The 461373-nt window shown below is 62.9% G+C and carries 408 protein-coding genes, 7 tRNA genes, 1 other RNA gene, 8 pseudogenes and 1 riboswitch (1 of these 425 cut by a window edge); of the genes and pseudogenes, 178 read left to right on the top strand and 246 right to left on the bottom strand.

Features of this window, described 5'->3' with window-relative positions; translation table 11 throughout:
• Positions 1–73: 73 nt before the first annotated feature.
• Together secG and tpiA are read right to left on the bottom strand one after the other, a co-directional pair.
• Positions 74–457 carry a preprotein translocase subunit SecG gene (gene secG / locus F7D01_RS14500; RefSeq protein WP_215228145.1) on the bottom strand — a complete coding sequence of 128 codons (384 nt, stop codon included), beginning with the start codon at positions 455–457 and terminating at the stop codon, positions 74–76.
• A 111-nt stretch (positions 458–568) separates the two neighbouring features.
• Positions 569–1327 (bottom strand): triose-phosphate isomerase, encoded by a 759-nt coding sequence (gene tpiA, locus F7D01_RS14495; RefSeq protein ID WP_215228144.1) that lies wholly within the window; start codon positions 1325–1327, stop codon positions 569–571.
• Positions 1328–1537: 210 nt separating this feature from the next.
• On the opposite strand from tpiA, the gene F7D01_RS14490 reads away from it, so the two are divergent.
• From F7D01_RS14490 to lexA, 11 genes are all read left to right on the top strand, one after another.
• Positions 1538–3475 (top strand): SurA N-terminal domain-containing protein, encoded by a 1938-nt coding sequence (locus tag F7D01_RS14490; RefSeq protein ID WP_215228143.1) that lies wholly within the window; start codon positions 1538–1540, stop codon positions 3473–3475.
• Positions 3476–3529: 54 nt separating this feature from the next.
• Positions 3530–4999, top strand: coding sequence for an anthranilate synthase component I (gene trpE, locus F7D01_RS14485; protein ID WP_215229844.1), 1470 nt, complete (start codon positions 3530–3532; stop codon positions 4997–4999).
• On the top strand, positions 4996–5841 hold the full coding sequence (locus F7D01_RS14480) for a phosphodiester glycosidase family protein (RefSeq protein ID WP_215228142.1): 846 nt from the start codon (positions 4996–4998) through the stop codon (positions 5839–5841). The genes trpE and F7D01_RS14480 overlap by 4 nt, the downstream gene beginning before the upstream one ends.
• A 4-nt stretch (positions 5842–5845) precedes the next feature.
• Positions 5846–6808 carry a prolyl aminopeptidase gene (gene pip, locus F7D01_RS14475; protein WP_215228141.1) on the top strand — a complete coding sequence of 321 codons (963 nt, stop codon included), beginning with the start codon at positions 5846–5848 and terminating at the stop codon, positions 6806–6808.
• Positions 6805–7416 carry an aminodeoxychorismate/anthranilate synthase component II gene (locus F7D01_RS14470; RefSeq protein WP_215228140.1) on the top strand — a complete coding sequence of 204 codons (612 nt, stop codon included), beginning with the start codon at positions 6805–6807 and terminating at the stop codon, positions 7414–7416. The genes pip and F7D01_RS14470 overlap by 4 nt, the downstream gene beginning before the upstream one ends.
• Complete coding sequence (trpD, locus tag F7D01_RS14465) at positions 7413–8405, top strand: anthranilate phosphoribosyltransferase (protein WP_215228139.1); 993 nt, start codon at positions 7413–7415, stop codon at positions 8403–8405. The genes F7D01_RS14470 and trpD overlap by 4 nt, the downstream gene beginning before the upstream one ends.
• Before the next feature lies 1 nt (position 8406).
• On the top strand, positions 8407–9192 hold the full coding sequence (trpC, locus tag F7D01_RS14460; protein WP_215228138.1) for an indole-3-glycerol phosphate synthase TrpC: 786 nt from the start codon (positions 8407–8409) through the stop codon (positions 9190–9192).
• 171 nt (positions 9193–9363) lie between these two features.
• A complete protein-coding gene (locus F7D01_RS14455) occupies positions 9364–9552 on the top strand; it encodes a hypothetical protein (protein ID WP_215228137.1) in 189 nt (62 codons plus the stop codon).
• Positions 9553–9559: 7 nt separating this feature from the next.
• The gene (gene moaC / locus F7D01_RS14450) at positions 9560–10033 is read left to right on the top strand and encodes a cyclic pyranopterin monophosphate synthase MoaC (protein WP_215228136.1); all 474 of its coding nucleotides are present in this window, start codon (positions 9560–9562) and stop codon (positions 10031–10033) included.
• Positions 10030–11217 carry a molybdopterin molybdotransferase MoeA gene (locus F7D01_RS14445; RefSeq protein ID WP_215228135.1) on the top strand — a complete coding sequence of 396 codons (1188 nt, stop codon included), beginning with the start codon at positions 10030–10032 and terminating at the stop codon, positions 11215–11217. The genes moaC and F7D01_RS14445 overlap by 4 nt, the downstream gene beginning before the upstream one ends.
• Positions 11218–11299: 82 nt before the next feature.
• On the top strand, positions 11300–11986 hold the full coding sequence (gene lexA, locus F7D01_RS14440) for a transcriptional repressor LexA (RefSeq protein ID WP_215228134.1): 687 nt from the start codon (positions 11300–11302) through the stop codon (positions 11984–11986).
• Positions 11987–12029: 43 nt separating this feature from the next.
• Here lexA and F7D01_RS14435 read toward each other — a convergent pair whose 3' ends face one another.
• Positions 12030–14216: a ComEC/Rec2 family competence protein gene (locus F7D01_RS14435; RefSeq protein WP_215228133.1), complete on the bottom strand. Its 2187-nt coding sequence runs from the start codon at positions 14214–14216 to the stop codon at positions 12030–12032.
• Positions 14217–14244: 28 nt separating this feature from the next.
• On the opposite strand from F7D01_RS14435, the gene gltX reads away from it, so the two are divergent.
• Entirely contained in the window at positions 14245–15681 is a 1437-nt protein-coding gene (gene gltX, locus F7D01_RS14430) for a glutamate--tRNA ligase (RefSeq protein WP_215228132.1), read from the top strand.
• Positions 15682–15702: 21 nt separating this feature from the next.
• Entirely contained in the window at positions 15703–16998 is a 1296-nt protein-coding gene (locus F7D01_RS14425) for a citrate synthase (RefSeq protein ID WP_215228131.1), read from the top strand.
• A gap of 27 nt (positions 16999–17025) precedes the next feature.
• Here F7D01_RS14425 and F7D01_RS14420 read toward each other — a convergent pair whose 3' ends face one another.
• From F7D01_RS14420 to F7D01_RS14400, 5 genes are all read right to left on the bottom strand, one after another.
• Entirely contained in the window at positions 17026–18405 is a 1380-nt protein-coding gene (locus F7D01_RS14420; RefSeq protein WP_215228130.1) for a sensor histidine kinase KdpD, read from the bottom strand.
• Entirely contained in the window at positions 18402–19289 is an 888-nt protein-coding gene (locus tag F7D01_RS14415) for a hypothetical protein (protein ID WP_215228129.1), read from the bottom strand. The genes F7D01_RS14420 and F7D01_RS14415 overlap by 4 nt, the downstream gene beginning before the upstream one ends.
• A gap of 44 nt (positions 19290–19333) precedes the next feature.
• Positions 19334–19840, bottom strand: coding sequence for a hypothetical protein (locus tag F7D01_RS14410; RefSeq protein ID WP_215228128.1), 507 nt, complete (start codon positions 19838–19840; stop codon positions 19334–19336).
• Positions 19816–20523, bottom strand: coding sequence for a hypothetical protein (locus F7D01_RS14405; protein WP_215228127.1), 708 nt, complete (start codon positions 20521–20523; stop codon positions 19816–19818). The genes F7D01_RS14410 and F7D01_RS14405 overlap by 25 nt, the downstream gene beginning before the upstream one ends.
• 67 nt (positions 20524–20590) lie before the next feature.
• Complete coding sequence (locus F7D01_RS14400; RefSeq protein WP_215228126.1) at positions 20591–20893, bottom strand: Hpt domain-containing protein; 303 nt, start codon at positions 20891–20893, stop codon at positions 20591–20593.
• Between the two features lie 69 nt (positions 20894–20962).
• Between F7D01_RS14400 and F7D01_RS14395 the strand changes: the two genes are divergently transcribed.
• Positions 20963–23197 carry a hypothetical protein gene (locus F7D01_RS14395; protein ID WP_215228125.1) on the top strand — a complete coding sequence of 745 codons (2235 nt, stop codon included), beginning with the start codon at positions 20963–20965 and terminating at the stop codon, positions 23195–23197.
• 9 nt (positions 23198–23206) lie between these two features.
• On the opposite strand, the gene F7D01_RS14390 is transcribed toward F7D01_RS14395, so the two are convergent.
• The 22 genes from F7D01_RS14390 to F7D01_RS14285 form a co-directional block, all read right to left on the bottom strand.
• Positions 23207–23491 carry a DUF1467 family protein gene (locus F7D01_RS14390; RefSeq protein ID WP_215228124.1) on the bottom strand — a complete coding sequence of 95 codons (285 nt, stop codon included), beginning with the start codon at positions 23489–23491 and terminating at the stop codon, positions 23207–23209.
• Between the two features lie 4 nt (positions 23492–23495).
• The gene (locus F7D01_RS14385; RefSeq protein ID WP_251566932.1) at positions 23496–25145 is read right to left on the bottom strand and encodes a ribonuclease J; all 1650 of its coding nucleotides are present in this window, start codon (positions 25143–25145) and stop codon (positions 23496–23498) included.
• On the bottom strand, positions 25142–25918 hold the full coding sequence (locus F7D01_RS14380; protein ID WP_215228123.1) for a type III pantothenate kinase: 777 nt from the start codon (positions 25916–25918) through the stop codon (positions 25142–25144). Before F7D01_RS14380 ends, F7D01_RS14385 begins: the two co-directional genes overlap by 4 nt.
• A gap of 15 nt (positions 25919–25933) precedes the next feature.
• Positions 25934–26644, bottom strand: a complete 711-nt coding sequence (locus F7D01_RS14375) for a biotin--[acetyl-CoA-carboxylase] ligase (protein ID WP_215228122.1) — start codon at positions 26642–26644, stop codon at positions 25934–25936.
• A 27-nt stretch (positions 26645–26671) separates the two neighbouring features.
• On the bottom strand, positions 26672–28135 hold the full coding sequence (gene nuoN, locus F7D01_RS14370; RefSeq protein WP_215228121.1) for an NADH-quinone oxidoreductase subunit NuoN: 1464 nt from the start codon (positions 28133–28135) through the stop codon (positions 26672–26674).
• Positions 28135–29706 carry an NADH-quinone oxidoreductase subunit M gene (locus F7D01_RS14365; RefSeq protein ID WP_215228120.1) on the bottom strand — a complete coding sequence of 524 codons (1572 nt, stop codon included), beginning with the start codon at positions 29704–29706 and terminating at the stop codon, positions 28135–28137. The genes nuoN and F7D01_RS14365 overlap by 1 nt, the downstream gene beginning before the upstream one ends.
• Entirely contained in the window at positions 29706–31757 is a 2052-nt protein-coding gene (gene nuoL, locus F7D01_RS14360) for an NADH-quinone oxidoreductase subunit L (protein ID WP_215228119.1), read from the bottom strand. The genes F7D01_RS14365 and nuoL overlap by 1 nt, the downstream gene beginning before the upstream one ends.
• A gap of 6 nt (positions 31758–31763) precedes the next feature.
• On the bottom strand, positions 31764–32069 hold the full coding sequence (gene nuoK, locus F7D01_RS14355) for an NADH-quinone oxidoreductase subunit NuoK (RefSeq protein WP_215228118.1): 306 nt from the start codon (positions 32067–32069) through the stop codon (positions 31764–31766).
• Positions 32070–32115: 46 nt separating this feature from the next.
• Positions 32116–32745: an NADH-quinone oxidoreductase subunit J gene (locus tag F7D01_RS14350; protein WP_215228117.1), complete on the bottom strand. Its 630-nt coding sequence runs from the start codon at positions 32743–32745 to the stop codon at positions 32116–32118.
• Positions 32746–32772: 27 nt separating this feature from the next.
• Entirely contained in the window at positions 32773–33258 is a 486-nt protein-coding gene (gene nuoI, locus F7D01_RS14345; protein ID WP_215228116.1) for an NADH-quinone oxidoreductase subunit NuoI, read from the bottom strand.
• Complete coding sequence (nuoH, locus tag F7D01_RS14340) at positions 33255–34307, bottom strand: NADH-quinone oxidoreductase subunit NuoH (protein WP_215228115.1); 1053 nt, start codon at positions 34305–34307, stop codon at positions 33255–33257. The genes nuoI and nuoH overlap by 4 nt, the downstream gene beginning before the upstream one ends.
• Complete coding sequence (gene nuoG / locus F7D01_RS14335) at positions 34304–36307, bottom strand: NADH-quinone oxidoreductase subunit NuoG (RefSeq protein ID WP_215228114.1); 2004 nt, start codon at positions 36305–36307, stop codon at positions 34304–34306. The genes nuoH and nuoG overlap by 4 nt, the downstream gene beginning before the upstream one ends.
• The gene (gene nuoF, locus F7D01_RS14330; RefSeq protein WP_215228113.1) at positions 36307–37590 is read right to left on the bottom strand and encodes an NADH-quinone oxidoreductase subunit NuoF; all 1284 of its coding nucleotides are present in this window, start codon (positions 37588–37590) and stop codon (positions 36307–36309) included. Before nuoF ends, nuoG begins: the two co-directional genes overlap by 1 nt.
• Positions 37590–37733: a hypothetical protein gene (locus F7D01_RS14325; RefSeq protein ID WP_215228112.1), complete on the bottom strand. Its 144-nt coding sequence runs from the start codon at positions 37731–37733 to the stop codon at positions 37590–37592. Before F7D01_RS14325 ends, nuoF begins: the two co-directional genes overlap by 1 nt.
• Complete coding sequence (locus F7D01_RS14320; protein WP_215229853.1) at positions 37733–37891, bottom strand: hypothetical protein; 159 nt, start codon at positions 37889–37891, stop codon at positions 37733–37735. The genes F7D01_RS14325 and F7D01_RS14320 overlap by 1 nt, the downstream gene beginning before the upstream one ends.
• Entirely contained in the window at positions 37891–38559 is a 669-nt protein-coding gene (gene nuoE, locus F7D01_RS14315) for an NADH-quinone oxidoreductase subunit NuoE (RefSeq protein ID WP_215228111.1), read from the bottom strand. The genes F7D01_RS14320 and nuoE overlap by 1 nt, the downstream gene beginning before the upstream one ends.
• Complete coding sequence (locus tag F7D01_RS14310) at positions 38559–39773, bottom strand: NADH-quinone oxidoreductase subunit D (protein ID WP_215228110.1); 1215 nt, start codon at positions 39771–39773, stop codon at positions 38559–38561. Before F7D01_RS14310 ends, nuoE begins: the two co-directional genes overlap by 1 nt.
• Positions 39770–40330: a hypothetical protein gene (locus F7D01_RS14305; protein ID WP_215228109.1), complete on the bottom strand. Its 561-nt coding sequence runs from the start codon at positions 40328–40330 to the stop codon at positions 39770–39772. Before F7D01_RS14305 ends, F7D01_RS14310 begins: the two co-directional genes overlap by 4 nt.
• Positions 40327–41178 carry an NADH-quinone oxidoreductase subunit C gene (locus F7D01_RS14300; RefSeq protein WP_215228108.1) on the bottom strand — a complete coding sequence of 284 codons (852 nt, stop codon included), beginning with the start codon at positions 41176–41178 and terminating at the stop codon, positions 40327–40329. The genes F7D01_RS14305 and F7D01_RS14300 overlap by 4 nt, the downstream gene beginning before the upstream one ends.
• A gap of 208 nt (positions 41179–41386) precedes the next feature.
• On the bottom strand, positions 41387–41938 hold the full coding sequence (locus F7D01_RS14295; RefSeq protein WP_215228107.1) for an NADH-quinone oxidoreductase subunit B family protein: 552 nt from the start codon (positions 41936–41938) through the stop codon (positions 41387–41389).
• Position 41939: 1 nt separating this feature from the next.
• Positions 41940–42314, bottom strand: coding sequence for an NADH-quinone oxidoreductase subunit A (gene ndhC / locus F7D01_RS14290; protein WP_215228106.1), 375 nt, complete (start codon positions 42312–42314; stop codon positions 41940–41942).
• Positions 42315–42421: 107 nt separating this feature from the next.
• Positions 42422–43858, bottom strand: a complete 1437-nt coding sequence (locus F7D01_RS14285) for a coniferyl aldehyde dehydrogenase (RefSeq protein WP_215228105.1) — start codon at positions 43856–43858, stop codon at positions 42422–42424.
• Between the two features lie 88 nt (positions 43859–43946).
• Here F7D01_RS14285 and F7D01_RS14280 point away from each other — a divergent pair, with 88 nt between their 5' ends.
• Both F7D01_RS14280 and F7D01_RS14275 read left to right on the top strand, forming a co-directional pair.
• The gene (locus tag F7D01_RS14280; RefSeq protein ID WP_215228104.1) at positions 43947–45143 is read left to right on the top strand and encodes an acetyl-CoA C-acyltransferase; all 1197 of its coding nucleotides are present in this window, start codon (positions 43947–43949) and stop codon (positions 45141–45143) included.
• Positions 45144–45233: 90 nt separating this feature from the next.
• The gene (locus F7D01_RS14275; protein WP_215228103.1) at positions 45234–45626 is read left to right on the top strand and encodes a hypothetical protein; all 393 of its coding nucleotides are present in this window, start codon (positions 45234–45236) and stop codon (positions 45624–45626) included.
• A 23-nt stretch (positions 45627–45649) separates the two neighbouring features.
• Here the strand turns inward: F7D01_RS14275 and F7D01_RS14270 are convergent, their stop codons facing one another.
• Positions 45650–46096, bottom strand: a complete 447-nt coding sequence (locus tag F7D01_RS14270; RefSeq protein WP_215228102.1) for an SH3 domain-containing protein — start codon at positions 46094–46096, stop codon at positions 45650–45652.
• A 117-nt stretch (positions 46097–46213) separates the two neighbouring features.
• Here F7D01_RS14270 and F7D01_RS14265 point away from each other — a divergent pair, with 117 nt between their 5' ends.
• Positions 46214–47242, top strand: a complete 1029-nt coding sequence (locus F7D01_RS14265; RefSeq protein ID WP_215228101.1) for a D-glycerate dehydrogenase — start codon at positions 46214–46216, stop codon at positions 47240–47242.
• A gap of 120 nt (positions 47243–47362) precedes the next feature.
• On the opposite strand, the gene F7D01_RS14260 is transcribed toward F7D01_RS14265, so the two are convergent.
• From F7D01_RS14260 to F7D01_RS14245, 4 genes are all read right to left on the bottom strand, one after another.
• The gene (locus F7D01_RS14260; RefSeq protein ID WP_215228100.1) at positions 47363–48769 is read right to left on the bottom strand and encodes a nitronate monooxygenase family protein; all 1407 of its coding nucleotides are present in this window, start codon (positions 48767–48769) and stop codon (positions 47363–47365) included.
• A 28-nt stretch (positions 48770–48797) separates the two neighbouring features.
• Positions 48798–49538 (bottom strand): class I SAM-dependent methyltransferase, encoded by a 741-nt coding sequence (locus F7D01_RS14255; protein ID WP_215228099.1) that lies wholly within the window; start codon positions 49536–49538, stop codon positions 48798–48800.
• Between the two features lie 116 nt (positions 49539–49654).
• Positions 49655–50449: a hypothetical protein gene (locus F7D01_RS14250; protein ID WP_215228098.1), complete on the bottom strand. Its 795-nt coding sequence runs from the start codon at positions 50447–50449 to the stop codon at positions 49655–49657.
• A 62-nt stretch (positions 50450–50511) separates the two neighbouring features.
• Complete coding sequence (locus F7D01_RS14245) at positions 50512–51000, bottom strand: flavodoxin family protein (protein WP_215229842.1); 489 nt, start codon at positions 50998–51000, stop codon at positions 50512–50514.
• Between the two features lie 82 nt (positions 51001–51082).
• Here F7D01_RS14245 and recJ point away from each other — a divergent pair.
• The 9 genes and pseudogenes from recJ to phoB all read left to right on the top strand — a co-directional run bounded on the left by recJ (position 51083) and on the right by phoB (position 59450).
• Positions 51083–52872 (top strand): annotated as a pseudogene (recJ, locus tag F7D01_RS14240) (single-stranded-DNA-specific exonuclease RecJ).
• A gap of 76 nt (positions 52873–52948) precedes the next feature.
• A tRNA-Glu gene (locus F7D01_RS14235) sits at positions 52949–53023 on the top strand.
• Positions 53024–53063: 40 nt separating this feature from the next.
• Positions 53064–53138: transfer RNA gene (locus tag F7D01_RS14230), tRNA-Glu, on the top strand.
• Between the two features lie 81 nt (positions 53139–53219).
• Positions 53220–54476 (top strand): ATP-binding protein, encoded by a 1257-nt coding sequence (locus tag F7D01_RS14225; protein ID WP_215228097.1) that lies wholly within the window; start codon positions 53220–53222, stop codon positions 54474–54476.
• A gap of 136 nt (positions 54477–54612) precedes the next feature.
• Entirely contained in the window at positions 54613–55998 is a 1386-nt protein-coding gene (pstC, locus tag F7D01_RS14220; RefSeq protein ID WP_215228096.1) for a phosphate ABC transporter permease subunit PstC, read from the top strand.
• Positions 55991–57256 carry a phosphate ABC transporter permease PstA gene (gene pstA / locus F7D01_RS14215; protein ID WP_215228095.1) on the top strand — a complete coding sequence of 422 codons (1266 nt, stop codon included), beginning with the start codon at positions 55991–55993 and terminating at the stop codon, positions 57254–57256. The genes pstC and pstA overlap by 8 nt, the downstream gene beginning before the upstream one ends.
• Positions 57253–58041, top strand: a complete 789-nt coding sequence (gene pstB, locus F7D01_RS14210) for a phosphate ABC transporter ATP-binding protein PstB (protein WP_215228094.1) — start codon at positions 57253–57255, stop codon at positions 58039–58041. Before pstA ends, pstB begins: the two co-directional genes overlap by 4 nt.
• Positions 58038–58706 (top strand): phosphate signaling complex protein PhoU, encoded by a 669-nt coding sequence (gene phoU, locus F7D01_RS14205; RefSeq protein ID WP_215228093.1) that lies wholly within the window; start codon positions 58038–58040, stop codon positions 58704–58706. The genes pstB and phoU overlap by 4 nt, the downstream gene beginning before the upstream one ends.
• A 57-nt stretch (positions 58707–58763) precedes the next feature.
• A complete protein-coding gene (phoB, locus tag F7D01_RS14200) occupies positions 58764–59450 on the top strand; it encodes a phosphate regulon transcriptional regulator PhoB (protein WP_215228092.1) in 687 nt (228 codons plus the stop codon).
• Positions 59451–59453: 3 nt separating this feature from the next.
• Here the strand turns inward: phoB and F7D01_RS14195 are convergent, their stop codons facing one another.
• The 5 genes from F7D01_RS14195 to F7D01_RS14175 form a co-directional block, all read right to left on the bottom strand.
• A complete protein-coding gene (locus tag F7D01_RS14195; RefSeq protein ID WP_215228091.1) occupies positions 59454–60200 on the bottom strand; it encodes an extensin family protein in 747 nt (248 codons plus the stop codon).
• On the bottom strand, positions 60197–63739 hold the full coding sequence (locus F7D01_RS14190) for an error-prone DNA polymerase (protein ID WP_215228090.1): 3543 nt from the start codon (positions 63737–63739) through the stop codon (positions 60197–60199). The genes F7D01_RS14195 and F7D01_RS14190 overlap by 4 nt, the downstream gene beginning before the upstream one ends.
• A gap of 98 nt (positions 63740–63837) precedes the next feature.
• The gene (locus F7D01_RS14185) at positions 63838–65286 is read right to left on the bottom strand and encodes a UdgX family uracil-DNA binding protein (protein WP_215228089.1); all 1449 of its coding nucleotides are present in this window, start codon (positions 65284–65286) and stop codon (positions 63838–63840) included.
• On the bottom strand, positions 65283–66527 hold the full coding sequence (locus tag F7D01_RS14180; protein ID WP_215228088.1) for a putative DNA modification/repair radical SAM protein: 1245 nt from the start codon (positions 66525–66527) through the stop codon (positions 65283–65285). Before F7D01_RS14180 ends, F7D01_RS14185 begins: the two co-directional genes overlap by 4 nt.
• A gap of 32 nt (positions 66528–66559) precedes the next feature.
• Positions 66560–67543: a winged helix-turn-helix domain-containing protein gene (locus F7D01_RS14175; RefSeq protein ID WP_215228087.1), complete on the bottom strand. Its 984-nt coding sequence runs from the start codon at positions 67541–67543 to the stop codon at positions 66560–66562.
• Positions 67544–67620: 77 nt separating this feature from the next.
• On the opposite strand from F7D01_RS14175, the gene F7D01_RS14170 reads away from it, so the two are divergent.
• Positions 67621–68226: a hypothetical protein gene (locus F7D01_RS14170; protein ID WP_215228086.1), complete on the top strand. Its 606-nt coding sequence runs from the start codon at positions 67621–67623 to the stop codon at positions 68224–68226.
• Here the strand turns inward: F7D01_RS14170 and F7D01_RS14165 are convergent.
• Together F7D01_RS14165 and F7D01_RS14160 are read right to left on the bottom strand one after the other, a co-directional pair.
• Complete coding sequence (locus F7D01_RS14165) at positions 68215–69840, bottom strand: DNA polymerase Y family protein (RefSeq protein WP_215228085.1); 1626 nt, start codon at positions 69838–69840, stop codon at positions 68215–68217. The two genes, F7D01_RS14170 and F7D01_RS14165, sit on opposite strands and share 12 nt — an antisense overlap.
• On the bottom strand, positions 69728–70513 hold the full coding sequence (locus F7D01_RS14160) for a recA-like protein (protein WP_215228084.1): 786 nt from the start codon (positions 70511–70513) through the stop codon (positions 69728–69730). The genes F7D01_RS14165 and F7D01_RS14160 overlap by 113 nt, the downstream gene beginning before the upstream one ends.
• Before the next feature lie 115 nt (positions 70514–70628).
• Here F7D01_RS14160 and F7D01_RS14155 point away from each other — a divergent pair, with 115 nt between their 5' ends.
• Positions 70629–71117, top strand: coding sequence for a pyridoxamine 5'-phosphate oxidase family protein (locus F7D01_RS14155; protein ID WP_215228083.1), 489 nt, complete (start codon positions 70629–70631; stop codon positions 71115–71117).
• A gap of 75 nt (positions 71118–71192) precedes the next feature.
• Here F7D01_RS14155 and F7D01_RS14150 read toward each other — a convergent pair whose 3' ends face one another.
• The gene (locus F7D01_RS14150; RefSeq protein ID WP_215228082.1) at positions 71193–72767 is read right to left on the bottom strand and encodes an amino acid permease; all 1575 of its coding nucleotides are present in this window, start codon (positions 72765–72767) and stop codon (positions 71193–71195) included.
• A gap of 211 nt (positions 72768–72978) precedes the next feature.
• Between F7D01_RS14150 and panB the strand changes: the two genes are divergently transcribed.
• Together panB and F7D01_RS14140 are read left to right on the top strand one after the other, a co-directional pair.
• A complete protein-coding gene (gene panB, locus F7D01_RS14145; protein WP_215228081.1) occupies positions 72979–73851 on the top strand; it encodes a 3-methyl-2-oxobutanoate hydroxymethyltransferase in 873 nt (290 codons plus the stop codon).
• A gap of 18 nt (positions 73852–73869) precedes the next feature.
• Entirely contained in the window at positions 73870–74925 is a 1056-nt protein-coding gene (locus F7D01_RS14140; RefSeq protein ID WP_215228080.1) for a DUF475 domain-containing protein, read from the top strand.
• Here the strand turns inward: F7D01_RS14140 and F7D01_RS14135 are convergent.
• The 6 genes and pseudogenes from F7D01_RS14135 to F7D01_RS14110 all read right to left on the bottom strand — a co-directional run bounded on the left by F7D01_RS14135 (position 74894) and on the right by F7D01_RS14110 (position 81708).
• Positions 74894–75880 carry a bile acid:sodium symporter family protein gene (locus F7D01_RS14135; protein ID WP_215228079.1) on the bottom strand — a complete coding sequence of 329 codons (987 nt, stop codon included), beginning with the start codon at positions 75878–75880 and terminating at the stop codon, positions 74894–74896. The two genes, F7D01_RS14140 and F7D01_RS14135, sit on opposite strands and share 32 nt — an antisense overlap.
• 257 nt (positions 75881–76137) lie before the next feature.
• The gene (gene prsR / locus F7D01_RS14130; protein WP_215228078.1) at positions 76138–77505 is read right to left on the bottom strand and encodes a PEP-CTERM-box response regulator transcription factor; all 1368 of its coding nucleotides are present in this window, start codon (positions 77503–77505) and stop codon (positions 76138–76140) included.
• Positions 77502–79583: an XrtA/PEP-CTERM system histidine kinase PrsK gene (prsK, locus tag F7D01_RS14125; protein ID WP_251566930.1), complete on the bottom strand. Its 2082-nt coding sequence runs from the start codon at positions 79581–79583 to the stop codon at positions 77502–77504. Before prsK ends, prsR begins: the two co-directional genes overlap by 4 nt.
• Positions 79580–79765 (bottom strand): annotated as a pseudogene (locus tag F7D01_RS14120) (sugar transferase); the annotation flags it as partial. The pseudogene F7D01_RS14120 and the gene prsK, both read right to left, overlap by 4 nt.
• A 172-nt stretch (positions 79766–79937) precedes the next feature.
• Complete coding sequence (locus tag F7D01_RS14115; protein ID WP_215228077.1) at positions 79938–80234, bottom strand: hypothetical protein; 297 nt, start codon at positions 80232–80234, stop codon at positions 79938–79940.
• 64 nt (positions 80235–80298) lie between these two features.
• Positions 80299–81708: a short-chain fatty acyl-CoA regulator family protein gene (locus F7D01_RS14110; RefSeq protein WP_215228076.1), complete on the bottom strand. Its 1410-nt coding sequence runs from the start codon at positions 81706–81708 to the stop codon at positions 80299–80301.
• Between the two features lie 130 nt (positions 81709–81838).
• Between F7D01_RS14110 and F7D01_RS14105 the strand changes: the two genes are divergently transcribed.
• Together F7D01_RS14105 and F7D01_RS14100 are read left to right on the top strand one after the other, a co-directional pair.
• Positions 81839–83434 carry an isocitrate lyase gene (locus F7D01_RS14105; protein ID WP_215228075.1) on the top strand — a complete coding sequence of 532 codons (1596 nt, stop codon included), beginning with the start codon at positions 81839–81841 and terminating at the stop codon, positions 83432–83434.
• Positions 83435–83449: 15 nt separating this feature from the next.
• Positions 83450–83653 (top strand): hypothetical protein, encoded by a 204-nt coding sequence (locus F7D01_RS14100; protein ID WP_371819616.1) that lies wholly within the window; start codon positions 83450–83452, stop codon positions 83651–83653.
• Between the two features lie 79 nt (positions 83654–83732).
• Here the strand turns inward: F7D01_RS14100 and F7D01_RS14095 are convergent, their stop codons facing one another.
• The 5 genes from F7D01_RS14095 to efp all read right to left on the bottom strand — a co-directional run bounded on the left by F7D01_RS14095 (position 83733) and on the right by efp (position 87138).
• Positions 83733–85310 (bottom strand): SLC13 family permease, encoded by a 1578-nt coding sequence (locus tag F7D01_RS14095; RefSeq protein WP_251566929.1) that lies wholly within the window; start codon positions 85308–85310, stop codon positions 83733–83735.
• Complete coding sequence (locus F7D01_RS15350) at positions 85310–85504, bottom strand: hypothetical protein (RefSeq protein ID WP_251566928.1); 195 nt, start codon at positions 85502–85504, stop codon at positions 85310–85312. The genes F7D01_RS14095 and F7D01_RS15350 overlap by 1 nt, the downstream gene beginning before the upstream one ends.
• Before the next feature lie 102 nt (positions 85505–85606).
• Positions 85607–85691, bottom strand: a tRNA-Leu gene (locus F7D01_RS14090).
• Positions 85692–85743: 52 nt separating this feature from the next.
• Positions 85744–86562, bottom strand: a complete 819-nt coding sequence (locus F7D01_RS14085) for an inositol monophosphatase family protein (protein ID WP_215228074.1) — start codon at positions 86560–86562, stop codon at positions 85744–85746.
• Between the two features lie 12 nt (positions 86563–86574).
• On the bottom strand, positions 86575–87138 hold the full coding sequence (efp, locus tag F7D01_RS14080) for an elongation factor P (RefSeq protein ID WP_215228073.1): 564 nt from the start codon (positions 87136–87138) through the stop codon (positions 86575–86577).
• A gap of 131 nt (positions 87139–87269) precedes the next feature.
• Here efp and F7D01_RS14075 point away from each other — a divergent pair, with 131 nt between their 5' ends.
• Positions 87270–87638 (top strand): hypothetical protein, encoded by a 369-nt coding sequence (locus F7D01_RS14075; protein ID WP_215228072.1) that lies wholly within the window; start codon positions 87270–87272, stop codon positions 87636–87638.
• Positions 87639–87666: 28 nt separating this feature from the next.
• Here the strand turns inward: F7D01_RS14075 and F7D01_RS14070 are convergent, their stop codons facing one another.
• The 4 genes from F7D01_RS14070 to F7D01_RS14055 all read right to left on the bottom strand — a co-directional run bounded on the left by F7D01_RS14070 (position 87667) and on the right by F7D01_RS14055 (position 91317).
• On the bottom strand, positions 87667–88380 hold the full coding sequence (locus F7D01_RS14070; RefSeq protein ID WP_215228071.1) for a M23 family metallopeptidase: 714 nt from the start codon (positions 88378–88380) through the stop codon (positions 87667–87669).
• A gap of 18 nt (positions 88381–88398) precedes the next feature.
• The gene (locus F7D01_RS14065) at positions 88399–89628 is read right to left on the bottom strand and encodes a L,D-transpeptidase family protein (RefSeq protein WP_251566926.1); all 1230 of its coding nucleotides are present in this window, start codon (positions 89626–89628) and stop codon (positions 88399–88401) included.
• 46 nt (positions 89629–89674) lie between these two features.
• Entirely contained in the window at positions 89675–90307 is a 633-nt protein-coding gene (gene thiE / locus F7D01_RS14060) for a thiamine phosphate synthase (protein WP_215228070.1), read from the bottom strand.
• 119 nt (positions 90308–90426) lie between these two features.
• Complete coding sequence (locus tag F7D01_RS14055) at positions 90427–91317, bottom strand: fructose bisphosphate aldolase (RefSeq protein WP_215229838.1); 891 nt, start codon at positions 91315–91317, stop codon at positions 90427–90429.
• A 134-nt stretch (positions 91318–91451) separates the two neighbouring features.
• Here F7D01_RS14055 and F7D01_RS14050 point away from each other — a divergent pair, with 134 nt between their 5' ends.
• Entirely contained in the window at positions 91452–92210 is a 759-nt protein-coding gene (locus F7D01_RS14050) for a flavodoxin family protein (RefSeq protein ID WP_215228069.1), read from the top strand.
• On the opposite strand, the gene F7D01_RS14045 is transcribed toward F7D01_RS14050, so the two are convergent.
• From F7D01_RS14045 to tkt, 4 genes are read right to left on the bottom strand one after another with little or no spacing between them, the layout of a single operon-like run.
• Positions 92207–92641: a PaaI family thioesterase gene (locus tag F7D01_RS14045; RefSeq protein WP_215228068.1), complete on the bottom strand. Its 435-nt coding sequence runs from the start codon at positions 92639–92641 to the stop codon at positions 92207–92209. The two genes, F7D01_RS14050 and F7D01_RS14045, sit on opposite strands and share 4 nt — an antisense overlap.
• Positions 92638–93837, bottom strand: a complete 1200-nt coding sequence (gene pgk, locus F7D01_RS14040) for a phosphoglycerate kinase (RefSeq protein WP_215228067.1) — start codon at positions 93835–93837, stop codon at positions 92638–92640. The genes F7D01_RS14045 and pgk (F7D01_RS14040) overlap by 4 nt, the downstream gene beginning before the upstream one ends.
• Before the next feature lie 24 nt (positions 93838–93861).
• Positions 93862–94869 (bottom strand): type I glyceraldehyde-3-phosphate dehydrogenase, encoded by a 1008-nt coding sequence (gap, locus tag F7D01_RS14035; protein ID WP_215228066.1) that lies wholly within the window; start codon positions 94867–94869, stop codon positions 93862–93864.
• 15 nt (positions 94870–94884) lie between these two features.
• A complete protein-coding gene (tkt, locus tag F7D01_RS14030; protein ID WP_215228065.1) occupies positions 94885–96858 on the bottom strand; it encodes a transketolase in 1974 nt (657 codons plus the stop codon).
• Between the two features lie 197 nt (positions 96859–97055).
• Between tkt and F7D01_RS14025 the strand changes: the two genes are divergently transcribed.
• The 6 genes from F7D01_RS14025 (at position 97056) to F7D01_RS14000 (ending at position 99630) form a co-directional block, all read left to right on the top strand.
• Positions 97056–97292, top strand: a complete 237-nt coding sequence (locus F7D01_RS14025) for a hypothetical protein (protein WP_215228064.1) — start codon at positions 97056–97058, stop codon at positions 97290–97292.
• Complete coding sequence (locus F7D01_RS14020; protein WP_215228063.1) at positions 97289–97738, top strand: cell division protein ZapA; 450 nt, start codon at positions 97289–97291, stop codon at positions 97736–97738. Before F7D01_RS14025 ends, F7D01_RS14020 begins: the two co-directional genes overlap by 4 nt.
• Positions 97739–97771: 33 nt before the next feature.
• A non-coding RNA gene (gene ssrS / locus F7D01_RS14015) (6S RNA) lies at positions 97772–97943 on the top strand.
• Between the two features lie 51 nt (positions 97944–97994).
• Positions 97995–98582, top strand: a complete 588-nt coding sequence (locus F7D01_RS14010) for a 5-formyltetrahydrofolate cyclo-ligase (RefSeq protein ID WP_251566924.1) — start codon at positions 97995–97997, stop codon at positions 98580–98582.
• Entirely contained in the window at positions 98579–98794 is a 216-nt protein-coding gene (locus F7D01_RS14005; RefSeq protein ID WP_215228062.1) for a DUF2842 domain-containing protein, read from the top strand. The genes F7D01_RS14010 and F7D01_RS14005 overlap by 4 nt, the downstream gene beginning before the upstream one ends.
• A gap of 53 nt (positions 98795–98847) precedes the next feature.
• Complete coding sequence (locus tag F7D01_RS14000; RefSeq protein WP_215228061.1) at positions 98848–99630, top strand: DNA-formamidopyrimidine glycosylase family protein; 783 nt, start codon at positions 98848–98850, stop codon at positions 99628–99630.
• 18 nt (positions 99631–99648) lie between these two features.
• Here the strand turns inward: F7D01_RS14000 and F7D01_RS13995 are convergent.
• Positions 99649–99725: transfer RNA gene (locus tag F7D01_RS13995), tRNA-Asp, on the bottom strand.
• 173 nt (positions 99726–99898) lie between these two features.
• On the opposite strand from F7D01_RS13995, the gene F7D01_RS13990 reads away from it, so the two are divergent.
• The gene (locus F7D01_RS13990; RefSeq protein ID WP_215228060.1) at positions 99899–100339 is read left to right on the top strand and encodes a hypothetical protein; all 441 of its coding nucleotides are present in this window, start codon (positions 99899–99901) and stop codon (positions 100337–100339) included.
• A gap of 10 nt (positions 100340–100349) precedes the next feature.
• Here F7D01_RS13990 and F7D01_RS13985 read toward each other — a convergent pair whose 3' ends face one another.
• From F7D01_RS13985 to F7D01_RS13970, 4 genes are all read right to left on the bottom strand, one after another.
• Positions 100350–101657, bottom strand: a complete 1308-nt coding sequence (locus tag F7D01_RS13985) for a dihydrolipoamide acetyltransferase family protein (RefSeq protein WP_215228059.1) — start codon at positions 101655–101657, stop codon at positions 100350–100352.
• Positions 101658–101663: 6 nt separating this feature from the next.
• A complete protein-coding gene (locus F7D01_RS13980; RefSeq protein ID WP_215228058.1) occupies positions 101664–102731 on the bottom strand; it encodes an alpha-ketoacid dehydrogenase subunit beta in 1068 nt (355 codons plus the stop codon).
• Complete coding sequence (locus F7D01_RS13975) at positions 102728–104017, bottom strand: 3-methyl-2-oxobutanoate dehydrogenase (2-methylpropanoyl-transferring) subunit alpha (protein WP_215228057.1); 1290 nt, start codon at positions 104015–104017, stop codon at positions 102728–102730. Before F7D01_RS13975 ends, F7D01_RS13980 begins: the two co-directional genes overlap by 4 nt.
• A 108-nt stretch (positions 104018–104125) precedes the next feature.
• A complete protein-coding gene (locus tag F7D01_RS13970; RefSeq protein ID WP_251566921.1) occupies positions 104126–105085 on the bottom strand; it encodes a thymidylate synthase in 960 nt (319 codons plus the stop codon).
• A gap of 113 nt (positions 105086–105198) precedes the next feature.
• Here F7D01_RS13970 and F7D01_RS13965 point away from each other — a divergent pair.
• The 5 genes from F7D01_RS13965 (at position 105199) to F7D01_RS13945 (ending at position 111119) form a co-directional block, all read left to right on the top strand.
• Positions 105199–105275: transfer RNA gene (locus F7D01_RS13965), tRNA-Pro, on the top strand.
• 840 nt (positions 105276–106115) lie between these two features.
• A complete protein-coding gene (locus F7D01_RS13960; RefSeq protein WP_215228056.1) occupies positions 106116–107318 on the top strand; it encodes a reverse transcriptase domain-containing protein in 1203 nt (400 codons plus the stop codon).
• A gap of 314 nt (positions 107319–107632) precedes the next feature.
• Positions 107633–109741: a hypothetical protein gene (locus F7D01_RS13955; protein ID WP_215228055.1), complete on the top strand. Its 2109-nt coding sequence runs from the start codon at positions 107633–107635 to the stop codon at positions 109739–109741.
• A 661-nt stretch (positions 109742–110402) separates the two neighbouring features.
• Positions 110403–110690 carry a hypothetical protein gene (locus F7D01_RS13950; protein WP_215228054.1) on the top strand — a complete coding sequence of 96 codons (288 nt, stop codon included), beginning with the start codon at positions 110403–110405 and terminating at the stop codon, positions 110688–110690.
• Positions 110691–110744: 54 nt separating this feature from the next.
• On the top strand, positions 110745–111119 hold the full coding sequence (locus F7D01_RS13945) for a lysozyme inhibitor LprI family protein (protein ID WP_215228053.1): 375 nt from the start codon (positions 110745–110747) through the stop codon (positions 111117–111119).
• A gap of 34 nt (positions 111120–111153) precedes the next feature.
• Here F7D01_RS13945 and F7D01_RS13940 read toward each other — a convergent pair whose 3' ends face one another.
• The 3 genes from F7D01_RS13940 to dcm are packed head-to-tail and all read right to left on the bottom strand — an operon-like array spanning position 111154 to position 114083.
• Positions 111154–112374, bottom strand: a complete 1221-nt coding sequence (locus F7D01_RS13940; RefSeq protein WP_215228052.1) for a type II restriction endonuclease — start codon at positions 112372–112374, stop codon at positions 111154–111156.
• Positions 112371–112820, bottom strand: coding sequence for a very short patch repair endonuclease (locus F7D01_RS13935; RefSeq protein WP_215228051.1), 450 nt, complete (start codon positions 112818–112820; stop codon positions 112371–112373). The genes F7D01_RS13940 and F7D01_RS13935 overlap by 4 nt, the downstream gene beginning before the upstream one ends.
• Positions 112821–112823: 3 nt before the next feature.
• Positions 112824–114083: a DNA (cytosine-5-)-methyltransferase gene (dcm, locus tag F7D01_RS13930; protein ID WP_215228050.1), complete on the bottom strand. Its 1260-nt coding sequence runs from the start codon at positions 114081–114083 to the stop codon at positions 112824–112826.
• Positions 114084–114211: 128 nt separating this feature from the next.
• Between dcm and F7D01_RS13925 the strand changes: the two genes are divergently transcribed.
• From F7D01_RS13925 to F7D01_RS13915, 3 genes are read left to right on the top strand one after another with little or no spacing between them, the layout of a single operon-like run.
• Positions 114212–114433 (top strand): hypothetical protein, encoded by a 222-nt coding sequence (locus F7D01_RS13925; protein ID WP_215228049.1) that lies wholly within the window; start codon positions 114212–114214, stop codon positions 114431–114433.
• Positions 114434–114485: 52 nt separating this feature from the next.
• A complete protein-coding gene (locus F7D01_RS13920; RefSeq protein ID WP_215228048.1) occupies positions 114486–115079 on the top strand; it encodes a hypothetical protein in 594 nt (197 codons plus the stop codon).
• 40 nt (positions 115080–115119) lie between these two features.
• The gene (locus F7D01_RS13915) at positions 115120–115674 is read left to right on the top strand and encodes a MucR family transcriptional regulator (RefSeq protein ID WP_215228047.1); all 555 of its coding nucleotides are present in this window, start codon (positions 115120–115122) and stop codon (positions 115672–115674) included.
• On the opposite strand, the gene F7D01_RS13910 is transcribed toward F7D01_RS13915, so the two are convergent.
• From F7D01_RS13910 to F7D01_RS13885, 6 genes are all read right to left on the bottom strand, one after another.
• Positions 115675–116853 carry a plasmid recombination protein gene (locus tag F7D01_RS13910; protein WP_215228046.1) on the bottom strand — a complete coding sequence of 393 codons (1179 nt, stop codon included), beginning with the start codon at positions 116851–116853 and terminating at the stop codon, positions 115675–115677.
• 235 nt (positions 116854–117088) lie between these two features.
• Positions 117089–117523 (bottom strand): hypothetical protein, encoded by a 435-nt coding sequence (locus F7D01_RS13905; RefSeq protein WP_215228045.1) that lies wholly within the window; start codon positions 117521–117523, stop codon positions 117089–117091.
• Between the two features lie 80 nt (positions 117524–117603).
• The gene (locus tag F7D01_RS13900; protein WP_215228044.1) at positions 117604–118053 is read right to left on the bottom strand and encodes a hypothetical protein; all 450 of its coding nucleotides are present in this window, start codon (positions 118051–118053) and stop codon (positions 117604–117606) included.
• A 288-nt stretch (positions 118054–118341) separates the two neighbouring features.
• The gene (locus tag F7D01_RS13895) at positions 118342–118722 is read right to left on the bottom strand and encodes a hypothetical protein (RefSeq protein WP_215228043.1); all 381 of its coding nucleotides are present in this window, start codon (positions 118720–118722) and stop codon (positions 118342–118344) included.
• The gene (locus F7D01_RS13890; RefSeq protein ID WP_215228042.1) at positions 118719–119531 is read right to left on the bottom strand and encodes a ParA family protein; all 813 of its coding nucleotides are present in this window, start codon (positions 119529–119531) and stop codon (positions 118719–118721) included. The genes F7D01_RS13895 and F7D01_RS13890 overlap by 4 nt, the downstream gene beginning before the upstream one ends.
• 338 nt (positions 119532–119869) lie before the next feature.
• Positions 119870–120487 carry a hypothetical protein gene (locus tag F7D01_RS13885; protein WP_215228041.1) on the bottom strand — a complete coding sequence of 206 codons (618 nt, stop codon included), beginning with the start codon at positions 120485–120487 and terminating at the stop codon, positions 119870–119872.
• An 89-nt stretch (positions 120488–120576) separates the two neighbouring features.
• On the opposite strand from F7D01_RS13885, the gene F7D01_RS13880 reads away from it, so the two are divergent.
• From F7D01_RS13880 to F7D01_RS13870, 3 genes are all read left to right on the top strand, one after another.
• Complete coding sequence (locus tag F7D01_RS13880; protein WP_215228040.1) at positions 120577–120849, top strand: DarT ssDNA thymidine ADP-ribosyltransferase family protein; 273 nt, start codon at positions 120577–120579, stop codon at positions 120847–120849.
• Entirely contained in the window at positions 120846–122633 is a 1788-nt protein-coding gene (locus F7D01_RS13875; protein WP_215228039.1) for an ADP-ribosylglycohydrolase family protein, read from the top strand. The genes F7D01_RS13880 and F7D01_RS13875 overlap by 4 nt, the downstream gene beginning before the upstream one ends.
• A 93-nt stretch (positions 122634–122726) precedes the next feature.
• Positions 122727–123518 (top strand): alpha/beta fold hydrolase, encoded by a 792-nt coding sequence (locus F7D01_RS13870; RefSeq protein WP_215228038.1) that lies wholly within the window; start codon positions 122727–122729, stop codon positions 123516–123518.
• 229 nt (positions 123519–123747) lie between these two features.
• Here the strand turns inward: F7D01_RS13870 and F7D01_RS13865 are convergent, their stop codons facing one another.
• On the bottom strand, positions 123748–124200 hold the full coding sequence (locus tag F7D01_RS13865; protein WP_215228037.1) for a hypothetical protein: 453 nt from the start codon (positions 124198–124200) through the stop codon (positions 123748–123750).
• A gap of 105 nt (positions 124201–124305) precedes the next feature.
• Here F7D01_RS13865 and F7D01_RS13860 point away from each other — a divergent pair, with 105 nt between their 5' ends.
• Complete coding sequence (locus tag F7D01_RS13860; RefSeq protein WP_170003080.1) at positions 124306–124500, top strand: DUF1289 domain-containing protein; 195 nt, start codon at positions 124306–124308, stop codon at positions 124498–124500.
• A complete protein-coding gene (gene cobU, locus F7D01_RS13855; RefSeq protein ID WP_170003078.1) occupies positions 124497–125003 on the top strand; it encodes a bifunctional adenosylcobinamide kinase/adenosylcobinamide-phosphate guanylyltransferase in 507 nt (168 codons plus the stop codon). The genes F7D01_RS13860 and cobU overlap by 4 nt, the downstream gene beginning before the upstream one ends.
• On the opposite strand, the gene cobD is transcribed toward cobU, so the two are convergent.
• From cobD to cobT, 11 genes are all read right to left on the bottom strand, one after another.
• Complete coding sequence (cobD, locus tag F7D01_RS13850; protein ID WP_170003076.1) at positions 124993–125994, bottom strand: threonine-phosphate decarboxylase CobD; 1002 nt, start codon at positions 125992–125994, stop codon at positions 124993–124995. The genes cobU and cobD overlap by 11 nt on opposite strands.
• Positions 125991–126938 (bottom strand): adenosylcobinamide-phosphate synthase CbiB, encoded by a 948-nt coding sequence (gene cbiB / locus F7D01_RS13845; protein WP_215228036.1) that lies wholly within the window; start codon positions 126936–126938, stop codon positions 125991–125993. Before cbiB ends, cobD begins: the two co-directional genes overlap by 4 nt.
• A complete protein-coding gene (locus F7D01_RS13840) occupies positions 126935–128395 on the bottom strand; it encodes a cobyric acid synthase (RefSeq protein WP_215228035.1) in 1461 nt (486 codons plus the stop codon). Before F7D01_RS13840 ends, cbiB begins: the two co-directional genes overlap by 4 nt.
• 6 nt (positions 128396–128401) lie before the next feature.
• Positions 128402–129175 carry an ABC transporter ATP-binding protein gene (locus F7D01_RS13835; protein WP_215228034.1) on the bottom strand — a complete coding sequence of 258 codons (774 nt, stop codon included), beginning with the start codon at positions 129173–129175 and terminating at the stop codon, positions 128402–128404.
• Positions 129172–130149 (bottom strand): iron ABC transporter permease, encoded by a 978-nt coding sequence (locus F7D01_RS13830; RefSeq protein WP_170003068.1) that lies wholly within the window; start codon positions 130147–130149, stop codon positions 129172–129174. The genes F7D01_RS13835 and F7D01_RS13830 overlap by 4 nt, the downstream gene beginning before the upstream one ends.
• The gene (locus F7D01_RS13825) at positions 130146–130976 is read right to left on the bottom strand and encodes an ABC transporter substrate-binding protein (RefSeq protein WP_170003066.1); all 831 of its coding nucleotides are present in this window, start codon (positions 130974–130976) and stop codon (positions 130146–130148) included. Before F7D01_RS13825 ends, F7D01_RS13830 begins: the two co-directional genes overlap by 4 nt.
• 3 nt (positions 130977–130979) lie before the next feature.
• On the bottom strand, positions 130980–132908 hold the full coding sequence (locus F7D01_RS13820) for a TonB-dependent siderophore receptor (RefSeq protein WP_215228033.1): 1929 nt from the start codon (positions 132906–132908) through the stop codon (positions 130980–130982).
• A gap of 160 nt (positions 132909–133068) precedes the next feature.
• Positions 133069–133279, bottom strand: a riboswitch (cobalamin riboswitch).
• A gap of 32 nt (positions 133280–133311) precedes the next feature.
• On the bottom strand, positions 133312–133917 hold the full coding sequence (gene cobO, locus F7D01_RS13815; protein WP_215228032.1) for a cob(I)yrinic acid a,c-diamide adenosyltransferase: 606 nt from the start codon (positions 133915–133917) through the stop codon (positions 133312–133314).
• Positions 133914–134447 carry an alpha-ribazole phosphatase family protein gene (gene cobC, locus F7D01_RS13810; protein WP_215228031.1) on the bottom strand — a complete coding sequence of 178 codons (534 nt, stop codon included), beginning with the start codon at positions 134445–134447 and terminating at the stop codon, positions 133914–133916. The genes cobO and cobC overlap by 4 nt, the downstream gene beginning before the upstream one ends.
• On the bottom strand, positions 134438–135190 hold the full coding sequence (gene cobS, locus F7D01_RS13805) for an adenosylcobinamide-GDP ribazoletransferase (RefSeq protein WP_170003058.1): 753 nt from the start codon (positions 135188–135190) through the stop codon (positions 134438–134440). The genes cobC and cobS overlap by 10 nt, the downstream gene beginning before the upstream one ends.
• Entirely contained in the window at positions 135187–136341 is a 1155-nt protein-coding gene (cobT, locus tag F7D01_RS13800; protein ID WP_251566919.1) for a nicotinate-nucleotide--dimethylbenzimidazole phosphoribosyltransferase, read from the bottom strand. Before cobT ends, cobS begins: the two co-directional genes overlap by 4 nt.
• Positions 136342–137093: 752 nt before the next feature.
• Here cobT and F7D01_RS13795 point away from each other — a divergent pair.
• From F7D01_RS13795 to F7D01_RS13785, 3 genes are read left to right on the top strand one after another with little or no spacing between them, the layout of a single operon-like run.
• Positions 137094–137612: a hypothetical protein gene (locus F7D01_RS13795; protein WP_215228030.1), complete on the top strand. Its 519-nt coding sequence runs from the start codon at positions 137094–137096 to the stop codon at positions 137610–137612.
• Positions 137612–138238, top strand: coding sequence for a hypothetical protein (locus tag F7D01_RS13790; protein WP_215228029.1), 627 nt, complete (start codon positions 137612–137614; stop codon positions 138236–138238). The genes F7D01_RS13795 and F7D01_RS13790 overlap by 1 nt, the downstream gene beginning before the upstream one ends.
• 20 nt (positions 138239–138258) lie before the next feature.
• Positions 138259–138819 carry a hypothetical protein gene (locus F7D01_RS13785; protein ID WP_215228028.1) on the top strand — a complete coding sequence of 187 codons (561 nt, stop codon included), beginning with the start codon at positions 138259–138261 and terminating at the stop codon, positions 138817–138819.
• Between the two features lie 615 nt (positions 138820–139434).
• On the opposite strand, the gene F7D01_RS13780 is transcribed toward F7D01_RS13785, so the two are convergent.
• The 4 genes from F7D01_RS13780 to F7D01_RS13765 all read right to left on the bottom strand — a co-directional run bounded on the left by F7D01_RS13780 (position 139435) and on the right by F7D01_RS13765 (position 141903).
• Complete coding sequence (locus F7D01_RS13780; RefSeq protein ID WP_215228027.1) at positions 139435–140004, bottom strand: hypothetical protein; 570 nt, start codon at positions 140002–140004, stop codon at positions 139435–139437.
• Positions 140005–140167: 163 nt separating this feature from the next.
• On the bottom strand, positions 140168–140461 hold the full coding sequence (locus tag F7D01_RS13775) for a hypothetical protein (RefSeq protein WP_215228026.1): 294 nt from the start codon (positions 140459–140461) through the stop codon (positions 140168–140170).
• A gap of 130 nt (positions 140462–140591) precedes the next feature.
• Positions 140592–141167, bottom strand: a complete 576-nt coding sequence (locus F7D01_RS13770; RefSeq protein WP_256443709.1) for an SOS response-associated peptidase — start codon at positions 141165–141167, stop codon at positions 140592–140594.
• Between the two features lie 61 nt (positions 141168–141228).
• Complete coding sequence (locus tag F7D01_RS13765; RefSeq protein WP_215228024.1) at positions 141229–141903, bottom strand: thermonuclease family protein; 675 nt, start codon at positions 141901–141903, stop codon at positions 141229–141231.
• A gap of 121 nt (positions 141904–142024) precedes the next feature.
• On the opposite strand from F7D01_RS13765, the gene F7D01_RS13760 reads away from it, so the two are divergent.
• Genes F7D01_RS13760 through F7D01_RS13750 form a run of 3 tightly spaced genes read left to right on the top strand, consistent with a single transcriptional unit; the run spans position 142025 to position 143973 of the window.
• Positions 142025–142258, top strand: a complete 234-nt coding sequence (locus tag F7D01_RS13760) for a hypothetical protein (protein WP_215228023.1) — start codon at positions 142025–142027, stop codon at positions 142256–142258.
• Positions 142259–142270: 12 nt separating this feature from the next.
• Positions 142271–142696, top strand: coding sequence for a LexA family transcriptional regulator (locus F7D01_RS13755; RefSeq protein ID WP_215228022.1), 426 nt, complete (start codon positions 142271–142273; stop codon positions 142694–142696).
• Positions 142693–143973 carry a Y-family DNA polymerase gene (locus F7D01_RS13750; RefSeq protein WP_215228021.1) on the top strand — a complete coding sequence of 427 codons (1281 nt, stop codon included), beginning with the start codon at positions 142693–142695 and terminating at the stop codon, positions 143971–143973. Before F7D01_RS13755 ends, F7D01_RS13750 begins: the two co-directional genes overlap by 4 nt.
• Before the next feature lie 155 nt (positions 143974–144128).
• Here F7D01_RS13750 and F7D01_RS13745 read toward each other — a convergent pair whose 3' ends face one another.
• Positions 144129–145268, bottom strand: coding sequence for a YeiH family protein (locus F7D01_RS13745; RefSeq protein WP_251566906.1), 1140 nt, complete (start codon positions 145266–145268; stop codon positions 144129–144131).
• A gap of 82 nt (positions 145269–145350) precedes the next feature.
• Between F7D01_RS13745 and F7D01_RS13740 the strand changes: the two genes are divergently transcribed.
• The 4 genes from F7D01_RS13740 (at position 145351) to F7D01_RS13725 (ending at position 149296) form a co-directional block, all read left to right on the top strand.
• Positions 145351–146211, top strand: coding sequence for a LysR substrate-binding domain-containing protein (locus F7D01_RS13740; protein ID WP_215228020.1), 861 nt, complete (start codon positions 145351–145353; stop codon positions 146209–146211).
• 519 nt (positions 146212–146730) lie between these two features.
• The gene (locus F7D01_RS13735; protein WP_215228019.1) at positions 146731–147657 is read left to right on the top strand and encodes a diacylglycerol kinase family protein; all 927 of its coding nucleotides are present in this window, start codon (positions 146731–146733) and stop codon (positions 147655–147657) included.
• The gene (locus F7D01_RS13730) at positions 147651–148550 is read left to right on the top strand and encodes a hypothetical protein (RefSeq protein ID WP_215228018.1); all 900 of its coding nucleotides are present in this window, start codon (positions 147651–147653) and stop codon (positions 148548–148550) included. The genes F7D01_RS13735 and F7D01_RS13730 overlap by 7 nt, the downstream gene beginning before the upstream one ends.
• Entirely contained in the window at positions 148547–149296 is a 750-nt protein-coding gene (locus F7D01_RS13725; protein WP_251566900.1) for a nucleotidyltransferase family protein, read from the top strand. The genes F7D01_RS13730 and F7D01_RS13725 overlap by 4 nt, the downstream gene beginning before the upstream one ends.
• On the opposite strand, the gene F7D01_RS13720 is transcribed toward F7D01_RS13725, so the two are convergent.
• Both F7D01_RS13720 and F7D01_RS13715 read right to left on the bottom strand, forming a co-directional pair.
• The gene (locus F7D01_RS13720) at positions 149293–150630 is read right to left on the bottom strand and encodes a lipopolysaccharide biosynthesis protein (protein ID WP_215228016.1); all 1338 of its coding nucleotides are present in this window, start codon (positions 150628–150630) and stop codon (positions 149293–149295) included. The genes F7D01_RS13725 and F7D01_RS13720 overlap by 4 nt on opposite strands.
• Before the next feature lie 13 nt (positions 150631–150643).
• Entirely contained in the window at positions 150644–151789 is a 1146-nt protein-coding gene (locus F7D01_RS13715) for a hypothetical protein (protein ID WP_215228015.1), read from the bottom strand.
• A gap of 142 nt (positions 151790–151931) precedes the next feature.
• Between F7D01_RS13715 and F7D01_RS13710 the strand changes: the two genes are divergently transcribed.
• On the top strand, positions 151932–152432 hold the full coding sequence (locus F7D01_RS13710; protein ID WP_215228014.1) for a DUF2141 domain-containing protein: 501 nt from the start codon (positions 151932–151934) through the stop codon (positions 152430–152432).
• 37 nt (positions 152433–152469) lie between these two features.
• Here the strand turns inward: F7D01_RS13710 and rfbA are convergent, their stop codons facing one another.
• The 11 genes from rfbA to F7D01_RS13655 form a co-directional block, all read right to left on the bottom strand.
• Positions 152470–153378: a glucose-1-phosphate thymidylyltransferase RfbA gene (rfbA, locus tag F7D01_RS13705; RefSeq protein WP_215228013.1), complete on the bottom strand. Its 909-nt coding sequence runs from the start codon at positions 153376–153378 to the stop codon at positions 152470–152472.
• A 103-nt stretch (positions 153379–153481) separates the two neighbouring features.
• On the bottom strand, positions 153482–154492 hold the full coding sequence (locus F7D01_RS13700; RefSeq protein WP_215228012.1) for an EpsG family protein: 1011 nt from the start codon (positions 154490–154492) through the stop codon (positions 153482–153484).
• Positions 154493–154540: 48 nt separating this feature from the next.
• Positions 154541–155599 (bottom strand): glycosyltransferase family 4 protein, encoded by a 1059-nt coding sequence (locus F7D01_RS13695; RefSeq protein WP_215228011.1) that lies wholly within the window; start codon positions 155597–155599, stop codon positions 154541–154543.
• A 1-nt stretch (position 155600) separates the two neighbouring features.
• Positions 155601–156773 (bottom strand): glycosyltransferase family 4 protein, encoded by a 1173-nt coding sequence (locus F7D01_RS15610; protein ID WP_371819727.1) that lies wholly within the window; start codon positions 156771–156773, stop codon positions 155601–155603.
• A gap of 193 nt (positions 156774–156966) precedes the next feature.
• Positions 156967–157821, bottom strand: coding sequence for an ATP-grasp fold amidoligase family protein (locus tag F7D01_RS13685; RefSeq protein ID WP_215228009.1), 855 nt, complete (start codon positions 157819–157821; stop codon positions 156967–156969).
• A 42-nt stretch (positions 157822–157863) separates the two neighbouring features.
• Positions 157864–158925, bottom strand: a complete 1062-nt coding sequence (locus tag F7D01_RS13680) for a DUF563 domain-containing protein (protein ID WP_215228008.1) — start codon at positions 158923–158925, stop codon at positions 157864–157866.
• A gap of 102 nt (positions 158926–159027) precedes the next feature.
• Positions 159028–159750 (bottom strand): polysaccharide pyruvyl transferase family protein, encoded by a 723-nt coding sequence (locus tag F7D01_RS13675; RefSeq protein ID WP_256443708.1) that lies wholly within the window; start codon positions 159748–159750, stop codon positions 159028–159030.
• A gap of 116 nt (positions 159751–159866) precedes the next feature.
• On the bottom strand, positions 159867–160826 hold the full coding sequence (locus F7D01_RS13670; protein ID WP_215228006.1) for a glycosyltransferase: 960 nt from the start codon (positions 160824–160826) through the stop codon (positions 159867–159869).
• Positions 160826–162289 (bottom strand): O-antigen translocase, encoded by a 1464-nt coding sequence (locus F7D01_RS13665; RefSeq protein WP_215228005.1) that lies wholly within the window; start codon positions 162287–162289, stop codon positions 160826–160828. The genes F7D01_RS13670 and F7D01_RS13665 overlap by 1 nt, the downstream gene beginning before the upstream one ends.
• A 26-nt stretch (positions 162290–162315) precedes the next feature.
• Positions 162316–163422, bottom strand: coding sequence for a DegT/DnrJ/EryC1/StrS aminotransferase family protein (locus F7D01_RS13660; RefSeq protein WP_215228004.1), 1107 nt, complete (start codon positions 163420–163422; stop codon positions 162316–162318).
• Entirely contained in the window at positions 163419–163838 is a 420-nt protein-coding gene (locus F7D01_RS13655) for an FdtA/QdtA family cupin domain-containing protein (RefSeq protein WP_215228003.1), read from the bottom strand. The genes F7D01_RS13660 and F7D01_RS13655 overlap by 4 nt, the downstream gene beginning before the upstream one ends.
• 268 nt (positions 163839–164106) lie before the next feature.
• On the opposite strand from F7D01_RS13655, the gene F7D01_RS13650 reads away from it, so the two are divergent.
• Positions 164107–164841, top strand: a complete 735-nt coding sequence (locus tag F7D01_RS13650) for a DapH/DapD/GlmU-related protein (RefSeq protein WP_215228002.1) — start codon at positions 164107–164109, stop codon at positions 164839–164841.
• Positions 164842–164877: 36 nt separating this feature from the next.
• On the opposite strand, the gene F7D01_RS13645 is transcribed toward F7D01_RS13650, so the two are convergent.
• Positions 164878–166026: a glycosyltransferase family 4 protein gene (locus F7D01_RS13645; protein ID WP_215228001.1), complete on the bottom strand. Its 1149-nt coding sequence runs from the start codon at positions 166024–166026 to the stop codon at positions 164878–164880.
• Positions 166027–166340: 314 nt separating this feature from the next.
• Between F7D01_RS13645 and F7D01_RS13640 the strand changes: the two genes are divergently transcribed.
• Positions 166341–167762, top strand: coding sequence for a sugar transferase (locus F7D01_RS13640; RefSeq protein ID WP_215228000.1), 1422 nt, complete (start codon positions 166341–166343; stop codon positions 167760–167762).
• 19 nt (positions 167763–167781) lie between these two features.
• Here the strand turns inward: F7D01_RS13640 and F7D01_RS13635 are convergent, their stop codons facing one another.
• The 6 genes from F7D01_RS13635 to F7D01_RS13610 all read right to left on the bottom strand — a co-directional run bounded on the left by F7D01_RS13635 (position 167782) and on the right by F7D01_RS13610 (position 175370).
• Positions 167782–169026, bottom strand: a complete 1245-nt coding sequence (locus F7D01_RS13635; RefSeq protein WP_215227999.1) for a hypothetical protein — start codon at positions 169024–169026, stop codon at positions 167782–167784.
• Positions 168989–171121, bottom strand: a complete 2133-nt coding sequence (locus F7D01_RS13630; protein WP_215227998.1) for a polysaccharide biosynthesis tyrosine autokinase — start codon at positions 171119–171121, stop codon at positions 168989–168991. The genes F7D01_RS13635 and F7D01_RS13630 overlap by 38 nt, the downstream gene beginning before the upstream one ends.
• A gap of 10 nt (positions 171122–171131) precedes the next feature.
• The gene (locus F7D01_RS13625) at positions 171132–171848 is read right to left on the bottom strand and encodes a polysaccharide biosynthesis/export family protein (RefSeq protein WP_215227997.1); all 717 of its coding nucleotides are present in this window, start codon (positions 171846–171848) and stop codon (positions 171132–171134) included.
• A 12-nt stretch (positions 171849–171860) separates the two neighbouring features.
• Positions 171861–173243, bottom strand: a complete 1383-nt coding sequence (locus F7D01_RS13620; RefSeq protein WP_215227996.1) for an O-antigen ligase — start codon at positions 173241–173243, stop codon at positions 171861–171863.
• Positions 173244–173314: 71 nt separating this feature from the next.
• Entirely contained in the window at positions 173315–174508 is a 1194-nt protein-coding gene (locus F7D01_RS13615; protein WP_215227995.1) for a hypothetical protein, read from the bottom strand.
• A 217-nt stretch (positions 174509–174725) separates the two neighbouring features.
• Positions 174726–175370: an NAD-dependent epimerase/dehydratase family protein gene (locus tag F7D01_RS13610; protein ID WP_255750558.1), complete on the bottom strand. Its 645-nt coding sequence runs from the start codon at positions 175368–175370 to the stop codon at positions 174726–174728.
• A 727-nt stretch (positions 175371–176097) separates the two neighbouring features.
• On the opposite strand from F7D01_RS13610, the gene F7D01_RS15340 reads away from it, so the two are divergent.
• Together F7D01_RS15340 and wecB are read left to right on the top strand one after the other, a co-directional pair.
• On the top strand, positions 176098–176298 hold the full coding sequence (locus F7D01_RS15340; RefSeq protein ID WP_251566898.1) for a hypothetical protein: 201 nt from the start codon (positions 176098–176100) through the stop codon (positions 176296–176298).
• 11 nt (positions 176299–176309) lie between these two features.
• Positions 176310–177476: a non-hydrolyzing UDP-N-acetylglucosamine 2-epimerase gene (wecB, locus tag F7D01_RS13605; protein ID WP_256443707.1), complete on the top strand. Its 1167-nt coding sequence runs from the start codon at positions 176310–176312 to the stop codon at positions 177474–177476.
• Here the strand turns inward: wecB and recG are convergent.
• A complete protein-coding gene (gene recG, locus F7D01_RS13600; protein WP_215227993.1) occupies positions 177462–179531 on the bottom strand; it encodes an ATP-dependent DNA helicase RecG in 2070 nt (689 codons plus the stop codon). The genes wecB and recG overlap by 15 nt on opposite strands.
• A 67-nt stretch (positions 179532–179598) precedes the next feature.
• Between recG and F7D01_RS13595 the strand changes: the two genes are divergently transcribed.
• Both F7D01_RS13595 and mfd read left to right on the top strand, forming a co-directional pair.
• The gene (locus tag F7D01_RS13595) at positions 179599–179871 is read left to right on the top strand and encodes a succinate dehydrogenase assembly factor 2 (RefSeq protein WP_215227992.1); all 273 of its coding nucleotides are present in this window, start codon (positions 179599–179601) and stop codon (positions 179869–179871) included.
• 93 nt (positions 179872–179964) lie between these two features.
• Positions 179965–183456, top strand: coding sequence for a transcription-repair coupling factor (gene mfd / locus F7D01_RS13590; protein ID WP_215227991.1), 3492 nt, complete (start codon positions 179965–179967; stop codon positions 183454–183456).
• A gap of 88 nt (positions 183457–183544) precedes the next feature.
• Here the strand turns inward: mfd and F7D01_RS13585 are convergent, their stop codons facing one another.
• Positions 183545–184753 carry an EAL domain-containing protein gene (locus F7D01_RS13585; protein ID WP_371819611.1) on the bottom strand — a complete coding sequence of 403 codons (1209 nt, stop codon included), beginning with the start codon at positions 184751–184753 and terminating at the stop codon, positions 183545–183547.
• Positions 184754–184871: 118 nt separating this feature from the next.
• Between F7D01_RS13585 and F7D01_RS13580 the strand changes: the two genes are divergently transcribed.
• Entirely contained in the window at positions 184872–185660 is a 789-nt protein-coding gene (locus F7D01_RS13580) for an NAD kinase (protein ID WP_215227990.1), read from the top strand.
• 56 nt (positions 185661–185716) lie between these two features.
• A tRNA-Asn gene (locus tag F7D01_RS13575) sits at positions 185717–185791 on the top strand.
• 446 nt (positions 185792–186237) lie between these two features.
• Here F7D01_RS13575 and F7D01_RS13570 read toward each other — a convergent pair.
• The 3 genes from F7D01_RS13570 to F7D01_RS13560 all read right to left on the bottom strand — a co-directional run bounded on the left by F7D01_RS13570 (position 186238) and on the right by F7D01_RS13560 (position 190122).
• Complete coding sequence (locus tag F7D01_RS13570) at positions 186238–186978, bottom strand: sulfite exporter TauE/SafE family protein (RefSeq protein WP_215227989.1); 741 nt, start codon at positions 186976–186978, stop codon at positions 186238–186240.
• 17 nt (positions 186979–186995) lie between these two features.
• The gene (gene secA, locus F7D01_RS13565; RefSeq protein ID WP_215229833.1) at positions 186996–189749 is read right to left on the bottom strand and encodes a preprotein translocase subunit SecA; all 2754 of its coding nucleotides are present in this window, start codon (positions 189747–189749) and stop codon (positions 186996–186998) included.
• Between the two features lie 106 nt (positions 189750–189855).
• A complete protein-coding gene (locus F7D01_RS13560) occupies positions 189856–190122 on the bottom strand; it encodes a hypothetical protein (RefSeq protein ID WP_215227988.1) in 267 nt (88 codons plus the stop codon).
• 180 nt (positions 190123–190302) lie between these two features.
• Between F7D01_RS13560 and argJ the strand changes: the two genes are divergently transcribed.
• Both argJ and F7D01_RS13550 read left to right on the top strand, forming a co-directional pair.
• Positions 190303–191529, top strand: a complete 1227-nt coding sequence (gene argJ, locus F7D01_RS13555) for a bifunctional glutamate N-acetyltransferase/amino-acid acetyltransferase ArgJ (protein WP_215227987.1) — start codon at positions 190303–190305, stop codon at positions 191527–191529.
• The gene (locus tag F7D01_RS13550; RefSeq protein WP_215227986.1) at positions 191526–192326 is read left to right on the top strand and encodes an inositol monophosphatase family protein; all 801 of its coding nucleotides are present in this window, start codon (positions 191526–191528) and stop codon (positions 192324–192326) included. Before argJ ends, F7D01_RS13550 begins: the two co-directional genes overlap by 4 nt.
• Here F7D01_RS13550 and trxA read toward each other — a convergent pair.
• The 8 genes from trxA to ahcY all read right to left on the bottom strand — a co-directional run bounded on the left by trxA (position 192323) and on the right by ahcY (position 205143).
• Entirely contained in the window at positions 192323–192643 is a 321-nt protein-coding gene (gene trxA / locus F7D01_RS13545; RefSeq protein ID WP_215227985.1) for a thioredoxin, read from the bottom strand. The two genes, F7D01_RS13550 and trxA, sit on opposite strands and share 4 nt — an antisense overlap.
• Before the next feature lie 42 nt (positions 192644–192685).
• Entirely contained in the window at positions 192686–196168 is a 3483-nt protein-coding gene (gene addA, locus F7D01_RS13540; protein ID WP_215227984.1) for a double-strand break repair helicase AddA, read from the bottom strand.
• Positions 196165–199146: a PD-(D/E)XK nuclease family protein gene (locus F7D01_RS13535; RefSeq protein ID WP_251566896.1), complete on the bottom strand. Its 2982-nt coding sequence runs from the start codon at positions 199144–199146 to the stop codon at positions 196165–196167. The genes addA and F7D01_RS13535 overlap by 4 nt, the downstream gene beginning before the upstream one ends.
• The gene (locus F7D01_RS13530; protein WP_215227982.1) at positions 199139–199855 is read right to left on the bottom strand and encodes a nucleotidyltransferase family protein; all 717 of its coding nucleotides are present in this window, start codon (positions 199853–199855) and stop codon (positions 199139–199141) included. Before F7D01_RS13530 ends, F7D01_RS13535 begins: the two co-directional genes overlap by 8 nt.
• The gene (locus tag F7D01_RS13525; protein WP_215227981.1) at positions 199852–200853 is read right to left on the bottom strand and encodes an aminoglycoside phosphotransferase family protein; all 1002 of its coding nucleotides are present in this window, start codon (positions 200851–200853) and stop codon (positions 199852–199854) included. Before F7D01_RS13525 ends, F7D01_RS13530 begins: the two co-directional genes overlap by 4 nt.
• Positions 200850–201296, bottom strand: coding sequence for a tRNA (adenosine(37)-N6)-threonylcarbamoyltransferase complex ATPase subunit type 1 TsaE (gene tsaE, locus F7D01_RS13520; RefSeq protein ID WP_215227980.1), 447 nt, complete (start codon positions 201294–201296; stop codon positions 200850–200852). The genes F7D01_RS13525 and tsaE overlap by 4 nt, the downstream gene beginning before the upstream one ends.
• Positions 201293–203632: a PAS domain-containing sensor histidine kinase gene (locus F7D01_RS13515; RefSeq protein ID WP_215227979.1), complete on the bottom strand. Its 2340-nt coding sequence runs from the start codon at positions 203630–203632 to the stop codon at positions 201293–201295. Before F7D01_RS13515 ends, tsaE begins: the two co-directional genes overlap by 4 nt.
• Before the next feature lie 101 nt (positions 203633–203733).
• Positions 203734–205143: an adenosylhomocysteinase gene (ahcY, locus tag F7D01_RS13510; RefSeq protein WP_215227978.1), complete on the bottom strand. Its 1410-nt coding sequence runs from the start codon at positions 205141–205143 to the stop codon at positions 203734–203736.
• 190 nt (positions 205144–205333) lie between these two features.
• Between ahcY and F7D01_RS13505 the strand changes: the two genes are divergently transcribed.
• Positions 205334–205813 (top strand): peroxiredoxin, encoded by a 480-nt coding sequence (locus F7D01_RS13505; RefSeq protein ID WP_215227977.1) that lies wholly within the window; start codon positions 205334–205336, stop codon positions 205811–205813.
• Between the two features lie 297 nt (positions 205814–206110).
• Here the strand turns inward: F7D01_RS13505 and folE are convergent, their stop codons facing one another.
• The 4 genes from folE to F7D01_RS13485 form a co-directional block, all read right to left on the bottom strand.
• The gene (folE, locus tag F7D01_RS13500; RefSeq protein ID WP_215227976.1) at positions 206111–206719 is read right to left on the bottom strand and encodes a GTP cyclohydrolase I FolE; all 609 of its coding nucleotides are present in this window, start codon (positions 206717–206719) and stop codon (positions 206111–206113) included.
• Positions 206716–208257 carry a phospholipase D-like domain-containing protein gene (locus F7D01_RS13495; RefSeq protein WP_215227975.1) on the bottom strand — a complete coding sequence of 514 codons (1542 nt, stop codon included), beginning with the start codon at positions 208255–208257 and terminating at the stop codon, positions 206716–206718. The genes folE and F7D01_RS13495 overlap by 4 nt, the downstream gene beginning before the upstream one ends.
• Positions 208258–208422: 165 nt before the next feature.
• Positions 208423–208499: transfer RNA gene (locus F7D01_RS13490), tRNA-Arg, on the bottom strand.
• 54 nt (positions 208500–208553) lie between these two features.
• Entirely contained in the window at positions 208554–208991 is a 438-nt protein-coding gene (locus tag F7D01_RS13485; RefSeq protein WP_251566894.1) for a (deoxy)nucleoside triphosphate pyrophosphohydrolase, read from the bottom strand.
• Positions 208992–209143: 152 nt separating this feature from the next.
• Between F7D01_RS13485 and F7D01_RS13480 the strand changes: the two genes are divergently transcribed.
• On the top strand, positions 209144–209356 hold the full coding sequence (locus F7D01_RS13480) for a Flp family type IVb pilin (RefSeq protein ID WP_215227974.1): 213 nt from the start codon (positions 209144–209146) through the stop codon (positions 209354–209356).
• 73 nt (positions 209357–209429) lie between these two features.
• Here F7D01_RS13480 and F7D01_RS13475 read toward each other — a convergent pair whose 3' ends face one another.
• The 5 genes from F7D01_RS13475 to F7D01_RS13455 form a co-directional block, all read right to left on the bottom strand.
• Complete coding sequence (locus tag F7D01_RS13475; RefSeq protein WP_215227973.1) at positions 209430–210914, bottom strand: M48 family metalloprotease; 1485 nt, start codon at positions 210912–210914, stop codon at positions 209430–209432.
• A gap of 116 nt (positions 210915–211030) precedes the next feature.
• Positions 211031–211975 carry an acetyl-CoA carboxylase carboxyltransferase subunit alpha gene (locus F7D01_RS13470; protein WP_215227972.1) on the bottom strand — a complete coding sequence of 315 codons (945 nt, stop codon included), beginning with the start codon at positions 211973–211975 and terminating at the stop codon, positions 211031–211033.
• A 10-nt stretch (positions 211976–211985) separates the two neighbouring features.
• On the bottom strand, positions 211986–212888 hold the full coding sequence (locus F7D01_RS13465) for a tyrosine recombinase (RefSeq protein WP_215227971.1): 903 nt from the start codon (positions 212886–212888) through the stop codon (positions 211986–211988).
• Between the two features lie 12 nt (positions 212889–212900).
• Positions 212901–214775, bottom strand: a complete 1875-nt coding sequence (locus F7D01_RS13460) for a hypothetical protein (protein ID WP_215227970.1) — start codon at positions 214773–214775, stop codon at positions 212901–212903.
• The gene (locus F7D01_RS13455; protein ID WP_215227969.1) at positions 214772–214924 is read right to left on the bottom strand and encodes a hypothetical protein; all 153 of its coding nucleotides are present in this window, start codon (positions 214922–214924) and stop codon (positions 214772–214774) included. Before F7D01_RS13455 ends, F7D01_RS13460 begins: the two co-directional genes overlap by 4 nt.
• A 53-nt stretch (positions 214925–214977) precedes the next feature.
• Here F7D01_RS13455 and F7D01_RS13450 point away from each other — a divergent pair, with 53 nt between their 5' ends.
• Both F7D01_RS13450 and aroB read left to right on the top strand, forming a co-directional pair.
• Positions 214978–215547, top strand: a complete 570-nt coding sequence (locus tag F7D01_RS13450) for a shikimate kinase (RefSeq protein ID WP_215227968.1) — start codon at positions 214978–214980, stop codon at positions 215545–215547.
• A pseudogene (gene aroB / locus F7D01_RS13445) lies at positions 215538–216658 on the top strand (3-dehydroquinate synthase). Before F7D01_RS13450 ends, aroB begins: the two are co-directional and overlap by 10 nt.
• 75 nt (positions 216659–216733) lie before the next feature.
• On the opposite strand, the gene F7D01_RS13440 reads toward aroB, so the two are convergent.
• The 11 genes from F7D01_RS13440 to gorA form a co-directional block, all read right to left on the bottom strand.
• Entirely contained in the window at positions 216734–217105 is a 372-nt protein-coding gene (locus F7D01_RS13440; protein ID WP_215227967.1) for a tRNA-binding protein, read from the bottom strand.
• Positions 217105–219144, bottom strand: a complete 2040-nt coding sequence (locus F7D01_RS13435; RefSeq protein ID WP_215227966.1) for an acetyl/propionyl/methylcrotonyl-CoA carboxylase subunit alpha — start codon at positions 219142–219144, stop codon at positions 217105–217107. The genes F7D01_RS13440 and F7D01_RS13435 overlap by 1 nt, the downstream gene beginning before the upstream one ends.
• The gene (locus tag F7D01_RS13430) at positions 219145–219564 is read right to left on the bottom strand and encodes a lysozyme inhibitor LprI family protein (protein ID WP_251566892.1); all 420 of its coding nucleotides are present in this window, start codon (positions 219562–219564) and stop codon (positions 219145–219147) included.
• Positions 219561–220571: a biotin synthase BioB gene (gene bioB / locus F7D01_RS13425; RefSeq protein WP_215227965.1), complete on the bottom strand. Its 1011-nt coding sequence runs from the start codon at positions 220569–220571 to the stop codon at positions 219561–219563. Before bioB ends, F7D01_RS13430 begins: the two co-directional genes overlap by 4 nt.
• Positions 220568–221032, bottom strand: a complete 465-nt coding sequence (locus tag F7D01_RS13420; protein WP_251566890.1) for a DMT family transporter — start codon at positions 221030–221032, stop codon at positions 220568–220570. The genes bioB and F7D01_RS13420 overlap by 4 nt, the downstream gene beginning before the upstream one ends.
• Positions 221029–223188, bottom strand: a complete 2160-nt coding sequence (gene scpA / locus F7D01_RS13415; protein WP_215227964.1) for a methylmalonyl-CoA mutase — start codon at positions 223186–223188, stop codon at positions 221029–221031. Before scpA ends, F7D01_RS13420 begins: the two co-directional genes overlap by 4 nt.
• Before the next feature lie 157 nt (positions 223189–223345).
• Entirely contained in the window at positions 223346–223957 is a 612-nt protein-coding gene (locus F7D01_RS13410; RefSeq protein WP_215227963.1) for a glutathione S-transferase family protein, read from the bottom strand.
• A 181-nt stretch (positions 223958–224138) separates the two neighbouring features.
• Entirely contained in the window at positions 224139–224585 is a 447-nt protein-coding gene (gene mce, locus F7D01_RS13405; protein ID WP_215227962.1) for a methylmalonyl-CoA epimerase, read from the bottom strand.
• 158 nt (positions 224586–224743) lie between these two features.
• Entirely contained in the window at positions 224744–225013 is a 270-nt protein-coding gene (locus F7D01_RS13400) for a hypothetical protein (RefSeq protein WP_215227961.1), read from the bottom strand.
• Positions 225014–225026: 13 nt separating this feature from the next.
• A complete protein-coding gene (locus F7D01_RS13395) occupies positions 225027–226562 on the bottom strand; it encodes an acyl-CoA carboxylase subunit beta (RefSeq protein ID WP_215227960.1) in 1536 nt (511 codons plus the stop codon).
• Between the two features lie 83 nt (positions 226563–226645).
• Entirely contained in the window at positions 226646–227998 is a 1353-nt protein-coding gene (gene gorA / locus F7D01_RS13390; protein WP_215227959.1) for a glutathione-disulfide reductase, read from the bottom strand.
• 158 nt (positions 227999–228156) lie between these two features.
• On the opposite strand from gorA, the gene F7D01_RS13385 reads away from it, so the two are divergent.
• On the top strand, positions 228157–229236 hold the full coding sequence (locus F7D01_RS13385; RefSeq protein WP_215227958.1) for a mechanosensitive ion channel family protein: 1080 nt from the start codon (positions 228157–228159) through the stop codon (positions 229234–229236).
• Positions 229237–229291: 55 nt separating this feature from the next.
• Here F7D01_RS13385 and F7D01_RS13380 read toward each other — a convergent pair whose 3' ends face one another.
• The 5 genes from F7D01_RS13380 to pgi form a co-directional block, all read right to left on the bottom strand.
• Positions 229292–229885 carry a PEPxxWA-CTERM sorting domain-containing protein gene (locus tag F7D01_RS13380; protein ID WP_215227957.1) on the bottom strand — a complete coding sequence of 198 codons (594 nt, stop codon included), beginning with the start codon at positions 229883–229885 and terminating at the stop codon, positions 229292–229294.
• A gap of 225 nt (positions 229886–230110) precedes the next feature.
• Entirely contained in the window at positions 230111–230821 is a 711-nt protein-coding gene (locus F7D01_RS13375; RefSeq protein WP_215227956.1) for a hypothetical protein, read from the bottom strand.
• A gap of 92 nt (positions 230822–230913) precedes the next feature.
• Positions 230914–231387 (bottom strand): TspO/MBR family protein, encoded by a 474-nt coding sequence (locus F7D01_RS13370; RefSeq protein ID WP_215227955.1) that lies wholly within the window; start codon positions 231385–231387, stop codon positions 230914–230916.
• A 1-nt stretch (position 231388) separates the two neighbouring features.
• Positions 231389–232384, bottom strand: a complete 996-nt coding sequence (locus tag F7D01_RS13365; protein ID WP_251566888.1) for a DUF4886 domain-containing protein — start codon at positions 232382–232384, stop codon at positions 231389–231391.
• Positions 232381–233916, bottom strand: coding sequence for a glucose-6-phosphate isomerase (pgi, locus tag F7D01_RS13360; protein ID WP_215227954.1), 1536 nt, complete (start codon positions 233914–233916; stop codon positions 232381–232383). Before pgi ends, F7D01_RS13365 begins: the two co-directional genes overlap by 4 nt.
• A 54-nt stretch (positions 233917–233970) precedes the next feature.
• Between pgi and lepB the strand changes: the two genes are divergently transcribed.
• The 4 genes from lepB to F7D01_RS13340 all read left to right on the top strand — a co-directional run bounded on the left by lepB (position 233971) and on the right by F7D01_RS13340 (position 238059).
• The gene (gene lepB / locus F7D01_RS13355; protein ID WP_215227953.1) at positions 233971–234795 is read left to right on the top strand and encodes a signal peptidase I; all 825 of its coding nucleotides are present in this window, start codon (positions 233971–233973) and stop codon (positions 234793–234795) included.
• A complete protein-coding gene (gene rnc, locus F7D01_RS13350) occupies positions 234792–235463 on the top strand; it encodes a ribonuclease III (protein ID WP_251566886.1) in 672 nt (223 codons plus the stop codon). The genes lepB and rnc overlap by 4 nt, the downstream gene beginning before the upstream one ends.
• Positions 235460–236380, top strand: a complete 921-nt coding sequence (era, locus tag F7D01_RS13345; protein WP_215227951.1) for a GTPase Era — start codon at positions 235460–235462, stop codon at positions 236378–236380. The genes rnc and era overlap by 4 nt, the downstream gene beginning before the upstream one ends.
• Positions 236381–236511: 131 nt before the next feature.
• Entirely contained in the window at positions 236512–238059 is a 1548-nt protein-coding gene (locus F7D01_RS13340) for a glycosyltransferase family 39 protein (RefSeq protein WP_215227950.1), read from the top strand.
• Here the strand turns inward: F7D01_RS13340 and F7D01_RS13335 are convergent.
• The 7 genes from F7D01_RS13335 to plsY form a co-directional block, all read right to left on the bottom strand.
• Positions 238056–239447, bottom strand: a complete 1392-nt coding sequence (locus tag F7D01_RS13335; protein ID WP_251566885.1) for an MFS transporter — start codon at positions 239445–239447, stop codon at positions 238056–238058. The two genes, F7D01_RS13340 and F7D01_RS13335, sit on opposite strands and share 4 nt — an antisense overlap.
• A gap of 106 nt (positions 239448–239553) precedes the next feature.
• Complete coding sequence (locus F7D01_RS13330) at positions 239554–239736, bottom strand: hypothetical protein (RefSeq protein ID WP_215227949.1); 183 nt, start codon at positions 239734–239736, stop codon at positions 239554–239556.
• Positions 239736–242348: a type I DNA topoisomerase gene (gene topA / locus F7D01_RS13325; RefSeq protein ID WP_215227948.1), complete on the bottom strand. Its 2613-nt coding sequence runs from the start codon at positions 242346–242348 to the stop codon at positions 239736–239738. Before topA ends, F7D01_RS13330 begins: the two co-directional genes overlap by 1 nt.
• A 95-nt stretch (positions 242349–242443) precedes the next feature.
• The gene (locus F7D01_RS13320) at positions 242444–243979 is read right to left on the bottom strand and encodes a vWA domain-containing protein (RefSeq protein ID WP_215227947.1); all 1536 of its coding nucleotides are present in this window, start codon (positions 243977–243979) and stop codon (positions 242444–242446) included.
• Between the two features lie 159 nt (positions 243980–244138).
• A complete protein-coding gene (locus tag F7D01_RS13315; protein WP_215227946.1) occupies positions 244139–244651 on the bottom strand; it encodes a hypothetical protein in 513 nt (170 codons plus the stop codon).
• Between the two features lie 71 nt (positions 244652–244722).
• Positions 244723–245829, bottom strand: coding sequence for a DNA-processing protein DprA (gene dprA, locus F7D01_RS13310; RefSeq protein ID WP_215227945.1), 1107 nt, complete (start codon positions 245827–245829; stop codon positions 244723–244725).
• Positions 245826–246437: a glycerol-3-phosphate 1-O-acyltransferase PlsY gene (plsY, locus tag F7D01_RS13305; protein WP_215227944.1), complete on the bottom strand. Its 612-nt coding sequence runs from the start codon at positions 246435–246437 to the stop codon at positions 245826–245828. Before plsY ends, dprA begins: the two co-directional genes overlap by 4 nt.
• Before the next feature lie 123 nt (positions 246438–246560).
• Here plsY and murI point away from each other — a divergent pair, with 123 nt between their 5' ends.
• The 4 genes from murI (at position 246561) to F7D01_RS15335 (ending at position 249564) form a co-directional block, all read left to right on the top strand.
• Entirely contained in the window at positions 246561–247364 is an 804-nt protein-coding gene (gene murI, locus F7D01_RS13300; protein WP_251566883.1) for a glutamate racemase, read from the top strand.
• Positions 247365–247431: 67 nt separating this feature from the next.
• Positions 247432–248652 carry a 5-aminolevulinate synthase gene (gene hemA / locus F7D01_RS13295; RefSeq protein ID WP_215227943.1) on the top strand — a complete coding sequence of 407 codons (1221 nt, stop codon included), beginning with the start codon at positions 247432–247434 and terminating at the stop codon, positions 248650–248652.
• A 118-nt stretch (positions 248653–248770) separates the two neighbouring features.
• Positions 248771–249325 carry a hypothetical protein gene (locus tag F7D01_RS13290; protein ID WP_251566881.1) on the top strand — a complete coding sequence of 185 codons (555 nt, stop codon included), beginning with the start codon at positions 248771–248773 and terminating at the stop codon, positions 249323–249325.
• A complete protein-coding gene (locus F7D01_RS15335) occupies positions 249322–249564 on the top strand; it encodes a hypothetical protein (protein ID WP_251566879.1) in 243 nt (80 codons plus the stop codon). The genes F7D01_RS13290 and F7D01_RS15335 overlap by 4 nt, the downstream gene beginning before the upstream one ends.
• 43 nt (positions 249565–249607) lie before the next feature.
• Here the strand turns inward: F7D01_RS15335 and F7D01_RS13285 are convergent, their stop codons facing one another.
• Positions 249608–250174 (bottom strand): glutathione S-transferase family protein, encoded by a 567-nt coding sequence (locus F7D01_RS13285; protein ID WP_215227942.1) that lies wholly within the window; start codon positions 250172–250174, stop codon positions 249608–249610.
• A 72-nt stretch (positions 250175–250246) separates the two neighbouring features.
• On the opposite strand from F7D01_RS13285, the gene F7D01_RS13280 reads away from it, so the two are divergent.
• Positions 250247–251002 (top strand): YafY family protein, encoded by a 756-nt coding sequence (locus tag F7D01_RS13280; protein ID WP_215227941.1) that lies wholly within the window; start codon positions 250247–250249, stop codon positions 251000–251002.
• Here F7D01_RS13280 and F7D01_RS13275 read toward each other — a convergent pair.
• The 5 genes from F7D01_RS13275 to F7D01_RS13255 form a co-directional block, all read right to left on the bottom strand.
• The gene (locus tag F7D01_RS13275; protein WP_215227940.1) at positions 250989–252194 is read right to left on the bottom strand and encodes a type III PLP-dependent enzyme; all 1206 of its coding nucleotides are present in this window, start codon (positions 252192–252194) and stop codon (positions 250989–250991) included. The two genes, F7D01_RS13280 and F7D01_RS13275, sit on opposite strands and share 14 nt — an antisense overlap.
• Before the next feature lie 224 nt (positions 252195–252418).
• Positions 252419–253594 carry a carboxynorspermidine decarboxylase gene (locus tag F7D01_RS13270; RefSeq protein WP_215227939.1) on the bottom strand — a complete coding sequence of 392 codons (1176 nt, stop codon included), beginning with the start codon at positions 253592–253594 and terminating at the stop codon, positions 252419–252421.
• A complete protein-coding gene (locus tag F7D01_RS13265; RefSeq protein ID WP_215227938.1) occupies positions 253594–253950 on the bottom strand; it encodes a DMT family protein in 357 nt (118 codons plus the stop codon). The genes F7D01_RS13270 and F7D01_RS13265 overlap by 1 nt, the downstream gene beginning before the upstream one ends.
• A complete protein-coding gene (locus F7D01_RS13260; protein WP_215227937.1) occupies positions 253947–254474 on the bottom strand; it encodes an O-acetyl-ADP-ribose deacetylase in 528 nt (175 codons plus the stop codon). Before F7D01_RS13260 ends, F7D01_RS13265 begins: the two co-directional genes overlap by 4 nt.
• 3 nt (positions 254475–254477) lie before the next feature.
• The gene (locus tag F7D01_RS13255) at positions 254478–255689 is read right to left on the bottom strand and encodes a saccharopine dehydrogenase family protein (protein ID WP_215229826.1); all 1212 of its coding nucleotides are present in this window, start codon (positions 255687–255689) and stop codon (positions 254478–254480) included.
• 383 nt (positions 255690–256072) lie between these two features.
• Here F7D01_RS13255 and F7D01_RS13250 point away from each other — a divergent pair, with 383 nt between their 5' ends.
• A complete protein-coding gene (locus F7D01_RS13250) occupies positions 256073–256525 on the top strand; it encodes an MAPEG family protein (RefSeq protein ID WP_215227936.1) in 453 nt (150 codons plus the stop codon).
• Positions 256522–256950 (top strand): MAPEG family protein, encoded by a 429-nt coding sequence (locus F7D01_RS13245; protein ID WP_215227935.1) that lies wholly within the window; start codon positions 256522–256524, stop codon positions 256948–256950. The genes F7D01_RS13250 and F7D01_RS13245 overlap by 4 nt, the downstream gene beginning before the upstream one ends.
• A 10-nt stretch (positions 256951–256960) precedes the next feature.
• On the opposite strand, the gene trxB is transcribed toward F7D01_RS13245, so the two are convergent.
• The 7 genes from trxB to F7D01_RS13210 all read right to left on the bottom strand — a co-directional run bounded on the left by trxB (position 256961) and on the right by F7D01_RS13210 (position 265649).
• Positions 256961–257935, bottom strand: coding sequence for a thioredoxin-disulfide reductase (trxB, locus tag F7D01_RS13240; RefSeq protein ID WP_215227934.1), 975 nt, complete (start codon positions 257933–257935; stop codon positions 256961–256963).
• A gap of 66 nt (positions 257936–258001) precedes the next feature.
• Positions 258002–258787 carry a tyrosine-protein phosphatase gene (locus F7D01_RS13235; protein WP_215227933.1) on the bottom strand — a complete coding sequence of 262 codons (786 nt, stop codon included), beginning with the start codon at positions 258785–258787 and terminating at the stop codon, positions 258002–258004.
• Entirely contained in the window at positions 258784–260172 is a 1389-nt protein-coding gene (locus F7D01_RS13230; protein ID WP_215227932.1) for a trehalose-6-phosphate synthase, read from the bottom strand. The genes F7D01_RS13235 and F7D01_RS13230 overlap by 4 nt, the downstream gene beginning before the upstream one ends.
• A gap of 10 nt (positions 260173–260182) precedes the next feature.
• Positions 260183–261991 (bottom strand): glycoside hydrolase family 15 protein, encoded by a 1809-nt coding sequence (locus tag F7D01_RS13225; RefSeq protein ID WP_215227931.1) that lies wholly within the window; start codon positions 261989–261991, stop codon positions 260183–260185.
• Complete coding sequence (gene otsB / locus F7D01_RS13220) at positions 261976–262710, bottom strand: trehalose-phosphatase (RefSeq protein ID WP_251566877.1); 735 nt, start codon at positions 262708–262710, stop codon at positions 261976–261978. The genes F7D01_RS13225 and otsB (F7D01_RS13220) overlap by 16 nt, the downstream gene beginning before the upstream one ends.
• A gap of 66 nt (positions 262711–262776) precedes the next feature.
• On the bottom strand, positions 262777–264870 hold the full coding sequence (locus F7D01_RS13215) for a malate synthase G (protein ID WP_215227929.1): 2094 nt from the start codon (positions 264868–264870) through the stop codon (positions 262777–262779).
• 116 nt (positions 264871–264986) lie between these two features.
• Positions 264987–265649 carry a queuosine precursor transporter gene (locus F7D01_RS13210; RefSeq protein WP_215227928.1) on the bottom strand — a complete coding sequence of 221 codons (663 nt, stop codon included), beginning with the start codon at positions 265647–265649 and terminating at the stop codon, positions 264987–264989.
• 130 nt (positions 265650–265779) lie between these two features.
• Here F7D01_RS13210 and F7D01_RS13205 point away from each other — a divergent pair, with 130 nt between their 5' ends.
• From F7D01_RS13205 to F7D01_RS13185, 5 genes are all read left to right on the top strand, one after another.
• Positions 265780–267093: a NupC/NupG family nucleoside CNT transporter gene (locus F7D01_RS13205; protein WP_215227927.1), complete on the top strand. Its 1314-nt coding sequence runs from the start codon at positions 265780–265782 to the stop codon at positions 267091–267093.
• A gap of 10 nt (positions 267094–267103) precedes the next feature.
• Entirely contained in the window at positions 267104–268033 is a 930-nt protein-coding gene (locus F7D01_RS13200) for an isopenicillin N synthase family oxygenase (protein ID WP_215227926.1), read from the top strand.
• 244 nt (positions 268034–268277) lie between these two features.
• Positions 268278–271784: a TonB-dependent receptor gene (locus F7D01_RS13195; RefSeq protein WP_215227925.1), complete on the top strand. Its 3507-nt coding sequence runs from the start codon at positions 268278–268280 to the stop codon at positions 271782–271784.
• Positions 271785–272014: 230 nt separating this feature from the next.
• Positions 272015–273619: a bifunctional UDP-sugar hydrolase/5'-nucleotidase gene (locus tag F7D01_RS13190; RefSeq protein WP_215227924.1), complete on the top strand. Its 1605-nt coding sequence runs from the start codon at positions 272015–272017 to the stop codon at positions 273617–273619.
• Between the two features lie 50 nt (positions 273620–273669).
• Entirely contained in the window at positions 273670–274560 is an 891-nt protein-coding gene (locus F7D01_RS13185; protein ID WP_215227923.1) for an ROK family protein, read from the top strand.
• Between the two features lie 63 nt (positions 274561–274623).
• Here F7D01_RS13185 and F7D01_RS13180 read toward each other — a convergent pair whose 3' ends face one another.
• The gene (locus F7D01_RS13180; protein ID WP_215227922.1) at positions 274624–277443 is read right to left on the bottom strand and encodes a TIM-barrel domain-containing protein; all 2820 of its coding nucleotides are present in this window, start codon (positions 277441–277443) and stop codon (positions 274624–274626) included.
• A 110-nt stretch (positions 277444–277553) separates the two neighbouring features.
• On the opposite strand from F7D01_RS13180, the gene F7D01_RS13175 reads away from it, so the two are divergent.
• From F7D01_RS13175 to F7D01_RS13160, 5 genes are all read left to right on the top strand, one after another.
• Positions 277554–280082, top strand: coding sequence for a glycoside hydrolase family 3 protein (locus F7D01_RS13175; RefSeq protein ID WP_215227921.1), 2529 nt, complete (start codon positions 277554–277556; stop codon positions 280080–280082).
• A 27-nt stretch (positions 280083–280109) separates the two neighbouring features.
• Entirely contained in the window at positions 280110–281123 is a 1014-nt protein-coding gene (locus tag F7D01_RS13170) for a cupin-like domain-containing protein (protein ID WP_215227920.1), read from the top strand.
• A 66-nt stretch (positions 281124–281189) separates the two neighbouring features.
• A complete protein-coding gene (locus F7D01_RS15330) occupies positions 281190–281957 on the top strand; it encodes a glycoside hydrolase family 5 protein (protein WP_251566875.1) in 768 nt (255 codons plus the stop codon).
• The gene (locus F7D01_RS15325; RefSeq protein ID WP_251566873.1) at positions 281954–283270 is read left to right on the top strand and encodes a hypothetical protein; all 1317 of its coding nucleotides are present in this window, start codon (positions 281954–281956) and stop codon (positions 283268–283270) included. The genes F7D01_RS15330 and F7D01_RS15325 overlap by 4 nt, the downstream gene beginning before the upstream one ends.
• Complete coding sequence (locus F7D01_RS13160) at positions 283270–284505, top strand: glycoside hydrolase family 27 protein (protein WP_215227919.1); 1236 nt, start codon at positions 283270–283272, stop codon at positions 284503–284505. The genes F7D01_RS15325 and F7D01_RS13160 overlap by 1 nt, the downstream gene beginning before the upstream one ends.
• Here the strand turns inward: F7D01_RS13160 and F7D01_RS13155 are convergent.
• Positions 284492–286147 carry a glycoside hydrolase family 43 protein gene (locus F7D01_RS13155; protein WP_215227918.1) on the bottom strand — a complete coding sequence of 552 codons (1656 nt, stop codon included), beginning with the start codon at positions 286145–286147 and terminating at the stop codon, positions 284492–284494. The genes F7D01_RS13160 and F7D01_RS13155 overlap by 14 nt on opposite strands.
• Before the next feature lie 90 nt (positions 286148–286237).
• On the opposite strand from F7D01_RS13155, the gene F7D01_RS13150 reads away from it, so the two are divergent.
• From F7D01_RS13150 to F7D01_RS13130, 5 genes are read left to right on the top strand one after another with little or no spacing between them, the layout of a single operon-like run.
• The gene (locus F7D01_RS13150) at positions 286238–287365 is read left to right on the top strand and encodes a fumarylacetoacetate hydrolase family protein (protein WP_215227917.1); all 1128 of its coding nucleotides are present in this window, start codon (positions 286238–286240) and stop codon (positions 287363–287365) included.
• A gap of 48 nt (positions 287366–287413) precedes the next feature.
• Positions 287414–288199 (top strand): SDR family NAD(P)-dependent oxidoreductase, encoded by a 786-nt coding sequence (locus F7D01_RS13145; RefSeq protein WP_215229825.1) that lies wholly within the window; start codon positions 287414–287416, stop codon positions 288197–288199.
• Positions 288190–289074: an SMP-30/gluconolactonase/LRE family protein gene (locus F7D01_RS13140; RefSeq protein ID WP_215227916.1), complete on the top strand. Its 885-nt coding sequence runs from the start codon at positions 288190–288192 to the stop codon at positions 289072–289074. The genes F7D01_RS13145 and F7D01_RS13140 overlap by 10 nt, the downstream gene beginning before the upstream one ends.
• Positions 289071–290975: an Ig-like domain-containing protein gene (locus F7D01_RS13135; RefSeq protein ID WP_251566871.1), complete on the top strand. Its 1905-nt coding sequence runs from the start codon at positions 289071–289073 to the stop codon at positions 290973–290975. Before F7D01_RS13140 ends, F7D01_RS13135 begins: the two co-directional genes overlap by 4 nt.
• 35 nt (positions 290976–291010) lie before the next feature.
• Positions 291011–292318, top strand: coding sequence for a cellulase family glycosylhydrolase (locus F7D01_RS13130; RefSeq protein ID WP_215227915.1), 1308 nt, complete (start codon positions 291011–291013; stop codon positions 292316–292318).
• A 56-nt stretch (positions 292319–292374) separates the two neighbouring features.
• Here the strand turns inward: F7D01_RS13130 and F7D01_RS13125 are convergent, their stop codons facing one another.
• From F7D01_RS13125 to F7D01_RS13115, 3 genes are read right to left on the bottom strand one after another with little or no spacing between them, the layout of a single operon-like run.
• The gene (locus F7D01_RS13125; protein WP_215227914.1) at positions 292375–294156 is read right to left on the bottom strand and encodes an IlvD/Edd family dehydratase; all 1782 of its coding nucleotides are present in this window, start codon (positions 294154–294156) and stop codon (positions 292375–292377) included.
• Positions 294153–295268 carry a LacI family DNA-binding transcriptional regulator gene (locus tag F7D01_RS13120; protein ID WP_215227913.1) on the bottom strand — a complete coding sequence of 372 codons (1116 nt, stop codon included), beginning with the start codon at positions 295266–295268 and terminating at the stop codon, positions 294153–294155. The genes F7D01_RS13125 and F7D01_RS13120 overlap by 4 nt, the downstream gene beginning before the upstream one ends.
• 46 nt (positions 295269–295314) lie before the next feature.
• Positions 295315–297357, bottom strand: a complete 2043-nt coding sequence (locus tag F7D01_RS13115; protein ID WP_251566869.1) for an alpha-glucuronidase — start codon at positions 297355–297357, stop codon at positions 295315–295317.
• A gap of 118 nt (positions 297358–297475) precedes the next feature.
• On the opposite strand from F7D01_RS13115, the gene F7D01_RS13110 reads away from it, so the two are divergent.
• Genes F7D01_RS13110 through F7D01_RS13100 form a run of 3 tightly spaced genes read left to right on the top strand, consistent with a single transcriptional unit; the run spans position 297476 to position 303467 of the window.
• Positions 297476–299884 carry a glycoside hydrolase family 3 N-terminal domain-containing protein gene (locus F7D01_RS13110; RefSeq protein ID WP_215229823.1) on the top strand — a complete coding sequence of 803 codons (2409 nt, stop codon included), beginning with the start codon at positions 297476–297478 and terminating at the stop codon, positions 299882–299884.
• Positions 299884–302265: a glycoside hydrolase family 3 N-terminal domain-containing protein gene (locus tag F7D01_RS13105; RefSeq protein WP_215227911.1), complete on the top strand. Its 2382-nt coding sequence runs from the start codon at positions 299884–299886 to the stop codon at positions 302263–302265. Before F7D01_RS13110 ends, F7D01_RS13105 begins: the two co-directional genes overlap by 1 nt.
• Positions 302262–303467: an endo-1,4-beta-xylanase gene (locus tag F7D01_RS13100; protein WP_251566865.1), complete on the top strand. Its 1206-nt coding sequence runs from the start codon at positions 302262–302264 to the stop codon at positions 303465–303467. Before F7D01_RS13105 ends, F7D01_RS13100 begins: the two co-directional genes overlap by 4 nt.
• A 162-nt stretch (positions 303468–303629) precedes the next feature.
• Here the strand turns inward: F7D01_RS13100 and F7D01_RS13095 are convergent, their stop codons facing one another.
• Positions 303630–307001: a TonB-dependent receptor gene (locus tag F7D01_RS13095; protein WP_251566863.1), complete on the bottom strand. Its 3372-nt coding sequence runs from the start codon at positions 306999–307001 to the stop codon at positions 303630–303632.
• A 229-nt stretch (positions 307002–307230) separates the two neighbouring features.
• On the opposite strand from F7D01_RS13095, the gene F7D01_RS13090 reads away from it, so the two are divergent.
• From F7D01_RS13090 to F7D01_RS13080, 3 genes are read left to right on the top strand one after another with little or no spacing between them, the layout of a single operon-like run.
• Positions 307231–308778, top strand: coding sequence for a tryptophan halogenase family protein (locus F7D01_RS13090; RefSeq protein ID WP_256443706.1), 1548 nt, complete (start codon positions 307231–307233; stop codon positions 308776–308778).
• Positions 308775–310310 carry a tryptophan halogenase family protein gene (locus F7D01_RS13085; RefSeq protein ID WP_215227910.1) on the top strand — a complete coding sequence of 512 codons (1536 nt, stop codon included), beginning with the start codon at positions 308775–308777 and terminating at the stop codon, positions 310308–310310. Before F7D01_RS13090 ends, F7D01_RS13085 begins: the two co-directional genes overlap by 4 nt.
• On the top strand, positions 310307–311323 hold the full coding sequence (locus tag F7D01_RS13080; RefSeq protein WP_215227909.1) for a cupin-like domain-containing protein: 1017 nt from the start codon (positions 310307–310309) through the stop codon (positions 311321–311323). The genes F7D01_RS13085 and F7D01_RS13080 overlap by 4 nt, the downstream gene beginning before the upstream one ends.
• Here the strand turns inward: F7D01_RS13080 and F7D01_RS13075 are convergent.
• From F7D01_RS13075 to F7D01_RS13065, 3 genes and pseudogenes are all read right to left on the bottom strand, one after another.
• A complete protein-coding gene (locus F7D01_RS13075; protein WP_215227908.1) occupies positions 311301–312779 on the bottom strand; it encodes a tryptophan 7-halogenase in 1479 nt (492 codons plus the stop codon). The genes F7D01_RS13080 and F7D01_RS13075 overlap by 23 nt on opposite strands.
• Positions 312776–314302, bottom strand: coding sequence for a tryptophan halogenase family protein (locus F7D01_RS13070; protein ID WP_215227907.1), 1527 nt, complete (start codon positions 314300–314302; stop codon positions 312776–312778). The genes F7D01_RS13075 and F7D01_RS13070 overlap by 4 nt, the downstream gene beginning before the upstream one ends.
• Before the next feature lie 52 nt (positions 314303–314354).
• Positions 314355–315808: pseudogene (locus tag F7D01_RS13065) on the bottom strand (sugar porter family MFS transporter).
• Between the two features lie 492 nt (positions 315809–316300).
• Here F7D01_RS13065 and F7D01_RS13060 point away from each other — a divergent pair.
• From F7D01_RS13060 to F7D01_RS13045, 4 genes are all read left to right on the top strand, one after another.
• Entirely contained in the window at positions 316301–316960 is a 660-nt protein-coding gene (locus F7D01_RS13060; protein ID WP_215227906.1) for a PEPxxWA-CTERM sorting domain-containing protein, read from the top strand.
• Positions 316957–317586, top strand: a complete 630-nt coding sequence (locus tag F7D01_RS13055) for a L,D-transpeptidase family protein (RefSeq protein WP_251566861.1) — start codon at positions 316957–316959, stop codon at positions 317584–317586. The genes F7D01_RS13060 and F7D01_RS13055 overlap by 4 nt, the downstream gene beginning before the upstream one ends.
• 115 nt (positions 317587–317701) lie before the next feature.
• Positions 317702–318226 (top strand): CAP family protein, encoded by a 525-nt coding sequence (locus F7D01_RS13050; RefSeq protein WP_251566859.1) that lies wholly within the window; start codon positions 317702–317704, stop codon positions 318224–318226.
• A 140-nt stretch (positions 318227–318366) separates the two neighbouring features.
• Positions 318367–319212: an SGNH/GDSL hydrolase family protein gene (locus F7D01_RS13045; protein ID WP_215229817.1), complete on the top strand. Its 846-nt coding sequence runs from the start codon at positions 318367–318369 to the stop codon at positions 319210–319212.
• Here F7D01_RS13045 and F7D01_RS13040 read toward each other — a convergent pair.
• Positions 319163–320749 carry a DUF5597 domain-containing protein gene (locus tag F7D01_RS13040; protein WP_215229816.1) on the bottom strand — a complete coding sequence of 529 codons (1587 nt, stop codon included), beginning with the start codon at positions 320747–320749 and terminating at the stop codon, positions 319163–319165. The two genes, F7D01_RS13045 and F7D01_RS13040, sit on opposite strands and share 50 nt — an antisense overlap.
• Before the next feature lie 262 nt (positions 320750–321011).
• Between F7D01_RS13040 and F7D01_RS13035 the strand changes: the two genes are divergently transcribed.
• A complete protein-coding gene (locus tag F7D01_RS13035) occupies positions 321012–321617 on the top strand; it encodes a TetR/AcrR family transcriptional regulator (RefSeq protein WP_215227905.1) in 606 nt (201 codons plus the stop codon).
• 12 nt (positions 321618–321629) lie between these two features.
• Here F7D01_RS13035 and F7D01_RS13030 read toward each other — a convergent pair whose 3' ends face one another.
• The 3 genes from F7D01_RS13030 to F7D01_RS13020 are packed head-to-tail and all read right to left on the bottom strand — an operon-like array spanning position 321630 to position 326484.
• Positions 321630–322808, bottom strand: coding sequence for an SO2930 family diheme c-type cytochrome (locus F7D01_RS13030; RefSeq protein ID WP_215227904.1), 1179 nt, complete (start codon positions 322806–322808; stop codon positions 321630–321632).
• 11 nt (positions 322809–322819) lie between these two features.
• The gene (locus F7D01_RS13025; protein ID WP_215227903.1) at positions 322820–324040 is read right to left on the bottom strand and encodes a parallel beta-helix domain-containing protein; all 1221 of its coding nucleotides are present in this window, start codon (positions 324038–324040) and stop codon (positions 322820–322822) included.
• Between the two features lie 29 nt (positions 324041–324069).
• Positions 324070–326484, bottom strand: coding sequence for a TonB-dependent receptor (locus tag F7D01_RS13020; protein ID WP_215227902.1), 2415 nt, complete (start codon positions 326482–326484; stop codon positions 324070–324072).
• A 1027-nt stretch (positions 326485–327511) separates the two neighbouring features.
• Between F7D01_RS13020 and F7D01_RS13015 the strand changes: the two genes are divergently transcribed.
• The 10 genes from F7D01_RS13015 to F7D01_RS12970 all read left to right on the top strand — a co-directional run bounded on the left by F7D01_RS13015 (position 327512) and on the right by F7D01_RS12970 (position 339103).
• Entirely contained in the window at positions 327512–327811 is a 300-nt protein-coding gene (locus F7D01_RS13015; RefSeq protein WP_215227901.1) for a hypothetical protein, read from the top strand.
• A gap of 49 nt (positions 327812–327860) precedes the next feature.
• A complete protein-coding gene (locus tag F7D01_RS13010; RefSeq protein ID WP_215227900.1) occupies positions 327861–328256 on the top strand; it encodes a hypothetical protein in 396 nt (131 codons plus the stop codon).
• Entirely contained in the window at positions 328253–329620 is a 1368-nt protein-coding gene (locus tag F7D01_RS13005) for a hypothetical protein (protein WP_215227899.1), read from the top strand. The genes F7D01_RS13010 and F7D01_RS13005 overlap by 4 nt, the downstream gene beginning before the upstream one ends.
• On the top strand, positions 329617–330891 hold the full coding sequence (locus F7D01_RS13000; protein ID WP_251566857.1) for a serpin family protein: 1275 nt from the start codon (positions 329617–329619) through the stop codon (positions 330889–330891). The genes F7D01_RS13005 and F7D01_RS13000 overlap by 4 nt, the downstream gene beginning before the upstream one ends.
• Positions 330888–333254, top strand: a complete 2367-nt coding sequence (locus F7D01_RS12995) for a hypothetical protein (protein WP_215227898.1) — start codon at positions 330888–330890, stop codon at positions 333252–333254. The genes F7D01_RS13000 and F7D01_RS12995 overlap by 4 nt, the downstream gene beginning before the upstream one ends.
• Complete coding sequence (locus F7D01_RS12990) at positions 333251–334474, top strand: hypothetical protein (RefSeq protein WP_215227897.1); 1224 nt, start codon at positions 333251–333253, stop codon at positions 334472–334474. Before F7D01_RS12995 ends, F7D01_RS12990 begins: the two co-directional genes overlap by 4 nt.
• A 143-nt stretch (positions 334475–334617) precedes the next feature.
• Positions 334618–336417, top strand: coding sequence for a hypothetical protein (locus F7D01_RS12985; protein WP_215227896.1), 1800 nt, complete (start codon positions 334618–334620; stop codon positions 336415–336417).
• The gene (locus F7D01_RS12980) at positions 336414–337250 is read left to right on the top strand and encodes an META domain-containing protein (protein WP_215227895.1); all 837 of its coding nucleotides are present in this window, start codon (positions 336414–336416) and stop codon (positions 337248–337250) included. The genes F7D01_RS12985 and F7D01_RS12980 overlap by 4 nt, the downstream gene beginning before the upstream one ends.
• Positions 337247–338080 (top strand): hypothetical protein, encoded by an 834-nt coding sequence (locus F7D01_RS12975; RefSeq protein ID WP_215227894.1) that lies wholly within the window; start codon positions 337247–337249, stop codon positions 338078–338080. Before F7D01_RS12980 ends, F7D01_RS12975 begins: the two co-directional genes overlap by 4 nt.
• A 129-nt stretch (positions 338081–338209) precedes the next feature.
• Positions 338210–339103 (top strand): hypothetical protein, encoded by an 894-nt coding sequence (locus F7D01_RS12970; protein WP_215227893.1) that lies wholly within the window; start codon positions 338210–338212, stop codon positions 339101–339103.
• Between the two features lie 802 nt (positions 339104–339905).
• On the opposite strand, the gene F7D01_RS12965 is transcribed toward F7D01_RS12970, so the two are convergent.
• Positions 339906–340424 carry a DUF4142 domain-containing protein gene (locus F7D01_RS12965; protein WP_215227892.1) on the bottom strand — a complete coding sequence of 173 codons (519 nt, stop codon included), beginning with the start codon at positions 340422–340424 and terminating at the stop codon, positions 339906–339908.
• A 1-nt stretch (position 340425) separates the two neighbouring features.
• Positions 340426–341703, bottom strand: a complete 1278-nt coding sequence (locus tag F7D01_RS12960; RefSeq protein WP_215227891.1) for a hypothetical protein — start codon at positions 341701–341703, stop codon at positions 340426–340428.
• 265 nt (positions 341704–341968) lie between these two features.
• Between F7D01_RS12960 and F7D01_RS12955 the strand changes: the two genes are divergently transcribed.
• Positions 341969–342373, top strand: coding sequence for a four-helix bundle copper-binding protein (locus F7D01_RS12955; RefSeq protein WP_215227890.1), 405 nt, complete (start codon positions 341969–341971; stop codon positions 342371–342373).
• A gap of 196 nt (positions 342374–342569) precedes the next feature.
• On the opposite strand, the gene F7D01_RS12950 is transcribed toward F7D01_RS12955, so the two are convergent.
• The 9 genes and pseudogenes from F7D01_RS12950 to F7D01_RS12910 all read right to left on the bottom strand — a co-directional run bounded on the left by F7D01_RS12950 (position 342570) and on the right by F7D01_RS12910 (position 352227).
• Positions 342570–343277 carry a PepSY domain-containing protein gene (locus tag F7D01_RS12950; protein ID WP_215227889.1) on the bottom strand — a complete coding sequence of 236 codons (708 nt, stop codon included), beginning with the start codon at positions 343275–343277 and terminating at the stop codon, positions 342570–342572.
• 118 nt (positions 343278–343395) lie between these two features.
• On the bottom strand, positions 343396–345864 hold the full coding sequence (locus tag F7D01_RS12945; RefSeq protein WP_215227888.1) for a membrane-bound PQQ-dependent dehydrogenase, glucose/quinate/shikimate family: 2469 nt from the start codon (positions 345862–345864) through the stop codon (positions 343396–343398).
• Positions 345865–346211: 347 nt separating this feature from the next.
• A complete protein-coding gene (locus F7D01_RS12940; RefSeq protein WP_215227887.1) occupies positions 346212–346721 on the bottom strand; it encodes a DUF2231 domain-containing protein in 510 nt (169 codons plus the stop codon).
• Between the two features lie 49 nt (positions 346722–346770).
• Positions 346771–347268 (bottom strand): DUF6692 family protein, encoded by a 498-nt coding sequence (locus F7D01_RS12935; RefSeq protein ID WP_251566855.1) that lies wholly within the window; start codon positions 347266–347268, stop codon positions 346771–346773.
• Positions 347265–347776: pseudogene (locus tag F7D01_RS12930) on the bottom strand (DUF305 domain-containing protein). The gene F7D01_RS12935 and the pseudogene F7D01_RS12930 overlap by 4 nt, the downstream one beginning before the upstream one ends.
• 63 nt (positions 347777–347839) lie before the next feature.
• The gene (locus tag F7D01_RS12925; protein ID WP_215227886.1) at positions 347840–348256 is read right to left on the bottom strand and encodes a potassium channel family protein; all 417 of its coding nucleotides are present in this window, start codon (positions 348254–348256) and stop codon (positions 347840–347842) included.
• Positions 348253–350625 carry a heavy metal translocating P-type ATPase gene (locus F7D01_RS12920; RefSeq protein ID WP_215227885.1) on the bottom strand — a complete coding sequence of 791 codons (2373 nt, stop codon included), beginning with the start codon at positions 350623–350625 and terminating at the stop codon, positions 348253–348255. The genes F7D01_RS12925 and F7D01_RS12920 overlap by 4 nt, the downstream gene beginning before the upstream one ends.
• Before the next feature lie 20 nt (positions 350626–350645).
• Positions 350646–351065, bottom strand: a complete 420-nt coding sequence (locus F7D01_RS12915; protein ID WP_371819610.1) for a DUF411 domain-containing protein — start codon at positions 351063–351065, stop codon at positions 350646–350648.
• A 505-nt stretch (positions 351066–351570) separates the two neighbouring features.
• Positions 351571–352227, bottom strand: a complete 657-nt coding sequence (locus tag F7D01_RS12910; RefSeq protein WP_215227884.1) for a DUF2231 domain-containing protein — start codon at positions 352225–352227, stop codon at positions 351571–351573.
• A gap of 145 nt (positions 352228–352372) precedes the next feature.
• Here F7D01_RS12910 and F7D01_RS12905 point away from each other — a divergent pair, with 145 nt between their 5' ends.
• The 8 genes from F7D01_RS12905 to copD all read left to right on the top strand — a co-directional run bounded on the left by F7D01_RS12905 (position 352373) and on the right by copD (position 358579).
• Positions 352373–352657, top strand: a complete 285-nt coding sequence (locus F7D01_RS12905; RefSeq protein ID WP_215227883.1) for a hypothetical protein — start codon at positions 352373–352375, stop codon at positions 352655–352657.
• Positions 352654–353094, top strand: coding sequence for a periplasmic heavy metal sensor (locus tag F7D01_RS12900; RefSeq protein ID WP_215227882.1), 441 nt, complete (start codon positions 352654–352656; stop codon positions 353092–353094). Before F7D01_RS12905 ends, F7D01_RS12900 begins: the two co-directional genes overlap by 4 nt.
• 6 nt (positions 353095–353100) lie before the next feature.
• Positions 353101–353661: an RNA polymerase sigma factor gene (locus F7D01_RS12895; RefSeq protein ID WP_215227881.1), complete on the top strand. Its 561-nt coding sequence runs from the start codon at positions 353101–353103 to the stop codon at positions 353659–353661.
• A 55-nt stretch (positions 353662–353716) separates the two neighbouring features.
• Positions 353717–355579: a copper resistance system multicopper oxidase gene (locus F7D01_RS12890; protein WP_215227880.1), complete on the top strand. Its 1863-nt coding sequence runs from the start codon at positions 353717–353719 to the stop codon at positions 355577–355579.
• 44 nt (positions 355580–355623) lie between these two features.
• On the top strand, positions 355624–356640 hold the full coding sequence (locus F7D01_RS12885; RefSeq protein WP_371819609.1) for a copper resistance protein B: 1017 nt from the start codon (positions 355624–355626) through the stop codon (positions 356638–356640).
• Positions 356641–356659: 19 nt separating this feature from the next.
• Positions 356660–357175 carry a nuclear transport factor 2 family protein gene (locus F7D01_RS12880; protein WP_215227878.1) on the top strand — a complete coding sequence of 172 codons (516 nt, stop codon included), beginning with the start codon at positions 356660–356662 and terminating at the stop codon, positions 357173–357175.
• A gap of 104 nt (positions 357176–357279) precedes the next feature.
• Entirely contained in the window at positions 357280–357648 is a 369-nt protein-coding gene (copC, locus tag F7D01_RS12875) for a copper homeostasis periplasmic binding protein CopC (protein ID WP_251566852.1), read from the top strand.
• 1 nt (position 357649) lies between these two features.
• The gene (gene copD / locus F7D01_RS12870; protein ID WP_215227877.1) at positions 357650–358579 is read left to right on the top strand and encodes a copper homeostasis membrane protein CopD; all 930 of its coding nucleotides are present in this window, start codon (positions 357650–357652) and stop codon (positions 358577–358579) included.
• A gap of 88 nt (positions 358580–358667) precedes the next feature.
• Here the strand turns inward: copD and F7D01_RS12865 are convergent, their stop codons facing one another.
• The 7 genes from F7D01_RS12865 to F7D01_RS12835 all read right to left on the bottom strand — a co-directional run bounded on the left by F7D01_RS12865 (position 358668) and on the right by F7D01_RS12835 (position 366464).
• Complete coding sequence (locus tag F7D01_RS12865) at positions 358668–359060, bottom strand: copper-binding protein (RefSeq protein ID WP_251566849.1); 393 nt, start codon at positions 359058–359060, stop codon at positions 358668–358670.
• On the bottom strand, positions 359039–362206 hold the full coding sequence (locus tag F7D01_RS12860) for an efflux RND transporter permease subunit (protein ID WP_215227876.1): 3168 nt from the start codon (positions 362204–362206) through the stop codon (positions 359039–359041). Before F7D01_RS12860 ends, F7D01_RS12865 begins: the two co-directional genes overlap by 22 nt.
• Positions 362203–363723, bottom strand: a complete 1521-nt coding sequence (locus F7D01_RS12855; protein ID WP_215227875.1) for an efflux RND transporter periplasmic adaptor subunit — start codon at positions 363721–363723, stop codon at positions 362203–362205. Before F7D01_RS12855 ends, F7D01_RS12860 begins: the two co-directional genes overlap by 4 nt.
• Positions 363720–364886 carry a TolC family protein gene (locus F7D01_RS12850; RefSeq protein ID WP_251566847.1) on the bottom strand — a complete coding sequence of 389 codons (1167 nt, stop codon included), beginning with the start codon at positions 364884–364886 and terminating at the stop codon, positions 363720–363722. Before F7D01_RS12850 ends, F7D01_RS12855 begins: the two co-directional genes overlap by 4 nt.
• A 184-nt stretch (positions 364887–365070) precedes the next feature.
• A complete protein-coding gene (locus F7D01_RS12845) occupies positions 365071–365544 on the bottom strand; it encodes a hypothetical protein (RefSeq protein ID WP_215227874.1) in 474 nt (157 codons plus the stop codon).
• A gap of 213 nt (positions 365545–365757) precedes the next feature.
• Complete coding sequence (locus F7D01_RS12840) at positions 365758–365928, bottom strand: hypothetical protein (protein WP_215227873.1); 171 nt, start codon at positions 365926–365928, stop codon at positions 365758–365760.
• A gap of 110 nt (positions 365929–366038) precedes the next feature.
• Complete coding sequence (locus F7D01_RS12835; RefSeq protein WP_251566845.1) at positions 366039–366464, bottom strand: CBS domain-containing protein; 426 nt, start codon at positions 366462–366464, stop codon at positions 366039–366041.
• 545 nt (positions 366465–367009) lie between these two features.
• Between F7D01_RS12835 and F7D01_RS12830 the strand changes: the two genes are divergently transcribed.
• From F7D01_RS12830 to F7D01_RS12800, 7 genes and pseudogenes are all read left to right on the top strand, one after another.
• A complete protein-coding gene (locus F7D01_RS12830) occupies positions 367010–367441 on the top strand; it encodes a beta-lactamase hydrolase domain-containing protein (protein ID WP_119083563.1) in 432 nt (143 codons plus the stop codon).
• A 9-nt stretch (positions 367442–367450) separates the two neighbouring features.
• A complete protein-coding gene (locus F7D01_RS12825; RefSeq protein ID WP_119083564.1) occupies positions 367451–368212 on the top strand; it encodes an MBL fold metallo-hydrolase in 762 nt (253 codons plus the stop codon).
• A gap of 160 nt (positions 368213–368372) precedes the next feature.
• Positions 368373–368537 (top strand): annotated as a pseudogene (locus tag F7D01_RS12820) (transposase); the annotation flags it as partial.
• A gap of 307 nt (positions 368538–368844) precedes the next feature.
• Positions 368845–369531 (top strand): class I SAM-dependent methyltransferase, encoded by a 687-nt coding sequence (locus F7D01_RS12815; protein ID WP_119083565.1) that lies wholly within the window; start codon positions 368845–368847, stop codon positions 369529–369531.
• Between the two features lie 47 nt (positions 369532–369578).
• On the top strand, positions 369579–369995 hold the full coding sequence (locus tag F7D01_RS12810) for a DUF411 domain-containing protein (protein ID WP_251566843.1): 417 nt from the start codon (positions 369579–369581) through the stop codon (positions 369993–369995).
• 417 nt (positions 369996–370412) lie between these two features.
• Positions 370413–371672, top strand: a complete 1260-nt coding sequence (locus F7D01_RS12805) for an APC family permease (protein WP_231958991.1) — start codon at positions 370413–370415, stop codon at positions 371670–371672.
• Positions 371673–371959: 287 nt separating this feature from the next.
• Entirely contained in the window at positions 371960–372298 is a 339-nt protein-coding gene (locus F7D01_RS12800) for a hypothetical protein (protein WP_119083568.1), read from the top strand.
• Between the two features lie 26 nt (positions 372299–372324).
• Here F7D01_RS12800 and F7D01_RS15605 read toward each other — a convergent pair whose 3' ends face one another.
• Both F7D01_RS15605 and F7D01_RS15600 read right to left on the bottom strand, forming a co-directional pair.
• Positions 372325–372741 (bottom strand): acyl-CoA dehydrogenase family protein, encoded by a 417-nt coding sequence (locus tag F7D01_RS15605; RefSeq protein ID WP_371819726.1) that lies wholly within the window; start codon positions 372739–372741, stop codon positions 372325–372327.
• Positions 372677–373141: a hypothetical protein gene (locus F7D01_RS15600; RefSeq protein ID WP_215229809.1), complete on the bottom strand. Its 465-nt coding sequence runs from the start codon at positions 373139–373141 to the stop codon at positions 372677–372679. Before F7D01_RS15600 ends, F7D01_RS15605 begins: the two co-directional genes overlap by 65 nt.
• Positions 373142–373340: 199 nt before the next feature.
• Between F7D01_RS15600 and F7D01_RS12785 the strand changes: the two genes are divergently transcribed.
• The 3 genes from F7D01_RS12785 to F7D01_RS12775 all read left to right on the top strand — a co-directional run bounded on the left by F7D01_RS12785 (position 373341) and on the right by F7D01_RS12775 (position 376674).
• Entirely contained in the window at positions 373341–374609 is a 1269-nt protein-coding gene (locus tag F7D01_RS12785) for a hypothetical protein (RefSeq protein ID WP_119083570.1), read from the top strand.
• Between the two features lie 385 nt (positions 374610–374994).
• A complete protein-coding gene (locus tag F7D01_RS12780) occupies positions 374995–375747 on the top strand; it encodes a universal stress protein (RefSeq protein WP_119083571.1) in 753 nt (250 codons plus the stop codon).
• Between the two features lie 87 nt (positions 375748–375834).
• Entirely contained in the window at positions 375835–376674 is an 840-nt protein-coding gene (locus F7D01_RS12775) for a class I mannose-6-phosphate isomerase (protein WP_119083572.1), read from the top strand.
• 51 nt (positions 376675–376725) lie between these two features.
• Here the strand turns inward: F7D01_RS12775 and F7D01_RS12770 are convergent, their stop codons facing one another.
• The 4 genes from F7D01_RS12770 to cls form a co-directional block, all read right to left on the bottom strand.
• On the bottom strand, positions 376726–377676 hold the full coding sequence (locus F7D01_RS12770) for a DMT family transporter (protein WP_172593101.1): 951 nt from the start codon (positions 377674–377676) through the stop codon (positions 376726–376728).
• Between the two features lie 160 nt (positions 377677–377836).
• Entirely contained in the window at positions 377837–379180 is a 1344-nt protein-coding gene (locus tag F7D01_RS12765) for a glycoside hydrolase family 130 protein (RefSeq protein ID WP_251566841.1), read from the bottom strand.
• Positions 379171–380175: a cyclopropane-fatty-acyl-phospholipid synthase family protein gene (locus F7D01_RS12760; RefSeq protein WP_251566839.1), complete on the bottom strand. Its 1005-nt coding sequence runs from the start codon at positions 380173–380175 to the stop codon at positions 379171–379173. Before F7D01_RS12760 ends, F7D01_RS12765 begins: the two co-directional genes overlap by 10 nt.
• A gap of 772 nt (positions 380176–380947) precedes the next feature.
• Positions 380948–382378 (bottom strand): cardiolipin synthase, encoded by a 1431-nt coding sequence (cls, locus tag F7D01_RS12755; RefSeq protein ID WP_119083574.1) that lies wholly within the window; start codon positions 382376–382378, stop codon positions 380948–380950.
• Between the two features lie 427 nt (positions 382379–382805).
• Here cls and F7D01_RS12750 point away from each other — a divergent pair, with 427 nt between their 5' ends.
• From F7D01_RS12750 to F7D01_RS15400, 3 genes are all read left to right on the top strand, one after another.
• Complete coding sequence (locus F7D01_RS12750; RefSeq protein ID WP_215227871.1) at positions 382806–384155, top strand: glycosyltransferase family 4 protein; 1350 nt, start codon at positions 382806–382808, stop codon at positions 384153–384155.
• 106 nt (positions 384156–384261) lie between these two features.
• The gene (locus F7D01_RS12745; protein ID WP_119083576.1) at positions 384262–385023 is read left to right on the top strand and encodes an HAD-IIB family hydrolase; all 762 of its coding nucleotides are present in this window, start codon (positions 384262–384264) and stop codon (positions 385021–385023) included.
• 253 nt (positions 385024–385276) lie between these two features.
• On the top strand, positions 385277–386044 hold the full coding sequence (locus tag F7D01_RS15400) for a 1-acyl-sn-glycerol-3-phosphate acyltransferase (RefSeq protein WP_119083577.1): 768 nt from the start codon (positions 385277–385279) through the stop codon (positions 386042–386044).
• 155 nt (positions 386045–386199) lie between these two features.
• On the opposite strand, the gene F7D01_RS12735 is transcribed toward F7D01_RS15400, so the two are convergent.
• Positions 386200–387816, bottom strand: a complete 1617-nt coding sequence (locus tag F7D01_RS12735; RefSeq protein ID WP_251566837.1) for an L-lactate permease — start codon at positions 387814–387816, stop codon at positions 386200–386202.
• Between the two features lie 305 nt (positions 387817–388121).
• Between F7D01_RS12735 and F7D01_RS12730 the strand changes: the two genes are divergently transcribed.
• Together F7D01_RS12730 and F7D01_RS12725 are read left to right on the top strand one after the other, a co-directional pair.
• A complete protein-coding gene (locus F7D01_RS12730) occupies positions 388122–388808 on the top strand; it encodes a DUF6629 family protein (RefSeq protein ID WP_331851742.1) in 687 nt (228 codons plus the stop codon).
• A gap of 227 nt (positions 388809–389035) precedes the next feature.
• Positions 389036–390763: a cation:proton antiporter gene (locus F7D01_RS12725; protein WP_119083578.1), complete on the top strand. Its 1728-nt coding sequence runs from the start codon at positions 389036–389038 to the stop codon at positions 390761–390763.
• A gap of 90 nt (positions 390764–390853) precedes the next feature.
• Here the strand turns inward: F7D01_RS12725 and F7D01_RS15320 are convergent, their stop codons facing one another.
• Complete coding sequence (locus tag F7D01_RS15320) at positions 390854–391291, bottom strand: hypothetical protein (RefSeq protein WP_251566835.1); 438 nt, start codon at positions 391289–391291, stop codon at positions 390854–390856.
• Between F7D01_RS15320 and F7D01_RS12720 the strand changes: the two genes are divergently transcribed.
• The 4 genes from F7D01_RS12720 to F7D01_RS12705 all read left to right on the top strand — a co-directional run bounded on the left by F7D01_RS12720 (position 391286) and on the right by F7D01_RS12705 (position 397361).
• Entirely contained in the window at positions 391286–393301 is a 2016-nt protein-coding gene (locus F7D01_RS12720) for a copper-translocating P-type ATPase (RefSeq protein WP_251566832.1), read from the top strand. The genes F7D01_RS15320 and F7D01_RS12720 overlap by 6 nt on opposite strands.
• Positions 393302–393517: 216 nt before the next feature.
• Positions 393518–394882 (top strand): MBL fold metallo-hydrolase RNA specificity domain-containing protein, encoded by a 1365-nt coding sequence (locus F7D01_RS12715; protein WP_119083579.1) that lies wholly within the window; start codon positions 393518–393520, stop codon positions 394880–394882.
• A gap of 17 nt (positions 394883–394899) precedes the next feature.
• On the top strand, positions 394900–396417 hold the full coding sequence (locus F7D01_RS12710) for a thymidine phosphorylase family protein (protein WP_119083580.1): 1518 nt from the start codon (positions 394900–394902) through the stop codon (positions 396415–396417).
• Positions 396414–397361 (top strand): ribose-phosphate diphosphokinase, encoded by a 948-nt coding sequence (locus F7D01_RS12705; protein ID WP_119083581.1) that lies wholly within the window; start codon positions 396414–396416, stop codon positions 397359–397361. The genes F7D01_RS12710 and F7D01_RS12705 overlap by 4 nt, the downstream gene beginning before the upstream one ends.
• A 265-nt stretch (positions 397362–397626) precedes the next feature.
• On the opposite strand, the gene F7D01_RS12700 is transcribed toward F7D01_RS12705, so the two are convergent.
• A complete protein-coding gene (locus F7D01_RS12700; protein ID WP_215227870.1) occupies positions 397627–398277 on the bottom strand; it encodes an RNA polymerase sigma factor in 651 nt (216 codons plus the stop codon).
• A 238-nt stretch (positions 398278–398515) separates the two neighbouring features.
• Here F7D01_RS12700 and F7D01_RS12695 point away from each other — a divergent pair, with 238 nt between their 5' ends.
• A complete protein-coding gene (locus F7D01_RS12695) occupies positions 398516–399559 on the top strand; it encodes a hypothetical protein (protein ID WP_119083583.1) in 1044 nt (347 codons plus the stop codon).
• 98 nt (positions 399560–399657) lie between these two features.
• Here the strand turns inward: F7D01_RS12695 and F7D01_RS12690 are convergent, their stop codons facing one another.
• Positions 399658–399924 (bottom strand): metal-sensitive transcriptional regulator, encoded by a 267-nt coding sequence (locus tag F7D01_RS12690; RefSeq protein ID WP_119084634.1) that lies wholly within the window; start codon positions 399922–399924, stop codon positions 399658–399660.
• Between the two features lie 190 nt (positions 399925–400114).
• Between F7D01_RS12690 and F7D01_RS12685 the strand changes: the two genes are divergently transcribed.
• From F7D01_RS12685 to F7D01_RS12675, 3 genes are read left to right on the top strand one after another with little or no spacing between them, the layout of a single operon-like run.
• Positions 400115–400399, top strand: coding sequence for a hypothetical protein (locus tag F7D01_RS12685; RefSeq protein ID WP_119083584.1), 285 nt, complete (start codon positions 400115–400117; stop codon positions 400397–400399).
• Entirely contained in the window at positions 400392–402755 is a 2364-nt protein-coding gene (locus tag F7D01_RS12680; protein ID WP_119083585.1) for a heavy metal translocating P-type ATPase, read from the top strand. The genes F7D01_RS12685 and F7D01_RS12680 overlap by 8 nt, the downstream gene beginning before the upstream one ends.
• A gap of 4 nt (positions 402756–402759) precedes the next feature.
• Positions 402760–403491: a hypothetical protein gene (locus tag F7D01_RS12675; protein WP_119083586.1), complete on the top strand. Its 732-nt coding sequence runs from the start codon at positions 402760–402762 to the stop codon at positions 403489–403491.
• A gap of 45 nt (positions 403492–403536) precedes the next feature.
• On the opposite strand, the gene F7D01_RS12670 is transcribed toward F7D01_RS12675, so the two are convergent.
• The 4 genes from F7D01_RS12670 to F7D01_RS12655 all read right to left on the bottom strand — a co-directional run bounded on the left by F7D01_RS12670 (position 403537) and on the right by F7D01_RS12655 (position 407636).
• Positions 403537–404445: a fructose bisphosphate aldolase gene (locus tag F7D01_RS12670; protein WP_119083587.1), complete on the bottom strand. Its 909-nt coding sequence runs from the start codon at positions 404443–404445 to the stop codon at positions 403537–403539.
• Positions 404446–404605: 160 nt separating this feature from the next.
• Positions 404606–405349 carry a Bax inhibitor-1/YccA family protein gene (locus tag F7D01_RS12665; protein ID WP_119083588.1) on the bottom strand — a complete coding sequence of 248 codons (744 nt, stop codon included), beginning with the start codon at positions 405347–405349 and terminating at the stop codon, positions 404606–404608.
• A 201-nt stretch (positions 405350–405550) separates the two neighbouring features.
• Positions 405551–406018: a hypothetical protein gene (locus F7D01_RS12660; RefSeq protein WP_215227869.1), complete on the bottom strand. Its 468-nt coding sequence runs from the start codon at positions 406016–406018 to the stop codon at positions 405551–405553.
• 1198 nt (positions 406019–407216) lie between these two features.
• A complete protein-coding gene (locus tag F7D01_RS12655) occupies positions 407217–407636 on the bottom strand; it encodes a DUF2147 domain-containing protein (RefSeq protein ID WP_215227868.1) in 420 nt (139 codons plus the stop codon).
• Positions 407637–407939: 303 nt separating this feature from the next.
• Here F7D01_RS12655 and F7D01_RS12650 point away from each other — a divergent pair, with 303 nt between their 5' ends.
• The 3 genes from F7D01_RS12650 to F7D01_RS12640 are packed head-to-tail and all read left to right on the top strand — an operon-like array spanning position 407940 to position 409192.
• Entirely contained in the window at positions 407940–408260 is a 321-nt protein-coding gene (locus F7D01_RS12650; RefSeq protein WP_119083591.1) for a DUF2933 domain-containing protein, read from the top strand.
• Positions 408261–408277: 17 nt separating this feature from the next.
• Positions 408278–408967, top strand: a complete 690-nt coding sequence (locus F7D01_RS12645; protein ID WP_119083592.1) for an isoprenylcysteine carboxylmethyltransferase family protein — start codon at positions 408278–408280, stop codon at positions 408965–408967.
• Positions 408968–409009: 42 nt separating this feature from the next.
• The gene (locus F7D01_RS12640; RefSeq protein WP_231958721.1) at positions 409010–409192 is read left to right on the top strand and encodes a hypothetical protein; all 183 of its coding nucleotides are present in this window, start codon (positions 409010–409012) and stop codon (positions 409190–409192) included.
• A 76-nt stretch (positions 409193–409268) separates the two neighbouring features.
• Here the strand turns inward: F7D01_RS12640 and eno are convergent, their stop codons facing one another.
• Entirely contained in the window at positions 409269–410546 is a 1278-nt protein-coding gene (eno, locus tag F7D01_RS12635) for a phosphopyruvate hydratase (protein ID WP_215227867.1), read from the bottom strand.
• A 528-nt stretch (positions 410547–411074) separates the two neighbouring features.
• On the opposite strand from eno, the pseudogene ppsA reads away from it, so the two are divergent.
• Together ppsA and F7D01_RS12625 are read left to right on the top strand one after the other, a co-directional pair.
• A pseudogene (ppsA, locus tag F7D01_RS12630) lies at positions 411075–413500 on the top strand (phosphoenolpyruvate synthase).
• Positions 413497–414504 (top strand): hydroxyacid dehydrogenase, encoded by a 1008-nt coding sequence (locus F7D01_RS12625; RefSeq protein WP_215227866.1) that lies wholly within the window; start codon positions 413497–413499, stop codon positions 414502–414504. The pseudogene ppsA and the gene F7D01_RS12625 overlap by 4 nt, the downstream one beginning before the upstream one ends.
• Positions 414505–414811: 307 nt before the next feature.
• Here the strand turns inward: F7D01_RS12625 and F7D01_RS12620 are convergent, their stop codons facing one another.
• From F7D01_RS12620 to F7D01_RS12605, 4 genes are all read right to left on the bottom strand, one after another.
• The gene (locus F7D01_RS12620) at positions 414812–415525 is read right to left on the bottom strand and encodes a CBS domain-containing protein (protein WP_215227865.1); all 714 of its coding nucleotides are present in this window, start codon (positions 415523–415525) and stop codon (positions 414812–414814) included.
• Positions 415522–416577, bottom strand: coding sequence for a type II glyceraldehyde-3-phosphate dehydrogenase (locus F7D01_RS12615; protein WP_215229806.1), 1056 nt, complete (start codon positions 416575–416577; stop codon positions 415522–415524). The genes F7D01_RS12620 and F7D01_RS12615 overlap by 4 nt, the downstream gene beginning before the upstream one ends.
• Positions 416578–416630: 53 nt before the next feature.
• Positions 416631–418226, bottom strand: a complete 1596-nt coding sequence (locus F7D01_RS12610; protein WP_215227864.1) for an AarF/ABC1/UbiB kinase family protein — start codon at positions 418224–418226, stop codon at positions 416631–416633.
• Positions 418227–418721: 495 nt separating this feature from the next.
• On the bottom strand, positions 418722–419282 hold the full coding sequence (locus tag F7D01_RS12605) for a hypothetical protein (protein WP_215227863.1): 561 nt from the start codon (positions 419280–419282) through the stop codon (positions 418722–418724).
• A 99-nt stretch (positions 419283–419381) separates the two neighbouring features.
• On the opposite strand from F7D01_RS12605, the gene F7D01_RS12600 reads away from it, so the two are divergent.
• The gene (locus F7D01_RS12600; protein ID WP_215227862.1) at positions 419382–420125 is read left to right on the top strand and encodes a Crp/Fnr family transcriptional regulator; all 744 of its coding nucleotides are present in this window, start codon (positions 419382–419384) and stop codon (positions 420123–420125) included.
• A gap of 68 nt (positions 420126–420193) precedes the next feature.
• Here the strand turns inward: F7D01_RS12600 and F7D01_RS12595 are convergent, their stop codons facing one another.
• From F7D01_RS12595 to F7D01_RS12585, 3 genes are all read right to left on the bottom strand, one after another.
• Complete coding sequence (locus F7D01_RS12595) at positions 420194–420841, bottom strand: RNA polymerase sigma factor (protein WP_066850935.1); 648 nt, start codon at positions 420839–420841, stop codon at positions 420194–420196.
• 622 nt (positions 420842–421463) lie between these two features.
• Entirely contained in the window at positions 421464–422027 is a 564-nt protein-coding gene (locus tag F7D01_RS15595; protein WP_066850934.1) for a sigma-70 family RNA polymerase sigma factor, read from the bottom strand.
• 733 nt (positions 422028–422760) lie between these two features.
• Positions 422761–423702, bottom strand: a complete 942-nt coding sequence (locus F7D01_RS12585; protein WP_066850933.1) for a 1-phosphofructokinase family hexose kinase — start codon at positions 423700–423702, stop codon at positions 422761–422763.
• Between the two features lie 446 nt (positions 423703–424148).
• Here F7D01_RS12585 and otsB (F7D01_RS12580) point away from each other — a divergent pair, with 446 nt between their 5' ends.
• From otsB (F7D01_RS12580) to F7D01_RS12565, 5 genes are all read left to right on the top strand, one after another.
• Positions 424149–425723 (top strand): trehalose-phosphatase, encoded by a 1575-nt coding sequence (gene otsB, locus F7D01_RS12580; protein ID WP_066850932.1) that lies wholly within the window; start codon positions 424149–424151, stop codon positions 425721–425723.
• A complete protein-coding gene (locus tag F7D01_RS12575; protein WP_215227861.1) occupies positions 425716–428142 on the top strand; it encodes a glycoside hydrolase family 65 protein in 2427 nt (808 codons plus the stop codon). Before otsB (F7D01_RS12580) ends, F7D01_RS12575 begins: the two co-directional genes overlap by 8 nt.
• Positions 428143–428362: 220 nt before the next feature.
• Positions 428363–428566 carry a hypothetical protein gene (locus tag F7D01_RS15310; RefSeq protein WP_251566827.1) on the top strand — a complete coding sequence of 68 codons (204 nt, stop codon included), beginning with the start codon at positions 428363–428365 and terminating at the stop codon, positions 428564–428566.
• A gap of 9 nt (positions 428567–428575) precedes the next feature.
• Positions 428576–428890 carry a DUF302 domain-containing protein gene (locus tag F7D01_RS15305; protein ID WP_256443743.1) on the top strand — a complete coding sequence of 105 codons (315 nt, stop codon included), beginning with the start codon at positions 428576–428578 and terminating at the stop codon, positions 428888–428890.
• Positions 428891–428930: 40 nt separating this feature from the next.
• Positions 428931–429329, top strand: a complete 399-nt coding sequence (locus F7D01_RS12565) for a hypothetical protein (RefSeq protein ID WP_251566825.1) — start codon at positions 428931–428933, stop codon at positions 429327–429329.
• 173 nt (positions 429330–429502) lie between these two features.
• Here F7D01_RS12565 and F7D01_RS12560 read toward each other — a convergent pair whose 3' ends face one another.
• Entirely contained in the window at positions 429503–430903 is a 1401-nt protein-coding gene (locus F7D01_RS12560; RefSeq protein WP_215227860.1) for a sensor histidine kinase, read from the bottom strand.
• 430 nt (positions 430904–431333) lie between these two features.
• Here F7D01_RS12560 and F7D01_RS12555 point away from each other — a divergent pair, with 430 nt between their 5' ends.
• Positions 431334–431954: a DUF305 domain-containing protein gene (locus F7D01_RS12555; RefSeq protein ID WP_215227859.1), complete on the top strand. Its 621-nt coding sequence runs from the start codon at positions 431334–431336 to the stop codon at positions 431952–431954.
• Between the two features lie 53 nt (positions 431955–432007).
• Here F7D01_RS12555 and pgk (F7D01_RS12550) read toward each other — a convergent pair whose 3' ends face one another.
• The 9 genes and pseudogenes from pgk (F7D01_RS12550) to F7D01_RS12510 form a co-directional block, all read right to left on the bottom strand.
• Positions 432008–433222 (bottom strand): phosphoglycerate kinase, encoded by a 1215-nt coding sequence (gene pgk, locus F7D01_RS12550; RefSeq protein WP_119083607.1) that lies wholly within the window; start codon positions 433220–433222, stop codon positions 432008–432010.
• A 175-nt stretch (positions 433223–433397) separates the two neighbouring features.
• A complete protein-coding gene (locus tag F7D01_RS12545; protein ID WP_119083608.1) occupies positions 433398–434468 on the bottom strand; it encodes a copper resistance protein B in 1071 nt (356 codons plus the stop codon).
• Positions 434465–436216, bottom strand: a complete 1752-nt coding sequence (locus F7D01_RS12540; RefSeq protein ID WP_119083609.1) for a copper resistance system multicopper oxidase — start codon at positions 436214–436216, stop codon at positions 434465–434467. Before F7D01_RS12540 ends, F7D01_RS12545 begins: the two co-directional genes overlap by 4 nt.
• Positions 436217–436381: 165 nt before the next feature.
• Positions 436382–437455 carry a zinc-binding dehydrogenase gene (locus F7D01_RS12535; RefSeq protein WP_119083610.1) on the bottom strand — a complete coding sequence of 358 codons (1074 nt, stop codon included), beginning with the start codon at positions 437453–437455 and terminating at the stop codon, positions 436382–436384.
• Positions 437456–437924: 469 nt separating this feature from the next.
• A complete protein-coding gene (locus tag F7D01_RS12530; RefSeq protein WP_215227858.1) occupies positions 437925–439907 on the bottom strand; it encodes a cytochrome c/FTR1 family iron permease in 1983 nt (660 codons plus the stop codon).
• A gap of 39 nt (positions 439908–439946) precedes the next feature.
• A pseudogene (locus F7D01_RS12525) lies at positions 439947–440189 on the bottom strand (hypothetical protein); the annotation flags it as partial.
• 74 nt (positions 440190–440263) lie between these two features.
• Positions 440264–441627 (bottom strand): IS3 family transposase gene (locus tag F7D01_RS12520; protein ID WP_371819605.1). Its coding sequence is split into 2 segments (ribosomal slippage): positions 440264–441277 and positions 441280–441627, totalling 1362 coding nucleotides; the frame shifts between segments, so codons are not numbered across the junction.
• A gap of 52 nt (positions 441628–441679) precedes the next feature.
• On the bottom strand, positions 441680–443812 hold the full coding sequence (locus tag F7D01_RS12515; RefSeq protein WP_215227857.1) for a DEAD/DEAH box helicase: 2133 nt from the start codon (positions 443810–443812) through the stop codon (positions 441680–441682).
• On the bottom strand, positions 443809–444666 hold the full coding sequence (locus tag F7D01_RS12510) for a WYL domain-containing protein (RefSeq protein ID WP_215227856.1): 858 nt from the start codon (positions 444664–444666) through the stop codon (positions 443809–443811). The genes F7D01_RS12515 and F7D01_RS12510 overlap by 4 nt, the downstream gene beginning before the upstream one ends.
• Positions 444667–445075: 409 nt before the next feature.
• Here F7D01_RS12510 and F7D01_RS12505 point away from each other — a divergent pair, with 409 nt between their 5' ends.
• Genes F7D01_RS12505 through F7D01_RS12500 form a run of 4 tightly spaced genes read left to right on the top strand, consistent with a single transcriptional unit; the run spans position 445076 to position 446652 of the window.
• Entirely contained in the window at positions 445076–445723 is a 648-nt protein-coding gene (locus tag F7D01_RS12505; protein ID WP_215227855.1) for a S24 family peptidase, read from the top strand.
• Positions 445724–445730: 7 nt separating this feature from the next.
• Entirely contained in the window at positions 445731–446156 is a 426-nt protein-coding gene (locus F7D01_RS15300) for a thermonuclease family protein (RefSeq protein WP_251566823.1), read from the top strand.
• Positions 446147–446455: a DUF5818 domain-containing protein gene (locus tag F7D01_RS15295; protein WP_251566821.1), complete on the top strand. Its 309-nt coding sequence runs from the start codon at positions 446147–446149 to the stop codon at positions 446453–446455. Before F7D01_RS15300 ends, F7D01_RS15295 begins: the two co-directional genes overlap by 10 nt.
• Positions 446455–446652 carry a hypothetical protein gene (locus F7D01_RS12500; protein WP_215227854.1) on the top strand — a complete coding sequence of 66 codons (198 nt, stop codon included), beginning with the start codon at positions 446455–446457 and terminating at the stop codon, positions 446650–446652. Before F7D01_RS15295 ends, F7D01_RS12500 begins: the two co-directional genes overlap by 1 nt.
• Positions 446653–446685: 33 nt before the next feature.
• Here F7D01_RS12500 and F7D01_RS12495 read toward each other — a convergent pair whose 3' ends face one another.
• The 4 genes from F7D01_RS12495 to F7D01_RS12480 all read right to left on the bottom strand — a co-directional run bounded on the left by F7D01_RS12495 (position 446686) and on the right by F7D01_RS12480 (position 452678).
• A complete protein-coding gene (locus F7D01_RS12495) occupies positions 446686–446934 on the bottom strand; it encodes a hypothetical protein (protein WP_251566819.1) in 249 nt (82 codons plus the stop codon).
• Between the two features lie 63 nt (positions 446935–446997).
• Positions 446998–449934, bottom strand: a complete 2937-nt coding sequence (mobF, locus tag F7D01_RS12490; RefSeq protein WP_215227853.1) for a MobF family relaxase — start codon at positions 449932–449934, stop codon at positions 446998–447000.
• Positions 449935–449971: 37 nt separating this feature from the next.
• A complete protein-coding gene (locus tag F7D01_RS12485; RefSeq protein WP_215227852.1) occupies positions 449972–452356 on the bottom strand; it encodes a type IV secretion system DNA-binding domain-containing protein in 2385 nt (794 codons plus the stop codon).
• Positions 452346–452678 (bottom strand): ribbon-helix-helix protein, CopG family, encoded by a 333-nt coding sequence (locus F7D01_RS12480; RefSeq protein WP_215227851.1) that lies wholly within the window; start codon positions 452676–452678, stop codon positions 452346–452348. The genes F7D01_RS12485 and F7D01_RS12480 overlap by 11 nt, the downstream gene beginning before the upstream one ends.
• A 441-nt stretch (positions 452679–453119) precedes the next feature.
• On the opposite strand from F7D01_RS12480, the gene F7D01_RS12475 reads away from it, so the two are divergent.
• Entirely contained in the window at positions 453120–453314 is a 195-nt protein-coding gene (locus F7D01_RS12475; protein ID WP_215227850.1) for a hypothetical protein, read from the top strand.
• Positions 453315–453416: 102 nt separating this feature from the next.
• Here the strand turns inward: F7D01_RS12475 and F7D01_RS12470 are convergent, their stop codons facing one another.
• The gene (locus F7D01_RS12470) at positions 453417–453653 is read right to left on the bottom strand and encodes a hypothetical protein (protein WP_215227849.1); all 237 of its coding nucleotides are present in this window, start codon (positions 453651–453653) and stop codon (positions 453417–453419) included.
• Between the two features lie 158 nt (positions 453654–453811).
• On the opposite strand from F7D01_RS12470, the gene F7D01_RS12465 reads away from it, so the two are divergent.
• Positions 453812–454210: a DUF6437 family protein gene (locus F7D01_RS12465; RefSeq protein ID WP_251566817.1), complete on the top strand. Its 399-nt coding sequence runs from the start codon at positions 453812–453814 to the stop codon at positions 454208–454210.
• A gap of 117 nt (positions 454211–454327) precedes the next feature.
• On the opposite strand, the gene F7D01_RS12460 is transcribed toward F7D01_RS12465, so the two are convergent.
• From F7D01_RS12460 to F7D01_RS12430, 7 genes are all read right to left on the bottom strand, one after another.
• Positions 454328–454717: a single-stranded DNA-binding protein gene (locus F7D01_RS12460; RefSeq protein ID WP_041558850.1), complete on the bottom strand. Its 390-nt coding sequence runs from the start codon at positions 454715–454717 to the stop codon at positions 454328–454330.
• Positions 454718–455015: 298 nt separating this feature from the next.
• Positions 455016–455444, bottom strand: a complete 429-nt coding sequence (locus tag F7D01_RS12455; RefSeq protein WP_215227848.1) for a hypothetical protein — start codon at positions 455442–455444, stop codon at positions 455016–455018.
• 10 nt (positions 455445–455454) lie between these two features.
• Positions 455455–455871 (bottom strand): DUF6878 family protein, encoded by a 417-nt coding sequence (locus F7D01_RS12450; protein ID WP_215227847.1) that lies wholly within the window; start codon positions 455869–455871, stop codon positions 455455–455457.
• 136 nt (positions 455872–456007) lie between these two features.
• Positions 456008–456961 (bottom strand): DUF2493 domain-containing protein, encoded by a 954-nt coding sequence (locus F7D01_RS12445; protein ID WP_215227846.1) that lies wholly within the window; start codon positions 456959–456961, stop codon positions 456008–456010.
• Positions 456962–457261: 300 nt separating this feature from the next.
• Complete coding sequence (locus tag F7D01_RS12440; RefSeq protein ID WP_215227845.1) at positions 457262–457684, bottom strand: hypothetical protein; 423 nt, start codon at positions 457682–457684, stop codon at positions 457262–457264.
• Positions 457685–457695: 11 nt separating this feature from the next.
• A complete protein-coding gene (locus tag F7D01_RS12435; RefSeq protein WP_215227844.1) occupies positions 457696–458637 on the bottom strand; it encodes an ArdC family protein in 942 nt (313 codons plus the stop codon).
• A gap of 155 nt (positions 458638–458792) precedes the next feature.
• Complete coding sequence (locus F7D01_RS12430) at positions 458793–460781, bottom strand: ParB/RepB/Spo0J family partition protein (RefSeq protein ID WP_215227843.1); 1989 nt, start codon at positions 460779–460781, stop codon at positions 458793–458795.
• Between the two features lie 262 nt (positions 460782–461043).
• Between F7D01_RS12430 and F7D01_RS12425 the strand changes: the two genes are divergently transcribed.
• A protein-coding gene (locus tag F7D01_RS12425; protein WP_215227842.1) for a hypothetical protein crosses the window boundary here: on the top strand, positions 461044–461373 show its 5' portion. 372 nt of this gene lie beyond the right edge of the window; 330 of the gene's 702 nt are visible here — the first part of the coding sequence; it begins with the start codon at positions 461044–461046; the stop codon falls past the right edge of the window.

The raw sequence follows: 461373 nt of genomic DNA, 5'->3' as shown, positions 1-461373 counted from the left end.
AGCCCCGCAGTGGATTCGTGGCAAGCGCGAAGGCGCCCGCTCAGCCGGAAATCCACATCAGCGGGAGGAAATATCAGTTGGTGGCGTCGCCCAGCGGGTCGTTCGAAGCGGGCGTGCTCTGGTCTGCCGGAGCCGCCGGAGCGCCTGCACCGGCCGACGGGGCCAGCGGATCGCTGCCGCGCACCGGCACGTTGCGGTCGAGGGTCGATTCGATCTCGTCGCCACCGCTCGTCTTCACCGCCACCGCCGCCAGGGCGATCGACAGGACCACGAACGCGATCGCCAGGGTACGCGTGGTTCGCGTCAAGAAATCAGCCGCGCCGCGCGCGCTCATCATGCCACCAGGCGAACCCCCGACACCCAGGCCTCCCCCTTCGGAGCGTTGCATCAGGATGACGCCGACGAGAGCCGCGGCGACGATCGCCTGAACCACGGTGAGGAAGATGAAAAGCGACATGTAAATTCTGCCCGGTATCTGGAACGGGATGGGATATGCGCGCGATCTAGGCGCACGCACGGATGATGACAAGGTCGCTCGCCCCGCGCGCGGGTCCGAGCTCGGGCGGGCTTATTCGCCTTCGGTCGCCGCCAGGGCGATGTTCATGAAGCTGTCCGCCGTCAGGCTGGCCCCGCCGACCAGCGCGCCGCCCACTTCCGGCACGGCCAGAATCTCGCGCGCATTGTCCGGTTTCACCGATCCGCCATACAGAATCCGGATCGCCGCACCGGCCTCTTCGCCGAAACGCTCGATCAGGAATTGGCGGATGGAGGCGTGCATGGCCCCGATCTCCTCCATGGTCGGGGTTCGACCGGTGCCGATGGCCCAGACCGGTTCGTAGGCGATGGTCAGCCGCTCGCCCGGATTGTCGATCTCGTCGGGCAGCGAATTCTCGAGCTGGTGCAGGACATGGCCTTCCGCCCCGCCCGCGTCGCGTACGGAGTCGGTTTCACCGCAGCACAGGATCACTTCCAACCCGGCGCCCTGCGCCGCGACCAGCTTCTCGCGCACGATGGCGTCCTGCTCGCTATGCTCGGCACGGCGTTCGCTGTGGCCGAGGATAACGAACTTGGCCCCCGCATCGGCGAGCATGGTGGCGGACACGTCGCCGGTATGCGCTCCGTCGGGATCGCGATGGCAATCCTGCGCGCCCACGGCGATCTGCTCCGCCTCGCGATGCACGGCATGGATCAGCGTGAACGGCGGGGCCAGGGCCACTTCCACCTTCATGTGCCGTTGCGCCGCGCGGTCGATCGCGCGCGCTTCCGACAGCATCGCGCGGGTGCCGTTCATCTTCCAGTTGCCAACGATGTAGGGTCGTGTCGTCATATCTTCACTTGCTTTTCGGATGGCTGCGAGCGCCAGCGGCTACAGCGCAGGGTCCGCTAGCCGCCCGCGGCGGCGAGGTCAAAACCCTTATCCACCTGTTGCGGGGATGTCGCAGCCTCTCTAATAGGTCCCCCGCCCGACCGGAACGACTTTCATTCCCGTTCCTCGCCGGTTTCGTCATCGTCCGCCTAACGGAGCGTTACGCCCGCCATGATCCACGCCATCCGTCGCATGTTCCAGTCCAAGCTGGGCGTCGCCATCACGCTCGGCTTCCTAGCACTGATCGCTCTGGCCTTCGCCAGCGCCGATGTGTCGAGCACCGGCACGTTCGGCGGTGTAGCCGGGGGCGACCGGGTCGCGGTCGTGGGCGACCAGAAGATCGGGACCGCGGAGCTGAGCGGCGCGGCGCAGAGCAATCTGCAGCGTGCGCGGCAGGAGAACCCCAACCTCTCCATGCAGGCTTTCCTGGCGCAGAACGGCCTGGCCCAGACGCTGGACGTGCTGGTCGATCGCACCGCTCTGGCCGAGTTTGCGCGTAAGATCGGATTCACCGCAGGCGACAACCTCGTCAATAGCGAGATTCGCAAGATTCCCGCGTTCTCCGGCCCGGACGGCAATTTCGACGAGAGCGCCTATCGCGCGGCGATCGCGCAACAGGGGCTGACCGATCGCGAAGTGCGGGAAGATCTCAGCGCGGGTCTCCTCGCCCAGCAGGTACTGGTGCCGGCGAGCTTCGGCACGAAGATGCCGCAAGCGCTGACACAGCGCTATGGCGGGCTGTTCCGCGAGCGGCGCAAGGGTTCGCTCGGTATCCTGCTGAGCCAGGCCTATGCGCCGGACGGCGATCCGACCGACAAGCAGTTGCAGGCGTTCTACAATGGCCACCGGGACGATTACATCCGGCCCGAACGCCGGGTGATCCGCTACGCCACCTTCGGACCCGATGCGGTCAAGGCCGATATCGAGCCGACCGATCAGGAAATCGCGGCGCGTTACAAGGAAAACGCCGCCAACTACGCGCCGAGCGAAGAGCGCACGCTGTCGCAGCTGATCGTCCCCAGCCAAGCCGCGGCAAAGGCGATCGCCGACAAGGTCCGCAATGGCGGCTCGTTCGAGCAGGCGGCGCAGGACGCCGGGCTGGAGCTGACGCAGGTCGGCCCGATCACCCGCCGCGACTTCGCCGGCCGGGCCTCGCCCGCCGTCGCGCAAGCCGTGTTCGAGGCCGATCGTGGCTCCGTCGCACCGCCAACGCGCAGCAATCTCGGCTGGTACGTGGTGCGGATCGATTCCGTGGAGCAGAAGGGCGGGCGCTCGCTGGCCCAGATGCGCGACCAGATCGCGGATGCGATCCGCGCGGAGAAGAAGCGGGCGGCACTGGGCGACCTTGCGGCGAGCATCGAGGACCGCTTCTCCGATGGCGAGTCTCTCGCCGACGTTGCCAAGTCCCTCGGCGCGCAGGTTCAGGCGACCAGGCCGATCACCGGGTCAGGGCAGGTCTATGGCGCTGCCCCCAACGAAACCGCGCCCGAAGTCCTTGCGCCAGCGCTCCAGACCGCGTTCCAGATGCAGGAAGGTCAGCCGCAACTCGCCGAAGTCCGTCCGGGCGAGGAATTCCTGCTGTTCGAAGCGGGTGCGATCACGCCCTCGGCAAGCGCACCGCTGAAGGAAATTCGCGACGACGTGGTAGCCGATTGGCGCATGGCCGAAGGAGCCGCGGGTGCCAGGAAGGCGTCGGAGCGCGTGCTTGCCCGCATGAAGAAGGGGCAATCGCTGCAACAGGCGATGGCGGCCGAGAACAAGCGTCTGCCGCCGCCGGAAAATCTCAACGTCACGCGCGAGGAACTGCTGCGCAACCAGCAGGGCGTCATTCCGCCGCTGGCCCTGTTCTTCAGCATGGCACAGAACACCACGAAGCGCCTCGCTGCCCCGCGCGACGGGGGTTGGTTCATCGTCGATCTCGACTCGATCGAGCCCGGCAAGTTCTCGCAGGACGACCCCCTCTTCGCCCAAGTGAAGAGAGAGCTCGGCTCCACGCTGGGGCAGGAATACGCCCAGCAGCTGCGCACCGCGATCCGCAAGGATGTGGGCGTGAAGCGTAACGAGGATGCGATCGCGGCCGTCCGCAAGCAGCTCGCTGGCGAGAGCTGAGGCCGCTTGCCGTCTGCCGACCGTCTCGAAAATGCCGATGCGGCGCGCCGCGCGATGGCGGGTGGAGAACCCGCCCTCGTGTGGCGGCGCGTCGTCGCGGACACCGAAACGCCGGTAGGGGCGGCGCTCAAGCTGATCGAGCCCGAACGCGGCGACTTCCTTCTCGAATCGGTCGAAGGCGGCGAGGTCCGGGGGCGCTACAGCCTGCTGGGTCTCGATCCTGATCTGCTGTTTCGCGCCGATGCAACCGGTGCCGAGATCAATCGGGAATGGCGGCACGATCGCGCGGCCTTCACTCCGTGCGAGGCCGATGCGGCGGATGCCCTTCGCAACCTGGTGGCGGAGTGCCGATTGCCGGTGCCGCCGGGCCTGCCGCCCGCCCTTGCCTTCCTGGTCGGCTATTTCGCCTATGAAACCATCGCCCGGATCGAGCGGTTGCCCCGCGCCCCGACGAGCGAGCTCGAGCTGCCCGACATGGTCTTCGCGCGCCCGACGCTGCTGCTCGTATTCGATTCGCTGAGCGACGCGCTTTACCTGATTGCGCCGCTCTGGGCCGATGGGGGTGATCCCGATGCTCGGCTGGCGGCGGCCGGCGAACGGATCGACGAGGCCGAGCGGCGACTGGCGGGGCCGGTTCCACAGTCGGATGCTGCCGCCGACCTGCCTGAGGCTGCGCTTACGCCGCGCCTGGCGAACGACGACTATGGGACGATGGTAGAACGGGCGAAGGACTATATCGTCGCGGGCGACATCTTCCAGGTGGTGCTAGCGCAGCGGTTTACCTGCCCCTTCCCGCTTCCCCCCATCGCGCTTTATCGCGCGCTGCGCCGGGTCAACCCGTCGCCGTTCCTGTATTTCCTCGATCTGCCCGGTTTCGCGGTAGTGGGATCGAGTCCGGAAATCCTGGTTCGCCTGCGGGACGGCGAGGTCACCATCCGACCGATCGCCGGTACGCGTCCGCGCGGCGCAACCCCTGCTGCCGACAAGGCCGCGGAAGACGGCCTGCTGGCCGATCCCAAGGAGCGCGCCGAGCACCTGATGCTGCTCGACCTCGGCCGCAACGATGTCGGCCGCGTGGCGGATCGGGGGAGTGTCGAAGTCACCGACAGCTTCGGCATAGAGCGCTACAGCCACGTCATGCACATCGTCAGCAACGTCGTCGGCAGGCTTGCGCCCGGCAAGGACGCGCTCGACGCGCTGTTCGCCGGCTTCCCGGCGGGGACCGTCAGCGGCGCTCCGAAGGTCCGCGCGTGCGAGATCATCGCCGAGCTGGAGCCCGAGACGCGCGGACCCTACGCCGGCGGTGTGGGATATTTCGCGCCCGATGGCAGCTTCGATTCCTGCATTGTCCTGCGCACCGCGGTGGTGAAGGACGGGACGATGCATGTGCAGGCGGGTGCGGGCATCGTCGCCGACAGCGATCCCGCCTACGAACAGCGCGAATGCGAGGCGAAGGCCGGCGCACTTCTCGCCGCCGCGCGCGAGGCGATCCGCATCGCCGCCGAGCCGGGGTACGGGCAATGAGGGGGCCTGAAATCCTGTTGCTCGCTGCACTCGCGCTGACGGCTTGTGACCGGCAGCCCGAGGGTAAGCCGGTGCTGCGCACCGAGATCGGGAGCGGCAAAGCACTGCCGGTCGGGGGCGAGGCGTCCGGGGCGGCCGCTTCGGCGTCGCCCACTCCGGCCGCGATCCCCGGCGATCCGTGCACCCGTAGCGAATTCGAAGGGGTCGCGATTACCGAGTGCATCGCCGATCCGGCGAAGCACGTCATCCTCGCCGCGCTGGGCCAGCCTCCCTATCGCGGCTTCGCGAAGCTCAAGGCCGCCATGGGCGATGAAGCGGCCAAGGTCGCCTTCGCGGTCAATGCCGGGATGTTCGACGGCGAGGGCAAGCCGATCGGCTATTTCGTGCGCAACGGCGACCGTCGTCAGGAACTCAACCGCGCTGACGGGTCGGGCAATTTCCATATGAAGCCCAACGGCGTGTTCTACGGTGCCAAGGGCAAGTGGCATGTGCGCACCAGTGCGGACTTCTACACCAACGTTACCGATCGCCCCGATTTCGGCACGCAGAGCGGGCCGATGCTGGTGATCGCCGGCAAGCTGCATCCCGAATTTTCCGAAGACGGCCCTTCGCGCAATATCCGCAACGGGGTGGGTGTCGACGCGCAAGGCCGCGCGCATTTCGCGATTTCGGAAGGGCCGATCAGCTTCGGCAGCTTCGCCCGCTATTTCCGCGATGTGGCGAAAACGCCCGATGCGCTCTATCTCGACGGTAACGTCTCGTCCCTGTGGGACCCGGTGGCGAAGCGGATGGACGCGCGCGCACCGATCGGGCCGATGCTGGTCGTCGAGCGAAAGGATTGAACGCATGATCGAATACGCGCGCACCCTCTACCCCCCGATCGAACCCTATGACAGCGGCATGCTCGACGTCGGTGACGGCCACTCGCTCCATTACGAGCGCGTCGGCACCCGCGGGGCGAAGCCCGCTGTGTTCCTCCACGGCGGCCCGGGCGGCGGCTTCGGCCCCGACCACCGGCGGCAGTGGAATCCCGATCTCTACGACGTGTTGCTGTTCGATCAGCGCGGTTGCGGCAAGTCCACGCCCTTCGCCGAACTGGCGCATAACGACACCTGGACGATCGTCGCCGATATCGAGCGGCTGCGCGAAATGTGCGGGCATGAGAAATGGCAGGCGTTCGGGGGCAGCTGGGGCTCCACTCTCGCGCTCGCCTATGCCCAGAAGCATCCCGAGCGCGTCAGCGAGCTGGTACTGCGCGGCGTGTTCCTGGCGCGGCAGAAGGAGCTCGACTGGCTCTACCGCTATGGCGCGAGCGAAATCATGGCCGAGGCGTGGGACGATTTCGTCTCCGTCATCCCCGAGAATGAGCGCGGCGAGCTGATCGAGGCCTATTACCGCCGCCTGTCGGGCGACGACGAGGATGCGAAGCAGGAGGCCGCCCGTGCCTGGTCGATCTGGGAGGGACAGGTCGCGACGCTGCTGCCCAAGCCCGCGCTGATCGAGGACTATGCCGATTCGGCCAAGGCGGTACCGATGGCGCGCATCTCCGCTCATTTCTTCCGCGAGGGGTTCTGGCTGAAGGATAACCAGCTCCTGCGCGACGTGCACAAGCTGCGCGGAATTCCCGGCATCATCGTGCAGGGCCGCCACGACATCTGCACCCCGCCCACCTCCGCCTGGGCGCTCAAGCAAGCTTGGCCCGAAGCGGACCTTCGCATCGTCCACGATGCGGGCCATTCCGCGAGCGAAGCGGGCATTATCGACGGATTGGTACGAGCGACGGACGAGCTGGCGGGCAAGACGGCGTGATCCTCGTCATCGACAATTACGACAGCTTCACTTTCAACCTGGTCCATTACCTGATGGAACTCGGGGCCGAGGTACGGGTGGAGCGCAACGACGCGCTGTCCGCGCGCGAGGCGCTGGCGACAGGGGCGAAGGGCGTGCTGATCTCTCCCGGCCCCTGCACCCCGAACGAGGCAGGGGTGAGCCTCGATCTGGTCGCGGCCTGCGCGGATGCGGCGATGCCTCTGCTCGGCGTATGCCTCGGCCATCAGGCGATCGGGCAGCACTTCGGCGGGCGCGTGGTGCGCGGCGGGTTGATGCATGGCAAGACCAGTCCGGTCGACCATGCCGGGACGGGCGTGTTCGCCGATCTCCCCTCCCCCTTCACCGCGACGCGCTATCATTCGCTGGTGGTGGAAGACATTCCGGATGTGCTGCGGGTCAACGCGACCAGCGAGACGCCGGGGCTCGACGGCACCAGTGTCATGGGTTTTTGCCACGCCGAGTTGCCGATCCACGGCGTCCAATTCCATCCCGAAAGCATCGCGACCGAACACGGCCACGCCCTGCTCGCAAATTTCCTCCACCTTTGCAGGATCGAGACCGTGAACCCGGCGGGCAAGGCCGCATGACCAAGCTTCCCGGCGCAGAGCCCCACCTGACCGAAGCGGAGGCGGAGCAGGTCTTCGGCGCGATCCTCGACGGAGAGCCATCGGAGGAAGAGATCGCCCGCTTCCTCACCGACCTCTCCGATCGCGGCGAAACGGCGGACGAAATCGCGGGTGCGGCGCTCGCGCTGCGCGCCCGCCTGATCCCGATCGATGCTCCGGAAGGGGCGATCGACGTGTGCGGGACCGGCGGCGACGGACACCACACGCTTAACGTCTCAACCGCGGTCAGCCTGGTCGTCGCGGCCTGCGGCGTGCCGGTGGCCAAGCACGGCAATCGCGCGGCGAGCAGCAAGTCGGGTGCGGCGGATACGCTGGAGGCGCTTGGCCTCGACATGGAGGCGGCCGGACGCACCGCCGAAAAGACCCTGGCCGAGATCGGCATCTGCTTCCTCTTCGCGAAGAACCACCACCCGGCGATGGCGCGCATCCAGCCCATCCGGCAGCGGCTCGGCCGGCGCACGATATTCAACCTGATGGGGCCGCTGTCGAACCCCGCGCGCGTCACGCGCCAGCTGATCGGCATCGCCCGGCCCGCCTATGTTCCGATCTATGCCGGGGCCAAGGCACGGCTCGGCAGCGACTGGACCATGATCGTCAGCGGCGACGAGGGGCTCGACGAACTGAGCCTGGCGGGCGGCAACGAGGTGGCGATCGTGCGTGGCAACGATTACGAGATGAGCCGCGTCGATGCCGCGCAGGCCGATCTGCCCCATGCCCCGATCGAGGCGATCCGCGGCGGCGATGCGGTCCACAACGCGAAGGCGTTGAAGTCTCTGCTGGCAGGCGCGCCCGGCCCCTATCGCGACGCGGTCTGCTTGAACGCCGCCGGTGCGCTGCTCGTCGCCGGGGCAACGTCGGACTGGCGCGCAGGCGCGACCCGCGCTGCTGAGGCGCTCGACAGCGGCGACGCCGAGGCGCTGCTCGACCGCTGGATCGCGATGGCGGCCTGAGATGAACAAACTGATCGAGATATGCGACGCAAAGCGTGACGAAGTCGCACGGCGGAAGGGTGAAACTTCGCCCGACCAGCTGCGCGAAAAGATCGCCGTGCAGTCAGCACCGCGCGGGTTCGAACTAGCGCTGCGGGAAAAGTCCACGACCGGCTTCGGCCTCATCGCGGAAATCAAGAAAGCTTCGCCCTCTAAAGGTCTGATCCGACCGGACTTTCGCCCCGCCGATCATGCCCGCGCCTACGCGGCTGCAGGCGCGGCGTGCCTTTCCGTATTGACCGACGAACCTTATTTCCAGGGCCACGCGGATTTTCTCGTCGAGGCTCGCGCGGCTTGCGACCTGCCCGTGCTGCGCAAGGATTTCATGGTCGATCCGTGGCAATGCATGGAGGCCCGTGCAATGGGGGCCGACGCGATCCTGATCATCGTCGCGGCCCTGTCCGACGGGCAGATGACCGAGATCGAGACTGCGGCCACCGAACTGGGAATGGACGTGCTGGTCGAGGTTCACGACGAAGATGAACTAGCCCGCGCGCAGCTGCTGAAAAGTCGCCTGATCGGGATCAACAACCGAGACCTTCGCACCTTCGAGACCGATCTTGCGGTTACCGAACGCCTCGCCGCCCTGGCACCCGAAGGTGCCCTGATCGTCGGGGAGAGCGGGATAACCACCCACGCCGATTGCCAGCGCTTGGCCGATGCCGGGGTACGATGCTTCCTGGTCGGGGAAAGCCTGATGCGGCAGGACGATGTAGAGGCGGCTACGCGCACATTGCTGCATGGCTGAGCGCGCAAGCTGTCCTACTGTGGCCTCATGGGGCTAGATCGCCGTCATGACCGCCCGTTCGATCCTGTCCGCACCGCGTCCGAATTGCACATCCTGCGGAAGATTTTCCGAGCCCAGGACTGTGTTCCAAGTGTTCCATCCTGTAGGACTTGCCGGATCCGGAGAGACACTATGAAGTTACTCGGTACGCTCGTCGGCCTGCTGATGATGGCCATGGGGACGGTGTGGATCCTTCAGGGTCAGGGCATCGCCTTTCTTGGCAGCTTCATGGCCTACGATCGCCAGTGGACAATGTGGGGCGCGGTCCTGCTGCTGGCCGGTCTGGCAATCGCCATCTGGTCGAACAGGCGGAGGCGTTAGGAGGCCGATGGCCGAACTCACCCATCTCGACGAGCATGGCCACGCGCGTATGGTCGATGTCGGTGGCAAGTCCGCCACCGCGCGGGTCGCGGTCGCCACCGGTCGCATCCGCATGTCCCCCGAAGCGCTGGCGGCCGTTCGCAACGGCGATGCGCCCAAGGGCGACGTTCTCGCCGCCGCCCGGATTGCCGGGATCATGGCGGCGAAGCGGACCGGTGAGCTGATCCCGCTATGCCATCCGCTCGCGCTCGACGCGGTGAGCGTGGCGTTCGCGTTCGAGGACGATGCGATCCGGGTGGACGCGACCGCCTCGCTGACGGGCAAGACCGGCGTGGAGATGGAGGCGATGACCGCGGTTTCCGTCGCGCTGCTGACGATCTACGACATGGCCAAGGCGATCGACAAGGCAATGGTGATAGAGGGCGTACGCCTGCTCTCGAAGAGCGGGGGAAAGTCGGGCGAGTGGCGCGCGCCGGAATGAACACTCCGCCGATCCCATTGGAAGAAGCGCAGTCCCGCCTGCTCGAGCTGGTGAAGCCGCTCGGGACGGAAACGCTCGGCGTCGATGACGCGCTGGGGCGCTATCTGGCGAAACCGCTGGCCGCGCGCCGGACTCAACCTTCCGCGGACCTATCTGCCATGGATGGCTACGCCGTCGCCGGAAACGGTCCATGGCGGATCGTCGGCGAAAGCCGGTGCGGCGCGCCGTTCGACGGCTCGCTAACCGGGAACCAGGCCATACGAATATCGACCGGCGCGATCATGCCGCGCAGTGCCAATGCCGTGCTGTTGCAGGAAGACGCAACCCGCGACGGCGATGCCCTGTCGGCCAACGACCGACCCGATGCGCGCCATATCCGCCGGCGCGGGTTCGACTTCACTGAAGGCGACACGCTGCTGCACGCCGGGTCGCGCATCGGTGCCGCCGCGATCGCCCTCGCACGCTCCGGCGGTCACGCGGCGCTGGAAGTCGGAATGAAGCCGAGGATCGCGCTGCTCGAAGGCGGCGACGAACTGGCGCGCAACCCCTCGCAATGCACAGAGCACCAGATACCTGCCAGCAATGCCGCCATGCTGCGCGCCATGGCATCGCACGTTCCCTGCTCGGTCGCGGTCGAGGATCCGATCCCCGACCGCATCGATGCTTTGGTCGAAGCTTTCGAAAGCCATTCCGATGCCGACCTGCTGGTGGTTTCGGGCGGTGCCTCGGTGGGCGACCACGACCTGGTGCGCCCCGCGCTGGAGCGAGCCGGGGCGCAGATCGCCTTCTGGCGCGTCGCTATGAAGCCGGGAAAGCCCCTGATGGTGGCGCAGCGCGATCGTCAGCTGGTGCTCGGCCTGCCAGGCAACCCCGTCTCCAGCTTCGTCACCGGCCTCCACTTCATGTTGCCAGCCTTGCGCAAGCTGGCCGGTGCGGCGCATCCGGTTGCCAAGCCGCTATTGCTGCCCCTCGCGGAAGAACTCGCCGGTGGCGGCCCGCGGCGCGAGTTCCTCCGGGCACGATGGGATGGCGAGGCGCTTCTTCCGCTCGGTCAACAGGATAGCAGCGCGCTGGAGGCACTGGCCGACGCCGACGCACTGATCGACCGCCCGATCGACGGCGAACGTGTGCGCGCCGGATCGGTGGTGCCCGCCTATTGGATCGGAAATGGCGCTTTTGCTTGACGGCGCTCCATCTGTTTCCTAATTGTTCCACATTCGTTCGCCGGTAGGCGGATGATTGGAACAACGATGCAGGAGCCTGTCCATGCTCACCGCCAAGCAGCACGAGCTGATCCGTTTCATCCAGCAGCGGCTGGAGAAGACCGGGATTTCCCCGTCGTTCGAGGAGATGAAGGAAGCCCTTGACCTCAAGAGCAAGTCGGGCGTGCATCGCCTGATCTCCGCCTTGGAGGAGCGCGGCTTCATCCGCCGCCTGCCCAATCGCGCGCGGGCGCTGGAAATTCTCAAGCAGCCCGAGGATGCCGTGGGCGGTGGTACCCCGCAGGCGGCGAACGATGTGGTCACTTCGGCGAAGGCCGCTTCCGCCAAGGCACCCGAACCTGCTAACGACGTCATCGAGATTCCGCTGCACGGGCGCATCGCGGCAGGTGCGCCGATCGAGGCACTGGAAGATTACCAGAGCCTGCCGGTCCCGGCGGCGCTGCTCGGCCCCGGCGATCACTACGCGCTTGAGGTATCGGGCGATTCGATGATCGAGGCGGGTATTTTCGACGGGGATTACGCGTTGATCCGCCGGACCGACACGGCCCGCGATGGAGAGATCGTGGTTGCACTGGTCGACAACGAGGAAGCGACGCTGAAGTATCTCCACAAGGACAGCGGTCGCATTCGTCTCGATCCCGCGAATTCCGCATATCAATCGCAGGTCTACGATTCGGCTCAGGTGCAGGTCCAGGGTCGGCTCGCGGGGCTCCTGCGGCGCTATCACTGAGGGTTTCCGGTCGAGCGTGCGTCTACGCGGTACGCGCTCGGGATCAGTTGTCTCGCGGCGCGCGCCACCAGCCATGTTCGCCCTGCCCGTCGGCCACCGTAGCCACGCGGCGGTCGTCGAGATAGAGCGCCAGACCCCCGCTACGGCTGAGAAAGCGCTGATCGGCCAGTAACCAGCGGGGGCGGCAGGTATAGGGCAGGTAGCGGTCGGCCACGACGATATCGGCTCTCTCGCATGCGGCGGCCAGCGCTCTTTCGGACACCAGATCGCGACTGCGCGCCATGAGGATGCTCCAGTGCCGGTCCCCTCGGTCGAGCTCGACGGTGCAGAAATCGCGGCTGCATCGCGCCAGGGCCGAATGGTCGATGCCGACCGTCTCCGCTCCCCTGCCGCCGAGTTCCACAATCGTGTCCCGCGCATAGCCGGAGCGCCCCTCGCGCAGCATGACGAGCCTGCCCTCCTCGTCCGCGATGCCCACATTGCGGCCATCCCGCCCGATCAGGATATCGGGCGCAGGCGTCATCACAAGAAGACCGAGCGCCAGGGTCACGGGCAGGAGGCCAAGCAATCTGCCGCGACCGCTCCACAAGGCGAGCCACAAGCCGCCCAGCACGAACAGCGCGATCGTGAGACCGCTCATTTGCGGGGCAAGCTTGACCGCACCCGGCTGCGAAGCGGCAAAATGCGCGATCGCCAGCAGCAGGTCGAGCGACCAGCCCGCTAGCCACCACGCCGGCCCGCCCAGGCCCACGATGTCCAGCGCGAGCGCGAGCGCGATCAAGGGCATGCTGACGAAAGTGGTCAGCGGTATGGCGAGAACATTGGCGAACGCCCCGTAAAGTCCGGCCCGATGGAAATGGAACAGCACGATCGGCATCAGCGCGATCTCGATGACGAAACCCGTCAGCAGCAGCATGGCGAGGTGCCGCAGGAACCGCCTCGCCATGCCCTCGTCGCGCGGTGCGAGGAAGCGCCGGACCGGCCCTGCATTGTGAAGCCCCACGATCGCGATGACGGCCGAGAAGCTCATCTGGAAACTCGGCCCGACCAGCGCCTCCGGCCATGCCAACATGACCACACTCGCGGCGACCGCGACCATGCGCAGGCTCAGCGGTTCGCGCCCCAGCGCCAGCGCCAGTAGTACCAGCACTGCTCCGACGCAGCTGCGCACCGTGGGCACCTCGGCCCCGGTCAGCAGGGTGTAACCGATCCCGGCCAAGGCACCCACGGCGGCAGCCATCACAGGGAGACGCACGCGCAAGACGAGCCACGGCCACAAGGCCAAGATGCGCAATGCGAGGAAATAGGCAGCAGCTATCACCGCGCTCACATGCAGACCGCTGATCGAGAGCAGGTGCGTCAACCCGGCATCGCGCATGGCGCTCTCGTCCCGCTCGGCGATCGCTCCGCGATCACCGCTCGCGAAGGCCGCTGCGATCGCTCCTTCCGATCCGCCCAACTGCCCCCTCACATGCTGCGAAAGATGCCGCTGCGCGCGGCTGAACGGATCGGCCTCGATTTGGCCCACCGATAAGGTCTCGATCTCCCCTATCGCCGAGCCCGTCGCAGCAAGCCCTTCGAACCAGGCCGTTCGCGCGAAATCGTAGGCTCCGGGCACGAGCGGTGGGGCAGGCGGCATGAGGCGCGAGCGAAGGCGAACGATATCTCCCTCGTCCGGCGGCGCATTGTCGGCGAGCAGCGGCACGTTCACCCGGACCTTGCGAGCGTGACCGTCCTGAGCGTCGCGATATGCCAGGGTAAGACGGCTTCGATCGCGGGCAGGCTGGTCTTCACGTTCCAGCACCCTGCCCTGTAAGGTCACCACCCGCGGGTAGGCGAGAGGCTCGGCGCCCACCGTCGCGGAACGCGCCCAGACCAGGCCGATACCGAATGCAAAGACCAGCGCGGCGATCATTACCGCCCGTCCGAGATACTCGCGCGTTTCGTTACGCGAAATCGCCCACCCCCACAGCGCCAGCAGCAGAGCCGCTGCAATGGCCGCGCCCCATTCCCACCGGCTGTGAAGCGCAAACCAGCTCGCGATCCCACCGGCCAGAACGACGGCCAGCCACGGTGCACGATCGAAACCAGCATTGCCCAGGGCCGAATCGAGTCTCGTGGCGATGCTGGACAAGTGCACGCGCGAATGCCAAGGCACGTGCTGCGCTGCAGCATCCCCCGGGCCGGGGCCCGCCCCCATCGGCACATTCGGTACGTTGCTGCTGGCCATTACGTGATTTGAAAGGAAGGCTCGCCCCATGGCAAGCGACAGCAGCGCCTCAGCGAGCCCGGTGGTGACGCGGTTCGCCCCCTCACCGACCGGCTATCTGCATCTGGGCGGTGCCCGTACCGCGCTGTTCAACTGGCTGTTCGCCCGCCATCATGGCGGCAAGGCGTTGTTGCGGATCGAGGATACCGACCGCGCCCGATCCACCCCGGACGCGATCGAGAAGATCCTCGACGGGCTGGAGTGGCTCGGGCTCGATTACGACGAAGCGCCGGTGTTTCAGTCGGAGCGCGCCGAGCGCCATGCGCAGGTGGCGAACCAGCTTCTCGCTGCAGGGCACGCCTATAAATGCTTCGCGACGCCCGAGGAGCTGGAGGCGATGCGCGCCGAGCAGCGCGCCAACAAGCAGCCCTTGCGCTATGACGGGCGCTGGCGGGACCGTGAGCCGGGCCCCGAGCAAGACGGCATGCCCTACACCATCCGCATCAAGACGCCGGTCGACGGAGAGACGGTGATCGAGGACGCGGTGCAGGGCACGGTCCGCGTCGCCAACAGCGAGATCGACGACTACATCATCCTGCGCGGCGACGGCACGCCGACCTATATGCTGGCCGTGGTCGTCGACGACGCCGATATGGGCTGCACGCACATCATCCGCGGCGACGATCACCTGAACAACGCGTTCCGCCAGCTGCCGATCATCCGCGCCATGCAGGAGATGGGAGAGGACTGGCGCGAGCCGGTCTATGCGCATGTACCCCTGATCCATGGCAGCGACGGTGCCAAGCTGTCGAAGCGGCACGGGGCCGTCGGGGTCGAGGCGTACCGCGACGAGCTGGGCGTGCTGCCCGAAGCTTTGTTCAACTACCTCCTGCGGCTCGGTTGGGGCCACGGCGATCGCGAGGAGATCACGCGGCAGGAAGCGATCGAGCTGTTCACGCTCGAGGGCGTTGGCCGGAGCCCCTCCCGCTTCGATCTCAAGAAACTCCAGAACCTCAACGGGCACTATATCCGCGAGGCGGACGATGCCCGCCTCGCGAAACTGGTGGCCAAACGGATCGGAACGGAAGCCGATGCGGAGCTGCTTCGGCAGGCGATGCCTTTCCTCAAACCGCGAGCGAAGGACGTGAACGAACTGGCCGCCTCGGCCGCGTTCCTTTTCACCTCCCGACCGCTCGAAATGACCGAGAAGGCGGAAGGGTTGCTCGACGCCGAAGCGCGCGCCCGCCTGAGCGAGGTGTCGCAGGCCCTGGCAGCGGAAAACGACTGGACATCCGAGGCGCTGGAGGCCACGACCAAATCGCTTGCTGAACGGCTGGAAATCGGCCTGGGCAAGTTGGCGCAACCCATGCGCGCCGCTCTCACCGGCACGACCGTTTCGCCCGGAATTTTCGATGTGCTCGTTCTGCTCGGCAAGGAAGAATCCCTTGCCCGGATCGACGCACAGGCCCGAGCGTTGAGCGAATAAACCAGACTAAGGAGGCCCAATATGGCGGACAAGACCGCAACACTGGAACTGGCAGGCGAAAATCATGACTTTCCCGTTCTGAAGGGGTCTTGCGGCCCCGACGTGGTCGATATCCGCAAGTTGTATGGCTCCACCGGCTGTTTCACCTTCGACCCGGGCTACAAGTCCACCGCGGCGTGCGAGAGCGCGCTGACCTTCATCGATGGTGAAGAGGGTGTGCTTCTTCATCGCGGCTATCCGATCGGCGAACTGGCCGAAGAATCCAGCTTCATGGAAACGGCATATCTCCTGCTGAATGGCGAGCTGCCGGTGCAGGACGAGCTGGACGATTTCACCTACACCATCACGCGCCATACGATGCTGCACGATCAGCTGCGCCAGTTCTATCAGGGTTTCCGGCGCGATGCGCACCCGATGGCGATCATGTGCGGCGTGGTGGGTGCGCTGTCGGCGTTCTATCACGACAGCACCGATATCTCCGACCCGGAGCATCGCAAGATAAGCTCGCATCGCCTGATCGCGAAGATGCCGACGATCGCTGCCTGGGCATACAAGTATTCGATCGGGCAGCCGTTCATGCAGCCCCAGAACGATTTGTCCTATACCGGCAATTTCATGCGCATGACCTTCGGCGTGCCGGCGGAGGAATACGAGCTGCACCCGGCGGTGGAAAAGGCGATGGACCGGATATTCATCCTCCACGCCGACCATGAACAGAACGCCTCGACCTCTACCGTCCGGCTCGCGGGCTCTTCGGGAGCCAATCCGTTCGCCTGTATCGCCGCGGGGATCGCCTGCCTGTGGGGTCCGGCGCATGGCGGTGCGAACGAGGCAGCGCTCAATATGCTGCACGAGATCGGCACGCCCGACAAAATCCCGCATTATATCGAGCGGGCCAAGGACAAGAACGATCCGTTCCGCTTGATGGGCTTCGGCCACCGGGTCTACAAGAACTACGATCCGCGCGCGACGGTGATGCAGAAGACCGTCCGCGAGGTTTTCGACGCGCTGAAGGTCGACGATCCGGTTTTCGAAACCGCATTGCAGCTCGAGGAAATCGCGCTGAACGACGACTATTTCCGCGAAAAGAAGCTGTTCCCGAACGTGGACTTCTATTCCGGGATCATCTTGTCGGCGATCGGTTTCCCGACCACCATGTTCACGGCGCTGTTCGCCCTCGCCCGTACCGTTGGCTGGGTCGCACAGTGGAACGAAATGATCTCCGATCCAGGCCAGGTCATCGGTCGCCCCCGTCAGCTCTATACCGGTCCGACGCAGCGTAAATACGTGCCGGTGGATCAGCGCAGCGGCGACTGATCGAGCACTTGCCGCCGCCCCTGTCGGTTACTCTGGCGGGGCGGCGGTCAACGTCAGTGTGAAGATCGCGCCTTTCCCGGGCTCGCTTGCCACTTGCAGGGTACCGCCCATCGCCTGCGCAAGCTTGCGCGAGATGTACAAGCCCAGCCCTGAGCCGCCGTCTCCGCTGCGGCCAAGACGTTCGAACTTTCGGAAAACGCGCGCCTGCTGGTCGGCATCCAGACCCGGTCCGCTGTCGCGAACGGCGACGTAGGCGGTATCGCCCTTCGCACCGAGCCCGATATCGACCGTTGCCCCCTCGGGGGAGTATTTGATCGCGTTGCCGACTACGTTCAGGAGTACCTGAAGCACCCGGCGAAATTCACCGACGGCATACTGGCTCTTCTCGGCTGGCGGCACCCGCAGAAAGATCGCCCGCTCCTGCGCACGAGCGCCTAGAATACCCGCCGCGCGGCGCACCACGTCCGATAGTTCGATACGGTCGGGCGCGGTTTCGAAATCTGCGGATTCGACCACCTCCAGATCCGCGAGATCGTCGACCAGCGAAAGCAGGTGCTGTCCCGCCGCCGCTATATCCGTCGCATAATCGGCGTACTCGTCGCGTAGCGGCCCCGCCAGACGGGACCGGATGGTCTCCGCATTGGCGATGATGCGGGAAATCGGCTGTCGGAGCACCGGCGCAAGGTCGCGCGCTATCGCCCGCTCGTCGATCGATCGCCTGTCCATTCGCCGTTCCTGCCGCTCTACCCATGCCCGATCGGCAACCAGCAGGAGTTCGAAGCCGTCCGATCCCGCGATCGGCGCGCCCAGCGGGAGCAGGCGCACCGTCCAGCTGCGCGGACTGTCTTCGATCCGCGCGGTCGTCCGGTCCAGCAACCGCCAATGAAGCGGCTGAACCTGGGGACTGCCGGGCAGTTCCACGAAGTCCGTCCAGACGCGCCCCGGACCCTCTCGCATGCGCTCAACCACGGGGGAGAGGTCGGGCGCGTCGGTTTGTACCCAGAGAATTTTCTGTTCGCTGTCGAGCCGCGCACGGAATTCCGCCAACGCCTCGTCGACGAGATCCCTGCGATTGGACGAGGCACCGGCGTCGCGGATATCCTCCCCTCTCTTCTGCCAGCTCGAGACGGTCACGGCGCATCCCGGCTCGTCATCGTCGCGCGGACCGATCTCCACCCAGGCTACTATTTCCTCTTCGCCATCGAAGATGCGGATATGGCGGGCCGACCGCAGCTTCATTTCGCGCGCCTTGGCGATCGCTTCGCGCAATTCGGGCAGAGCGATCGCACCGGGCAATTCCCCGCCGCATCGCCTTTGCAGGCTGGCGAGCGGCTCTTCGGCGCAGACCAGGCGATCGTCGCCATCGGTCACCGCTGCGGCCGCGACGAAAGAGGGAGGCCCCGTCATCGGTGGTCGACACCCGCGATAATCGTCTTTGCTTCCTCGGGTTCGACATCTTCCAGCGCTGCGGGAAGCGATGCGTAGGGCGCAAGGAGCGCGCATTGGCAGCCGATATCGGCAATATCCATGCCGCTCGCCCGCATGGCCAGCGCAAGGCGGGTGAAGCTGGGCGACCCCAAGGCCAAGGAGATCGAGGTTCGGTCCAATCCGCTCCCATCGGCGAGCCTGGTGAGGAACAGGGCCAGTCCGCTTCGGCGGCAATCCATGGCAGGACGGTCGAAAGCAGGTCCGGAGGTCGCGAGGCGGGACAACAGCGTCAGTCGCGTCTCGCCCTCTTCATAGCCTGCGCGTAGCGGGCCTGCGGCATCGCAAACGTCCAACCTGGATACGAGGCGATCGAACATCTCGGCGGGCAGTTCCGGCAGCGGCAGCCTCATCGCTATCATGTCGCCTAGGTAGCGCGCCTGCGCGCCGATCGCCGAACTTGCCAGACGGGACGGCGTTGGAGAATTGCCGCTGCTCAGCGCCCGCAGTTCCGGTGGTGCCACCCTGTCCAGCCCGGCATCGCGACTCAGCCGTGCGGTGGCCCGAAATTCCATCGCCAGTGCATGAAGGAAGGCAACCAGTTCGGTATCGAAGGCGAGTTCGCCCCGGATTTGCGCGGCAAACTCCTGCCGATCTTCGGTCCGCAGCGCATTTGCCAATTGATCGGCCAGCGATGCCACCATCCCCTCGACCCGGGCGACGATATCCTGGCCCAGCAGCTGATCGCCCCCGGCGATCAGGCGTGGGAGCGCCTGCGCCGCCCATTCCGACGCACGCCTTTCCTCACGCAGTGCATCGCGCAGCGCCTCCTGCTGATTGCTAGCCAAAGAGTTGGAATCGTCCATGGGCGCGTAGCTTTCGAACATGCAAAGGCCATACCGCCGTGTGGTTAATCTCGTGTTATATACGACGTAACGCCGAGCGCCCTTGCGAGTGCGACGAACGCAACCAAGCTGGCAACGCTCGCCCCTATCAACCAGCGATCGAACAAGCCCGGCAACACCACTATCAGCCAGAGCCATTCCCGATCATGGAAAAATCGAAGCTGTCCAAGATTGGAAAAGGCTGCAAGATTCCACACCAGGACCGGAACGAGAGCGAGAAAGGCGGCGATGGCCATCCGCGAGTCCTGGATAAATCCTGCGCCCAGTGCCAGCGTCGCGACTATATTCGGCAGCACTTCCAGTACGACAAGGGGATTCCGGCGCTTACCCGCCAGACTGGCAGGATCGCCGGCGCGGCGTAGCAGGATCGCCAATCTCGACAGGAATAGAGCCGCCACGGCCGATACGATCGCAGCGACCGGATGGAGTGTGACCAGCGCCGCCACGGAGGCGAGACCCGCCGCGATCGCGCCAGCGAATGCGGGCTTCAGCGTTCCGGCGCTGCCGGCCAATCGCCGGCCGCGGGGATCAGCGCCCTGCGCTGCAACGGGGACGCCGCCCCGTCCGCCATGATTTCGTTGAGCAGCGCCCCGTCTGGCGCCGGGGTTTCCGGCGTGATCCAGCGACCATCGGCGATCAGCTCTACGGGAACGTCTCTCTCGGCTATGCCGCCGGCGCGCGCGATACGCAGCAGCGCGGAACCCGGCTCGTAGCCTTCGCCAGCCTCTGACAGACGTTCCACCATGGCTCCGTTTGCGACCAGAACTCCGCCCCAGCGATGATTGCCGTCCAGCCTTTCGAGCGCCCTGCCCCGACCGGCCTCGGTTTTGCCGCGACCGCCGGGTATGCGCCACAGGAGGGGTCCGCTCCCCAGCAGGTTGGCAGCCGCTGCCCCCACCGGCAATACGCCCTCGCCTAGGACGATAAGCTCGTCCTGGCGGGACAAGCGCCCCAGCAGGCCGTGCACGTGGTGGATCAGGCGAAAGGACGCTCCGCCCCGCTCCACCATCTTTTGCACGGAAAGCACGCCTTCCTCGGAAGGATCGCCATCCGGAGCGAACAGTATGACCGCCTCGCAACCCCAAGCGAGCGCGAGACCGGCCTGCCATTCGGTAAAGTCATGTCCCAAAAGGCGCGAAGGATCACTTTCCGATCCGAAACGCCTTTCGGGCAAAGAGAGCAGAGCGGCACGCACGCGAAATTGATTCCCCCATCGATCCTCCGCACACAGATAGAGGAGCGGCTGAGGCAAACCAAGGCGGTTACCGGGTGCCGAGAGCTTCCAGGAAAGCTTCCAGCCTCGTGACGATGACCGGATCGCCGGGCGCGGCGCTGCCGGCCTCCGCCGCGAGGTCCATCAATTCGTCCGCGCAAAAGCTGGCTGCCAGGCTGCGGATACGCTGGGCACTCGTCACCCAGTTGGCATCGCAACGCGACCGCCGCAGCAAATCGATGTGATGTTCGAGGCTGTCGCGAAACGCCTGCCGCAACTCTGCCCTCAGCACGGGATCATCACCGGCCGCCGCCGCCAGCGTGGCAGAAAAGGCACCGTCTTCGAAGGCCATGGCCGACGTTAGGACCGATACCGTTAATTCCCGGTTTCATCGCGGCGCTTTCCTGATAGCGTTCCGAGAATGAACAGGGGGCAGGTCATGGCGGCGACGGAAGCCAGTGCATTCGATGGCGAACTCGAACCGGAGGCCGAGTCGGCGACCACAACCCGTGATCCCGAACAATGGTATTCGGATGTAGAGGACGAGGGCGAACTCCCTCGCCCCCACGGATGGTTGGCACCTGCCGTGGCATCGACCGCGATTCTGGCTTGGACCGCCTTTTTTCTCTGGTCGCATTATCCCGCGATGCGCGACGGCGCCGCGCCAGCAGCATGGAGCGACTGGATCGTATCCTGGGCGGTTCCGTGCGTGCTGGTAATCAGCGTCTGGCTCCTGGTGATGCGCAACAGCCGGCGGGAGGCGTCGCGCTTCGCCGACGTCGCCCATGCGCTGTCTCGCGAATCCGAGATGCTCGAAGCGCGCCTCTCGACGGTGAACCGCGAGTTGAGCCTCGCGCGTGAATTCCTCTCGGCCCAGTCGCGCGACCTCGAATCGCTTGGCCGCGTGGCGGGAGAGAACCTGTCCCGCCATGCCGAGCGGCTGCAGGAGCTGATCGTGGACAACGGCGAGCAGGTGGACCGCCTGGCCGGCGTAAGTGCCAAATCGGTCGAGAACATGGAACATCTGCGCAGCGACCTGCCCGTAGTCGCCAGTGCAGCCCGCGATGTCGCCAATCAGATCGGACAGGCGGGCGATGGGGCGGATCGCCAACTGGAACGGTTGGTTTCCGGGTTCGCGAAGCTGGAGGGTCAGGGCGCCAATAGCGAGAGGCGGGTCGCTGCCTTGCAGGATCGGATCGATGCCGCCCTCGCCGCTTTCGAGACCCAGATCGACAATCTCGAAGGAAGAGTGGCGGCGCATTTCGCGGCCCTGCGACAGCGTTCCGAAGAGCAGGGCCGCGTGTTGCAGGAGGGGGCTTCCGCTTTCGAAGAGGATCTCGGTGCCCGTGAAAACCGCCTTGCCGAGGCGCATCGCGAAATGCTGCACGAGGTCGAAACCCGCACCACCGCCCTGGATGGCGATCTCACCCGCTTCCGCGAACTGCTGACCGAGACCAGCGCGCGAATGACTCGAGACGGCGAATCGGCCTCTCGATGGATGGCCGATCTAGCAGAGCAATTGCAGAACGCCCGCGAGAGCGGCGAATCCGCCAGCAGTGCCTTGGCCGAACATGGTCGGACCCTTTTGCGCACGCTTGGCGATAGCAACGAGCGGGTCGGCGAAACGCGGGAAGTCGTCGCGGGCCTGACCGACGAATGTGTGCGGCTGCTCGAACTGATCCAGGCAGCAGGGGAGCATAGCCGGGAGGCACTCCCGCAACCGATTGCCGATGCAGAGAACCGCCTCAAGCGCCTCCACGAGCTCGGTGGCGAAATCGAGAAGCTGCTCACGGCGAACGTTTCGCACGCCGGGGAGCTGGCCGACCATATGGAGAGCGCGCACAAGGACGGCGAGACGATGCTGGGCCATGCCGATGGTGTGGCACAGCGCATCGATTCGCTTCGATCCGACATCGCCGCCTTGGGTGCTGATAGCCGAGAGACGGTGGATGCGGTTGACGATCGTCTTTCACAGGTCGTGGCAGGGCTTGAAGAGAAGCTCAGCCCCGCCATTGCCGCCGCCGGGGAGCGTGGTCACGAACGCATCGTGCAGCTGGCCGAGCGGTTGTCGCGCGAGAGCGGGGACACGCTTCGCAACTCGCTTGAAAGGGATGCGCGCTCCGCGATCGATGCGCTGGCAGACGCGTCGCACTCGGCCGGCTCGCAGGCCCGCGACGCGGCGGACGCGCTTATGGAACAGCTGGCCGAGGTCGAGCGGCTTACCGCCAACCTCGAGGCCCGTGTCGAACAGGCGCGCGCCCGCGCGCAGGATCAGGTCGATGCAGATTTCGGGCGCCGCGCCGCCATGATCGCGGAAAGCCTCAATTCCAACGCCATCGATATTGCGCGATCGCTATCGGCCGACGTCTCGGACACAGCCTGGACGCGCTATCTTCGCGGCGATCGTGGGGTGTTCACCCGGCGGGCGGTCACGCTGCTGGAGCCGGTGGAGGCACGGGAAATCGCCGAACTCTACGATTCCGACGGCGAGTTTCGCGATCACGTCGCGCGTTTCATCCACGATTTCGAGGCGATGCTGCGCACCATGCTCTCGGTGCGGGACGGCAACGCATTGGCCGTAACCCTGCTCGGGTCGGATATGGGCAAGCTCTACGTCGCTCTGGCGCAAGCTATCGAGCGTTTGCGCGACGCGTGAACCTCTGCGTCAGCGATCCCGGAATTGCTCGGGAATCGGAATGAAATTGATATCGTCCAGGCTGATCCAGCCGTGGTTCCAGTTGAGAACCCACAGCGCAGTCAGAACGGCGGCGATGATGCTCGCCCGGATCACCAGTCGCCAGGGGCGGAAATTGGCCGGTGCGCTGTCGGCTTGCCCGCGTATCTTGTCGTGGCCCAGTTCGTCATGCGTGCGCACGCCGAAGGGTAGCAGGAAGAACGCGCAAAAGACCCAGATGATCAGGTAGATCGCGACGATGGAGAACGGTGCCAAGGTGTCAGGCCCCGATCTCGAATACACGAACCTGAGGCCGCTTGCCCGACCAGCGACCGGCCGCACGGCGGGCGGCAAGGCGGGCTGCCTCGCACTGCTGCGCCGAATCACCACGCTCGCGCCGCCCCAGCTTGGCGATGGCGGAGGCAATATCGCGCTCGGCCTCTTCCACGAATGCAGCTTGATCCTCGTCCAGCGGCAGGCCGAAGCTCTCCACTCGCGCCGAGCCATCGGCTTTGAGAAGCACGATCACGATGCCGTCGCGCGACAGGCGGCGCCGCATGACGATGCTATCCCCATCCGCCGGTACGATGATATCGCCATCTAGGACCAGACGGCCCGTTTCGACCTGCGCGATGCGGCCCGGCTTACCGGGAGCGAGCCGCACGATATCGCCGTTCGACTGCGCCACGGCGGACGGGATGCCATGCTCTAGACCGAGCCGCGCCTGTTCCTGCATATGCCGGACTTCGCCGTGAACCGGCACGAGAACATCGGGGCGGATCCACTCGTAAAGAGCAAGCAGTTCGGGACGCCCCGGATGGCCAGACACGTGGATCATGCTCTGCCGGTCGGTCACCATGACGATGCCGCGTTCCGCCAGGCGGTTCTGCACCCGACCGATGCTGATTTCGTTCCCGGGGATCTGCCGGCTGGAAAACAGGACGACGTCGCCACGGGTGAGCTCCAGTGGATGGTTCTCTTCCGCGATGCGCGATAGCGCCGCGCGCGGCTCCCCCTGTCCGCCGGTCGCCATGATCAGCACCTCACCCCGCGGCAGGCCCATGGCGGTATTCCAGTCCACGACGTCGGGAAAATCGTCGAGATAGCCATTGTCCCGCGCCACTTCGATAATCCGGTCGAGCGAGCGCCCGGCGATGCACAGCTGCCGACCAGTGGCCTTCGCCACTTCCCCCAGCGTATGCAGGCGTGCCACGTTGGATGCGAAGGTGGTCACCAGCACCCGCCTGCCCGACCAGCGCTTCACCTCGTCCAGGATACCGCGATAGACCGCGCCTTCGGATCCGCTCGGCTCGGGATTGAAGACGTTGGTGCTGTCGCACACCAGCGCCAGCACGCCCTCGTCTCCGATCGTACGCAGTTCCTCCTCCGTGGTCGGAGCGCCGATGATCGGATCCTCGTCCAGCTTCCAGTCGCCGGTGTGGAAAATGCGCCCATGCGGCGTGTCGATCAGCAGGGCGTTGCCTTCCGCGATCGAATGGGCAAGCGGAATGTAGGTGACGGTAAACGGGCCCAGGGCGATTTCGCCGTGGTCCTCCTCGATCACGTTCAGTTCGACATCGCCGGCGATACCGGCCTCCTCCAGCTTGCGCCGGATCAGGTCGGCGGTGAAGGGCGTCGCGTATAGCGGCACGCCCAGGTCGGCGGCGAAATACGGCAGGGCACCGATGTGATCCTCGTGCGCGTGGGTCAGCACGATGCCGAGCAGATCGTCGACCCGCTCCTCGATGAAATCGAGATCGGCGAAGACCAGCTCGGTCCCGGGATATTCGTTGGCGCCGAAGGTCATGCCCAGATCGACCATCAGCCATTTGCCCTGACTGCCGTAGAGATTGACGTTCATGCCGATCTCTCCCGACCCGCCCAGGGCCAGGAACAGCAATTCGTCTTCGGGCGTGTAATTTTTCTTCAAGCGGCGCTCCGTTCGGCCAGGATGGCGAGGCCTTCGAGGGTAAGGTCGGCTTCGACGGCGTCGAAGATAGTGGTGTGGCGATCAAACAGGATGGCGAGGCCGCCGGTCGCGATAACCTTCGCCGGACGGCCGATTTCGCTGCGCATGCGGGCGATCAGCCCTTCCATCATCGCAACGTAGCCCCAGAACACCCCGATCAGCATCTGGTCCTCCGTGTTGCGGCCGATGACACTGTCGCTCTCCGGCGAGGCGATGGCGATCCGTGGCAGTTTCGCGGTGTTGTTCACCAGCGCATCGAGCGAGAGATTGATCCCAGGCGCGATGATACCGCCCTTGTACGCCCCGTTGTAATCCACCGCGTCGAAGGTGGTCGCGGTGCCGAAATCGATCACGATCAGGTCGCCGTCATGTCTGGCATGGGCCGCGATTGCGTTGAGCGCGCGATCGGCACCTAGCGAGCGCGGCTCCTCCACATCGACGGCGATGCCCCAGTCGGCTGAACCCTGACCTGCGACAATGGGATCGATGCCGAAATACTTATCTGCCAGCACGGACAGGTTGTGGACCGCTCGCGGGACGACCGACGCGAAGATGATCCGGTCGATATCGCTCTTCGACCAGCCCTCGATCGCCAGCAGTTGCAACAGCCACACCGCATACTCGTCGCCCGTGCGACGCGGATCGGTGGCGATGCGCCAGCGCGCCAGGATTTCGCGCCCCTTGAACAGGGCGAAGACGACATTGGTGTTGCCGACGTCTATGGCGAGCAGCATATCCGTTCAGTTCCTTCAGGCGAGGATCACGTCGCCCGCGTGAATGGCACGTTCTCGCCCGTCATCCAAACGCATCATCAGCGTGCCGTCGCTATCGAGTCCGGCGAACTGCCCCGTCAGCCTGTCGCCGGACGGATCGTGTACCGTAATTCTCTGGCCGATCGGAGTGCCCACTGCCAACCAGCGCCGAATTTGCGGATCGAGCCCGTAATTGCGCCAGCGCCCGAGCTCCTGCGCGAACGCCTCCGCCAGGGTGGCGGCAAACGCATCCCTGTCGGGTGCCGGTCCGAATGCGGACAAGGCGACCGTCTCCCTATCGGGAAGAGCGGGAGCAGCGGCCAGGTTCACCCCGATCCCCACAACGATCACGTCGCCCGTCCGCTCGAGAAGAATTCCCGCAAGCTTGGCGCCGCCCAGCAACACGTCGTTCGGCCATTTCAGGGTGGTGGGAATATGCGGCGGACATAGCGGTGCCACCGCCTCGTGCAAAGCGAGCCCCGCCATCAGCGAGAGCGAGTGCGCGGCCGGGTCGGTGGGGAGCAGGCGCACCACGGTGGAACCCATGAAGTTACCACGGCTGTCGAACCATTCGCGGCCCTGCCGCCCCCTGCCCGCCTTCTGACGGTCGGCCAGGAGCCAATCGCCTTCCCGGACCATTTCGCCTGCGGCGACCCGCGCCAGCAGATCGGCATTGGTCGAGCCGGTTTCGGCTACGACCTCAAGCAAGGAGGGCGTCGCTCGGCAGCATTCTCGTCACGCCGCAGGGAAGATGGCCGCCGCCGCACCATCCGCCAGACGCCCCAGCAGAACGGTGAGGAAATAGCCGAACGGCGAAATCAACAGCGTCGCGAGGATCAGCACGACCCATTCCGATACCAGCGCCTTCTCCTTAACGCGGTCGACCGGCTCATCGAAGAACATGACCTTCACGAATTTCAGGTAGTAGAACGCGCCGATCACGCTCGCCGCGATGCCGATTGCCGCCAGCGCGACCAGATCGGCCTCGACCGCTGCCTGGAATACCACGAACTTCGCCCAGAAGCCGAACAGCGGCGGAATGCCCGCAAGGCTGAACATGACCAGCAGCAGGCACCAGGCCACGGCTGGCTTCGTCGTCGAAAGCCCCGCGATGTCGTCGAACGTCTCCAGTTGCCTGCCATCTGCGTCGCGCAGCATGAGGAGGGCCACGAAGCTGCCCAGCGACATCGCGACATAGATCACGAGATAAACGAACATCGCGCTCATGCCCGCAACCGTCGCTGCCGCAAGGCCGATCAGGATGAAGCCGACATTGTTGATCGAAGAATAAGCGAGCAGGCGCTTGAGGTTGTTCTGCCCGATCGCGCCCAGCGCGCCGACCACGATCGACGCCAGCGCGGCGAAGATCACGATCTGCCGCCATGCATCGACCTGGCTGCCGAACGCCTCCAGCGCCACACGGGCGGTCAGGGCGATGGCGGCCACTTTCGGCGCGGTGGCGAAGAAGGTGGTGACGGGCGTGGGCGCGCCTTCGTAAACGTCGGGCGTCCACATGTGGAACGGCACCGCGCTGATCTTGAACGCCAGGCCCGCCAGCACGAAGATCAGGCCGAACAGCGCGCCGGTCGACAGGCCTGTCGCCTGTGCCGCACGGATCCCTTCGAAGGTGGTGGTGCCGGTGAAGCCGTAGGTCAGGCTCATGCCGTAGAGCAGAATGCCCGAGGCGAGAGCGCCCAGCACGAAGTATTTCAGCCCGGCTTCGGCCGAGCGGCTGTCGGCGCGCAGGATACTGGCGAGCACATAGGCCGACAGGCTGTTGAGCTCGAGCCCAATATAGAGCGTCAGCAGATCGCCCGCCGATACCATGATGCCCATGCCGAGCGTCGCGAACAGGATCAGGATCGGGTACTCCGCGCGCATCGTATCGACACGTGCGAAGAAACGCGGCGCGATCATCAGGCAGGCGATCCCCGACAGGTAGATCAGCAGCTTCGCGAACCCGGCGAAGGCATCGGCGCGGAACTGGCCGCCGAAAGCGATTGTGTCCGGCCCGGCGGCACCGGTCCACACCGTTGGAAAGACGATAACGAAGGTCGCGCCCAGCGCGGTTGCCGCCAGTATGCTGACGAGGCGGCTCGCGCCGTCACCCGCCCATGCCGCGACGAGCAGCAACGCCAGGCCCGAAAGGCTCAGCAGCAGTTCCGGCGCGATCAGCGACAGGGAAGAACCGAAATCCATCAGTGCGCCCCCTCGCCCGCAGCTTCACCGGCCGCTTCGCCTTCGCCATGCGCGGCGACGTAATTCGCATTGTGCGGTTTCGGAGGTCCCGATGCCAGTTCCGCATCGCCGGCCGGAGTCGTACGGGCAAGCCGCGCCTCGATCGCGGCAATGTCGTTCCGCATGGGCGCGATGAAGCTTTCGGGATAGATGCCCATCCACAGCACCGCCGCCGTAATCGGCGCCAGCATCACCCATTCACGCACATTCATGTCCTTCATTGCCGCCGCATCGGCGTTGACCTGTTCGCCGAACACCACGCGGCGGTAGAGATAGAGCATATAGGCCGCGCCCAGAATGATGCCGGTCGTCAGCACCAGCGTGGTCGTGCTCGACATTTCGTAAACGCCCGCGAGGCTGACGAATTCCGCCACGAAGCCGCTGGTGCCGGGCAGGCCGATGCTCGCCATGGTGAAGAACAGGAAGAACGCGGCATAGCGCGGCATGTTGATCGCGAGGCCGCCATAGCGCGAAATCTCACGCGTATGCAGCCGGTCGTAGATCACGCCGACGCACAGGAACAGCGCGCCCGAAACCAGACCGTGGCTGAGCATCATGATCATGCCGCCTTCCAGCCCCTGCACGTTGAACGCGAACAGGCCCGCGGTGACGATCGCCATGTGCGCGACCGAGGAGTAGGCGATCAGCTTCTTCATGTCGGGCTGAACCAGCGCAACGAGGCTGGCATAGACCACCGCGACCATCGACAGCGCGAAGATCAGCCACATGAACTGCGCGCTCGCGTCCGGGAACATGGGCAGGCTGAACCGGATGAAGCCGTAGCCGCCCATCTTCAGCAGCACGCCTGCCAGGATGACCGAACCAGCTGTCGGCGCCTGCACGTGCGCGGCGGGCAGCCAGGTGTGGACCGGGAACATCGGCATCTTCACCGCGAAGCTGGCAAAGAATGCCAGCCACAGCCAGGTCTGCGCCCCGGCCGGGAAGTCGTACTGCATCAGCGTGGGAATGTCGGTCGTCCCCGCGACATTCGCCATCCACAGCATCGCGACCAGCATCAGCACCGATCCCAGCAGCGTGTAGAGGAAGAACTTGAAGCTGGCGTAGATGCGGTCGGTTCCGCCCCAGATACCGATGATCAGGTACATCGGGATCAGGCCGGCTTCGAAGAAGATGTAGAACAGGAACAGATCCTGCGCCGCGAACACGCCGATCATCAGCAGTTCCATGACCAGGAAAGCGGCCATGTATTCGCCGACCCGCTTTTGAATGCCGTCCCAACTCGCGAGGATGCAGATCGGCATCAGGAATGCGCTCAGCACGATCAGCAGCAGTGCAATCCCGTCGATGCCCAGCGCGTAGGAGAAGCCCGCGAACAGATCGTGCCGCTCCTGAAACTGCCACTGCGCGCCGCCGATATCGAAATTCGCCCACAGCGCGATAGCGAGCAGCAGATCGAGCGTCGTCGCGGCAAGAGCGACCCAACGCGCCGCACCCGCAGAAACGAAGAAACAGATGATCGCCCCGACCAGCGGGACCAGCAGCATCAACGAGAGAATGGGAAACCCTTCCATTAGCGCAGCGCCCACGTCACCGCGGCAATGACGCCGAGCAGCATCACTAGCGCGTAGCTATAGAGGTAACCGGACTGGATTCTCTTCGCGTAGACCGAGCCACGCTGAACCACCCAGGCGGCACCGTCGGGGCCGAAGCGATCGATCGTGCCGATATCGACCCAGTTCCACAGCTTGCGACCGATCCAGAACGCGGGGCGCACGAAGATCGCGTTGTAGAGCTCGTCGAAGTACCACTTGTTGAGCAGGAAGCGATAAACCGGGCCGAGCTGGTCCGCCGCACGCTCCGGCAACGAGGTGTTGCGGATGTAGCCGGTCCACGCAGCCAGCAGGCCGATCAGCATTGCGATCGTCGCCGACCATTTGATCAGCGGCGGCACGTTGTGTGCGGCATGGATCAGGGCTTCGTTGTAGAAGATCGACCCTGCCCAGAAGCCTTCTCCCTCCACGAAGGGATGCGTGAACACGAAGCCGGCGAATACCGCGCCGATGCTCAGCACGATCAGCGGGATCAGCATGACCCACGGGCTCTCGTGCGGAGAGTACCCTGCCGTGCCGTCGCGCTCCTCAGGTTCGGGAACGTGGTGCTTGGGAGAGTCCCCGGCATCTTCCTGGATCGGCGGATTGCCGTGTTCCGGCTCGTCGTGTCCGTGGTGGACGGCATGCTGGATATGCTCGCTGTCCGCCCAGCGCGGCTTGCCCCAGAAGGTCAGGAACATCAGCCGCCAGCTATAGAAGCTGGTCAGCAGCGCGGCGACCGCGCCCGCCCAGAAGGCGAAGTTGGACACGCCGGTGCCGCGCGCGAAGGCGACCTCCAAAATCGCGTCCTTCGAATAGAAGCCCGCGAAGCCGAACACGCCCGCGATACCTACCCCGGTGATGGCCAGCGTACCGGCCATCATCGCCCAGAACGTGATCGGGATACGCTTACGCAGCGCGCCATAATAGCGCATGTCCTGCTCGTGGTGCATCGAATGGATGACCGAGCCCGCGCCCAGGAACAGCAGCGCCTTGAAGAAGGCGTGCGTGAACAGGTGGAACATCGCCACCCCATAGGCACCTACCCCGGCGGCGAAGAACATGTAACCGAGCTGCGAACACGTCGAATAGGCGATCACCCGCTTGATGTCCCATTGCGTCGTGCCGATGGTCGCCGCGAACAGGCAGGTCGCGCCGCCGATGAAGGTGACGAAGGCGAGCGCGGTCGGCGCGGTCTCGAACATGGGCGACAGGCGGCAGACCATGAAGACGCCTGCGGTCACCATCGTTGCGGCGTGGATCAGCGCGGAGACCGGCGTCGGGCCCTCCATCGCATCGGGCAACCAGGTGTGCAGGCCGAGCTGCGCCGACTTGCCCATCGCGCCGATGAACAGGAGGATGCAGAGGATGTCCATCGTCTGCAGCCGCATCCCGGCAAAGGTGATGCTGCTCCCGCTCATACCCGGTGCGGCGGCGAGGATCTCGGGGATCGAAGTGGTCCCGAACACCAGGAAGGTGCCGAAGATACCGAGCATGAAACCGAGGTCGCCCACGCGGTTAACCACGAAGGCCTTGATCGCGGCGGCGCTGGCGCTGGGCTTCCGGAACCAGAAGCCGATCAGCAGATAGGATGCGAGGCCGACCCCTTCCCATCCGAAGAACATCTGGACGAGGTTGTTGGCCGTCACCAGCATCAGCATCGCGAAGGTGAACAGGCTGAGATAGGCGAAGAAGCGCGGCTGGTCCGGGTCCTCCTCCATGTAGCCCCAGCTATAGAGGTGAACGAGCGCCGAAACGCTGGTCACCACCACCAGCATCACCGCCGTCAGCGTGTCGACGCGCAGGGCCCAATCGAACGACAGGTCGCCGGACTGAACCCACGACAGCACCGGCGCGACATGCGCGGTCATCGATCCGCCGAGGAAGCCTAAAAAGATCGGCCAGCTGAGGCCGCACGCCACGAACAGCGCGACGGTCGTCACCAGCTTGGCGAAGGCCGCGGGCAGAGCCTTGTTGGCCAGCCCGGCAGCGATCGCTGCCAGCAATGGCAGGAAGACGATGATCTCGATCACGGGCCCCTACCCCTTCATCTCGTTGACATCGTCGACCGCGATGGTGCCCCGGTCGCGGAAGAAGATGACGAGGATCGCCAGACCGATCGCCGCCTCGCCAGCGGCGACGGTCAGCACAAACATCGCGAACACCTGTCCGGTCAGATCGCCGAGGAAGCTGGAGAACGCAACGAGGTTGATGTTCACCGCCAGCAGGATCAGCTCGATCGCCATCAGGATGACGATTACGTTCTTGCGATTGAGGAAAATCCCCAGCACGCCGAGCACGAACAGGATCGCGCCGACGACGACATAATGTTCGATGCCGATCATGCGCGGAGTGCTCCTGTATGGCGTTCGCCCTGAGCCTGTCGAAGGGTCACAGCTCGACTCCCTTGCCCACTTCGGGGTTCTTCATTTCGGTCGCGTCCTGCGGGCGGCGCGAGACCTGGCGACCGATATTCTGGTGCGTCTCGCGGCGGCCGTGGCGCGCCCGCTCGCGGTGGGTCAGCACGATCGCGCCGATCATTGCGACAAGCAGGATGATTCCCGCGCTTTCGAACAGGAACAGGTACTTGCCGTAAAGCAGCGCGCCCATGGACTGGATATTGCTCGCACCGGCGATCGGCGCGGCTGTGCCGTCCGGCGTGCCCAGTTCCAGCGAGCCGGCCCGGTACGCGCCGATGCCCAGCACCAGCTCGGCAAGCAGGACCAGCGCGATCGCGATCCCGATCGGGAAATTCTTCACGAACCCGGCACGCAGCTCGGCGAAATCGATGTCGAGCATCATCACGACGAACAGGAACAGCACCGCGACCGCGCCGACATAGACGATCACCAGCAGCATCGCGATGAATTCGGCACCGAGCAAAATCATCAGGCCCGCCGCGTTGAAGAAGGCGAGGATGAGCCAGAGCACCGAATGCACGGGATTGCGGCTCATGATGGTGAGCACGCCGCTGGCAACGACCAGCACCGCAAACAGGTAAAAGGCGAGAACGTGAATCATGGGGCCCCGGTTCGGTCTGCGGCGCGGTTAACGATACGGCGCGTCGGCTTCAAGGTTCGCGGCGATCGCCCGCTCCCACTTGTCCCCGTTCGCCAGCAGTTTCGCCTTGTCGTAGAGGAGTTCCTCGCGCGTCTCGGTCGAATATTCGAAGTTCGGGCCTTCCACGATCGCATCGACCGGGCACGCCTCCTGACAGAAGCCGCAATAGATGCACTTCGTCATGTCGATGTCGTAGCGCGTGGTGCGGCGGCTGCCGTCGTCGCGCGGCTCGCTCTCGATCGTGATCGCCTGCGCCGGGCAGATCGCCTCGCACAGCTTGCATGCGATGCAGCGCTCCTCGCCATTGGGATAGCGACGCAACGCATGCTCGCCGCGAAAGCGCGGGCTCAGCGGGTTCTTCTCGTAGGGGTAGTTGATCGTCGCCTTGGGCTTGAAGAAATACTTCAGCGTGAGGGCATGCGCCTTCACGAACTCCCACAGGGTAAACGATTTTATGAGCTGGGCAGCAGTCATGCCGCGCCTCCATAACGGGTGAGCATCAGCCATCCACTGACGACGACGACGAAGAACAGGCTCAGCGGCAGGAACACCTTCCACCCCAGGCGCATCAGCTGGTCGTAGCGATAGCGCGGAACGGTCGCCTTTACCCAGCTGAACACGAAGAAGAAGAACAGGATCTTCGCGAACAGCCAGATCCAGCCCGGGATCCAGTAGAGCGGCGCCCAATCGAACGGGGGGAGATAGCCGCCGAAGAACAACACCGCGTTGAGCGTACACATCAGCAGCACGTTGGCGTACTCGCCCAGCCAGTAGAGCGCGAAGCTCATCGAGCTGTATTCGGTCTGGTACCCGGCGACGAGCTCGCTTTCCGCCTCGGTCAGGTCGAACGGCGCGCGCGCGGTTTCCGCCAGGCTGGAGATGAGGAACATCACCCAGACCGGAAACAGCAGGATGTTGAAGAAGAACCCGTTGACGAAGCCGAGGCCATAGCCGCGCTGCGCCTCCACGATGCCGAGCATGCTGCTGGTATTGGCGTAGAGGATCACGCAGATCAGGATGAAGCCGATCGAGACCTCGTAGCTGATCATCTGCGCCGCGGCGCGCATCGCGGAAAAGAACGGATATTTCGAGTTCGACGCCCAGCCCGCGATGACGACGCCGTAAACGCCCAGCGAACTGATCGCGAGCACGTACAGCAGGCCGACATTGATGTTCGCCAGCACCGCACCCGAATTGAACGGGATCACCGCCCACGCGGCCAGAGCAACGGTGAAGGTGATGATGGGTGCGAGCAGGAACAGGCCCTTGTTCGCCGCACTCGGGATGATGGTTTCCTGCAGGAACACCTTCAACCCGTCGGCGAAGCTTTGCAGCAGGCCGAACGGCCCGACCACGTTGGGTCCCCGGCGCAGCGCCATCGCCGCCCAGATTTTGCGATCGAAATAGATCACTATCGCCACTGCCAGCATCACCGGCAGCGCGATCAGCAGGATGCCCGCGATGGTCGCGACGAACCACGCCCATTCGTAGCTCATGCCCCAGCCCTGGAAGAACTCGGTCATTCCGCGGCCTCCAGCACTTCATCGCCATGGAGCAGTTCGGCCGAGCATTGCTGCATCACCGCGCTTGCCCGGGCGATCGGATTGGTCAGGTAAAAGTCGGCGATCGGGTAGGTGATCCGGCCCTTCGCCTTGGTCGCCTTCGCTTTCGGGAGTTTGCCGAGGTCGGCTAGGCCTTCCTCGCCCAAAGCTCGTACTTCGCGGATCATTGCGGCCTGCAATTCGGCGAAGCTGTCGAACCCGACAGAGACCTCCAGCGCGTCGGCCAGAGCGCGCAGGATCGTCCAGTCTTCCCGCGCGTCACCGGGTGCGAACACCGCTTTTTCCGCGAATTGCACGCGCCCTTCCAGGTTGACGTAGGTCCCGTCCTTCTCGGCGTAGGACGCGGCGGGGAGGATGATGTCCGCCGCATGCGCGCCCTTGTCGCCGTGGTGACCGATATAGACCTTCAGGCTGTTGGCGAAGGGCGTATAATCCATCTCGTCCGCACCGAGCGAAAGCAGGACCTTGGGTGCTGCCTTGGCAATATCCGCAATACCGCCCTTCTGCGCGTAGCCGAGCATCAGCCCGCCCATCCGCGCGGCGGAGGTATGCAGGACGTTGAACCCGTTCCAGTCCTCGCGAACGAGGTTCCACTCCGCGACGAAGCCCAGCGCTGCCTGCAGCGCTCCCGCTGCAAGCCCGCCTGCCCCGACGATCACGGCCGGACGCTCCGCCTTGGCAAAAGCTTCGCCGACATGCGCGGGCAGATCGTGGAGCATGGCGGCATCGTCGCCGAGGAATTCCGCGTCGTAGGTCGTGTCCCAATGCGGACCGACCACGAACACCTTGGCCCCATGCTTGACCGCGCGGCGCAGCCGGACGTTCAACAGCGCCGCTTCCCAGCGCACATGGCTGCCCACGATCAGCACGGCCTCGGCGGTTTCGATACCCTGCAAGGTAGAATTGAAATTGACGGCCGCGAGATTGTCCGTCGGGTAGTCCATTCCGGTCTGGCGACCTTCCAGCAGATCCGACCCCAATGCGCCGAGCAGCTTCTTTGCCGCAAACATCGTTTCGCAATCGAGCATGTCGCCAGCGACCGCCGCGATGCTGTTGCCCGGCTTCGCCTTGGCGATCGCTTTGAACGCCTCGTCCCAACCGGCGGGCTGCAGCTTGCCGCCCTTTCGAATCCAGACCTGGTCGAGCCGACGCCGGGTCAGGCCGTCGACCATGTAGCGGCCCTTGTCCGACAGCCACTCTTCGTTGACCTCGTCGTTCACGCGCGGAAGCGCGCGCATGACCTCGCGCCCGCGGCTGTCGAGGCGGATGTTCGCCCCGACCGCGTCAGACACATCGATGCTGAGGGTCTTCTTGAGCTCCCACGGCCGCGCCTCGAACGCATAGGGCCGCGAAGTCAGCGCCCCGACCGGGCACAGATCGATCACGTTGGCCGAGAGTTCGTGCTTGGCCGCCTGCTCCAGATAGGTCGTGATCTGCATATCCTCGCCGCGATAGAGCGCGCCGATCTCGTCCACGCCCGCGATCTCTTCCGAGAAGCGCACGCAGCGGGTGCAATGGATGCAGCGGGTCATGATCGTCTTGATCAGCGGGCCCATATATTTCTCGGTCACCGCACGCTTGTTCTCGTGATAGCGCGAGCCGCCGCGGCCATACATCAGGCTCTGGTCCTGCAGGTCGCACTCGCCGCCCTGGTCGCAGATCGGGCAGTCGAGCGGGTGGTTGATGAGTAGGAATTCCATCACGCCTTCGCGCGCGGTCTTCACCATCTCGGTATCGGTGCGGATTTCCTGGCCGTCGGTCGCGGGCAGCGCGCAGCTCGCCTGCGGCTTGGGCGGCCCGGGCTTCACCTCGACCAGGCACATGCGGCAATTGCCCGCGATGCTCAGCCGCTCATGATAGCAGAAACGGGGGATTTCCTTGCCCGCCATCTCGCAGGCCTGCAGCACGGTCGCGCCGTCCGGAACCTCGATTTCCTGTCCGTCTACGGTAACTTTAGGCATTATTCGGCCGCCTCCGGCAAGTTCTCTTCGATCCGCCGCTCGAGCTCGGGGCGGAAGTGGCGGATCAGCCCCTGGATCGGCCAGGCCGCCGCGTCGCCCAGCGCGCAAATGGTGTGGCCTTCGACCTGTTTCGTGACCTGCTGCAGCATGTCGATCTCGTCGATCGCGGCGTCGCCGGTGCGCAGGCGCTCCATCACGCGCCACATCCAGCCCGTACCCTCGCGGCAGGGGGTGCACTGGCCGCAGCTCTCGTGCTTGTAGAAATAGCTGATGCGGCTGATCGCACGCACGATATCGGTGGACTTGTCCATCACGATCACCGCCGCGGTGCCAAGGCCGCTACCCAGATCCTTCAGCCCGTCGAAATCCATCGGCGCGTCCATGATCTGCTCTGCCGGGACGAGCGGGACGGAAGAGCCGCCCGGGATCACCGCCAGCAGGTTGTCCCACCCGCCGGTGATACCACCCGCGTGGCGTTCGATCAGTTCGCGGAAGGGAATGCTCATCGCTTCCTCGACCACGCAGGGCCGCTCGACATGACCGCTGATCTGGAACAGTTTGGTGCCCGAGTTCTTTTCGCGCCCGAAGCTGTCGAACCAGGCACCGCCACGGCGCATGATGGTCGGCGCGACCGCGATCGATTCGACGTTGTTGACCGTCGTGGGGCAGCCGTAGAGGCCTGCGCCCGCCGGGAACGGCGGTTTGAGCCGCGGCTGGCCCTTCTTGCCCTCCAGGCTCTCGATCATCGCGGTCTCTTCGCCGCAGATGTAGGCGCCCGCCCCGCGGTGCAGGAAGACGTCGTAATCATAGCCCGATCCGCAGGCATCCTTGCCGATCAGCCCGGCGTCGTAGGCCTGGTCGATCGCGGCCTGCAGCACTTCCGCCTCGCGAATATATTCGCCGCGAATGTAGATATAGGCCGCGCGCGCGCGCATCGCGAAGCCCGCGACCAGCGCGCCTTCGATCAGCTTGTGCGGGTCGTGGCGGATGATCTCGCGGTCCTTGCACGAACCGGGCTCGGATTCGTCGGCATTGATGACGAGGAAGCTGGGGCGACCGTCCTTCGATTCCTTGGGCATGAAGGACCACTTCATACCGGTCGGGAAGCCCGCACCGCCGCGCCCGCGCAGGCCCGATGCCTTGATCTCGTCGATGATCGCGTCCTGGCCACGCGCGAGGATAGCCTTGGTGTCGTCCCAATCGCCCCGCTTGCGCGCAGCATCGAGGCCCCAATCCTGGAAGCCGTAAAGATTGGTGAAGATGCGATCCTTATCGGCCAGCATCAGGCGAAACCTCCGAACACGAAAACGGCCGCGACCACCAAGATCGCGAGCAGAGCGAGCGTCTTCACGACGCCGCTGAAAACCTTCCACGCGATGACCACCAGGATCAGCGCGACGGTGAGCGTCATGACCGAGGCGGGCATCAGTTACTACCTCCGGTCTTCCTGGAGCGGAAGATACCGAGCCCGCCGAACACGACCCCTAGGATCAGCCATACGATCCAGTTATCGCCGCGCAGCAGATTAATGGCCGCCAAGACGAGAAAAACAACGCCGATCACGGGAAAGCCAGCCTTCGCCATCACCATTCACCCCGGTAATCGTAATTTTCCTCGACCATTTCCTTTAGCGTGGTCGGCCCACCGACCGGCTCGCTGGTGTGGCGGCCCGGCTCCTGCGTGCCAGTCTTGGGCTGCTCGCCCGCCGCCAGGGCGTCGAGAATGGCGTCGAGCCGCTCGGGCGTCAGGTCCTCGTAATTGTCGTCGTTGATCTGGGCCATCGGCGCGGTGGCGCAATTGCCCATGCACTCGACCTCGGTCAGCGTCCACAACCCGTCTTCCGAGATATGGCCCTTCACCATCCCGCGCTTGCGGCAGGTTTCGAACAGGGCATCGGAGCCGCGCAACATGCACGGCGTCGTGCCGCAGACCTGCACGTGGTACTTACCGACCGGCGTCATGTTGTACATGAAGTAGAACGTCGCGACCTCGAGCACGCGGATCACCGGCATGTCGAGATAGGCGGCGACGTACTCGATCACCGGCAGCGGCAGCCACCCTTGCGTATTCGTCTCCTCGCCGACCTGCCGCTGAGCAAGATCGAGCAGCGGCATCACCGCCGACCGCTGCCGCCCCTCTGGATAGCGCGCGATCGCGGTGTCGGCCTTCGCCTTGTACGCATCGGTGAACGCGAACGAGCCCCAGCGTGCGCGCAGTTCGGGCGTGTCGGGTGCGGGTGTGCGGTCAGCCATTATCGATCACACTCCCCGAACACCACGTCGATCGCGCCGAGGATGGCGGTCGCGTCGGGCAGCATGTGGCCCTCGCACATGAAGTCCATCGCCTGGAGGTGGCTAAAAGCGGTCGGGCGGATCTTGCAGCGATAGGGTTTGTTCGACCCGTCGCTGACGAGATAGACGCCGAACTCGCCCTTGGGGCTTTCGGTCGCGACGTAGACTTCGCCCGCGGGCACGTGGAAGCCCTCGGTGTAGAGCTTGAAGTGGTGAATGAGCGCTTCCATCGACTGCTTCATCTGCCCGCGCTTGGGCGGAACCACCTTGCCGTCGTCGGCCGCGATCGGCCCCTCGGGCATTTCGGCGAGGCACTGCTTGATGATCTTCGCGCTTTCGTAAACTTCCTTCACGCGCACCATGAAGCGGTCGTAGCAATCCGAATTGGTGCCGACGGGGATGTCGAACTCCATCCGATCGTAAACGTCGTAGGGCTGGCTTTTGCGCAGATCCCACGGAATGCCGGCTGCGCGGATCAGCGGACCGGAGAAGCCCCAAGCCAGCGCATCCGCCTTGCTCACCAGCGCGATATCGACATTGCGCTGCTTGAAGATGCGGTTGTCCATGACGAGGCTCATCGCGTCGCCGAACAGTTCGGGCAGGCGATTGTCGACCCAGTCGCCGATATCGGTCAGCAGCTTCAGCGGCACGTCCTGATGCACGCCGCCGGGGCGGAACCAGGCGCTGTGCATACGCGCGCCGCTCGCCCGCTCGAAAAAGTTCATGCAGTCTTCGCGGAGCTCGAACACCCACAGGTTGGGCGTCATCGCGCCGACATCCATCACGTGGCTGCCGATGTTGAGCATGTGATTGGAAATGCGCGTCAGCTCGGCGAACAGCACGCGCAGATATTGCGCGCGGATCGGCACTTCGAGATTGAGCAGCTTCTCGATCGCGAGGACGTAGCTGTGCTCCATGCACAGCGGGCTGCAATAGTCGAGCCGGTCGAAATACGGCAGCGCCTGCAGATAGGTCTTGTGCTCGATCAGCTTCTCGGTGCCGCGGTGGAGCAGCCCGACATGCGGATCGACGCGCTCGATGATCTCGCCGTCCAGCTCCATCACCATGCGCAGCACGCCGTGCGCCGCGGGATGCTGGGGCCCGAAATTGATCGTGTAGTTGCCGATCTCCTCCCCCTCGGTGGTGGGGGATCGTTCCTGTACCAGTCCGCTCATACGCCGCACGTCCATGTTCCATCGGCATAGCGACGCTCGTTCGCCATGTCCTTGCGCACTATCAGGTCGGCCGGCCACTGGCTGGATTCGACCCCGACCGATTTGCCGTCGCCAGCGCCGCGCTCGACCGTCACGGTATATTCGCCATCGGTCATCGTCGGCCCCGCGTCGATCGCGGGTGGGCCGCCCGGGGTGGTCCCTGTCATCAGCCTATCGACGCCGCCGACCTTGATCACGCCCTTGCCACGCGCGTCCGTATCGTCGGGCGCACCCGCGATCAGCAGCACCGCATCGTCCTTCTCGAACGTGCAGCCACCCAGGTTCGGACCGAGATCGACATCGACGGTTTTCCCGATCGGCTGCAACACGGCGACCGCCGGCTCCGATCCCGAAACCTTGGGTTCCACGCCGGGCACGACATTCGTGTCCTGCCCTGCCTCGGTCTGCGCCGGCTCGCCACCGGGCAGCTTACGGTCCGCGGTCGAATCGCCGCAAGCGACGAGGCCAGCCATCGCCAGACCGGCGAACAACAGGGGTGCGCGAGAAGCCAGGGTCATTGGTCGTCTTTCTTCGGTTGGGTCGCCTGCTTCGTTTCCTGCGTCTTGCCCTTGCGCTTGGGCCGGTCTTCCCGGCTCTGCGTCGGCTCGGGAGCTTCCTCTTCGGTCGTGCCCCCGTTCTTCGCCGCAGGCGGATCGTCGCCGACCGGTTCCTTCGCTTCCGCATCGGCCTTCGGCCCTGCGCCGGTCTCGCCCGGCTTGTCGGTGGTGGAAGGTTCGTCGACCGGAGGTGTCTGCGCCTTCTCATCACCCGGCAACACGTAGTCGGCGCCTTCCCACGGGCTCATGAAATCGAATTGCCGCAGATCCTGCGCCAGCTCGACCGGCTCGTACACCACCCGCTGCTCCTCCTCGGAATACCGCAGCTCGATATAGCCGGTCAGCGGGAAGTCCTTGCGGAAAGGATGCCCTTCGAACCCGTAATCGGTCAGAATGCGACGAAGGTCGGTATTGCCTTCGAACAGCACACCGTACAGGTCGAACACCTCGCGTTCCAGCCAGCCCGCATTCGGCCACAGCGTGGTGACCGTGGGAACCGGGGTGCGTTCGCCCGCGCGAACCTTCACCATGACGCGATGGTTCTTCGTCACCGAAAGCAGCATGTAGACGACTTCGAACCGCTCGGCCCGGCTGGGGTAGTCGACCCCGGCGATCTCCATCAATTGCTGGTATTCGTGCTCGTCGCGAAGAAGCCGCAGCGCGTCCTCGATCCGGTCGCGGGCGACATGCAGCAGGATCTCGCCATGCTCTTCGCGCGCTTCGACGAGCATATCGCCGAGCGCACCGGAAAGCGCATCGCGCACGCCTTCGTTCGAGGCGATCTTGGGGGCGGAATGAACCACGGTCATCCGATATCTCTCGCTACCAGCCACTTCAGCGCGAACAGAGCCAATCCCCCAGCGACGGTCACGACGAGCAAGGCCAGCGCCGCCTCGGCCACGGCCGGTGCCGACCGCATGAAAAACTCCCTCGTACCCGGACGAGCGAGTGCGTTGAGAACCGAAACCAGAGCTACCGCAAAAACGGCTATCCGCCCGGCGAGAGTCACGCGCGCGCTCATCGTTCGATTGTCCCGACGCGGCGGATCTTCCGCTGGAGCTGCATCACGCCGTACAGAAGCGCTTCGGCCGTCGGAGGACATCCGGGAACGTAGATATCGACCGGCACGATCCGGTCGCAGCCGCGCACGACCGAATAGCTGTAATGGTAATACCCACCGCCATTGGCGCAGCTGCCCATGCTGATGACGTATTTCGGATCCGACATCTGGTCGTAAACCTTGCGCAGCGCCGGGGCCATCTTGTTGCACAGGGTACCCGCCACGATCATCACGTCGGACTGGCGCGGGGATGCGCGCGGGGCGACGCCGAACCGCTCCATATCGTAACGCGGCATGTTGACGTGGATCATCTCGACCGCGCAGCAGGCGAGGCCGAAGGTCATCCACCAGAGCGAGCCGGTGCGCGCCCAGTTGAACAGGTCCTCGGTGCTGGTGACGAGGAAGCCCTTGTCGTTCACCTCGGTCTGCAGCGCGTGGAAATAGTCCTGGTCCGGATGGCGGACCTCGCCCGGCTGGGCGGCGGGGGGAAGCGTGGTTTGGTCGGTCATGTCATTCCCAGTCGAGCGCGCCCTTCTTCCACGCATAGGCGAGGCCGATGGCGAGTTCGAACAGGAACACCATCATCGTCAGCCAGCCGGGCCATCCGGTCAGGTCCAGGCTGACCGCCCATGGGAAGAGGAACGCGGCCTCGAGATCGAACACGAGGAAGAGGATCGCGATGAGATAGAAGCGCACGTCGAACTGACTGCGTGGTTCCTCGAACGCAGGGAAGCCGCACTCGTATTCCGAAAGCTTGGCGGCGGTGGGATTGTGCGCGCCGGTCAGGCGCGACACGCCCATTGGCAGGAACACGAACAGCGCCGAGATACCGAGCGCGATGCCGAGGAACAGCAGGATCGGAAGATATTGAGAGAGATCGACCAAGGACCGGACTCGCGCAAAAGGTTGAAAGGTTTCGGGCGCGCACTAGTCCCCTGCTCCCACGGGTGCAAGGGGCTGGGACGTGCGAACCACTCGCAATACGCCGGGAATCAGGCCTTTTTCATTTCCCGCGCGATCGCCTTCTTCGTGGCGCTGCCATAGGGCGGACGCAGCCCGGCGAGCTTCGCGACATCGATCTTCGGCTGCGTATAGATCGCCCGCGCATGGCTGAATTCGCGAAAGCCCTCGGGCCCGTGATAGGACCCGATGCCGGAAGGCCCCACCCCGCCGAACGGCAGATCCTCCATCGACACGTGCATGACCACGTCGTTGACGGTTACCCCGCCGGAGATCGTTCGCGAAAGCACCTGCTCGCGCTCGCCCGAATCGCTCCCGAAATAATAGAGGCCAAGCGGACGGTCGTGCGCATTGATGTACCCTATCGCCTCGTCGACGGACTTGTAGGTCTTGACCGGCAGGACGGGCCCGAAGATTTCCTCGCGCATCGCCTGCATGTCGTCGGTGACGCCTCGCAGGATGGTGAGGGGCATCTTGCGCGCATTGGTGTTGGAAAAATCCTCTCCCGCGGGATTTACCTCGACAACTTCCGCGCCCTTTTCCCGCGCGTCGGCGACCATCGCCTGGAGCCGGTCGAAATGGCGGTCGGTAACCACCGATGCGTAATCCTCGTTCGCCAGCAGCGTGGGATACATCGCGTGCACGCCCAGTTCGACCGCCGCGATGGCCCCCTCCTCCTTGTCCTCGGGCACCAGCAGGTAATCGGGAGCCAGGCAAATCTGGCCGGCGTTCAGCATTTTCCCCAATGCGATGCGTTCGCCCGCCCGGGTCAGGTCGGCGCTTTCCCCCAGGACCACGGGACTTTTGCCGCCAAGCTCCAAGGTCACCGGAACGAGGTTTGCTGCCGCCGCCTGCATCACCTTGCGCCCGGTATCGGTCGAACCGGTGAACACGAGATGGTCGAACGGAAGCGAAGAAAAGGTCTGCGCCACCTCCGGCCCGCCCGTCACGACGGCAATCTCGTCGCTGGCGAACGATCCCGAGACCAGTTCGGCCAGCAGGTCGCTGGTGCGTTCGGTAAATTCGCTCGGCTTGATCATCGCGCGATTGCCCGCCGCGAGAACCTGCATCAGCGGACCGAAGGACAGGTTCACCGGGAAGTTCCACGGGCTGAGGATGCCCACGACCCCCTTCGGCTCGTAACGGACCTCGGCCCTGGCACCCAGGAGAGGCAGCGGGAAACGCAACGACCGCTTGTCGGTCTTCGCCCAGCCCTCGACATGCTTCAGGCAGTATTTGCCGAAGCCGATCGTGCCGACGATGTCCGTCATCATGCTGGCATCGTGGCTACGATTGCCGAAATCGGCACTCATCGCCCGCGCGAGATCTTCGCCATGATCGACGAGCAGCGCGATCGCCTTGCGAATCCGCTGCTTGCGAGCCTCGATCGGTTCGGGACGCGCAGCGATGAAGGCCGCGCGCTGCGCCTCGAGCGTGGATCGCAGGTCGGCTTCGCTCGTTCCGGTCATGTATCGCTCCATTGCTATCGCAGGGACAGAGTCCTAACTCGCCCCCAACCTAACCATTTCCGTAGCCAGTCGAAAGGTATCCTTACCCATGACCCAGTTCGCCGCTTCCGATCCGATCGTCATCCTCTCCTATGCGCGCACCCCGATGGGCGGCATGCAAGGCGCACTGGCCGATGCAAGCGCGACGGATCTGGGTGCAACGGCGGTCAAGGCGGCGGTAGAGCGGTCCGGCGTCGCACCGGAAAGCTTCGACCGCACCTATATGGGCTGCGTCCTTCCCGCAGGGCTCGGCCAGGCACCCGCACGGCAGGCGTCGATCAAGGCGGGCCTGCCCAAATCGGTTCAGGCGACCACCGTCAACAAGGTGTGCGGCAGCGGCATGCAGACCGTGATCATGGGTGCCGAAGCACTCGCGAGCGGCAGCGTGAACTACGTCGTTGCTGGCGGGATGGAGAGCATGACCAACGCCCCCTACCTGCTGAAGAAGCACCGCTCGGGCGCGCGGCTCGGCCACGACACCGCTTATGACCACATGTTCCTCGACGGGCTGGAGGACGCCTACGAGGAAGGCCGGGCCATGGGCACGTTCGCGCAGGAAACGGCGAACGAATATCAGCTCACCCGCGAGCAGATGGATGATTATTCCATCGAATCCCTGCGCCGCGCCAATGCGGCCATCGAGAGCGGCGCGTTCGCCGACGAGATCGTTCCGGTCACGGTGACGAGCCGCAAGGGCGAGACCGTGGTCGATACCGACGAGCAGCCCAGCCGTGGCAAGCCGGACAAGATCCCGACCCTGCGACCTGCCTTCGCCAAGGACGGCACCATCACCGCCGCGACCTCCAGCTCGATATCGGACGGTGCGGCGGCAGTCGTCCTCAGCCGGGAAAGCGTGGCGAACGACAACGGTCAGAAGCCGGTAGCGAAGATCGTGGGTCTCGCCGCCCATGCGCAGGAGCCTGCCAAGTTCACCGTCGCTCCGATCGGCGCGATCGAGAAGGTGCTGGAGCAGGCCGGGTGGTCGGCGGACGATGTCGATATCTGGGAGGTGAACGAAGCCTTCGCGTGCGTCGCCATGTTCGCAATGCGCGACATCGGCATCCCCCACGAGAAGATCAACGTCAACGGCGGCGGCACTGCGCTCGGTCACCCCATCGGTGCCAGCGGCACGCGCATCCTCGTGACCCTGCTCAACGCTTTGAAGCAGCAGGGCAAGAAGCGTGGCGTCGCGAGCCTTTGCATCGGTGGTGGCGAGGCCACCGCGGTCGCGGTGGAGATGGCCTGATCGCCCGACCGCTTTCGCGCTATCGACAGGGAATATTTGCGACAGCATGCGATGAGGCGTAGTCTGGGTTCACCAAGGGGAGAGGAACCCATGAAAATTACGATACTTTTCGCGGCAGGTCTGTCGCTGTCGGCCTGTTCGGCCACCCCGGATGCGGACGCGGAGGCGACCGACACGGCGCCAAGCGTCGAGCCGGCGGCCGTTCAGGCACCGCAAGATCGGTCCGGGGCTTACGAAGTAACGGCGGCGGACGGTACGAAGTGGCGCACGACCATCGGCAAGGACGGCACGTACTCGGCCGACTATGGCGATGGGAAACGGGAAGACGGCACGGTGGCCGATAGTGCCGGTCAAACTTGCTTCGACAAGGATGGCGATGGCGAGCCCCGTTGCTGGACACTGTCCGAGCCCGATGCCGCGGGCGCATTCAGCGCCACCGACCAGCGTGGCGAGAGGGTATCGGTGGTCCGATCCGGGGACTGAGAAGCTCCGTCGCACCGGATGTCTTAAGGTGGGCCGGCGCCCCATAGCGCGTCGGCCCGCACGTATCCGCCACGATCGCCGATCGTCATCCGGCACCAGCCTTCTTCGCAAGACCCCAGCCGCCCGATCACACCCGGTTCGAGCTGCCATTTCACGCGAGCGGTCGCCGCCGGCTCGCTTCGCATCGCCACGCTATCGTCGCCCATCACGATTGCGGACCGATCGCGCGTCAGCAACCGCGAGACCATCCAGCCCTGTGCCCCTTCCGCATCGCGAACCAGGCGCCAACCTTCGTGTTCCCTGACGACCTTCATCGGCAGGCCCGGGCGATGATAGACCCATAGGATGCGATAGGATTCGCTGGGCCCCACGCGCAGGTTCGCCTCCGTCGCGCGCACGCTGACCCAATATGGCGGGGCGTCGTCGTCCCGGTCCAGCAGGGAGCACCCGCCCAGGAGAGCAGCGAACAAGACAAGGTAAGCGATCGAAGCGCGCATCGCGAATCGTCATACGGCGATCCGGCCAGCACCGGCAACCGCCAAGCCGCGCTTGACCATATCGAGACGAATGGCCAATCAGCGTGGCACATGCAGAGCGATGATCCGAGAGGCAAACGGGAACCGGGCCGCCGGGTAGAGGGCACGCCACGCGTGGTGGTGACCCGCCACCTCATGCCGGGGATCGAGGCGCGCATGGCGGAGCTCTTCGACGCGAAGCTGAATCCGGAAGACCGGCCGCTTACGCGAGCCGAGCTGATCGCGGCGATGCGCGATTGCGACGTCCTGGTTCCGACTGTCACCGATCGCATCGAAGCGGCGATGATCGAGGAGGCGAAGGGCCGTCTCGGGCTGATCGCCAGCTTCGGCGCGGGTACCGACCACATCGATCTGGCCGCGGCGGCGCGGCACGGGATCATGGTCACCAACACGCCGGGCGTGTTCACGGACGATACGGCGGATCTGGCGATGGCCCTGATCATCGGGGTTCCGCGGCGTTTGCGCGAAGGGGTCGCGCTGACGCGCGGGGGCGACTGGACCGGATGGGCTCCATCCGCGATGCTCGGCCGCCAGTTGGGCGGCAAGCAATTGGGCATCGTGGGCATGGGACGCATCGGGCAGGCCGTGGCGCACCGCGCCAAGGCGTTCGGCCTGCGTATTGCCTATCACAATCGCAAGCCTCTGCCCCGTGCGATCGAAAGCATGCTTTCCGCCGACTATGTCGCGGATCTCGACGAGCTCGTCGCCAGTTCCGATATTCTCTCGCTCCACTGCCCATCGACCGACGAAACCCGACACATGATCGACGCGGCGCGGCTCGATAAGATGAAGGACGAGGCCGCGCTCATCAACACGGCTCGCGGCGATCTGGTCGATTACGACGCGCTGGTCCGCATGTTGGAGGAAGGCCGATTGATCGGTGCGGGACTGGATGTCTATCCCGACGAACCCGCGATCGATCCCCGCCTGCTCGCCCATCCCAACGTCATGACCCTTCCTCATATAGGTAGCGCCACGGTCGAGGGACGCGAGGCATCCGGCGATAAGGTCGTGGCGAACATCCGCTTCTGGGCCGACGGGCACCGCCCCCCTGACCAGGTTCTCGACGCGCTGGTCTGAACGATCCCTCCCCCGTCAGGGTAGGGCCATGTCTTATCGGCAGCCGCGTTATCAATGCTCACGCCGCCGAAGGCGCTCTTGTCCTGGCCGGCGCGATTGTTTGCCGCTCCGCGAACCGTATCAATCGCCGGTCAGGATGCGGTCGACCAATTGCTTCACCGTCGGGGTGAAGTTGTTCGAATAGAACGGGTCCTGCTTGAACCGATAGGCAGCATGCCCGGCGAACATCAGGTTCTCGTCGACCGGGCCACCGTGGGCGATGTCCTGCAAGGTCTTCTGGATGCAGAAGCTGCGCGGATCGGCGAGACGGCCGGTGGTGAAATCGTCGTGATCCTTCCAGCTGGAGAACTGGCAGTGCGACAGGCACCCCATGCAATCCTTCTGGTCCTTCCGGATGATGTCGCGGCTTTCGGGGGTGACGTAGACGATGGTGTCGTCGGGCGTTTTCAACGCCTCCGTATAGCCTTCCCCGAACCAGCCCTTCGCCCGTTCGTAGTCCTTGGGCGCGACCCAGAAGTTCTTGCCGCGCACGCCTACGTCGAGCTGCTTGGTATGCTCGCCCGCCTCGACCTTGCTGTAAGGTATCTGGCGTTCGGACCGGTGAATCAGATCGTAGAGGAAATCGTTCTTCACCGCGCTCGAATAGAAGCCCGTCGGGCTGAAGCGGTGAAGGAGGACATCGCCCTCGTCCAGGTCGCGCAGATTGTCTTTCCAGTCCTGCGGGATCGGGCTTTCTTCCGTCAGCAGCGGGCGCGTGCCGAACTGGAAGGCGATCCGCCCGAGTTCGGGATTGTCGATCCAGTGGTCCCATTCGCGCAGATACCAGACACCGCCGGCCATCACGATCGGCACATCTTCCGACACGCCCTCGGCTCGCATCGTTTCGCGCAGCGCCTTGACCCGTGGATAGGGATCTTCCGGCTTGCGGGGATCTTCGGCATTGGAGAGCCCGTTGTGCCCCCCGGCTAGCCACGGGTCCTCGTACACCACGGCGGCCATCAATTCGCCGACCTTGTGATAGCTGCGCTTCCATAGGGCGCGAAATGCCCGGGCCGAACTGATGATCGGGAGGTAGCAAACCTCGAACCGGGCGGCGATCTCGGCCAGCTTGTACGGCATACCCGCCCCGCAGGTGACGCCGGTGACCAGGCCACGGGTCTGTTCGAGAACGCCTTCCAGAACAGGCTGAGCCCCGCCCATTTCCCACAGCACGTTGATATTGATTGCGCCGTTTCCATTGGCGATATCGTGAGCGCGGCGGACCTGCTCGACCGCTCCGTCGATCGCATAGCGAATGAGCTGTTCGTGCCGTTCCTTGCGAGTCAGCTGCTCGTAGACCTGGGGAATGATCTTCCCCTCGGCGTCGTAGCTATCGGCGTTTACCGCGCTGACGGTGCCGATACCGCCCGCTGCGGCCCATGCGCCGGAGCTGGCGTGATTGGTGGCCGAGACGCCTTTGCCGCCTTCTACCAGCGGCCAGACTTCGCGTCCGCCGTATAGGATCGGGCTGAGCCCTTTGAATGCCATTGATCAAAAATTCCGTTTCTAAAGCGACTTAGCTCGCCGCATCCGTGCTCCCAGCGGCGAGACCGCCCCGGCAGGGTTCGATATCCTGCGGTCGAGGTCTTCTAGCCGCTCTGCGGAACTGTGCATAGTACCCGGAGATTTCCGGGGCATCTCGAAATGCGTCCAACTGGTAACCCGCTCTCCCGAATTCGCAGGCAAGGAGTAGCGGAGCGATGCCGTGCTGATCGGTCGGCCGGTCGACATCGACAACAATCACCTGCCCCCCTTCCTTCAACGACGGCCACATCCGCCAAAGGAACGCGTAGGGCTGCGCGATCTCGTGGTACATGTGGATCATGAATATCCGGTCGAAGCTCCCCTCCGGCAAGCGTGGATCGGACGGCTGCCCTTGCTTGATCGAGACGTTGTCGAGACGTTCGCGCTCGATCCGCTTACCGAGGCGATCCAGCGCGTCGCGATCGATGTCCTGTGCCAGAACCCGCCCCCCCGGCCCGACCCGTTCGGCCAGGCGAACGGTGTAGTAGCCCTCCCCGGCTCCGATATCGGCGACGGTCATGCCGTTTTCGATGCCGGCAAGGTCCATGACCTTCTGCGCTTCGTTGACGCTGTCGCGCTTCACCTCGGTGCTGAACTGGTTGGACCCGAGCGCCGATACCGGACGATCCGGGTCCGGAAACGGGGATCGCTTGGCGTTGTGCGAATCCGCGTTCGATGCCCCGCACGCCGCGAGCACGCCGATCGACGATAGCAACGCCGTGCGAACGACCATTCCGAGACGCGGCGAAAGAAGGGAAGAGCAATGCAGCATGGGGTGGCAACCTCTCGGCCGCGCCCTAGCTGTGCCGCCGAAGCCGGTAAAGACCCGCACGTGGTGCCTGCCCCGTGCTAAAGGAGATAGGCCCGCACGAAGCGCCCATTGGGCGACGGCTCCAGGCGCATCGTGCCTCCCTCCGGCAAGAGGAAATCCTTGATCTGCGATAGCGGGCCGTGATGCGCTAGATGCCCCAGAACACGCTGCGCCAGCCGGTCGGCCGTCGCTGGACCGGGGGTGAAGCTCCCCTCCAGCCGTAATTCCTGACCATTGAAGAACGCCATCCCTTCGCTTTGCAGCGCTTCACCGAGCGAAGGCGTGAGCACGCTCACCACCGACGCGGGAAACATCCCTCCGCGAATCCAACGGCCGATGTGCGAGCAAAAATAGTCCCGGTCCATCAGCAGGCTCGCCGGGGTCCATCCCACTGCCGCCACCTGGGGCATCGATGCAACCAGACGCGCCGCCAGTCCCAACCATTCGCGGATCACGGGCATGCTCCGCTTACCGGAGGCGATATGCGGCGCGGGAACGAGAAACCTGGCCGATTGCGGCGTTACCCGTACCGCATTGGGCACTTCGATACGATGATTGAAGGCAACGTCTTCGAATCCCGCATCGGCCAATGCCGGCACCAGGTCGAAGGCCATGCCACCCAGGCGCAGTTCGATCCGAGAATCGGCGCAAACGGTAACGAAGATATCGTCATGCAGGTCGAGTTCAGCGGGGACGTCGTTCATTTGCAGCGGACTGCTAGGATCGGAAACGAGGACCACGGCCGCGCCGGAGGACCCGTCGTCCCGAGCGGTTCTCTCAACGGAAATGGTCGTTCCCCCATGGCAGCGTGACAAGTGCTGTTCCGGCTCCATGCCAATTTTCGACAATATAGTCGAGTGCGTGCCGCGCGAATTGCTCCATTATGGAGAATTTTCTAGAATACTCCCAGTGCTATACCTTCGCTGAGGGCCTCACCCAATTCGGCAGCGTTCGCCAATTGCAGTTCGGTTGGTGCCTTCGGCGCCAGTATTTCTTCTGAACTTCGCGCATCGGTCTTGACGATCAACGGGTCGACCACACGTCGTAAGCGCCATCCCTTCGCGATCCGGTCGATCTGGCGCTGCGCCCCTTCGCCATCTGACCCCGCGGCGATTATCGTCGCATAGGGGCGCCCCTCGATCCGGCCCAGCACCGGGTAGTAGCAGCGGTCGAACATCTCCTTCATCATTCCGCTCATGGTGGCGAGGTTCTCCGGACAAACGAAGAGATACGCTGCGGCGTCCAGCAGGTCGGACGGCTGAACATCGCTTGCCTTCATGAGCCGAGCTCGTTCGCCACCCGCGTCCGCGGCGGCCCGGGCCAGCGCTTCGCTCGCTCCGGTGCGGCTATGCCAGGCGATCAGTAGGGTCGATGTTGCACTCATCATGCAATCCGGCCTTCAATGCTGTCGAAAGTCAACCGGTACGCGATTGCGCAATAACCCCCAGCCATTAGATTCAGGGGCGATGCGTTCACCACCGGCCTCCCACGTCTTCGGCGTCTCCCGCTCGCTCGCCGGTCGCGCTTGGACCTGGCGCGGCGGCAATATGGATCTTTCGGGCGGCGCGATCGGGCTGGAGGACGATGTGGTCACCCAGTTGCTGCTCGCCCGCGGTGTCGCGCGCGAGGATGTGGAGCGGAACCTCGCACCGACCCTACGCACCTTCCTCCCCGATCCCTCGATCTTCAACGGCATGGACGTCGCGGCGGAACGGATCGCTCAGGCGGTCCTATCGGGCGAAAAGGTCACGATCTACGGCGATTACGATGTGGATGGGGCGACCAGTGCCGCACTGATGATCCGCCTGCTCGGCATGCTGGGGCATCGGGCGGACTATTATATTCCCGACCGCCTGCTGGAAGGTTACGGCCCCAGCGGGGAAGCGCTGGTCAAGCTGGGAGAGGCGGGTTCGAGCCTGGTCATCACCGTGGATTGCGGTGCCATGGCGTACGACGCCCTGTCGATGGCGCGCGATGCCGGCGTCGACGTCATCGTCGTCGATCATCACAAATGCATGGCGGAACTGCCACCTGCGGTCGCCATGGTGAACCCCAACCGGCTGGATGAGAGCGACGAGGCGGCAGCCCACGGCCATCTCGCGGCGGTGGGTGTCGCGTTCCTGCTCGGCATTGCGACGGTGCGGACGTTGCGGCGGCGTGGCTACTTCGAAAATCGGCCCGAGCCCGACCTGATGAGCCTGCTCGATCTGGTCGCCCTGGGCACGGTAGCGGATGTCGCTGCGCTGCACGGCCTCAATCGCGCATTCGTGGCGCAAGGGCTGAAGGTGATGGCGCGCCGCGCGAACACCGGCATGAGCGCCCTGATCGATGCGAGCCGACTCAAGCGGGTGCCGGCCTGTAGCGATCTGGGCTTTGCACTGGGGCCACGGATAAACGCAGGCGGGCGGGTCGGCGAATCGACTCTGGGCGTACGGCTCCTGACGACGGCGGACGATGCGGAAGCGAATGCGATCGCAGAACAGCTGTCGCGCCTCAACGAGGATCGCCGCGCGATCGAGGCAGCCGTACAGGAAGCGGCGGAGGAACAGCTCGCCGCGCAGCACAACCGCGCGGTCCAGGTTGTTTTCGGGGCCGGCTGGCACCCCGGGGTGATCGGCATCGTCGCCGGGCGGATCAAGGAGAAGACCGGGAAACCCGCGCTCGTCATCGCGACCGACACGGAAACGGGCGAAGGCAAGGGGTCGGGACGATCCATCGCCGGAGTGGACCTGGGGGCCGCGATCATCGCGGCTCGCGAGGCCGGGTTGCTGGTGGCCGGTGGCGGCCACGCGATGGCCGCGGGCCTCACCATTGCCGCCGACCGCGTGGAAGAGTTCGCCTCCTGGCTCGACGAACGACTCGCGGCGTCCGTCGGCCGTGCCATCGCGGGGCAGGAGGCTGCGATCGATCTGGCGCTTGCGCCCGGCGGGTTGCAGCCGAGCCTGATCGAGACGCTCGACCGGGCCGGTCCTTTCGGCATGGGCTGGCCGGCCCCCGAGTCGCGATCGGTCCGGTATCGCTCGTGAAGGCGGACATCGTCGGGCACGACCACCTGCGCCTGATCGTGTCGGGCGGGGACGGGCAATCGCTCAAGGCGATCGCGTTCCGCGCAGCGAGCCAGGATTGGGGCCAGCAGCTGCTCCACGCGGAACGCGGCCGCCGCCTGTGGCTGCTGGGCCGGGCCAAGATCGACGATTGGGGGGCTCGTCCGCAGGCCGAACTTCACCTCGAAGACGCTGCCTGGGCGGATCGCTGAGGGTTTCCACGCTGGGGCTTGACCCGTTCGATTCGCACTTCTAAACGCGCGGCTCGCTTCCGGATGGCGTATCTCCGGCCCCTTCGTCTAGCGGTTAGGACGCGGCCCTTTCACGGCTGAAACACGGGTTCGATTCCCGTAGGGGTCACCATTCGAAAGCGCGATGCCTTGGGGCGCGAGCCCCCGCGCATGGCCCCTTCGTCTAGCGGTTAGGACGCGGCCCTCTCACGGCTGAAACACGGGTTCGATTCCCGTAGGGGTCACCATCTCTCTCTATCCTCGCCTCTCCGGAATGGCTGCGATACCGCGGCTGGTGGCCCAGACGGAAAGTCGCTAGTGGCGCTGCGATGGATTCGGAACACCGCATCCCCGTTGCCGGTCTGCTGCTGGCGCTGATCGGCTCTGCCGCGCCGTTCGCGGCGGGATTGTCGTGGGAGCTTTCCCTGGGTCTGCTGCTCGTGTGGGGCTGTTCTCTCTTCATCCTGCCGAGCCCGGAAACCCGCACCCAATCGACCGCCCCGACCGCCGAAGCCATGCGCGCCACGTTCGCTCAAATCATCGAACATTCCGCGACACCCCTGATGCTCACGGTCGGAAACCGGGTGGTCAATGCCAACAATGCCACCCGCACGACCCTGGGTGCGCACGTCATCGGTCAAGACGTCCGGGTCGCGTTGCGCCACCCCAATGCCGTGGAATTGCTCGACTCGGGACGTAACGGAGAAACGGTCGTGACCGGCCTCGTCCGGCGCCAGGACATATGGCGCATCAGTCAGGTGCAGAGCGACCTCGGCTTCAACGTGGTCGAACTGACCAATCGCACGGCCGAGGCGGATGTGAGCCGCGCGCATACCGATTTCGTCGCCAATGCCAGCCACGAACTGCGCACCCCCCTTGCCTCCATCCTCGGCTATATCGAAACGTTGCAGGAGGCGCCGGGGTCGATCGACAGCAAGACGTCGACCCGGTTCCTGGAAATCATCCACCGCGAAGCGCAGCGCATGCAGAACCTGGTGAGCGACCTGATGTCGCTATCTCGGGTCGAAGCGGAAAAGCACGACCTTCCTGAGACCAATGTGGATCTCGGTGCCTTGGTACGCCGCGCTGCGGTCGAAGGTGCAGGCCATGAACGCCGGAACCGGCTGACCATGCATTGCAAGCCTGACATCGTCGTGCGCGGCGATGCGCAGCAGCTCGAACAACTCGTTCGCAACCTCGTCGACAATGCGCTGAAATACGGTGCCGCCGATGGCCCGGTCACCGTCGAACTGACCCGGTACGGTGTCGGAAACGCGCAATTGTCCGTGGCCGATACCGGCGACGGGATCCCGGCCGAACATATCCCCCTGTTGACGCGTCGGTTCTATCGCACCGATCCCGGGCGAAGCCGCGCCGCGGGTGGAACCGGGCTGGGACTGGCGATCGTGAAGCATATCGTCGAGCGTCATCAGGGACGACTGGATATCGAAAGCACGCCCGGCCAGGGGACGCGCGTCTCGGCGCGCCTTCCGATGGTCGAAACCGATCCGTCGCAATCGCTCCCGGAACAGGCGGGCGCAACCGGGGGGCTTCCGCCGGAGGAGGACGTGGGGGTCCACGGGTAATAATGCTGTCACATTGCTCGAACACAGAACGGTCTATAGGCGGACGATTCTCCGCTGGCGGTCAACAGCCGCCTTTCTCTGCCGCCCACCCGTTTCGCCATTCTTGTTCTCCAGCCGCAGGGTTCTGCTGACCTTCATGTCGCCAGCTTTTCTCTTCATGCTCGTCGTCGGCCTGGCGCTGATCGGCTGGCTTTCCGCCCGGGCCAAGGCGAAGCGTTTCCTCGCCGAATCGCAGACCAAGCGGATCGTGGCGCGCCCGACCTATCACGCCTGGTTCGTCGCCCTGTGGATCGCCCTGCCTCTGGCCGTATTCGCCCTGGTCTGGGGGATCGTTTCCCCGATGCTGATAAACCGCTCGGTCCTGGCATCGCCGGCGGCGTCGGCCCTGCCCGCCTTCGGTTTCCAGCGCGACACCATGCTGGCGGAAGCGTATGCGGTGGCTACCGGCAATTCGCGGGCGGTGTTCAACCCCGATGCGCAGGCGCTGGTTCAACCGTTTCGGGAAGCGATTCAGTTCTACGGCACGGCCGGCGTCCTCCTCGCGCTCGCGATCGCAGTGATATGCGGGCTGTGGGCGTGGACCCGGCTCAACCCGCGCTTCCAGGCGCGCGTTCGGGTGGAACGGACCGTGATGCTGGTCTTGCTGCTCGCCTCGCTGGTGGCGATCCTCACGACCTTCGGCATTCTCGTCAGCCTGGTGTTTGAAACGGTGCGTTTCTTCGGGATGGTTTCCCCGATCGATTTCCTGTTCGGAACCCAATGGGCACCCGACCCGATGGCCTCGATTTCCGCCACCCAGCCCGACCGTTTCGGCGCGATCCCGCTATTTTGGGGCACAATCTTCATAGGCGCGATAATAGCGATGATAGTCGCCATTCCGCTCGGCCTGATGAGCGCGATATATTTGACCCAATATGCCAGCTCCACTTGGCGCAGATGGCTCAAACCCGCGCTCGAAATACTCGCGGGCGTGCCCACGGTGGTCTACGGCTATTTCGCCGCGCTGACGGTCGCCCCGCTCATTCGCGACGGGGCGCAGGCGGTCGGCATCGCGAATGCTTCGAGCGAGAGTGCGCTCGCGGCGGGGCTCGTGATGGGTGTGATGATCATCCCGTTCGTTTCCTCCATGGCGGACGACAGCATCGCCGCGGTTCCCGGCGCGATGCGCGACGGCAGTCTGGCGATGGGCGCGACCAAGTCCGAAACCATCAAGCGCGTTCTCATCCCCGCCGCCCTTCCGGGCATCGTCGCGGGCGTGATGCTGGCGGTGAGCCGCGCCATCGGGGAGACGATGATCGTGGTGATGGCTGCGTCCACCGCCGCCAACCTGACCGGCAATCCGCTGGAAGCGATGACCACCGTCACGGTCCAGATCGTCGCCCTGCTGACCGGCGAGGCCAGCTTCGACCATCCCGCCACGCTCAGCGCCTTCGCGCTCGGCTTCGTCCTGTTCATGGTGACGCTGGCGCTCAATTTCATTGCACTGCGCGTCGTCAAGCGCTTCCGGGAGGCGTATGAGTAGCACCACCGCCCCGCCGCCACGAGCACCGACCCGCAGCGCCGCGTTCGAGAACCGGCTGAAGCGCCGCTACGCCGCGGAACGTCGCTTCAAATGGTTCGGCCTCGCCGCCATCCTGTTCTCGATCTTGGTGCTCGGCCTGCTGCTGGGCAACATGATCTACAAGGGGGCGAGCGGCTTCCAGCGCGCCGAGCTGGAGGTTTCGATCGATTTCGCGAGCTCCGGCCTCGCCGCCGATGCGCGCACGCTCCAGCAACCTGGTGCCGTGCAGTTGCTGGAGTTGCAGGGCCTGCCGCAGATCGTGGAAGCGGCCGCCGTGCAATCGCTGGGTGAGCAGGGCGCCGCGCAGCTAAGCTCGGATGCCTGGCGCGAGGTGGCGAACAACATCGTCGACGATCCCGAGCTGCTGCAGCGCACCACCTCCGTGTGGCTGCCGGCCAATGGCGACCTCGCCGAAGCGATGACGGGCGAAGGTTCTCCGGAGATGCGCGCACTGGCGGATCGACTGGAAAGCCAGGGGCTGCTGTCGGAGCGGTTCGACGGCGGGTTCCTTACCCGTTCGGACGCGACCGATCCGCAGCAGGTGGGTATCTGGGGCGCATTGAAGGGCTCCATCCTGACGATGATCGTCACATTGGCTCTGGCGTTTCCTGTCGGCGTCCTCTCCGCCCTCTATCTCGAGGAATATGCGCCAAAGAACCGCTGGACCGACATCATAGAGGTTTCGATCAACAATCTGGCCGCGGTGCCGTCGATCATCTTCGGCCTGCTCGGCCTTTCGGTCTTCCTGTTCATCTTTCCGAACATGCGCTCGGCCCCGCTGATCGGGGGCATGACCCTGGCTCTGATGACCATGCCGGTGATCGTCATCTCGGGCCGTAACGCGATCAAGGCGGTGCCACCGTCCATTCGCGACGGGGCGCTCGCGATCGGCGCGTCGCGGATGCAGGTGGTGTTCCACCATGTCCTGCCGCTCGCCCTGCCCGGCATTCTGACCGGCACCATCATCGGCATGGCGCGCGCACTGGGCGAGACCGCGCCCCTGCTGATGATCGGGATGCGCGCCTTCGTCGCGACGCCGCCCGATGGTTTCACTTCCCCGGCCACCGTGCTTCCGGTACAGATCTTCCTGTGGTCCGATGAAATCGACACGGGCTTCGTCGCCCGAACCAGCGCCGCGATCATCGTGCTGCTGTGCGTCCTCCTCCTGATGAACGGCCTCGCCATTTACCTCCGCAACAAATTCGAGAAGACCTGGTGACCCTAGTCCACGACAATCTCGAGCCGCTCGAGGCCAAGATCCGCACCCGCGACGTCGACGTCTATTACGGCGAGAAGCAGGCGATCGATTCGGTCTCGATCGATATTCCGACCGAATACGTCACCGCGTTCATCGGCCCGTCCGGGTGCGGTAAGTCGACTTTCCTGCGCTCGCTCAATCGCATGAACGACACCATTCCCTCCGCCAGGGTGGAGGGATGTATCGAGCTGGACGGCGAGGATATCTACCGCACGAAGATGGACGTCGTGCAGCTGCGCGCGCGGGTGGGCATGGTGTTCCAAAAGCCCAATCCCTTCCCCAAATCGATCTACGAGAACATCGCCTACGGCCCCAAGATCCATGGCCTCGCGGAGAGCAAGTCCGACCTCGACGCGATCGTAGAGCGCTCGCTGCAACGCGCCGGCCTGTGGAACGAGGTAAAGGATCGTCTCGGCGAATCCGGCACCGCGCTATCGGGCGGGCAGCAACAGCGGCTGTGCATCGCCCGCGCGATCGCGGTCGATCCCGAGGTTATCCTGATGGATGAGCCGTGCTCTGCACTCGATCCGATCGCGACCGCGCGCGTGGAGGAACTGATCGCCGACCTGACGGGGCGTTACGCAATCGTGATCGTGACGCATTCCATGCAGCAGGCGGCGCGCGTTTCGCAGCGAACCGCCTTTTTCCACTTGGGAAAGATGGTGGAATATGGTCGCACTAGTGACATATTCACCAATCCGCTCGAAGAGCGGACCAAGGACTATATTACGGGACGGTACGGATGAGCACCGAACACACGGTCAAATCCTTCGACGAGGATATCACGCGGCTGCGCGGGCTCATCACGCAGATGGGCGGCCTCGCCGAATTGGCTACGCAGCAGGCGCTCGATGCGCTCGTCAACGGAGACGAGGAGCTGGGCCACCGGGTCGTGGCCGGCGATAAGAAACTGGACGCACTGGAAGCGGATGTCGACCGGATGGCCGTTCGCATCATCGCGCTGCGCGCGCCGATGGCGGACGATCTGCGCGAAGTCATCGCGGCGCTGAAGATCGCGGGCGTGGTGGAGCGGATCGGCGATTATGCGAAGAACATCGCCAAGCGCGTCGGTCGCATTGAAGGCCGGACGCACTTCGAGCCCCTGACGCTGCTTCCCGCCATGGCGGAACTCGCGATCGAGATGGTCCACGACGTGCTTTCCGCCTACGCGGCCCGCGATCCCGAGCTGGCGCGCGAAGTCATCAAGGCGGACGAGAAGGTCGACGCCTTCTACAACAGCATATTCCGCAACCTTGTCAGTCACATGGTGGAGAACCCTTCCACCATTTCGAGCGCTGCGCAGCTGCTCTTCATCGCGCGCAATCTGGAACGTATCGGCGACCACGCCACCAATGTGGCGGAGATGGTGCATTTCGCGGCCACCGGGTCCTACCCCACCGACGACGACTGACACGAAACGGTCTTGGAAGCGTCATAGAGGGCTCGGGTAGCCATAGCGAGTTTGCCAATGTCCCCCGCCAAGCTGATCCTGGTCGAAGACGACCCCGCCCTTGCCGAATTGCTGGAATACCGTTTCCAGAACGAAGGCTATCAGGTCCGCGCTACGTCCGACGGCGACGAAGCGCTGTTGATGGCACGCGAGGATGTGCCCGATCTCGTCATCCTCGACTGGATGATCGAGGGGACGAGCGGGATCGAGGTCTGCCGACGGCTGCGCCGCGACAGCGAGACGGCCCACGTCCCCATCATCATGCTGACCGCGCGCGAAGCCGAGGACGATCGTATCCGCGGGCTTGAAACCGGGGCCGACGACTACCTGACGAAGCCCTTCTCCCCACGCGAACTGCTCGCACGGGTGGCCGCTGTCATGCGTCGCATCCGCCCTGCGCTGGCCGGCGAGACGATCGAGGTCGGGGATATCCGCCTCGATCCGGTCGCGCACCGGGTGGAGCGCAAAGGGCGGGAACTTCATCTGGGTCCGACCGAGTACCGACTGCTGAAATTCCTGATGGAAAGCCCCGGCCGGGTTTTCAGTCGCAACCAGCTGCTCGACGGGGTCTGGGGTACCGAAAGCGACATCGAACTGCGCACGGTGGATGTGCATATCCGCCGCCTGCGCAAGGCGATCGACATAGAGGGCACCGAGGATCCGATCCGGACGGTGCGCAGCGCGGGCTACGCGATCCGCGGCTGATCGCTAGCGACAGACGCCGCCGAACCCGCGCGCTTCCTGATCCAGGTGAAAATGGTCGCGGTGAGCATCGTTGTAGTCTGGCGAGAGGACCGTCCCGAAGACGTCGCACGCCCGGTCGCGGGCGGCATGTAGGAACCGATCGGCCCGATCCGGTTCGGAAGCGGTCGAATCCCAGTCGCGCAGCACGCTGATGCGCGTTCCATCCGCCAGCACGAAGGCCGCGATATCGATCGCGTTGCCGGTGGCATGTTCGCTCCACGGGCCGCTGTCGCGCCCGTAGAGCCGACGACAGCTATAGGAGCCGTAATGCTCGATACGCGCCACTTTCGACCCGTAGATTTCCTGTGCGATGGGGTTCACGCCGTCTCGCAGCCATAGCTCGAGCGCCGCGGCGACGGCGCAAGTGGTGGGCGGCCGCGTTGGGTTGAGCGGGAAGTCGGTCAATTGTGTGCGATCCTCGCGGCGGCACGCGCCCTCACCCGCCGGTTCCAGCTGCCTGAAGGCTATCGCGCTGCGTTCCAGCACGGCGCGGCACTGGGCGGGATCGTTCCGCAGCGCGGTTATCTTGCGGGCGGTCGCCCAGCCCGGCTCCTCTCGCAGATCGAGCGGAGCCCAGGGGTCGTCCCCGGGGTGGTCTGCCAGCCAGGCCCGTCCGGCAACGAACAGCCCAAGCAATACCAACAGCCAGAAGAGCGCCCGGTCGCGCCGGAAACGGCCCAGCCTGCGCGACAGGCGCGAGCGCCCGCTCAATGAAAGTCGCGCGATTTGGGAATGACCCGCACGTTGCGCGGGTGCCCGCCCCCCTGCGGCCCATGATAGCCGCAGTCGCGATTGCCCGGCGGCGGTTCCTGCCACGGCTCGACCGGCTGCGCGCCGGTATAGGGATCGTCTGCCCCCTCGCGCAGATTGTCGCGCGGGTTGACCTTGTTGCCCGGCAGGGGGTTCTTCACATGGTCCGCCCTGGCAAGCGGTGCCTGCAGCAGATCGTCCGACAGTTTGGAAAGCTGGTGCGTCGCGTCGGTCATCTGATGGGCGATGACGTGGATCACCTCGTCATCGTATTCTACCCTGCCGCGCACCTCCATCATCCGGGCACCCATCACCACCTTGCGCTGGCGCTCCTTCACGTCGGGCCAGACCACCAGGTTCACCACCCCCGTCTCGTCCTCCAGCGTGATGAAGCACACGCCCTTGGCCGATCCCGGCTGCTGGCGGATCAGCACGACGCCCGCGACCTGCACGACGGATCGGAACTTGCGCGACCTGAGGTCGCTGGCCCGCACGAAACCGCGCCCGTCCAGTTCCTCTCGCAGGAAGGACATGGGATGCGCCTTCAGGCTCAGCCGCGTGGTCTGGTAATCGGCGACCACTTCTTCCGACAGGGGCATCACGGGGAGCATGGTTGCACGACGCTCCGCCCCCTCGTCGCGTTCCGCCGCCGCGCGGAACAGCGGCAGGTCGGGCGCGGTCACCAGGCTGCGCGCATCCCACAACGCCTGCCGCCGCGACAGGCCCAGCGACCCGCACGCATCGGCGCTGGCGAGCCGCTCGATATACGAAGCCTGGATGCGAGCACGGTCGTGCAGGTCGTGCAAATCGCGATAGGGACCTCTCGCCTGCCGCTCCCGCATTAGCTCGGCCGCCGCCCCCTCGGGCAGGCCATCGATCTGGCGCAGGCCGAGCCGCAGGGCGACGGCACCGTCTACCTTCTCCAGCGTGCAGTCCCAATTGGACAGGTTCACATCGGGGGGCAGCACCTCCACCCCGTGCTCGCGCGCGTCGCGTACGATCTGGGCCGGTGCGTAAAAACCCATCGGCTGCGAATTGAGCAGACCGCAAGCGAAGGCGGCCGGATAATGGCATTTGAGCCAGCTCGAGACATAGACCAGATGGGCGAAGCTCGCCGCGTGGCTCTCAGGGAAACCGTATTCGCCGAAGCCCTTGATCTGGTTGAAACAGCGCTCCGCGAATACGGGATCGTAGCCGCGGGCGATCATCCGCCCGACCATCTTGTCCTGATGTTCGTTCACCATTCCCCGGCTGCGGAAAGTGGCCATCGCCTTGCGCAGTTGATTGGCTTCCTCGGGCGAGAACTTCGCCGCATCCAGCGCGATCTTCATTGCCTGTTCTTGGAAGATCGGAACGCCGTATGTCCGCCGAAGAATGGATGACAGCTCGTCCGGCGGACCGTGCTCGGGCGCGGGACTGGGCAGTGTGAAATCGGTCTTCCCTTCCCGCTTCAACCGCCGCTGCTTGAGGTAGGGGTGGACCATGTCACCCTGGATCGGACCGGGACGCACGATCGCCACCTGCACCACCAGATCGTAGAATTCCCGGGGCCGCAATCGCGGCAGCATGTTCATCTGCGCCCGGCTCTCGACCTGGAACACGCCCAGCGAATCGCCTTTGCACAGCATGTCGTAAACGGCCGAATCCTCCGCCGGCACATCCGCCAGCCCAAGCTCGCGGTCGTGATGATCGCGCAGCAGATGCAGGCACTTGCGGATGCAGGTGAGCATGCCGAGCGCGAGAACATCGACCTTCATAATCCCGAGCTCGTCGATATCGTCCTTGTCCCATTCGATGAAGCTGCGCTCTGGCATGGCGCCATTGCCGATCGGCACCGTCTCGGTCAGTGGTCCGTCCGTCAGGATGAAGCCGCCGACATGCTGGCTGAGGTGGCGCGGCATGCCGATCATCTGCTCGGTCAGCGCCAGTACGCGCCGCAGATGCGGATCGGTGAGGTCGAGACCGGTTTCCCGCCGGACATGCTCCGGGTCGATGGTGCGCCCGTGGCCACCCCACACAGTCCGCGCGAGCAGCGCGGTAACATCTTCCGTCAGCCCCATCGCCTTGCCGACCTCTCGCACGGCCATGCGCGGGCGGTAATGGATCACCGTGGCGCACAGCCCGGCCCGATCGCGCCCGTAATGTTCGTAGATGTGCTGGATCACCTCCTCGCGCCGCTCGTGCTCGAAATCGACGTCGATATCGGGTGGCTCGCGCCGCTCCTTCGAAATGAAGCGGTCGAAGAGCAGCTGGTGCCGGGCGGGATCGACACTGGTGATGCCGAGGCAGAAGCATACCGCCGAATTCGCCGCCGAACCGCGCCCCTGGCACAGGATGTCCCGCCCGCGCGCGTAATCGACGATGTCCTTGATGGTGAGGAAATAGCGGGCGAGGTCGAGTTCGGCGATCAGCGCGAGCTCTCGCTCGAGGGTCTTCCTCACATTGGAAGGTAAGCCTTTGGGATAGCGCCATTCCTTCGCGCCCTTCCAAACCTGATTTTCCAGGTGTCGTTGGGGCGAGATGCCGCCGGAATATGCTTCCTGCGGATACTCGTATTGCAATTCGTCGAGGCTGAAGGTGCACGCGTCGGCAACCGCGCGCGCCGCCGCGATCGCGTGCGGCCAGCGCTCGAACAGGCGGACCATCGTCTCGGGCGGTTTCAGATACCGCTCCGCATTGCCGTGCAACAAAGGCCCGGCCCGCGCGACCGTGGTCTTGTACCGGATAGCCGTCATCACGTCCTGCAACGGACGCTTGTCGGGCGTCGCGTAATGCACGTCGTTGGTGGCGAGGATGGAGAGACCACGCATCTGCGCCAGCGCATCGAGTCGCTCGATCCGGGCGATATCGTCGCCGAGATGGAGGAAGCTGGCGGCGATGTGGCGCAGGGTGGGAAATTGCACGGCGAGGTGCGGCAGGAGATGGTCGAGCGATCCGGAAAGTTCGATTCTCTCGAAATCCTCACCCTGGCCTCGGGAGGTGAAAGGGACCACCGTACTGGGAACGGCGATCGTGAACTGCGCCTCCAGATCGGGCGGCGGGATCAGGATCAGGTGCACGCCCTCGCTGTGCTCGGCCAGCATGGCGAGGTTTATCTCGCACACCCCCTTCTCCTGCCATTCGTCGTCGAGCGTGGCGCGGCGACCGGCCGATATGAGCCTGCACAACCTCCCGTAAGCGACGCGGTCGCGCGGGTAGGCGAGGAAGGAAAGCCCTTCGACCGTCTCGATCCGGCAGCCGATGATCGGCCGCAGCTTGAGCTTCTTCGCCTCGGTATGAATCCGCACCACGCCTGCCATCGTGTTGGCATCGGCAATTCCGATCGCATCGTAGCCGCGCTGGTACGCCGTCTTAACCAGATCGACCGTATCCGATGCGCCCCGCAGGAAGGTGAAGCACGAGACCAGGCCGAGTTCGACGAAGGGCGCACGTTCGGGGGCGGTGATCCTGCCTGGATCGACGCACAGCGTACGGCGCGGAACACCTTCATTCTCGGGCATCCGAAGACGCTTGTCCCGTCATTCCCGCGCAGGGGGGAATCCAGCTGCGATCTTCGTAACTTCGCTCTGGATCCCCGCCCGCGCAGGGACGACGATGTTCATGACGCCAGTTCCGCCAGTCGCTCGCGCACGGCAGCCAGATCGGCATCGAACAGGCGCGTCTGCTTTTCCGCCGCTTCGCCGTCGAGGCGCAGGAGGTAGGATGGGTGCGCGGTGATCCACAGCTCACTGCCGTCGTCGAGCGCAATCGGTTCGCCCCGCGCCTTGGAAATGCTGACCGTCTTGCCCAGCATGCCGCGTGCCGCGCTCGCCCCCATGGCCAGGATAAGCTTGGGCTGCACGATCGCGCGCTCGCTCTCGATCCACCAGCGACAGGTATCGATTTCCTTCGCGGTCGGACTCTGGTGAAGCCGCCGCTTGCCGCGCTGGACGTATTTGAAATGCTTGACCGTGTTGGTGACATACGCGCTGGCACGGTCGATCCCGGCGCGCTCCAGATGCCGATCGAGCAATTGCCCGGCAGGGCCGACAAAGGGGCGGCCCGCCTCGTCCTCCTGATCGCCCGGTTGCTCGCCCACGATCATCAGCCCTGAAAAACCCTGGGCGGCGTCGCGCGGCCCCTCCCCCATCACCGCCCGGTTGTCGAGCGAGCCGATTGGGCATTTGCGACAGGCATGGATCGCCTTGTCGATCGCGTCGAGCGTTTCGGGCCGATCCTCGAACTCCAGCGTTCCCGCTTCCACCATCCGCGCCTCTCGCGATTGCGCCCCGGCGATCAGCTCGGGAATGAGCGCCGCCTCGGGCATGTTCTTCCAGTATTTCTTGGGCATTTCCGACAGCATCGCCCCGACCTTCAACCGCGCGGGGTTGAAGATGGATGCGTAATAGCTGCGCCACAGAACCTCGACCGGATCGCCCTGCGGCGCGTCGGAACGCTGCGCGGGTGGCCCCTCGCGCATGGTCTCGCCATCCCAGTGTAGCGTGCCGCGCGGGGTCAGGATCGACCAGCGCATATTGGCGAAACGGCGCATGAAGAAGCCCGCATTGGCGCGCACGATATGATGCTCCGGCTCGAACCAGGCGACGTAGTGCATCTCCCCATCCGCATCCTCGATCTCGCGGAAGCGGACGAAGGCGTGCATCTTGTGGCTGTCGCGGCGCACGTTCTTGTCGAGTTCCTCGACGCGGCGAACGTCGTCGTCGGTCTTGTCCTCCATGACCCGTGGATTGGACTGGAGGCGCCACAATAGGCGATAGAGCAGCGCGAACCGCTGTGGGTCCGAATGGAGGGCTGCGTTCTTTGCCAATTGCACGAAGCGCCGGTTGGCGCGGACCGGCTGCGTATCGTCTTCTGGCACCGGCAGGCTTCGGCCCTCACCCGCGAACAGATCACCCGAACCCCCGGGTTCGACCCAGGCAATACGATCCGGCGCGATCCCGCATTGGATCAGGGCCCGCGCCCGTTCGCGCCAGACGTCGAAATCGTCCGGCCGTTCCAGGTCGACGACGTAATAAACGCCGGGTTCGATTTGCCGCTGCGCGCTCATGCCGCAAACAGCTCCAGCTGTTCCTGCCGGGGGGCAAGCAGCGTGCGCAGGTCGGCGCGGTCGGTCAGCAACGTCGGACGCCAGTCGAGCGTGCAGATGAAGGGACGCACCTTCGTGATGGAAACGGTCAGCTTCGCTACATCGTCGAGCCGTAGCGATCGATGCCGCCGTGCGGCGACGATCCGGTTGACCGCCTTCACCCCCAGCCCCGGCACGCGAAGCAATTGCTCGCGGGTGGAGCGGTTGACGTCGACCGGAAAGTTCTCGCGAAACTTCAATGCCCAGGCGAGTTTGGGATCGATATCGAGCGGTAGGTTGCCGTCCGCCTCGGTCGCCTGCATCACGTCGGCGGGCCGGTAACCGTAGAAGCGCATCAGCCAGTCCGACTGGTAGAGCCGGTGTTCGCGGATCAGCGGTGGGCGCTTTAGCGGTAAAACCGCGCTGGCATCGGGAATGGGGCTGAAGGCGGAGTAATAGACCCGGCGCAGGCCGAAACTGTCGTAGAGACGGCTCGCCCGCCCGACGATATCGCTGTCGGTCGCGGCATCCGCACCCACGATCATCTGGGTCGACTGGCCGGCGGGGGCGAAGCGGGGTGCGTGGCGGAACCGCTTCTTCGCATCCTTCGCCTCGACGATATCGTCCTTGGTCTTGCCCATCGCGCCTTCGATCTGGCGCGCGTCCTTGTCGGGAGCCAGACGGGTCAGTCCGCTATCCGTCGGCAGTTCGACATTGATGGAGACGCGGTCGGCGTAGAACCCGGCCTGATGCACCAGCTCCGGATCGGCCTCGGGAATGGTCTTCAGGTGGATGTAGCCGCGAAAATCGTGCTCTTCGCGCAGGATGCGGGCGGTCTCCACCAGTTGCTCCATCGTGTGATTGGAGCTCTTGATGATGCCTGAGGACAGGAACAGCCCCTCGATATAATTGCGCCGGTAGAAGGCGAGCGTCAGGTCCGCCACCTCCTGCGGCGTGAAGCGCGCCCGGCGTACGTTGGAGCTCTTGCGGTTGATGCAGTAATGGCAATCGAACACGCAGTGATTGGTCAGCAGGACCTTGAGCAGGGAGATGCACCGTCCATCGGGCGCATAGGCGTGGCAGATGCCCATCCCCTCGGTCGAACCGATCCCGCGCCCGGTAGTGCTGGTCCGCTTCGCAGTGCCCGAAGAGGCGCAGGACGCGTCGTATTTCGCCGCATCGGCGAGTATTTCGAGCTTCTCCAGGATGGTTTGCGACGCCATGTGTTCTTTATATGTTCCATTCCTCCCCTTGCCTAGCCCTTATCGCCGACACGGCGCAGACCGCCGAAGATCATGCCGGCCATCAATCCGGTGACGAAGAGCGCGGCCTCCAGCGCCCCGAAAACCGCGCGGAGTGGCACGCTCTCGTCCGCCAGGCGGAGCGTGGAGCCGGGGAACGCTTCTGCCAGCGCGGCCAGGCTGCCGCCCAGGAGAAGCCCCCCGGAAAGGATCAGGCCCGCGCCGATCCCCGCCCCGATGATCGCACCGGGTAACAGCTGTCGCAGCAGGCCGCTTCGTCTCGTGCCAAGCCATACGCCGCAACCGCACGCGAGGCCTGCGATGGCGCCCTCCGTCGCGCCCGTAATGTCATGCGGACTGTGGCCGAGAAGGAGCGAGAACGCGTCCATCCCGATCAGGCGGCCGATCCCTCCGGTCAGCAACCCGCCCAGCGCTCCGCCCAGAGCCAAGGCTGCAAGCCCGTCGGACAAATTGCGCCACGCAAGCCCAATCCCGCCCGCTATTCCCGCCCCGGCGACCAGACCTGCAAGCGCCCCGACGCAGATCATGACCAGCACCAGCGAGAGGCGGCCGCCCGATGATCCCGCAGAAGCCGTCGCCAAGGAGAGGCCGTAGATCATCCCCACCAGCGCCCCGGCGGCTCCAGCACCCAGCGTTCCGCCGCCGACCGGACCCAGAAGGGACGATGAAACGACAGGTTTCGCATTCGCGGCAGATGGGGCAGGGTCGGCAGCGACCTGGTGCGGATCCGCCACGAAGCGATAGCCATGCTTGGGCACCGTCTCGATGAAACGCGGCTGCGTCGCCGCATCGCCCAGCGCCTTGCGCAATGTCCGCACGCACTGGGTCAGGGCCTCGTCCGTTACCGGGACACCGTGCCACACCTCGTCGAAGAACCGCTCCTTGGTGATAAGGAAGCCCGGGTGACGCGCAAGCAGCACCAGCGCATCGAAATAGCGTGCGCTGAGCTCCACCACTTCGCCCTCGCGCAGCAGCAACCGCGCCTCGGGATCGAGCGTGTAGCTTCCGAACTGCAGTCTTCCCGTCGATTTCAGCGATTGCTCAGCGATCGCTCATGCCCCTCATCTTCTTCGTCGCCATGTTTTGCCCGTCCAATACCGAGAAAGGCAAGCTCATGACTACCAAGGCAGGAAATTTCGACCGGGCCCCCGCCCTCTGGCGCATCGTCATATGGGGCGGCGCGGCACTGCTGTTGCTGATCCCGGCGCTGGCGATGCAGGTGACGCAAGAGGTCGACTGGACTGCGGGGGACTTTGTGGTCGCCGCGGTATTGCTGGGCACGGTCGCCTTTGCCCTCGATCTGATCGTGCGGATACGCGGAAGCCTGTGGCGGCGCGCCGGGCTCGTCCTGGCGACGGGCGTCGCCTTCTTCACCGTGTGGAGCAACCTGGCGGTCGGCATCATCGGGAACGAGAACAACTCATTCAACCAGCTATATTTCATCGTGCTGCTGATCGCGATGGCGAGTGCGGGCATGGTTCGCTTCCGGTCCCGTCCGATGGCGATCGTCTGTCTCGCGATGGCGGCATCGCATGTCGTGCTCGGTGCGATCGCGGCGGGGATGGGGTCGTATCCGGTATGGCCGATCGCGGCATTTTTCGCCGTGCTCTGGATCGCAACAGCGCTTCCGTTGTGGCTCGCCTCCCGCTCAGGCGCATAACCCCTGCAGGAACCAGTCGGGCGCGCCGCCGCGTCCATCGCCGATCAGACCGTTGCGATAAATCCAGTAGCGGCGGCCCTCGCGATCCTCGATCCGGTAGTAGTCGCGCAGCCGCGCAGTGGAGCGTTCGCGCCACCATTCGGGCGCGATCCGCTCCGGCCCCTCTACCCGGACCACATCGTGAACCGCGCCGCGCCAGCGAAAACGCTGGGGGTAGCCGTCGGGCGTCGCATACAGCACCGCGATGGGCTCCGCCCGGTCGAGCAGCTTCAGCGGGCGCGCGTGGAACCGCAACTCGCCCTGGCTCGGCGGTTCGGGAGCGAGCGGCGGTTGCCAGCGCTGCGCGCGTTCGGGCAGGTGGCTGCCGTAAAGAACCGGCCGCGCCACCGCCTTCGGCCCGAGCCGGGTGGTCAGCCGATCGATACAGACGGCGAGCGAGGTGCCGTGCGTCTCGGCCGTCGTCTCGATATCCCCCTGCGTCAGCGATCGGGGTTCGACCCAGCTGGCACGCAGGCGCATGGTCTCGATCCCGAAACCGGCATCGACATCGTCCAGCTTCTCGCCGAACAGCTTGCAGATATGCGCTGGGTCGCGCGTCGCCGCAGCCAGTTCGAGCCGCCGGACCAGCACCTCTCCATCCACGCGCCACAGCCCGAGCTCGAGCCGTCGCGCGCCCTCGCCCCGCCCCTCCAGCACGCGCGCCATGTCCGCAGTCAGGTCGGCGAGGACATGGTCGAGCGGATCGCGATGGCGGATCGGCTCGGCCAAGCGACGCTGCACCAGCGGCATGTCGCGCGGGACCACCGGCAGCAGCGGCTCCGGTACGCGGCCCGCGATCTGGTCGAGCCGGAGCAGTGGATTGGCGCTGGGCGACTTGCGGTTGCGGAAGCGGCGCTGGAGCGCGTCGCGCCCTTCGCCGCCGTCCTCCACCCCGGCAAGTTGCCCCACCGTCTTGAGCCCCAGCCGGCGCAACACCAGCAGGACATCGTCCTCGAGCCGGAGCGCCGCGACCGGCAGGCCGGAGAGGCGCGCGACGATATCGTCATCGGGCGAGAGGATGGCATCGTACGGCGCTTTCGCTGCGCCATGGTGCGCGAGCGCCCACGCGGCCCCCGCCGTCGGCGCGATCGCCGCTCGCACGGTGAGCCCCCGCCGGGCGAAAATAGCTCTCACATCGGCCAGTAATTTCGGCTCGCCGCCGAACAGATGCGCTACCGCGGTCACGTCCACCAGCAGTCCGTCCGGCAGGTCGAGCGCCGACCACGGGCCCCAGCGCCGCGCCCATATGGCAAGCTTTTCCAATGCGTCGCGATCGCCCGCAGGATCGGCCGGAACCGCACGAAGCGACGGGCATAGCGTACGCGCATCGGCCAGCATCATGCCCGGCTGCGCACCTTGCGCGCTGCCCACAGCGTTCGCAGCCTCGATACGGGGCCCATGCGCGGTTTCCGCGATCAGCACGACAGGAGCCGCATCGGCCCCCTCGCCCAGGCGGCAGTTCTCAGCGAGCCGCCAGCGATCGATCGCCAGCTGCGCCAGCCACAGCGACAGGATTCGCCGCGGCGGCGGCCCCTGAAGGCTGCGCGGCGGGAGCGATGCGTCCCGTACCGTCATCGTACATTATCCATTGGCCCGGTGCATGGGAGCGAGAGCGGAAGAGAACGGCCCGCCAGGTCGGCAAGCCGGGCGCGGCGGCATTCCATGGTGGAGCGTCCGATGGAGCGCTGCCCACTTCCCACCGCATCCGGGCGGAAGACAGGTCGTGCGCGGCATCCAGCCGCACCAGCCATAATGCCACTCCGTGCCGCTCGGCCGCCAGTGTCAGGCGGCGCGAGGCGGTGAAATCCAGTGCACGCGGATTGCCCGCTACCTCTCCGATGACGCAGGCCAGTTCGCGGCATCTCACCCCCTCCTCCAGCGCGAAGAGCGCATCCTGCGCGTTCTCGGTACGAACATGGATCAGGCGATGGCGCAGGCTTTCGGGAAGGCCGGGGCGATAGGGTCGCCCGGTCAGCTTCAGCGCGGTGCGGTCCTGCACCCATAGCACCCCGCGCCGGTCATCTGTTTCCGCCCCCGCTTCTTCGGCGCGGGTGGCCAGATCGTCCAGCGCCAGCGCCAGTGCGAAGCCCGCCCCGCTCGCTTCGGCCCCACTGGCGAAAATCTCGCTATGGCGCGTGCCACGCAGCGTCTGACCCGGCTGCCAGGATCGGTGTCGGGCAGTCGATAACGAAGCGAGTTGCCCCGGTGAAAGCGTATGCGCGAAAGGTGTGGGACGGGATGGGTTCATAGCGAATCGACTCAGGTGTTCTTATTATGTTCCGGAGCTTCCCGATGCAACGCCCCCCTCCTTCCCGGAACCGCAACGCCGTCCAGCGCTTATGGAATAAAGGAAGGAGCACCACATGAATCACAAAGAAGGCGATCCCGAAGAGCTCAAGAAGAAATTCTGGAAGGCGCTGGCCGACAGCCCGTTCCTGTTCCTCCAGCTCGATGGCGATCCCGAAACAGCGGTCCCCATGAGCCCACAGCTGGACAAGGACGCCAACAGCACGATCTGGTTCTTCACGCACAAAAACAGCAGTTTCGCCAAACTGGGCCAAGCCACAGCCACATTCCAGGGCAAGGGGCACGACATGTATTGTCGTTTCCACGGCCAGCTCTCGGTCGAGGAAAGCCGCGAACGGTTCGAGCAGTTCTGGAACAACTTTATCGAGGCCTGGTACGATGGCGGTAAGGACGATCCGGATCTGCTGTTCCTGCGTATGGACCTCGGCCACGCAGAAATCTGGGACGGCGACTTCGGCCTTCTGACCACCGCCAAGATGGCGCTGGGCAAGACGGTGCACGACGACAAGAACGTGCGCGAGAGCCACACCGAGGCCTCTCTCTAGACGTCAGATACCTTCAAACGAAAGGGCCGCCTTCCATCACGGAGAGCGTCCCTTTTTCGTTGCAAGCCGATCGCTTCAGTCCTTGGGTTCGTCGATCGGAAGCAGGTCCTCGTCACCTTCGATATCATCGACCACCTCGACGATACCCTGGCCCAGCAGGCTGTGACGGCGGCTGTAGAGGAAATAGACCACCAGCCCACCGATGCCCCACACGGGCAGGAACAGCATCGCTGCCGTCGGCAGGTTCACGAACAGGAACACGCAGCCCGCGATGGTCAGCGGTGCCACGATCCACACCGCGGGGGTACGGAAGCTGCGCTTGCGCTCCGGATCGGTGCGCCGCAGCACCATCACCGCGACCGCGACCATCAGAAACGCGTACAGCGTCCCAGCGTTGGAGATGTCAGCCAGCTGCCCGACGGGGAAGAACGCTGCGCCCAATGCGACCGCCCCGCCCGTGATCATCGTCACGATGTGGGGGGTGCGATAGCGCGGATGCACCGTGCTCAGCACTTTGGGCAGCAGACCATCGCGGCTCATCACGAAGAAGATGCGAGTCTGCGCGAAGATCAGCACTAGGATCACCGAGGGCAACGCCAGGAATGCCGCGACGCCGATCAGATTACCGATGCCGGAGAAGCCGATCATGCGCAGGACGTGGGCCAGCGCCTCGTCGGAACACACCAGCGCGTCGGCATATTGCGGCATCGCGCACTGACGCGCGAGCTCCGCCGAACCGGCCTCGATCGGAAGTCCGCCGCTCATGATCGGCTGACCACCGATAGTGCCGATCGCACCGGCGGCCACGAGAATGTAGAACACGGTGCAGAACAGCAGCGACCCGATCAGCCCGATGGGCACGTTGCGCTGCGGATTCTTGGTTTCCTCCGCCGCGGTAGAGACCGCGTCGAAGCCGACATAGGCGAAGAACATCGTCGCCGCCGCACCGACCGCGCCCGTGCCCGTGCCCCATTCGCCGAAGATCCCGGCGGGCAGGAACGGATTGAACCGGTCGGCGTCGAAGTCCGGACTGGTCAGGGTGAGTGCCACGAATACTGTCAGCGCCGTCACCTTGATCGCGACGAGGATCGTGTTGACCTTTGCGCTCTCGCTGGTGCCGATCACCAGCAGGCCAGTCACGAGCAGCGCGATGATCGCGGCAGGCAGGTTGACGAAGCCACCCTCTTCACCGCCAAGCGCGAGCGGACCGTGGGCGAGCCAAGCAGGCAATTGCACCCCTAGAAATTCGTTGAGGATCGTCCCCGCGAAATAACCCGACCAGCCCACCGATACGGCGGCGGCGGATATGGCGTATTCCATGATGAGCGCCCAGCCGACAGTCCAGGCAAAGAATTCACCGATAGTCGCATAGCTGTAGGTATAGGCAGAACCCGCCACGGGTATCATTGCCGCGATCTCGGCATAGCAGAGGGCCGCGACGATACAGACCGCACCGGCGATAGCGAAGGCCAGCATGAGGCCCGGCCCCGCCTTCTGCGCCCCGACCGACGTCAGCACGAAAATGCCCGTGCCGATGATGCAGCCGATCCCGAACAACATCAGCTGGATCGGACCCAGCGTACGCTTGAGCGATTTCCTCTCCGCCGTTGCAAGAATGGCGTCGAGCGGTTTCACGCGACCAAATAGCATAGACTGTGATACTCCCCTCGGCCGTATCGCGGAAACCCTCCCGCGCGGTGGCCAACAAACGCGGTGTCTACGCAGCAAATACGACAGCGGCAAATGGGAATTGACGAACGAGAGCCGCAGATCGTTGTCGATACGCGGCAGGTCGCTCCGGCAGGCAAGCAAGTCCAAGCGTCGCTTCCCCTGCGCTTTCCCGCTTGCTAGGCGTGCGCACATGTCAACGACCTTCCAGATCGATACCGCGACCAGTCGCGCAAATCCGACGCCGGCCCCCATGAAGCGGTTGACGGTACCGAAGATCCGCGCCCGCAAATCGGGGGGGAAGGTGGACGATCCTCTCGTCATGCTGACCGCATACACCGCCCGCCAAGCGCAACTGCTGGATGCGCACTGCGATCTGTTGCTAGTCGGCGATTCGCTGGGTCAGGTCATCTATGGCCTCCCGTCCACGCTCCCCGTCACGCTCGACATGATGGCCAACCATGCCGCCGCCGTGGTGCGGGGTAGCTATCACGCGGTAGTGATCGTCGACATGCCTTTCGGCAGCTACGAGCAATCGCCGCAGCAGGCCTTCGAAAATGCGAGCCAACTTCTGAAGGCCAGCAACGCCGCCGGCGTGAAGCTGGAGGGCGGCGAAGCGATGGCGGAGACAGTCGCTTTCCTGACCCGGCGCGGCATTCCCGTTATGGGTCACATCGGTTTGACCCCCCAGGCCGTGAATGTGCTCGGCGGCTATGATGCGCGCGGGCGCAGCGATGCCGAAGCGGAGAAAATCCTTGCCGACGCGCGCGCGCTCGACGAGGCAGGAGCCTTCGCGATCGTTGTGGAGGGTGTAGTCGAACCTATCGCCATCTCCGTGACTGAGGCGGTCCAAGCGCCAACAATCGGGATCGGCGCCTCTGCAAAGTGCGACGGGCAGGTGCTGGTGACCGAAGATATGCTGGGGATGTTCGAACGTGTTCCGCGCTTCGTGAAGAAATACGGTGATATGGCTGCCATGATCACGCAAACGGCGGAAAGATACGCTGCGGAAGTCCGAGAGCGCAGCTTCCCAGGCGAAGCCCAGACCTACCAGCCCAAAGATTGAGCCAGGAATAACATCGTCATGTCGGGCTTCATTCGCTTCTACGGCTTCTCGATTGTATTCACCCTCGTCTGTCTGGCGCTGGGCGGATGGTACGGGTGGGAGAGCACCGGTTCGGTCCCCGGGGTGCTCGGGCTTCTCTGGATCATCGCCGTCCTGTCGGTGCTCGAGATCTCGCTCAGCTTCGACAATGCGGTCGTCAACGCCACCGTTTTGCGGAACATGGACGAGATCTGGCAGCGGCGTTTCCTGACCTGGGGAATGTTGATCGCCGTGTTCGGCATGCGTATTGCCTTCCCGCTGGCAATCGTCGCGATCGCCGCGGGCATAGGCCCGGTCGAGGCGGTGCGGCTGTCCCTCGCGCATCCGCAGGATTACGAACGCATCGTCGCATCGGCGCATGTTGGCATTGCCGGGTTCGGCGGAGCATTCCTAACGCTGGTCGGTTCGCGCTTCTTCTTCGACAAGAACAAGGATGTCCACTGGATCCGACTGGTGGAACAGCGCCTCGCTTCGGTATCCCGCGTGCCCGCGATCGAAGTCGCATTCGTGCTTCTGCTACTGGTCGGGATATCCACCCTGATACCTGACGAGGAATCCTTGACCTTTCTCATGGCGGGCATATTCGGCATCGTCGCCTTCGTCGCGGTGGAAGGCATCAGCGCATGGCTGGAGCATCGCGAGGAACGGCAGCAACGCCTAGGCAAGGCGGTAAAGAGCGGTCTCGGCGGATTTCTCTACCTCCAGGTTCTCGACAGTTCGTTCAGTTTCGATGGCGTCATCGGCGCCTTCGCCCTGTCGAACAACATGATCGTGATTGCGTTGGGTCTCTCCATCGGGGCGATGTTCGTGCGCTCCATGACCATCCATCTCGTGCAGCGCGGCACGCTGGCGGAATACCGGTTCCTCGAACATGGCGCGTTCTGGGCCATTATCGCGCTCGGCATCATCATGCTGCTGTCGGCCCGCTTCGCCATTCCTGAGGCGATTACCGGCCTGATCGGAGCCGTCTTGATCGGTCTGTCGCTGTTCTGGTCGGTCCGCTTCAACCGGCGCGAAGCGGCGGCTGCGATATAGTCGATCTGGCGAGCCGTCCGGCGATCGGTGCCGCGATCACCAGTTGCGCCAGATGATAGAGCAGGAGCGGCGCGATCACGAACCCCGCCCGTTCCGGCGGAAAGATCAGCGCCGCAAGCGGCGCACCGATCGCGATGCTTTTCTGGGCGCCGGCAAACAGAAACGCCACCCGATCCGGTCGCGGGAGCCGCAGCAAGCCGCCGGCCAGCCAGGCTCCGGCATGTGCGCTGGCGAGATAGAGCGCCACCAGCCCTGCGAGCCAGGCCCAGTCCTGAGCAGCCAAAGCGCCTATCCCTTCCTCCACCGCACCCGAGAATGCCACGTAGACGGCAATACCGATCACGGCGCGGTCAAGCCATTTGCTCGCATCCCGGTGCCGCGCGGCAATTCCTCCCAGCCAACCCTGGGCGATCTGGCCGAGCGCGAATGGCAGGATCAACAATTGGGCAATGCGCCAAATCGTGTCGGTGCCGACCGCGACCGAAGCTCCACCCTCCAGAAGCGCGAACAAAGGCGCGCTGACGAATACCCCGGCAATGTTGAGCACCGCCGCACCTATGACCGCGACCGCGATGCTACCACCTGCCAACGTCGTGTAAGTGGTGGCCGATTGAACGGTCGACGGCAGCGTGCCCAGGAACAGGAAACCCAGCGCGATCTCAGGCGGAATGCGTGTTCCGCCGAACAGCTGCAACAGCATTCCCAAGGCCGGCATGACGAGGAAGACCCATGCAAACAGCGGCAGGAAATAGCGCCAGTGGCGCAGGCCGCGTACCACCTCTGCGCGGGAAACCCGCAGGCCGTTCACGAAGAACAGGACGAAGATCGCGCCGTTCGCGATATTCTGCCACACGTCGCGCGCGGGCCCGGCGGCCGGAACGATGAGGGACAGGAAAACCGCCAGGGCCAGAACGCCGATCATGGGGTCGGCAAAGGCGGCGAAAAGTTTGCGCATCGGCGCGCTTTTGCTGAAACCCGGCATTCTGTCGAGGTTCGGCGAGATCAAGAAGTGAGCAACTTCGCCTGTAGAGTCACGCGCGTCGATCGATCCAACAGCTCCGCCAGTATCGCAAGCGCGGCACGATTGATTGGCTGAATAACCAAAGCGTCCATCGCCTTTCGTTCGGCGTCATGGCATCAGGCGTGTCGCCGCCGGATGGGAGCGCGAAGGCGGCAAGTGTCACAATGACAAAGCCTGACCGGCGCACCAGCTCAAGCCGAAAGGTCGTATTGCCGCAACAGGTCGTAGAGGGTCGGCCTGCTGATACCCAGCAGTCGCGCGCTGCTCGATATATTCCCTTCGCACCGCGCCAGCGCATGCCGAATGACTCGCCGATCCGCCTGTTCGCGCGCCATTTTGAGGTTCAAGACGGTATCGGGCTCCAGCTCGACATCGTCCAAGTCGAGATCGGCCTTCGCAATGAGCTTGCCTTCCGCCATGATCGTCGCGCGCTTGATCCGGTTCTCGAGCTCGCGGACATTGCCGGGCCAACTCCATGCATTGATCGCGGCCAGCGCATCTGGCGAGAAGCCCTTGACGGCAGGATTGAGATCCGGTCCGTGGCGGTTGAGGAAAGATTTCGCCAACAGGGTAGCATCACCTGGCCGTTCGGACAGCGAGGGGATGCGAACGACGATCTCCGCCAGCCGGTAATACAGGTCCTCGCGGAACGAACCCTGGGCGGTCATGGCTTCCAGATCCTGATGCGTCGCACAAACGATCCGCGTATCCACCGCGATCGGCTTGCGCCCTCCGATCCGCTCGATCGTACGTTCCTGCAGGAAACGAAGCAGCTTGACCTGCAACGTGAGCGGGATGTCGCCGACCTCGTCGAGAAAGAGCGTGCCGCCATGCGCGAGCTCGATCTTCCCCTCGCTGGTCTTGACGGCCCCGGTGAACGCGCCTTTCTCATGCCCGAAAAGCTCGCTTTCGAGCAAGGTTTCGGGGATTGCCGCGCAGTTTATCGCGACAAACTGTCCCTCGCGCCGTGCGCTTGCATCGTGGAGACCGCGCGCCAGCAGCTCCTTGCCGGTCCCGCTTGCACCGAGCAGCATGACCGACACGTTCGTTTGCGCCACCCGCTCTATAGTTCGGGCGACCTTCGCCATCTCCGGCGCACCGGTAATCATGGAACCGAGGACGGTCTTATCCTTCGCGACGCGGCTTGCCAGCCGGCGATTCTCGGCTTCGATCGTATGCAGATTTACAGCGCGCTGGACGATCAAAGCCAGCGAATCGATATCGAGTGGCTTCTGGTAGAAGTCGTACGCGCCGCGCTCGATCGCTTGCAGCGCACTCTCGCGGGCACCGTGTCCGGAGGCTACGATCACCTTCGTATCCGGCTTCAGCGCCATGATCGCGTCGAGAACCCCGAAACCTTCCGTCGTGCCGTCCGGATCGGGGGGCAGACCCAGGTCGAGAGTGACGACCGGGGGCTCGTGCGCGCGGATCGCAGCAACTGCACTCTCACGGTCGCCTGCAAGCATCACTTCGAAGCCATCGAAAGCCCATTTCAGCTGCGCCTGCAGGCCCGGATCGTCCTCGATTATCAGGAGAACGGGTTTCTCGTCCTTGCTCATGCCGCTGCCGCCTCGTTGCCAGGTTGCTGGTGCTCATCGGCCTGCGCAAGAGGCAGGACTATGGTGAACCGGGTGCCGGTGCCGGTGCGCGACTGCACTTCCAGCCGCCCTCCCATGGCCGCGACGAGTTCCCTTGCCTCGAGTGCGCCGATCCCGAAGCCGCCCTGCTTCGAGCTCACGAAGGGCTTGAACAGCCCGTCGCGGATGAAGTCCGCGGTCATGCCGGAACCCGCATCGACGATGTCCAGTATTCCTCCGCGTTCGTCACTCTGGATATCGAGCAGCACGGGTTCGCCCGGATCGCTGGCGTCGATCGCGTTTTGGGTGAGATGGACGATCGCCTGTTCAAGCGTCGCCCCGTCGGCCATCACCAGGCAAGGAACCTCGCCCGCGACGACCAGCGGACGGATAGGGGTGAACCGGCTCACCACGTTCCTGGCCACGGATACCAGATCGATCGGTCGGCATTCCGCCTGCCCACCGGTACCGTAGCGCCCAAGCCTTGCGAGCAGCGTCTGCAGGCGGTCCGACCCGGTGCGCAGTGTTACCAGCATATCCTTGCGGAACGCGGGATTCTCGGCATGCCGCTCCGCATTGCGTGCCAGCAGGGAAAGCTGGCTGGCGAGGTTCTTTATATCGTGCATCACGAACGCCATCCGGCGGCTGAAATCGTCGAATTGGGCAGCCTCGAGTAAGGCCCTCTGGCCCGCCTCCTCGGCGAGATGGCTGGCGAGCTGACGACCGACGATCTTGAGGAGATCGAAATCCTCCCAGTCCAGCTTGCGCGGATAGTCGGGTCGCGCCAGCAGCACTGCCCCGGTGAGCCCGCCGAAATGCAGGAGCGGAACGATCGCCCAGGCACGCTGTTCGCCGCGAAGCCAGTCGGGCAATGCCATTCCCGGCGAACCTTCCGTTTCGCCAGCGACATCGACGATCAGATTGCGCCTCTCCATGATGTCACAAAGCGGCTCGGGCAGCGTGGCACCGCCTTCTGCCAGGTTGCTCCAGCGCCAGTTCGCCGTTTCCCCCAGCTCCCCTTGATCGTTGGGGAGGAACAGCACGGCGGCCGGGCTCTCGGTTATGTCGGCAAGCGCTTTCGCCACGCGTTCGTGCAGGGAACGGCCTCCGCTCTGGCCCGCATTGCCGATCGTCTCAGTAAAGCGAAGCCATTCCGCTCGGTAATCGTAGCGATGGCGGAAGAGATGCTTCAGCAACATCACGCGGGTCCATCCGCGGAACCGCCGCGACGGAAGCAACGCGACGGATGCGGCAAGCGCCGCCACGAGCGACCCGATCTGCACGATCCTGGCGATATCTCCGCCGAAGCGCGCGGCGAGCCAGGTCAATCCGGCCATCGCGGCGAGGTAGAGACCGATAAGCGACAGGGAGAGAAGCCGGAACGTCACCGCGCGCGATGTGCGCAGGCGCAGATTGTCGGCCTGTGCGGTGGCCCCCACCCCCACGCAGACGGCAAGCGGAAGGAGCACGATGCCTCGCAGCGCGTTGAGCGCCGGATCGGTCTGTCCCGAAAGAGCCGCCGACAGGAACAGGTTGAGCTCGAAGATCCAGTACATACCGATGCCGGCGATCGTCCACTGAAGCGCGACGCGGCTTCGCATAGCCGCACCCAGATAGAGGTTGTGCAGCAGCACCAGGGCCCCGATCGCGACGATCAGATGAAACGACCACGACACCTGCAATGCCGTAGGCGAACGCTCGGCGAGTAGGATGACGGCCGGTTGCAACAAGGTCACGAAACCGAGGACGGCGGCCAGTAGAGGCACGGCGATCTGCGTATGCGATCGCCCATCATTGGCGAACAGGCGATAGATCACGAACAACCAAGCTAGATCACGCGCGGCGGCGAACATTCGCGCTTCTATCGAATCGGGGCCGAGCGCGGCGCCCAGAGACGCCCAGCCCGCCGACAACGCCAGGGCGATCAGCATGGGACGCTTGTCGCGCCGCCAGGTTTCTTCGTTGCGCGCAATGAATACCGCGCCGACACAGGCAGCAGCGGCCCCGATCAGATAGCCGAGGAAGCTCAGCAACTGGGCTGCGGGAATGGCGATGGTCACGCCGCCCCCTCCGACCACAGGATCACCCTGAGCGTTTGCAGCAGGATCAGGAGATCGAGGAAAGGAGAGTAGTTCTTCGCGTAGTAGAGGTCGTATTCAAGCTTGTGACGCGCATCCTCTATGCTGGCTCCATGCGGATAGTTGATCTGCGCCCATCCGGTGATGCCGGGCTTCACGGCGTACGGGACGTCATGCTTGAACAGGCGTATCATGCGCTCGGGTCCGGCCATCCCCTTTGTGGGATGTCACCGACCTAGGGCGCATTGATGAAATGTCGGTAAATCTTACACTTCGGCAGCAGCGGCTTCAGGAGGGGACCGTGCTCAACCCGCGCCCCCTCCCGAATGCCCCATTTCAATTACCCGCGCCGGTGGCCTTGTCCGCAGCGGATTCGGCAGCATTGCCGACCTGCTCCGCAGCGGTTCCGACCTGGTTGGCGGCATCGGCGATGGCGTTGTCCTTGGCCGCTTCCGAATTGGACATGCCCGAGAAGAAATAAAGCCCGGCGACCACCGCCAAAATCAATATGATGAGGAGCACCCAGGTGCCTGACCCGCCCCGTCGCCGTTCGCCATCGTCGATGACGGTGGTGTGGGTCGTGTGGGTGCGGCCATCGGGGTCTTCGGTGGTGGTGATGCGTTCTTCGGTCATTGGAGTTCCTCCTGCGAATGCCGCGAAAACATCGCACGCGTCGATCCGGTTCCCTCGAGCGTGGTTAACGCACGTCCGACCCGGGATCGGACAGGAGATATGGGGTGAGCGGGCGCGTAGTCCGATCCAACGCCAGCGTGGCACCTACGGGCGGTAGCGATCGCTGCGTGCACGAGGTGCGGTGGCATCGCGCGCAGCCTGGACCGATCGGTGTAGCGGCGGCGGGGTCGAGCGCCATTCCCCGCGCCGGGGCAAGGGTCTCCCCGAACCGCGCCTCGATCCCCAGGACTATGGCGTACTCCCCGGTCTCCGCACCACTGCTCGCCCGGACGAAATGGCTAAAGGTAATCCAGTGCGGGCCGGCCGCCCCCCCCTCCTCCTGCATCACTGCCTGCGGCCACCACGTGTCCGGTCGTTCGAACCCATGGTGGACGTGCCAAAGCGGGCAGCCGAATGTGTTGTCGAGGAGCGTGGTCCCACTCGCCCCCGGAACCCGCGCCGAGAACTGGCCCGCCCGGTCCACTTTCGCCATGAAGAACGGCAGTCCCCGCTGCCCCATCCGCTGCAATGTGGTGAGACGCCGCGCGAGCTGCTCCACGCCGACGCCGAACCTTCGCTGGAGGATCGCGAGATCGTAGGACGTAGCCTCGCACGCGCGCAGGAAACGGCCATATGGCATGACGAGCGCGTCTGCGAAATAATCCGCCAGATGGCGACGGAACAGCACACGCACAGCCTCGTCGTCCAACCGGGCGCCCTTGGCGATATTTGTCAATTCGTCCCCATGCTCCAGTTCGACGAGCTGCAGGGCGAGCTCGAACTGGCGCGCCGCCGGATCGAGCATCTCCGACAGCTGAACCTGGCGCGCGTGCAGGTCGAGCCGACGCGCCAGACCGGGCATCACGTTCTGCGGCAGAATCCGCAAGGTGAGCTGGTGCCGCTCGCGCAAACGGTCCGTCAGCGCGGTAGCGATGTCGGCGCGTGAGAGCCGCATTTCGTCCGCCAGCTCCTCGGCGGCGAGGTCGAGATCGGCGAAGTGGTTGCGCCACCGTTCCACCTCCTGCCGCAGACCGTCCAACGGAAGCGATCGCCCCGTCGCCACGCCGCTGCCCTGCTCGCCCGCCTGATCGAACAGGCGCGCAAACGCCGCGGCAGCCTGCGGCGCGGCAGACAGGAACTCCACTGCCTCGTCCCGGTCGATGCCCAGATCGGAGAATCGCTCGTCGGCCAATCGCCTGGCGAGGCCCTGGACACCACCGATCGATTCCGCCTCGCGCAGATGGAGCGGATCGAACTCGAACTGATCGACCAGTTCCACCAGCACACGGGCGGAGACAGGGCGCTGATTGCGTTCGAGCAGCGCGAGGTAACTCGGCGAGATACCCAGGCGTTGGGCCATGGCGGCCTGGGTCAGCCCCTCCCGCTTACGCAATCGACGTAGCGCCGGACCGGGTGACAGGGGGGCTTCGGGCACTTGTAAATATCCTTACATCTTTACAGCGTTGATCACTTATCCCATCGCAGGATAACAAGAAAGTCTGTAAAGAATGATAGCACCGCCGGCCCCGTTCGCTATTTCAGTCCTGTGAACGGGAGAAACCGAAATGACTTTTCAAGATAACTTCACCGAACTGCAGCACACCATCGAAGACAACGGCGCATCCTGGGCCTCCATCGATCCGCGCAGCGCGGCACGGATGCGGACCCAGAACCGGTTCCTGACCGGGCTGGATATCGCGCGCTACACCGCGAAGATCATGCGCGAGGACATGGCCGCATACGATGCGGACCCCGCCAATTACACGCAGTCGCTGGGCTGCTGGCACGGCTTCGTCGCGCAGCAGAAGATGATTTCCATCAAGAAGCATTTCGGCTCGACGAAGCGGCGCTACCTCTACCTCTCCGGCTGGATGGTCGCCGCCCTGCGCAGCGAGTTCGGGCCGCTGCCCGATCAGTCGATGCACGAGAAGACGAGCGTGCCCGCCCTGATCGAGGAACTCTACACCTTCCTGAAGCAGGCCGACGCGCGCGAACTCGGAATGCTGTTCCGCGACCTCGACCGGGCGCGCGATTCCGGCGACGAGGTCGAGGCGCAGCGTATCCAGCACGCCATCGACCACTACGAAACACATGTCGTGCCGATCATCGCGGATATCGACGCCGGCTTCGGCAATGCTGAGGCGACTTACCTGCTTGCCAAGAAGATGATCGAGGCCGGGGCCTGTGCGCTGCAGATCGAGAACCAGGTTTCCGACGAGAAGCAGTGCGGCCACCAGGACGGCAAGGTCACCGTGCCGCACGAGGACTTCCTCCAGAAGATCCGTGCGATTCGCTACGCCTTCCTCGAAATGGGCGTTCCCGATGGGATCATCGTCGCCCGCACGGATAGCCTGGGGGCCGGTCTGACCAAGCAGATCGCCTATTCCAAGGAGCCCGGCGATCTTGGCGACCAGTACAACGCCTATCTCGACTGCGAGGAGGTCGATCCCGCCGACATCGCCAATGGGCAGGTCTTCATCAGCCGCGACGGCAAGCTGATGGCGCCCAAGCGGCTGCCGAGCAATCTCTACCAGTTCCGGCCCGGAACGGGTGAGGACCGCTGCGTGCTCGACTGCATCACCGCGCTGCAGAACGGAGCCGACCTGCTGTGGATCGAGACGGAGAAGCCGCATATCGGCCAGATCGGCGGCATGGTCGATCGTATCCGCGAAGTGATCCCGAACGCGAAGCTGGTTTACAACAACTCGCCCAGCTTCAACTGGACGCTGAACTTCCGCCAGCAAGTGTATGATGCATGGGCAGAAGAAGGTCGCGATCTGTCGCAATACGACCGCGACCGGCTGATGAGCATCGACTACGATGGAACCGAGCTGGCTCAGGATGCGGACGAGCGCATCCGGACGTTCCAGGCCGATGCGGCGCGGGAGGCGGGTATATTCCACCACCTCATCACCCTGCCGACCTACCACACCGCCGCGCTCAGCACCGACAATCTCGCCAAGCGCTATTTCGGCGAGGAAGGCATGCTGGGCTACGTCAAACAGGTCCAGCGCGAGGAGATCCGCCAGGGTATCGCCTGCGTGAAGCACCAGAACATGGCCGGCTCCGATATCGGGGACGACCACAAGGAATATTTCGCCGGCGAGGCTGCACTGAAGGCGGGCGGCACGGCAAACACGATGAACCAGTTCGCCGCCTGACCAAGGAGAAAGAGGATGACCACCATGACCGAAGAGAAGCCCCAGACCGAGCGGCCACGCGAACCGGGCCGCGCCCGCGCCCTGTTCTCGACCGCCGATTTCCGCCTGCTGCGTGCTGCGTTGACCAGCCATGCGCGCGCGACCGAAGATCGCGAGGAGCTGGCGCGGATCAACGCCCTGCATCACCGCCTCGGCACGTACGTGCCGGACGCCGAATAACCCACCGTCAGAGTTGGGAGAGGATGGCCGCCGGGAGCAATTCCGGCGGCCATTTCATGCGCTCGCGCGAAGCACTCGGTCAGAACAGACGCATGCCGTAGGTCAGAACCAGCAGGACGGACAATGTCGTCACCATCAGCAGCACCAGGGGCACCCCGGTGCGGATATAATCCGAGAACTCGTAGGACCCTTCCGACATGATCAGCATGTTGGTCTGATATGCGATCGGGGTCGCGTAGCAGAGGTTGCAGCCGAACAGCACGGCAAGGACCAGCGGCTCTGCCGGCAGGCCGAGTTGCTGCGCGATGCTGAAGGCGATCGGCGTCCCCACCGTGGCCGCGGTCGCATTCGATGCGAAATTGGTCAGTACGGTCACGCACAGCATGATCGCGGCGAGCACCAGCGCGGGGCTGAGATATTGCAGGCCGGAGGACATCAACTGCCCGATCCAGTCCGCCGCCCCGCTGTCGTCGATGATCCGCCCGATGGCGATGCTGGCCGCGACCAGCACGATCACCTTTGCCGACAGCGCTCGGCCGACGCGGTCGAACTTCACGCACCCGGTTACGAACATCACGATCGCGCCTGCCAGCGCCGAGATCGCGATGGGGAACAACCCGACCGAGGCGGTCCCGATCGCCCCGACCATGATCGCGGCGGCTAGCGTGGCCTTCGAACGGCGGGGCAATTCCCGTGCGCCTTCGAGCATCAGCAGGCTGTCGTCCCGGGCGAACGCGTCCAGCCCCTCCGGCAGACCCATCACCAGCAGGACGTCCCCTTCTGCGATCCGCAGGTCGCCGCCTTCGCTGTAAACCTCGCGTTCGCGCACCAGCCGTTCCGGACGATGGATACCCAGGATGACCACGCCATAAAGATCCGCGACGCCGGACGTGGGTAGTGTGCGATTGATCAACCTGGAATCGGCGGTGACCGACATTTCCCTGACCAGGATGGTCTCGTTTTTCTGGTCGGCCTGGCGCCGGATACGGTCGAGCACCCAGGTGGGCGCGATCGCACCCTTCAGGGTGCGCAGGGCCTCCTCCAGCGCCTCGTGCGTGCCCGACATGCGCAGGCGCTGCTGGGCTTGCAGCGGGCCACTTGGGGTGCCCTCGAACTCGATTTCCGACGGCATGCGCGACATGATCGTCGCAAGTTCCTGACCGCGCAGCCCGCTTTCCTCGTCGATCCGCAACCGTGTGTGAAACCGCCGCCGCTGCGCCACCTCCTCTACGCGGTTGTCACCGAGCAGGCGCGGCATCACCAGCCACAGATAGGGCAGCGCGATCGCGCCCGCGAGCAGCACGATGGGCGTATAGTGGAACACCCCCATGCGCGGCATTCCCAGGTCGTTCGCGATCGAGACGACGAGGATGTTCGTCGAGGTGCCGATGGTCGTCGCCATTCCGCCGATCAGGACCGCGGCGTTCAGCGGGATAAGTGTCTTCGACGCCGGCATTGCGCCCCGCGCCGCCAGCTGGACGAATATGGGCAGGAGCAGGACGAGCACGGGGGTGTCGTTCACCGCCATGGACAGGAACACGGCCATCAGCAGCGAAATGAGCAGGCCGAGTTGCAGGTTGTATTTGAACAACCGCTCCAGCGCTCTGGCGACCGGCTCGAGAGCGCCGGTGACGACGAGGCCGCGCCCCATGATCATCAAGGCGCAGATCGTGATGAGCGCATAATGCCCGAAACCGGAGAAGGCGAGTTCAGCCCGTCGGTCTGCTGCGTGCCCGGCAGCGGGAAGAAATACAGGCCCACGGCGATGACCGCGATCGTGAGCAACGACACGATCTCGATCGACATCTTCCCGCGCGCGAACGCCACGAACATCGCGATGGTGACAGCCATCGCGGCAATTGCGTGAGGGGATGGGACCGGGATCATTGTGCGGGTTCCGAATTCCAGAAACCCGCGTCGATCACAAGCGGTTCGTGACTGGTAGTGCCTGTGTGGTGCCCCTGGCCGGACTCGAACCGGCACTTCCGTGGAAATTCGATTTTGAGTCGAACGCGTCTACCAATTCCGCCACAGGGGCACTGCTGCGGGCGCGGCGGCGTTAGCCGGGGCCGCCCCAACTCGCAAGCGGGTTAGCGCAGCGAGCTCACCAGCAGCTTGTGCAATTTGGAATGCAAACTGTCGTTCGCCGCCAGCACTTGCGCGCTATGGATCGACTGCGAGCGGCCGCGATAGTCGGAAACGAACCCGCCCGCCTCGCGCACCAGTAGACATCCCGCCGCGGTATCCCAATCGCTGAGACCGCTTTCCCAGAACCCGTCGAAGCGGCCCGCCGCGACCCATGCGAGGTCGAGCGACGCCGCGCCATAGCGGCGGATCCCTGCGACTTCCGGCCCGATGGCACCGAAGATGCGGCCCCACTCGCCAAAATCCCCATGGCCCTGAAAGGGGATACCGGTGGCGATCAGCGCATCCGGCAAACGCGCGCGTGCGCTTACCCGCAGGCGACCGTCGTGCAGCCACGCGCCGCGGGATTTCTCGGCCCAGAAGGTCTCGTCGGTGATCGGCTGGTACACGACACCGGCGACGACTTCGCCCCAGCCCCCGCCACCGAGCTTGGGCTCCTGCGCCGCGATGGAGACGGCGAAATGCGGAATGCCGTGAAGGAAATTGCTGGTCCCGTCGAGCGGGTCCACGATCCAGCGCGGCTGATCGGGGTCGCCCTCGATCACGCCCGCTTCCTCCATCACGAAGCCCCAGTCGGGCCGCGCCTGGCGCAGTTCGTCATAAAGCGTGCGTTCCGCGATGCGGTCCGCCTTCGATACGAAGTCGGCGGGCCCCTTGCGGCTCACCTGGAGGTGCTCGACCTCGCCGAAATCGCGGCGCAAGCGACCGCCCGCCTTGCGCGCGGCGCGTTCCATGACGCGGATCAATCCTGAAATAGCAGCCATTTTACGTGCGCCTCAGTTGGCTTTCCCAACATAGGTCTGCTCATACACATCGACCACGATGCGCGTCCCGCTCTCGATATGCGGCGGCACCATGATGCGCACGCCGTTGTCGAGGATGGCGGGCTTGTAGCTGGAAGAGGCGGTCTGCCCCTTCACCACCGCGTCCGCTTCGACGATCTCGGCCTCGACCTGCTCGGGCAGCGCGACCGAAATCGGCTTTTCTTCCCACAGCTCCAGCGTCACGGTCATGCCGTCCTGGAGGAACGGGCGGGCATCGCCGAGCAGATCGGACGGGAGTTGAATCTGCTCGAAGGTTTCCTGGTCCATAAAGACCAGATTGTCGCCGTCTTCGTACAGGAACTGATATTCCTTCGTATCGAGCCGCACGCGCTCCACGGTGTCGGCGCTGCGGAAGCGGACATTGGTTTTGCGACCGTCCTGCAGGTTCTTCATCTCGACCTGCATATAGGCACCGCCCTTGCCCGGCTGGGTATGCTGGATCTTGGCCACTTTCCAGATCCCGTTTTCGTATTCGATGATGTTGCCGGGACGGATATCGACGCCACTGATCTTCATGGGAAACTGCCTGCCTGCTGGGGGTCTGTGGCGGCTGTGGGCGCCGCCCTCGAAAGCCCGCCCCTAGCCCACCGGTCAGGTACGGGCAAGCTTGCCTGTGCTATAGGGTGGAGACTATGAGGATTCCGAAGATGAGATCGCCAGTTCTTTCCGCCTTCGCGCTGGTTCCGCTCGCTTACGGGCTGATCGCCGCCGCACCACCGGTCGATGGGCCGGTCGATACCCTGCCGCAGGGGCGCTACCACTGTTCGCTGCCCGGCGATGCTGGCGGGAAAGCGCGTGTCCCCGTACCGGCGCTGGACTTCACGATCGGCAATTCCTCCAGCTACCGTACCGAAGACGGGTCGGGCGTATATCTGCTGCGCGGCAAGTCGCTGCAATTCACGCGCGGTCCGCTCAAAGGCAAGACATTCGAACGAACGGGTGAAAACACGGTGACCCTGAGAAATGGGGGCAGCGAAGCGGGCGACCTTCGTTGCGTGCGCTCGAACGCTCGCTAGCTGCAAGGGCAGGCGAACCCGCGCCCCGCTATTTGCCCGACCCCGCGTTCTTTTTCCCGCCGAGCAGAGGGTAGGGATTGAGCGCGTTCGCGGGCTCCCACCACGCCGCATCGGGGGTGGTGCGCAGAAGCGCGAAATGGAGATGGGGCGCATCGGCTGAGGCATTTCCCGAACTGCCCACCGCGCCCAGTCGCTGCCCGCGCCGAACCTGCTGCCCTTCTTTCAATCCCTGGGCGTATTCCTTCAGGTGCGCGTAATAGTAGATCGCCTGTTCATCCGGCGAGCGAACATAGATCGTGTTGCCCCCCGCCTTCGACCGGAACAGCTTCTCGATCCTGCCCGCTGCGGCCGAGACGACCGTGGTGCCTTCGGGGGCCATGATGTCGATCGCTTCGTGTAGTCGGCCCCCGCCCTCACGCTCGTCGGCAAAGGTATCCGTCAGGTCCTCGGGCCGCACGTTCAGAACGGGGATCATCAGATTGCGCTGGGAATCTCCGGGAATTGCGGCCGCCGATTTGTCGTCCAGTCCGCTCGATACAATGTTCGAAGTCGCCTGCCCGCGCTCCGAGGGCAGGCTGTCGGTTTGCACCGCGGGGCTCGGCTGGGCGTCGGACGGGCGGGTGACCTCGCGCTGACCTTCGCCACTCGCCATCTCGATCAGACTGCCGCCCGCCACGATCCACACAGCGCTCGTCAGCGTGGCAGTCACCACTATGGTGAGGATGCGGTCGGCCCATTTCATGTCGGTTACCCTAGCGCGTCACGCCACGAATTCCACTTTCGTCTTTTGATCGACCATCTCGGACAATCGCGCCGCATCCCAATTGGTCAGACGAACGCAGCCATGGCTCTGGGCGCGACCAATCGTTTCGGGTTCCGAAGTGCCGTGGATACCGTAGTGCTCCTTCGACAGGTCGATCCAGACGACGCCGACCGGCCCGTTCGGCCCCGGCGGAAGGCGATGCTCCGCCTCGTCGTCGGGCACGTCCCAGAACAGCGACGGGTCGAAGGAGAACTTCGGATTGTGCGAGATGCCGTTTATCTTCCAGTCGCCCAGCGGTAGCGGATCGTGGCTGGAACCTGATGTGACGGTGAAGGCGACGCGCAGATTGCCGTCGTCGTCATAGCCTAGCAGCGTATCCTTCGACTTGCTTACCACGATGCGCGCGAGATGCGGCTGTTCGCTGCCGACGCCTAGTGAGGTCAGCGTACGCTGCCAGTCGGCATCCTTAATCGCGCCCGGCGCGATGCGATCTGCACCGATATTGGGCACGCGAACCAATTGGCCAGCGCGGAAAACGCTGGATGTCTTTTCGGCTGCGTCCGTGGACGTGGAAGAGGTCGCGGTAGGGGTCGGAGATGGAGACGCGGTTGCGCTGGGGCTCACCGAAGGTCCCGCTGCCGCGCCCTTGCTCCCCGCCGGTTGGCCGCCGGGATTCAACGCCTTGAGCGTATCGACCGTGGTATGAAACCGCTCGGCCAGGCGCTCGTCGAGAGAAGTGTAGCCGAGCCGCTGCATCTCGGCTTGAGCGGATGGTTTGTCCGGAATGGGTTGATAGGTCGTATCGCCCCAATTGGCGGGAATGCGGACGACCCGGGTTGCGGGAATGGATTGCCATTGGGACAATGCCTGCCGCGTGGGCTGATCAAGCTTGCCGGTTTCATCCAGCTTGTTTGCCCGCTGGAAAGCATTCAGCGCATTCTCGGTCGACAGGCCCATCTTGCCATCGACCACGCCGGGGCCGAACCCCTGGCGGTCGAGTACAACCTGAGCCTGCATCATCGGGCGCTGTTCGGCGTCGGGAATGTCCGGCACGTCCTGTGACGACTGGTTCGTCCCGTCGTGCGAAGCCATGCTGTCGGCCAGATTGTTGCTGGGGGCCGCAGGCGTGGTCGCTGCGCTATCCTGCGCGCCATCATCCCCGTCGGTGCCGTTCATTCCACAAGCTGCCAAGGCGAACAAAGCCGCGATCCCAATCGTTTGACGCATCTAAAACTCCTTCGTGGCATCCAACGCGTATTGCCTGCTTTGGCTCCTAATCGGTGGCGGCTCGCTCCATGGCTTGCGCGAATGCGGCCATCGCGGCCTGTTCGTCTCCGCTCCAAACGGCAGCCGAGACAGCCAGGAAGTCCGCGCCCGCACTTACCAGCGGTCCGCAATTGGCCGGGGTAATCCCCCCGATCGCGACGCAGGGGATCTCGAAGACCCGGCTCCACCATTCGAGCAGGTCGGGTTCGGGCCGATGCTCGCTAGCCTTGGTCGTGCTGGGGAAGAACGATCCGAACGCGACGTAATCGGCCCCCGCCTCCCCCGCTTCCATCGCCAGATGACGCGACGCGTGGCATGTGACGCCGATCTGCGCCTCGCGGCCCAGCTCTTCGCGTGCCTCCTTCGGGTCGCCGTCCCCTTGCCCGAGGTGAACGCCGTCCGCGCCCAAACGCTTCGCCAGCGCCACGTCGTCGTTGACGATGAACGCGACGTCGCGCTGCGCGCAGATGTCTTGCAGCGGTTCGGCGAGACGAGCGGCTTCGTGCTGATCCACCCCCTTCACCCGGAACTGGAATGCGGTCGCTCGCCCACCCCCGGCATCAAGAGCACGGGAAAGGCGGTCCGGGAAGGCACCCGAGACGTCGAGCGGGGAAATGAGGTAAAGCTGACAGTCGATCATGACGACGAATTAGGCGATATGGGACAAAACGCCACCGTTCATCCGACCTATTCGACGACGGCGAAGGTGCCGGCACGAGCCCCCACCAGCGCCTATCGCCTGGTTAATTCGCTACAGCCCTAGCCGACCGAAGCCGCGTAGATTTCGTCGATCGCGGTTTCCAGCGCCGCGTCGAACCGCTGTTCGTCCATATCCTGTCGCAATTCTTCCAGCAGAGCACGGCTGAAACTGGCAATCATGCCGGAATTCTTGGCGAGTTCGGCGCACGCCTCGTCACGTGAATACCCACCCGACAGAGCGACCACCCGTAGCACCTTGGGATGCTCGGTCAGCGGCTTGTATGTATCGGGTTGCGCGGGAATGGTCAGCTTCAGCATGACTTCCCGGCCATCGGGCACACGGTCAAGCTGGTCGAGCAGCTTGGTCAGAACGAGTGCCTCGGCCTGCTCGCGGCTCTCGCTTTTCAGGCTCACCTCCGGCTCCAGGATCGGGACCAGACCCTGGTCCAGGATCTGCAAGCCGAAATCCATCTGCTGTCGGATATTGTCGCCGATCCCCTTCTCGTCCGCCTCGTGGATGACCGACCGCATCTTGGTGCCGAAGATGCCCAGTTCCTTCGCGCGGGCGCACTGCGCGTCGAGCTCTGGAATGTCCTTCATCAGCTGCACGCCATCCGCCGTGTCGTGCATGCCCTTGTCGACTTTCAGAAACGGCACGATGCCCTTCCCGCGAAGCCGCTCGGGAATGGGCATGCCGTCTTGGTTGCAACCTTCCATCGTGCGATCGAACAGGATTGCCCCGACCACTTTCTCGCCCGTGAAGGACGGACTTTCGACGATCCGGCAGCGCATCTCGTGTATCTTCGCGAACATTTCCTCGTCGCCAGACCATTCGCTGTCCTCTACGCCATAGCCGCGCAGGGCGTTAGGCGTGGAGCCTCCCGACTGGTCTAGGGCAGCGATAAACCCCTGCCCCGTCGCCATCTTCTGCCGCATCTCGTCGAAGGTCATCGTCATAAAAAATCCCTGCTGCGCATACGAATGCAGGCGCGGCCTTAGCCGTGCTACCTTTCCCTCGCAACCGCCCGCGTGGACCTGTCGCCAAGCGAGAGCGTAGAGAAGGCAAGGAAACGGAAAGGATCGCCATGCTCGATAAAGTTCAGGAGCGGCTCTGCAGCGAAAACACCATCGATTTCAGCGATCTCGCCGCGCTGACGATCAATTGTACGCTAAAGCCGAGCCCGCAGGGGTCGCATACCGCCAAGCTGCTCGGCGTTCCCGAGGCCATCCTTGCGCGGAACGGCGTGTCGCTGGAGCAAGTCCGGCTGGTCGATCATACCATCGCGCCGGGCGTCTATCCCGACATGACAGAGCATGGCTTCGAAACCGACGCATGGCCCGCGATCTGGGAGAAGATCGAGCGGGCCGATATTCTGATCGTCGGTACGCCCATCTGGCTGGGCCAGAAGTCGAGCGTGTGCCAGCGCCTGATCGAGCGCCTGTACGGCCATTCCGGGCAAACGAACGAGAAGGGTCAGTATGTCTTCTACGGCAAGACCGGGGGCTGCATCGTCACTGGCAACGAAGACGGCATCAAGAATGTGGGCATGCATGTGCTCTATTCGCTGCAGCACGTCGGCTACGCCATTCCTCCCCAGGCCGACGCCGGATGGATTGGGGAGGCAGGTCCGGGGCCGAGCTACGGCGACCCGAAGCAAGACGGCGAAGGCTATGTCGGTTTCGACAACGATTTCACCCGTCGCAACGCCACCTTCATGACATGGAACCTGATGCACATGGCGCGCATGCTGAAGGATGCAGGGGGTCTGCCATGCCATGGCAACTCGGTCGATTTGTGGAACGACGGCAGGCGGTTCGACGCGCCCAATCCGGAGTATCGCTAGCGACGTTCGCCGATCTTGCGGACGATGCCGTTGAAGCTGAGCGCGGCGGTACCATCTGCGGTCACCATTCCGCGTACGAAAATGGTCTTGCCCCCACCCCGCACCACTTCTCCGGTGGCCTCGACCCACGCACCCTCTGGCACGGGCTCTAGGAAATCGCCCGCCAATTGGAGCGTAACGCCGCGCTGCCCGGCGCGTGCATCGTGGCTGATGGTGAACAGCGCGGCGTCGGCGAAGGTCATCAGGCAGCCGCCATGCATCACGCCGTGCCCGTTCATGTGACGCGCTTCCGCGCGGAACGCGATGCGTCGACGACCGTCAGGTTCCGAGCGTTCGTAATAGGGGCCGGAATAGCGTTCGAAATCGTCGCTGTCCGACCGTTCCCACCCTGCGAACTCGCCTTCCGTGATCTGCTGCCGCGGCCCGCTCACCCCTTGAGCGCCTCAACGCCGGGCAGCGGCTTACCTTCCATCCATTCGAGGAACGCGCCGCCCGCGGCAGAGACATAGGTGAAGTCGCCTGCGACATCTGCCTGATTGAGCGCCGCAACCGTATCGCCCCCGCCCGCGACGGAAACCAGCGAACCGTCCTGTGTCAGCGCCGCGGCCGTCTTCGCCAAGGTCACCGTCGCTTCGTCGAAAGGAGACGTCTCGAACGCGCCAAGTGGACCGTTCCAGACCAGCGTGCGACAGGTCTTGAGCACATCCGCCAGCGCCTCGACCGCCTGCGGGCCGATATCGAGGATCATCTCGTCGGAGCCGACCTCGTGCACATTGCAGGTGCGGAGCGAAGGCGGATTGGCGGCGAACTCCTTCGCGACCACCACGTCGTAGGGAAGATGGACGGTACAGCCCGCGTGGTCGGCCTGGTCCATGATGCGGTTTGCGGTGTCGGTCAGGTCGTGCTCGCACAGCGACTTGCCCACATCGACGCCGCGCGCGGCGAGGAACGTGTTCGCCATCCCGCCGCCGATGATGAGATGCTGCACGCGCCCGACCAGGTTTTCCAGCACGGCCAACTTCGTCGAAACCTTCGCGCCGCCCACGACCGCGGCGACCGGCGGTTCGGGATTGCCGAGCGCGGCATCGAGCGCCTTGAGCTCGGCCTCCATCGCGCGGCCGGCATAGGCCGGCAGTAGATGCGCCAGTCCTTCGGTGCTCGCATGGGCGCGGTGTGCGGCGGAGAAGGCATCGTTGACGTAGAAATCGCCGTTCTCCGCGATCCCTTTCGCGAAGTCGGGATCGTTCGCCTCCTCGCCCGGCCAGAAGCGGACATTGTCGAGCAAGCCGATATCGCCGTTGTCGAGGATGCCGATCGACTGTTCGACTACGGGCCCCATGACCTCGGGGACAAACATGATCTCCTTGCCGAGAACCTTCTCCACGTCGCCCTGCACGAAGCTGGTCGACATGGTGGAGGAGCGCTGGCCCTTAGGCCGACCGAAATGGGCGAGGAGGAGCACCTTTGCACCCTTCTCCGTCAGTTCGAGGATGGTCGGCTTCGCCGCCTCCACCCGGGTCACGTCGGTCGCGGAACCGTCCTGCATGGGCAGGTTAAGGTCCACGCGAACCAGCGCGACCTTGCCGGCAACGTCACCGAGGTCGTCCAGGGTCTTAAAGCTGGTCAATGTCGTCTCCCTAGACGGGCAGGATCAGAGCAGGCCCGCCATCACGCCGGCGGTATCGATCATGCGATTGGAGAAGCCCCACTCGTTGTCGTACCAGCTGACGACCCGCGCCATCTTGCCCTCCAGCACCGCGGTCTCCAGCGAATCCACGGTCGAGCTGGCCGGGTAATGATTGAAGTCAGACGAAACGAGCGGCTGGTCGGTATAATCGAGAACACCCTTCATTGCCCCTTCCGACGCCGCCTTCAGCGCATCGTTCAATTCCTCCGCGCTCGTATCGCGGCCCGGAACGAAGGTAAGATCAACGAGGGAAACGTTGGGCGTGGGCACGCGGACAGAGGAGCCGTCGAGCTTGCCGTTCAGTTCGGGCAGGACCAGACCGACCGCGCGCGCCGCGCCGGTGGTGGTCGGGATGATATTCTGCGCACCGCCACGCGCGCGCCGCATGTCCTTGTGCATCTGATCGAGCATGCGCTGATCGTTGGTGTAGGAGTGGATCGTGGTCATGAAACCGCGCTCGATCCCGACCGTGTCGTTGCACACCTTCGCGATCGGGGCGAGGCAGTTGGTCGTGCAGCTCGCGTTGGAAACGATATCGTCCTCGGCGGTCAGCTTGTCCTGATTGACCCCGAAGACGATGGTCTTCGAGACTCCCTTCGCCGGGGCAGAGATCAGGACCTTCTTCGCTCCCGCCTCGATATGGGGACGCGCCGCTTCGTCGGACTGGAAGAAACCTGTGCATTCCAGGACGATTTCGACACCCATGTTGGCGTGGGGCAATTTTCCCGGTTCGCGCTCGCTCGTGACCGCAATCCGCGTGCCATTGACGACGATCGCATCGCCATCCACCGACACGCTGCCGGGGAAGCGGCCATGCGTGCTGTCGTACTGGAAGAGCAGAGCGTTGGCCTGCGCATCGGCGAGATCGTTGATCGCGACCAGATCCAGATCGTGGTCGTCACGCTCCAGCAGGGCCCGCGCCACCAGGCGACCGATCCGTCCGAAACCGTTGATTGCAACCTTGGTCGCCATACGAAGAGCTCCTGCTTACTTGCTGATCTTGTTCATGATTTGCGGGACGATTTTGTCCGCGGTGAAACCGAAACGGTCGAACAGGTCTTCCGCCGGAGCCGACGCGCCGAAACGGTCGAGCCCGATGGTCAGACCGTCCTGACCAACATAGCGCTCCCACCCCAGCGTGCTCCCCGCCTCGATCGAGACCTTCAGGGCGTCGGCGGGCAACAACTCGGCGCGGTAGCTGGCGTCCTGCGCCTCGAATAGCTCCATGCAAGGCATCGAGACGACATCCGCGCCGATGCCTTCGCTCTCGAGCTGCTCGGCGCATTCCATGGCCAGCGCAACCTCCGAGCCGGTCGCGACGATCACCACTTTCCGCTCGGCCTGAGCGGCATGCAGTCGATACGCGCCCTTTGCCGACAGCATGTCGCCTTCATGCCGCAGTTGCGGCAGGCCTTGGCGGGTGAGGCAAAGTGCCGAGGGCGTTGCCTTGTGCTGCAACGCGAGCTGCCAACACTCGGCCGTCTCGATGATATCCGCAGGGCGGAACACGTTGAGGTTCGGGATCAGGCGCAGGCTCATCACCTGCTCCACCGGCTGGTGCGTCGGTCCGTCCTCGCCCAGTCCGATGCTGTCGTGCGTCAGCACGAAGATAGAGCGCGCCTGTTGCAGCGCGGCGAGCCGGATCGCGTTGCGCGCATAGTCGCTGAAGATCAGGAAGGTGCCGCCATAGGGGATCACCCCGCCATGCAGCGCCATACCGTTGATCGCGGCGGCCATGCCGAATTCGCGAATGCCGTAATAGACGTAGCGTCCGGCGTAATTGTTCTTCGTGAACGGCTCGGTCGAGGCGGTCTTGGTGTTGTTCGACCCAGTCAGATCCGCTGATCCGCCGATGAGGTCGGGGATAGCGGCGGTCAGCACCGACAGCGCCATTTCCGACGCCTTGCGGGTCGCGACCTTCTGATCGGCGGAAAGCCAGCTCGCAAACTCGTCCGCGATACCCTTCCCTTCGGGAAGGTCGCCCGCCATGCGTCGCTCGAACTCGGCGCGATTGGGACTGGCGGTGAGCCGATCGTCCCAGTCAGCATGTTCGGTTGCACGCGCTTTCGCGCCTTCACGCCAATCCGAAAGGATATCGGCAGGCACGTCGAACGCAGGATGGTCCCAGCCCAGTGTTTCCCGTGCCGCCGCAACCTCGTCGTCACCCAGTGGGGAGCCGTGGGTCGCACTGGTGCCCTGCTTGTTCGGCGCGCCCTTGCCGATCACCGTGCGACAGCGCACCAGTACCGGCCTATCCGCCAGCGTCGCTTCGCCCAGGGCACGGCGGATATCGCCGAAGTCGTGGCCCTCGCACTCCAGCGTCGTCCACCCGGCGGCGTGGTAGCGCGCGGGAATATCTTCGCAGGTCGACAGATCGGTGGACCCATCGATGGTGATATTGTTGTCGTCCCACAGCACGACGAGCCGGTTCAACTGGAGATTGCCCGCCAGACCGATCGCCTCGTGGTTGATCCCTTCCATCAGGCAACCATCGCCGGCGACAACCCAAGTGCGATGATCGACCAGTTCGTCGCCGAATACGGCGTTCAGATGCCGCTCCGCCATCGCCATGCCGACCGCCATTGCCAAGCCCTGGCCCAGCGGCCCGGTGGTGCATTCGACGCCGTCGAGCAGGAAGTTCTCGGGATGCCCCGCACACGGGCCACCAAGCTGGCGGAAATTGCGGATGTCGTCGATCGTCGGATGGGCGTAGCCGGACAGGTGAAGCAGGCTGTAGATCAACATGGAACCGTGCCCGGCGGACAGCACGAAACGATCGCGATCGGCCCAGTGCGGGTCCTCGGGATCGTGCTTCAGGAACTCGGTCCACAGCACCGTCGCCACGTCCGCCATGCCCATTGGCATGCCCGGGTGACCGGAATTGGCGGCCTGCACCGCATCCATGGACAGCGCTCGCACTGCGTTGGCCATCTGTTGGAGGCGGGCTGGTTCGTAATTCATGGCGAGGGTATCGTCTCCTTCGCAAACACGCTGCGAATATCGCGCGATTCGTCGGCGGGGACGCCATCGCGGAGCGGCTTCGCGAGGTCAAGGGACCGTGCCGGGTCCGAGAACGTCCCTGCGGTTGGCAACACTTATCAACAGGTCGGACCAAGGCTTTGCCCGCATTGCGAAATCGGTTTAGAAATGACCGTATCATGACGGCGGATCCGATCGAACAGGCAGTCCAGCGGATCGAGCGGGCCTTGGCACGCATCGCGAAGGCCGCCGAGGTCCCTTCGGGCGCCGCGCCCTTCCCGGAGGAGTCCGCGCCAGGGGATGGACAACTCCTCGAGGCACATGAGGCATTGCGCGAACGGCATGAGGGACTGCGCACCCAAGTCGCGGCACAGATCGACCGGCTCGATACGCTCATCGACAGGATGAAAAGTTGAGCGAGATCACACTTTGCATCGGGGGACGCGATTTCTCGCTCACCTGCGCCGCTGGCGAGGAAGAGCATGTTCGCGGGCTGGCACGCCGGATCGAGGGGAAATTCGAGACCCTCTCCCCGCGCTATTCACACAATCTCCTGTTTGCGGCGCTTCGTCTCGCTGACGAATTGAAGGATAACCGCGACACCGAAACCGATAGGGATAACCTGCGCGAACGGATCGCGATGCTGACCGCCGAGGCGGAGGAGTCGAAAAGGGAAATTTCGCGCCTACGAGACACCCTTGCGCGACTGGAAAGCGATAATGAGAATGCGCCGCTTGGCGCGACAGGCGCAGAGCGGCCGCTGGCGTCGACCGGTAGTGACGAGACGCTTCTCCCCGCGCTCGAACGCTTTGCCGAACTATTGGAAGACTGCGCGGACAAACTCGATCCACGAACCGCTTGAGGCCGGCCGTCCCGATCCTTACATAGGATCACGGCGGGACTGCCCGGCACGAGCCGATCGAACATCCCTGAGGCTATAAGCAATCCAAAGGGAGCTGTCCCTGCCCTGGAACACCGGTCCGTCCGGGGAACCGGGGTAAACGGCACCCACCTGACGTTGAGGCGTCAGAGGATTTCCCCGGCAAACGACCCATGGTGGTCCCGCCACTTCCTTGACGACGGACGAACCCCCTGGGGGCGCAAATGGCAGAGGCCCGGTGAAAACACTGACCGAAGAGAAGGCGCGCTTGCGCATCGATCTGCGCGATCTGCAAAAGAAGGCGGCGCGCGCGGTTGCTCCGGCAGAGCGGGCGCTGATCTTCTTTCGCCCGCCCAACCCGTTGATCGAGCTGATACCGGACGGTGCCACGATCGGGTTCTATCATGCGCTCGCCCACGAGGTCCCGGCAAACCGGCTCGCCCGCTGGTTCAAGGAGCAAGGGCATACCATCGCCCTTCCCCGCTTCGCTTCGCGCGACGCGCCCATGCACTTCGCTGCGCATAGCGATCCCTTCGGCGACAGCGATCTGGAAGCTGGTCCGTTCGGCATTTCTCAGCCCGGTTCGGCAGCGGAAGAGGTCGTGCCCGCCGTCGTCTTCGTTCCCCTTCTCGGCTTTACCTCTCGCGGGGACAGGATCGGACAGGGGGCGGGCCATTACGATCGCTGGCTGGCAAGCCATGCCGACGTCCTGCGGATCGGCCTCGCGTGGGATGCGCAGGAGGTCGACGAGATGCCTACGGAGCCCCACGATATTCCGCTCAACGCCGTGCTCACACCGTCGCGCCTGATCGGGCCGTTCGCATGAGGCGCGAGCCCAGCTGGCGCATTCCCGTCGGGATCATAGGCCTGCTGATCGGGCTGACCGTCTATGCTTTGCTCGTTGCACGGCTGGTCCCGGACTGGATCGGGGAATGGCCGGTGCTCGTACAAACAATCGTCTACCTGATCCTCGGCACCATGTGGCTTCTGCCCCTGCGCCGGTTTCTCATCTGGATGGAAACGCCGCCGGGTCGCTAGCCCGCGCGGAACGGCGGCGGAGAACTTCGCGTTGATGCGGGAAGGAGAACCGCATGCCCGAACTACCCGAATCCGACGCCATGCGGCTCGTTATTGAGCGGGAGTGCCTGAACCGAACAATCGAGGCGGCGGAACTCGGCAGCAATACAAGCTATATCAAGCTCCCCGGAAGCAACGAACGCGCTCGTCTGGTCGGGCATCAGTTCACCCGGACCGACCGGCACGGGAAATTCATCTTCGCCGGTTCCAAGACCGGCCCCTGGATGGTCGTCCATCTGGGGATGACCGGCAAACTGATCGCCTTCGACGCGCCTGACGAAGCACCCGACCACACGAAGTTCCTGATCAGGTTCGAAGGCGATCGGCGGTTGGCGTTTCGCTGTCCGCGCAAGCTGGGCCGGGTCGAGATCGTCGACGATCCGGAAAGCTTCATCGCCGAAGGCGGCTACGGGCCCGACGCGCTGGAGATTTCCCACCAGGACTTCGTGGAGCGGATCGGCGGTACGAATGGCGCGATCAAGTCGGCGCTGATGAGCCAGAAGAAGCTCGCCGGGATCGGAAACCTCTGGTCGGACGAGATCGATTACCGTCTCGGCCTCGATCCGGAACGGACGGCCCATGAGCTGGGCGAGGATTGCCTCTCACGCGCCTACGACGCGATGCGCGATATCCTGCGGGCGGTGCTCGATACGGAGGCGACCTATTCGAAACTTCCGAAGGACTGGCTAGTGCGCAATCGCAAAAAAGGCGCCGATTGTCCGAAATGCGGCGGAACGATCGCAGCCAGGAAGGTTGGCGGGCGAACGGCCTATTACTGCCCGTCGCATCAGGAATAATGCCATTTCCGAAAGAAATGGCGCGAGTGACGGGACTTGAACCCGCGACCTCCGGCGTGACAGGCCGGCGCTCTAACCAACTGAGCTACACCCGCGCAAATCGCAGCGGCGCTGCGTGGGAGCGGCGCAGTTAGGGCAGCACCGATGGGCTGTCAATGGCCCCTATCGCACAATTTCTACGCAGAGCCCGGACCTTCCTCGTTAACCATAATTTCGCACCTGGCTGGCACGTCTGGCTCGCAGTTTGAAAGGTGATGGGGGAACCGACATGCGTCTTGCATTGCTTGCTGCCGCGCTTGCGATTGGTGTCCCGACCCATGCCAGCGAAGCGGTTCGCATCGATCGTTCTGTGTTTATCGAACGGGTTCAGCATAGCGAAGGTCGCACCGTGTGCACGCTCGCCCCTGCAGAGAGCTTGTCCCGCGGGGATCGTGTGGTGCTGATGCTGAACTGGTATGCGCCGACAGCTTCCAACATAGGTTTCGTGGTCTCGAGCCGCGTACCGGAGCGTCTGGCATTCGAGCGGGTCGGTTCTGCCGCGTATCAGGTATCGGTCGACGGGGGTCGCACCTGGGGGCCCCTGTCGACGCGACGTCTCGGCACGAGGCGCGCCAATGAAAGCGACGTAACGGACGTGCGCTGGATCATATCCCGCGAAGACGCGGCGCGCGGGCGCGGAATGCTGACCTACAGCGCGCAGGTACGCTGACCGGCCGCCATCAGTTCGAGACGATCAGGACCGGCGTTTCGATAAGCTTCTTGAGCGCCTGAACGAAGCTCGCCGCATCCCAGCCATCCACCACGCGATGGTCGCAGCTGATCGAGATGTTCATCAGCTTGCGTTTCTCGATCCGCTCGCCACCCTGCCCATCGGGCACGAACATCGGCCGTTCGACGATTTTGTTGGGCCCGATGATTGCGACCTCCGGACGGTTGATCACCGGCGTCGTCGCGATGCCGCCCAAAGGCCCGAGCGAAGTGACGGTCAGCGTGCCGCCTGACAGCTCCTCCGACTTCGCCGTGCCATCGCGCGCCGCGTCCGCAAGGCGCGAAATCTCGCGCGCGAGTTGCCAGACATTCTTCGCATGCGCATCCTCGATCACCGGCACCATGAGGCCGGCGTCGGTTTGCGCCGCCATTCCCATATGGACCGCGCCGTGGCGCGTCACCACGCCCGCCTCGTCGTCGTAACGGGCATTAATCATGGGGAAATCTGGCAACGTCTTGCAAATTGCGGTGATCAGCAGCGGCAGGATCGTCAGCTTGGGTTTGTCCCCGCGGCTGTCGTTGAGCTGCGCGCGCATTTCCTCGAGCGCGGTCACGTCCACTTCCTCGACATAGGAGAAATGCGGTATCGCCCGCTTCGATGCCGCCATGTTCTGCGCAATCCGCTTGCGCATGCCGATGACTTTTATGGTTTCGTCGCTACGGGTTGCCGCCGCGCCGCCATAGCCCGAATTGTAGCTGAGAAATTGGTCGAGGTCGCCATGGCGCAGGCGGCCATCTTCCGCGGGCCTAACCTGCGCCAGGTCGATGCCCAGGTCTTTCGCGCGCTTGCGCACTGCCGGACTGGCGAGAACCTTGGCCTTCTCGTTCGGGGCGGGCGCAGGGGTCGGCTTGGGCGATGGTACCGGCTCCGGATCGGCATCGATTGCGTCGTCCGCGTCGCTGGCGTCCGAAGTCTCGACCTCGATCCGCTCTTCGACCTCCTCGTCCTTCGGGGCCGGTGCCGGCGCGCTCTCATGCGCAGCATCGTTCTCCTGAACAACTTCTTCCGAAACTTCGCCCTCGGTAGCGATCACTACCAGCATCGATCCGACCGAGATGGTGTCACCGACCTCGCCCGCGACTTCCTTGACCGTGCCTGAGACCGGGCTTTCAATGTCGATCGTCGCCTTGTCGGTCATCACGTCGACGAGGTGCTGATCTTCCTCGACCGTATCGCCGACCTTGACGTGCCATTCGACGACCTCCGCCTCGGCCACGCCCTCGCCCACGTCGGGCATCTTGAAGGTGAAATCTGCCATGCCGGATCAATCCTGAAGAAGTTTGTCGATGGCCTCGCCAATGCGGATAGGGCCGGGGAAATACGCCCATTCGAGGCTGTGGGGATAGGGGGTGTCGAAGCCGGTCACGCGCTCGATCGGGGCCTCGAGATGATAGAAGCAGCGCTCCTGCACCAGCGCCGAAAGCTCAGCACCGAAGCCAGAGGTGCGCGTCGCCTCGTGCACGATCATGCAGCGCCCGGTCTTCTTTACAGAAGCCTCGATCGTCTCGATGTCCAGCGGTACCAGCGTTCGCAGATCGATGATCTCTGCATCGACGCCCTTTTCGCGGCACACGCCTTCGGCGACGTGGCACATGGTGCCGTAGGAAAGCACGGTCATCGCCTCGCCTTCGCGCACGATGCGCGCCTGGCCGAGCGGGATACGGTAATATCCCTCGGGCACCAGGCTCTGCGGATGTTTCTTCCACGGCTGCACCGGCCGGTCGTAGAACCCGTCGAAGGGGCCGTTGTAAATCCGCTTCGGCTCGAAGAAGATGACGGGATCGTTGTCCTCGATCGCGGCGATGAGCAGACCCTTGGCGTCGTAAGGCGTCGAGGGGATCACAGTCTTGAGGCCCGACACATGCGTGAACAGGCTCTCCGGGCTCTGGCTATGCGTCTGCCCGCCGAAAATACCGCCACCGAACGGGCTGCGTACGGTCATCGGCGCAATGAACTCCGCCGCCGAGCGATAGCGCAACCGCGCCGCCTCGCTGATGAGCTGGTCGAGGCCGGGATAGATATAGTCCGCAAACTGGATTTCCGGCACCGGGCGCAGGCCGTAGGCACCCATGCCAACCGCCACGCCGATGATCCCGCATTCGGAAATCGGCGTGTCGAACACGCGGGTCTTGCCGAATTTCTCCTGTAGCCCCGCTGTGCAGCGGAACACGCCGCCGAAATAGCCAACATCTTCCCCCATTACGATCACGTCGGGGTCGCGATCTAGCATGATACTCAAAGCGTCGTTGATCGCCTCGATCATGTTGAGGCGGCGTTCGGTCTCGCCCTCGCCCGGCGCGGACGCCTGCGTTTTCTCGATGCTCTCGCTCATGCCTCAGGAAGCCCTTCGGGAAACTTGGTCTTGCGCTCGTGGATCGCCTGCTCCGCCTGCTCCTTCAGATGCCAGGGTAGGTCCTCGTACACATCTTCGAACATCGTGCGGAAGGGATGGTGAAGGCCGTGGCCGAGAATGCCGTTCTTCTCCGCCTCCTTCGTCGCCTTCTTCACCCGGTCCATGCAATCGGCATCGAGCGCCTCCTGCCGTTCCTCATCCCATTCGCCCAACGCGATGAGATGCTTCTTGAGCCGCATGATCGGATCGCCCAGCGGCCATTCCTCTCGTTCCTGCGCGCTTCGATAGCCGCTCGGATCGTCGGACGTCGAATGCCCTTCCGCGCGGTAGGTGAAGTGTTCGATCAGCGTCGGCCCGGCATTGGAACGTGCCCGGTTCGCCGCCCAGCGCTCTGCCGCGAAGACCGCGAGCGGATCGTTTCCGTCGACGCGCAGGCCCGCAAGGCCGTAGCCGAGCGCGCGGGCGGCAAAGGTCGTCCGTTCGGCACCGGCAAAGCCCGAGAAGCTCGAGATCGCCCACTGGTTGTTAATCACGTTCAGGATGACCGGCGCGTTGTAGACGGTCGCGAACGTGCAGGCGGAGTGAAAGTCCCCTTCCGCCGTGCTGCCCTCGCCCACCCAGGTTGCGGCAATACGGCTGTCGCCCTTGATCGCGCTCGCCATCGCCCAGCCCACCGCCTGCGGGGTCTGCGTGGCGAGGTTGCCCGAAATCGAGAAGAAGCTCTTCTCCCGGCTCGAATACATGATAGGGAGCTGGCGCCCCTTCAGCTTGTCCGCCTTGTTCGAGTAGATCTGGTTGATCATCTCGATAATCGGATAGCCGCGCGCGATCAGGACACCCTGCTGGCGATAGCTGGGGAAGACCATGTCGTCGCTCGCCAGCGCCATTGCGGCAGCGACGCTCGTCGCCTCCTCGCCCGTGCACTTCATGTAGAAGCTGGTCTTGCCCTGCCGTTGCCCACGAAACATCCGCTCATCGAAGGCGCGGGTGAGTGCGAAGTGCCCGAGCATGGTGCGCAGCGTCTCGGGGTCGAGCTTCGGATCCCAAGGGCCGTGCGCCTCGTCGTCATCACCAAGGACGCGGATCAGGTCATGGCAGAGGGGCGCGGTGTCCTGTGCCGCGCAGGCCTCGTCCGGCCGCGGTTGCTCGCCCGGTTCGGTGACACCGATATCGCTGAAGTCCACCGTGTCGCCAGGACGGAATTTCGGTTCCGGCACGTGCAACGACAGTTTCGGCTTGTTGTGACCTTGCGGCCGGTCGGCCATGGTTCTCTCCCAGCGGTGACCCGGCGGAGCGGCCGGGCCATTTGGCAATCCTATTCTTTCACTTGCGCGAAGCAATATTGCGCGCATGGCGGGCGGTCAAGTCGGCCCTCATACCGCGACCGGTGCCTTCAACGGCCCGAGCGGCTCATACTCGTGAACTGCGAAATCCTCGATCACGTAATCGAAAATCGACTCCGGCCGTCTGGTAATTTCAAGTCGCGGGTAGCCCCGGGGTTCCCGTGTGAGCTGCTCCTCAATCAATTCGGAGTGGTTGAGGTACAGATGCGTGTCGCCTCCCATCCAGACGAGTTCGCCCGGCATCAGGTCGGTCTGCTGCGCGATCATGCGCTGCAGCAGCGCCGCCGACCACAGGTTGAACGGCAAGCCCAGGGCAACGTCGCAACTGCGCTGATAAAGTGCGCAATTAAGCCGAGCGTCATGCCCCTGGCCCGATACGTGGAACTGATAGGTCTTGTGACAGGGCGGCAGTGCCATCCGGTCGAGCTCCGCGACGTTCCATCCCTCGATGATATGACGTCGACTGCCGGGATTGTTCCTCAGGCTATCGACGACCTGCGCGACCTGATTGATGCCCTCGCCCGGTTCGTAAAGTCCATCGGGGCGGTAGCGCCAGGTCGGCCAATCGACCCACTGCTTGCCATAAACAGGGCCTAGGTCACCCCAGCGCGCAGCAAATTCCTCGTCCTCCGCAATTCGCGTCACGAACTCGTCGAGAGTGATCGTATCGCCTGTTTCCCGTACATAGCGCGCATGCGGCCACTCGTTCCAAATCTTCACCCCTTGAAGCACGAGCGGCCGGATATTGGTCTCTCCGGTCAGGAACCACAGCATCTCGCGCGTCGCCGTCTTCCAATAGACCCGCTTGGTGGTCAGCAGCGGCATTGCTCCATCGGCCAGATCGAAGCGGAGCATCGTGCCGAAGACCGAGCGGGTCCCGACCCCGGTGCGATCCATTCGCTCGTCCCCTTCCTGCCAGATACGGCGCATAAGCTCGAGATATTGCCATTCGGGATGAGGGGAATCGCCCGGCGGCGTGAAGTTGGTCATACCTCACCGGGTAGCCCCCAAATTGTCCGCTTGCCACCCCGCCGATGCCCTCCTATAGGGCGCGCCTTGCCTCGACCCGCGCAGGCTTTCAGCCGATGCGGGACCGACACGGTCGGGGAGTAGCTCAGCCTGGTAGAGCACTGTCTTCGGGAGGCAGGGGCCGGAGGTTCGAATCCTCTCTCCCCGACCAATGATTTCAAGCACTTACGTGTGATACCCGAGAATTTTCTTGGGTGAATTTTGGGTGCAGATCGGACGTTTGCGATCTACTCCGCATGTTGGACGACATGCATGAAAGCCTCAAAATCAGTAGGTTAAGTCCGAGCACTGCCTTGCTCCTGCGTATGAGACAGTGGCTAGCCATCGCATTTTGGACTTCGTGACATCTTCCTAGATCTTCGGGGACAAATCAGGTTGGGCCTTTTGTTCCCCGCTCGTTCTCGCTATAGCGAGAACGCTGACTTGTCTCTCAATCTCGCCTGGCCATGCGATGGTGCAGGTCCGAGAAGCGGGGATCATGGATGGGCGGTAAGCCTGTCCGTGTCGGTCGAGGGTTCGGCAACATCGTTGCCCGGGCCTGCGACTGAAGAACGCCCGCACGCCCCGGTTGATATGTGCGAGACTGGTGTCCCGTGTGAAACGGCCTGCCGATCAGTCTCCGAACATAAATGTCGGACGGGGCGCCGAGCCGTGCAAGGGGTTGACGCGCTGAAAAAGCTGCTACGCTTTTCGGGGGTCATTCTAAATCGCGCGGTCGCGGAGTTTCAGCGACGCGACATGGAGTCTCGATGATGTGCTTTCTGATCGCTTCGCTCATGTCTCTCAATCTCGCCTGGCCATGCGATGGTGCAGGTCCGAGAAGCGGGGATCATGGATGGGCGGTAAGCCTGTCCGTGTCGGTCGAGGGTTCGGCAACATCGTTGCCCGGGCCTGCGACTGAAGAACAAATCTGGCCGGGGTGATCTTTGTCGGCAGGTCCCAAGCTAGGTTTGATGCGGGCATGAAGGATTTGTGCCTAGAAGTTCGTCGCATGGAGAACCTGATCGGCGCTTGGCACGCGATTCGGCGAAATGCAGAGACCTCCCAGCAGCCTTTAACGAAACGCAGGGCTCGCGAGTTCGGAGAATATCTCCCGGCTAACCTTCGCAAGATCCAGCGACAGCTCTTAGAAGGCTATAAGTTTTCAAAAGCACACGGTGCGCTTCCGCCGAAAGGTCCTCATAAGACGGGCAAACGGCCAATAGTCGTTGCCCCACTTCCTGATCGGATCGTTCAAAGAGCGATTTTGGATGTCTTGCAGGCTACGACATCGTCGACAGGAATACAGCGCGTCTTAGCAACCCCCACTTCTATCGGCGGCATTCCAGGTCGAGGCGTCGATGCTGCAATAAGAATCTTTCAAGAGCGCGTAGAGGCTGGGGACTGCTACGTAGCCGGAAGTGACATCAAAGGCTTTTTCACCAAAATTTCTCGCGAGGATGTTATCGCTTTCCTAAGGAGAGACGGACTTGACGAGCCATTCGTGCAGCTCGTGGCCAAAGCTCTTGCGGTCGAACTGAAGAATGCCGACCAGTTGGCGCCCGACGATCTCAAACTCTTTCCTACCGGCCGTGACGGCGTGGCCCAAGGATGTCCGTTGTCGGCACTGGCAGGCAACATTGTTCTTGAACAATTCGATAGGGAGATGAACGGTAGGGGTATTACCTGTATTAGATATATCGACGACTTCCTATTGATCGGTAGGTCCCAGTCTTCCGTATTAAAAGCCTTGGCCTCTGCGAGTAAAATTTTGCGAGGTCTTGGCATGGACATTTACAATCCCGCACATGATCCGGGCAAGGCGTTTGCGGGCGTGGTCGGCGAACCTCATTCTTTCTTGGGCTACGATCTTATTCCTGGTGAATACCCGCCATCAGCAAAATCGTGTAAAAGACTGCTTGATCAAATTCGTCTTCTAATCAGCGCGGGAAAGCGATCGATTGCCAAATCAATGAGAGGTGAGGAGCTACGCTCGAACGAGCGATGTTATGCGCAGACGTTGGTAGCGATCGACAATACCCTGATGGGTTGGCGCGCATCATTTTCGTGTTCCAACGCGCCTCAAAAATTTTCGGAATTGGACAGTCAGGTCGATCGCGAGCTGCACGACTTCAGACGGTATTTCCTCGAAAAAATGGCTGCGGGTGACGGACGGATGAGGCGTCGCGCAACTCGCGTTTCATTGTTAGCTTAGACATGGTGATTGACACGCATGCAATGCAATCAGAGGTGCTCTCCGCCGCGTAATTTCTTGGGTGAAACTTGGGTGAATTGACCCTCAATTGCCCAATTTTACGCGCACTTTCGGCACTTTTGCCGACCCAACGAGCGCAGAAATGCGTGTGTTTGTGACCACGCATAAATTTCGGGAGGCAGGGGCCGGAGGTTCGAATCCTCTCTCCCCGACCAATTAACGCTAAGTCATTGAAAACACGCGGTCCGCTCGGCGGTTGGGCAGGTTTGTCCCCAAACCTGTCCCCATCGCTGTTCCCATGGGGAGCGCATTCGATGACGACTACCAATCTTCGCCTTCGCGGTGGATCCTATCACTGGCGCCGCAAATTCACCCTTGCCGGAACACCCGTTTCTGTTTCGTTCTCACTTTGCACTGGCAACTATAGAACTGCGTGTGATATTATGGCTCGTCTGGAGGTTCAGGCGAGGAACTTAGTCATGTCGTATGATAGTGTTGGATTAGCGATCCGTCCTGATCAAATGAAGGGTGTGTTCAAGGACGCGCTGCGAGTCCAATTGAACCGTATCTTGACAGATCAGATCGGAGGAGGCGGCGATCCGGCCGAGGACACGCGCGTTAATCGAGTCTTCGCGGAATTCTGGGACATCCGCGCCCGTCGCGGAATTGATGCCGATTTTAGTCCAGATCACTTCGACGATCTCCTAGCGCAAGGCTGGTCTGCGAACGATGCATCGTGCGTCGCAATGTTGTGCCATGAGCGCCGGGGACAGATCGAAGTATCGAAGCGTCAAATCGACGATTACGCCTCCAGCTTCGGAATTACCCCGACTCGCTCAAACCTCGAAAAGCTGCAGCGCCTGATCTATGAGGCGCGAGCGGCTGCTTGCCGGGAGGCTTCACGACAATTGCCGGATAGCGGGTTCGATTTCCGAGATTGGATTGACGAGGCAATTCGAGACGATTCCCCCCTCGCCTATGAGATACGCAAACCTGCAATCAGTGAACCAGATGAGCAAGAGACTTACGATGAGGCGCATGCTGCTGAGTCGACAGCGACTGCGCCCGAACCGGTTGAAACATCCGCTTTTTATGAAAAGGCCGGTAGAGAGCCGCAAAAAGAATACGCCCAAAAAGCTTCGCCCAAAACAGCTGATTTCGCTGCCGAAACCAAGGCTCCTGCTCAGCGCTCAAAGGCCGAGGTTGCCAATACCAAGCTGCTGAAAACAGCCGCGGAAGATTGCATCGCGGCGGCTTTATACGAAGATGGCTGGAGCCCGGACACCATCAAGCAGGTTCGGACAGCTATCGCGATGTTCGACTTCGCTGCCGGCGGGAACATCAAGATTGAAGACATCGATCAAGAAAGTGTAGTGGAATTCAAGGCGTTATGCCGGGCTCTACCTAATCGTTGGGGTCGCACCGCTGCCGAACGCGCGCATGGCTTCCCAGCCAGTTTAGAGCGGGCGAAAGAAATGCCCGCGTCCGAAGTCGGTATCAGCCAGAAAACGATGAACAAGCATCTGACCTGGATTGGGAAGGTCATCGAATTTAGCGCAAGCGCGGAGGGCGGTCGCCATAAGACAGCGGAGCCTCTCAATTTCAAATTGGCCCGCAAAACGCTGACGAAGAATGGCGGGCGGAAAGCGAAGCGCAAGCGCGATCTGCGGGCGAATTGGACCAAGGAAGAGGTTCGCCACATCCTGTCCGCTCCGATTTGGTCCGGTTCATCAAGCCTGGACGATCGCCTGAGCGCCGGCGACCAGATCTTTCACGACGCCTGGTATTACCTACCAATAATGCTGCCGCTCTATGGTGGCCGGAGTTCAGAACTCGCCGGACTGCCGCTGGCGGACGTGCATGAAGATGATCCGATCCCATATATGCAGATCGATTACACTGAGGATCGCGAACTGAAAAATGTTCAGTCCATCCGCAAGCTTCCCATCCATCCTGAACTTATTCGCCTTGGCTTCATCGATTATGTCCGTGCGATGCGTGACCTCGGTCACACATATCTGTTTCCGGAAATGAAGGCTCCGAAAGCCACAAGCTTTGCCGACACCTTTAGGAAGTCAGTATTCGAAAAGCTGCGCGCGTGGGCGTTTCCAGAGGGCACCGAATGGCGCCACCGAAACAAGGGGGCCTGGATCGACAAAAATGTTCACAGCTACCGGGGTCTGTGCACCACGATCCTGAAAGGGAAAGTCGCCGACAGTGTCCGATATGACATCATCGGACATGAAGGACAGACTGAGACTGAGCAGACCTATGATGAAGAGGCCGAATTGGAGGATAAACTCGCCGCCCTCCAGCATCTTTCGTTTCTGACCGCGCATATCGAACCAAGACAGTTGCGGTTGCGTCCTCTGGATCGCCAGCGCCACGGTGCACGCAGAGGAAGGCCGAAGATCGTAGCCTGAGGGTCAAGGGCTCGGCCGATTGTTGATCGTCCTCTTCAGGTGACGAATCGGTAAAGCTGCCGTCGAGCAGCTGACTCTTAATCAGCGGGTCCTAGGTTCGAGCCCTAGTGCGTCCACCACCTTTCCCCTTGATATAGCGTCGGTTTTGACCGTCGCCTCTCATTTGCGGGGGTGCAATCCTTTAGCTGATTTCATCCGATGTTTACCGAGGAGAGGGTTGCGCCAGTGCACCCCCTAAGGCTGCGTCATGAAGCGATTCTCGCTATGCAAAGAGAACGAAAATGGTTGCCCGCTGCCGGCGGAACCTGGGTAGCGATATACGAGGCTGGTTTGCTTGCCGATATTGGCAGGGAATCCATGCGATGCCGGAGGACGGATCTCGGTCACTCCGTGACCATCTCTCTGGCTGGTCGCGCTGTCCTGCTATCCGATACCGGCATAGCGAGCCGTCACGCCGACGGTCTCGAGATCCGATATTTGAATCGACGGGGTCAGCCCTTCGCATCCTGCCGACCGATATACATCGATGATGTCTACGATCTTCTCAGCACGGCCGCGCTTCGGTGGCCGCAACGGGCTGATGAGTTGGTGGACTACATTTCAAGCGTGCTCGGTCCCATTGCTGCCATGGGCTTCGCAGCCGCCACTAGCGGACGGGAGAATGGATGAGCGCCATGGCGCTATGGAAGATGACGAGAAGAAAACCGATTTCGATGCCTGCCTGATGGGCTGGTCCCTATGCGATCTGCGCAACGAGAAGGGCGACATATGGCCCGTGATCCTAGCCGAGGTCTGGGACGACAAGCGCGGCCGCTGGGATAACGGCACTCGGATCCGAACGGGCGTAATCAGATCGATGCCGGTGCCGCCGCTGCAGTTCGGCGATATCGTCGAGACAAAGACCTCGTCCTACATTCTCGGAAGACCGAGCGACACCACGATCCAGTAGCGTCCGCCCTCGCCTGCTGCTACTCGCCGATCACGATAGACGAGGGAACCGCCGATGCTGCTTCACGCTCTGACTATGGCCGCTGCCGCGCTCGGACAGGCAGACGCCCCGGCCGATGACGCCGATGGCGAATTGAACCGCTACTACGCTGCTGCCATGGAACGCCTCGCGGAACAGGGTGAGGACTCCGCGAAGGCACGCACCGAGCTGCGGGACGCGCAGCGCGCCTGGATCAAATACCGGGACGCCGAGTGCGGTGCGGTCTTCACGAACTGGTATCCGGGCTCGATCGCTCGCACGATGGCCGCCGACTGCTCCGATCGCCTGACGCGGGCGCGGACGCACGCGATATGGGCCCATTGGCTCACCTTCGTGGACTCCACGCCACCTATCCTGCCGGAGCCGCAGCAGGACCGCAGTGCTTCGTAAACCCATATCGTCGGGATGGAATTCGCGTCGAACTTTACAACCCGGCGGCATCCTGCCGCTCGCGAACGATATCGACCAGCTGGTTTACGGACATGAGCCAATCCTGCTGCTTAGTCGAATAGGTCTGATGTAGCCGCCGTGGAAGCACGAGCTGCAGACGACGCTGCTGCATCTCATCGGTTTGAGCTCCGCTGATGGACGGCTCCAGAGTTAGTAGGTGCTTGTCGTCGATGCGGTCGGCTTCGGCCAGAACCTGTCGCCAGCGATCCTTGCAGCTCGACTTCACTCCCAGCATCGTAAGGAGCTCCACCGGAAAAGTCGGGTCGGCATAGGCGGAGGTCCCGGGAAACAGGAAGTCCGGTTTCGCCTTTCCCTCGGTGACAGGCGTCCGATCGGCCCGGAGCTGCAGCCGTCCGAAGAGCCATTCGAGATGGTTCTCCAGCGCCGACCCAGCCCGCGACTTGCGCCTGTTCTGGACCGACAAGCTGAACTTGATGAAGTCGTCCACTTCGTCGAACCCGGCTTGCAGGCGGTCACCGATCAGATGCCGCTCCAAGGTTCGGAAAAGGATCTCCTCCCTTTCCATCAGCACGATGACCGCTTCGTCAGGATCGGCCGCTAAATCGATATCGCCGAGGGTCTCCCGCGCATAGGATGAGAAATCGCGCGTGCTCGGAAACTTTCCGTCGAACCTATCGAGCATCGCCTCTAGGAAGCTAGGCGCCTCTTCCTCGATCTCGACACCGAGCTGTTCGAGAATGTAGCGCGAGGCGAATTCCAGCCGCGTCTGGTCGGCCTCAATCTCACCTTTTACCGAGAAGCCCGGATGCAGGAGATCGTTCGCGCCGAATAACCATAGGAGCTGTTGCTCGATGGTCGACCCACCCTCGGCGATGATGGCCATCAGGGTGTCATCAGGCCGGACGCCGATGATCAGCAGGTCGCCTTCGGCTGCATTGTCCGTGACGACGTTGTCCGGGAAATAGAGCCTGTATTCGGCTGAGCGATGCGGCTGCTTTCGGCGCGTGTCATACCAACTGAGCCATCGGACCTCTTGCAGAGGCTCAGGATCGTCGTCGTTCAGGTAGATGAAGGTTGTGGGGATCTCGTTGCGATCGTCATCGCCGAGGATGGCCCTCAGTTTGCCCACGCCGCCGAACTCGTGCTGGTGCGACCGGTGTGCCTCGGCATCTACGGCGGATAGCGGCTTCCATGCGACATGCTGGAAGTATTCCGACAGCGATCCGCTCTTCATCCGCGAATTTCGATCATGTTGCCATCTCCCCGGATCCAGTCTTCGAGTCGATCCGCAACCCGGGTTAGACCTTCAACTCCCCGGCCACGCAAGGCGCATTCCCATACGATCGCTACGCGCCAACTGGACCGCAGCAAGGCTTCCGTGTTCTTCCGATCCCGCGCGACATTCGCATCCAGCTTCGAACGCCAGAAGTCAGGCCTGGTCGCCGGAATGCGGCACAGGCCGCAATCGTGTGCATGCCAGAAGCAGCCATGAACGAAGACCACGGCATTCCATCGTGCCAAGACGATGTCGGGACGGCCGGGAAGCGATCGCACGTCGGTCCGGTAACGGAAACCCCGGGCGTGGAGAGCCTTCCGGACCGCGACCTCGATCTTGGTATCCTTGCCTCGGATACCCGCCATCATCCGGCTGCGCGTCGCCTTGTCGACGACGTCGGCCACAGGTCAGGACTGCGCCAGTTCGAACTGGATCGGTTCGTCCTTCGTAAGATGCATGATACCAGGCTTCATCGCCCGGGCCACCTCCGCCATCATCGGAACGACGACCGAGTTTCCGAACTGCTTGTATGCCCGCGTGTCGGATACCGGGATCCGGAAGGTATCCGGATAGCCCATCAGGCGTGCGCACTCTCGAGGAGTTAGCCGTCGCGGATTTCGACCCTTGCCCCGGCTGATCAGGATTTCCGAGCCATCCTTGTAGTATCGTGCCGACAGCGTTCTGCTCGTGTCCTGCGGGCCTACGACACTGCAGCCGAACCCATTCCCAGCGAGCCGGTGCTTTTCCGCATATCCCTGAAGATACTGCCAGAGGCGGTCAGTCAGCGTGTATTTTTTGAGAACGCGGCCGCTGGGCTCGAGGTAGCGACCGCCATCGACATCCGGCTCACTTCCGGTTTCGCGGTGGAGGATCGAGGCGAGCTTCGGTCCATCGGCAACCTCCGGCATACGCGCGATCACTTCGTCCCAGTCGAAGCCGACATCCTTCTGAAAGCCGACAAGCAGGATCCGCTGACGATGCTGCGGAACGAACCGTTTGCCGTCTACGACGTGGGGCCGCACAACATAACCGAGCTTGTTCTCCAGCACATCCATGATGACACGGAAGGTGTTACCCTTGTCGTGGCTGACGAGGTTCTTCACGTTCTCGAGGAGGAAAGCCTTCGGACGTTTGGCCGCTATGATCCTCTGCACATCGAAGAAAAGGGTGCCCTGCGTCGTGCACTCGAAACCATGCGGCTTGCCGAGTGCGTTCTTCTTCGACACGCCCGCTAGGCTGAACGGCTGACAGGGGAAACCAGCCAGAAGCACGTCGTGGTCCGGGATCTCATCGGCATCGATCTGGGTAATGTCGCCAGCGATGTCGTGATCGTCCGCGAAATTCTCGGCGTAGGTCTTCTGAGCGTAGCTGTCCCATTCACTGGTGAATACGCAACGGCCACCGGCCTGCTCAAATCCGATGCGGATCCCTCCAATGCCCGCGAACAGGTCGATGAACGTGAAATCACTATCCTCCGGCCGCGCAACAGGCGAACGCCCTTCAATGACCGACTTCAGAAGTGGGACGAATTCCGGCGGAGCGCGTCCAGCCTTTTCCCATCGTCCGATCTGTTTTGCAGAGCGATGGATCAGCGCAGAGAGCTCCTTCTGGGTGAATATCTCTCGCGCTCTTGTCAGCGCTTCGGATCCGTCGATTGTGGCTTGCATGTCGAACTCGCGATGGGGAAAAGTTGAGGACGTTTTGACCTCTATCCTTCCCAGCGTCAATCGGTATTATCGAACATATCTAGAACAAAACGGGTTTCTTGCCGAGCGTTTTGTTCTACCCATGAGGCATGACGACTCGGCCCGTGCCCCTTGCCCACGACGAAACGCTGCGTGCAATGGCTGCGGCGATCTACGCCTCGATCTGGTTCGACGATGTGTCCCTCAGCTTCGAACGCGCTGAGCGTCGCAGGACCAGCGAATACCGCCGGGCGGTAGGAGCCGCGCAACAGGCGATGGCAGCCGCTTCGCGAGTGCGCGAGCGCGAGAAAAGGCAGCTGCCGCTGCTGTGAAAAAATCTCCGTGGGAGCAATCTCAAGGAGTATGAAAATGATCAAGACGAGTGTGATCGAGCAGGTCAGATGGATCAAGCCGAAGGGGCAGCGCGAAAGTCCCATTCACGAGGATCGGATCGGTCGCTGGTGGTGGACCGGCGAGCCTGACAAAGCTTGGGGCCTCGAACAAATGCGCGGCGGCAGTCCGGCGCATGTCGAGAAGGTCGCGAAAACGTGGCTCTTCCGTGATCCGCGCGGCGATTACCACGAGACCATCCGCGAGCTCTTCAGCCACTTCCGCCTCGGTCGGTGCCGTTGCGATCGAAGAAGCGATCCAGTCGAGAAGATGCGGCATGTTCTTGAGGCGCTCGACAAGGAGCTTCACGTCCGGCGGCCGGAGGAGGTTGTCGAGAAGACGTTCGACGGTTCACGCGCATACCTCGAGGATTACCTGCAGTATCTGGAGCTGGAGCAGATCATCACGTGCGAAGGCCGATCTATTGCTGATCTGCGGCTCAGCCCGGAAGGCAAGTCGATCCTTCTCATGCTGCGGGCAAGCGCGCCAGGCTCGAACTTCGACTGCTCGCCTAGCGCGACGCTGCGTCGTGCCATTGAGGCACAGCCGCATCGCTTTCCGCATCGGATCGAGGACATCGAATGGTGATCTCGACCGGACGCTGCACCCGCGCTAGGGATAGACCGAGATGAACCGCACACTCGAAGAAGCCGCTTTGCTGACAGCCGACATCGCTCGGCTGCGTCACAAAGACCTGCTGGAGATCATGCCGCTGGTGCTAGAGTGGCGCCGCATCATCCGTGATCGTTCGTGGGTGGATGAAAACACCGGACCTAAGGCCGAGCTAGTCCGACAGGCGGAAGAGCACCTCGCACAAGAAAGCGACGAGGAGCGCGAGGTGCGACGCCTACTGGAAGCAACGGTTCGGCACGATTGGCTTGAGTGCCTGGAATGCTCGAAACGGACCGAGAGCCTCGCGCTGCATGTCCAGCGGAAGCACCACATCTCCTGGGACGACTACCTCACAAAGCACGGTCTCAAAGACCTTCCCGCACGTTTTGAGGGCATGGACGTATATCCAAAGGTTTCGCCATCCTACGTTGAAAAGCAGCGGCGGAACGCGCTTGCCCGGGGTGGGCGTTGTGAGGTTAGTCAACCTCCGGCATCGTCCGTCAACTTGCCGCCGGCCGATCCTTCCTTCGATCCGAGTATTTCCGTCGAACGAGAAGACAAGGAGGTCTGATCAGCGTCCTCGTGACGGTCGCGAAGCCTTCAGCTCCGTCCGTGCCGCCGCGATCGCCCAGTGCGCGCCGTCTGCGGCCTCCAAGGGCCGACCGATCGCATGAGCCGCCTGCATTACAATGGAGCGCTCATGCTCCGGGATACGCTCCAGATCGATAGACCGGAGCGCTTTAATCGCCGCCTCGGCGAGCGCGGCGACCTTCGGCGCACTTTCCGCGAGCTTATCGCGTTCTTCGACTACACGGTCCCGTTGCGCATCCAGCCCGGCTTTCCAGCGGCGCACCTTCACCAGCTTCTCGTCGAACTCGGCGCGCTCCAAATCGAAAGCGCGACGCTGCTCAGCCAAACGCGCTTCGTCGGCACGAACCCGCGTCAGTAACGCTTCGACTTCGGCCAGCTTGTCATTGATCGCCGCCTTGCATTGGCCGATCCTTGCGCGTTCGCTCGTAAGCACTTCGCGCGATCTGACAAGCCCTTCTCGCTCCGAATTCGCCGCGGCGATTGCGTCGCGCATCTCGGCCTGGTGCACCGCGTTCGGCTTGTTTGGCGCGCCGCTCCAGACCCGGCCACGCTCGAGGCCGAGCGGTTCCATGACCTTCGCAAAAACAGTTTGCTCGTATGCCATCTGACCGCGAGATCCGATCGCTCCTCTCCAGAATGTCGAGTAGTCTGGCTTCGGTCCATCCTTCGTGCGCTTCGGCGGAAGGTCGCCGCGCGCGCTCAAAGTCCAGCGCTCGCCTTTGTCCGCGAACCGACGGTCGATCCGCTTGCGCACCGGAAGCACGATGACGTGCAGATGCGGCGTTTGCTCATCGGAGTGGAGCGTGATCGACATGATAGCGCATCGCGGATACCGGCCGAGTAGATAGCGCATTGAGCGGCGAATGAAGCGCCGCAGCTGCATGACGTAGCGCACCGGATCATCGCTTGGCCACCATTCCGGGGACGTGGTCAGCATCAGTTCGAGCGCCAGCACGGCACCCTTGCGCGGACGAATGCCGAGATCTTTGAGCCGATCGCGGACACCTATCCATGCGTCTTGCGGTCCGAAGATTACGGATGGCGGAGGCGCTGACCGGTCGGAATTACCAACGTCTTCTTCGCGGTTGTTGTGTCCGCGCGCGTGGACGATGTCGGACTGTTTCAGCTTCCGCTGGCCTAGAATGCAATGGGTCTTCATGCGCGAATTGTCCCACCTCGCGAACCTCTCCGCAAGGGTCCCATCGCGAATGTCTAAGACATAATAGACAAGTGCTAGTTCGGTTGGGGCATTGGTCGTTTAACCTACAGGAAGATTACGAACACCCGAAGGATGAGAGCCGTTGGATTCGGGTTACCGTCCTAGCAATCGATGCTTAGTTTTTATCGCAGCACCAAGGACTTGCTGTCAGCTTTCCCCTGCCAAGGCTGCCAACTTACTCTTCGCGAATTGCGTCGATGTCCACCACATAAGGCTCGAAATCCTCATCGACCGACCATGGATTCTCGCCGCTGTTGACCACTAATGGCTGTCCGTCTCGCGTCCTAATCGCGACGACCGAGCGCGTCCCCGCACTGCGCTGGAAGTAAACTTGCGCGAACACGTCGGCCGCTTTGCCTCGAAAATTGGCTTTCTCTCCTTTCAGTCGCGTCTTGACCTCCACGGTGTGGCGGTCAGTCCCTGTAAACTCGACGTCATACTCGTCCTTCGTATCAGACACGATCACGCCACCCACATGCCGGGCGTAGACGATCTCTGCCAGAGCGCCGATTGCATTTCGCACACTCGGCGAAGGATCGCAGCAGCCACTTGCCCAAGCCTTCAGATTAGCGCTGTTTTTTCGCAAAATATCGAACGTTCGCTCACCCACAGCGCCCTCCAGAGAGGCTAATGCAAGCGGCACAGGTTTTAACAGGTTCTTTTATAACGAGGCGCCGCCTTATCCGAAAGTTATGGCTCAGGGATCGAGATATTCAGGTGCTTCCTCAGGGCGGCTCGGCTCTTTGGTTGAACCGCCACGCCAAGAACGGCCCGCAAGTTCTGCATCTTCGCGCCCTCTAAAAAATCGCTAAGAACCCCTGCAAGTGCAGTGATGGATAGGTCGACGGCGCTGCGCTCGCGAGCCGACCACTTCCCGAGATCGGCCGCACTAGGATTTGCGATGTTTATGTTACCCTCTGCAGACGTCATCCGGAACAGGCTGTCTGAACCGTGCACAGCCTTCGACAGCGTGCCATACTCTTTATCAAGTGCGGCTTTAAGACCCAGATCGTTGACAAGGTTGATAAGCTTGGGGTGCTCTGCGATGTATTCGCGCATCGCCTTCGGTGGTAGCCGGAAATCTCCTACCCTCCACTTTTCGAACTCGACGGGATGGTCCAGAAAGAAGATCGCGGCCATAGTATTTTCCATAAAGCTACGGAGAGCCTGAAGCGCCGGCCGCCAGCTTCCGAAGCTGGCGTTAACGTGGACAGTAGGGCATCATTATGGGCTTCGAAGAAAAAATGTGCCGCACCCCTTGCAAAGTGAGGCTCAACAACGTCTATCTTTATCGCATTGATCGCCGCTATTCTGGCATAGCTCTCAGATAGCCTCTCGTTCCCCTTAAACGTTGCGATGTTGGAAACGATAGAATCCGAAACCATTTGCGAAAAAGCGAGATAGTTTGCCTCGATCTTCTCGACAACCTTAACCATTTGAAAGGAGGAACTTCAGCGCGTTTGACAGTTCGGAAGGCTGGTCGGTGGCGGCGCGAGCTTTCATTGCGACCCGTTTCCGCTCCGCATCATTCTCAGCGAGGTAGGTCAAAATCTTGCCCATTACATCGCGCGCCGCATCGCGGGGACGAAGGTCGACGGGAAGCTCGAAGTCGCGGGCAACCTTTTCCCAATCCGATTTGCTAAATTTTGAGAGCGACGCCAGTGCCGAAAGGCTAATTCCGACATCAGCGGAGGGGCCTGAAGCAAAGTTCGACAGCGTCGAACCAAGTTCTTCCAGTTCTTGATTCGGCAAGGTGCGAAGGAGCTTACCTAATTGCGTAAGTGCTTTTGCAAGATCATGTGTTTTCATTTCAGAAGCCCAATTTTCTTTAGAAGCTCTTTCGAAAAGTCGGAGAATTCTTTCTTGGCCGTCGCCTCGCCCATTTCGTAGATCGACTTGTTCTTCGCAGTTGCTTCTGTGACGACCGAACGCTCTTTGATTTCCGACTTTAACATGTTGCCCGAAAACTGTTTTCGAAGGTCGGCAGTTGTTTGGTCTCTAAAAATCGATGGTCTTCCGACTCGAGACAGCACGATGCCCGCAATTTTGATATCGAGCTCCATGTCCTCACCGAACTTTTCTACTCTACGGATCAGCAACGCGATGCCTAAGCTCGACAGGAAATCGGGTGAGACCGGCACGACGTAATGAGTGCTGATCGCCAACGCGTTCTGCGTCGGCAACGTTAGGTTTGGGGGACAATCACAGACGATGATGTCGTAGCTCTTCATGACATCCTTGAGAGCCTTTTTAAGAAGCTTCTCCCTTGCGGTGCGAGCTCCGATATCAAGATCGATGGTGAAAAGGCTTAGATCAGAGGGGACGAGGTCAACGCCCTTGAAGACGTCCTTCAATATAACGTCGGCCGCCGTGGCGGGATTTCCTTCAGCATGATCCGTATTCCTGACGCCTAAGAGATCAGCAACAGTGCCCTTGTTCTTCTTATGCTCCCCCCACTTTTCCGGCGAAATAGACGAGAACGTTGCATTCGTTTGCGGATCAAGGTCAACGAGCAGCGTCTTCAAACCCTCCTTGCCGCAATAAGCCGCGAAATTGACGGCTATAGCTGTCTTTCCGACGCCCCCTTTCAAATTTACGCAAGAGACAACAACCGTCATACCTCCCCCTTTCTTTCGCCTGCTAAAAAAACGTGCCTTATCAGCACCTCGAGTTGTCAATTCGGCTTGGGGCCAAGAATAAACGAGGGATCTAGCAGCGTAGGACCTAAAAACTTTGTGATCTGGCAAAACTTGTTTTCGTCGGCCGGAGCGCGCCAGGTCGCATGGCTACCGTAGCGAAGCAGACCGACTGCATTCAAGCAGTTAAATCGACAGCATGGCGGCGGGAGCGACGCACCCCATCCGAAGTCCGCGGTTACGAGTTGGAGCGGACGCATTGCCGTGCGTAGCAAGTAGGGATTGAGGTGGGCTATGTGCGCGGTCTACCCCTGCGTCTGTTATTCGATAAGATTGCCGTCGCCCTCGCCGAGTGTATCTTCGGCCCACTTTCTCCTGCCCGGCCGTCGGTCAAGCGCTTCAAAACATGCCTGATGCGCGACCTGATACATTCGCTCGAAATGATCCCAGGTCCATGGTGCGAGCGCCACGAACATCCCGCCGTCTTTACGCTTCCGCCGCTTCGCTCTTTCGGCGATCGCGTCCATGCGGTCTTCAGCCTTCTTCCCGGGCAATGGCGCGGCATATCGCGCCGACCAATAGAGCATTTCCGTCAGTAGCATCAGCCGCGTCCGATCATCTTCATCCGGTCTTGGCAACTGAGCCAAGCTCCACAGTTCGCCGACATCATGCCTCGAAGGTGGCGGTTCCTTGTTTCCATCGGCCTCTCGCTGAGCGGCCACTGCGGCTTTCAGGATGCTTTCTATCGCGAAGCTGCTCTCTCGATCGAACGCCTCGCTCATCGCATACGATGCCGAGCCATCATAATTGAGCGTGGAAACGTCGGGTGGATCATCGATCAATTGCCAAAGAACGTAGGCACATGCTCGCGCGTTCTCGGCTCGGTTCCAGAAGTGAAGCGGTGCCCGCCGCCTAAGATCGTGAATGGTTTCCACCATTCAGTGATATCGCGTCGACGCGAGGAGGTGAAGGTCGCTCGGTCATTTGCCGTGCGCGAGAAAAGGAAAATGGAGGCGGGCAAGGTAAGGTGCGCGGCCGGACGCTGCTGCATCTGCCTTGTTCGCCGACCGATGACCAGGCGGAGGTGCTCGTCCCTGATTCGATCCCACCGGACAGCATTAAGGCGATCGGGCTTTCCAGCGAGGAGCAAGCTCAGGTAGAGCAAGTCCGGCTCGAAATCCTGGGTATCAATGTTAGCGACCTGAAGTTTGTGGTATCCCCCAACTTGTTCGACAAATACGCTCTGAGCAACGCCATCCGGGCAGGGCAAAGACCATCCGAAACGCTGTGGACTGCATGACCGACCGTTTAGCTCTTGATGATAGCAGCATGGCGTGCCGCCCTAGCCGCGACCGCGCGGAAGGCGCATTTCTGGGCGCCGCAATTGGGGATGCGATGGGTTGGCCGCACGAATTGCGTGCAACCCGAGCCAGCGGCAACCGAAAGTCGTCTGACTTCGGCTTCCAGGCTTGGACGAAACGCTCCGGCGGGCGCTTTCAACCTCATGAGGAAGCTATCGGCGCGGGAAACTATAGCGACGATACCCAGCTGATCCTAGCTTGCGCGCGGTCGCTTCTACGCGACCCGACCGCTTGGTGGCTCCTGTTTGCTACCCAGGAGCTTCCACTATGGACGCTTTATCAGCGTGGCGGCGGGGGTGCGACAAAGCGCGCGGCAACCATTTGGCTCTCGGGCCGTGCGCCTTGGGATGCTAAGCTCGATGAGGTGAATCGGTATCTGGCGGCTGGCGGCAATGGCGTCGCCATGCGAATTCTGCCGCATTGTCTCCGCCGAGCGGGCGACGCCAGCTTTTCCTCGCTTGCTGCAGACATCATGACAGATGGTGTCACGACCCATGGTCACCCGCGCGCGCTCGTCGGAGCGCTGGCTTACGGCTATGGGCTTTGGGAGGCGCTTCGGCAGCGCGGAACGCTAGGCTATGGCCAACTTATCGAGGTCGTCAGCTCGAGCCGGGAAGCGTGGGGCGCATTGCCGTCGGTTATGGAGCGCTGGCCTAGCTGGGCCAAGGTCACCGATCACTCCGGTGCCTATCATGCGCAGTGGAGGGATGTGGTCCAGGAGCAGCTCGAGCTGCTCGAGCAATGCTCCGACGGGCTCGCGGGCGGCGTTGCCGTTATCGATGAGGACGTGCTCAAGGATTTAGGTTGTTTTGACAAGCGCGTGAATGGATCAGGCACAGTCAACGCGGCTGCGGCGCTTTTCCTTGCCTCACGACACGCTGCGGATCCTATGGAAGGTGTGAAACAAGCTGCACTTGCCGAGGGGGCGGATACCGATACGCTCGCCTCAATGACAGGCGGAATGCTCGGTGCCGCGATAGGACTGGAATGGCTCTCGCCCTTCCTTCATGAGCTTCAAGATCGGGAAACTATTCGGCGCACAGCGAATGAGATTTACGACCTTCCCGAAGTTGCCGTCCCGCACGCCGAGCATCGTCCAGTTACAAAGGCGGCGCTCGCCGCCTTCCTTTCAGAACTTGCGAAGCTCCGTGAGCCATCTCCTATCAGACTTCCCAATGGGCTGACCGCCCAGGCCGAGAGTTGGGGCGGCATCGTTCCAAAGTCATCGTCGCTCACGGCGAACGCGTGGCAGCTTACGCTTGATGATGGGCAAACGATCTTCGTCAAGAAGCTTGGTAAGAGGACGAAGCAGCCGCCTAAAAGGCCTCACACCGCTCCCGAACTCGGCTTCATTTCGCCTGCGGAGATGCCCCCTCCATTGCATCTCGGGCTTCGGCTGGTGGTCTCGAACCTTGTCCGGTCCGTGGCTTTCTACCAAGATGTCTTGGGACTGAGGGTTAGTAAACGATCGACCAAGTCGGTAAATCTAGGTGGCATTCTGTCAATAGTTGAAGGGAGCTATCTCGACGCGGTGAGCAATCACGTTACGGTTTTTGCCGAAGTTGCCGATGTTCGACAAAGCTTATCTGCCTATGAGCGGTTCATGTCGGGTGGGGCGGCTCGTATCGACGAGCGCGACGATCGAACTCGGCTTCAGTGTTTAGACCCAGACGGATATCGTGTTGAGGTCTATCAGATGAATAGCCGTGGCGCCGGCGGTTAGCTTCGACCAACGGCAAAGCGCCCGCTCTCGGCCTCGCTTTCGGCAATATGGACATCCAGGGGGCCATACGTCGGTGCGAGACGTTACTGTTACATGACCTTGCACTATACGCGCACTGGGCGCGGAAAACCCCTCCTCCTGGTTCATGGACTGGGGGCGACCTGCGGCTCGTGGGACACGATCTCTCCTGCGCTTTCCCAAGACAGGGAGGTAATTGCCGTAGATCTGCCCGGGCATGGGCGGACACCCGAAGAGGCCGACAGCGGCACGTTCGACGGACTTGCGCGCAGTCTGGACAACTGGCTCGGCGCGGAGAATCTCACAGGTATTGATATGGTTGGCAGCTCGCTGGGAGCTCGCCTGGCGCTCGAGATGGCGCGGCGCGGCCAAGCGGGCGCGGTTGTCGCACTGGATCCGGGCGGCTTCTGGCAAGGGTGGGAGCGCACCTTCTTCAAAGCCACCTTAATGCCATCGGTTGCTCTGGTTCGCGCACTGCGACCGGCGCTTTCTGCCATCGCCGGAAGTGTCGCAGGCCGGACCGCGCTCTTGGCCCAGCTCTCTGCTAGGCCGCGGGCGCTCGACCCGGCATTCGTTGCGCGTGAACTGAAGTCATTGGCTGATACGCGCACCGTCAATTCGCTTGTGAAGGATCTCGCCAACGGCGCGATGCAGGAGGGTCCTGCGAAAACGGCTGCGCCTGTTGTCATAGGCTGGGGACGCAAGGATCGGCTGTGTCTTCCGCAGCAGGCGGATCGCGCGATGAAAGCCTTCCCAAGAGCGACGCTGCACTGGTTCGATCGTAGCGGGCACTTCCCGATGTGGGATCGGCCAGAGGAAACCGTCCGCGTGATTCTGGATGCAACAAGCATCTCGGGATTGAAATGATTTTGCAACTGGGCGGTTAGCAAATCGAGAGCCCTTGCAAGGACTAGCCACATTGTAAGGTCCTTTTCTGGGCCGCTAGCCGTCGGTCCGCTTTTGACTGCCTTAAATGTGAAAGCTGCCGACCGCGTTGTAGTGCAAATCTGCGTCATCCTTCGATCACGGATTCTGACCAGATTGCACCCATGCAAACCCAAAAGGGGTAGCCTAGTGGCTAGGATTTTCGGCTATCCTAGTCTTTCCTTCGCCAACCTTCAATTAGACTATGGTCTTTCGTCAACTCATTAATTACATGAGCAGAGTAAGTGGATATGCTTACGGTGTTAGCCTTTTTAAAGCTCACAATCCCTGATGTTTTAAGACAACCATCCTTGGTCCACCGCAATCGTTCCTGATTGGCAATATTCAGCGCCTTGCAAACCTCTTTCGGCGTCATGGCCCTCGCTGCAATCGCCTCTAAAGTGTCGGCAATATCGGCTGTGATTGACTTCAGTGCCTGTTCGTCGATCTGACTGCGGATTAGAAAATGAACGGCATCGATCTCCCACTTAGCACCATGCAATCCGGTCAAGTATCTCCGCAGCGAAGCGCGCGCTTCCTTCCGGCGTAGCTTTAGAATTGGAGAGAGGTCCAGCAACGCTTTCCAGTCGAGCGTGGCATGATAATCCCTCTCGTCTCGCGTCATGCATGAGAGAAGGTCTTCGTAGCTGACAAGTCGCCTCATCATCCGCTTACCACAAAGCTCCGTTCACTTTTGCCAGCCCGGGCAACACGAGTTAGGGCCATTCGCATGCCTGCAACGACCATTGAGGACCCGCAATCGCCATGTCGGAAGATATGTCGACTGTCGGCAAACGGAAATGTCTGCACGGGCTGTGGCCGGACGCTCGATGAGATTGCGAAGTGGTCCGCAATGTCACCTGACCAAAGGCGAGCCGTGATACAGGCCGCTGCGAGGCGAAGGGTCGAGGGCTTCACTCTATGAGCACGGTTCATCTGATTCTCGGTGGTGCTCGATCGGGCAAGAGCCGCCATGCTCTTTCGATATGCGGCGGCATGGAGGGACCTCACAAGTTCATCGCCACCGCGCAGGCGTATGACGATGAAATGACCGAGCGTATCCGTCAGCATCGCGAGGAACGTGCTGATTTCTGGCACACAATCGAGGCACCGATCGAACTCGCTCGTGCGATTACTTTGGTCAACGAGGGCACGATGCTCGTCGATTGCTGCACTTTGTGGCTCTCGAACGTGATGCTGGCCGAACTCGACATCGGCAGGCAAGCCGATGCCCTGGTCGAGAGTATTGCTCGGGCTGAGGCGAATGTCGTGCTGGTCAGTAACGAAGTGGGCTCGGGCATCGTCCCCGAAAATCGGCTCGGCCGCGATTTCCGCGACGAACAGGGACGGCTGAACCAGCGGCTGGCCGAGATTTCCGAGACGGTCGAACTCGTGGTCGCAGGGCTGCCCCTTCGTCTCAAGGGTTAAGCCCTCGCGCCAGCCGTGAAAACGCGATCTTATCGGCGGGCAAGCCGATGCGGAGGTGATGGGCATCCCCGACGAACCGGCGCACGGCGATACCTTGCTCAGCAAGTCGCTGCCAAAGCGAATTTGCATCAGATCCACGGACGAACCGGAAAAGATCGGTTCCGCCACGGTCTTCCAACGCCGAGGTCGCGATAAGGGAATGCATCTCCTGCATTTGAACGGTAAGGTGTCCGCGCGTAGCGGCCTGCCAGTCATGATCAGCATAGGCTGCCGCGCCTATCGCTAGCGCAGGGCCCGACACGTCCCATCCGCCGAGGCGATCTTCGATGCTGCTCAAGATCTCCTGCGTAGCCAGGACGGCACCCAACCGCATGCCCGCAAGCCCGAAAAATTTGCCGAAGGATCGCAAGATGATCAGTCCCGGGCGATCGGCAAACGGAGCCGCGCTGAGCGTGGGATCGAGATCGGCATAGGCCTCGTCCACGATCAGCCAGCCGCCCCGTCGGGCGAGTTCGGCGCGCGCTGCCTCAATGGCATCGACGGGCCAACGGTGCCCATCGGGATTGTTGGGGTTCACGATTACTACGACGTCAGCCTCGCCGGCCAATGCCAAAGGATCGGAATGCGTGACCACCTTCGCCCCCACCAGTCGCCAGCTTTCCGCGTGATCGGCATAGCTGCAAGCGCGCACCGCTACGCTCTGAGCACGTAGGATCGATGGCAGCTGGCGGATGGCGACTTCCGTCCCGGCGACCGCGCGGCAAAAGGACGGATCGCATCCGAACGACTCCGCCATGGTGCTTTCGCAGAATGCGCGGGCCGCCTCGCCCGGTAAGCGCTCCCATGCATCGGGTGCGATCGGGGGCAACGGATAAGGATACGGATTGATGCCGGTCGACAGGTCGATCCATGGCAGAGGGGCGCCGGGAAACGCGCGAGCCATCGCGTCGATCCGACCGCCATGGCCTGATACGAGGTTCGAATCGATCATGACAGGTTGGCCCAACCCAGCAGCGCCAGGATGATCGCCATGGCGATGACTACCCAGCGATAAAGAGCCAAGGCGCGGCGGATATCGGCTCCGGCTGGGTTTCTTGCTCCCGAATTGAGCCAAGGCTCGTTGCTCGTCGTTTCGCCATAGGTCCGCGGGCCCGACAGTCTGATGCCGAGCGCCCCCGCCATCGCGGACTCCGGCCACCCTGCATTGGGGGAGCGATGCCTGCGGGCGTCCCGAAACAACACCTGTATAGCCCGGCCCGAACCGGCACAGAGCGCGAAAAGAATACCCGTCAGGCGTGCAGGGATCAGGTTGGCGAGATCGTCGAGCCGGGCGGCAATTTTACCGAAAGCTTCGTAGCGCGCATTGCGATGGCCGATCATTGAATCGAGCGTGTTGATTGCCTTGTAGGCAAACAGTCCCGGCAAGCCGAACAGCGCGCCCCAGAACAAGGGTGCTGTAACGCCATCCGACGTGTTCTCGGCCAGACTCTCGATCGAAGCACGTGCGATGGCAGGCTCGTCCAACTCAGCGGTTGCACGTCCGACGATGTGACTGAGCGAGTCCCGCGCAGCCGCGATCCCCGAAGCGTCGAACGCCCTGGCGACATCCGCAACGTGATCGTGCAGGGAGCGCGCAGCGATCAGGCTGGAGGCGATGAGGGCCATCAGGGCAAGCCCTAGCCACCCGGTTGGCAGAAACAGCTGGATGGCCAGACCGATTAAGCCCGCAAGCGAGACCAGAAACAGAGTAACAAGACCGCCCGTCGCGATCCGCGCCGATCTGCTCCATGATTGGCGATTGCCCAGACGCTCCGTCCGTTCGACCAGCCAGCCGAACCAGCGGACGGGATGCCCGATCCGCGTGTCCACCGCGTCGGGCCAGCCGACCATGGCTTCGATCGCGAGTCCTACCAGCATGATCCACGCAGCAATCACCGCGCAAGCGCCAACAGAGCGTCTACGTCGAGGGACGCCTCGAGCCCATCGGCCAGTTCATCCAGCGCATTTTCGACACTCTCTTCGTAATTGAGCGTGCTCCTCCGGCCGCTGCGCAATCGCTCAAGCCAACGCGAACGAAATGGATCGCTCGCGAACACACCATGAAGATAGGTTCCGATCAGACGTCCGCCCGCTGCGGCCGCGCCATCGCAGGTGCCGTCGTCCAGGCGACAGAACGGCTTCTCTAGCATAGGGCCCTGAGAACGACCGGTATGGAGCTCATATCCTGTCACCGGGTCCCCATCGGCAAGCGTGGTTCCTGAGATGGGCCTAATGACTTTCTCGCGGGTCATCACCGTCGTCATGTCGAAGAGACCCAGACCATCCGCAGATCCTGCCAATCCATCCGCAGCGTCAGCATCTTCGAGCCAATTGCCCAGAATCTGGAACCCACCGCATAGGCCGACAACGTGCGCACCTGTGCGCCTAGCGGCGATGATGTCGTGATCCCACCCTTGGGCGCGAACCATCGCAAGGTCGGCAAGAGTCGACTTGGTGCCCGTGACGATGATCGCATCCGCCTCGCGCGGAAGAGGCTGGCCGGGAGGAATGAAGCGGACCTCGACATCCGGCTCGGCACGAAGCGGGTCGAGATCGTCGAAATTGCTGATCCGCGAAAGCATTGGCACGGCAATCAGGATAGCCCCGTCTTTCCGTCTCGCCTGATCCAGCACCACAGCGTCTTCAGCGGGCAGCCGCACAGCGCAGGGCAGCCACGGCACGATGCCGAAACTGCGCCAGCCGGTGCGGTCTTCGATTAAGCGCACGCCGTCCGCAAACAGTGTTTGGTCGCCACGAAAGCGATTGATGAGGAAGCCTTCGATCATATCGGCATCTTTGTTGTCTACGACGGTTCGGGTGCCGACCAGCGAGGCAATGACCCCGCCGCGATCGATGTCGCCTATAAGCACCACGGGAACGTCGGCCGCGCGCGCGAAGCCCATATTGGCGATGTCGCCCTTGCGCAGGTTGACCTCCGCGGGGCTGCCCGCACCTTCGACGATGACGAGATCGTGCGCCGATTTCAGCCGGTCGAACGCGTCGATCACAGCGGGAAGAAGGCTGCCACGATTGGCCATATACGCCGCCGCTTCCTCGCTGCGCAGTGCTTTGCCATTCAGGACGACCTGCGCGCGCCGATCACTTTCGGGCTTGAGGAGCACGGGATTCATGTCGGTCGTGGGCTCCAGCCCCGCGGCGCGTGCCTGGAGCGCTTGCGCGCGACCGATTTCGCCTCCGTTGGGACAGGCCGCCGCATTGTTCGACATGTTCTGCGGCTTGAAAGGTGCCACATCCACACCCCGGCGCCGTGCGATCCGGCAAAGCCCCGCGACAAGCAGCGACTTGCCCACGTTCGAACCGGTGCCCTGAAGCATGATCGCGCGACCGGCCATCCTGCGTTAGGCGGGGCCGAAAGTGTCGAGCCGGATATGCGCGCCATTGCGAACAATCTCCGCCTCGATCCCGAACACATTGCGCAAGCGCTCGCTCGTGAATGTCTCGGCCGGACTACCGTCAGCGACGATCCGCCCGTCGTGCATCCAGAGCACTCGGGTCGCATAGCGCAATGTGAGATCGAGATCGTGGACTACCGTCAGCACTCCGCGCCCGACCCGCGCCATCGAGGCAAACAAACGCATCGTCTGATGCTGGTAGCGCGGATCGAGCGCGGCAACCGGCTCGTCGGCAATAAGGAGTGGTGTCTCGGCAGCCAGCGCACGCGCCAGATGCACACGGGCCAGTTCGCCACCCGAAAGGGTATCCGCTGCCCGCTCTTCGAAACCATCAAGATGGCAGGCGCTGATCGCCTGCGAAACCGCCGCCTCGTCGCTGTCCGACAGTCGCCCCAGCGCCGCGCCATAGGCAAACCGCCCGAGCGAAACGACGTCGCGAACCGGTTGCGGCCAGACCAGCGGACGGGCCTGCGGCAGGTAGGCCACCTTGCGTGCACGCTCGACCGGCGTGAGCGAAGCGACCGGTTTGCCATCCATCGACGTCGCGCCCATATCGGCTGACAACAGCCCAAGCGCGACGCGCAGCAGCGTCGTCTTACCGGACCCATTGGGACCGATCAGCGCGATGAGTTCTCCTGTTCTCAGTGAGAATCCAGCGTCGACGACCAGCGGCATGCCGTCCACCGCATAGCTCAGATTGCTTGTCTGCAGAACGCTCATGCCAATTTCCGTCGCGCGGCGATCCAGATGAACACCGGAGCGCCGAGGAGCGATGCGACCACGCCCAGCTTGAGTTCGCTATCGGTCGGGAGCACCCGCACGCCGATATCGGCCAGCACGAGGATGAGCGCGCCAAGCAGTGACGATGGCACCAGCAGGCGCGCCGGATCGTAGCGCAGGAAGGGCCGCACCAGATGCGGCGCGACGATCCCGACGAAACCGATCGCACCGGCCAACGCCACCGCGGCGCCTGTCGCCAGCCCGGCACCGATGATCACCGCCAGCCGCTGTCGTTTGAGGTCCAACCCCATTCCTTCGGCCGCCTCGTCTCCCAGAGCGAGTGCGGACAGGCCCCGGCGCGACGCGAGCAGCACCACCGCCCCGATCGCCATGAAGGGCAGCGCGAATACAAGATCGTCGAAGCTGCGATTGTCCACCGTGCCGAGCATCCAGTTGACCATGTCGGCAAGGCTGAAGGGGTTGGGCGCAAGGTTCATCAGCAGCGCCATGATTGCCGCCGAGAAACTCGAGAGGCCGACACCAATCAGGATCAGCGTGACCACGGAGCGGGTGCGGATCGCAGCCAGCGCGACCAGCAATGTCGCGATCAGGGCACCCGCGACTGCAGCCGAAGGCAAGACGAGTGGGCCTGCGGTCGCGAGACCGAAATAAAGCACGAAAGTCGCGAAGAGCGCGGCAGTGGCGGACACGCCGAGAATGCCCGGCTCGGCCAGTGGGTTGCGCAGAAGGCCCTGCAGGGCTGCCCCGCTCATTCCCAGTGCCGCGCCGACGAACGCGGCAGCGAGCGCGCGCGGCAGGCGGATTTGCCAGACGACCAGCTCGTCACCCTGACTCGATTGAAATGCGAGAGCAGCGAGCACCCGGTCGAGAGGCAAGGGCACCGATCCGAGCGCGACCGAAAGGACCAATGCACCCGTCAGGCTTGCCAGCAGGATGGACACCGGCCGATTCATCGCTTGTTGTCCCCCGCTTTCGCCAAAGCTTCGACCGCGTCTAGCAAGAACCAACCGCCGCACGAGGTCCACGATCCCTCCAGCGGGACGACCGGCAGTTCGCGCAACTGCGCCCGCGCCACCGGATGGCGCGCCGCACTCCAGTTGTCGACATGGTTGGTCGCGCTTTCGAAAAAGGCAGCCGCGATCAGGTCGGGGCGCTCGTATGCGAGGCGTTCGAGCGGAAGGGGGTTCCAACCGGCACGGTCCTGAAAATTCCTGAGGCCGGCCGCGACAAACAGTTCATGCACGAGTGTTCCTTCTCCAGCCGTCACACCAGCGGGTGTCATGTAGAGGACTTCGCGAGGGGGACTGGGCCGATCGGCCAGCGCCTTCAGTCGCCGATCCATCTCGGTGACGAGTGCTGCGGCCTCATTCGGCTTACCCAGTTCGGTCCCCACGCGCAGCACTTCGTCCCGCACTTCGGCAATCGATTGGGGGAAGCCAATCTGCACGACCGGCACGCCCGGTTCCTGCATGAAGTCGGCGATATCGTGCCCACCGCCATATGTTCGCACCACCAGATCGGGCTGCAGCGCCAGAACATCCGCAGTGCGCGGACGGACCGTGGGAATCCCTGCCGCCTCCGCCCGCATGTAGGAGAAGCGCTTCCCCGCATCGGGCGAAAGCGCGAGGATATCCTCTCGATCCGCGAACTTCAGGACATACTGGTCGGCGCAATAGTCGAGGCTGACGATCCGTCGCGGCGCCTCCGCTCCTCGCTCCGCCACCTGTGAACAGGCACAGAGCAAAAGGCACGCCAGCGCCGCGGGGATCGTCCGAACCATCGATTACATCCGGTAGCGCACGCCGCCGAACACCGCACGACCAGGTTGGCCGTAGCGGAAGATCGTTTCATACTGCTCGTCGAATAGGTTCTCTATCCGACCGAAAATTTCGATCTGCTCAGTAAGGCCAAAGCTCGCCCGAATATCGGTCACCACATAGCCATCGAGGCGGGTGGTGTTGGTGGCATTGTCGAAGCTGTCGCCCGCGACGAACACGGTGGCACCGATGCCGATGCCGTTCTCCATGCGGTAGTCCGCGACCAGACTGATCGTGTCTTCGGCGCGGCGCGGCAGGCGATTGCCGGTGATGTCGTTGCGGGCATCGATCGTGGTGTAGTTCAGCGCGACATCGAAGCCGTCGACCGGACGAAGCGCAAGGCCAAACTCCCAGCCGTCAGCGCTGGCCAGCGCGATATTGTCGTATGTTCCGGAAGGGCGGGGATTAGCGGGATCCTGGCACGCTGGGATGGGATTGCCGGTGCAGCCGACGAAAGCGATGAGGTTCTCGGCATCGCGTTCGAAGTAAGTGACGCCGATCTGGGCGCGGCGATCGAGGAAGCTGTGCGTGATGCCGATATCCCAGCTTTCGGACTCCTCGGGTTCTAGCGCGGTATTCCCGAAATCGCTGAACAGTTGGAACAACGCGGGCGCCTTGAAACCTTCGCCGAAACTACCGCGCAACACGGTATCGCCGCCGTTGGGCGAATAAGCACCACTGGCAGCGAAGGTCGTGTTGTTGCCGTAGGTTTCGTGATCGTCGTAGCGAACGCCGCCTGTCAGCGAGAGCCCCTCGATCGGAGTCAGGTTCAGCTGTCCGTAGACCGAATTGATCCACACGTCGTCGCCGGTCGCAGGAGCGCCGAAACTGGAACTGCGATATTCCGATTCCTCACGCTCGGCACCGAACACCAGCGTCGCAATCTCGGCTGCGTCGAACACGCCCTGATATTCATAGCGCACGTTCTCGCCGAAGGCATCAAAGGTCTCGGAATCCGTATCGAAGCTGAAATTCCTGCGGTCGATCCGGGTGTAGGCGATACCCAGTCGATTGCGAAAACGCCCGTCCAGAAAGTCTGCGTTGATGCCCGCATAGCCGACCAAATCTTCTCGATAGGAAACCTCGTTGGTGTCCCCCAGGCCGGTAGCGGTGAAGCCGTCGATCTCGACCTCGCTGTCGGCATAGAAACCTCGCAGATCGATCGAGAAATTCTCACCCAGCGCAATATCGAGCTTGGCGTTGGCACCCAGGCTTTCAAAGCCGTCCGGCTCGGTGCCGCCGCGCGCTTCGCTGAATGCCGAAATGCCATCGGTGCGATAGTAATTGCCGCCGACACTAAGGCCTACGGGACCAAACCTTCCCGACACATTGCCGACGAGTTCCGCAGTATCGCGCTCACCATATTCCGCGCGAGCGAACACCCCGAACTCCTCGGTCGGTTCGCGGGTGATGAGGTTCACGACGCCGCCGATAGCCTGGCTGCCGTAAAGGACGCTTTGCGAACCACGCACCACTTCGATCCGTGCGATATTGCCTGTCAGGGCAGGACCGAAGTTGAAGCCGCCACCCGTCGAAGAGGGGTCGTTGAGCTTGACCCCGTCGATCAGCACGACGGTCTGGTCGCTCTCGGCACCACGGATCGAGACGCCTGTGCTGGTTCCGATGCCGCCATTGCGGTTGAAGGTGACGCCCGGGACTGTGCGCAGGATGTCGAGCACTTCACTCGGCTGGCGGTTTACGATCTCCTCTTCCTCGACCACTGTAACCGATTCGCCAACTTGGCTGATCGCACGTTCGGTGCGGTTGGCCGTGACCACGATCGTTTCGGAGTTCACTTCCTCGTCTTCAAGAAGATCGACCGACTGGGCAAAGGCTCCAGTCGAACACAGTGCCACGGCCGATGCCGCGACGGACAAATAGAATGCGGATTTCATTGACATATCCAAAGCCATCCCACGCGGAGGCCCCGGTGCCCGCATGGTCAACTCGACAGATGGCCCGCCGCGGCTCGCACCGAGCCGCGACTCCGGAAACCGGCCTGACTGTCGTTACTTCGGAAAAGAACTTTCCTGTCCCAAGGGGCTGGACCCGGCCCCGGACGAACGACGCGACGGCAGGTCTCCTGGCTTGCCGATCAACGTCTTCGAACCGTCTTCCCGGCGCCACCCAGTGAAGGGTTTAGCCAGTGACATGTTGGTTCGGGACTTCTGGCTCACAGTTGCGGGCACAGCGCCGGTATCGCACCGGCTTCCCTCTTAGCTTCAGGCGATTTCGCACCTGCAGCACCGTCTGTTCGCGCCAATGCTCGCCTGGTCCGTTGCTGTCAATCCTTGCTTGCTAGAAGTCGATGCCCTGCTGCGCGCGGATCCCGGCATGATAGGCGTGCTTGATTTCGGCCATTTCGGTGACAGTGTCGGCATAGTCGATCAGTTCGGGCTTCGCGTCCCGCCCGGTCAGGATGATCCGGGTATCGCCCCGGCCTTCGAGCACTTCGATCGCTTTTGCGGGCGTCAGGTATTCGTAGCGCAGCGCAATGTTAATTTCGTCGAGCACGACTAGAGCGTAGTCACCGCTTGTGATGAGTTCACCGGCCTTGGAGAGAGCTTTCTCCGCGGCTTCGATATCGCGATCCTTGTCTTGTGTGTCCCATGTGAAACCATCGCCCATGACGTGCCAATCGACGAGATCGGGAAAGCGCGCGAAAAACTGCTTTTCGCCCGTCTTCCACTTTCCCTTGATGAATTGCACCACCGCGACTTTCTGTCCCCAACCCAGCGCGCGGGCGATCACTCCGAAGGCCGAGCTCGACTTGCCCTTGCCATTACCGGTTTGGACCAGCACGAGGCCGCGCTCAGGATCCGTGAGCTCCCGGCGCCGCTTCGCTTGCGCGGCCTGCAGCTCCTTCATCTTTTGCTTGTGCGTATTGCTGTTGGTCTCGCTCATACGACCTCTTTTGGTTCAATGGTGAGGGACTGGCCGAAGCCGAGTTCCATTTCAAATGGGTTCGGTCGGCCAAGAGCTGCGGCAACGCAACGGACAACACCAAGATGTGTGACGGCAAGGATGTCACCACCAAAATCTGCCGCGTCGCGCAGATAAGCTCGCACTCTTTCGATCATCTGTGCAACACTCTCCCCCCCATGGGGTCGCGCACCTTCGACATCTTGTGCCCACGCATCGATTTCGCTGCGCGAAATGGCGTTCCACGGCAGCATTTCCCAGTTCCCAAAATCGATTTCCATTAGCCTCGGGTCGGCATGGACCGGAAGGTCGAAATACACGGCCAACCGCTCAGCCAGCGCGGTGCATCGGATCAACGGGCTGCTGTCGATCCGCGCGAAGCTTCCAGGCAATGCGTTCATCAGAGCGCTGAAGCGTCCGTCGTCTAAGGGTCTGGTGGTCACGTCCGACTGGCCGTAGCACGTGCCCTTAGCGATCTCAGGCTCACCGTGACGCAGCAAAGTCAGAGCCATGCCAGCATGCCGAGATAGAAGCCGACTTCGCTGATCTGCTGCACCGCGCCGAGGCAGTCGCCGGTATAGCCGCCCAGCTTGTGCTCGAAGAGCAGCCGCGTCGTAACATGGCCTATCGCAAGGCCGGCCAAGCCGCATAGTGCAGAGCCGGGCCCAAGAATGGTCGCACCGATTGCGGCCGCAGCGATCCCGGTGAGCGTCGCCACCACCAGCGGCGCTGCTCCGATCCCCTTCGCAACCGGCTTGGCGATCCCCTCGGCCCGTGCGTAACGACTTGTCGCGATCACGATCACCGCCGACAGGCGCGAGGCTCCGTGCGCCATGGGCAGAGCGGCGAGTGCGACCATGAAAGGGAGTTGCGCCAGCGACGCGATCTTGAGCAGCAGAACTATGAACAGCGCTGCGGCTCCGAAGGTGCCGAGCCGGCTGTCGCGCATGATCTCCATCATTCGCTCCGGCGTTGTCGCTCCTTGCCCGTCGAACAGGTCCGCCAGGCCATCCTCGTGAAAGGCACCCGTGGCCAGCAAGGTAGCGGCAGTGCTTAAGATCGCTGCGATGTAGGCCCCGCCGATCGCCCAGCCGAGCGCGAAAGCAGCAGCGCCAATTGCGCCGATCAACACACCGACCAGCGGATAGAAGCCCGGCGCGGCCTCGAAATCGCGCTCGTCCAGCTGCGCCGCAGGTAAGGGAATTCGCGTAAAGAAAACCCACGCGGCCAAAGCGGCGGCGAATGGTCGCTTCATGAGATCGGGGAGGCGCCGGACACCCCGGCCTGCGAGAAACTTGCCATGCCGAAAAGCGAGAGCGCGGCGCGGATGATCGGCACGGCCAACAACGCGCCGGTCCCTTCGCCCAGCCGCATATCGAAATCGAGCAGTGGCTCGGCTTGGAGCCAGTCGAGCAGCGCCCGATGGCCGTGTTCTGCCGAGCGATGCGCATAGACAAAGGCCCGTTCACAGTCTGGCTCGATCGCCCGCGCAAGCGCGGCGGCAGCGGTCGCGATAAAGCCATCGACCACCACAAGTTTATTCGATGTCCCGGCGCCAGCCATCGCACCCGCCATCGTGCCGATCTCGAAGCCGCCGACCTCGGCCAGCGCTTCAACCGGCGCAAGCGCTCCAGTTCGCGCAGCTGCGCGTTCGAGAACCTCTTGCTTGTGCGAGAGACCGGTATCGTCGAGGCCCGTCCCTCGCCCGACAAGTTCGGCCACGGAAATGCCGCTTAGGTTATGAGCAAGTAGGGCCGCAGAGGAAGTGTTCGCGATGCCCATCTCGCCGAAACAAACGATCTTGCTTTCAATACCGCACGCGAAATGTCGCCCTTGCGCAATCGCCTTCCTTGCCGTCTCGGGCGACATCGCAGGCCCTATAGAACTGTCGGCCGTTCCCCCTCCTAATGACAGATCGATAAGCGCATCGCGTCGGCGCGGCGGATGTGCGATTCCGCAGTCAACGACGGTCATCGGTATGTCGAATTGCGCCGCGATGACATTTGCAGCGGCTCCGCCGGCTAGAAAGTTGGCGACCATTTGGCCGGTAACCTCCTGCGGGAACGCGGACACGCGCTGTGCGGCAATCCCATGATCGGCTGCGAAAATGGTCAACGATGCTGAAGCATTCGACGGAGTCATGTCGCCAAGAATCGCAGCGGCCTGAACTGCAAGGCTTTCGAGCCTCCCCAATGACCCTATCGGTTTGGTCTTGTCGTCGATCAGGCGCTGGAAGTCGGCTCGGGTCATACGATGCGCGTCTAGCGAATACGGAATGGCTTTGGAACGGCATAACAAAGCCATACGCAATGAGCGCTTGTGGAGGTCCATTGGCGTGGGCAGGGCCGTTTTGTGAGCCCAAGCAGTATCGCCACAGCGGCGTGTTGAGCAAACGGCAGCTTTCATGTCGCGAGGCGAACCATGATAATGACCGAAATTGGGGCGCAAAGGTGCCATCTGAACAGTAACCTGATTTGCTTCGCACATGTAGATAAGGGCACGAAGTGCGGCGACGCTTAAACCACGTTGCGATCAATTTTTCAGCACCACCTCCCTCCCCTTCGCCGAACAACAAGGGTCACTCAAAAGTCCGAAGGCAGCCATCTGAGAGCGCGCACAACAGCGTGGACAAAAGCTCGCGCACGCAAAATTACAGGCACCCCCTTAATCCACGTTGAGAACGCCACGCGCACAGCGCGCTTTTCCGAAGTGTCCACACAATTGGCGTCAGCATGCGACACCCCGAAAGCGTGGACAAGTTCGTTCTCCCTCCGAAAGAGGCGGAAAAAGACCGTGGACAAGCAATCCGAAAGGTCCACGGAAGTTTGGTAGGCGCAATACCGCAAAAGTGGGGAACCCACTTTTGCATGCTCCTGGACAAATCGGATCGGTCGAATCCTCGGCTACCTCGGGCGGATCGCCGTTCGGAAGTCGCGCTGTGCTTATTCTCTTCTCCCGTTTTATCCATGGTTCGGCGGTCGTCCCGCCTCAGGTCCTCTGTGTGGACAAGTCCTCACTCCGGAAGGCCAGCGCATGCGCGCGCGAGGAAGTGAGATAAGTGAGGATGAAGTGGGCTGAATGAGCCCGGAAAGGATAAGGAAAATTCCTCTGGGCTTGCCGCTGCCAACCGGCTGCGGCTCTCAAAAAAGGAAGCCCAGATGTTCTTTCAGAATACCACGCCAAGCAGAGCGGCCGTCATCGTCATGGACCGTCTTCTTGCTGCCCTCGACGCCCGCGATACAGCCCGCGAAGTCACCCTCGAACCCATCGGATTGAAGGTGGTGTTCGCGCTGGATCGAGCGACCGCGTTGATCGATCCGGATGCTGCTCAATGCGTGCCGATGGCGAGCCTCGTAGCGATCGCGGAAGATTACTCCCTCGACCTTCTGGTGCTGCGTGAAGTTGCACTCGGTAATTCTTCGATCGGCATCTGTTGTGACGCGATTTTGGCTTCGCATCCGTGCGACACTCTAACCCTCATGGCTCTCGAACCGTGGGCGCAAGGCGGGGTCTTGTCGCTCGTTAGAGAGCGCGGTCGGCACGCGATCCGCGTCGCCGAGAGCGGCTGCGAAATCGTGCTCGGCCAGCCTTTCTCGACGCCGGGCCAAATGCTGTCCGGGCTTCTCCGAGCACAGTCGCCGATAGCAATCGATATGCGCCGCGAGGAGCGTGTCTGATGGCCCGGAAGAAGCCCGTCACCGTCAATCCCAACATCGCTTGGTCGGCGTCCAATCCGCACAGCTGGTTGATCTTGCGCGCCGATGCGCCGGGCGCCGAAGCTGTGCCTGGATGGCGCGTTATGCATGGCAATCTCAGAGCTCGCCATCGTGATCATGACAACTCGCTGACCGCGTTCGCGCAAGCCAAATTGAGACCCGACGGAACGCCCGGATGGATTCCGACCGCGCATCGCGTTGAAGTGCTGTTACCAGCTCATGCAGACGACGCGCTGTGCGATCCTGAAACGCTGATCGTAAGGGCCGAAGCGGAGCTGCCGAACGATCCCAAAGGACTCGCAACGTATGTCACGCTGACGTGCGCTCCCGATCGCCTCCACGCACAATTCGAGGTCGCGCGGCAGGTCGCGCGCGACCTCGTCGATCGCTTCGAGGTGGCGGTCCTAATCGTCCAGCATGTGCCGGCAAAGGCGGCCAACGCGAACGCTCCGCACTGCCACCTAGTGATTCCGGGACCGCGCCGACTGACGGCCTGGAGCGGCTTCGGTTCCTATGTCACGCAGCTCTCGAGCGATGCCGGCCGCGACGTGGTCGTGGACACTCTTCTGAACGCGCTAGCTGTCTAGTTCCTTGCGGTCGGCGCATCATGGCGCTGGTCACCCACCCCCGAAGGAAAATCATGTTCAACGCCACCCGCAAGGGCGCCGCCGACGCGCGCGCCCGGATCCTTGCCGAAACACTTTGCGAGGCGGCTCAGCTGCCGCTCCAAACCAATCTCTCCGTCCTCTTTCCCGCATTCCACCAATCGATGCACTTGCCGGAGCCAGACCTCATACTCCTTCCGACAAGTGCCGACCTGCCGTTCGCGCGGCGATGGTCGCAACCGCTAATTCGCGAAGCGCGATGCGACCTATTGCTGGTTTCCTGGCCAGCCGGAACTATGCCCGCGTTTATGCGCGCCACGTGGAGCGTTAAACGAACGGGATGGACCGCGCCGCTCCGCCTCTGGATGTCGATTGTGGATGAGCCATGGTTCGTGACGAGCTGCGGCCCAAATGCCCGCGCCTTCCGGTTGGCAGATGCCCGCCGCTGGCAATCCAGCCCGCCGTTCTACACACAAGCCGAGATGCGGAGTGGCTTCAGTCGAGCAGGTCACTGGGTCGAAACTCTGGACCGTGATCTCGTCGGGGAGCGGGCCATATTATGATCGGCGATTGCGAAGCACAACGGCTTCTCGATCTCGTTGGTCGTTTCGTTCCGCCCTATCGGATCGATCCGCGGATCCTCGCGGATGGTCTGTAACTGTGAGACACCGAGGCCGAAGTGGTGGTTGCCTGCAGCATGCCGCCCAAAGCGCTCGACGACAAACATCACGAGGGTCTCGTATGGCTAGCCAACGCGTTGATTAGGATTGAACGGAAGTCTGTCACGAGCGACGCGATCCGCAAAGTTCTGGCACGGCCGATCGACGCCTTTGAAGGACCTAGCCCGGCGGACCTAGTCGTCGGTTCGCTCAAAGACCTGAGGCGTTTGCGAAGCGAGTTCAATGCGATCCGACCACCGCGAACGAAATGGTGACGGCTAGGGCACAAGCGAAAAAAGCGCGACGTCTGAACTAGTGGGAAATACGGCTTCGGGAAACGTGTTAGGCGATCTAACGAAAGCTCCGACCTATGGCAGCTTTGCGCCCCATATCGGTCATTAACCTAACCGCCCACGGCTCCCGAAAGCGGACATAGCCGTCAGGCTTCAGCCACGTCCGCTTCAGGGGCATTCTGGGCGGCCCCGAGATGTCGGAGATTGGGAGGGTAAGCGGACGATGTTAAACTTCCCAATCTCTTAACAACGAGACTGCTCGCTGGAAGTTCTCTCTTAGTTTAGGAAGTTCATCATCGTTTAGGCTGATGGTGAGCAATAAATCGCCACTAGGAAGGGATGCCTTGCATAGGCCGGGATGTCCTTCAATCTCCATTTTGTGGCAACTCACAAAGGGCGCATCCACAGCGGCGGGAGTATCCGGACTGTAGGTCCACCACGTATCGTCGCCCGTCCTACGCCAGCCGTGGCCCTGCCATTCAACCGTCTGCGGGCCACAAACCGTTCGAGAAACGTATCCGCTTCCATTCGCTCGCTCGCAGACATCCACCCGGCTTTGGACAAGCACGCTCCTTTGTTGGCGTAGTTCCGCTTCAGGGTTGAGGGTGAAAATGAATCCTTCGTCTTGCGACTTGGGCAGAAAGAACGGGTAATCACTCTTGGGGACCAGGTAGGCAGAGGATACGTCATACCGATGACCTGCGACTTGCTCCTCAGCATTGGCGCAACCACCTAAAAGAAAAGCCGTCGTGCCGACTGCGACCATGAAAGCTGAGAGTGTTCGAGCAGCGCTCATGCTCGAACAATGACGCTTGGCATCGACGTCCGCAATGGGGTCGCTAGTGGCTGGTCCGGTTTTGGGTTTGAAAAGGGTCGAACCTGCCAGTCCGCTTATGAAGTGGCCACCGAACGGCGCGAGCGTCTGCAATTGGGGTGGTTAGCCGCCAAAGGGCGACTGCCTAGACAATTCGCTCCGCATTTAAGATCGCCACCCATCCGGCGATCGTAAAGGTCAGAAAGGCGAAATTAAAAGCAATCAATTTGCGCCGATCCGGTTGCTCGACAAAAGCTTTCAAGCGACATGGCCGAAAGAATACGAAATAGCCTACGGACATGAAAAGCAACCAATTCAAAATGATGAAGGGCCAAAGAGGTATGAACGGAACGGCAAACGGAGCAGCGATCAAAATCGCTGATGCTGCCATAGAAGCTAGCGTTGCTTTTAGGTAGTTGGGTCTTGTCATTTGCTGCATCGATCAAAGCATAGGAATGCGATCCAACCGCCGCAATGGGGTCGTTAGCCGAACGGCGGCTTTCCTCACTTTCAGGCCCAAGCGCGGACTGGCGGCTTACGGCCCAAGTTCCGTCATCACCATCGTTCTATCATGACATGATCATCATCCGTTCGTCATCGAATGGTCGGGCGAGCGCGGTGGCGGCATCGTAATCGCCAGTGAGCCATGCCTCGTGTGTATCGGTCTCGAGCAGCACCGGCATCGCCTTGGGGTGGATCGCGCCGACGGTTTCGTTCGCCTGCGTCGTCAGGAACGCCATGTGCGGCCCGTCGCTCGTCTGGCGCCATAGCCCAGCAAACGCCGATACGGGCGTGTCGGTCCGTTCGAACCAGACCTTGCGCTTTGTGCCCTTCTCGCCGGTCCATTCGCAGAACTGCGTCCAGGGCACGAGGCAGCGCTGGTCGGGGTTCGACAACATCGGACGCCAGAATGGGCTCGACAGGTTGCGGACATTGGTGACGGGACGCGATCCGCTCGCAGGCGGTGGCACGCCCCATTCGATCTCGTCCAATGTCAGCGTGCCGTCGACCATGCGCAGGACCGGAGCCGATTGGTCGGGGTAGATCTCGTCGCGCGGTTTGAGGTTGGCGCGGTCGCCTTGGAACGCGCCGAACACCTGGCGCATCTCGTCGACGCTCGAACGCATGCGGTAGAGGTTGCACATTGCGGCGATATGCCACCGCTAGGTGCCGCTGGCCATCACCCGATGAGGACCTCTGCGAGCGCTAATGGCCCCGGTAAGGCTCGCAAGCTATCCCGTCGCCGTCGCCGTCCATGCCGCTACGGTAGCCCGGCTGGCCGCGATAGAGCGGCGCCGCGCCAGCGGCACGGGCCGCTGCGCAATTGCGGTAATAGACATCGCGACGAACAGGCTGGCGTGTGGCGGTGCTCGCCTGAGACGGCTGAGCCTGCGAGGCGGGCTTGGCATATTGCTGCGGATGCGCTGCGCGGTAGGCGCCTGGCATCTCGAAGGCCGACCCCCACAGCCCCACACCGCGCGCTTTCGCCGCCGCCTCGGCATCGACATAGTCGGTGGTAAAGTGCGGAAGGGCAACAGCCATCCCGGCGTCGATCATCGCTTGCGCGACATCCGTTCGCCCGGCCCGGCAAACCGCAACCATCCGGCCGTAATCATCCCGGTCGCGCTGGGTGCACTCGACCGGCTTTCCGGCAACGAGCGCCGCCATCATCCGGCTGGCATCCTCGCCGCAGCGCCAGACCGCGCCGCCACGCTGGCAGGTCTGGTCCGCCTCAGGCGCGTCGATGCCGAACAGACGGATGCGCTCGCCGGTCATGTGCAGCGTATCGCCATCGACCGCGGTGGCAGGGCCCGACATGATGATCTGGGCAAACGCCGGGACCGATACGATCGCGAGCGAGAGAGCGAGGATCCAGCGCATGGGAGGGATGTAGGGCAATAGCGCTAACAATCGGTGAGCAGGTCCGCTGGCTGTTCCCTGACATCCCTTGTCCAGCAGTTGCTACCTTGCCAGCGATTATCTGTTCTCATAATGTTCCGTCATGGCGAGCGAATCAACCACCCCAACCGAACTGCACGAACGCGAGCGGAGCGCCGCTATCCGCGAAGCTCAAATCGCCTTCGACCGCTGCCGCTCGTCCGACCTCGACAGGAACGGTTTCGCGCGCCTCGTGGAGCTGCGCGACGCGACCAAAGGCCTGCTGGCGGTTCTCGAACGCGAGCTGCCTAGCGAAGGATCGACACAGCGCGAACAGCGCGCGTTCGCGTTCGACTGAACACGAACGACCGTGACCGCGCTTCGCCTGACGCAGCTCGACTGGACCGCGGTCCCGCGCGAAATACCGCTGCTGCTTGTCAGCACGCCTGCCGGGTTTCCTTCGCCTGCCCAGGACGACATGGAGGAGCCGATCGACCTGGGCGCGTGGCTGATCGACAAGCCTGCGGCGTCCTACATCATGCGGGTCGATGGGCATTCGATGGAAGGTGCCGGTATCGCCGACGGCGATCTGATCGTGGTCAGCCGCGCCGAACGACCGTCGCCCGGCCGGATCGTGGTCGCGCTCGTCCACGGCGAGCGGACCTTGAAGCGTCTCAGGAAGATGGATGGCCGGCTCTGGCTCGTCCCCGAAGCCGACGGCTATCCGCACACACTGGTTGACGAGTATGTCGAGATCTGGGGTGTGGTGGTGGGCCTTGCCCGCAAATATCCGTGACCGGCGCGATCGCGCTGCAGGACGCGAACAACTTCTACGTCAGCTGCGAGCGCGCATTCGATCCGAGCTTGCGCGGCGTTCCCGCGATCGTGCTGTCGAACAATGACGGCTGCGCCATCGCCCGGTCGGCCGAAGCGAAGGCGCTCGGTATCCGCATGGGCGATCCGATCCACCTGATCCGCGACAAGGTCAAGGCGCATGGGATCGCGGTGCGTTCGAGCAATTACGCGCTCTATGGTGACATGCAGCGGCGCATCCTCGCCGCGATCGAGCCGTTCGCGCGCGATGTCGAGATCTACTCGATCGACGAGAACTTCCTCGACCTTGCCGGGTTCGAGGACCGCGATCTGGTCGCGCACTGCCAGGCGCTGCGCGAGCGGGTCGAGCAGTGGACGACGATCCCGACCTGTGTCGGCATTGGTCCGACCAAGACACTGGCGAAGCTGGGCAACGCTGCGGCGAAGAAGAACCCGATTTTCGGCGGGATCGCCGACATGCGCGATGCCGATATTGCCCGCTGGGTGATGGACCGGTTCCCGGTTGGCGATGTCTGGGGCGTGGGCCGAGCGACCGCGGGCAAGCTCGCCGCGCTCGGCATCCACACCGCAGGCCAGCTGCGCGACCTGCAGCTGCGGCAGGCCCGCGGCCTCGGCACGGTGGTGCTGGAACGGTTGGTGGCCGAGCTCAACGGAGTGCCTGCGCAAGCGGTCGAGGTGATAGAGCCGCAGCGCAAAGGCATGGCTGTGACACGCTCGTTCGGCACGCCGGTTACCAAGCTCGAGGTGCTGATGGGCGCGATCGCCCAATACGCCATGCGGGCAGGCGAGAAGCTGCGCCAGCACGGGTTGGTCGCCGGGCGTCTGACCGTGTTCTTCCACACCAACCGGCATCGCCCCGACCGGCCGCAATACAGCGCCAGCCGCACGCTGGCGCTGCATCCGATGAGTGCTGACGGGTTCGTGCTAATCGCGGCAGCCCGCCGCGGAGTTGAGGCGGCCTGGCGCCATGGGTTCGCGTTCACCAAGGCGGGGATCATGCTTGAACATCTCGAGCGGGCCGAGCTGCGGCAGCGAACGTTATTCGAGTGCGCCGATGGAATCGAGCGGCGCGAGCGGCTCATGGGCGCGCTCGACGCACTCAACCATCGCTACGGGAAGTTCTCGGTCGTGCCCGGCGTGCAGGGGTTCAGGCGTAGCTGGACAACGCGGGCCGATATGAAATCGCCAGCGTGGACCACACAGATCGAGGAGGTGCCGTGTGTCATGGCGAGGCGGTAGGGGCATGGCATGGCATGACATGGCAGAAACGGGGCCGTCAGCCGACAGGCCGCTTTCGCTCTCGCGGCACCCGCAAGCGGACCGACCGCTTACGGCCCATTCTCTGCCGCGGTAGCAGTGCTCGCGCATCCCGCTTCGCCGCGTCGCCGACTTTATCAAAGCCCGACGGAAAAGATCGCGGCGAGCGCGACGGCTCCGAGCGTGACGAGCGAGAGCACCACGGCGGCAGTGACCGGACCGCCCGCCTTGGCGACGGTGCGCACGTCGACGCCGAGGCCGAGTGCGGCCATCGAGATTACTGTCAGCAGAGTGGCCGCCGTCGCCATCGGGGCCAGAAAGGCTTCCGGGATCAGTTCGAAGGAGCGCGCGGCGGCCAGCGCGATGAAGCCGACGATGAACCACGGCACCAGCCTGTGCAGCGGCGGACGGGCAGGCTTGGCGCGGACGCCATCGCCATCGCACGCGCCCTCGTCCGCTTCGCGCAGGCGCGGCGCCAGCATGGCGAGGACCACGCAGACCGGGCCGAGCATCAGCACCCGCACCAGCTTCACCAGCGTGCCGATCTTAATCGCGGTCGCCCCGAATGGCGCAGCGGCGGCGATCACCTGCGGCACCGCATAGACGGTGAGGCCCGACAGCGCGCCATATTGCAGATCGGTCAGCCCAATGGCGAAGCCCAGCAGCGGCAGGCTGAGCACCACCACCACGCCGAGAACGGCGGTAAACGCGATGGCGGCGGCGACATCGTCGCTATCGGCATCGATCACTGGTGCGACGGCGGCGATCGCGCTGTTGCCGCAGATCGAGTTGCCGCAGGCGACCAGTATCGCCATTCGCTTGGGCAGGCCGAGTGCGCGGCCGATGAGGAAGCTCGCCGGGATTACCAGCGTCACCACCACCACGACCGCGCCCAGCATACCGGGGCTGACCGCCAGGATGGTTGCAGCGCTGACAGATGCGCCCAGCAGCACCACCGCTACCTCCAGCAGCAGATGCGCGCTGAAGTCTATCCCCGGCAACCAGCGGGCATGCGGCGTCCAGGCGGTGCGGATCGCGGTGCCGATCAGGATCGCCAGCACCAGTGCCTCGATCCACGCCTTGCCGAACAGATCGGCTTCGAGGCTCGCGCCAGCGTAGGCGAGCGCGGTCACCATGCAGCACAGGAGGAAGCCCGGTAGAACGCGGCGCGGGTGGTGCAGGGCCTTCGACGGAGCGTGGGCGAAGCTGTTGCGGGGTTTGGTGGCCACGGCGGCGGGGCCACTCGGCATAGGCTGGTTCTTTCGGGGGCTGGTCATCTAAGAAAGATGCGGTCACTAACCGTTCGATTCCAACGCAATGTCCTTATCATTCCGTTCGCTTACGCTTATAGATCAGCGAATGACCCTCGATCAGCTTCGCATCTTCGTCGCCGTGGCCGAGCGCGAACACGTCACTCGCGCGGCGAAGGCGCTGAACCTCACGCAATCCGCGGTCAGCGCTACCGTCTCGACACTGGAGGAGCGACACGGCGTGCGTCTGTTCCACCGCGTCGGGCGCGGGATCGAACTGACGGAAACGGGCCGCGCCTTCCTCGCCGAAGCGCGCGACGTGCTCGCTCGTGCGGACGAGGCGCGGCGTATGCTGGACGATGCGGCGGGGCTGGAGCGCGGCCGTCTGTCGATCGTCGCCAGCCAGACGATCGCGGGTTACTGGCTTCCGCCGATCCTCGCGCGGTTCAAAGCGCGCTATCCCGGCATCACGATCGAACTCGCCATCGGCAACAGCGTTCAAGCTGCCGATCGGGTGAAGAACGGTTCGGCAGAACTGGGCTTCATCGAAAGCCCGCTCGACGACCCGGCTCTCGCGCGTTGGCAGGTCGGCGAAGATCGGCTCGCGCTGATCGGCACTGATCCGCCGGACGATCCCGATGCCGATACCTTGCGCGCGCTACCCTGGCTGATGCGCGAGGAAGGATCCGGCACACGCGCCGCGCTGGTTGCGGCCTTGCAGGATCAAGGAGTGAAGCTCGATGAATTGAATGTGGTCCTGACGCTGCCATCCAATGAGGCATTGCTGTCCGCTGCCGCAACCGGCGCTGGCGTAACCGCGCTGTCCACCTTAGTCGCTGGGCCGCTGATCGCCGCCGACACAATCCACGACGCCGCCTTCGAGATCGCATTGCGCCCCTTCTTTGGGCTGCGGCACAAAGAGCGTTATCGCTCCAGGGCCGCCGATGCGTTGCTGGATTTGATGAACTGATAGGCTCGACGTGATTGGCGGCGACACAGCATAAGGCTGTCGTCCCCGATAGGCATGCGAATGTCTGCTTCTCTCAATATACAACTAGAATCAGACGGTCTGCTGCCGGCCCAAAAGCGATTGCTGACGAAAGGCATTCTGTTCGAAGCGCGCTATCTCATCCTAATCAGCCGCTGCGCTTTGCACCTTGCGTTGTTCCCATCGGTGTGCGACCTAGATCAAATAAGTTTTGTTTAGCTGCACATTTTCAATGAGTTAGTTCGACTCGATAAATGGTCGGGAATCCTCTCTCCCCGACCATTTTCTTTGCCAAACGCCGGTTGCTGCCCGGTGATGACGTGTCGGAAGGCCAAGGTGTGACGTACCGCCGCGGTATTGCATAGCGCGCGCTCAGGTTCGATATAGGCGCCTCGACAGCGACTTCGGAGTTTCGACATCACCGCCATTTCCGATCGAAAGACCGGTTCCCTTGCATTGGTGAAACCGGAGCACGATGCGGGCGAGACTGCCGCGCGTCCGTTGGCGCGCGTCGGCGTGATCGGCAATCCCCGCAGCCATCGTAACAAGGGAGGGTTACGCCCGACCGGCCTACCCGAAGCGGTCATCTACAAGCACGAGCCGAGTTCGCGTCCGGAACTGTATCGCTATATGCGCGAGTTCAAGGCCGACGCCATCGACATGCTCGTGATCGACGGCGGCGACGGAACGGTACGCGACGTGCTGAGCGTTGCCCGCGACGTATTTGGACAAAACCTGCCACAGATCGGGGTGATCCCGTCGGGCAAGACCAATGCCCTCGCCTTCGATCTGGGCATACCGCGCGGCTGGCAGGTTGGCGATGCCGTCCGCGCTCATCAGGAAAATCGGACAAAGACTCGCTCGGGCATCGAAGTTCATTGGACCGACGGTCACCGCCCCAGCCAGATGGGTTTCATCTTTGGCCTAGGTGTATTCGGACGCGCGACCATGCTGGCACAGCGTGTTCACAAGCGTGGGATATTCAACAGCCTCGCGGTATTTTTTACTCTCGTCATCGGTCTGTTCAAGACCATGGTCGGGCGCGATTTGAACAGTTGGCGCCGTGGTGACATGGTTTGGCTTTCGGGAGATGGGGAGGGCAGTCGGGGCCGGCGCTTCTACATGATTTTCGGCTCTACGCTGCGACGGATGCCGTTGGGGCTGAAGCCGTTCGGACGCAAGCGGGACGGTATGAAGTTCCTGCTGATCGATGCGCCGCCCAAAGCATTGCATCGCCATGTGTTCCCGGTCCTGCGAGGTGCGGAGCGCACCGGATTGGAGGAAAACGGCTATCGCCGCCGCGATGTCGACCGGCTCACCATGCGGATCGGAAAGAGCTTCGTGCTGGATGGCGAGCAATTCCCGGGCGGCACGATTACACTCAGCAAGAGCGAACCGATAACGTTCGTGGTGCCGGAGCCGTGCTGACCGACGCCGTCGACGAGATGCTCTACACTCCTGTCGCCCCCGTTTTTCAGCAGGCGGCAATGCGAGTGGCGGATGAATGCGGAGCCGACGCCGTGCTCTTCTACGGCTCATCCCTGCGTACCGGAGATCGCGAGGGCGTAGCCGATTTTTATGCGCTGATCGACGATCAGACTGGTCGTCGAGCGTCTTGGCGCTGGCCCATCGTCAGCTACCACGAATTCCCAATCGCGGGAGAGTGCATCCGCGCAAAGGTCGCCCGCCTTACTCTCGCGGAATTCGCGCGCGCTGCGACGGGGGCGAGTACGGACACCACGATCTGGACCCGGTTCTGCCAACCCGCCCGCCTTCCCTTCACCCGCGATGATGCGGTCGCGAATCGGGTTCGCGTCGCAATCGCCGACAGCATCCTCACCGCCAGCCGCTTCGCGGCCGCACTGGGGCCTCGCACAGGGACCAGTTCCACCTACTGGCTGAGCCTTTTCCAAGAGACCTATGGTGCCGAATTCCGCGTCGAGACAAAGTCGCGGGCCCATATCGTAGTCGCAAACGAACCGCATCATTTCGCTCGCATGCTACCCCTCGCGTGGCAGCGCCTCGGCCTGATCGACGTGGTTCCGCCCGAAGAGGATGCGGAGTTGGAACCCGAAATGAGCGACACCATGCGGCGGCACTGGTTGCGTCGATGGCGAACGCGTAAAAAACTGGGCAAGCCGCTCAATATTATACGGCTGTTTCGGGCCGCCTTCACCTTCGAAGGTGCGACTCGCTATGCCCTGTGGAAGATCGAGCGGCATTCCGGCGTGCGGATTGCCGCCACGCCATGGCGAGAGCGCCATCCGGTGTTGGCGGCTCCTGGGGTTCTCTTTCAGTTGTGGCGTCGCAAACGCTCGTGACGGGATTTGCGGCTCTCGTCCTCGCTGGGGATCGCGGCGAAAGCGATCCGGTTGCGCAAGTGGCCGGCGTGACGGCGAAAGCGCTGGCCGATGTCGCCGGCCGTCCGATGCTTGCCCGCGTGGTCGATGCCTTGCGGGAGGCGGGGGCGATCCGGATAGCGGTCGTCGCTTCCAACGAAGCCGTGATGACCTTAGCCCGAAATCTGGAATGCGAAACCATACCAGCGGCCCCGGGACCTAGCGAGAGTGCCGCTCGCGGGTTCGCACTGCTGGGCGCTCCGATGCTTCTAACCACCGCCGATCACGCCCTTCTGCGGCCGGAATGGATTTCCGATTTTCGCGCTGCGATCGACCCCACAGCCGACGTTTCCGTCCTTCTCGCCCGGCGTCAGGCGGTGGAAGCAGCGGTGCCCCAGACCCGTCGGACCTATCTCCGGTTTGCTGACGGCGATTGGTCGGGGTGCAACCTGTTTCATTTCGCCAGCGAACGATCGGTTGCCGCCTTCTCGCTCTGGCAGGAAGTGGAACGTGACCGCAAGCGCCCCTGGCGTATCGTACGGCGGTTGGGGCCTGGCCTTCTGTTTCGCTACTTCTTGGGGCGCCTCGCCCTGTTCGACGCAATGGCGCATCTGGGCGAGCGCGCCGGGCTAAGAGCCGAAGCGGTGGCGTGCCCGCACGGGCTTGCGGCGGTGGATGTGGACAAACCCGAGGACCTGGCCCTCGTCCGCCAGCTCCTGGAACCCTAGACCGCTGCCTCGGCCAGCTGGTGCCGACCGGCATATCGGTACAATGCGAGACCAAGCAGCATTCCGGCGATCATCGAGCCGGCGAACACGCTGACGCTCGCCCCCAAAGCGCCCATCGTTGGCATGAGCGTGAACATCGCCGCGAACTGGATGACCACTGCCGAGCCTCGCGCGAGTGTGGCCGTTACCGCGCGTTGTACCGAGAGAAGGATCGGTTCGAAGCTCGTCGCGGCGAGTTCGATCGCGCCGGCTCCCGCCAGCCACAGGAGATAGATGTATCCCGTGCCGAAGGCCTTGCCTCCTACCAATTCCAACAACTCCCGCCCTAGAAGGGCGACGAAGATCATCACCACCGCAGCCGCGCAGAGGCATGCAGCGACAATTCGCAAGATCCCTCGCTTGAAGGCTTCGCGCGAGGCGGCCCTTATCGAGCGGACGATTTCCGGGAACGCGGCGCGGGTAAGCAGGATGGAAATCTTCGACAGCGCATTGGCAAGCTGCAGCGCCAGTCGAAAAGCCCCCGCCGCGGCCGGGCCGGCGTAGCCCCCGACAAAGAGCACCGGTGCCTGGCGCGACGCGAGCCCGAGCGATGCCTGGAGGTTCGTACTGAACAGAAAGCCAATGATGCCGGGATTGCGTCTCCGCACCTGCTCCACGCTAAGCGGTGCCTTGAGCAGGGTGCGCAGGTCCTCGGTCCGCGCGACCAGGATCCAATAGGCAAGAAAGGTGAGAGCCTCCGCCGCTGCCCAGGCGCACAGAAAGCCCAAGAGCGAAGGTGCGAATGCCAGCGCCGCCAGCGCACCTATCAGCCGGACCAGTGGTTGAACGCTATCGGCGAGCGCAGCAAGGTTGAAACGGTCGCGCAAGCGCAGGATGCCGATCGGGGTCTGACGCAGCGTGGCAAGCTGAACTATGGCATAGCCGAGCGCGTAAGGCGCGACATCGGGGGCAAGTCCAAAGGGTCGGGGCCAAAGTGCGAACAACAGCAGGATCGCGGCGATACCCGTGATCCCGCTGACGAACTCCACCACGGTCGCCGCCTTCAGCAACTGGGCAGTGGCCTCATGCTTGCCGTTTGCCTCGTGGTGAACGCCGTAATTCACGATGATCTTCCACGTCTCGAAGCTCACCAGGATGGAGACCGTCTGTGCTGCCCCCGTGATCAGCGCGAACCGGCCGAAATCCGCCAGGCCCAAGGTTCGGGTCGCTATTCCCAAATAGACGAGCGACAGGACCGCCATGACCGCGTTGCTGGCCAACAACCAGCCGAGATTGCCGAAGACCGCCCGCAACCGGTCCCGGGCCGAAGTCTGGATAGTCGTCTCGCTGGTCACTGGGCGGCGGCTCTCAGAATTTCGGTCGCCGCGCGTTGCGAGGCGGTTTTCGATGGGTCGTGCGACACCGTATCGGAGAAGATCGCCTCCTGCTCCTTGCGATAAGGCGCGAGCCGCTCGTCATAGAAGGGAAGAAGGCGCGAAAGTTCTTCCGCCGACTTCGCGACATCGCCGCACCTCCACGCAGGATAGGCGTGTTCCCTCGAGCGAGGATCGTGCGAAAAGGTGTCGAGAAAAAACACCGGTCGGGGCGTATCAGAAACTCGTAAACCTGGCTGGAGACATCGCCGATATAGGCATCCGCACCGAGCGTGTAGCTCATATCGACGAGCCGGCGCCCCCCGGTGTCGATCAGGATATTTTCCGCTTCGCGCCATCGCTTCTCGATATCCGGTCGCAGCCGTGCGGTGCGATATTCGAGCGATATGTGCAGCTTCTTCCTGAACAGCATGATGTGCGGCGCGAAGATGAGATTGAAGGCCTGCCCGTCCCCATCCGCGAACCAGTCCAGCAGCGCGGGCCCCTCGCTGTACCAGCTCGACAGGAAGGGGTCGAAATGGGGATTGTAGACGAAGACCGGTCGCTCGTTCACGAAGAAGCGCTCGCGGCGTGAGAGGTCGATCGTATCGAATTTGGGGTAACCTACGACGCGTACTCGCTCCTCCGCGGCCACGCCACGCGACACCATCTCGCGCGCGGTCTTCTCTCCGCTGACGAGGATAAGATCGAACCCGCCCTTGTCCGGATGATACGCCACGGCGCGATCGCCGGCCCCATGCGGGACGTAGACGAAGCGGGTGCCGCTCCTTGGAGCGCGCGCTCGCAGGCAGGTTCGCTCCGCGCTGACGACCACGGCAGCGGCATTCAGGCGCGCCGCGTGATAATCGAGCCTTCGAAGCCTGCGGACCGGGGCGATCAGGTTGGGAACCGCCAGTGCCGCCTCTCGCCAAGCGGGGAGCGCGAAATCGAACCACTCGACCTTGTCGCTCACCCCTTCCCCGAGCGCCGCACGCACCTGCGCCCGGATAGCGGGCGTGCTGCAGGCACACGTAATCGGGGCGGTGCGATCCAGTTCACGCGCCGCTTTCGCAATTCCCGCGATATGCGCCACCTGATGCGGCGCATCATGGTTGAAGAGGAACAGAATCTCGCCGTTCATGCAACAGCGGTTGGTCAAACCGAGTGAAAAGCGCAAGTCTGCAGATCGGTCGCTCCCACCCCGCATTCATGCTGGATGCATGCCGATTTGCTATAACCCGAACGCAAAACAAACTTTCTGAAGCAACAGGTGATCTACGACCATGCGTTACAAGTTTTACGGAGCCGGCGCGCTCGCAGCGGTTGCCGCCCTTCTCACCACGGCCAGTCCGGCGCTGTCGGAAACACGCACCCCCAACCGCCAGTGCACGGCGGGAGCGCCCTCCATCACCGTGACGGTGAGCGGTTTCAAGAACAATACAGGGACCGTGCGCGCCCAGCTTTACGGCCCTGATGCAAATGATTTCCTGGACAAGGGCGAATGGGCAATGCGGATCGAGGAGCGACGCTCCAGCCCCGGAACCATGCGCTTCTGCTTCCCCATCGACAAGCCCGGTCGTTATGCCGTGGCCGTCCGCCACGATGCCAACAATAACGGCAAATCGGACTGGAACGACGGCGGCGGCTTCACCGGCAATCCCAAACTCTCCCTGCTGGATCTGAAGCCCAAGTTTTCGGAGGCGGCGGTCACTGTCGGGAGCTCGCCGGTACGCGCGAATATCGTCATGCAGTACCGTCAGGGATTGTCGATCAAGCCGATTTGATTGGCAAAACCAGCGCCAACCCGCTGGACCACGCGCCTCAACGCATAAGGTTCAGGAGATAATCTCCGTATCCTGATTTGCGCAGGGGCTCGGCGATCCGGGCCAACTGCTCCGAATCGATAAACCCGTTGCGCCATGCTATCTCTTCGGGACAACAAATCTTGAGCCCCTGGCGCTCCTCGGTGATCCGGACATAGGTTCCGGCATCGAGCAGAGAGGCGTGCGTTCCCGTGTCGAGCCACGCAAAACCCCGCCCCATAATTTCGACCGACAGTGCTGAATCGTCCAGATACAGGCGATTAAGGTCGGTGATTTCCAACTCGCCACGTGCCGACGGCTCGAGATCGCGGGCTCGATCCACCACCGTCTCGTCGTAAAAATAGAGGCCCGTTACGGCGTAGTTCGATTTTGGATCGCTTGGCTTCTCTTCAAGCGAAACGACCTGCCCGTCGCTATCGAATTCAGCCACCCCGTATGCTTCCGGGTTACTGACATAGTAGCCAAATACGCTCGCTCCTGCATCACGGCGATTGGCGCTATTCAGCAGTTCCGCCAGTCCGTGGCCGTAGAAGATGTTGTCGCCGAGGACGAGGGCGCTGGGTCCCCCGCGAACGAAATCCGCCCCGATATGGAACGCCTGTGCCAAGCCATCCGGATTGGGTTGTACGGCGTAGCGCAGTTCCATGCCCCAGTCCGAACCATCGCCCAAAAGCGCTTCGAACGCGGCAGCATCACCCGGCGTGGTTATGATCAGCACCTCGCGGATTCCCGCCAGCATCAGCACGCTGAGCGGATAGTAGATCATCGGCTTGTCATATACCGGCATCAGTTGCTTTGAGACACCGCGCGTGAGTGGCCACAGCCGCGTGCCGCTGCCACCTGCAAGAATGATGCCCTTGCGGTTCGATCTGGCAGGAACAGCCTTCCAGGATAATTCATCGGTCATGGCTTGCCCGCCTAGCCGGTTCAAACATACGGGAGCAAGGGGATAGGTTGAAAGTCATCATGTCTAGAGAGGAGCCTAATCTCGATAATACCGCTGCTAGGTATTAATAAGCGAACTGGGTCGCCGGTGGAAAACCGCCGATCCAAGTTTGATAAGGAAGATAGCAATCTCGAAAATGAGAGGAAAAGGTGGTCCACACGCCTAGCATTAAGAGTAGGGCGATATATGGGGCCACTATTACCGCGCGACGGAGATGCGGAATATGCAGATAGGGTAGCCGAGCGAAAATAATCGTTTGAATTGGCACAAGGTAATAACCAAGCCGATCCCCGATAACGGAAGAGGCTAGCAAAGTAACTGGTAGCGCGACCATCATCAGCGATCCTATCAGGACCAACCTATAAAGGTCTGGATCCATTAGTTTCCATTGCTTCCTTAGAAACAAGAGAAATCCCCCTCCGGTTAGAACGAGAAGCAGAATCCGGAAGATCGCGCCCGCGGCCTCCGAATCTCCTACGACATATCTGACTGTCGCGGTTTCTGCGGCTTGTGTCGACAAGAGAACAATTACTCCCGGAACCGCCAAGATACCGGCGATTGCCAGCCGCGCTTTCGTCACATCGCCGTAAATAAGGGGAGCAAGCAGCAAAAATATAAGAGCGCTGGAATGAAATCCGGCAGCGAGTAGGACCAGAAAAACATACCGAATTAACCGACGATCGACGAATGCTAAGAAAGCTCCGCAAATCAGCCCGATCGCAAGCCCCTGGCGAATTGCTGTTATGGGCATATTCATAATTAAGACAGGGAAAAGAAGAGTTAGGTATGCTAAGGGATTTCTCTGACGTCTGGCCACCATGTGCACGCCAACAAAGAAAACGATGCTGCAAAGCACATTGATCCAAGGATAGGGTATTCCGAGTGAATACTGGAACGCTAGGATGTTTACCCAAACAGGCTCGCTGTCGGAAATTAATCTTTCGAACGGATAACTGCCGAAGACACGGTATTGGTTATAGTATCCCGACCAGTCACAACCTACCTCAAACCTAAATGCGACAAAGACGAACAAGCCAAAGATCGCGAACCAATATGCCCGCTTGAAGCGCGTCACACTTAATATAATGAGGGCGATATAGGTAAGTAAGTAAACCACCCTAAATCAACCCATAACCTGCTTCAGAAGACACGCAACTTTCGGCCCCCATACCGAAAGACTATATTGTTTCTCTACCTTCTTCCGCCCTTCCACTCCCATCTTATGTCGCAAGTCGGGGTCACGTAAAAGTACTGTAAGTGCTTCTCGCCACTCTGCCGGTGACGAAGCCAGGAAACCATTTACTCCATCTTCTACAATTTCCGCGTTAACTCCCACAGGCGAAGCAACGACTGGCAATCCGCTTGCCATGTACTGGATGAGTTTATACCCACACTTTCCTCGGGACCACGGGGTATCAGTGAGCGGCATGATACCGATGTCCATCGAGCGCAAACGCGTTGCCTCTTCGCTTTCCACCCAGGGAATGGTATCCACCAGCGCGTCGCCTGACGCTTCACCTCCGACCGCATGAATGCGCGCGTTCTCCAGCTTGGCGATCTCAGCCAAGGTGGGGATCAAGGGGACCATATATTCACGCCAAGTGCTCGGAGAACCGATCCACCCTATCACGGGATCGGATTTATAGTCGCTCGCGGACTTGCAAGCATATCTCTTCATATCGACAACAGTTGGAACGATCTCGACCCGTTGAGCACCCGCAGCATGGGCCCGTTCCGCGAGATACTCGTTGCCTGCCGTGACCAGGGACGAACTTTCCATCAAGCGGTCCACCTTAGATCCCAGGAGCGAACGAACCGCAGCCTTTCGATGCAGATCATACCGGTGGAATATCGCGTCGTCGCAATCGACAACTCGCGGCACCTGCCGAGGAAGGAGACCGGCCTCGATCGCCCACGGCAACCAGGGGAGTGATTCAGATTGGATCCATAGAAGATCATTAGCCGAACGAGATAACAATTCGGAACCACGACCGAAGTAAGATCGGAACGCCGAAACAAACGTATTACGACCGCTGTAGAGCTTATCGAGGTAGTTCTCAGAAAATAAAGGAGAGAACTCGCTTTCTATGCCGGCCGTCTGGAGCTCCGCACGATACTGGAGGAAGCGCAGACGGCTTGACGCTCCATTTCTGCTGTACCGGGCCAGCATCTTGACCATCATATCACGAATTCTCGCTTTTGAGAGCCTGTTGGTACACTTGCAGGTACGCAGCGGTTCCGACATCTAGCGAGTAAATCTCTTCAGCCGCTCGGCGGCAGCGATCCGAAACCGCAGGATCGCGAACCATGCGCAAAACCCGGCTGACAGCGTCATCTATACCAGCTTCGCTTCCATCCTCGAGTAATACGCCGACATTGTATTTCCTGACGATTTCCGCGACATCGCCGATCTGTCCATTGGTAAGTACTGGCAAACCGCAAGCGAGAGCCTCGCCCATTCTCACCGGAGATCGACCGATCTCTGAAGCGGCACCTGATGAATAGAAGAAAATAGAGAGATCGTGACGCCTTAAAACCTCGTGCATGTCGCCCGCCGTCACTGCAAATATTCTCAAACGATCGGAGAACGTTCGCGCGCCATCGAATGCGCTCATAACCTCCTCAGGTGGCGACGTAGTCACGATTTCGAATTTCGCGTCTGGGTATCGCTTGGCTAAATTCGCGAATGTACGAGCGAGCAAGTCCAGCCGAAACCACCCCGTGGTTATCGATCCATGACACCCAAACAAAAGCGGCCTTTCCGACGTCCGTACGGCGGGCTGGAAGCGCTGAAGGTCTGCACTTCCCGGAATGACGTGAACGCGTCGCTCCTCAAGCATCCCAGGATGCTCTTTATTTAGCCAGTCAATGGCCGCATGGGTTACCGAAACGACAGCTGCGGCGTCGCGTAGCAACCGTCCTTCCATTCGCACAATCTGACGATACGCCCACGTGTCTCGCTTGGCGCGACCCGAGGTTATAAGTTCCTCGGGCCAGAGGGATCGCATATCGAATACGTACGGAAGGCCCATCAAGCGATTGACTGCCCAAGCCGCCGTTGCGGGAATGTATGATCGCGCGTGAATCAAGTCCGGCCGGTCGCGCAATATCTCTCGAAAGACCGCAGCGCACAGAGTTGCGAGATTGAGCGCTCCTGCTAACCAGCGCGGACGATTTCGATACTGCAACCTTACCCAGCGTATGCCATGCTCCCGGCAGAATTGCCGTACCCCAACGCTTCGTGCTTCGCCCTCCTCGTCTCCGCCACGTTCGAAGGAAATCAAGGTGATAGTGTGGTCTCGCGAGAGACCGCGCAAATAGGAGAGCACCTGCGTGAGACCGAGCGGTTCAAGCATCCCAGTCCGGCTCAGATACAGTATCTTCGACATCGGCGGCTCTTGGAGAGAGGACGGAACCGAGTCAACCATCCCCCGTCGCCAGCCGATCGCTCCCAGTCATTCCCGGCATTCGCTCAAAAGATCGGTGCGTCCAAGCGACCTACGGGGCACAATCAACTGGGTCAAAAGGTATGAGGCGACCGAATAACCTTTAAGCTTTGCCAAAGAGTATCCGGGAAAAATGGCGCTCCTCTTCTAACGAGCCGAACCTCCCATGAGCAGCCTCGGGACAATGAGTAACTTCCCCAAGATAGAGTTGACCTTCGCTGACAAAGAAATCGACCCTTACGAACTCGAAAAGCTGCGATATCTCTCCGGCCCAACTGAGCATCTCTGGAAGGCAACTCGGCCGCGGCACCGGATTGCCTCGAGGAAAGTTGTAAGTGATGTCGAGCAATTCCCATGTTGCACTATAGATATTACGCCTATGGGCAGAGTGCCTGCTCAAATCTACTTGTATTGATTTTGCCACGCCCTTGAAGCAAAACACCTTATAATCGATAATATCCGGACCGTCGGGAAGCATTTCTTCACATATCAGTCTACGCCGCAAATTCTTATAATTACGCTGGCGGGTTTCCCTATATATATCACGGGTAAGAGCCCGGGACGCCTTGGCGAGATTCTCTCCAACTATCTTATCGCCTGTGTCGAGGTAAATAACATCGCCATTGCTGTGGGCTGGCTTTATCACGCATGGCTGGTCAGCAGTGAAAGAAGCGATCTGGTCACGACTTTCGAGAAAACCCAAGGTTTTGGGGAAACGAGCGCCAGCAATTATGGTCTTTGCAAAGCCCTTCACCATGCCTTTGTCAGAAGATACCTGACGCATGACGTCTTCAATCTCATCGGACACCTTGAGTTTGAATAAATAGTCATTAAAAAGAACATCCGGCTTCGAAGGTAAGCGAGAATGAGCAACATAAAACTTTATCAAGGAATAAACATAATCCCCGTATTTTCCCGTAGGAAAATTGCTCAAAAAGCGCCTTAGAATATTTTTCATATATTTGTATTCTCTTCAAATACGTAAATTATGCTTGGAGACTCAGTATACGGCTTCGAGAGCCCTATCCAAATCGTTGACATTAACATAAATATCAGAATTTAAAGTTCTTTTATATCTAGGTGTGCTTTGTCTGCATTGAATAAATGAGTAATTCAGGTTCATTGCGGCAGAAAGCCTAACATAGCACGCATCATGTCTGAGCGAGTTGCGGCCCCTATGATAATCTAAGACCCCGTTTCTGTATGGCAGCAACTCGATAACACTGGAACCTGGCTGCATGAAGAGCGCATTTGATAACCCGGCCCCGTGTATGCTGACGAGAACTCGTGACTGGTTAAACAGGATAACCTGATCGCGAAAGCTCAACTCTTCCGCATATACAACTTCAAACCCCTTTTTTATTAAACTCGAAGTTACTTCTTCTTCATTAATTACGTATCGCGAACGAGAGCGGGCCCTTGATACATATATCTTCCGGGATGGCGTGTTTTGCGGAACCTCGAAACTCTTGAGAATATGCTGCCGAAGGTTCCGCAACACGCTGGGGGCCGTTGTCGCTATATAATCAGGGCAAGTAGTCAAAATTGGATCGATAAGCCTAACGTTTTTGCCCCCGGGGAAAAACTCCGGATCTTTTTGCCCGACTGCGGCGAGAGATTCCAGAAAGGGCGCATATCGCGGTGTCGGCAACAGCGCAGTCGCGTCGGGAAAAGCTTGCTTCAACAGCAGCGCTCTTGGAAGTCCCTCTGTAAGCCAATGATAATAACCAGTCGACCAAGCTGAATGAATGATGCCGTACTGCCCGTTCCCGCGAGCAGGCGATTCAGAACCGCGCGTAGCTAACGAAGCGATAGAAATCGCATTGATCTGCAGGAAGGAATAAAGGCGCTTATACAAAGTGTGTTTCGTGAGACGAAGGCTGGGATAAACGGCGGCTGATCGCGTGATTGTGAAGCGGCCGCTTGTTTCAATGACCCGCGGATAATACGGCGTGTAGTCAAGCGGCTCGAACACCTCGCTGAACTCGCGCGGCGCAACACTCGACAATCTTAGGGGATCCGGGTCACCCCGGAAACGCACGCTGGACCATTTAATGCTCATCGAACGCCTCTATCAATGATCCTGCCTCACTCGTTCGCCGTCGAGAAGCGGATCGTGGTTCGCGCTGTATCATACCAAGCGCGGCAGTCTGTTCGCGCAACTTCAACCAGAAGGCATCGACTCGTGCATCTGAGAGAACGCATCGAGCAAATCCGTCGTGCTTACCACAGATCGAGCGACTGTGGCAGAACGCTCGATCGTAGCCACGAGCTCGCGCAGTTGATCTTCATCAATGACTTGGCAGGAAAACGCATCCTCACAATCAGTCGTGCTATAATAATCTGAAAATTTAAAGTCGCCGCCAAGTAATTTGTCCGAGAACGTAGCCCGCACATTTGGTATGCCGTATGCATCCGAAAGGATTAACCCGTGAAGCGAGGACGAGATAACACGACGACAAGCCTTGAGATCCGTCACGAAATCCTCGGGCTTCTGCCTCACATCGATCACCTTGACGCCGGCAATCTTACGCGACAAATTCAGCACCAGTTCCAGGTCTTCGAAATGAGGAACAATTCCGCATTGATGTTCGACTTCGACGGGAGGGTTATAAAAGTCCGGCATTAATATTGCTGGATCGCCCAAAGGCACGCTGGGGCTGACCCCACAAGCTTCGCTCAGCATGCTTCGTGTCAACTTCCCACGCAATGCAAAGACCTTGGACGGGTCCAGCGCTCGGTCGGGAACCTTGCCATCGATCGACCCCGAGCCCCAAACGTAGCTCTGCCGATTAGCTGATCCGATCACGCTCCCTATAGCTCGTACGTGCGGAAACAGCGTAGAACGTGCCCGGTAGATTGGCCGACCCGCAAGCTTCGGTATCATGTAGGGGTTGAGAAGGTCACCTACGTTACTCGTGCTCGCGAAATACACTACCGGGATCGCCGAAGAATGAACAACTCGGTTAAGGAGATCAGTCCCAACCCGACGGAACCGCGCAATCATTCTGAAGCTCCCGACCGAGCCATACCTCTGGTCAAACGCCAGTATGCCCGAGCCTTCGCATTCCATGGAGCCTGCATGAAGGTCACTTTGCGGGCGATTGCGAAAGCATTCTCACCTTGCCATAGCCACTGAAAGCTCTTTCGCAAGCAGAACTCGGTGCGAGCCCAGTCGGTTGCCAATTTAAAAGCTTCGCTGTCGATCATACCTTTATGCAACGCGTATTTGGCGTCCGCGAGGTACTGGTCCCGTAGTGGCTCAAGCGGCATGACAGCTAGCCGTTTCCTGGCTGAAAGATTGTTGTCGTGAATGCGTCGCTGGATAGACGCTTTGGACACCGCCCTGCCTTCTCCAGCAAACAGGCATCGGAGCATCAGCGTGGTATCTTCAGTCGGACAATCTGGAGATAGATGCGGAAACAGCCGCAGCGTTTCGGTTCGGTAGGTTCTAGACGCACCGACTGGCCGTCGCTCCGACTTTGCCAGGTAGGAGGCCAAATCGAACTGCACGTCTGAGTAAGAATGAATGCGCCCTGTCGCGTTACCGAGATCATCTATTTCGGCATAACCAGTTTCCAACACCGCAAGACGATCATCATCCGTAAACGCTTCAACAGCGGCTGATACCCGATCCTCGTGCGAGATGTCATCCCCAGCGGCGACGATTAAAAGTTCTCCGCTAGCTAAGTCGATGACTCGGTTAACATGTTCGGCGACGCCGACGTTTTTCTTGTTCTGGCGCAAGACAAGCCGATGCGGCCCATCATAAGCTTCAGCCATATCCTTCATTATCGCGAACGTATTATCGTTCGAGCAATCGTCTGAAAGGATAATTTCGAGCGGCTGATATGTCTGCGACAGCGCTCCAATTATAGCCTCACCAATGAACTCCTGCTGATTGAAGGCGAATAGCGCGAAACTGACAAGCGGTTTCTCCGACATCTTTGCGGTGTCATCCATCAATCAGATACCGGCCAGCGAACGAAGGAATAGAAGCGGAACATCGGCGCCGTGTAGCGACTCAAGCCTACCTTCTCCAGCAGTATATGCCCTCCAACAAAGCCAGTCCCGAGAGATGAGACGATGGCGGCAATCCCACCGGCAAGGGGGAAAGTGAGTGATAGAGCCAGCACCCCGCCCCCAATGACGATCGATATAGCGAGCAATTTCATTGATCGGCTCTCGAAATGAAAGTCTGCAATCCGTCGTGCCATCGAAAGAGCCGTAAGGAAATAGATTGCGTAGCAAATCAAAAATGCAATACCCGCAACATCAACCCCGTAGCGAGGCAAGAAAACGTAACACAAGAATACAAATGGAATTAAAAAGGAAGCCTCCATCAGGAGGTACATACGGGATCTCGCGGCTGCGACCACTGATATACTCAATGACCAACTCGACAACTTCAATATATTTCCTAAGGTCTGCCACTGGAGGAGAGTGACTGCATCGTCGAACTGATCAGAATAGAGGATGCGGATTGCCAAAGGTGCGAGCCCGATAAGTGCTACGAGGATGGGGGTCCCTATCAGGAGCCCAATCTGAAGTTGTTCGTTCATCAGGCTACGCGCCTGATCCCTGTCTTCTATGATTTCAGCCAGACGTGGGTAATAATCCATGCTCATGGCATTGAGCATGAAGCCCACATAGGTGACGGTAATTCCCCAGGCAGCTGCGAATTGTCCGGCAGCGTCTAACCCGAGGTCGCTAGCTATCTTGCCCCTTACGAGAAGCAGTGTTCCTGAAGAAGCCAAACCTCCAATCATGAAGCCTGCCCCGAGTTGGACCATCGGCTTCCACACCGTGAGGATATCCGCGGGCCTTCTTGCAACCCGCGTGGTCGGCGGAGGAAGGCGACGAGTGAAGTAGGAGGCCACAAGTACGGCCGTAAGTGGTTGCGCGATTACCAGCGCTACCAAGCCGTCCATTCCGAACATCCAAATCGCGCAAATCCCTACGAGGGTGCCAGCCAAAGCACCCAAGACGGTGACGCGACCTAAATCGCCGATGCGTCGCAGCCCTCGTAGTAACGCGGTCTGCGATGCGGAAAGAAGACTAAGGAAGATCGCTATTCCGACGAGACCAACTTCCGTACCATAGCCCGGTCCGTCGAAAAGAAAGTTCGAGATAGCGTCCCGGAATATCCAGACGAGCGCCATCGCGAGAACGCCTTGGAGTGCATTCGCCCACAAGATCACCCGCCTGACGAGGTCTACCTCCTCCGCAGTGCCTTTGCTCTTCGCAATCTGTCGGACCCCGGAACTAGATAGTCCCAACCCCGCGAGCGTCACGCCCGTGGTTTGAAGGTTCGTATAGATGCTCAAGACACCCACACCGGGGGGGCCGAGCAACAGGGCGAGCACCTTCATGCGAATGATCGACAGAACGATTCCGATGGCTTGTGTGCCACCGGTAACCGTCATCGCACGTAAGATTCCTTTCGCGGAAATCAGTCGTTCCCCTGAAAGGACCGTGAGGCTTCGACGACCTTCGTGACAGCCTCTTCGCTCAGATGCGGACCGATTGGGAGGCTCAGGACCTCCCGTGCGAGCAGCTCGCAATGAGGGAGCGTTCCGGCAGCAATACCCAAGGTGGCGTACGCCTGCTGAAGATGAGGCGGAATAGGATAGTGCACCAACGTTCCCACCCCCTTGTCATCCAATAACTTAGCGAACGCTTCGCGACCTTGGCTCCGAACGACATAAAGGTGCCACGCGGGTTCCGCCCAAGCTGGAACGTACGGAACAATGAGGTGGGTATTCGACAGGCCCTCGGTGTACCTAGCCGCTACCGCGCGCCGCCGCTCTGTCCATTCATCGAGGTATGGAAGCTTGGCACGCAGGATGGCAGCCTGGAGGGGATCGAGCCGCGAGTTGACGCCAGGCACCTCGTTCACATATTTTTCCCGGCTCCCGTAATTGCGCAACAGCCGAACCCGGTCAGCTAGATCCTTGCGGTTGGTGGTGATCGCCCCGCCATCACCCATGGCCCCGAGATTCTTTCCGGGATAGAAGCTCCAGCATACGATGTCGCCATGGGCACCGATCCGCTGGCCTTTGTATCGCGCACCATGCGCTTGAGCCGCATCCTCCACCACCGCCAATCCATGATGCCTGGCAATGTTCAGAATTGGATCGAGGTCGACGGGTTGTCCGTAAAGGTGGACCGGCAAAATAGCTTTCGTAGCAGGGGTGATCGCGGCTTCAATAAGGCCGGGATCGATATTGTAAGTCTCTAAGTTGGGCTCGACCGGCACGGGATACGCACCCACCGCGGATATCGCTAGCCATGTGGCGATATATGTATTGGAGGGCACGAGGACCTCGTCACCGGGTCCCACTTCCAATGCGCGTAGGGCAAGAATGAGGGCTTCAAGTCCGTTCCCTACTCCGACCGCTTGCTTGGCATCGCAGAAGTCGGCCCATTCTGCTTCGAACGCATCGACTTCGGGTCCGAGCACATACCAACCACTTGCAAGAACGCGCGAGACCGCAGAGTCTATATCGACTTGCAGCTCGCGATAGGCCGCGCCCAAATCTAGAAAGGGAACGGTCATGACCCGGCCCTCAGTGCCTGCTGAAACTCGCCATAGTCCCTATAGTAGTCGCTTTCATCATAGGGGTGGGAAGCCAACACCATGCACACGGCGCCTTGGCTGAACGAGTCCATCTCGCGCCAGATCATATTCTTGATATGCAGACCCCTTCGCGGATCTCTCAACCAATATTCCGTCTTGGAAAAACCGTCATCGACCTTCATCCGAAAACTGCCGGACAACGCGAATACCACCTGTTCCAGTTCTCGGTGTGCATGCCCGCCTCGCTCGGCATCAACTGGCACGTTGTAGAGATAGTAAACTCTCGCGATCGAGAACGGCACATGATTGCCTCCCTCTACGAATGTGAGATCGCCTCGAGGATCGTGAATCTGCGGAAGTTCGATCTCGCTAACGGAACTGTTTAAGGAATTCATAGCGATATGTCGGCCTCTACCATCGTTCAAAATTCTCGGAGCTAGATGTCATTCCAGACAAGTCTGACAAGTTCCGCCGGTAACGCGTCGCCATGCGCGATCCTTACCGCGCAGCTAGAACGTACTCGTCGGTCGCACAACATCCGTCTCGCGGATCGTACCCCACCGGCCTAACCGGCGTTCGCGCAATTGGCGGCGAGCGATACATTCCACTAGCCCCCCCTCATCTTCATAGATAGGACGGGGATCCGCTAAAAATGAGGAACTAATGTCCGATCTTCACGATACCGCGATCATTTCTCCGTCAGCCAAGCTAGGCGCCAACGTTTCCGTCGGCCCCTTTGTGATCATCGGAGATGCCGAGATTGGGGACGGCTGCGTGATCCACTCGCATTGCGTTATAGGCGACGGCGTCGCATTGGGTCAGAAGGTTGAAGTTTTTCCGGGCGCGCTGATTGGCCGTGAACCGAAAGGTGCAGGAGCCACCGCCCGTCAGCCGAGCTTCGAGCGCAAGATCGAAATCGGCGATTCCTGTTCGATCGGGCCCCATAGCGTTATCTACTATGATGTGAAAATCGGCGATAGCACACTTATCGGTGACGGCGCTTCTATTAGGGAGCAGTGTTCAGTGGGCTCGCGTTGTATCATCAGCCGGTACGTCACGATCAACTATAACACCACCGTGGGAGATGACGCGAAGGTTATGGACCTGACCCATCTGACCGGAAACATGGAGGTAGGCTCTGGCGCATTTGTAAGCACACTGGTCGGTAGCACCAACGACAACGTCATCTCTCTTGGTTACGGGGACCACATCGTAGGGCCAAAAATCGAACCGAACGCGACCGTGGGAGCAGGTAGCATCCTTTTGCCCGGCGTACGGATCGGCACTGGAGCTTTGGTTGCTGCCGGCTCTACGGTCACAAAAGATGTCGATCCCGATACCACGGTTTTTGGCACGCCTGCACGCGCGCGCCAGCGTTCGAAGGATGAGAGCAAGTAGGCTGCACAATAAGCGCATCGGCTCGCCCCGAGCCAATCATGCCGGTCTGTTTTTCGCGCTCATACATTGGGCGATCGCTTCGCGATAAGCGTCGACTACGATCGTCACATCGAACTCGCGCTCCATCTTGGTGCGCCCCGCCCTGCCCATCGCGTAGCGAGCTTGCGGCGGCAGAGCGGCGAAATAGCGCATCGCTCGTGCGAGATCGCCAGCATCGCGCGGTGCACAGAGGTAACCGGTGGTGGCGTCATCCACGATGCTTCGGCATCCAGGAGTGTCGGTGGTGATAATCGGTTTCCCCATTGCCGCAGCTTCTATCAGCGATCGCGGCGCACCTTCCGGATAGTAGGACGGGAGGACGATGCAATCGGCCTCATGCATCTCGGAACGTACGTCGGAACTGGTACCGAGATATTCGATCCCGTGCGTCTCTTCCCAGCCCCGGATTTCAGCGCGCGAAATCGCCGAACGGTACGCTGAACCCGCCTCCCCAAGGACTTGAAAACGGGCGGTAGGAAGCTCCTTACGCATTACGCGGGCCGCTTCAGCATATTCCGCGACACCCTTCTCCCGTAACAACCGAGCTACCATGAGGAAGACGGGACCCTCGGATACAATGCGTTCTGCAGCATCGGGGGAGGGAGAGAAGCGTTCGAGATCGATCCCCGAGCCCGGCAACATTCGCACCTGCTCATCTCTGATCATGTCATATTTTAGGAATAGATCCCGATCCTGGTCATTCTGAAAGAAAACCACCGGGCATTTCCGGAAGGCTGAGCGGTACAATCCTATCGATGCCGCCTTAAGAAAGCTGCCCGATTGAAAAGCGGTACCCAAACCGGTGACGTTCGGAATGAAGGGCAGGTTTCCTTTGGAAGCCGCCATCGCTCCGAAAACGTTATTCTTTATTGTGAAACCAAGGATCACATCAGGCTGGATCTCTTCCAAGTGCGCTCGGAGTCGTCGGAGGAAGGCAAGTTCTGCGACGGGGTTCAGCCCCTTGCGATCCATACGCAGCGGAGTGAACTGGCAGCCTAGTCCTTGAATTTCCGGGACGTAGTCGTCCTCGGGCGCGAGAATATGCACTTCGTGGCCATCGGAGAGAAGCGCCTCGACGAGCGGTCGCCGGAAATTCCAGATATTCCATGTTGTATTGACTGTAAGGCAGATTCGCGTGGCACTCATTGGCTAGGGGCTCCGCCAAACTCAAAAAAAAAGATGTTTCTGGTAAGCCTTCTGTGAGAGGCCTGGGACGCCGCTACCGGACTGTATCAACTCTGCCAAGGGAAGCGCCGGGGTCGTCCTGCAAAAGCGGCTCAATAGGAAGGTGCACACTCTGCACCACGCGCATCCGCTTGACCAAACGTCACTTTCACCATACCGCCCGACGCCCTGGGTCAGGCACTCGGGGCTGGCAGGACGAAGGAACGCAAAGGTGGGGTAATGCGTACCGCCTGCCATATTACAGGGCCCGAGCGGTCATAGCTATGGGACTGGTAGTGAGCAAAATCGTGCAAAACAGGGCGGCCCCACACGATCCGTCAAATCTCTCCGATACCGGTACGGAGCAAGCGCAGGCGGACTTCGATGAGTCTCACGCTTCGCTCTGGTTAGACGCAGAGACGGCCAGCCCGGATACGGTCGATTATTCCGATGAGCGCAATTTCGCGCATCAAGGGCTCCTGGATAGATTTCGCGTCCAATTACCGATCGCGGTACTCTTTGCCGTGCTGGTACAGTTGATCTACGGGCAGGTTTTGCTCGGCGTACCGCTCGGCGAAAGCCCGGCGCGTAATGCGATTTTGACAACCCTCATTGCCAACACGATCAGCCTATTGAATTACCGTCAGCTGCGCCTTTTCCCAGGAGCGCGCCGGTTCGCCTTCCTCCTGCCCGCGTTTCTCCCAGTGTATGGTATCTCGGCCCTGTTGCTCTTATGGCTTCGGCTTCCGTACAGTCTCTCTCTCATTCTGGTCGGCTTCGCCACGTGCATTGGCCTTGCAGCCGTGTTTAACGTATTTGTCCGCAGCGCTAAGCGAACCCCGCTGCTGATGATTCCGTCACCCAAAGTAACCGCTCTGCTCAATGAACTGCCTCGCATTTCGCACAGCATGTGCGTCGATCCATCGGTTATCACCCGCAGCAAAGCGACAGTTGTTGCTGATCTACATGCCGATCTTTCTCCAGAATGGGAGCGTGCGATTGCGGCGGCAGCTCTCAATGGATCGACGATCTACCACGTGAAACATCTGCGCGAATCTTTGACGGGCCGGGTCCGGATAGACCATCTCAGCGAAAACAGCGTGGGTACCCTGAAACCCAATGAGTTTTATTTCTTTTTCAAGAGCGCCATCGAGCGTCTCGTTTCGACGATCGCACTCATTCCGGCCCTTCCGATCATTGCCGTAGCAGGACTCGCTATCAAACTGGAAAGCCCGGGTGGCGCTATTTTCCGGCAAACGCGCGTTGGTTTTCGCGGGAAGCAGTTCACGATCTACAAACTTCGCACGATGGTACAAGCGTCCGTAAGCAGCGGTGAGCGAGAGGATGCCATTACCAAAGCGAACGACCCAAGAATCACGCGTTTAGGTAGGTTCCTGCGTAAAACGCGTATCGATGAACTCCCGCAACTGTGGAACGTAATCAGGGGCGATCTGAGCCTAATCGGTCCACGTCCTGAAGCGGTGCCGCTGTCCGAGTGGTACTATCAGCAGCTCGATTTTTACGCCTACCGACATATCATCCGGCCTGGCATCACGGGATGGGCTCAGGTAAATCAGGGACACGTTGCAGACCCGACCGCCGTTGGTGCAAAGCTACAATACGACTTTTATTATATTAAAAATTATTCGTTATGGCTCGATGCCTTGATTATACTTAAAACAGTCGGGGTGGTTTTCAGCGGGCGCGGTGCACGCTGAAAGGTAGGCCTTGGAAATTTCAGCGAATTACCTTTATCGGCGCGATGGTGCCAGACACCCTGCGGCCATCCGACCAAACTCGCCCATCGATCACTATACGGGCTATAGGGCAGTTCTGGCCCGACGCCCTAAACTGCAGGCGCATTGGAGAAGGACCAAAATCGGATTTGGCCAATGTCTGGCCGTTCGTCAGGCATGTCACCTTCAGCGATAGCGATGATAGCGAGTCTGTCGGTTGCAAGTCGTGTTCCAGCAACAGACCGCGCACTCCATCACCCAGGGCAAGCGATCGTTCCGCCAATTGCCCGCCGAAGCCCGGCCGGACAGAAATTTTCAAATCTGGGTCACGCGCGCTGTTGCGCGCATAAAGCCCGCGCTCGTCAGCGAATTTCCAGTCGAGCGGCGGCAAGTCGTTCCGCCAAGAAAGGCTGTCAGCAGAGCCACTTACTGCAGAATCCCCATCCGGCCGGACGAGCTTATAAATGCGCGCTGCGTCTGCGAGACGTCCTGCCTTTATAAGAGCAGACATTATGTCCCGATCCGTTTCCAGCGTGATTGTCGAACCTCGATGGAGGATTGTGCGCAAAGCCACCATTTTGTCAGCTACTGACCTATCAGCCGCGGCGCGCTGCAGAAAGGCATTGACCCATTCAGGGTGCTGGGACAGGATTTCACCGAATACCCGCACGGATCCGGGTTGTTTGAGCAACTGCACCATCAAGGGCATGATTTGCGGGGCCAAGCCAGGACGTATCTGGAGCGTCGTATCCAAAACGCGTAGCACCCCGGCGATGTCACCGGTACGGCGGTATTCTTCCAACAGAGCACTGTTTAGAAGGCTCGATCGACGGGACAGAACGTTACTCGCCAATACTGCCTTGAGTCTTGCTTCGACGGGAAGTCTGGTCGCAAGTACAGCCTGAGCATCAACTGCGAGCGGATCGTATCGAGCCGCCCTTATCGCGTAACCTTCCGCCCTTCCCCGCAACTCCGAGGAAACAGGCTGCGCCGTTCCAGCGGGAGCAAGCGCGGCTCGTTCCAGCGACCGTGCGATGTTCTCGTTCGCAGACGCGCTGATCGGTGAAATTTGTGTGGCCAGAACTGGCGCACTTTTGGCTAACACCAGACCAGCCGTTTGGGCCCCCGCCGCAACCGCCAACACAGCTCCAAGGGCTATCACCGCGCCCGACGGCAAAAGGCCGCGCGCCGATACCGATTTCCGTACTTCAGGCATCGTCCGGAACACGGTCTGGGCCGTAACCATAACCATAGCCATAGCCATAGCCGTACCCGTAGGCCTCGTTTCGGCTGTCGAGTTGTGTGACGACGGCACCCAGCATCGGTGCGCGTGCACTGCGCAGGCGCGAGAGGGCATGTCGCACTGAACGGTTGGTTCCTACGTTAGCCTGTACGACATAAATGACGCCATCCACCGAACGCGATAGCTCCGGAGCATCGGCGAGGCCCAGAACAGGACCGCCATCCACTACAATGACGTCGTAGGTTTCCTTGAGCTTCTCTAGGAAGCCTTTCGGTCGCGGTCCCGCGAGAAGTTCAACCGGATCCTTCGGTGGCCGCCCCGCCGGGATGAAATCCAGTCCATAGCGTTCATCGCGGACGATGGTGGGGGCATCAACAGCGCCAGCAAGAAACTTGCTTAATCCGTCGCGCGCCGATCGCGCGCCGAGCATGTCCGAAAGCCCCATTCGCCTGAGATCGAAATCGATGAGTACAACCTTTTTGCCCGTTCGCGCCATAACCTTGGCGATCGCAAGGGACGATAGCGTCTTCCCCTCGCCCGGACGTGTACTGGTCACCAAAAGACTGATCGGACCGTCCATATCCAGTGCATAGCCTACCGAAGTACGGACTGACGAATATGCCTCCGAAAGTGCGGAATACGGGTTCGTCAGTTCCTCGCCTATGTCGTCGGTATCGATCGAAGGGATCAGGCCAAGCACCGCAAGGTCGAACTCCCGTTTGACGTCAGCGGGATCGCGGATAGTTCGATCTGCCAAATCGAGTATGTAAACTGCACCCGCAGCGGTCAGAAGACCAAGAACCAGAGCGATCAGAAGGTTCAAAATCAACGAGGGCGAATACGGCGAAACTGGCCGAAGCGCTCGTTCAATCAACGTCACGTTGTTGGTGCCGGTCCCTACGACACCAAGTTCCTTGTACCTGCCGAGCAAGGCATTATAAAGCTCGCGGTTCGTATTAACTTCGCGTTCCAGTATCCCATATTCCACACCCTGGTCCTGCTGCGTGAGAAAACGAGATTTCGCGGCATCGTACTGTTCGCGAAGGCCTTGCTCTTCCCTAAGCGCTTTGCGGTACTCTGCCTGACGCAGACTGCGCTCGACGCTACCGGCATTACCAAGAGAGTTCCGCAAAGATTCGATCTCGGCTCGTGCAGCTTTGACCTTCGGATTGTCTGGCCCGAGCGTAGCGTTCAAGTTTGCCAGTTCTGCTTGTTTCTGGGACAGGGCGCTGCGAAGCGCCGCGGCTCCGCCATCGGAACCCGCACCGGGACCCGCGCTCATGGCACTTTCCGCGGCGATACGACGGCTCGTAGCCTGACCTAGGGCTTGGGATAGCGCCCCAAGTTCCTGCGTGACGAGCGTCTGACGGCTCGTTCCACCATCGTCCGCCCGACTTTCGATAACGACAAGCTGATTCCGGTTCGCGTAACTGTTGAGAGCCGCTTCCGACTGCTCCAACCGCGCCCGCTGTTCGGAAAGCTGCCTTTCCAGCTGCTCTCTTGCCATCGCGGTGTTACCGAACCGCTTCTCATAGTTGGCATCCAGATACTGCTCCGCCCACAGATTCGCGAGGAAAGCCGACAGGGATGGAGAAGGCGTTGAAGCTTGTATATCTACGAGGGTCGACCCCTGCAGTGGTTCGATGGTGATCGCATCCCGAGCGATGCTGGCTGCTTGCTCAACCGACAGCTCCGCATCTTCGGCAATATCATACGCTTGGCGAAATTCTGGGTTCTGCGTCAGATCGCCTTCTTCGACAGCTCGTTCGGCGAGAAAGCGCGACTTCAGAAGCTCGTACTGGGTCTGGTAATAGAGCATGTCGCGCTCTTCGCTCTTGACCTCCGCACCTTCCAGTTCAGTCCCGCCGGTATCGACGCGACTTATCTCGATGCGACTTGCGGCGCGGTACATGGGCGTTTGTACTAGCGTCGCGACAAGGCCCAGGACAAGGAAACCAGCGATCAGGCCAATCAACCAATACCTGTTTTCGATCGCGCGACGATAGAGCCGTTCGAAATCGATCAAGGGATCGGTTTGGGGTTCTTCAATCGAACCGACTCGCTCATCGCCATCCGCGACAGGAAAACGGGTAGCCATTATGCGAACCTTAGTTTGAAATGCGGCTTACGCGATCGAGCAGGATCACACTGGTCGAAAGCAGGCCGAAATACTGCAGAAATTTGTCGAAGCGCCTACGCGCCGGAGAATCGCCCACCATCACAACATCTCCCGGTGCAAGCACGGGGTCAGCATAATTCCCGCGCTGAATGCCTTCCAGGTTGTAGATGCCGATATAGCGTTGATCGTCGACTTGGCGAAAAATCAGAACATCATCCTTTTTGGCGTATTCAGTAGTGCCTCCAGCAACGTTTATCGCGCGCATAAGCGTTGCGGACGACCGTATCGGTACGGAACCCGGTTTGGCGACCTCACCGCCGATCGATATTGTGGGTTCGGACCCTGCGACTGGCCGTACCGTTACCGACGGATTACGAATGAAGGAAGGTGACAAGCGCGAGGTCAAACTGGAAGCAAACTGGTTTGGAGTTAACCCACTAGCCTGCACGAGGCCCACATACGGAAAGTCAATATTTCCGTTCTCATCTACCTGATACGTTCCGGAGACCGAAGTATCCTGAACGACATTGACTTCGACCTTATCAAGCGGGTGTAGCGCAAAACGGATAGTTTCCGGAGGGAGCGGCAGTTCGGTGAGGTTCGTCACCTCAACTCCAGGAGCACCGCCGTATGTTCGATCGGTCGCGCACCCGACTAGCGCCACCGCAACGACAACTGTGAAAATATATTTCGTAAGAGCTTTCATGCCAGCCTGCTGCTAATTTCGTACGGCCATATGATGGCGAGAATAGTTTGGAAACCCAGATAGGTGGTCAGCATCGCTCTCGTGGGATGGTCCGCGCGCACTGGTCAGGAGCAAACACACCAGCCACACGCACACGACTTGAAAGATGGGGGTACGCAGCGGATAATCCACATAACTCGCGAGCGCCACGAGCAGAAGCCCGGCGCCCCCCCCTACTACAAGTGCAACCGCCGACGGCGCCCGTTCACGCCACAGCCGGAGCATCTCCCTGCCCAGGACAGTCAAAAGTCCTACGAGCAGAAGCAAAGCGGGCAGTCCGCCTTCGATCGCAAGTTGCAACCAGTCGTTGTGAGCGTTGTTCAGATACCGTGGCATCAGCATCTGAGAGCTTTCGGCGACATAATAGACATTCTGAAATGTACCGAACCCAGACCCGAAAGGAAAATAGCTCCTAATCATTTCCAACAGGGTCGGAGTAACCAGGAATCGAATGTCTCCAAGGGCGTCTTGCCCCGTAAGTTGTTCCAGCGCAGGTGCACGGCCGGTCAGAATGAACGCGCCTAGCAATAGGATCAGTACTATCGCACCAATTCCTACAACAACCCGCCCTTTCTTCCCACCGCTTCCGACCCGTCGCTGCAAGAACGGACGCGAAAAAATTGCGCAAGTAGCAAGGACCGCCAATAGCGCAGTCAGGAAGCCAGCGCGCGACGTACCAGCTATCGCTGCGAGCAAGAGAAGAATGTAGATTGCGCCGAGAACGATCTTGCGGATCCGATATTTCGGCTCCGCCGGCATGATGGCGATTGCCACTGCAACTGCGACCATTACAAGCGTGTTCAATACCGCCGCATGATTGGGGTTCGCAAACAGGCCCACAGGCGTTCCCGTGCTGGTCAGCCGGTAAAAATACAACGCCCGGTTACCGCCGCTCAATATCTGCAACACAGCAAGCAGCGCGTTGGAAGTAGCGATCGCTACCACTGCGGTGAACGCGAAGCCAACAGCATGTCGTCGCAGCGCGACAAACAGCAGAACCGCAGCGATAGGAACGCCGAGAGAGAAGAAATCGTTCAGCGTCCGCTCTGGGGAAAGAGTAAGCGGACGCGCGGGATCGAGCGACAGCGCAGCATCGACCGCCGCAGGTGCAGAATGCCCCGGCAAAGAGGCCCACAGGCTGTGAGGCAACGGAACCAACTGGAGGAAAATCCATAGGGCAAGAAGTACCAACAGCGCCAAGGGCCAGCCAAGTGGGCGCCAGTCAACACCACGCGTCTGAGTCCAGGCGAGGGCTGCTGCTAGGACGCCTACGGGCAGAAGGACGACGTTCTGCACCATGTCGAATCGCGAACTGCCCCCGGCCAGCGCGACGACCGCCGCGAACGCCACGAACACGAAGCTCGCAAAGGCGGCCGGTCTCTCCCGGGTCGACCTCGCCGAATGGCGCAAACTTCCCTCCCTCTTCGTCATACCGGGTGCCTGTAAGATCTTCGTTCGCTCTTGGGAACAGTGCTTTGCGCAGTTCGACCAAAAACCCGTAGCCAGAGGAGCGCCTCGGCCAAGGAAGCCGCAAGAAGGGCACCGATTGTAAGGAAGACCGCTAGGGGTGCGCGCGTTGGCGCGGTTGGCAAGGTGGCGGGGTGCACTAGGGCAGGCCCAGTCTCCCTGGCATCATCCGCGATCAAGTCCCGCCTGCTCTGTTCAAGCTGCGCCAGCCGAAGCGTTCGAGGCGAACCTAGATCAACCCCGGTCTTAAGAACCTGATCGTCCGATCGCGTCTGCGCCAATGCGCGATCGAGTTTTGCCTTCAAATCCAGTTCCAAGGAACGAGCAGCATTCGCCTCGTGCACCATTTCCAAATGCGCAGCCCCTCGTAGAGAGGCGAGCTGATTGCGTATCTCCCCAATCCGTTGGTCCAAGCGGCCAAGCTCAGGATATTCGGGAGAGAAATTTTCCGCAAGGAGGGAGCGCCGCCCATCCAAAAACGCTAGCTCCTGTTCGAGCTTCGTCACCGCAGGACGAACCGACATCGGATCTTCTTCGCTTCGCGCGGCCTCGTCTGCAGCAATCCGAGCTATGCGGGCATTCAGATATTGCCGCTGTATTTCAATAACATCAAGCAAGCCGCCGTAGTCGCCCTTCGGAACTTCCTCGTCATCAATCGAATTAGAAGTACCCGCTCCTTCCGTTTTCTCTTTCTCCAACTCTCGAGACACGGGAGCGATCGCCTTGATAGAAGACTCAACGGTGTGCAGTCGCTTCGTGATCGCCCTTCGGCGCCGGGCCACCTCGTCCGCGACGAGCACTCGCGCGATCGCGTTCGCCCCGGCTAGGGCCGTCCTCTGATTTGGCGCCTCGTAAATCACGCGCAGCAAGCCCGGTGGTCCGACCTGCGCATCCATCCGCTCGCGAATTTGCTCGGTGGTAGCCTCGTCCGGCAGCGCGCCGGATTCCAGGATGCGTCGCGCGAAGCCAGGAGAGCGAACGATCTCGGATAAGGTCGCGCTCAAACGTTCGGAATGGGGATCGGATCGAACGCCGGTCGCTCCAACGTCCGTCGGAAAACCGACCTGTGCGGCTGCGATATAGCGGCCCGGTGTCAGAGCCCATACGATTGCTCCGACTCCCGCGCCCAGCCCAGCCGCAGCGAGAGCGAACATTGCATGCCGTCCCCATCGAAACCATCCAGTCTGGCTGAGGCTCATCCCGAGCGGCCGACGAAATCGATATACCAGTCCATCGCCTCCTCTATCCCTCGCTTACGCGATGTGTGGGAACATAGCCTAGGGATTAACGTGCCTTGTCAATCGACCCCTGGCTGTCGCGCAAGTCCCTTCCGCGCAAGGGACCATAGGCGGGGCTCTTTCGATACGATATCTAACGTCGTTCCAGCGAGTGACGGATAACCTCGAACAATTCGTTCAGTGTGGTCCGGTCGCCTAGGGCAACGTTGTAAACATCTCCGCGAGCCTCCTGCGCCGCAAGGGCCGCGCGCAAATTCGTCTGCACGGTGTTCGCGATATAGCAGAAATCCCGACTCGTCTCGCCATCGCCGTTTACTACAACGTCCTCACCCTTGATCATGGCCGCCGTCCAGAGGGGGATGACCGCCGCATAGGCGCCGTTCGGGTCCTGGCGCGGACCGAAGACGTTGAAATAGCGAAGTCCCGTGGCCCTAAACTCGTAAACACGCCGGTAGACTTCCGCGTACTGCTCATTGACAAGCTTCCTGACCGCATAGGGAGACAACGGTTTCCCGATAACGTCCTCGACCTTGGGCAATGCCGGATCGTCCCCGTAGGTTGAGCTCGAGGCGGCATAAGTGAAGCTGCTTCCTCCCGCTAGCCGCGCCGCTTCTAGCATGTTGACGAAGCCGCCGACATTCACATCGTTGGAAACGGTGGGCTCGGCAATCGAACGCGGGACGGACCCGAGGGCGGCCTGATGCAGGACATGCCCTACGCCTTCACAAGCGGACCTGCAGGCCGCCACGTCCAGTATATCCGCTTCCACGAGCTCCAGCCGTTCCGCTGCACCCTCGCCTCACGCTGCGACAGCTTCTTCAGTATTGCGGGAGTATCCTGTCGCGAAATTGTCGATTGCCCGCACGTTTCGCCCGGTTCGCAGCAGGGTTTCGACCAAATGCGGTCGTCGTTCAAAAGCCGATCGGCAAATTCGCTGTCTTGTGGAGCCATTCAGCCAGCTTGGACGACACGTTCTACTCCGCTTCCCGGGCATTTCGCGGCTCGTCTCTAAATCGCGCTTCGATGCGTTCCCAGTCGCATGGCCGAGAAACGCTGGAGAAGGCTTCGCCGACCTGCTCTCGCCATCAGAAAGCCTGTTGCCAACGATTTCTGAAACTTCCCATCCTAACGGTTACCGCGAAAGCCAGGAAGGGCGGACTATGCACCGGATCGGCATTCTTCAGACACGCGCGAGGAAACTCCCACCGCGCCAGACAGCGCAGAGACATTCGAGGTAGCGATGATCGGGTTCGGCTATATCAGCCTGCCTATTACGCCGCGATTTGTCATTCGGGAATGCGGGTGCGCGGCGTGGATGTGGTGCACAGGGTGGTCGAATGACGGTAAGGCATTGCATGTGCTCGCGTGCCTTTCCGCCATGCTCGAGCCGATGCCCGACGCGAAGATCGCCATCCTTGTGCTGGCGTTCAAACGAACATCGGCGATTACTGGGAGAGCCCCGCCCTGGCGATCTCGCAGGCGCTCGCCCCCGAACACGGCAATGCATGGTGGTGGTCGAGCCCTTTGCCGACGATCTTCCCGGCAGGTTCGATACGCACGGCGCGCGGCTGTTTTTTTTCGAGGAAGCGATGCGCGAGTCGGAACTCGTCGCCGTGCTGGTGGCCCACGATGCATTCCGCAAGGCTCCGCGCTTCCTGAGCGAAGGGAAGATGATATACGACACCCGCGGCATGTGGCCGCGCTGATACGAGGTTTAGTGACCGCCGCCCCTGCCAAGACAAGCCCGCGCATCCTGGTTAGCTTCGGCACGCGACCCGAAGCGATCAAGATGGCCCCGGTGGTCCATGCGTTGCGGGCGCAAGGCGGCATGGACGTGCGTGTCGCGGTAACGGCGCAGCATCGCGAAATGCTCGATCAGGTCCTCCGGATCTTTCGGATCGAGCCGGATATCGATCTCGATCTGATGCAGCCGGGCCAATCGCTGGACGCGCTGTCGGTGCGCATTCTTACCGAATATGGCGCTGTGCTTGATGAATGGCGGCCGGACCGGGTGGTGGTTCACGGCGATACGCTGACGACGATGATGGTGACGCTGTCGAGCTATTTCCGGCAGATCCCGGTCGGGCATGTCGAGGCGGGCCTGCGCAGCGGCGATATCTATTCGCCATGGCCAGAGGAGGGAAACCGAAAGGTCGCGGGCACAATCTGCGATCTCCATTTTGCACCGACCGAGAGCGCGGCTGCGGCCCTCCGCGCCGAAAACGTTCCCGAACAGGCCATCCATCTGACCGGAAACACTATCATCGATGCGCTGCTTGCGACCCATCGCGAGATAATCCATGACCCTTCGCTAGCGAGTGGGCTCGATGACCTGGCCGACCGCTTCGCCGGGAAGCGTATCGTCGCGGTGACCGCCCATCGGCGCGAGAACTTCGGGCTGGGTATGGAAAGCATCGCCGCGGCGCTGGGTGACCTGGGCGGGCGCGAGGATGTTGCTGTGATATCCCCAGTCCATCCCAACCCCAATGTCGGCCCGGTGTTGGAGCGAGCGCTCGGCAACCGGCCAAATGTCGCGCTGATCGAGCCGCTCGACTACCCGCATTTCGTGCGTTTGATGGCAATGGCCGATCTGATCCTGACCGACAGCGGCGGCGTTCAGGAAGAGGCCCCCAGCCTCGGCAAACCGGTGCTGGTCATGCGCGATACGACCGAACGACCGGAAGGTATCGCGGCCGGCACGGCAAAGCTGGTCGGCACGGACCGATCCCGGATCGTGGAGGAGGCGACGCGCCTTCTTGACCCTCCCGGCGCCCACGCGGCGATGGCGCAGGCGCACAACCCGTATGGAGACGGACAGGCCAGCCAGCGCATCGCGCAGGCGATCGCCGAAGCGCACGGCATCGCGAAGTCAGCCGCCGCGTAGCAGCTGAACGCCGTAGTCGCGCTCCAGCAGGTAGAGCAATATCTGCGCCGCCTCCCCACGCGTAGAGGACAAGCCACCATCGCGCTCCACCAGCAACCGCGCGTCGTCGTGAGCGGCGGGTAACAAACGCTGGATTTGCTCGAGATCGGCAATACGAAAAGGAGTATCCCCCGATTGCCGGGTGCCCAGCAATTCGCCGCCCCCACGCAATTCGAGGTCCTCTTCCGCGATACTGAACCCGTCCTGCGTTTCCCGCATGAGCGCCAGTCTTGCGCGCCCCGTCTCCGACAACTGTTCTCCGCGCAGTAGCAGGCACACGGACTTCTCCGATCCACGGCCCACCCGCCCGCGCAATTGATGCAGCTGGGCAAGACCGAATCGCTCAGCCTGCTCGATCACCATGAGGGTTGCGGCAGGCACGTCGACGCCGACCTCGATCACAGTGGTCGCCACCAGCAGCTTCGCCTCGCCGGACGCGAAGCGAGCCATCGCCGCATCCTTCATCTCGGGCGCAAGCTGGCCATGCACCAATACCACGGTGTCGCCGAACCGCTCCTTCAGGGCAGCATAGCGTGCCTCCGCCGCAGCGATGTCGTCGCTCTGTCCTTCGGCCTCGCGCACCATCGGGCATACCCAATATGCCTGCTGCCCACCGCCGATATGCCGTCCGATCCCTTCCACGACGTCGACCAGCCGGTCCTGCCCGACCACCCGCGTGTCGATCGCCTGTCGCCCTGGAGGAAGTTCGTCGAGCCTACTGACATCCATCTCGCCGTAATTGGCGAGCGTGAGCGTGCGCGGGATTGGCGTCGCGGTCATCGCCAGCGTATGGGGCGCGCGCCGCCCCTTCTTCGCCAGCATCAGCCGCTGGGCGACGCCGAACCGGTGCTGCTCGTCGATCACGATCAGCCCCAAATCCTTGTACGCCACGCTATCCTGAAAGATGGCGTGGGTGCCGACGACGATGTCGATGCTGCCATCGAGCAGGCCCATCAGGATGCTTTCGCGCGCCCTCCCCTTGTCACGCCCGGTGAGCAAGGCGATCTCGACACCGGTCGGGCGGGCCATCGCGCGCAAAGTCTCGAAATGCTGGCGCGCGAGCAGTTCGGTCGGGGCCAGCATCGCCGCCTGCGCTCCGGCCTCCACCGCGACCAGCATCGCTTCGAGCGCGACCACGGTCTTACCCGCCCCCACATCGCCCTGCAGCAACCGAAGCATCGGCGCCTCCTGCGCCATGTCGCCCTCGATCTCCCCGATCGAGCGTTGCTGCGCGCCGGTAAGCGGAAACGGCAGTTGTAGCTTTCCCCGGAGTCCGCCGTCGCCCACCAGCGCCCTGCCCTTGCGGGCGCGGTTGTCGGCCCGGACCAGCATCAGGGCGAGGCTGTTCGCGAGCAGTTCGTCATAAGCCAACCGGTCGCGCGCGGAGACGTTTTCCGCCCGATGCGCCAGCTTCAGCGCGCCGGACCAGCTCGGCCAGCCCGCGCGCTCTAACTGGCTCGGTTCGATCCATTCGGGCAGCTCGGGCAACAGCGTAATCGCCTGGGCCACGAGCGAAGCGACCTTCGGCTGCGTCAGCCCTTCCGCCAGCGAATAGACCGGCTCGCACAGCCGCTGCAGCCCGGCCCCGCCTTCCTCCAGCACATGGTCGGGATGCACGATCTGGAGCATGTCGCCATAGCGCTCCAGCTTCCCCGCCACCCAGCGGGTTTCACCAACCGGCAGCTGTTTCTTCGCGGTATAGGAGGCACGTCCGAAATAGGTCAGCGCCAACACATTGCCGACCGCGTCCTGCGCCAGCACACGGTACGGCCCGCGCTGGTTACGGCTGGACCGGTGCTCGGTCGGAGTCAGACGCACCACGATCTGTTCGCCCTCCCCCGCTTCGTCGAGATTATCGACCAGTCGGCGCGTCACGAAACGTTCGGGAAGATGGTACGCGACATCGCGCACACGCTCGAGGCCCAGGCGGTCGAGCGGCTTCTTTAGCTTCGGCCCGACACCGTCGAGCATTTCGACCTCGGCAAACAGCGGATTGAGGATATCGGGTCGGCGCATGATCGGACCCGCTCTATCATCATCTGCCGGGATGACGAGACGGGAGGTGCTCGCTAGAGGAACCCGCATGACCGACCAGCCCACCCTCGCCACCCGTTTCGCGCGCGCAAAGTTCCGGTCCTGGCACCGCGGCACGCGTGAAGCGGACTTCATGATCGGGGGCTTCTTCTCCCGCTACGCCGAAGGTTGGGGGGAACCTGAACTCATCTGGTTCGAAGCGCTGCTGGACGAAGACGATGTCGACATCATGGCGTGGGCGCTGAAGACGCAATCCGTGCCGCCCGAATTGGAAGGCGCGCTGATGGAAGCGATGCAGCGCCTCGATTACGTAGAGATGTAACGGCGACAGGCTTTGCAAGAGACGCGCCTGCTCACTATCTGCCGACGATGCGCGGGAACCTGCCGCGTCTTCCCGCACTCTGTGACCTGACCGATGCCCGACCTTTCCAAGATTCTCGCGGCCAAGCAGCCGCTCACCCTCACCTCCATCGCGCGCGGTGCGCAACCGCTGGTGCTGGGCGATCTCGCCCGGGCCGCCAAGGGGCGCGCCGTCTTCATCGCGCCGGACGACGGCGCAATGCGCGCGGTATCGGACGCCGCACGCTACTTCGCGCCCGAACTGGAGGTCATCGAGTTTCCTGCTTGGGATTGCCTTCCCTATGATCGCGCCAGTCCCGCACTGTCGATCAGCGCGCGAAGACTCTCGGCTCTGCACCGCTTGCAGGCGGGCAAGAGCGGATCGCAACTTCTTGTCACGACCGCCAACGCGGTCCTGCAGCGCGTGCTCACCCCGTTCCGCATTCGCGAGGCGGTGCGCGAGCTGAAACCCGGCGTGGAGATAGGGCACGACAGCCTGACCGCGCTGTTGACGCGTCAGGGCTATACCCGTTCCGACACGGTGATCGACGCGGGCGAGTTCGCGGTGCGCGGATCGATCTTCGACATCTACCCCTCGGGCCTGGAATCCGGTCTCCGGCTCGACTTCTTCGGCGACGAACTCGAATCGCTGCGGCTGTTCGATCCCAGTACGCAGCGCACCACCGGGACGCTCGATTCCTTCCTCCTGCTGCCCGCCAGCGAGGCGCTGTTGGACGATACCACGATCAAGCGCTTCCGCACGCGCTACCGCGAGCGGTTCGGTGCAAACGCAACGCAAGACCCGCTCTACGAAGCGGTCAGCGAGGGTCGCCGGATGGCGGGCATGGAGCATTGGCTTCCGCTGTTCGAGGAGAAGCTGGCGACACTGTTCGATCACCTGTCCGACAGCGACGTTCTGGTGATGGACTCAGGTGCGCAGCAAGCCGTGGAGGAGCGGTTTCGCGACATCACCGACTACCGCCGTCAGCGCGGCGAAACCGGCGGACAGGCCAAGGGCAGCTACCGCCCGCTCGATGCAGACGCGCTCTACTTAGCGGACGGCGAATGGAGCGCGGCGCAGGGCGAGGCACCGATCCACCGCACCAGCATCTTTGCCGAACCGGAAAGCAGGGGCGTAATCGATTTCGGCTTCACCTCGGCGCGCGACTTCGCTGCCGAGCGCGCCCGCGGCGAGAATGTGTACGAAGCCGCGGCCGCGCATCTGAAGGCGCTCGGAAACGGGGGGAAGCGCCCGATAGTCGCCGCCTATTCGACCGGCAGCCGGGCGCGCATCGCCTCGATCCTGTCCGAAGCGGGCCTCGACGTGGCGCTTGGCGAGAACTGGCAGGACACGCTTGGCAAAGCCGCGAAGGGCAAGCCGACAGCCGCGATCCTGCCGCTCGAAACCGGCTTCGCGAACGACGAGCTGGAGATTGTCACCGAGCAGGACCTGCTCGGTGACCGGCTGGTAAGACGGCGCCGCAAGCGCAAGGATTCAGACGCTTTTCTCGCCGAACTGCAGACGCTCAATCGCGGCGATCTGGTGGTCCATACCGAGCACGGCATCGGCAAATATCTCGGCCTCGAACCGATTCCGGTGGGCAAGAGCCAGCACGACTGCGTGATGCTGGAATACCGGGACGGCGACAAGCTCTACATCCCGGTCGAGAACATCGACGGGCTCAGCCGTTACGGCTCTTCGGAAGAGGCCGTCCATCTCGATCGCCTGGGCGGAGAGGCGTGGCAGAAGCGGCGCGCGCGGCTGAAAGAGCGGATCACCGCCATCGCTGGCGAGCTGATGAGGACCGCCGCCGAGCGCTCTCTCAAGAAAGCGCCCGTGCTTGAACCCGACGAGGCGGCGTACAACCAGTTCGTCGACCGCTTCCCGTGGGAGGAAACCGACGATCAGGACCGCGCCATCGAGGACGTGCTGCGCGATCTCGAAACCGGCAGTCCGATGGACCGGCTCGTCTGCGGAGATGTCGGCTTCGGCAAGACGGAGGTCGCGCTGCGCGCCGCCTTCGTTGCGGCAATGAACGGTCGGCAGGTGGCGGTGGTCGCGCCCACCACCCTGCTGGCGCGCCAGCATTATCAGAACTTCACCGAACGCTTCGCCGGTTTCCCGTTGAAGATCGGTCGCCTCAGCCGCCTCGTCCCCGCAAAGGAGATGAGCGACACGCGCACCGGCCTGACGAAGGGCGATATCGACATCGTCGTCGGCACGCACGCGATCCTGTCGAAATCGACGGAGTTCAAGGATTTGGGCCTTGTCATCGTGGACGAGGAACAGCGCTTCGGCGTGACGCACAAGGAGAAGCTGAAGCAGCTTCGCGCCGACGTGCACATGCTGACGCTCACCGCCACGCCGATCCCGCGCACGCTGCAGATGGCGATGTCGGGACTGCGCGAGCTCTCGACCATCCAGACCCCGCCGGTCGACCGGCTCGCGGTCCGCACCTACGTGATGGAATGGGACGAGATGGTGATGCGCGAGGCACTGTTGCGCGAGCATCATCGCGGCGGGCAGAGCTTCATCGTCGTTCCCCGCATCTCCGACATGGAGGGGATCGAGAAATGGCTGCGCGAGACCGTGCCGGAGGTGAAGTTCGTCACTGCGCATGGTCAGATGGGCGCAGCCGAGATCGAAGAGCGTATGAGCGCGTTCTACGAGCGGCAATACGATGTGCTGCTCTCGACCACAATCGTCGAATCCGGCCTCGACCTGCCGAGCGCCAACACCATCATCATACATCGTGCCGATATCTTCGGACTTGCACAGCTTTACCAGCTGCGCGGTCGTGTCGGTCGATCCAAGCTGCGCGCCTACGCCTATCTCACGCATGAGAAGGACGTTGCCCTCTCCGAAGTCGGCGAGAAGCGGCTCAAGGTGCTGGGCGACCTCGACAGCTTGGGCGCGGGGTTCCAGCTCGCCAGCCACGACCTGGATATTCGCGGTGCGGGCAATCTGCTGGGCGACGAGCAGTCCGGCCATATCCGCGAAGTCGGTTTCGAGCTCTATCAGTCGATGCTGGAGGACGCGATCCTCGCCGCGAAGGCTGGCGACGCCGGGCTGGAACGCGACAATCGGGACTTGAGCCCTCAGATTACCGTCGATGCCCCAATCATGATCCCCGACGACTATGTGCCCGACCTGACGGTGCGCATGGCGCTCTATCGCCGCCTCAACCAGGCGGAGAACAAGGGCGAGATCGAAGCGATGGCGGCCGAAATGATCGACCGTTTCGGCGAGCTTCCGCAGCCGACCAAGAACCTTATCCGCCTGATCGAAATCAAGCACCAGGCGATCGATGCCAATATCGCCAAAATCGACGTCGGCGCACGCGGCACGCTGGTCACGTTCCACAACGACGATTTCCCCGACGGCCCTGGCCTCGTCGCCTATGTCGACCGGCTGAAAGACAGCGCGCGGTTACGCCCCGATATGAAGCTGGTCATCAATCGCGCATGGGGCGACCCGCAGAGCCGCCTGAACGGACTGTTTCAGTTGACCAAGGGATTGAGTGGCATTGCGCGAAAGGTGAAAAAGAAAGCCAGCGTTCCCGCCTAGTCGGCACGTTTTGCGAATGCGATGAAGTCACCGGGTGGCAGCGGCTTCGCGCCGAGAAAGCCCTGCCATTTGAGGCAGCCCTCCGCCATCACCAGTTCCCGCTGCACTTCGGACTCCACACCCTCCGCGATAACCGCGATGTCGAGCGCGCCCGCCATGGCGACGATGCCGCGCAACACCGCCAATCGCGCGGGTCGTCCGCGATCCCCTCCACCATCGCCTGATCGAGCTTGAGATAGTCGAGCGGCAACACCTTCAGATACCGGAAATTGCAGAAACCAGCCCCGAAGTCGTCGAGCGCAATGCGCGCCCCTGCCGCGCGGAGCATCGCAAGCGTGTCCGCGGCGAGCTCGAGATCGGTCACCAGCACCTGCTCGGTGATTTCCAGAACCAGCCTCTCGATAGGGAAACCGGCATCGTCGGCCAGCGCGAGAAGCGCGCGCGCAAGATCGGGTACCGCGAGGTCGGCAGAAGTGATGTTGAGCGACAAATCCAGCCCGTCGGGCCATTCGCTCGCCGCGGACAGCGCCATTTCCGCGACCGCGCGCGAGAGCGAGGCGGTCTGATCCGCCCTCTCCGCGATAGCGAACAAGGTCCCGGCGCCGATCCGGCCCAGCTCCGGATGGTCCCAGCGTGCCAGCGCCTCCGCCCCCGCGATCCTGCCCGACCCATCGAACTGCGGCTGGAAGCACAGGTTGATCTGCTTGCCTGCCAGCGCTTTCAGCAGATCCGCTTCCAATCGGGCGCCGCTGGTTCCGGCCGGCGCCGCCTCGCGGTCGATCCACCCGATCCGGCGCCCCACGCTACCCTGCATATCGCCCATCGCATCGGCGAGCCTGTCGAGCATCAGCCCGGCGTCGTCCCCGGGAACCGCGCGCATCAGCGCCAGCCTAGGCCACAGCTTGAGTACCGGCGCCGCCTCGTTGGGCGAGAGCGAGCCGCTCAACGCGTCGGCCAGGGCTTCGGCCAGCCATTGCCAGCGTTCGCGGCTGCACGTTCCGCGAGCAACCAGCAGAAACTTCCCGCCACCCAGTCGCGATACGAGCGAATCCTGCAATTCGAATTCGTCGCGCGAGAAATGGAGCAGTCGCTGAGCCACTTCAGCCAGAGCGCCATCGCCGGCCGCCTCGCCATACGCCAGGTTGACGGCATCGAACCGTCCCAACCCTACCAGCATGGCGTGGATTTGTGGGCCTTCGCCTGAACCGGACAGCCAGCCATGCAAAATGTCCCGGGCCGATTCGTAATTCAACAGACCGGTTAACGGATCGCGGGTCAGGGTATCACCGATAGTCATTGCCGACGATCCTAGCGCAAAGCAGCCGCGCGGTCGCCTGCCGTTAGCGGTTGCGTTGCCAAACGGGACGGTGCCCCATAGGGATAGCCTGCCTGTCGCGCGGTGGGGAGAGATGGACATGAGCCGCAATCACGGTTTCGAACGGCTCGCTCTGGCGGCCGCGCAAAGCGATCGCGCTGCGAACGCCGCCGCCGCATTGAAGGAGCATTTCACCTTCGTATCGCAGGAGGAGGCGGACGCAGTGGTCGTGCTGGGCGGCGACGGATTCATGCTCCAGACGCTGCACGCGATGCTCGATCGCGGAGCGGTGAGGCCCGTCTACGGCATCAATATGGGTACCGTGGGTTTCCTGATGAATCGCCCGCGTACGCGTAACGATCTGCTGGCAGCAGTGAACCGCGCCAGCGCCCTTGGCGTCGCGCCGCTGCGTATGGAAGCCACCGGGCAGGACGGCACCGTGCACGCGCGCTACGCCATCAACGAAGTCTCGCTTTTACGCGAGACCCGTCAAACCGCGAAGATCGAGGTGACGGTCAGGGGCAAGGTCCGGATCGAGGAACTGGTATGCGACGGGGTGCTGGTCTGCACGCCGGCAGGCTCCACCGCTTACAACCTTTCGGCCAATGGTCCGATCCTGCCTCTCGATTCGCAGCTCATCGCGCTGACCCCGATCAGCGCCTTCCGCCCTCGTCGCTGGCGCGGTGCCGTACTGCCCGAAAGCAGCTTGGTGGGATTCCGCGTGCTGGAGCCCGACAAGCGGCCGGTTGCGGTGGTTGCCGATCAGACCGAATTCCGTGACATCGCCGAGGTGGCGATCGCCATTTCGCGCGATCAGGAGCTCACTCTCCTGTTCGACAAGGGTCACTCGCTCGACGAACGCATCGTGGCGGAGCAATTCGTCACTTAGCGGCTTGCATTCGCTGGAACGCGCCCATATAGGCGCACCCCTGCCGTACCGGCTGCTCCCCGATAGCTCAGCGGTAGAGTAGGTGACTGTTAATCACTTGGTCGTTGGTTCGAATCCAACTCGGGGAGCCATTCTTTTTCATCCGCCTCCGCCACTGGTACAGGTGGCTCCTTGTTCGGTTTGCCGGTGAGCACGGAGGGTGCGAAGCGGGCGATGAGCAAGAGCAGGGTCGGCAGCGCCATCGTCACCACAACATCCTTGACCCCTTCGCCCAGTTGCATGGCCGGATCGGGCCATACCTGCTGAACGACATCGTTGACTTCGTTGGCGAGCTCGAGCGCGAACACGATGAGCCAGGGCCACACGCTTGCCAGCGAACGCCGCAGGACCAACGCCGCGACCAGTTGCAAACCCACGCCCACCAGCACGTGGATCGCATCGCTATCGATCACTGACGCGCGCTCGAACAGCATCTTCTGGTCCATGAAAGCCCGCGCGAACCATTCGACCGGCTGGACCACCGGATTGATCCGCCCGGAACCGGCAGTTTCTATCAGCACGCAGGCAAACATATCCGTCATCCCAGCAGCAAGCGTCCCCCGACCCATAGGGTGAGCGCGGCGGTCATCCAGCGAATGATACGCGGACCGAAAAATTTTAGCGCCAGCAGGCTGCCGATCTGTCCCCCAATGACCACCGCGACCATCATCGGCAAACCGTAGGCGACCGCCTCCCCCAGCCTTTCCGGCCCGTTCTTGAGAAGTTGTCCCACGAGCCCGAACAGCGAGTTGACGAGGATAAAGAGGCTGGCGGTAGCGGCGATCGACCGCGCGCCGTCCCACCGTGCGATATGGAGCAACGGAGCGAGAAAAATGCCGCCCCCGATGCCTACCAGACCCGCAACATAACCAAGCGGTGCCGCGATCCAGGGCATGAACCGGGCAAGACGCCCCGGGTGCTCGTCCGGCTCAGAGCGAGGGAGGAGCAGCGCGAGGCCGGCTAGCACCAGGCTAACCCCGAGGAGCACGAAAAAGGAGCGCTCACCGATCGGCGTCAGTCCGCCCAGCAGCGCCGCCGGCGCGGCGATACCGGTGAGCAGCAACGCGCCCCGCCACGGGGTGACCTTGGCGCGCGCAAATCGGATGGAGCTGCCGCTGACGACCGCCAGATTGCAACACAGCGACAGCACCGGCAGCATCCGGTAATCGAACCCCGCCAGTGCGAGCAGCGCGCTGTAGGTCGAGCCCCCACCGAACCCGACCGACGCATAGAGCAACGCCGTGACGAAGAACGCGGCGGCGAGCCAGAGCACACCCATCTCGGGGCGCTACCGGCTTAACCCGCGGCGCCGTGGCAATGCTTGTACTTGCTGCCCGACCCGCAGGGACACGGAGCGTTACGGCTGATTTCCATTCCCGCGTACGGATTGTCGTCCTTCCCCGAAACGCCGCCCGGGCTCGCCGCAGCTCGGGGCGATCCCGCGAGGGATCCGAACAGGGCCGCTTGCGCCGCGGAACCGTCGCCGTCGTTAGAATTGTCGAGCCCCGTCAGCGGATCGATATGCCCGGTGAGGAAGTCCGGCAGGTCCGGCAGCGTCTGCTGCGGGGGAGGTGCCATGCGGAACTCGCTCTTAATGAGGATGCCGGTCACGTCCTCGCGCAGCTTGTCCAGCATGCTCTCGAAAAGTCCGAACGCCTCCTGCTTGTACTCGTTGATCGGCGTCTTCTGCGCATAGGCGCGCAGGAACACGACCTGGCGCAGCGCATCGAGCGTTGCCAGGTGTTCCTTCCAGTGATGGTCCAGCCGCTCCAGCAGGATGGATTTTTCGACCCGGCGCCAGATATCCTGGTCGGTGTCGGCAAGTTTGCGCTCCATCCGCTCATCCACCAGCTGCTCGACGCGCTGTTCGATCAGCTCGGGTTCGATCGCCTCTTCTTCCAGCCATGCGTCGATCGGCGGCTGCAGTCCGAGAACTTCCTCCAGCCGCTCCTTCAGGCCGGCGACGTTCCACTGTTCCGGATAGGAGCCCGGCGGGCAGAATTCCGCGACCAGCGTGTTGACGGTGTCGTGGCGCATGTCTGCGACCACATCGTCGACCGCCTCGCTGTCCATGATCTCGCTGCGCTGCTCGTAGATGACCTTGCGCTGGTCGTTCATCACGTCGTCGTACTCAACGACCTGCTTGCGGATGTCGTAATTGCGCGCTTCGACCTTCTTCTGTGCGGTCTCGATCGCCTTCGACAGCCATTTCGAGCCGATCGCCTCGCCATCCTCAAGGTTCGAATTCATCATCCGGGCAAACAGCGTGTCCGGCCCGAAAATGCGGAGAAGATCGTCCTCCAGGCAAAGGTAGAACCGCGACAGGCCCGGATCGCCCTGACGGCCAGAGCGACCGCGCAGCTGGTTGTCGATCCGGCGGCTCTCGTGCCGCTCGGTGCCGAGCACGAACAGGCCGCCCGCCTCCAGCACCTTCTGCCGTTCCTCGGCGATCTCCTGCTTGATCCTGGCGATGGCGGCGGTCTTCTCGGGACCTTCCTCCATGTCGCTCAGCTCGTCCTCGGTGCGGAATTCGAGGTTACCGCCCAGCTGGATGTCGGTACCGCGACCCGCCATGTTGGTGGCGATCGTCACCGCGCCCAGCCGCCCGGCCTGCGCCACGATATGCGCTTCGCTCTCGTGGAAGCGCGCATTGAGGACGGAGTGCTTCACCTTCTCCTGATCCAGGAAGTGGCTGAGCAGCTCGGATTTCTCGATCGTCACCGTGCCGACCAGCACCGGCTGACCGGTGTCGGCCTTCTCCTTGATCGCCTTGGCGATCGCTTTGAACTTGTCCTGCGTATTCTTGTAGAAGACGTCGTCTTCGTCGATCCGCTGGACGGGCACGTTGGTCGGGATCTCGACCACGTTCATCTTGTAGATGTCCCAGAATTCGGGCGCCTCGGTCGCCGCGGTGCCGGTCATGCCCGACAGCTTGGGATACATGCGGAAATAGTTCTGGAACGTGATCGAGGCCATCGTCTGGTTTTCGGGCTCGATCTTCACGCCCTCCTTTGCTTCCACCGCCTGGTGCAACCCGTTGGACCAGCGGCGACCGTCCATCATGCGGCCGGTGAACTCGTCGATGATGACGACCTTGTCGTCCTTCACGATGTAGTCGGTGTCGCGCTTGTACATGATGTTGGCCCGCAGCGCCTCGTTCAGGTGGTGAACGACCTGCGTGTTCTCGACATCGTAGAGATTGTCGGTCTCCAGCAGCCCCTTGGAAATCATCAGTTGCTCGATCGCCTCGGTGCCATCCTCGGTCCAAGTAATCGTGCGCGCCTTCTCGTCGGCGTCGTACCATTCGGGCTCTACGTTCTTCACCACCTCGTCGATGGCGATGTAGAGATCGGTCTTGTCCTCGGTCGGGCCGGAAATGATCAGCGGAGTGCGGGCCTCGTCGATCAGGATGGAGTCCACTTCGTCGACGATCGCGTGGCTGAAGGGGCGCTGTACCATCTGGTCGCGCTCGTGCTTCATATTGTCGCGCAGATAGTCGAAGCCGAACTCGTTATTGGTGCCGTAGGTGATATCCGCGGCATAGGCCTCCCGGCGCTGCTGTTCGCCAAGGTTCGGCACGATGACGCCGACGGTCAGGCCCATCCAGCGATAGATTTCCCCCATCCACTCGGCATCGCGCTTGGCCAGATAGTCGTTGACGGTAACGACATGGACGCCCTTGCCCTCGATCGCATTGAGATAGGTGGCCAGCGTCGCCACCAGCGTCTTGCCTTCGCCGGTGCGCATCTCGGCGATCTCGCCACGGTGGAGCACGATGCCGCCGATCAGCTGGACATCGAAATGCCGCATGCCGAGCACGCGGACCGAGGCTTCGCGCACGGTCGCGAACGCTTCTGGCAGGATGTCGTCGAGCGTCTTTCCGCCTTCGATCTGTTCGCGAAACTTCTGCGTCTGGGCCTTCAACTCTTCGTCGGTAAGCGCCTGGATCTGCGATTCCAGCGCGTTGATCTGGTCGACGATCTTGGAAAGCGATTTGACATAGCGCTCGTTCGAGGAGCCGAAGATCGCCTTGCCGATATTCTGGAACATGGACATGGATTGGGCCTTTGCGGGGCTGGAATTGCGTAAGGAGTAGGCCCGCGCGCAGATTTGCGGCGAGCGAAAAGCGAAGGATCGGTACTAGCTTACCGAAGCGCTATTCGAGAGCGCGGTCGACACCTATGCGAACGCCGGGTGTCGTTGGCGCAGCCATCCCGTCGAAAGCGCTCGATCGCTCGTCCTGAGACTTGCAATCTTCCGGCGCGATTGCGAGACCGGCCGCACGCGTTTCCTGAAGCGCGTGCGTTTCGGCCTGCGCCGCGCAAGCGACCTCCTCCACCTGGACGGGTCGTGCAAACGCAATATCACCGGATGCCGCGAGGCCGGTAATCAGAGCAAGCAGAGTGAAAAGCTGGCGCAGCATGGTGCACGCTAAATAGCGAGCGTAGCCCTAAAGTCCACCGGTCCCGGAGGTTTGAACGTGGATCGTCCAGTTAACGCGCTATGCGCTTTTCTCTACGCGTCGGGATGGTCCAACGAACCATGCACGCGGCCAATTCAGCAGCGATTGCAGGACAAGTCGTCTGCGGTCTAAGGCGGCAGTATGGAACTCGCCCCTTCCCCCCTCGCCCGCCCCTTCCCAGACATCCCCGCCATCGACGGCGTTACCCTGCGCATTGCGCGCGCCCGGTACAAGGATTGGGACCGGTGCGACCTAACCTTGGTAGAGGTAGCCGAAGGGACAGGCGTAGCCGGCGTCTTCACTCGCAACGTCTGCTGTTCGAGCGAAGTCGAACTGGGTCGCCAGCAGGTGAAATCGGGCAAAGCGCGCGCGCTGGTCGTCAATGCGGGTAATTCCAACGCCTTTACCGGGTATCGGGGACGCGAGGCCGTGGAACAGATCATGGGGCAAGTGGCGGGCGGGCTCGGCTGCGCTCCTTCGGAAGTGTTCGTCTCGTCCACAGGCGTCATCGGCGTGCCTCTGCCGAAGGACAAGGCGCGCGCGGGCATCGCCGCGGTCTTAGATGCTCAGCCCTGTTCGTGGGAAGATGGCGCGAACACCATCGCCACCACCGATACCTTCCCCAAGGGTGCCCATGCCGCGGCGATGATCGGCGATGTGCGGGTCGAGGTGGCGGGTATCGTCAAGGGCAGCGGGATGATCGCGCCCGACATGGCGACAATGCTCGGCTACATCTTCACCGACGCGGCGGTCGCACCGGCATTCCTGCAGGAATGTCTTAGCCGCGCCAACGCTGGCACGTTCAACGCGATCACCGTTGATAGCGACACCTCCACCAGCGACACCGTGTTGCTCTTCGCGACCAGGAAGGCGGGCAATGGCGCGCTCCAGAACTGGGACAGCACCGGTGCGGACGCGTTCTACGCCGCCGTCGAGGAAGTATGCCGCAAGCTTGCGCAGTTGGTCGTGCGCGACGGGGAAGGCGCACAGAAATTCATCACCGTGCAGGTGTCAGGCGCCATGTCGGATGAGAGCGCGCACCGTGTCGCGCTTGCCATCGCCAACTCGCCGCTCGTCAAGACTGCGATCGCGGGCGAGGACGCGAACTGGGGCCGCGTGGTCATGGCAGTGGGCAAGGCGGGCGAACCGGCCGACCGCGACCGCCTCTCGATCGGATTCGGCGGGCATTGGGCCGCACGCGAAGGCCAGCCGGTGAGCGATTACGATGAAGCGCCGGTGGCGGAGCATCTGAAGGGAAGCGAGATCAGCGTCGAGGTCGATCTGGGCCTTGGCGAAGGCAGCGCAACCGTGTGGACCTGCGATCTCACCCACGGTTACATCTCCATCAATGCGGACTACCGGTCGTGAGCGTGCTCGATCGCGAAATCCTCGCGCTGGTGCGGCGTGCCACCGAAGAGGTCATCCTGCCGCATTACCGCAACCTCGGAGAGGCGCAGGTCGAGGAGAAGGCCCCGAACGACCTCGTCACCGCCGCCGACCGCGAAAGCGAGGCATTGCTCGCGGAAGGACTGGCGAAGCTCAACCCGGGCATTGCGATCGTCGGCGAGGAAGCTGCCGACGCCGACCCGGGTGTGATGGACCGGCTCGCAGGCCCATGCTGGATCATCGATCCGATCGACGGCACGAACAACTTCGCGAACGGCCGGGCGCCCTTCGGCATACTCATCGCGCTGGCCGAGGACGGCATCGCGCAATCCGGCTGGATCTACGATTGCCTTACCGGTCGCTTCTGCGCGGCTCATCGGGGAAAGGGTGCCTTCGTCGGAGGCGATCGTATACAGGCGCGCGCCACCGGCGAAACGCCGCCCGTAGCGGCTATTTCGACCGTTTTCCTCGACCTCTCCGAACGCGAGGCCATCCGCGAGCATATCGCGCCCTACTATCACATGGTCGACATTCCACGCTGCGCTGCCGAGCAATATCCGCGGCTCGCGCTGGGCGAAAACGACGTGTCCGTGTTCAACCGAGCCTTGCCATGGGATCACGCCGCCGGCGCGCTATGGTTGAACGAGGCGGGCGGCATGGTGGCCCGACCCGACGGCGCACCCTATCGGGTGGACGAATGGGAACGGACCGGACTGATCGGAGCCGCCACGCCTGCGCTGTGGGAAGAGCTGACCGAGCGGCTCCGCAACATTTCCTAAAGCTGCTGTTCGATCCAGCCCTTCAGCTGGTTTTTCGGGGCGGCACCGCGCATGTTCGCCACGGGCTCTCCATTCTTGAAGAGCAACAGATAGGGGATCGCCTGCACCCCGAAATTGCTGGCGGTGTCGGTGTTGGCCATGATGTCGACCTTCGCGATCGTGACCTGATCGCCAAGTTCTTCGCTAATTTCCTCCAGCGCCGGCGCGATCATCTTGCACGGGCCGCACCAGTCCGCCCAGAAATCGACCAGCACGGGCTTGTCGGATTCTAGGACATCGGTCTGGAAGCTGTCGTCTGTTACGGTCTTGGTCGCCATGGAATATCTCCTTCTACTGCCCAATCTAGGGCCTCGCTCACCCTACTCAAGCGGTTCCTCGGCAAAGGGTTTCTGCTCGTCCGGCAAGCCGGGCTGGTGCGCGGTCAGCATGTCTGCGGGAATAGCGATCAGTCGCGGCGTTTGCGTATAGAGCAGGGCGGCGGCGACCTCACGATCAGGATAGACGACGCGCAGGGCCGCGGCATACGCGCCCATCTGCGCTAAGGTGGCAGCAGGTACGGTCTCGAGCGAAACCGGCGGGCGGCGTGCCGTCTTGAAATCGATCACCGTGACCTTTTCGGCGGTGACCAGCAGGCGATCGGCCGTCCCCGCGATCACCTGTTCGCCGACCACAGCCGCCAACGGAACCTCCGCGAGAGCATCGGGGCCGAACACGCCGGCGAACAATGGGTCGTTCAGCACCGTGAGCGCACTCTCGAGAACTTCGGCGCGGACTTCTTCCGACAGGTCGGGTGCCTGGCGCTCCAGCCATTCGGCACCCTTGGTTCGTCGATTATCGGGAGCGATATCGGGCAGGCGCTCCAGCAGGCGATGAATGACGACACCGCGCCGGGCGGCCATCGCCAGAGCGTCCGCTGGCAGTGGCGGGTCCGAACCTCGATCTTCTCCCGCGCCGGATGGGGCCAGAGGCCGCGGTGGACGCGGTTCGGGACCGATCGACTTCGTTGCCCATGCGGGAAGGACGATTGGTTCCGCCGCGCTTGCCACGTTGTCGCTTGGCGCCGGAGCCGGAAGAGCGCCCCATTCGCGCCGTGCACCCCAGATCGGATCGGCCAATTCGTAGCCATCGAACAGCGGGGCGAGCCGGGCATACCAGCTGTCGGGGGCCGGCTCTTTCTCCGTTACCCCCAGCGCGCCCCCGATATAGAGGGCTTCTTCCGCACGGGTCATGGCGACGTAGAGCAGGCGCCAGTGCTCCTTGCGTTCGGCAGCGCGCGCCGCATCCTCCGCGATTGCGATCGGGCCGACCTTGTGCTCCTTCGACAGCGGGGGCAACGGTACGACCTTTCCGCTCTCCTCCTCGTCCAGCGACAGATCGCGGACCGGGGAGCGGTCGGGATCGCCGGTCGCGTCTGCGAGGATGACGATCGGTGCCTGCAGCCCCTTGGACCCGTGTACCGTCATCACCCGTACCAGCCCCTCGCTAGCACCGGCCTCGCGCTTCAACTCGCCCTCCCCCGCGTCGAACCACTGGATGAAGCCCGGCAGGCTGGCGGTGTGGGCGGCGGAATAGGCGAAGGCCGCGTTTATCAGTTCGTCGATCGGATCGTTCGCCTCGCGGCCGAGACGCGCGACCAGTTTGCGCCGCCCCTCCCACGGCCCGGTAAGCATCCAGTGCAGCAGCGCCTCAGGCGGTTCGTAATCGACCCGCGCCAGCAAAGCGCGCAATCGCTCGACCGTTTCCGCTACGAAAGGCGAATCGCTGCTGCGCAGGTGACTCCACAGTCGGACATCCTTGTCGCGGCGGACATGGGCGAGCAGGTGCTCCTGTGTCCAACCGCCCAGCGGCGAGACCAGCAGATTGGCGAGACTGAGATCGTCGAGCGGCTGCGCGGCGAAGCGCAGCGCCGCCATCAGGTCCTTGACCGCCAGCGGTGCACCCAACCGCAGCCGGTCGACCCCGGCAACCGGAACGCCCGCCGCATGCAGGCGCGCGACGATCAGCCCGGCCAGAGCCCGGCGCTTGCGCACCAGCACCATGATGTCGCCCGCCTGCGCATTGCGATGTTCGCCCTTCGCCAACGGATGCCCATCGCGCAGCCATGCCTTCACCTGCGCCGCGATGCGGTCCGCCATCTCGCGCTCGGGGGCCGGTAGCCATTCGTCGGAAACTCCGTCATTGCCATCTGGAGTATCCTCGTGCGGATCGCCGCCAACCTTCACCGGCTGCCAGGCCGCGACCAGACCCGGCCTATCCTCTCCCGAATGCGGTTCAGGAGCCTCGGTCAGGCCGAGCTGATCGCCTCCGATCGCCTCGATCGCTGCATCGACGAAATCCAGCACCGGTTGGGCCGTGCGAAAGCTCCGGCCCAGTCCGAAAGCTTGCAGGCTGCGCAGGGCAAGGGGCGGCGCCTCCCGCAACGCGCTCATATTAGCTAGCGCCGCCTCGATCTCGCGCGCATAGACTTCCTTCTGCGCGGCGAAATTCTCCGGACTGGTCCCCTGAAAGCCGAAGATGGCCTGCTTGTAATCGCCGACCACGAAAATGGTGCGCAGATCGCCATCACGTTGGCCCAGCCCGGTGAAGAAGTCGCCCGTAAGCGCGCGCACAATTGCCCATTGTGCTGCGTTGGTATCCTGCGCCTCGTCCACCAGGATATGATCGAACTGGCGATCGAGCTTGTAGCGGATCCAATCGGCCAGGCCCGACCGCGTCAGCAAATCCGCCGCGCGGCGGATCTGGTCGTCGAAGTCGATGAAACCCTCCCGCCGCTTCGCCTCGTCCCAGGCCAGCGCGAACCTGCGCCCGAGCGAGAGAGCAGGCACCAGCCATTCCGACAGCGCGAGCAGCGCCATGCGGGAATTGATGGCCTCGATCGCCGCCAGTACCGCTAGGGCGTGGCCTTCATAGGACGGATCGCGTTTGGCAATGTGGTTGAGGTTCTTGGGCGTCGCTTCCCAGCTTTTCGTGAAGAGCGTACCGTAGAAATCGCCGAGCGTCGCGAGCCGATCCGCCGCGTCCCGCCCCAACCATGCTTCGATCGCCGCGGCACCTTCGCGACCCCCTTTCGTGTCCCATTCGGCCAGGGTCGAAAGGCAGGCCCGCAACGCCCCGCAATCGAAGGTATCGTCCTCGCACATCGCCGCGATCTGCGCTTCGTCGCAATCGGATGGCAAACCCAGCAGGCGCAGCACGCGCGGGCGCAGGTCGCCCTGCCAGCCCGTAGGGCCGGTCCACAGGTCGAGCGCGTCTGCGCATGACATCAGCCATGCCTTGGCACCATCCGCGCCCAGACGAATGGACAGCATTGCCAGCGCATCCGTGTCCTCCGGCAACGGGTCGGCCAGCAGCTCGGCGAGAACCTGCCGGGCCAACAGCAGCCGGTCGCGGTCCTCCATCGCGCGGGTGCCCGGTTCCAGACCCGCCTCTTCCGGAAAGGCGGCCAGCAGCCATTGCGAGAAAGCATGAATAGTATCGATTCTGAGACCGCCGCCGGGGCAATCGAGCACACGAGCGAAAAGCGTTCGCGCCAGCGCCCGCGTCCGCTCGTCCGCAGGCGCGCCGATCGCCAGGAGATCGGCGCCGAGCGACGTGTCCCCCATGCGCACCCAACTCGCCAGCACTTCGTTGACCCGCGTCGCCATTTCCGCGGCGCCAGCCTTGGTAAAGGTAAGACACAGGATCGATTCGGGCGGGTTGCCAGCCAGCAGCAGGCGCAGCACCCGGGCGGATAGGACCTGGGTCTTTCCGGTACCGGCGCTGGCCGACAACCAGACGCTGTCCTGCGGATCGACCGCGAGAGCCTGGTTCGCCTTGAGCGGGAAGACCAGTCCCCGGCTCACGCGCGCTCCTCCAGACCCAGCCACTCGTCCAGCCGCATCAATTGATCGTAAGTGTCATAGCCGGCAGCGTCCGGATTTAGGCGAGCGGTGAAAGGCTCCACACCCAGGATCCATCGCTCGAGCGCGTCGTCCAGAAAGTCAGCGGCACGTGGCAGGAATTCCTCCGGCGCAATTCCGGTACGCGCCGCCCCTGTTTTTACGGGGGCCTCGATATAGCCGAAGCCGGTATCCGACCGACCCTTGTAGTCCTTGCCCAGCGACCAGTATTCGAACAGTTCGGCGCGGCCCGCTATACCATGCTCGGTGAAGCCGCCCGCTTCGACCATTAGTCCCAAGGTTCCGAGCTGTAAGGCATAACCGCGTTCCACCTGCGCCTTGGAAGGTGGTCGACCGGTCTTGTAATCGACCACTGCAAGACCGCCCGTCCCCAACCGGTCGAGCCGGTCGATCCGGCCAAATATATCGACGCCCTTGCGCTGGAACGAACCCCATTTTTCGAACAGGACCGGCTTGCGCTCCGGCGTTTCCGCTATCGTGTTTTCCACCCATTCGAGCGCCCGGAGCAGGCGCGGCTCCCACAGCGCACGGGTCAGCGGGTGATGGTCCATCCGCTGCAATTCACGCTGCGCGACAGCGAACAGCGCACCCCCCCTCTCATGCCATTTCTGCAGGATATCGTGAACCACCTCCCCTTGCCATGCCGGGGTAGGCTCTGCGTCGAGCGTGTCGATCTCCTGCAGGCGCAATATGGTCGAGGCATAGAACTGATAGGGATCGGATCGAAGCCGGTCGAGCGCGGTGACGCTGATCCTTACCCGTCGATCATCTGGGGCGGGGATAGGCACTGGGCGCGCATAGGGGGGCGCAGGTTCTTCATCATCGACAGCGCGCGCCAACCGGACCAGCGCGGTCTCCTGATGCCGTGGCAGAAGTTCGCCCAGCAAAGCCTTTGCGCGAAGAAGAAATCGCGAAGGTATCGTCGGCCCTTCGGTATCGCGCGCTGCGCGGGTGAGCAGCACTTGCGACGCGCCCATCGCAGCGGCGAGGTCGTGCGCGGCCAATCCGATGCGAAAATCCACCCCCGGAACGCCCAGAGCACGCAGAACGGTGGGAGCAAGCAGCGGATCGACTGCCGGGCGCCCTGGCCATCGCCCTTCGTTCAGCCCGGCGCAAATGACGAGATCCGCGCGCGTCATCCGGCTTTCCAGTAGGCCGTAGATGGCGATACGCGGATGCCCTCCATAGGGCGGTCGAACCGCGATCGCCTCCATCGCGTCTGCAAGGATCGCGTGCAGGTCGCGCTGATCGACGGTCGTTTGCACAGCTCGCGCCTGGAGCCGCACATCGTCGACGAAGGTAGAGAGTGCCCTGCCGTCCTCGCGCGACCAGAGCACCTCTCCGCACAGATCCTCGCCGACGCTCGCGAGCCGGTCGAGCAGCTCGGCCAGCGGCGCCGGATCTCCGTCCGTAAAGAGCGGAGCGATGATACGCGCAGCCTCCGCCCACCAATCCTGCGTTCCGGAATTGGCGGCGACGGTTTCCAGTGCCTGCAGTCCGGCTGCCGGCCGGGGGCCGCGCAAGGCGAGTTCGAACCGACGCAAGCGAGCGAGCCATTCTCTTCGCGCTTGCGGATTGCCCCCACGCACCAGCGGATGGCCGAGCAATCCGATCATCGGCACCGGGGCACCGCCCTCCGAAATCGCTTCGGCCATTAGCAGAAACAACCGGCCGGCTGCGGTCTGGGAAAGCGGTCGCCCCGCGCTGTCGTCCGCTTCGATATTCCATCGCCGCAAATGCTGGACCACGCGCCTCGCCAGGGGGCGATCGGGGGTAACCAGTGCAACCCGCTTCTGCGGTTCTTCCAGAGCCTCGCGGATAGCCAGCGCGATTGCCTGCGCTTCTTCCTCCGAAGTCGCAGCCTCCAGAACCCGCACGCCTGCAAGGCGGCGTTTTTCCGCAGCAAGATCGATCCAGCCCCTGCTCGCTTCGGGTGGCAGGAACAGCGCGCTGATCGCATGGCTGCGCTCAGGCCGGGCCGCTCCGGCTCCGCGCCGGTGCCATGGTCTCACTTCCCCTCGCCCAACACCCATGCGGTTGAGCAGGAGTTTCAGGTGATATTGCGGATGCGTCACCGCGTCGCCCCGGGCGAAGGGCGGATCGCCTGGACTGGGCGCTTGGCCCGCTCGACCAAGTTCCGTCCATACCTTCTCGTCCATCGTCAGGTCGAGGTCGGGGAGGATGACGGCTCCATCCGGCAAATCAGCGATTACGCGCAACAGCCGTGCTAGCGCCGGAGCGCTACTGGTGACGCCCGCTGCAACGACCGGCCCAGTGGGCGGATCCGTCTTCCAACGCCGCGCTGCGTGCGCGAACAGCCGATTGCGCCGCTCCGCGGCTTCGATCCGACCTTCCGACTCCAGCCACGAAAGCCAGTGCGCCTGCACGATGGCGAAGCGGCGCAGCGAGTCCTGCCAGTGACCCGCTAGATCGCCCAGCAGGTCCAGCACCGCATCGCCGCGCAGCGCCTCCGGCGCGATATTCTCGACCAGCAAGCGGTCCATGACTCGCGCCATGTCGCGCGCAAGGCGGTAGAGCGCGGGGCCTCGCGGTGCATCGTCTCCGAACTCGCGCGCAATGATCTCGGCAAGCATCAGCCAGCGCCGGGTCGGATCGATCGCAGGCGAAATCTCCGTGGCGCCCAGCGGATCGATCAGCGGCCCGAGCGCCTCGTCCAGGTCCAGATCGCCCACCGCGGCCATGCGCGGTAGCAAGGTGCCTTGTGCCCCCTCGTCGGTCAGGTGCCTGATGAAGGCTTCGGTCACGTTGCGGACCGACCGGCTACTCGGCAGAAGCAGCGTCAGCCGCGCCAGACCGAGATCGGGGTCGCGATAGCGCGGCACCACGCCGGCCACCAGTGCATCGGCGAATCCCCGGTGCGCGGCAATGGAATAGACGTGCGGATGTGTGGCCTCAGCCACTAGCGAGAACTTCCTCGGTCGGTCGGATCGCTTCCGGCGTGCCAACTTCGAACCACAATCCATTGAAAGGCAAACCGAAAAGCCGCTCTTCCTCAATCGCCCGCTGCCACAGATGCATAGTTCCGAACCGCCCTTCCGGAGCGTCGCGCAAGAGGCGATGGCTGACTATCTGGATGCCCGTATAGATGAACGGCGCGATACGTCCGGGGCGGCGCAAACTGATCTTGCCGCGCGGATCGAGATGAAAATCTCCCACGCCCTTGAAATTCATCGCACGCGAATGAGGGACCACCAGCAACAGCGCATCCATTAGCTCGGGATCCCACCGGCTGGAGAGCTCGGCAAAGGCATTGACCGGCCCGTCGAGCCAGATGTTATCCGAATTCAGACAGAAGAACGGGTCGGGCAGCAAACCTTGCGCCTTTACCATGCCCCCACCTGTCTCGAGCAGTTCCTCCCGCTCGTCCGAGATCAGGACCTCAGGAGTCCGACGCGCGCGAAAATGTGCCTGCAGCGCATCGGCAAGGTAATGGACGTTCACGACGGCCCGCGCCACGCCCGCTTCGGCCAGACGGTCGAGGCCATGATCGATCAAGGGTTTTCCCGCGACCCGCACCAGCGGCTTGGGTTGCGCCGCTGTGAGCGGGCGCATTCGCTTGCCGAGCCCCGCCGCCATGACCATGGCGGTATCGGAAATGAGTCCGCTCACTGCAGCTCACCGCCGAAATTGTCGCGCAGATAGCGCGGAATATTGGCGTCGAACCAGCGGGCGACAGGCGCAAGCGCGGCATGTTCCAGGTCACGCTCCATCGCTTCCCACACGCGGGGGATCATCGCGAGGTAACGCGCTTTCCCGTCGCGTTTCCAAAGCCGGGTGAATATGCCGACGATCTTGGCGTTCCGCTGCGCACCCAGGATGGCGTAATGGGCAACGAAGTCGTCTCCGGGTGCCGCCGCATTCACGTACCGTTCGAACATCCGCCGCTCGAGGTCCGGCGTGACATCGCGGCGCGCGTCTTGCAGCAGGGATACGAGATCGTAGGCCGGATGGCCGACCCGCGCATCCTGGAAATCGATCAGTCCCTGCGCGCCCCGTCCATCGGGAGCGGGGTCCAGCAGCATGATGTTCTCCGCGTGATAATCGCGCAGGACGGTCACGCCCGGCTGCTGCCGATCGCCTAATGGAGAAAGCACTTCGCGCCACGCTCCGTCGAACCCCTCGCTGTCGACGTCCAGCCCCATAGCCGGGCAATACCATTCAACGAACAGGCGCGATTCGCGCAGATATGTCGCCATGTCGTATGGCCGAAAGGGGCCCGCCCGCATGCTCGCCAGCGAAACCAGCGTATCGACGGCCGTCGTGTAGGCACCGTTTTCCGCATCGGGGTGGGTATCCAGCCAGTCGCGCATCCGGTCGTTGCCGAAATCCTCGCTCAGGATCCACCCCCCCTCCAGGTCCTCGGCCAGGATTATGGGCGCGCGCAGGCCCTGCGCGGAAAGCCATTCGGCCACCGCGAGAAACGGACCGGGATTTTCGCGCGGCGGCGGGGCATGCATCAGCATGGCGCACTCGTGCCCTTTGCGAAGCCGAAAGTAGCGCCGGAAGCTGGCATCTCCGGGAATCGGGTCGACGTCGGCTGCGGCCCATCCGGCTCGGTCAAGGAAGTCGGTGGCACCATTTGGCAACAATACGTGGGATTCGTTCATGGCAGCCGCTCTAGCCAATCACTATTGCCTTCGACAGAGGCGACGCGGCCTTCTTCGGTAAAATCGAGTGTGACGCTGAGGCAGCCCGACTCATGCGTGAAGCCTCCCGCTCGCTCGGGCCATTCGGCCAACAGCACAGCGCCCTGTCGATAATCGTCAAGTCCAATCTCCTCCAACTCATCCGGCGTTTCCAACCGGTAGAAATCTGCGTGCACCGCCGGAATGCGGAGCGCCTCGTACAACTCGACGATGGTAAAGGTAGGTGAGGGTATCTCGCCGCTCTGGCCGAGAAATCGCAGGATGAAGCGCGCGAGGGTCGTTTTGCCGGTCCCGAGCGACCCGGAAAGCGCCAGCGCATCGCCCGCGCGCAGCCGCTCGGCAATCCGCCCGGCGAAGCTCTCCATCGCCGCAAGATCGGGCAGCTCGACTTCATAGGAACTCATGTGAGCGAGATTTCCGCTATCGTGCCCGAGCCCTTCTTCGACCGGATTTGGAGCGTTCCGCCTTGCGCTTCGATCAGCTGGCGGGACAGCGGAATGCCCAGCCCCTCCCGTCGCTCCATCCGGCCCTCGTCAGTCGGTGCCAGACCTTCCTGGGCACGGCGCAGCTGGGCCTCGTCCATTCCGGCACCGCGATCGGAAATCGAAATTCGCGTTGCACCCTTTTCTCGACCGATCTCGATCGCGATGCGATCGCCGTGCGAACTGGCCGCGATCGCGTTGTCGAGGAGATGGCCGATCGCGCGGGCAAGTTGTCGCGGATCGGCTTCGACGCGTACTCTAGCCCCGCCAAGCAGGTCCAGCCGCAGCCCCGCCTTGGTGATCGCCTCTTCGCGCTGGCGCACGGTGCGGGCGACCAGCGGCTGCAATTCGACGCTCTGCTTGGAAACCGGAAGCAACCCGGCCTCGCTCTGAGAGAGATCCAGCACGTTTTCGACCTGCTCCGTCAGCCGGGCGACGGAGTCGATGATCGCGGTCACGTATTCGCGCGCCTGCTCGCTCATGTCTCCGGCGACGCCCGATTCCAGTAGCTCGGCGAAACCGCCGATGGACGTCAGCGGCGTGCGAAACTCGTAAGACATGTTGGCGAGAAAACGCGTCTTCACCTGGTCAGCCTGCTCCAGCGCTTCTGCCCGCTCGCGCAGCGCGGTCTCTGCCTGCTCGTTCGCCGTCACATCCAGCGTGGTCAGCAGTCCGTTCCCATCGGGCAGTGGAACGCCGGCGAATTCCAGCGTGCGTCCATCCGCCATCTGTACCCGTCCGGCGCGTTCCTTACGGTCTAGCGTGGCGGACCGGATCACCTCGCCGATGCTCTCGGCCTGCCTGGGACGCACGAGGCCGCGACCGATCTGTTCCAGCAGCCTATCGGCGGTCGGATGATCATCCAGCCTGTCGGGCGCGATCCCCCAGGTGGTGGGAAAGCTCCTGTTCCAGAGCTGGAGATGCCCATCGGGCGCGAAAACCGCCAGAGCCTCGAACAAGCTGTCGACCATCGCGGTTCGCGTGCGCAGCAGCGTGTCGCGCGTTGCGGAAAGCGCCAGCTGCTCGGTCCGATCTTCGGCGATGAGAGCCAATCCGCCATCGGGCATCGGCTGGGCGACGACCCGCAGATGCGTGCCATCGACCAGCGGCCAGGCCTCCTCCTGCGGCTCGCTGGCGGCGAACCATTCCTCGTGTTCCGCCCGCCAGGCCGGAAAATCCCTAACTTCGGGCAAGCGGCCCGCGTCGCGCGCGTCGGAGAGAAAGCGTTTGAAGGAGCTGCCGATGGGTTCCGCACCGCTCGAAAGGGCGAAGGTGCGCCGGAAAGGCTGGTTCGCGAAGGCGAGCCGACGGTCGGAATCGAATTGAGCGACGCCGATCGAAAGCCGGTCCATCATCGAACGTTGCGCCCGGGCATAGGCGCGGTGCGCCCGGCCGCGCTCCTCCATTTCCTCGACGTCGACCGCGTAGCCCGCAATGCCTTCTTCGCCCAGCGGCAGGTCGGACACCCGCAGAGCACGTCTCGCGCCATGGATTGTCGCCTGCACGGTTCTCTTGACCGCTTCGTTACGCTTCGCCGCGTCGAGCGCCACGGAGACGGCACTCTGCCCTTCGACAGCTTCGACCAGCTCGATCTGGTCTTCCACCACCGCATCCGCGCTTTCGGCCCCCACCGCATCGACATAGGCGCTGTTGACCAGCCGCAGCTTTCCGTTCGTGCCGCGAAACCACATTGGAATTGGCGCCGCCTCTATGAGGCCGACCAGCGCGGCGAAATCGCCCTTCGCCCGAGCGGTTTCGGAGCGCATGCGCGATAGCTCGGTCTCGCTTTCGGAAAAGTCGAACACCCAGACGAGCGCCGCGCCACCCGGCGAGACTTGCGGATCGGCGAGCTGGCCGCGCAGGGCGAGGCTGCGCTGCGATCCGGGCACGGTCAGCGCCATGCGGAAAGGGGTCGCCGTTTTCTGGGTACGCCGGACGTTCTCGGTCAGCTCGGCTAACTGATCATCGGACAGGCCGCGATCGTCACCCGGTGCGAGTTCCCCCAGAAAGTCCGGCAGCCGATCGAGCCCGAACCATCGCGCCAACCGGTCCGAGCCCTCGATCCGGCTGTCCGCGCGCACCAGCAGCGCGATCGCCGGTGCCTCGTCCAGCATCCGCGCCATCCGCCGCGCGGCGGAACGACTTTTGCCCGCCTCGCGCGTCCGGTTGCCCGCGCGGATCATCAGCCATGCGGCCCCCACCGTCCAGGCGGCAAGCAGCAATCCGATCAGGACCAGTGCGGTAGGGGCGATCTCCATCCCGTTTCAGCTATGCCGGTGGCGCGGGCGATGCAACTGGCCCCAAATGAAAAGCCCCCGCAAATGCAGGGGCTTTCCGGACGCATTAACCTTGCGCGCGTTCAGTAACGGTAGTGCTCTGGCTTGAACGGGCCCTCTACAGGCACACCGATATAGTCGGCCTGCTTCTGGCTCAGCTTGGTCAGCTTCACCCCCAGCTTGTCGAGGTGGAGCGCCGCGACCTTCTCGTCGAGATGCTTGGGCAAGACGTAGACGTCGTTCTGATAGGCATCGTCGTTCTTCCACAGTTCTATCTGCGCCAGCGTCTGGTTCGTGAAAGAACAGCTCATCACGAAGCTGGGGTGACCCGTCGCGCAGGCGAGGTTCACCAGACGCCCGCGGGCGAGAACAATGATCTCCTTGCCGTCGGGGAACTTAACCACGTCGGTGCCGGCTTTCAGTTCCTTCCACTCGTAATTGTCGAGCGCGGAAATCTGGATCTCGGAATCGAAGTGGCCGATATTGCACACGATCGACATCGGCTTCATCGCCTTCATGTGTTCGGCGGTGATGACGTCCTCGTTGCCCGTGGTGGTCACGAAGATGTCGGCGCGCGTCACCGCCTCATCCATCGTCACGACCTCGAAACCTTCCATCGCCGCCTGCAGCGCGCAGATCGGATCGATCTCTGTCACCAGCACGCGCGCCCCGCCATTGCGGAGCGACTGGGCGCTGCCCTTGCCGACATCGCCATAGCCCGCGACGCAGGCAACCTTGCCGGACAACATCACGTCGGTCGCACGGCGGATCGCGTCGACCAGCGATTCGCGGCAGCCGTAGAGGTTGTCGAACTTCGACTTGGTCACGGAATCGTTCACGTTGATCGCCGGGAACGGCAGCTTTTCCTGCTTGGCGAGGTGGTAGAGGCGGTGCACGCCGGTGGTGGTTTCCTCCGACACGCCCTTGATCGCCTTCACCGACTTGGTGAGGTAGCCCGGCTTCTCCTTCAGGAAAGCCTTGAGCGCACGCTGCATCTCGATTTCTTCGGCGTTCTGCGGAGCGGGCATTTCTTCGCCCGCCTCGATCCGCGCGCCCCACAGGGCGAACATGGTCGCATCGCCGCCATCGTCCAGGATGAGGTTCGCGGTAAGGTCGGCATCGTCGTCGGTCGACCAGTCAAAAATCTTGCCGACATAGTCCCAGTAATCGGCCAGCGTTTCGCCCTTTACGGCAAACACCGGGATGCCCTGGTCGGCGATGGCGGCGGCGGCGTGATCCTGCGTCGAGAAGATGTTGCAGGTGGCCCAGCGCACCTCGGCGCCCAGCGCCACCAGCGTCTCGATCAGCACCGCGGTCTGGATCGTCATGTGCAGCGAGCCGGTGATGCGCGCGCCCTTCAGCGGCTGCGCCTCGCCAAATTCCTCGCGCAGGGACATCAGGCCCGGCATTTCGGTTTCGGCGATGGCGATCTCGTCACGCCCGTACTGGGCGAGGCTGAGGTCCTTGACGATGTAATCCTGCGTGTCGGCCACGAGTGAAACTCCTCGAAAAAATCGTAAGTCGCGAGCGCCGTCGGGGCGCGTTCGCTTGCGGGCCGCGACTTAGCGAGCGTGCTGCGCCAAGGCAAATATAAAGAAAGCTTTATATGATGCGTCGTTGTCTCGTCGCAATTGCCCTCTATATCGGGCGCGAACCGCTAGACCTACGAAAGGAAATTACGCGATGACCATCAGCAAAGGCGACACCATCCCCGACGTGAAACTGGTGAAAGCGACCGAAAGCGGTCCGGAACAGGTCCAGTCGAAGGACTTCTTCGCCGGGCGCAAGGTCGCGCTGTTCGCGGTCCCGGGGGCCTTCACCCCGACCTGCTCCGCCAAGCACCTCCCCGGCTTCGTCGAGAAGGCGGACGAGCTGAAGGCGAAGGGCGTGGACGAGATCGCCTGCACCAGCGTGAACGACGCCTTTGTCATGGGTGCCTGGAACAAGGCCGACGGCGGCGAGAACATTACCATGCTGGCCGACGGCAACGGCGACTTCGCCGAGGCGCTGGGCCTGACCATGGACGGAACCGGGTTCGGCATGGGCCAGCGCAGCCAGCGCTATTCGATGATCGTCGACGACGGCAAGGTGGTCGAAATGAACGTCGAGCAGCCGGGCGATTTCTCGGTCAGCAGTGCGGAGCACATGCTCGGCCAGCTCTGAGCTTCCAGACTATCCAACGCAGGCCGGGGCGGGAAACCGCCTCGGCCTTTTTCGTGCGCCCTATCCGGCGGCATTTCAAGGTGACGAAGGTGACAGGGCGTCACTTTCGGATCGCCCCTCGTATCCCTGACAATTCAATACCATACACCCGCGATCGATGTGCGGACGGACAGGATGCGCGAGCCGCGACAAACGCGCGAGGCAGACCGACGATGAAAAAGAGCCGATCCGCAGCTACAAAGCGCCAGGGGTGTAGGAAAGCCCCCAGCTCCGGAGCCGTGACGATGCGGCCGCTCCTCAATACCCCATCAGCTTCAGCACTTCCTCGCGGCTGCGGTGATCGTCGCGGAAGGCCCCGCGCATTTCGGAGGTGACCATGGTGACGCCGGGGGTGCGCACCCCGCGCGCGGTCATGCAGGCGTGGCTCGCCTCTATCACCACGGCGACGCCTTGCGGTTCGAGGTGATCCCAGATGCAGTTCGCCACTTCCGCCGTCAGCCGTTCCTGTACTTGTAGGCGACGCGCAAAGCCGTGGAGCACGCGGGCCAGCTTCGATATGCCCACCACCCGATCGACCGGCAGGTAGGCGATCGCCGCCTTGCCGATGATGGGCGCCATGTGGTGTTCGCAATGGCTCTGGAAGGGGATATCCTTCAGCAGCACAATCTCGTCGTAGCCGCCGACTTCCTCGAACACGCGGCGCAGATGGATCGCCGGATCCTCGTCGTAGCCCTGGCAGTATTCCTTCCACGCCCGCGCCACGCGCGCCGGTGTATCGCGCAAGCCCTCGCGCGCGGGATCGTCCCCTGCCCATTCGATCAGGGTCCGAACTGCGTCCTGGACCGTTTCGGGAACCGGCGGTTTCGCCAGGGGATCGTCTTCGTCGGGGCCGACCAGGCTGCTCATTTGCGTTTCCTCTTCAATCGATCGCGTAACCGGCCGAGCCTGCTTCCGTCGCGGAACAGCCCGCCATGCGCATAGGGTTCGAACATATCCTCCGGCTTCTCCGGATCCAACAGCTCCGATCCGGCAAGCGTCTGCTCGATCTCTCCCAATTCGGGAATTTCGAACGGGCGCAATTGCCGCTCCCCGCTACTGCCCAGTTGTGCGATCGCCTGGTGCATCGACCGGGTTTCCTTCAGCCTCCGGTCCATCACTTCAGGCTCCACGCCGCAGTGTTCCGCGAGGAGATTTACCCGAATCGTGCGGATACATGTTTCGATATCGCGCCCGGCATTGGCTGGTCGTTCGCAATCGATGAACACATCGCATTCGCTATCGAGCCCCAGCGAGCGGTTGTTCATGTTGGCCGAGCCGATCCTCAGGATGCGATCGTCCACGATCATCAGCTTCGCATGGACGTAGATCGGCGTTTCGCCGGCCCACGAGACATACAGCGAAAACCGCTTCTTCGGATCGTTCGCGGCGATCATCCGGGCGAGCGCCGATCGCGCGTGATCCATCGCCTGCTGTTCCAGCCACCCGTCGGCATGGATGGGATGGACCAGCACGATCTCCGGCGGATCGTCCTCGTCCAGGCGCTCCACGATCGCCTCCGCGATCTTGCGCGACGTGAAATACTGGTTCTCGATATAGAGGAACTCGCGCGCACCCGCGATCTGCGCCAGCACCAGCGTCTCGATCTCGTTGATCGGGGTGACGTCGTTGTATTTGGCGCGGGTTCGCGAAATGCCGACTTCGACATCTTCGAAATCCGCAGTCAGCTTGTCCGGCCAGATGCTTTCCTGCTCTTCATGGTCGAGTTGCGGATACGTTTTACCGCCTGCGCATTCCCACCGGCTGCGGCACAGATCGGCCAGTGCGCCCGCCACCTCGCCTTCCATCATCATGGTGATGTCGTGCCAGGGCCCGTAAAGGCGGCCGTGGGGCCGACGGCGGCGCTCGTCGTGTTCCCGGTGCTCGCGCGTGTCCCAGCGGTCGTGGGTCAGGTCGATACCGCCGCATACCGCCAGCGAATCGTCGAGCACCCCGATCTTCTGGTGGTGGCTACAACCGAGCGGATGCTGCGTATCGAACTTGAAGCTGATCTGCCGCTTTGGCCACATCCGCGCGATGTCCAGCGCCATGGAGCCGCGCGCCGCGAACTGCACGATCGACAGGCCCCATTTGAGCACGAGGATGTCCAGACCGTCGCGGTGGCGCGCCAGCCACAGGAAGAAGCTGCCCAGGCGAGAGGGGTAGGACGAATCCTTCGGTCGTTCGTACCAGCGTCGCCCCTTGGTTAGATGGATCCGGGTGTCGAAGTCCCACCCGATCAGCATGATGCGCCGCCGGGCCTTCAGCATCGCCTGCTGCATATGCGCGAAATAGGATTCCGCATCGATGATGACGCTCAGGCGCTGCGCTTGGGCGTACCGCCATACACCCGGTTCGACCGAATCGTCGCCCTCCGGGCCACCCTCGTCCAGGCACGGCTGGCTCATGCGATACCTTTGCGACATTCGCGCGGATCGAGGTGCGGGATCGATACGGAGAGGTTTTCCCGCGCTTTCGCCCGAAACTCCGGTCGGCGGCATGGCTGCATCGCGTTCGCTCCCCGCTCCAAACGAAACAGCCCGGCCTCGCACAAGACAAGGCCGGGCTGGTTGTGGTGCGCCCGGAAGGATTCGAACCTCCGACCACCTGATTCGTAGTCAGGTACTCTATCCAGCTGAGCTACGGGCGCCCGTGGAGGGGGGCACATAGGGGGGCATTTCCGGCTTGGCAAGGGCGATCCGCGCTATCTTTGCCGCGCACGGCGCAGCAGGTCGGCGGCCAGCGCCCGATCGGCCGGAGCGAGATCGAGTTGCGGGATAGCGGCAGGGTCGCACCAGCGCAGCGTACCGCCCTCGCGCGGCTCAGCGATGCCAGTGTAACGCTGGCAGCAGAACAGGAGCAGGAGCAGCTGCGGTCGCGCCCTCGCCGCATCCGGTTCGATCACGACAAAACCCGCGGGCTCCAACGAATCGGCTAATAGAGAAAGGCCGGTCTCCTCCATGATCTCGCGGCACAGCGCCTGCTCTACGGTTTCGCCCGGCTCGACCTTGCCGCCGGGAAACTCCCACAGCCCTGCATTGGCCTTGCCCGCAGGGCGGCGATGCATCAGATATCGGCCTCGCTCATCCGCTATCGCCGCGGCGGCGACCGGCAGCGGGCGCTCCAGTGGTGGCGAAGTCACGACGACCCCCTAACTTGCACGTTTTCGAACGAACGATTTGGTTCCCGAGCACTTAGGACTTTTTCAATCAATACTGCGTACTCCTGCACCCACTCGTTCAGGCAGGGGCCTGGTACGGGTCGGGTACCGAAGACTATACCAGGAGACGACACATGAAATTCTTCAACAAGCTGATCCGCGACGAAGAGGGCGCGACCGCCATCGAATACGGTCTGATCGCCGCCCTGATCGCGGTTGCCGCGATCGCCGCCATGAACTCGCTCGGCGGCGAACTGACCGACACGTTCAACAACGTGTCGAAGAACCTCGACACCGCGCAGGGCACGACCGGTTCGGGCTACAAGGGTAAGAACACGCCGAAGTAAGCTTCGCAAGCGAGACAAGAGAAAGGGCGGCGGGAGCGATCCCGCCGCCCTTTTTCGTGCGTGGCCCACGCGCCTAGTTGGCGCGGACGACGATCTTCACCTTCTGCCCGGGGCGCAGGCTGTCGGATTGGCCCAGCCCGTTCAGCACGCGGAAGCGCTGCTCCTGCGCATTGCTGTAGGCCATGCGGCGTGCGAGCGACGCGACGCTGTCGCCGCGGCCGACCGTCACCACATCGATCCGCCGCGGGACGACGTTCGACGCCTCCTGCGCGCTGATCCGGCGCATCGATTCGAACATCGGAGTGAACACCCCGCTCCGCCCGGCGGGCGTGATTGCTTGGAAATGATAGGCGCGGTCGTTGGCGAACTCGTAGGCGAAGACGATCACATCGACCTGACCGCTCTGGGTATTGGTACGCGCCACGCCGTAGGCGGCGGGAATGCCGTTCACCGTAGTCCGCTGGATCGAACTGGGGGCGAGGTTCGTCTGCTGCCCGCCCAGCTTCGCGAAGGCCGACCGGATGTAGTTTTCGAGGCTGCCATTATAGGGCGCGAAAGTTAGCTGCGCCTGCCCGCTTTGCCCGTTGATCGACACCGCCTGGGTGCTGTTGACCATGTAAAAGCCGTTCGGCGCGCGGAACGATAACCGCAGCTCCGGCTGGATGAAGGTGTCGCCTTCGATCACGCCCTGCGCGGGATCGTCGCCATACAGCAGGCCGTCGATACGGCTGAGGAACGTGTCCCGGTTGGTGATCGTGCCGGGCAGGCCCTGCGCCTGTGCCCGCGCCGCCTGGACGCGGCTGGCGGGATCGGGGTGGGTCGATGCCCATTCCGGAACGGTGGCGTTCTGCCCCTTCAGCGCAGCGTCGAGATTGTTTTGCAACGCCAGGCTGTAGAGCACGGTGCTCATCGCCGTGGGATCGTAGCCCGCGCGGCTGAGATAGGTGATGCCGAGCTGGTCCGCCTGCGTTTCCTGCTCGCGCGAATATTTCAGCGTCACCAGCTGTGCGATCTGCTGCGAGCCCTGCGACAGCAGCCCGCCCAGCCCGTCGCTACCGAGCAGCACTTGCGAGAGGATGGAGCCGACCGCGCCCAGCAGCGCGTTCTGCTGCGCTTTGGCCTGGCGCCGCTGCGAATGGCGGGCGGCGACGTGGCCGACCTCATGGCCCAACACGCCTGCCAGTTCGGCTTCGTTGTTCATCAGGCCGACCAGCTGGCGCGTGGTGTAGATATAGCCGCCCGGAATGGCGAAGGCGTTGTTCACCGAACTGTTGAGCAGCGCGACGGTGAAGTCCTCCCGTGCGTTGCCGAGCCCGGAATGCACCGCGATGTTCTTGCCCACCCCTTCGACATAGGTGGCGGTCGGGCCGGTCATGCGACCGCCGAACTGTTGCAGCAGCTCCGGATTCGCCTGGGCACCCATCTGCGCCTCTTCCGGCGTGATCGGGGTGGACGCGCTGGGCACGTTGCCGCCGCCTCCGGGAAGAGCGGCACAGGCGGACAGGGTCGCAGCCAGCGCGACACCCGAAACGGTGGACAGAGTTTTACGAAACGGCATGAATTATCCCCTTGTTACAAGAGGCATCCTAGCCCTGGCGGGCCCCACCATTCGCCTCTCTCGGGACACAAAGCGTTCGCGGCGCGGCAGGGTTCCCGCACTCGACAGGCGAGTGGTTAACCGCCGATGCGCAGAAAGCGCTCCTCGCGGGTCTTTCGCAAATCGGCGGGATCGCGTCCGGCCAGCTGGTCGAGCTCTTCCGCGATGGTGGAGGTCAGCGCCTGGATCGTGCCTTTCGCATCGCGATGCGCCCCGCCCACCGGTTCCGGAACGATCCGGTCGATCACGCCGAGCTTCTCGAGATCCTGCGCCGTGACCCTCATCGCCTGCGCCGCCTCCGGCGCCTTCTCCGCGGTGCGCCACAGGATCGAGGCGCAGCCTTCGGGAGAGATCACGGAATAGACCGCATGTTCCAGCATGAGGACGCGCTCGGCACTCGCCAGCGCGACCGCCCCGCCCGATCCGCCTTCGCCCACGATCGTCGCGACCATCGGCACCGGCAGCGCAAGGCATGCCTCCGTCGCGCGCGCGATCGCTTCCGCCTGGCCGCGCTCTTCCGCCTCCACGCCCGGGAACGCGCCCGAGGTATCGACCAATGTCACCACCGGCAGGCCGAACCGCCCTGCCAGTTCCATCAGGCGGATCGCCTTGCGATAGCCTTCCGGCTTGCCCATGCCGAAATTGTGTCGCAGCCGGGTCTCGGTATCGTGCCCCTTCTCGTGCCCGATCAGCATCATGCGGCGACCGCCCAGCGTGGCGAAGCCACCCATGATGGCCTCGTCTTCGCCGAAGTTGCGATCGCCGCCCAGCGGCACGAACTCCTCGAAGCCATTCTCCACGAAATCGCGGAAATGCGGGCGCTTGGGATGCCGCGCGACCTGTGTCTTCTGCCACGGCGTCAGCGAAGCATAGATGCCGGCGAGCATGTCCGCGCTTTTCAGCTCGAGCCTGCGCAGTTCGTTAGAGATATCGACATCGTCACCTTGTGCCGCGGCGCGCAATTCGGCGAGCCGGGTTTCAAGCTGGGCGACGGGTTTCTCGAAGTCGAGATAGGCGTTCATGCAGTGTCCGCTAACCGCCGGAACCGCGTTCGGCAAGCGGATGTCGCTCGTTCACGAGTGCGACCAGCCGCGCGGCGTCGACATGGGTGTATATCTGCGTGGTCGCGATATCGGCGTGGCCAAGCAACGTCTGAAGTAGCCGCAGATCGGCCCCGCCCTCCAGCAGATGGGTTGCGAAGGCGTGGCGCAGGACGTGCGGACTGATCTTCGCCGGATCGATGTCCGCGCGGGCGGCCAGCTCCTTCAACAGCTGGAACAGCCGGACACGCGTCAGATGTTTCTTGCGGGAGGGGAACAGGAAAGGTCCGCTCCCTTTGCGCACCTTCAACCATTCGGAAAGCGCCTGCGTCGCGCGGCGGCTGACCGGCACCATGCGCGCCTGCCCGCCCTTCCCCGTTACTGTCAGGAACGGCGCGTCGCGCGGGACCGCCGCCAGCGGCAGCGACACCAGTTCGGTCGCGCGCAGCCCCGAGCCGTAGAGCATTTCCAGCAGGGCGAGCAGCCGGACGGCTCGCGGTTCGCCCGACGCGGCGCTGGCTTCCGCAGTGCGGAAAAGCGCATCAATCTCTTTATGCGAAAGGATGCGGGGCAGCGGCCGCCGGATAGCGGGCTGCGGCAGCGCGGTACTGGGATCGTCCTCCCGCAGCCGCTCGTCGAGCAGGAAGCCGTAGAACTGGCGCAGCGCAGAGGCCTTGCGGGCCACCGTGGCGGGCGCGAGAGACGCCCAGGCATTGCCGAGCCGCCGCAAATCCTCGCGATCCGCCTGACCCAGCGGACCAACGATCTCGGCGGCACCGGCCAGATCGCGGCGATAGGCGGCGATCGTGTTCGCGGCCGCCCCGCGTTCGGACGCCATCATGGCGAGGAATTCGGCGACCGGATCGGTCCCGCCTGCGGCCTCGCCGGATTTCATCGTCGCACCCGATCAGCCGCGATAGACCGCCTCTGCGGCGATCATGCGGGCCTCCGCGCGCAAGCCGACGCGATCGAGCGCGGCAACGATGTGATAGAGATGCCGCGGCGTCATCTTGTCCCACCCGGTTCCCTGCATGCCCACCCCGGCGAGCAAAGCGACGAGCGCTTGGTTGTCGGCGGCCGCGGCGCTGTCGATCAGACGCGCCCAGTGCGTCGCACCGCCCAGGGACATGTTCAGCGTGTCGGAAAGATCGTCGCGCGTGCCCTCGTCGATGCGCCCGAGGCCGGCGAGCCCGGCGACGAGGAACTGGCTCCGGCGCTGGCCGCCGCTGTCGTCGTCCTCGACGAAGCTTCGCACTGCGCCGCCGCCGACGGAGTTGTCGCCGTCGAACCGCGCGAGCGCGAGCAGAGCCCAGCCAAGGCTACCCTCGGGCACCACGTTGCCCCATTCCAGCGCGTCGCGGTCCAGCCCCGCCGTCAGCATCGATCCGATCAGCGGCCCAGCGCGATCGCTCAGCGCTTCGGACGGCGGAATACGGGCGGCGGCGTAGGCGGTCAGCACCCGGCTGGCGTAATCCATCTCGCCCGTGCCCCACAGCCGGTCGATCGCCGCCACGCGCGCGGTGGGATCGGCAGCGACATAGGCGTTGCGCAATTGCACGGCCCGCGCGCCCAAATCCCCTTCGGTGCCGTTCTCGGCGTAATATTGGGAATACAGGTCTATCAGCGCATTGGCCGAGAAAATCCCGGCCCCGGTTCCGCGCATCATCCCCGGCATTCTGGCCGTTGCCGAAAGCGCAGGAGAGATCGCCGACGCGTACTGGAAGTATGAGTTTTCGTCGTCGGTCAGCCGGTCCGGAATCTCGGCGCCCAGCGCACTGGCGAGCGCGAACCGCCACGGCGTCAGCTCGTCGACGCCGTCCCATTCCAGATTGACCGCACCGCGGCTCTGCCCCGCCGCACCGGCGAAGCGCTGCGCCAGCAGCACGTCGATGTTCTCGACTGCATCTCCGCGCCTGATGCGCTTGAGATTCGCCCGAGCTCTTGCCGCTTCACCGGAATAGGCGGCGCAAATGTCGCGCAGCATGCGCCATTGCACGTCGTCGCGCATATCGCGGCTGAACCGGGCGAGCGGGCACGTTCCCAGGATATCGCCGGTGGCGAGGTAAGCGGTGATCGCAGCATCGGCGAGCGCGGGGCTCCAATCCACCGTATCGACATTCTGCGCCAACGCGCGCGCGGCGGGATATTCGCCGATGCGGTTCAGCAAACCGGCGCGCAGGGCAACGAATTCGGCCGGGTCCATATCCGCGGGCGCGGACAACCGGCTCGCCAGTACGCGACGCAGCAGGATATGGCCCCAGCGCGACACCAGCGGGCCCTTCGTACCGGTCAGGGCCGCGCGAACCAGCGCCGCCGGTTGGCGTCCCAGCGACCCTGTCGGCACCCCCCCTTCCCCGGGGCCGATAATGCCGACCTCCTCCATGGAGCGGCGGGCGGCGGGCGGAATGTCGGATTTCGGGCGCAGGCCCAGCAGCACATCGAGCTCGTCGGGATCGAGCCGTTCGAGGTCGCGCAGGGTCAGCCCGCCGCTCTCGCTTGCCTGCGCAGCCGGGGTCGTCGCCTGTCCGCTACCGCTTCCGGGCAATTGCTGGATCACCGGCGAAGACGTGGTCGTCGGCGCGGGGTTCGCGCTCGGTCGCGGTGCCGGGGTGGCGGGACGAGAGGCGGGCGTGGGGCTCGGCTTGGGCGCTGGGGTGGGCGTCGCCTGACGATAGGCATCGGGCAGCAGCGATTCGGGCGCATCCTGGGCCAGCACCAGGGTAGAAGTGAGCGCGAGCATGCCCGCGCCGGCGAGCACCAGGGTCTTCATGCGGCCGTTCATGCGTTAGCCTCCGGGACGGGCACCGGCTGGGAGATAGGCCGCAGGGGCTCTTCCCCGCCATCCCACCAGGCCCAGGCCAACAGCGCGACAACCGCCAGCAGCAGGCCGATCGAAAGCTTGCGCCAGCGCATAGGGTAATCCGTTTCCATCGATAGCAGGGCTTTGTTGCGTTTGCCCTAGCGCATCTCTACGCCCGGCGGCAATGGAGCCCGTATCCGCCAAGTTCACCGACCGTGAAATCGCCGCCGTCGCCGGTCGGATCGACCGCCCGATCGTGCTGGTCGGCCTGATGGGTGTGGGCAAGTCCACCGTCGGCAGGAAACTGGCGGAGCTGCTGAACTTCACCTTCGTCGACGCCGATGCAGAGATCGAAGCCGCATCCCAACAGACCATCCCGGAAATCTTCGACCAGTTCGGCGAGGATTATTTTCGTGACGGCGAGCGCCGGGTCATCGCGCGGCTGATGGAGGAGGGGCACGGCGTCATAGCCACGGGCGGCGGCGCTTTCGTGAACGACGAAACGCGCGACCTCGTCCTCGAACGCGGGATCGGCGTGTGGATCGACTGCGATGTCGAAACGCTGGTCGAACGCACCGCGCGCCGGTCCAACCGTCCGCTGTTGCAGGACGGCGATCCGGAAGAAATCCTGCGCAAGCTGAGCGATGCCCGCGCGCCGTCCTATGCCAAGGCGCCGATCAAGGTGCAGAGCAAGCCCGGGCCGCATGTCGAAACCGCGCTCGCCATTCTCGGGGCCATCGAACGATGGCTGTGATCCCGGTCGCGCTGGCCGGGCGCGATTACGAGGTTCACGTCGGGCCGGACCTGCTCGACCGGACGATGGAGCTCGCCCGCCCCTTCATCGAAGCGCTCGCCCCGCCCCGCAAGGTGCCGGTCGTCGCGGACCGCGAGGCAAGGCGCCATCACGGCGAGCGGCTGGAACGCTCGCTCGCATCCGGCGGGCGCGAAATCGCCTGGTACGACATCGAACCGGGCGAACGCTCGAAAAGCTGGGCGGAGCTCGAGCGGCTGACCGACTGGCTGCTGTCGCTGGGCGTCACCCGGGGCGAGCATGTCTTCGCACTCGGCGGCGGCGTAGTCGGCGACCTGACGGGCTTCGCCTGCGCCATCCTGAAGCGCGGCTGCGGGTTCGTGCAACTGCCAACCACGCTGCTGGCGCAAGTCGACAGCAGCGTGGGCGGGAAGACCGCGATCAACACCGCGGCGGGCAAGAACCTGATCGGGGCGTTCCATCAGCCATCGCTGGTGATTGCCGATCTTTCGACCCTGGAAACGCTCGCACCGCGCGAATTGCGAGCCGGCTATGCCGAGGTGCTGAAATACGGCGTTCTTGGCGATACGGCATTCTTCGACTGGCTGGCGGACCACGGTGCCGCCGCCCTGGCCCTTCAACCGGAGGCGCTGGAGCACGCCGTCGCGACCAGCGTGGGCGCCAAGGCGCGGATCGTCGCGGAGGACGAGCGCGAGACCACCGGGCGGCGCGCGCTCCTCAATCTCGGCCACACCTTCGGCCACGCGCTGGAGGCGCAGACCGGCTTTTCCGACCGGCTGCTCCATGGCGAGGGCGTCGCGCTCGGCATGGTGCTGGCGGCGCGCTATTCCGCCCCCGTGGCGATCTGTCGAGTCAGGATGCGGAGCGAATCACGCGCGCCGTCGACGCCGCGGGCCTGCCTGCCGAGATCGCCGCGCTGGGCCTGAATTGCACCGGTGCGGCCCTGGTCGAGCATATGCTGCACGACAAGAAGATGGCGGCGGGCACCCTCCCCTTCATCCTGCTGCGCGGGATCGGCGACGCCTATCTGGCGCGCGACGTCGAACTGAGCGACGTAGCCGCCTTCCTCGACGAGCAGATGCGCGCGCATTGACGCGGTGCACCCATTCTCGCTGGCGCTAAGGCGGGGAGAAGCGCATCGAGACGTCGCCGCCCCACGCAACAGCCCTCAGAACAGGCGCGAGCCGTTGGGTACGGACGTGTCGGGCGCGAACAGCACGACCTCGCCCGCCTCGTCCGCGAAGCCGAGCGTCAGCACTTCCGACAGCATCGGCCCGATCTGGCGCGGCGGGAAGTTGACCACCGCCGCGACCTGCCGCCCGACCAGTTCCTCGCGCGTGTAGTTGGCGGTGATCTGTGCCGAACTCTTGCGCTCGCCGATCGCGGGACCGAAGTCGATCCGCAGGCGATAGGCGGGCTTGCGCGCCTCCGGGAAATCCTCCGCCGCCACGATCGTGCCGATGCGGATGTCCGCCTTCAGGAAGGTCTCGAAATCGGTCTCTGGTGCGGGTGGCGCATCGGGAGCGTGGGAGAGGTGCATCACTCCAGTTCCAGGATTACCTCGTCCACCGCCAGGCTGTCGCCCTCGCCCGCATTTATCTTGGCGATGGTGCCTTCCTTCTCGGCGCGCAGGATGTTCTCCATCTTCATCGCCTCCACGGTGGCGAGCGGCTGGCCGGGCTGGACCTCTTCGCCCTCCTCGACATGCAGCTTCACCAGCAGGCCCGGCATCGGGCAGATCAGCATCTTGGAAAGATCGGGCGGCACCTTTTCGATCATATGATCGGCCAGATGCGCGATGCGGGTCTGGAGGATGCGAAGCTGATGCGTTCGGCCTCGCGTGGTGATGGCGTAACCGGTGCGCGTGGCCTTGAGCTGAAGGGTGAGCACCTCGCCAGTCTCGTCTTCGCCGCCGCCCAGTTCGACCTCGATCATGCTCTCGCCCGGCGTGTATTCCATGTCGAGCGCAACCGGTTCGCCATCGACCGTCACCGCGTCCTCTTCCAGCCGCACGTGATAATCGGTCTGGTCGATCCGCACGGTCCAGTCGCCCGGCGCGTAGAATTCGCTGTCGAGTTTCTGGTCGATCCGCCGCGCGCGGTCGGCGTCGGCGGTGGCGATCACCCCGCCCACCGCGGCGAGCCCGCGCTTCAGATCGTCTGACGCGGCCGCGCCCGCGAAACCGTCGGGATATTCCTCCGCGATGAAGCCGGTGGTGAGCTCCCCTGCGCGAAAACGCGGATGCTGCATGATCGCGGACAGGAAGTCGATATTATGCCCCGGCCCCTCCACGCGGAAGGCGTCGAGCGCCTCCACCTGCAGATCGGCCGCCTCGTCGCGCGTTTCGCCCCACGTCACCAGCTTGGCGATCATGGGATCGTAAAACATCGAGACCTCGCCGCCTTCGTAGACACCATCGTCCACGCGCACGCCGTGCACGCCGCGGCGGCCATTGGCGCTGCCGTCGTCGGTCCAGCCCTCCACCGGCGGGTCATAACGGACCAGTCGGCCGATGCTGGGCAGGAAGCCGCGATAGGGGTCTTCCGCATAGACGCGGTTCTCGATCGCCCAGCCATCCAGCTTGATGTCGTCCTGCCCGAACGGCAGTTCCTCTCCCGCCGCGACTCGAATCATCCATTCGACCAGATCGATGCCGGTGATCATTTCGGTCACCGGATGTTCCACCTGGAGGCGGGTGTTCATTTCGAGGAAGTAGAAGCTCTCGCCGGTCTCGTCCGCACCGCTGACGATCAGTTCGACCGTACCAGCGGAATGGTAATCCACCGCGCGCGACAGGGCGACGCACTGCTCGCCCATGGCCTTGCGCATCTTGTCGGTAACGAAGGGTGATGGCGCTTCCTCCACGACCTTCTGATGGCGGCGCTGGATCGAGCATTCGCGCTCGTTGAGATAGAGGATATTGCCGTGCTTGTCGCCGAGGATCTGGATCTCGATATGGCGCGGGTCCTCGATGAATTTCTCGATGAAGACGCGGTCGTCGCCGAAGCTGTTGAGCCCCTCACGCTGGGTCGCCTCGAACCCGTCCTTCACGTCCTGATCGTTCCAAGCGAGGCGCATGCCCTTGCCGCCGCCGCCCGCGCTGGCCTTCATCATGACCGGGTAGCCGATCTTGTTGGCCCAGGTGAGCGCGTCTTCGGTGTTCTCGATCGCGCCTTCGGAGCCGGGCACGGTGTTCACCCCGGCCTCGCGCGCCAGCTTCTTCGACTCGATCTTGTCGCCCATCGCCGCAATCGCGGACGCGGGCGGGCCGATGAAGACGATGTTTTCCTTCGCCAGCGCCTCGACGAAGCTGGCGCGTTCGGAGAGGAAGCCGTACCCCGGATGCACCGCCTCGGCCCCGGTCTGCTTGCACGCGGCGATGATCTTGTCCGCGACGAGGTAGCTTTCGGACGCCTGCGCGGGGCCGATATGCACCGCCTCGTCCGCCATCTTCACGAACGGAGCGCGCGCATCGGCATCGGAATAGACCGCCACGGTCTCGATACCCATACGGCGCGCGGTCTTGATGACCCGGCATGCGATTTCGCCGCGATTGGCGATGAGGATTTTCTTGAACATCTAGTCCTCCGGGACAGTTTTGGGTTCGCCGGACACCTGACTTACCAACAGCTCGCGCAGTTCCATGGTGCGTGCGTTCGTCAGGTCGGTCGTGCAATTATTGATCAGCATCGGCTGGAGCGACCCGCCTCTAACGTCGTAGCTCGCGTATCGACAGTGTTCGTCACGGTAGGTCAGCCACGCGCGTTGCGCCTTGAGCAATGTGTCCCAATAGCCCGCTTGATCATCCTCATACCTCACGTCAGCGTCCGCATTTTTTGCGACGGCCCGAACTTCCTTCCAGACTGCATTCATCGCGGCGTCGGCGCGATCGAAATCCCGCTTTGAACACATAGTCAGTGCAGTCTGCGTTTGGGGGTTCTCGCAATCGAGCTTCGGCTGGTTCGGTTGGGCGACAAGAAGAAGTGCGGCAAGGATCACTCCGCCGGCTCCACGACCTTGCACGCCCGCATCGGCTCCTCGCCCTGCAGCGCGGTCAGGCCCAGCTTCGCGAACAGCGCGCCGTCGCTGTCGTCGCCCGCATTGGGCGCGGTCAGCAGCTTGTCGCCGGTGAAGATCGAGTTCGCACCGGCGAGGAAGCACAGCGCCTGCGTCGCCTCGGACATCGACTCGCGTCCGGCGGAAAGGCGCACCATGCTCATCGGCATCGCGATCCGCGCGACCGCGACGGTGCGGACGAATTCGATATCGTCGATCTTCGCGAGCGGCGTGTCGGCCAGCATGTCGCCCAGCACCGTGCCCTTGACCGGGACCAGCGCATTGACCGGCACGCTCTCGGGATGCTGCTCCAGCGTGGCGAGCGTGTGGACGAAGCCGACGCGATCCTCGCGCGTTTCGCCCATGCCGACGATCCCGCCGCTGCACACGTTTATCCCCGCCTCGCGCACATTGCTGAGCGTATCGAGCCGGTCCTGATAATTGCGGGTGCTGATCACGCGCTCGTAATATTCGGGGCCGGTGTCGATATTATGGTTGTAATAGTCGAGCCCCGCCTCGGCGAGCATGTCCGCCTGCTTCGGCGTCAGCATCCCCAGCGTCATGCAGGTTTCGAGACCCATCTCGCGCACACCCTGCACGATCTTCACGATCGCGGGCATGTCGCGGTCCTTGGGATTGCGCCAGGCGGCACCCATGCAGAAGCGCTGCGATCCCGCATCCTTCGCCTGCGCCGCGCGCTGCAGCACGCCCTGCACGTCCATCAGTTTGGTCGCCTCCACCCCGCTGTCGGCATGGACCGACTGGCTGCAATAGCCGCAATCCTCCGGGCAGCCGCCGGTCTTGATGCTGAGCAGCGTGCACAGCTGGACCTGCTCGGGCGGATGGTTCTCGCGATGCACGGAGGCCGCGCGGAACAGCAGTTCGGTGAAGGGGAGGTCGAAGAGATCGGCGATCTCCTCGCGGGTCCAGTCGGTGCGGATTTGCGTCATACTGGCTTCCTAGCAAGATACAGGCCGATGGCCATCACCGCGATCCCCACCAGGCGCCTAGGCGTCAGCGAGGTCTGGATGACGCCCAGCAAACCGAAATGGTCGATCGTCGCCGCGGCGATCAACTGGCCGGTCAGAACGAAGAAGATCGCGTTGCCCAGACCGATCTTGGGCGCGGAAAATGCGATTGCGGTGGCGTAGAACAGCATGAAGACCGCCGCCCCATAGTGCCAGGGCTGATCGGTGACGAAAGCCGACCGCGCGGGAAAGCCGACGAATGCTAGGATCACTGTGCCGATCGCCAGCCCGACCGCAAAGGTCACCGTGGTCGCCGCGATCGGGCTACCAAGCTGCTGGTTCAACCCCGCATTAAGCGAGGCGAACACGGGTATGCCGAGCCCTGCGGCGAACATCATGGCCGCGATAGGCAGAAACGCGGTGCCGGTATGGGGCGCGGTCACTCCGCCGCATCCTCGAGTTCCTCATCGGGTGGAGGCATGTTGTGGCCGAGCAGGCGCAGCATGTCGGCCGCGCATTCCACCACGTTGGAGCCGGGGCCGTAGATGCCCTGAACGCCGGCCTCGCGCAGATATTCGTAATCCTTTTGCGGGATCACGCCGCCAGCGACGACCTTGATGTCGCTGCGCCCCGCTTCCTTCAGCAGCTCGATCAGTTCCGGGATCAGGGTCTTGTGCCCTGCAGCCAGACTGGACGCGCCGATCGCGTCGACGTCGTTCTCCAGCGCCATGTCCATCGTTTCGCGCGGGGTCTGGAACAGCGGGCCGGAGAGTACGTCGAAGCCCATGTCGGCAAACGCGCTGGCGATGACGTTGGCCCCGCGATCGTGCCCGTCCTGGCCCATTTTGGCCACGAACACCTTCGGCCTGCGGCCCAGTCGCCGTTCCACCGCTTGCACGCCCTGCACCACCTGGGCGTAGCGCGAATCGTCCGCATAGGCGCTGGCATAGACGCCCTTCACCGGGGTCGGCAGTGTGTCGTAGCGGCCGAACACGTCCTCCATCGCCTCGCTGATCTCGCCCAGCGTGGCGTCGTGCCGCGCGGCTTCGACCGCCAGCGCGAGGAGGTTGCCCTCCCGCTGCGCCGCCCCGCGGGACAGCGCGTCGAGCGCGGCCTTGCAGGCGAATTCGTCACGCTTGGCGCGCACGTCCTTCAGCCGCGCGATCTGGCTTTCGCGCACCGCGTGGTTGTCGATATCGAGCGTGTCGATCTCGTCTTCCTTGTCGCGGCGGTACTTGTTGACCCCCACGATCACGGTTTCGCCACGATCGACGCTCGCCTGCTTTGCGGCGGCGGCTTCCTCGATCTGGCGCTTGGGCGCACCGCTGGCGACATAGGCGGTCATCCCGCCAGCCGCATCGACTTCCTCGATCAGCGCCCTGGCTTCCTCCACCAGCTTGGCCGTCAGGCTCTCGACGTAATAGCTGCCGCCCAGCGGATCGACGACATTGGTGATGCCGGTCTCCTCCTCCAGCACCAGCTGCGTGTTGCGCGCTATGCGGGCGGAGAAGTCGGTCGGCAGCGCGATCGCCTCGTCCAGCGCATTGGTGTGGAGCGACTGCGTCCCGCCCAGCACCGCCGCCATCGCCTCTACCGTGGTGCGGATGACGTTGTTGTACGGGTCCTGCTCCTGCAAGGACACACCGCTCGTCTGGCAGTGCGTGCGCAGCATCTTGGACTTGGGGTTCTGCGCGCCAAGGTTGGACATCACGTCGTGCCACAGATGGCGCGCCGCGCGCATCTTCGCCACTTCCATGAAGAAGTTCATGCCGATGCCCCAGAAGAAGGACAGGCGCGGCGCAAAGGCATCCAGATCGAGCCCGGTTTCCATCGCACGCTGGGCGTATTCCTTGCCGTCGGCGATGGTGAAGGCGAGCTCCTGCACCGCCGTCGCCCCCGCTTCGTGCATGTGATAGCCGCTGATGGAGATGCTGTTGAACCGGGGCATGTGGTCGGATGTGTAGGCGATGATGTCGCTCACGATCCGCATGCTCGGCTCGGGTGGGTAGATGTAGGTGTTGCGGACCATGAACTCCTTCAGGATGTCGTTCTGGATGGTCCCCGACAGCTTGTCCTGCGACACGCCCGCACGCTCCGCCGCGACGATGTAGAACGCCAGCACCGGGATCACCGCGCCGTTCATCGTCATGGAGACGCTCATCTCGTCGAGCGGGATCTGGTCGAACAGTATCTCCATGTCGCGCACGGTGTCGATCGCGACGCCCGCCTTGCCGACATCGCCGCGCACGCGAGGGTGATCCGAATCGTACCCGCGATGGGTGGCGAGATCGAACGCGACGCTCAGCCCCTTCTGCCCCGCGGCGAGGTTGCGGCGATAGAAGGCGTTCGATTCCTCCGCAGTGGAGAACCCCGCATATTGGCGGATCGTCCACGGCCGATTGGCATACATGCTAGCGTAGGGCCCGCGTGTGAACGGCGCCACGCCCGGCACGCCCGGGTCGATCCCCTGCGTGTCCTCCGCCGTATAGAGCGGCTTCACGTCGAACCCCTCCGGCGTGTGCCAGGTGAGGTCGCGGCCCTTCACCTCCTTGTCGGCGCGGGCTTTCCAGTCGTCGTAGGTCGGTTTGTCTTGTGCCATCTCAGTTTCCGTTAGCATCCAGCCCCTCGGCTCATTTTGAGCCTGTCGAAGGGTCGTCCTTGGCTTCGTGAGGCTGGGCTAGAAGAAAGTACGGCCCTTCGACAAGGTCGGGACGAGCGCAAGGGCGATATTCCCCGGGCGATATTGCCCGCGCCGGTTAGGCTGTGGCGCTCTCGCGTTCCGACACGCGCCGGTGCCACGCCGAAAGGTTCTCCAGCCCGTTGGTCGGGTCGAGCCCGATGAAACCGGCGAAGTCGACCGTGGTGAGCAGCAGGATGTCGGCGGCGGAGAAGCTGTCGCCCGCTAGATAATCGCTGTTTGCCAGCGAAGTGTCGAAGAATGCCAGCGCCTCGGCCACGCGAGGGCGGTTTGCCTCGCCCCATTCCGCGTTGCGGCCGGGCAACGCGGCGGTGAAGGAATGCGTGTGGACCCACACCTGCGCGACTGGGGGCATCAGGATCATCTCGACCCGGCGGCACCACATCTCGATCTGCGCGATATCGAGCGGGGTGGTGCCGAACAGCGGCGGCTCCGGATGCAGTGCCTCTAGATAGCGCATGATCGCGACGCTCTCGGCAATCACCGTGCCATCGTCCAATTCGAGGATCGGCGTCTGCCCCCGCGGGTTCTTGGCGAGGTATTCGGGCGCTTTCTGCTCGCGCTGCGGGATCGAAACTTCCTTGGAGGGCAGCGCGATGCCCTTTTCGGCAGCGAAGATTCGCACGCGCCGCGGGTTGGGCGCGGGGTTGGGGCTATCGTAGAACAGCATCGGTATCCTCCCGCATCCCTCTCCCCTTGCGGGAGAGGATAGTGCAGCTTGGCCGCACGGCGGCCGAGCGAAACTTGGAGAGGGGGCGTGGCACGTCCCACCCTCTCCAACTGCGGCTAGCGAGCGAGCTCGTAAGCCTACGTATCCTCTCCCATACAGAGAGAGGAGCACACTCGTTCGATCAGTGCGCGCCCTCCTTCGGCGTTTCCATGATCTCGGTCAGCTGGCCCATCATGTCCTTGGGGTGGAGGAAGAAGATCGGCGTCCCATGCGCGCCGATGCGCGTGGGCCCGAGGATGCGCTTGCCCTTCCCCTCGAACCATTCGCGCGCCGCTTCGATGTCCTCCACCTCGTAGCAGACGTGGTGCTGGCCGCCGGCGGGGTTCTTGGCGAGGAAGCCGTTGATCGGGCTCGCCTCGTCGAGCGGCTCGATCAGCTCGATCTGAGTGCCCTTGCCGACGTCGCCCGCGCTGTCGGGCGTATCGACGAAGCAGACCTTCACGCCCTGTTCGGGCAGGTCGAACGGCTCGGCGATCCGCACCGCGCCCATCGTGTCGCGGTAGTAGGCAATCGAGTCCGCGATAGAAGGCGTCGCGACGCCGATATGGTTGAGGCGGCCGAGTTTCATGCGTCTGCTCCTGTCAATTCGTCATGCTGAACTTGTTTCAGCATCCAGTCTTTCTCATGCAATGCCCGCGCCTTCCCAAAGCTGGACCCTGAAACAAGTTCAGGGTGACGGAATTCGTGCCTCCGGCAAATTCCAGGGAGCGTTGACGCGGAAGACGATCAACGATCGTCTTCATTCAGAAAAGCGGACTCGACTTCGCTTAGCCACTCAGGGCCAAGCGACCGCTCAACCCCTGATGTCGTCATACCCGGATATCCAAAAAACTGCTTTGCCCCTTCGCGCATCATGTCCGCATCTGTCTCAGTCAGTTCGCTACTCGGATCATCCAGCTTCAGCTTAAGCGCACGATACTCAGCAAACTCGAACCCGGTGATTGCCTGCAATTCGTCGGGCCAATCTGACCATTCGGCGACAATATCCTCAAGCATCGCTCTGGCTACGTCACAACGGGATGTTGTCATGCTTCTTCCACGGGTTGGTCAGCTCTTTCCCGCGCAGCTTGCGCAGGCCCAGCGCGATCCTCCGTCGGGTCGAGTGCGGGTAGATGACTTCGTCGATATAGCCGCGTGAGGCGGCGACGAAGGGGTTGGCGAAGCGGTCTTCGTATTCCTTCGTCTTTTGCGCGATCTTCTCGGGATCGTCGCGGTCCTGGCGGAAGATGATCTCCACCGCGCCCTTCGCGCCCATCACCGCGATCTCGGCAGTCGGCCAAGCGTAGTTGAGGTCGCCGCGCAGGTGCTTACTCGCCATCACGTCGTACGCGCCGCCATAGGCCTTGCGGGTGATGACGGTGATCTTGGGCACGGTCGCCTCGGCATAGGCGAACAGCAGCTTGGCGCCATGCTTGATGATGCCGTTATGCTCCTGCCCCGTGCCGGGCAGGAAGCCGGGCACGTCGACGAAGGTCAGGATCGGGATTTCGAACGCATCGCAGAACCGCACGAAGCGCGCGGCCTTCTTACTCGAATTGATATCGAGCACGCCCGCCAGCACCATCGGTTGGTTCGCGACCACGCCCACCGTGCGCCCCTCGACCCGGCCGAAGCCGCAGATGATGTTGCCCGCATGCGCCGGCTGGATCTCGAAAAACTCGCCTTCGTCCAGCGTCTTACGAATGATCTCCTGCATGTCGTAGGGCTGGTTGGCGTTGTCGGGGATCACCGTATCGAGGCTCGGCTCCTCGCGGTCCCACGGATCGTCGGTCGGCCGCTCGGGCACGTCCTCGCGGTTCGACAGCGGCAGGTAGTCGATGAAATTGCGTGTCTGGAGCAAAGTCTCGATGTCGTTCTCGAAGGCGAGATCGGCCACGCTGGTCTTGGTCGTGTGCGTCACCGCGCCGCCAAGTTCCTCCTGCGTGACGACCTCGTTGGTGACCGTCTTGACCACGTCCGGCCCGGTCACGAACATGTAGCTGCTGTCCTTCACCATGAAGATGAAGTCGGTCATCGCGGGCGAATAGACCGCCCCGCCCGCGCACGGCCCCATGATCAGGCTGATCTGCGGGACCACGCCGGACGCCAGCACGTTGCGCTGGAACACCTCGGCATAGCCGCCGAGGCTGGCGACGCCTTCCTGGATACGCGCGCCGCCACTGTCGTTGAGGCCGATGACCGGGGCGCCGACCTTCATCGCCATATCCATCACCTTGCAGATCTTCTCCGCATGGCGCTTCGACAGCGAACCGCCGAAGACGGTGAAGTCCTGGCTGAAGACATAGACCAGCCGCCCGTTCACCGTGCCGCTGCCGGTGACGACGCCGTCGCCCGGGATCTTCTGGTCCTCCATACCGAAATCGGTGCAGTCGTGCTCCACGTACCGGTCCAGCTCCTCGAAGCTGTCCTCGTCCAGCAGCACTTCGAGCCGTTCGCGCGCGGTCAGCTTGCCCTTGGCATGCTGCGCATCGATGCGCTTCTGTCCGCCACCCAGTTCGGCGGCTTCGCGGCGACGTTCCATTTCGGCGATGTTATCGGCGGACATTCCTACCCCTTGTATGTCTGGCCCCCTGCGTTGCCGCAGCTAGCCCTTACCGTCAACGCGGCTGGCAACACGGATGGTGCGCGTTAGCGCATCAGCACCAGTTCTTCCGCCATGGTGGGATGGATCGCGACGGTAGAGTCGAAATCCGCCTTGGTCAGCCCGGCCTTCACCGCGATCGCCGCCGCCTGCATCATCTCGGGCGCCTCGGGCGCGATCATGTGGATGCCGACGATTTTGCCGCTGTCGCCGTCGCAGACCATCTTCATCAGGCTGCGCTCGTTTCGGCCCGCCAGCACGTTCTTCATCGGGCGGAAGTCCGACAGATAGACCTTCACGCTGCCCAGCTTGTTCTTCGCCTCGCCCTCCGTCATGCCCACTGCGGCGATCGGCGGATGGCTGAACACCGCGCTGGGGACGCAGCCGTGGTCCACCGCCACAGGATCGCCCTTCCCGAAGACGGTTTCGGCAAAGGCCTGCCCCTCGCGGATCGCCACCGGGGTCAGCTGGACACGATCGGTCACGTCGCCGACGGCATAGATGTGATCGACATTGGTCTTGCTGAACCGGTCGACCTTCACCTCGCCGTGCTCGCCCAGCTCGACGCCCGCCTTGTCGAGCCCGAGCCCTTCGGTGTTGGGAATACGACCGACGGCGAACATCACGAGGTCGGCCTTCTCCTCGTCGCAGTCGGACAGCTTCACGAAGTAGCCGCCCTCGTCGCACGGCTTGATATATTCGAAAGTGGTGTTGAAGCGGAACTTGATCCCCTTCGTGGTGGAGATCTGCAGCAGCCGGTCGCGCACCGCCTCGTCATAGCTGCGCAGCAGGCGGTCGCCCCGGTTCACGATGTGAACGTCGCAGCCGAACTCGTTGAAAATTCCGGCAAACTCGTTGGCGATATAGCCGCCCCCCGCGATGATGATCTTCTTGGGCAGCTTGTCGAGATGGAATGCCTCGTTGGACGAGATGGCGTGTTCGGCCCCCTGGCACTCGGGCATGCGCGGGCGCGCGCCGGTCGCGATCAGGATGTGCTTTGCGGTGACCTTGTGACCGCTCGCTAGCGTGATCTCGTGCGGGCCGGTAATCTCGGCGCGCTCCTTGAAGATCTCGACGTCATGATTTTCCAGTGTCTCGGTATAGGCACCTTCAAGCCGGGTCACATCGTCGAGCACGTTGTCGCGCAGCTTGATCCAGTCGAACTTGCGCTCGCCTATCTCCCACCCGAACCGCTGGCAGTCCTCTAGGTCTTCGGCAAAATGCGCACCGTAGACGAGCATCTTCTTGGGTACGCAGCCACGGATCACGCAGGTACCGCCGATCCGGTGCTCCTCCGCGATGGCGACCTTCGCGCCGAGCGCGGCGGAGACGCGGCTGGCGCGGACACCGCCCGAGCCGGCACCGATGGTAAAGAGGTCGTAATCGTATTCGTCGGCCATGAAATTCTCCTGTTCGCGGCCGATATGGCGGGGCCGCCGCGTCTTGCCAACGTTTGCATCCCGGGAACATCCGTGCGCGTGTGCTCCTTTAACCGGGAGGACGAACACGAAAATTCGGGAGAGGTCGCCGGGCTCGCAGCCGAACACCGGGAGACCGCATGACAGACACGATCAGCAATACTCTTCAGCAGCAGACCGCGTTCCTGCCCGATCCATGGGGCTGGGCCGCGATCGCGGGCGGCGCGGTGCTGATCGCGCTGGCGCTCCACTGGGTGGTCTTTCGGTTGCTGCGCACGCTTTCGCATCGCAGCGACAGCAAGGCGGACAATATCGTCGTCGGCCGGTTGCGGCATCCGACGCGCGCGGCGCTGGTCGGGCTGGCGCTGGTGCTGGTCGCGCGCGAGGTCCCCGCCTTCGACGCGGTGTGGGCCAAGATCGCCAGTTTCGCCATGCCCGCGCTGATCGGCTGGGTCGCGATCGCGATCCTCCATGCGCTGATCGAGGCGATGAAGCTGCGTGCCGACATTACCGTGGCGGACAATCTCGCCGCGCGGCGCAGGCGTACGCGGCTCGCCATGGTGAACCGCATCGCGACCTTCGTGATCGTGTTCGTGACCGTGGGGCTGATGCTGCTGTCGATCCCGGGCGTGCGCGATATCGGTGTCACGCTGGTCGCCTCTGCGGGCCTCGCCGGGCTTGCCGTGGGCGCCGCGGCGCAACCGGCGCTCAAATCGCTGATCGCGGGCGTGCAGATGGCGATCACGGAGCCGATCAATATCGACGACGCGGTGGTGGTCGAAGGGGAATGGGGCTGGATCGAGGATATCCGCACCACCTACGTGGTGGTAAAGATCTGGGACGAGCGGCGGCTCGTGCTGCCCACCAGCTATTTCCTGGAACAGCCGTTCCAAAACTGGACCAAGCAGACCGCGAACCTGCTGGGCACCGTGTTCCTCTACCTCGACCCTGCAACCAAGATCGGCCCCATCCGCGCCGAGTTCGAGCGGCAGGTGAAGGCGAACGAGCGCTGGGACGGCCGCGTCCAGGTGGTGCAGGTGACCGAAACCACGCGGGACTCGATCGAGGTGCGCCTGCTGATGAGCGCGAAGAACTCGCCCACCCTGTTCGACCTCAGATGCGACATCCGCGAGGGGATGCTGGAATGGCTGGCCGACCATCAGCCGGAATCGTTCGCGAAGCTGCGGCTTTCCTCGCTGGAACAGAACCCCAGCGGATAGCGCCGTTCGCCCGGCTCCCCGGCAAAGCCGGAAAAAGCCGAGCGAGGGAGAGGGTTCAGGCGAAGGCCGGGCGGGCCGTTACGTGACGGCGACGACGGATCTGGCTGCCGATGAGGCCGAAACCCAGCAGCATCAGCGCCCACGTAGCAGGCTCGGGAACACCGCCGGCTGCCGCTGTCGTGTAAAGCACCGCGTTCGAGAAGCCCTTCGCATTCGCGAGCTTGATGCCACTTGCTCCCTTGGTCCCGAAATCGATCAGATAGAACGAGGTCGAATTGCCGTAGCCCGACCCGTTGCCGACATGCATGCCGAAAATGGTCTGACCATACAGTGTCTTGCCAAAGTTCAGGATATTGCCAGCGCCGAGCGAGGTGATCTTCGTGGCTTCGACGGCGTTCCAGTCCCCGTTGAAGACATAGGAAGAACCAAGGGCTGCGGTGCCGGTCTTCTGATCATCGATCTTGGAATTGTTGAGGATGTTCTTCGAATAGTTGCCCGAGCACTTGGACGCAGCCGGAGTGACGATCGCCGTGCTGCATGAACTCACGACAGTCGCCGCGTTAGCTGGAGTCGCGATACTGACAATCGCCGCCGAAAACGCGAGGACAGCCCCCGTAAACCATTTTGATCCCGCCATTTTTTCCTCCATCGACCCGATAGTTGTCCCGAACTGCCACCTCAGTCGATAGCAATTCCATAATATCTCTAAGAGATCGGGTAAATACCAAGTTCAGGACGATTTTGGCGGTGTTCTATACTGGGACTCTTGGGTTCGGTACTGCCCTTACAAGTTGCTCAGCAACGTCACGAAGTGGGCATCCTATTGTAAATATTGCTAATCCGCATGGCACTGCTGTCACCACGAAGGCCAGGACTACCAGTCGTGCATGTCGCTGTCGGCGGGGTCCCACAGCAGCGCGGTCGCGAGGGCGGCGATCGTGAGCGCGCGGCTCGTCGCTTCGTCCGTTCCCATCGGGAGCACGAGCTGCGGCGAGCCGTTGAGGTCGATCGCGCCCACCGGTCGTCCGCCCCGCAGGAACACATATCCGTTTGGCGCGGCGGTGGGGAGCGCGGTCTCCTGCAGTCGATGTTCGGAGCGGATTTCGAATGCGGCCCCGGCATAACGGAACGTCCCGTCCCGCTTGTAACCGAGCGAGGTCCCGGCGGCCTCGTTCGTCTCGTGCAGGTCGAAGGTGGCGCGGGCCGGCTCACCCCCTTGCGAGAACGTGCAGCGGTAGGACATGGGGGCCGTCAGAACCTCCACCCGCTCCGACTGCACAGATTGCTCGCTCATCATGCAATCGGCGACCAGCGCGGGGGTTATCCCCGGCCCGGTGATGGAAAAGCCCGCGTGCTGGTTCTTCGCAGCAAATGCGCCCAGGATACGCGTACCCGACGCATAGCGGTCGTATCGCCCGGAATATGCCCCGGCGGTGTAGGCCCCGGTCTGCGGTCCCTGCAGGCCGACGAGCTCTATGCGGTCCGGTTCCGGCCCGAATTCCGCAGGCAATCGCGTATGAGCAGCCTGGATTGTCGAACAGGCGGCCGCAGCCGGAAGCAAGGCGATTACGAGCAAATTGCGCATCCCGGACACTCCCTCGGCACGGCACTACGAGCCGACCGAACCGGAATTTGCGCGGCCTTTCCTGAACGGAAGCTGTTTGATCTGACCTGGCGCTATCGCCCGAAAGGACCGTTCAACTGCACGATCTTCCAGTTGAGGATCGCCGCGAAGCTCACCCACACCAAGTACGGCACGATCAGCCAGCTTGCCAGCACCGAGAATTCGCGCAGGCCGATGCATAGCGCCAGTACCGAAGCCCACAGGAACGGGACCTCGACCAGCGCCCAGTCCGGCCGCTTCACCGTGAAGAACAGCGGCGACCAGAGGAGGTGGAACACGAAATTGACCGCGTAGAGCACGATCAGCGGCGTATGGTCGCCCCCGGGCGGGATCGCATTCCAGCTCAGGACGAAGGCCCAGGCGGCGAGGCCCAGGATCACCGTCCAGGCCGGGCCGAACAGCCAGTCGGGCGGTTGCCAGCTCGGCTTGTTGAGAGCGCGATACCACTCGCCGATCTTGGTCAGCAGGCCGCCGCCCACTCCCAGGATGACGGCCCAGGCGATTGCGATGACGACCGGGGTCGACATCTCAGGCGCGCCCCGGCACGGCGAGCGCGCGGAGAATGTCGAGCGCGCCCACGCGCCGCTCCGCTTCCAGCTGCGCCATCGCAACGTTCTGCAAGGCCTCCGCCACCTTCGGGTCGAGACCCAGCTCGTGCGCGGCGCGTTCCTGCGCGCCGAACTTGCGCACGTCGTAGCCGGTGACCTGCGCGAAGACGACCAGCGCTTCCAGATAATACCCTTCCGCGCTGGCGTGATAGTGGTCGTAGCTCCACAGGTCGATCTGGCCGAAGGCGCGCCCGTCATAGGGGTTGGGATCGGCCAGCCCGGTCGCGATCGCGCGGTTCCAGGCCTCGCCCACTGGGATCACCGCATCGATCCGGTCCGACGCGGCATCGGCCCGATCGAGCCCGCGCCGCACGTCCAGCGCCATCGCCTCCACCGGCTGGCCGTACCATTTGCCTTCCGGCTTCCATGCCTGATCGGCGCGGGTCCAGGTCGCGGTCAGGTACACTCGCACATCGGGATTGCGGGCGGAGAACAGGTCCGCCAGCAGCGGCGCGTCGCGCACCGTCTCGGCAGCATCGCCCGGCTTCTTCGGGTCGAGAACGGAGTATTGCTGCATCACCACCACGTCCCACGGGCGGTCGATCTGCGCGCGCCGCTCGTTCAGGTGGAAATCCAGCGTGGTGCCGCCGCGCGTTTCGTGGGCGACCGCCCACGGCATCTTCGCCTCTTCCGCGAACTTGGCGAACAGCGCGGGTACGCCGCCCACGCCCTCTCCATTGATGTCCTCCACACTATCGGGGCGATAGCGCAGCACGGCAGAGTTCGCGCCCATGGTGAAGCTGTTGCCGACGAACAGGATGCTCCGCGGAGCCTCCGTCGGCTCAATCGCTGTCTGCCCGGTTGCGGATGCCGGCGTCGCAGGTGCGGCCGCAGTTGCAGGAGCTTGCTCCGTCACGACAGGCGCGCATGCCGCCAGGGCGCAGGCCCCCGCGATCGCAGTCAGAAAACGCTTCATTCGCTCAACCCCGCAGCTTGCAGCAGCGCCATGGTGCTGGCGTCGAAATCGTTCTTACCACCCTCGATCTCCTTTGCCATGCGTTTGCCCAGCTCGACGCCGAACTGGTCGAAGGGGTTGATACCCATCAGCACGGCGTTGGCGAAGGTGCGATGTTCGTGGAAAGCGATCAGTGCGCCCAGGGTCGCCGCGTCCAGATCGTCGCACAATATGGTTGCGCTCGGGCGGTCGCCGGGGAAGTTGCGTGCCGGGTCCTCCCCCTTGTCGCCCTTCATCAGCGCGGCCCCTTGCGCGAAGCAGTTGGTCAGCAGGATGCGATGGTGCGCGGGATCGAGCGCATCGCCCGGCGCGATGCTGGCGATGAAATCGACCGGCACGACATGCGTCCCCTGGTGGAGCAGCTGGAACACCGCATGTTGCGCATCGGTGCCGACCCCGCCCCACGTGATCGGAGCGGTCGGCCCGTCGACCGGCTTGCCGTCGGCGGTCACCCGCTTCCCGTTCGATTCCATCTCAAGCTGCTGCAGATAGTCCGGAAACAGCGCCAGCCGCTCGTCATAGGCGAACACCGCGCGGGTCTGGCACTTCCGGCCACGGGTATAGTACCGGTCGGCGAAGGCGGCGCGCAGCGGCAGGTTGTCCCGCCCCTCGGTCTCCGCGAAATGCCGATCGACCGCCTGCGCGCCCGCCAGCATCGCCTCGAACTCGTCCCACCCGGCGCCGACCGCCACCGGAAAGCCGATGCTGGACCAGATCGAGTAACGCCCGCCCACGCTTTCCTGGAACGGCAGCACCCGTGTTTCGTCGACGCCCCACTCGACCGCCTTTTCCGGGCTCGCGGTCAGTGCGACCACCCGGCCCGAGGGATCGGCTACCCCGCCCTCCTCCAGCCAGCGCATCACGCTGGCGGCGTTGGTCATCGTCTCGATCGTGGTGAAGGTCTTGCTTGCCACCGCCAGCATCGTCGTCTTCGGGTCGCACGCGGCAAAGGCCTGCTCCAGCGCCACACCGTCGATGTTGGAGACGATATGCACGTCGACCCGGGCCAGGTCGCGGGTCAGCGCGTCGATCGCGAGCGCGGGGCCGAGCGCGCTGCCGCCGATCCCCACATGGATCAGGTGCTTCACCTCGCCAAGCGCGCCGTCGTGGATCGCCTCCACCAGCAGGCGCATCCGGTCGCGCAGCGCCGCTGCCTCTTCCACCGAAGCATCCGCGCCGGTGCCACGCTGCGCGGTATGCTCGGCGGCGCGGCCTTCCGTCACGTTGACGGTCTCGCCATTCAGAAGTGCGGCACGTTTTGAACGGAAATCGCGCACCTGCGCCAGGCTCTCGAACCGAGCGAGCAGATCGTCGTCGAGATGCGTCTTGGACCAGTCGAACAGCACGCCGCCCGCGGTATCGCCCTCCCCCCAGTCGATGCGCGCGGACAATTTGTCGACACGGGCATCGTCACCGGCGAAGAGTTCGGCGACGGTGCGCCGTTCGCGTGCTTCGATCTCGGTCCAGATCTGATCGGCGGCCTGTTCGCTCACGGGAGAATCCTTTTTGCTTTGCCTTGCGTTGCGCCTAAGCAGCGCGCCGGACGAATGCAAAGGGAACGGTTGGTGGCGGGCGCGAAGGCGACAGCGGGCAAGGACGAAAGCTGGGGAAGTTTCCTGCGATTCTGCCTGCTGGTGATCCTGGCGGCGCTCGCCTTTCGCAGCTTCCTGTTCTCCCTCTTCGTCATTCCCAGCGAAAGCATGTTGCCCGGCCTGATGGACGGGGACTATCTGGCCGCCGCGAAATGGCCCTATGGCTATTCGCGCCATTCGCTGCCGCTCGACGCGCCGCTGATCCCGGGCCGCATCTTTGCGCATACGCCCGCGCGCGGCGACGTGGTGATCTTCAAGCATCCGGTCGACGATACGGACTATATCAAGCGCGTCGTGGCCCTTCCGGGGGAAACCGTGGAGGTGCGCGGGGGACAGGTGTTCATCGACGGCACGCCCATCCGGCGCGAGCGGGTGCCCGACGTGCTGGTCCCCATGTCCGCCAACACCGATTGCGCCTGGGGCGGCCGGATCGTGGACGTGCCGGGCAATGGCACCGCGTGTCGCTACACCGCCTATCGCGAGACGATGCCCAATGGCCGCAGCTACGTGACGTTCGATTTCGGCGAAACGCCGCAGGACGATTTCGGTCCGGTTACCGTGCCGGAAGGGCGATTGTTCCTGATGGGCGACAACCGCGACAATTCGCAGGACAGCCGCTTTCCCGATGTCGCCGGCGGCGGGGTCGGCTTCGTGCCACTGGAACGGGTCGTCGGGCGCGCCGAGGCGCTGGTCTGGTCCACCGACGGATCGGCCCGCTGGTTTCTGCCCTGGACATGGTTCACCGCCGCGCGGTGGAACCGGATCGGCGAGACGCTGTGAGCGCGCTGGAACAATCCACCCTCGACTGGCTGCGCTCGTGCCATTTCACGGTCGGCGATCCCGCCCTGTGGCGCGAGGCGCTGACCCATGGCAGCACCAACGAGGCGATCAGTTACGAGCGGCTCGAATTTCTCGGCGACCGGGTGCTGGGCCTCTCCATCGCGGAATGGCTCTATCGCGAGGACGACCGGGCGGAAGGACAACTGGCCCAGCGGCTGAACGTGCTGGTGAGCAAGGGCAATTGCGCCCAGGTCGCGCGCGGTCTGGGCGTGTCGGACCATGTCCGGCTGGACCGGCAGGCGCGCGAGGACGGGGCGCAGCATGGCGAGAACGTGCTGGGCGACGTGATGGAAGCGCTGCTGGGGGCCAATTTCATCGAGGCGGGCTTCGATGCGACCCGCGATCTCGTCCACCGGCTGTGGCGCGATCAGGTGGCGGGCGGCGCGGGCCGGTCCAAGCATCCCAAGAGCGCGCTGCAGGAATGGGCGGCGGGCAACCGCCGCCGGCCGCCACAATACGAACTGGTGGACCGGTCGGGACCGGACCACGCGGCGCGCTTTACCGTTCGCGTCACGGTCGCCAATGTCGGCTCTGCCGAGGGACAGGCGAGCAGCAAGCAGGAGGCGGAAACGCTGGCCGCGAAGAACTTCATGGAGCAATACGGATGACCTCACCCCACTCCCCGGCGGAAGGGCAGACGCGCTGCGGCGTCGTCGCGGTGCTCGGCGCGCCCAATGCGGGCAAGTCGACCCTCGTCAATCAGCTCGTCGGGCAGAAGGTGGCGATCACCAGCGCCAAGGCGCAGACCACCCGCGCGCGCATGCTGGGCATCGCGCTCGATGGCGATACCCAGATGATCCTGGTCGATACGCCCGGCATCTTCGCGCCGCGTCGCCGCCTCGACCGTGCGATGGTGAGCGCCGCATGGGAAGGTGCGGAGGCGGCCGATGCCGTGTTGCTGCTGGTCGATCCGGTCAAGCAGCGACGGCACGAGCTGGAGCCCCTGCTGGAACAGCTCGCCGGCAGGCCGGAGCGCAAGATGCTCGTCCTTAACAAGGTGGACGTGGCGAAGAAGGAGCCCCTGCTCGCACTGGCCGAGGAGTTGTCGGGCAAGGTCGATTTCGCGGAAATCTACTTCGTGTCCGCCCTGACCGGCGATGGCGTACCCGAACTCAAGTCCGCGCTCGCCGAGCTGATGCCGGAGGGGGTGTGGCACTATCCCGAGGACCAGGTGTCGGACGCGTCCGAACGCCTGCTGGCGGCGGAGGTGACGCGCGAACAGCTCTATCGCCAGTTGCACGAGGAACTGCCCTACGACAGCGCGGTGCGGCCCGAACTCTACAAGCACCGACCCGACGGCAGCCTGGAAATCCACCAGCAGATCGTTGTCTCCCGCGAAACCCAGCGCCCCATCGTGCTGGGCAAGGGCGGCCGCATGATCAAGGCGATCGGCGAGGCGGCACGGACCGAACTGACCGAACTGCTCGGCGTGAAGGTCCACCTCTTCCTGCATGTGAAGGTGGAGGAAAACTGGTCCGACAGCCGCGAGCTGTTCGAGGAAATCGGGCTCGACTGGGTGCGATGACCCAGCCCCCGGTCCGCTCCCTGCTGGTCTTTACCCCGGTGTCCCGGCAATGCGCGGCATCCTCGCGCCTGTCCGCCGTCGCCATCTCCGCCCCCGCGAACTGACCGTAACCGAGGATAGCCGAGCGCGTCATGACCTTTCCCCTGATGCGCGACCGGCACCTTGATGCCGAGACCCGGCCACAGACCCGGAAAAACTGGCAGACGTTCCTCCAACCGCCCGCCCGCCCCTGGTATGCCGACTGGCGCCTGCTGCTGGCGCTGATCGCGTTCACCGCGGTCACCCGCGCCGCCAGCTTCGGCAGCCCGGTGATCTCCAACGACGAGGAGTTCTATCTCCTGGTCGGCTCGCGCATGTTGCATGGCGCGCTGCCCTATATCGACATCTGGGACAGGAAGCCCGTGGGCCTGTTCCTGATCTACGCCGCGACCAGCGCGCTCGGGCCGTTTCAGGTGATCCAGTACCAGATTGCCGCGTGCCTGTCGGCGGGCTGCACCGCCTGGGTGCTCTATCGCATCGCGCGCATGATCGCGCCAGCCGACGGGGCGCTGATCGCCGCCGCCTGCTATCCCATCATGCTGGCGGGCTTCAGCCAGATCGGCGGGCAGGCCCCGGTGTTCTACAACCTGCCGGTCGCCATCGCCGCATGGTGGATCGCGCGGCGCTATCGCGACGGCGATACGCGCAAGCTGTTCGCGGGCGGATGCGGCATCATGCTGCTGCTCGGTATCGCGATGCAGATCAAATACACCGTGATGTTCGAAGGGATTTGCTTCGGACTCGCACTGATGTGGCTGGCGCACGTCCACGGCCTGCATCGCGGACGCATCGTTCCGATGGCCGTGGCGTGGGTCGCCTGCGCCCTGCTGCCGACCGCCGCCGCGATGGCGGCCTATGCCGCGATCGGCCATCTGGACGAGTTCGTCTTCGCCAATTTCGTATCGATCTTCTCGCGCGAGAGCGGGATGATGAAAGCGGTGCGCCGGTTGGCCATCCTGACGTTCTTCCTCTCGCCGCTATGGGTGCTGCTGCTGTGGGCACCGCGCAGACTGGGCCTGAGGGGTAACGGATCGCCCCAACTCGCCTTCATCAAGGCTTGGGCCATCGCTGCCTTTGTCGGTTTCTTGCTGATCGGGACCTATTACGACCACTATGTCGGGCCGCTGCTGGTCCCGTTCCTGGTGCTGGGTGCGCGGGCGCTGGGCTGGCAGGGAATGCGCCGCCGCTTCGCCATCGGCACGCTGGCCTTCATCACGATCTGCACCGCGATCCATGTTCCGATCCGCATTCACCTGGCCGGCAACCGCGATCAGTTCCGCACCGTGGCCGCGGCGATCGAACGCCAGCTCGGGCCGGACGGGTGCCTCTATATCCACGAGGGGGAGCCCGGCCTCTACCACGCGACGGGCGCGTGCACGGTCACGCGCTATCTCTTCACCACCCATCTCAACAGCCTGAAGGAACAGCACGCGCTGGGCATCGATACCGCGGCCGAGATGCGGCACATCGTGGCGCAGCGTCCTCAGGTCATCGTGAAGGCGGTGGAGCCCTATTCCGATCCGCCCAACCGCCCGGCGCGCGCGATCATGGACCGGGCGCTGGCCCGCGACTATCGCGAGACCGGGCGTTACCAGCTGGGTGTCCACACGCTGGAAATCTGGAGACTGCGCGACCGCTAGGGGCGTACGGTGTCGGGGTGGCGCGGCCGTCGCACCAGGTTCGCGCCCGTCGCGCGAAAGCGGTATGCGCTGCAGATCGCGGCGAGCACCGCGAACCCGGCGGAGACCAGCAGCGGCGCGGGGCCGAGGCCCATACCGATGGCGAGGATCACACCGACCACCGCCGCGCCGGTCGATTGCCCGAACAGGCGCGCGGTCGACAGCAGGCCGCCTGCCGCCGCCGACCGGTCGACGGGCGCGGCCCCGATCATCAGCCGCGAGTTGGGGGCGAGGAACAACCCGTAGCCAAGCGCGCAGAGCGACAATCGCCAGGCGATACCGAACGCGCCCGGATCGCTCGGCATGAAGGCAAGCAGCAGCAGCCCGATGAGCGCTATGGCCATACCCACCACCCCCATGGCGGACGGCGAAACCCGGTCCGACAGCCACCCGGCGGCGGGCGCGACGAACAGCATGGTGAGCGGGAACGGCGCAATCAGCAGACCGACCTCGTCGGGGGAATAGCCCATCCCCTGTTCGAACCGGAACGGCAGCCCCACGATCAGCATCGCCGACCCGATGAAGGCGGCGATCGCGGCGACGACCGACAGCCCGATCGACGGCTTGCGCATCAGGTCCACTGGCAGCACCGGGCGCTCCATGCCGCGCTCTCGGCGGTAGAGGAAATACGCGGACGCGATACCGGCCAGGACGGCCGCCCCGCCCAGCACCAGGCGATCGTGCGTCGCGATGGTCAGCCCGCCGATCAGCAGCGCGACCGTGGCCGCGTTCCACAACCCGCTGACCCAGTCCACGCGCCCCTCGCGCGGTTTGGGATCGGGCAGATAGCGTCCGATGACGAGCGATAGCAGCGCCAGCGGTGCGGCGGCGACGAAAACCCAGCGCCAGTCGATATGTTCGACGATGAAGCCACCCAGCGTCGGCGCGACTGCGTAGGAAGTGGCGACGATCACGCTGTTGATCCCGAGCCCGCCGCCCAGGCTCTTCGCCGGATAGATGGAGCGCAGCATCGCTGCGGAAACCGACAGCGCGATACCCGCGCCCAGCGCCTGTAGCGCGCGTACGATCATCAGCACCGTGAAGCTGTTTACCAGCAGCGCCGCGGCAGAAGCGAAGAAGAAAAGGACCTGGCCGATCTGGTAGAGATTGCGGTGCCCGATCCGGTCGCCGATCGTGGCGAAGGGCAGCAGCACCATCACCATCACCAGCTGGTACACGGTCACCACGCTGGTCACCGCCCCGTCGCTGACGTTCAGATCGCGCGCGATCGTGGGCAGCGCGACATTGGCGACCGCGCCATCCACTACGAACAACGCGGTGCCGAAACTGATCGCCGCGATCGCCCAGATGCGGCGGGGCATGGGCAGGCCGTCGCCGCTATCGCTCACCACGCACGGCTCACTACGATGGCCGGTCCCATCGCTTCGGTTACACTTCGCAAATGCGGCATGCGGGTCCAACGCGCGAGGGGCAGAAAGGTCCCGCCCGGTCGGACTACCGCTTCTTGGCGATCGCGATCTTGTTCTTCTTCGCGAAGTCCTTGGTCGACTCCTCGCTCCGCCCGAGCGATTTCGCGATCGCCTTCAACCCGTGCCCCTTCGCCGCAAGTGTGCGGAGCTGGCCTGCCTCCTCCGCTTTCCACGGCTGCTTGTGGCGCTCGAAATGCTCCTTCGCCATCAGCCGCCCGCGTCCTTCTTTGCAGCCGGCTTGCTTTTCGCCGGGGCCTTTTTCTTCGCGGGTGCCTTCTTCGCAGCGGCTTTCTTTGCCGGAGCCTTCTTCGCAGCCGCCTTCTTCTTCGGCGCAGCCTTCTTGCGCGCCTTCTTCTTCGGTGGACCTTTGGCGGCACGCGCGTCGATCAGCTCGATCGCCTGCGCCTCGGTCACGTCCTCGGGCTTCATGTCCTTCGGGATGGTCGCATTGGTGGTGCCATCGGTGACGTAAGGGCCATAACGCCCGGGCATCACCTTCATCTCGCCGCCGCTGGTGGGGTGCTCGCCCAACGTCTTGATCGGTTCCGCCTTCGCCCGGCCCCCGCCCTTGCGGTTGGCCGCCTCTGCCAGCAGGGTCACGGCCGCGTTCATGCCGGTGTCGAACACGTCCTGTGTCGTCTGCAGCTTCGCATACTTGCCATCGTGCCGCAGATAAGGGCCGTAACGCCCGATATTCGCCTCGATTTCGTTGCCGGTTTCAGGATGTTCGCCGACTATGCGCGGCAGGCTCAGCAGCTTGATCGCCCATTCCAGATCGAAATCCGGCAAGTCCTTGGGGATGCTGGCCCGCTTCGCATCCTTGCCCTCGCCCATCTGGACATAGGGGCCGAAGCGACCGGTCTTGCGGTGGATTTCCAGGCCGGTTTCCGGGTGCTTGCCCATGATCCCGTCCTCGGCCGCATCGCCGTCGGCACCCGGTTGGGCAAAGCGGCGGGTGTACTTGCATTCGGGGTAGTTGGCACACGCCACGAAGGCGCCGAACTTGCCGCCACGCAGCGCCAGCCGACCGCCCTCGCGCCCTTCCTGCTCGCAAAGCGGGCAGGTGCGCGGGTCCTTCCCGTCCTCGCGCGGGGGGAACAGGAAGTCGGAGAGATATTCGTCCAGCACCTCGGTCACTTCCGAAGGCTTACGATCCATCACCTCTTCGGTCTTCGGCTTGAAGTCGCGCCAGAACTGCTCGAGCAGCTTCTTCCATTCCTCGCGCCCGCCAGACACCTCGTCGAGCTCGTCCTCCATCCCGGCGGTGAAGTCGTAGGCGACGTAACGCTCGAAGAACCGTTCCAGAAACGCCGTCAGCAATCGGCCCGATTCCTCTGCGAAGAAACGGTTTTTCTCCATCCGGACATATTCGCGGTCGCGCAGCGTCTGGATCGTGCTGGCATAGGTCGAGGGCCGCCCGATGCCCAGTTCCTCCAGCCGCTTGACCAGGCTCGCTTCGGAAAAGCGCGGCGGCGGCTGGGTGAAGTGCTGGTTCGCCTCGACGCCCGTCTTGGCCGGGCAATCGCCCTTGTGCATGCCCGGCAGCAGGTTGTCGTCCTCGTCCTCGCTGTCGTCACGCCCCTCCTGATAGACCGCGAAGAAGCCGGGGAACTTCACCACCTGGCCGGTCGCGCGCAGTTCGTGCCGGCCGCTCGCGTCGAGCAGGGTGACGGTGGTACGCTCCAACCGCGCCGGCGCCATCTGGCTCGCCATCGCGCGCTTGAAGATCAGGTCGTAAAGCTTCGCCTCGTCGCCCGAACCGGTGCGCGATTGCAGGAAATTGGTCGGGCGAATCGCCTCGTGCGCTTCCTGAGCATTCTTCGCCTTGGTGCTGTAATGGCGCGGTTTTTCCGGCAGGTAATGCCCGTCATAGCGCTCGCTGATCGCCTTGCGACAGGCGGAGATGGCGCTGCCATCCATCTGCACGCCGTCGGTCCGCATATAGGTGATCGCGCCCGCTTCGTAGAGCGATTGCGCCAGCCGCATCGTGTGGCTGGCGGAGAAGCCGAGCTTGCGCGCCGCCTCCTGCTGCAAGGTCGACGTCGTAAAGGGCGGCGAGGGATTGCGGGTGAGCGGCTTGGTCTCGATCTCCTGGATCGTGAAGCGGCCTTGCTCGACCGCTTCCTTCGCCTTCATAGCGCTGCCTTCGTTGCCGAGCGTCAGTTTGTCGAGCTTCTCGCCGTCGAAGCGCACCAGCCGCGCGTCGAAGGCGGTGCCGTCCTGCTCCATCTTGGCGACGACCGACCAGTATTCGTCCGGCTTGAACGCCTCGATCTCGCGCTCGCGATCGACGATCAGGCGGAGCGCGACCGACTGTACGCGGCCCGCGCTCTTCGCGCCGGGCAGCCGCCGCCACAGCACCGGCGACAGGGTGAAGCCATAAAGATAGTCGAGCGCCCGGCGCGCGAGGTAAGCGTCGATCAGATCGTGATCGAGATCGCGCGGACGCCCCATCGCCTCCGTCACCGCGTTCTTCGTGATCGCGTTGAAGGTCACCCGCTCGACCTTCGCGGGCAGCGCCTTGCGCTTGCCCAGCAGCTCGCGAACGTGCCACGAAATCGCCTCCCCCTCGCGGTCGGGGTCGGTTGCGAGGACCAGCCGGTCGGCCTTCTTCGCCGCGTCGCTGATCTCCTTGAAGCGGCTCTGCTTGTCGCGATAGAGCTCCCAGTCCATCGCGAAATCCTCGTCCGGGCGCACGCTGCCGTCCTTGGGCGGCAGGTCGCGGACGTGGCCGTAGCTGGCGAGGACCTTGAAGTCCTTGCCCAGATATTTCTCGATGGTTTTCGCCTTGGCCGGCGACTCGACGATAACGAGTTGCATATGTGTGTTTCGCAGTCCCTACGCGTGTACGTGTGTATACGCGCGAATGTGGTGACGGAGTTCGCGGCCCGTCAAGCGGCTTTGCGAAACGGTGTCTAGTCCTGCTGCTCCCCGAAATCGGGCGGCAGCACGCAGCGACCGGCATCGTACTGGCCGACGCTGCGGATGACCTCGCCCTGCTCCGGCTCGATCCGGCGGCCCGAGATCTGGCTGTCGATCACGCGGCGCAGCAGCTGGTCGAGCCGGGTGACGAGGTAGCAGTCGATCGCCGGCTTGGCATGGGGGTTACCGATGCCGCTGTCGTCGGTGAGGAAGGTGTAGCGCGACTGGGTGGCGGCGGCCATCGCGCGCATGACGTATTCGGCCATCGGCCCGACGCCTGATGCCCCGACCGGCACGATATGCACCCGCTTGCCCCGCAGATGCTCGGCGGCGAGCCAGGCGGTACCGATATCGCCATCGTGCGGCGGCGCATCTGCGACCAGCAGCAGCGACTTCACCGCATCGTCGCGCCAATCGAGATTGGCGGCGCGCACCAGCGCATCCTGCATGGCCTCTTCGTAATCGCCGCCACCGTTCGCCGATTGCTGCGCCAGCCGGGCCTGCGCCTTCGAGACGTCGCCGTCGAGCGGGTAGGTCCGGGTGACGAAATCGTCGCCCTGGTCGCGGTAGAAGCTGAAACCGACACGGATATCGAGCTCGGGATGCCGCTTCTCCAGCGCACCGATGATCGATTCCAGTTCGGCCTGGAGGTAGCGGATTTCGTCGCCCATCGAGCCGGTGACGTCGACCACCAGCGCGAGGTCGAGCTTCGTTACCGCCCGGGCATCGCGCGTGGCGGTGATCTTCACCACTTGCCCGCCCGGCTGGCGCGAAAGGTTCGCCATGCGCCAGTCGCCGCCTCCCGCGCGAACCCACACGCGGTCGCTCAGCCGGTCGAGATCGGGGAAGAACACCACGCTGCCATCGGCCACGGTTTCCATGCTCAGCGTATTGCCGTCGGCGCAACGCAGCTCGACCGTCTCGAATGGCATGGCGCGACCGCGTTCGTCGCGCAGTTCCACGGTGAACAGGCGCGCCGTGTCGAGCTGCGGCAGGTCGCGCGCCTTCTGCCCGAGATCGGAGCGGCGCTGATAGGCGGCATAGAGTTCGGGATTGACGAGATCGTCATGCTCGCCCGCGGTCAGCAGACCGCTTTGCGGGCGCGGCTGCGGCGGTCGCGGGGGATAGGGCGGCATGACGCGGCTGTCCGCGCTTTCATCGGGCACCGGTGCTGCAGTCTCTGCCGCACTCGGCCGGTCCGCCCTGCTGCCGGTGACGACCACGCTGTCGACCGCCATCGACACCGGAGGAGGTGCTGCAAGCGGAGGAGGCGGTGGTGGTGGCGGAGGCGGAGGTGGAGGCGGTCCGCGCTCCATTAGCGAGTCCGCCGCGCCGCTCTCGCCCTCTTCATTGGCTTCCTGCGCCGGACGTTTCTCGGGCTCTAGATCGGGCAGCGGCCCCGGCGTGCGGCAATACGCGCCCTCACCGGCCCGGGGCGAAGCATCCTGCGCCAGAGCCGCGGCTCCGACACCGGCGGGACCGGGCACGAGCAAGGCGACGCTGCAAAGAAAGGCTATCGGACCGCGCATCGAAAACTCCCCATTCTTCGATCAGGTTGCACGAAGTTGGGGCGGCCACGGTGAACCGGGGATGAGCGTCAACAGCTCAACAGCCCCGAAATCCTTGAGCGAACGCTTGCAGCCGTCCTCAGACGGCGGGTCGCGGATATGGCACTAACCGGCAAGGACCTAACCGAAACCGCATAGCCACAGTTTCTCGTCCAGCTTCCTGCACGAATGCATGTCACCATTGGTCAGGCGAAGGCGCGTCTTTGCGGAAAAGGTCATCGGGTTGCGACCCGGCGAAGCGATAATGGCACTGCCGCCGTCGGGAATTCCCTGGAAATAGGGCACGCTTTGTGGGGGCGGTCCCGCAAGATCATCTGCATGATCGGTCGCGAAGGCCAGCGCATCGTATCGGCTGTGGCGCCCGTCTATGAAGCTCAGCAACGCTACCGAAGCGATCAGCGCGATAGCAGGCAGGAACCGGTCGAGTATCCGCAGCTTCCCGGTCTCGGTGTCCGCCGGGACGAACAATGTGCACACGGCCGCGACGCTCACAATCAGCATTGCCAACGCGCTTAGAAGCGCGCCCGGGATGGCCTCGAAGGGATTCTGCGGCCTGTCTTGTATTGCGAGGAGAGCAGAGACTCCGAACAGGATCAGCACGATGGCAAGCGCCCACTTGCGATGAGAATTCATGGAATTCCACATGGTTTTCTCCCCCCTCCTACCAGCGCGGCGATGCTCCCACCGTGTACGTAATCCGGCGATCAGGCCGCGGAAAGGCTCACCCTGCCCCCGGCGTGGCGCACCAGCCGTCCGGCGATCTCCAGCTCCAGCAGCGCGAGCTGGACCGAGGCCGGACCCTCCCCCGACTGGCGGATGAGTTCGTCCACGGCGACGGGCGCGGTCGAGAGCAGGTTGGCGACGTCCGCCGGCTCGGCATCGGCCAGCTCTTCGGGCGCGGCGGCGAGGTAGCTTTCCCCCGTCTCGCGCACGGAGGAGCGCGGCGTGCCGTCGAAACCCGACAGCAGTTCGACCACGTCGCCCGGCTCCTGCACCAGCACCGCCCCTTCGCGGATCAGCAGGTTGCAACCATGGCTGCGCGCGTCGAGCGGGCTGCCGGGAATCGCCATCACCTCGCGCCCCGCCTCGCCCGCCAGCCGCGCGGTGATGAGCGAGCCGGACTTGGGTGCGGCCTCGACCACCACCGTCCCGAGCGCGAGCCCGGCGATGATGCGGTTGCGTGTCGGAAAATGGCTGCCGCGCGGCTCCGTACCCGGCGGCTGTTCGGCCAGCAACAGACCCTCTTCCGCGATGCGCCGGTGCAGATCCTCGTGCTGAGGCGGATAGGCGATGTCGATCCCGCTCGCGATCACGCCGATGGTAGCGGGCAACGCGCCCTCGTGCGCCGCGCCGTCGATTCCGCGGGCGAGACCCGAGACGACGGTGAAGCCCTCCTCCGCCAGCGCCCCGGCGAACTCGCGCGCCAGCTTGACCGCGGCGGCGCTGGCATTGCGCGCCCCGACCATCGCGACGCAGGGCCGCGACGCCAGCGTCAGGTCGCCGCGCCAGGTCAGGATCGGCGGCGCGCCGTCCGCCTCTCGCAGCAGCGCGGGATAGTCCGGCTGGTCGTGGAAGAGGTAGCGCGCGCCCGCTCGCCGGACCGCCTCGATCTCGCGCTCCACCAGATCGCGTGACGCCAGCGTATAGGATTTGCCCCCCCGCCCGGCCAGATCGGGCAGCGCCTCCAGCGCCGCCTCCGCGCTGCCGAAGCGCCCGAGCAGCTGGGCGAAGCTCACCGGGCCGATCCGCGGGCTGCGCAGCAGGCGGATGCGCGCGAAGGCCTCCGCCTGCGACAGCGCGGGCGCGCTCACTTGCTTTTGCCGACCCGGGGTTCCTCGCCCCGCAGCAGCCGCCCGATATTGGCGCGGTGGAGCCACAGGACGATAACGGCGATGGCGACCAGCACGGGGACATAGACCGGATAGCCGAACAGCGCCGCCGCGATCGCCGCGCACACCACCGCGCTCATCCCGGCGAGCGAGCTGATCCGCGTCAGCGCCAGCATCCCGATCCACACGAAGGCGTAGGTGAGGCCCAGCGGCAGGGCGAGGCCGAAGGCGACGCCCGCATTGGTCGCGACGCCCTTCCCCCCCTTGAAGCCGAGCCAGACGGGAAAGCAGTGCCCCAGCACCGCACCCAGCGCGGCGGCCGGTGCCGCCCCCCACCAGATGCTCTGCACCGCGGCCGGATAGGGGAAGAAATGACGCGCCAGCAGCACCGCGGCCAACCCCTTCAGCAGGTCCAGCACCAGCGTCGCCGCGGCCAGCCACTTGCTGCCGGTACGCAGCACGTTGGTCGCGCCGATATTGCCGCTGCCCTGCTGGCGCACATCGCCCAGCCCCGCCATGCGGGTCAGCAGCAGGCCGAACGGGATCGAGCCCAGCAGGTATCCGAGCAGCGCGGCGAGCAAGCTTTCCACAAAACCTCCGTTCGGCCCGAGCTTGCCTGCGACCGCGAAGGCGGTTGTCGAAGCCCTGCACTTTCTTCTAGCGCAGCACCTAAAGTGAAGGACGCTCCTTCGACAAGCTCGGGACGCTCGGTTTTGGAAGAAAGCTCGGCTTCGGCCCCCATCCTGCTGTTCGATTCCGGCGTCGGAGGGCTCACCGTGCTCGCCGCGCTGCGCCGCGTGCTGCCCGATGCGCCGGTGATCTACGCGGCCGATTTCGCGGGGCTGCCCTATGGCGAGAAGAGCGAGGCGGAGATTGCGGCGCGGGTCGCGGGGCTGCTGGGCCGGATGGGCGAACGGTATCAGCCGCGCCTCGCCTGCATCGCGTGCAACACCGCCAGCACCATCGCGCTCGGCATGGTGCGCGAGGTGCTGGAGATCCCGATCGTCGGCACCGTACCCGCGATCAAGCCCGCCGCGGCGATGACGAAGACCGGCATCATCGGCCTGCTCGGCACCGCGGCGACCATCCGGCAGGGCTATGTCGATCGGCTGGAGGCGGCGTTCGCGGCGGACAAGACCCTGCTGCGCCAGGCCGCGCCGGGCCTCGTCGAAGCGGCGGAGGCGAAACTCGCCGGGCGCGCCGGGGTCGACGAAGCGGTGGCCCAGGCGGTGGCGGCCCTGCGCGCCCAGCCCGGCGGCGACCGGATCGATACCGTGGTGCTCGCCTGTACGCACTTCCCTCTGTTGCGCGAGGAGCTGGCAGCAGCGTTCGGCGCCAGAGTCGCGCTGGTCGACGGGGCAGAGGGTATCGCGCGCCGCATCGTCTCGCTCACCGGCGGGCAGGCGTTCGCGCGCCGCGCGCCGGACTTCGCCGTCACGACCGGGCCGATCGACACGCTGGAACAGCGCGCCGACGCCCTGCGGCAAGTCGGGATCGAAGATTTGCGCGCCTTCTAACTGCGAAACGTTCGCAAAGATCGCGGTGGAAATCGGCGGAAAACGGGCGTATCGCGCGGCCAGCGCCATGAACTACACACAGATCTTCGATCAGGCGATCGATCGCCTGCACGCCGAAGGCCGCTACCGCGTCTTCATCGACATCCTGCGCAACAAGGGGGCCTTCCCCAATGCGCGATGTTTCGCCGGGCATAACGGACCGAAGCCGATCACGGTGTGGTGCTCCAACGATTACCTCGCGATGGGCCAGCACCCCAAGGTCATCGGCGCGATGGAAGCGGCGCTGCACGATGTCGGTGCCGGTTCGGGCGGCACCCGCAATATCGGCGGCAACACCCATTTCCACGTCGAGCTGGAGGCCGAGCTGGCCGACCTGCATGGCAAGGAAGGCGCGCTGCTGTTTACCAGCGGCTACGTCTCCAACGACGCGACGCTGTCCACCATCGCCAAGCTGCTGCCCGGCTGCGTGATCTTCTCCGACGAGCTGAACCACGCCAGCATGATCGCCGGCATCCGCAATTCGGGCTGCGAGAAGCGCGTCTTCCGCCACAACGACGTGGCCCATCTGGAACAGCTGCTCGCCGCCGAAGCTCCCGAGACGCCCAAGCTGATCGCGTTCGAGAGCGTCTATTCGATGGATGGCGACGTCGCCCCGATCCACGCGATCTGCGACCTGGCGGAGAAGTACAACGCGCTGACCTATATCGACGAGGTCCACGCGGTCGGCATGTACGGCCCGCGCGGCGGCGGCATCTCCGAACGCGACGAGGCGGCGCACCGCATCGACATCATCGAAGGCACGCTGGGCAAGGCGTTCGGCGTGATGGGCGGCTATATCGCGGCCGATACGCGCATCATCGACTGCATTCGCAGCTACGCGCCCGGCTTCATTTTCACCACCTCGCTCAGCCCCGCGCTGGTCGCCGGCGTGCTTGCCTCCGTCCGCCATCTCAAGGGTTCGAGCGAGGAGCGCGACGCGCAGCAGGCGGCCGCGGCGAAGCTAAAGGCGATGATGGCCGACGCGGGCGTGCCGGTCATGCCGAGCACGACGCATATCGTCCCCGTGATGGTCGGCGATCCGGTCCGCGCCAAGAAGATCAGCGACATCCTGCTCGCCGAATACGGCATCTACGTGCAGCCGATCAATTTCCCGACCGTGCCGCGCGGGACGGAGCGTCTGCGCTTCACCCCCGGCCCCTCCCATACCGAGGAAATGATGCGCGAGCTGACTGACGCGCTGGTCGAGATCTGGGACCGTCTCGAACTCGATCTGGCCCAGGCCGCCTGACGACCGGGCGCGACTGCGCGCCAGCGGCCAGGAAAGTGCGCACGCGATCCCGCAGGCGATCAACGGCAGGGGTGCGATTGATCCGGAACCCTTGGCGCGGTTTCTCGCTGTTCGGTATATGACCGACGCCAACCCGAACCCATCCGAACGATTCGCCGATTTCGGCGACGGCTTCCATCACCTGCGAGGCACCTTTCGTGTCGGCGGCGTCCTGAACGTTGGAACACACTGCGCGCTCGTTGAACTTCCATCCGGAAAGTTCGTATTTCTCGATAGCTACACGCTGCCCGATGCTGTGCGCCCCCAGGTCGATCAGCTGACCGATGGCGGCTCTAAAGTGGCGGCGATCATCAATCTGCATCCTTTCCACACGCTACATATCGAATGGATGCACCGGGCCTTCCCCAACGCAGCGCTCTACGGCACGCGGCGGCATATCGAGAAGTTCCATATCCTCCCTTGGGAGTCGGAACTGTGCGAGGACGGCCTGCCAGACGAGGTCACCGAGGGGCAATCGAATTTTCCACCCCCCGCGGCGTCGACCTGGTGTGCGAGAAGGAAGACACCCATTTTGGGTCCGTGCTCGCCTATCATCCCGCAAGCGGCACGATCTATGTCGACGACACTCTTTCGCGGCTCGACCTGCCGTGGCCCCTGTCGCTCATGCCCATGAACCAACGGCTGGATTTCCATCCCACACTCGCTTCCGCGCTGAAGAAACAGCCGGGTGCGGCAGCCGCCTTTCGCGAATGGGCGATCGACCTTGGCGTCGAATGGCACGAGGCGCGCCGCATCGCCACCGCGCACAACAGCACGATGGCATTGGGCCCGGAAGTCTTCCCCGAGAAGATCGGGGCGGCCTTGGCGCGGGTCAAACCGGTGCTCGACCGGCACCGGGATCGGTACGGTTGAGCGAGTGGGCACGGGAACCTGCGAAGGTCCCGCGCCCACTCCTCTACCCTTGGGCGCTCTCCTTCGCGCACCGTTCCACCCACTCGCGGATCAAAGGCTCGTCCGGCAACAGGTCGCTGAACCACCGAAACGGGGATGCGCATAGGAGGTCGGCAGCGCTAAACCGCTCGCCCAGCAGATACGGCCCCTCACGCAGCGGCTCGGCCAGCCGCTCCAGCATCGTCGCCTCGTCGCGAAAGGTCGCTTCGATCGCTGGATGCGACAGGCCCGCCCACCGCATGACGATCAGCGGTTCCATCACCCCCTGATAGTAAGAGAGCCAAGACAGATACGCGCCCCGGCCCGGCTCGCCTGCGAGGGGTCCCAGCTTCTGCTGCGGATAGGCGTCGGTCAGGTAGAGCATGATCGCGCCCCTTTCCCGAACCTGCTCGGCCCCGTCGACCAGGAAGGGGACTTTCTTTTCCGGGTGCGGGTTTTCCGGGTCCGGTCCGCCCGATCCATCCTGCCGGACGATGGCGACCTCGCGGATTTCCACATCGGCCTTCAACAGGCGAACCAGATCGACCACCGTGTCGGAACGCGACTGCGGCGAATGATAGAGCACAGGCATGGAGTTCTCCTTTCGATTTCGGTTCGAAAGGCATAGACCGCCTCTGCTGACAGAACGCGGCAGGAGCGGGTAATGGCACGGCAGGACAGGCTCATGCGATTGCTCGGCGCGCTGCGGCGCCTGCCCGCGCCCGTCACGGCGGAAAGGCTGGCGGCGGAAACCGAAATTTCGCTGCGCCAGCTCTATCGCGACATCGCCACACTGCGCGCGGGCGGCGCGCTGATCGATGGCGTGGCGGGCTACGGCTACACCCTGACAGAGGACCCGGCGCTCCCTCCCCAAAGCTTCTCGCGCCTGGAGACCGAGGCGCTGATGCTGGCCGTGGGCAGTCTGGAGCAACTCGGCGACGAAGGTCTCGCCTCAGCCGGTCGCGACGCGATGGCGCGGATCATCGCCACCCTGCCCGACCGGCAGTCGCGCCAGGCCATGCACGCTATCATGCGGTCCTGGCGGCCTGTGGAAGAACGCGCGGCGATCACGATCGATGTCGAACTGCTGCGGGAATGCTGCTGGGACGAAACGAGCGTGACGATCGCCTATCGCGACCGGCAGGGTAACCGCAGCGAGCGCGAGATCCTGCCGCTCGGCATGTCCTACAGCCCGACGACGCTGATGATCGTCGGCTGGTGCCTGCTGCGAGAGGATTACCGCACGTTCGAAGTCGCGCGGATCGAACGGCTTGCGCGGGGCGAGCGGAGCTTCCGCCCGCGCCGGGTCGAACTGCTCCGCCGGTATACCACGATGCGCATCGCCCAGTGGCGGGCGCAGGAAGCAGCGGAGCGGGAGAGCGCTTCCCGCTCCGCCAGCCTTGGTCCTACCGCAGGCTGACCACGTTGTCGGCCGCGGGCCGGGTCCGGCTGCCGTCATAGAGGCTCGCCATCGGTTCGTCGGTGACGGTCACGCATTCGACCGCGTCGAAGCCGTTGAAGGCGGTCTTCATCGCCGCGCCGTATGCGCCCAGCATCCCGATCTCGATATAGTCGCCCGGCGCGATATCCTCGGGCAGTGCGAACGGCCCTTCCATATAATCCGCATCGTCGCAGGTCGGCCCGTAGAACGAATAGTCCGCCATCGTCGCAGTGTCCGCACCGTCCTTCAGTGCGCGAACGGGGAAGTTCCAGCCGACATGCGCAGCGTCGTACAGCGCGCCATAGGCACCGTCGTTGATATACAGCTCGTTGCCGCGACGCTTCTCCACCTTGACCACCAGCGAGGAGAATTCCGCGCTCAGTGCCCGGCCTGGTTCGCACCACAGCTCGCTGGAATAGGAGACGGGCAGCGATTCGGCGGCGCGGAAGATCACGTCGAAATAATCCTCCAGCGGCGGAGGCTCCATGCCGGGATAGACGCTCGGGAAGCCACCGCCCACATCGACGATGTCGATCAACACCGACGCCGCGACGATCGCGGCGCGCGCGCGCTCCAGCGCCTGAACATAGGCGAACGGCGTCATCGCCTGGCTGCCGACATGGAAGCACACGCCCAGCCAGTCGCAATGCTGGCGCGTCGCGGCGAGCAGCGCGGGCGCCTCGGTCAGGTCGCAACCGAATTTCGATGCGAGCGAAAGCTCGGAGAACTCGCTGGAAACGCGCAGGCGCACCAGCAGCTTCAGATCCTTCGCCGGGCTACCGTCATCCTTGCGGCACGCGGCGACGATCTTCTCCAGCTCTTCGGGCGTGTCGAGGCTGAAGGTCCGGCAACCATGGACGTGATAGGCCTCGGCGATCGCGTTGCGCGACTTCACGGGGTGCATGAAGCACAGCTCCGCCTGCGGCAGCGTCTCGCGCACCAGTCGCACTTCGGCGATGGAGGCGACGTCGTAATGGGTCACGCCGGCATCCCACAGCACGCGCAGCAGCGCGGGCGATGGATTGGCCTTCACCGCATAGAGCGAGCGCCCGCGGAACTTCTCGACGAAGAAACGCGCCGCCCGCGCCGCGGCGTGCGGACGGAGCAGAATAACGGGTGCGTCCGGCGCGAGCGCGCGAACTACAGACCGGGCGTCAGGATGATGGAGCAATTCAAGGGACCCCCAAAACGGTTCGTTTCAGACAAGGCTGCCTTGCGGTTGTCTAGAGTCCCCTTGGGGCAGCGGAGGCGCGCATATAGGGGCTCTGCGATTAATCGCAAATGAAAATCCATGTGCGAGATTTGGCGACCTTTCGGCTTTGCGAAACCTATGCGCGAAGGCCCCGCGAAGTTCCCATCTCGCGCGGCCCGCGGTGCGCGGCGAACGCCGAACCGTCAGCTCAGCCGATTGCGGAAATCCTCGTATCCGAACGACTTGACCTGTTCTAGAACGTCGGTCTCGCTGTCCCACAGCCAGATTCCGGGCAGCGGCACGCCGTTGAAGGTGTTGGTCTTCACCATCGAATAATGCGCCTGGTCGAGGAAGGCGATGCGCTGCCCCGCCTCGCTGGCCACGGGCAGCGAATAATCGCCGATCACGTCGCCCGCGAGGCAGGACGGCCCGCCCAGCCGCACCGGCGATTCGCCGCCCGCTACCTCGCCCAGCATCGCGGGGCGATAAGGGGCCTCGATCACGTCGGGCATGTGGCAGGTAGCGGAAATGTCGGTGATCGCGAACGGCACCTCGTTGACGCCCGTGTCGAGGATCGTGCCGACGAGGATGCCCGCATCGAGCGCGACGGCCTCCCCCGGTTCGAGATAGATTTCCGCCCCGGTATCGTCCTTCGCGTCGCGCAGGAACGCGATTAGCTCGTCGCGCTGGTAATCGGCGCGGGTGATGTGGTGCCCACCGCCCATGTTGATCCATTTGAGCTGCCCGAACCATGGCTCGATCGCGTCGAACACCTTGTCCCAAGTGCGCGCCAGCGGCTCGAAATCCTGCTCGCACAGATTGTGGAAATGGATACCGTCGATCCCCTCCATCATTTCCGGCTCGAGTTGGTCGATGGGGAAACCGAGGCGCGAACCGGGGCTCGACGGATCGTAGCGCGGCACCTCGCCCGTCGGCACCTGCGGATTGATCCGGAGGCCGACATCGAAATCGCCGCCGGTCAGCTTCGCCTGTTCCAGGATCGCGCTGGCGCGCACGATCTGCTGCGGCGAATTGAAGATGACGTGATCCGACAGGCGGCAGACCTCCTCCAGATCCTCCGGCTTGTAGGCCGCGCAATAGGTGCTGATCTCGCCGTCGTAGAACTCCGAGGCGAGCCGTGCCTCCCACAGCCCGCTGGTGCACACGCCATCGAGATATTCGCCCAGGATCGGGGCCGCGCTCCACATGCTGAACGCCTTGAGCGCGGACAGCATCTTGATCTCCGCCGCGTCGCGGATGTCGGCCAGCACCCGGCAGTTCGCGCGCAGCTTCGCCGCATCCACCACGAAGGCGGGGCTGTCGACGCGCGACAGGTCGAAATCGGCAAAGGCGCCCGGATCGCCGGCTCTCGTTTCCATTACTTGAAAGGTCCCTTGAAGATGAAATAGGCCCCGGCCGCGACCAGCAGGAAGCCGATCCCGGTGTTCCAGTTCGGCCGTTCCCCGAACAGCGCCCAGGCGACGATAACGAAGCCGGTCAGGGAGAACACCTCGGTAATCGTCTTGAGCTGCGCGAGCGAGTAGGCCTGCGCCCCGATCCGGTTGGCGGGGACGGCAAGCGCATATTCGAAGAACGCCAGCCCCCAGCTCGCCAGCACCGCGATCCACAGCGCCCGGCCGGGTGCCTTGAGATGCGCGTACCAGGCGGTGTTCATCACGATGTTCGACAGCGCCAGCAGGCCGATCGGCGCCAGCAGCGCAAATTTCGGGCTCACCTCGAACTCCTCAGCGCATTCGCGAAGACAGCCAACGTCCTGTCGTCGAAGCACACCAGAGCAATGCGGTCGAACGCACCGGGATGATCAGCCACCATTTCCGTCACCGTCTTAACGGCGACCTGCGCTGCGCGGTCCAGCGGATAGCCGTAGATACCGGTCGATATGGCCGGAATGCCAACGGAGCGCGCGCCGACCTCGGCCGCGCGGGTGAGTGATTCCCGATAACAGCTCGCCAGCTGCTCCGGCTCGCCGCTATCGCCGCCGCGCCAGACCGGGCCGACCGTGTGGATGACGTGGTCGGCGGGCAGGCTATAGCCCTTGGTGACCTTCGCCCGACCGGTCTCGCAACCGCCCAGATGACGGCATTCACGGAGCAGCTCCGGTCCCGCCGCGTGATGGATAGCACCGTCGACACCGCCGCCGCCCAGGAGAGAGGAATTCGCCGCGTTGACGATCGCGTCGAAGTGCATCGTCACGATGTTGCCTTTAAGGGCCTCGATCATGGTGGCGGCGACCTTCATACGTCAGAACCCGACGGGCCCGTCCAACTCCTTCACGTCCCAGGGCAGGCCGTTCTCGCCCAGCATGTCCAGGAACGGATCGGGGTCGAATTCCTCCATGTTGAACACGCCCTCACCGGTCCAGGTGTCCTGCACCATCATTGCTGCGCCGACCATGGCGGGGACGCCGGTGGTGTAGCTGACCGCCTGGTTGCCGGTTTCCTCGTAAGCCTTCTCGTGGCTGCAGATATTGTTGATGTAGAACGTCTTCTCGCCGCTGCCGTCGAGCGCCTCGCCGGTCGCGATCACGCCGATATTGGTATTGCCCTTAGTCGTCTCGCCCAGCGTCTCAGGCTTGGGCAGCACGGCGGCCAGGAACTGGAGCGGGATAATCTCGCGCCCCTGGTATTTCACCGGATCGATCCGCGTCATGCCGACGTTCTGCAGCACGGTCAGGTGCTTGATATACTCGTCACCGAAGGTCATCCAGAAGCGGGCGCGCTCCATCTCGGGATTGAACCGGGCGAGGCTTTCCAGCTCCTCGTGATACATCATATACATGTTCTTGGGGCCGACCGCCTCGAAGTCGAATTCGACTTTCCTGCCCATCGCCGGGGTCTCGACGAACTCGCCGTTCTCCCAGTGGCGGGCGGGCGCGGTCACTTCGCGGATATTGATTTCCGGGTTGAAATTGGTCGCGAACGCCTGCCCGTGATCGCCGCCATTGCAGTCGAGAATGTCGAGCTGGCGGATGGTCTTCAGCTTGTGCTTCTTGAGCCACATGGTGAACACGCTGGTCACGCCGGGATCGAAGCCCGACCCGAGCAGCGCCATCAGGCCGGCATCCTTGAAGCGGTCGTGATAGGCCCATTGCCACTTGTACTCGAACTTCGCCTCGTCCTTCGGCTCGTAATTGGCGGTGTCGAGATAGGCGACGCCCGCTTCCAGGCACGCGTCCATGATCGGCAGGTCCTGGTATGGCAGCGCCAGATTGACCACCAGGCTCGGTTCGATCTTGCGGATGAGGTTGACCATCGCGGGCACTTCCTCGGCGTCGATCTCGTAGGTCGAGACGGTTTGCCCGGTGCGCTGCTGCACACTCGCGGCGATGGAGTCGCATTTGGACTTCGTGCGGCTGGCGAGGTGGATATCGGAGAAGATTTCCGCATTCATCGCCATCTTGTGCACGCAGACGGAACTCACCCCGCCCGCACCGATCACCAGAACCTTCGCCATGTCGTCTCCATCGTCCAATTGCATGCGGCCCGCCGCGAGGGGCCGCCTATTTAATGTGCGTCCACATAGGCGAACGCTTCGGCGTCGCAAGTCGATCCTCGGGTGCGGCGCGCACCTTGCGGGCTTTCCTACGCAGCCTCCGTCCGGCAGATTGGGGCGATGTGCCGTTCACACCTCACGCCCTTCGCGATCATAGACCATGCATGGCGGAAAGCAGGGCTTTTTTCGCCGCCAGGACACTGTTCCATGTGTTCCATCCTGTAGGACTTCGGCCATGGCTCGGGCTTGCGGATGCGGACAGCTTCGCGCGGAGGATCACCGATGTTTGACATCGCGCGGTGCGCCTTGCACCAAGGCAAACGTAACGAGGGAGTGGGTACGTAATGCAAGCGCAAATCCTGGCACCGGCGGCGGTGCTGATCCTGTGGTCCCTGGTGATGCTGGGCTGGATGGCCGGAACACGCCTGCCCGCTATGAAGAAGGTGTCGGGCGGCGGGCTTGAGAAAGCGCCTCCCGGTGGTCGCGGCCAGAACCTGGAAGGCGTCATCCCCGACCGGGTCAACTGGAAGGCGCACAACTATTCGCACCTGATGGAACAGCCGACCATCTTCTATCCGGCGGTCATCATCCTGGCGCTGATGGGCGCCAACGGTGTCGATGTGCTGGCCGCATGGATCTATGTCGGCGTGCGGATCGTCCATTCGATCTGGCAGGCGACGGTCAACGTGGTCTCGACGCGCTTTCTCCTGTTCTTCATCTCCTCCCTGGCCCTGCTCTATCTCGCCGTCCGGGCGGTATATGCGACCCTGTTCTTCGATCCGGGAGTGGTCGCATGATCGGCATGGCAATCCTCCAGCCCGCCGTCGCGCTGATGATCTGGACCATGGTGATGTGGGCATGGATGTATGCGACGCGCATTCCCGCAATGAGCCGCATGAAGATCGATCCGGACCAGTCGGTACGCGATCCCGATCAGTCGCTCGATCGCAAGCTTCCACCGGAGGTCCAGTGGAAAGCACACAATTACAACCATCTGCATGAGGCACCTACCGTATTCTATGCGGTGGTGCTGGTGCTCGCCCTGGTCGGCCAGGGTGATGGGCTCAACGCCCTGTTCGCGTGGATCTATGTCGGCCTGCGCGTGGCGCACTCGCTGGTGCAGGTCACCGCGAACAAGGTGATGGTCCGGTTCGTGCTGTTCTCTCTGTCGAGCCTGGTGCTGATCGCGCTGATCGTGCACGCGGCGATCGCGGTGTTCTGAGGGCGGGGCGTTACTCCGCCGCTTCGGCCGCCTCTTCCTCGGCGAATTCGAGGGTGGCGAGGAAGCGCTCGGCATCCAGCGCCGCCATGCAGCCCGTCCCTGCGGCGGTCACCGCCTGGCGATAGGTGTGGTCCATAACGTCGCCGGCCGCGAAGACGCCGGGGATCTCGGTCTTGGGCGTGCCCGGCTCGACGAGCAGATAGCCGTTGTCGTCCATCGGCAGCTTGCCCGCGAACAGCTCGGTCGCGGGGGCATGGCCGATCGCGACGAAGGCGCCGTCGACGATCAGCTCACTCTCCTCGCCGGTCTGCGTGTCCTTCAGAACCAGATGGCTCAGCCCCCCGTTCTCCCCCGCCTCGAACCGCTCCACCGTCTTGTTCCAGAGGGTCGAAATCTTGTCCGATTTGAACAGCCGCTCCTGCAGGATGCGCTCCGCCCGCAAGTCGTCGCGGCGGTGGATCAGGGTCACGTCGTCGGAGTGGTTGGTGAGATACAGCGCTTCCTCGACGGCGGTGTTGCCGCCACCGATCACCGCTACCTTCTTGCCGCGGAAGAAGAACCCGTCGCAGGTCGCGCAGGCCGACACGCCCTTCCCACCCAGTTCCTGCTCGCCCGGCACGCCCAGCCACTTGGCCTGCGCGCCGGTCGCGATGACCAGCACGTCGCCGATATACTCGTCGCCGCTGTCGCCGACCGCGCGGAACGGGCTGCCGCCCGCCAGATCGACCTCGACGATGGTGTCCCACATCATTCGCGTGCCGACATGTTCGGCCTGCGCCTGCATCTCCTGCATCAGCCACGGGCCCTGGATCACGTCCTTGAAGCCGGGATAGTTCTCCACATCGGTGGTGATGGTCAGCTGACCGCCCGGTTGCAGGCCCTGCACCACGATCGGTTCCATCATCGCGCGCGCGCCGTAGATCGCGGCGCTATAGCCGGCGGGGCCGGAGCCGATGATGAGCATCTTCGTGCGGTGGGTAGCCATGATGGTATCGTCCGTAAGCCTGAGAATTGCAGCCCCTCTTCGCGCGCAAGGCACCGGGGGTCCAGTTCAGGTGGGCGAGCTTTCCACCAGATGCAAGCGCAGCCGCTCGCGCAACGCATCGTCGACGCCAAGTTCGGCGGCAAGAAACGCATCGACCGATCCGTGGCTCTGCTCCAGCGCCCGCCAGGCGGCTTCGAGATAGTTCGCGCGTACGCCCATCAGCGCCCTTATCGCCTCGTCCGAGGCGTCGCCATAGCGCCGCCGGATTGCAACGGCACCCTGCGCGATCCGCGCCTCGTCATTGCCCGCGCTATTGGTGAGGAGATAATCCTCCATGATGTCGTCGTGATGCACACCCAGCGCATGATGCAGCAGCGCCACCGCCATTCCGGTGCGGTCCTTCCCCGCATGGCAATGGATCAGGCTTGCGCCCTTCCCATCCGCCAGTGCCGCGAAGTAGCGGCGCACTGTCCACAGCAGCGCGGCGCGTTCTGGCAAGCGGGTATAGAGCCGCTCCATCGCCCGGTGTGCGTCGGCCTCGGTCAGCACTCCGTCCGCCGCCTCCGCATGCGGCGCAAGCCCGGCGGTTTCTCCGTCGTAGTAGATCACCTCGCCCGCGAAGCCCCGAAAGGCGCGGCTCGGGTAGCTTTCGCGCTCTCGATTACCGCGCAGGTCGAGCACATGGGCGAGGCCGAGACCGCCGATAACATCGAGATCCGAACCGCTCGCATCTGCATGATGGCCCGAGCGAAACAGGGCTCCGCGCTTCAGCCGACCATCGGGAACGGCGTAGCCGCCGTAGTCGCGAAAGTTGTGAACATGCTCGAGGGCTAGCAGTCGCCCGGCGCTCACCGCTCGACCGCTTCGAGATCCCGGACGTAGTTCTCGGTCCAGCCCTGAACGTTATCTTCGCGCACGGTGCGGATCAGATTCTCGTAGCGTTCCTTGCGCTCGGGCAGCTGCATGTCGAGCGCCTTGGCGATCGCATGGCTCAGATCGTCGGGACTATGCGGGTTGACCAGCACCGCATCCTGCAACTGCGCCGCCGCCCCGGCGAAGCGCGACAGAATCAGCACCCCCGGATCGTCCGGGTTCTGTGCGGCAATATATTCCTTCGCCACCAAGTTCATCCCGTCGCGCAGCGGGGTGACCAGGCCGATCTTCGCCGCGCTGAAGAAACCGAACAACTCGGCATGCGAATACCCACGGTTGACGTAGCGGATGGGGACCACGTCCACTTCGGACCGGGCACCGTTGATCTGTCCGGTCTTCTGTTCCAGCGTTGCGCGGATCTGCTGATAGCTTTCCACATCCTCGCGGCTGGGGGGGGCGATTTGGATATAGACGAGGTCGCGCACCTTGTCCGGATTCTGGTCGAAGAAGCGACCGATCCCATCGATCCGCTCTGGAAGGCCCTTCGAATAGTCGAGCCGGTCGACCCCGATCATGGCAATACGGCGCCGGGTCGAGGAAAGCAGGCGCTGGGCCGCCTGCCGCGCCTCGCCGGTCGCGCCCTGCTCCTGAAAATGGTCCCAGTCGATACCGATGGGGTAGGCGCGCGCGATGGTTTCGCTGCCGTCGTAAACGATCCGGCCCGTTTCCTCGTTCACCTCCGCCTGCAATTCCTTGCGGCAATAATGCAGGAAGCTTTCGCGCCATTCCTCGGTCTGGAAACCGATGAGGTCGTAAGCGAGCATGGTCTTCACCAGCCGCTCGTGGAACGGGAGGGAAACGAACAGCCGAGTCGGCGGCCATGGCGTGTGGAGGAAGAAACCGATGCGGTTGTTCAATCCACGCTCGCGCAACCGGTCCGCCAGCGGCAACAGGTGATAGTCGTGCACCCAGACAAGATCGTCGTCCTCGATCAGCGGGACGACGCTATCGGCGAAGCGCTGATTGACGCGCTCGTAGCCCTTGGCGGTCTCCCGCTCGTACTTCGTCAGATCGATGCGATAGTGGAACAGTGGCCACAGGGTGGCATTGGCATAGCCGTTGTAATATTCGTCCAGATCGCGCGGCAGCAGATCGATGGTCGCGGTCGTGACCCCGTCGTCACTACGCTGCATGTGGATGGTGCCGTCGGCCTTGTCGCTGGTTTCGCCCGACCAACCGAACCATACGCCCTTGTGTTTCTTCAGCGCCGAATTGAGCGCCCCGGCCAGACCGCCCTGCGCACCAGCCGCGCCGCGCGCCTTAGGCACGGCGACCCGGTTGGAGATCACGATAAGGCGGCTCATCGGCTGGATGTCATCTGATTTCGCTCCACGGCCGGGACAACAAGCCGGCACAGTTGATGATACCCACCAGCGAATAGGTTTGCGGGAAGTTCCCCCACAGCTCGCCCGTCTCCCAGTCGAGGTCCTCGCTCAGCAAACCGGACGCGGTGCGCTGTCCCAGTATCGCGGTGAAGAGTTCGCGGGCTTCTTCCGTACGACCGGCGACATGGAGCGCCTCGATCAGCCAGAAGGTACAGACATTGAACGCAGTCTCGGGCGCGCCGAAATCGTCCTCGTGCGCGTATCGCAGCATGTTCGCGCCGCGCCGCAGATCGCGCTCGATCGCGGCGAAGGTGGAGCGGAACCGGCAATCGTCGGGCTTCAGGAAACGCAGGTCGATCATCTGCAACAGGCTGGCATCGAGATAGTCGGTTTCGAAGCTGGCCTTGTAATGGCCCTCCCCGCTTTCGTCATCCGCCTCCCACGCGCGCTTCTCGATCAGGGCGCGGATCGAAGCCGCGCGCTCGGCCCACAGGTCATGGCGATCGGTTTTGCCGAGACGATCGGCGACATTGGCCAGCCGATCGCAAGCCGCCCAGCTCATGATTGCGGAATAGGTGTGCACTTCCTGCCGGGTGCGGAATTCCCACAAGCCGGCGTCAGGCTGATCGTGCATCTTCCACGCCATCTCGCCCACCTGTTCGAGGCTGGCGAAGTCGCCCTCGTCGCACATGCGCAATAGGCGGGTGTCGAAGAAGCCTTGCGCGGTTGGCAACACGATCTGGCCGTAGGCGTCGTGCTGCACCTGCTTGTAGGCGGCATTGCCCACCCGCACCGGTCCCATGCCGCGATAGCCGGCGAGCTTATCGGCGACGCCTTCCTCCAATTCGCCGTCGCCCATGACGGAATAGAGCGGCTGGACGTGCCCGCCCTTTGCCTGGTCGACGATGTTGCGCAGATAGGTGAGGTATTTCTCCATCACGTCCAGCGCACCCAAGCGGTTGAGCGCTTGGACGGTGTAGTAGGAATCCCGGATCCAGCAGAAGCGGTAGTCCCAGTTGCGCTCGCTACCGGGGGCCTCGGGGATCGAGGTAGTTAGCGCGGCTACGATAGCACCTGTTTCCTCGTGCTGGCACAGTTTCAGGGCGATGGCGCTGCGGATGACATCGGTCTGCCAATCGAGCGGAACGTGGAGGCCGCGCACCCAGTGCATCCAGTAGCGCTGCGTCTGTGCCTCCATGCGGCGCATTTCGCTGCGCAGATTGCCGCTGAACGGTTCGTCGGGGCCGAGGAAGAAATGCTGGTCGCTCTCGACGCGGAAATAGCGCTGTTCGAGCAGATAACCGACCGGCGCATCGGTGCTGAGCCGCATCGCCTGCGTGCCAACCAGATAGCGGATATGGTTGGTCCCGCTGGTATGCGCGGCAAGGTCGGTTCCATAGTCGCGCATCGGGGTAAGCACCATCCGCATGCGCGGGCTGCCCGCCACCGGTCGAACGATGCGGCAATAGGCCACCGGTCGGTACATTCGACCGGAGCGTTCGAAGCGCGGGCAGAAATCATGGACTTCGACTGCGCTGCCGTCCTCAGCTTCCAGCCGAGTGACCAGGATCGGAGTGTTGCGGCGGTATTCCTGCGTCGCCGAAACCTGCCCCTCCAGTTCGACACGCCAAACGCCCTCGTCCTCTCGGTCGCCGTTGAGTAGGGAGCAAAACACCGGATCGCCGTCCACGCGCGGGACGCAGCCCCAGACGAGCGCGCCGTGCGCGTCGATCAGGCCGCTGACCTGGCAATTGCCGATCGGCCACAGTTCCAACGAGCGATTCATGCCGTCAGCCATCGACGAACTTTCTCCACGTCTTCGATATGGTAGCGTGCGGCGGTCTCTTTTTGCTCGCCGACCAGAATGCCGAACCCGCCATGTTTTGCGCAAGCAGCGAAACCATCTTCGTCCGTGACGTCGTCGCCCAGGAAGATCGGTGTCGCGCCCGCGAAAGGCGCGCCTTCGAGCAGCCGCTTGACGGCACTGCCTTTATCCGCCCCCGGTGCGACCAGTTCTATCACCTGCTTGCCCCGCTTCACCGCCAGACCATGTTCCTCCGCCAGTTCCTCGGCGAACGCGACGCACGCGTCGATCATCTCCGGCTTCGCCCGGTAGTGAAGGCCGGCACCATGAGGCTTGTCCTCGAAAAGCAGCCCCTGTGAGGTCGCGAAGGCCTTCATGCGCTCCTTGGCCTCGTCCGGAATCATAAGGGCAGGATCGCCGACAGCCGTACCATCGGCGGCGAAGATCGCCGCGCCGTGCGAGCCTGCCATGCAGACGGGCACCCTGCCCAGATGTCTTTCGATATCTTCGCGTGAGCGACCGGTGACGATCGCCACGCGGCCACCGAACCGCTCATCTAGATCCACGAGGAAATCGGCTAGATCCTCGGGCACCACGATCGCATCCGGTTCGTCGGCAATATCCACCAGTGTACCGTCGAAATCGAGAAACAGCGCTGGCGTCTCGAAAGAAGCCAGCGCGGGGGGCGGAGAGAGCTCTGTGCGGTGCGCCATCGCAGCGGCCATAACGATAACGCCGCGCGGTTCAATGCTGCACTTGCGAAATGTTACGTTCCGCGCTCAATCCTCGTTCTTCACCCTTGCGCGATAGCGATGGAGCAACGGCTCGGTATAGCCGCTTGGCTGCTCCAAGCCTTCGAACACTAGCGCGCGTGCCGCCTGGAATGCGAGCGATGCATCGGGATCGGGCGCCATCGGATGATAGGCCGGATCGCTCGCATTCTGGGCATCGACCTTCTCCGCCATCCGGCGCAGAACCGTTTCGACTTCGTCGGGTGTAGTGACACCATGCAAGAGCCAGTTGGCGATATGTTGACTGGAAATACGCAGCGTCGCCCGATCTTCCATCAGTCCGATATCGTTTATATCGGGGACCTTGGAACAGCCCACCCCCTGATCGACCCAGCGCACGACGTAGCCCAGAATGCCCTGCGCGTTGTTCTCCAGCTCCTCGCGGACCTCGTCGGTCGCCCAGTTTCGCCCCTCCGCCAGCGGGATCGTTAGCAGGTCCGAAAGCGGCGCGATGCACTCCCCTTTGCGCTCTTCCTGACGGGCGAAGACATCCACAGCATGGTAATGCGTCGCGTGAAGCGTCGCGGCGGTAGGAGATGGTACCCATGCGCAGTTCGCGCCGGTTTGCGGGTGGCCGATCTTGGTCGCCAGCATGTCCGCCATGCGGTCGGGCATCGCCCACATGCCCTTGCCGATCTGCGCCCTGCCCGACAGCCCGCAAGCAAGCCCGATCTGCACGTTCCGATCCTCGTACGCGGCGATCCACGGCTGGTTCTTCATCGCGTCCTTGCGCACCATCGCGCCCGCTTGCATCGCGGTGTGGATCTCGTCCCCCGTGCGGTCGAGGAAGCCCGTGTTGATGAACATCAGGCGGTCCTTCACCGCATGGATGCAGGCCGCCAGATTGGCGCTCGTGCGCCGTTCCTCGTCCATCACGCCGACCTTGATCGTATGCCGCGCCAGACCCAGCAAGTCCTCCACAGCGTCGAACAGATCGTTGGTCAGTGCGCATTCCTCCGGTCCGTGCATCTTGGGCTTCACGATATAGATCGAACCTGCGCGGCTGTTGGTCAGCCTGCCCATGCCGCGAACGTCGTGCGCTCCTATGGCGGAGGTCATGATCGCGTCGAGAATGCCTTCGGGGGCCTCGGTCCCATCTGGCAAGCGCACCGCGGGGGTCGTCATCAGATGGCCGACATTGCGCACCAGCAACAGGCTTCGCCCGTGCAGCGTGCGTTCGCTGCCGTTCGGCGTGGTATAGCGGCGATCCGGTTCGAGACGGCGAGTCATGGTCTCCCCGCCTTTCTCGAACGTCTCCTCGAGATTGCCGCGCATCAGGCCGAGCCAGTTGCGATAGGCCAGGACTTTGTCCTCGGCATCTACCGCCGCGACCGAATCTTCGCAGTCGCAAATGGTGGACACCGCCGCCTCCAGCACGATGTCGGCAACGCCTGCCGTGTCGTCGCGCCCCACCGGATGATCGCGATCGATCACGATCTCGATATGCAGGCCGTTATGGACCAGCAGCGGATTACCGCCCGCATGGCCCGCGAGCTGGTCGGGATTGGCCAGGTTGAATTCCCCGCCGTCCCAGTCCGCCCAACTCCCTTCGGCCAGCGGAACCGTCCGGTCGAGAAAATCGCGTCCCCATGCGATCACCTGCGCACCGCGGCCGGCATCGTAGCCCTTGCCCTGCGGTTCGCCGGGGATGGCGTCGGTGCCGTACAGCGCATCGTAAAGACTGCCCCACCGCGCATTGGCGGCATTCAGCAGGAACCGCGCGTTCAGGATCGGCACGACCAGTTGCGGTCCCGCGATGGTCGCCAGCTCCGCATCGACGTTGCGCGGGTCGATCGCAAACGGCTCGGGCTCGTCGACGAGATAGCCGATCTCACGCAGGAAGGAGGTGTATTCTTCGCCATCGATCGGACTGTCGCGATGTTCGACATGCCAGCGATCGATCTGCGCCTGCAGTTCCTCGCGCCTGGCGAGGAGGTCACGGTTGCGCGGCGCGAAATTGGCGAAGATACCCGCCATGCCCTGCCAGAAGGCCGGGGTGTCGATCGCCAGGGGCGGCAGCACCTCGTCCTCGACGAAATCGACCAGTTCGTCCGAAATGGTCAATCCTGCGCGCTCGGCCATGATGTTCTCCCCGCTTGGCTGTGATGTTCGGGCCTGGGTCTAACGGGCGCGCTCGCCCTGTCCAGAGCGGGGCAGCCGAGGATTTTTTGCCCCGGCGAAAGGCGCGGCTACGGGAGTCAGTGTGCCGTAGCGTCGAGCCGCCGCGCCAGCGCCACGCCGCCCGTGATCAGAAAAGGCACAAGAACGAAACTGAGCGTAACCTTGGCAATGATTTGCCCGATCAGCAGGTCGTGGATCGGAAATTCGCCATAGAAGGCCAGCGTGATGAAGATGACCGAATCGATCGCTTGGCTGAGTGCGGAGGCGATAGCTCCCCGGATCATCAGCCCTGTCGTCTTGCTGTCCCCGCCCCCCCGCAGACGCGAGAAAATCCACACGTTGAGAAACAAGGAGACGCCGTATGCAACGGGGCCCGCCGCCATGATTCGCGGCGTCTGCGACAGGACCGTCTCGAATGCGTTCAGATTCGCCGCCGGCATATCTGGCGACACCGGCAGAAACAGCACCAGCCCGATCAGGCACACCGACACCGCCAGTGGAACGAAGCCCCACAGCACCAACCGGTTCGCGGTGCGATCGCCGTAAAGCTGCGCGATGGTGCTCGAAATCACCACTAGCAGCAGGAACGAGAATATGCCGGCCTCCACGATCAGCGGGCCGATCGCGACTTGTTTGAAGCCGAGTACGCCTGCCAGCACCGTCATCCCGCCGTACAGCAGGGTCAGGACGAACAGGCCGCGCGGTATCGGCGAAGTGGCGGGTGGGGCTACGGTTTCCATCGGCGGATGCTTATGGCGCGGTCCCCGAAAAGGAAAGCGGGGGCAAACAACGCGCTGGGGATTTGACTAGCGCCGCGTGCCGCGCGAAGGAACGGTCTGACTTCTACGTTCACGAAGAGCCAGCTCCCGCATGCCCCCGATCCTGATGAGCCTCGTCGGCATTCTGGCGATCCTGTTGATCGCGTTCCTGCTGTCGACGGGCAAGAAGCGCATTCAGCTACGCGTGGTGGGTGCCGCCTTCGCCCTGCAGGCGCTGATGGCGTTCTTGGTGCTGGCAACCGACATCGGACGGCGCGTCATCCGCGGCATGTCGGACGGTGTCGCGGCGCTGCTGTCCTACGCGAACGAAGGCACCGCGTTTCTCTTCGGTGCCGACAATCCGCTCGCCAACACGTTTGCGCTCGGCGCACTGCCCGTGATCGTGTTCTTTGCGGCGCTCGTTTCCATTCTCTATCACCTTGGCATCATGCAACGGGTCGTGCGCTGGGTCGGAGGGGCGATCGGGTGGATCACCGGGATCAGCCGGGTGGAGTCGCTGGGCGCGGCGGCCAACATCTTCGTCGGCCAGTCAGAAAGCCCGCTGGTGGTCCGCCCCTATCTAGCCGGACTCGCGCCAAGCCGCCTTTTCACATTGATGAGCGTTGGCATGGCAGGTGTCGCGGGCACGATTCTTGCCGCCTATGCCGGACTGCTCGGCCCGGACTATCTGCCATTTTTGCTTGCAGCCGCTTTCATGTCCGCCCCTGGCGGCATTCTTATGGCCAAGATCATCATGCCGGACGATGGCGAACCGAGCCCCGAAGCCGAGGGCGAAGTTGCCCTGCCCGACATGCGGATCAGCGCCGATGGGCCCGGCGCGCTGGTCGAAGGCGGCAAGGCCCATGAGGTCGAGGTCGCGGAGACGTTCGAAGATGGACAGAAGCCCGCCAACATCATCGAGGCCGCAGCGCAGGGCGCACAAACCGGGGTGAAGCTGGCGGTCGCGGTCGGTGCCATGGTGCTGGCGTTCGTCGCCCTGGTCGCTCTCGCCAATGGCCTGCTCGGCTGGGCGGGCGGACTGTTCGGCTATCCGGCGCTGTCGTTCCAAATGGTGCTCGGCTGGGTTTTCTCGCCGGTGATGTTTCTTATCGGCGTGCCGTGGGACCAAGCGGGAACGGCGGGTGGCCTGTTCGGCACAAAGATCGTGCTCAACGAATTCGTCGCCTTTATCGAACTGACCGGGCCGGATGCCACCCTGCTGACCGATCGGAGCCGCGCGATCGTGACCTTCGCACTGTGCGGCTTCGCCAATTTCTCCTCCATCGCGATCCAGATGGCGGTGACCGGCGGCCTCGCCCCGAACCAGCGTCCGGTAATAGCCCGGCTGGGGCTACGCGCTCTGGCCGCGGGGAGCCTCGCCAACCTGATGAGTGCCGCACTGGCGGGGCTCTTCCTGCCGTATTAGATTGACCCGCATGACCCACATCGCCTCCGTTTCCCTCGCCCGCCCCCTGGAAGATCTCGCCGACGAGCTCGGTCAAAGCTTCGCGGAATACGGCTTCGCGGTAGTGCGCGATCACGGCATTTCGCAGGATCTGATCGACCGCGCGGAGGAGAAGGCGAAGGCGTTCTTCGCCCTGCCCGAGGACACCAAGCGCGCCTATCATATCCCCGGTGGCGGCGGCGCGCGCGGCTATACGCCGTTCGGGACCGAGCAGGCCAAGGATGCTGAAGTCTTTGACCTGAAGGAATTCTGGCACGTCGGTCGCACCTTGCCGGAAGGGCACGAGCTTGCCGAATTCATGGCCCCCAATGTCTGGCCGCACGAGATCGACGGCTTCGAGCAGACGTTCGAGGAACTCTATTCCGCGTTCGAGGAAACCGGCGCGCGTATCCTGGAGGCGATCGCCATCCATCTCGGGCTGGAGCGGAATTATTTCGCTGCCACCGTGGAGGACGGAAACTCGGTGATGCGACTGCTGCGCTATCCTCCCCTGCCCGATGATGCGCCCGATGGCGCGATCCGCGCGGCGGCCCACGGCGATATCAATACGATCACACTGCTGCTGGGTGCGGAGGAAGCCGGGCTCGAACTGCTGAGCAGGAAGGGTGAATGGCTGCCCGTATCACCGCCCCCGGGCGCACTCGCGGTCAATATCGGGGACATGCTAGAGCGGCTCACGAACGGACGGCTGCGCTCGACAACGCACCGCGTCGTCAACCCGAGCGGGGACGCCGCGCGGCGGGCACGGTATTCGATGCCCTTCTTTCTCCATTTCCGACCCGACTTCGTGATCGAACCGCTGGCCGAATGCGTGGCGCCGGGAGAGGAAGAATCGCCCCCCCCGCCGATCACCGCGCACGACTTCCTCATGCAGCGCCTGCGCGAGATCAAGCTGGCGTGAGGCGCGCGCTGCGGCAAAATATCAACAGTTGAAGAATTTTCTAGTGGTTGTTGCATTGCAGCAACATACATTCTTCCTTTCTATTCAATGCCTTAAGCATACCAGTGAGTGGGGAGCAGATTTCTTGCAAGCGGTGTAATGCCGATGCAACAAAACACCCTTCCTAGCGACCGCGACGGTGCCTATCGCGCGCCGCATCCATTCACCCGGATTTCCAGAGAGCCTCACGCAAGGGATCGTTTTCATGAAGCTCAAATCTCTCCTCGCCGCCAGCGCCGTCAGCCTTTCGGCACTCGCCATCACCATGCCCGCACCGGTTGCCGCGCAGCAGATCACTTCCGGCGTTGAAGGGCGTGTCGCCGATGAGGCGGGAACCCCCCTCGCGGGCGCGACAGTCACGATCACTGACACGCGTACCGGCCAAACCCGCACGCTTACCGCAGGCCAGGATGGCGAGTTTCGAGCCAACACGCTCGTACCCGGCGGACCTTACACCGTCACAGCGACCGCGCCTGGCTACGAGGGCCAGACGGTTGAGAACCAGTATATCTCCGTTTCAGGTAATACAGAGTATTCCTTCAGCCTTTCCAGTGCAGCTGCGGGTACGGAAAACGTCATCGTGGTTACCGGCACCCGTGCTGGGGTTGTCCAGCTCGCGGTCGGACCGGGCAGCGGCTTCGGTCAGCAGGTTCTAGACACCCAGCCCACGTTTGATCGCGACATTCGTGATATCATTCGGCTGGACCCGCGCGTATCTCTCGATCCGGATACCAGTTCGGGCCAAAATCGCATTTCGTGCCTGGGCGGGAACGATCGGTCGAACGCCTTTACCGTTGACGCGATCAGCCAGGGCGATCTTTACGGCCTGAACGGCAATGGTTTCGCATCGCGCAGCTCAACGCCAATTCCGTTTGCGGCCATTCGCGAAACTTCGGTTGAGTTCGCGCCTTTCGATGTTGAGTACGGCCAATTCACCGGCTGCGCCATCAACGTCATCACGCGTTCGGGTGGCAACCAGTTCCATGGTGAAGCTTTTTACGAATATTCGAACAATGACCTGCGCGGGGATAGGGTCGCTGGCGTCGCCGCCGCCCCGGTTCAGCCGCAGAAGAACTGGGGCGTTTCGCTCGGTGGACCAATCATCCCCGATCGTCTGTTCTTCTTCGGTGCCTACTCGCACCAAGAAAGCGGGGAATCGTTCGACTTCGGTCCGCTGAACGGTGGATATCCGAACGAGACGCGCGGCGTTACTCAGGCTGACTTTGATCAGGTCAGCCAGATATTGCGGACCAAGTATGGTATCGAAACGGGCCCGTTGCCGACCAGCCTCGATTATAACAACGATCGCTATTTCGGGCGCCTGGACTGGCAGATCACCGATCGCCACCGTCTGGAGGGCACCTATCAGCACCTTGATGAGGTGACAGTGAAGCAGGGCGGCGTTTTTACCTCGGTCACTTCGCCAACCGTAACCGGCCTCAACAACTTTTATAACAGTGGCACGAAGTCGGATTACTACTCCGGTCGCCTTTACTCGGACTGGACCGACACGCTATCTACTGAAATCCGGTATGCTCACTCGAGCATTCAGGATCTCCAGACCCCGGTTGGCGGCGGCGACGCTCTGTCAGGTAATCCCACTCCGACCATCAATGTCGGTGTCATCAACAATGGCATCGCGGGTTCGATACAGGCTGGTCCGGACGGCTTCCGCTCGGCCAACAACCTGAAAACGACCGTCGATACCGCCACTGCGATCTTGCGCATTAACGCGGGTGAGCATCAGTTGAAGCTCGGTGCCTCGTATAACAAGGTTCATATCTTCAACCTGTTCGTTCCCAGCGCCAACGGTACTCTCAACTTTGCATCGATCAGCGATCTGAACAACGGTATCCTGACGAGCGGTACGGGCACGAGCAATTTCTTCGGATCCAACCTCATCAACAATAGCGTGGTGGGTGCCAGCGGAAACTTCTCCGCCACCGGCGACGTGCGCGACGCCGCGGCAGATTTCGACCGTCGTCTCTACAGCGTGTTCGTGCAGGACGACTGGGCGATGACCGATCGCCTCAGCGCCGTCCTGGGTGTGCGCGTCGACTGGTACGACGGTGATCGTCCGGGATATAACCCCAACTTTGCCGCCCGGTATAATGGTCGTTCGAACGCGGTCGGCTTCAGTGCGCTTGCGCCTTCTATCCTCCCACGTGCAGCCTTTACCTACGAACTGGACGATTTTGCGGTTTTCGGTGCGCCGACGCTGCGTTTGGGTGCCGGCCTCTTCTCCGGCGGCGATCCGCTGGTGTGGTTCGGTAACGCTTTCCAGAACAACGGCATCACTTATGGTGAGGGAACGCTGAATTCCGCCCAATGCGCAGGTGTCGCCCGCCCGGTAAACGTACTGCAGGGTGGGACGTTCACGGGCGTACCTAGCTGTATCGGCACCGCCGGTCAGCAGTTGGCTGCGCGCGGGCTCGCTGACACCCAGTCGATCGATCCGGACATCAAGACGCCTAGCGTCCTGCGCCTGAACGCAGGGTTTGAAAGCGGCCTGGGCTTTGCGTCGTCGGGTCTGTTCAGTGATTGGCGCGTCAAGGCGGACTTCATCTACAGCCACTTCGTGAATCCCTTCACTGTTGCCGACCTTTCGCAGGTCGTTAATCCGGCACTCGGACTCAACGGCTACGCGATCGACGGGCGCCCGATCTACCGGGCGATCGACCCCACCGTCGCAGGCTGTACTGCGCGGTTCCAAGGCAACGATCCGGGTCCGATCTTCACCAACGTGAACGCCCCTTGCTTCAACACCAGCCGTGACGACGAACTGGTGCTGACCAATTCGGACGGTTTCGACAGCTACACGGCTTCGCTTATCGTTTCGAAGAGCTGGAATTCGGGCATTTTCACCGACAACGGCAGCATCGATTTCACCCTCGGCTACGCTTATACGGACTCGAACGATCGTCGCGCGATGACCAGTTCCACCGCCGGGTCGAACTACGATCGTACGGTCGCTTTTGACTTGCAAGAGCCAGCTGCGGCTGACTCGATCTACAGCAACACGCATTCGATCAGCTCGCGTATTTCGTGGGGCGAAGACTTCTTCTCCGATCTCACAACGCGGCTGACCGCAACCTTCAACGCTCGGTCCGGGCGGCACTACGGCCTGGCATTCTCCGGGGGCGGTCAGTTCAACGACAGCACGTCTGGGTCAGACAACGCTCTGATCTATGTTCCCACCGGTCCGACCGATCCGAACATTTCGCCGAATTCGGATGCCAACACGGTTGCCGCGCTTTCGAACTTCCTCGGCAATATCGACTGCGCCAAGGAATATGCCGGCCGTACGATCGAGCGGAACACCTGCCAGAACGATTGGTATTTCGATGTCGATCTTCGGTTGTCGCAGCAGCTTCCGGGACCGGGTCGCTTTTTTGGCGTGGACGACAAGATCGAAGTCTTCGCCATGGTCGACAATTTCCTGAACCTGCTTGACGAAGACTGGAATACCCTGCGTTCGCGTCAGTACGCCGGTCAGCAGGGCCTCATTGCTGCGGGCGTTCCCGACTCCCAAGGTCGCTACGTTATACCTGCGGTCCGGGTGCCGGATCCGTCCCGGCCGGGCCAGTTTCTTGCCGCTCCCACGGTGCAGGAAATTCAGCAGTTCATTCAGGACAATTACGATAGCGACAACCAGCTATACATCCCTGCTTCGGTGTGGCGGATCAAGGTGGGCGTGAGCTACAAGTTCTAATCTGTCCGTCGGTTCGCCGGGCTCGAATACGGCGGCTTCCCTCGGGAGGCCGCCGTTTTTCTTTGTCGCGCCGGCATGTCACGGTAGAGACGAGGCTTTCTTCCGTGGATGTCACAGCAGGTGTCTCGCCGATGATCCGTCTTACCTTCCCAACCCGCCTGTTGTCTGCGCTCGCGATGGCAGTGGGCCTATCGGGGTGTGCGACCGGTCCCGGCTCCCGGCCCGGCCCCATGACCAACGTCCAACTGCTCGCCCTGAACGACTTCCATGGAAATCTGGAGGCGCCGCAGAGCGCGCTGCGCTACCGCGATGACGACGGCGGGGAGCAGACAAGCGTGCTGGGCGGTGGAGCGCAGATTGCGACCCGCCTCGAACAGCTGCGCCAAGACCACGAGCAGACGATTACGGTGGCCGCAGGCGATCTGATCGGTGCCAGTCCGCTCATTTCCGCATACTATCTGGACGAGCCCACCGTGAAGGCGCTCACCGCGATGAAACTCGATCTCGCATCGGTCGGAAACCACGAGTTCGACCGCTCGATCAAGGAACTGCAACGAATCCAGGCCGGCGGATGCGAACAGTATACCGCACGACAGCCTTGCGCGCTCGAGCCGTTCGCAGGTGCCGGCTTCACCTACCTCGCGGGCAACACGGTGGACGATAAGGGGCAGGCGCTTTTTCCCGGCTCCGCCATGCGCAGCTTCGGCGATATCCGCATCGGGTTCATCGGACTGACGCTGAAGGAAACCGGCAACCTCACGTCGGCCGACGGCACGCGCGGCTATCGCTTTACCGACGAGGCGGAGGCGGCAAACCGCTTCGCCGCCGGGCTGAAGGCGCAGGGAGCCGACGCGATCGTCCTGCTGATCCATCAGGGCGGCGATGTAACGGACCGTTTCCAGACCGAAGGTTGCGCCGGACTCACCGGCCCGATCGTCGACATCGCCGACCGGCTCGATCCGTCGATCGGACTCGTCATCTCGGGCCACACGCACGAGGCCTATGCCTGTCGTATCACGGCGCCAGACGGCACGGTCCGCACGCTGACCAGCGCCGGACGATACGCCGCCTTCGTTACCGATATCGATCTTCGTTTCGACACGGCGACGAAGCGGGTGGCGTCGATCGACGCGAAGAACATACCCGTTCCCGCGGACCTGCCGAAGGAAGCGAAAGTCGCCGCGATCGTCGATCGATATGCGGCAGCGATCGGTCCTGTAGGCAACCGGGCCGTTGGTACGGTTTTTGCAGGCACCGATACCGAACGCGATTCCGATTGCATGGACGGGGCGGCCGAGGATTTCATTGCCGATGCACAGCTGTTCTCGGCGAGGGCGGGCTCCACGGACGGAGCCGACGTGGCTTTCATCAATTCGGGCGGGGTACGCACCAATTTCGACGCTGCCGCGGATGGCACGCTGACATATGGCGAGATTTTCTCCATGCAGCCTTTCGGCAATTCGGTCGAAATCCTCGAGCTGACCGGTGCGCAACTGACCGCTATCCTCGAAAGCCAGTTCTGCGACGCGGACGCGAGCAAGGTCTGCGGCACGCTGCTGGTCCCTTCCGCGAATGCGAGCTATCTGGTGACGCCGGGCCAACCCATCGGTAGCCGGGTGACCGCATTCCGGATCGATGGTCAAACGGTCGCCCCGGACCGCGCATATCGCGTGGCGGTGAACAACTTCCTCGCCGCGGGTGGAGACGGGTTCACCGGTTTCGCGGACGGTAAGTCGGTCGGATCGGGCGGTATCGATGTCGATGCGGTCGAGCGCTATCTGTCGGACGGATCGATCGAAACCCCGCGTTGCGGGCGCGTGCGGCGGGCGGACTGACCTGTGGGCCTTCGCGAACGACCGCATCCTAGCCTGTATCGGAAGGTCCAATGGGATTGATCGCTGCGATCGAGGCCGGCGGCACGAAATTCGTGCTCGCCATCGCCCGCGAGGACGGCGCAATCCTTGCACGCACCCGGCTCGACACTGGACATCCATCCGTCACTCTGCCCGCCTGCGCCGAATGGTTCGAGCGCGCGGCGGCGGAACATGGCGCTATCGAGGCCTTCGGGATCGCGAGCTTCGGGCCGATCGGAATCGATCCGGCGCGCCCGGACTACGGAACCTTCCTGACCACCGTGAAGCCCGGTTGGCAGGGGGCAAGCTTCCTCCAGGTTCTCGCCCGGTTCAGCGTGCCCATGGCGATAGACACGGATGTGAACGGCGCTGCACTGGGCGAAGCGATTGCGGGTGCGGGTCGGGGCCACAACGTCGTCGCCTACACCACGGTCGGGACCGGAGTCGGAACTGGCGTGGTGAAAGATGGGCGACCAATCGCCGGCCTCAGCCATTACGAAACCGGGCATCTGCGGCCACCGCGCGATGCCCTGCGCGACCCGTTCCCCGGATCATGCACCTATCACGGTGCCTGCTGTGAAGGTCTGGCCAGCGGGCCTGCCATTCGTACCCGCTGGGGCAAGGATCTGAGCGAACTCGCCGACCCCGAAGCCACCCGACTGATAGCGGACTATCTGGGCCACCTCGCCGCAACGATCGCGCAATTCCACATGCCGGAGGTGATGATCTTCGGCGGCGGCGTTATGAAGGCGCCGGGGCTGATCGAGGACCTGCGCGAAGCCACGCGGCAGTCGCTGGCCGGATACCTCGCCTATTATGATCGCGATCTGGCAGACATCGTGGTCGCGCCGGAGCTGGGTGACGATGCGGGGATTACCGGCGCCATTGCACTGGGCAGATTAGCACTGGCAGCGCGCGACTGACCAGCGCCCCTTCGCGCCGGACGCGCGTTGGACCGGCCAATCGCGGCGCGACAGGCTCCGTCCTTAAAAGCGTACCTTCTCTGCCGCGCCGACGTATGATATCCGCCTGCCTTCGCTTTCGTCCAGAACCGGCCCATCGCTTGTGCCGTCATGCAAGACGACCGTGATATTGCGATTCGCTGCCATGCCGGGGAAGCGCCCATCGCGCTTGCCGATGGTCAAGGTCCGCGAGGCGTCGTCCCACGACAGGGGTATCCGCGCGAACTCGCCGCGCTCGTAGCCCATGTCGGTGCCCTGATCCTCGTAGAGCGTGAACGCGCCGGCCGCTCCGGCGAAGACGTGGACGGTCAGCGGACCCTGGGGCTTCTCGCCGGTCCACTGCTCGTCCGGCCCCATCGGAACGATCGCCCCGGCGCGCACGAACAGCGGCATGCGTTCGCGCGGTGCCTGTGCGGTGACAGTCCGTCCCCCGGCGACCTTCTGGCCCGACAGGACCGAATACCAATCGCTGCCCGCGGGCAGATAAACCTCGCGCGAGCGCGCCTCGAACTGCGTGACCGGCGCGACGAGGAAGGCGGGACCGAACATGTATTCGTCGTCCACGTTCCACGCCTTCCGGTCGGCTTCGAAGTCCATCACCAGCGGGCGCATCATCGTGCCGCTGTCGAAATGCGTTCCCGCCGCGATGGTGTAGATATACGGCATCAGGCGATAACGCAGCCGATGATAGTGGACGAGGCCCTGCATCATCGCGGGATCGTCCTTCGCAATGATGGGCGTCTCGCGATAGGGATATTCGCCATGGCTGCGGAACAGCGGAGTGAAGGCACCGAACTGGAACCAGCGCAGGTACAGCTCGCGCCATTCGGGCATCGCCGAGGGCACTTCCTTGGAATAGCGATCTTCGACCGCGAAGCCGCCGATATCGTGCGTCCAGTTGGGAACGCCCGAGATCGAGAGGTTGGAACCCGCGCTGACCTGCTCGCGCAGATTGCTCCACCGCGCGGCGACATCGCCCGACCATAGCGCGGCAGATGCGCGCTGGACTCCGCCGAAGCCGCTGCGCGTCAGGATGAAAGGCCGCGTATCGGGCTGCGACTTGCGCAGGCCCTCGGCAACGCCCTCGGCATGGACTAGCGGGTAGGAGTTGAAGATCGCGAGACCCGGCGTGTCGGTGGAGGCCGAATACATTTGGTAGGCGCGCTTCTCGACCGAAAGGTTGGAATGCCAGTCCGGCTCCGTCGCATCCATCCACCACGCGTCGAACCCCTTCGGCACCAGCGTTTCGGCCATCTGACTATAATAGATATTTCGCGCCTCGCCCGTATTGGGATCGTAGAACGTGTTGGCGTATCCGGAGCCGACCCAGTCTTTCTGGCCTGCCTCCAACGGGCGCTGGTAGAGATAACCCTTGGACCCCAGTTCCTTGGCGTTGTCGGTCCAGGGATAGAATTTCGGCCAGACCGAGATCATGATCCGCCCATGCATCGCATGGACCGCATCCACCATGCCCTGCGGATCGGGGAAACGCTCGGGGTCGAACGCGTGGCTGCCCCATTGATCTTCCGGCCAGTAGAACCAATCCTGCACGATATTATCGATCGGGATGCCGGCATTCCGGTACATCTTCATCGCGCCAAGCAGCTCGTCCTGCGTCTGGTAGCGCTGGCGCGACTGCCAGAAGCCGTAGGCCCAGCGCGGCATCATCGGCGCCTGGCCTGTCAGGCGGCGATAGCCCGCCACCAGAGCGTCCATTGTCTCGCCCGGTACGACATAGTAATCGATCGCCTTGGCAGCTTCGGAGGCGAAACTGACAGAATGGCGATCGGCATCAGGCAGCGGATCGGCGTGTTCCAGCTCGATATAACCCTGGTTCGGCTCCCATTCGACGCGCAGCTTCACCGCCTGCCCCTTCGTCAGGCCAAGTTCGAAATTGTGGTACCAGGGGTTCCAGTTCTGCCGCCAGCGATCGAGCACCAGCTTTCCATCGGCAAAGACCTTGGCGTAGCTGGACGAATACAGGCGGAACTTGTGCACGCCGCTCTTGTCGGGCGTGAAGGTGCCGGTCCACACGACGCGTTGCGTCTGCACGGCATTACCTTGCGTATTCTGCCCCGTGGTCGCGGCCGTCGTCTCTGCCTTGGCCGCCGCGGGCCATTTGTCCTGATCCTCGAGATATTGATAGTCGATCACCGGTTCCCTACGGCTTACGGCCAACCGGTCGCCCAGATAATACCGGGCGTCCCAGCCCAGATCGAGCTGCTCGTACGGCTCGGGATCGCCTACACGGGTGATCGACGCGTTGTCCCACAATATGCCGTAGCCGCGGGTCGACAGCAGATAAGGTATGGCGATCGCCATGTTATGCTGGGCGAGTTCGACGTCCTCGCCATTGTAGTTCATCTGTCCGTTCTGATGCTGTCCTAGGCCGAACAGCCCTTCGTCCGTTCCGCGATTGAACTGGGCCCGCGTGGCGTACCAGGTTTGCCCTTCCAGGGTGACGGGCGTGATCGTCCGCGCGGGAGCGTATTCGTCGAGCAACACCTTGCCGCCAGCGTCGAGCACCCGCAGCGCTCCGTCGGCCAGGCTTACGATCGCCTGCGATCGGTCCGTCGCCAGCCGGGCCGTGCCCTCGTCCCGCGAAAAAGCGGGATCGCCGTCGGACTGCGCCACTACCATAGGCGTCGATGGTCCGCCCGGCAGGTCGTCGCCTACAGTCACCCGGAACGTCCCGTCGGCATAGGCGAGCACGCGGACCTGCGCGCCGTCATCAGTAGTGACGATCATGCCATGCGGTACCTGCCGCACTTCGCCTGCGTGGGCCGCGACAGCCGCCGTCAGTCCGATGGCTGCCGCGAACAGCGCGGATAGGATCTTTCGCATTACCTCTCCCCCTTGGCGACGAATTCTGTGCTTGCATCCGTCACGTCGCCGAGGGCATGGTAGCGCTCACAATCGCGCACGACAACGGCGCGGATTCTTCGGGAGGGAAAATGATCGATCGCCGCTCCATGGCACCCCTGTGCCTCGTCGCCGGGCTTCTCGCGTCCTGCGCAACCACGCCGGGCGCCACCGCGTTACCCGCTGGCGCCGAGCTGGCGGGCCAGGCTGAAGCGCTCGGCGCAGGGATCGCGCATCCGGCCAAATGGCCGGCATATACCTACCCGGTGAAAACCCCCCCCGCGCAGGAAACGATGATCGAAAACATCCTCGCGCGGATGACGCTGGAGGAAAAGATCGGCCAACTCGTTCAGGCCGATCTGTGCTGCGTCACGCCCGACGAGGTGAAGAGATACAATCTCGGGTCGATCCTGGTCGGTGGGAACAGCGGGCCGTATGGCGACGATCTGGCCCCCCCGCCCGCCTGGCTGAAGGCGGCGGACGATTTCTACGCCGCGTCAGTAGACACAAGCGATGGCGGGGTCGGAGTCCCGGTGATTTGGGGTATCGACGCGGTTCACGGAAACTCGAACATCATCGGTGCCACTCTCTTCCCACACAATGTCGGGCTCGGCGCGGCGCACGACCCCGCCCTGATCGAGACGATCGGTCGCGCGACGGCGGAGGAGATCCGCGTGACGGGCCAGGAATGGACCTTCGCCCCGACCGTCACCGTGCCGCAGGACTGGCGCTGGGGCCGTGCGTACGAGGGATATTCGTCCGATCCCGAACTGGTCGCGTCCTATGTCGGCGCGATGGTCCGCGGGCTGCAGGGGGCGCCCGATAATCAGGACCTGCTGGCCGGACCTTACGTGATCGCTTCTACCAAACACTTTCTGGCCGATGGCGGCACCAAGAACGGCGTCGATCAGGGCGATGCCCAGATCAGCGAAGAGGAACTGCGAGACGTTCACGGTGTCCCCTACGGCCCGGCGATCGAGAACGGCGTGGCGACGGTAATGGCCAGCTTCTCCAGCTGGCAAGGCCGCAAGATGACCGGAAATGAGAGCCTGCTGACCGGCGTGCTGAAAGACCGCATGGATTTCGGGGGCTTCATCGTCACCGACTGGAATGCCCATGGTCAGGTCGAAGGCTGCAGCAACGACAGCTGTCCTCAGGCTCTGGAGGCCGGGGTCGATATGTACATGGCCCCAGACACTTGGAAGCCGATCTACACCGACCTTCTGGCGAAGGCGAAGGCGGGCACCATCCCGATGGAACGAATCGACAACGCGGTCATGCGCATCCTGCGGGTAAAGGCGCGGCTCGGCGTGTTCGATGCGGGCAAGCCGTCCAGCCGCCCACTGTCGGGCGAATGGGGCCGGCTCGGCTCTCCCGAACACCGCGCCATCGCGCGCGAGGCGGTGAGGAAATCGCTGGTATTGCTCAAGAACCAGGGTGTCCTGCCGATCAAGCCGGGCGGTCGGTTGCTGGTCGCGGGCGAGGGGATGGACGATATCGCCCGCCAGTCGGGCGGTTGGACCATCAGCTGGCAGGGCACCGGGCTCGACAATTCGCAATTTCCGGGCGCCACCTCGCTGTGGACGGGGTTGAAGAACGCCGTCGAGGCGGGCGGCGGCAGCGCGGTCATGTCGGCCGATGGCAGCTATTCGACGAAGCCCGACGCGGCGATCGTGATCTTTGGCGAGAAACCCTATGCCGAATTTCAGGGCGACCGCGCGACGCTGGCGCTCGATGCCGCGCTCACCGGGCCTTACGAGACGATGCGCAAGCTTAAGGCGCAGGGTATTCCGGTCGTCGCGGTGATGATCACTGGGCGTCCGCTCTACGTCAATCCGGCGCTCAATACGGCGGATGCCTTCGTCGTTACCTGGCTTCCGGGTAGCGAGGGCGAAGGGCTCGCCGACGTGCTGATCGCCGACGCATCGGGCAATCCGCGCCATGATTTCACCGGAACGCTGCCGGCCCGCTGGCCACGTACGCCGGACATCGCCGATGGGGCGCTGTTCGATCGCGGCTTCGGCCTGAGTTACGCCAGTAGCGCGAAGCCGTGGACCCCGCTTGCCGAAGTAGCCGTCGGCTCGGCCGGGGATTCGCGTGTCTGGTTCTCCGGCGGTCAGCCTGCATCGAGCTGGTCTTTGCTCGTCGGCGGCACCGGGACCGGAGAGGAAACGCGCATCACCACCGTACCCGCTGCGGCGCTGGGCGGCAGGGCAACAGTCACGGCGACCGACTATCTGAAACAGGAAGGTGGGCGCCGCTTTGCTATATCGGGCGGCACGGCCCAGGTCGCGCTCCGCAATTTCGACCCCGTCAACCTCGACAAGGAAACCAATGCAGAGGTCTCGATGCTAGTCACGCTGAAGGTGTGGGATGCACCGGACGCGGCGCGGATCGGTGCGGCTGGGGGCGATGGCAAGGAGGCGTTCGTCAATTTGCCGATGACCGCGGGCACCGGCTGGGTACGCTTCGGCATTCCCCTCAAATGCCTGCGCCAGCGCGGCGCGCCCATGGCGAGCCTGATGAAGCCGTTCGTGCTCGAAACGACCGGGGAAGCGGATTACGCGATTGGCGAGGTCCGGTTGGGCACCGACGCGGAGGTGTCTCTGCCCTGCCAATAGCAGCGCTGCGCTGCTAAGCTCTCGCTCATGGATCAGATCGAGGAAATCCCCGCCCCCACCACGCGCGAGGCGTTCGAGCGCGAAGTGGCCCCCTCGTATCGCCCGGTGGTCATGCGCGGCGTTGCCCGCGAGTGGCCGCTGGTCGCTGCCGGGCGCGACGATGTCGGAGAGGCCCTCTCCTACCTCGAACGTCTCGACAGCGGCGTGCCCACCGACGTGATGCTTGCCCCGCCGCAGGAACGCGGACGTTTCTTCTACGCCCCCGACATGCGCGGTTTCAACTTCCAGCGGCGGCAGGGAACGATAGCTCAGGTTGCCGCGCATCTGCGCGAACTGGCAATGCAAGACGAGCCGATGGGGGTCTATGCCGGCGCGGCCGAAGCGGCGGTCCATACGCCGGGGCTGGAGGAGGCGAACCCCTTTCTCTTCGCAGGGACCGCGACCGGCGCGACGACGCGGGTCTGGCTCGGCAACGCGACGCAGGTTTCGACCCATTTCGACCTGTCGGACAATTTTGCGGTCGTCGCCCTCGGTCGTCGCCGCTTCACCCTTTTTCCACCGGACGCGGTGGGTGATCTCTACGTCGGGCCGCTGGATGTCACGCTGGCTGGTCAACCCGTCAGCATGGTCGATCCGCTGGCGCCCGATATGGAGACCTATCCGCGGTTCGAGCATGCGCTGGAGCGTGCTTCCTTCGCGGAGCTGGAGCCGGGCGACGCGATCTACATCCCCACACTGTGGTGGCATCACGTCGCAGCCCGCGATCCGGTGAACATCCTCGTCAATTACTGGCATAACGATACTCCGCACGGTGGCGGTTTCGTGGCCCTGGTCCACGCCATATTGGCAATCCGAGACCGGCCGGAGCCGCAGCGTGAGGCCTGGCGTGCATGGTTCGAGCATATGGTTTTCGCAGCGGACGCCCCCGCAAGCGCCGACCATATCCCGCTGCATGCGCGCGGCGTCACCGGCTCGCCCTCGCCGGAGCGGGACAGTCGGATTCGACGGTTCATCGCGAGCATCCTGACAGGCGGCAGCTAACGGCCCGCAGAGCGTCTTGCAGAGCCGCGCGATGGCATGGTAACGCTACCAAAAAGGGGAGAGAGAATGATGAAGACCTGGAAGTTCGCGCTGGCCGCAAGCGTTGCCGCCATTACCCTGCCCGCCGCCGCCAAGGACCGCTCGCTACCGATCGGAGCGTGCGTGAATATCGGCAACACGTTCGAGGTGTCCAAGGATCACGACCTTGGCAACGGCGCGGTGACCGCACGCGATTTCGCGCGGATCAAGGCGGCGGGATTCGACACCGTGCGTATGCCCGTTCGCTGGGACCAGCGCAGCATGTCGAGTGCGCCCTACACCATCGACCCTGCCTGGATGAAGCAGGTCAAGACCGCCGTCGATCAGGCACAGGCAGCAGGGCTGAAGGTCATCCTCAACAGCCATCATTTCGAGCCGATCTACGCCACGCCTCTCCAGACCCAGCCTTGGCATACCGGGGTGTGGCGCCAGATCGCCGAGACATTCAAGGACTACCCGAACGATACGCTGTGGTTCGAGATCGAGAACGAGCCGCACGACAAGTTCGACGACAGCAATCTGCGCCAGGTGCTCGACCCGGCGCTGGCGGTCGTGCGCGAAACCAATCCCGATAGGCCGGTGATCTATGGCGGGCAAAGCTGGAGCGGGATCGACTCGCTCAAGACCCTGACGCTGCCCGACGATCCGAACGTCTATCCGACGTTCCATTACTATGAACCGTTCGACTTCACCCATCAGGGAGCGAGCTGGGCCGGGCCCAATATCCCGCCCGTGGGCCGCGTCTACGGCACCCAGCCGACCGGCAGCGGTTGCAGGACGACCTCGCCAAGGTGAAGGCTTTCGAGGAGCGCACCGGGACGGTTCCCTTCATGGGCGAAACCGGCGCGTACGAGGCGAACATTCCGCTCGATCAGCGGGTCGCCTATGCTAGGGCGGTTCACGATACCTTTGCCCCGGCGGGCATCGACATGTGCCAGTGGGCCTACGCGAACACGTTCCCCCTGTACGATCGCGGGGCGGATCGCTGGCTCCCCGGCATGCTCGGTGCGATCGGACTGAAGGAACCTGCTTCATCGGAGGCCGATCGCCGGGAAATGGCCGCGAGCTACCCCAAGCAGGCCAATGCGACGCTGCAGCAGCTCGACGACCAATTGCCCGGCCATCTGGTGAACGATCCGACCCGGATTGACTGGAATACCCAGGGCGATTTCAAGACCGAGGTGGTGAAGGATGCGGCCATTCCCGGCGGCGGCGCGGCGCGGCGCTACGCTGTCGAGCGCAAGCCGGCCAACCCGTGGGAAGCGCAAACGACCATCCCGCTGACCGCCGCGATAGAGCGCGGCCAGACGATGACCGTCGGCTTCTACGCCCGTACCATTTCGGCCGAAACGCCCGACGGCAAGGGGGTGATCGGTGTACGGTTCCAGCAGAACTCGCCCCCCTATCCGGGGTTCGGGGATGCGACCGTAAAGATCGGTTCCGATTGGGACTGGTACGAGGTCAGCGGCGTCGCCGATCGCAACATGGCGCAGGATGTCGCCAACGTCGTGCTGCAGCTGGGCGGTGCGAAGCAAGTGATCGAAATCGGTCAGGCGATCGTCATAGAAGGCGCGCCGTCGATCGTAACCACGGAGAAGGTAACCAAGACCGCGCCCGAGCCGGCCGTGCCAGACGCGCTCAAGGGCTCGGGCACGCTGATCAACGATCCCGCGACCCGCAATTGGAGCAACTCCGCCGCCACAGGCACGTTCGAGAATAGGGACGACCCCACCATCTGGTTGGGCAAGTCGACCAATTTTACCGCCCCGGCGGCCGGGGCGAACCCATGGGATCTGACGACCGCGATTCCCATCGACGCGCCGATCGCGGCGGGCGACCAGCTGATGATAGCGATCGCAGCCAAGACCGAGAGCGCGCAAACGCCCGATGGCAAGGCAAGGATCGAGATGCGCGTTCAAGGCAGCGAGCCGCCCTATGACGGGTTCGGCGAGAATGCGTTCTCCGTTGGCCCGAAATGGCAGCTGATCCGGATCAAAACTACGGCGACCAGGGCATTTGCGGCCGGTCAGGCGCGGCTTGCGCTGCATTTCGCCGGCGCGGCCCAGTCGGTCGATATCGGACCGGTCTATATCTTCAAGGCGAACTGATGCGCGCGCTCGCCGCGTTCGGCGTTCTGGTCGCGGCGAGCACCTCCCTGGCGACGGTGCCACCGGTCGCGGCCCAGGAGGCCCCCATGCTCGCCGCGACCCCACCGATGGGGTGGAACAGTTGGAACCACTACGGCTGCGAGATCGACGAGGAACTGATCAAGCGCACCGCCGATGCCATGGTCGCATCGGGACTGCGCGACGCGGGCTATACCTTCGTCAATCTCGACGATTGCTGGCACGGCGAGCGTGACGGTCAGGGTTTTATCCAGCCCGATCCGAAGCGCTTCCCCTCCGGCATGCGGGCGCTGGGCGATTATCTGCACGAGCGCGGCCTCAAATTCGGCATCTATTCCGACGCGGGCGCGACGACCTGTGCAGGACGGCCCGGGAGCCAGGGCCATGAGTTCCAGGATGCGGCGCAATATGCGCGCTGGGGCGTCGACTATATCAAGTACGACTGGTGCGCGACCGGCACCGGCCCTGCGCAGCGCAACCCACGGGAAGCCTATGGCACGATGGCCCGCGCCATCGCCGCCACCGGGCGTCCGATGATCCTGTCCATCTGCGAATGGGGCGATAACGAACCATGGCTGTGGGCGAAGGACTACGGCCAGCTCTGGCGCACGACTGGCGACATTACCAATTGCTGGAACTGCGAGCTGGGCCATGGCAGCTGGTCGAGCCTCGGCATCTTGCCGATCCTCGACAAGCAGCGGCCCTTGCGCGCCTATGCCGGCCCCGGCCACTGGAACGATCCCGACATGATGGAGGTCGGCAACCTGCCGACGCTGGCGGAGAACCGGTCGCACTTCGCCATGTGGGCGATGCTCGCCGCGCCGCTGATCATGGGCACGGATGTCGTCGGGATGACCGATCCGATCCGCGATATTTTGGCCAATCCCCGGATCGTCGCGATCGATCAGGATCCGCTAGGCATTCCGGGATTTCTCTGGCGCGGCACGCCCGAGACCGGCATCTGGGCGAAGCCGCTGGCGCAGGACCGCTGGGCGATCGGGGTCCTCAACCGTTCCGACACCGCGCGCGAGATCGCCATCGACTGGGCGAACGGGGAGTTGAACGACGCGATGACGGGCCGCGATCCCAAATTCGGCGAGCGCAGTTACACCTTGGTCGACGCCTGGACCGGCAAACAGGCGGGAGCGACCGACACCCCTCTCTCGGTACGCGTCGCCCCGCGCGACACGGCGGTCTATCTGCTCACTCCGCGCTGACGGCGTACGGGCCGACGACGAGCCCGGTGAACAGCCCCGCATGGATGGTCGCGAGCGGCTCGATATCGATCGGCGCGCCGAGCTCCACATAGCGACCTTCACCTGCCTTGCGCCATTCGAGCCGCGCCTCGCCGCCTCCAATCTCCATTCTCAGGTCTAGCGGATCGCTCGCGCGATAGGGTGCGGATGCGACCAGCTCGCCGCGCTCGTCCTGGTCCGCCGAACTGCGGATGCGCGCGACGATCGCATCCCCTTCTCGTCCGAAGGCGAGGAAGTGGGATTCGTCCATCAGTGCCAGCAGTCCGGCGAAATCGCCCTCCTTACCGGGCGCGAAATCGAGGTGGGTTTCGTACGCGGCGTTCTCGTGTAGCAGGCGTCGACCTACGAAAGTTGGCTTGCCCAGCCCTCCGGCTGGTTCGGTCGAAGGAATGAGAGCGAGCCGCCCTTTTCGGCCTGTCTCGACCAGCCAGCGCTGCATCGTGTCCGGCGTACGCAATCCGATCCATGCGTCGGACAGGGGCGCGGTGAATTCTTCGCGCCATTCGCGCCAGTCGGTGGCTTCGGATCGTGGCAGATCGGGCGCTGCCAGCTGCAATGGCACTGGTTTGCCGTGGGGCAGGAAGGTAGGCCAGCCGCCTTCCCATGTGACCGGCAGCAGGAACGTCTCGCGCCCGAGCAGGGTCGATTGGCCGGCGAAAGGCCGAGTGGCGAGGAACACGCCCCACCAGCTACCGTCGTCGAGCTCCACCAAGTCGGCGTGCCCTGTCGCCTCGACCCGGTCCCGGCGATCGGGCGACAGGTCGCGCTGGGTCAGGATGGGATTGTCCGGGCCGGGTTCGTAGGGGCCGGTAAGAGTACGCGAGCGATAGATCGTTTCCGAATGCTGGTCCGCCGTGCCCCCTTCGGCGGCCATCAGGTAATACCAGTCGCCCACGCGGTAGATATGCGGACCCTCCGCCCACACGGGATCGGTCGAGGGGTCGACGCCGCCATCGACCAGCAGGTGTCGTTCGGGCAGCATCTTCATCGCCTTCGCGTCGAAGCGTTGGAGCCAGAGCGCGCGATGTCCCTCGTAACGCGGCTCACCCGCCGGGGCATCGTTATAGGCGATCCAGGCGGACCCGTCGGGTTCGAACACCAGCGAGGGATCGATCCCGCCGAAGTCGAGGAAGACCGGATCGCTCCACGGTCCTGCGGGGTTTTCGGCGGTAATCACGAAGTTCCCGCCGCATTCGATGCAGGTGTTGACGATCCAGAACATCCCGTCGTGATGGCTGATCGCGGGGGCGAACAGGCCGCGATTGGTGCCCAGCCCGGCGAAGTCCACCATGCCCGTCCGGTCGATCGCATTCCCGATCTGTCGCCAATGAACGAGGTCGGTACTGTGATAGATCGGCAGTCCCGGAAACCAGCTGAAAGTCGAAGTTACGAGGTAGAAGTCCGAACCGACCTTCACGATGGACGGGTCAGGTGCAAAACCGGGGAGGATCGGATTGCGAAATTCTCCGGCTGGGACATCCGGCGCCGGTTCCAGCGCACGGTAGGAAACCGAATCGAAATAGGCGGTCGGTGCCGCCGCGACCGGCGCGCCGATCAGTCCCATTGCCAGCACCGCGCTGCGAAGTGCCCTCGCCTTACCCATTCTGCTCTCTCCCGATCCGGCGGTCTTTGCGCTTGCTCCCGCGCTGCCGCCTTCTTATGGTAGCGCTATCAAGGGAGAGGACAAGAGCATATGCCGGTCAACCGGATCATGGAACTATTGCCGCAGGATTATCGTTCGGGCCGCTTCATCGGCCGGGCGGACGGGCCGGAGGGGCCGGTCGTCATCGCGATCCGCGACGGGCGGATTTTCGACATCACCGCTCGGGCGGCCAGCGTGTCGGGTGCGATCGCCCGCCGCGACTTCGACGGCGGAGAAGACATCGGCCCGGTGGAGGACGGCCTTCCCGAAGGGTGGACGCTGCTCTCGCCGATCGACCTGCAATGCATCAAGGCGAGCGGCGTGACCTTCGCGGTGTCCGCGATCGAACGCGTGATCGAGGAACGCGCCCGGGGCGACGCGGCGCGCGCGTCCGAAATCCGTTCGCAACTGGAAGAACGCATCGGCGCGGGCATCCGCGCAGTGGTCCCGGGTAGTGCGGAGGCGCGCGAGCTGAAGGCGGCGCTGCTCGAGGAAGGCATGTGGTCGCCCTATCTCGAAGTGGCGATCGGCCCGGATGCGGAAATCTTCTCCAAATCCCCCGTACTTTCCTCCGTCGGAGGAGGCTCGGAAATCGGTATCCGGTCGGACTCGCACTGGAACAATCCCGAACCCGAGGTCGTGATCGTGTGCGACGCCGAGGGCGAGATCGTCGGCGCGACGCTGGGCAACGACGTGAACCTGCGCGATATCGAAGGACGCTCCTCGCTCCTCCTGTCCAAGGCGAAGGACGCGACCGCCAGCTGCGCGATCGGCCCGTTCATCCGGCTGTTCGACGATGGCTACACGCTCGACGACGTGCGCCAGGCGGAGGTCGAACTGACCGTCGACGGGCCCGAGGGCTATCACCTCGAAGGGCGCAACGTCATGGCCGAGATCAGCCGCGATCCGACCGACCTGGTCGAACAGTGCCTGACCGAGCACCACTATCCCGACGGGTTCGTGCTGTTCTGCGGCACGCTATTCGCGCCGGTTCAGGATCGCGACACCCCCGGGGCGGGCTTCACGCACAAGGTGGGCGATGTCGTCACCATCCGGTCGGAGCGGATCGGCACCCTGACCAACACCGTCACCATCGCGCGCGATGCGCCCGCATGGACGATGGGCATAGGCGAATTCATGCGCAGCCTCGCCGCGCGCGGGCTTGCCGACAAGATCTGATTTCTAGACAAGCATAAATATGATTATATTCCGGGAGTGGCAGGCCGAATGGCGGAGGTGAGTTTGAAGCCCAAGACAGACGCGGCGATCTATCCAAGTCTGGTGCGCAAGAAGGTGATCGTCAGTGGCGGTGGCTCGGGCATCGGCGAGGGGATCGTCGAAGGCTTCGTGCGGCAGGGCGCGGCGGTCACGTTTCTCGACGTGCAGGACGGGCCTAGCCAGGCGCTGATCGATCGCCTCGGTGATGCGGAAATCGCGCCGACCTACGTCCACTGCGACATCACCGACGTCGCCCAGTACGGCGCGACGATCGGCGAGATCGTGGAGCGGCTGGGCGGTTGCGACGTACTGGTGAACAACGCCGCCAACGACGATCGGCACAAGATCGCCGACGTGACGCCCGAATACTGGGACGAGCGCATGGCGGTGAACCTGAAGCACCAGTTCTTCGCCGCGCAGGCGGTCGCCCCCACCATGCAGGCTGCAGGTGGCGGCAGTATCATCAATCTCGGTTCGATCAGCTGGCATTTGGGGCTGGAGGATCTGACTCTCTACCAGACGGCGAAGGCGGCGATCGAGGGCCTGACCCGCAGCCTCGCGCGCGAGCTGGGCCGCGACAATATCCGCGTCAACGCGATCATTCCGGGCAATGTGCAGACGCCCCGCCAGCAAAAGTGGTACACGCCGGAAGGCGAGGCCGAAATCGTGGCGGCGCAATGTCTCGACGGGCGCCTCCAGCCGGTGGACATCGCGGCGATGGCACTGTTCCTGGCGAGCGCCGACGCCCGCTATTGCACCGGGCACAATTACTGGGTGGATGCGGGATGGCGGTAATGCCGGAAGTGAAACGGGTTTTCGATGCCGAGGCCAAGCTGGGCGAAGGCGTATTGTGGGACGCGCGCCGGCAAGTCGTCTGGTTCGTCGATATCAAGCGCCATCTGCTGTGGCATTTCGACCCCGCGACCGGCAGCAATTCCGCCGCAGAGGCCCCGGGCCAGATCGGCTGGGCGATCCCGACGACCGGGGACCTGTTGCTGTGCGGCTTGGAGGACGGGCTCTACACCTTCGATCCCGCCAGCCAGCGGTTCGAGCATCTGCGCGATGTGCCCGGCGAGAGTGCGACCAACCGGCTCAACGATGCCTGCACCGATCCGTGGGGCCGCGTCTGGTTCGGCACCATGGATGATGAAGAGGACAGCGCGAGCGGCCGTTTCTACGTGTTCGATCGCGGCGACATCCGCCCCGCCGGGCCGTCCGGAATCACCATCACCAACGGTCCCGCGGTCAGCGCGCAGGGGGACCGCATCTATTTCACCGACACCGCAAACAAGCGGATTATGGTCGCGGACCTGACGCAGGAGGGCGTCGGCGAAGCGCGGCCCTTCGCGAACACCGGCGAAGATTTCCCCGACGCCTTCCCCGACGGCCCGGTGGTGGACGCCGAGGATCACCTGTGGACCGCGCTCTACTGGGGCGAGCATGTCGCGCGCTATTCGCCCGACGGAAAGCTGGTCGCGAAGATCGCGATCCCCGCGCGCGACGTGACCAAAATGGCGTTCGGCGGTGGCGACCTAGCAACTGCCTATGTCACCACCGCGACCAAGAACATGGAAGATGCCGACATGAAGGCGTTCCCCGAAGCGGGCGGGCTGTTCGCTTTCGATGCCCCTATGAAGGGCTTCGCGCAAACTCCCGCGAAGCTGTCGTGAGGGTCGCGGCCGGTTTCGCGTCGCTCGCGACGCTCGCCGCCGCTGCTCCAGCCCTCGCCGCTCCAACGCTCGGCGCCGCCTATGGCGATCACATGGTGCTGCAACGCGGGCAGCCGATCGTCATCGCGGGTACGGCCCAGCCCGGCAAAACTGTTGCCGCTACGCTCGGCACGGCGAAGGCGACCGCGAAGGTCAATGCGCAGGGGCATTTTCACCTCGAATTTCCCGCCCGGCAGGCGGACGATACCGGTTTGACACTCACGGTGACCGATCCGAGCGGTTCGACCACCTGGACCGATATCCTGGTCGGCGACGTCTGGCTGTGTTCGGGACAGTCGAACATGGAATTTCCGGTCGAGCGGACCATCATGGGCGCGCAGCGGATCGCCGGTGCCGCCGACCCGAAACTGCGCATACTCGCCATACCCAAAGCCACCGCAACGGTGCCGCAGGATACCTTCGGCACACCGGTGGCATGGCGGGTGTCCGCGCCCGACGTCGTCCCCTCCTTCTCCGCCCCGTGTTTCTACATGGCGCAGAAGCTGAGAGCCGATCTCGACATCCCCATCGGCGTGGTCGGGTCCTATTGGGGCGGATCGCAAATTCGTGCTTGGCTCACCCCGCAATCGGGGGAGCGCTTCTACGGCGCGGAGCAGATGGCGCTGCTGCGGCAATACGGCACCGACCCGCAGGGGGCGACGGTCGCCTTCGCTCCGGGCTGGGAAGACTGGTGGCGCGCGCATAATGGCGGCTCGGAGCCGTGGAACGACCCAGCATCGATCGAGTGGCAGGACGTGCCGAAGATCGCGCCATGGACCGACTGGCAGGATACTGCCCTCGCCGCCGATCCGGCGCGCAACGTGATGCTGCGGCGGCGGATCGATCTCTCCCCGGAGCAGGCAAAGGCGGGCGGCACGCTATCGATCGGCATCATCGACGATGGCGACATGACCTTCGTCAACGGCAAGCCGGTCGGCAACACCTTCAGCTGGGATACGGAACGCCACTATGCCGTGCCCGCCAGCTACCTGCGCGAAGGGTCCAACGAAGTGCTGGTGGTCGCCGCGAACGGTTGGGGACCGGGCGGTTTCCAGAGCGCGCCCGAGCGCCTGAACTTCGCGGTCGATGGCGGCGCGACCATTCCGCTCGCCGATGGCTGGCAGTATGCCGTGGCGCAGGAGCGCGGCTCTCCGCCCCGCGCGCCGTGGGACACGATCGCGGGGATCGGAGGGATGCACAACCGCATGATCGCGCCGCTCGGCCCCATGCGCTTCGCCGGGGCCGCCTGGTACCAGGGGGAGAGCGATGCGGGCATTCCGGGCTATGCCGACCGCCTGACCGCGCTGCTGGCGGGCTGGCGCGCGCAGTTCGGCGAACAGATGCGGATGCTGGTGGTTCAGCTGCCCGATTTCGGTGAGCGGCGGGCAGGCCCCGGCGCTTCGGGATGGGCCGAGATCCGCGAGGCCGAGCGCGCCGTGGTGGCCGCCGACGGGAACGCCGCGCTCGCGAGCGCGATCGACCTCGGCGCCTGGAACGAGCTGCATCCGCCCAACAAGCTCGAGGTCGGCGAACGGCTGGCGATGGGAGCCGAAGGCGAAGCGATGCCGATGCCCGTTTCCGCCACGCGCGTTGCGGGCGAGATCGTGGTGAACTTCACCGGTCTGAGGGACGGGCTCGTCGTTTTCAGCGGTGCCGACCCGCTGGGCGTGGAGCTGTGCGGGGAGGGGCAGGAGAGCTGTCGCTACGCCCCTGCTCGGATCGAGGGCAACCGGCTGATTATCGCGGAGGACGGTCGCCCGGCGACGCGCGTCCGCTATGCCTGGGCCGATGCGCCGATCGTCAATCTGTTCGACGGGCGCGGGCTACCGGTGCCCGGCTTCGAGTTGGAGATTGCGCAATGAAGGTTTCGCGGCGCGCTCTTCTTGCCAACAGCGCGATGGCAGTGACGTTGGCGGGGTGCGGCCGCATCGTTTCGCCCGCTCCCGCGACGGGCTTCGTCGGCCGCAACGGCACCGCCTTCCTGCGCGACGCCGAGCCCTATCGCGTTATGGGCGCGAACATGTGGTATGCCGCCTGGCTGGGCGCGGATAGCGATTACGGGGATCGCGCGCGTTTGCGGCGAGAACTCGACCGGTTGCAGGCGTTGGGGATCAACAACCTGCGGATCATGGCGAGCGCGGAGGAGGGGCCGCTGAACCATTCGATCAAGCCGGGCTTCACCCGCGCCGACGGCTCCCCCAATCCGGCGCTCTTCGCAGGGCTGGACTACGCCATGGCGGAAATCGGCAAGCGCGGCATGACCGCGGTGCTGGTGCTCTCCAATTTCTGGGAATGGTCGGGCGGTTTGCAGACACTGCTATGGCGCGCGACCGGCACCTATATTGACATGGGTGACCCCGCACATCCTTGGCCCGCCTTCGCCGACGCCACCGCGCAATTCTACGCCAACGAGACCGCGCGCGAATTCTACGACACGCATCTGCAGCGGGTCGTCGGGCGCATCAATTCGATCACCGGGCGGCGCTATGTGGACGATCCCGCGATCTTTTCCTGGCAGCTCGCGAACGAACCGCGCGCAGGGGGAAGCGATGCGGCGATCGCACGGAACAAGGCAGCCTATTACGACTGGATCGACACCACCGCTGCCCGGCTGCGCGCGCTCGCCCCGAACCACATGGTTTCGCTGGGTCAGGAGGGGACGCAGGGCTGCAACGGGCAGGAGGCGGTGGTGCTGCGCGCCCATCGCAATGTCGACTATCTCACCGCGCATATCTGGCCGTTGAACTGGGAATGGGCCGACGGGGACGATCTGGCCGGGACCTGGCCGACGGTTCAGGAGAAAACGACCGCCTATCTGGAAACGCACGAGGGACTCGCGCGCGACCTGGGCAAGCCGATGATCGTGGAGGAATTCGGCTTCCCCCGTGACGGGGAAAGCTACGACCCGGCGGCGAAAACCGAATGGCGTCAGCGGTTTTACCGCCTGATCTACGACGCGGTCGAAGATAGCTGGCGCAGCGGCGGGGCGATCGCGGGGAGCGGGTTCTGGGCCTGGAACGGCGAGGCGCGCGCGGCGCATGGCGACTACCGTTTCGCCGATGGCGACCACGCCTATATGGGCGATCCGCCGCACGAGCCGCAGGGCTGGTATGGCAATTTCGACAGCGACGCAGGAATGCTGGCGGTGATCCGCGAACACACCGCGCGTCGCGATCTCGGCCTTCCGGCGACCGCCACTAGCTGACCCTTCCGGCGAGGTTGGCTCTGCCTCGCAGGTCGGTCTGCCCCCGGCGACGCGCGCTAGTGGTTATGGCGCGGCAGCTTCCGCGACGTCCCGCGATATTTCAGAGCGAAGTCCATTACCCCGCCCTCGCTCAGCTGGCCGGTCTTCTCGCGGAAGAGCTCCTCCCACGGCGTGTTGCTGGCTGGAATCGGCGGCGCATCTTCCTCCGCCAGTCGCCGCTCGATCTCGCTCTCCTCGACCAGCGCATTGCAAGTCGCCTCGTTCAGATCGACGCGGATGATATCGCCAGTGCGCAGCCAGGCGAGGCCCCCGCCCACCGCGCTTTCCGGCGAGATGTTGAGGATCGAGGGACTGTCGCTGGTGCCCGACTGCCGCCCGTCGCCCAGCGTCGGCAGCCACTGGGTGCCCGAACGGATCAGCGCGTCGGGCGGCTGCATGTTGACCACCTCGGCGCTGCCCGGCCAGCCGATCACGCCTGCGCCGCGCACCACCAGGATGCAGTCCTCGTCGATATTCAGCGCGGCGTCGTTGATCCGGTGGTGATAGTCGTCGGAGCCATCGAACACGATCGCCCGCGCCTCGAACACCCCCTCCTGCCCGGGCCGCGACAGATAACGCGCGCGGAACTCGTCCGAGATCACCGAGGTCTTGAGGATGCCGAAATCGAACAGGTTTCCGGACAGGACGAGGTAACCCGCCTTCTCCATCAAAGGATCGGCGAAGGCGCGGATCATCTCGCGGTCGCGGCTCTCCCGCCCCTCTAGGTTTTCCGCCAGCGTCTTCCCGGTGCAAGTCAGACAATCGCCGTGCAGCTTGCCCGCCTGGAGCAGCTCCCAAAGCACGGCAGGAACGCCGCCAGCGCGGTGGAACCGCTCGCCGAGATATTCACCGGCGGGCTGCATGTTGAGCAGCAGCGGCAGGTCGTACCCATGCTCCTGCCAGATTTCCGGCGGCAGAGGCACGCCCGCATGGGCCGCCATCGCCTGGATATGCGGCTGCGCGTTGGACGATCCGCCCAAGACGCTGACCGCCGCGATCGCATTGAGGAACGCCTCGCGCGTCAGGATGTCCGAGGGCTTCAGATCCTCGCGCACCATTTCCACGATCCGCACGCCGGTGCGATAGGCGTACTGCCCCCGCTCGCGATAGGGCGCGGGGATGGCGGCACAACCGGTCAGGCTCATCCCCATCGCCTCGGCAACCGCGTTCATCGTGCTCGCCGTGCCCATGGAGTTGCAATGGCCAGCGGAGGGTGCGCTATCGGTCGCGCGGTCGAGGAATTCCTCCTGCGTGATCTCGCCCGCCGCCAGCTTGCGGCGGCTACGCCAGATGACGGTGCCGCTGCCGACCAGTTCGCCGTTGTGCCAACCGTCCAGCATCGGCCCGCCGGACAGGACGATCGCGGGAATGTCGACTGTGCTCGCGGCCATGATCTGGCTCGGCGTGGTCTTGTCGCACCCGGTGGTCAGCACCACGCCGTCGAGCGGATAGCCGTTCAGCAGCTCGACCAGACCGAGATAGAGCAGGTTGCGATCGATCGCCGCGGTGGGTCGGCGGCAGTTCTCGAAGATGGGGTGGACGGGAAATTCGATCGGGATGCCGCCTGCGTCGCGGATGCCGTCGCGCGTGCGCTTCGCCAGGTCCAGATGGATGCGGTTGCAGGGGCTTAGGTCGCTGCCCGATTGGGCGATGCCGATGATCGGCTTGCCGCTGCGCAATTCCTCCGGCGTGACGCCGTAATTCATGAAGCGTTCCAGATAGAGCGCGGTCATGTCCATGCGCTCTTCGTTGGCGAACCAGTCGCGGCTGCGCAGCCGTGGTTTCTCGCGCTCGCTCATTTATCGTCTCTGCCGTCGTTGTAACTGGTCGCGAGGCTGGGACCGGCATCGGAATTGCGCCGGATCAGCTGATAGGGGAGCATCACCTGCTCCGGCTGATCCCGCTTGCCGGAACGGCGGGATATCTTCGCGATCATCTCGACCGCGCAGGCGGTCATCTGCCGGATCGGTTGACGGATCGTCGTCAGCTCGGGCCAGATCGAGCTGGCGAGATCGGTATCGTCGAAACCGCAAACCGTGATGTCGCTGGGCACATCGAGATGCCGGCGGTGGGCCATGGCGACGGTCGCCGCGGCCATGTCGTCGTTGGACGCGAAGATGGCCGAGGGCCGGGTCGGCAGCGACAGCAGACGTTCCGCCGCCATCATGCCCGAACGATAGGTGAACTGGCCCTGCGCGATCAGCTGACCGGGAACCTTCAGCCCCGCCTCCTCCATCGCGGCGCGAAACCCGTTCAGGCGGCGGCCGCTCGCGACCTGTTCGGGATTGCCGATGATGAAGCCGATCCGTTCATGCCCCAGGCCGATGATGTGCTTCGTCATGTCGTAGGCGGCCTGGAACTCGTCGATCATGACCGACCCGTGCGATCCACTCGCCCGGCCCGGCCCCACCGCGATCGCGATCCCGCCCGCATCGGTGATGAGGTCCAGCACGCTCTGATCGTCGCATAGCGGGGGTGGCAGGATGAACCCGGTCACCCCGCCTTCGACAAGATTGCGCACCAGGACGGAACTGTCGGGTACGTTGTCGCAGCTCTGGACTTCGAGATGGATGTCGCGCCCCCCTGCCTCTTCCAGCGCCCCCATCAGGAATTCGCTGAGATAGGAGGCGGACGGGTTGTCGAACATCAGCCCGATGCGCAACTGCGCCCCGCCCGCCAGCGATCGCGCCGCACGGTTGGGGGAATAGTTCAGTTTGCGGATCGCCTCCTGCACCTGGTCGCGCGTTTTCTCGCGGACATTGCCTTCGCCATTGATCACGCGGCTGACGGTCATCGGGGAACACCGCGCCTCGCGTGCCACATCGGCGATGGTCGGCGCGCCTCCCCGACGCCGGGAGGGACGCTGACGTCGCGCGGCGGCGGCGTCGGATGCGGAAACGGAACTCGCCATGGACATAGTCCTTAAGCCCCCTTCGCCGTGCACGGCAAGCGCGCGCTCATTGGCCCGGTGCCTCGGGAAAGGCGAGCGCGCGGTAATATTCCAGGTCATGCTCGGGCGGCGTGGTTCCGGCAGGCAGCGGCAGGTGGTTGATCGATTGCCAGTAGGCAAGCGAGGCATCGCGCCACCACTTGGCCTCGCGCTGCTGGATGTTCAGCGTTTCGGCGACAGCGCGGTATCGCTCCGGATCGACATAGGGCCGCAGGCTCCGCCAGGTTCGGGCCATCGTCTCGACCTCGGCAACACCGCGATCGTAGCGGTGGACGAGTTCGTCCCACAGCGGTCGGCCCGAGCGGGTTTCGAAGTCCCACGGCAGATGGTGGAACCACAGCAGGTAATCCTCGTCCATCGCTGCCGGGTCTTCCCACCCTTCGGCGATGGCAGGCGCGTATTGCGCGAGCGCGTCGCTGCCCGAGGCGGTGCGGTCGAAGCCGATCCCCTCGGCGTCGGCGCGGCTGTAATAGCACGGGTTCCATTCCGGCCGGGCAAGATCGCATACCCATGGACCCGGCCCGTAGTGATGCCCGGTCGCCATCTGGTGCGCGAGGCCGAGCGGGGTCATGTAATCCACCACCGCCTGTCGGCTGCGCTGCATCATCGGCACCACCCGGTTGGGAAAGGCGGGATCGCGGCTGAAGGTCTGCGCCGCCCATTCGCGTGCGATCTCGTCGCTCACCAATGCCGGGTCCCATGCCAGCCGGCCTAGCGCATACCAGTTCGCCTGATCGAAGTCGGTGCCCGACCAGTTGCGCGCGGAGCCGGTATTGGCGACCCCCGCCATCCCACCATGGGCAATCACTTGCGCAACCGTCCCGCCGCGCCCGGTCTGCGCACCCAGCACCTCGGTCCACATAGGCGCGAGATAGGCGATGCCGCTGCCCTGCCCCAGATACTCGCGCGTGACCTGCGCCTCCAGCATCAGCCGCGTGTTTGGCATCGCACCGAACAGGGGGTGGAAGGGCTCGCGCGGCTGGAAATCGATCGGGCCGTTCTTGACCTGGAGGACCACGTTGTCCGCGAATTGCCCGTCGAGCGGGGCGAATTCCTCGTAGGCCTGCTTCGCGCGATCGGTCTCGTCCTCGGCCGAATAGACGAAGGCGCGCCAGATCACCGTGCCCCGCTCGCCCAGCGCCGCCGCCAGCATGTTCGCGCCATCGGCATGGGTGCGGCCATAGTCCTGCGGCCCGGGTTGACCTTCGGAGTTCGCCTTGACCAGAAAGCCGCCGAAATCGGGGATGGCCGCGTAGATAGCTTCCGCGCGCGCCCTCCACCAGGCGCGAACCGCCGGATCCAGCGGATCGGCGGTGGCAAGCCCGCCGATGTCTCTGGGCGCGCTGAAGCGGGCGGAAATATACAGGCGGATGCCGTAGGGCCGCCATGCATCCGCCAGCCGCTTCAGCTTGGGCAGATAGCGCGGTGTGAGAAACAGCGCGCTCGCGTTGACGTTGTTCACGACCACGCCGTTGATGCCGATCGAGGCGTTGGCGCGCGCGTAGTCGATTATCCGCCGGTCGAGCACCTCGGGCAGGTGCCACCAGTCGAAGATCGAACGCCCGGCATAACCGCGCTCCACGCTGCCGTCTGGATTGTCCCAATGGTCGAGCATGCGCAGCGGCATTGCGGGCGAGGACGCCAGATCGACGGCGTGCGGATCGTTGCCGAGCGACAGATACCGCAGCAACGAGAAGGCAGCGTAAAGGCAGCCGGTGTCGCTGCCAGACCGGATCGTGATGCCTGTGTCGCTGCCGGCGATATCGTAACCGTCCCGCGCGCCTTCCACCGCGGCATTGCATTCGAGCGCTATCGCGCCCGTTCCGCCGGCGTGGAGCGGTCGTTCCATAAGCGACGACAGGCCCCGCTCCAGCTCGGCTACCGCGATGTCGACAGTATCGCTGTGCGCACCGGCGGGCCGCACGATCACCGGATCGAACCGGTCGAGCGCGGTGCGTGCTTCCCCTTCCAGCGGAGAGTAGCGCAGCCATAGATCGTAACCGTCCTCCGCCGCTGCGGGCGACACGAGGCACCACGTCGCGACGATCATCGCGCATGCGACCGTAAGTCGGTTGACAACCCCTCTCACCCTCATCATGGTAGCGCTACCACAAGGGGCCGTGCAGTCAAGCTCGCCCAGCTGGGAGAGGGATATTTCGATGCTGACCATGAAGCGCGCCGCGCTCGCCGCCGGTGCTGGACTGCTGGCTCTCGCCAGCCCTCTGGCCACTCCTGCAATCGCGCAGGCTGCCGCCACTACAACCGCCGCGAAGCCGATGCCGGATGCCCCCTACTGGAACGCCTCGCTTCCGGTCGAGCAGCGGGTGGAGGACCTGCTCCAGCGCATGACGCTGGAGGAGAAGGTCGCGCAGATGCTCAGCATCTGGCTCGAGAAGGCGGAAATCCAGAACGACGACTATAGTTTCAATGCCGAAAAGGCTTCGGCGCGCTATCCCGACGGCCTCGGTTTCTTCACCCGCCCGAGCGACAAGCTGGGCGCAGGCAGCCCGCGCGTCACCCCGCCCCGCAGCATCGCGGAAAGCATCGTCTATGTGAACGCGCTGCAAACCTGGGCGCGCGAGAACACGCGGCTGGGCATCCCGGTCCTGACGCATGAGGAGTCGCTCCACGGCCTCGCCGCGCGCGATGCGACCAGCTTCCCGATCCCGATCGGGCTCGCCTCCACATGGAATCCGGACCTCATTCGCGATGCCAATTCCCTCATCGCGGGCGAGGTTCGGGCGCGCGGCGTCCACCAGGTTCTCTCACCCGTGGTCGACGTCGCGCGCGATCCCCGCTGGGGCCGGATCGAGGAAACCTTCGGCGAGGACCCGTTCCTGGTCGGCGAGATGGGCGTGGCCGCGGTCGAGGGCCTGCAAGGCGTGGGCAAGGACCCGAAGCTGAAGCCGGGGCATGTCATGGCCACGCTCAAGCACATGACCGGGCACGGCCAGCCGCAGAGCGGGACCAATACCGGCCCTGCCGACATGGGCGAACGCGAGCTGCGCGACATCTTCTTCCCCCCGTTCCGGCAGGTGATCGACCGCACCGCGATCGACGCGGTCATGGCGAGCTACAACGAGATCGACGGAATTCCGAGCCATTCGAACAAATGGCTGCTGGACGACATCCTGCGCAAGGAATGGGGTTACAACGGCGCGATCGTCAGCGACTATTTCGCGATCGAGGAAATGGTCACCCGCCACCATATCGCCGCCGATGTGCCTGAGGCGGCCCGCTACGCGCTGGACGCCGGGGTCGACATCGATTTCCCCGACGGCGTCTCGTTCTCGACGCTGTTGCAGCAGGCGAAGGACGGCAAGGTCTCGCGCGAACGGATCGACAATGCCGTGCGCAAGATCCTGACCATGAAGTTCAATGCCGGTCTGTTCGAGCAGCCCTTCGTCACCGACACCAAGCCCGCGCTCGCCTCCAACGGGCCGAAAGGCGTCGCACTGGCGCGCAAGGCGGCGGAACAGTCGCTGGTGCTGCTGAAGAACGAAGGTGCGCTGCCCCTCGCCCTGCCTGCCAAGGCTACGGCTGCGAAGCCTACCATTGCGGTGATCGGCCCCAATGCCGACGTCGCGCGACTGGGCGGCTATTACGGCATCCCGCGCGATCCGGTGACTCCACTGGAGGGCATCCGCACGCTCGTCGGCGACCGGGCCAACATCGTCACCAGCCCCGGCGTCGTCGTCACCAAGAACGACGACTGGTGGGCAGACGAGGTCGAGCTCGGCGACCCGGCGGAAAATGCGCGCATGATCGCGCAGGCGGTCGAGACGGCGAAGGATGCGGACACGATCCTGCTTTTTATCGGCGACACCGAGCAGACCAGCCGCGAAGGCTGGGGCGACGAACATCTCGGCGATCGGTCCGACCTCGATCTAGTCGGGCAGCAGAACGATCTGTTCGATGCGCTGAAGGCGCTGGGCAAACCCGTGGTCGTGGTACTGATCAATGGGCGTCCGCCGAGCTATCCCAACGTCGCCGCCAATGCCGACGCAATCCTGGAGGCGTGGTATGCGGGCGAGCAGCAGGGCAACGCGATCGCCGATGCGCTGTTCGGGCGCGTCAATCCGGGCGGCAAGCTGCCGGTCACGGTCGCGCGCGACGTGGGCCAGGTTCCGGTATTCTACGACGCGAAGCCGAGCGCGCGGCGCGGTTATCTCTTCAGCGAGGTGACCCCGCTCTACCCCTTCGGCTACGGCCTCAGCTACACCGACTTCACCTTCGGCGCGCCGACTCTGTCGAACGCGACGATCCGCCCCGGAGAAGGTGTGACCGTGCGCGTACCCGTGACGAACAGCGGCAAGATGGCGGGCGACGAGGTGGTGCAGGTCTATCTGCGCGACGAGGTCAGCAGCGTCACGCGCCCGATAAAGGAACTGGCGGGCTTCCGCCGGATCAGCCTGAAACCGGGCGAGACGAAGCAGGTCGATATCGCCATCCGCCCGGACTCGCTTGCGCTGTGGAACCGCGAGATGAAGCATGTGGTCGAGCCGGGCGAGTTCACCATCATGGTCGGTCCGGACTCGATGGACTTGCAGGAGGTCAAGCTGACGGTGGCCGAATAATGGACCGGCGTGGCGCCATAAAGCTTCTGGCGGGCGGCAGCGCTTCGGCGCTGGCGTTTGCGCAGGCGCCCGCCGCCTTCGCCGCCGCCGGGCCGCTTTACAGGGACGCGCGCGCCCCGATCCCCTCGCGCGTGTCGGACCTGCTGGCGCGCATGACGCTGCCCGAGAAGATCGCGCAGTTGCGCGCAGCGTGGGCGCAGAAGGCGGACATGATCGAGGGGCTGGAATTCGACCCGGCAAAGGCAAGCGCGGCGTTCCCCGACGGGATCGGCCACGTCACCCGCCCTTCGGACAAGCGCGGCGTGCCGGGCATCACCGGTGCGGCGGGTGGTACTGCGGCCCGCTGGCGCACGCCAAAGCAGACCGTGGATTTCATCAACGCGCTGCAGCGCTGGGCGCTGGCGGACACACGACTGGGCATCCCCGTGCTGCTGCACGAGGAATCGCTCCACGGCTATATGGCGACCGAGGCGACCATGTTCCCCCAGGCCATCGCGCTGGCGGGCAGCTTCGACACGAACCTCATGCGCCGCGTCCAGGCGGTGATCGCGCGCGAGGTGCGCGCCCGCGGCGTGCCGCTGGTGCTCAGCCCGGTGGTCGATATCGTGCGCGATCCACGCTGGGGCCGGATCGAGGAGACTTGGGGCGAGGACCCCTATCTGTGCGCCGAGATGGGCGTCGCCGCAGTCGAGGGACTGCAGGGGCCGGGCAAGTTCGACCGGCTCGCGCCGGGCAAGGTCTTCGCCACGCTCAAGCACATGACGGGCCACGGCCAGCCCGAAAGCGGCAACAATGTCAGCCCGGCCCAGACCGCGCGGCGCGATCTGCGAGAGAATTTCTTCAAGCCGTTCCGCGAGGTCGTGCGCCGCACCTCGATCGGCGCGGTCATGCCCAGCTACAACGAGATCGACGGCATCCCGAGCCACGCCAACACATGGCTGCTGGGCGAGGTTCTGCGCGGCGAATGGGGCTTCGACGGCCTGATCGTGAGCGATTACGGCGGCGTGCACGAGCTCGCGACGCTGCATCAAGTCGCCCGCGACGAGGCGGACGCGGCGTTGCAGGCGCTGGAGGCGGGCGTGGACAGCGAACTGCCCGATGGGCAGGCCTACGCCATGCTGGCCGGCGGAGTCGCGGCTGGTAGCGTCCCGGTGGAGCTGATCGACCGAGCCTGCGCCCGCATGCTGACGTTCAAGATGCGCGCCGGCCTGTTCGAGAACCCCTATGGGGACGCTGCGCTCGCCGAGCGGATCACCGGCAATGCCGAAGCGCGCGCGCTGGCGCTTGAGGCGGCGCGCAAGGGGCTGTGCCTGCTCAAGAACGAGAACGACACCCTGCCGCTCGATCCCGCGCGGATGGGCCGGGTCGCGGTGATCGGTCCGAACCACGCGATCGCCCGGCTGGGCGGGTACTCGTCAGTCCCGAAACAGACCGTGAGCCTGATCGAGGGTCTGCGCGCGCTCGCTCCCGATGTCGATTTCACGACCGCGCAGGGCGTCTTCATCACCACCAGCGAGGATCGCTCGGTCGATGAAGTGGAGCTCGCCGAACCGGCGCGCAATCGCGAGCTGATCGCCGAAGCGGTCGCGGTTGCGCAAGCCGCCGACACGATCGTGCTCGCGATCGGCGATACCGAGCAGACAAGCCGCGAAGGCTTCGCGAAGAACCACCTCGGCGACCGAACCGATCTCGATCTGGTCGGGGAGCAGAACGAACTGGTCGATGCCCTCGCCGCGCTCGGTAAGCCGCTGGTGATCGCCGCGATAAACGGGCGACCGCCGAGCTGGCCCAACGCGGTAGCGAAGGCCGACGCGATGCTCGAATGCTGGTATCCGGGGCAGGAAGGCGGCACGGCGATGGCGGAGGCGCTGCTGGGCAGGATCAACCCCGGCGCAAAGCTGCCGGTCACCGTCGTGCGCGATGCCGGGCAGGTGCCGTTCTATTACGATCACAAGCCGAGCGCGCGGCGCGGCTATCTGTTCGACGACAAGGCCCCGCTGTTCCCCTTCGGGCACGGACTCAGTTACACCGAATTCTCGGTAAGCGCGCCCCGGACCAGCCGAGAAACCTACGCCTCCACGCAGGCGATCGAAGTCGAGGTCGAGGTCGAAAACACGGGCGAACGGGGTGGCGACGAGGTCGTCCAGCTCTACGTAACGCGCGAAGACCTGCCGATCACGCAGCCCTTGCTGGAGCTCAAGGGCATCCAGCGGGTCACGCTGGCGGCGGGCGAGCGGCGCACGCTGAGATTCGCGATCGAACCACGCCAGCTGGCGATCTGGGACCGCGAGATGAACGAAGTGAACCTGCCCGGCCCCGTGATGCTGTCGGCGGGCAACAGCAGCGCAAACCTGAAGACCGCGCAAGTGGAGATCGTATGACCGAACGCATGTTTCCGATGAGCCGCCGTGCCGCCCTGACCGGCATGGCCGCCCTGCCCCTTGCCGCCTGTGCCGCGCGTTCCGCCATGTTCAGCGGCGGTGTCGAAGCGGCGCGCTTCCCGATCCCGACTGGTGGCAGCCTGGACAGTATCGCCATGCGCGGCGGACGGCATTTCGGCAGCGCCATCGCCTCCACGCCGGGCCGGACCGACGCCGGGTCGATCCAGAACCCGCGCTATGCGGCTCTGGTGGCGACCGAATGCGGGCTGGTCGTGCCCGAGAACGAGCTGAAATGGCAGGCGACCCGCCCCGGCCCGGACCAGTACGACTTCACCCGGATGGACCAGATCGTCGCCTGGGCACAGGCGAACGACCTGGCCGTGCGCGGCCACACGCTGTTGTGGCATCGCCCGCAATGGTTTCCCCAATGGCTGAACGATTACGATTACGGTGCCAATCCGCGCGCCGAGGCCGAGCGCCTCGTGACCGAGCACATCCGCACCGTTACCGACCGCTATCGCGGGATCATCCACAGCTACGACGTCGTCAACGAGGCGATCGATCACGACACGAACCGGCCGATGGAAACGAGCCTGAGCCGCGCGATGGGCAGCCCCGAGGCGGTACTCGACCTCGCTTTCCACACCGCGCGCGAGCAGCTGCCCGACGCGCAACTGGTCTATAACGACTACATGAGCTGGGAGCCGGCGCACATCGTGGGCAACCGGCACGTGCCCGACGTGCTGCGCCTGCTGGAGGGGTTCCGCAAGCGCGGGACGCCGGTCGACGCGCTGGGCATCCAGTCGCATATCGAGATCTTCGACGTCGATCCCGCCACCGGCGTTTCTCCCTACATGGAACGCGAATGGCGCGCCTTCCTGGATGAGGTGACGGGCATGGGCTATCGTCTGCTGATTACCGAGTTCGACGTGAAGGACCGCGCTTTACCGGGGGATACTACGGTCCGCGACGCGCGGGTCGCCGATTACGCGCGGCGCTATTTCGACGTGATGCTCGAATACGGCGACTATCTCGACGACATTCTCGCGTGGGGCATGGTGGACAAGTTCAACTGGCTCCAGGATTTCGATCCGGCGAAGCGTCAGGACGGGCTGGAAGTGCGCGGCGCGCCCTACGATTCCGAATACCGGCCAAAACCGATGCGCGCCGCTATCGCGGGAGCGCTCGCCGCGGCAAGCTGACAACGCAATCTTCTGTGCGACTTGAGAGCAGCGAATCCGGATAGGGTCGCTGCTCTTTTTTTGCCCCCGGCAGCCGCGGCGCGCGAGGAGCATGCGGTCCCTAAAAAGGAAAGGGCCGCCACCCGTAGGTAGCGGCCCCTCCCCGTCCGAAGACCGAGCGCGTCAGAAATTCGCGCGCAGGATGAACGAGAACCGTCGGTCGTTCATGAAGTAGGATCGCGGCGCCAGATCCGCCGGATCGCCGGAGTAGGACTGCGACGTCCGCGTCACTTCGTTCAAAAGGTTCACGCCCTGCACACCGATCCTGAGGTCGGGTGTGATGTTGATGAAGGCCGAAGCGTCGAGCTGCCCCGTCGGTTCGTTGTAGATCGAGTAATACGGGAAGATGGCGTCCGAAGCCGTAAGCAGGAAGCGGGAACGCCAGTTGTACGCCGCCCTGACCGAGATCGGTCCCTTCTCGTAGAACCCGCCGATATTGTAGTTGTGCTTCGACAATTGCTCGAGCGGCAGATTGCCCGGCGGCACGGTCGAATTGGTCGGCACATTCCCGCCGTTGAGGAAGGAATTGGGCAGCCCCGAACTCTCGAGATACGTGTAGTTCGCATTCACACCGAACCCGTCGAGCGGTGCTGGCAGGAAATCGAACGTCTGCTGGTATGCAACCTCGACACCCTTGATCTTGCCGTATCCGTCGAAGTTCGCCGGCCCACGAACGGTCACCTCACGCTCTTCCAGCGATGCGTTGCGGATCGTTTCCTGGCGCACCGATTGATAGAAGAAGTTGTGAATGCTCTTGTAGAACGCATTGACCGTTAGCGAGCCGACGCGGGCGAAATACCATTCGAGGCTGGCGTCGAACTGCCACGCGGTCGCTGGGAGCAACGTCGGAGCCCCGGCGGTGCCGGTGAAGTTGCCCGACGTGTCGAGGCTGGCCGTGAAGTAGTTCCGAATATAGCCGTTCTCGGGCCGGGTCAGGACTTTCGATGCGGCGAGACGAAGAACGAGGTCGTCCGTAAGACCGAACCGCAGGTTCAGGCTCGGAAGCAGATAGCTGTAGTGGTTCGTGACCGCGGTGTATTCGTAACTGCCGTCGAGGAAATTCTGCAGCGCATTATACGCATCGATCCCGATGTTGCAGACGCCGCCCGGAATTGCGGTGCCGCCCCCTGCTTCAGGAGGGCGAGCCTGCGGACTACACCGCCCAGCGGTAATGACGTCGCCGGTCTGTGGGTCGATGACGCTGTTGAAGGGCGCTGCGATCCCGACGGAGTCGGGCGTGCCGGGACCACGCGAGCTGGCCGACCGCAGATCGGTCGAGACGAACCGCAGGCCGACATTGCCGGCAAAGCGGACGTTGCCCAGCAGATCGTCGCTGCCGAAGTTCACCATGCCGTAAACGGCGTAGTCCGCCTGCTTCACCGACTGAATCTCGGACGGGAGATACATCGAGCCGGGCACCGCGCCCGGTCGCCCGGCCAGTGGGTTCCACGTAGGGTCGGCACCCAGCGCGCGGGCGCGATCCTGCACCGATCGCAGATAGTCGATGGTTCCCTGATAATCGCCGGTCAGATCGCCCCCGTAGTAATAGGCTCCGGGAGGTCCCTGCGTATCGCCACGGAAGAAGTCCGGGAAATCGTAGCGCGTCTGCTGACCATCCGGGGCCGTATCGTCAAAATTGACTGGGCGGCTACCCGACCACACTTCGCTGAGCATCCCCCAGTTGTAGGTCGAATACCGCACGTCCTGGTTGCGGTCCTGGAAACGGACGCCGACCTTCGCGCGGCGAATGAAGGCATCGTCTCCGAAATCGTAGTCGAGGTCGGCGCGGAATGCGAACTGGTCGCCCTTGCTATCCTCGGCATGATCCATCGCCGCACGCCAGAACTGGAAGCGCGGATCGGTGAAATATTCGGCTTCGGTCGCGTTCCCAAGGGCGTCGCCCGGCGTCGACCAAGTGTAACCAAGGAACTGCGGCTTGTGTACGATACCGACCGGAATGTCGCCCGAGATGTCCAGTTCGTTATCCGCGAAAAGCGAACCCATCACGCTGACGTCCAGGTTCTGCTTGTGCGATGTCGCGTATTGCGCGTCCATCGACAGGTGCAGATTTTCCGTCAGCTCGTGCTGGAGGTTGAGACTGTAGTCGGCGTTTGTCGTCTCGTCTGCGACCTGCCGTCGAGCGAGCGAATATTGCGAGCCGCCGATCGGCACGAACGGCGTCAGCGCGGGGTCGCCGCGCCAGCCATTACTGGTGTCGACGATGTATCCAGACTGGAACACATTGTTCTCGTCATAGACATAGTCCGTGTACCCGCCGACCGGACACTGCGCGCGAGGGGGCGTTTCCGCATCGGGATCGCGCACCACGCCGCTCGCGTCGACGATCTGGGGACCGTTCGCGTTCTGCTGGCAGCCGATCGGATAGGTCGAATATTCGGACAGATCCGGACCGTCTTCGTAGGTGTATTCGCCCCAGTCGTTGGTGGTGTGCGAGCGGATGAATTCCGCGGTGACCTTCGTTCGCTGGTCAACGCTTTCCCATTGCAGAGCTGCGGTGACGCCGTCGCGCTTGCGGTCGAATTGCTGGGTTCGATACTGCGGTCCGGCCGGTGCCACGCGGAACGCGGCATAATCGGCGAAGCCATCGGCGCCCTCGGTGCCGAAATTGCCGCAGTTGGCATTCGCACCGGGTAACGTCATGGTGTCCGTCGGCGCTGGCAGCGGGTTGCGGCAGATGAACAGGTCGCTGGTATTGGAAAGCTGCGCCAGCTGGCCGTCGCGGGTCTGGTAGTTGGCGATCTGGACACCGTCGGAACGGCTGCGGATGCGCGAATACGCCCCGCTAACCAGGACGCCGAAGCGGCCCGCATCTGTATCCCAGGTGTTGCTGATGAGCCCGGAGATGGTGGGCGACCACTTATCCGAGAAGTCGCCGTAATTCGCCTCAACGCTTCCCGCGATATGGAAGCCGGCGCGGTCGAACGGCTTGCGCGTGTTTAGATTGACGGTACCGGCGAGACCGCCCTCGATCATCTCGGCGGTCTGGTTCTTGCTGATGATGACCGAGCCGAGCAGTTCGGACGGCACGTCTGCGAAGTTCAGGGCCTGCCCGCCAACACCCGTGGCGAAGGCCGTGCGGCCGTTGAATTCCGAACGCACGAAAGTGAGGCCGCGGACGGTCACGCCCGAACCCTCGACCGAGAAGTGATCGGGGTCGCTCGAACCGGCGAAGCGGTTGATCGCGATGCCGGGAACGCGCTGGAGAGCCTCTGTCACGGAACGGTCGGGCAGCGCGCCGATATCTTCGGCCGTGATCGCATCCACGACGGTGTCGGCGTTGCGCTTGATATTCTGCGAGTTCGCCAACTGCTGGCGAATGCCGGTGACGACGATGATGTTGCCGTCGCCGCTCTGCGTCGGGTCGGACGGGTCGGCCGCCTGCTCGGTCTCCGGCTGTGCGGAAGCGTCCTGCGCATAGGCCGCCTGCGACACGAGCAGAGCACCCAGCGTCGCCGCCGAGGCCCCGATTTTCAAAGATGTGCGGAATAGATTCAGATCGCAGCCGGATACAGCTCGATTACGGATCGCGTTGGGCACCAGGTCCTCCTCCCCATGTTAGCGCTACCATTATTTGGCAGGTCGCTATCGTTTTATCGGCACCTGCCTAATCCCCCCAAGTTTGGTTTGCAAGAGCGTTACGCCATAGTTACACCCACGGTGTTGCAATAAGGATGCAGTCGCGGGGGCGAGAGGCGTGTCGGGCTTGGATGATACCGGTAACACGGCGGTAGTGATCGTGGGCGGCGGAACTGCGGGATGGATGGCCGCAGCTGCACTCTCTCGGTTCTTTTCCGATGGTCGACGGACCATCACTCTGGTCGAATCGGATGCGATCGGTACCGTCGGTGTCGGGGAAGCGACCATCCCTCCCCTGCGCAATTTCAACGGCATGCTCGGCATCGCCGAGAACGATTTTCTGCGCGAGACGTGCGGCACGTTCAAGCTGGGGATCGAGTTCGTCAACTGGGGCAGGCAAGGCGATCGCTACTTCCACCCATTCGGCGAATACGGGCAGGATCTGCACGGCATCGCCTTCCACCAGCTCTACCTGCGCGAGCGTGCGCGGGGCGATTGCGGACCGATCGCGGACTATTCGATGAGCACCGCGGCCGCCGCCGCGGATCGCTTCGCCCGGCCCCGCCCCGACGCCCAGTCTCCGCTCGGCGAAATCCGCTATGCCTTCCAGTTCGATGCCGGTCTCTATGCCGCCTATCTGCGCCGCCTCGCCGAACGGCAGGGAACGGTGCGGCGCGAGGGGCGGGTCGTGCACGTCCATCGCGACGGCGAGAGCGGCGATGTCGTGTCCGTCGAACTCGAGGACGGCAGCCGGATAGCGGGCGACCTGTTCCTCGACTGTTCGGGCTTTCGCGGACTGCTGATCGAGGAGGAGCTTGGCACCGGATACGAGGATTGGTCGCGCTGGCTGCCGATGGACCGCGCGCTGGCGATGCCCAGCGCCGATACCGGCTCTCTCAATCCCTACACGCGCGCCACGGCGCATGGGGCGGGATGGCAGTGGCGCATTCCGCTGCAACATCGCACCGGCAATGGGCACGTCTTCTGCAGCAGCTACATGGAACGCGACGAGGCGGAACGTATCCTGCGCGAGCATGTCGAGGGGGAGCCGCTGGCCGATCCCCGGCTGCTGCGGTTCACCACCGGCATGCGCAAGCGCGCCTGGGTCCACAACGTAGTGGCGCTGGGGCTGTCCTCCGGTTTCATCGAGCCTCTCGAATCGACGGCGATCCACCTCGTGCAAAACGGCATCCAGCGCCTCTTCGCGCTGTTTCCGGACAAGCGGATCGATCCGTTGGAGCGCGACGAATACAATCGCGGAATGCGCGAACTGTACGAGGACGTGCGCGATTTCGTGATCCTGCATTACAAGGCGACGCAGCGTGACGACACGGCGTTCTGGCGCTACGTGCGCGATATGGAGGTGCCCGAGACGCTGGTCCGCAAGATGAAGCTGTGGCAGCTCCACGGCCGCGTGTTTCGCGAGAACGCGGAACTGTTCGCCCTGCCCAGCTGGGTCGCGGTAATGCTTGGCCAGAATGTCTGGCCGGACCGTCACGACCCGATCGCCGACACGCTGGACCCGGACAAGGTGGCGGGGGCGATGGCGCAGATGCGCCGGTCCTATCGCGCCGCCGCCGAGCGGCTGCCGACGCAGGAGGCGTTCCTGCGCCAGGCGGGCGCATGGCACGCGGAGGATGCGATACCGCGTGTCCAGACAGGCGCGCCCGCATGAGCGCTGCGCCGATCCGGAAGATCGTGATCGTTGGTGGTGGGACGGCGGGGTGGATGGCCGCCGCCGCACTGTCGCGCATCATCGGCGAATTGCCGGACCTTTCCATCACGCTCGTCGAAAGCGAGGCGATCGGCACCGTGGGGGTCGGGGAAGCGACCATCCCGCAGATTATCGGCTTCAACCGCCTGCTGGGGATCGACGAGAACGAATTCGTGCGCGAAACGCACGCGACCTACAAGCTGGGGATCGAGTTCGTCGACTGGCTGCGGCTGGGCCATTCCTACGTCCATCCCTTCGGCACCTACGGGCTGGACATGCTGGGAATCGAGTTTCAGCATTTCTGGCTGCGCGGGGTCGGCCTGGGGGAGGCGGCACCGCTCGACGCCTATTCGATCTCCGCCATGGCGGGAAAAGCGGGCAGAATGGAACGGCCCCGGCCCGACCAGCCCAATTCGCCCCTGTCGAAGCTGTCCTATGCCTTCCAGTTCGATGCGGCGCGTTACGCACGTTTCCTGCGCCGGCGGGCGGAGGCGCAGGGCGTGGTCCGTGTTGAAGGCCGCGTGGTCGATGTCGAGCGCAACGGCGAGAACGGCCATGTCGCCGCTGTCCTGCTCGAGAACGGGAAGCGCCTGGCGGGGGAGCTGTTCCTCGATTGCTCGGGCTTCCGTTCGCTATTGCTGGGCCAGACGCTCGGCGTCGGCTTCACCGACTGGTCGAAATGGCTGCCCTGCGATCGCGCGATCGCTGTCCCCTGCACACTCGGCGGCGATCACGAGCCGCTGACCCGCTCCACCGCCCGGCCCGCGGGCTGGCAATGGCGCATTCCGCTGCAGCACCGGATCGGCAACGGCCATGTCTATTCCTCGTCGCACATGGAGGAACAGGAGGCGCTCGACCTGCTGCTGGCCAATCTCGACGGCGAGCCGCTGGCGGAGCCCAACCGGCTGCGGTTCCTGGCGGGCCATCGCGAGAAACTGTGGGAAAAGAACGTCGTCGCCCTCGGCCTGGCGGGCGGCTTCCTCGAACCTCTCGAATCGACCGCGATCCATCTGGTGCAGTCGGGGATCGCCCGGCTCATGGCGCTGTTTCCCACCAACGCCTTCGCCGATGCCGAACGCGACCGATTCAACCGGGAAAGCGTGCGCGACTATGTCGACATTCGCGATTTTCTGGTGTTGCACTACAAGGCGACGGAGCGCGACGATTCCGAATTCTGGCGCTATTGTCGGACGCTGGAGCCGCCCGCCGGCCTCGCGGACAAGCTTGCCATGTTCGAAAGCTCGGGCCGCGTCATCCGCGAGCATAACGAGCTGTTCACCGAAACCAGCTGGCTGTCGGTCATGGCGGGACAGGGCGTAAAACCGCAAGGGTTCCATCCCGTCGCCCTGCTGCTGGACGACGAGGAGACGCGCCGCCGCCTCGGCCATATCCGGCAGGTCGTGGCCGACACCGTCTCGCGCATGCCGACGCAGGACCAGTTCCTGGAGCGCAATGGCAGCCGCATGGACCGGTCCGAGCGCGCGGTGGCATGAGCGTGCTTGCCCCCGCTCCGCCCATCGAAGAAATTGACGGACCGATCGACGCCGCCCGCCTCGAGGAAATCCGCGCCGCCGCCCGTCCGCTGGTTCTGCGCGGGCTGGTACGGGATTGGCCGCTGGTCCGCGCCGGTCGCGAGGGGGACGCCGCGGTGGTCGAGTACCTGTCGCGAAGGCCCGCCACCAGACCGGTCCGGGCCATCGCCGCCCCTGCCGAGGAAAAGGGCCGCTTTTTCTACAATCGCGACCTCAGTGGCTTCAACTTCCACGCCGCGCAAGGCGCCCTCGCGGTATTCCTCGCCGACCTGCTGAAAGCGAGCCGGATGCCCGATCCACCGGCCCTGGCGGTCCAGTCGATCGAACTGCTCGACGTCTTGCCCGATGTGGCGCGCGAGAACCGGCTCGAACTGCTGCCACAGGTGCGCGCGCGCATCTGGATCGGCAACCGCATCCGCGTCGCCCCGCATTACGATATCAAGGAAAACGTGGCCTGCTGCGTGGCCGGGCGGCGGCGCTTCACCGTCTTCCCGCCCGAGCAGATCGCCAACCTCTATCCCGGCCCGCTGGAACTGACGCCGGCCGGAACGCCGGTGAGCATGGTCGATCCGGATCAGCCCGACCTCGACGCCTATCCCCGCTTCGCCCGCGCGTGGGAAACCGCGCGCGCCGCCACGCTGGAGCCCGGCGATGCGATCTACCTTCCCTATTGCTGGTGGCACGGCGTCGAATCGCTCGATCCGGTCAGCGCGCTCGTCAATTACTGGTGGACCGAACGGCTGCCGGAGGGGATCGGTCCGGCCTACGATGCCCTGTTACACGCGATGCTGGCGTTCCGGCACCTGCCACCCGAGCAGCGCGAGGTGTGGCGCGGCATGCTGGATTACTACGTGTTCGAAAGCGAGGGCGACCCCGCCGCCCATCTTCCCGCGGCGGCGAAGGGGGTACTGGGTCCGCCCTCCCCCGGTCTGTTCGCCCGGATGCGGCAGGTCATCCGCCAGGCGCTCGGTTAGCTTCGAGCACCCGGAGCAGCCATTCGCGATAGGGCGGCGCGGCGGCGAGCGCGGCTTCCGCCTTCTCGGCGAACTCTCTCCGCGCCGCGCGGGCGACGCCATCCTGCCCTGCCCGGCTTTGCGGCGGAGTCCCCTGCGGATGGCCCAGCGCGGCAAGCAGCGCCTGCCGTTCCTCGCCAAGGAACGGTGCCTCCTCCTGAAACGGCAGGCGACCGCGCCGGGCGAACTGATCGAGCGCGATCGCAAGGCCATCGGGCAATTGCGCCGGACCGAAGACCGCCCGTGCGCGCGACGTGGCGTAATGTGTGGCCAGCGTATCGCGGACCGCCACTGCCATCAGCGCGGCGCGGCGGTTGAACTCGCGACGCTCGCCGGGGCGGATATCGCGACCCGGCAGCAGTTCCAGCAGCAGGTCGAGCTGCCGGTGCGCGAGATCGAGATTGAGGAAGCCCAGCGGCTCGAACGTCGCGGCGGCATCGCCCAGCGCGACCACATTGCCGAGCCACGCCTGCCCTGCGCACCCCGGCGCGACCGGCAGCACGATCTGCGGTTCGCCCCCCAGAGCGCGCTGCGCCGCATCCTCAGCCACGGTGTGCGTGACGCCAAGCGAGGCGCGCACGCCATCGCGCCCGGCCATCTCACTCAGCCAACCTTCGGCGCGCAGCGAGAAGCGGTCCTCCAGCGCCGCGACCGGTTCGCGCGGCGGCATGACCATGAGTGTGCGCAGGGGCAGGAAATCCGACCAGTCCTCACGCCGATAGCCGGGCACGACCGACAGCAACCGCGTTGCAGGCCCGGTGCAATCGAGGATCAGGTCGGTCGGCAGCCGCGCCCCGCTCGCCAAGGCAAGCGCGCCGAAGCCGCCCTGGCCGTTGGGCTCCCCGCCCGCGATATCGTCGGGCAGGTAGCGCACGCCGATCTGCTGCGCCGCCGCGATCAGCAGATCGCGATAGGCGGGCGGATTCCAGCGCAGGGCGTATTCCACCTTGCCGAGCGGCGATGGATCGCCGGGCGCAGGGGACGCGAAACGACCGGCATCGGCCAGCACCTCCGCCAGTGACCCGGCAGGCCGATCGACGCCCGTGCCGCTCGCCGCCCCCCCGCCCCACTCCCGGGCGAACGCCGTCTTCAGCGCGGGGTCGATCGCGGCACCATAGGCGAAGGAACCTCGGTGCCCCTCCCCGCTCCAGCCGAGATAGCGCGTGACGAGCCGGTGACTGCCCCCGGCGCGGGTCACCAGCAGTTCCTCCGGGATACCGAACCGGTCGTGCATCCGGAGCGTGAACGGCAGCGCGGTGGCGGCGTGATCGGCGAAGGCAGTCGGGTCGAGCGGAATGCCGATCACCGTCACTTCCGCCATCGGCAGCGCACGCTTCATTGCGATGGCGGCGAGCACGCCGACCTGCCCCGCCCCGGCGATGGCGATATGGCGCAGCGGTTCGCGCGCCTCGCTCATGCGGCGTCGGCCAGTCGCCCGGCCTCGCGCCGCAGGTACGCGCGGTGGTCCGGCATGGCGTCAACTTGGGCGGTGATAGCATGTCGCAGGCTGTCGAGCGCGCCCTTCACCCGTTCGGGATCGGCGATAGCGGCGCGCGGATCGTGGCGTTCGGGCAGCAATCCCTGGCCGACATAGACCGCGATCCAGCTGGCATCGTAGAACAACCCGTCCTCGTAGCGCTCGACCCGGCCGGTCTCGCGCCACAGCGCCATCTTCTCCGCCAGGCTGTCGGGGACGGTCATGGTTCGCAGGTGATTCCAGAATTCGGAATCGTCGCGCGTGGTCGCGTGGTAATGCAGGATCAGGAAATCGCGCACCCGGTCGTATTCCATGTCGACCAGCCGGTTGAACGCGGCCCGGTCGCGCGGATCGATCGCGCGGCCATCCGGGAACAGCTCGATCAGATAGGTGATCGCCATCTGCGCGAGATAGATCGAGGTCGATTCCAGCGGTTCGAGGAACCCGCTCGACAGCCCGACCCCGATGACATTGTGCGACCATGACTTGCGCCGCCTGCCGGGGCGGAAGCGGAGCACGCGCGGGTCCGCCAGTGGCTCGCCCTCCGCCGCGTTGCGGATCGCCTCGCAGGCGCGATCCTCGTCCAGATGCGCGCTCGAGAATACGTAACCATTGCCCATGCGGTGCTGCAACGGGATCTGCCAGCGCCAGCCCGCGGGCATCGCTGTGGCCGTGGTGTAAGGTCGCAAGGGCTCGCCATCGACATGGGCGCAGGGCATGGCGGCGGCGCGGTCGCAGGGCAGCCAGTGGGTCCAGTCTTCCCACTCTTCCGCCATCTCGCCGCCCAGCAGCAGCGAGCGAAAGCCGGAGCAATCGACGAAGAGGTCGCCCTCGATCCGCCGTCCGTCCTGCAGGACCAGCGCGGTTACGTTCCCGTTCTCTCCATCGCGTTCGACGCCGGTCACCAGACCTTCGTGCCGGGTGACGCCAAGCTTCAGCCCATGCTGCCGCATGAACGGGCCGAACAGCGTCGCGTCGAACTGATAGGCATAGCCATAGGTGGAACCGAGCCCTTCGCCCATCTCGGGAGGTGCGAAGCGGTTGGCGCGCGCGGCGCCCACGGCGAAGGAATAGTCGCCCAGCGACCCGGCCATGCCCCGCCGCTGCATTTCCAGCCAATAATGGTGGAAGCCGACATCGGCGACCTTCTCTCCGAACGTGCCGAAGGGGTGGATATAGCTTTCGCCGATGCGCCCGAAATCGCGGAAATCGATCCCGAGCTTGTAGGTCGCATGGGTCGCCTTCATGAACGCAGCTTCGTCGATGCCGAGCCGTTCCACGAAGCCGCGAATATGCGGCAAGGTCGCCTCTCCGACGCCGATGATACCGATATCGTCGCTTTCGACCAGCTCGACTGTCGCGAGGTCGGGCAACAGCGCCGCGATACCGGCCGCCGTCATCCAGCCGGCAGTGCCGCCGCCGAGTACGACGACGCGAACGGGCTCGCGGGGCTTTTGCGTCATCGGGTCAGGCTAGGCCGCCGGGCGGGTACGTACCAGCCCGGCGGCGCGTCCTTCAATCGATGCGCGTCTTGGGCGCGATGGCATCGCCGGCGGCCGAGGGTGCGTCCCAGCCTTCCATCTCTTCCAGCTCCTTGCCCTTGGTCTCGTTGATGAACCGCTTGACCAGGAAGAAGCTGACCGCCGCGCCCACGGTGTAGAATGCGTAGGTGGTCGAAAGGCCGAGCCCGCTGGCCATCGCGGGGAAGGTCTGTACCACCAGGTAGTTTGCGACCCATTGGGCAAGCCCCGCCACCGCGAGCGCCGAACCGCGGATCTGGTTGGGGAACATCTCCCCCAGCATCACCCACATCACCGGGCCCCAACTGAAGTTGAAGAGATCACGTAAATGTTCGCCGCGACCACCGCCCCCAGGCCGAGGTCCGGGGACAGCGACAGATTGCCGCTAGCGTCGAGCGCACCCTGGCTGAAGATATACGTCATCGCGCCGAGCGAAATCGCCATCCCGACCGATCCGATCATCAGCAGCGGCTTGCGCCCGATCCGGTCGATCAGAAGCAGGGCGGCGAACACGGCGGCGATCGAGACGACGCCGGACAGGATGTTGCGCTCCAGCGCCACCTCTTCGGAGACCCCCGCCAGCTTCCACAGGGTGGACCCGTAGTAGAAGATCACGTTGATGCCGACGAATTGCTGGAACGTGGCGATCAGGATGCCGGCCCAGACGATCGGGCGGAAGATGGTGCCCTTCTGCGTCACGTCGGACAGGCGCGGGCGATGATCATCGCTGAATGTGCGGCGAATGTCGGCGACCTTGCGCGTCGCCTCCGTCGGACCGAACAGGCGGGTCAGCACGGCATGCGCCTCCTCATCCCGACCCTTCGCCACCAAAAAGCGAGGGCTTTCCGGAATGAACAGAAGCGACACGAGAAACACAACCGCGGGGACCGCCTGCGCCAGATACATCCAGCGCCAGGCGGGCAGACCGCCGACGATACCCAGCGAGTTGCCCGCCGCCTGCGCGAGGAAATAATTGACGACGAAGGCGGCAGTGAGGCCCGTGATGATCATCACCTGCTGCACGGTCGTGAGTCGGCCACGGATTTTCGCCGGGGCGACTTCGGAAATATACAGGGGTGACAGCACGCTGGCAGCGCCGACCGCCATGCCGCCGGCGAACCGCGCCAGCACGAAGATCGGATGTATCTGGATGAAGCCCTGAACCAGCGCCCCGACCACGAACAGGGTCGCAGCGATCAGCATGACGCGCCGCCGCCCGAACACGTCCGCCAGACGGCCCGCGAAGAACGCGCCCGCCGCACAGCCGATCAGAAGCGATCCGACCGTGAGGCCGAACCAGAAATCGTTCAGTTGGAAGGCGTTTTTGAGGCCGTCTTCGGTCCCATTGACCGCGCCGCTGTCATACCCGAACAGCAATCCGCCGATCGTAGCGACCGCCACGATGGCGGAGATAAGCGCCATATTGACGCTGTTCCGGCTCGATTCCATTAATTTCCCTCCCGTACCGCGGTCTTCGCCGCCGTGTTATGGTAGCGCTACCTTATTCGCCATATCCCGGTGTCGCGCAAGGGGATTAAAGCGATTTCGGGTCCAGTGCACGCGGAATGGCGGAACGCGGTCCACGCGTCCCATTCGCCGCAGCGGGTTCAGCCCTGCCTGCCATCTCGGCGCCCGGGCGTGGCGCGATTGGAACCCTATGTAATATTGCGGAAAGTTTCCGCTGGCCGGGAACCTTAGCATGGCTTACGAGTAATGAGTGGTTAACGGGGAATAAACCAATGATCATCATGGCGAGCAGGGAGGACGCGACGGGCAACCGGCCGATGCTTGGCTGCGATGGATCGCCCGTTAATCATCTTCCGACCGGTATGTCCTGCTACGCGACAGACGGCGCGTCCCATTCGCGCGTGGCAGCCCTGTCTGCTACCGAGAGTTGGAAAGGCGCGTGCGATCGGTCGCAGGCGTCCAGCGATGGCAATTATGCGTAGATTGACTTCTCTCAACCGGAAACGCCGCGCGGGCCTTGCCGCCGCGCTCGCCTTGCTTGTCGCTGCGCCCGCCGCGATCTGGGTCGCGCAGGAGGGGAATTCAGCGCGACTGATGCAGCAGACCGAGGATGCGATAAACGATTTCCTCGATCGCTCGCCTGGCGAACGGTCGGGCACCACTCCGCTGAAGGTAAAGGGTAATCGGGCATTGGGGCCGGCCGTTGCGGCCGCGGGTCCAGGCCCGGCGTCCGCCGGCACTCCCGAACAGCGCGCTCTGGGTAAGATTTTCCCCGAGATACCCGACCTCCCGGCGGAGAACGGGCCGACATCGGTCATCATTCCCGACTCCGCTGGTCCGCCCACCATCGTCACCCCCCCGGGGACGCCGAACGGTGGCTTTCCCGGCGGACCCGGCACCGGCGGCTATTTCCCCGCGCCGCCCCCGAGCGGCGGCGGAACCGGTGGCGGTGGCGGCGGCACCCCCGGCGGTGGTGGCGAAACGCCCACTCCCCCGCCCCCGCCTCCGCCCAGCGCCGTTCCCGAACCGTCGACCTGGATGCTGCTCATCCTCGGCTTTTTCCTGACCGGAGGAACGCTGCGCCGTCGCATCAGGGCGGCCGCGCCGCAGGGCCGTTCCACCGCGTTCTCGTGATCCGTTTTCTCGTCGCGGCCGGGATTGCGCTGTTCGTGGCGGTGGCGGCTTATGCGGCCATCAGCGGCGAACGCGCTGCCGATCCCCCGACGGCTTCCGCAGCTACGACGCCGATCGAGCCTGCCAGCGTGCAAGACATCACGCATGATTTCCCTACTCCGCAGCAGGTCGAACGGGCGAACCAGCGCAAGCTGATGCCGGCCGATACCGTATCGCTGCTGAAAGTCCGCGGGTCCTTGCACCATGGGGATTTCCGCTGGGAAGAAGGCGACGCGCCCGATGGCCCGCTGACCGTGTGGGTCGATCTTCGCCGCCAGATGGCCTCGGTCTTCCGCGCAGGCCACGAAATCGGCACCGCGGTGGTCGTTTACGGCGGACCGGGAATGCCCACGCCGGAGGGAACCTTTCACATCTTGTCGAAGCATCGCGATTATCGGTCGCGATCCTACGATGCCGCCATGCCATACGCCATGTTCATCACCGACGATGGCGTGGCTCTGCATGCAAGCCCGATGGCCGCCGACCATGCGACCCATGGCTGTATAGGCTTGCCCCCCGGCTTCGCAGCCAAGCTGTTCGCGATCGCCCAAAAGGGCGACCGGGTCGTGATCGTCCGCTCCACCTGACGGACCATCCAGAGAACCGCGACAGGGCGGAATGGTTAAATCCCCTTAAGCGTTCCTCTGAACCCTCACTTCAGGGCCGACTGGCAGAATTCCTCGCAAGTAGCGGGGAAAGACCATGCGACAGTTCGGCAAGCTTCTGGCAAAGTCCGCACTTCTGGGTGCGGTCCTCACACTTTCAACGGGCGTACAGACTCGGCTCGGCGATTTCGATCAGCGCGTGCTCGCCGTGCATAACGAAGAGCGCGCGCAGATGGGCGTCTCGCCCTTGGCCTGGGACCCCGACCTGGCCGACAATGCGCAAGAATGGGCCGAACATCTGGCCCGGACCGGCCGTTTCGAACACTCGCCCAATCGCCCCGGAGAGCCGCTGGAAGGCGAGAATATCTGGGGCGGGACCGTGGGTGCCTATGCGCCGGAGTCGATGGTCGGCCTGTGGATCGCGGAGAAGCAGGCATTCGTCAAAGGCGTCTTCCCGGCCAACAGCAGGACGGGCCGGGTCCAGGATGTGAGCCATTACACGCAGCTCGTCTGGCAGCAGACCCGCAAGGTCGGATGCGGCATGGCGCGCGGCGAGCGCGAGGAGATCATGGTGTGCCGCTACAGCTCGCCCGGCAACGTGCTGGGCCGGCGTCCGCTGTAATATCCTCTCCGGTGTAGAAAGCGCGCATTCGGGTAGGCATTCGTCCCCCGAAATCCTATCGCTACGGTCAAGGCGCGGGGCATGGTCCGCTTCGGCGCGTCCACGCGGGAGGGAAGATGAGCGGGCACTGGACATGGCGCATGGCGATCGTCGCGGGCCTCACCCTTTTCGCCGCTACGTCCGCAGCCGCCCAGACGACTATCCCGGGCGATCCTTACGCCGATGATCCGGCGGGGATCGTGGCCGACCCCTGCCCCCGTCATCCTGTGCCACAGGGTGCAGAATGGCAGATGTGGAACCTGCACATGCTGACCCGCGATTTCGGCCAGCTGTGCCGCTATCGCGCTGCCAATGCGCAGCTGAGAGAGAGCGGCGCGCCGGTCCGCGTCGTCTTCATGGGCGATTCGATCACCGATAACTGGATCAACCTGGCACCCGCCCTGTTCGAGGATGGCCGCGTGGATCGCGGCATCAGCGGGCAGACCACGCCGCAAATGCTGGTCCGCTTCCGCCAGGACGTGATCGATCTCCATCCCCAGGCGGTACATATCATGGCGGGGACGAACGACATCGCGGGCAACACCGGCGCGGCGACGATCGAGACCGTGCAGGGCAATATCCGCTCCATGGCGGAACTGGCGCGGGCGCACGGTATCGCCGTCATCCTGGCCTCGATCCCGCCAGCCGGTGCGTTCCCGTGGGCTCGAACCAAGCAGCCGGTGCCGGTCATTCGCGAGATGAACGCCTGGCTGAAATCCTACGCCGCCGACAACGGCTTCACCTATGTCGATTATTTCGCGGCGATGGCGACCCCGGCGGGCGCGATGCGGCCGGGCCTGTCGAGCGACGGGGTGCACCCCAACGCGGCGGGCTATGCCGTGATGAAACCGCTCGCTCTCGCCGCGATCGAGCGCGCGCTAGCCGATCGACCGGCGCTCATTTCCACGCGCCCATCGTCACCTTCAGCCACACCGGCCGATCGGTGAAATTGAGGCCGTAATCGGTCTGGTCGCCGTTCCAGACCCGGTCCATCACCCAATCGCCGGCGGCGTCGAACCGCCCCTCCTCCACCCGCACCACCATGCCGTTCTCCGGCCCGCTTTCGGCCCGGTCGAAGGTGATCCGCACATGGTCGCCGGTAACCAGGAACTCGTCCTGCGAAAGCTGCACGACCAGCGCGCCGCCGACCGGTTCATCGGCCCAGGCGGGCGGTTCCGCCTTCAACCAGGTCCATTCCTTCAACCCGAATTGCCATTCGCCGTAGCTGGCCGTCACCTGCCATTTGCCGAACGTCTTCGACTGCGCCGAGCCGTCGTCGGGCTTGGCGACACCCCAGGTGGGCCGGGTGAAGGCCAGCCGCGCCCACGCGCCGCCCAGCGCCTCGATCGCGGCGTATTTGCGCGCGAAGGCGTACAGCGTCTGCTCGTCCAGCGCCTTCGCCCCCAGCGGGAAGTTGGAATAGCCGGTCGCATCCATACCGAACGGGGTGAAGCCGATCGCCCCCTTCCCCATCGCGGTGTAGAAGTACCGCGCATATTCGCGCGCATTGCCGATCTCCGGGATGAACAGAGCGTTGTCGGGCCGCGCATAGGCATCGAGATAGGCGACCACGTTCCGGCTGCTCCGGTCGTAAATATCGGGCGCGGCAAAATCGATCGCGGGCGCGGCGATCTTCCAGATATCGAGCACGTCCTGCTGCGGCCCGCCACTCGCGACGCCCATCGGATCGGGCGGGTTGAAGGGATCGGAAAGCGCGGCGTTGACGTACATCGGCAGCGGCTTCACCGCCTTCCCCGCCGCCGCGATGTCGCCGATATAGCGCGCGGTGTACCAGGTGTTGAAGGCGCGGTCCGCCCGGTCGCCGAACACTTCTGCCCACGTTCCGCGCACTTTCCCCAAACCGGTAACCAGTTCGGCTGGCACCGCCCCCTCGAACAGCGCCTGCGCCCGCGCTCCGAAGTCGCGCGGGTTGCGATAGCTGCCCACTTCGTTCTCGGGTTGGACCATGATGACCGTGTTTTGCGGATCGTGATCACGTAGATAGGTCATCAGCCGCACGAATGCCCGCTTGTCCGCTTCGCGCGTCGTCTCGAACATCGGCGAGAGGGCATAGTTATCGCCCCCGTCGCGGGTCTTCATCCGTGGGAAGCGCGCATTGTCGAGCTTGACCCAGGCCGGGGTATAGCCGGGCGAGGTGTTCTTCCAGGTCGCGAACCACAACAGCACGATGCGTTTGTCGTGCGTGCGCGCCTCTTCCAGCAGGGTTTGCAGGAACGAGAAGTCGAACCGCCCCTCCTCCGGCTCGATCTGCTCCCATGCGATGGGGACGGCGACCGTGTTGGCGTGAATGCGATCGAGCACCGGCCAGACCTGCGGCAAGGCGGCCGCGTAATTGCTCGAATTGTTCACCTGGCCGCCGAGGATAGTGAAAGGCCGGCCATCCACGATCAGCGCGTGCCGACCGTCGCGGTTCTCCAGATGCGGCAAGGCTTCGTCGGTTTGCGCGGAGAGCGGCACCGCCATGACCGCCGCCGCGATCCACGCGGATATTGCCCTGATCCCACGCACTGTCTCTCTCCCCCATTCGAGCGCGGTGTTGCCGCCCCCCTTGTCATGATCGCATAAACCATGCCGGGATCGAGGGAAACTCCGCCCGCCGTGCGCTCTCAGACCAGTGCGAACCACAGGCCGAATGGGGCTCGGGGCAGGTTTGCTCGCGGAATTTCAGATTACTTTCAAAGCGAGTTGAACCACCCACCGCCTTATCGCAAAGGGGGCGGCGATCATGCGACAGAAGAATTCCTTCGGACCGGCCACGCCCAAGCAGAAGCGCGCGCGGGCCACCTACGATGCGCTGCTTCAGGCTGCGGGCGAGCTGTTGGCCGAGGTCGGCGTGGACCGTATCACGACCAACATGATCTGCGCGCGCGCCGACGTGACGCCGCCCGCGCTGTACCGATATTTCCGCGACAAGGACGCGGTGCTCGAGGCGCTGGGACGGCGGCTGATGGAGCGACAGAACGACGCGCTGAAGGCGTGGGTTGCGCGCCACGAGCCCGACGGCATCGCATCGTTTCGCGGCAATACCGAGGAGCTGCTGCGCGCAACGCACGAGGTGACGCGCAGCGAACCGGGTGCGATGTGGATCCTGCGCGCCTTGCGGGCCTCGCCGCGGCTGGCGCATATCCGGCTCGAATCGCATCATTACGTCACCGATCTGCTGACCGATGCCTATATCCGCGCGGGCTCTACCCTGCCGCGCGAGGAACTCTGGCGGCGACTGCGCCTGACGGTCGAGATCGGCTTCGCGGTCGATGAGTTGGTCGCGGAAGACGACAGCGTGATACCCGGCGAGGTGTTCGAGCAGACCGCCAAGCTGATAGGCCGCTGACTCCGGCCCTTGCTAGCCGGCTGCCGGCTCCCGGCCCGATCGGGCGGCGCGGGCCACGTCGCAGCTATCGGTAAGCTGCGAGATCCACTGGGTGACGAGATCGACCCCCTCCTTGTGCTCCAGGCTGCGACCGACCTCGGGCATCATCTCGCCCGGATCGGTGCTTTCGAGGCGATAGGTCAGGATGGACTGATGCGGTTGTCCGGGGAGGATGTCGAAATCGCGCCCCCCGGTCCCACGCCCGGCGGCCACCGAGGGCTTGCACACGCCCCATTTGCGCAGATCGGTCACCTCGCTCGCCAGCCACAGCCCGGAAACCCGCGCCGGGCCGGTCTCGCTGTGACAATGGCTGCAGTTGATATCGAGATAGGACCGCGCGCGATCGCCGATCGGCAGCGAGCTATCGTCCCACTTCGCATTGTGCGGCACGTTCTCCATGCCCGGCACGCCCTTCAGATAACCCAGCTTCACCAGTCGCCGGAGCTGGTTGATCTCCCCGCCGGGCCCCTCGAAATCGCGATTGAGATGCCGCGCCTTCAGCCCGATCGGATGGATCGCGCGATCCTCATAATTGCTGGCGTGGCACCCGGCGCACTGGTTCGCGTTGGGCACCGAATAGGTGAAGCGCTTGCTGTCGCTATCGCTCTTGATGGTGAGCGGAACGTCGGCCCCCGCGCGTTGCAGCGTCGCCTCCGTCTGGTCCGCGTTCCAGACATAGGGCAGCGCGGCCCAGCCATCGGCCCGGCGGACCAGCAGCCGGGTCTCGATCATCCGGACATGGCCGATGTCGAGCCCGTCGGTGCCGGACTGGTACATCGCGGGCGTCATCTTGAGCACGGTGTCGCTTTCGCCGGGCCGATCGCTGGCGGGCACCGTATAGTAGAACGTCTTGGTAATGATGGTACCGACGGGAAAGTCGAATGCCTTTTGCGGCTCGTATTGCGCGGCGACGTTCGCGGGCATCCAGATGGTGCGCCATTTCTGCGCATAATCGCTGAACAGCGGCGAGTTCAGCTCGTAGGTGACCATGCCTTCGTGCGGCGTGATCTTCCCGTCCGCCACCGTGAACAATCCCCACTCCGACAGCTTCTCGGGATTGTCGGTCGCGTGGAACGTCACCTCCTTCGGCGCCGCGGACGAGCAGGCGCTCAGGAGCAGAACGACAAGGGCAAGGAGGACGGGTCTGATCATGGGCGTGGTCTTTAGCCTGAGGTGGTCATTTTCGATGGCAGGGTGATTTTCGGCAGTCGGCTCGCCGGGGCGCAGTTCGTGGTCTTCACGATATGGGGATTGGCGAGCTTGTTCGGGCCGTCGGCATCGAGCAGTTGCGCATCTGCGTTGTCGACGCAGATACCGGTGCTCGCTTTATCCGGATTGGCGAACCCGTCCCAGATCACCGCTGGCAGCGAGCCGCCGACGGCCTGCTTCAGACCCGCATAGGCCTTGCCCGGATTGGTACCGCCGCCGGAGAAGGTGTTGCCGGTGACGTAGATGTTCTCCGGATAGGGATCGTAGGCCTTGGCCAGCCCCCGATCGGCGAAGCCGGTCGAATAATAGCTGGAGATGATGACGTTCGCGGTGTTGTTGTCGGCGATGCGGTTGTCGAAGATTTCGACCTCGTCGTTCGAGTTCACGATCACGCCCGATCCGGGCGGAACGGAGCTGACCGCGCTTCCGGGGGCCGCGAAATTAGCGTGGTTGTTCGCCACCACTTCGTTGTCGTGAACGCGCGTCTTGGCACCAGGCACCGGAAGATCGGGCATGTTGAAGACCAGGATGCCGCCGGAATTGTTGGTGGTCTTGTTACCGTAAACATCGGCGTTGCTGGTGTTCTCGATCTCGATCCCGGCGACATTGCCCTCGGCGATGTTGTTGCGCACGATGACGTTGTTAGACTGGCCGACATAGATCCCCGCGTCGGAGGCACCGCGCACGACCGAATTCTCGATCAGCACGTTTTCGACCTGCACGGGATAGAGCCCGTAGGCACCGTTCTTCGCCGACGGTTCCCCGGTCCACTCGGCGCGAACCCGGCGGATCACAGCGTTCTTCGTCCCGTTGATCTTCAGCGCGTCGCCCTTGGTGTCCTCGATCGCCAGGTCTTCCAGCGTGAAGTCGTCACCGGTGACGGTCAGCCCTTCCGCGCCCGACGTCTGGTCGGCAAAGGAAAGGATCGTCTTGTCCATCCCCTCGCCCCGCAAGGTCACGTCGTTGCCGCTCAGGCTCAGACTGCGTTTCAGCCGATACTTGCCGGCGGGAATCTCGATCACATCGCCCGCCTTCGCGTCCAAAAGCTGTTCCTGCAGCCGCTGCTCGAACTCGGGATCGTCGACGAAGCCGTCCGCGTCCGTCGGCGGGCTGGAATTGCAGGCCGCCAGGCTGAGCGCCGCCAGCGCGGCCACGACAAGATGTTTCAGTTGCATGCTGATCTCTCTCCGGTTGAGCGATGCCATCAATACGATGCGCTGAGGGAAATGGCGTAGAACCTGGGCTTGTCCAGGCGAACATAGGGCGTTTCGAACGTCCCCGCACTTAGCGTGCCGAGCGTGCGGACCTTCTGGTCGTCCAGCAGGTTCTCGACGAACAGGGCGATCCGGTAACGATCGCCGGGCGAACGCCAGCCGACGCGCGCGTTGATGAGGTTGCGCGGTTCGTCGAGTTCGTCGAACACGCCGGGCCGCACCAGAGTGCTGATCGACGCATATTTGTCGCGCGTCGCATCGTTCAGTCGGCCCCTTCCCGTATAGCTGTAGCTGGCATCGGCGAAGATGGCGGAGGTGTTCGCGAGTTCGTGGTCGTAATGCGCGCCCAGCACCGCGGTGAGTTCCGGCGCGCCGGTCGGCTGGCCGGAAATGTCTATTCCGCGTTCGATGCGCGTGACCCAGCGCGAATCGAGATAGCTCGCGATCGCCGAGAGGGTGAGATCGGTGCTGACCCGGAACTGCGTCTCCAGATCGATGCCCCAGGCATCGGAATCACCCGAACGGGTAACGTACGTGGGCAGGCACAGGCCTTCGGTGCAGGTGTTGTCGTCCTCCAGACTGATTGACTGGCGGTTCTTGTACTTGAAGTAGAAAGCCGAGCCATTGAACCGCAGGCGGCGACCGAGCAGTTCGGATTTGAACCCGGCCTCGTAGTTCCAGACGTTCTCCGGCTCGAAGAAGGAATTGATCTCGGTGCTGTTGAAGCCCCCCGCCTTGTACCCGCGCGCGGCGGACGCATAGACGAGCAGGTCCTCGCGCGGCTCGTATTCGATCACGAAACGCGGGCTGACATCGTCGAAGCTTTCGTCGCGCGTGACCCGCTTCCCCTCCAGCGCGCCCTCGTCGAAGATGATGTCGCCGATCAATGCATCGTAGAAGGTCGCAACGCTGATGTCGGCTCCGTCGGGGAAAACGGGATCGCTTCCGATCGCGGCCAGAACGCCGTTGTAGAGCGCGCCGGGTGCCGTGATCGCCTCCAGGCCAGGCGAGATGAATCGTCCGTTGAGCCAGGTGAAGCGCTTGTCGTCATGGGTATAGCGGATGCCCGCGGTCAGCCGCAGATCGTCGGTAAGGCTGTAGGTCGCATCCCCATAGACCGCGTAGCTGTTGTTGCGCGCGAAATTGTTCATGTCCTCTTCGAAGGTCAGCCCGAGCACCGGCAGGCCCTGTCCCTGCAGGATCGTGAACAGCGGCAGGCCGGCGAGGCGATTGAGGACGTTGTCGACGGAATCGGTCAGGAACGTGACCGCGCTGGTCTGCTCCGCGTCCTCCCAGAAATAGCTCGCGCCGAGCAGCAAGGTCAGTCGCTCGCCCTCGTAGGAACCCCGGAATTCCTGGTAGAAGCTCTCATTGTGCTCGATATTCTCGGTATCGAAATAGCGTGTGGGATCGGAGGTGCCGTCCTCGTCCTCGCGATTGTGCGTCTCGAAGGTCTTGTAGGCGCTGATGCTGGTCAGCGTCAGATCGCCCAGCCGGTGATTGGCGGTCAGGGTGACGCCATCCAGATTGCGGGTTTCGCGATCGTTTATGACATCGTTGGAGAACGGCCCGAAGGGATCCTGGCTGAGCGCGTAGGGGCTGATCCCGACCGCGGTCGGCCCGTCCTTGTCGGTGTCGTCGTGATCATAGGTGAGATAGACGTCGGTATCGACCGTGGGCGTCCAGCCGAACGCGATCCGGCCCGAGATATTCCCCTCCCGCTCGCGGTCCTCGCCCGTCAGCGCGTCGGTCAGATAGCCGTCGCGGTGGTTGTAGGAGCCGTTGAGACGCACCGCCAGCGTATCGGTCAGGGGCAGATTGCCGGTCGCATCGATGCGCACCTGATCGTAGTTGCCGTACTGCACCGTGCCGAACGCCTCGAAGCGCTGGCTCGGCTTGTTGGTGGTGATGGAGATCGCGCCGGCCGAGGTGTTGCGACCGAACAGCGTGCCCTGCGGCCCCTTCAGCACCTCGACCCGCTCGACATCGTTGAAAAAGATCAGCGAGGCACCGGTGCGCGCGGAATAGACGTTGTCGATGAAGATACCGACCGATGGCTCGGTACCGATGCCGAAATCGTCCGTCACGACGCCGCGAATGGAAAAGCGCGGCTGCGTGACGGAGGTATCGTTGATCTCGAGCCCCGGCGTGAACGCATCCAGATCGCCCACCGTCTGCGCATTCAGCGCCGCGATCGCCTCGGCATCGAAGGCGCGCACGCTGATCGGCACGTCCTGTAATGACTGCTCGCGGCGCTGGGCGGTGACGACGATCTCATTGAGCTCGACCCGCCGTGCTTCCTCAGGCTGTCGCTCGTCGACCGGCGCGGCCGTCTGCGCGCTTGCGGGGGCCACCCAGATCGCTTGGGTGCCCAAGAGAAGCGACAGCCTGGCCAGGTTTCTCATATTCTCCGCCCCCAAAGTTAGATAGTGTAAACTATCTTTTTAGGGCGCGGCGCGCAAGCACGCTGGAGCAAGCGCTCTATAACCCAGGGTAACACCGGGTTGGAGGGGCACGATGGAGGGACGCTCCAACCCACGCCGGAGCGTGATAGAGCGCAGAAAGCCGTGAACGCAGCGACACCGGCCAGGCAGCCTAGCGAAAGCCGAGCCGTCGAATTCGTAGAGGTATCGAGAATGGTAGCGGAGGAGGAACATATAGCGAACATATAACGTTCTGACATTGCTCGTTTTTTCCGCCCAACTCTTGGAAAATACCCCCACCGATACCCCCAGACTCCCGAATTTGCGCCAAACCGTTACAAAGGTGCGATCGGCCGACTAATGTTCGAAAATTGGCAGTTCAACCGCCTCATTGAACGGCGGAAGTTGGGCCGGGAACAGACCGTCCGATATTGGCGGGAGAACAGCACGAAGCGGGCATTCGGTTCACGACCCCAGTTTCGGAAATGGTGAGTCCCCATCCGCATTTGCGAAAGCGGACGTTAATGCTGAGGATGCGAGTTAGGCCTCTTACGCCGACACTGGAGCAGTAATTCATGCGCCAAATTGGGTCTTATATCGTGGCAGCATCGATAATCTTCTTGACCGGATGTGTTGAAGAAAACCCACCTGTAGCGTCGCGTCTTGCGCATTATACGCCATTCGATCTCAAGACGCGGCCGCAATTCTCCCGCTACCAAGAAGTTGTTGGCTCCTACCTGCGCCGAGAAGCGCTAGGGGGGGACTCTCAAGCCTGTGTGATCGGCATGACGCGCGGAAGCAGAGACACAGATATGGTATGGGTCATCTGGCGCGGAGGCAATCGGCTCATTCAATGGTTCTCTGGAGAAGATAACCTCGAATTGTCCTCGCGTAACCTTAGTTTGACCGATGATGTCGTTCCTACCGATGCAGACATCGGTACGAGCACCTACCTTGAGAGCCGGGCATGGGTGAATGAGCTGGAGCGCTTGTGCAAACAACATGGTCGTTGCGTGTCCGCTACCGCAGCGTAGTGGCCGATCCGCCTGCCGAATTGATCGAGGCTTGCGGCAATCACCGCGTCATTCTCGTCAAATCGCTCGATCAAGCGGCAGGATATGGCGGCGACTGGTTCGCGGTGAAGCAATATGCGCGGCAACACGGCCTCATCGATGCAGAGGCAATGAACAGGCGAACGCCTGCCTCGTTGATCAAGAGCGGATCATGGCGGATCAGCGCCTGCGGGGCAGCGCGGCCGAACCCCGGCTTTGCGCGCAGGTCATGCCGATCATGCCTCGACAGCCGGTAGCTCCAAGATCGGAGAGCCAGTCGTGAACAGGACAGGGAAACCGGCTGTTATGCTGGCCATTGGCGTTGCGCTTTCTGGCTGTGCAACGGCCGCGATCGAAGCGCAGCCAATCACTATCGACCGCGATGCCTTTGGCGGTCAGGCGCTGTTTGGCGGCTCGATCGAAAGTATCGACGGCTGCATCGTTACCGGCCGCAGCAACAGCACTGTTCTGTTCGACCAGGGAGTCACCCTATTGCCTACCGGCGATGGCGTGTTCGATCCGGCGACCGGCAACAGCATTCGCTTCGGTGAGCGCATTAGCGGAGGCGCGGCGGTCCTGCGTGACGCCGGGCGAGGGTGGCCGATTCATGATATCGAGCGTTTCTATGGAGTTACGATCCCCGCAGCCTGCCCAAAACGCGATGTTATGCGGCTGCACCATATGGAGCCGATATCGGAATGAAGCACCTAGTTTTACCGCTGGCGGCAATCGCTCTGGCCTGCCCCGCCGCGTGTGCATCGCCGGAGAAGGAAGCGCCACCATCATCCAACGGGTTGCCGTTTCGCGCTGAAGTCAGCGAAAGCGGCTTTGCGACAATCCTGTCCGCGCCTCCTGCCTCTTTCGATCCCGTAGAGCCGTCTCCGCCCGCGCCCCGCACGGCGGAGCAGGATGCTGCCGATGCGGAATTCATGCGCGTTGCCGATTACCAGAACAGCGTGAGCGACGAAGTGCAGGCACTGGCTGAACGACTGCGCCGGGAAGAACGTGGGAACTTTCAGACCCTGCATTATGACAATGAAGGCGAACTTGGCGTCGTCTTCGAATTTCTGCGCGATGGCCCTGCCACGCTGCGCAAGTACAGCAAGAATTCCACCTTCCGCGGGGAAACCGTGCGCTGGTCGCAGCAAGAGCTGATGGCGGCCGCCGAATTCATTTGGGATACGTTTCGCGATGATCGCGTGATCCAGTCGACCGGTGTTGCCACACAGGTCGTCACCGCCCAGATCAGCGTCTCGGAAGCCGAATTCCGGGCGCTGGTGAAACGCAAAGGCGTGACCATTCCCGAACCGGTTGAGCTGATCTTTCACGCGACGCCGATGGTGCCTCTGGTCAATCCGCCACGCCCGGCTGCGCAGGATCAGGCTGTTCAGGACGAAGTCGCGCCCTACCTGCGTGTCTTCCCCCGGCACGATCGCCCTGCAGGCGCGCTCAACGCCATCAATAGCCGGGCAACGATTGTGCTGAAGGACGGCTGCTTCCGCGCCGCGGACAGGGACGATGCGCTGGTATTGTTCCCGTTCGGCGCGAAGCTGTTCGTCGATAGCGCAGGGTATCTTGCCTATGGCAGCGGCGAGCAACCCGGCTATGCGCGCGTGGGCGAGGAGGTCGAGTTTCAGGGTTCCATCAACGAGGTGACGATACCCGAGCTGGTCGATCCCATCCACGACGCCTGCGGGCCGGGCAAGGTCATCAAGGTCGAAGGCATGGAAAGCGCCGCCGCACGCGCGGCACAGGATAAGGTGACTGATCGCGCAAATGCGATCCGCAGTCTGGAGAACAGTTACGGCCTCGATGCCCGGCAGGCAGAGCGTGCGCTCGATTGGCTCGACGCGCGAGGCGAGGCCAATCGGCAGACCAGCCCGGACGGCATCCTCTTACCGCCGATAACAGGCGCGATGATGGTTGAAATGCCGCCGCGTCCGGTGATGGACCCATCCGAATGTCCGCCCGGCAGCAGTCTCAGCTTTGGACTGTGCCGAACGCCTGAAGGCCATTTGCGCCCCTTGCCCGAATGGCTGGTCGAATTTCTGGAGCAGGATCGATGAAACGCATTTTCCTCTCGCTGGCAACGCTGGGGCTTGCAGCCGGCTGTGCGACGTTGCCAACGCAGATTGGGACAATGGCATCTTCCGAGGCCATCCCGCACGATATCACGGCAGGGCAGGCACGGCTTGCCGCGCGGCTTTATCCGAAACTGGCCGAGGCTGCAGAGCCGAACGACAATCTCTTCATCTCGCCGCTCTCGCTGAGCGAGGGCCTGGGCATGGCGCTTCCCGGCGCGCGCGGGCAGACCGAGGCGGAGATGCGCGATCTGCTGGGCTGGAACGCGGCAGGCCGGGCCGAACTGCTGGTGAAGGATTACGACCGTTTCCTGACGCGCACGGGCGATAACAAGGTGGCGCTGTCGGTCGCCAATGCGCTGTGGCTCTCGAACAACCTCTCCTTCGCGCCGGATTATCTGCACGCGGCGAAAAAAGGTTTCGGGGCTACTGCGCGGCAGGTCGATTTCGGCGGCGATCCGGCAGGCTCTGCCGACACGATCAATGGCTGGGTAAGCGAACAGACCCGCGAGCGGATCACGAAGATTGTCGATGCGAGCGGGTTCAACGATCTGACCGCTGCCGTGCTCACCAATGCGGTGTGGTTCAAGGCCGACTGGTCGGTGCCGTTCGAGGATGGCTCCACGGGCGAATTCACGCGCGGCGATGGCACCAAAATGCCGATCTACATGATGGAGCGGATCGCGCCGATGGCCTATCGCGAAACGCGCGACGGGCAGGCGGTGCAATTGCCCTATGGCAAGGACGGGCGCTTCACGATGGAGGTGTTCCTGCCGAAGGACGGGGCTACCCTGCGCCGGTGGGAACGGGATCTGAATGCCGGATCGTTTGATCTTTCGATGCAGGGCAGCGACGGCAAGTTCGATCTCGGCTCGATTGAAGAACGCAATATTCTGCTGCGCTTGCCGCGTTTCGAGGCGCGCTTCGATGGCAGCGTAAAGACCGCGCTGATTGCGGCGGGAATGACCTGCGTCTTTGACGGAAGCTGCGCCGATTTTAGCGCGATGGCCAATGCTCCGCTCGCGATCGACGATGTGGCCCACGCCACTTTCCTGCGGGTGGACGAGAAAGGTACCGAAGCGGCGGCGGTAACAACGGTAAAGATCGTCGTTACCGGCTCCCGCCGCCTGCCAGACGATCTGCCGCGCATGATCGTCGACCGGCCCTTCCTCCTGACCATCCGCGACCGTGCGAGCGGCGCACTGATCTTCTTCGGCCGCATATCCGACCCGACACCCGTGGAGAAATCCGAATGATCCGAAATCTCTTTGGCGCGAGCGCGATGGCGCTGGCCCTGTCATCGCCCGCCTTCGCGCAAGAGCAAAAACCGCTCACCGAAACCTGCCCTAACCTGACGGCGGAAGAGATCGAGGCCATCGAGAATTACAAAGGCGAGTTCTCCGAGAACGCCTGGTATGCGCGCGCTTATTGCGTCAGCGTGGAAGAGGCAGAGCGGCGGATGGAAATCCAGAACCGCGGCGCCATCGGCCCGCGCACCGAGCCGGGGCCACCGCCTCCGCCACCCGCGCCGGACGATTCCCTCGGTCTGCTGGCGCAAACGCTTCACGAAAAGGAAGGCGACACCTTTGCAGGGCTCTGGATCCAGCATCGCCCGACCTATGGCGTGATGGTCGCCTTCACCCGCGATGCGGCGTCGACACTGGCGAAATACACCAGCGATCCGCTTTATGTCCCGGTCGATCGCCCCGGACCGAGCCTCACCGAACTGCGCGCGGCACAGGACCAGCTGATGCGCGATCTTCAAGCGCTGAGCGTGAACTGGTTCGGCATGGGCGGGAACGAAGCCACCGGCAAGATCGAGGTCAGGCTGGGCCAGAGTGCCGACCCGATCCGGCAGGCGGCGGCACGCGGCGAGATTGAACTGCCCGACTTCGTGGTGTTCGAGGAACCCGATCCGTTTCCGATCGCTGCGCCGCCCGTTCCACCCGGCGATGCGCGGGTTAAGGGTTTCCCTCAGTTCGCCTACCGCACTGACGGGATGGCGCGCACATTGGTCGGCGTTCCAGACGTGCCTGCACGCCTCGAATTGCGCGATGGTTGCCTGTGGCTCTCGCCCGAAGGTGAGGAGCCGAGGATTGCGGTCTGGGAACAGAGCATGGCGCTCGACCTGACCGATTCCGGCAAGGTAGCAGTGATGAACCGTTTTTCCGGCGCAAAGGTCTATGCTGACAGCGATGTGGTGCTGATGGGCCTGCAACCTGGCGAAGTTGCGCCGCCGAATGATGTTGTGGGCGCGGATAGCTGTCCCGGCCCCTATCGCGTCGTGCGCGGCATCGTCCCGCGCGAAGTGTGGGACAAGCAACGACGCGATGCCGCCATCGCTGGCCGCACGCAGGAACTCGGCAGCCGCGCGGCTGCCGAAGCAGACTATGCCGCCGATATGGCACGGGTGGCCGAACTGAAGGCGTGGCGGGCGCACGCGCTCGCCGAACATGGCGATGTGATCGCCAGCATCTACGTCAACGAGGATCAGGGCGCCGCGCATATGTTCCACACCGATGTGCTGACCAGAGACGAACTGGTGCCGGAGACACTGCGCCCCTTCGTCACCGGGCAGGTCGTGCCGCAAGGCGGAACAGCGCTGGAAGCCGCGCGAGCGGACATTGCCGCGCAGATCGCGGCGGCCGGGCTGGACGCGCGGGTAAGTATCGAGGAAATCGGCGGCTTTGTTGACCTCTATCCCGCAGACCTTGCCGCGCTCTCGCAAGCAGCGGTGGCGGGCAAGATCACCTTTCCGCCATTGGTGCGGATCATGGCGGACAATCAGAGCGCGATCTACCGGCAGGATATTCCGCTGCGCCGCGATCCCGAAGCGATCTGGTATCCGCTGGAAGCGCATCCTGACTTCGCCACTATCCGCGCGCTGGTGGAAGAAACGCCTATCATGCGGCCCGAGCCTTCGCCGACCGATCACAACTCCAGCATCTGGGTGGCACGCAAACCGTCCAGGGCCGGCTCGCTCCAGCAGACGCACTGGCTGATCGCCAGCGGCTATACCCTACAGGAAATCCAGACATTGCGCGCCGCCGGCTTCGATCCCATCGAAGCACTGGAAGACATGAACGGGCGCCAGACGATCGAGAAGCGCGCTCTCACCGCCACCGATATCGTCGTGGCCGAACCGGTTGCCATCGACCTCGCCGATGCGGGCGGCGACGGCTTTGCCTCCACGGTGCGCTGGCGTGTGGTAGAGGTCTTGAAGGGCGATGCCAGGCCGGGCGAGGAATTGCGACAGCGGCTTGCTTCGGGCGAACGGACCGATGAGGCGGGCGTGACCCGCTATGGGCAAAGCAATGATGAACCGTCGTTGCTGCCCGGCTTGCCGACTTCGCTGGAACCGGGATCGCGCTGGATTCTGCATCTGAGCGACGCGCTCTACACCCATGCCGCCTATGTTCAGGGCGGCGAAGGCGCGGCGCGCAGCGACGGGGACTGGTATGTTGCGGTCAGCTGGATGGCCCCGTCGCAGATCGACGTCGACGGGATGGCGCTTCCCGTCACGAATTATCCGGAACCGATCCCGCTCGACGAATTGCGGGAAAGGATCGCCCCGATCCAGCGCGCATTGGGCCTCGAACAATCAGGAGAAAAGCAATGATGCGCTCAGTTCTGGCGTCCGTCGCACTTGCCGGTCTGGCGTTGCCGCAAACTGCGCTGGCCTGCGTTTACGCGCAGCGCCCTGAAGAGGTCGGCTATGCCAGTGGCCAGTATTTCGCGAAAGAGATGCTGGCCGCTGCGACCTATGCCGATCTGGTGCTGGTCGAAGATGACGGAACCCGGGCAATGGATGCGCGGCCCACCGGCATCATTACCTTGCGCGCGATCGCCCGCTTCAAAGGCAACAGCGCCGACCGCTTTACCGTGTTTGGTAGTCCGCTGACCTTTTCGCCGGACAAGGAGCGGATTTTCAACGCCCCCTTGCAGCACTTTACCAGCGAAACCGGGCAGGTCGCGCCGTTCAGCTATACGGAGGAACGGCCCACTTTACTTTTTCCGCAGGCGACCGCTCCCGGCAGTCCCCCGCCACCATCGCCGCCCATGACCAGTTGCAGCCCGCCTGCGCTCATGGCCGACACCGGGCGCTTCTACCTCGTCTTGCGCGATGCGGAAGGGCGGGTGCTCAACAGGCTCACGATGAGCGATGGCAAAACCACCGCGCCCAACCATCCCGCCTTCGGCTTTGTGCCGGTGACCTTGTCAGACGATGATTTCTGGCTCTGGTCGGTGCGCATGGCCGCTGCTGCGCCAGAAGCGGCACAGGCTCAGGATGTGCTCTACCTCACACCGGGCAGCGATCCTGTGCGGGTCGAGCGCGATCTGCGTGCCGCCGGGGCGACGATCCGCGCGGCTTATTATGCGCGCGGTAATTTCATCGAAGAGGTGCGACCGTCACCGCATGAGCAGACCTTGCCGTGGCTCGAAAAAGCAGATGACTATCTAGCCCAGAGCCTGCGTGACCGGATCGGCGATCCGCATCACGGCGCAGCGGAATTCCTGCGCGCAAAGCTCTCCCCGATGCAGCGCTATGGTACCGGGCTCGGCTATGAAGTCGCGCAGGCATTCACTCGCTCGGTGCGCGATGTGCAGCAGGCGACGGGCACTCCGCGCCTCATTGCGGTCGAAGTAGCGGGCGATCCACACGCCCTGGCCAGCCAGTCCTTCGTGTCGCGCGTCGCCCCGCTCGATCGCACTGCCGATCGGCTGCCGCAGGTGGATGGGACCGACGAAGCCGCCGTCTTCGCCACCATGCAGCGGATCGAGCGTGACATCTGGCTGCTCAACGGCGGCGCTGGCAACCGTCAGGGCACCTTGCCGTGAAGATCGACCTTGCTGCCCTCGGTGCAGTTCTGGCTAGCGGATTGCTGCTGACCGGTTGCGCCACTTCCGCCCCTTCGCGCGAACCGGCAGATATGCCTTTGCCTCCTGCGCCACCTCCTCCCGGACCGGAGGCGCGCGCACCGATGACCGATGCCGTAAAGGCGCTCTATGGCGAGTGGCGGCCGGTGTCCGGCCCGGGCGTCTCGCCGAAAGACCGGCTCACCATCTGGAGCCCGATGTTCTCCTTTGGCAGCGGTTGCGAACTGACACAGGGCCAGTTGCGCGATCTGGGCGACGGGCGTTACGCATTGGACGATTACACGAGCCTTGCGGAGCATTGCCAACCGCAGGCGCGGCTCGCCCCCTTCGATGCAGGCGAATTGCGCATCGTACCGGTCGATGGCGACACCATCCGGATCGAGCGAGGCGGCGAGACATGGGTGTTCGCCAAAGTCGATGTGGCGGCGACCGTCCCGCGCGACGAATTCGTGCGCGGTGAATGGTTGCTCGCGGACAGGCGCGGCAGACCCTATCGCGGCGAGGAGATGACCCGCGTCACCTTTGGGCCAGAATACAAAGTCGATGCGGAAAACTGCGATTTTGCGGCCAATGGCTGGTTCACCGACCGCGACGGGGAAGTGCGCACGGGTGGCTCATACTACCGGATGAGTGAGCGCTGCCGTGTCCAGACGCTGGGCGACGAGCTGGCGAAGCTCGGTGCCGAAGCCAGCTACCGCGCCGATCCGGTCGAGACCCGCATGACGGTTAGGATCGGCAGAGAGCGGGCGACGCTCCTGCCTGCCGCGCGTTACCCGGAACTTGGCGTCGATGCCGAGGCCATCGCGCCGTATCCCTGGGCTGTAGAGCTTGCCGCAAAGGCGGCAGCGATGCCTGCCGAACAGCGCGTCGGGCTGGCGCTGAGGGCCATCGGGCTCGGCGGCGAGGGAATGCCCGGCGTGGAGAGCACCGCCAATCCACGCGCGCTTGCTTTCGCCGGAATGACCGCGTGGCACTACGCACAGGCACAGGAGGCGGGGCTGGTGCCTGCTCCGGGCACAGAGGCACGCGGTCTTGCCGAGAACCTCGCCATTGCGCCCATCGTCGTGCGCGCGGTGCACGAAGGTATCCGCCCCGTCGATCGCGGCGATGGCTTGTCGCTCGATTACCTATACCGCGTGCGCGAGGGCTGGCGAGGCGGTAATCAGACCGGCGACCTGTTGATCGTGCGGATGCCACCGCTGGAGGGCAAGAGCCGCTCCAGCGTCATCACGCCCGAGCCGGATGAGGAAATACTGCTGCTGGCAAGCCGCACGGGCTATCTGGCGGGGCGCCTGACGGAAGGCGATCCGCCGTCCTTCGACACGCGCGTTTTGCAGATGACTTTGCCACTGATGCGGATCGTTGATGGCAGGCTTGCCGAAGCGGTCGAAGGCGCGAATGTGCTAGGCTCGGCGAGTTTCGCTGGCATGACAGTGGAAGATGCGCGAGCGATGACATTTCGTGTCGATCAGCAAATGGCGGAGTTCGGCCAATGGCAGCCATTCGAGCTTGCCCGACAGCCTGACGTTCGCCGCTATTTCGTAACTCGCATCGGGGACAGGGAACTTACCGATCCCACCCGGCTCTGGATCGAATATGATAGCAGCACGAATTTCGGCAATCCGAACGGTTATGGCGGAGTCGTGGCATATTTCGATGGCTGCACACCGATGAGCAGGCAGCCGGATGCGGGAAACAATGTCTGGGGCAGCGCGGCAATTGCATGCCCCAACCCCCTGCCGGACGACTCGCCGATCACCGAACCTGCGGTTGCCGAGGTCGCGCAATGGATCGACGCGAATACATTCCCCTATGTCATCTGCACCAGCAGCTGCCCGACCGACGTCGAATACACTGTGCCGCTCCCTGAAGGCGATGTGACCCTGAGGGATATTCTGCGATGAGACTTCCCGTCATTCTGCTGTTCATGGCGCTCGCCGCCTGCAACCCGCAGGCTGACCAGCAGACCGGTAATGTCGCTGCAGAAACTGCCGGGGAAACAGTTCCTACGCTGGAGGATATCACCGGCAGGTGGCGCATTACCAGCATCGATGGCGAAACCCTGCCGGTTTCGGGCAGCGAACCCTACCTTGCTCTCTCCACGGACGCGGCAGGTGGATCGGTGGGCTGCAACAGCTTTGGCGGTCCGGCTCTCTATGCTCAGGGGCGCATCGCGGTGCATAGCTGGGGCGGCGATGCGATGGCGTGCCTCGACCCTGTCGGCAGATGGGAGAACGCCGTGGCAGAGCTGTTCCGAGCCTATCCGCAAGTCCGGCTATCCGGCGAAAATTTACGCTTGCGCTCGCGCGATCATGTTATCGAACTGGTGCGTAGCGACACGGCAAACGGGCAGGATCGTTCCCCCGATCCGATGCGTATCCCCGTTTCCGGCGTGGTTCCCCAGGACCTTGTCGGCACGAAATGGACCATCCGCGCAATCAACGGCCAAACAGCTAGCTCCAGCCCCGGTGACCGGCATGTGCAGTTCGCGGCGGAGACGTGGCAGGGTTTGGCGTCTTGCGCGACATTGTTCGGAACCCATCGGGCCGATGCTAATCGCTTGTCGGTGGACGACGAGATTGCCACCACGGAGCAAAACTGCCGCGAAGACCATGCCGCGCTGGATACCGCCTTTGCCGAATTGATGCGCGATGATCCGCACTATCTAATCGGGCCCAATGGCGAACTGATTATCGCGGGCGGCGAGCATGTTCTGACGGGGGACAGGGCGCGATGATACGGGTTGTCCTGTTACTGCCTGTCGCCGCGCTGATCGCGGCATGTTCGCCATCCGGGCCGGAGCAACTGCTTTGCACCTTTGACGATAAAGGACGGATCGTCACGCAATCCGGCAATGCTGAGGCGGCCTGCGTCGAGCCTGCGCCGATCCCGACGGGTGCCACGCAGGAGCAAAGCGGCCGCCTCACGATCCTCGAAGCACCACTTCCGCCGCCGTTTTCCGATCTCGGTGAGAAATTGCCGCCCGATCCGGTCAACAGCAAACCTGTGCTTGAACGATTCGCCGTTCCGCCCGAACTGTCCTATTATATCCGTGCATTTCCGCAGGCCGCGGAGCCTCGCGGTGCGGTCCTTGATCTCGGTAGCCAGCACACGATCGTGCTTCGCGACGGATGCTTTTTCCTAGACCGTGAAGGTGCGGATGATCCGCTGGTCTTTTTTCCATACTCCACCGCGCTTGTCATGGACGAGGAAGGATACCTTGCGTTCGGTTCGCGCTACGAGCCAAATAGGATGGGCAGCGTGCGTGTCGGGCTGACCGCCGAAACAGGCTGGTTTGGCGAACCGTCCGAACCCGATCCGGCTTTGGCTGAAGCCTGCGGGAACCACAAAGTTGTGAGTGTCACGACCGTCAGCAATCCATTCAATCCGCCGGATCGATTTACATCCGCCCTTCGGCGTTACGGCGAACGTAGCGGTGCGACTGAAAAGCAGATAGTGGAACGCGCCAACAAATGCGCAGTCGAGCAGGCGAAGCGCGAAGCGGACCGCCGCCTGCGCAATCCCGCGCTCGATCCGATCGATTGCAATCGATTTTGGGGATTTTGACGGAGAGGTTGTGACAGGATGAGATTGCAACCCACCTTGGTAAATTACACGGTGAGGCACACCCGTCAAAGACGCAGTCCTCTATTGGCATGTATGCTGCTTGCAGTGGCATCCCCCGCATGCGCTCCGGTGGATGCACCTGACATTGGCGAACAGCCCGGCTCGGTAGAATCTCCGCTGCCGGTGATCTTGAAGGATCGTGGCACCAGTCGCATGGAGGCGCTTGTTTCCGGGCGGATCACCCGCGCCGGGTCATGCATTTATCTGGAACATTCGCCTGGACAACGCTCGCTCATCCTGTGGGCGGACAAGGACGTGCAGGTCGCGACCCTCGACGAGAGCGACTGGCTGGTGAACAACTACACCTCTGGTCTGCGTATCCGCGAAGGCGAGATGGTTCGCGGCAGCGGTGGGTTCTATCCTCGCGATGCCGACCTGGTGGCTTTGACCGGCGACGAACTACCTGCCGATTGCGCCGGGCCTGCTGTACAGATCTATGAAATCGCGAAATACGATCCGGCCAAACCCAACGGCATCCCCGATCCGCCAGCACCTCCACCGCCTGGTCCATCCACGGACGACATGCTGCTCTCACAGGCATTCGACGAGCATTGGGACGGGAGGCGCTGGCCCAAGCGAACCATCGAGGGAACTGCTGATCCACGGGAAGCGATGTTCACCTATGTGCTGCAGGATTACGAAAGGCGCGAAGGCGACATGCACGCGCATTTCTGTCTGCGCGAGTCCAGTGACACTACGCGCGCAAATCTTTCACGCAGGTTCGGACAACTCTTCTCTGACGCCGATTGTTCATGGAACGACGGTGGCGTAATCCTTGCCCGGAATGGCGAGAAAGCCATGTTCATCGATGCGCGGATCGATTGTTCAGGCAATCGCGGTTTCTGTGCAGGGTTTGGCGGTGCCACATACGGCAATCTCGGCGCGGAGCATGGCGCCTACCGCCTTCGACGCAGGGGCGATGGCTGGGAAATCGAAAAGCTGGGTCTGAGCGTGGTCTCATGACTGCCGTGGGTCGTGAGTGTGTGAATAAATAAACGGCTTCCCGGCTTCGCTGTTAGTTGCTCTGCGTCCGCTTCCAGGAGATCGACAGCAAAGCTTCAACGACCGGGATTGAGGCGCATTGCGGACATTAGGAAGTGAGACGGACGTCCCCTCCCCAGCCCCAACTCGGTCGTTTCTGTTAGGATCCCCCACGCGGGACTCGAACTCCAATGAGGAATTGGGACCTTGCGAAGAATCCGAGCTTGGATAGTCTTCGCCAAGCCCTTGCGCTTTGATGGAAATCTGGTGTTCGCCTCGATATCGCAGCTGGGGTATCGCCAGGTTCAAATGCTGCCGAAAATACCCCCACCGATACCCCCAAGAAGCCCCCGCTTCAGGTGAACCCATGCGGACGCATACGGCCTCAAGCGAACTCGCGTAATGGCACCTCTGCCATTGCAGTCAGTGATTTGCGTCGAAAAATCCGGACGCATACGGACGCAAGCGCACAAAAGTGGGACTCGAACCTGGTAGCGGAGGAGGGATCAAGAGCCTGTCTGTAAAGAACTGACATCTAAACGATTCTTCTCTTACGGAACTTAGAATACCCCCAAGGATACCCCCGGCCTCGGAGTTATCCACAGCCCTGACGGAGACCTTTTCCAGCGTAGATTTCGGATCTCGACTCATTGCTCAGAGAGCGAGCAGCATGCTTTGCTAAGCTACCTGTATCGAGAGCAATCACCTCGACGAGAGCACGGACGACGAGGGTATGCCGGGATTTCAAGCGACCTCACCGCCTAATTGGAACCTGCTGAATGTGCTAGATTCGGGCGCGGAGATCTTTCGCTGCGGCCAAGTGCCGCTCGACGACCGGAAGAGTGCCCTCGGCAAACGACACGAGCTGCGGATTGTCGCCGCTCCGTGCGTAATTGCGCATCAGCGTCGCGGTCTCCTCGTGCGCCAGCACTTGCTGGTCGAGGTAAGTTGCGTCCAGTGATTCCTCTGGCGCCTGTGCCAGATGGTCGAGCATCCTGGTCCGCCGCGCATCGGGTTCCATCGGCGGTGCGGCAACGCCGCGCGTCTCGTTCATCTCCAGCCCGGCCTCTAGCTGGTGCGTGCTGGTGGTGTGATCGGCCAGCATCTTGGCGGCGAATGCCTTCACCTCGAAATTGCTGGCGCGCTCCATTGCAATTTGCGCAGCAGTCCGCTCGTAGATGTCGCCGATTGCCGCGCTCTCGACGAAGCTGTCGGCGCTCGTGGTGGCCGCGGCGCTCATCTTGCCAGCCATCCCGGCGACGGTGTCAAGCGCCTCTTTCATCGTGTTCTTGATCTCACCCATCTCAGGCCTCCTCGAGTGCGGGGCTGCGATTGATTGCCTGGTGATAGGCATAGCGGTCGTGGTCGCCATTTTCACGCAGCGGCTCGACCGGATGCTCACCCTCGGTCGTGAAACGATACTCACCGCCCAACTGCTCGCGGTGCCGCTCGATGACCTGCTCGCTTGGCACGCCGCCTTCGTTGACCTTGCGCTGGTAGTCGAAGTATCGATGGTCAGGCGGTAGGTCGTTGATGGGCAAGAATTTCGCGTCGTAGGCCGTCCATTCCACCTGATTGCGCAGCACCTCGCGCACGTACTCCTTGTTCGGCTCGAACCGCATCGGCTCGGGCATACCTTGTGCGGGCAGGAAGCTTTCGGCCTCCACGCCCTCCACGTCCTTGAGCATCTCGCAGGCGGTTCGCAGGTGCTCGATCTCCATGTTGAGGTGAAGCTCCCACAGCGCCTTGATGCGGTTGTCGTCTTCGGTCTGCATGCAGGACCAGTACAGCCAGCACTCGTTGTATTCGTGCAGCACCAGGTTGGTGAGCCAACTCAGCGTCGGATCGAGAATCGATTCGTAGTGAGTGACGTGCTCTTCCTCGATCTGCGCGATTTCGAGGTAGAGGCCGCGCGCCAGTGGGTCCTCGGGGACGTTGCCGTCGTTCATGTAGAAGTTCATCGTCTGCTGCTCGGCGGCGACGATGGTGATCGCGTTCATCACCGATTGCGTGTCGGCAGCCTTGAGCGTCATGGGACGGCGCAACTCGTCGTGCGGGTGGCGGTGCTCGAAGATCGTGGGCCGGCCGGGGAGGATTTCGGTCAAGTCACCGGTGATCTCCTCCGCCTTGCGATGGTCGCCCATCATGTCCATCAGATTGGCGTAACGATAGAGGTGATCGAAGTCCTCGAGCAGTGCGAACTCGTACACCTTCTTGAGGTACGGGTCCGGCTCATGTCGAGCCAGCCATGAGGTCAGGTCGACCGCCACCTGCTCGTAGCCGATCGTCCGTTCGATCGTGCTTTCATTGCCGGGAATCAGCCAGTTGACGGCCTTCTGCTGCTGTTGCTCGATGCGGCGGACCATCGCCAGCTTCTGTTTGATTCCGACGTCAGCGGTGTGGCGTGCGAATTGGTGGGAGTTAATGATCGCCTCCACCTCGATGCCGTTCATGGCGATGACGCGGCAGCGGGTGTAGGGATGCACAGCCCGACTGTCGTAGGGGGCAGTGTTCAGTTCGGACCAGTTACGCAATTGCGCGTCGAGTGGGATGCCCCGCTCTTTAAGGGGATTGAAGCTCACAAAAACTCTCCCAGAATTGTGCCTGACGAGAGTCAAATTGGTACTCGAGGAAAGATGTCCAATACGTGCGACGAGCCGTGCAATGGATGCGGCAATTTCATGCTCTATATCATAGGTTTACTCTTGCGAGAGACCCTCGTCGCCGCTCGACAATCTTACGCCTTGCAGACGACTGAAACTTCTCCCCTGATGGGAACAAATCCCGGCCTTCGGACCTGAATCGAGCATTCCAGCTGGAACCACTCGCACTCAAAGGAGGATCGACATGTCGCAGATGAACACCATGATTGCCGCCCACCCGTCAGTTCAAGGGAGCACCAACGAGGTACTCATTCGCGCCACTCAGGAGTTCTATTCTTGTGCGCAGATGTGCATCTCGTGTGCCGATGCATGTACTGCCGAAGACCAGGTTGAGATGCTGCGGCAGTGCATTCGCCTGAACCTCGACTGCGCCGATTTGTGCTTCGCTGCGGGCTCTGTTGGAACTCGCCGCAGTGGCAGCAACGAAGAGGTCATCATTGCGGCGATTAGAGCGTGCCAAACCGCCTGCACCATATGCGCGGAAGAGTGCGAGAAGCACGCGAGTAAGCATGAGCATTGTGGGATTTGTGCTGAGCACTGTCGGCGATGTGCGCAGACCTGCGAAGAGGCAATTGGCTCCATACGCTGATTATAAAGAGATTGGTTCCAGGCGACGCGGCAGAAAAGCCGCTGGGTCTCGGATTCAGGGGCTGAGTGCAGGTGCTTCCAGTTTCAGTCGGCGCCTCCGGCAGGCTCCGAAGGCGGGTGGCCGATCTCGTCTTTTGTCGATGATCGGTTGCCGCATAATTTCGACCATGTGAGTGCTGGATCCAGCCAAGCTCCCATCATTCTTTTGCAGCAGGCACCGGCACACGAACTCGCGCCTTACGCCGCCGAAACAGCAGGATGCATCCGAGCAATGTGCCCGCGATAGCGGCAAGGGCGAATGCTATCACGAAGGGATTGTGTGTGTCCTCGCGCGTAACCGGATCCATGATGTGCAGGCCCCACATGAAATCGTAGAGCCGCCACTGGTTGGTACGTACCGACTGAACCTCGCCGGTAGTCGCGTCCACATACACGCGGGCGCCATCGGCAAAGCGCACCTGCCAGACCGAGCCTTCAGAACGGGAGTCTAGCGGGGCCCTTCCCGATGGGAAGTAGGTTACATTGTCGACTTTCGCTGGGCCACTGTACGCCGCCCGTGCGATCTGCTGCGCCTCCTCCGTCACGACCGGCGGCGTAACCGTTCCCAGCTTGGCAGAGTAACGCAACCGGGACCCGTTGGAGGAAGTTATGATCCACGCCGGCCCGCCAGGTTGCGAGATCAGTCGCGCCTCGCGGATTGGTTTGCCGATGGTTGCCGGGAATTGCAGTCCGGCTGGATTGATGGCCGCGGGGTCGGCGCGAAGATGAGTGCCGCGCACTTCCTCAATGGGGCGCGCGACCATCCACAGGCCAGTGACTGTCCACATCAGCAAAGGCAACCCGACCGCCCATCCGAGCCAGATGTGCCAGCGAGCGAAGCGCTGCATCATGCGTTGCGAGGCCATGTCTTGCCCCTTCCCCATCAACTTCGAGTCTCAGCAAATATCGCAAACGGCCTAGAAGACCAGCCACGGTCGCGAAACCGCCGACTTGACCAACGAACGCATTCAAACTCTGCCCGCGCTACTCCACAGGAAGGGCATAGGTGACCAACGCATCGCTGATCGGAGTTTCCATGAAATGATGACCGCCTGCCATGACAGCGACATACTGGCGCCCATCGACAGCATAGGTCATCACGTTGGCCTGCCCTCCGCCAGGTAAAACGTCCGACCAGACGGTTTCGCCTGTCTCCAAATCGATGGCACGAATGAGGTTGTCGGTGGTCGCGGCGATGAACAGCAGGCCACCTGCCGTCACCACGCCGCCCCCGTTGTTGGGCGTGCCGATCGTGAAGGGAAGTCCCAGAGCCAGTCCCCAAGGACCGTTCGAACGAGCCGATCCGAATGGGCGGTCCCAAAGCGTTTTGCCGGATCGCATATCGATCGCTCGGAGGCCGCCGTAGGGCGGCTCCTTGCAGAGGAGTCCGGTAAGTCCCAAGCGCCAACCGGCGTTCACGTCGATGGCATAGGGCGACCCTGCCTGCGCATCGCCCGCCCCTTCTGGCCCGCCTTTACCCAGATTGCCCTTCGGCCCCCGCGGCTTCCAGCCCTTCCGGTTGGCTTCCGCTCGGGGAACAAGCCGGTTGTGATTGGGCATGTCGTTGTAGTTGGCATAGATCACACCGCGGCGGGGATCGATCGCGACCGACCCCCAGTCCGAGCCGCCATTGTATCCCGGATACTGAATCCAGCGTCGATCGGATGTGGGCGGGGTATAGTAGCCGTCATAGGCTGACTGGCGATACTGGATCCGGCAGATCATCTGATCGATCGGCGTCATGCCCCACATGTCGTGCTCCGCCAAAGAGGGCTTACGAAGCGTGGCAAATCCCGAATAGGGTTGCGTCGCCGCGCGCTCTGAGGGTTCGAGGCCGCCCTGCGGAACCGGCTTCTCGGCGACCGGATGGAGCGGCTTCCCAGTTCGACGATCGAGGAGATAAATCTCACCCTGCTTGGAGGGAAGGATGATCGCAGGCGTTCCGTCGGGGAGATCGACGGTAGTCGCCTGGCTGCCAAGATCGTAGTCCCACACATCCTTGTGGACGGTCTGGAAGCTCCAGCGTGGCTGGCCCGTTTCGGCATCGAGGGCAACAAGCGATGTCGAGAACGCATTCTCCTGCGGGCTGCGGTCCGAGCTCCAGTAATCCACCGCGCTGTTGCCCAGCGGAAGGAATACCAACCCCAGTTCCTCGTCGGCCGATGCGGTGGTCCACATGTTGGGCGTACCGCGGGTGAATTCTTCACCCCGTGCCGGCTGTCCGGTCTGTCCAGGCCGGCCCATATCCCAAGCCCACGCTGCTTCACCGGTGACCGCATCGAACGCCTGGATCACTCCCGAGGGGGCGCTGTTACTCTGTCCGTCCATGACCTGGTGGCCGGTGACGATCCTGCCACGGACCACCACCGGCGGGGCGGTGATTGCAGCCATTCCGGGATACACCTCGCCCATGCCCTGCTTGATATCGACCTGACCGTTGCGCCCGAATTCAGCGCAAGGCTGGCCCGTTTCAGCATCGACCGCAATGAGCCTGCCGTCGAGGGTACCTTCGATGATGCGCAGGCTGCAGGCGGCCTCAGAACGCGTTGCACCGAGCGACGGCTCATCACTCGGCCGCCCACGGCCTCGGTCGGCGGCATCGATCGCGAGCCTTGGGTTGCTGCTTTCCCGCCTGTACGCGGTGACGCCGCGACAAGATGCGGAATAGGGAATGGCGGCGGCCGATACCTTCGGATCGAACCGCCATATCTCGGCGCCTGACCGCGCATCGAGAGCGATCAGAATATTCATGGCCGAGCACAGGTAGAGCCGGTTGCCAATCTTCAGCGGCGTGGTCTCTGCGGCGTACTTGCCCTTTGCTGCACCCTGCGGAAGATCGCCGGTGTGCGCGACCCAGGTCTTTTCCAGACGGTCGACGTTCACGCGCGTGATCTGGTTTAGAGGTGAAAAACGCTGACCCGCATAGGTCCCTCCCCAGGCTGGCCAGTCGTCGCCAACGCTATCTCCCTCCACAAGCGCCAGAGATGCCGGGCGCACCGCGCTGGTCGAATGCGGGCCGGCTTCCGCCGCTCCCCATAGAACGATGCCGAGGGAAGCGATTGCGACCCCTGCGCCCATCAAAGCCGTGGGCCATCGCGGTCCGCGATCAAGCCATGGCGATGCGAGCGCAACGAGAGCCAACAGGATGGCTGGGCCCACCAGACGGGGGACGAGAGCCCAGGCATCGGCACCGGTTTCCCAAAGAGCCCACGGAACCGTCAGGGCAAAGACCCCGACATAAATCCACGCGCCGACAACTTTCAGTCGGAAAAGATAGATGGCCGAAGCCAGAAGTCCAGCACCCGCCAGTGCATAGTAAGCCGAACCGCCGAGAAGAAAGAGCCAGACACCACCTGCCAAGAGGGCTAGTCCGACGACCGCAAGGAGACCGCCTACAAGTCGCGCAGGAATTCCGGCGCTACGGGTTGCGCCGCCTTGTTCGACTTCAGCCATGCCATTCGATCCAGTCTTGTTCTGGATCCAACTTTCCTTCCGTCATCTAGCTACATCCTTTTGAGCCTAGCTCTCCTCGCTCGATTGTTGTTGCAACGGCTCTCGAGAGCGCTGCGTAACGATGAAGGCACGCCGGTCAGTGGGTGTGAGCGCCTTCGCGCGACTTCTCACCGTCACCCCATCCTCTGATTTACTTTCCCCCGTCGGACCATAGACTATCTACGTTCTGCTGCTGCCCCAGAGGGCCGCGCTCCAGACCGAGAACAGCCTTGGTTTCAGAACGAGGACCCCGACCTGTAACCGGGCGGTGCCCGGTGAGATCAAGCTGGATCTCGCACCCGGGCCGATCACTGGTCGTTCTTTCGGGGAGCACTACCCGTTCCCATCACGACGCGGTAGAACCTTCGCGACGGCCTCTTGGCTTCTTCTTCAGGCGCAGTTCCTTGCCCAGCGGCGGCAACCCCGCCCCCATGGGCGTAGACGATTTCGCCGCCCATCCAGGCCTGCAGGGCCAAGCCGAACAGGATGATCCAGGCAAACACCAGATAAATCAGTCCCGGGCTATCGAGCGACCAGCGCCAGATCGCGGCGATCACTAGCGCAACAACGAGTGTCAGACCGGACTTCATGTGCAGGTGGACGAGTTCGTGCGTCTCATGCGCCAGGTCATCCCGCTTCATGTCCCAATACCCGGCCGGCGCGGCCACGGCCGCACCTGCCGCTGCAATCGCCATCGACCATTGGCCAAGGACGAACAGCTGCGGAAACCCTGCAACCGCGGCGACGGTGTCGGCGATGACTGAGGCGACTCCCAGTGCTACGGGGTAATGGACAAGGGCGGGATGAACCGGCGGCATGGGCTGTACTCCTTGAAACCTTCCTTCGATTAAGCGTTGTTTGCTTCCTTCATCGCTTCTGGGGGCACACCTCGTACCCACGGAAGCCCAGCTCATCCTTCGCTTCTGGGAGCCAGATGATCATCTCGGCTTCGCGCCTGCCATCGTCGCCAAACTCCTGATCGACCGGGCGCAGCTCGACCCGCAGGCCTCCATCCGCAAACTTGCCTTGGCCGCGCGAGGCCAGCGGGATCAGCTTGCCGTTGAGCTTGATGACGCCCGTGCCCTGCGGATCGTCGTAGACGAACGACGGGAAGCCGACCGCGGTCAGACGGAGCGAACACTTGCCGCTCATTCCCCCCAGACTCGCGATATCGGCATCGCTCATGGTCTCCGGCTGGATTGCTCCGGTCGCGACGCCGGACAGTGCCTCGGCGGCGCCCATCTTGGGCGCCGGTGTCGGCGCAGGCTCGAGTTGAGCCTCCCGGTCGTTCCCCGGATCGGTGTTCTGGTTGCAGGCGGTCAGCGCCAGCAAACCAAGTGCGGCAATCGGTGCTAGGCGGATCACTGTGCATTCTCCTCTACCGGAGTGGCCAGGGGCGCGGCCTTGGGAGCCATTTCGGCGGGCCGCGGCTGCCGTTCTGCGGTGCGCACTCCGTTTCTCTCGATATCTTCGATCAGATATTTCATTTCGGCGATCTCGCGGCGCTGCGCGACGATGATGTCCTTGGCGAGTCGCGCACCCGCGGATCGCGGATGTGGGCCCGTTCGCTGGTCATGATCGCGATCGAGTGGTGAGGGATCATCGCCTTCATGTACTCGGTATCGGTGACCGTTGACTGGCTGCGCACCAGCCACAACGCCAGGCTGAAGACCACCACTGCGGTGCCCAGAATGATGAAATTCTTGGTCTTGTTCTTGTGCATCGACCACATGAACAGCAGCATGATCACCATCATCGCCGCGCCCATGACGAAGGCCATCCAGAAACGGGTCTCGCTCCAGAACATGTGATCGGCGCTGTAGGTGTTCGCATACATCAGCAAGAACATGACGACGGTGGACGTCGCGATCATCGACATGAAGCGTACGTAACCGCCCCCCCCTCCCGATGGATGTGATTGTTGATTTTCGGCCATTCATTCCTCCTGTTTGCTCATGGTTTGATAGACGTACTGGGCGGAGCAGCTGATCAGGAGAAAACCGGTGAGCGATGCAATTCCGGTGATCACCCGCAAATGCTGCGTAGGATAAATGTCTCCCAAACCGACGGTGGTGACCGTGATCAGCGAGAAGTAATAGTAATCCATCCAAGTCATCGACGGTTCCTTGGCGAACCCCCCCAGCCCGAGACTGGCGGCGAAGGCAAAGCCGAGCGCAAACAAGGCAGCCACAGCCAAATGGCTGACAAGGACTATCAGCGAGCCGCCGACCAGGCGGGGTCCGCGTGGAGCTCGCCCGGGGGGCGAGACCCGCTTGGCCAGACGAAGCATCCCCAGGTGGAGCGAAAGACCCAGAATGAACAACACAACGCCGATGAGAAGCGCGGTGATCATTTCGCCATGCCGCTCGCCAGCGTGGGGAGGCGAAGCCCGCGCAAGCGGAGCGCGTTTGCTATCACGGACACCGACGAGAGGCTCATTGCCGCGGCCGCGATCATGGGATTGAGCAGTATCCCAAAAACCGGGAACAGCACGCCCGCCGCCACGGGAATCCCGAGCGTGTTGTAGGCGAAGGCGAAGAACAGGTTCTGGCGGATGTTGCGCATCGTGGCGCGCGACAACACGATGGCCTGAACGACTCCCGTCAGATCTCCCCGAACCAGAGTCACCCCGGCGCTTTCAATCGCGACATCGGTACCGGTGCCCATCGCAATGCCGACATCGGCGGCAGCTAGCGCGGGCGCGTCGTTGATGCCGTCGCCCGCCATGGCGACACGGCGGCCTTCAGATTTCAACCGTTTGATCTCGCGATGCTTGTCCTCGGGCGAGACATTGGCGTGAACCTCGTCGATGCCCATCTCGCGCGCGACCGCTTCGGCAGTAGCCCGGCTGTCACCGGTCAGCATAACCACGCGTATTTTGCGCGCGTGCAGCGCCGCGATGGCCGCGGCGCTGGTCGGCTTGATCGGATCGGCGACGGCGATCAGTCCGGCGGGGCGACCATCGACCGCAACGAACATTACCGTCTGGCCCTGTTTGCGGCCGCTTTCCGCCGAAGCGAGCCAGGTCTCGTCATCGATTCCCACGCGCCGCATCATCTTCTCGTTGCCGATGGCGACGCGGCGCTCATGCACCATCGCCTCGACACCTTCGCCCGTCGTGGAGGCGAGGTCCGTGGCCTCGACAGGCGACACCCCGCGCGCCCGCGCGCCTTCGACGATGGCGTGTGCGAGCGGATGCTCGCTGCCCATCTCGACACCTGCGACGGCGGCGAGAAACCCGGCCTCCTCGATATCTTCCGCAGTCGTCACCGCAACCAGATCGGGCTTGCCCATCGTCAGCGTGCCAGTCTTGTCGACCACGAGAGTGTCGATCTTCTCGAGCGTCTCGAGCGCTTCAGCATTGCGGATCAGGATGCCATGCTGCGCGCCCTTGCCGGTGCCGGTCATGATCGACATGGGCGTAGCAAGCCCCAACGCGCAGGGGCATGCGATGATCAACACCGCGATGGCATTGACCAGTGCATAGGCGAGCGCGGGCGCTGGTCCCCAGATCGTCCAGACGACAAAGCTGACGATTGCTATGACGACGACCGCGGGCACGAACCACGCTGTCACCTGGTCCGCCAGCCGCTGGATCGGCGCGCGGCTGCGCTGCGCCTCGGCGACCATCTGGACGATCTTGGACAGCATCGTGTCCTTGCCCACATTGGTCGCCTGCATAATGAAGCCGCCGGTCTGGTTCACCGTGCCGCCGATGACCGTGTCACCGGCCTTCTTGGCGACCGGCAGCGGTTCGCCGCTGATCATCGATTCGTCGATGGCGCTCGAGCCCTCTTCGATCTCGCCGTCGACCGGAACCTTGTCACCCGGCCGCACACGCAAGCGGTCGCCGGTCGCCAGCTCGTCGAGCGGCACCTCGCGCTCGTCGCCCGATCCGAAAATCTTGACTGCGCTAGGGGGGGCGAGCTCGAGCAGCGCTCGTAGGGCGCTGGAGGTCGAACCCCGCGCCTTGAGTTCGAGCACCTGGCCGAGCAGCACGAGCGTGGTAATAACCGCCGCCGCCTCGAAATAGACCCCGACGCGCCCGGATTGATCGCGAAACGCCGCAGGGAAAATATCCGGCGCGACCGTGGCCACGACGCTGAAGAAATAGGCGATCGCCACGCCGAACCCGATCAGCGTGAACATGTTCAGATTGCGGGTTCTGACCGACTGGATCGCCCGCACGAAGAAGGGCCAGCCACCCCAAAGGACCACCGGCGCCGCCAGCAGCAACTGGGCCCACTGTGCCCAGGCCGGTTCGATCAGGCGTTCGAAACTTATCCCCGGGATCAGATCGCCCATTGCGTAAGCGGCCAGGGGAACTGTAAAGAGCGTGCTCCACCAGAAGCGGCGGCGCATATCGACGAGTTCGGGATCGGGACCCTCGTCGAGGCTGACCGTTTCAGTCTCGAGCGCCATGCCGCAGATAGGGCAGCTCCCTGGGCCCGGCAGACGAATCTCGGGATGCATCGGACAGGTGTAGATCGTCCCTTCCGGCACATCCTCCACGGCATTCAGGTGGGCTCCCGAGAGATAGAGCTCGGGATCGGAGAGAAACTTGTCGTGGCAGCGTGAAGAGCAGAAATAGTGCCGTGCACCCTCATGATCGGCACTGTGCTTGGCGCCTTCGATTTGGACCGTCATGCCACAAACCGGATCGATGGCGGTGCCCGGCGTGGCCGACTCGCTCTGTTGGTGCCTGTCGTTCGTCCGGTTCATTCTGATCTCCTTGCGGCTTGTCAGGGATAGGTAGCGTAAACCGTTTCGCTGCCAGATCCGAAGGAAACGACTTGATAGGGCTGCGTTCTCCCGCCGGCTTCCATGCCGGGGGACCCGAGCGGCATTCCGGCGACGGCCAGGCCGCGCACGCCCTCCGGCCGCTCCCTAAGTAATCGGGCAATCTCGCGGGCGGGCACATGCCCTTCAATCACATAGCCCTCAATTTCCATCGTGTGGCACGAGCGCAAAGCGTCGGGCACGCCGGCTTGATCTTTTACCTCGGTCATCGGCCGATCCTCGCGAACCGTAACGTCATGATCGAGCCCACCGCGCACGTGCTTGGCCCACTCCTCGCAGCATCCGCATTGCGGATCGCGGAACATCACATAGGGCGCGGCCTGCGCCGCGCTGGTACATGCCGCAAGGATCGTCAGGGACAACGCGGAGAATCCTGCGCGAAATCGGCGAACGGGCTGATGCAGATCTTTGGTTGTCATCTTCACTCCTTTCACATGTCGCTCATGTCGTGGTCGGGCATGGGCTGCATGTCGTGTCCTGCGTGCGGATCGACCATTTCCGGCTGTGCCGTGGGGCTGGCCGTGGGCTTCAATACAGGCTTCGGGCTCGAAGACGCAGCCGCTGGCTTGGCTGCCGGCTTGACTGAGGCGGGGTCGTCCCCCGCGCGTGTCGGTGAAACGCGATTACTGGCCTGATCCGGTGAAGTGTCGGCCTGGGTCGTGTTCGACCGATCATTCGCTGTCAGAGCGGGGGCGGGGACCGGTCGAGCTACCTCGGTCGTGGGTGTAGAGCTGTCGGCGGGTACCGCTTCACCTTCCGGAATAGCGGAAGGCTGGCGATCACACGCCGACAACCCAAGAAGTGCCGCGCCGGTCATAACCAGCCCGGGCAATCTGTACCGTTTTAAGCTTCGCATATTACGTTCCTTCAAATCCAGGAGAGTCCAAGGTGATCGGGCCCATGGGCGAGTTCCCCGCCGAGGAAGCCTTGGCCTAGAAGCAGAATCGCCATGGTGAACAGCAGAACACGCAGCGGCGCCCGGCTGTCCCGTTGGCCGCTCGCGAGCACGGCAAGTACCAGGCCGAGTGCGGCAAGCAGAGTCCCGTTCCAGCGATGGACCTGCATCACGGTGTCACCGCCGAACCAGATGCCGGTGTGGATCCACCCGAAGAGAGCTGCGACCACGGCGCCGGCCGCGCCGCCATAGATCATGACCCGAACCGCGGGTTCGAGACCAGCGCCGCGTCGCGCGATGACGAACAGCTCGGTCAACGCCGCCATCAGAAACAGGGCGATCGGAAAGTGTATCGTTGCGGGGTGTAGCTTCTTGAGTACGGCGACGAAACCGCCTTCGCCGGCTTCGTCGTGCCCTCCCGCGGCCTCGTCGTGACCGGCAGCGCCATGGCCCTCTTCAGCTTGCCCCGACGCGGGCTGCGCTTCCATCACATCATGATTGTCTTGCTTGGGTGCGGAGGCCGCCGGGGTGCTCGCTGCATTGCCATGATCTTCATCACCATGCGCTTGAGCCGGGCTGACGGACAGCATTGCCGCACAAAGGAGCGTCAGAAGATGGACTGGTTTCATATCGGCGGTGTCCTTTCACGGCGCGTTAACAATGCCTGTACAGCCACCTACGCATGCCAAGCGGCCTCCCCTCAAAAAATTTGGTGAGGGGAGAGCGCAAGCCACGCGTATGTATTGAGGCAGACAGTTAGCGAAGGATCGCGAGATGCCCGTCAAACATCAGCTGGATTCAATCCTGGAAGCCCTTGCTCACGAAGTCCCGCCGTGCATGCCCGACGATTTCATGGAGAAAGTCTGGGAACGCGTGGGTGAGATGAACGCCCGGCGGGAAAGGACATTCCGTGCAGCGCTTTTCGCAGGCCTGTTCGCAGTCGGGCTCGGTGCGGGAGCCGGTACGGTCCAGGCACCGGTCTATGCTCAGAGCCCGACCTATTTGCTGAGCAACGACGCCCGGCTGTCGCCTTCCGCACTGCTCCACGCCGCACCATGAGATTCTCCAGATATCAGATCCTTGCCGCCATTCTGCTGGCTGCTCTGGCCGGGATTCTCGGCGCGCTGGCAGCCGACCGGTGGTTTGCATCGCCCGGGCCGAGCGGTCTTCACGATTTCGTTCACGAACAGCTCGAGCTGACGGCGGATCAGGACGATCGACTGGACCGCCTGGAAGAACGCTACGCGATCGAGAACGCACAGCTCGAGCTGGCCGTACGCCGTGCGAATGCAGGGTTGGCTGCTGCCATGGATCGCGAGCATGAATACGGCCCAGAGGTCAGCGCCGCTATTGACCAGGTTCATATCAGCCTGGGCGAGCTGCAGAAGTCGACGGTGCGCCATGTTTTTGGGATGCGCGAGATCCTGGACGAGAACCAGCAGCGCGAATTCGACCGGCAGGTTGCCCGGTCGCTGACCGGTTCGCCGCCGGAATGATGCCGGGTGCCGGGGCATGGCAAAACCGATGAGCAGGAACTGGTCTCTAAGGTTGTCGCCGGGGACCGTCTTGCGTTCACCCAGCTGGTGAAACCCCATCTTCCGCGGCTGCTTGCGACTTCCGTGCGAATGCTCGGCGCACATGGTGAGGCCGAAGACGCTGTCCAGAACGCACTTGCCTCGGCGTGGATTTCCCGCGCGCAGTTCGATCCGGGGCGCCCCGTACTCCCGCTGCTTACCACCATGACTTTGAACAAGTGTCGCGATCGGTTGCGCCGGCGAAAGGCCGCGCAATTTCTAGGCTTTGGAGGTGCGCAGGAGCCCGAACTCGCACCCGATTCGGCACCCTCGCCTGAAACCGAGGCCTCGGACAGGCAGGCGCTTCTCCAGACGTTCGCCGAGATCGACAGGCTGCCGGTGAGACTTCGCGAAGCGCTGGTCCTCGTGGCGATAGACGGACGAAGCCACGCCGAAGCGGCCGCGTTTCTAGGGATTACCGAGAAGGCGGCCGAGGCGCTTGTCTATCGTGCGCGCCGCACACTCAGAAAAAAACTTGATTTTGAATGAGGGGACAAGCGGCCTAGTGCGTAACCCGAATTATCACGGGCTTTTGGGACATCCAATGCAGACGATCAATCGACGAGGTTTTCTGGGCGCGGGCGCGGGTGCTGCCAGCGTCATCGGACTGACAGCGCTGACCCCGGCCTGGGCGCGGGGCGCTGATCTAAACGGAGGCCTTATCCGGCAAGGGTTCGACGAAGTGTCCGGCGCCAGCATCGACCTGACCATCGGTGAAGGGCCGCGCCTCGTGCAGGGCCGCCGCGGTCACGGAATAGCGGTCAACGGCAGCGTGCCCGGACCGCTTGTGCGCCTTCGCGAAGGCGAGCCGGTCCGGATCAACGTCACCAACACGCTTGATGCCGACAGCTCGATCCACTGGCACGGCCTGCTGGTACCGTTCCAGTTCGACGGGGTTCCGGGGGTCAGCTTTCCAGGTATCAAGCCCGGACAGACTTTCACCTACGATCTCCCCGCGATCCGCCAGAGCGGCACATATTGGTGGCACAGTCACTCGGACCTCCAGGAGCAGGCGGGGCACTATGGGCCGATCGTGATCGATCCCGCCGGAACCGACCCGGTGCAGGCCGACCGCGATTATGTGCTGCTGCTGAGCGAGTTCACCTCGATGATGCCGCATGCGATCATGGACAAGCTCAAGAAGGGCGAAGGCTACTTCAATTACCAGAAGACGACCTGGACCGACGACTATCCGCTGAGCGGCGCTGACCGGCGGATGTGGGCGAAGATGCGCATGATGCCGACCGACATCCTTGACGTGACCGGTTCGACATACACCTACCTTGCCAATGGACACGGTCCAAAAGAGGGGATGGAGTTCCTGTTCAACCCCGGCGAGCGGGTGCGCATCCGGGTGATCAACGGCAGCGCGATGAGCTTCTTCAACGTCCGCATCCCGGGCGCGCGGATGCATATTGTGGCGGCCGATGGCCAGAACGTGCGCCCGGTGCCGGTTGAGGAGTTCCAGATCGGCACCGCCGAAACCTACGACTTCGTCGTCGAGCCAACCGGCGAGGCGATGACCATCGTCGCCGAATCGATGGATAGATCCGGCATGGCGGTGGCCACGCTCGCCAGCCGTCCCGGCGCGCGTGCAGCGGTCCCGGCGCTGCGCGACCCGCCGCTGCTAACCATGGCCGACATGGGGATGAGCGGGATGGACCATGGCGCAGGAGGCATGGCCGGCATGGCAGGTAGCGGCGGCGCCATGGAGGGGATGGATCATTCCGCCATGGGACATGGAACGATGGGAGGTGGAGCAAATCCAGCCATGACCACCGCGCCCGAGCCGATGGGCGGCATGGACATGGGCGGCATGAACATGCGCGATACCTCCAAACTCCCGCCCGACGTTAAGGTGGGGCCGGGGCTCGACATGGTGGCGATGAATCCCGTCGACCGGATGGGCGACCCGGGCATTGGGCTCGACGGGCTGCGGCACAAGGTGCTCACCTACAAGGATCTCGTCGCGCTTGCGCCCAATGACGATCTGCGTACCCCATCGCGGCAGATGGAGATCCACCTGACTGGCAACATGGAGCGGTTCATGTGGTCGTTCGATGGGAAGAAGTTCTCCTCGGTCAGCGAAGAGCCGATACGCTTCGCCTACAACGAGCGGGTGCGGGTGAAGCTCGTTAACAACAGCATGATGGCGCACCCGATCCATCTCCACGGGCACTTCTTCGAACTGGTCAACGGTGCGCCGCCCGACCGACAGCCGCAGAAGCACACCGTGATCGTCCAGCCCGGCGGGAGCGCCATGTTCGACCTGACCCCTGACGAGCCTGGCGACTGGGCGTTCCACTGCCACCTGCTCTATCACATGCACGCTGGGATGTTTCAGATTGTCACGGTGGCAGCGCGAGATGGCGCGCCCGATCTCAAGCGCGTGGGAGAAAGCGAATGAAGACGCTGTTCGCACTCCTCATGCTAGGCGTTGCGACGCCCGCGATGGCGCAGCATGCCGGTCACACAATGCCGACGCCGGCGCCCACGCCGACGCCAACCCCCGAACCCACGCCTGCGCCGGCGCAGAAGCCAGCCACATCCCCGGCAAAGCCCGCCGTTGACCCTGCGCCCGCCGAAGGTGCGATGGATCATGGAACGATGGAACAAGGCGCTGCGACGACTGCGGACCCGGTGATGCCCATGGACCATTCGCAGATGGACATGGGCGAAATGGATCATTCCCAGATGAATATGGGCGCGATGGCGATGCCGATCCCCGAGGGTCCTCCGCCGGCGGATGCCGGATCGGGACCGCCGCGTGCGGCCGATGACATTTGGGGCGCGGAGGCCATGCGCGGGTCCCGCGAGGCGCTGCGTCGCGAACAGGGCGGGCAAACGTTCCTCTGGTTCCTGGCAGACCGCGCGGAGTACCAGGTTCGCGAGGACAAAAATGGATATCTGTGGGACGTCCAGGGCTACTATGGTGGCGACATCAACAAGTTCTGGTTCAAATCCGAGGGTGAAGGGAGCTTTGGCGAGAAAATTGAAAGCGCTGAGGTCCAAGCGCTCTACAGCCGGGCAATAAGCCCGTGGTTCTATCTGCAGACCGGCTTGCGTCAGGATTTTGCACCGCGCGATCGGACCTACGGGGTTGTGGGTATTCAGGGACTGGTGCCTTATCGCTTCGAAGTCGATGCGGCGGCGTTCCTCTCCGATCAGGGAGATCTCACCGCACGCCTTGAAGGCGAAATCGATCAACGCATCACCCAGCGCCTGATCCTGCAGCCTAGGGCCGAAGTAAACCTGGCGGCGCAGGACATTCCTGAGCTGGGCATCGGAGCCGGTCTCGATACGCTCGAAATAGGTCTACGCCTGCGCTATGAATTCGCGCGCGAATTCGCACCCTATGTAGGGATCGAGCAGGAATGGAAGATCGGGAACAGTGCCGATTTCGCCCGCGCAGCAGGCGAAGATCCCAGTGTCACCAATTACGTTGTCGGGATCCGATTCTGGTTCTGAGCTCCCAAAGGAATAATCGATGACGAAGCACATTCTCGCAGCCTCGATGACGCTCGGCTTTGCCATGCTGGCGGCGCCCACCCTTGCGCAAACTATGGACCATTCGGCTCATGCCATGTCCGACGCGGACCACTCAGCTACAATGGACGAAGATGTTTCCGGCGCCGAAGCCGTGCTGGTTGCCTATCGGACGGCTCTGACCGCGCGCGATGCGCAGGCTATGGCGGCCTTGTTCATCCAGGATTCGGCGATCTTCGAGAACGGAAAGGCTGAGGGCACCTTCAGCAACTACATGGAGCACCACTTGGGCCCCGAGCTCGATGCGATCACCAGCTTCACTTTTGGCGAGCCGACCGTGGCGGTCGCCAGAATGGGGCACATGGCTTACGGCCGCGAGACATACACCTACCGGATCGAACTCGCCGACGGGCGGGTGGTCGAGCGCGAAGGAGTCGCGACATCGGTGTTAGTGCACGATGCTGGAGGATGGAAGATTGTTCAGTATCACTCTTCCTCGCGTGCACCGCGGAACTGACAAAAAATCTGCCGCGATCCGGAGGTTTGGAAGAAGGTCTCGGATTAAGCCCTGCTTCACGCCCGGTATTGTTCAATAGACAATCCTTGCCAACGGAGATATTCATGAAAAAGGTTTCTTCTGCCATTCTCGGCGCCATTGGCGCTGCATCGCTCTTGATCGCCGGCCCCGCTTTTGCGCACGCCAAGCTCACATCGTCCAACCCCGCCGACCGCGCCACTGTGTCGGCGGCGCCGAAGGTCATTTCGCTGACTTTCAACGAAGAACTCGTGCCGGCCTTCTCGAAGTTCGAGGTGACGATGCCCGAACATCGAATGGCGGTTCCGGTTAAGACGTCGGTTGCACAGGACGGCAAGACGATCGTCGGCACTCCTGCACGGGCGCTGCCTAAGGGTAGCTACAAGATCGTGTGGAGCGCGGCGACTGCCGATGGCCACAAGATGAATGGCGAGCTGAGCTTCAAGGTCGGCTGACATGATCGAGCCGGTGGTCGTCGGCCTCAGGCTCTTGCAATATCTCGGAGCGATGCTTCTGATGGGAGCATCGCTCTTTTTCCTTTATTCCGGTGGTCCCGCGGCTCCCTGGACGGGTATGCTGACGAGATCGCGACGCCTTCTGCTGATTGTCACCGCTGCTGTCCTCGCGGTGGCGAGCCTCTCGGCTGTTGTGGCCCAGTCCAGCCTCTTTGCCGGCTCGCTTGCCGGCGGACTCGATGCGGACGCTCTGCGCGCAGTCGGGTTTGGAATGGATCTCGGCAAGGCGGCGCTGGTCCGAGCGGCGGCGGCAATCATAGCGCTGGCGCTGCTCATAATCTTGCCGGTTGGCCGCGTCAGCTGGATGGCCATAGCTGCCCTTGGCACAGTGGCCACGGTGAGTCTGGCTTGGCTGGGTCACGCGGCAGCCAGCGAGGGCCCTCTCGCTTCCGTCCATTTGGCCAGCGATATTCTTCACGTCACCGCGGCAGCAGTCTGGATCGGTGCGCTTTTCGGATTCCTACAGCTTCTCCTCGCTTGTCCGCGAAGCGAAGATGACGGTCAGGAGGTTTATGCGGCCTTGCACGGGTTTTCCGGCATCGGCTCGGCAATGGTTGCGATCCTGCTGCTGACCGGTCTCATCAATAGCTGGGTATTGGTCGGACCCGACAATATCCCCGGCCTGTGGACCACGCGCTACGGCCAGCTACTGATTGTGAAGATCGTCTTCTTTGGTGTTATGATTGGGCTCGCCACCGCCAACCGCTTCCGGCTGACGCCCGCACTTGGCGACGCCTTGTGCGATGAAGAACCGACTCGCCAGATGATATCTTCGCTTCGCCGTAGCATTGCGCTGGAGATGGTGCTCGGGATAGCGGTGCTCTTCCTGGTCGCGTGGTTCGGTACGATGGAGCCTCCTGCCGCCATGTAGCAGCTGGCGATCTTAACGGGGTTATTCATCTCCTAGGCAGGATGAAGGCCCGAACGGCGGACAAGGCCGCCGCTCGGGTCTTCAAGGGCTACTTCTTCACGATGGAGGTGATTTCACCGCCGCTATCGGTTTTGCGGAATTCGAATGTAACGGCATCACCCTCGGCCACAGTCTGGCGCAATGCTTCATCAGCGGTGAAGGACATAGTCATTGCAGGCCAGTTAACTTCGGGGATCGGTCCATGATTGATGGTGATCTTCTCGGCATCCACCGCCGTGACGGTCCCTTCGCCGCTGCCCATCTGCTCGCCTTCGCCGGATTGCATCATTGGCATGTCCTCGCCGCCCATGGCCATCTGATCATCCGCCATCTGGTTATCCGCCATTGGCTGGTCGGCGGTTTCCACGCTGTCGTTGCCATTATCGCACGCGGCGAGCGCCAGCGGCGCGGCCAGCAACGTCATGAAGGTTGTAATACGCATTCTTCTTCTCCTTCGGATGGTGTGGACCGCTTGGTCCGGGGACGCCGCATCAACAGATAGGCGGCGGGAAGCACGAACATCGACAGCAGGGGTGCGGTTATCATGCCGCCGATCATCGGAGCGGCGATGCGGCTCATCACTTCCGAGCCAGCGCCGGTGCCGATCAGAATCGGAAACAGGCCGGCAAGGATGACCGCGACGGTCATGGCCTTGGGCCGCACGCGCAGCAGCGCGCCTTCGCGGATCGCCTGATCGACCTGATCGGCGGAAGGGTCCGCCGGCTGCTCCTGCAGCGCACCTTTTAGGTAGATAAGCATGACCACCCCGAACTCCGCCGAGACCCCGGCGAGCGCGATGAAGCCCACTGCGGTCGCGACCGACTGGTTGTAGCCGAGGAGGTAGAGCAGCCAGAAGCCGCCGGTCAGCGCGAAAGGCAATGTGCCCATGATCAGCAGCGCCTCGTCGAAACGGCGGAAGATCAGGTAGAGCAGCAGGAAGATGATCGCGAGCGTGGCCGGTATCACGATCTTCATCCGCTCGGCCGCACGCGTGAGATATTCGAACTGCCCGGCGTAGGCGATGCTCACGCCTGCGGGCAGATCGACTTCCGCGCCGATCTTCTCCTGCAGATCGCTCACCACCGAGGTCAGGTCGCGCCCGCGCACATCGACGTAGATGTAGCTTGTCGGACGTCCCTGCTCGCTCTTGAGCATAGGTGGCCCGCTGCTGACGCCGATCTGGGCGACGCTGCCTAAGGTGATCTGCTGGCCCGCCGGCGTCAGGAGCGGAAGCGCCCTGAGTTCGCCGACGCTATCGCGAATTTCGCGCGGGTAGCGAACGTTGATCGGATACCGGGCAAGCCCTTCGACCGTGCGCGCGACATTGGCGCCTCCGATTGCGCCCGAGACGATCATCTGCACGTCGTCGATGTTGAGGCCGTATCGCGCCGCGGCGAGGCGGTCTATTTCGACATCGACGTACCGGCCACCCGACAATCGCTCGGCGAGCGCAGAACTCACGCCAGGTATTTCCTTGGCCACCTGTTCGACGGCCTGAGCCACCTGATCGATATCGCTCAGGTCTTCACCGGAGACCTTGACCCCGATCGGGCTCTTGATCCCGGTCGCCAGCATGTCGATCCGGTTGCGGATCGGCGGCACCCAGACATTGGCGAGGCCCGGCACCTGCACTACGCGATCCAGCTCCTCGACCAGCTTATCGGGCGTCATCCGTTCGCGCCATTCTTCACGCGGCTTGAACTGGATCGTAGTCTCGAACATCGTCAGCGGCGCCGGATCGGTCGCGGTATCGGCGCGGCCCGCCTTGCCGAACACCGTGTCGACTTCGGGCACCGTCTTGATCAGCCGGTCGGTCCGCTGGAGAAGCGCGGAGGCCTGGCCGGGCGAAAGACCGGGCAGCGCGCTCGGCATGTAGAGCAGATCGCCCTCGTCTAGCGGCGGGAGAAACTCGCCACCGAGCCGGGTAAAGGGAACCAGCGTCGTCGCGAAGACCAGCGCGGCAATGACCAGCGTCGCCTTCGGACGGCGCATCACCCAGTCGAGACCGGGCCGATAGGCGCGGGTCAGCCCCCGGTTCAGGATATTCTTGTCCTCGGGCGGAATCTTGCCGCGGATCATCCAGCCCATCAACACAGGGACCAATGTGATCGACAGAATCGCCGCGCCCGCCATCGCATAGGTCTTAGTGAACGCAAGCGGCGCGAACAGCCGCCCTTCCTGCGCCTGCAGGGTGAACACCGGGATGAAGGACAAGGTAATGATCAGCAAGCTGTAGAACAGCGCCGGCCCCACTTCCTTGGCTGCATCGCCGATGACGCCCCAACGCTCCTTGCCGGCGAGCACGCCGCCGGGGTTCTCGTGCGTCCAGCGCTCGATATGCTTGTGCGCGTTCTCGATCATGACAATCGCCGCATCGACCATCGCGCCGATCGCGATGGCGATACCGCCCAATGACATGATGTTGGCGTTCACTCCTTGGAAGCGCATGACCACAAAGGCGGCGAGCACGCCAAGCGGCAAGGTCACGATCGCGACGAGCGCAGACCGCACATGCCACAGGAACAAGGCGCAAATTACCGCGACGACGATGAACTCCTCGGCGAGCTTGTGAGTGAGGTTCTCGATCGAGGCGTCGATCAGCTGCGAACGATCGTAGGTCGTGACGATCTCGACGCCTTCGGGAAGGCTCTGCTTGAGCTGCTCGAGCTTCGCCTCGACCGCCGTGATCGCGGAGCGTGCGTCGGCTCCCTGTCGGAGAATGACGACGCCGCCCGCGACTTCGCCCTGGCCGTTGAGCTCCGCTATCCCGCGCCGGAGTTCGGGACCGATCTGGATCGTCGCTACATCACCCAATGTGACTGGGACTCCGCCTCCCGCCACGCGCAACGGGATGGCCCTGAAGTCGTCGAGGCTGCCGAGATAGCCAGACGAGCGCACCATGTACTCGGCCTCGCCCATCTCGACGATCGAGCCACCGGCTTCCTGATTGGACGCCCGGATCGCCTGCACGACGTCGGCATGCGTCACGCCGAGCGACGCCATTCGATAAGGCTGGAGCACGACCTGGTACTGCTTGACCATCCCGCCGATGCTGGCGACCTCGGCTATGCCGGGGATGGTCTTGAGCTCGTAACGCAGGAACCAGTCCTGCAGACTTCGTAGACCCGCCAGATCGTTGCCCCCGGTTCGGTCGACGAGCGCGTATTCGTAGATCCAGCCGACACCTGTGGCGTCGGGGCCGAGAGAACTCGACACGCCTTCCGGCAGCCGGCCCTGCACCTGATTGAGATATTCGAGCACGCGCGAACGCGCCCAGTACAGATCGGTCCCGTCCTCGAAGATCACGTAGACATAGCTGTCGCCGAAAAACGAATAGCCGCGCACCGTCTTCGCGCCGGGAACCGATAGCATCGTTGTGGCCAGGGGATAGGTCACCTGATCCTCGACCAGCCGCGGCGCTTGCCCGGGGTAATTTGAACGGATAACCACCTGAACGTCTGATAAGTCTGGCAGGGCATCCACAGGCGTTGTTCGCACGGCCCAGAACCCCGCGAGCGCGATGGCGATCGAAGCCAATACGATGAACATACGATTGGCGATCGAGCCTTCGATGATGCGAGCGATCATTGGCCGCTCGCCTGCCTGATGGCGGTAAGGCGCGGACCCTTGTCGCTCTGTACGAAGCGGAAGCTGACCTTGTCGCCGCGCTTGAAGCCGCGCAGTTGGGCGGGTCCCGCGGTCGCGAACGTCATCGTCATCGCCGGCCAGTCCAGCGCGGCGACCGGACCATGGCGCAAGGTGATGCTGCGTGCGGAGATTTCCTCGATCGTTCCGCTGGCGCTATAGCTATCGGGCTGCTGCCGCTGCTGCTTTTCGTTGCCGCCACTGGCGCGCGCAGGCGCCTCATCGATCCCGCGGATATCAAGGCCCGCGAGGCTGGCTTCGGAATCAAGCAGGAACTGGCCCGAAGTGATCACTTCCTCGCCAGGTGCGAGCCCGGCCAGGACCTCGGTCCGCCCGTTTGCCTCGCGCCCTATCCGCACCTCGGCGGGGCGATAGCCGCCCTGTTCCTGAGCCAGCATCACGATCGTGCGTTCGCCTGTACGGATCACCGCTTCGGACGGGATCAGCACCGCCTCGCGCCGGGCGGGCGAAAGCGAAACTTGCGCAAACATGCCGGGCCGCAGCCTGAGATTGGGATTACGCATTTCGGCTCGCACGGTCAGCGTGCGGCTGTCGGCCTGCGCGCTGGGCAGGATCGCGGTGATCCGGCCAGCGAAGCGCTCGCCCGGGAAGGCCGTCAGGGTTGCGCTTACGGGCTGTCCGACCCTCACGTCGCCGGCAAGGATTTCCGGGACGGCCGCCTCCAGCCAGATCGGGTTGAGCCCGGTGATCTCGGCCAGCGTCTGGCCCGTGGACACGCTCATTCCCGGCCTGACGCTCAGGTTCGTGACAGCGCCGGAGGACGGTGCGGTGATGGTGATCGTCGATCGCGGACTGCCGCTGCGCGCGACAGATGAAATCACGCCCTCTGGCATGCCGAGCAGCCGCATCCTCTCCCGCGCCGCGCGGGTCAGCGCTTCGTCACCTGTCGCGGCCACGGCGAGGTACTCGCGCTGGGCACCGCCCCACTCGGGGATCAGCAGATCGACCAGCGGCGTTCCCTGCCGGACGATGTCATCGGGTGCCAGGCCATAGGTGCGCTGCACGAAGCCGCTCGCCCGCGGTTGCACGATCGAAACCTCGCGCGCATTGTAAGCAAGCGTGCCGGTGACATTGGTCTCGGGCTCGAGCACGCCGATCTCCGCCGCGGCTGTGCGGATGCCGAAGTTCTGCACGAGCGCCGGATCGATGCTGACTCCGCCGGCGCTCGCCCCATCCCCGCCGGCGCATTTGGGCACCAGCTGCATATCCATGAAGGGAGACTTGCCGGGCTCGTCGAAGCGCTGGTCGGGCACCATCGGATCGTACCAGTAGAGCACCTCCTCGCAGCCTGCCTCCGCTGCAGCTCCGCCCGAATTGCCGGGGGAGCTATCGCCAAGCTGGGCGAGGCCATAGCCGGCTCCGAGGCTTACGAGCACTATCCCGGCCGCGAGCGTGTAGGACTTCTGGCGCGGGGTCAGTCTTTGCCAGGCGGCTTTCATTGCATATGCTCCTGGTAGGTAAGTCGCAGTTTGGCGGCGGCTTCGACCGTCGCCTCTTCGCGTTCGAGAATTTCCAGTTCGAGCAACGCCAGCGCGGTCTTGGCCTCGATCACGTCGATCAGTTCGGCACGGCCAGCGGCAAAACTCGCGATTTCCAGGTCCGCCCTGTCGCGGGCCAGGGGCAACAGCTCCTCGCGCGCGCGCTGCCACTGCCGTGCAGCGCTGCGCCAGGACGCGAGGTCGGCCTCGAACTGGGCTTCGAGTGCGCGCAGTGCGTCTGCTCGCTCAGCGAGCGCCGCTGCCGCCTGCGCTTCGGCCGCAGCGATGCGCGGCTCCTGCCGCCGACCGGCAAAGATCGGCAAGGTCACCGAACCCATAACCGAGACGACACTCCCGAAATCGGGGTTTCGCCGGCCGAAGCTCACATTGACGCCGAAGTCGGGCCTCTTTTCCGCCCGGGCAAGATCGATGGCTGCCCGGGCTCGTTGCTCGGCGGTGTCCGCCAGAATGATCCCGGGGTTGCTCTCCAAAGTCCTGCGCAGCTCGATCAGATCGACATCGACGGGCGGCGCCGCACCTTGCGCAACGGGCTCGTCCCGAGCGATATATCGCGTCAGCCGCGCCTGGGCCGTTTCCCGATCGGCTTCGATTCGCGTCCGGGCATCGTCTATCTCGAGCAGTGCCCGGCGGATCTCGAGACTTTCCGCAGGTCGCGCCGAACCCGATGCGACTGCGCTGTGAGCAACCGGCACCAGCTTGCGTAATTCATCCTGGGCTTCGACGGCCAGCGCCAGTCGCTGCTGCGCATAAGCCAGAGATATCCACGCGCGGCCAGCGGCGACTTCGACGTCCCGGCCAACAACGCCGAGGCGCGCTTCGGCCAAGCGGATATCCGATCCCGCGAGCCCGGCCCTCGCGCGTCGCTTGGCTAGATTGGGAATCTCTTGCTCGACACCCACTTGGACTTGGGTCGGAAGCTGCCGGTCGAGATCGAAGGCCGCCGGGCCGGTGACCGGCAGATTGACGATGCCCGCTCGTAGCCTCGGATCGGGCAGTTCGTCCGCCGCCTCCGCCGTGCTCCGCAGGGCTTCCACCTCGAGTTCACGCGCCTGCAGGACGGGCTGTTCGACGCGGGCCGCGCGCAAGGCCTCTTCATAGCCCACCGGCCGTGCCTGCGCCGCCTGGGCAAAAACTATGAGTGCCGCTGACGCGCAGCCACTTCGCCAAACCATGGTATAACCTCGCACGTAATCTGATGCCAAGCCGATGATGCCGCCGCGCCTCGCAAAAGGCGACGCGGGCGCATCGTAACCTCACCTACGGCTGCTGTGCGCCGTTTGCGGGAAACTAGACGATGCGGTCAGCTTGTGGAGGCGGCGATTCCGGCGGGAGAGGTCTGCTGTGGAGCCCTGCCGAAGTGCCCGCAATGTGGGGGGCATGCTGGAGTAGGAGCACAGTAGCTCCCCCTGACGCAGCATCGGGGATCGCCATCGGCGCGATGCAGCCCATGGCCAAAAGACAGCCGAGCGTCATGCGATCGCAGGGCTTCTTGTCGGACGACCGCTCAGTCGCCATGCTTTCCGCCATGCCGTCGTCCATCTCCGAGCAATCGACGGACTGGGTCGTCTCCAGCGGCGGAGGTGCAGCAGCTTGCGCGGCGCTCTGCACGAAAAGCGCAAGGCAAACGCAGACAAGAGCAAAGGCGCGGACGAGGGACACTCCGCCGCGATAGTGGGGCCCCTTCGGCAATGCAAAACCGAACTGCAAACCGCTTGCGTGCGAAACAACGTCGGTCCTCAGAAACGCCGACCATTGATTCATGCCGATACGCCAGACATCACAGGTCCGCTCCACTCAGTGAATTCTGCCGTCTGCGGTTCCAAAGCGAACTGCGGTTTCGCTACAGCTTCGATTGATCGAAAACAGCCCAGTGGAGACAATGCCGCGTCGCCCACTCGCCGTCCGAAGAGGCCAGGAAAGGGACGTCGAGCTCGATAGCCGACGCAGCCGCCTACAGACCCCATCGGGGTACTGTCATCTTTTCTCATGCGTTGGCCGGAGCGCTTTCTTCGGGCTGGACATCGCGTCGATGCGGGCCATCATTTGGTTGCAGCTCTTCATCATGGCCTTCATCTCGCCCCGCATCTCCGGGTCGCTAATTATCGTCGTCATGCTGCCCTTGGCCATCTCGCCGTGTTGCATCATTGGCGGCTCTCCGCCTGCGCCGGCGCGTCGGCGTGCTGGGCCACAGCGGCGGTGCAACCCATCCCGACGCGTCTTCCCATCATTGGAAGGTCAAGGGCGACGAATATTTTTCAGCAACACCCGACCGCTGCTGGCTCCTCCGTCGATTCAGACACCTCGCGCACGAGATCTCCGGTTTCCTTCTTGTCGGCATGCAGGGCGATGTCGGCTTGGGAAACGATGCCGCAGCACTTGCCTTCGTCGTCCACAACCGGGAGGCGGCGGACCTGATTGTCCTCCATCTTCTTGCAGCATTCCTCGATGCTCGTGTCCGGAGTGACAGTAACGAGCGAAGACGACATCACCTCCTCGACAGGTGTATCGGCGGATTTGCCTTTCGCAACACAGCGGCATGCGATGTCGCGATCGGTCACGACCCCGACCAGCCCGCCGGATTCGTCGACGACGGGGATCTCGCCGCAATCGTTGTCAACCATCAGGCCGGCGGCGTCCTTGACGGTGTCGGAAGGGCTGCAGCACGCCGGATCGGCAGTCATGAGATTTCGAGCTTCCATGGTTCGTCTCCAATTTGGGTTGCGGCGCAAATTGCACTCCACGTGTGAATGGTCCCAGGCGGCTTCCGGTTCCGGTCTTAGCTGTGATTCGTGGCCGGTCCGCGCCAGCTTACCGAAGCTTCTCGGCGCCAGGATCGCACCCCGGCCACCGATCATCCTGCTCTCCTGAGCCCGGCAAGCGGAGGAATGAGACGCCGATGTTTGACTGCGGCCATGGCTGAACATTCTGGGGCATGACTGGACTGGTTTTGCCAACCCCCTTGTCGCGCGGTCGCGGCACCACCTCGCCGTGCGCCGCAGCAACAGCGAATCGAAAATTGCCAATTCCGCGCAACGCTCTAGCTCGAAATCTTTGGCTAACCTTGCGAGGGCCGGACCTAATTGGACATTCAATCCGGGGAGACGAGATGTCGTGGGAACATCAAGCTCGCCGTTCGTTTCCAAGACAGCAGTGATGCCAATATCAATCCCATGCTCTTCGTCGCTGGCAGACACGTCTGAAGTTGAGCGCTTGAAGGAGTAGACACATGGATGGGCTCATCGATCTGGACAACAAGCTCCACGTTTTCACACGTGCGCCGAACGAAGCGGATCTGAGAGATCTCTCACGAGCCGGCATTCGGTCCGTTGTCAATCTGCGCGCACCCGGAGAAAACGGCGAGGTCTTAGCTCCGGTTACCGAGGGTGAGGTGGCGGCGAAAAGCGGGTTGGCCTACCTGAGCTTCCCGGTGACACCCGCGGATCTCAACGCAAGGACCGCCTCGACCATCCGTGCCGAAATGGAGCAACTGCCGACACCCATCGCCATTCATTGTGCTAGCGGCAAGCGGGCTAGCCTGATGGCCCTGGCTCACTGGGCTCACCGGCAGGACGCGGGCGCAAGCGAAGCCGCGGCCAAGGCCGAAGCCGCTGGACTCAAAGTCAGCGAGGCCGATCTCCAGCCCCTGATCGAACCTTAGGCGCAGGTCATGATCTTTCGACAATTGTTCGAACCCGAATCCTCGACCTACACCTACCTTTTCGGCTGGCAGGACACCGGCGAGGCCCTGTTGCTCGATCCGGTGGTGGAGACAATCGAACGCGATCTTCAAACTATCAACGAACTTGGCCTGCGGCTTGCCTACACGCTCGACACGCACATCCATGCAGACCACATCAGCTCCGCCTGCCGGTTGCGAGCGCTGACAGACTGCAAGGTCGCCTATCCTGCGCAGGACGATCTCCCCTGCGCGGATATCGGCGTCACCGAGGATCGGCCGCTAAATCTTGGAGGCTTGAATTTCCGGCCCCTGTTCACTCCGGGCCACACGGATACGCACCATTGCTATCTTCTGGATCAGGGCGGACAGCAAAGGGTATTTACCGGGGATGCGTTGCTGATCGATGGCTGCGGCCGAACGGACTTTCAGAATGGTGACACGGTTGCGCTCTATCGCTCGGTTCACGACAAGATTTTTACCTTGCCCCCGGACACCCTGGTCTATCCCGCACACGATTATCAGCATCGGCACGTCTCCACCGTCGCGCAGGAACGTGAGCGCAACCCGCGGTTGAACGACGCGATCCGACTTGAAGAGTTCGAGGATATCATGACCAATCTCGACCTTGCCTATCCGAAAAAAATCGATGTGGCGGTACCGGCCAACCGCAGATGTGGCGATTGCCCCGAAGATGCCGTGGAACAACTTCATCGAATTGGCGGCAAGTCCCCCCAGGGCTGGCCGAGCTAGGCTCAGGATCTGTTAAATTGCCGCCGTAGCGAATGAACGCCTGATTCCGTGACGGTGAGAGGCCCGGGTTCGTCGAGCTTGGAGTCCGCGAGCAGCTGACGGGACCCCTGGTTTTGCTCAACGCATGATTAGAGTCTGGCCCCGATGGTAAGGACGGATGATGAAGCGAACGAGGTTTACGGAAGAGCAGATCATTGGTGTGTTGAAGGAGGCCGAGGTTGGTGCGAAGACCGGCGACCTGACCCGGCGGCACGAGGCATCGGAAGCGACGATCTATAGCTGGAAGGCCAAGTATGGCGACCTGGATGTGCCGGAAGCCCAGCGGTAGTGGGCACTGTGTCGTTTCTACATCGGGTTTCCCTCACTATCGTACGAGCCCAGTCTCCTCGCGTACAAGCCGATTGGGGCAACAGCGGTGCATGTTGATCTCCGATCGGGCGATGGAGTACGGCCGGGCTTGGTCCTACAAAATGGACGGCCGTTTCGCTTTGGCAAGCGTTCTAACGCTTTGGCAAGCGTTCTAACGGACCAGGCCTGCGCGGGGTGCCTGGCGTTTGACGGTGCCCATTGTCGTCCGCAATGCCTGGACCGCTAGAGATGATCATTTCACCCGCCTCTCTGGGGAACGTGCGATGCGAAAGACAAGCACTCTCGACCGAGCAGTCAACTTCACACCTGCGCTCGGCAAAGCTTGGCTAACACCGCTCTACGACATTGCAATTCGCTGCCTGACATCGGAGAAACGATGGCGGAGCGCGATGATAGCCGAAGCGAAGGTCGAGCCAGACGATCGTCTGATCGACGTCGGAAGCGGTACGGGAAGTCTGCTCATCGGTCTCCGCTCCGCCTGTCCGCAAGCGGACCTGCTCGGTGTCGATCCGGACCGCGCCACGATCGGCATAGCCCGGCGAAAAGCTGCGCATAAGATGTCGTCCATCCGTTGGCACCATGGTTTTCTCGACAGCCTCGAGCTTCAGGACAATTGGCGGCCAAACAAGATCGTGAGCAGCCTTCTATTCCACCAGGTACCGGCGGGGCAGAAGAAGGTCCTCATCGAGGAGATCTGGAACCTGCTCGAGCCCGGCGGGATGGTCTTGATCGCGGATTACATGAAGCAGGAAAACCCGCTGATGCGGGCGCTATTTCGCGCGACCGTCCAAAGACTGGACGGATTTGCGGATACCCAGCCCAACGCCGACGGAGTAATGGAAAATCTGATCTCTGCCCGATTTATCGACAGCAAGAGGTTAGCCCTATTCATTACGCCCACAGGTGCCATTTCTCTGTGGCGCGGCTTCAAGGAAAGGATCGTGAATTGACCGACACTGCCCCTCCATCGGCCCTGCGTAGACCTCTCGCGAGTGCTTTGCTCGTCGTTCTTGCGGCTTGTTCGAACGTCGCGCAGGCCGCAAGCTACACGATGTATCGTGATCCTGGCTGCGGCTGTTGTGAACAATGGGCAGCTCATGTCGAGCGGGACATGGACGCACAGGTCGCCGCAGTCGACAGCACCGATATGGCCGCTCTCAAGGCGGAGAGGGGTGTTCCGCGGGGCCTCTCGTCCTGCCACACGATGGTGGTCGACGGCTATGTCATCGAGGGCCATGTTCCCGCTGAAGCCATTGCGAGACTGCTGCGCGAGCGACCCGTCGGCGTCGCCGGGCTTGCCGTGCCCGGTATGCCGCTCGGCTCCCCCGGCATGGAGGCTGACGGCCGAAGGCAGGCATATGACGTGTTTGCGTTTGGCCCGGGCGGACAAAGGGTTTTCGCAAGCTACCCCTAACGCAAAGCGGATGGCCCCACCGTCCGAAACTGGGCAATCGAGATGGACAGCGAACGAAACGGGGCGCTCTGTTGTCGAGCCGAGGGAACTGAAATGACAAATATCACATCTGGTAATTAAACCGAGCGGAATTCCAAAGGGCATGCCGTCCGAGCTTATACGCCGGCCAGGCATTTAGGATCAGTCGCCAAAGCCCACTTGACCGCAGATAAACGCGGGGCGCATGAGGCAGGCCGCTGCCCTTTCAGTCTCGTGCCGGCGATCGCGAAGTTGCACCCTGCCCCCTCGCGCGCAGGTTCGCCTTGTTTTCAAAGTTAGAGAGTTGTGAACGAGATGAAACACGAGGGACATGCGGCATCGGCAGGGATCCAACGCAGCAAGAGCGAATCTGCCATAAGTCTCGCCGGTGGCGTGGCTATGGGCACGGGGGTCATGATCGGCGCCGGAATATTTGCCCTAACCGGTCAGATCGCACAGTTGGCCGGGCCGCTGTTCCCGCTTTCCTTCGTCGTGGGAGCTATCGTGACAGCGCTTGCGGCCTACAGTTACATCAAAATGTCGAACGCCTGGCCATCGTCTGGCGGCATCGCGATGATCTTGCAAAAGGCCTACGGTCCGGGAGTCGTGGCGGCCTCTGCCTCACTGCTCATGGCGCTCTCGATGGTGATCAATGAAAGCCTGGTAGCCCGTACCTTCGCTGCTTACGCCTTGCGTCCGTTCGGCCAGGAGGAGAATGCCCTTTTCCTGCCTATCCTCGCGCTAGCTCTGATCGTCTTCGCCTACTTCGTAAATGCGTCCGGCAATCGTTCGGTGAGCGGCTTTTCGCTCATCATGTCCGTGATCAAGGTCGGCGGCATCGTCGTTTTCGCAGTGGCGGCGATCTGGGCGAGCGGTTTCTTTTCTGGCGCTTTTTCTGAAGACATTTCGCAAACCGGTGGCGGCGCATTTCTGGCATCGGTGGCATTTTCCATCCTCGCCTTCAAAGGCTTCACGACCATTACGAACAGTGGCGGCGATATTGTTGATCCGCATCGCAATGTTGGTCGCACGATCGTCATCTCGATTGTCATCTGCGTGGTGACGTACCTGCTCGTGGCACTGGCTGTCGGAGCAAGCCTGACGATCAGCGAGATTGCCCAGGCGCGCGATTATTCTCTGGCCGCCGCCGCCAGACCGGCGCTAGGTCAACTGGGCTTCTGGTTCACCATCATCATTGCGCTATCGGCAACTACCTCAGGGGTGATCGCCAGCGTGTTCGCGGTCTCGCGCATGCTGGCGATGCTGACTGACATGAAGATGATCCCGCACAGTCATTTTGGCATGAAAGGCGGAATACGAAGCCATATGCTGGTCTACACGGTCGTGGTAGCCGGCTCGCTAGCGGTGCTGTTCGATCTGTCGCGCATCGCTTCCCTCGGGGCGTTTTTCTATCTGGTCATGGACATGCTGGTGCATTGGGGTGTCTACCGGCACCTACGAAAGGAGATCGCGGCAAAAAGTTCCGTTCTGCTTGCCGCGATTGCAGCCGACGGTGCTGTTCTTGCTGCCTTTACTGCCACCAAACTCGACACCGACCCGTTTATCGTTGGCATCGCTGCGGCCCTCATTGCCGTTGTTTTTGCTCTTGAAGCTCTTTTCCTGCGTCAGATAGGCGGAAAGAATGATAACCCCGGGTAGAAACTGAGGTGAAATCCACCATCGGCCCGGATGACGAGACGCGGCTGATCCCCGGTGAAGCACGCATCTTTTTATTAGATGGTGATGGGCTCCAAGTCCGTCCCCGCTGCCCCCGAAGCGGCCGACTTGCTTGATGCGCCGATCGAGGTGTTACTGGCCATGCGTCATCGGCAAGGATGCACTGCTGTCCGGCTCCAAGCTTCAGGATGCGCTGGCTCTCACCTCCCGCGGTTTCAGGTATCCGCCCGTCTTGATACATTGCTTCCTCAATCCAGGAGTTTCGACCTATGACAGATCAAAAGAAGAGCGCCGCGGTTTCGCGATGGGAAGATGAGGGCGGGGCCACGCCGTGCGGCCCTCAGGAAGCTTTGGCAGCGGCTTGCGACGAATGGGATATTCCCGCACTTTCCGATGCCGAGATCATCCAACTGCGCATCCGGGTAATCGCATTGGAAAATATTGTGCTAAGTGTGCTAGCCAAAGCCACTGACGAACAACTGACGCAAATTGGCGAGATGGCGGAATTCATCACCCCGCGTCCCGGTGCCAGGCAACATCCCCTCACCATTCATGCCGCGTCCCAGATGACCCAGCTCGTGGAGCGCGCCAAACATTTTCGATCGTAAGGATACGAGCGCAATCTGCTAGCCAATCACATCAAATTCGTGCGGTGCGCAAGCAAGAATCGCGGCCAGTTTGCGCTCGGGTCACAGGAAGCCCTTTGGCAGTCTATCGCTAAAGTAGCGGTAGCGCTCTTTGTGTCAGACGATTCGCCGCAACTTGTTCGGTAAAAGCCTCGTAAGCAAGGCGCGGTCCCTCTGTAGAGCGGCCGCCCATCTTGTCCTTCGGGCGCATGACGTGGATCGCATTCCGCGCCGCGTCGGGCCGCCACTCGCGGGACGAGGAAACAGGTCAATCCCTCCTCGGCGTGGGCCAGCGCCAGGAAGGCATCCGACATTGGCGCCGAGCAGAACCATTTATGGCCGATCAGCTCGAATTCACCGCTACCAAGCGAGGCGGCGCGGGTGCTGTTGGCGCGCACGTGCGAGCCGCCCTGCATTTCGGTCATCGCCATGGCAGTGGTGGACCCAGTCTTTCCTGCGCGGGAATGAAACGCTGATCGTATTTCGAGGCGGAGACACGCGGTTCCCATTCCGCAGCCACTTCCGGCTCCGCGCAAAGGGCGGTGACCGCCGCATAATACCGGCATCGGCCTGCGTCATAAGGTAGAGCAGCGCTGCACGCAGGTCTGGCCCGCCTTTACGCTGGTCCACGCCGCCGCGGAAACTCCCCTCTTCGACCCCCATCTGCATCAGAGCGTGAGAGGCGGGGTGGAACTCAACTTCATCCGGGGCCTCACCGAAGCGGTCGAAACCTAAGGGTGTTGGCGGGTTCGCATTGGCAAGCCTACCAAGCTCAACGGTTCGGCCTGACCCACCAGTTCGCCGAAGGCACTCAGACGGTCCCAGTGCCCCGCTCCGGAACCGGCGACACCATCCTGAATTGCCCGGTCGGCGAGTGCGGACAGATCCTTGAAACCCTCAAGGGACACGCCGCCAAGCTACCGCAAATTACAGATCCTGACCCTAGCCGCCCCAATGTTGTTGAAATATTCCAGTAGCCGCAGCGTCCTTGGGTATAATCCTCAAGATGCCGCCAGGAGACCCGATGCAAGACAAGTCCAAAGCGCTCCAGGCGGCACTACGTGCCAATTCCGTCTGTTCCTGCATTACGCTCGACCGGGACATGCTTCAGGCCACATTGAACAGCCAGACCGGACGTGAAGGTTTCGGGGAGCAGTTGGCGACCTCGCACCCGCACCTGTTCGCGAACTCGCCGGTGTTTATCGCGCCGGAGACAATGACGGTGATGACGCGCGTCGTCACGGCGGTGGAGACCGCCGCAGCCCTCGCGCAATATGGTGAGGCGGTGCGGAAGTGGGCACCGTCCGGCTCCGCTCCCGATCTGGGACCTGCCGGTGCACTGATGGGGTATGATTTTCATCTTTCCGAATCCGGACCGGTTCTGATCGAGATCAATACCAATGCCGGGGGCGCGTTCCTCAACGCAGCCCTCGCCAGGGCGCAGCGTGCCTGCTGCTTCGGCTCCGATGGCTCGAATGGATCAGTGGAGGATTTTGGACCGGCGATTGCGAGAATGTTTCGCAGCGAGTGGTTACGCCAGGGCCGCACTGGGACACCCGAGACCATTGCGATCGTCGATGACGCGCCCCTTGATCAGCATCTCTATCCGGAGTTTCTGCTCGCCAAGGCAGCGCTCGAGCGTCAGGGAATTTCGGCGGTCATCGCTGATCCAACGGCGTTGGAGCCTTCCGGCGGTGAACTTTTTGCGGATGGCTGCAAGATCGACCTGGTGTACAATCGTCTCGTCGACTTTACCTTGGAAGAGCCGAATCATTCCGTCCTCAAGGACGCTTATCTGAATAATCTGGCAGTGGTTACGCCCAACCCATACGTCCACGCCATGCTGGCCGATAAGCGAAATCTCTCGCTTTTGAGCGACAGCGCTCTCCTGACCCACTGGGGCCTGCCAAGGGAGCAAGCTGAGGTTCTTGCGACGACTATTCCCGCTACCACTCTGGTAACACCTGATAACGCCGCGTCGCTTTGGGCGGAACGTCGGCATCTCTTCTTCAAGCCGGCGCAGGGATATGGCAGCAAAGCCGCCTATCGCGGTGCCAAGCTTACCCGCAGCGTCTGGTCACAGATCCGGGACGGTGACTATATCGCCCAGCAATACGCGCCGCCGAGTCTTCGCAAGGTCAAGTATGATGGAGAGGCTGTGGACCTCAAGGTCGATGTGAGGCTCTATACCTACGCTGGTTCCGTATTGTTGAAGGCGGCGCGGCTATACAGGGGGCAGACGACCAACATGCGCACACCGGGTGGCGGTTTTGCGCCAGTCCTGGAAGTCTGAATTTTCACTGAATCCTCTTCGTGCTCGCAAGTTGTGATGTTCCCTCGGGAAGGCTTCCGGCTGTTCGGATGGGTAGAGCGGCCATACCCGCCCTCTCGCTACGCGTGTTGGCCCCGGCAGCGGCATTTCGACAGCGAGCGATGAGTGGGAGTTCGGCCCTCGGTAAGGGATCCTGTGCCCTTGTCAAAAGCGGCGTCTCGAAGGTCCACAGCGCTCGACACGGACGGTGTGTAAGATCGGATCGAGTGAAACGTCAAAGACAACAATGAGTGCTTTTTGATCCAGCGCAAGCGCTCGATTGCAACCGGACCAGGATGATCAGTTGAAGTCGGTTTTGCTCCACATAAACCAGGATCCTGGCCAGGGTGCACGGTTAGCTGCTGCCATGGAAGTCGTTCGCGCCCACAACGGGCAGCTGATCTGTTTGCAGGCAACCCCTCTCGATGCGTATTTCTTTGTCGGCGATCCGTTTGGAGGGTCATACGTTCCTTCCGGCATCTTCGAGACTTTTCGCCAAAACGAGAAACTTGAACAGGTGCGGATCGAAGATACGCTCAAACGGGAGGGAATCGATTGGCAATGGCTTCACGCCGAGGGATCAGCGGCTCAGACCATCATCGAACACGCGAAGTTTGCCGACCTCGTCGTTCTAAGCCAACCCGAAGAGAAGGAAACAATTCTCCCGCGCAGGGCGCCACTCGCCGCCGACGTGGCGCTCCATGTTCAATCGCCCGTACTACTCGTGCCGGCTGCCGGGCAACGCTTTACCAACAGCAGTGCTGCCATGATCGCCTGGAATGGCTCCCCAGAAGCTGCCAACGCCATCCGGCAGAGCCGTTCGCTTCTGCGCGCCGCGCCCAAATTGCATATCGTAAGTGTCAGCGAGAAGGGGGAGAAACCTTCTTTGGACGATGTCCGCAATTATCTGGCGCGATATGGTGTCACCGCCGAAAGTCATGATTGGCCGCTCGACGGAGACACCGTGGCCAATGCGCTCATTGCGGCCGCAGCGAGTCTCGAAGCGAAATATATCGTGCTCGGTGCCTATGGCCATTCACGACTCCGCGAAACTTTTCTGGGCGGCGTCACCCAGGATCTTATCACGACGAGCCCCGTTCCGCTGATTCTCGCGCACTGATATGTTCGGCGTACGGGCCCCGCGATATGCACATGGTTTCTCCTTACCAGCCCCTCAAGCAAGGGGTAGTCAAGGGAGGCGTCGGCAATGACCCCTGTCCAGCTCGTTCCCCGCTCGGTGGCCAAGGTCTGGGGTCGCCGTCAGCCTGGCTTCGGATTTGCGCAGGCAGCAAGCGGCGACGATCCGATCGGTGAAATCTGGTTCGAAGAACCCGACCACCGCTCGGGCGCCCTTCTTGTCAAATACCTGTTCACGAGCGAGCGGCTCTCTGTCCAGGTCCATCCAGACGATGCCGAAGCGCGAGCGCTCGGACATCCGAGGGGCAAAGACGAATGCTGGGTGATCCTGAAGGCTGAGCCGGGTGCGCAGATCGGCCTGGGGCTGAAGGCAGCTGTCGCCATCGACACCCTGCGCCTCGCAGCGCTCGATGGAACCATAGAGACGATGCTTGACTGGCGCGAGGTGAGCCCCGGCGACGTCTACTATCTGCCCGCAGGAACCATCCACGCGATCGGTGCGGGAATTACCCTCATCGAGATCCAGCAAAATGTCGATCTTACCTACAGGATGTACGATTATGGCCGTCCGCGCGCCCTCCATTTGGAAGCAGCGCTGCGCGTGGCACGCCCCGAACCCTGGCAGGCTCTCACACAACCATACGTTCTTGCCGATGCTCGCCGGATAGTCGCCGAAGGACATAAATTCGTGGTCGAGCAATGGAGCGGCGCTCGCGCCGGTACACTCGCGCCCGGCACAGCGGCATGGATTGTACCGCTTTCAGGACACGGACGTATAGGTGATGCCCCCGTGGAGCCGGGCCAGGCATGGCTGGCCGATGAGCAGCATTCCCTCGACTACAATGGCGAACTGCTCGTTGCCTATCCGGGCAGCAAGGTGACTGAGGGCCTCTGGGTGTCGTCCCGTTGAATAAGCCGAATTGAGCAGCGCAGTGCCCTATTATCAATCTTGCCAGCCACTTCACTTGGATCGGCATGCGGAACCCTGATCACGAACCGGCTCTCTATCGGGCTCGGCTTTCGTTCCTAGATAGACGCCTATGCCGGCGAGGACCACGCCGATCATCACCATGAGAGTGAGCGGCTCGGCGAAGAAAAGGGCTCCGATCGTAATGCCCAGAAACGGCACGAGAAAACTGAACACGTTCGCTTTTGAAAGAGGCATCGAGCGCAGAGTCGTTTGCCACAGCCAGAAGGCGAGTGCTGTCCCTGGAAGTGCAAGCCCTACGAGCGAAACTATGAAGCCCGGCGACCAGACGACAGCACGTGGGTGTTCGGTCAGCACGGCGATTATCATCAGCGGAATGGCGCCGATCAGCAATTGAAGGCCCATCGCCATCGCCGCGTCGACCCGGTTGGCAAGCTTCCTGATTGCGACATTGCCAGCGGCAACACCGAGCGCGGCCAGGAGCACGTACATCAGGCCAAGTCCGGTTGAGCGCTCGTTGCCGGCGAAGACCTGGGGGGCAGCGACGATGATGACGCCAAGAAAGCCGATCAGCAGGCCGGTCCATCCGCGCAACGCAAGGCGTTCCCCGATCAGGCCGTATGCGAGTACCGCGGCGAAGATGGGTTGGGTATTGGCCACGACGGTCGCCAGGCCGGGAGCGACAAATTCGGCTGCATGGAACATCCCGAAGTAACCCAATCCGGTCATGCCAAGTCCTGCAAGCGCGATCCACCCCCACTCCGCCCTGTCTTTCGGGAAGGGTTTGCCCAGGCAAAGCGCGACCAGAAGCAGCGCCGACCCTGCCGTAACGGCGCGAAGACTTGCGAAGGTCAGATGCGGGGCGAAATCGAGCCCGATCGTGATCAGCGGGTAGCATGAGGCCCAAAGGACCATCACGAGAATGGCAGACAGCCTCGGCGGAATCAAAGCGTCATCGACCGGACGGTGTTCAGGGTATTGCATCGCCGCACAGGATACAGAGCTACCCCCACATTGGGGGTCCTCTTTGGGTACGCGCAAACCGCATCCGCGGTGCAGCAGCACGCTGCTGGCCCAAATTCGATCGTCTGGAATCCACCGCTTGTCCTGCGCTCAGCGCCAACCAATACCAAAAAACCTGCCCTCACTCCATAGTGGCAAGTAGCCGGTCGATGGGGACGGTGGCAAATGTCGTGTAACTATCCGCAATTGCGTAGGGAAGAAGAAGCACCCCGTCATGCACCAGGCTGCCGCAGCTATAGACAACATTGGGCACATAGCCTGAACGTTCATCCGCTTGGGCACGCAACAGCGGTTCGGGGGTGCGCGCCAGAAGTCTGGAGGGATCTTTCTTGTCGAGCAGGCACGCACCAATGGCGTAGTTTCGTACTGCACCGACGCCATGAGTGATCACGAGCCAGCCTTCGTCCAGTTCGATAGGCGAGCCGCAATTGCCGATCTTGATGAACTCCCAGGGATAGCGCGGCGAGAGGACAGTGACGCTTTCGCCCCAATGGTGAAGATTGTCTGAGAGCGCCAGCCAGATGCTTTCGTCGTCGTGGCGGCACAGCAATGCGTATTTCCCGTCTATCCGTCTCGGGAAAAAGGCGAGGCCCTTGTTGACCGCCCCCGGTCCTTCCATTCTGTGGAGATTGAAGGTTCGGAAGTCGTCGGTTGTGAGAAGTTCCGGCGCGATGGCCCGGCCGTCATAGGCAGTATAGCTGCCCAGATAGCGCGATGAGCGATCATCCTCGACAAAGCGAACCAGGCGCAAATCTTCGATGCCGTTGCGTTGCTGCGCCGTAACCGGGAAAAGAACTCGTTCGGAAAGATCATCACCTTCGTTGCAGACGATCCGGATGCTCCCATCGCTAGCGGATGGATTTGGATCCCGCTCGAGCCGGTGCGCGACGACCTGGCGGCTCGGCGCATCAATGGTGAGTCCGGTTTTGACATTGTAACTGCCGGTCCTGAACGTGACGGACGAAATATGCCCCTCCCCCACGCCGCGCAACGATAGCACAAAGCGCAGGCTGCCTGGTGGCATACCCGACTGATCGGGATGGGGTACGACACTCGGATTAAAAAGCGCCGCCGCCTCGTAGGAGTATTCCTGCTGAAAGAACGCGCCGATGAGCAACGCCTGTTCGCGCGTAGCGGAACATTTCGCGATGATGCGGCCGTTGATTTCCTCGAAGCGTGCCAGCAAGAGTTTCTCGACGGAGTAGCTGCGGTCCACGAAGGGAAGCAATGTCTGCGCAAGGTAGGCCGAGACGGCTGCATTTTCCATCGAGAGCACCCTGTCTGCGATCCGCTGCAGCCGCGAGCGTTCCGGCACGGTCAGGGCAAGGGGATCGTCAGCCGGGAAGAACGGCCGAATGACGACCCTCGATGCATCGGGATGCAATTCGACCGGCAGCCGCTTCATGATCCCGAGCTGCGCGCCGCGCGATTCAGTCGCTAATGATGGATTGCGCGTCATACGCATTCGCCCACGCGCAACGGGACGGCTTCGGCTTCGACGCGCTCGTTGAGCGCCTCATCCGCCCAGTGCGGATGCCCCTTCCGCCGATCGGAATAGAGATAGTCGCGCGTCAGGGGAACGGCGTCGCGCTCCTTGGCAAGCTGCACCTGGAACACCATCAGGGTTCCATTGCGGAACATCATCTCACAGGCAGCGAGATAATATTCCCACATCCGACAGAAGCGTTCGTCGTAAAGTGCGTGCGCCGCGGCGCGCCGCTCCTGGAATCTCTCGTACCAGTGGCGCAGCGTCTCTGCGTAATGGAGGCGCAATATTTCGATATCGGTCACCCAAAGGCCGCTGCGCTCGATGGCCGCGAGTGTTTCCGACAGGGCGGGAACATAGCCGTCCGGAAAGATGTACTTGTCGATCCACGGGTCGCGCCCGCCAGGCGGTTCCATGCGGCCGATCGAATGTACGACGGCTATTCCGCGCGGCGCCAGGTTCTGCTTGATCGCCTCGAAAAAGGTACCGAAGCTCGCCGCACCGACATGCTCAAACATTCCCACCGACACAATGCGATCGAATTGCTCGTCGATTTCGCGGTAATCGGCCAGTTTGAAGGCTGCGCGATCATCGACGCCCTGCTCGCGGGCGCGGACCCCAGCGCGGCGATGCTGTTCCTCCGAGAGGGTGATCCCCGTCACCTGCGCATCGCAGTTCTGTGCCAGCTCGATCGCTAGTCCGCCCCACCCGCAACCAATATCGAGGACCCGGTGCCTCGGTTCGGGCAGGAGCTTCTTTGCAATGTGCGAACGTTTGGCAGCCTGCGCGTCTTCGAGCGTGTCACAATCCTCGCCAAAATAGGCGCAGGAATATTGCCAATCCTCGTCGAGGAACATTTCATAGAGCCCGCTCGAAAGGTCGTAATGGTGCGCAACGTTCGCTTTGGCCTTGGCCTTGCGGATGGGCCGCAGGACATGCGCCAAACGCCCCAGCTTCGCGCGCAGGCGCGCCAAAGGCGCTTCATCGAGCGCGTCAGGTTCGATGAGACAACAAACAGGAAGTCGCGCAGCGTGCCTTCCTCGATCGTCCATTCTCCCTTCATGTAGGCTTCGCCAAGCGTCAGCGAGGGATTGATGAGCAGGCGCAGCGGAAGGTCAAGCCTGTGCAGCCGTACGATCACTCGCGGACTATCCTGCGGCGTGCCGAAAGTCATCCGGTTGCCCGCGGCGTCGATCAGCACGAGTTCGCCCCGTTTGACGAGCCGTCGAAGCAACGGAGCCAGAATCGTGAGCAAACGCCGGCCAAGTACGGCATGGACTTGTTTGGATTTGCGCATTTCGGCTCCCACCTTGCTGGATGACTTTCGAAAGACGCCGCCAAAGGCGATCTATTACAGGACATCGCTCCAAGGTAGTATGGCTTCAAGGCCGGTGCGCCTGGACGGCCAGTCATTATCCGGGAATGGCAGATTGAATGCGGTCGCCGCGTGCGCGGCGATTTTCAGGCATTGAGAATTGGTGCGATGTGGGCGCTTTCTTCGCCGAGGCGACCGCGCTGAAAGGGGCGCGCAACCCGCGAGCGTTTGGCGCTGTCGGCAATATTCGACCTCCCAGGACGGGCAAGCCGGGCAAGCATGCCGGATCCAGGATGCGCTCGCAGACTTCGGTAAGCGACAAGCTCTGCGCTCCGCATACTGGCTGCGCGCACCCTGATCGACAAGGCTAATTACGAGCAATCACTGCCGAGGAAGCTCCGCCAATGCTCCGCGCGGGGGTGGTGAAGCGTTCAAAGGAGAGGGCCGAAGAGCCGCGCAATGTTCTGCGCCAAGGTCGCGAGGAAGGACCGCCTCCTCCAAGCCTCCAGGCTGAGCGTATCGCTAACGGCCAGATTGCGCTGCTGTTCCATCCTGAGATCGACAGCAATCTCTCGATCGTAGCAAACTAGGCTGGCCTCGGCATTGAGATAAAAGGAGCGCATGTCGAGATTGAGCGATCCGATGAGGACGATTTCGTCGTCAATACTGATGTGTTTGGCATGCAGCAGCCCCTCGCGGTAAAGATAGATCGCGACCCCGGCGCTCAGAAATTCTCCATAATAGGATCGCTGCGCCAAGCCTACGAGCCAGGAATCGCTAGCATGCGAAAGAATGATCCGCACTTCGACCCCGCGCATCGCGGCTGTTTTCAGAGCCTGGAGAAGCGATTCATCCGGAATGAAATATGGGGTCGTCAAAGTGACACTGCGCCGCGCGCCATGAACCAGGGCAACCACTAACGGACCTGCGCCCGCCAGGGGATATTCCGGACCGCTCGCCAGAAGCTGAGCGGCGTATTTGCCCTTGGCGCGCCCATGTGGAAAAAATTGGCTCCGGTCGAGCACCTCCCCTCGTTCGAGAAACCAGTCGGCGGTAAAGACCGCTTGCAATTCGAGCACGATCGGCCCTTCGACGCGCAGGACAAGTTCCTTGTTGATCAGGCCCGAGGACGCCTTCTTGTCGATAACATTCTGCGAACCGATGTAGCCCACCTGCCCGTCGATCACGACGATCTTGCGATGATTGCGAATATCCGCACGCACCTTGCCCAAACCTGGAAATGCGACGGGGAACGCGCGAGCGACCGCGACACCTCCCGACCTCAGTCTGCGCGTGACGGAAGATGCCCAGGAAAACGAACCCATCGCATCGATCAGCACGCGGCAATCGATCCCGCGCTTCGCGGCATGCAGCAGCGCCGACATAATCCGGTCGCCACTTGCGTCATCCGCAAAAATATAGGTCGTCAGATGAACATGATCGCTTGCCTGTTCGATATCCTCAACAAGCCGATCGATTACCCCTTCGTAATCAGGTAGAAAATGGATTGCATTTCCGCCCAGCACCGGAAATCGACTGAGGCTTTCGACGAAGCGCGTGGCTGATTCCAGATGACCCGACACCGCCGGCCGCAGGCAATGGCGCGAATGGACGATTTGCCGGGCCGCGCGCGCAAGCAGGATTTGCCCCTCGGCGAACCGCCGCCGACGCCAGCGCGGTGCCTTCGGTTGGCCGGCGATAAGATAAAATAAAAACGTCGGGATCGGAAGAAAGAGAGCGAACAGAAGCCAGGTGCGAGCTTCCTCCGGCGAGCGCCGTGATGTGACAGTCACGAGCATGACAAGGCGGATCGTCCACTCCAGCGTCAGGTAAGCGAGCGGAATGGGATCTGTCAGGTTCATGCCGGGCCGGCCGCACTATCAGTGCAGCCGATCCGGCCATCCCAGAACCTGCCACCGTCAACGAGAATGCCCATTGGCGCCAGTTCCGCAAGGACGACAGATGAAAGGGCGACACGCCAGGATTTGGACGTGCCGCCCTTCCCCGTGCACGGGATGGAGGAGTGGGGGGCGTCCCGTGCCGGGCAGTCGGTATTCGGAGAAATTGGCAGCTCCGTGTTGTTTGCATCTCGGATCCCACGCTACCGGGCCATGCGCACTCCGGATGAATAGCATCCCATTCTGGACCGCCTATCAAACGCCCACAGGGACGATTCGATGCGCGACTTCTTACAGTTGTCATACGGCGCGCGGCGCGCGGCGCGCGGCGCGCGCTTTTCGTAAGGAAAAGTCTCACTCCGCGTCCTTGTCAATATCCAGGGGACGAACCTTGCCCGAGAGCATCGGCAACCGCCTCGTCCTACCACACAGACCGAGTGAAGAATCCACCATGCATCCAGTCAACGTCGTGAATGCCAGCCCTCAGATCGCCATGGTCGGCAGCTATGTGCCCCGGCAATGCGGAATTGCCGCCTTCTCACAGGATTTGCGCGGCGCGATCGTGCACGGTTTGCCCAAAATGGGTTGCAGGATGATTGCGGTCACCGATCAAGCTGGAGCGTATGATTACCCTGCGGAAGTTGGTCTGGAAATTGAACAGCAAAATGCCCGGACGTACACCGACGCCGCCGAGTATCTGAACTCCTCGCTTGTCGATGCAGTTCTCCTGCAGCACGAATTCGGGCTTTATGGCGGTCCGGCGGGATCCTATCTCGCGAGCTTCCTGCGCCAGCTTCGCAAACCTCTGGTCACCATCTTGCATACAGTTCTGAGCACACCGGATGACGATCAGCGACGGGTCATGGCCGAACTGATTCGGCATTCGGCCCGTCTCGTCGTGATGGCCGAAAAGGGCCGTGAGATGCTGGAACAGATCTATGCTGCACCGGCAGACCAGATTGCTGTTGTGCCGCATGGTATTCCCGACCTTGCTCTGTCCGATTCAGAGCGCGCGAAGCACGCGCTTGGCTTCGGCGGGCGCTCGGTTGCCATGACGTTCGGCCTGCTTTCACCGGGGAAAGGGATCGAGACGATGATCGCCGCGCTGCCGCAACTGGTCCGGACCAATCCCGACCTTCTCTATGCGGTCGTCGGCGCGACCCACCCGCACCTGCGCGCGAGCGAGGGGGAGCGCTATCGCGACAGTCTTCGCAAACTGGCGGACGAGTTCGGCGTAGCCAGCCATCTCCATTTTGTCGATCGCTATGTCGATCTGCCCGATCTGCTGCAGCTGCTCGCAGCCTGCGATATCTATGTCACGCCCTATCTTAACGAGGCGCAGATTTGCTCTGGCACGCTTGCCTATGCCGTTGGCCTGGGAAAGCCGGTCGTCTCGACTCCCTATTGGCATGCGCAGGAGTTGCTGGCGGACGGCCGCGGCATGCTGGTGCCGTTCAGCGACCCGCAGGCGATGGCCGGTGCCGTCGGCCGCCTCCTGTCGGACTTCAGCTTGCGGCGCCAGACCGAGGCACGCGCCTTTGCGCTCGGCCGCACAATGACCTGGTCGGCGGTGGCGCAACGTTATGCAATGATAATTGGCGATGTTGCGAATCGGCCCATCCCGCTACAACAAGCGGAACCCCACTTTGAGGCCCAACCACAGACATCCTTTTCGCAGGCCGGCTCCAGTGATCCCCTGCGCGCAGATGCGCCACGGCTTGTCGTGAATGGGCGAGTGTGAGGGCTGAATTGGAGATCGCCGGATCTGCGCCAAACGCGACCCCAGCGCGCGCGCATCTCGTTTTCGGTGGCTATCCCAATCTGAATTCGGATTTGAAAGAGCGTCCATGAAATCGATCGCCATATTTGACCTCGACGGGACTCTGGCTGAAAGCAAGCAGCCGATTGATGCCGAAATGGGTGGCCTTCTGGCCAGCCTGCTCGATCATATGGCGGTTGCGGTCATCTCAGGCGGGGACTGGCCCCAATTCGACAAGCAGCTGCTCGGACGGCTGCCCGATGTCGCTGACCTGTCCCGGCTCTTTCTCTTGCCCACTTCCGGAAGCAAGTTTTTCCAATATGAGCGCCGCTGGCGGCAAGTCTATGCCGATGTTCTGACTGAAACTGAGCGCAGCGCGATCTACGCAGCGCTGCAACAGGCAATCGCGGCGATCGGATTGGATGCCGGGCAGAGCTGGGGCGATCGGATCGAGGATCGAGGTACGCAGATCACCTTTTCCGGTCTCGGCCAGCAGGCGCCACTCGACCAAAAACGAAGCTGGGATCCCGATCTTCGCAAACGTCAGCGGCTCAAAGCTTTCCTCGAGCCAAAGTTGCCAGCCTTTTCGATTCGTATCGGTGGAGCGACTTCGCTCGATATTACACGGCGCGGCGTCGACAAGGCCTACGGGCTTGCGCGCTTTGCCGAGGTGGTCAGCATTCGCAAGGACGAGATGATGTTCTTTGGGGATGCAGTGTTTGCAGGCGGCAATGATGCGCCTGTCAGAGCTGCGGGAATCGCAACTGTGCCGGTTGCCCTTATCGGTGAGACCAAAGCCGCAATAAGGACGATCATAGCCTGCGGCCCGCCGCTTTCCACACATTTCTGAAGCTCGGAAACCTCCCAGCAAGCCGATCTCCGGCCGCCCGGATATCGCAACGCGCTCGGGAAGGTCGGCTTTTGTCGTCCTTTCCAGCTTCCATGAAGTTTCACCCAGCTCGTCGACACGGCAAGTTGGCCAATCCGAGTGCGCCATCATCACCATCGAAGATTTCGAACCGCGCCCGCGCACCACGAGCCAGGTCCGCGCGCCGTGCAACAGGTGCTTGTGTAATTCCTGTGCCCTGCACGCGTCTCTTTTGATGGCCCATCTGAACCCTCGGCATGGGTCCGCGCGGCACGAAAATGGAAGGCATTTCCACATTCTCACGCTGAGAACATGGCTTTTCAAAGCTTCCTGGGTTCTCTGGACTCTAAGCTTCGCGCCTCTGATTCCTGTTCTCTGGCTCAGCGGAAGACCTCCGCGAGTTGTGCGCAGAATTACGCGGCTCTGGGCGCGAGGGACCTTGTCACTCCTTGCCGCGTGGACCGGTATAATACATCGCGTACACGGCGATTGCCATGTTCCTCTCAGACCAGCCTTGATTCTGGGAAATCATCAGTCGCCATGGGAAACGATTGCGGCACTCGTGTTATTTCCCGATCTGGCCATAGTCGCGAAGCAGGAACTTCTCAAAATACCCGTTCTGGGTTGGTATCTTCGATATTCTCCCATGGTCATCATCGATCGAGGCGACACCACCGGCTCGGTGCGAAGCATGGTGACAGCGTGCCGGGATGCTCTTTCCGACGGCCGATCACTGTTGATTTTCCCAGAAGGCACACGCCAACCGGTCGGATCGCCAATCATTTTCAAACGCGGCGTGGAACTGTTGTATCGTACGCTTGGCCTGCCCGCGCTTGTTTTCGCTCACGATTCCGGGCGCTTCTGGCCGGCCGGATCTGTCCTGCGGTCCGGCGTCATTACAGTTTCGCTTCTACCTCCGATTCCGCCAGGCCTGGACGCTCGGGAGTTCTTCCAGCAATCGCAGCGAATGTTGGCGGATGAGGTCGCCCGTCTCGCCGGTTAGCAAGAAAATGCCGCTACCCAGTTTAGCGGCTCAGAGTCAGGTGAAGTGGCGGCAAGTTTATTGGCCACTTTTACCGGATAATGTTCGTGGCCTCGGCATGATTTAGCCCCGCGCCGTGCGACAGTGATCGAACTGCCGGAGCCCGCGATCCATTGTCACGACGCCAGCATGAGCGCAAAGATGATCGTGCCCGAGGCCAGCGCGTAGATGAGCATCGGCAGGAAGGTGAAACGAATGATCCTTCCTTCCTCCCTGATCAGACTAACCACCGCGGCTGCGGCTACCACGTTCAGCACAGATACCATGTTGCCGGCATTCGCACCGAGCATTTGTCCGGCGAGCACCAGTACTGTTGGCATGCCGACCTGCTCAGCGGCCTGCGTCTGCAAAAGAGCAAATGTCATATTGCTGAATGTGGCGCTACCTGAAAGAAAACTGCCAAGAGCGCCAAGCAACGGAGCGACCAGCGGCCATTTCGTCCCGACACCGCCAGCGGCAAAGCTGGCAAGCTCCATCGGCATGCTGCGAAGACCAGCGTCGTTCACGCCTGACTGGATAAAAATGCGTACCATCGGCACCGCTGCGCCCAGTGCCATCGCACTCGTTCCGACGATTCGGGCAGCCTCATTGAGCGAAGTTCGGACCTGGGCAAGGTTCATCCGGTGCATGCGAAGCGTCAGCACGGCGATGACAACAAACATGGCGCCTGGCAGGTAGAATGGCGCGACCGAGACACTGATCTCTGTCCCGAAGATGCCGTTCCATTGAATGGAAACCTTGTTCAACCAACTCTTGAACGGCAGGATTTCGATCCGCGTAACGACAAGCATCACCGCGAGAAGCAAATAGGGTGACCAGGCACGCTTGAGTGACATCGGGGAGGCGACGAGGGCGCCGTGCTCTAAAGTTGGTCTCAGCCCTCCATCCGGCAAAAGCCATCCCTTCCGGGCAATCGGAACGATGATCGCTAGACCACAAAGAGCGCCGATGAGCGCGGGCAGCTCGGGCCCGAGCATTGCCGCCACGCCAAGTGCGGGCAGCGTGTAGGCAAAGCCGGCCGCCAAGGCGAATTTCCACGCCGCGAGACCGGCCTTCCAACTTTGACGCACATCGAAGAAACGCGTGAAGATCAGGATCATGATGAGAGGGATGAGGCTGCCGACAAAAAGATCTATCATCGCTGCCTGAACCGCGACTGCTTCGAGCATGGTTTCCAAACTTTGGTCACCGTCGGCCGCGATTGCCGCATCGACCTGTCCGTCTTCCTCCAGACCCTGCGCGAGGCCTATTGCGACGGGCGTGCCGATCGCGCCGAAGGAAACAGGGCTGCTGTCGGCAATCAGCGCAAGCACCACGGCTGCCATTGGCCTGAAGCGCAGAGCGACAAGCAAGGGTGCGGTGATCGCGGCCGGGGTTCCGAAACCAGCAGCACCTTCGAGGAAGGCCCCGAAAAGCCAGGCGATGACTATAATCTGCGCGCGGGGGTCAGGGGCAATGCGGGTGAACCCGTCCCGGATGACGGTCATGGCTCCGCCTGCCGTGAGAACCTTGAGCAGGAAAATCGCCCCGAAGACTATCCAGACGATCGATGCCGCGATCACCGTCCCCTCGGCGGCGGCAGCAAGAACCTGGATTACCGGCACACGCCAGATGACGACGCTCACAAGGGCGGTAACGAGAAGGCTGATAGGCATCGCCACGGCGGCAGGCAAACGAAGCATGACCAGCAGTCCGAGGACCGCAATGAGCGGCGCAAGCGCGGCAAGGATCAAGGCTATTGTGATCGGGCCAGCACTCCCCTGCTGTCGGGCGTTGCACCTCCGGCGCCCATTGAGACGCTTGGTACGCATACGTATTACACTGGAACCGCGAGCTCGTGGGTCCCCTTATCCGTGACATCAGTCTTCCCGATCACGCAAGGTTGCCTTATGTTTGGGATCTTTGTCTGCGCGCGGCACGCACTCTAGTGTGGCATCTTTGGAAGTTCCCAAGCATGTGTCGATAGAGACGGGTCCCCGCCGAATGTGCGAGGGTCGATTGAGAATGAGCGCGTGAATTTGCGGGGGTAAGGTCAAATATGTGCTTTTCGGCCACAGCTAGTTTCACCGCCGGAGCAGCGTTGCTGGTTACCGGTGCATTCAGCATACGCCTTGCGCGAAACCCTGCCGAGCGGCCATATGCAGCGATACCGCTCCTGTTTGGCGTTCAGCAATTGATCGAGGGCGCGCTTTGGCTGACATTCCCTGACAAGACGCAGCTTCTCAGTACCGTGCTGACTTACGCCTATTCGATATTTTCACACGTACTCTGGCCAATCTTTGTCCCGCTCGCCGTCTATTTTCTCGAACCTGTGAAATGGCGCCGCAAGGCGCTGCTGGTAGCGGTTGCGGGAGGAACAGCAGTGGGTCTTTATCTGCTCTATTTCCTCATCCGGCTTCCGATTGTGGCTACAGCTGCCGAGGGACATATCGACTACGTATCACCCCACTTCTACGTTAAAATCGTCATGGCTCTGTATATTTTGGGAACCTGCATAAGCCCTCTTCTGTCGAGCCACCGCTGGGTGCGATGGTTTGGCATCGCAGCGATCGTGTCGTTTCTTCTTGCCGGCATCTTTTACCTAACCTGGTTCATATCGGTCTGGTGTTTCTTTGCAGCGATCATGAGCGTGATGGTTCTGACGTTCTTCTTGCGGCGTTCGCCGGCGCTCGCCTCCGGCGCGCGAATGGACACAGCAAAATCCGAGCGCTTCCTCGCCGAGTGACGGAATGGCGTGGCGCTGGATCGGGGAAAGTTTACAGTCTTCCTGTTGGTGGAGGAGGGAGGCAAAGCGATGCGGGATGACGCACCGCAAAATTCCTGATGTTCCTTGACCCTTATCGTCCGGGTATCCCGAACTCCCATTTACAAGCGAGACGACCGTTACCGGGTCGCAGATCGGCAGCGTGCGAGCAGCTCGCTGCAATGACAGCTATTCGAAAGGCTTAACTGTTGGATCACGAAATTCCCCACTTGAGGGAAATTTTTGTTTTCCTCGCGGCTGCCGGATTGGTGATCCCGACCGTCCGTAAACTCGGCATCAGCTCTGTCCTCGGATTTCTATTTGCCGGCCTTTTGATTGGCCCGCACGGTCTCAACCGCATTGTCGTGGATGTGCCACTGCTCGCCTATGTGGTTATCGCGGATGTCGACGGTGTCCGTCGCGTCGCTGAGCTCGGCATAATCTTTCTGCTGTTCATGATCGGCCTTGAACTCTCGACGAGGCAATTGTGGGGGATGCGACGGATCGTTTTCGGTCTTGGCACCGGGCAAGTCTGCGCATCCGCTGCCATCATCGGGGCGATCGCCTACGCCTTCGGCAACTCCATGATCGCATCCGCGATTTTGGGGCTCTGTCTGGCATTATCATCCACCGCGCTCGTCATGCAGAGTTTGACTGAGACAGGGCGTCTTGGCACCCGGTTCGGGCGCACAGCGTTCGGTATCCTCCTGTTTCAAGACCTCGCCGTCGTCCCCGTCCTCTTTCTCGTAGGCGTGGCTGGCGCAGAAGGTAGCGAGTCGCTGGCCGGAGCCGCTACACGGGCGATCCTTCAGGCTGCTATCATTATCGCCGCCATTCTGGCCGTCGGACGCATTGCTATACGGCCGCTGTTGCGGTTCGTCGGCGGCAGCGGCAGCCGCGAAGTGTTTATGGCCGCCGTCCTGCTGATTGTGCTTGGAACCGCTGCACTCACGGCACAGGCGGGCCTTTCGATGGCCCTCGGCGCATTTCTTGCTGGGCTGCTGTTCGCAGACACCGAGTACCGCCACCAGGTGGCCAGTGATATCGAGCCCTTCAAGGGCCTACTCCTGGGCCTCTTCTTCATGTCCGTCGGCATGAGCCTTGACGTGAGTGCCGTCTGGCAGTTGCTAGGCTGGGTCGTACTTTCAGTGATTGGCCTCGTCGCACTCAAAGCTGGGACCCTGTTCGTGGTTTCGAAAGCGTTCCGGCAGCCCACAGCCGTCGCTGCGGAGACTGCGGTCCTGCTCTGCCAAGGCGGCGAATTTGCATTCGTCATCCTCGCTGCCGGGCTTGCGGTCGGCGTGCTGGACCCAACTGTCGGTCAGTTCATGCTTATGGTGGTTATCTTGACGATGTTTCTCACCCCGGCCCTTTCCGCCGCCGGCCGCCTGCTGGGCCGATTTTTAGAGAAGCGGGAGAATGGCACCCTCGTACCTGCCGACCTCGGGATTACAGGGGAAGCCCATGTGATTATCGGCGGCTTCGGCCGGGTTGGGCATCTTCTGGCTGATCTGCTAGACGCTCAGCGCATCAGTTATGTCGCGCTCGATACCGATGCCGAAGTCATCGCACGTCAGCGTGCGAAGGGAATGCCGGTTGTCTTTGGCGATGCAAGTCAGCCGGATCTTCTTCCGCATCTTGGTATCGAGCGCGCTGCGGCGTTCGTGACCACTATGGATGCGCCCGGGAGTGCCGAGCATGTTGTCGGCGCGGTTCACCAGCTCTGGCCGCATGTGCCCATTTACGCAAGAGCCCGAGATGCGGAGCATGCACGCCGGCTGCAAGCACTCGGTGCATCGGGGACGGTACCCGACACCGTTGAGGCTAGTCTGCAATTGTGCGAAGAACTCCTGACCGGCATCGGCTTCCCCGAGGAAGCTGCACGTGCCATCGTCAATGAGCGCCGCAACGATCTGTTCGCGGCGCGCACCGTTTGAACCGATCCCGAGCGACGCGGCGAGCCAATTGGTTGCGCCGCGATACCGTGAAAGAGCGAATCCGAACTCACGGTGTAATTCCCTCGGTGTTCAAGCGTCTTTGCCAAGCGAGCAATGAATCCGCAGTGTACGCTGCCGGACGAGAGAACGAAGAATCTTCTGGAGGTTGTTTTGGCAAAAGTGACGCTTGAGGTCGGCGGCCTCTTCGAGGAACTCGATCATCTCGGCGTAGAGAAACAACTGGAAGCCGAGGACGGCGTCAGTCGCGCTGTCGCCAATCCGGCTTCGGGAAGCGTTACGGTTGATTTTGACGGGGGTTTGACGAGCGAGGAAGAGCTGCGCCGGACCGTGCTCTCCTGCGGGTTCCGCTGTCGCGGCACGGTCCATCCCCGACATGTCTGCAAGCCAGGGCCCGACCCGGTACCATCCGCTCATGCCGGCCACGAAAGAGTTGCGGCTGCCAGCAAGGCGCACGCGCAGGATGCCATGGCGCACGAAATGGGACACGGCGCCGGTGCCGACATGCAAGCGATGGTCCGTGACATGCGCAACCGGTTCTGGGTGGCTCTCCTCTTTACCATTCCGATCTTTGTCTATTCGCCAATGGGCGGCATGTTCACGCCGCCTGCTCCGCCTTTCGGGTTGGGCCTCGATCTGTGGCTGTTCTTCCTCGCGAGCGCTGCGGTTATCTATCCCAGCTGGCCGTTCTTCGTCGCCGCCTGGCGCGCGCTGCGCAACGGAATCCTCAACATGGCAGTGCTTGTCGTGCTGTCGGTCGGAACAGGCTATCTCTTCAGCGTCGGCTCGACCTTCCTCTTTCCCGGTGTGCAGTTCTACGAGGCAGTCGCGGTCCTGCTGGTCTTCATCCTGCTCGGCCACTGGCTCGAAATGCGCGCGCGCGCCGGGGCGTCGCAGGCGATACGCGCACTGCTCGATCTCGCGCCGCCGATGGCGACCGTCATTCGCGATGGCCGCGAAGTGGAGATCGCCACCTCCGAAGTCCAGGTGGGCGAAACGATCATTATCAAGCCTGGCAACAAGATACCCGTCGACGGGGAAATCGTCGAAGGAACCTCGCTAATCGATGAATCGATGCTTACCGGCGAGTCGATGCCGGTCAACAAGGCGGTCGGCGACGAAGTCATCGGCGCATCGATCAACAAGAGCGGCAGCTTCCGGTACAAGGCAACCAAAGTTGGTGCCGACACCGCGCTGGCCCAAATTGTCAAGCTCGTCCAGGAAGCGCAGAATTCCAAGGCCCCGGCGCAACTGCTTGCCGACCGCGCGTCGCAGTGGTTGGTCTTGATCGCGATCCTTATCGGACTGGCGACCTTTGCGACATGGTTCTGGTGGCTCGGCGCGCCATTGCTGTTCGCCGTCACGCTGACAATAACCGTCTTCGTCATTGCTTGCCCGGATGCTCTGGGACTCGCGACCCCGATGGCGGTCATGGTCGGGACCGGGCTCGGCGCGACCAACGGCATCCTGTTCAAGAATGCCGGCGCGCTCGAGGATGCGACCAAACTCGACGTCATCGTATTCGACAAGACCGGCACGCTAACCATGGGGCAGCCGCATGTGGTCGACATCGTCGCTGCGGAAGGCCGATCCGACGAGGATGTGTTGCGGCTCGCCGCCGCGGTCGAGCGTGGTTCGGAACACCCGCTCGCACTCGCCATCCTTGACCGCGCAGGCGATCTCGCGCTCGACGACGTCCGCGACTTTCATAACCGGGAAGGCATGGGCGCAGAGGCGCTGGTGGGCGGAAGCACGGTGCTGCTCGGCAATCGCCGACTGATGGACGAGGAGAACGTCCCACTCGGCACCTTGTCCGAGGCGGCGGATGAGCTGAAGGGTGCCGGACGAACAGTCGTTCACGTCGCGCACAAGGGCGATCTGGTCGGTCTGATCGCCATCGCCGACGCCCCGCGCCCCACCGCCATTGCGGCGGTCGCGGCGCTGCGCAAGCGCGGGGTCGAAGTGGCAATGCTGACCGGCGACAATGAGGGCACGGCAAAGCGCGTGGCGGCACAGCTGGGCATCGGCACCGTGCTCGCCGACGTCCTGCCCGGCCAGAAGGCCGATAAAGTCAAGGAGTTGCAGGCCCAGGGCAAGCGCGTGGGCATGGTTGGAGACGGAATCAACGATGCGCCCGCGCTGACCCAGGCCGATGTCGGTTTTGCGATCGGGGCCGGCACCGATGTCGCTATGGAAAGCGCCGATGTCGTACTTATGCGCAGCGATCCTTATGACGTGGTCGGCGCGATCGTTCTTTCGAAAGCAACCTTGCGCAAGATGCACCAGAACCTGTTCTGGGCTGTCGCTTACAATGTCATTGCCTTTCCGGTCGCGGCAGGCGTCCTCTACCCGCTGATCATCAGCCCGGCGGTCGCCGCCATCGCCATGTCGGGGAGCTCCGCGCTCGTGGCCGTGAATGCACTGCTCCTCAAACGGACGCGAATGGAAGGTATCGGCAGGAGCGTAGCGGAGTCCGGAGAAAGCGATCGGAGCCCCACGGCGAGCCCGATTCCTGCGTGATGCTGTGCTACCCGCAGCATACCGCTGGCGCATTGTCCCTCCTGTCAAAGCGGGATAATTCCAGCGGTTGAGCAGCCGACAACGCCCAGACAGGCACGGACAAATGCGGCAGAGCAAACAGTGCGCGAGACGTTCGGGTTGTAATTACAGTCGAGCGAGCGCGTCTCTATCCATCAAGCGGCGCGGTGTGCCGCGCCACACCCGAGGAAGGCACCGATGACCTTGCAACTTACTTTTCTGGGCGGTGCCGGTACGGTCACCGGATCGAAATATCTCGTCGAGACCGACGACTGCAAAATCCTTGTCGACTGCGGCCTGTTCCAAGGTTTCAAGCAGCTACGCCTGCGCAATCGCCAACCCCTCCCCATCGCGCCGCGCGATATCGATGCCGTTCTTCTCACGCATGCCCATCTTGATCATTCGGGTTTCATTCCGGCGCTTGTCCGCGACGGTTTCCGTGGCCCCGTGATCAGCACGCACGCGACCTTCAAGCTGTGCGAGCTCCTGCTCCCCGACAGCGGCTATCTCATGGAAGCGGACGCACGCTATGCCAACAAGCGCGGGTTCAGCAAACACACGCCGGCTCTTCCACTCTATACCGAACGCGATGCAAAGGCGGCGCTTACCTCCTTCGCTCCGACCAGCTTCGACGAACCGTCGAAAGTTGCCGAAGGCTGCAGCGCGATCTTCCGGCCAATGGGGCATATTCTCGGGGCGGCCAGCATCGAACTGAACTGTAACGGCAAGCGGATCGTCTTTTCGGGTGATGTCGGCCGCTACTCCGCAGCAACGATGATCGATCCGGTGCGAGTTCCGCGAGCAGACTATCTTGTTGTCGAGTCGACCTATGGCAACCGACACCATGACGAGACCGACCCCGAAACCGCTTTGGAAGAGGTCATCAACCGCACCATCGGGCGCGGCGGAAGCGTCATCATCCCGTCATTTGCGGTCGGACGCGCCCAGACGCTGCTGTTTCATTTGAGCCAGCTGCGTCGCCGCGGACGGCTTGGTCCTGTACCGATCTTCCTCAACAGCCCGATGGCGGTCAACGCAAGTTCGATCTTCTGCGACCATGTTGGAGAGCACCGCCTAACGCAAGACCAGTGCCGGGAGGCCTGCGGCATTGCCGAATACGTCCGTGACGTCGAGGACTCAAAGCGCCTCAATCGCGACCCCATGCCCAAAGTCATTGTCGCGGCCAGCGGGATGGCGACGGGCGGAAGGATATTGCATCATCTCAAAGCTTATGCCCCCGATCCCCGCAACACGATCCTCCTGGCCGGTTTCCAGGCCGGCGGGACGCGGGGCGCAGCCCTGCGCGATGGTGCGAGCGAACTGAAGATCCACGGAGAGTTCATCCCTGTGCGCGCAGAGGTTGCCAGTCTCGACATGCTGTCTGCCCATGCCGATCAGGGCGAACTCCTGCGATGGCTTGGCGGCTTCGAGGATCCGCCGGTCCAGACATTCGTGACTCACGGTGAGCCGGAGGCCTCCGATACGTTTCGCCGTTGCATCACCGAACGGCTTGGGTGGGAGGCGCGGGTGCCCGAACACGGCGAGCGCGTGGTGCTCGAGTGAGAGCGAGCGGTCCTCAGATGCTTACCGACCACACAGTGGCGCCTCATGGCCTGCGCGTCCGACGCCTCGGCATCGAGACCGGTGGCGAAGCGATCGTGTTCATGCACGCCGACTGTCCAGTCGCCCGTTCGGAAGGGTTCGCGACGCGGACGCGCGTGGAAGTCCATGCGGGAGGCCGCCGCGCACTCGCAACGCTCTTTTTCACGACAAACGGCCTGCTCGACCCCGACGAGGTCGGACTGCCAAACGCTCTTTGGCGCCAGCTTCATGCTGGCGATGGCGATGTCATTGAGGTGCGTCATCCGCAGCCACTCGCTTCGATGAGCGATGTGCGCGCCAAGATCTACGGCCATCGGCTCGAGCAGGACCGGCTTGCGCGGATCGTCGCGGATATCGCCACCGGCCGCTATTCCGACGTGGAACTCGCCGCCTTTGTGACCGCCTTTGCGGGGCAGCCGCTCGACGTAACCGAAACTGCGGCGTTGACACGTGCCATGCTTGAAGCGGGTGACCGGCTCGACTGGCCCGATGAACTCGTTTTGGACAAACACTGCGTCGGCGGGCTCCCGGCCAACCGCACCACTCCGCTCATTGTGGCGATTGTCACCGCTGCCGGCTTCACCATGCCCAAAACTTCTTCCCGCGCCATCACCTCGCCGGCAGGGACAGCCGATGCGATGGAAGTGATGGCTCCAGTCAATCTCGATCTGGCAGCGATGCGGCGCGTAGTCGAGCGTGAGGGCGGATGTGTCGTCTGGGGCGGCAATGTGCGCCTGAGCCCGGCTGACGACATCCTGATCGGCGTCGAGCGCGCGCTCGATGTGGATAGTGAAGTCCAACTTGTCGCGTCCATCCTGTCCAAGAAGCTCGCGGCCGGGGCGACGCATGTCCTGCTCGATCTGCCCGTGGGCGCAACCGCCAAAGTGCGCTCACCAGCTGAAGCAGCCAGGCTCAGCGCGCATCTGGTCGCGGTCGCGGCGGAATTCCATCTCTCGGTGACCCCGGTATTGACCGATGGGACACAGCCGGTGGGGTCGGGCATCGGGCCAGCGCTCGAGGCGCACGATGTTCTCGCCGTCCTGCGCAGAGCACCCGATGCTCCGGCGGACCTGCGCGAGCGGGCGATTGATCTGTCAGGCAGAATTCTCGACCTCGCTGGCGGACCGTCCGGGCGGGGGCATGCGCAGGCCAGCGCGATCCTCGACGACGGCCAGGCGCTCGACAAGTTCATGGCGATCTGCGAGGCGCAAGGGGGCTTTTCCGAACCGTCCACCGCACCGCTGCGATATACGATCAGCGCCCCGCGCAGTGCCAGGGTGGCGGCATTCGACAATCGGACGCTGGCGCGTATTGCCAAGTTGGCGGGTGCACCGCGATCCAAATCGGCAGGCATATCGCTGCATGTGAAGCTGGGTGCGACAGTAGCGCGGGGAGAGCCGATCTTCACCGTTCACGCGGAGAGCCGCGGCGAACTGGACTACGCGCTGGCCTTCGCCGCCGCCAATCCCGACGCCATCCGATTGGCAAGCCTATGAATCCGGTTCTGTTCTCGCTCAGCGCCTCGCCCGACATGGCGGCTCACTTGTGTGCCGAGACCGGCATGGAGCTTGGAGAAATCGCTTGGCGGCAGTTTCCGGACGGCGAGAGCTATGTGCGTCTGTTGTCCTCCGTCCGTGGGCGAGACGTCGTTCTGCTGTGCACGCTCGATCGGCCCGATACCAAGGCCTTGGCCCTCTTGTTCGCGGCCGACAAGGCACGCGAAATGGGCGCGCGCCGCGTTAGCCTCGTTGCGCCCTATCTGGCTTATATGCGCCAGGACAAGGCCTTCAATGAAGGCGAAGCCGTAACTTCGGTCACTTTTGCGCGTCTACTCTCGCGTGCGTTCGATGGGCTCATCACTGTCGATCCGCACCTGCACCGACATCCGGACCTAGGCGCGGTCTATTCCATCCCGGCCATTGCGGTTCAGGCCGCACCCGCAATCGCCGCGTGGATACGCCGGGAAGTCCCCAATCCGCTCCTTATCGGTCCCGATGAGGAGAGCGGTCAGTGGGTCGAAGAAATCGCTAGCCTGGCCGGCGCTCCCTACGCAGTTCTCCGCAAGGAGCGCAGGGGCGATTACGACGTCAGTATCTCGGCCGACAATCTTCCTGATTTATCCAACCTTACGCCGGTGATCATTGATGACATCGCCTCAAGCGCCCGCACAATGATCGAAGCGGCGCACATTCTTCGGGAAACAGCTGCCGCAACGCCGATCGCGATCGTCGTCCATCCGATCCTGGCAGGCGATGCCTTTGGGAAACTGCAGGCGGCGGGCACCGCCAGGGTCGTCAGTACCGACACCATCGCGCACCCATCCAACGCAATCAGTGTCGTGCCGCAAATTGCTGCAGCGCTAAAAGCGTGGCGCGATGAAACAGCCCGGCCGGAATCTTCGTCGGCGGGGCGTCAACGCGTCAACCAAGGCCCTTCGTAGTGATGCGGACAGAACACCCGCCACGAAGCAGCGACCGTGGTGATGGGTCAGACAGTCGGTGTGCAGGAGATTATTCGAGATTCGATGCCATCTTCCCATGAGCGGCCGCCGTCGTCCCGACAACATGCCAGGTGCTTGTTCGTTGCAGGTGAGCCAAGACATTCCTGCGCCCGTCCGGGCAGGTACTGTCAGCCAATGTCCCGCACAATCCACTTGGCGGTACGCCCCGGAGAACCGCTCGAGACCTGACAGATATCTGCCCGTTCTAATCAGCCGAGGACCCTTCCACATTGGCTCGAAGCGAGGACTCTGCAGGGGCACATTCACAATCGAGAAAGCCATGCTCGATGCACGTGCGGCACATCTGCAGGAGTCGGGTTTTCAGCGCACGGCGTGCGCGGTGCAACCTGACGGTCACATTGTTGACCGTCGTGTCGAGACTTTTCGCGATGTCGTCCCGAGGCTCTTCGAGCAAATCGGCGCGCCAGATGACCTCCGCATAGTCGGGTTGCAACGTCGGCAGGAGCCGGTAAAGGCAATTGCACACTGCCTGGTCAAGATCCACCTCTGGTTGCGTGTGCGCATGGCTGCTCTCGGCAAGCTCATGCGGATCGACACCGATCTCCTTGCTGCGCCGTCGGATGACAGTCCGCTGGAAATCGGCAATCGTCGTTGCCAGAACGCGCGAAAGCCAACCTTTGACCGACTTTGCCTCGCGAAGGTCTCCGGCGCGCTCGATCGCCCGGAGCATGAAGCGCTGCAGAACCTCCTCCGCTTCGTGGGAACTGAGGAGACGCCGATTCAGGAATTTGAGAATGTCCTGATGACTGTCCACCAGCGCCCGTCGGACGGCTTCGTCCATCGGCCTCAAGGCATCGTCGCAGGCAGCGGCCGAAGTGGCAGGATCATCATCCATCGAGCTTCCAATACAAGTATTCCGCTGAGGATCGCCTACCTCAAACTTCTGCAACAGAGCGCCACACTACAGGAAGCTCTTATCATGTTTAGCGGGAATCGTTTGCTCACAATCCAGGCTTATCGTGGACGCCTCAAATGCCGATGACGACCAGCGCCTCGTCTCGTCGTCGGGATCACCCGGGCAACGCAGCAAGCGCGCGCGGGCTTATGCCTGCGGCCGTGAAGGATGGCACAAGATGATCGACCTGGCGATTACCGTCCACTTGCTGGCGCTGACCGACGATACGGGTCTGGCCCAACACGCCCGGCACCATTTCGTCGACCGTTCTCACGGCTACTGTCTCGATGACAACGCGCGAGCGGTAACCGTAATGTGCCGTCTGGCCCACCTGCGCTCGCTAAGCGCCGCAGAGCAACACGCTCTCGCCGCTTATGCCGCGTTCCTCGATCATGCTTTCGACCGGCAGGCACGATATTTCAGGAACTTCATGACGTATGATCGGCGCTGGCTGGACGAGGAAGCGGCTGAGGATGCTTGCGCTCGCGCTGTTCATGCCTTGTGCGTCATGATTGCGATGCCCCCTCAGGACTGGATGCGGGTCTGGGGACGCGATCTTCTCGAAGCGGTTCTGCCGCGCCTGCACGAGCTCGCTTCGCCGCGTTCGTGGAGCCTGGTCCTGACGGGTCTGGACACATTGCTGCGCAACAGCTCTCCCTGGACGGAAGCGGAGCAGCTGCGCGAGCACCTGGCGCATGCATTGCTGCAGCGCTGGCGGGACGCGGTGCAACCTGCCTGGCCCTGGTTCGAAGACGGGCTGGCCTACGACAATGGACGCCTGGCCGAGGCCGCGATTACGACCGGTACGGTGCTGGGCATCGCTGACCTGCGGGAGGCTGGACTATCGGCCCTGCAGGCACTCTGGGACTGGCAATACGACGGAAAGGTCTTTCACCCCGTCGGTACGCACAGTTTTGGGCGCAGGCACCAACTGCCGTGCAGGTTCGATCAGCAACCCATCGAAGCCCATGCGATGATCGATGGGTGCCTCGCCGCCGCCAGTTCTGGCGTCGAGACCGCCCTGTGGCGCGAGCGAGCGGATATCGCGATGGCATGGTTTTTCGGACGAAATGATCTTGGCTGCTCGCTCGTGGAACCGGAAAAAGGTCTGTGTCATGATGGCCTTCACGAGGACCGGATGAATGCCAACGCAGGCGCGGAATCGACGCTCGCCTATATCGGCGCGTTCCTCTCGATGGCTTCGCTGGAGAGACAGCGGTGACCAGCAGGCGACTCAGGACGCCTTCAAAGCCTTGTCCAAGGACCCAACTGGAGAGGCGCTGGGGAAGCAGGGCGCTGTGACAACAGGCATTTTGCCCCTCAGCGACCCGCCTTTCCAAAAAGCTCTGCGAGTTCGGCGAACTTCGCGCGCTGCGCTTCCTTGTCGCCGCTCTCGATCGCTTCCTGGACACAGTCATGGGCATGAATGCCGAGAACCCTGGCTCTCGTTGCCCGCAATGCGGCTTCCATCGCAGCGATTTGATGCAGGATATCGACGCAGTACCGCTCATCTTCCAACATGCGGATCACACCCCTCGCCTGGCCTTCGACCCGCCGCAGACGAGCGATTTCCTTGGTGAACTTCATCTCTCGATCCCTCGTCGCCTCAGGGCATATCATACCAAATGCACCGCTCTTCCTTACCCTACCGGGGTAACGTTTACAAATGCCCGCCTGTCGGCTAACGGAGAATGGTGTCGAAGCACTAGCCTGTCCATCGGAGCGGGACAAACCGCGAAGCGCGCCGAATTTGCCGGTCAGAAGCAAGGAGCCGATCATGACGCAATTGCCCATTCCCCGCGCGATCCTCGTCTGGGGCACGGCTTTCAGCCTGTTCCTGATGATCAGTCTTATTGCCTGTATCCTTTACGGTTTGGCCCTTCCTTCCGGATTCGAAATGCACCGCGCCTGGTCGCCCTGGCTCCCCGGGTTTGAATGGCTGACACTCGGCGGTGTTCTCGCGGGTCTGTTTTGGTCCTTGATCTACGGTTTTTGGGCAGCGGCCCTCCTCGTCCCCCTGCACCGCCTCGCAAGGCGCTGGTTCGGAGTTGCAAATGACTGATCACAAGACCTGCTGCGACCCTGCCAGCGGCGCGCTGCCGACCGAAGGCGTAGCGATTGATCCGGTTTGCGGCATGAGCGTGACGATCGCCGGAGCCGAGCACAGCGCCGAGCACGACGGCGCGCGCCACTACTTCTGCTCCGCGCACTGCCAGCAGAAATTCGCAACCGATCCCGAAATGTATCTGAGCGGAACGCATCTGCAGGCGGTCGAGGACCTGCCCGAGGGCACGATTTACACCTGTCCGATGCACCCGGAAATCCGGCAGCAAGGACCAGGCTCGTGCCCGATTTGCGGCATGGCGCTCGAACCGGAAACCTTCAGCCTCGATGACGGCCCCGATCCGGAGCTCATCGACATGAGCCGGCGCTTCTGGATAAGTCTGGCCTTCACTATCCCGTTGTTCGTCTACGCGATGGGCGACCTGATTCCGGGGCAGCCGTTTTCACAGCTTGTCGAACCGGCCTTGGCGCAATGGATACAGCTGACGCTGGCCACACCTGTCGTGCTCTGGGGCGCTTGGCCATTCTTTACGCGCGGTCTGCAATCGGTCCGGACGATGAACCTCAACATGTTCACGCTGATCGGGCTCGGCGTCGCCATCGCCTACGCGTTCAGCGTCGTGGGAACGATTGCGCCGCACATCTTCCCGCCCGGTTTTCACGATGCCGATGGGCGGGTGGCGGTCTATTTCGAAGCCGCGGCGGTCATCGCCACGCTTGTCCTGCTCGGGCAGGTGCTCGAACTCAAGGCGCGCGGCGCAACATCGAGCGCGCTGCGCGCGCTGCTCGAACTCGCTCCGCCGACCGCGCTAAAACTCCTGCCCGACGGTTCGGAGCGCGAGGTTGCTCTCGATCAGGTGGCTACGGGCGATCGCCTGCGCGTCCGCCCCGGCGACAAGATCGCCGTCGACGGCCGTATTCTTGAAGGCTCGAGCAGCGTCGATGAATCGATGATCAGCGGCGAGCCGCTACCGGTGAAAAAGTCGGTCGGCGACGAGGTGACGGGGGGTACGGTCAACCAGACCGGCGGCTTTGTCATGTCTGCGGAACGCGTGGGCAAGGACACGATGCTGTCAAAGATCGTGCAGATGGTGGCCGAGGCGCAGCGCAGCCGCGCGCCGATCCAGCGTCTGGCCGATCTTGTCGCGGGCTGGTTCGTGCCCGTCGTAATCGGCATCGCCGTACTCACCTTCGCTGCCTGGTCGGTCTGGGGGCCGGAACCGGCGTTCGCGTATGGCCTGGTCAATGCCGTAGCCGTACTCATCATTGCCTGCCCCTGCGCCCTGGGCCTCGCCACGCCGATGTCGATCATGACCGGGACCGGCAAGGGTGCGCAAAACGGTATCCTGGTGAAAAATGCCGAGGCGCTCGAGACCTTCGAGAAGGTCGACACTATCGTCGTCGACAAGACCGGGACGCTGACCGAAGGCCGACCGGAGCTGGTCATGGTCGAACCTGCACAGGGCATCGATGAATCGGAGATGCTACGCCTGGTGGGTGCCGCCGAAATCGGCAGTGAGCACCCGCTCGCCGAGGCGATCGTCAAAGGCGCTCGCACTCGCGGCCACAAGTTCGAGGCGGCGAGCGATTTTTCCTCCGTGACGGGCGAAGGTATCGAGGCACGCGTTGGCAAGCGACACGTCGCGATCGGCAACGCAAAGATGATGCACCGGGTCGGTGCCTATGACGCGATCATGGCCGACGCCGCCGAAACCGCGCGCGCGAAGGGGCGGACGGTGATGTTCGTCGCCATCGACGGCAAGCCGGCCGGGCTGATTGGCGTCGCCGATCCGATCAAGCCGACGAGCGCGCGCGCCATCGGCCGTCTCCACGCAGCCGGTATTCGGGTGGTCATGCTGACCGGCGACAGCGAGGCAACCGCACGCGCCGTGGCAAACGAAGTGGGGATCGACGAGGTTCATGCCGATGTCTCGCCTGCGGACAAGAACCGCATCGTTGGTGAATTGAAGGCGGCAGGCAAGACTGTCGCAATGGCGGGCGACGGGATCAACGATGCGCCTGCGCTCGCCGCGGCCGATGTTGGCGTGGCGATGGGAACCGGCACCGATGTCGCGATCGAAAGCGCCGGTATGACCCTTGTGCGCGGCGATCTCGAAGGTCTGGCCCAAGCGCACCGGCTCTCGAGTGCAACCATGCGCAACATCCGCCAGAATCTGTTCTTCGCCTTTGCCTACAACTCGCTCGGCGTGCCGATCGCCGCTGGCGTTCTGTTCCCCTGGTTTGGCATATTGCTGAGCCCGATGATTGCGGCAGCCGCGATGAGCCTCTCGTCGGTATCGGTTATCGGCAATGCTCTGAGACTGCGGACGCTCGATCTCAGAAGCGAGCCATGACAGTGTGAATAAGCTCTGGCGCCCTGTCCGTCGGCTGATCCGCTGGAAGTTGGGCCAGTCGGCGCGCAAGGTGCTCGAAACGAGAACTCTCAAGCGGGTGGATGGCGCGTGGCTGCGGTGGTTGCCGGATGAGATTGATCTGTTGCTCGCGAACCTGGAGCCACAGGCGAACGAACTGCGCGCCTTGTCCGATCTTGGTCAACTTCCGAGCGCAGGCAATCGTCTCATGGTGGAGCTAGCCATCTACACCGCCGCGGCCTATCGGGCATTGCTCGAAGCAGGGCTCTCCAGAGAATCGTCGCGCAGCGTGGTCGCCGACATCGGGTGGGACGTCTACGCGCTTCTTCTGCGGCTGAGTTCGCTCCCTCTCCGTCTGGTCACGCGAGATCCCGGCAAGCGGCTACGCGGCACGATCGGACTGCTGCTGCGCTTTCCGTTCAACGCGCCTGGCGCACCGGGTTACGCGGTGGAGGTGCGCCGGGAGGGCGACGACCTCATCACCCACTTTACCCACTGTCCGCCGCAGACCCTTATACGGACCCTCATTGCGGAAACGGGCGACTGCGGCGACCTAGAAGCTTTTTACGAAAGCTGGTGCCGGTACGACTGGCCCGGCGCCGACATCATCGCGAATGACGGCGGCCGAGGCCATTATGAGCGGCGACAGACGCTCTCCCGCGGCGACCCGGTCTGCGATATGTGCTGGAAGGCGCAAGCCAGGTCGAACGGAACGTAAGCGGGAACAGGCGAATGCAGCCCCCGCTGGCAGCTCTCGAAAAACTCATACCGGGTTGATGGCCGTCTTCACGGTCGACGCGCGGTAAATCCGCTCAATGGCTTCGGCGAGCACCCGATCGAATTCCTCGTCATCCATCCCGGCGCGCAGATCCTGCAGAAGCGCCCGGCTGAAGCTTGCCACAAGCGCATGATTTTTCGCCAGCTCATCACAAGCCTCTTCCTGCGAATACCCGCCTGAAAGCGCCAACACCCGCGCACAGCTGGGATGTCCCACAAGCGGCGCAAATAGGTCTGGCGCTGCTGGCATGGAAAGCTTGAGCATTACCCGGCGGCCAATTGGCTGTCTATCGAGTGCTTTCGTCAGCGCGCCAAGAAGTATAGTGTCGCATTCGGCGCGCGACTTGCTTTTCAGGTTCACCTCCGGCTCGACGATTGGCATCAGGCCCTTGTCCAGAATGCGATTTGCGATGTCGAATTGTTGATCGACAATAGCGCCAATGGCTCCGGTGGACGCCTCGTTGATCAGCGAACGCATTTTCGTACCAAAAACGCCCTTGGCCTTTGCGCGGACAAGCAAGGTCTCGAGAGCCGGAATCGGCTTCATGAGCCGAACCCCATCCTTTTCGTCTTCCAGACCCCGATCGATCTTGACGAAGGGCACGATGCCACGCTGCCGGAGCAAGTCCGGCACGGGTGTGCCGTCCACCTCGCCATCCATCGTTTTCTCGAACAGGATCGCACCCAGGATCTTGCGGCCATCGAACGACGGAGCGGTAATGAGCCGGCTCCGCATCTTATGGATGAGGGCGAACATCTTCTCTTCACCGGAATAATCGTGAGCGCTGATGCCATAGTTTGCCAGCGCAGTCGGCGTCGAACCGCCTGACTGGTCGAGCGCAGCAACGAAGCCCGCACCGCCAATGATTTGTGCCATCAGTACCGGGTCGTGCATGCACTGCCTCCGTTCATCCGGGCGTCGATTGCCTTTTTGCGTGTCACTTCCGTCCGCGGGAGATTTCACGCCTTGCACCTCCGGCTAAATGTGCCGTGCTCGCCGACACCAGGACCTCGGACCAGAATACCGCGCGCGTTGGAGCTGCCAGCGGGTATGGTCATCGGCGGTCACCCATGAAGCGGAGCAGAAACAGGAACAGGTTGATGAAATCGAGATACAGCGTCAGTGCACCCATTACGATCGCCTTGCCGCGGAAGTCGCTGCCCCTAACCTCAGAATAGATATTCCTGATCTTTTGGGTGTCATAGGCCGTGAGCCCGGCAAACAGCAGAACTCCAATGCCGCTCACGATCATGTCCATCACCGAGGATTTCAGGAACATGTTGACGAGCATGGCGATGATCAGGCCGAACACCCCCATGATCAGGAACGATCCCCACGCGGACAAATCGCGCTTGGTCGTATAGCCCCACAAGCTCAACGCGGCAAAGGCCGATGCCGCCACGAAAAAGGTTCGGGCGATGCTGACTCCAGTGTAAGCAAGGAAAATAGTAGCGAGCGACACGCCCATGAGTGCCGCGTAGCTCCAGAACATGGCCTTGACCGCCGTCTCGGAAAACCGATTGATGCCAAAGCTCAGGGCAAGCACTAGCGCCAGGGGCGCGAATACAGCGACCCATCCCAATCCTGTCGGCGCTCCGGTTGCAGCAAAGAACAGTGCGCGTACACTGTCCGTGCTGGCCACGAATAGCGCGACCAAGCCGGTGAGCAGCAATCCGCTGGCCATATAATTGTAGACGCCGAGCATATAGGATCGCAGCCCCGAATCGTAGATTTGCGCGGGCGCCCCCGCGTGGGACCGTAAAGCGTGCTGATCTAGAGTTTTGAGTGGGTCTGCCATTGTGAAGTCCTCCTGCGCCGGACCGCTGACGGTGCCGGATTTCTGCCGCCGCCGTCTGAAGACGTTTGAGCCTCCGGTGAATTACAGTTTGCTGTCGTTATGCAGACCCGCTTTAGACGACAAGAGCGCCATGGAAGAGGAAGACCTCCGTCGTCGCTTGAACGCACCTGTCCAGCGGGCTCGGTTGCGGCGCGATACGCTTCAGTCATGGGTATAGGTGAAATGCACCGTCACAGGCGGCTTGCGATGCATCGCGTGCGGAGCCTGCTTCGATTGCGACGGTAGCATGTGCGGCGGGCGGTCCACGACAATTCCGATCCGGTAATTGATGCCTCGGGCAAAGGTTGTGTACCCGCCGAAAGTCAGCGCGCCCGCGACAGTCATCGGTTGCAGGCGAACCGATCGTTGTATTCCGCCAGGTTCGAGGATATGCGCGGTGACATTCGCGTCCCTGATTCTGGCCCCTGAAGCCTTTTCAAAGACAGCGGCCGTGATGTGCATGCTGTGAGAGCTTGCCGGCGTGCCGCCATGCATCTCCGCCTCGGGATGGCCGGTTGGATGACCCTTCACCACTGCCGCCGGCACCACGCCTAGATACACCGTGAGACCACCCGCGCTCTGAGAACCATCGATTACACCCGCATTGGCTGTGACCGGAGCGAAGAGCATTCCTGCTAGGCCCACCGCAGCAAGCGCTTGGCGCCAGAACGATCTGTATCTCATAGTGAAGGCATCTTCCTCTTTTTAAGTCCGGGCAAGGGGCAGGACTGCATCTCGTTCTCTGATCACTTGGACACTGTCATGTGCTGTTTGCCCCAATAGGAGGCAACTACGCCAACAAAGACGCGCCGAAATTGAAATCTTACAGAGCCATGGAATGAAGGAAGGTTCCCAGACCTCCAATCGCCTTTACCCAGGCCAAATCGGCGTATGGGGAGAATGCCGGTGATCTCCCGGGCCCGTGCGCAGTTGCCCGCCGTGACACGATCCGGACCAAGCAATGATGCATGTCAGGCGTTCGGGCTCAGCACCGGAAGGTCGGGGACGACCGACATGCTCGATTCGACCATGGCAGGCCTCTTGAGACCACGCAGGCCAAGAGATCAGATTCCAAGTGTAAGAATCGCGGATTGAAGAACGTCAAAAACAACAAGGACAGTCGCTGCGGCAGCCCCAAGCGCGCCGCAGTTGACCAAAAACGACTTTGCAAGCGGAGATTCTCAGATGCCGTCCAGCTCGGAACAAGCCGAAAGCCACTCGCACAAATCGGTTTGCTGCCGCGACAACCCACGATCCGGTCGAGAGCAAGGCAAGGTACCGCGAGCAGAGCCGACCGAAGCCAAGCTGTCGGGAGATGCCCCTCGCTGTTGCTGCGCGCATCCCTGATTTCGATCGTTCCTGCGCGCGATAATGGCAACAAACAGCAGCGCGCAGGCGCCGTTCGAGGGGCGGAGCCCTCCCCCTGCCCATTCTCCGCCCGTCGAACCTTGCAGAATTGTCGGCCGTCGGGACGCCAAGGTCAGCTGGCAAGTACATCTGGCACGACGCCATGAGCACTGCAGCGCGATTGGCGAACGTTGGCGTGGTCGTCTCGGTTCGCAGCAGTGTCGTGGATGGTCGCTTTGAGGATCAATTGGCCCGCTAAAGTAATAAGTGACCGACACATCAGCCATATAGGAGTCATATGGCGTACCTATCGGTCACCAATCACAATGCACGGAGAGAAGGCGGCGACGATCCCTTCGTCGTGACGCAGGGAATCAGCCTGCCTCTTCACTTTCCTACTCCGCAATGCAAACGGCAGAGGTCAAAGGGACGATCGTGTTCAACGTGCTTTCTGCGGTTGCAACGCTCCCGGCAACACACATCAGTTTGAAACCCGCGTCCATTTCTGGTTCTTGCACCCCACATGCCCAAACATACATCCATGAACCTGGAGGGTGTCGGCACTGATCGGTTTCAATTCCCCGCCGACCGTTCTGTCGAGATCGGGAACCAGAACTTTCCCGCGCCATTTGTTCCGGCCGTACCGATAGAACTCGCGAAAAAGATTGATGCCTATGAGCACGTCGGTTCCGGCTTTCGCTGCGTCGGCCTTCGCTTTCTCGTTTGCATAAACAACGACGCCGCAAAGCTTCGTGCCGCATTCCTCGATTCGGACACGAACACTTCCGGACGGGTTAGCCCAAACACCCATGATAGCCTCATTTGGCGCTCCGGTTTGCCGAGCATGTGCCGCATTCGATGCAAAGATGAGGGCCGCGCCCATGATGACCAGACGAATCATAGCTTCTCTTTCTTGCGCCAAAAGAGGACCGAGCGCACCAGGTCTGATGAACGGACGTCATCTGCCGGGTCATACTCCCAGTTTGGCGAAGACCTTGATCGCCTCCTGACACGCAGCTTCTCAAGCCAAAATGGAGCGTGCTCGTGGTAACTTTTAGCGGTCCCCCATCACGGTGCTCGATGAGGGTCAAGTGCTGTTCTGCCGAGCGACTGTAATTTGGGGAGCCGCCGCGCGTCCATGATGCTGAGTGCGGCCTCCTTTCTTTGATGGCGACCGTCCTTAGGCCGAAAGTGGGAGCAAGATATGAGGCAAGGTCACAAGCACGCGTCCGACAGACGGGGATGGCGGATGCCGATCGTCTTCCTCGGTTTTGCAGCGATAGCGGGGTATTTCCTGCTTGCCGAGCATAGGGTTCACGCGCTCAGCATACTTCCTTGGGCCTTGCTCTTGCTGGCCTGCCCGCTGCTCCACATGTTTATGCACGGTGGACACGGTGGACACGGAGGTCATGGCGGCCAAGGCGGTGATGATGATGATCAGCGCACCAGCAACAACGGCGCGAGTCCGGTCCGCGATCGCCACAGCGGACACAAGGTCGCCGATTCCAGCGCCCGTCGCCGATAGCTCCGGAGAAACCTGTCATGCATAGCGACGCATCCGCCGCCTATGGACTTTGGGGTCTGGTGATCCTCAACTCCGCGATCTTCATTTTCTTCGCGTTCAGCTTCTTCAAACCGCAAACCAAGCGCGATTGGCGATCATTCAGCGCTTTCAGTGCTTTTCTCGTCGCACTTTTTGCGGAGATGTACGGCTTCCCGCTGACCATCTACCTGCTCTCGGGCTGGCTCCAGAGCAACTATCCGCAGGTGGACTGGTTCTCGCATGACGCCGGCCATCTGCTCGAGGAGTTGTTCGGATGGCAAGCCAACCCTCACTTCGGCCCCTTTCATATCCTGAGCTTCATCCTGATCGGCGGTGGCTTCTGGATGATATCGAGCGGCTGGGCACGGCTTTACCGGGCCCAGAAGCAAGAGAAGCTCGCAACTGAAGGTATCTATTCCTACGTCCGGCATCCGCAATATGACGGCTTCATCCTCGTCATGCTCGGCTTCCTGTTCCAATGGCCGACTGTCCTGACGCTGGCGATGTTCCCGGTCCTGGTTGTCATGTATGTGCGTCTCGCCCGGAGCGAGGAGCGCGAGGCGCTCGCCGCTTTCGGCCAGGATTATCGAGCCTACATGGCGCGCGTCCCGGGTTTTATTCCCAAGCTGTCGCGCTCGCGGTCAGGTGATCCAAATCTGCCCAAAAGCCGACCGCGCCGCCCATTCTAAAACGGCCCAGGACGAAGCCCTAGTAGAGATTGTCAGATCGATATGAGCAAGAACAAGCAGGACAGATCTGCGCCCGGCTACGCCGAGAAGCTCCATGCGCTTGAGATCGGGCCCAGCGCGTTGCAACGCCAGGTGATCGCCGGTGGTCGCAAGCTGCTGATCATTCTGGAAGGGCGCGATGCAGCGCAAAGGACGGCACGATCAAGCGCATCGTCAAGCATCTGAGTCCTCGCCCCAAGGCGATCGAGCTTCGCGGGCATCATCAGGGCGCAGCAATGGCGATGCAGTCGCCTGGCGGCGCTCATGCGACAAATGGCGATGAGAAGATGGCTTCGCCGCCGAGTTGGTGTTCGATTTCCAGCAAGCGATTGTACTTGGCGAGACGTTCACCTCGACACGGCGCTCCGCCCTTGAACTGACCACCGGTCATCGCGACGGCAAAATCTGCGATGAAGTCGTCTTCTGTCTCGCCGGAGCGATGGGAGAATTTGTAGCGCAGTCCAGCTCGCCGACACAGTTCGATCGCCGCCACCGTTTCGGTCACCGTGCCGATCTGGTTGGGCTTGATCAAAACAGCGTTCGTGGCTTTGTCATCAATGCCCCGCTGGATGAAGCGCGAATTGGTGACATACAGGTCATCGCCGACGATCTGGATGCGGTCTCCCATCGCCAGGGTCTGCTTTACAAAGGCGGGCCAGTCCTGTTCGCCGAAACCATCCTCGATCGACACGATCGGAAATGCGGCAATCCAGTCAGTGTAGACGGCCAGAAGTTCGTCACTGGTCATATGCGCTCCGCCAAGCCCGGGCAGAACATAACCGCCGTCCTCGACGAAGGAGGTCGCTGCGGGATCCAGCGCGATGGCAATTTGACGGCCTGGTTCATAGCCTGCCACCTCAATTGCGCGGACGATCAGCTCGAGCGCTTGACGCTCGTCTTTCAGATGGGGCGCGAACCCGCCTTCATCACCAACCCCCACACCCAGGCCTTTCTCTTCCAGAAGCCCCCTCAGGACATGATAGGTTTCCGAACCATAGCGCAGCGCTTCGCCGTATGTCGGGGCACCATGCGGTACGATCATGAACTCCTGCATCTGGAGCCCATTGGCGGCATGCTTGCCGCCATTGATAATGTTCATCATGGGGACCGGGAGACGCCGGGCGGTGGAACCCCCGAGATACTGGTAGAGCGGTAATTCCATCGCCTGAGCAGCGGCCCGAGCGACCACCAGCGAAACACCGAGAACGGCGTTTGCGCCGAGCCGCGCCTTGTTCTCGGTTCCGTCGAGTTCACACATCAACCGATCAATTTCCGGCTGCAGGACAACATCCAGACCGATGAGGGCGCCCGCGATTTCGCGTTCAACATTTGCGACCGCCTTCAGGACCCCGCGACCGGCATACCGCGCCGCATCGCCGTCGCGAAGTTCGTGGGCCTCGAACTGGCCAGTCGATGCTCCCGAGGGCACCGACGCGCTTGCGGTGATACCGCCCTCCAGACGGACTGTCACCTTGACCGTGGGCCAACCGCGCGAGTCAAGAATCTCGTGCGCCGACAGAGCAGCAATGGTTCGCTTCATTCGAAGTTTCCTATTCCAGCAAACAAATTCAATGACCGCGGCCTCGGCCAACTCACGCTTTGTCCTGCGATGTTTCAACCGACGGCAGCGGCACGGCCCCAGCACATTCCGAAAGTCGTCCGCCGATCGACCCGCGTCCGAATTGCGACACCGTCTTCGTCACGTCTCTCGTCACTGCTCGTATCTGCAGCAGGCACGCGCATTGGCGCGTCATCAAAGAGACGTCGCAGCGGGCCGATCCTTACCAGAACGCCCTCTCCAATCGCGTGCAAGCTCGCCGATCTCCGCGTCTGAAATGACGAGTCTGGCAGCAACATGGAAATCCGCTTGCCGGTTTCCCGGGGGACCCGCACCACGCGGTACTGTAAGATCGGGTGCTGCCCTGCGTCCCTTCCGGGACATACTGATAGTCTGTCCTTGGCCGGCGCGGCAGCAAGAGCGGTCCCTGGTTCGCTGTCGGAAATCGCTTCGCGGCAGGTAGTCGGCAATAGGATTTATATCAGCCGTGAGTGCACAAGGAGCGCAGCGATGACGGAAAAACGCATAGCCTGGTTTGAGTCCCTGAACGTGGGCGACGTTCCCATCGTCGGCGGCAAGAACGCCTCGCTTGGTGAGATGGTACGCACACTCAAGGAGAAGGGCGTGCGTGTGCCGGGCGGCTTCGCGACGACCGCCGCGGCCTTTCGCGAATATGTGGCTGCCAACGAAATCGAGCCGGAGCTACGCGCCAGCATTGCGGCATTGAAGAGTGAAAAGGCCTCGTTGCATGAAACGGGTGAAACAATCCGCCGGCATTTTCTCGACGGAGAATTCCCGGAGGCGATCGCCACAGAAATCCGGGACGCATATCGCGAGCTTTCCCGCCGCAGCGGCCAGGACGAGATCAGTGTTGCTGTGCGCTCTAGCGCAACTGCTGAAGACTTGCCCCAGGCGAGCTTCGCCGGTCAGCAGGAAACCTTTCTCAATGTGCGCGGTGAGCGCGCGCTGCTCGACGCCTGCCGGCGGTGCTACGCCTCGCTGTTTACCGACCGGGCGATCAGCTACCGTGAAACCCAGGGGTTCGATCATCTGGAAGTCGCGCTGTCGATCGGCGTCCAGCGGATGGTACGCTCCGACCTGGCAGGCTCGGGAGTCATGTTTTCGATCGATACGGAAACCGGATTTCCCGGCGTCGCCGTGATCAGCGCCGCATGGGGTCTTGGCGAAACCGTCGTGCAGGGCGCGGTCGATCCCGACAAATATCTCGTCTTCAAGCCCTTGCTCGACGACCGGCGCTACACCCCGATCATCGAGAAGACGCTCGGCGCCAAAGAGACCAAGATGATCTACGCGACCGGCGGGAGCGAGCGCACCACGACAGTTGCAACCACCCAGAAGGAGCGCCAGGCCTTCGTTCTCAGCGAAGCGGAAATTCTGGAGCTCGGCCGATGGGCCGCGACGATCGAGGAACACTACGGCCGGCCGATGGACATGGAATGGGCCAAGGACGGAGAGACCGGCGAACTCTACATGGTTCAGGCGCGGCCCGAGACGGTGCAGTCGTCCCGGCAAACCGGCCAAATCAAGAGCTACCGCCTGAAGACGAAGGGAAAGCCGATCATCACCGGCTCGGCGATCGGTGAAGCGATTGCCTCAGGTCAAGTCTGCGCCATTCGCAGCGCCGCCGACATCGACACCTTCCGCGACGGAGCCATCCTCGTGACCGGCATGACGGACCCCGACTGGGTCCCGATCATGAAGAAGGCCGCCGGAATCATCACCGATCATGGCGGCACGACCAGCCACGCCGCCATCGTCAGCCGCGAACTGGGAGTGCCCGCCATCGTCGGCACGGGCCGCGGCACCGAACTGCTGCTTGACGGGCAGGAAATCACGCTTTCCTGCGCGGAAGGTGATCGGGGCGTGGTCTACGAAGGCATCCTGGAATTCGAGTCATCGCAGGTGGATGTTTCCGACCTGCCCGAAACCCGAACCGCGATGATGGTGAATATCGCCAGCCCTGCCGCAGCATTCCGCTGGTGGCGCCTGCCTGCGCGCGGAGTTGGCCTTGCGCGGATGGAGTTCATCATCAACAATCTGATCAAGATCCATCCGATGGCGCTGATCCATCCCGACCACGTGACCGATCCAGCGGCGCGGCGAGAGATCCGCCAGCGCACGCGCGGCTACGATGACCCAGTGGACTTCTTCGTCGAGACGCTCGCGCTGGGAATTGCCAAGCTCGCAGCGCCCTACCACCCGCACCCCGTGATCGTTCGCTTGAGCGACTTCAAATCCAATGAATATGCCCACCTCCTCGGCGGCAGCGTTTTCGAACCGGAAGAGGAGAATCCGATGCTCGGATGGCGCGGTGCTTCGCGCTACTACGACGCGCGCTATCGCGAGGGTTTTGCACTGGAATGCCGTGGCTGAAGACGGTGCGCGAAAGGATCGGTCTGGAGAACGTGATCGTCATGGTGCCATTCTGCCGCACGCTCGAGGAGGCTGATCGCGTGCTTGCCGTGATGAAAGAGAACGGACTCGAGCGCGGCCGGGACGGCCTCGAGGTCTACATGATGTGCGAGATTCCCGCCAACGTCTTCCTTGCCGAAGAGTTCGCGCAGCGCTTCGACGGCTTTTCGATTGGTTCCAACGACCTCACGCAGCTCGTGCTCGGGGTCGATCGGGATTCGGGCGATCTCGCCCCCCTGTTCGATGAGCGCAATGAAGCGGTAAAGCGTGCGATTCGCGCAGCGATCGTCCAGGCGCACGCCGCCGGCATCAAGATCGGGATCTGCGGCCAGGCCCCCAGCAACTATCCCGAATACGCCGCGTTTCTGGTTGAAGAAGGCATCAATTCGATCTCGCTCAACCCGGACAGCTTCGTCTCTACGCTTCGCAACGTTGCCCAAGTCGAGCAGAGTCTGAAGGCCGCGCCGGCGCGAACAACCTCCGAGCCGGACACTTCTCGATGAAGGTCGTCGTGTTCGAGACGGAAGAGTGGGAACACCAGGCCTGTCTGAGGCTTGAACCCGAGCATGAGGTCGAATGCACCCGCGAGCGCCTCGACCCACAAACGGCCGCGCCCTACGCTTCCGCAGAAATTGTAAGCACCTTCGTGAACTCGCAGCTCGGTGCCGACGTGCTGGTTCAGTTCCCGCGTCTAAAGCTGATCGCAACCCGGTCTACCGGATACGATCATGTCGATTTGGACTGGTGCAAGGCGCACGGCGTCGCGGTGGCGAACGTACCCGATTATGGCGATTCGACCGTGGCGGAGCATGCCTTCGCCCTGCTCCTGGCCGTCGCCCGCAATCTGGTCGAGGCGGTGGAGCGCACACGCCGCGGTGACTTCTCGCAAGCCGGGCTGCGCGGTTTCGAACTGCGCGGCAAGACGCTCGGCGTCATCGGAACCGGACGAATAGGCCGCCGCGCGATCGAGATCGCTGGCGGATTCGGCATGGATGTTGTGGCCTACGATCTCTATCCGGATGAAGACGCGGCAACACAATTCGGGTTTCGCTATGCCGATTTAGATGAAGTTCTCGCAGATGCGGATGTAATCACGCTCCACGTACCGGCAACGCCGGGAACCGCGAGTCTACTTTCCGACCGTGAATTCGACCTGATGAAGTCCGGCGCACTCCTGATCAACACTGCGCGGGGCAACGTTGTCGATGTGCCTGCGCTGGTACGAGCTCTGGCGGACGGCAAGGTTCGGGCGGCGGGACTTGACGTATTGCCACAGGAGCCTCTCGTGCGCGAGGAGGCGCAGATTTTTCGGGGAGCGTCGAGCGATGGCTACGACCTCAAGGCGCTCGTCGCCAATCACGTCTTGCTGCGGTTCCCGAACGTGATTGTGACGCCCCATAATGCCTATAATACGCAAAGCGCCGTTCGGCGGATCATCGAAACCACCGTGGAGAATATCGAGGCGTTCGGGCGCGGCGAGCCGCGTAATCTGGTTGGGGAACGGTAAAGTTCAGACCTTCTCCAGTGCACAGAGCCAGCAGCCAAGTCCGCTACGGGCCCTTACCGCGCCCCTGATCGGCGCCCGGATGGATTCGGGCCGGCGAACACCGCCGTCGGAACATCAAACTTTTGCTCGCTTCGGTCATGCTCCGGGACCTAGCATCACGGCATAACGCTAGTGTCGGCACCGGGCTCAGATATCCCTGATCAACCCCCTGCGATGGTGCGCGTTAAGGGCATCCGGCATGAACCGCTGCCCCAATGGAGCGATCCACCATTTTTGCCCTTGCCCGCGTAGTGTTCAGGCAGAGGCTTCAGGCGACCCAGCCATAAGCCCCCCAGGCATAGGGAGGCATTGATTCGACGTTCAGTTCCAGACCCTTTACGCCCGGGACATTCTCGGCTGCGACCCGGAGCGCGTCCACTTGATCCTGCGAATCCACAAGGCCCCAGATACGCACGATCCCGTCTGCGACAATCACGCTGATACCGTAGGACGGGGCCCAATCCGCTTGCTCGAGTTCCTTGAGAAGCTGTTCGCGGATTGTCTCGTCTGCGACTGACACGGGGGGAGACGCCATGTCTTTGCCCGCGGCCAGACCGCGTATAAGATCGGCGCGACTGACAATGCCGACTACTTTGTCCTCGCGCATGACCGGAACACGCTTGATCCTTTGGGTTTCGAGCAGGTGTGCCACTTCGCTGCTCAGGGAATCCTCCGTGACGGTAACTACTTCGGGCGTCATCACGTCTGCGGCGGAGCGCCCGCGTGCCTTCACATAATCCGCCGCGCTTGCCCCCTTTTTGGAGAAATGTCTCAACCACCAGGAACCGTGCGGATGGCTACCGTCCTCGGTCCTGCGCAGCAGGTCCCCTTCGCTAACAATACCCCTGAGCTCGCCGCTGGCATCGATCACCGGCACGGCACTGATATGCCGCTCAAGAAGGAGCCGGGCAACCTCCGGGATCGGTGTCTCAGGCGTAACCGAAACGACCGAGGGTGTCATAATGTGTTTCATCTTCATCATTGATGTCCCAGAGCTTTGGCGATGGTACCGATGCCGAGCGCGGTATTGGTCCTGGCAATGGATTCATTCGGATCACGAATTTGCCCGACCAGAGCCCTTATTGCGTCGATCGTTTCAGGAATGACGATCGCCTGGTTATCGACCATGTAACCGTAGAAGAGTTCATCCCCTTCCACCTTCAGCATGTCCGACCACAGGGCTACTTCGTAGAGGTTGTCGTGAGGCCGGCCGAGATCGGCCATCAACTCCTTCACGGTGTTGATGGCCGTCAGTCCATCTGCCATGCGGATGAGTGCGATGCGGCTTGACGAACGAAAGGCCTCGAGGACCTCTTCCTTTTCCGCCGGGCGGGTCAGTTGCACCGCCCAGTAGTGCAGGTGCGCCAGGGTTTCGGGTACCTTTACCGCCATAGTGACGACATCGAGCTCGGAATCGACACTCTTTGCATCAGGCCCCTGATGGCTAGGAATTTCGGGTTCGGGAACCAACGTATTCATGATTCCGCCGAGATGACTCTCCCACGGGTCGGTGGCGCGGCGCAGCAACGTACCCCGGGCCCGGCGGAGCAGGCCGGCATTTTTCAGCGCGCTCAACGTCCGGACAATCGAGGTCGTGTTGCAGGAAACAACGCGGGTGCTCTCCCGATCGAGCGCGCCCACGTAACTCGACTCGGCCACGAACGAATGCCCGGTGACCGTATGCTTCTCGCCGCCCTGAACGATGAATTTGATACCCACCTGCCGGTAGATTTCGACATTCTTGGCCGCTACGTGCTTCGGCGTGCAATCGACGACCAGGTCGGCTGCTGCGAGCAGATCCTCAAGCGTTCCGCTCACATCGAGTCCGGCTTCACGCATGAGGTCGGCCTGTTCTTTCGCCGCACCAAATAGCCGATAGCCCTTTTGCGTCACCATGCGTGAGCGCCAGTCGGCGTTGATGTCGGAAACCCCTGCGAGTTCCATATCGTCCTGCCGGGCAACCGCGTCGGCCACCCGTTTGCCGATGACACCATAACCGTTGACGGCTACGCGGATCTTTCGATTTCCATTCACGTCATTCTCCTCAGGTTGATTGATTCTCGCTGGCTGTCCATCGGTCAATCCTTCTATAGCCGGCCTGACCGCCCGACCGCCCCGACCAGTCGGAATGATAACCCCAACGCCAATAAATAGCCGAGGAGCGCGAGCAGCGGGACGTTGCCCAGCACCCGTGGCCCGGCGCTGTGCAGCATCAAAAGGGACGCCGCGATGTAGAGGCCCAGGGTCACGAGCGCCAAGGCGAGCCGGTTGCCGGTCCTGTCGAGGTGAGCTTCGATGGTTTCCAGTCCCTCGTGCCGGACAATTATGGCGGGGTGGAAGCCATCGCTCTGCAGGCGCCGGAGAAAGGCCGCAAGCACGCCGGGCAAGTCATGGGCTGCCAGCGCGGCTTCTGCCTTCAAACGAGCGCGGCCACCATTGCCCGTCTCATCACTCAGGAGGCGTTTCATCACGTCGCGACCGCGCGCCAGCAGCGTATCGAGGATTTTGAGGTCCGGATCGAGCGTACGCAGAGCGCTCTCGATGAGGAATAGGGTCCGCATCAGAACCACGAGGTTTTGCGGCAACATAACCTTGTCGTCAGGACCCAGATGCGCAACCCGCAGGACCGCCTCGGCAAGCGACCAGTCTTTCAATGGCAGTGACGCATAGTCGGCGAATATTTCGTCGATCCCGCTGATAAATGGGGGTCGGTCATCGACCTCGTGGAGCAGCCCCAGGTCGATCGCTGAATCGAGCAGCCACAGCGGGTCGCCATTGACGAAGGCCTGGAGGAAGAATGCGAGCGCGCGGCGTGTACGGTTATCGAGATATCCTGTCAGGCCAAAGTCGTGGAAGCACAGTCTTCCATCAGGCATGACGAACAAATTGCCAGGGTGAGGATCGCCGTGGAAAAGCCCGATGACGAAGAATTGGTGCAGATAGGCATCGACGAGTACTTCCGCCAGGCGAGGGCCATCGACCGAAGGATCGGCAATCCCGGCCCCACCGCTCATTTCCTGGACCAGAACGGTCTCGGTTTGAAGGTCGTCGACGACATTGGGAATAGAGAGCGATGGCCAGTCGCGAAAAGCCTCGTTGAAACGGCGAATGTTGCGCGCCTCTTGCCGAAAATCGGTTTCCTTGCGCAGATTAGCCCATATTTCGTCGACGAGACGGAGCGGTTGAAGGCGCTCAAGTCGGGGGGCAATGATCAAAAGCAACCGCGTGGTAGCGACCAGCGCACGCATGTCGCGGTCGATGCGGGTGCGGATTGCGGGCCGGCGAATCTTGACGATGACCTCGCGCCCATTGTGCAGACGGGCGCGGTGGACCTGCGCAATGGATGCGGCCGCCAAAGGTTTGGCCTCGAAAGTCGCAAAGAGTTGTTCGGTCGACTGGCCAAAGGCTTCCTCGACCGCCTGTTGCGCCTCAGCACCTGGAAAAGGCTCGACATTATCCTGCAGCCGACCAAGTTCATCGAGCCACCGCTCGGACAACAAATCCCGGCGCAAGCTCAATGTCTGCCCGAGCTTGACGAATGTCGGACCGAGCCGTTCAAGCGAAATGCGGGCGCGGCGTGGTAAGCAAGAGCGATCGGGCGGTGTGCGGCGCAATCGCTCATACGCAGCGAGGCCGAGCAGACCTATAGCCCGTGCGCCAATGTGGAGAAGCCGACCGATCATGATGCCCGCAATCGGACTCTCGCGCTCATAGCGCGGCTTTCGAGAAGTGCCCGCGCGCCGGCCACTGGCCCCTGGGAAATCGCGCGGACGGACGGTTGCCGGCGGCGGCAGTCTCGTAGAGTCGACCCTGGTATCCGGTGCCTCCGACAGGATCAATGCGAGGCCTGATGTCGCAGTCGCGGGGCGATGAGCGCGGACCAAGAATGGATTGCCTCTGGTCGCAATTGCCGAGTCGCGCTTTCCGGGCTGTAAGAACTCGTACGGCAGGGAAACGCCGCGCGTCCCCTTGCCGCGCGCGTCCACCGAGAGCTATCGCATGCATGCGTGCAACGCGCCGCAGCCATTCCATCCTCATGCCAACCTCCTCTCTGGAAAAACCGCCTGGCCGGGTCGCCATCAAAACCGGCGGGCTGACCTCGAGAGAGACGCGCGAGCACCGGCATTGTTACAGAGGCGCCTTAGCGAAAGGTCAGGAGCGGCGAGTGAGGACCGCGCTTATCCTCGCTTTGCCGCGGAGGAAATATCGTCGCCCCGGTGCCACTGTTCGAGCCATGATAGATCGGTGTATCGTGCCGGCATTTGGTTATCCTCCGCGTCTCCAATATACTTGGAAAATTCCACCTGACGGATACGATGACCGGCCGCCTCGAGACAGGCGCGAACGCTCCGCTGTGATGAGGCAACGCTGGTCTGTATGATCTCGCAGCCAAGTCGGAACGCGAGGCTGTCAATGGCAGCGACCAGAGACCGGGCGACCGGCGCCTGCTGACCGATGCCGAACGTGGCGAGATAATGTGCTACAAGGGGCTTGGGACTCTTAAGTGGTTCGACTCGGTACAGGCACAGCCCATAAAGGTGGCCAGAAGCGACTGTCGCTGCGAGAATTCCGCGTCTGTCGAATTTATCTTCCAATGTCAGGGGACTGGCAATCCGGATCCATTGCTCGAACATCAAAATGGGTGCGACTTCTCGGACAAGAGGAAACGCCTGGCCGATTTGCGTGCTCCGGAGCGGGGCGACGCTGATCGGATTCCCGAAATTCATCTCGTGCGTCATTCACAACTCCATCACCGCAGCAGTTGATAATGCGGGGATCGCGGAGTTCCTTGATGTGTCTCAATTGTTAAGCTACAAATTGGTGGACGAAGGAAGTCCATGAAGAGCGCATGCGCACAGCAAGTACAGTCACTCTCGTCCGGAAAGGAGCTCTTGCCGGAACCCTGCGCTGCATGTGCCGCGCGCGTCCTCAGTGTATGCGATGCGATCGACGATTGCGATCTTGACCGACTTGCCGCGATTACCAGCGTGCAGGACATTGCTCGGCATCAGATTTTCGTGACCGAAGGCGACCCGGCAGACCACCTTTTCAATGTCACCGACGGTACGGTAAAAGTCTACAAGCTGTTACCCGATGGCCGGCAACAGATTACCGGTTTTCTGTTTGCCGGTGACTTCCTCGGGCTCTCTTTCCTGGAAAGATACGGCTGCAGTGCAGAGGCAGTCACGCGGGTGCGATGTTGCCGATTCCCCCGCAAGCAGTTCGCTGCCATGCTGACGGACTTTCCGGGCATCGAGCGGCGGCTTCTCGGGATAGCATCCAACGAACTTGCGGCCGCACAGGACCATATGGTGCTGCTCGGCCGCAAGACCGCGCGCGAACGGGTCTCCACATTCCTCCTCATGCTATCCCGCCGCGCCGCGCGGTCCGGAGGAACGGCTGATCCTGTCATACCGCCCATGACCCGCACCGATATCGCCGACTATCTCGGTCTCACGGTAGAAACCGTAAGCCGTACCTTCACCCAACTGAAAAAGGACGGGTTCATAGAGCTTCGCGAAGCTGGCGTCGTCCATCTCTCCAACCTGCCTGCGCTTGAGGACCTCAGCGAAGGCTTCTAAACTGCCGGGCCGTCAGGTCAGCGGAAAGGCACCCGAACTCCGACCAGGTCGATTTGACGGTGCGGCCACTATATCTCGGCGCGCCCGCCCAGTTGCTCGCGGCGGCGGCGCCATCGCTCTGCCTCGTCACATCGACAGTCGAGGAAACCATGAACCGGACAGGTCATGCACATTTCTTCCAGCCGCTTCTTGAGCGCCTGACGACCGCGATGCAGCCTGACGGTGATATTGTTCAAACTGACACCAAGGCTCGCCGCCACCCGGTCCCGTGGTTCTTCTAGCAAGTCTATGCGCCAGATCACCTCGGCATATTCCGGCTTGAGAGTCGGCAAGAGCTTGTAAAGACAATTGCAGATCGCCTCTTCGAGCTCGTCATCCGGTTCGATCGACAGTTGCTCGAGATCGACGGGATCCACGATTTCCTCCCGTTTACGCCGTTTGCCGGCTCGACGCTGGTGATCAACGATTGTCGTGGCGAGAATACGGCTGAGCCAGCCACGAACGCTGCGCACATCGCGCAGGTCAGCAGACCGCTCGACAGCGCGCAGCATGAACATCTGCAGGACCTCCTCGGCCTCCTCCCCGCTGCCCAGTCGCCGGCGAAGAAAACCTAGAATCTGCCGGTGCCCTTCGACGAGCGCGCGGCGAACTGCAGCATCCGCTGCCCGGGCGGCGATGTCGGGATCATCATCCGGCAATGGGTCGTCATGGGTCAATGTGGGTCTCCAGCCATTATCGACGCAGTGGCTTAGCGGTTGTTACAGCCAAGCCTGCCTACAAAGGCTTTTCAGACCTCGCTTGATGCAAGTGCGCCTTAGCGAAAGCGAAAACTTGCGTTGTCTGACCTTTGAGGGACCTGCGCTTCGACGAATATACCTGCCGCATCCCTGCGGCCCTTGAGCCGCGGACCTGCAAATTCGATCGGTGCTGCGAAGTCTCGCCCCAGCGCCATGGCGCAACCGATCGGACCGTCCTCGGGCTCGCTGGTGGCAGAAGCAGTGCATTCTCGCTTTCGGTGCACAAGGAACAGCAGGCGCGCGATCCAAGCCGCACGACCGGAATGCCCTCGACATTGCCAAAACGCCTTCGCCCGCACTGATACCGCGTCTTGCCGGGGATCACCCCTCCATCAGGAGAACCGGCGCTTGCCAGAGGAGCAGTCTGATCCATTGGGCGAAGTGATCTTGGCTCGAATCCCAATGTGATTGACTGCTCTTCTGACGATGCGTGGGCGTTTGATATTCAAAAGATCACTCCACTCCTTCCTGGCCCAGCCAGGGCGTGCCATGCCGCCAATCCTCTCCTGTCTCGCACAATGAACAACAGGTGGCGCGCAATTCAGAAGAAGGATGCCGCGATGGCAGCTCCTTTCAGACCATCGTGTTCGCTGTTCCGCTGCGCCTCGTGCGTTACGGGACTGCAATCGCAGTCGCCAGAGCTCCTGAAATGGCAGGTGGAACAGCGCTTTTCGATCTGATCCTTCATCGCCCGACGCGCCCTGTGCAGGCGTACTCCGATATTGTTGGGCGTGAGCCCGAGATCAGCCGCAATAGTTTCTCGCGGTTCTTCTTCGAGATCGACGCGCCGGATGATCTCGGCGTAATCCGAGCGAAGCGCCGGCAAGGCGTCCTGAACGCAAGTGCATGGATTTTCATCATAGTCCGTTTCGGGAGTATCCGCCATTTCCCGGGGCTCGGCTTCATAGGCATCCCTGCCCCGCTGCCGCGCCGCGCGCCGCCGATAATGGTCAATAAGCGAATTGCGCAGGACGCGTCGGAGCCAGGCGTCCACCTTCCCGTTGTCCTGCGGTTCCCAGGCGGCCCGAAGGACTTTGACGCAGAAATCCTGAAACGCATCCTCCGCTTCCTCGGAACGGCTCAGTCGCCGTTGGAAGTACCGCATGAATTCGGCGCGGCATTCGGTCAGTCGTTGGATGACGGCGTCCTCGCCGCGTGCAGACGAGGGTCGGGATGACCCGTTATGTGTTAAGGTTGGCATAGTAATGCCTCCATGCCGAGGAAACCAAAAGGGGGGGGGGGTCGGATCGCAAAGGACCCGCGCATACCCACCGCGAAAAGCCGGATTTACGCGGCCAGTCGGGGCGGTGGGATTTCTCTTTCGAGGAGTGCAGGATCAAAAGTGTCCGCTGGCCCAATCGACCATGCTCCGGCTGTCGGTGCGGCGCGACGAGACAAGTTGCTACCGGGCAGAACCGCGCAGCAGATCGACGAGCGGCAATGGTCAGCGGTTGCAGGGGACTGTTTGTGAAGTGCGCCGGTCGTGCAATGCTCTTCCAGTTCGGCTACTTGCGACGTGGATGTCGCGACCGGAGCCGCGAACACGGCCGCATCGAGATGAAGAAAGTTCAGGCCGAGCGCCAGCAACAGGCAGAGAACCAAGCGGCGCAAGCTTGCAGCACGATTGGGGTTTCTTGCAGAAGCTTTTCTCACTGAAGCGGCACCGACATATCCGATGGCCCGGTCGCCATCTGGGGCACCTGACACGCGAATGCCTCGGCCGGCATTGAGCTATGTCAACGCCGCGCATCCAAGGCGACCGGGCACCCATCAGGGTTCGCTCAAACGAGCGGCAATGATTGGTTTGTCCGTTCCCGTTGTTCGATTTTCCGGTGCGCTCACGGCCGAGGCGCGATTTGCCTGGTCAGTTCACCATATAGCCGCTCGACATCTTCGCGGCGACACAGGCCAGTGCCAGGCGACAACACGGCGGCAGCGCCTGCCGCCATGCCGTAGGCGAAAGCATCTTGCTCATCACGGCCCTGCGCCAAAGCGAGTGTCATCGCCGCGACGAAGCTGTCGCCAGCGCCGACCGCGCTCTTTGCGACCACATCGAGCGCCGGCTGGCGTATCGCGGCTTGAGCGGTCACGAGCAACGCACCGTCGCGCCCAAGCGTCAGCGCCACCATCTCTGCCGAACCAGCATCAATGAGCTCTCTGGCCGCCGCCTCTTGTGCCGCGCCGTCGGCGAGCCTGCGTCCGGCCAGCGCCTCAAGTTCGCCAAGGCTGGGCTTCACCAGGTGGACGCCGCGAACAAGCCCGGCACGAAGCGCGCTTCCCGACGTATCGAGAACCAGTCGAATTCCCTTGCGGTGCGCCAGGGCAGCTACGGTCTCATAGAAATCGTCGGGAACAGCACGCGGCAAGCTGCCGCTGGCGACGAGGTATTCGCAATCGATATCTTCGAGGGCCTCCAGGATTGCGCGCCATTCCCACTCCATCACGAGCGGGCCCGCGGGGACGAAGCGATATTCCTCGCCGCTCGAGCGTTCAAAGACTGCGTGGCTGATGCGGGTATGGTCCTCGATCGGTATACGACGGTGTGCAATCAATGCGGTTTCGAGAAGGTCGTCGAGCACACTGCCGGTCGCGCCGCCGGCCAGATACATCGCAAGTGCAGGGCCACCCAGCTCCCGGATGACCCGGGCCACATTGATACCGCCTCCTCCAGGGTCATAGCGTTCATCGGACGTTCGGATCTTGTGAACCGGTCGCACCAAGTCCGCCTCGGCAGAGCCGTCAATCGAGGGATTCAGAGTCAATGTCACAATCGTCTTCATTCGCCAGCTCCTCCCAGCTATCCTGGACACGATGCCGGCCGATGGACAGCAACCGGGTAGCGCCGCCCGCCAAGGGCAGCGTAGCAAGTCTTCTGTGATCTCGAGCCGGACATCGTGCGACAGACGTTGCTTATGCCGATTTGTTACGCGCGGGCCGCTCCCATGGTCCTTTCGAGAACCGCCGACAGGTGAAAAGCCGCGCCGATACGTCGGTCGTCTCCCCGGCCCATGCCGCAAACTTGCCCGTCCGGAGGACCACCGCAGGAGCGAGCGGCGCGCGCACCGGTGTAATGCGCCAGCAGCGCGTTCGTCTAATGGTAGTCCTTCTTCTTGGGAGCCTCTCTTGTGCGCCCGCAGGGAGAAAAGAAGCTTCATCACTCGAAGTAGGGCAGAGCGCTGATGCCGGTCATCGGTGGACCGCCGCAGAACGGAGACACAGCAAAGCGATGAGCCCTGGTCCGGCCGATCCGCATGAAGAGGGTTACGCGGCCTTCCTCTTTGACCTTGACGGCGTGGTCACCAATACGGCGCAGCTGCATGCAGCGGCATGGAAGCAATTGTTCGACGAATACCTTGCCCAGCGTACAAACCGGCGCGGCAAGCCATATCGAGCGTTCGGAGAAGAGGACTACCGACGCTTCATCGATGGCATGCCCCGATACGAGGGAGTGCGCAGCTTCCTCGTATCGCGCAAGATCAGCCTGCCCCATGGCGATCCTGCCGATCCGCCTGATCGCGAGACGATCTGTGGTCTCGGCAACCGCAAGAATCGTTTCTTCCAGGAGCAGCTGGCAGATAGCGGCGTAGAAGTCTTCGAAACCAGCGTTGCCTTCATCCGAGAGCTTCGCCGTCAAGGCGTGAAAACCGCTCTCGTCTCCTCAAGCAAGAACGCATCGGCTGTCCTCGATGCAGCCGGTCTGAAAGGGATTTTCGACGTGCGGATCGACGGCGTGGAAGCCGAACGGCTTTCGCTGGCAGGAAAGCCGCGGCCAGATACCTTTCTCGAAGCAGCGCGGCGCCTGGAAACGCCCCCGCAACACTCGGTTGTCATAGAAGATGCCATTGCCGGTGTAGCGGCCGGCAGGGCGGGCGGCTTCGGACTCGTGATCGGTATCGACCGGACCGGCGTTGCGGCTGCCATGAAAGCAAATGGTGCCCATATCGTGGTTGAGGATCTTGCCGAACTGGAGCTTCGCCCGATTCCTCCGATCCAGTATCATCAGACCGCCGATCTGCTGCCCGACGCCCTCTCCTGCACGGCCGGCATATGCGCACTATTTTCCAGAAAGCGTCCGGCCGTTTTTCTCGACTACGACGGCACGCTGACGCCGATCGTCGCCCGGCCAGAACTTGCCGTCCTGTCCGCCGAAATGCGGGGGATCCTCGCGGATCTTGCCTCGCATTGCCATGTCGCCATCGTCAGCGGGCGCGACCGCGCGGAGGTGGCTCGTCTGGTCGGCCTTGACGGTCTCGTCTATGCTGGAAGTCATGGCTTCGACATCGCAGGTCCCGATGGCTTGCATGAGGAGCATGAAGGCGCTTCCGCCTTTCTTTCGGCGCTGGACCGTGCCGAAGCACTGCTCCAGGCCGAGATTGGCGACATCGAAGGCGTTCTGCTCGAACGCAAGAAGTTCGCCATCGCTGTCCACTACCGTCTGGTGGCGCGAAGGCAAATCACGCGAATCAAACGCGCCGCGGAGACGGCGGCTGAACGCCATGGCCTGAGGCAAACGACCGGCAAGAAGGTTTTCGAGTTGCGTCCGGATTTGGACTGGGACAAGGGCAAAGCCGTTCTCTGGCTATTGTCCGCGCTCGATCTCGAAGCAGAAGACGTCGTGCCGCTCTATGTCGGCGACGACGATACGGACGAAGACGCGTTTGCCGCACTGTCAGGTCGGGGAATCGGCATCCTGGTCACGAATGCTGGCCGCCACACCTCAGCGCAGTATAAATTGTCGGGCACCAAGGCTGTCGAGCGGTTTCTGGGCTCCCTCTCTCGAAGGCTGGCGCGTCGTGGCTAGCTGGACCCTTGCCTATGAAGGCTTCGACCCGGACCAGGAAGCCTTGCGCGAGGCGCTGTGCACGCTCGGCAACGGCTATTTCGCAACCCGTGGCGCGGTGGAAGAGAGCGATGCGGACGAAACCCACTATCCCGGCACGTACCTGGCGGGCGGATACAATCGTCTGGTGACGGATATTGCCGGGCGGCCGGTTGAAAACGAGGATCTCGTCAACCTGCCGAACTGGCTCCCGCTCACCTTCCGGCCGGAGGGTGGCGAGTGGCTCAATCTGCCCAGCACCCAGATCCTTGTCTACCGCCAGGAACTGGACCTGGAACAAGGCGTGCTCCGGCGCGTAATGCGCGTGCGCGACCGCGAAGGGAGGGAAACGCGTCTCACCGCCCGCCGTCTCGTCCACATGGGTTCGCCCCACCTTGCCGCGATAGAATGGACGCTTGCACCAGACAACTGGTCGGGGGGCATCGAAGTGCTGTCCGCCCTCGACGGACGAGTGACCAACAGCGGCGTTACGCGCTACCGCCAGCTCGATGGCAAGCACCTCATCCCATTGATCGCCGAGGAATTCGGTGAGGATGGTCTTCTTCTCGTCGCTGAGACCAGCCAGTCGCGTATCCGGATCGCCGAGGCGGCCCAAACTCACGCTTACAGCAACAACGAAAGAATAAAAAGCGAGCGCCAGTTCCGGCAGGATCACGGTTATGCCGCTCACGCGCTCTCGTTCGAGGTAGCGGAAGGAAGCCCCGTCACGATTGAAAAGATCGTCGCGCTACACACCTCGCGTGACCGGGCTATTTCGAGTCCCGAGCAGGCGGCACGGAACACGCTGCGCAAGTCGGGCCGCTTTGCGGCGCTGCTCGAGGATCACACCCGCGCCTGGTCGCATCTGTGGCGCCGCTGCGACATCGTTATGGAGGGAGCACAGCGCACGCAGATGATCCTGCGGCTGCACATCTTCCATTTGTTGCAGACCGTTTCACCGCACAGCGTCGATCTCGACGCCGGTGTGCCCGCGCGCGGGCTTCATGGCGAGGCATATCGCGGTCATATCTTCTGGGACGAGCTCTTCATTTTCCCGTTCTTCAACCTGCGCATCCCCGAGATCACGCGTGCGCTGCTGTGCTACCGTCACCGCAGGCTACCTATGGCACGATGGCTGGCGAGCGAGAGCGGATACCGGGGCGCTATGTACCCGTGGCAGAGCGGCAGCGACGGGCGGGAGGAGACGCAGACGCTCCATCTCAACCCCAAATCCGGCCGCTGGCTGCCCGACAACTCGCACCTGCAACATCACGTCAATGCCGCCATCGCGTACAATGTCTGGCGTTATTACCAGGCGACGGGAGATCACGAGTTCCTGTCGTTTTACGGCGCGGAAATGCTATTCGAGATCGCTCGGTTCTGGGCGAGCATTGCAGTCTTCAACCCAATTCGCGGCCGATACGAAATCCGCAGCGTAATGGGCCCGGACGAGTTCCACGACCGCTATCCGTGGTCGGATACACCCGGGCTCGACAACAACGCCTACACCAATGTCATGGCAGCGTGGGTGCTCGGTCGCGCATTGGAGGCCCGCAACCACCTCGATGCTGAACGGCGGACCGAACTCGACGAATCACTCGGCCTCAGCGCGGAGGACCTCGCCGCCTGGGATGAGATCGGCCGCAAGCTGATGGTGCCGTTCCACGAAGGAGTGATCAGCCAGTTCGAAGGTTATGAAAGGCTGCTGGAGTTCGAGTGGGAGGCTTACCGAGAGAGGTACGGAGACATTCGCCGGCTCGATCGCATCCTTGAGGCCGAGGGAGACACCGTCAATCGCTACAAGGCATCAAAGCAGGCCGACGTGCTGATGCTGTTTTATCTCTTTTCGTCCGAAGAACTGGAACAATTGTTTAGCCGTCTTGGCTTTAACTTCGAGAGCGAGATGATCCCGCGAACCGTCGATTATTATCTACGACGAACTTCCAACGGCTCGACGCTGAGCGGGATTGTGCATTCCTGGGTTCTGGCCCGATCGGACCGAGCGGAATCCTGGATGCAGCTGAAAGACGCGCTGGAGAGTGACATTGCCGATGTTCAGGGAGGTACGACCCCAGAGGGCATTCATCTTGGTGCCATGGCCGGCACGGTTGATCTGATCCAGCGCGGGCAGACCGGACTGGAAATTCGCGATAACACGCTGCGGCTCGATCCTTGCCTACCGCACGAGCTGCAAGGCCTGAGCTTTCGCATTCGCCACCGCGGTCAATGGCTCGATGTCGAGATCAAATGCGGCCGCGTCAACGTGTCTGCATCCGAGAGCTGGGATGGACCGAGCCGGCTTGTGATTGGCGGCAAAAGCTATCCTCTGGGCGCGGGCGAAGTCCGTCAGGTCGCTTGCCATTACCCACAGCGTGGTGATGATCGGGCTGAAGGCGGCTAAGCGTGATGATCAACCGGAATGACCTACGATTTCGAACTGGGCGCCCCCAGCAAGCATGGTGCCGAGCTCGTAGCAGTTTGGAGTTCGCTCCGGCAAACCTCTCAGCAAGTTGCCCTCTTACCCGGACCTTGCCGCCCCGATTGGCCGACCTGGCCGAACCGCCGCCTGTTGCCGGCGCCGCGTCGTCGGATCGGATGACGCATAGCTCTGTGGGCCGCACGTGCATGACCATCTCCATCGGCATGATCCGGCACTATTCGGCAACCAGGCCGACCATAACAACGCAGGAGAAACGGACGTGAGCTATTATTTTGCCAAGACCATCGAAGCAGGAGACATCGAAGCCGCGCACGAGCGCGTGAAGGCGGCGCTGCAAGAACAAGGGTTCGGTATTCTCACTGAGATCGACCTGCAAGCAACGTAAAAGGAAAAGATCGGCGCGGACTTCCGGCCTTACCGTATCCTTGGCGCATGCAATCCAAGCCTGGCGCACAAGGCACTGCAGGCCGAGGACAAGATCGGAACCATGCTGCCCTGCAATGTCATTATCCAGCCGGTTGGTGCCAAGGCGTTCGAGGTCGCTGCGGTCGATCCGGTCGGCTCGATGCGGGCGGTCGAAAACGAGGCGCTAGCAGAGGTCGCTACGGGTGTGAGGGATAAATTGAAAGCGGTGATAGCGGCGCTCTCACAATGGCTCGATAGGCCTGTTTACCCCCTGAGAAATGTTCCAAGGAGAATGCCTATGTAAAGAAGATCCACGATCGACCCCCTGGAACGAAGAGGAAATAATGATGAAACGGACACTCTTTACAGCCGCACTTGCCGCCGCGCTTGCTTCGTCGCCCGCCATTGCACAGCAGGCTGAACATCAGCACGGCGCTACAACCGCTCAGGCTGGTGAACCGGACCACAAGGCCGGCATGATGATGGGGTCTCAAGCGATGCAAGAGCACCGTCAGAAGATGGAGGAAATGCGTGCACTTGTGCAGAAGGCGCGCGCCGCCACCGCTCCCGCCGAGCGCCAACGGCTGATGGCCGAGCACCAGCAGAAAATGCAGGAACACATGGCAAGCATGATGCAAGGCGACCATTCCGCCATGATGCAGGCATGTCAGGAGCGCATGGCGATGATGCATGACATGATGGAGCAAATGGCGGCTCAGCAGAGCGAAATGTCCCACCAATAGCGACCCGATTACGAGCCGCCGCGCCGGTAAAACGGCACGGCGGCCGATCGGGCGTCCAGTAGGAAGTCGCGGAAACGCAGCTCGAAAGACTGTCTCGCCATGCTTCGCGCTCGGGGCTCATCGACGCGATAATCGTCTGTTGTTTGTTTCCATGGCGCCGCGGCAGGAGCTATTCAATTCTCGGCGGCGTCGAGCGGCACCATTATGCGGCAGAGCAGGCCGCGGGGGAGATAGTCAAATTTAACTGTTCCGCGCAGAGATCGCGTGAGCGATGTTTCGATCAGGGTGCTGCCAAAGCCGCGGTGTGTTGGCGGAGATACGGGCGGACCGCCGCTCTCTCTCCATTCCAGTGTCAAAAGACGGCTTCCATCTCCTTGCTCAATACCCCATTTCACCTCCACGACACCCGTCGAGACGCTCAGGGCGCCGTATTTCGCGGCATTGGTAGCCAATTCATGCAACACCAATCCGACTGAAAGCCCCATCTTCGCGTCGAACGAGATCGGTGGACCCTCGAGCACGACATTGGTGCCGTCCGCGTTCCGGAAAGGCTCCAACTCACGAAGGATCTGATCAAGCAGAGTGGTGCGGCTCTCGCCACCCTGCGTCAGGTTCAGGCTCTTGGCGATCGCGCCAAGCCGCCCCTGCAGCGCTTGCTTGTAAGCGTCCACGGAGCTGGTACCACGGGACGTCAGACTCACCACGGACTGGACCAGCGCCATCATGTTCTTCATGCGGTGATTCAACTCGGCGGCGAGCAGGCGGCGTTGCTCCTCGAGTTCTCGCCGCTCGCTCACATCGAAGGTGACGCCTACCATAGTCTCGGCTTCTCCGGCCCGCCCCCACAAAACCGCTCCCTGCCCGGCTACCCAGCGGGACGACTCTTCCCGGTCGAGAACCCGGAATTCACGGGCGAATTCGCCATCCTTCGCAATTGCTCTATCGAGAACTCGACGCAGCTCTGGCAGATCGTCCGGGTGAACTTTTGCAAAAGCGTCATCGACATTTAGCGGTCCCTGTTCGCTCAGACCCCATAGGTGACGCATGGCGCCGTCTCCGACGAGTTCGTTGTTCTGCAGGTTCCATTCCCATGTGCCCATGCGCCCCCCCTCCAGCGCGAGGCGCAGGCGGCTTTCGCTCGCTGCAAGCTTACGGTTGTGAGCCTCGAGTTCCTGCTCAAAACGCCTGCTCTCCGACACGTCTCGGATCACGACCGTGAGGGTAATCCTCCCATCGAGCACATGCCGGGATAACGTGGCTTCCACGGGGAACTCTTCCCCATTCTTGCGTCGGCCGAGAACCTCCCTGCGATGCCCCATGATACGCCGGGTTGCCTCGGAACCAGCCGCGAACGCTTGGACGTCGCTGACATGTCTGGCATGGAAACGGCTGGGAAGAAGGATCTCGATCGCTTTACCAAATATCTCGTCGGCATCGTAGCCGAAAATCTCTTCAGCTGCGCGGTTGAAAAGCAGGATGTGTCCGCTTTCGTCTGTGCTGACGACACCATCGCCAATCAGCGCAAGAATATCCGATCCTGAAGCTGCTGATGCAGGATGGTTTCGGCCGACCATGGATCCCCTCCCGATGTGGCCATCTACATGAAAAGTCGGCATGTCTTGCCCCCGTCCCACGGCAATGCCAAGAGCTATCGGGCCATCGCACTGAAGAGCTTGGGAGCCGACATGAAAGCTCATCATGGAAATGGTCGCTTCGAGGCCTCCTGTCCGGAGAGAGCTTCAGAAGCGCGCTGTTGATCCCGATCTACCGCCCCCCGGTCCAGACATCGTGAACGCGTCATTTGACTGCCGGCAGAGATGGCAGGACGCGATTGTCTCCCATCGACAAAACCCCCGATGAAACCGGGAGCCAACTTTCCGCGCGCCAGCCCAAAAATATCATCTATTCTGATGCCCCGAGTTTTCTGGAGGTACACAAATCCTGTGACGAACGAACACCGGGGGGATAAGAATATAAGCCAGTGAAATCGTCAGATCGGCCGATATGAAGAAACGACTGTACGCACGGCAGATTACGGCAATTTGCTTGTTGATAACGGCCGCTTGTGACCGCACGGGGGCCCAGATCGGCGGCGATCCCTCCGAGGTCATTTCACATGATCTGGGGCCATTCTTCCCGGCCGAAACCGCCATGTACGACAGCATGAAAGCCGCCATCGGAACGAGCTCGGGCGACAATTGGGTAAGAATGATGATTGCGCACCACGAGGGCGGAGCGGCACTGTCGCGGGTGCTTCTTCAGGAAGATCCACCTCCTGAAATCCGGGCGCTGGCAATACACACGGTGCGAGCGCAGGAACGCGCAGTCCGCGAGCTTGAGAAGCTGCTGCGCGACGGGCCTATTGATGTCGAGAGCGCGCTGGTCTTCCTACGGCCGATACAAAAAATGCACGATGCAACCACTGGCGTTTTCGGTCCCGATGTGTCCAGGGTCTGGTTGAGGAAGATGATCGAACATCATCGCGGCGCGATAGAAATGTCCAATATCTTACTGAAGCAACCTGGCGTTCCCAGTGACACGGCCAGTGCGGTCCGGATGCTCAGGAACGAGCAGGCTAAGGAGATGAAGGTTCTCGAGCGTGCGCGGGAGGGAACGGAATCCTAGAGGTGCGACGGAACGAAGTCCTAGACGGTTGTGTGCACATTTTGATCTCACCTTCATCGTCGCAGCGCCACGATGCCGGGCAAAGCCTTGCCCTCTAGCCATTCGAGGAACGCTCCACCTGCGCTCGACACGTAACTGAACCGGTCGGCAACGCCGGCATGATTGAGCGCCGCGGACGTGTCACCCCCGCCCGCGACTGCCCGAAGTTGCCCGGCATCCGCCAGATCGGCGATCGCCCGGGCGAGAGCTACCGTTCCCTGGTCGAAAGGCGGAACCTCGAACGCTCCAAGCGGACCATTCCAGACGACGGTCCGCATGTGCTTCAGCGCCTTCTCAAGAAGCGCTACTGTCGCGGGACCGACGTCGAGGATCATGTCGTCTGCGCGGACCCGCTCAACCGAAATCGTACGCGAGACGGCACCGGCGCTCAACTCGGTGGCTACGACCACGTCGATCGGCAGGAAAATCGCGCAACCGGCTTCGTTGGCACGGTGGATAACCTCACGGGCATTGTCCAGCATTTCGCGTTCGGCCATCGATCTGCCTATCGGCCGGTCCTGGGCAGCCAGAAAAGTGTTGGCCATCGCACCCCCAATCCCGAGGCCCTGTACCTTAGCGACCAAATTGACGAGGAGATCGAGCTTGGTGGAAACCTTTGCTCCGCCGACAAACGCGAGCACCGGACGATCCGGGTTCTCGAGAATCAAGCTCAGGGACTCGAGCTCAGCCTGCAGAGCGCGCCCTGCCACCGCCGGCAGCACGTGCGCGATGCCCTCCGTCGATGCATGGGTACGATGCGCTGCGGAAAATGCGTCATTGACGTATATGTCGCCGAGGTTCGCGAACTGCGCAGCCAGCTCCGGATCGTTGGTCTCCTCACCCGGATGAAACCGCGTGTTCTCCATAAGCAGCACGTCGCCCGGTGCCGCGGCTTTGACAGCCTCTTTCGCTTGGCCGTCGCGCCAGTTCGTCGCGACGAAACCAACCGGCATGCCCATCGCTTCCTCCAGCGCGCCCGCGACCGGCTCGAGACTCATATCGGCAACCACCTTTCCCTTCGGACGCCCCAGGTGCGAAAGGAGGACAACTTTCGCGCCCTTCGCGATCAGTTCGCGAAGCGTAGGGATAATGCGCTCGATCCGGGTGGCATCGGACACGACCCCTCCCTCCACAGGCACATTGAGATCGACCCTGACGATCGCGGTCTTGCCGCCAAAGCAGATGTCATCGAGAGTTCGCAACGATGCGGCAGAGGAGGGCCCGGCCATAATGTGCGCCTTTCATTCTGTTTGCGAACGGGTGGAAAATCTCCACGCTCAGTACAAAATTTGTTCCGATCGCCTTATCAGCTTTGCTCGGCCGAAGAACTGGCCGAGACCGCCACTGCAATTGACGATCCGGCTCATACTCGAGAATATTCGCTTCCCAGCAGAGGCTTGCGTGTCAGAACCATAGACGCACGCCAACGACGAAACTGGTGACGCTCGGATCCTCTCCGGCAGCCCTGGCATAATCGGCGCTTTGGCCAAGCCGCCACTCCTGATCGATCCCGATATAAGGCGCAAATTCTCGCACGAACTCGTATCGCAAGCGCAAGCCGGCTTCGATCCGGTCGACGCCGGCGCCTATCCCGAGCTCTGGAATGTCCTGCGCTGCGAGGCCTATCTCGGCGCGCGGCTGCAGGATCAGCCGCTGGGTGAGACGCTGGTCAAGCTCGCCCTCGATACGCGCGGTGACATCACCTTTGTTGGAAACGAAGGCGGCCGCATCGACTTCGAAAAGGTAAGGCGCAAGGCCTTGGATGCCAACGACTGCGTGCGTCCGGTCGGGACCGGCAAGATCTTGTCGTACACCCGCTTGCAGATCCCACCAGGGGCCAATTGCGTGGCTCCAGAGCGCCTGCACTTCAGCCGATTCCGGCTTCTCGCCGAAGACGCCTTCACCTTCGCTCTTGAACCAGAACTTGTCGATATCGCCGCCGTAATAGCCTTGAACATCCCACAAATATCCATCTTTGCCCTGGCGGGCGCGATATTCCGTCCGGTCAGCGATGAACCAGAAGACGGGCAGGCCGCTGACCACGCGCGCCACGGCTGCGCGCGAAGCTGCCATGGTTTGGGAGCCGACGAAGGCGTCGGCCGCATAGGCAGGGCCAGAAAACGCCTCCGGCGGCGGCGGAGCTTCCGGGATTCCCGCAACTTTATCCATCGCGCCATGGGCAGAGTGATCCATGGCGCCCTGGTCCATCTCCATGGCGCTCGCGGGATCGTGGCTGACGGCGCCCGAATCCATTCCCCCCGGCTCGCCCTCCTGCTGATGATCCATCGACCCGTGATCCATCGGCGGCAGCGCTGTGGCTGCCTGAACTTCACTTCCCTGTTCGGGATGCGCCGAATGCGGCGGCGCCTTATCTGGTGCATCTGCTTGCACTTCGTGGCGTTGGTGCGCCTCATGGTCTTGTGCGTATGCAGGAGCTGCCGAAGCCAGCAGAAGAATGAACGCTCCAGTCCTCATTGCCCAACCTCCCCGTTCAGAGGGCGGACGGTGACGACCTGAAACATGCCGTTGTGCATGTGGTAGATCAGGTGGCAGTGGAATGCCCAGTCGCCAGGCTCATCGGCAGTCAGATCAAAAGTTGCACTGCTTCCTGGCTGGACCGTAAGCGTATGCTTGAGGGGCTGAAAACCGTCGTGGCCATTCACCAGTTCGAAGAAGTGGCCGTGCAGATGGATGGGATGCGCCATCATCGTATCGTTCACCAGACGCACACGGACGCGTTCGTTGAACGCGAAGCGAATGGGGTCATCGGTGACGGCAGAAAACTTCTTCCCGTCAAACGACCACATGTAGCGCTCCATGTTACCGGTCAGATGAATCTCGACCGAGCGCGAGGGCCGGCGCTGATCCCTGTTCGGTTTGGCCGCCACCAGGTCCTTGTACGTCAGCACGCGGTGGGAGACCTTGTCGAGCCCGGTACCGGGATAGCCCATGCGGTCGACCGGATTCATCGCCACCATGTCGAGCCCCGGACCGACCTTTACGTCCGGTGGCAACTTCGATGTGTCGCGCATGCTCATTCCGTCCATCGCCATCGCACCCATTGGCGCAGACTGCGCGCCTCCGACGCCTTCATGGTCCATCGAGCCAGGTTCCATGTCGCTCATGCCCATATCGGCCATTGTCAGCAGCGGCGGCGCGCGGAGTTCAGGGACGGAAGCGCGCGCGCCCGGTCGGGCCGCGAACATGGCCAGCCCCATCCCGGTGCGATCCATTGCTTCTGCGATAAAAGCAAAGGCATCGCCATCTCTCGGCTCGATGATGACATCGTATGTTTCCGCGTTGCCAATCTGGAACTCGTCCACCTCGAAGGGGCGGACATTCTGCCCGTCTGCGGCGACAACTGTCATCGGCAATCCGGGAATCCGCACATTAAAATAGGTCATCGCGGCGCCGTTGATGATTCTGAGGCGGATTCGTTCACCCGGGCGATAGGCAAATTCCAGCCCGTCCTCGGGACCATATCCGTTGACGAGGAAGCTGTAGGTCGACCCGGTCACATCGGAGATGTCGGTCGGCATCATTCGCATGCGCGCCCACATCCTGCGCGTCGCACCGCTCAGCGGATAATTGTCGGTTGCAGTGGTTTTGTTGTAGTTGAAATAGGCGTCGGCCACCTTGAGCTTTTTCATGATCGTATGCGGGTTCATCGGCGACCAGTCCGAGAGCATGAGGACATAGTCACGATCATAGGCGAAAGGTTCAGGCTCGGCCGGATCGATGATGATGGGGCCGTAATGTCCCATTGGCTCCTGCAACGTGTGCGCGTGCCACCAGTAGGTCCCTGCCTGCCGGACCGGGAATTCGTAGCGGAAGCGGTCGCCGGGCTTGAGGCCGGCCATCGATACGCCCGGAACACCGTCCATTAGGAATGGAACCAGCATGCCATGCCAGTGGACCGAGGTATCTTCCGAGCTGTTGTTGAGCAAATCGACGACGAGATTCTGTCCCTCTCTCAGACGTAACAACGGTCCCGGGATCGTTCCATTGACCGTGACAGCGGGACCATGACGAGTCCCCGTCTCGAAAACGGCGTCGGCCACCGTCAGGCTTAGATAGTCTCCCGACAGGACATCGCTCCCGCGACGGGCAAGAGTTCCCCCAATCGCTCCGCGCGCCCAAGCCGGAATGGCGCCCACGATACCCAAGGCACCGAGCGAAGCGCTGCCTGCGGCCAAAAACTTTCGTCGATCAATTGATGTCATCTATTATCTCTGCTGGCTGTCGGTCGTGCGTTTTCTGATTCGTGAGTTGGCAAACACCCTTTGATTGCCCTCGCCCATGATCCAGATCAAAATATCCATTGATTGTATCGGCTTGCTCTTGGCCAAGTCCCAAAGCCCGGGGCCTATGGAGAGAGGTGGGCTCATCTAAGGTGTGATTGCCACTTTGAGGACACCGTCACGCTGGTGGGCAAAGAGTTCATAGGCCGCTTCGATGTCGTCGAGCTTATAGCGATGGGTAACCATGGGCCGGAGGTCTACCCTCCCCGCCGCCACGACCTCGATGAGCCGGCGCATGCGTTCCTTTCCGCCCGGACACAGCGTCGTTACGATGCTGAGATCGCCAAGCCCGGCGGCGAACGCATTCAGCGGGACCTTGATATCCGCGGAATAGACGCCAAGGCTCGAAAGCGTTCCGCCTGGACGCAGCACCCTCAGGCATGCCTCGAATGTTGCCTGGCTTCCGAGTGCCTCGATCGCGACGTCCACCCCGCGCCCGTCGGTCAGGCGCAGTATCTCGTTCACGGGATCGAGGGTGCCGGCGTCGATCACGGCATCAATGCCCAGCGCCCTGGCGGTGTGGAGACGCGCGGGCAAGCGATCGACTCCAATGACGAGGGTTGCCCCGGCAAGCTTCGCCCCGGCCGCAGCGCAGAGGCCAATCGGCCCCTGCGCGAATACCGCGACGGTATCACCGATCCGGACGCCGCCTCGCTCTGCGCCCCCAAAGCCCGTCGACATGATATCCGGGCACATCAACACCTGCTCGTCCGTCAGACCGTCGGGTACAGGGGCCAGGTTAGCCATGGCGTCCGGCACCAGCACATACTCCGCCTGGCAGCCGTCGATGGTGTTTCCGAGCTTCCATCCACCGATCGGTTTCCAGCCATGGCGAGCGCCCGCCCCGTCTTGCGAATGAAAGCCTGCAAGACAGGCGTTGCTGTGGCCGCTGGGGGAGATCGCGCCTGCGATTACCCGCTGACCTTCCTGGTACCCCGTGACGGCCGAGCCCAGCTTTTCGATAATCCCGACCGGTTCGTGTCCAACGGTGAGGCCGGGGACAACCGGGTATTCGCCTTTCAGAATGTGCACGTCGGTGCCGCAGATGGTGGTTGTGGTGATCCGCACAAGCGCATCGAGTGCCCCGACTTCCGGAATCGGCTTCTCATCGAGGACAATTCGCCCCGGCTCCACGAACACCGCTGCCCTCATCTTCGCCATGATCGTCCTTTTCTTTGTGCACACGCACCTCTTGCGAGGACACAAAGAGATGTACCAAGCCCGCGCAACGCGTACTGATCGGCAAATTTTTGCTGGCAGGCGTTTCCGTGCACAAGGCCACAGACGCTTGTCGAGACGTGATATTACAGCTTTCGGAGCTGTCATATTCCCGGCGAAAAATCGCCAAGATCAGGTTTGATGGAAATCGCATTGTAGGACCCGATTAGCTAACGGCCTCCAGTGGTCCGTGCAGCGAAGTCCGAGCGGGGCAAGACCAATAGCCGGTCTTCAAACAATTTTTGCGGATAGGCCCCTGAACCGAAGAACTTTCGCTTTCATAACCAGTGTGACTCCGTGTCGCCGGTAGGTAAGCGTGATGCTGGACGGTCGGATTTGCCGCTAAGCTGGCGCCGCGCCAGAGCGGCGGCCGCATCGAGCCGCAGTCTTAAATCGTCAGGAAGGCAGCGCATCAGTCTGCGGCCACTCGGCGACGATTGACCGCAAAGCCGAGGACAAGCGCGACAAGGACGAGAATCTGCGCCGCGATCGTCTCGAGCGTGGGGAAAAGGCCGATGATCGAAAGTCGCGGCACGAACGATAGCGGCGCGATATCGATCCAGCCTGCCTCCTGCAATGCGGCGACACCCTTGCCCGCGAGCACCACTGTCAACGCGGCCATCAGCCAGGAGCTGTAGCGGAAGAAGCTGGCGATCGGCAGTTGCCGGCTGTACCGCAGCATCGTCCACGCGAGGCCGGCGAGCACGAGCACGGCGGCGACCGTTCCAGCAAGCATTGCCGCTCCGTTGCCCTGCGACCACAAGGCGGCAAAGAACAGGATCGTCTCGAACACCTCGCGGTATACGACGACGAAAGCGAGGCCGAACAGCAACCAGCCCGACTGGCCGCCCAAGGCCCTGGCGAGCTTTTCCTGAATATACCTCTGCCACTGGCCGGCCTGCGCCTTGCCGTGCATCCAGATGCCCACCGACAGCAGCACGACCGCCGCAAACAGGGAGCCGAACCCTTCGGTCAGCTCGCGGCTCGCGCCGCTGATGCCGATCGCATAAGTGGCCACCAGCCAGGTCGCTCCTCCGGCAACGAGAGCGCTCGTCCAGCCGCCGTGAACGTAGCGCAACACGTCCTTGCGGTCCGCCTTCTCCAGAAACGCCAGCATCGCCACGACGATGAGCAGCGCTTCGAGGCCTTCGCGCAACAGGACGGCAAACGCGCCGGCGAACGTGGTGACGGCGCTCGACGCGCCGGGCGCGAGGGCGCGCTCGGCGTCATCGAGGAGCGTATCGATTGCTCCCGCCTGCGTCGCCAGGGCATCGGGCGCTATTCCGTCGCCGATCGCTGCCCGGAACGCGCCCATGCGCGTCTCGATATTCGCCATCAGTCCGGCGTCCTTGGCGCTGAGCAGCGGCTCGATGGGTTCGAAGCCGTCGAGATAGGCCGACAGAGCGAGCGCCTTGGCCCGTTTCCTGTCTCCGGAGCGGTAGGCGTCGACGCTTTCGCCGAGCCTGGCGCGGGTCGTGGCGATGGCTTTGCCGGCATCGCCCGAAGGCCGCGCCGTCACGGCTTCGGGATGGCCGCGGAGATAGGCCATGACGGCATCGGCCCGCGCCTGTCCGATCTGCTCGCCCAGCGCTTCGGGGGTGGTCGTGACCAGAGCCTTGAGGTCGGGAATTCTGGCGCGAATGTCGGCGCTGCTCTGCCACAACGTTTCGCCGCGGCGGACATCGGCCTGTGAAAAGGCGAACGCTCCGGCGCGGAAGGCGAGCGCCCAGCGATCCTCGGCAGAAAGGTCGCGAAAGCTCTGCATCGCGGTGCCGTCGATCCCTTGAGAGATGACCTGCTCGAGTGCCGCGAGGCTGCGCTTGCGCGCGCGGGCGGTGTCGGTGAACGCAACGGGCGGCGTTTCGAGCCCGGCAGCATCGGGTCCCTTGCCGTTGCCGCTCGCGCCATGGCAGGCGGCGCAATTATCGGCGAAGAGAGCAGCACCACGCGCGACGTCCGGCGCCGTCGAAGGCGCGACCGGGACGGGATAAGCCTCGAGCAGAACGCCGGAGATCGTCTGAGAGGTCGCAGCTATCCGCGCCGCTGGAGCTTTCGCGGCGATCTGGTTGCGCAGGACGCGCGCCTCGCGGACCAGCTCGGCCTTCTTCGGCCGGTCGGGCAGTGCACCGATCTCGTCTGCGATTGTGGCCGCGAACTCCTGCATCTCGGCATATTCGCCCTCGCTGGCGATCTTGCCCCCCGACACCGCGCCCTCGTAGTCGACCGCGATGTAATCGAGGAGCTTCCACGTGGTGCCGACCCTTTGCGCGGTTGCCGGATCGAGCGTCTGGGCTGCCGCAGGCGACGCCGTGAGCCCCGAAGCTACGACAGAGAGCAGGATTGCCAGAAACACGCCCAGACGGCGCACCATGAGATTCGATCCGAGACTCGTCATGTGGCGCGCCTACACCCTGAAGTCGCTACAGGGTCAAGGCTATTGCGACGCATTCTTAGAATGGACCTCGACCAATGTGGCGGACGAACCTGACGCTTCGGCGAGATCGCGCAGTGCATGCCTCACGATCTGCCATCCGCCAGACAGACCGAGCGCCGCCATGATCGCGGCGACGATGAGATCGGGCCAGGCCGTGCCGGTCCCGAATACACCCGCGGCAGCGGCAACTACGGCCACGTTGCCGATGGCGTCGTTGCGCGAGCAAATCCAGACTGAACGCCGTGTCCGTCGTCAGAACATTCGGCACAACTCGCGGCGTAGATTAGCGGAGTGCGGACCTCGTCAGGGGGTTGATGTTAGGCGGCGAACTTGCGGTGCTGCAAGCGCCGATGTTCGATGGTCTGTCGCTTGATCCTTTCGCGCAGTTTGATGATTGCCGGAGCCCTGCCGAAGTAGGCGTCGGCAGGCGTCACATTGGCCAGGCTCTCGTGGTATCGCTGGTGATTGTAGTGCTCGACGAAGGCCTCGATGTGAGCTTCGAGGTCGCCGGGCAGGAAGTAGTTTTCCAGCAAGATGCGGTTTTTCAGGGTCTGATGCCAGCGCTCGATCTTGCCCTGGGTCTGCGGGTGTAGCGGGGCACCGCGCACATGGCTCATCTTCTGGGCCTCGATGTATTCCGCCAGTTCGCCGGCGATGTAGCTGGGGCCATTGTCCGACAGCAGCCTTGGCTTGTGCAGCACCGTGGCGCTGTCGCAGCCCGATGCGGCCAGTGCCATGTCCAGCGTGTCGGTCACGTCCTCGGCGCGCATGTTGGTGCACAGCTTCCAGGCGATGATGTAGCGTGAGAAGTCGTCGAGCACGGTCGACAGGTACATCCAGCCCCACCCGATAATCTTGAAGTAGGTGAAGTCGGTCTGCCACATCTCGTTCGGCCGGGTGGTCTTGGTGTGGAACTGATCGGCGGCCTTGATCACCACATAGGCCGGGCTGGTGATCAGGTCATGGGCCTTCAGAAGGCGGTAAACCGTGGCTTCCGACACGAAGTAACGCCTTTCGTCGGTAAAGCGCACCGCCAGCTCCCGTGGGCTCAGCTCGGACTGCTCCAGTGCCAGTTCGATGATCTGATCAAGGATGTCAGGCGGGATCCGGTTCCACACGCGGCTCGGTGCCGATGGCCGATCTTCCAACGCCTCCGGTCCGCCTTCGAGGAACCGGTCGTACCAGCGGTAGAACGTCCGGCGTGCGATCCCCAGCTTGTCGAGGGTGAGCTTCGCCGGCAGATGCGACTGCTCGACGATCCGGATGATCTCGAGCTTCTCGGATGCGGGATATCTCATTCGTCGTCGCCCCCATCCGCGATCATGCTTTTTTTGAGCAGACGGTTTTCGAGCGTCAGGTCGGCCACGCATTCCTTCAAAGCGCGGGCTTCGCGGCGCAGGTCCTGCACCTCGCCGCTGGTCGCGGCACGAGCCGTGTCACCCGCCAGGCGCCGCTTGCCCGCTTCCATGAACTCCTTCGACCAGGTGTAATACAGGCTCTGGGCAATGCCTGCCTTGCGGCATAGTTCAGCAATGCTGTCTTCGCCACGCAGCCCATCGAGCACAATGCGGATCTTGTCTTCGGCCGAAAAATGCCGCCGGGTCTGCCGCCGGATGTCCTTCACCACCCGCTCAGCAGGGGCCTTGGCAGGCGATTTTTTCAAGGAGGATTGGGGCTTCATCTTCGTTCCTTCGTCACTGCGACGAAGCCCCAATCCTCCTTAATTCACAACCTCAAATCTGTGCCATTGGCGCTGACGGGGAACACTGGACGACGGACGGCGTGTCAGCGAATACACACTCCTCAGGGCGAGAGAGGCGCTCGATCATGGCCGTGGCGTAGGTGAACGTGTCTTTGAAGAGACGAGGAGGAGCGAGATCTGCGGCCACCTCCGCCTTCCGGGGGACTGGGGTCGCATAGTCACCGAAAAGGGCGGCGAACTCATCGTCTAGGGACAAGTGGGTCGCAGCCTCCGCAGCCCGCGCGTCCATCTGCACCTCGAATGCGTCGGCGCCGATCCCTGCGGCGACGGCCTCGGCGACCACGGTCTCCTCTCCCTCGGTGTGCCCGGCGCCTAGGAAAACCGCCGGATCCCCGACCCCCTCCTGAGCCGCCACATCCTTGGCGACCAGCTTCTCGAGCACCCACATCTGGCGAACCTTCGGATGGGTGCTCTCCCCGACGAAGTAGGTGATCTGGGGTGGCCGGTCCTGTCCGTATCGGTCGATGCGCCCGTTCCGCTGCTGGAAACGCAGGAGAGACCAAGGCAAGTCGAAGTGGATTAGCCGGTGGCACTGAAAGTGCAGATTGAGTCCCTCGGACGCCATGTCGGAGGCGATCAGGATCCGGACCGGGGACCGCTCCTGCCCGAATGCCTCAATCACCTGCTGGGTCCGGACGTCCGCCTCGACGCTGCCCCCGTCGACCCGGGCCACCTGCTCCTCCGATAGACCCAGATCCACCCGCAGCCGCTCAGAGAGCCAGGAGACGGTGGCAATCCGTTCGGAGAAGATCACAAGTCTGTCTCGTGGGTCTCTTCCGGTCCAGCGCAGGTCGCGCAACAGCTGCAGGAGATCCTGATACTTGCTGAAAGCATCGGTATCGATTGCATCTACCTGGCCTGCCAGAGCCAGTAGCCGGTCCCGGTCCTCCAGAGTGCCGCGGGCAGTCCCATTCTCGATTCCCCGGATGCGCCGCTCAAGGGTTTCACGGCAGGCAGCCGGGCTCGAGAAGATCGCCTTGGCGAGCGTCGTCCGGAACAAGTCGATCGCACGTCCCCGGGACGACTCCTCGTCCAAATCGAGATGCAGGTCCGCGACGGATTGATAAGCGAGCTCCTCCTGGGGGCTGAGCGGGAAAGAACGGCGGAACAGCTCCCGCTTCGGAACCTCGCGGCCGATATCCGCGACCACCTCGGGGGAGGACCGAAACCGACGCACCACCAGATCCTCAATGTCGCTCCGGTGCAGGCGGGACGGGTCGGGGACTCGGGTCGGGTCCAGCATCTCGATCAGGCTGGCGAAGCTCTCCTGGGACCCGTCGTGCGGGGTAGCGGTCAGCAGAAGGAGCGAGTCGGTCCGGCGCGATAGAAGCCGGGCCAGATCGGCTCGTTGGGAGTTTGTCCCCGTCGTATTTTTTCGGACCGCAGCGTTGTGGGCCTCATCAATGATGATCAAGTCCCAGTAGGAGTGCCGGATCGCGTCCCGGATCTGCGCATCCCGCTTCAGTGTGTCGATCGAGACAATCGACCGGTCGAACTGGTCGAAGACGTTGTAGTGGGCCGGAATCCGGTTCCGCATCCGCCGGATCGCCGCGCTGTCGAGCCGGGCAAGCGGGATTGAAAAGCGGGTCCAGAATTCCTTTTGGAACTGGGTCAGCATTGCCCGGGTGGTGACCACGAGTATCCGGTTCGCCCGCCCACGCAGAGCCAATTCGGAAGCGATAAGCCCGGCCTCCAGCGTCTTTCCGAGGCCAACATCATCTGCGATCAGAAGCCGGACGCGATCCTGCGCAAGCGCCCGCTCAACCGGCAGATGTTGGAACGTCAGGTTATCGATCGCCGCTCGGCCAAGTGTGATGGGGCGTCGGGTCGTAGTCGGCGTGTGGCGGAATGCCGCCTCGATATGCAGCTTGATGTCATTGAGCCCCGGGGACGTGTCGGGGACGAGGTGGACCCCGGTCGGATCCAGCACGCGTGCATCCTTCTCAAGGTTCCAGACAAACCGGGCCTCCTTGTCGCGAACCAAACCGGAGAGGCCGCGACAATGTACTTCGCTGTACCCAAGCTTTAGCGTTGAGGTGCCGAGCACCTTCCAAGTCGCTGAGCGCAGCTCGATTACGGCCCCGGGCTGAGGTGTGGAATTCATAGGGAGCCCCCCGTGATTTCGGCCCGATTAAGTAGAATTATCTGCTGATCCTGCGGACGCCGGGCAGCCGGGTCGGTATCGAGCCCGAGCCGCTTGAGCGCGTAATAGAGGAGCGCGCGCTTGACCGGAATCACGGCCTTGCCGCCTTCCATTCCGTAATCGAGCTCGATCACCTTGCGCTGCCCGGCGCTCAGTTCAGGGTGGGGCGCGATGACGAGGTCAATATCACTGAGCCAATCATGATCGCGCGAAGCTGTCCCCTCGCTAGCCTTGCTCGCCCGCGTTTCACCGATGCGGGACAGGACGAAGTCCTTGAACTGCCCGCTACGGACGCAATGCGCTCGGGCGTGCCACCTGAACCCGTCGAAGACCAAGGCATGCGGCGCGATCCAGCGCCAAGACGGCTCCGGCGAGGACATCGACTGGTAGAGGACTTCGAGTGCTTCCTTGCGCTTCATCGCGGTCACAACCGCTCGGAGAATGGGGGCAGACACACCGCGGGCAGGTGTTGGCGCGCAAGCAAACCCCGGAACGCTGCCGATCCAGGCATCGTCGGGAGTAATGATCCCGTCAGCGATCGACCGGATTTGAGTGAGATACCGCTCGGCGTCAGGCTTATGGAAGATTGGCTTGAAGGAAGAGCTTCGCACATAGGTCCGTGCGCTTTTGTCGTAGACCATGTTGGTCTCGGCTAGCCCCAGATATCTGTTGAGATCGGCTGACGCCTGATTGATCGAAACCCCGAATGTCTCGACGATGTCGCTTCGGTTTACGTGGCCTTCCCAGAACAACCGGAATTCAATGAATTCCAGCCTGCTCTCGACCCCTCTTCGTAATCTTGATTCGACGTCCATGCCCCGTAGCCCCCACAAAAGCTGGACTGACCAGTTTCTGTATGGGCACACCTACTGGACGGATGTAATTAAAGCAATGCGAATCTAACCCGCCGACACGTCAACACGATCCGAGAGCGTGGACGCAACTCCCTCTGTAGACGCGAGAAAATTAAGGACGCGTTGCGTCGTCTTGCGCCTCGGCCGACGCCCTTCGCGAAGATCCTGAACAAACCGTGGGTCCCCGACTGCCTGCCTACCAAACATGCTGGCCTTCGTACCACTTCGCGCCAAATAGCCCTCAATCTGGTCCAGGAGCTCCATCGCCTTCGACTCGCTTTCCGCTTGTGTTCTTGTTATGTTCTTATTAGGAAGACTTCCTAGAGTCTAGGATCGAAATTCCTAGACGGATGCGATAGGACCCGCAGCGATGGAAGATGCACGCAAAGCCCTGGACGATCTGATCCAGCAACGAGGCTGTAATTACTCCTCAATCTCCCGCCTTCTTGGACGCAACGCGGCCTACATCCAGCAATACATCCGCCGCGGCAGTCCCCGGCAACTGGACGAGCAGGACCGCTCTGTGCTCGCCCGCTTTTTCGGAGTAGACGAGAAGATCCTCGGTGCGCCCGAACGGCGATCCGGCCCGGTCGTCGAACTGGTCCATGTCCCGGTTCTCGATGTCGAAGCCTCGGCGGGGCACGGCGCTTTGGCCGAAATGGAATCCAAATGCGCCCAGTTCGGGTTCGACGAAAAGTGGCTGCGCCGTCTGACCGCAAGCAAGGCGACGAGCCTTTCGATCATCGCCGTGCACGGGGATTCGATGGAGCCAACGCTGCATGACGGCGATGAAGTAATGGTCGATCTCAATGATGGGCAGTCGCGGCTGCGCGACGGGATCTATGTTCTGCGCATGGACGACATGCTCAGCGTCAAGCGGGTCGCAATCGAGCCGCAAGGCAAGCGGGTCTCGGTGCTTAGCGACAATCCGGCCTATCCCAGTTGGCGCGGACTGGAGAAGCGGACGATCAATATTGTCGGCCGCGTGCTTTGGTTCGGCCGCGCGCTCGCTAGGTAGCTCGCCAATGCTTGCCCTCCTCGCTGCCTCGATCGTCGCTGCCGGCCAGACCTTTACCTGCACACCCACGCATGTCTGGGATGGCGACGGACCCATATGGTGTGCCGAAGGCCCCCATGTCCGCATCGCCGGGATCGCCGCGCGCGAAATGGATGGAACATGCCGAACCAACCAGCCCTGCCCCGACGCGTCGGCTATCGAAGCGCGTGACGCTCTCGTCGATCTTCTTGGCGGCCCTCGCGGGACCAGCTCGACAGGGCACGTCGTGGTTCGTGGACCGAGATTGACATGCCGGTCGGAAGGTTCGGCCGGCGGCAACCGGACGGCTGCCTGGTGCCGACTGCCGAACGGAGCCGATCTCTCCTGCTCGATGATCCAGACACGCACGGTGCTGCGTTGGGATCGCTACTGGAAAGGGCCTGCATGCCGCTAAGCCCGGAGCTCTATCTGACAGGCCGTCTTGTAGAAGGCCCCTTCGGACTTGAACTGCATTCAGGCGGCGGCGTGTGGGAGCTCGACACCGGGCGTGGAGCACGTCGGTTGCTAGGACGCGAAGTGGAAGTCTGCGGACGCCGCGCCGGGTTCAACGAGCTCATCTGCGATCAGATCTGGCCAGCAGGACAACCCCGCCCTCCTCGCTCCAAATTCAATGTAGAACTTCTCTTGGCGTGCAGTGTCGTGGGCTACGGTTTGATCGCGTTCCTCCTCGGCCTTGTTGGACGTCTCGGCTGATGCTGAGCGATTGGGAACTCTGGGCCTGTGCCAACCAGGTTCTGAAATCCCACGGTGAGAATGCACCGCTTCATGTCGCCGAGCAGATCGGCGCGCTCGCGCTGGCGCAGGACGAGGCGGGCATTGCCACCTGGAAAGCCATCGCCAAACGCGTGGCAGAGCTGATGGGAAAGGATCGCCCGACGCGCCTTCAATAAGCCAGTATTACCTCAGCCACATCTCAATGCTGGTCAGCCCATCGGCGAGAGATCGCCCGGAAAGAGAGTGGGCTGAGAGCTCCTGCCGGCATTCCCCTCTCCTTCGAGCTCCAAACCCTGCATGCGTTCGACCAGGTGGCGCGCGAGATCGACACGAGCATTGCGCTGGATTCGCGGGTCGTCAGCACCGAGCCCGACAAGCGTTGCTTCGGACGCAACCGCAAGCGCGACCTCGATGTGCGTAAACAGGATCTCATCGGCGATTCGGGACATGCTCGCCATGAGAACAAAAGAAGAACTAATAGTCAACTGGTGCCATATGGACCTATGCGGATAGACGCTGCGTCAGATCCCGATTTCGAAGGGCTTGGTGATCGAGCGATCGAGCTCGGGCGGCTCGCGGGCCGGTTCTTGCGAACGATCGGGCGCCTTGCCCTTAGCCTGGCCGGTTGCTGCCGCATCGCGCAGCTGATTGACCGTTTCGAGCGCTGAGCGTTTCATTCCCGGATTGCGCTCAACAGCTGCTTCGAGCTTGCCCGCATTGTCGACAAACAGGGTCAGACCATCGCGCAGGCGGGTGATCGTCACGAGAAATGTCTGCTGGTTGGCAAGATTGCGTTCGCGGCTGTCCATGACGGCAATCCCGCGGTCAGAGGTTAGACCCTGCGCCATGTGCGCATTGAGCGCGTAGGCAAGATCAAGACGCTCGAGCATGGGGTCGCGCAGCCCCAGCCGGTGTTCGGCGCCAAGGGAGGTTTTCACCATAACACCCTTCCCATCAACCGCCACGATGCGCGCCTGATCGGCGTTGAGCAGTCCGCGCTTGTGATCCGTCGCCGTCCAGCGGATGCGGTCGCCGTCGTGGATCTCGAGTGGGCGAACCTCAAACAGGCGCAGCGGATCCTGCTCACCCTGCGGTCGCATCTGGCCCGGCCGGAATTCAAAGCGCTTGCCCCGCTCGTTCTGCAGCATCACGCGTTCGCGGGTCGGATCGGTTTCGATCACGTCATAGCGGCCCTTCTGCAGCCCCTGCCCCCTTTGCCGACGATCGACTTCGAGCACCATGCCGGCCGCATAGCTGCGCGAATAGCGCATTTCCTCACGCGTAAGGTTGACGCGCGACAGCACAGTGAGACCCAAGGAACCCGGTCCCAATTCGCCATTGGCCTTGAGCCCGATTTGGACTGCTTCATTCACCTGTCCGCGCAAATTGCGACCCGAGGCATAGATAGCGGTCACCTCCCGCTCTGCAGGCGAAAGCGATAGCCAGGCCGCCGCGGCGTCGACGGCAGCTGTATTTCCCGACGCGACGACATGCGGGCCAAGGTGTCGCAAGGCCTCATCGATATGTCCGCCCTGCGCTGCATATTGAGCATCGCGCAGCGCCTTATCGCGGGCCCGGAGATTGGTGTTCATGGTGGCCGTTTCGACGCCTGCTTGCTGCATGACGTCGAAGGGTTTGCCCGCATCGACAGCGCCCAATTGCTTCCTGTCCCCGATGCTGGCGAAGCGGTCTAGCTGGAGCAGGTTGGCGAGGCGCACGAGCTTTTCCTTGTCGGCATTGCTGACCATCGAGGCTTCGTCGAGCAGCACCGTGGTGCCGCGCAGAGACGCGCGAGCTTCGGCAAGCCTCGCCTGGTCTGCTCCTTCCAGAAGGCCCTGATGTTGGCGTAGAAAGCGCGCGACCGTCATCGAGGGAATGCCGGTGTCACGTTCAAGCATCTGCACGAGCGTGTTCTGGACTGCGAGCCCGAGTACGGACCTACCTTCCTCGCGCAAGATGTCGGCAACGGGTTTGAGGACGGTACTCTTGCCGGCGCCAGCTACGCCTTGAATAGCGACAATTCGGTTATGCGAAGCGAGAAGCAGGCGCCCTGCCCCCTCCTGGCCAGGGTTCAAGGTCAGGCCATATTTGAGCTGAGAGAGCGCCTGTAGCCGCCCTCCGGCCACATCAGCTTCGACCACCGCAGTCCCATGTCCTCGGCCACATTCGACGGCCGCAATGATGCGCTGCTCGAGCCCGATTGCATCGCGGGTTGTAACAAGATTGCGATCTGCACCCTTGCCTTTTTGCAGGTGGCCCTGGCGAAGTAATTGGTCGACGCGGTGTTCGATATCGTCAAGAGTTGTGGGCAAGGCAAAGCCTAGTGCTGTGCGATATATCTCAGTCCGCGAGAACGCCGCCTCCCGCTCGCCCAAATGCCGGATTGCCGATGCAACCGCATGAACGGCGGCGATCTGTTCAGGCGTCCGGCGCTCCATGTCGCGAGGCACAAGCGGGTCGCCCTGACGTAGCCCCAGACGCTCCGCGAAGGTCGCAGCCAATAGGCGCGCCCGCTGACCGATCGATCGGACCGAATTTCCAATTTCGGAGACGGAGCCAATGTCGGTGGCGGCCCGTGCATTGGCCTGTGCAATGACAAGCCTCGGATCAAAGCCCAACTGTGCCGCTGCCTCGCGCCATTGATTCACGAGAGCCTGGCGGTCCGCCACTGGTCCCTTATCCGCGCGGGTCATCAATGTGGCTGCATCCAATGCGGCCGGACCTTTTGCCTCCATGGTCGAGTATGCCTCGAGAATCTCGGTGCGGCGCGAACTGAAGGCGTCACGAACGGGTTTTGGGACGCCCACCGCTTCGAAATTGCCATGCTTGCCGTATTCGCCAACCTGGTATCCGAGCTTTTCTACCGCCAAGCGGAAGCGCGCCATTGTCATGGCGTTGAGCAGCGTGTTGTGCTCCCAGATCTTGTCATTTCTCAGCGCTCGCCATTTGCCATCGGGGCCCTGGGTTACATTGGCAACCACCGCGTGAAAGTGCGCGTTGGGCTCCTGATTACGGTTCGTATCGTGCTGGAAAAGCCCGATCACGAGATTGCGCGTCGCGACCACCCGTTCCTTGCCTCGGACGTCCATGCGGGTTTCGGCGAAATTCTTTTCAGCCCAGGCCAGAGTCTCGCGGACGGCCGCGCCATAGGCATCGAGGATACGCCTGTCTCCGCCGACGAGGGCAAGGATTGACCAGCTCTTGGGCATCGAAAATGTGAGATCGGTGCCGGCACGATGGGCCCTGTTGTCGCTCCCGACACGGCTTCCATCGGGCAGCATGCCGTTGAGCACGGCCTCGAACTGCGAGGCTTCGATAACGCCTCGCAGTCCAAGCGTCTCCGCGCCTTTGCCAAGCCACTGACCAGATCTCTCGGCATCGGCGCCGGTATAATAATTGTCGGCGGCAAAGTAGTTGGCAGCGCCGCTGGCGGTACGGACATTGGCTACAGAGAGCATCAGGCGTCACTCCGCCAGGCGGCGTCTGCCTCGTGCGTCACAGTTCAAAATCGCCGAGATCGGGACCCTCGTGCGATGGCTGATCCTGCTCGGGAACGCCGTCTTCGAGCATGAGCTTGCGGGCTTCTGCCTCTCGATGGCGCTGGGCTGTCCGGTCGACGGCTTGCGGCTTATCCGAGGGCGGATTGGCCCGCGGCAAGTCGCTTCGACGCCCTGCCTTCACGCTATTCGATGGATCCTTCTCATCGGGATGATCGCCTTTACGGAGCGCCGCATTCGTCGGCAGCAGCGAACGGGAATTGCGCGGCGTTGGCTTGCGCTGGTCGGGCGACGATTTTCGCGGATGACCGGACTTACCTGACACCTTCCTGGTGTCGTCGGGAATGTCCTTCTCCACCCGTTTCGCGGCCTGCTGGCGTGATTGCTTGGCATCGACCTCGACAGCCGGCTCAAGGGGAAGGGTACCTTGCTTTGGGACGACAGGCTTGCCCGCCCCGTCATCGTTCGACGAGGGATGTTCGCTCTGACTTGCGTGCGGATTGGCAGCCGTCTCGTCGCCTTCACTCTTGCCCTCGACCTGCCGGATTGGTTCTCGATCCTTGGCCCGACCGACGAAGACATGCGCGATTCTTTCCCGGTCTATCGGCTTCAGACGGACCGGCGCTGCTGGAAAGCCGTCGGGGAATTTGATGAATCCTGACAGGCGCGGCAGGTTCATCAACTGGTCGGGCAGCAGCAAAGGCTCGATATGCTTGCGCGGCGTCAGGCTGACGGCGTCGCGGGCATTGTTGTAGCCATAGGTGTAGCCCTCTTCCATGTCGCGAACCTGGCGATGGCCGATGAAGTCGGAACACCAGGTAGCGGTTTCGCGGTCTGCCGTACCAAGGATCAATTTGGTCCGGGCAAGCGATGCAAGCGTCATCGCCATATTCTCACCGTAGACCTCCTTGAGCTTGGCGTAGGCATGGATGCCGGTGACGATTGCGCCGCCGAAATTGCGCGCTGTCTGCAGGCCTTTCTCGAGAGCGGGTAGCCGGTGAAGCGCGCCCAGCTCGTCGATGAAGAACCAGCATTTGAGGTCCTTGGTGCGCGGCATCGTCATCAGCGTATTCATTGCCGTATCGAGCCACAGCGTGAGCAGCTGCGCGCACACGCTCATGTCGACGTAGCGCGCGGAGATGAAGACCATCGAGCCACTTCTTTTGGCGCTAGCGCCCTCGTCTTCATGGGCGCCCTCCTCGATCCAGTCGCGGACCGAAAAGCGGCGCCCGGAAGTGGGCAGGAGCTTCAGCGCCTTGGCGTTCACATTGAACACTGCCCGGATCGATTCCGCCATGCGCGCGGCTTCAGGAGCAGTCAGGGGATCGGCGATCGTGCCTCGCATCATGGCGTGGACCCGCGAGAGATCAGCGGTCATCAGTTCGCGGGCAAGCGCAGCATTGGTGCCCCGCCCTTCGGCCACCAGCTTGAGGCAGAACTCGACGAACAAGGCACGCGCCGCGATGACCCAGAACTGCGCCTCCCCGCCCCCGTCATGGGGTACGAGGGCTTCCGCTGCCGCCCAGAATTCACCTTCGGTGCGGCATTCGTCGAAGAGGCTCCATTGGGGACAGCGCGCGTCGAGCGGGTTCAGAATGATGTCCCGGTCGGCCTGGTAGAAGTGTTCGATGAAAGCGCCGGTGAGGTCGAAGACGACGCAGCGCTGTCCCTTGGCGCGGGCTTCGGCAATCATGTCCGACATGGCGACTGTCTTGCCCATGCCGGTGGTCCCGATGAGCATGGCGTGGCTCTGTTCGAGCCGCCAAGGATAAACAACCGTCGCAAGATGCGAGGGCCGGTAGGGAAATGCCGCAGACAGTTCCTTGGGCGAACACAGATGCCATTTCCAACCCATAGCGCTCGAAAGCTCACGGGCGCGCTCGCGCTGGTTGTGCCCGCGCAGCTCATCGACCAGTTCGGGTAGTGTCACGAGCATGGCCCCGCGCTCATGTTTGCGCTCTTTTGAACGGCTGCCGAAGCGCGCTGCGAACCAGTAGAACAGCACGAACGCCGGCACGAGAAGCAAGGCCGAACGCACCAAAGCATCGCCCAGCAAGTCGAGCAAACGATCCCAGGCATTGATCACCGGCGGATAGGCATCGAGCATGATGATGGGGAGCTGGACGGTTCCTCCAAGCCCCGTTTCGAGTGCGACCTGTTTGGCCGGATCGAACTCCATGAAGCCGTAGATAGCAGCATAAATTCGCATCCAGACGAGGTAGGCTTCGTGATCGCTCAGCCCAGCCGAAATGGTCCACCAGCCAGTCCAGGAAATGCCGATGGCGGCGATGATCAGCGGCCCCTTGAGACCTGCTGCAAACATGAAGCTGAAGTGCCCAAGCAACTGACTTCCGCGCGTGAAGTTGACGAGGTTACGCTTCATCGGAACCTCCCTCGCCGGCGTTTGCGGTAAGCCCCAGTTCCTTGCATTTGCGCGCGTAGGCTTGATGGGCTCGCTCACGCAGACCGTGATCGGCATGCCCTGCGAGAAGGGCATCGACGCCGACCATCGTGAACACTGATTGACGGCTGATGCGGTCGACCGATGTTTCGAGCTTGGATGCAAGGTCGTCGTTTTCGCATGCCTGCGAAAGCAGCGACCGGATCCATTCGCTGACGCTTATATCGCGCCGCTTTGCTGCAGTACGAACCCGCTCAGCGAGCTCGACGGTGACATGTACCTGGAGAGATTTTGGCCGTGTCATGCACGGACTCCTTGTGGTCAGGAGCCCGGAACGCACTGCGAAAGGCGGTTATTGTCTAAATCAGAAACGAGAACATGTCAAGAACATGCGAGATGCGCAGGAATGCGCCCTTTCTGGCTGCCTTCAATCAAATTCGATTGGCGAATTGGCGACCATTCATTTCTGATTGAGAAGCAGCCATTTTTGCAGGAATCCATCAACGCCCTGTCTTTACTATCTTTTTTACTGACTACCGCCTGCGATTTGTCGCGTAGGGTGTGCTCTTCCGTCCCCAGCTTAGAGGGTAGATCCCAGTGTCATGACCTGCACGGGATCGACGGTTTTGAAGTCCCAAGACCAAGGGACGAATACCATGCCGCTCGATTGCCGATTGTGTTAAAGATCGATCGAGTCCGCCGGCAGGAAGAATGGTGTCGCGGGCACCCCACCAGGAGCATGGCTATGGCGGATGTAACACTGAGCGCGACGCCCAAAGGCAATGGTTTCCAGGCAACCGTGACCTATTCGAGCGGCGTGTCGATCAGTTCAGCGGAAGCCTTTCCGACGAAGGCCGAGGCCATTTCAGCAGCGGCCATGAAGGTGCTCGACATGCCCGATCGGCTGGAGGAATTCGATGTGTCGGACGCCGAGGGCTGATGCTGCAGGGAATGCTCGCGCGATACCTACGGGAGCGACAATACGGGACCCGAGCAAAAAGAAAGGAGGAAGCCCTGACGGACTTCCTCCTTGTGTGTAGCCTCAGAATTCATCGCTCAGCTTTCCGGGCACAGTGTCGATGACCCGGTCCAGCATGGCCTTGGGCAGTGCGCCGTAATCGCCCTCATCGACCGCGATGTAACCTGCCTCACCATCGGTCAGCACATATTGGGTGAAGTAGCTGTGAAGGGACCGGGCATGAGCCTTGTCGAGTGCGGCAACGAAAGCTGCCTGATCTGCCTGGAATGAATCCTGCGCGATGTTCAGTGAAGCGTACATGATCTTTCCTCCTGATGTTCGATGCGTCGCATCAGGAGCTGCGAGGATGTGGGTGACGGGCCGGGTCAGGGACCGCGCATAGCGCGGCCGCGAAGCGGCGATGGGGGAAACGATTTTTGCCGGGCTTGCCCGGTAAAAATGGTGGGGCCCCGTCGTCCTTGACGCGGCCCCAAAGCCCGCATCACACTTGGACTTTCTGCGAGAGAGACCTCTCCAACGTCAGCGTGAAAAGCACTGGCATCGCGGCAAAAACCGTTTTCCTACATGGCCCCATGCTGGCACTGTCGCGCGTGGAGGGGACCAACGGCCAGCGAAAGGACAATCTGATGGCCAGGTCCAAACCGAGCGCGCGTAATGCGCTCAAGAAACTGCGGGAGCAGCGCGAAGAACTCGATGCACAGGAGGCCAGGCTCCGTGATGAAGCAGCCGGCGAACTGGGCAAGGTTCTTCTCGAATGCGGAGCCGAAACGATCGAACCGGCGCAACTGAAGCAGCTCATCCGCGCATCGCTTACCATCGGAATCGACGATGCTCTCAAGCGGCTCTCCCCCGCCTGACACTTCAATCGCGGCGGGGTGTGGGCTCGATGCCCCGCCCCGCCGTTCACGCCAGCGAGCACAAAAAAAGGCCCCGATGGCGCGAACCATCGGAGCCTTGTTGTTTGCGGGAGGCGCTCAGTCCTCATCGATGTCGGGCGCACCTTCATTGTTTGACGTCCGGCCCTTGGTGAGGAAGTCCACCTTGTCGGCGATGATCTCGCAGCCATAGCGCTTGGTGCCGTCCTGGTCTTCCCATTGCGTATAGTGGATGCGCCCCTCGACCGTCACGAGCTGGCCCTTGGTGCAGTACTTGGCGACGTTCTGGCCGAGACCGTTGAAGCAGGTCACGCGGTGGAATTCGCTGTCCTTGGCGGTGTAGCCGTTTTCGTCCTTGTAGGTCTTGCCGTCCTTGCGGGCGGGACGGTCGGTGACGACCGAGATCGAGGTGATGTTGGTGCCGCCCTGGGTAGTGCGGGTTTCGGGGTCGCGAGCGATGCGGCCAACGAGGATAACGAGATTGGTCATGGTCTTTCTCCTGATCGAGCATTCCGGGTCCATCCCGGCTGCAAACCCGACTAGGAAGCGGCCACGGCGAAGCGCACCGAAGGGAAACCTCGATCTGGTTCGGGTGGTGCGGGCAGCCGGGCGCAGCCCGGCAACTCGGCCGGACCTGATCGGGGTTGCGCGTCTCGACGGGGATGCTTCAGGAAAGGTTTGCTTAGAGGCCGGGTTGGTCCCGAGTGCATTGCACAGGCCAAGCCATGACTTTTCGTACTATCGGGATGCGACGTACCCCCTGACCTCGCCTGCCTCGAAGGCGACATCATATCTCGACTACGGACGCTTCTCCCGAAGCGGACGAAAGACCCCCTGAAAACGCACCGCCAGCAGCAGTCTCCACAGTGCCAAGCGGCATAGGCTCTTCCAGACGATGACCCCGCAACATCCAGTCTTGGGGCGTGATTAGGCGCCCCCAATCCGCAAAGGAAGGAATCGTACCCAAGTCCTCGCGGACGTGCTGTTCGCCTACAAGGCGAACAGGCACGACACGGCTGTCGGCGTTGACGATAGTAGGCCCGAACAGCGTTTCGAGCATGAATATGCCTTCGGCATGGTGCCGAAGGGCCCGGTGCCGCGGATCAGCAAAGATCGCCTTTGACTGGTCAAACCATTGGTGGAGCGGGAGGTAATCGTCCACCACCCCTCCCCATTTCCGGACCGACGATAGGGCGTGATAGTAGCAATGAGCCATCGCACCTCTCCTAGAGATCAGTCGAATGGTCGTCGGTCGCTGTGTAACGCAGCTGGCAGTCCAGAACGAAACTCGGCGTAGCCACGTCGATGACCAGTTCGCCGCAGGCACCATCATTGATTTCCCATCCGGGATGATGGCGTTCGAGAGCAAGGTAAGTCAGTTGCTCGAGGGCGGAATTGAGGCTCTGATCGTCGCCTTCTCCAGCACAGTCGATCGTCACTTCGGGACACGGAACACTCGCCCCGCCGGCGTCAGAGAAGACGCATTCTTCGACAGCACCGCTGTCGCCGCACCCATCGAAACGGATTTCTACGCGGGCAATTTCGGCATTGCGCAGCGGAGCAATAATAGCTGCCTTGAGCCGTTGGATTTCACTTTGTGCCTGCGCCGCGCGTTCGGCTTGGCGGACAGTAAAGTCCGCCATGATTCTGAAAATCAGTCATGAGATTTCTCCTGCAATGTGCGGGCAAGAACCGATCGTCTTGCCCACGATATCAGGCGATCTCTTTCCTCTGACGGGCTGCGCCAGCGCCGATGGCGCTGGCGCGATGCCGGACGCATCAGTCGGTATCCTGAGCCGCGCGCTTTGGAGAAGTTCCAAGCGGACCGCGGCGATCAACGACGGTAATCCGACGGGATTTGGCTTCGATGACGAGGCGCTCCAGGACCCCGTTTCCGGGAAAGGCGACGACATAACGGGGGTCAAGCGAGAGCATACGCTCGTTGCGCTTGAAGCCTGCGCGTGCCCCCAGGCGCATGTCGAGAGAGAAGCTGATTTGCGGAATGTTGCGTCGTTCCGCCCATGAAGATGCCAGACGGTCAACGCCCTTGGTATCACCGCCGTGGACAAGAACCATGTCAGGAACCCGGTCGTGAACCTTGTCCAGAGTAGCCCAGACGTTGTTGGCAAAAGTGAGAGCGTCCTGCTCGTTTGGATGGCGTGTGCGGCCACCGGCAAATATCACCGGCGTACCTTCTGGCGTGGCGGCGCGGCGCTTGGCTTCGGACCGGGCTCGGACGAACTCGCGGCCCTCGACAAGCGCGGAAGTCAGCATGGCGCTGTGATTGAAGCGCGAACTCGACACGGGCTTCCACGAGGAGCCGAATTCGTTAAGATAGAGGGCAGCGGCCACTTCGCGCATCTCTTCGAGAGCGATCATGGCCCCTTCGGCACACTGCGCACGCTCAACCTGGGTCTCGAGTTCATGGGTGTGAATTTCGGATCCATCTGCAGTGGCGACGAGCGCTCGGACTTCGTCGGTTGCGCGGTCGACGGCGGTCGATTTGCGGGTCGCGGAACGGTGGAAGATGTTGACGAGCGCCCAGCCGAGGTCCTCGGCATCGGCCTCCAGCGCAGTCCCCGTGACCATTGCAAAGAGATCGGACCAGACCGCTTCGAGAGTCTGGACGACCGCCTCGTGGACCGGAAAGTCATTGGTGGAAACCGGGGCAGGACCAATCGAAAAACCGGAAAGATCGAGGCCGGCAAGTTGGTCAGAAAATGATGTGTGCATGGGTATTGTCCTCCTGACTGGCGTGAGGCTGACGCACCCGCTCATGGCTGCGCCAGCGAGAGCCCGTCAGGGCCAGCTGGAGGCAGTCTCCGCACCCGACAGGGGAAACCTGCTTGGGCAGGCTGGCGCGGGCAGGCCAACGGCCCACAGGGCCGGGCCAACTCGGGCCTGCGCAAGCCGGGTTGCGGCAGACTGGCGGCTGGCCCAGGGCCTTTCTCGCATGGCTTCAGGCCATGAGTGCAAAAGCAGACTTCGTCAGGGAGGACAGGCACCTCGCCACGGTCAAAGTGACTGGCGCATTCAGGCCACCCGTTTTGCGTAAACGCCTTCACCGTTCGACATGTGACCGAGGCAGACGTAGTCGCCGAACAACGCTTCAAAACGCGGGGCGATCTGGGACAGCCAGCGTTGTGCTCTGGGCGATCTGGCCGTGCGCCAATCGGCATCCCAATAGGCGCCATCGTCACGCTCGACGATCCACACCGCAACCAGGCCGGCGTAAACCGACACGCCGAAATCTGCATAGGCATTGCGCATGAGGATGCGGTCTTCGCGGCCTCGCCAACCGTCGTGCGCGATCAGGGAAGGGAATGCCTGCCCTGCGCGCTCGCGCAGATCTTCGCGGAGCCACTCATATTCGAAGTCCCAGTCGTCGTCGTTTTCAACTTCGAGCACAGTGAAGGCGACAATGGCCCCGCTGGGGCAACTGACCGATCGGCCCATGACACCCTCCTTCAGGCGGCCAACGCAGCGTCGGCGGACGCTTCGTCGGTATCATCGGCAGAGATCCGTCCTCCGAGTCTGAGCAAAAGCCTTGATGCTTCCGCAGCCTTCGCGGCAGCGGTGAGAATGGCACGGTCATCCTGCTTCAGGAGCTTGAGCCAGTGCTCGATATAGCTGGCATGGCTATCGAGGTGTGTGACTGGCAGACCGAGTTCAGCGCCAAGCATGGCGCTCGAAAGTTCGGCAATGAGTTCCTCGGCAGCGTAAGCTGCAGAACCAAATCGATTCTTGAGATTGCGGTCGAGGCGACTGGCATGGCCGGTCCAATGCGACAGCTCGTGCGCGAGCGTCGCGTAATAGTGGTCGAAGCCCGAGAAGAGATGCGCGGGCGGCATTGTCACCCGGTCAGCCACTGGCTCATAATAGGCTTCGTCGCCCTGATGCCGCAGCACGGCCGGAATACGGGCAAAGAATGAGTCGAGTTCAGCCTGACGGCCCTCGGGCTCCACCACCTCAAGCGTCGCGGCGGGATGGAAACGCTCGGGCAGACCTTCGACCTGATCAGCATTGAAAACCGGATAGGCCTTCAACACACGACGACTTTCGTCGGTTTTTTCGCCGGTTTCGGGGGCTTCGACTTTCTTGGTGTAGCTCTTGTAGAAGATGGCGATGGTGGATTTTTCGCCCTTGCGCACCTGTGCGCCCAGTTCATGGGCCTGATTGTAGGTCATCCAGAACGGCGAGGCGTAACCGCACATGTCGGCAACCATCCAGAGCCAGAATACATTCATGCCGCGATAAGGGATGCCGCACGCCCGCAATGGGCGCGAGACTGGCACACCGCGCCATGGCTTGATCCACGGCTTCGTGCCGGACTCGAGGCGGGCGATGATTTCCTGGGTGATACGGGTAGCAGGCGACACTCCGCCGCTTTGTCCCTTGCGATAGGCCATGTTGGATCTCCTGAAATGGCCTGACGACAGTTCCGTCGGTCAGTGCCGGAGATCCCGGAGCCCCCTCCGCTCTCTTTCCATGAAGGAAGCGGCCCCCCGGCATGTGCCGGAGGACCGCTTCACGGTGGCGAGCAGCCGTTCCTGTCAGGAGGAGGTCAGGCGGCCAGCTCGCTCGGGGGCTGATTGTCGTCGTTGGCGACGAAATCCGCATCGGGACTTTGCGCTTCGTTATCGGCAGGAATTTCCGGCTGGTCGGCAAAGCGCATGACTTCGGGCACCCAGGCGAGCGCCCTTTCCCGAACTTCGACTTCGGTGATGTAGGTCCCCGCGAAGACGCGCTCGGCGCTCATCGCAAGATCGCCCTTTTTCACCGATGCGAAGCGCGAGGACAGTTCCAGGCCGCCGACATCGGTGAGCGCATCAAGGATGACCTGCTTCGAGACGCGGTCGAAGTAGTTTGCCGCGGTCGGACGCCACCATTGCGCCATGTCGATGCCGATCGTGCTGCCCAGATGATCCTGGAACGTGATCTGACGTTCGCCTGCCATGTTGAGGCTCGCCTCGAGCGTGCGAGCGACGACGAAGCCAAGCCATGCTGCGCGACTTTCATCAGCGAGTGCCCGAAACATATTGAAGCGCGCCGAAGCGTCTTCGCCAGATCGCCAGCTCTCATCGAGACCCGAGCGCAGGTCCGCAAGGGACGCGCTTGCCGGCGCATCCTTCGCTTCGAACCCGACAATCGGACCCGCGGGGACGCCGCCACGCAGGGTCGTGGCCGCGCGTGACCGCCAGTCGTGGGTGTCGGCATCCGCGAGGGTGAAGACCATAATGTCGAGCGAAAGGCCGGGATCCGATGCCACGTGGAGCGCGAGCACGTCACGACGTTGCATCGCAAGTTCGTCGACCAGACGCTTGGAAAGCGCTGCACGGCGTTTGCCATCACTGCCGACACTCGCAACGACTTCGACGACATCTTCGTCACCAACGACTTCGATGTCGCGCTCGCCGTAGAACACCGGCTGGAGAACTGGTGTGCCGTCGCGCGAGAGAAAGAGGATCATTCCGGCATCGGCCTTCAGTTCGGGTGCCAGCTCCGGGGGCTTTGCCCGAATGTCCTGGCATTCGCGCTCGATCGCTTCGATCGTCGCCTCGGCCGCAGCAATTGCTTCTTCGGCGCTGTCTTCGTCCTCAAGAATGGCCGCATGCTCGTCGTACGAGGCATCGAGCTCGTTAAGGCGGGCCAGTTCGGCGTCAGTCAACGGAGCCGGCTCGGCTGGAAGTCGAATGAGGCCTTCGACGAGATCGTGACTGGCATAGGCGTCAAGCGTCGGCTTGACCCAGGCAAGACCCTGCTCTGCTGCGAGCGCCTTGGCGCGTTTCTCCATTTCCTCCGAGGCGAGGCTTTCCAGAAGCGCGACATCGACCCAGGACTCGCTGTCATCGTCGTCGAATAGTTCGCGTTCGATCCGGCCACCTGCAGCGATATAGGCCTCGCGCCCGACAAGACGGGCCCGAGCGTCGCTGCCGCGAACCGTGCCGGAGAGCACCATGCGCCGGATGCTGTCGGCGCTGGGCGCATAATAGCCCGGGGACGACTGTGCATAGACGCGAGCCTGAATTTCCTGGTCGGAGGTCGCGCCGAAAGCTTTGGCGAGATCGAGAGTGATTTCGCCAGATGCCAGAGCATCGAAGACGACAGGCGCGAGGGTCGCGAGACGCAGCCGGCCTTCAACGAAGCGGACCGTCAGTCCGAACCGGCGCGCGACATCCTCCATCGATGCGCCTGCCTCGATCAGGGCAGCGAACGCCTGCGCTTCGTCGGCCGGGTTCATCGCGAGGCGATGGAAGTTTTCGGCCAGGCTCGTTTCGACTGCGATTTCCGCATCGTCCTCAAGCACGAGGCAGGTAACCTCGTAGCCCTTCGGCAGGACTTTTTCTTCGGCAAGCGCCAGCAAGGCGCACCGGCGGCGCTCACCGGCTTCGACTTCGAATTTGCCACGAGCCGCAGGCCGAACGATGAGGTTCTGCAACAACCCATGGGCTGCAATGCTCGCTTTTAGTTCGGAATCTGCGGCTGGGTCACCGTGACGGCGCACATTGCGAGGGGACTGGACCAACTTGGTCAGTGGGATCGACTTGATCATGGGACTTACTCCTGATTGCGAGCTCAAGCATCGACCATCGACGCTCCTTCGGCTCAATCAGAAGCAAGCTCCCTCCCCTCTCAACGAGTGGCGGTGGGCCGACGGCTGACGATCCACCTCTGGGCGCGCTGGGGAGCGATCGGACCTTCCGATTTGCAACATATATGGTCCCAGCTCTCATTCTGATTGCTTGGTGACATCCCTTGCAAGACTACGTCGGAATGCTCGTGTTTACCTAAAAAGCGATGATGGGGGCGGTTGCATGACCGCTTCGATGGCATGGACGTTTGCTAAGTTGCTTGCCCGACCCGTCCACAGCGCACGCGATGTTTTCGGAGCAATCCTTGACCAACCACTGGCCCTCATATATCTCACTTTCGTGAATGAGGGTTATGAAATGATTCGATATCCAATGCTGACCAGCCTGACCGGAAGCACAACGCTGGCGGGCAGCGCCATGGGTCGGCAAATGCTCGCCAAGTTGATTGAGAAGACGAAACCGGTGGCACAGCCCACCCTCGCCTTCCTCGATTTCGCTGAAGTGGACATCGCGACCGGGTCGTTCCTTCGAGAGGCCGTCATGGGATTCCGT

Source organism: Erythrobacter sp. 3-20A1M, from assembly GCF_018636735.1.
Classification (GTDB): Bacteria; Pseudomonadota; Alphaproteobacteria; order Sphingomonadales; family Sphingomonadaceae; genus Alteriqipengyuania.
Note: the sequence above shows the minus strand (reverse complement) of the source record. Positions and strands in the feature narration are given on the sequence as shown.

What these genes read in the sequence shown, in the direction of transcription:
- secG (WP_215228145.1), bottom strand. Translation starts at nt 457, where the DNA reads ATGTCGCTTTTCATCTTCCTCACCGTGGTTCAGGCGATCGTCGCCGCG.
- tpiA (WP_215228144.1), bottom strand. Translation starts at nt 1,327, where the DNA reads ATGACGACACGACCCTACATCGTTGGCAACTGGAAGATGAACGGCACC.
- F7D01_RS14490 (WP_215228143.1), top strand. Translation starts at nt 1,538, where the DNA reads ATGATCCACGCCATCCGTCGCATGTTCCAGTCCAAGCTGGGCGTCGCC.
- trpE (WP_215229844.1), top strand. Translation starts at nt 3,530, where the DNA reads ATGGCGGGTGGAGAACCCGCCCTCGTGTGGCGGCGCGTCGTCGCGGAC.
- F7D01_RS14480 (WP_215228142.1), top strand. Translation starts at nt 4,996, where the DNA reads ATGAGGGGGCCTGAAATCCTGTTGCTCGCTGCACTCGCGCTGACGGCT.
- pip (WP_215228141.1), top strand. Translation starts at nt 5,846, where the DNA reads ATGATCGAATACGCGCGCACCCTCTACCCCCCGATCGAACCCTATGAC.
- trpD (WP_215228139.1), top strand. Translation starts at nt 7,413, where the DNA reads ATGACCAAGCTTCCCGGCGCAGAGCCCCACCTGACCGAAGCGGAGGCG.
- trpC (WP_215228138.1), top strand. Translation starts at nt 8,407, where the DNA reads ATGAACAAACTGATCGAGATATGCGACGCAAAGCGTGACGAAGTCGCA.
- F7D01_RS14455 (WP_215228137.1), top strand. Translation starts at nt 9,364, where the DNA reads ATGAAGTTACTCGGTACGCTCGTCGGCCTGCTGATGATGGCCATGGGG.
- moaC (WP_215228136.1), top strand. Translation starts at nt 9,560, where the DNA reads ATGGCCGAACTCACCCATCTCGACGAGCATGGCCACGCGCGTATGGTC.
- F7D01_RS14445 (WP_215228135.1), top strand. Translation starts at nt 10,030, where the DNA reads ATGAACACTCCGCCGATCCCATTGGAAGAAGCGCAGTCCCGCCTGCTC.
- lexA (WP_215228134.1), top strand. Translation starts at nt 11,300, where the DNA reads ATGCTCACCGCCAAGCAGCACGAGCTGATCCGTTTCATCCAGCAGCGG.
- F7D01_RS14435 (WP_215228133.1), bottom strand. Translation starts at nt 14,216, where the DNA reads ATGGCCAGCAGCAACGTACCGAATGTGCCGATGGGGGCGGGCCCCGGC.
- gltX (WP_215228132.1), top strand. Translation starts at nt 14,245, where the DNA reads ATGGCAAGCGACAGCAGCGCCTCAGCGAGCCCGGTGGTGACGCGGTTC.
- F7D01_RS14425 (WP_215228131.1), top strand. Translation starts at nt 15,703, where the DNA reads ATGGCGGACAAGACCGCAACACTGGAACTGGCAGGCGAAAATCATGAC.
- F7D01_RS14420 (WP_215228130.1), bottom strand. Translation starts at nt 18,405, where the DNA reads ATGACGGGGCCTCCCTCTTTCGTCGCGGCCGCAGCGGTGACCGATGGC.
- F7D01_RS14415 (WP_215228129.1), bottom strand. Translation starts at nt 19,289, where the DNA reads ATGGACGATTCCAACTCTTTGGCTAGCAATCAGCAGGAGGCGCTGCGC.
- F7D01_RS14400 (WP_215228126.1), bottom strand. Translation starts at nt 20,893, where the DNA reads ATGGCCTTCGAAGACGGTGCCTTTTCTGCCACGCTGGCGGCGGCGGCC.
- F7D01_RS14395 (WP_215228125.1), top strand. Translation starts at nt 20,963, where the DNA reads ATGAACAGGGGGCAGGTCATGGCGGCGACGGAAGCCAGTGCATTCGAT.
- F7D01_RS14380 (WP_215228123.1), bottom strand. Translation starts at nt 25,918, where the DNA reads ATGCTGCTCGCCATAGACGTCGGCAACACCAATGTCGTCTTCGCCCTG.
- nuoN (WP_215228121.1), bottom strand. Translation starts at nt 28,135, where the DNA reads ATGGATTTCGGTTCTTCCCTGTCGCTGATCGCGCCGGAACTGCTGCTG.
- F7D01_RS14365 (WP_215228120.1), bottom strand. Translation starts at nt 29,706, where the DNA reads ATGGAAGGGTTTCCCATTCTCTCGTTGATGCTGCTGGTCCCGCTGGTC.
- nuoK (WP_215228118.1), bottom strand. Translation starts at nt 32,069, where the DNA reads ATGATCGGCATCGAACATTATGTCGTCGTCGGCGCGATCCTGTTCGTG.
- F7D01_RS14350 (WP_215228117.1), bottom strand. Translation starts at nt 32,745, where the DNA reads ATGATTCACGTTCTCGCCTTTTACCTGTTTGCGGTGCTGGTCGTTGCC.
- nuoI (WP_215228116.1), bottom strand. Translation starts at nt 33,258, where the DNA reads ATGACTGCTGCCCAGCTCATAAAATCGTTTACCCTGTGGGAGTTCGTG.
- nuoH (WP_215228115.1), bottom strand. Translation starts at nt 34,307, where the DNA reads ATGACCGAGTTCTTCCAGGGCTGGGGCATGAGCTACGAATGGGCGTGG.
- nuoG (WP_215228114.1), bottom strand. Translation starts at nt 36,307, where the DNA reads ATGCCTAAAGTTACCGTAGACGGACAGGAAATCGAGGTTCCGGACGGC.
- nuoF (WP_215228113.1), bottom strand. Translation starts at nt 37,590, where the DNA reads ATGCTGGCCGATAAGGATCGCATCTTCACCAATCTTTACGGCTTCCAG.
- F7D01_RS14325 (WP_215228112.1), bottom strand. Translation starts at nt 37,733, where the DNA reads ATGCCCGCCTCGGTCATGACGCTCACCGTCGCGCTGATCCTGGTGGTC.
- F7D01_RS14320 (WP_215229853.1), bottom strand. Translation starts at nt 37,891, where the DNA reads ATGGCGAAGGCTGGCTTTCCCGTGATCGGCGTTGTTTTTCTCGTCTTG.
- nuoE (WP_215228111.1), bottom strand. Translation starts at nt 38,559, where the DNA reads ATGGCTGACCGCACACCCGCACCCGACACGCCCGAACTGCGCGCACGC.
- F7D01_RS14310 (WP_215228110.1), bottom strand. Translation starts at nt 39,773, where the DNA reads ATGAGCGGACTGGTACAGGAACGATCCCCCACCACCGAGGGGGAGGAG.
- F7D01_RS14305 (WP_215228109.1), bottom strand. Translation starts at nt 40,330, where the DNA reads ATGACCCTGGCTTCTCGCGCACCCCTGTTGTTCGCCGGTCTGGCGATG.
- F7D01_RS14300 (WP_215228108.1), bottom strand. Translation starts at nt 41,178, where the DNA reads ATGACCGTGGTTCATTCCGCCCCCAAGATCGCCTCGAACGAAGGCGTG.
- F7D01_RS14295 (WP_215228107.1), bottom strand. Translation starts at nt 41,938, where the DNA reads ATGACCGACCAAACCACGCTTCCCCCCGCCGCCCAGCCGGGCGAGGTC.
- F7D01_RS14285 (WP_215228105.1), bottom strand. Translation starts at nt 43,858, where the DNA reads ATGACCGGAACGAGCGAAGCCGACCTGCGATCCACGCTCGAGGCGCAG.
- F7D01_RS14280 (WP_215228104.1), top strand. Translation starts at nt 43,947, where the DNA reads ATGACCCAGTTCGCCGCTTCCGATCCGATCGTCATCCTCTCCTATGCG.
- F7D01_RS14275 (WP_215228103.1), top strand. Translation starts at nt 45,234, where the DNA reads ATGAAAATTACGATACTTTTCGCGGCAGGTCTGTCGCTGTCGGCCTGT.
- F7D01_RS14265 (WP_215228101.1), top strand. Translation starts at nt 46,214, where the DNA reads ATGCAGAGCGATGATCCGAGAGGCAAACGGGAACCGGGCCGCCGGGTA.
- F7D01_RS14260 (WP_215228100.1), bottom strand. Translation starts at nt 48,769, where the DNA reads ATGGCATTCAAAGGGCTCAGCCCGATCCTATACGGCGGACGCGAAGTC.
- F7D01_RS14255 (WP_215228099.1), bottom strand. Translation starts at nt 49,538, where the DNA reads ATGGTCGTTCGCACGGCGTTGCTATCGTCGATCGGCGTGCTCGCGGCG.
- F7D01_RS14250 (WP_215228098.1), bottom strand. Translation starts at nt 50,449, where the DNA reads ATGGAGCCGGAACAGCACTTGTCACGCTGCCATGGGGGAACGACCATT.
- F7D01_RS14245 (WP_215229842.1), bottom strand. Translation starts at nt 51,000, where the DNA reads ATGAGTGCAACATCGACCCTACTGATCGCCTGGCATAGCCGCACCGGA.
- F7D01_RS14225 (WP_215228097.1), top strand. Translation starts at nt 53,220, where the DNA reads ATGGATTCGGAACACCGCATCCCCGTTGCCGGTCTGCTGCTGGCGCTG.
- pstC (WP_215228096.1), top strand. Translation starts at nt 54,613, where the DNA reads ATGTCGCCAGCTTTTCTCTTCATGCTCGTCGTCGGCCTGGCGCTGATC.
- pstA (WP_215228095.1), top strand. Translation starts at nt 55,991, where the DNA reads ATGAGTAGCACCACCGCCCCGCCGCCACGAGCACCGACCCGCAGCGCC.
- phoU (WP_215228093.1), top strand. Translation starts at nt 58,038, where the DNA reads ATGAGCACCGAACACACGGTCAAATCCTTCGACGAGGATATCACGCGG.
- phoB (WP_215228092.1), top strand. Translation starts at nt 58,764, where the DNA reads ATGTCCCCCGCCAAGCTGATCCTGGTCGAAGACGACCCCGCCCTTGCC.
- F7D01_RS14190 (WP_215228090.1), bottom strand. Translation starts at nt 63,739, where the DNA reads ATGCCCGAGAATGAAGGTGTTCCGCGCCGTACGCTGTGCGTCGATCCA.
- F7D01_RS14185 (WP_215228089.1), bottom strand. Translation starts at nt 65,286, where the DNA reads ATGAGCGCGCAGCGGCAAATCGAACCCGGCGTTTATTACGTCGTCGAC.
- F7D01_RS14180 (WP_215228088.1), bottom strand. Translation starts at nt 66,527, where the DNA reads ATGGCGTCGCAAACCATCCTGGAGAAGCTCGAAATACTCGCCGATGCG.
- F7D01_RS14170 (WP_215228086.1), top strand. Translation starts at nt 67,621, where the DNA reads ATGCCCCTCATCTTCTTCGTCGCCATGTTTTGCCCGTCCAATACCGAG.
- F7D01_RS14165 (WP_215228085.1), bottom strand. Translation starts at nt 69,840, where the DNA reads ATGACGGTACGGGACGCATCGCTCCCGCCGCGCAGCCTTCAGGGGCCG.
- F7D01_RS14160 (WP_215228084.1), bottom strand. Translation starts at nt 70,513, where the DNA reads ATGAACCCATCCCGTCCCACACCTTTCGCGCATACGCTTTCACCGGGG.
- F7D01_RS14155 (WP_215228083.1), top strand. Translation starts at nt 70,629, where the DNA reads ATGAATCACAAAGAAGGCGATCCCGAAGAGCTCAAGAAGAAATTCTGG.
- F7D01_RS14150 (WP_215228082.1), bottom strand. Translation starts at nt 72,767, where the DNA reads ATGCTATTTGGTCGCGTGAAACCGCTCGACGCCATTCTTGCAACGGCG.
- panB (WP_215228081.1), top strand. Translation starts at nt 72,979, where the DNA reads ATGTCAACGACCTTCCAGATCGATACCGCGACCAGTCGCGCAAATCCG.
- F7D01_RS14140 (WP_215228080.1), top strand. Translation starts at nt 73,870, where the DNA reads ATGTCGGGCTTCATTCGCTTCTACGGCTTCTCGATTGTATTCACCCTC.
- F7D01_RS14135 (WP_215228079.1), bottom strand. Translation starts at nt 75,880, where the DNA reads ATGCGCAAACTTTTCGCCGCCTTTGCCGACCCCATGATCGGCGTTCTG.
- prsR (WP_215228078.1), bottom strand. Translation starts at nt 77,505, where the DNA reads ATGAGCAAGGACGAGAAACCCGTTCTCCTGATAATCGAGGACGATCCG.
- F7D01_RS14115 (WP_215228077.1), bottom strand. Translation starts at nt 80,234, where the DNA reads ATGACCGAAGAACGCATCACCACCACCGAAGACCCCGATGGCCGCACC.
- F7D01_RS14105 (WP_215228075.1), top strand. Translation starts at nt 81,839, where the DNA reads ATGACTTTTCAAGATAACTTCACCGAACTGCAGCACACCATCGAAGAC.
- F7D01_RS14100 (WP_371819616.1), top strand. Translation starts at nt 83,450, where the DNA reads ATGACCACCATGACCGAAGAGAAGCCCCAGACCGAGCGGCCACGCGAA.
- F7D01_RS14095 (WP_251566929.1), bottom strand. Translation starts at nt 85,310, where the DNA reads ATGATCATGGGGCGCGGCCTCGTCGTCACCGGCGCTCTCGAGCCGGTC.
- F7D01_RS15350 (WP_251566928.1), bottom strand. Translation starts at nt 85,504, where the DNA reads ATGGCTGTCACCATCGCGATGTTCGTGGCGTTCGCGCGCGGGAAGATG.
- F7D01_RS14085 (WP_215228074.1), bottom strand. Translation starts at nt 86,562, where the DNA reads ATGGCTGCTATTTCAGGATTGATCCGCGTCATGGAACGCGCCGCGCGC.
- efp (WP_215228073.1), bottom strand. Translation starts at nt 87,138, where the DNA reads ATGAAGATCAGTGGCGTCGATATCCGTCCCGGCAACATCATCGAATAC.
- F7D01_RS14075 (WP_215228072.1), top strand. Translation starts at nt 87,270, where the DNA reads ATGAGATCGCCAGTTCTTTCCGCCTTCGCGCTGGTTCCGCTCGCTTAC.
- F7D01_RS14070 (WP_215228071.1), bottom strand. Translation starts at nt 88,380, where the DNA reads ATGAAATGGGCCGACCGCATCCTCACCATAGTGGTGACTGCCACGCTG.
- F7D01_RS14065 (WP_251566926.1), bottom strand. Translation starts at nt 89,628, where the DNA reads ATGCGTCAAACGATTGGGATCGCGGCTTTGTTCGCCTTGGCAGCTTGT.
- thiE (WP_215228070.1), bottom strand. Translation starts at nt 90,307, where the DNA reads ATGATCGACTGTCAGCTTTACCTCATTTCCCCGCTCGACGTCTCGGGT.
- F7D01_RS14055 (WP_215229838.1), bottom strand. Translation starts at nt 91,317, where the DNA reads ATGACCTTCGACGAGATGCGGCAGAAGATGGCGACGGGGCAGGGGTTT.
- F7D01_RS14050 (WP_215228069.1), top strand. Translation starts at nt 91,452, where the DNA reads ATGCTCGATAAAGTTCAGGAGCGGCTCTGCAGCGAAAACACCATCGAT.
- gap (WP_215228066.1), bottom strand. Translation starts at nt 94,869, where the DNA reads ATGGCGACCAAGGTTGCAATCAACGGTTTCGGACGGATCGGTCGCCTG.
- tkt (WP_215228065.1), bottom strand. Translation starts at nt 96,858, where the DNA reads ATGAATTACGAACCAGCCCGCCTCCAACAGATGGCCAACGCAGTGCGA.
- F7D01_RS14025 (WP_215228064.1), top strand. Translation starts at nt 97,056, where the DNA reads ATGACGGCGGATCCGATCGAACAGGCAGTCCAGCGGATCGAGCGGGCC.
- F7D01_RS14005 (WP_215228062.1), top strand. Translation starts at nt 98,579, where the DNA reads ATGAGGCGCGAGCCCAGCTGGCGCATTCCCGTCGGGATCATAGGCCTG.
- F7D01_RS14000 (WP_215228061.1), top strand. Translation starts at nt 98,848, where the DNA reads ATGCCCGAACTACCCGAATCCGACGCCATGCGGCTCGTTATTGAGCGG.
- F7D01_RS13990 (WP_215228060.1), top strand. Translation starts at nt 99,899, where the DNA reads ATGCGTCTTGCATTGCTTGCTGCCGCGCTTGCGATTGGTGTCCCGACC.
- F7D01_RS13985 (WP_215228059.1), bottom strand. Translation starts at nt 101,657, where the DNA reads ATGGCAGATTTCACCTTCAAGATGCCCGACGTGGGCGAGGGCGTGGCC.
- F7D01_RS13980 (WP_215228058.1), bottom strand. Translation starts at nt 102,731, where the DNA reads ATGAGCGAGAGCATCGAGAAAACGCAGGCGTCCGCGCCGGGCGAGGGC.
- F7D01_RS13975 (WP_215228057.1), bottom strand. Translation starts at nt 104,017, where the DNA reads ATGGCCGACCGGCCGCAAGGTCACAACAAGCCGAAACTGTCGTTGCAC.
- F7D01_RS13970 (WP_251566921.1), bottom strand. Translation starts at nt 105,085, where the DNA reads ATGACCAACTTCACGCCGCCGGGCGATTCCCCTCATCCCGAATGGCAA.
- F7D01_RS13960 (WP_215228056.1), top strand. Translation starts at nt 106,116, where the DNA reads ATGGAGAACCTGATCGGCGCTTGGCACGCGATTCGGCGAAATGCAGAG.
- F7D01_RS13955 (WP_215228055.1), top strand. Translation starts at nt 107,633, where the DNA reads ATGACGACTACCAATCTTCGCCTTCGCGGTGGATCCTATCACTGGCGC.
- F7D01_RS13950 (WP_215228054.1), top strand. Translation starts at nt 110,403, where the DNA reads ATGGATGAGCGCCATGGCGCTATGGAAGATGACGAGAAGAAAACCGAT.
- F7D01_RS13945 (WP_215228053.1), top strand. Translation starts at nt 110,745, where the DNA reads ATGCTGCTTCACGCTCTGACTATGGCCGCTGCCGCGCTCGGACAGGCA.
- F7D01_RS13940 (WP_215228052.1), bottom strand. Translation starts at nt 112,374, where the DNA reads ATGAAGAGCGGATCGCTGTCGGAATACTTCCAGCATGTCGCATGGAAG.
- dcm (WP_215228050.1), bottom strand. Translation starts at nt 114,083, where the DNA reads ATGCAAGCCACAATCGACGGATCCGAAGCGCTGACAAGAGCGCGAGAG.
- F7D01_RS13925 (WP_215228049.1), top strand. Translation starts at nt 114,212, where the DNA reads ATGACGACTCGGCCCGTGCCCCTTGCCCACGACGAAACGCTGCGTGCA.
- F7D01_RS13915 (WP_215228047.1), top strand. Translation starts at nt 115,120, where the DNA reads ATGAACCGCACACTCGAAGAAGCCGCTTTGCTGACAGCCGACATCGCT.
- F7D01_RS13910 (WP_215228046.1), bottom strand. Translation starts at nt 116,853, where the DNA reads ATGAAGACCCATTGCATTCTAGGCCAGCGGAAGCTGAAACAGTCCGAC.
- F7D01_RS13900 (WP_215228044.1), bottom strand. Translation starts at nt 118,053, where the DNA reads ATGGCCGCGATCTTCTTTCTGGACCATCCCGTCGAGTTCGAAAAGTGG.
- F7D01_RS13895 (WP_215228043.1), bottom strand. Translation starts at nt 118,722, where the DNA reads ATGAAAACACATGATCTTGCAAAAGCACTTACGCAATTAGGTAAGCTC.
- F7D01_RS13890 (WP_215228042.1), bottom strand. Translation starts at nt 119,531, where the DNA reads ATGACGGTTGTTGTCTCTTGCGTAAATTTGAAAGGGGGCGTCGGAAAG.
- F7D01_RS13885 (WP_215228041.1), bottom strand. Translation starts at nt 120,487, where the DNA reads ATGGTGGAAACCATTCACGATCTTAGGCGGCGGGCACCGCTTCACTTC.
- F7D01_RS13875 (WP_215228039.1), top strand. Translation starts at nt 120,846, where the DNA reads ATGACCGACCGTTTAGCTCTTGATGATAGCAGCATGGCGTGCCGCCCT.
- F7D01_RS13870 (WP_215228038.1), top strand. Translation starts at nt 122,727, where the DNA reads ATGACCTTGCACTATACGCGCACTGGGCGCGGAAAACCCCTCCTCCTG.
- F7D01_RS13865 (WP_215228037.1), bottom strand. Translation starts at nt 124,200, where the DNA reads ATGACGCGAGACGAGAGGGATTATCATGCCACGCTCGACTGGAAAGCG.
- F7D01_RS13860 (WP_170003080.1), top strand. Translation starts at nt 124,306, where the DNA reads ATGCCTGCAACGACCATTGAGGACCCGCAATCGCCATGTCGGAAGATA.
- cobU (WP_170003078.1), top strand. Translation starts at nt 124,497, where the DNA reads ATGAGCACGGTTCATCTGATTCTCGGTGGTGCTCGATCGGGCAAGAGC.
- cobD (WP_170003076.1), bottom strand. Translation starts at nt 125,994, where the DNA reads ATGATCGATTCGAACCTCGTATCAGGCCATGGCGGTCGGATCGACGCG.
- F7D01_RS13840 (WP_215228035.1), bottom strand. Translation starts at nt 128,395, where the DNA reads ATGGCCGGTCGCGCGATCATGCTTCAGGGCACCGGTTCGAACGTGGGC.
- F7D01_RS13835 (WP_215228034.1), bottom strand. Translation starts at nt 129,175, where the DNA reads ATGAGCGTTCTGCAGACAAGCAATCTGAGCTATGCGGTGGACGGCATG.
- F7D01_RS13830 (WP_170003068.1), bottom strand. Translation starts at nt 130,149, where the DNA reads ATGAATCGGCCGGTGTCCATCCTGCTGGCAAGCCTGACGGGTGCATTG.
- F7D01_RS13825 (WP_170003066.1), bottom strand. Translation starts at nt 130,976, where the DNA reads ATGGTTCGGACGATCCCCGCGGCGCTGGCGTGCCTTTTGCTCTGTGCC.
- F7D01_RS13820 (WP_215228033.1), bottom strand. Translation starts at nt 132,908, where the DNA reads ATGAAATCCGCATTCTATTTGTCCGTCGCGGCATCGGCCGTGGCACTG.
- cobO (WP_215228032.1), bottom strand. Translation starts at nt 133,917, where the DNA reads ATGAGCGAGACCAACAGCAATACGCACAAGCAAAAGATGAAGGAGCTG.
- cobC (WP_215228031.1), bottom strand. Translation starts at nt 134,447, where the DNA reads ATGGCTCTGACTTTGCTGCGTCACGGTGAGCCTGAGATCGCTAAGGGC.
- cobS (WP_170003058.1), bottom strand. Translation starts at nt 135,190, where the DNA reads ATGAAGCGACCATTCGCCGCCGCTTTGGCCGCGTGGGTTTTCTTTACG.
- cobT (WP_251566919.1), bottom strand. Translation starts at nt 136,341, where the DNA reads ATGAAAGCTGCCGTTTGCTCAACACGCCGCTGTGGCGATACTGCTTGG.
- F7D01_RS13795 (WP_215228030.1), top strand. Translation starts at nt 137,094, where the DNA reads ATGTTCTTTCAGAATACCACGCCAAGCAGAGCGGCCGTCATCGTCATG.
- F7D01_RS13790 (WP_215228029.1), top strand. Translation starts at nt 137,612, where the DNA reads ATGGCCCGGAAGAAGCCCGTCACCGTCAATCCCAACATCGCTTGGTCG.
- F7D01_RS13785 (WP_215228028.1), top strand. Translation starts at nt 138,259, where the DNA reads ATGGCGCTGGTCACCCACCCCCGAAGGAAAATCATGTTCAACGCCACC.
- F7D01_RS13780 (WP_215228027.1), bottom strand. Translation starts at nt 140,004, where the DNA reads ATGAGCGCTGCTCGAACACTCTCAGCTTTCATGGTCGCAGTCGGCACG.
- F7D01_RS13775 (WP_215228026.1), bottom strand. Translation starts at nt 140,461, where the DNA reads ATGCAGCAAATGACAAGACCCAACTACCTAAAAGCAACGCTAGCTTCT.
- F7D01_RS13770 (WP_256443709.1), bottom strand. Translation starts at nt 141,167, where the DNA reads ATGTGCAACCTCTACCGCATGCGTTCGAGCGTCGACGAGATGCGCCAG.
- F7D01_RS13765 (WP_215228024.1), bottom strand. Translation starts at nt 141,903, where the DNA reads ATGCGCTGGATCCTCGCTCTCTCGCTCGCGATCGTATCGGTCCCGGCG.
- F7D01_RS13760 (WP_215228023.1), top strand. Translation starts at nt 142,025, where the DNA reads ATGGCGAGCGAATCAACCACCCCAACCGAACTGCACGAACGCGAGCGG.
- F7D01_RS13745 (WP_251566906.1), bottom strand. Translation starts at nt 145,268, where the DNA reads ATGACCAGCCCCCGAAAGAACCAGCCTATGCCGAGTGGCCCCGCCGCC.
- F7D01_RS13740 (WP_215228020.1), top strand. Translation starts at nt 145,351, where the DNA reads ATGACCCTCGATCAGCTTCGCATCTTCGTCGCCGTGGCCGAGCGCGAA.
- F7D01_RS13715 (WP_215228015.1), bottom strand. Translation starts at nt 151,789, where the DNA reads ATGAACGGCGAGATTCTGTTCCTCTTCAACCATGATGCGCCGCATCAG.
- F7D01_RS13710 (WP_215228014.1), top strand. Translation starts at nt 151,932, where the DNA reads ATGCGTTACAAGTTTTACGGAGCCGGCGCGCTCGCAGCGGTTGCCGCC.
- rfbA (WP_215228013.1), bottom strand. Translation starts at nt 153,378, where the DNA reads ATGACCGATGAATTATCCTGGAAGGCTGTTCCTGCCAGATCGAACCGC.
- F7D01_RS13695 (WP_215228011.1), bottom strand. Translation starts at nt 155,599, where the DNA reads ATGATGGTCAAGATGCTGGCCCGGTACAGCAGAAATGGAGCGTCAAGC.
- F7D01_RS15610 (WP_371819727.1), bottom strand. Translation starts at nt 156,773, where the DNA reads ATGCTTGAACCGCTCGGTCTCACGCAGGTGCTCTCCTATTTGCGCGGT.
- F7D01_RS13685 (WP_215228009.1), bottom strand. Translation starts at nt 157,821, where the DNA reads ATGAAAAATATTCTAAGGCGCTTTTTGAGCAATTTTCCTACGGGAAAA.
- F7D01_RS13680 (WP_215228008.1), bottom strand. Translation starts at nt 158,925, where the DNA reads ATGAGCATTAAATGGTCCAGCGTGCGTTTCCGGGGTGACCCGGATCCC.
- F7D01_RS13675 (WP_256443708.1), bottom strand. Translation starts at nt 159,750, where the DNA reads ATGATACCGAAGCTTGCGGGTCGGCCAATCTACCGGGCACGTTCTACG.
- F7D01_RS13670 (WP_215228006.1), bottom strand. Translation starts at nt 160,826, where the DNA reads ATGGATGACACCGCAAAGATGTCGGAGAAACCGCTTGTCAGTTTCGCG.
- F7D01_RS13665 (WP_215228005.1), bottom strand. Translation starts at nt 162,289, where the DNA reads ATGACGGTTACCGGTGGCACACAAGCCATCGGAATCGTTCTGTCGATC.
- F7D01_RS13660 (WP_215228004.1), bottom strand. Translation starts at nt 163,422, where the DNA reads ATGACCGTTCCCTTTCTAGATTTGGGCGCGGCCTATCGCGAGCTGCAA.
- F7D01_RS13655 (WP_215228003.1), bottom strand. Translation starts at nt 163,838, where the DNA reads ATGAATTCCTTAAACAGTTCCGTTAGCGAGATCGAACTTCCGCAGATT.
- F7D01_RS13650 (WP_215228002.1), top strand. Translation starts at nt 164,107, where the DNA reads ATGTCCGATCTTCACGATACCGCGATCATTTCTCCGTCAGCCAAGCTA.
- F7D01_RS13645 (WP_215228001.1), bottom strand. Translation starts at nt 166,026, where the DNA reads ATGAGTGCCACGCGAATCTGCCTTACAGTCAATACAACATGGAATATC.
- F7D01_RS13635 (WP_215227999.1), bottom strand. Translation starts at nt 169,026, where the DNA reads ATGGTTACGGCCCAGACCGTGTTCCGGACGATGCCTGAAGTACGGAAA.
- F7D01_RS13630 (WP_215227998.1), bottom strand. Translation starts at nt 171,121, where the DNA reads ATGGCTACCCGTTTTCCTGTCGCGGATGGCGATGAGCGAGTCGGTTCG.
- F7D01_RS13625 (WP_215227997.1), bottom strand. Translation starts at nt 171,848, where the DNA reads ATGAAAGCTCTTACGAAATATATTTTCACAGTTGTCGTTGCGGTGGCG.
- F7D01_RS13615 (WP_215227995.1), bottom strand. Translation starts at nt 174,508, where the DNA reads ATGTTCGCTCTCGCTGCGGCTGGGCTGGGCGCGGGAGTCGGAGCAATC.
- F7D01_RS15340 (WP_251566898.1), top strand. Translation starts at nt 176,098, where the DNA reads ATGGTGGTGGTCGAGCCCTTTGCCGACGATCTTCCCGGCAGGTTCGAT.
- recG (WP_215227993.1), bottom strand. Translation starts at nt 179,531, where the DNA reads ATGCGCCGACCCGATATCCTCAATCCGCTGTTTGCCGAGGTCGAAATG.
- F7D01_RS13595 (WP_215227992.1), top strand. Translation starts at nt 179,599, where the DNA reads ATGACCGACCAGCCCACCCTCGCCACCCGTTTCGCGCGCGCAAAGTTC.
- mfd (WP_215227991.1), top strand. Translation starts at nt 179,965, where the DNA reads ATGCCCGACCTTTCCAAGATTCTCGCGGCCAAGCAGCCGCTCACCCTC.
- F7D01_RS13585 (WP_371819611.1), bottom strand. Translation starts at nt 184,753, where the DNA reads ATGACTATCGGTGATACCCTGACCCGCGATCCGTTAACCGGTCTGTTG.
- F7D01_RS13580 (WP_215227990.1), top strand. Translation starts at nt 184,872, where the DNA reads ATGAGCCGCAATCACGGTTTCGAACGGCTCGCTCTGGCGGCCGCGCAA.
- F7D01_RS13570 (WP_215227989.1), bottom strand. Translation starts at nt 186,978, where the DNA reads ATGGGTGTGCTCTGGCTCGCCGCCGCGTTCTTCGTCACGGCGTTGCTC.
- secA (WP_215229833.1), bottom strand. Translation starts at nt 189,749, where the DNA reads ATGTTCCAGAATATCGGCAAGGCGATCTTCGGCTCCTCGAACGAGCGC.
- F7D01_RS13560 (WP_215227988.1), bottom strand. Translation starts at nt 190,122, where the DNA reads ATGCTGCGCCAGCTTTTCACTCTGCTTGCTCTGATTACCGGCCTCGCG.
- argJ (WP_215227987.1), top strand. Translation starts at nt 190,303, where the DNA reads ATGGAACTCGCCCCTTCCCCCCTCGCCCGCCCCTTCCCAGACATCCCC.
- trxA (WP_215227985.1), bottom strand. Translation starts at nt 192,643, where the DNA reads ATGGCGACCAAGACCGTAACAGACGACAGCTTCCAGACCGATGTCCTA.
- F7D01_RS13525 (WP_215227981.1), bottom strand. Translation starts at nt 200,853, where the DNA reads ATGAACGAATCCCACGTATTGTTGCCAAATGGTGCCACCGACTTCCTT.
- tsaE (WP_215227980.1), bottom strand. Translation starts at nt 201,296, where the DNA reads ATGAGTTCCTATGAAGTCGAGCTGCCCGATCTTGCGGCGATGGAGAGC.
- F7D01_RS13515 (WP_215227979.1), bottom strand. Translation starts at nt 203,632, where the DNA reads ATGGAGATCGCCCCTACCGCACTGGTCCTGATCGGATTGCTGCTTGCC.
- F7D01_RS13505 (WP_215227977.1), top strand. Translation starts at nt 205,334, where the DNA reads ATGACCATCAGCAAAGGCGACACCATCCCCGACGTGAAACTGGTGAAA.
- folE (WP_215227976.1), bottom strand. Translation starts at nt 206,719, where the DNA reads ATGAGCAGCCTGGTCGGCCCCGACGAAGACGATCCCCTGGCGAAACCG.
- F7D01_RS13495 (WP_215227975.1), bottom strand. Translation starts at nt 208,257, where the DNA reads ATGAGCCAGCCGTGCCTGGACGAGGGTGGCCCGGAGGGCGACGATTCG.
- F7D01_RS13480 (WP_215227974.1), top strand. Translation starts at nt 209,144, where the DNA reads ATGAAATTCTTCAACAAGCTGATCCGCGACGAAGAGGGCGCGACCGCC.
- F7D01_RS13475 (WP_215227973.1), bottom strand. Translation starts at nt 210,914, where the DNA reads ATGCCGTTTCGTAAAACTCTGTCCACCGTTTCGGGTGTCGCGCTGGCT.
- F7D01_RS13470 (WP_215227972.1), bottom strand. Translation starts at nt 211,975, where the DNA reads ATGAACGCCTATCTCGACTTCGAGAAACCCGTCGCCCAGCTTGAAACC.
- F7D01_RS13465 (WP_215227971.1), bottom strand. Translation starts at nt 212,888, where the DNA reads ATGAAATCCGGCGAGGCCGCAGGCGGGACCGATCCGGTCGCCGAATTC.
- F7D01_RS13460 (WP_215227970.1), bottom strand. Translation starts at nt 214,775, where the DNA reads ATGAACGGCCGCATGAAGACCCTGGTGCTCGCCGGCGCGGGCATGCTC.
- F7D01_RS13455 (WP_215227969.1), bottom strand. Translation starts at nt 214,924, where the DNA reads ATGGAAACGGATTACCCTATGCGCTGGCGCAAGCTTTCGATCGGCCTG.
- F7D01_RS13450 (WP_215227968.1), top strand. Translation starts at nt 214,978, where the DNA reads ATGGAGCCCGTATCCGCCAAGTTCACCGACCGTGAAATCGCCGCCGTC.
- F7D01_RS13440 (WP_215227967.1), bottom strand. Translation starts at nt 217,105, where the DNA reads ATGCACCTCTCCCACGCTCCCGATGCGCCACCCGCACCAGAGACCGAT.
- F7D01_RS13435 (WP_215227966.1), bottom strand. Translation starts at nt 219,144, where the DNA reads ATGTTCAAGAAAATCCTCATCGCCAATCGCGGCGAAATCGCATGCCGG.
- bioB (WP_215227965.1), bottom strand. Translation starts at nt 220,571, where the DNA reads ATGACGCAAATCCGCACCGACTGGACCCGCGAGGAGATCGCCGATCTC.
- scpA (WP_215227964.1), bottom strand. Translation starts at nt 223,188, where the DNA reads ATGGCACAAGACAAACCGACCTACGACGACTGGAAAGCCCGCGCCGAC.
- F7D01_RS13410 (WP_215227963.1), bottom strand. Translation starts at nt 223,957, where the DNA reads ATGCTGTTCTACGATAGCCCCAACCCCGCGCCCAACCCGCGGCGCGTG.
- mce (WP_215227962.1), bottom strand. Translation starts at nt 224,585, where the DNA reads ATGAAACTCGGCCGCCTCAACCATATCGGCGTCGCGACGCCTTCTATC.
- F7D01_RS13400 (WP_215227961.1), bottom strand. Translation starts at nt 225,013, where the DNA reads ATGCTTGAGGATATTGTCGCCGAATGGTCAGATTGGCCCGACGAATTG.
- F7D01_RS13395 (WP_215227960.1), bottom strand. Translation starts at nt 226,562, where the DNA reads ATGTCCGCCGATAACATCGCCGAAATGGAACGTCGCCGCGAAGCCGCC.
- gorA (WP_215227959.1), bottom strand. Translation starts at nt 227,998, where the DNA reads ATGGCCGACGAATACGATTACGACCTCTTTACCATCGGTGCCGGCTCG.
- F7D01_RS13385 (WP_215227958.1), top strand. Translation starts at nt 228,157, where the DNA reads ATGACAGACACGATCAGCAATACTCTTCAGCAGCAGACCGCGTTCCTG.
- F7D01_RS13380 (WP_215227957.1), bottom strand. Translation starts at nt 229,885, where the DNA reads ATGGAGGAAAAAATGGCGGGATCAAAATGGTTTACGGGGGCTGTCCTC.
- F7D01_RS13375 (WP_215227956.1), bottom strand. Translation starts at nt 230,821, where the DNA reads ATGCGCAATTTGCTCGTAATCGCCTTGCTTCCGGCTGCGGCCGCCTGT.
- F7D01_RS13370 (WP_215227955.1), bottom strand. Translation starts at nt 231,387, where the DNA reads ATGTCGACCCCGGTCGTCATCGCAATCGCCTGGGCCGTCATCCTGGGA.
- F7D01_RS13365 (WP_251566888.1), bottom strand. Translation starts at nt 232,384, where the DNA reads ATGAAGCGTTTTCTGACTGCGATCGCGGGGGCCTGCGCCCTGGCGGCA.
- lepB (WP_215227953.1), top strand. Translation starts at nt 233,971, where the DNA reads ATGCAAAGGGAACGGTTGGTGGCGGGCGCGAAGGCGACAGCGGGCAAG.
- era (WP_215227951.1), top strand. Translation starts at nt 235,460, where the DNA reads ATGACCTCACCCCACTCCCCGGCGGAAGGGCAGACGCGCTGCGGCGTC.
- F7D01_RS13340 (WP_215227950.1), top strand. Translation starts at nt 236,512, where the DNA reads ATGACCTTTCCCCTGATGCGCGACCGGCACCTTGATGCCGAGACCCGG.
- F7D01_RS13330 (WP_215227949.1), bottom strand. Translation starts at nt 239,736, where the DNA reads ATGGCGAAGGAGCATTTCGAGCGCCACAAGCAGCCGTGGAAAGCGGAG.
- topA (WP_215227948.1), bottom strand. Translation starts at nt 242,348, where the DNA reads ATGCAACTCGTTATCGTCGAGTCGCCGGCCAAGGCGAAAACCATCGAG.
- F7D01_RS13320 (WP_215227947.1), bottom strand. Translation starts at nt 243,979, where the DNA reads ATGCGCGGTCCGATAGCCTTTCTTTGCAGCGTCGCCTTGCTCGTGCCC.
- F7D01_RS13315 (WP_215227946.1), bottom strand. Translation starts at nt 244,651, where the DNA reads ATGAATTCTCATCGCAAGTGGGCGCTTGCCATCGTGCTGATCCTGTTC.
- hemA (WP_215227943.1), top strand. Translation starts at nt 247,432, where the DNA reads ATGAACTACACACAGATCTTCGATCAGGCGATCGATCGCCTGCACGCC.
- F7D01_RS13290 (WP_251566881.1), top strand. Translation starts at nt 248,771, where the DNA reads ATGACCGACGCCAACCCGAACCCATCCGAACGATTCGCCGATTTCGGC.
- F7D01_RS15335 (WP_251566879.1), top strand. Translation starts at nt 249,322, where the DNA reads ATGAACCAACGGCTGGATTTCCATCCCACACTCGCTTCCGCGCTGAAG.
- F7D01_RS13285 (WP_215227942.1), bottom strand. Translation starts at nt 250,174, where the DNA reads ATGCCTGTGCTCTATCATTCGCCGCAGTCGCGTTCCGACACGGTGGTC.
- F7D01_RS13280 (WP_215227941.1), top strand. Translation starts at nt 250,247, where the DNA reads ATGGCACGGCAGGACAGGCTCATGCGATTGCTCGGCGCGCTGCGGCGC.
- F7D01_RS13270 (WP_215227939.1), bottom strand. Translation starts at nt 253,594, where the DNA reads ATGGAAACGAGAGCCGGCGATCCGGGCGCCTTTGCCGATTTCGACCTG.
- F7D01_RS13260 (WP_215227937.1), bottom strand. Translation starts at nt 254,474, where the DNA reads ATGAAGGTCGCCGCCACCATGATCGAGGCCCTTAAAGGCAACATCGTG.
- F7D01_RS13255 (WP_215229826.1), bottom strand. Translation starts at nt 255,689, where the DNA reads ATGGCGAAGGTTCTGGTGATCGGTGCGGGCGGGGTGAGTTCCGTCTGC.
- F7D01_RS13250 (WP_215227936.1), top strand. Translation starts at nt 256,073, where the DNA reads ATGCAAGCGCAAATCCTGGCACCGGCGGCGGTGCTGATCCTGTGGTCC.
- F7D01_RS13245 (WP_215227935.1), top strand. Translation starts at nt 256,522, where the DNA reads ATGATCGGCATGGCAATCCTCCAGCCCGCCGTCGCGCTGATGATCTGG.
- trxB (WP_215227934.1), bottom strand. Translation starts at nt 257,935, where the DNA reads ATGGCTACCCACCGCACGAAGATGCTCATCATCGGCTCCGGCCCCGCC.
- F7D01_RS13230 (WP_215227932.1), bottom strand. Translation starts at nt 260,172, where the DNA reads ATGAGCCGCCTTATCGTGATCTCCAACCGGGTCGCCGTGCCTAAGGCG.
- F7D01_RS13225 (WP_215227931.1), bottom strand. Translation starts at nt 261,991, where the DNA reads ATGGCTGACGGCATGAATCGCTCGTTGGAACTGTGGCCGATCGGCAAT.
- otsB (WP_251566877.1), bottom strand. Translation starts at nt 262,710, where the DNA reads ATGGCGCACCGCACAGAGCTCTCTCCGCCCCCCGCGCTGGCTTCTTTC.
- F7D01_RS13215 (WP_215227929.1), bottom strand. Translation starts at nt 264,870, where the DNA reads ATGGCCGAGCGCGCAGGATTGACCATTTCGGACGAACTGGTCGATTTC.
- F7D01_RS13210 (WP_215227928.1), bottom strand. Translation starts at nt 265,649, where the DNA reads ATGGAAACCGTAGCCCCACCCGCCACTTCGCCGATACCGCGCGGCCTG.
- F7D01_RS13205 (WP_215227927.1), top strand. Translation starts at nt 265,780, where the DNA reads ATGCCCCCGATCCTGATGAGCCTCGTCGGCATTCTGGCGATCCTGTTG.
- F7D01_RS13200 (WP_215227926.1), top strand. Translation starts at nt 267,104, where the DNA reads ATGACCCACATCGCCTCCGTTTCCCTCGCCCGCCCCCTGGAAGATCTC.
- F7D01_RS13195 (WP_215227925.1), top strand. Translation starts at nt 268,278, where the DNA reads ATGAAGCTCAAATCTCTCCTCGCCGCCAGCGCCGTCAGCCTTTCGGCA.
- F7D01_RS13190 (WP_215227924.1), top strand. Translation starts at nt 272,015, where the DNA reads ATGACCAACGTCCAACTGCTCGCCCTGAACGACTTCCATGGAAATCTG.
- F7D01_RS13185 (WP_215227923.1), top strand. Translation starts at nt 273,670, where the DNA reads ATGGGATTGATCGCTGCGATCGAGGCCGGCGGCACGAAATTCGTGCTC.
- F7D01_RS13180 (WP_215227922.1), bottom strand. Translation starts at nt 277,443, where the DNA reads ATGCGAAAGATCCTATCCGCGCTGTTCGCGGCAGCCATCGGACTGACG.
- F7D01_RS13175 (WP_215227921.1), top strand. Translation starts at nt 277,554, where the DNA reads ATGATCGATCGCCGCTCCATGGCACCCCTGTGCCTCGTCGCCGGGCTT.
- F7D01_RS13170 (WP_215227920.1), top strand. Translation starts at nt 280,110, where the DNA reads ATGGATCAGATCGAGGAAATCCCCGCCCCCACCACGCGCGAGGCGTTC.
- F7D01_RS15330 (WP_251566875.1), top strand. Translation starts at nt 281,190, where the DNA reads ATGATGAAGACCTGGAAGTTCGCGCTGGCCGCAAGCGTTGCCGCCATT.
- F7D01_RS13160 (WP_215227919.1), top strand. Translation starts at nt 283,270, where the DNA reads ATGCGCGCGCTCGCCGCGTTCGGCGTTCTGGTCGCGGCGAGCACCTCC.
- F7D01_RS13155 (WP_215227918.1), bottom strand. Translation starts at nt 286,147, where the DNA reads ATGGGTAAGGCGAGGGCACTTCGCAGCGCGGTGCTGGCAATGGGACTG.
- F7D01_RS13150 (WP_215227917.1), top strand. Translation starts at nt 286,238, where the DNA reads ATGCCGGTCAACCGGATCATGGAACTATTGCCGCAGGATTATCGTTCG.
- F7D01_RS13145 (WP_215229825.1), top strand. Translation starts at nt 287,414, where the DNA reads ATGGCGGAGGTGAGTTTGAAGCCCAAGACAGACGCGGCGATCTATCCA.
- F7D01_RS13140 (WP_215227916.1), top strand. Translation starts at nt 288,190, where the DNA reads ATGGCGGTAATGCCGGAAGTGAAACGGGTTTTCGATGCCGAGGCCAAG.
- F7D01_RS13130 (WP_215227915.1), top strand. Translation starts at nt 291,011, where the DNA reads ATGGCAGTGACGTTGGCGGGGTGCGGCCGCATCGTTTCGCCCGCTCCC.
- F7D01_RS13125 (WP_215227914.1), bottom strand. Translation starts at nt 294,156, where the DNA reads ATGAGCGAGCGCGAGAAACCACGGCTGCGCAGCCGCGACTGGTTCGCC.
- F7D01_RS13120 (WP_215227913.1), bottom strand. Translation starts at nt 295,268, where the DNA reads ATGGCGAGTTCCGTTTCCGCATCCGACGCCGCCGCCGCGCGACGTCAG.
- F7D01_RS13115 (WP_251566869.1), bottom strand. Translation starts at nt 297,357, where the DNA reads ATGATCGTCGCGACGTGGTGCCTCGTGTCGCCCGCAGCGGCGGAGGAC.
- F7D01_RS13110 (WP_215229823.1), top strand. Translation starts at nt 297,476, where the DNA reads ATGAAGCGCGCCGCGCTCGCCGCCGGTGCTGGACTGCTGGCTCTCGCC.
- F7D01_RS13105 (WP_215227911.1), top strand. Translation starts at nt 299,884, where the DNA reads ATGGACCGGCGTGGCGCCATAAAGCTTCTGGCGGGCGGCAGCGCTTCG.
- F7D01_RS13100 (WP_251566865.1), top strand. Translation starts at nt 302,262, where the DNA reads ATGACCGAACGCATGTTTCCGATGAGCCGCCGTGCCGCCCTGACCGGC.
- F7D01_RS13085 (WP_215227910.1), top strand. Translation starts at nt 308,775, where the DNA reads ATGAGCGCTGCGCCGATCCGGAAGATCGTGATCGTTGGTGGTGGGACG.
- F7D01_RS13080 (WP_215227909.1), top strand. Translation starts at nt 310,307, where the DNA reads ATGAGCGTGCTTGCCCCCGCTCCGCCCATCGAAGAAATTGACGGACCG.
- F7D01_RS13075 (WP_215227908.1), bottom strand. Translation starts at nt 312,779, where the DNA reads ATGAGCGAGGCGCGCGAACCGCTGCGCCATATCGCCATCGCCGGGGCG.
- F7D01_RS13070 (WP_215227907.1), bottom strand. Translation starts at nt 314,302, where the DNA reads ATGACGCAAAAGCCCCGCGAGCCCGTTCGCGTCGTCGTACTCGGCGGC.
- F7D01_RS13060 (WP_215227906.1), top strand. Translation starts at nt 316,301, where the DNA reads ATGCGTAGATTGACTTCTCTCAACCGGAAACGCCGCGCGGGCCTTGCC.
- F7D01_RS13050 (WP_251566859.1), top strand. Translation starts at nt 317,702, where the DNA reads ATGCGACAGTTCGGCAAGCTTCTGGCAAAGTCCGCACTTCTGGGTGCG.
- F7D01_RS13045 (WP_215229817.1), top strand. Translation starts at nt 318,367, where the DNA reads ATGGCGATCGTCGCGGGCCTCACCCTTTTCGCCGCTACGTCCGCAGCC.
- F7D01_RS13040 (WP_215229816.1), bottom strand. Translation starts at nt 320,749, where the DNA reads ATGGCGGTGCCGCTCTCCGCGCAAACCGACGAAGCCTTGCCGCATCTG.
- F7D01_RS13035 (WP_215227905.1), top strand. Translation starts at nt 321,012, where the DNA reads ATGCGACAGAAGAATTCCTTCGGACCGGCCACGCCCAAGCAGAAGCGC.
- F7D01_RS13030 (WP_215227904.1), bottom strand. Translation starts at nt 322,808, where the DNA reads ATGATCAGACCCGTCCTCCTTGCCCTTGTCGTTCTGCTCCTGAGCGCC.
- F7D01_RS13025 (WP_215227903.1), bottom strand. Translation starts at nt 324,040, where the DNA reads ATGCAACTGAAACATCTTGTCGTGGCCGCGCTGGCGGCGCTCAGCCTG.
- F7D01_RS13020 (WP_215227902.1), bottom strand. Translation starts at nt 326,484, where the DNA reads ATGAGAAACCTGGCCAGGCTGTCGCTTCTCTTGGGCACCCAAGCGATC.
- F7D01_RS13010 (WP_215227900.1), top strand. Translation starts at nt 327,861, where the DNA reads ATGCTGGCCATTGGCGTTGCGCTTTCTGGCTGTGCAACGGCCGCGATC.
- F7D01_RS13005 (WP_215227899.1), top strand. Translation starts at nt 328,253, where the DNA reads ATGAAGCACCTAGTTTTACCGCTGGCGGCAATCGCTCTGGCCTGCCCC.
- F7D01_RS13000 (WP_251566857.1), top strand. Translation starts at nt 329,617, where the DNA reads ATGAAACGCATTTTCCTCTCGCTGGCAACGCTGGGGCTTGCAGCCGGC.
- F7D01_RS12995 (WP_215227898.1), top strand. Translation starts at nt 330,888, where the DNA reads ATGATCCGAAATCTCTTTGGCGCGAGCGCGATGGCGCTGGCCCTGTCA.
- F7D01_RS12990 (WP_215227897.1), top strand. Translation starts at nt 333,251, where the DNA reads ATGATGCGCTCAGTTCTGGCGTCCGTCGCACTTGCCGGTCTGGCGTTG.
- F7D01_RS12985 (WP_215227896.1), top strand. Translation starts at nt 334,618, where the DNA reads ATGACCGATGCCGTAAAGGCGCTCTATGGCGAGTGGCGGCCGGTGTCC.
- F7D01_RS12980 (WP_215227895.1), top strand. Translation starts at nt 336,414, where the DNA reads ATGAGACTTCCCGTCATTCTGCTGTTCATGGCGCTCGCCGCCTGCAAC.
- F7D01_RS12975 (WP_215227894.1), top strand. Translation starts at nt 337,247, where the DNA reads ATGATACGGGTTGTCCTGTTACTGCCTGTCGCCGCGCTGATCGCGGCA.
- F7D01_RS12965 (WP_215227892.1), bottom strand. Translation starts at nt 340,424, where the DNA reads ATGGGTGAGATCAAGAACACGATGAAAGAGGCGCTTGACACCGTCGCC.
- F7D01_RS12955 (WP_215227890.1), top strand. Translation starts at nt 341,969, where the DNA reads ATGTCGCAGATGAACACCATGATTGCCGCCCACCCGTCAGTTCAAGGG.
- F7D01_RS12950 (WP_215227889.1), bottom strand. Translation starts at nt 343,277, where the DNA reads ATGGCCTCGCAACGCATGATGCAGCGCTTCGCTCGCTGGCACATCTGG.
- F7D01_RS12945 (WP_215227888.1), bottom strand. Translation starts at nt 345,864, where the DNA reads ATGGCTGAAGTCGAACAAGGCGGCGCAACCCGTAGCGCCGGAATTCCT.
- F7D01_RS12940 (WP_215227887.1), bottom strand. Translation starts at nt 346,721, where the DNA reads ATGCCGCCGGTTCATCCCGCCCTTGTCCATTACCCCGTAGCACTGGGA.
- F7D01_RS12925 (WP_215227886.1), bottom strand. Translation starts at nt 348,256, where the DNA reads ATGATCACCGCGCTTCTCATCGGCGTTGTGTTGTTCATTCTGGGTCTT.
- F7D01_RS12920 (WP_215227885.1), bottom strand. Translation starts at nt 350,625, where the DNA reads ATGAACCGGACGAACGACAGGCACCAACAGAGCGAGTCGGCCACGCCG.
- F7D01_RS12910 (WP_215227884.1), bottom strand. Translation starts at nt 352,227, where the DNA reads ATGAAACCAGTCCATCTTCTGACGCTCCTTTGTGCGGCAATGCTGTCC.
- F7D01_RS12905 (WP_215227883.1), top strand. Translation starts at nt 352,373, where the DNA reads ATGCCCGTCAAACATCAGCTGGATTCAATCCTGGAAGCCCTTGCTCAC.
- F7D01_RS12900 (WP_215227882.1), top strand. Translation starts at nt 352,654, where the DNA reads ATGAGATTCTCCAGATATCAGATCCTTGCCGCCATTCTGCTGGCTGCT.
- F7D01_RS12890 (WP_215227880.1), top strand. Translation starts at nt 353,717, where the DNA reads ATGCAGACGATCAATCGACGAGGTTTTCTGGGCGCGGGCGCGGGTGCT.
- F7D01_RS12885 (WP_371819609.1), top strand. Translation starts at nt 355,624, where the DNA reads ATGGCGCAGCATGCCGGTCACACAATGCCGACGCCGGCGCCCACGCCG.
- F7D01_RS12880 (WP_215227878.1), top strand. Translation starts at nt 356,660, where the DNA reads ATGACGAAGCACATTCTCGCAGCCTCGATGACGCTCGGCTTTGCCATG.
- copC (WP_251566852.1), top strand. Translation starts at nt 357,280, where the DNA reads ATGAAAAAGGTTTCTTCTGCCATTCTCGGCGCCATTGGCGCTGCATCG.
- copD (WP_215227877.1), top strand. Translation starts at nt 357,650, where the DNA reads ATGATCGAGCCGGTGGTCGTCGGCCTCAGGCTCTTGCAATATCTCGGA.
- F7D01_RS12865 (WP_251566849.1), bottom strand. Translation starts at nt 359,060, where the DNA reads ATGCGTATTACAACCTTCATGACGTTGCTGGCCGCGCCGCTGGCGCTC.
- F7D01_RS12860 (WP_215227876.1), bottom strand. Translation starts at nt 362,206, where the DNA reads ATGATCGCTCGCATCATCGAAGGCTCGATCGCCAATCGTATGTTCATC.
- F7D01_RS12855 (WP_215227875.1), bottom strand. Translation starts at nt 363,723, where the DNA reads ATGAAAGCCGCCTGGCAAAGACTGACCCCGCGCCAGAAGTCCTACACG.
- F7D01_RS12845 (WP_215227874.1), bottom strand. Translation starts at nt 365,544, where the DNA reads ATGAATCAATGGTCGGCGTTTCTGAGGACCGACGTTGTTTCGCACGCA.
- F7D01_RS12840 (WP_215227873.1), bottom strand. Translation starts at nt 365,928, where the DNA reads ATGATGCAACACGGCGAGATGGCCAAGGGCAGCATGACGACGATAATT.
- F7D01_RS12835 (WP_251566845.1), bottom strand. Translation starts at nt 366,464, where the DNA reads ATGACTGCCGATCCGGCGTGCTGCAGCCCTTCCGACACCGTCAAGGAC.
- F7D01_RS12830 (WP_119083563.1), top strand. Translation starts at nt 367,010, where the DNA reads ATGGATGGGCTCATCGATCTGGACAACAAGCTCCACGTTTTCACACGT.
- F7D01_RS12825 (WP_119083564.1), top strand. Translation starts at nt 367,451, where the DNA reads ATGATCTTTCGACAATTGTTCGAACCCGAATCCTCGACCTACACCTAC.
- F7D01_RS12815 (WP_119083565.1), top strand. Translation starts at nt 368,845, where the DNA reads ATGCGAAAGACAAGCACTCTCGACCGAGCAGTCAACTTCACACCTGCG.
- F7D01_RS12805 (WP_231958991.1), top strand. Translation starts at nt 370,413, where the DNA reads ATGGGCACGGGGGTCATGATCGGCGCCGGAATATTTGCCCTAACCGGT.
- F7D01_RS12800 (WP_119083568.1), top strand. Translation starts at nt 371,960, where the DNA reads ATGACAGATCAAAAGAAGAGCGCCGCGGTTTCGCGATGGGAAGATGAG.
- F7D01_RS15605 (WP_371819726.1), bottom strand. Translation starts at nt 372,741, where the DNA reads ATGACCGAAATGCAGGGCGGCTCGCACGTGCGCGCCAACAGCACCCGC.
- F7D01_RS12785 (WP_119083570.1), top strand. Translation starts at nt 373,341, where the DNA reads ATGCAAGACAAGTCCAAAGCGCTCCAGGCGGCACTACGTGCCAATTCC.
- F7D01_RS12780 (WP_119083571.1), top strand. Translation starts at nt 374,995, where the DNA reads ATGGAAGTCGTTCGCGCCCACAACGGGCAGCTGATCTGTTTGCAGGCA.
- F7D01_RS12775 (WP_119083572.1), top strand. Translation starts at nt 375,835, where the DNA reads ATGACCCCTGTCCAGCTCGTTCCCCGCTCGGTGGCCAAGGTCTGGGGT.
- F7D01_RS12770 (WP_172593101.1), bottom strand. Translation starts at nt 377,676, where the DNA reads ATGCAATACCCTGAACACCGTCCGGTCGATGACGCTTTGATTCCGCCG.
- F7D01_RS12765 (WP_251566841.1), bottom strand. Translation starts at nt 379,180, where the DNA reads ATGCGTATGACGCGCAATCCATCATTAGCGACTGAATCGCGCGGCGCG.
- cls (WP_119083574.1), bottom strand. Translation starts at nt 382,378, where the DNA reads ATGAACCTGACAGATCCCATTCCGCTCGCTTACCTGACGCTGGAGTGG.
- F7D01_RS12745 (WP_119083576.1), top strand. Translation starts at nt 384,262, where the DNA reads ATGAAATCGATCGCCATATTTGACCTCGACGGGACTCTGGCTGAAAGC.
- F7D01_RS15400 (WP_119083577.1), top strand. Translation starts at nt 385,277, where the DNA reads ATGGCCCATCTGAACCCTCGGCATGGGTCCGCGCGGCACGAAAATGGA.
- F7D01_RS12730 (WP_331851742.1), top strand. Translation starts at nt 388,122, where the DNA reads ATGTGCTTTTCGGCCACAGCTAGTTTCACCGCCGGAGCAGCGTTGCTG.
- F7D01_RS12720 (WP_251566832.1), top strand. Translation starts at nt 391,286, where the DNA reads ATGCAAGCGATGGTCCGTGACATGCGCAACCGGTTCTGGGTGGCTCTC.
- F7D01_RS12715 (WP_119083579.1), top strand. Translation starts at nt 393,518, where the DNA reads ATGACCTTGCAACTTACTTTTCTGGGCGGTGCCGGTACGGTCACCGGA.
- F7D01_RS12710 (WP_119083580.1), top strand. Translation starts at nt 394,900, where the DNA reads ATGCTTACCGACCACACAGTGGCGCCTCATGGCCTGCGCGTCCGACGC.
- F7D01_RS12705 (WP_119083581.1), top strand. Translation starts at nt 396,414, where the DNA reads ATGAATCCGGTTCTGTTCTCGCTCAGCGCCTCGCCCGACATGGCGGCT.
- F7D01_RS12700 (WP_215227870.1), bottom strand. Translation starts at nt 398,277, where the DNA reads ATGGATGATGATCCTGCCACTTCGGCCGCTGCCTGCGACGATGCCTTG.
- F7D01_RS12695 (WP_119083583.1), top strand. Translation starts at nt 398,516, where the DNA reads ATGATCGACCTGGCGATTACCGTCCACTTGCTGGCGCTGACCGACGAT.
- F7D01_RS12690 (WP_119084634.1), bottom strand. Translation starts at nt 399,924, where the DNA reads ATGAAGTTCACCAAGGAAATCGCTCGTCTGCGGCGGGTCGAAGGCCAG.
- F7D01_RS12685 (WP_119083584.1), top strand. Translation starts at nt 400,115, where the DNA reads ATGACGCAATTGCCCATTCCCCGCGCGATCCTCGTCTGGGGCACGGCT.
- F7D01_RS12680 (WP_119083585.1), top strand. Translation starts at nt 400,392, where the DNA reads ATGACTGATCACAAGACCTGCTGCGACCCTGCCAGCGGCGCGCTGCCG.
- F7D01_RS12670 (WP_119083587.1), bottom strand. Translation starts at nt 404,445, where the DNA reads ATGCACGACCCGGTACTGATGGCACAAATCATTGGCGGTGCGGGCTTC.
- F7D01_RS12665 (WP_119083588.1), bottom strand. Translation starts at nt 405,349, where the DNA reads ATGGCAGACCCACTCAAAACTCTAGATCAGCACGCTTTACGGTCCCAC.
- F7D01_RS12660 (WP_215227869.1), bottom strand. Translation starts at nt 406,018, where the DNA reads ATGCTCTTCGCTCCGGTCACAGCCAATGCGGGTGTAATCGATGGTTCT.
- F7D01_RS12655 (WP_215227868.1), bottom strand. Translation starts at nt 407,636, where the DNA reads ATGATTCGTCTGGTCATCATGGGCGCGGCCCTCATCTTTGCATCGAAT.
- F7D01_RS12650 (WP_119083591.1), top strand. Translation starts at nt 407,940, where the DNA reads ATGAGGCAAGGTCACAAGCACGCGTCCGACAGACGGGGATGGCGGATG.
- F7D01_RS12645 (WP_119083592.1), top strand. Translation starts at nt 408,278, where the DNA reads ATGCATAGCGACGCATCCGCCGCCTATGGACTTTGGGGTCTGGTGATC.
- F7D01_RS12640 (WP_231958721.1), top strand. Translation starts at nt 409,010, where the DNA reads ATGAGCAAGAACAAGCAGGACAGATCTGCGCCCGGCTACGCCGAGAAG.
- eno (WP_215227867.1), bottom strand. Translation starts at nt 410,546, where the DNA reads ATGAAGCGAACCATTGCTGCTCTGTCGGCGCACGAGATTCTTGACTCG.
- F7D01_RS12625 (WP_215227866.1), top strand. Translation starts at nt 413,497, where the DNA reads ATGAAGGTCGTCGTGTTCGAGACGGAAGAGTGGGAACACCAGGCCTGT.
- F7D01_RS12620 (WP_215227865.1), bottom strand. Translation starts at nt 415,525, where the DNA reads ATGATGAAGATGAAACACATTATGACACCCTCGGTCGTTTCGGTTACG.
- F7D01_RS12610 (WP_215227864.1), bottom strand. Translation starts at nt 418,226, where the DNA reads ATGATCGGTCGGCTTCTCCACATTGGCGCACGGGCTATAGGTCTGCTC.
- F7D01_RS12605 (WP_215227863.1), bottom strand. Translation starts at nt 419,282, where the DNA reads ATGACGCACGAGATGAATTTCGGGAATCCGATCAGCGTCGCCCCGCTC.
- F7D01_RS12600 (WP_215227862.1), top strand. Translation starts at nt 419,382, where the DNA reads ATGAAGAGCGCATGCGCACAGCAAGTACAGTCACTCTCGTCCGGAAAG.
- F7D01_RS15595 (WP_066850934.1), bottom strand. Translation starts at nt 422,027, where the DNA reads ATGCGGTACTTCCAACGGCGACTGAGCCGTTCCGAGGAAGCGGAGGAT.
- F7D01_RS12585 (WP_066850933.1), bottom strand. Translation starts at nt 423,702, where the DNA reads ATGAAGACGATTGTGACATTGACTCTGAATCCCTCGATTGACGGCTCT.
- otsB (WP_066850932.1), top strand. Translation starts at nt 424,149, where the DNA reads ATGAGCCCTGGTCCGGCCGATCCGCATGAAGAGGGTTACGCGGCCTTC.
- F7D01_RS12565 (WP_251566825.1), top strand. Translation starts at nt 428,931, where the DNA reads ATGATGAAACGGACACTCTTTACAGCCGCACTTGCCGCCGCGCTTGCT.
- F7D01_RS12560 (WP_215227860.1), bottom strand. Translation starts at nt 430,903, where the DNA reads ATGGTCGGCCGAAACCATCCTGCATCAGCAGCTTCAGGATCGGATATT.
- F7D01_RS12555 (WP_215227859.1), top strand. Translation starts at nt 431,334, where the DNA reads ATGAAGAAACGACTGTACGCACGGCAGATTACGGCAATTTGCTTGTTG.
- pgk (WP_119083607.1), bottom strand. Translation starts at nt 433,222, where the DNA reads ATGGCCGGGCCCTCCTCTGCCGCATCGTTGCGAACTCTCGATGACATC.
- F7D01_RS12545 (WP_119083608.1), bottom strand. Translation starts at nt 434,468, where the DNA reads ATGAGGACTGGAGCGTTCATTCTTCTGCTGGCTTCGGCAGCTCCTGCA.
- F7D01_RS12540 (WP_119083609.1), bottom strand. Translation starts at nt 436,216, where the DNA reads ATGACATCAATTGATCGACGAAAGTTTTTGGCCGCAGGCAGCGCTTCG.
- F7D01_RS12535 (WP_119083610.1), bottom strand. Translation starts at nt 437,455, where the DNA reads ATGGCGAAGATGAGGGCAGCGGTGTTCGTGGAGCCGGGGCGAATTGTC.
- F7D01_RS12530 (WP_215227858.1), bottom strand. Translation starts at nt 439,907, where the DNA reads ATGACGAGTCTCGGATCGAATCTCATGGTGCGCCGTCTGGGCGTGTTT.
- F7D01_RS12515 (WP_215227857.1), bottom strand. Translation starts at nt 443,812, where the DNA reads ATGAATTCCACACCTCAGCCCGGGGCCGTAATCGAGCTGCGCTCAGCG.
- F7D01_RS12510 (WP_215227856.1), bottom strand. Translation starts at nt 444,666, where the DNA reads ATGGACGTCGAATCAAGATTACGAAGAGGGGTCGAGAGCAGGCTGGAA.
- F7D01_RS12505 (WP_215227855.1), top strand. Translation starts at nt 445,076, where the DNA reads ATGGAAGATGCACGCAAAGCCCTGGACGATCTGATCCAGCAACGAGGC.
- F7D01_RS15300 (WP_251566823.1), top strand. Translation starts at nt 445,731, where the DNA reads ATGCTTGCCCTCCTCGCTGCCTCGATCGTCGCTGCCGGCCAGACCTTT.
- F7D01_RS15295 (WP_251566821.1), top strand. Translation starts at nt 446,147, where the DNA reads ATGCCGCTAAGCCCGGAGCTCTATCTGACAGGCCGTCTTGTAGAAGGC.
- F7D01_RS12500 (WP_215227854.1), top strand. Translation starts at nt 446,455, where the DNA reads ATGCTGAGCGATTGGGAACTCTGGGCCTGTGCCAACCAGGTTCTGAAA.
- F7D01_RS12495 (WP_251566819.1), bottom strand. Translation starts at nt 446,934, where the DNA reads ATGGCGAGCATGTCCCGAATCGCCGATGAGATCCTGTTTACGCACATC.
- mobF (WP_215227853.1), bottom strand. Translation starts at nt 449,934, where the DNA reads ATGCTCTCTGTAGCCAATGTCCGTACCGCCAGCGGCGCTGCCAACTAC.
- F7D01_RS12485 (WP_215227852.1), bottom strand. Translation starts at nt 452,356, where the DNA reads ATGAAGCGTAACCTCGTCAACTTCACGCGCGGAAGTCAGTTGCTTGGG.
- F7D01_RS12480 (WP_215227851.1), bottom strand. Translation starts at nt 452,678, where the DNA reads ATGACACGGCCAAAATCTCTCCAGGTACATGTCACCGTCGAGCTCGCT.
- F7D01_RS12475 (WP_215227850.1), top strand. Translation starts at nt 453,120, where the DNA reads ATGGCGGATGTAACACTGAGCGCGACGCCCAAAGGCAATGGTTTCCAG.
- F7D01_RS12470 (WP_215227849.1), bottom strand. Translation starts at nt 453,653, where the DNA reads ATGTACGCTTCACTGAACATCGCGCAGGATTCATTCCAGGCAGATCAG.
- F7D01_RS12460 (WP_041558850.1), bottom strand. Translation starts at nt 454,717, where the DNA reads ATGACCAATCTCGTTATCCTCGTTGGCCGCATCGCTCGCGACCCCGAA.
- F7D01_RS12455 (WP_215227848.1), bottom strand. Translation starts at nt 455,444, where the DNA reads ATGGCTCATTGCTACTATCACGCCCTATCGTCGGTCCGGAAATGGGGA.
- F7D01_RS12450 (WP_215227847.1), bottom strand. Translation starts at nt 455,871, where the DNA reads ATGGCGGACTTTACTGTCCGCCAAGCCGAACGCGCGGCGCAGGCACAA.
- F7D01_RS12445 (WP_215227846.1), bottom strand. Translation starts at nt 456,961, where the DNA reads ATGCACACATCATTTTCTGACCAACTTGCCGGCCTCGATCTTTCCGGT.
- F7D01_RS12440 (WP_215227845.1), bottom strand. Translation starts at nt 457,684, where the DNA reads ATGGGCCGATCGGTCAGTTGCCCCAGCGGGGCCATTGTCGCCTTCACT.
- F7D01_RS12435 (WP_215227844.1), bottom strand. Translation starts at nt 458,637, where the DNA reads ATGGCCTATCGCAAGGGACAAAGCGGCGGAGTGTCGCCTGCTACCCGT.
- F7D01_RS12430 (WP_215227843.1), bottom strand. Translation starts at nt 460,781, where the DNA reads ATGATCAAGTCGATCCCACTGACCAAGTTGGTCCAGTCCCCTCGCAAT.